Below are 457422 nucleotides of genomic sequence, written 5' to 3' on the forward strand. Positions count from 1 at the left end.
GGCCGCGTATTCACACGGGTTCGAGGCGCTCGTGCGGTTCGGGCGGGAGCTCGACGACGATCGCGTCGCCGCCGGCGATCTCGCCGCCGGTGAGCGCCACCGTCATGATCCCCGCTTTGCGCACCGTCCCGCCGTCGTCGTCCCGGAACACGACGCGCCGCAGCAACCCGGGGGCGAAGTCGTTGATCTGCTGGCACGGGTTGCGCAGGCCGGTCACCTCGAGGACGACGTCGGGCCCGATCCGCAGGATCGTCCCCCGCGGCAGGTCGAGCAGGTCCACGCCCCGCGTCGTGACGTTCTCGCCGAGGTCACCGGGGTCGACGGTGAACCCCGCTGCGGCGAGCTCGTCGAACAGCTCCGCGTGCATGAGGTGCACCTGACGCAGGTTCGGCCGTGTCGGGTCGGCGCGGACCCGCGAGCGGTGCTTGACCGTCACGCCGGCGTGCACGTCGTCCTCGACGCCGATCCCGGCGATCACCCGGATGCGCTCCCGGGCGGGCTTGCTGAACGAGTAGCTCGCGTTGCTGTGCACGGACACGGCCGTGGCCGTGGGCGAGAGGGTCACGCTCGCGACCCTACCCGGACCCTGCGCCGCACCTGCTCGGCGGCGGGCGTGACCAGGCGATCAGTCGCGCGTGGGGCCGCGACCAGGCGATGAGTCGCGTCGGCGAGGCCCCGAACGCGACCGATCGCCTGGTCGGGCATCCCGGCAGGTGTGTACGACGCCCGTCTCGTCTGCCGCGTCGTCCCACGGCGGCGTCGAGTCCTCGCTCCGTTGCCCTCGGTCGCGATCCTCCTGCGCTCGTCCCCCGCTCCGGAGTCCTCGCTCCGTTGCCCTCGGTCGCGATCCTCCTGCGCTCGTCCCTCGCTCCGGAGACCTCGCTCCGTTGCCCTCGGTCCCGATCCCCCTGGGTACGCTTCGGGACATGCCCGTCTACGCCGTCGAGTACACGTACGCCCACACGCCGGACGCCGTCGCCGTCCGCGACGAGGTCCGCCCGGCGCACCGCGACTTCCTGCGCGGCCTGGAGCGCGACGGCCGCCTCCTGGCGTCCGGCCCGTTCACGGGCTCGCCCGGCGCCCTCCTGCTCGTCCGCGGCGACGACGCGGACGAGGCGCTGCGTGCTCTCGACGCCGACCCGTTCGCCGCGGCGGGCATCATCGCGGACCGGGAGGCTCGTGCGTGGGAGCCCGTGATCGGCCCCTGGGCGTCCGCGCTGTGACACCGCTGACGACGCGATGAAGGCACTGCGGGCCTGGGTCGACCCGTTCGTCCTCGCGCTCGTCGCGACCCTCCTGATCGGGCTGTTCGTCCCGACGACGGCGCAGGTGCGGTCCGTCGTCGACGTCACCGGCGACATCGCCGTCACCGTCCTGTTCCTCGTCTACGGCATGCGCCTCGCGACGAGGGAGGTCGTCGCCGGGCTGCGCGACGCCCGGCTCCAGGGGGCGATGCTCGCGGCGACGTTCGTCCTGTTCCCGGCCCTCGGTCTCCTGCTCTCGAGCGTGGCGGAGCCGCTCCTGGGCACCGTCCTCGCGACCGGGATGCTCTTCCTCACGCTGCTGCCCTCCACCGTGCAGTCCTCGGTGGCGTTCGTCTCGGTGGCCCGCGGCGACGTCGCCGGCGCGATCTGCGGGGCCACGCTCTCGAACGTCCTCGGCATGCTCCTCACGCCGGCGCTGGTCCTGCTGATCATGGGCCGGACGTCCGGGGCCGCGGGTCTCGGCGGCCTCCCGACGGTGCTCCTGCACCTGCTGCTCCCGTTCGTCGTGGGGCAGCTGCTCTCCCGGTGGACGGGGCCGTGGATCCGGGCACGGCGGTGGCTGACCGTGGGCGTGGACCGCACCACGATCCTGCTCGTCGTCCTCGGGGCCGTGGCGACGGCGACGGCGAACGGCACGTGGTCCCTCGTCCGCCCGTCGATGCTCGTGTGGCTCATCCTGCTGAGCGGTGTGCTGCTCACCGTCGTCCTGCTCGCCGCGTGGTTCGGCGCGCCGCTGCTACGGCTCGGCGGCGCGCGTCGCTCGGCCCTGCTCATGGTCGGCTCGACGAAGTCCCTGGCGACCGGACTCCCCATGGCGGCGGTCCTGTTCTCACCGGCGCTGGCCGCCCAGGTGGCCGTGCCGGTGATCGTGTTCCACCAGCTGCAGCTCATCACGTGCGCCGTGCTGGCGCGCCGGATCGCGCGCCGGCCGGACGCCGTCGCCTGATCCGGCCGGGCCTCAGGCGGGTTCGATCCGGTTCGAGCGGGCCGTCTTCGCGAGGCTGGCGACAGTCGTGACGCCGAGCGTCCCCACGATGACGACGAGCGACAGCCAGATCGGGATCTCGGGTGCCCACTCGACGGGCGCGCCGTGGTTGACGAACGGCACGGAGTTCGTGTGCAGGGCGTGCAGCACGAGCTTGACCCCGATGAAGCCGAGGATGATCGCGAGCCCGTACGTCAGGTACACGAGTCGCTCCAGCAGGCCGCCGAGCAGGAAGTACAGCTGCCGCAGACCCATGAGGGCGAACAGGTTCGTCGCGAACACGATGAACGGATCCTGGGTCAGCCCGAAGATCGCGGGGATCGAGTCGAACGCGAACAGCAGGTCGGTGGTGCCCAGGGCGAGCAGCACGATGAGCATCGGTGTGAGCATCCAGCGCGCGTCCACACGTGTCGACAGGCGTGTCGAGTCGTAGTGGTCGGAGATGGGGAGCACCTTCCGCAGACCGCGGATGAGCGCGTTCTCCTTGTACTCCTCGTCGTCGTCCTGCCCGCGCGCCATCTTCAGCGCCGTGACGAGGAGGATCACTCCGAACAGGTAGAACACCCAGGTGTACCGCTCGATGACCGCCGCGCCCAGCAGGATGAACACCGCACGCAGGACGAGCGCGATGACGATCCCGATCATCAGCGTCCGCTGCTGCAGTTCTCGGGGCACGGCGAACGCCGCCATGATCACCGTGAACACGAACAGGTTGTCGAGCGACAACGAGTACTCGGTGAGCCAACCGGCGTAGAACTCGCCCGCCGCCGTCCCGCCGGAGACCACCAGGACGGCGACGCCGAAGAGCAGGGCCAGCCCGATGTAGACGCTGACCCAGATCGCGCTCTCCCGGAAGGAAGGGACGTGAGGGCGGCGCCCGATGATGAGCAGGTCGGCGAGCAGGATGCCCGCGAGCAGGGTGAGCGCCGTGATCTCGAACCACGCGGGGATCTCATGCATCGGTCGAGCGGCTCCCTGCGTCGGACCGGCTCTTGATCAGGCTCGCCACCGTCGTGATGGCGAGCGTCACGACGATGAAGACGAGCGAGAGTGCGGTGGGGATCTCCGGGATGACCTCGATGTGCTCGCCACCGTTGATGAACGGGAGCTCGTTCTCGTGCATGGCGTGGATGACCAGCTTGGCGCCGATGAACGCGAGGATCGCGGCGAGCCCGTAGTTGAGGTAGACGAGCCGGTCGAGCAACCCGTCGATGAGGAAGAACAGCTGACGCAGGCCGAGGAGCGAGAACGCGTTGGCCGCGAAGATCAGGTAGACCTCCTGCGTCAGCCCGAAGATGGCGGGGATCGAGTCGACGGCGAAGAGGATGTCGGCGCTGCCGATCGCCACCATGACGACGAGCATCGGTGTGATGTGCCAGCGGTGGTCGTGGCGCACGAAGATCCGGTCGCCGACGTAGTCCTCCGTGGTCGGCAGCAGCCTTCGCACCACGCGGACCAGCGCGTTCTCGCGTTGCTCGTCACCCTCGTGGCCGGTGTGCCGCGCCTGTGCGACGGCCGTCCAGATGAGGAACGCCCCGAACACGTAGAAGATCCACGAGAAGTTGTTGACGAGCTCGGCGCCGAGCAGGATGAAGACCGTCCGCAGCACGAGCGCGATGATGATGCCGACGAACAGCACCTTCTGCTGATACTCCCGCGGGACGGCGAAGCTGCCCATGATGAGGACGAACACGAACAGGTTGTCGACCGAGAGGCTCTTCTCGGTGAGGTAGCCCGCGTAGTACTCCCCGGCGAAGCCCGCCCCCCAGCCGATCCACACCAGCAGGCCGAACGCGAGGGCGATCGCGATGTACGCGACCGACCACCACGCCGACTCGCGCAGCGTCGGGGCGTGCGGCTTGCGCACGTGCCCGATCAGGTCGACGGCCAGCATCGCGACGATGCCGCCGATCGTGATCAGCCAGACCCAGACAGGAACGTCCACCGAGCTACCTCCGGTACCGATGACAGGGGACCGGAGGTCTCCTCCGCCCGCGTCACCGGTCCCGGACCGAATGACGTCGGACCCGATGGCACCGAGCCGTCAACCATGACGGCCGTGATGACGATGCCACGGCGACGGGAGTACTCCCCTCCAACCAGGCGAGCATACGGGACGCGGCGCCCCGGACGGGCCGGACGCGACGTTCGTCACATCCCGAGCCGGCGATCGGCGGTGCCACCGCCGGACGCTGGGCGCCGCACGCTCGGGCTCAGGCAGAGGCCGCGCTCATCTGGCGCAGCTCCTTCTTGAGGTCGGAGATCTCGTCCCGGAGCCGGGCCGCGACCTCGAACTGCAGCTCGCCCGCGGCGACGTGCATCTGGTCCGTGAGCTCCTGGATGAGCTCGGCCAGGTCGGCCGTGGCCGCGCCGGCGAGCCGCTCCCGCATCGAGCCGTCGCCCCCGGCCTTGCGCGGTACGGGAGCCTTGGACCCGGCCTGCCGGTACCCACCGGCGAGCAGCTCCTTCGTGTCGATGTCCTCCCGCGCGAGCAGCTCGGTGATGTCGCCGATGCGCTTGCGGAGCGGCTCCGGGTCGATCCCGCGCTCGGTGTTGTACGCGACCTGCTTCTCGCGCCGGCGGTTCGTCTCCTCGATCGCCAGCGCCATCGACGGCGTCACGGAGTCGGCGTACATGTGCACCTGACCCGAGACGTTCCGCGCCGCTCGGCCGATGGTCTGGATGAGGGACGTGCCGGAGCGCAGGAAGCCCTCCTTGTCGGCGTCCAGGATCGCCACGAGCGACACCTCCGGGAGGTCGAGACCCTCCCGGAGCAGGTTGATCCCGACCAGCACGTCGAAGACGCCGGTGCGCAGCTCCCGCAGCAGCTCCACGCGCCGGAGCGTGTCGACCTCCGAGTGCAGGTACCGCACCCGCACGCCACGCTCGAGCAGGTAGTCCGTGAGGTCCTCGGACATCTTCTTCGTCAGTGTCGTGACGAGCACGCGCTCGTCCCGCTCGGCGCGGGCGTTGATCTCGGCCAGGAGGTCGTCGATCTGACCCTTGGTCGGCTTGACCACGATCTCCGGGTCCACGAGCCCTGTCGGGCGGATGACCTGCTCGACGACGCCGTCCGACTGGCCCAGCTCGTACGGCCCCGGGGTCGCGGACAGGTACACCGTCTGCCCGATCCGCTCGAGGAACTCCTCCCAGCGCAGCGGCCGGTTGTCCATGGCGCTGGGGAGCCGGAACCCGTGCTCCACGAGCGTGCGCTTCCGGGACGAGTCGCCCTCGTACATCGCCCCGATCTGCGGGACGGTCTGGTGCGACTCGTCGATGACGAGCATGAAGTCCTCGGGGAAGTAGTCGAGCAGCGTGTGCGGAGGCGACCCCGGCTCGCGGCCGTCGATGTGCCGCGAGTAGTTCTCGATGCCGGAGCATGTGCCGATCTGCCGCATCATCTCGATGTCGTACGTGGTCCTCATCCGCAGCCGCTGCGCCTCGAGTAGACGGCCGCCGCCCTCGAGCTCCGCGAGCCGGTCCTCGAGCTCGACCTCGATCCCCGCGATGGCGCGCTCCATGCGCTCCGGCCCCGCGACGTAGTGCGTGGCGGGGAACAGGTACATCTCCTCCTCGGCGCGCACGACGTCGCCGGTCAGCGGGTGCAGCGTGTGGATCGCCTCGACCTCGTCGCCGAAGAACTCGATCCGCAGCGCGAGCTCCTCGTACACCGGGATGATCTCGACGGTGTCGCCGCGCACCCGGAACGTGCCCCGCTGGAACGACAGGTCGTTCCGCGTGTACTGCATCCCGACGAACTGCCGCAGCAGGTCGTCCCGCTCGATCTGCATCCCGACCCGCAGCCGGACCATGCGGTCGACGTACTCCTGCGGCGTCCCCAGGCCGTAGATGCAGGAGACGGAGGCGACGACGACGACGTCGCGCCGCGTCAGCAGGGAGTTCGTGGCGGAGTGGCGCAGCCGCTCGACCTCGTCGTTGATCGACGAGTCCTTCTCGATGTACGTGTCCGAGCTCGGCACGTACGCCTCGGGCTGGTAGTAGTCGTAGTACGAGACGAAGTACTCGACGGCGTTGTTCGGCAGCAGCTCACGGAACTCCGTGGCGAGCTGCGCGGCGAGCGTCTTGTTCGGTGCCATGACGAGCGTCGGACGCTGCACCTGCTCGATGAGCCACGCCGTGGTCGCCGACTTGCCGGTTCCGGTGGCGCCCAGGAGCACGATGTCCTTCTCACCGGCCTGCAGGCGTGCGGTCAGCTGCGCAATCGCGTCCGGCTGGTCGCCGGACGGCGTGAAGTCGGAGATCACCTCGAACGGGAAGACGCGGCGCTGGAGGTCGGTCACGGGACGCATGGGTCAACGGTACGTCCAGCCACCGACACTCACTCGAGGCCGGGGTGCCGTCGCCGTCCCGGCGTGGACGCACGCTGCACGACCACCGGCGGCACGGCAGGATGGTGGCATCGTCCGGGAGTCGCCCGGACGCCGCGAGGAGGGATCGACCATGCCGACACCCGTCGTCAGCACCGCCAGCACGGTCTGGACCGGCGACCTGTTCCACGGCGCCGGGCGGACGAGCCTCGACAGCTCCGGCCTCGCGACGTTCGACGTCGGCTGGAAGTCGCGCTCCGAGGGCCACGAGGGCCAGACGACGCCGGAGGAGCTGATCGCCGCGGCGCACGCGTCGTGCTACGCGATGGCCTTCTCGAACGAGCTCGCGTCGAACGGCACGCCGCCGACGCAGCTGGACACGAAGGCCGCTGTCACGTTCGTCGCCGGTGAGGGCATCACGGGCATCGCGCTGTCGGTGCGCGGCCAGGTGCCCGGGATCTCCGCCGAGGACTTCGCCCGCATCGCCGACGCGGCGAAGGCCGGCTGCCCGGTGAGCAAGGCGCTGGCCGCGGTGCCGATCACGTTGGACGCCGCGCTCGCCTGACGCGCGTGTGGTGCCGGGCGCGCCGGCTCAGGTCAGCCGTTCCACCTGCGGCCGGTCCGGGTCGGTGTGCTCGACCACGATCGAGGCGCGCCGGCGCGGATCCTGCTCGTCGAGGTAGATGCGGCACGCCGCGGCGTACCGGGACTCGTAGGCCGCGCGGGCGGACTCCTCGCCACCCAGCGCCGTCATGTCCCGGGCGAGCGCGCGGGCCAGGGCCGCGTCCTCGTCCGCGTGGAGATAGACGACGGCGTCCCACAGGTCGCGCAGCTCGTCACGTTGCAGGAAGGTCGCGTCGAAGATGACGACGGCGTCTCCGCTCGCGTGGGCGGTCTCGTCGGCGATCACGGCGTCCGACGCGAAGTCGAGCACGCGCACGGCATAGGTGCGGGTGCCGCCAGGTCCGAGCGGTCGGAGCACACGGTCGGCGAGGGCGTCGAAGTCGTAGGCGTCCTCGTAGTAGCCACGACCCGAGAGGTGACCCTGGCGCCGTCGTCGCTCGCGCACGTGGTGGAACGCGTCGGAGTCGAGGTGCACGACCGGGCGATCGGTCTGGCCCATCGCCGCGGCGAGATCACGGGCGAAGGTCGACTTGCCGACGCCGCACACGCCGTCGACCCCCACGCGGAGCGGGTGACCGGGCCGCATCGCGCCCAGGTGGTCGGCGATGCGGCGGAGCACGTCGGCCCGCTGCGGCGTCATGACCGCACCGCCCGCCCGTCGACGCCGTCGCGCATCGAGTCGCGGCGCGACAGCGCGTCGCGCCATCCCGGCGACCCGGCGACTCGCACGTGGACGTCGACGGCGCGCCCGGGGTCGGCGTTCGCGTGGAGACGCTCGCCACCCTGGGCCGGGTCGGGGTCGTCCGGCGTCGAGGTGTCCTGCGAGCGCCCGGGCACGGGTGGGAACCCGGCGCGTGCCAGGGAGCCGGCCAGCGCGTCGGCGTCCTCGAGCGTCTCCACTCCGAGCTGCAGGTCGAGCACGTCCGTCGCCGCCAGTCCCGGCACCGCCGTCGAGCCGATGTGCTCGGCGTCGACGACGCTCGATCCGCCCGCCCGTCGCAGCCGCGCGAGGATCCGCCCCGCCTGGGCTGCCCACGGGTCACCGGCCGGCGGGTCGACGACGGCGGCCGGCCCGCGCTCCGCCGGCCGTGACTCCCGCACGTTCTCCTCGAACGGCAGGACCCGGTCCCGCCACAGGCGACGGACGGCGTCGAGCGTGTCCGCCAGCGGGCGGTCGTTGCCCAGCAGCACGTCGGCGGCGGCCCGCCGTGCGCCGTCGTCCGCCTGCGCGGCGATCCGAGCTCGGGCCTCGTCAGCGGTCAGCCCTCGCTCGGTGACGAGCCGCCGCTCCCGCTCGTGCGCCGGGACGTCGACGACGACGACGAGGTGGTAGCGGTCGCCCAGTCCGTTCTCGACGAGCAGCGGCACGTCGTGGACGACGACGGCGTCCCGTGGCGCCTGCTCGACGAACCGGGCGAACCGCTCCCCCACGGCCGGGTGCACGATCGCCTCGAGGCGCCGGCGGGCGCCGTCGTCGGCGAACACGAGCTGCGCGAGCGCCGAGCGATCCAGCGAACCATCGCCGGCCAGCACGCCGTCGCCGAACTCCGCCACAACGGACGCCAGGCCGGGAGTGCCCGGCTCGACGACCTCCCGCGCGAGCACGTCGGCGTCAACGACCAGCGCGCCGAGCCGGCTCATCTCACGTGCCACGGTGGACTTGCCGGACGCGATGCCTCCGGTGAGGCCGACGAGGAGCACTCGGCCACCCTAGGCGAGCGAACCGTGTGACGGGCTCGACGGGTCGTGCGCGCGCTGCGCGCGCACGAGCTGTGTCGCCTCGACCCGGTCCGTCGCTCCGAGCTTGCCGAGGATCACGGAGACGTTGTTCGCGACGGTCTTGCCCGAGAGCCCCAAGCGCTCCGCGATCGCGCGGTTGGTGAGGCCCTTCACCAGCAGGTCGAGGACCTGACGTTCCCGCGGGGTGAGACCCCAGACGTCCTCGGCGGGCCGGGCCGCGACGGCGGCCGCGCCGAGCACCGCCCCGGCGAGGTGGGCACCGAGGACCATGGCACCGGTCTCGACGGCCCGGACTGCGGCGAGGATCTCGTCCGGATCCGCGTCCTTGACGACATACCCGGCCGCGCCCGCCGCCAGGGCACGCTGGACCGAGCCGTCATCGTCGAACAGGGTGACGACCACCACCCGGGTCCCGGGGTTCGCCGCGACGATCCGCGAGGTCGCGTCGACGCCGCTGCCGTCGGGCAGCCCGAGGTCCATGATGACCACGCTGGGCCGGAGCCGGAGCGCGAGCTGCTCCGCCTCTCGGACACCCGCTGCCTCGCCGACGACGTCGTAGCCGCCGGCAGCGAGGAGATGGGCGATGCCCCGCCGGTACACGGGGTGGTCGTCGACCACGAGCACTGTCGTCATCCGCCACCGCTCTTCCGAGGTTCCGCACGCTCCGGTGCCTCCCGGTACGGGAGCTGCACCGCGATGCTCGTGCCCTGCCCGGGAGCTCCGGCGATCACGAGTGATCCGCCGAGCTCGTACACCCGCTCGCGAATCGACCGTAGCCCCAGACCCTCACGTCGCGGAACGGGCAGACCGCGGCCGTCATCGGCGACGGTGACGTGGAGCGTCGTGCGTTCGAGCGAGATCCGGATCCTGCACACCTCGGCGGCAGCGTGACGTCGGACGTTCATGACCGCCTCCTGGACGATCCGCAGCGCAGCCGACTCGAGGGCGGCCGAGAGCACGATCCGCTCCTCCGGGGCGTCGATGACGATCCGTGGGGCGCCGCTGGTCGACGCGACGCGATCGCGGACGGCGGCCACCAGGCCGTGGTCGTCGAGGACCGGAGGGCGGAGGTCGTACGCGATCTCCCGGATCTGCCGCGTCGAGTCGCGGATGCCCTGCGCCAGGGTCGCGGCGACACGCGCGATCGCGTCGTCCCGCCCGCGCAACAGCTCGGTGATCGCGGCCGCGTCGAGCCCCAGCCCGGCGAGGGTCGGGACCAGGTCGTCGTGAAGGTCACGCCGGAGGCGGCGCCGTTCCTCCTCGCGGGCGGTGACGACTCGCGACCGTGCCGCGACCAGCTCCGTGATCGCCCGCGTGCCGTCCAACGCCGCTCCTGCCTGCCGGGCGAGTGCGTCGACCACCCGACGGTCGTGCTCCGTCAGGGTGGTCTCACCGGGCCGCGGCGCGACCTCGAAGGTTGCCAGCTCCTCCCCACGGAACCGGATGCCGAATCGCCCGGCGACGCGCGGCAGCTCGCCGTGCTCGGCCGCGAACACCTGGTCACCCGAGAGCCGCGCTCCCTCCAGGCCGAGAGAGTCGCACAGCGTCCGGAGCACGGTCACCGGAACCGCCCGCGGGTCGAGGCTCCGGTCGAGCAGCTGGCCAAGCGCGGCGAGGGTCGTGAGCGGGTCTGGACGACCTCCGTACACGACCCGATGGGCGACCTTGGCACCGCACCACGCCAGCGGCAGCGTCACGAGCGCGACCACCGCGGCAGCTGCCCAGGACGTCGCCCGCCCGTTCCCTCCCTCAGGCAGGAGCGCCGTCGTCAGGACCACGCATCCGGTCACCCCGAGACCCACGACCGACACCTGGATGCCGACGTGGAGGGCCCTGTCGACCGGCACGATCCGGGGCGCGAGGAGTCCGACCGCCAGGCCGGTAGGACCCAGGAGGTTGAGGATCATCGCGAGCGACGACCCCAGCGCGCCGTCGGGCGTGCCGGTCAGCCCGACGAGCACGGCGGTCATCACCACGAAGAGGGTGATCTGAGCGAGGAAGCCGAGCACCGCCCACCTCGTGCGTTCCCGCTCGTCGACCCCCGAGCGGCGCACGTAGCGGTACACCTGCCCGCCGAGGAGGAGCACGAGCCAGGTGACGAGGATGTGCCAGGGCCACCAGGCGGACTGATCGTCCCACCGGAAGCCTGAGGCGACGTTGCCCATCTGGACGGCGACGGCGAGCGCCACCGGCCAGAGCGTCCAGCGCGGCACGAACCGTCCGTCGGGGAACGTGGCGAGCAGCACAGCCGCCGCGCTGAGCGTGATCGCGTTGACCAGCCCGTTCCAGGTCGTCGACGTCCCGCCCGGGTCGACGACCGCGACGGTGCCTGCGGCGAGCAGGATCGTCGCGGTCGCCTCGCGCGGCAGGACCCGGTCGCGCCGGAGGGCGCCGTGCACCAGTGCCACGACGAGCGGTGCGGTGACGGCGACGACCACGATCTGCGCCCAGACCATCGGCACCGCCCCATCATGGCCGAACGGCGACCGGCGGTGCGGGACTCACGACCTCCGTGCGGCGGGCGCGTCGCACGAGCAGGACCCCGACGATGCCGACCCAGAGCATCAGGACGAGCACGCCGACCGGGAACCCGACCACGACGTCCGCGGTGAGCGCCACGACAGCCAGCGACGTCGCGACGACGACGTGACCCGCGCCGAGCACCGCCGCGCGCCGGGCGACGACGGCCAACCCGACCAGCCACGTCGCCAGGAGCACGTTGGCCGCGAAGACCGCACCGTTGACCGGCACGTAGAGGCTGTCGACGACCGCGCGGAGCGTGTCGGGTGGCACGTCACCACCGGAGCCGATGGCCTCGGCGGCGCCGCCGTGCAGGCCGAGGCCCATCGCCGCCCCGAGAACGCCCGCTCCGACGGACAGGAAGCCGGCAGCGGCCGCTGCCCGGCCGGCGGTCGTCCGAACGGCCCAGGGAAGCTGGGTGGCGGACGCCACGGCGACGAGGACCGCGAGGTACCAGGCGACGTTGATGACGTAGAGCAGGCTCGACGACCAGCGCAGCTCGGGGAGATCGGACGGAAGCATGTGCTCCGGGATCGCGAGCAGCGCGGAGGTCGTCTGGTTGAACACGACGTGCATCACGTACAGCAGTGCGGCCGCGATCAGGGCGCGACCGGTGGTGCGAAGAGGTGGACGCGCGGGCTGCAGAGCAACCGGCACGTCTGAGGACATCTGCATGGTTCTGCGCTCCTTCGGTGATACCGACGTGTGTCGGTGTCACCATCGGAGCGCCGGACGTTCCCGGGTCACCAGGGTGCGTGGTTCCCGGCCGACCCTTCAGGCGAGAGTGCCCCCCGGCACGGCGAGGTCGTGCTCCACCGCCACGCACGCCCGCAGGATCACCGTGAGGCACCGCGCGGTGGCGTCGACGGGCAGCGACGGCCCTGGTCCGTCCGCAGGCGTCGCCGGCACGTGCACGAAGCCTGCGCGCATCCGTCCACCGGACGCCTCGGCGAGACCCACGCCCAGATAGAGCGCGGCGTTGCACACGAACGTCCCGGCCGAGGTCGAGAGCTCGACCGGGAGCCCGGCGTCCCGCGCCGCGACGAGCGCCGCCTTCACCGGGAGCGACGTGAACCGAGCCGGCGGGCCGTCCGGATCGACGGGCTCGTCGATCGGCTGCCGGCCCTCGTTGTCGGGGATGCGCGCGTCGACGAGATTGAGCCCCACACGTTCGAGCGACACCCGCCGCCGTCCCGTGGCCACGCCTGTCGCGACGAGCAGGTCCGGCTGGTGCCGTGCCACGAGGTCCGCGAGGGCCGGGCCGACGGCGGCGAACGTGCACGGCAGCTCGGCCGGCACGAGTCGCGCCCCTTCCCGCTCCGCGTCCCAGTGGTGCGCCACGTGCCGGACCGCGTCCCAGGACGCGTTCGCGCTCGCACCGCCGAACGGCTCGAACCCGGTGAGCAGGATCGTGGTCACGGGAACCTCCCGAGCTCGAGAGCGGCGAACGTCAGCGCGGTGACGGTGGAGGCGTCGGTGATCCCACCCTCCCGCACGAGGCGCAGGGCCTCGGCGAGGGGGACGCGGCGGGTCCCGCGGATCCCCTCCTCCGCGGCGCCGACCGCGGGGCCGCCGAGCGTGAGCTCCCTGGCGAGGAACACGTGCTCGCGCGCTCGCGCGACGCCGTTCAGCGCCCACACCGCACCCAGAGGCGACCACGAGCCGGCGAGGAGGCCCGTCTCCTCGAGCAGCTCACGCTGAGCCGCCACGAGCAGCTCCTCGCCGTCGCTCCCGCCCGCCGGCACCTCCAGCGAGAGGACTCCGGTCGTGTAGCGCTCCAGCTCGACGAGAACCACGCTGTCCTCGTCGTCCACGGCGACGACGAACACGGCGGGCGCGACATCCACCACCCCGTAGATCCCGGGCGAGCCGTCCGGGCGCGTCACGGCGTCCTCACGCACACGGATCCAGGGGTTCGTGTAGACGTCGCGGGTCGAGTGCGTCGTCCAGGTCACGGACCCACGGTAGTCGCGCGAAGCCCCGCAACGACGACGGCGCCCCTCACCGCGAAGGTGAGGGGCGCCGTCGTTCACGCTGCTGGAGCGATCAGGCTCCGGTGAGCTTCTCGCGGAGCGCCGCGAGTGCCTCGTCCGAGGCCAGCGTGCCCACGGCCTCGGCCGGTGCGGAGCCGAAGCTCTTCGGGCCGTCGACCGGCGCGTCGGCCGAACCCGACTCGGCGTCGGCCTCGATGGCGGCCGCCACCTGGCGCTTGTGCGCCTCCCAGCGCGTCTGCGCCTCGGCGTACTGCGCCTCCCAGGCCTCGCGCTGCGTGTCGAAGCCCTCGAGCCACTCGTTCGTCTCGGGGTCGAAGCCCTCGGGGTACTTGTAGTTCCCCGCCTCGTCGTACTCGGCCGCCATGCCGTACAGCGACGGGTCGAAGTCGTCACCGGCCGGGTCGACGCCCTCGTTCGCCTGCTTGAGCGACAGCGAGATGCGGCGACGCTCGAGGTCGATGTCGATGACCTTGACGAAGACCTCCTCGCCGACCTTCGCGACCTGCTCCGGCACCTCGACGTGGCGCACGGCCAGCTCCGAGATGTGCACGAGGCCCTCGATGCCGTCCTCGACGCGCACGAACGCGCCGAACGGCACGAGCTTCGTGACCTTGCCCGGCACGACCTGGCCGATCGCGTGCGTCCGGGCGAACTGCTGCCACGGGTCTTCCTGCGTCGCCTTCAGCGACAGGGAGACGCGCTCGCGGTCGAGCTCCACGTCGAGCACCTCGACGGTGACCTCCTGGCCGACCTCGACGACCTCGGACGGGTGGTCGATGTGCTTCCAGGACAGCTCGGACACGTGGACGAGACCGTCGACGCCGCCGAGGTCCACGAACGCACCGAAGTTGACGATCGAGGAGACGACGCCGTTGCGGATCTGGCCCTTCTGCAGCGTGGCCAGGAACGTCGAGCGCACCTCGGACTGCGTCTGCTCGAGCCAGGCGCGGCGCGAGAGCACGACGTTGTTCCGGTTCTTGTCGAGCTCGATGATCTTCGCCTCGAGCTCCTTGCCGACGTACGGCTGGAGGTCGCGCACGCGGCGCATCTCGACGAGCGACGCCGGGAGGAAGCCGCGGAGCCCGATGTCCAGGATCAGACCACCCTTGACGACCTCGATCACCGTTCCGGTGACGACGCCGTCCTCCTCCTTGATCTTCTCGATCGTGCCCCAGGCGCGCTCGTACTGGGCGCGCTTCTTCGAGAGCAGCAGCCGGCCTTCCTTGTCCTCCTTCTGGAGGACGAGGGCCTCGACGCGCTCACCGACGGAGACGACCTCCTCGGGGTCCACGTCGTGCTTGATGGAGAGCTCACGCGAGAGGATGACGCCCTCGGTCTTGTAACCGATGTCGAGGAGAACCTCGTCACGGTCCACCTTGACGATGGTGCCCTCGACGATGTCGCCGTCGTTGAAGTACTTGATGGTCTCGTCGATGGCGGCGAGGAAGTCCTCGGCCGACCCGATGTCGTTGATGGCGACCTGCGGTGTCGTGGCCGGGGCTGGGGTAGAGATGGTCATGGAAGAAGGGACTCCGTTGCGGACTTCGGATCGTGCGGACAGGACAGTTCAGCCGTACATCTGCTGAGGATGCGGCGCCAGGCGCTGCAAGGTGGGGACGTGCCCGCGCTCCGGGCGAGGGCAGGCACACCACGCCGTCGAACATCTTAGGCGCCGGGGGAAGGCCCGGTCAAAGCAGGCGTCACGAGAGCGGGGGCGGCGCGAGCCGCAGATCGAGCGATGCGCCCGGGATCGCGGCGAGCAGCCGCCGTGTGTACGCGTCCTGCGGGTCGTCGAACACGCGATCGGTCGGGCCGGCTTCGACGACCCTCCCGTGCTCCATCACGCAGACCTCGTCGGCGATCTGCCGGATGACGGCGAGGTCGTGGGAGATGAAGAGGTAGCTGAGCCCGAGCCGGGACTGCAGGTCCGCGAGCAGGTGCAGGATCTGGGACTGGACGATCACGTCGAGCGCCGACACCGCCTCGTCGCAGACGAGGATCTCAGGGGCCGGAGCGAGCGCCCGGGCGATCGCGACACGCTGGCGCTGACCGCCGGAGAGCTCCGCCGGGTATCTGTTGAGGATGTCCGCCGGGAGGGCGACGGCGTCGAGCAGCTCGAGCACACGTGCCCGCCGCGCGTCGGCGTCACCCAGGCGGTGCGCGCGCAGGGGCTCCTCGATCGTCCGGTAGATCGTGTACAGCGGGTCGAGCGACGAGTACGGGTCCTGGAAGATCGGCTGGACCCGGAGCCGGAACGCGACCTCCTCGGCGCGGGACCGGACGCCGACCTGCTCGCCGTCGATCTCGATCGTGCCGGACGTCGGCGGCAGCAGGTCGAGGAGCATCCGCGCGACCGTCGACTTCCCGGACCCGGACTCCCCCACGATCCCGAGGGTCCGCCCTCGCTGGATCGTGAACGACACGTCGTCGACGGCGACGACGTCCGGGTGACGGCCGACGAGTCCCTTGCGTGCCCCGGGGAACACCTTGCGCAGGTTCCGTGCTCGCACCACGGGGATCGCGGCCCCGGCCGCGTCGTCGGTGGCCACGGCGTCGGCGGACTCGTCCCGAGCCGCGGCGGCCAGCAGGTCGGCGCCCTCGACGACGTCGTCGGCCCCGACGTCCTTCGCGATCTGGATGCGTCGGGACGCCAGCGACGGCGCCGCGCCGAGCAGCCGCTTCGTGTACTCGTGCTGGGGGTCGACGAGGATCTGCCGCGCCGGCCCCAGCTCGACCACCCGCCCGCGGTGCATGACGACGACGTGCGACGCCCGCTCGGCAGCGAGGCCGAGGTCGTGCGTGATGAGCAGCACCGCGGCGCCGAGCGACGACGTCAGGTCCTCGAGGCGGTCGAGGATCACCCGCTGCACGGTGACGTCGAGGGCCGACGTCGGCTCGTCCGCCACGAGCAGCCGCGGGGATCCGGCGAGGCCGATCGCGATGAGCGCACGCTGGCGCATACCGCCGGAGAACTCGTGGGGGTACGCGCCCATCCGGTCCTCGGCATCCGGGAGGCCGGCCTCCGCGAGCAGCTCCGCGGCACGGGTGCGGGCCGCCGCACCGCGCGCGACGCCGGTGTCCTCCAGCGTCTCGACGAGCTGCCGACCCACCCGGGCGACCGGGTTGAGGTTCGACATCGGGTCCTGGGGCACGAGCCCGAGCACCCGGCCGCGCATCTGCTGCAGCTGCGCCGGGCGCAGCCGCGCGACGTCGCGCCCGTCGACCAGCACCTGACCGGCAGTGACGCTGCCGTTCGAGGGCAGCAGCCCGAGCACCGCCGACGCGACGGTCGTCTTGCCCGACCCCGACTCGCCGACGATCGCGAGCGTCTGACCCGCGGCGATGTCGAACGTCACGTCGCTCGCGGCGACGAGGGGTCCCTGCTCGGTCCGGAAGGTGACCTCCAGGCCGCGCACGCTCACCAGCGGCGCCGTCGGGTCGGCGCCCGGCCGGGCGACGTCGTCGTCGGTCACCTCGTCGTCGATCGGGAGGTCGGTCGTCATGTCACCGCCTCCGGGACCGGGGATCGAGGGCCTCCCGCAGCGACTCGCCGAGGAGGGTGAACCCCAGAGCCGTGATGGAGATGCACAGCCCGGGCAGGAACGCCAGCCTCGGCGCGATCGCCAGCTCGTTCTGCGCCTGCGTCAGCATGCGGCCCCACTCCGCGGTGGTCGGCCGGCCGCCACCGAGCCCGAGGAACGACAGCGCCGCTGCCTCGATCACGGCCGTCGCGAGGACGAGAGTCGCCTGGACGATCACCGGCCCGAGGCTGTTCGGCAGGATGTGCGACATCGTCACGGTCCCGCGGGAGAGCCCGAGAGACCGCGCCGCGAGCACGTACTCCTGGCTCCGCTGCTGCAGCATCGACCCGCGCAGCAGCCGCGCGAAGATCGGGATCTGCACGACGCCGATCGCGAGGATGACGGCGAACGGTCGCTGGCCGGCGATCGCGGCGATCGACACGGCGAGCAGGAGCGACGGGATGGCCAGCATGAGGTCGACGAACCGCATCGTCGCCGTGTCGACCGACCCCGCGAAGGCACCCGCGAGCAGGCCGAGCAGCATGCCGCCGACGAGCCCGATCAGGGTGGACGCGACACCGATGACGAGCGACGCCCGCGCGCCCCAGATGAGCTTGCTGTAGACGTCGCCACCGAACCGGTCCAGCCCGAGCGGGAACTCGTCGGAGGGACCGGGGATGTACGTGGGCCGGATGAGGTCCCGGCCGGGTGTCTCCTCCCCGCCGTACGGGGCGATCCACGGAGCGAACAGGGCGACGAGCACGAACACGACCACGATGACGGCACCGATGATCGCGATCGGGTTGCGACGCAGCCGGCGGAACGCCAACCGCCAGATGCTGGCACCGGCGTCGTCGGTCGACGTCCGAGGCGGCGGGGTGTCCGACGGCGCAGGCTGCGCGGGCGGCAAGGTCGCGGTCATCGGGCACGCATCCTCGGGTCGATGACGCCGTACGACACGTCGACGGCGAGGTTGACGAGTGCGTAGATCACCGCGATGACGAGGATGAATCCCTGCAGGACCGGGTAGTCGCTCGCCGTGATCGACTCGTACAGAAAGCTTCCGATGCCCGGGAACGCGAACACCGTCTCGGTCAGCACCGCCCCGGACAGCAGCAGGCCGACCTGCAGCCCGATGGTCGTCACGACCGGGAGCATCGCGTTGCGCAGCACGACGCGGTTGCGCAGCCGGGTCGATCGCAACCCCTTGGCGCGCGCCGTCCGCACGTAGTCGGCGCCCTGCACCTCGATCACCGAGGCCCGCGTCATGCGGGTGATGATCGCGAGCGGGATCGTGCCGAGCGCGATCGCCGGCAGCACGAGGTGCATGAACGCGTCCCAGGCGGCGTCCCACTCGCCGGTGATGACGCCGTCGAGCACGTACAGCCCGGTGTAGTGCGTCGCGTCGAGCCCCTGGGACTGCCGCCCCGTCGTGTAGAACCAGCCGAGCTGGACAGCGAACACGTACTTGAGCATGAACGCCAGGAAGAAGACCGGCACCGTCACGCCGAGCAGCGACACGACGACCGACGCGTGATCGACCACCTTGCCGTGGTGCCGGGCGGCGACGTACCCGAGCGCCAGCCCGATGACGACGGCGAACACCAGCGCGAAGATGGTGAGCTCCAGCGTCGCCGGGAACCGGGAGGCGAACTCCTCGATGACCGGCCGACGCGTGCGGATCGAGACCCCGAAGTCGCCGGAGATCATCCTCGACACGTACGTGAGGTACTGCTCGGGGAGCGGACGGTCGAAGCCGTAGACGCGGTTGAGCTCCGCGATCGACTCCGGGGTCGCCCGCTCCCCGAGGAGAGCCACAGCAGGGCCTCCGGGCAGTGCCCGCACCCACAGGAACAGCAGGATCGACAGCCCGAACAGCGTCGGCACGAGCAGCGCCAGACGCCGGACGATGAGCCGGGTCATGCGCGGACCTCGTCATCCGTTCCAGCGGGAGGCGTCACTCCTCGATCGACACGACGTTGTAGACCTCGTCCTGCACCGGCGACGCCGGGTAGTCCCGCACCTCCGGCCGGAACGCCAGCGAGGGCACCGGGTGGGCGATCGGGACGCCGGGGAGGAACTCCATGATCTGCGCGTTCACGTCCTCGTACAGGGCCGTCTGCTCCTCGACCGTCGGGGCGACCCGCGCGGACGACAGCGCATCGAACAGCTCGGGGTTGTCGAAGCCCCACTCGCTCGACGGTCCGCCGAAGAAGACGCCGACGAAGTTGTACGTGTCGTTGTAGTCGCCGGTCCATCCGAGCAGGTGCAGCCCGTGGTCGGCGCCGCCCTGGATCCGGTCGAGGTAGTCCGGCGACCACGGGAGCGGGGTGGATTCGACGGTGATGCCGACCTCCTCGAGATCCGCCGCGACGCGCTCGAACACCTGCTCCGGCGTCGGCATGTACGGCCGCGACACGTCCGTGGGGTACGTGAAGTTGATCGTCAGGTCGCTGACGCCGGCCTGCGCGAGCAGGTCGCGGGCGAGGTCCGGGTCGTAGTCGTACGTCGTGACCTCGTCGTTGTAGCCGAGCACGGACGGCGGCACGAAGTTCGTCGCGACCTCCGTGCCCTCCGGCAGCGTGGCGGCCACGAGCGCCTCCTTGTCGACCGCGTGCGCGATGGCCTGCCGGACACGGATGTCCGCCAGCTCGGGGATCGCCTGGTTCATACCCAGGTAGAGGACGTTGAACGCGTCGCGGTCGACGATCTGGAACCCGTCCGCCGCGAGCGCCTCGACGTCCGCGGGCCCGACGAGGTCGTACCCGTCGATCTCCCCTGCCTCGAGCGCCTGTCGGCGCGCTGTCGGGTCGGAGATGATCGGGAACACGACCTCGGTGATCTGGCCCTGCTCGCCCCAGTAGTCGGGGTTCGCGGACAGGACGACCTGCTCGCCCGGCGACCACGACGTGAACACGAACGGTCCGGTGCCGGTGGGGTGCTCGGTGGCGTAGGTGGGAAGGACCGGCGCCTCGGCGGACCCCGTGACGTCGTCGGCGCCGTACTCCTGCAGCGCCGTCGGCGACTGCATCGAGAACGCGGGCAGGGACAGCGCCGACACGAGCTCAGGGAGCGGGGAGGACAGCGTGATGACGGCCGTCAGCTCGTCGGGTGCTTCGCACGAGGAGTACTTGCCCGTGCCGTCCATCGCGGCGTTCTCGCTCGACGCGAAGCCGCCGTTCACCTTCCCCCAGTAGTAGGACAGGCTCTCGGACTGCGCGATGCCTTCGAAGTTGTTCCACCGCTCGAAGTTGAAGCACACGGCCTCGGCGTTGAACGGGGTGTCGTCGTGGAACGTGACGCCCTCGCGGAGCGAGAACGTGTACTCGAGGCCGTCGTCGCTCACCTCCCACTCCTCCGCGAGGAGCGGCGCCGGGTCGGCCGTGCCGGGCACCGTGCCGACGAGGCCCTCGAACATCTGCCGCGCGACCCGGAACGTCTCGCCGTCGCTGGCGAAGGCCGGGTCGAGCGAGGCCGGGTCCGACGACGCCGCGAACGTGAACGTCTGCTCGGCGGCCGAGGTCCCGCCGTCGGTCGGGTCCTCGCCACCGCGCTGCGAGGCGCATCCCGACAGCACCAGCGCGAGCCCTGCCGCGCCTACGACGCCCGCCTTGATCCCCTGGCGCATGAGTGCCACCTTTCGTGCAGAGGGGTTCCTCGTCGAACCCGACAGATGACCGACCCTAGACGACGGATGTCACGAACAGATGACGAAACGAGCACAAACTTCTCCATGACCGCACCTGAGCGCGAGCATCTGGCGGACGCCGGGTACCGCCGACTCGACCCTCGCGGATCCGCCCAGGCGGGGGGTGCGTCCCGCGCGTGGTGGGACGCGAACGCGCGGGAGTACGAGTCCGAGCACGGTGCGTTCCTCGGCGACGCCGACCTGTGCTGGGGGCCGGAGGGGCTCCGCGAGCAGGACGCTCGGCTGCTGGGCCCCGCCGGCGCCCTGCGCGGCGCCCGGGTGCTGGAGATCGGGTGCGGCGCCGCGCAGGGGGCGCGGTGGGCGGCCGGCGCCGGGGCGTCGGCCGTCGGCACGGACGTGTCGGCGGGGATGCTCGACGCCGCGCGCCGGGCGGACGACCGCACGGGCACGAGCGTGCCGCTCGTCCAGGCCGACGCGCGGGCGCTCCCGTTCGCCGCCGGCTCGTTCGACGTCGCGTTCACGGCGTACGGCGCCATCCCGTTCGTCCCGGACGCCGACGCGATCCATCGCGAGGTGGCGCGCGTCCTGCGCGACGGCGGTCGCTGGGTCTTCTCCGTCACCCATCCGGTCCGTTGGGCCTTCCCCGACGATCCCGGGCCGGGCGGTCTCACCGTCACCCGCTCGTACTTCGATCGCCGGCCCTACGTCGAGCTCGGCGACTCCGGGGACGTGCTGTACGCCGAGTTCCACCGGACGCTCGGGGACCACGTGCGGGACGTCGTCGGCGCGGGCTTCCGGCTGCTGGACCTGGTGGAACCGGAGTGGCCCGACGGTCACGACGAGGTGTGGGGCGGGTGGAGCGCGGAGCGCGGTGCGGTGCTGCCCGGGACGGCGATCTTCGTCTGCGAGCTCCGCTAGCTCGTCAGCCGCAGACGCGACGGCGCGGTGGACAGCGGCGTCGGGAGCCGGAGCGGTCCTGCGCCGGGTGTCACGGACCCGAGGACCCGGGCACCGGAGGCCCCCGTGGCGCTGGGCACCGAGGCGGGGAGGCCGTGGGCGGTGAACCAGCCGAGGAGCGCGAACGCGACGGCCTCCTTGTGGTCCACCGACACCCCGAACGCATCGGAGGGAACCACCTCGACGCCGGGCACGGCAGCCGTCAGCGCGCCGAGCAGCACCGGGTTGCGCACGCCCCCGCCCGAGACCACGAGGCGCGCCACGTCGAGCCGCCGGACGTCCTGGGCGACGACCCGAGCCGTGAGCTCGGTGAGCGTCGACACCAGGTCCTCGAGCGACAGGTCGGCGGCGGCGGCACCGCCCGCCCCGCGCCGGACGCGGTCGACGTACCCCGGGTCGAACAGCTCCTTCCCGGTGCTCTTCGGCGGCCGGCGCGCGTAGTACGGCTCCGTCAGCAGCGCGTCGAGCAGGGGTGCGTGCACGCGTCCGGCCGCGGCGAGAGCCCCGTCGGCGTCGTAGGCTCCCCGGCCCGCCGCGGCGACCGCCGCGTCGATGAGCGCGTTCGCCGGGCCGACGTCGTACGCGACCGGGTCGGCACCGTCACCGACCACCGTGACGTTCGCGATCCCGCCGAGGTTGAGGACGGCGGTCCGGCCGCTCGCGCCCGCCAGCAGCAGCTCGTCGAGCAGCGGGACGAGCGGCGCGCCCTGCCCGCCCGCGGTGACGTCCCGGATGCGCACGTCCGCGACGACCGGCACGCCGAGCCGCTCCGCGATCCACGCGGGCGACCCGAGCTGGAGCGTGCCGAGCGCGCTGCCCTCGGCCACCCAGTGGTACATCGTCTGGCCGTGCGAGCACACGAGATCGGGCGGCTCCGGGACGTCCGGTGCGGCTGCCGCCTCCGCGGCGGCGTCGGCGAACGCGTGGCCCAGGTCCGCGTCCAGGGCGCACACCTCGGCCATCCCGACCTGCGCCGGGGGCAGTGCTCCGGCCACCCGGGCGCGCAGCGCCGTCGGGTACGGCACGGTCGTCGCGTGCTCGACGACGCCGCGCAGCTGGGCGCCGCCCGCGTCGAGCGTGAATCGCACCACCGCGACGTCGATCCCGTCGTGCGAGGTCCCGGAGATCATGCCGAGCACCCGCATCGGTGCCGCGGGCGACGCCGCCGCGGAGGCGCCCGCGCCGGCCCCCACGTCGCCGCCGGGGCCACCGACCGGATCCGTCAATGCCCCGCCTCGCGCCAGCTGCGACCCGTCCCGACCGAGACGTCGAGCGGGACCGAGAGCTCGGCGGCCGCCCCCATCTGTGCGCGGACGAGCTCCTCCAGTGCCTCCCGCTCCCCCGGCGCCACCTCGAGCACGAGCTCGTCGTGCACCTGGAGAAGCAGCCGGGAGGACATCCCGGCCTCCCCCATCTGCCGGTGCACCCCGAGCATCGCCACCTTGATGAGGTCGGCCGCGCTGCCCTGGATCGGCGCGTTGAGCGCCATCCGCTCCGCCATCTCGCGGCGTTGCCGGTTGTCGCTCGTGAGATCGGGCAGGTACCGGCGCCGGCCCATGAGGGTCTCGGTGTACCCCACCTGGCGCGCCTGGGCGACGACGCCGGACAGGTAGTCGCGGACGCCGCCGAACCTGTCGAAGTAGTCGTCCATCAGGGTGCGCGCCTCGGCCACGTCGATGCTCAGCTGCTTCGACAGGCCGAACGCGGAGAGCCCGTACGCCAGTCCGTACGACATCGCCTTGATCTTCGAACGCATCGCCGACGTCACCTCGTCGGTCGGCACCCCGAACACGCGTGACCCGACGTAGCTGTGCAGGTCCTCGCCGGAGCGGAACGCCTCGATGAGGCCCTCGTCGCCCGACAGGTGCGCCATGATCCGCATCTCGATCTGCGAGTAGTCGGCCGTGAGCAGCGTCTCGTAGCCCTCGCCGACGACGAAGCCCTCCCGGATCCGGTACCCCTCCTCGGTACGGATCGGGATGTTCTGCAGGTTCGGGTCGGCGGAGGACAGGCGCCCGGTCGCGGCGATCGTCTGCTGGAACGTCGTGTGGATGCGTCCGTCCGGCGCGACCGAGCGCAACAGGCCCTCGACGGTCTGCCGCAGCCGGATCGCCTCGCGGTGGGCGAGGAGGTGCTCGAGAAACGGGTGCTCCGTCTTCACGTACAGGTCCGCGAGCGCGTCGGCGTCGGTGGTGTAGCCCGTCTTCGTGCGCCGGGTCTTCGGCATCCCGAGGTCGTCGAAGAGCACCTCCTGCAGCTGCTTCGGGGAGCCGAGGTTGACCTGGCGCCCGATCGCCTCGTAGGCGCCCAGCGCCGCGCGCTCGACGACGGCGTCGAACTCCCGCTCGATGCCCCGCAGGTACTCGACATCGGCGCCGATCCCGTCGTGCTCCATCTCGGCGAGCGTGCGCAGCAGCGGCAGCTCGACGTCCTCGAGCAGCGCCTGCGCGCCGCGGTCGGCGACCTCCTCCGCGAGAGGTCCGGCGAGCTCGACGACGGCGACGGCCCGCGCTCCGGCGCTCTTCGCCCCGGAGTCCGCGTCGAGGTCGAGCATCCCCTGACCGGTCTCGTCCAGATCCGTGCGCGGGAGCTCGCGGTGCAGGTACCGCACCACGAGATCCGCGAGGTCGTACGAACGCTGGTCGGGGTGGCACAGGTAGGCCGCGAGCGCTGTGTCCATGACGACGCCGCGCACCTCGAGCCCGCGGCCGGTGAGCGCGTGCCAGGCGGGCTTCGCGTCGTGCACGGCCTTCGGCGCCTCCGGGTCCGCGAGCCACTGTGCGAGGACCTTCTCGTCCGCGGGATCGATCTCGGCGAGGTCGATCCCCAGGGCGGCGCCGTCGGCGTCGGCGATCGCCAGCGCCCACGCGTCGCCGCTCCCCTGCTGCACCGACCCCCTGACCTCCAGCCCGAGCAGCGCCCCGGACCGACCTGCCAGCCAGGCCTCGAGGCCGCCGGGCGCCAGCACCTCCACCTCCGCGGCGAGCTCGGCCACGTCGGTCGGCGCCGTCGCGTCGGGGAGGTACTCGAACAGGCGGTCGCGCAGCACACGGAACTGCAGCGCGTCGAACACCTCGTGCGTCGCCTCGCGGTCGATCTCCGACCGGGCGAGGTCGTCGACGGCGATCGGCAGCTCGACGTCGGTGAGGAGCCGGTTCAGCCGCCGGTTGAGGATCACCTGGTCGAGGTGCGCGCGGAGGTTCTCCCCCGCCTTGCCGGTGATCTGGTCCGCCGCCGCGATGACGCCGTCGAGTCCGCCGTGCGCGAGGATCCACTTCGCGGCGGTCTTCGGCCCCACGCCCGGCACGCCGGGCAGGTTGTCGCTCGTCTCGCCGACCAGCGCCGCGAGGTCCGGGTAGAGGGCGGGCGCCAGACCGTACTTCTCCTCCACCGCGGCCGGTGACATCCGGACGAGGTCCGAGACTCCCTTGCGCGGGTAGAGGACGGTGACGGCGTCGGACACGAGCTGGAACGTGTCCCGGTCCCCGGAGCACACGAGCACGTCGAGCCCGGCCTGCTCGGCCTGCCCGGCGAGCGTGGCGATGACGTCGTCGGCCTCGACGTCGTCCTTGGACATCGACGGGATCCGGAGCGCCGTGAGCACCTCCTGGATGAGCGGCACCTGGCCCCGGAACGGCTCGGGCGTCGCGTCGCGCGTGCCCTTGTACTCCGCGTAGACCTCGGTGCGGAACGTGGTGCGCGCGACGTCCCACGCGACCGCCACATGTGTCGGGTCCTCGTCCCGCAGGAGGTTGATGAGCATCGACGTGAAGCCGTACACGGCGTTCGTCGGCTGCCCGGACGTCGTCGAGAAGTTCTCCACGGGCAGCGCGAAGAACGCCCGGTACGCCATCGAATGACCGTCGATCAGCAGGAGGCGGCCTCTGGGCACCGAGGCGTTCGTGGTCGCGGAGGTTGGCGCGTCGTCGGTCACGGGTGCCAGCCTAGGGGCCATGTCCGACAAGCCATCGAGCGAGACTCCGACAGCGAGGAACGAGCGCAGGAGGATCGCGACCGACGAGCAGAGTCGTGAGACTCCGGCGGCCCCCACACCCGAGGAGATGCTCGCGGGGGTGCGCGCCCAGACCGCCGGCACGCTCATCGAACGGCTCGGCATCGAGATCGTCGAGGCGACGCCGGACCGCGTCGTCGGGACGATGCCCGTGGCCGGCAACACGCAGCCGTACGGGCTGCTGCACGGCGGGGCGACGGCGGCGCTCGCCGAGACCCTCGGCTCGTTCGCGGCCACGCTGCACGCGGGAGCCGGACGCGCCGCCGTCGGGCTCGAGCTCAACGCGACCCATCACCGGGGCGCCCGGGACGGCGTCGTCACCGGTGTTGCTCGTGCGCTCCACCGCGGGCGGTCGACGGCGAGCTACGGGATCGAGGTCACCGACGAGCTCGGCAGGCTGGTCTGCTCAGCGCGACTCACCTGCATGCTCCTCGCGGGCGTCCCCGGAGCCTGACGCGAACCCGCCAGCGCCAACCCGCTCGCCGGTGTCGGGTCCAGCCCCCGGCTGCGCCGACGACGCGCGATGAGCGTCTCGAGACCGCGCCGGTCACGGCGCGGGCCGTCCGGCTCGAGCCGGCGCAGCAGGACCTGCGTGTCGGCGACGCGTCGGCTGCCCGCCGCGGCGAACCCGAGCTGCGCCAGGAACCGCTGCTCGCTGCGGGCACCGCTCACCGGAAGCGTGACGATCCGCTCGGCGCCCTCGGCGAGCGCGAGCGCCGCGAGGAAGCTGAGCAGGACCCGGCCCACGCCGTGGCGGCGGTGCTCGCGCAGCACGTAGAGCATCTCCACCTGGACCCACGTGAGATCGGCGAAGAGCCCTGGCCGCAGCACCTGGGCGATGGCGGCCGCGACGACCTCGCCGTCACGCTCCGCGACCGCGACGTGCGCGTCCGGGGACCCGAGCATCGCCCGCAGCTGCTCTCCGAGCACCTGGGACGACTGCGGCACGCACAGATGAGCACTCAATGGCGACTCGTCGCGCGCCTGAAGACAGATCGACGCCAGGTCGTCGAGATCCTCGACACCCGCCGCACGCACGGTCGCTCCCGTTCGAGACACCGAACCAACCCTCCACATCGGTCGTGGACCAGCTCGTGCCCCCGGCCTCCCGCCGTCGCGCAGCCGCGCACCCCAGCGGCGGAGAGGTCCCTGCGGGTCGCCACACTACGCCCCCTGGTGCCTCCGCGACGAGACCTCCGTGTTACCGAACCGATACATCTCGGCCCTACGTTGACGGGACCTAGGCATCCCGGAGAGCCTAGGTTGGCCTGCACCACCCGGCCGACGCGGCCCGGGACCGGCGGAACAGGAGCACCAGTGCACCCACGCGTCCTGCGGCCCGAGGGTCGACGCGCCGTCGGGCGACGTGTCGCCCTGGGCCCTCCCCGGCGGTGGCACGGCCCCCTCGTGGTCGCCGTCACGCTCGCGCTGGCCGTCCTCGCGCTGCTGAACGTGTCCGCGGGGCCGGCTGCGGCCCAGCCGGCGGGCTGCGTGCCGGACGCCGAGACGGCCTGCATCACGGGGACGATCCGTACCGAGGCCGGCGAGGGCGCAGCCGGGATCGTCATCACGGTGACCGGCGGTCCGGAGGAGCTCACGGCGACGACCGGTGACGACGGCCGCTGGGCCGTGGCCATCACCGAGGCGGGCGAGTACGTCGTCGAGCTCGACACCGCGACCCTCCCCGCCGGCGAGACCCTGCGCGACCCCGGCGCGAACCCGCGGACGGTCACGGCGAACCTCGGGTCGACCGTCGCCGCGGCGTTCCCGCTCGGGCCCCCGACCGGCGGGGGCGAGCCCACCGAGGCGGCCACCGACGAGGGCGAGGACGACCAGACGACGGCGCCGCCCGCCGGCTCCGGCGACGAGGGCGGCGTCACCGAGAGCGCGGAGACCGCGGCGAGCGGCGGCGACCTCGGGACCCGCGTGCTGCAGCTGACGCTGAGCGGCCTCGTCTTCGGTCTGCTCCTGGCGCTCGCCTCCGTCGGCCTGTCCCTCATCTACGGGACGACGGGGCTCTCGAACTTCTCGCACGGCGAGCTCGTCACGCTCGGGGGCATCGTCGCGTACATCGCCGCCCAGTGGTGGGGGCTCTCCCTCTTCCTCGCGGGCCTCGTCGCCGTCGTGGTCGGCGCGATCATGGGGTACGCCCAGAACGCGGTGCTGTGGGCGCCGCTGCGCCGCCGCGGCGTCGGGATCACGCAGCAGATGATCGTGACCATCGGTCTCGCCGTCGCCCTGCAGTACGCCCTGCACCTCATCGTCGGCGGCAACCCGCTGCGCATCAGCACGGCGAACCCGCCGATCATCGACCTCGGACCCGTCCGCATCACCCAGACGTCGGCGATCTCGGTGGGGATCGCCGTCGTCGTCCTGGCGGCGATGGCGTACGTGCTGCTCGCCACCCGCGTCGGGCGGGCCACCCGCGCCGTCTCGGACAACCCCGCCCTCGCCTCGGCGTCGGGGATCGACGTGGAGTCCATCGTGCGCGGCGTCTGGGTGACGGGCGCGGCACTCGCCGCCCTCGGCGGCACCCTGCTCGGGCTCTACCTCAACGCGACGCGGTGGAACACCGGGACCACCCTGCTGCTGCTCATGTTCGCCGCCGTCACGCTCGGCGGGCTCGGCGCCGCCATGGGAGCGCTCGTGGGGTCCATCGCCATCGGGCTCGTCGTCGAGCTCTCCACCCTCGTCCTCCCGAGCGACATGCGCTACGCGAGCGCGCTCGTCATCCTCATCCTCGTCCTGCTGTTCCGTCCGCAGGGCATCCTCGGCCGCGCGGAACGCGTGGGGTAGCGGAGGCATCCATGGACTTCTCGGCTCTCGCCACCTCGATCGTCGCGGAGATGATCTCGCCGACCGCGGCGGCCTACGCGCTCGCCGCCATCGGCCTGAACATCCACTTCGGGCTGACCGGCCTCATCAACATGGGCCAGGCGGGGTTCATGCTGGTCGGCGCGTACGGGTTCGGCATCTCGACGATCGCCGGCTGGCCGCTGTGGGCGGCCGTGCTCGTGGCCATCGGGTCCGGTGTGGTGTTCGCGCTGATCCTCGGCCTGCCGACGCTCAAGCTCCGCGGCGACTACCTCGCCATCGTCACGATCGCGGCCGCCGAGATCGTGCGCCTCGTGGGCCGGTCGACGGCGCTCGAGGACATCACCGGAGCGTCGAACGGCCTGCTCGGCAACTCGTTCAAGCACACGTTCCAGGGGGCGTCGCCGTTCCCGGACGAACGGTGGACGTTCCTGTTCCTCACCCTGCCCGTCAACGCGTCGAACAGCTGGTGGCTGCGCATCGTCGGATGGACGCTCGTGGCCCTCGCGTGCTTCCTCGTGTACCTGCTGATCCGCAGCCCGTGGGGCCGCGTGCTCAAGGGCATCCGGGAGGACGAGGACGCCGTCCGCTCGCTCGGGAAGAACGTGTACAGCTACAAGATGCAGGCCCTCGTGCTCGGCGGTGGCCTCGGAGCGCTCGCCGGGATCATCTTCGTGCTGCCGGGCGCGATCCAACCGGACTCCCTCGGCCGACCGGTGACGTTCTACACGTGGACGATCCTGCTGCTCGGAGGCGCCGCGACGGTGTTCGGACCCGTGCTGGGGTCGATGCTGTTCTGGGGGACGCTCGTGTTCGTGCGCGGCCTCATGCGAGGTGTCATCCCGGAACAGGTGATGTCGGTGATCGAGATCGAGCAGTTCGGGTGGGTGCTCGTGGGCATCACGCTCATGCTGCTCGTGATCTTCAGACCACAGGGCATCCTCGGCGACAAGAAGGAGCTCGCGATCCATGACCGCTGAGTCCCCCGCCCACGCCGGCCAGGGTTTCGCCGGCGTCCCCCGGGTGCCCGGGTCCGCGAAGCCGGACCCGATCCTCGTGGCCGACGGCGTCACGCGCCAGTTCGGTGGCGTGCTCGCCGTCGACGTGGCCCACCTCGAGGTGCAGCGACACGCGATCACCGCGCTCATCGGGCCGAACGGCGCCGGGAAGACGACGTTCTTCAATCTCATGACGGGGTTCGACAAGGCCAACCACGGGACGTGGTCCTTCGAGGGACGCACGCTCGCCGGCACCCCAGCGGCGCAGGTCGCGCGGCGCGGCATGGTGCGCACGTTCCAGCTCACCAAGGCGCTGAGCAGGATGACGGTGCTCGACAACATGCGGCTCGGGGCGCGCGAGCAGCCGGGTGAGAACCTCTTCGTCTCGCTCGTGCGGCCCGCCTGGCGCTCGCGCGAGAGCGAGATCACCGACAAGGCGATGACGCTGCTCGAACGGTTCCGGCTCGAGGAGAAGGCGCAGGACTTCGCCGGCTCGCTCTCGGGTGGCCAGCGCAAGCTTCTCGAGATGGCGCGGGCCCTCATGAGCGATCCCGTCATGGTGATGCTCGACGAGCCGATGGCCGGGGTGAACCCGGCGCTGACCCAGTCGCTGCTCGGTCACATCACCGCGCTGCGCGACGACGGCATGACCGTCCTGTTCGTCGAGCACGACATGCACATGGTGCGGCACATCTCCGACTGGGTGGTGGTCATGGCGCAGGGCGAGATCGTCGCGGAGGGCCCACCGGCCGAGGTCATGGGCGACCGGGCGGTCGTCGACGCGTACCTCGGGGCGCACCACGACACCGACCTCGGCGACGACGCCCTGCTGGAGGAGGACTCCCGCATCACGCGGGAGGCCGAGGCGGAGGCCGACGTCGGCCCCGGGGAGGACCGCTCATGACCACCGTCACCCGCACCACCGACCCGCACCGCGGCGCCCCGGCGGGTGAACCGCTCCTGTTCGCCGACGACCTCACGGCCGGGTACCTGACCGGCGTCGACATCCTTCGCGGGTGCTCGTTGGTGCTGCACCCCGGCGAGCTCGTCGGCATCATCGGACCCAACGGTGCCGGCAAGTCCACGCTGCTCAAGGCCCTGTTCGGGCTCGTCTCCGTGCGGTCCGGACGCGTGACGCTCGCCGGAGCGGACATCACCAACGCGCGCGCCGACGACCTCGTCCGACGCGGCATCGGGTACGTGCCCCAGACGAACAACGTCTTCCCCTCGCTCACCATCGAGGAGAACCTGCAGATGGGGCTGTACCAGGCTCCGGCACGGTTCGCCGCCCGGCTCGAGGTGGTCCTCGGCCTGTTCCCCGAGCTGGGGCCCCGACGCCGGCTGCGTGCCGGCTCGCTGTCCGGCGGGGAGCGGCAGATGGTCGCCATGGCGCGCGCGCTCATGATGGAGCCGTCGGTGATCCTGCTCGACGAGCCGTCCGCGGGGCTGTCACCCGTGCGGCAGGACGAGACGTTCCTCCGCACCCGGCGCATCAACAAGGCCGGCGTGTCGGTGGTCATCGTCGAGCAGAACGCCCGGCGCTGCCTGCAGATCTGCGACCGGGCCTACGTGCTCGACCAGGGCACCAACGCCTACTCGGGCCCGGGCCGGCAGCTCATGCACGACCCGAAGGTCGTGGAGCTCTATCTCGGCACGCTCGCCACCGACGTCGAGCGTGACTCCCCCACCGCCCACGACGACACCGCCGACGACTGACCCGCACGAACGTCGCACCCCACGACGCGGCCCCCGGCGGATGATCCGCCGGGGGCCGCGTCTCGTGCGTGCCGTGAGCCGTTACTCGGTGGGCACCTCGCCGAACTCCGCCCGCTGGAACGAGTACATGTTCTCCGCGTCGAAGAGGTAGATGCCGATGTTGGCGGAGGACGGGTCGTTGTTCTCGTTGAACGGACCCGCGCCGGACACCGCCTGGTACGCGATGTCCTCGCCGTCGTCGAGCAGGCCGGCGCACTCCTCGAAGCCGGTGCACTCGGTGCCGCCGTCGGCCCCGGAGACGGCCGCCATGTTCTCCTGGATCGTCGGGCCGTCGGTGCCGCCGCCGCGCACCGCCGCGAGAGCGGCGAGCATCGTGGCGTCGTAGGCCTCGGCGGCGTACGAGAAGTCGGTGAGCCCGTCATCGATCTCGAGCAGACGGGCCTGGAAGTCCTCGGTCGGGAACGCGCCGGGCAGCGTGCCCTGTGCGCCCTCGAGCGTGCCCGGCTCGAACTCGGTGCCGAACTGCGTGAGGTTGCCGTCGACGAAGTACGTGTTCGCCATGTCCCAGCCGGCGTTGACGAGCTCAGCGATGATGAGCGGCGTCTGCGTCGTGAACGCGAGGATCGTGATGGCGTCCGGGTTCGTCGCGAGCACCTCGCCGACGATGGCCGCGTAGTTCTGCTCGGTCGGCGAGAACTCCTGACCCGCCGTCCCGTACGTCACGGTTCCGCCGCCCTCCTCCACCACGCCCTGCACGACGTCGCGCAGGCCGGTCCCGTACGCCTCGTTGAACACGAGGATGCCGAGGTTGAGGTGCCCGTCACCGAGGATGAGGTTCCCCAGGGCGCTGCCCTGGACCGAGTCCGGCGGAGCGGTCCGGAAGAAGAACTCGCTGTACCCGGACAGGTCGGTCGCCGTGTTCGCCGGCGAGATCTGCACGACCTCCGCGCCGACGACGTCGTCGATGACGTTCAGCGTGACCTGGGAGGACGCCGCGCCGATGATGACCGGCACGTTCGCCCCGAGCAGCGTCTGCACCGACTGCGTGGCAACGGCAGCGTTGTCCGCGTCGGAGGAGTCGGTGTGCTCCACGCTCACGTCCGCACCGAGCACGCCGCCGGCGCCGTTGATCTCCTCGACCGCCAGGTCGACGCCGGCGATCTCCGGCGGGCCAAGCTGGGACAGGGACCCGGTCTGCGGCAGGAGCGTGCCGACGACCAGGGCCTCGGCGCTACCTTCGCCGTCGCCGTCGCCGGCCGTCTCCTCCCCGCCGCCGTCGCCACCGCCGCCGCACGCGGCCAGCACAAGTGCAACGGCGCCGGCCATGGCCGCCGTCTGCACGATCCGCAAGGATCGACTCATCGCAGGTCTCCTTCGTTCCGGCGCACCACCCTCGTGGTGCGGCGTGCCGGGAAACCTAGTCTCCGCGTGTGTCGCCCATGTGACAACCGACACGTCCGGGCGAGATGTTGCGAAGTTGTGACCTGCGACCAGCGGGATCAGCTGGGTGAGCCGCCCGCACCCACCTGCTCGATGACGGCGTCCGCCACCTCACGCATCGTCAGCCGGCGGTCCATCGACGTCTTCTGGATCCACCGGAACGACTCGGGCTCCGTGAGGCCCATCTTCGTCATGAGGAGCCCCTTCGCGCGGTCCACCCGCTTGCGGGTCTCGAACCGCTCGGCGAGGTCGGCGACCTCGGACTCGAGCGCCACGATCTCGGAGTGCCGGTGCAGGGCGATCTCGATCGCGGGCAGCAGGTCGGCCTGCGTGAAGGGCTTGACGACGTACGCCATCGCGCCGGCGTCGCGCGCCCTCTCGACCAGCTCGGTCTGGGAGAACGCCGTCAGGAGCACCACCGGGGCGATGCGGTCCTTGCCGATGCGCTCGGCGGCGGAGATCCCGTCGAGGACGGGCATCTTCACGTCCATCACGACGAGGTCGGGCTTGAGGTCGGTGGCCAGCTGGACGGCGGTCTCGCCGTCGCCCGCCTCGCCGACGACGTCGAACCCGGCCTCGGTCAGGGTCTCGACGACATCGAGGCGGATCAGAGCCTCGTCCTCGGCGACGACGACGCGCCGGCCGCGGCCGATGCCGTCGGCCTGGGTCCCACCTGAGGTCTCGCTGTCTTCTGCGGGGGTCTGCGTCTCGTCCGTGCTCACGGCGTTAGCCTAGTGCTTCGTCCGCCCCGATAGCCCAACTGGCAGAGGCAGTCGGCTCAAACCCGGCACAGTGTGGGTTCGAATCCCACTCGGGGCACCGCGCGCGCTCAGGACCGTCGCGCCGTCATGTGACCGAACGCACGCCGGCCGCCGCCGCCCGGGCACGCAGGTAGCGCTGTTGCGCCGGGTGCATCGCCCGACCGGCCGCCACCTCGTACGCGGACCTCGCGGCGTCGAGGTCGCCGAGCTGCTCGAGCAGGTGCGCGCGCACCGCGAGCGGCCGGTGGTCCTGGGGCAGGGAGCCGGCCGCCTCGGCGAGGTCCAGCTGCGCGAGCCCCGCCGCCGGACCGTCGACCATGGCCACCGCGACGACGTGGCCGAGCGCTGCGACGGGGCTCGGCTCCATCTCCACCAGCACCTCGTACAGCGCGAGGATCTGCGGCCAGTCGGTGCTGTCCGCGTCCCGCGCCTCGTCGTGCAGGGCGGCGATCGCCGCCTGCACCTGGTAGGGACCGACCGGGCCTCGAGGCAGCGTCAGCGCCACGAGCGCGACGCCTTCCGCGATCATCTCGGCGTCCCATCGCGACCGGTCCTGCTCGGCCATCGGGACGAGCCGCCCGACGTCGTCCGTGCGCGCCGCCCGCCGGGCGTGGGTGAGGAGCAGCAGGGCGAGCAGTCCCGCCGCCTCCGCGTGGTCGGGGACGGACCGGCGCACCAGCCGCGCCAACCGGATCGCCTCGGCCGCGAGCTCGGTGCGCTGCAGCGCCGGGCCTGTCGTCGCCGCGTAGCCCTCGCGGAAGACCAGGTAGACGACGTGGAGGACGGCGTCGAGCCGCCCGGGGAGCTCGTCCGGACCCGGCAGCGCGAACCGCGCCCCCCTGTCGCGGACCTGGGTCTTCGCCCGGCTGATCCGCCGCGTCATCGTCGCCTCGGGCACGAGGAACGCCCGGGCGATCTCCGCCGTCGTGAGCCCGCCGACGGCGCGCAGCGTGAGGGCGATCTGCGACGCCGGCGTCAGGGCGGGATGGCAGCACATGAGCAGGAGAACGAGCGAGTCGTCCTCGTCCCCCGACGGTGCACCGCCGTCCGAGGGCGGGCCGGACTCCCCCGGCGCGGCCACGGTCCACGACGCCACGCGCTCCTCCCGGCGTCGACGCGCCTGGTCGCTCCTGAGCAGGTCGGTGAGCCGGCGCGAGGCGACCCGCACGAGCCAGGCGCTGGGATCCTCCGGCACCCCGTCGACCGGCCAGCGCGTCGCCGCGACGAGGAGCGCCTCCTGCACCGCGTCCTCGGCCGTGGCGAAGTTGCCGTACCGGCGCACGAGCGCGCCGAGAACCCGCGGCGTGAGGTCGCGCAGCAGGTCCTCGGCCTCGGGCATCAGAGGTCCAGCTCGTCCGCACCCTCGGCGACCGGGCGGACGTCGACGTACTCGCCGTCGGCGTCGGGGTTGACGAACCTCGCGGCGATCTCGCACGCGCGGTCGAAGCTCGTGCAGTCCACGACGGTGAACCCGGCGAGCACCTCCTCCGTCTCCGCGTAGGGACCGTCGGTGACGACCGGCGCACCGGCCCGCACCCGCACGCGCCGCGCGTGCACCGGGGCCGTCAGACCTCGGCCGTCGACGAGCTCGCCGGACGCCGCGAGCTCCTCGTGCAGGCGCCCCATGTAGGCGTGCATCGCGGCGACCTCCTCCTCGGACATCGCGGGCTTCTCCGTCGGCCTCCCACCGAGGACGTCGTAGTCCTGCTGCGAGCCGTACAGCATGATCATGTACTTCACGGTTCTCTCCTCCCGAGGGGCACCCGGCGGGCGCCGTTCACCGGGATGTCGGTGCCGGCGACGCCGACCGGACACGCGGGAGAGCCTACGCAGTGTTCGCCCTGGGCGAACGCCCCTGGCCCGGCCCCAGGTGCCCTAGGGTGGGGCGGGCACAGGCCCGGACTGGCGGAGGTGGGATGAACGGCTCCACGCCCGCGGTCGGCGACTCCACCCCCGCCCCGCGCATTCCCGGCTTCGAGTTCATCCGCCTCGTCGGCACGGGCGGGTTCTCCGACGTCTACCTCTACCGGCAGGACCTCCCGCGCCGAGAGGTGGCCATCAAGGTGCTCCGCACGGAGTCCCTCACGGAGTCCACGCGCCGCCAGTTCACCGCCGAGGTGAACCTCATGGCGCGCCTGTCGAGCCACCCCACGATCGCCTCGATCCACTCCGCCGGCGTCACCGCAGACGGGCAGCCGTTCCTGGTCCTCGAGTACTACCCCGGGGGCAGCCTCGGGGCTGTCTACCGCAAGAACCCGCTCGACGTCCCACGCGTGCTCCAGATCGGCGTCAAGCTCGCCACCGCGCTGGAGACGGCGCACCGCGCGGGCATCGTGCACCGCGACATCAAGCCGGCCAACGTGCTCATCAGCGAATACGGGTCGGCGGTCCTCACGGACTTCGGCATCTCCGCCGTGGACGAGGAGTTCCCCGAGGCGACGATGGCGAAGGCGAGCGTCTACGCCACGGCGTCGTCCCTCGAGGACATGGGCTCGGAGATCGGGCTGAGCCTGCCCTGGGCCGCGCCCGAGACGCTGCACACGCCACCGACGTCGGACTCCCGCAGCGACCGCTACGCGCTGGCCGCCACGCTGTACAGCCTGCTCCACGGGCGGTCCCCCCACGAGATGCCCGGGGAGCCGTCCCACGGCGTGGCGATGGTGCAGCGGATCCTCGCCGGCCGGATCGCTCCGTTCACCCGTCCCGACCTCCCGCCGCCGCTGGTCCGGGTGCTGCGCCAGGGCATGGCCATTGAGCGGACCCAGCGCTTCTCGTCGACGCTCGCGATGGCGCGGGCGCTGCAGTCGGTCGAGGTCGAGCTCGGACTCCCCCCGACGTCGATCGAGGTCGCGCCCGGACCGTCCGCCGAGGAAGTTTCCGCGGCGAAGCTGCGGCAGGACGCCCACCACCCGGCGCAGGCGGCCGCCGCGCGGGCGCTGCACACGACGCCGGCCGGGCCCCCTCCCGCCGTCGAGCACCGCACGCCCTCGCGCGGCCACTACACCCCGCCGCCCGGCCACCACTCGCCGCCGCCCGGTCGTGCCGCTCCCCGGCCGGCGAGCCCCGGCCCCCAGGTCGGTCCTGGCACCCAGGTCGGCCCCGGCACCCAGGCGCAGCCCGCGCCCGCCCGACCGGCCGCGGCGGCGCAGCAGTGGGCACCGGCACGACGTTCCTGGACGTCGGAGCAGCCCTGGTGGGTGCTCACGCTCATCGGGCTCGTCGCGCTGCTCGTCGTCGTCATCATCGCCGGCCTCGTGGTCAACGCCGTCGCCGCGCCGCTCGACGCCTCCGCGCTGCCGAGCACGACCGCGCGGCTGATCGGTGCGGCGCTCAGCCGAACCTGATGCTCGCGACGAGGTCCACGCACGCGGCTTCGACGCGATCGCGGTGGTCCGTCCACTGGCACACGACCTGCATCATCTGGTCCCGCCCGAAGATCCAGTAGGTCCGCCACGAGTAGTCGGGCAGCTCCAGGACCTCCATGACGGCCGGGAGCCCGGCGACCTCGGTCCGGTCGGGGCCCTCCAGCACCGTCGACGGCGCGATCTCGTGGTACTGCGCCAGGCGCGCATCGATGGCCTCGTCGCTGATCCTGCTGCACGCGTCCATGAGGGGACCGAGCTCGAGCTGCGGGTAGACGACGATCCCGAGCGCGTTGAGCGTGTCGATCCCGTCGTCGGGTCCCGCGTACAGACCGATGTAGTCGCCCTCGAGCGGGAACTCCTCCGAGTACGCGCTCGAGGAGACGAACCCCGACGGCACTGTCCACTGCACGTCGGCGAAGTCGACCTCGGGCAGATCGTGCTCGCCCTTGTCCGCGGTGTCGCACAGCTGGTTGGGCTTCGGCGTGCGGTGCTGCCCGTCCGAGGACGACGACGCCGACCCGGGACCGCCCGACGTCGGGTCGCCGGTGGGGTCGTCCGGGACGCACGCCGTCAGCGCGAGCAGGGCGAGGAACGCGCCGACGACGGCGGCCGTGCGTCTCACGGCAACCGCACCGACGCGAGCAGGTCGTCGCACGCGTCCCGGATCAGGTCCTCGGAGTGCTCCCACTGGCACTCGAGGAGCAGCAGCTGGTCCCCGGACGGCACCCAGATCGCCTCGTACCGGTACCCGCCCGGCTGATCGAGGACCTCCCAGACGGCCGGCAGGCCGGCGACCTCGGTCTCGACGGGTCCCTCGAGCACCGTGGCGTCCAGCGCGGCGTGGATCTCGTCCAGCGTCGGCGCCGCCTGCTCGGCGCACGTGATGCGGTCGGGCTGCTTCGCCGTCGGCTCCTGCGTGGGCACGTCCCCGTAGACGACGACGGCGAGCACGTCGAGCGTGAGCTCGGACGCGTCGGGCACGGCCGTGCCGTACACCTGCTCGGTGCCGAGCGGCACGACCTGGCTGTATGCCGTCGACTCGGTGAATCCCGCGGGCCACTCCCACGCCACCTGGGTGAGGTCGACCCGTGGGTCGCCGCAGGGACCGGCGCCGGAAGCACCGGGCGGCTTGCCGGAGCTCGACGGCGCGCTGTCCGGCTCCGTGGACGCCGCGTCCGCGGGGTCGGGCGGCTCCGGGGTGTCCGGCACACACGCAGCGAGCAGCAGGGCGAGCGACGCGACGACGGCGGCGACGACGGCACCCGTGCGCGCTCTCATGACACGCGCAGGGACGCGATCAGGTCGTCGCAGCCGCGCTCGATCGTGGCCTGGTCGACCACCCACTGGCAGTACACGTGCGCGACCTGGCCGCGCCCGAAGATCCAGTAGCCACGGTAGGAGTAGCCGGAGTACCCGGAGTCCGGGAGGTGCACGACCTCGCGGACCGCCGGCAGCCCGGCCACCGTGACGAACTCCGACGACTCGATCACGTCGGCGCCGTTGATCTCGTGGTACTGCTCGATGCGTCGCTCGATCTCCGCCCGCGACACCTGGTCGCACGTGATCGTGAGCGGCCCGAGCTCCATCTGCGGATACACGACGATGTTGATGACGTCGAGGGTGTCCTGCTGCGTGGTGGGCACGAAGTAGAGGCCCGTCCACTCGCCCTCGACCGGGTTGTCCTCGTGGTAGCCGCCCGACTCCTCGAACCCGGGCGGCGGATCGGCCGTCATGTTGCGCAGGTCGACGTCGGCGACCAGCTCGCCGTCCTTCGGCTCCTCCTCGCCGCACTCCGCGAAGTTCGGCGGGATCGTGCGCTGCGGGCGGTCCGGATCAGGGGCGGCACCCGTCGGTGCGGGATCCTCCGGACCGCCGCCGAACGGGTTTCCGTCCGCTCCGCAGCCGGCGAGCACGAGCACGCCGAGGACGGCGGCAGCCAGCGCCGCCGCCGCACGACGGCCCGCCCCCGCGCGCCTCATCAGCGGCGCTCGGAGTCCTCGCCGATGGCGTGCACGCGGATCGAGTTCGTGGTGCCGGGCTTGCCGGGGGGCGCCCCGGACACGATCACGACCCGGTCGCCCTGCTGCGCGAGGCCACCCGCGGCCAGCGTCGTGTCGACCTGTTCGACCATGTCGTCCGTGTGCGCGACCTCGGGCACCAGGTAGGTCTGGACCCCCCAGCTGAGGGCGAGCTGGCGGCGGACCTCGGGCATCGGCGTGAACGCGAGCAGCGGCAGCGAGGACCGCAGGCGCGACATGCGGCGGGCCGAGTCGCCGGACTGCGTGAACGTCACGAGGTACTTGACCCCGAGCGTCTCGCCGATCTCGTTGGCGGCGCGGGTGATGACGCCGCCGCGGGTGTGCGGCGTCCAGGTCGCCTTCGCCATGCGCTCGAGGCCGTGGTCCTCGGTGTTCTCGATGATGCGCGCCATCGTGCGCACGCACTCGATCGGGTAGTCCCCCACGCTCGTCTCGCCGGACAGCATGACCGCGTCGGCGCCGTCGAGCACCGCGTTCGCGCAGTCCGACGTCTCGGCGCGCGTCGGGCGCGGCGAGCTGATCATGGAGTCCAGCACCTGCGTCGCGACGATGACCGGCTTCGCGTTGCGCCGAGCCAGGTCGATCGCGCTCTTCTGGACGAGCGGGACCTGCTCGAGCGGCAGCTCCACGCCGAGGTCGCCGCGCGCCACCATGATGCCGTCGAACGCGTCGACGATCTCCGTGAGGTTCTCGACCGCCTGCGGCTTCTCGATCTTGGCGATGACGGGGGCCCGGTAGCCCTCCTCGTCCATGATCCGGCTCACGTCGTCGTAGTCGGCGGCCGACCGCACGAACGAGAGCGCGATGAAGTCCGCCTTCAGGCGCAGGCCCCACCGCAGGTCCTCGATGTCCTTCTCGCTCATCGCCGGCACGCTCACGGCGACACCCGGCAGGTTGAGGCCCTTGTTGTTCGAGACCGGCCCCGGCACCTCGACGCGCGTGACGACGTCGGTCGCCGTCACCTCGACGACACGGACCGCGACGCGCCCGTCGTCGATGAGGATGACGTCGCCCGGCTTGCAGTCACCGGGCAGCCCCGGGTACGTCGTCGAGACGCGCTCCTTCGTACCGGGCACGTCGTCCGTGGTGATCGTGAACACGTCGCCCTCGGCGAGCTCGTGCTTCCCGTCCACGAAGCGGCCGAGGCGGATCTTCGGACCCTGGAGGTCGACGAGGATCGCGACGGCGCGGCCGGCGGCAGTGGCAGCGGCACGGACCCGCTCGATGACCCTGGCGTGCTCGTCGGCTTCCCCGTGACTCCGGTTGATGCGGGCCACGTCCATGCCCGCGTCGACGAGCGCCTGGACCATCTCGGGCGACTCCGTCGCTGGGCCGAGGGTGCAGACGATCTTGGCTCTACGCATGGGGCACAGCCTAGTTGCCGTGAGCAGCCGATCACGCCGCCGGCCACCAGGCGGGCAGCGGCGGACCGCGCCTCCCGGCGTCGGGCCTCAGACGGCGATCGGCTGCGACGACGGGCGCACCGGCGCCGGCAGCTCGGTGCTGCCCGTGAGGTACGCGTCGACCTCGGCCGCGACCGCCCGGCCCTCGGCGATCGCCCACACGATGAGCGACTGGCCGCGGCCGGCGTCGCCCGCCACGTACACCCCGGGGACCGTGGACCGGTACTGCTCGTCCCGCTCGAACGGCCCGCGCGGGGACACTCCGAGGCCGAGCTGCGCCGTCACGTCGGCCGTCTCCGGACCGGAGAACCCCATGGCGACGAGCACGAGGTCGGCGGGGATCTCCCGCTCGGTGCCCGGGCGGGGCACGCGCCGGCCGTCGTCGAGGTACTCGGTCTCGGCCACGCGCAGCATCGTCACGTGGCCGTCGGCGTCAGCGACGAGCTCCACCGTCGACGCGAGGAACTCACGCGTTCCGCCCTCCTCGTGCGAGGTCGAGACCTCGAACACGAGCGGCGTCGTCGGCCAGGGCTGGTGCGGCGGCCGCTCGTACGGCGGCTGCTTGCCGATCGCGAGGGTCGTGACCGATGCGGCACCGTGGCGCAGCGCGGTCCCCAGGCAGTCGGAGCCCGTGTCCCCGCCGCCGATGATGATGACGTGCTTGCCGCCGGCGTGGATCTGGTCCGGCACGTCCCGGCCGGCGACCACCGCGTTGGCCTGGTGGAGGTAGTCCATCGCGAGGACGACGCCGTCGAGCTCGCGGCCCGGCACGGGCAGCTCCCGCGCGAGGGACGCCCCGGTGGCCACGACGACGGCGTCGAAGCGGGTCCGCAGCTCGTCCCACGTGAGGTCCGAGCCGATCCGGGTGCCGGGGCGGAACCGCGTGCCCTCGGCCTCCATCTGCGCGACCCGGCGGTCGATGTGGTGCTTCTCCAGCTTGAAGTCCGGCACGCCGTACCGCAGCAGGCCGCCGATCGCGTCGTCCTTCTCGAACACCACGACCGTGTGGCCCGCGCGCGTGAGCTGCTGCGCGGCCGCCAGCCCGGCCGGTCCGGATCCGACGACGGCGACCGTGCTGCCCGTGAGCCGCTGCGGCACCTGCGGCGTCACGAGCCCGCGGGCGAACGCCTCGTCGATGATCGAGACCTCGATGTTCTTGATCGTCACGGCCGGCTGGTTGATGCCGAGCACGCACGCGTTCTCGCACGGCGCCGGGCAGATGCGACCCGTGAACTCCGGAAAGTTGTTCGTGGCGTGGAGGCGCTCGCTCGCGTCGGCCCACTGGCCGCGCCACACGAGGTCGTTCCAGTCCGGGATGAGGTTGCCGAGCGGGCAGCCCTGGTGGCAGAACGGGATGCCGCAGTCCATGCAGCGCCCGGCCTGCCGCGTGAGCATCGGCGAGTCCTCCGCGCGGTGCGCGTGGACCTCCTGCCAGTCCATCAGCCGGATCGGCACCGGACGCGAGAGGGGGAGCTCCCGGTCGCGGACCTTGAGGAAACCGCGGGGGTCAGCCATGGGACACCTCCAGGATCTGCTCCCACACGCCCGGCGACGTCGGGTCGAGGCCTTCTGCTGTGGCCCGGGCCATCGCGTCCCGGACGCGGGCGTACTCGGCGGGCAGGACGCGCGTGACCCGGGCGAGCGTGCCCTCGAGGTCCGAGAGCAAGGCGGCACCCACGGGCGACGACGTCTCCTCGACATGCCGCCGCAGCAGCGCCTCGATCCGCTCGGCGTCGTCGGCGTCGGGTGGCGAGAGCAGCAGCTCCCCCGTGGCGAGGGCGGCCGAGTTCATGCGGCGCTCGTCGAGGTCGACGACGTACGCCACGCCGCCCGACATGCCCGCTCCGAAGTTGCGGCCCGTGGGGCCGAGCACGAGCACCGTCCCACCGGTCATGTACTCGCAGCCGTGGTCGCCGACACCCTCCACGACGAGCGTCGCACCCGAGTTGCGGACGGCGAACCGCTCGCCCGCGAGCCCGGAGAGGAACACCTCGCCCGCGGTGGCCCCGTAGGCCACGACGTTGCCGGCGATGACGTGGTCGGCCGGCGCGAACCGGGCGGCACGGTCCGGTCGCACCACGATGCGGCCACCGGACAGGCCCTTGGCGACGTAGTCGTTCGCGTCGCCGTACAGCCGCAGCGTGAGGCCGCTCGGGATGAACGCGCCGAACGACTGCCCCGCCGACCCGGTGAGGGTGACGTCGATCGTGTCCGCGGCCAGGCCGGCGTCGCCGTGGCGCTTCGCGATCTCGTGACCGAGCATCGTGCCCACCGTGCGGTTGACGTTGCGCACGCCGAGCGCGATGCGCACGGGTTCACCGCGCTCCAGCGCGTCCTCGCTCATCGCGATCAGCTGGCGGTCGAGCGCCGCCTCGAGGCCGTGGTCCTGCTCGTGCGTGTGGCGCAGCGACGAGCCCGGGACGGGCTGCGGACGCTCGAGCACCGGCCCGAGATCGAGACCGCGGGCCTTCCAGTGGTCGACGGCACGGTCGGCGTCGAGCGCCTGGACCTGCCCGATCGCCTCCTCGAGCGTCCGGAACCCGAGCGCGGCCAGGTGCTCGCGCACCTCCTGCGCGATGTACTCGAAGAACGTGACGACGAACTCGGGCTTGCCGCTGAACCGCGCCCGGAGCTCCGGGTTCTGCGTGGCGACACCCACGGGGCACGTGTCGAGGTGGCAGACGCGCATCATGATGCAGCCCGAGACGACCATGGGCGCCGTCGCGAACCCGTACTCCTCCGCGCCGAGCAGTGCGGCGACGACGACGTCGCGGCCCGTCTTCATCTGGCCGTCGACCTGGACGACGATCCGGTCGCGCAGGTTGTTGAGCACGAGGGTCTGCTGCGTCTCCGCGAGCCCGATCTCCCACGGCGTGCCGGCGTGCTTGAGCGACGTGAGGGGACTCGCGCCCGTACCGCCGTCGTGCCCCGAGATGAGGACGACGTCGGCGTGCGCCTTCGAGACGCCGGCCGCGACGGTCCCGACGCCGAACTCGCTCACGAGCTTGACGTGCACCCGGGCGAGCGGGTTCGCGTTCTTCAGGTCGTGGATGAGCTGGGCCAGGTCCTCGATCGAGTAGATGTCGTGGTGCGGCGGCGGGGAGATGAGTCCCACCCCCGGCGTGGAGTGCCGGGTGCGCGCCACCCACGGGTACACCTTGTGCCCCGGCAGCTGGCCGCCCTCGCCCGGCTTCGCCCCCTGGGCGAGCTTGATCTGGATGTCGTCGGCGTGCGTGAGGTACTCGGCGGTCACGCCGAACCGGCCCGACGCCACCTGCTTGACGCGCGAGCGGCGTGCCGGGTCGTGGAGGCGCTCCGGGTCCTCGCCGCCCTCGCCCGTGTTGGAGCGTCCGCCGAGCGCGTTCATCGCCCGGGCGAGCGTCTCGTGCGCCTCCGCGGAGATCGAGCCGTACGACATCGCCCCGGTGTTGAACCGCTTGACGATCTCCGAGACGGGCTCGACCTCGTCCAGCGGCACCGGCTCGCGGTCGGGCGAGAAGCGGAGCAGGCCCCGCAGCGTCATGAGGCGCTCGGACTGGCCGTCCACCCGCTCCGTGTACTGCCGGAAGATGTCGAAGCGTCGCGCGCGCGTCGCGTGCTGGAGCCGGAACACGGTCTCCGGGTCGAAGAGGTGCTCCTCGGCGTCGCGCCGCCACTGGTACTCGCCTCCGACGTCGAGCCTGGTGTGCGCCTGGTGGTTGCCCGACGGCGGGTACGCGTCGGCGTGACGCGCCGCCACCTCGGCCGCGACCACGTCGAGCCCGATCCCGTCGAGGCGCGACGTCGTCCCGGTGAAGTAGGCGTCCACGAGCTCCTGGGACAGGCCGACGGCCTCGAACACCTGGGCGCCGCGGTACGAGGAGATCGTCGAGATCCCCATCTTGCTCATGACCTTCAGCACGCCCTTGCCGAGCGCCTTGATGAGGTTCGCCACCGCCGTCGCCGGCGTGACCTCGAGGTACCCGGACTGCGCGAGCTCCTCGACCGTCTCCATCGCCAGGTACGGGTTCACGGCCGCGGCGCCGTAGCCGATGAGCAGCGCGACGTGGTGCACCTCGCGCACGTCGCCCGCCTCGACGACGAGCGAGACCTGGGTGCGGGTGTGCCGCCGCAGCAGGTGGTGGTGGACGGCGCTGAGCAGCAGCAACGACGGGATCGGCGCGTGCTCGGCGTCGGAGTCGCGGTCCGACAGGATGATGAAGCTCGCGCCGTTGGCGACGGCGCGGTCCACCTGGGTGAAGATCGCCTCGAGGCGCGCGCGCAGCGCCTCGGCGCCGCCGTGCACGGCGTACGTGCCGCGCACCACGACCGACCGGAAGACGCCGATGAGCTCCGGGTCCCGGTCGATGCGGACGATCTTCGCGATCTGGTCGTTGTCGATCACCGGGAACGGCAGCACGAGCTTGCGAGCGTGCAGCGGCGTGTCGACGAGGAGGTTCGGCTCCGGACCGATCGCCCCGGCGATCGACGTCACGAGCTCCTCGCGGATCGCGTCGAGCGGGGGGTTCGTGACCTGCGCGAACATCTGCGTGAAGTAGTCGAACAGGATGCGCGGTCGCTGCGAGAGCACAGCGACGGGCGTGTCGGTGCCCATCGCGCCGAGCGCCTCACCGCCCGTGGCGGCCATCGGCCGGAGCAGGATCCGCAGCTCCTCCTCCGTGTACCCGAAGGTCCGCTGACGGCGCAGGACCGACGCCGGGGAGTGGCTGACGTGCTCGCGCTCCGGGAGCTGGTCGAGGTAGACCGAGTTCTCCTCGACCCAGCGGGCGTACGGCTTCGCCGCGGCGAGCGACGCCTTGATCTCGTGGTTGGGGACGATCCGGCCCGCACCCGTGTCGACGAGGAACATCTTCCCGGGCTCGAGGCGCCCCTTGCTGACGACCGTCGCCGGGTCGATGTCGAGCACGCCGGCCTCGCTCGCGAGAACCACCAGACCGTCCTCGGTCACCCAGTACCGGCCCGGACGCAGGCCGTTGCGGTCGAGCACGGCGCCGATGAGCTCGCCGTCGGTGAACGTGAGGCACGCCGGGCCGTCCCACGGCTCCATGAGCGTCGCGTGGTACTCGTAGAACGCGCGGACGTCCGGATCCATCGTCGCGTGGTTCTCCCACGCCTCCGGGATCATCATGAGGACGGCGTGCGGCAACGACCGGCCCGCGAGGTGCAGGAGCTCGACGACCTCGTCGAACGTCGCCGAGTCGGAGGCGCCGGGGGTGCACACGGGGAGCAGCGGGGCGAGGTCGCCCAGCACCGAGCTCCCGAGCGTCCCCTCGCGCGCGGCGATCCAGTTCCGGTTGCCGCGCACGGTGTTGATCTCGCCGTTGTGCGCCACCATGCGGAACGGCTGCGCCAGCGGCCACGACGGGAACGTGTTCGTGGAGAAGCGGGAGTGCACGAGAGCGAGCTCGCTCGCGTACCGCGGGTCCGACAGGTCGGGGAAGAACGGCTCCAGCTGCGCCGTCGTCAGCATGCCCTTGTACACGAGCGTGCGCGCCGACAGCGACGCGAAGTACACGTCGAGCTCGCGCTCGACACGCTTGCGCAGGCGGTACGCGCGCTGGTCCAGCTCCAGACCGGCGAGCTCGCGGTCCGGGTCGGCCACCACGAGCTGGCGGAACGTCGGCATGCACGCCAGTGCTGTCGGCCCGACGAGCGAGCTCGTGACCGGCACGTCGCGCCAGGCGAGCACGTCGAGCAGCTCCTCGGCGGCGATCTCGCCGATCCGACGCTGCACGTCGGCCGCCGCGGCGTCGTCGGCCGGGAGGAACGCGAGGCCGACGGCGTACCGTCCGGCCGCCGGCAGCTCGGCGTCGACGACGTCCCGCAGGAACGCGTCGGGGATCTGCGTGAGGATGCCCGCGCCGTCGCCGCTGTTCGGCTCGGCGCCCACCGCACCGCGGTGGTCGAGGTTGAGGAGCGCCGTCAGGCCGGCGTCGACGATGTCGCGTCCGGGCGTGCCGCGCAGCGTCGCCACAAAGGCGACACCACAGGCGTCATGCTCCGCCGCCGGGTCGTACAGGCCCGTGGCGGGCGGCGCGGTGACACGTTCGTGCTGCATCCAGCGACCGTCCTACTCGTGGGTGATCGGGACGCCGTCGGCCCTTCGTGTGGTGATGAGGATACTCGTCGTTCACCCGCCCTTGGTCAGGTGCGGGGGGTCGAGTCCTGCTCGTCGGCGTCGGGGCCCAGGGTGGCGGGCGTCTCACGCTCTGTGCGTACGCGGTTCGTATCGCGAGACGAGTCTACAGCGACGTCGTCCGCCGGTTCGTCGTCCTCGACGCCGTCCGTCGGATCCTCGCCGTCGTGCCCTCGGTCGCGATCCTCCTCCGCTCGTTCCTCGCTGTCCGCGTCTCCCTGGTCCTCCGGCTCTCGCCCGGGCAGCCAGACGCTCTCCTCGCGGCCCGGGTACCGCCGTCCGAGGACGACGAAGATCACCAGCGCCACCAGGAGCACGAGGATCGACGTCCACACGTTGAGCCGGAGCCCGAGCACCTGCTCGGCCTCGTCGATGCGCAGCATCTCGATCCACGTCCGGCCGAGCGTGTAGAACACGACGTACAGCCAGAACACGCGCCCGTGGCCCAGGCGGAACCGCCGGTCCAGGTACACGAGGAGCGCTGCCGCGGCCAGGTTCCACACGAGCTCGTACAGGAACGTCGGGTGGAACAGCGTGCCCTCGGGGTAGTCCATGCCGAGCTCGCGCAACCGCTCGCCGGAGATCTGCAGGCCCCACGGCAGCGTCGTCGGCGTCCCGAACAGCTCCTGGTTGAACCAGTTCCCGAGCCGGCCGATCGCCTGGGCGACGAGCAGGCCCGGCGCGAGCGCGTCGGCGAACGGAGCGAGGCGCAGCCCGGCGCGCCGCAGCCCGATCCAGGCACCGACGGCGCCGAGCGCGATCGCGCCCCAGATCCCCAGCCCGCCGTTCCAGATGTACAGGGCCGCCACGGGGTTGCCGCCGGGACCGAAGTACGCGTCGGGCGAGGAGAACACGTGGTAGAGCCGCGCACCGACGATCCCGAAGGGGACCGCCCAGAACACGATGTCCAACACCTTGTCGCCCGGTCCGCCGCGTGCGACGTACCGCTTCGTCAGGATGATCGCCGCGACGACCCCGCCGAGCAGGATCGCGAGCGCGTACGCGCGCAGCGGCAGCGGCCCCAGGTACCAGACACCCTGGGGTGGGCTCGGGATCCCCGCCGCCCCGATCATGCGCGCACCCCCGCGGCGAGCTCGCGAGTGAGGTCGGTCAACCGGGTGAGGTCGGGGTCGGCAGGATCGACACCGTCGAGCGCCCGGACGAGCGCGGAGCCGACGATGACGCCGTCGGCGTAGGCGGCGATCTCGGCGGCCTGCGCCCCGTTGGACACGCCGAGCCCGACGCACACGCGTTCGGCTCCGGCTGCGCGCGTGTCGGCGACGAGCTGCTCGGCGCGCTCCCCCACCCTCGCGCGGGTCCCGGTGATCCCCATCGTCGACGCGGCGTACACGAAGCCACGGCTCGCGGCCGCCGTGATCGCCAGGCGTTCGGTGGACGAGCTCGGCGCCACGAGGAAGACGCGGTCCAGGTCATGGGCGTCGGACGCGGCGATCCACTCGTCCGCCTCGTCCGGGATGAGGTCCGGCGTGATGAGCCCGGCTCCCCCGGCGGCCGCGAGATCCGCGGCGAAGGCCTCGACGCCGTAGTGCAGCACCGGGTTCCAGTACGTCATGACCAGCACCTGAGCCCCGGTGTCGGCGATCGCCTCGACAGCGCCGAACAGGTCGCGCACCCGCACGCCGGCGCGCAGAGCAGCGTCGACGGCGTCGGCCACGACCGGGCCGTCGATCACCGGATCCGTGTACGGCAGGCCGAGCTCGACGATGTCGACGCCGGCTCCCACCATGGCCCGGACGGCGTCCACGGACGCGTCGAGAGTCGGGTAGCCCAGCGGCAGGTACCCGACGAGCGCCGCACGCCCCTCGGCGCGCACCTCGTCGATCCGTGCCCCGACGCGGGCCGACACGCGAGTGCTCATCGCTCGCCCTCCTCGGCGTCGGCGGAGCCGCCGGCTCCTGACCCGTTCTCGTCCAGCAGCCCGAACCACCGGGCAGCTGTGTCCATGTCCTTGTCCCCGCGCCCCGAGAGGTTGACGAGGAGCACGGGTGCCTCGGCACCGGCGGGACGAGCCTCCGCGAGCCGCCGGCCCACGCGCAGCGCGCCAGCGAGCGCATGCGCGCTCTCGAGGGCAGGGATGATGCCCTCGGTGCGGCTGAGCAGGAGGAACGCCTCCATCGCCTCGTCGTCGGTGACGGGCTCGTACGTCGCTCGACCGATGTCGTGCAGCCACGCGTGCTCCGGCCCGACGCTCGGGTAGTCCAGGCCGGCCGAGACGGAGTGGCTGGGCAGGGTCTGGCCGTCGTCGTCCTGGAGGAGGTACGAGCGTGCGCCGTGGAGCACGCCCGGCGACCCACCGCTGAAGCGCGCGGCGTGCCGGCCCGACGAGACCCCCGCACCGCCGGCCTCGAACCCGAACAGCGCCACGCCGTCGTCGTCCAGGAACGCGTTGAAGATCCCCATGGCGTTCGACCCGCCGCCCACGCACGCGGCGATCGCGTCCGGCAGGCGGCCCACGCGCTCGAGGATCTGCTCGCGTGCTTCCGCACCGATGATCCTGTGGAAGTCGCGCACCATCTCCGGGAACGGGTGCGGCCCGGTGACGGTGCCGAGCAGGTAGTGCGTGCTGTCGACGTTCGTCACCCAGTCGCGCAGCGCCTCGTTGATCGCGTCCTTGAGCGTGCGCGTGCCGTGCGTGACCGGAACCACCTCGGCCCCGAGGATCCGCATCCGGGCGACGTTGAGAGCCTGCCGCCGGGTGTCCTCCTCGCCCATGTACACGACGCACTCGAGCCCCATCAGCGCCGCGGCTGTCGCCGTCGCCACCCCGTGCTGGCCCGCGCCGGTCTCCGCGATCACGCGCGTCTTGCCCATCCGCTTCACGAGCAGCGCCTGGCCCAGCACGTTGTTGATCTTGTGGGACCCCGTGTGGTTGAGGTCCTCGCGCTTGAGGAAGATCCGGGCCTCGCCCGGCGTGCCCGTGACGTGCTCGGCGAACCGGGGCACCTCCGTCAGCGGGGAGGGACGGCCCGTGTACTCCCGGTGGAGGCGCGTGAGCTCCGCCTCGAACGTCGGGTCGGTGCGTGCCTTGTCGTACGCCGTCGACAGCTCGTCGAGCGCCGCGATCAGCGCCTCCGGGACGAACCGCCCGCCGAACGCACCGAAGTACGGGCCGGTGACGTTCTCCAGCCGATCGGTACCGGCCTCGGGCATCGACGTTCCTCCTCGTTGTGCCGGCACCGCCGGCTCGACCTCCTCGGCCACCGCGGCTAGTGCCGCACCGCGCGCAGAGCGGGATGCGCACCGGCCGCGACGAGGTCGGCGACGGCGCCGCGCGGGTTGCCCTGCGTGACGAGCGACTCGCCGACGAGCACGGCGTCGGCTCCGGCGCGGGCGTACTCGAGCACGTCGTGCGGGCCACGGACCCCCGACTCGGCGACCTTGACGACGCCGTCGGGCACGACGCCCACGACCTCGGCGAACGTCGCGCGGTCCACCTCGAGCGTGTGCAGGTTGCGCGCATTGATGCCGAGCACGCGCGCGCCGGCGTCGATCGCCCGATGCGCCTCGCCGACGTCGTGCGCCTCGACGAGCGCCGTCATCCCGAGCGAGTGGACCCGCTCGACGAGTGACGTGAGCACCGTCTGCTCGAGCGCAGCGACGATGAGGAGCACGAGGTCGGCGCCGTGGGCGCGCGCCTCCCACACCTGGTACGGGCTGACCACGAAGTCCTTGCGCAGCACCGGGACGTCGACGGCGGCCCGGACGGCGTCGAGGTCGGCGAGGCTGCCGCCGAACCTGCGCTGCTCCGTGAGGACGCTGACGACGCTGGCACCCCCCGCCTCGTAGTCGGCGGCCAGGCCGGCCGGGTCGGCGATGTCGGCCAGCGCACCCTTGCTCGGGCTCGACCGCTTGACCTCGGCGATCACCGCGATGGCGTCCTCACGGCGCAGGACGTCGACGGCGCTCTTCGCGCCCGCACGGGCCAGCGCCTGCTCCTTCACGACGGCGAGCGGCGTCGCCGCCTCGCGGGTCGCGAGATCCTCGCGCACGCCGGCGACGATGTCCTCCAGGACTGTCACGGCTCCCGGTCCCTCCACTTGACGACCACCACATCGTAGATGCGTCGCCCCGGTGGTCGTGACCGCCGCCACATCCGGGCCGACCGTCGGGACGGGCGGGCGGGAGCGGGCCTCAGCCGACGGCCGCGGGGCCGAGATAGGACGCGAGGACCGGCACGTTGCGGAGCACCCAGAATGTGACGACCAGGACGGCCAGACCGACGATCGTCCGTGGCCCGGGCTGCCACGCGGCGCGTCGCCGGGCGACCCGCCACAGCCACACGAGCCAGAGCGCGATGGTGATCGGCACGAACACGACGACGAGCGGGTTCATCGCCCACGCCGCGGCGAGATCCAGGTGCACGAGGTCATGGACGGCCCGCAGGCCGCCGCAGCCCGGGCACGCGAACCCGGTGAGCGTGAGGAACGGGCAGGAGAGGTAGCTGCCCGGTTGGTGCGGGTCGTGCAGGGCGACGAGCAGCGTCGCTGCTGCCACCACGGCACCCGTCCCCAGCACCCCGCGCCAGCGCGGCCGCGGCTCCGGCGTCGACGTCGCGCCGGAGGAGAGGACGGGTGCCGTGGTCACCGGTCAGAAGATGTTGTCGAAGCCGCCGGTGCTGGCGTTGTAGATGACGCCGATGATCCAGAGCACCATGGTCACGATCGAGACGATGAACGCCGCCTGGGCGAGCCCGCGGTTGTTCGCCTCGCCCCGGTCGGCGGCCGCCATGCCCTGACGGCCCAGCACGATGCCGACGATCGAGAGCGGCCCGCAGCACAGGCCGAGGATCCCGCAGACGAGCGCCCAGATGCCGAGGGAGTTCTTCTGCGTCCCGCCGCCGTAGCCGGCCGGGCCGCCCATGCCGCCACCGCCGTACGGGGGAACGCCGCCACCGCCGGAGTAGGGCGGGACGCCGCCGCCGCTGCCGCCGTAGGGCGGCACGCCACCACCGGGCGGCGGTGCGCTCGGCGGCTGGGCGGGCGGGTTCGCACCGTAGGGCGGAGGGGCGCTCGGCGGCTGGGCCGGAGGGTTCGCGCCGTACGGCGGAACCCCGCCCTGCGAACCACCGGACGTCGGGTCGTTGGGTCCGGGAGGCGGGGGTGGCGTGTACGACATCAGTACTCCTGTCGGTTCGGGTTGACTGGCGCGGCCCGCGCGGCGGCGGCCCTGGCCGGAAACCCTATCGACTCCGGCCGCGCGGCACCCGGCGTGACCATGGGGAGGACTCCCCGCCGGCGTCAGCCGTCAGCGGGCTCCGCGGCCGGCGTGCGCCGCGGCTGGCCACGGCCGACCGCCTTGAGCAACGCCCCGATCAGGAGCGCGAGGACGATCACACCGCCCCCGACGTACACGAGGGTCATGGTCGGAAGGATCATGCCGACGCCGACGATCACGGCTCCGACGATGAGGAGCCAGTTCGTGGTCCAGCCGGCCACGGTCTTGCCCTCGTTGTGGTGCGCCGGCGCGGGCGGCAGGCGGTCCCCGCCGGGGCTCACGAGCCGCAGGTCGCGGTCCGTCATGTCGTCTCCTGGGTGCGCGGGGCGTCGTTCGGCCATGCCGGCGAGCCTATCGGTCGGCGGTCGGGTCCTCGCCCCGGCTGAGCGCGTCCCAGTCGTCCATCGCCTCTTCGCGGTCGCTCCGCGGGCGGTCGGCCTCCGGCTGCGGCGGGGTCGACGGCGCAGCCCCGGCACGCTCGTAGCGCCGGCTGCTCGTCCCCCACGACCGACGTGACGACAGCAGGGCGACGCCCAGTGCCGCCGTCGCCAGGCCGGCGACGGCGCACACCCACCCCCACGCCGTCGTCGTGACCGCGCCGGCGAGCTCCGGCACGCCCGTGAGCTCCGCCGCCGCAGACCGCAGCGCGGGCCCGGGGTCGCGCATCACCCCGACGGCGAGCACGACGACCGCGAGCCCGGCGGCGGCGAGGACGATGGCGACGACACGGCGCAGCACGGGACCCGCGAGCGCCAGGGCGAGGGCGGAGGCGAGGGCGATGATCCCGAGCGCGGGGACCGCCGGCGCGGCGTCCGCACCGGACACGGTGACCCGGTCGTCGCCGACGAGCGACGCGACGGCCGCCGAGGCCCACGGCGTCGCGCTCGTCGCGAGCAGCACGCCGCCGGCGAGGCCCGACGCCAGCGCCGCACGGCCCCGGGACAGGACAGCGGTCACGGCGTACCCGCCGGGCGCAGCCGGGCCGCGAGCTGGACGGCGCGGATCGCCGCTGCCGCCTTGTTGCGCGACTCCTCGTACTCGGACGTCGGCACCGAGTCCGCCACGATCCCCCCACCGGCCTGCACGCTCGCGGTCCGGCCGCGGATCAGCGCCGTCCGGATCGCGATCGCCATGTCCATGTTGCCGTCGAAGTCGAAGTACCCGACGGTCCCCCCGTAGATCCCGCGCCGGGCGGGTTCGAGCTCGTCGATGAGCTGCACCGCGCGCGGCTTCGGCGCCCCGGACAGCGTGCCGGCGGGGAACGTGGCGGTGAGCGTCTCCAGCGCCGTCGCGTCCGGTCGCAGCTCACCGGTCACCGTCGAGCAGATGTGCATGATGTGGCTGAACCGCCGCACGTCCATGAACTCCACCACGCGCACCGTCGCCGGGTCCGACACCTTCGCGAGGTCGTTCCTGGCGAGGTCGACGAGCATGAGGTGCTCCGCCAGCTCCTTCGGGTCGGCGAGCAGCTCCGCCGTCAGCTCGGCGTCCTGGACGGCGTCCTTCCCCCGCGGACGCGACCCGGCGATCGGGAAGCTCATGACCCGCCGGCCCTCGACCTTCACCAGCGTCTCCGGGCTGGATCCGACCACGGAGAACGCGCCGTCGGGCGCCTCGAGCGTCACGCAGTACATGTACGGGCTCGGGTTGAGCGTGCGCAGGACGCGGTAGACGTCGATCGGGTCCGCCGGGCAGTCCAGGTCGAACCGCTGCGACAGCACGACCTGGAACACCTCGCCGTCGCGGATCTCCCGCTTGCCCTGCTCGACGATCGCCTCGTACTCCTCCTGGGTGCTGCGGTGGTCGACCGCCGGTTCCGGCGCGTCGCCGAGCGTGAGGGGCGCGCCGGCGCGGGCAGCTGCGAGGCCGCGCTCCAGGGTGTCGAGCCTCGCGACGGCGTCGGCGTGCGCTTCGTCCACCCGGGCATCCGTGTCGTCGAAGTTGATCGCGTTCGCGATCAGCCACACGGCGCCCTCGTGGTGGTCGACGACGATGAGGTCGCTCGCGAGGCACAGCGCCAGCTCGGGGATGCCGAGCTCGTCCGGCGACGTCGGCACGAGAGTCGGCTCCCAGTACCGGATCACGTCCCAGCCGAGCGCGCCGACGAGCCCGCCGGTGAACGGCGGCAGGCCCGGGATCGCCGTCGTGCGCAGCGCCTCGAGCGTGGCGCCGAGGACCTCGATCGGATCGCCCTCGGTCGGGACGCCCACGGGGACGTCGCCGAGCCAGACCGCGCGACCGTCACGAGCCGTGAGGGTCGCCCGGGACCTGACCCCGACGAACGAGTACCGGTCCCACGAGCCGTCTGCTGCCGCGGACTCGAGGATGAACGTGCCGGGGCGGCCGCCGGCGAGCGCGCGGTACACGCCGACCGGCGTCAGCTCGTCGGCGAGCAGCCGCCGGACGACGGGGATCACGCGGCGCGCGGTCGCCAGGTCGCGGAACTCCCCGAGGCGCGGCCACGTCTGCCCCCAACCGACCTCCACCGCCGTCGGAGCGTCCGGAGCCGCGGTCACGGGGCGCTCCCGACGACCGCGGGCAGCGGTCCGCCGGCGTCGAAGCACGAGTGCGTGCCGGTGTGGCACGCGGGACCGACCTGCTCGACCTCGACCAGCAGCGCGTCGCCGTCGCAGTCGAGCGACACTCCCCGGACGTACTGGGCGTGACCCGAGGTGTCCCCCTTGCGCCAGTACTCACCGCGGGACCGGCTCCAGAACCAGACGCGACCTGTGGTCAGCGTGCGGTGCAGCGCCTCGTCGTCCATCCAGCCGACCATGAGCACGTCACGCGTGGACGCCTCCTGGACGACGGCGCACACGAGGCCGTCGGCGTCGCGGCGCAGCCGCTCGCCGATCGCGGGATCGAGGTGGGACTCACGGGGCACCGGTCCATCCTTCCATCGCCGCGACCCTGCCCGGCGTCGGAGCCGCGAGACAGGACCGCAGGGGTCAGGTCGGAGGTCCGGACTCCTTCCTCGTCCGCGCGGCCCTCCCTCGGCGACGCTGCTGCGAGGATGGCGCCATGCCGACGCCGCGCGAGACCCTCGCTGACGCCCTGCTCGCTGCCGGACCCGACGCGCCCACGCTGTGCGAGGGCTGGCGCACGCGGCACCTTGCCGCGCACATCGTGCTGCGGGAACGGCGGCCCTGGACGATGGCCGGGGCGAGCGGAGGCCCGCTCGCGGACTGGACGGAGCGGCAGGTGCAGACGACCGGCGACGACGCTGCGCTGCCCGACGCGTACGCCGAGCTGGTCGGGCGGGTGGCCGCCGGGCCGGGCGCGATCCTGACCCGGCTGACGGACGGCGGGAACGTCCTGGAGTTCCTCGTGCACGCCGAGGACGTGCTGCGCGGGGAGCGCGTACCCGATGCGCCGCGCCTCCTCGACGACGAGCTCGAGTCACGCCTGTTCCGGTCCGTCAGCCGGTTCGGCCGCTTCACGTACCGACGGCGCGGGGTCGGCGTCATCATGCGAGTCCCCGACGGCCCCCGAGCGGTGGTGGTGCGCGGCGCCGAGAGCGTCGTGCTGACCGGGACGCCCGTCGAGCTCGCGCTGCACGCCACCGGCCGCGAACGCGCCGCCCTCGTCGACGTCGACGGACCCGCCGACGCCGTCGCCCGCTTCACCTCGCCCGCTGACGCCTGACGCCCTACGTACGTGCTCGGTGGGTGCGCTCAGGACGCGCTCTGCGCGACCCAGGAGGCGAACATCCGGGAGTAGACGCCGTCGGCGGCCAGCAGCTCGGCGTGCGGGCCCACACCGACGATGCGCCCGCCGTCGACGACCACCACGAGGTCGGCAGCCTGCGCCGTCGAGAGCCGGTGCGCGATCGTCACGGAGGTCCGCTGCCGCGTGAGCTCGGCGAACGCGCGGCTGATCCGCAGCTCCGTGGCCGGGTCGACGGCGGAGGTCGCCTCGTCGAGGACCAGCAGGTCGGCACCGGCGAGGTGGGCGCGTGCCAGCGCGACGAGCTGCCGTTCCCCGGCCGAGAGGGACTCCCCCCGCTGGCCCGCCGGGGTGTCGAGCCCCGCGTCGAACGCCGCGACCCAGTCGACCAGACCCAGGTCGACGACCGCCTGCTCGACCTCGGCGCGCGAGTGCGGCACCCGCCCGTAGGCGATGTTGTCGGCGAGCGTCGCGTCGAACAGGAACCCCTCCTGCGGGACGACGACGACGCGCGTCCGCAGGTCGGCCGGCGCGATCTCCCGCACGTCGACGCCGCCGAGCCGCACGGCCCCGGCGTCGGGGTCGGCGAGGCGCGCGACGAGCCGCGCGATCGTCGTCTTGCCGGATCCGGTGCGCCCGACGACGGCGACCCGCGCCCCCGCGGGCAGGCGCAGGTCGACGTCGTGGAGCACCCGCGGACCGCCGGGGTAGGAGAACGAGACGCCGTCGAGCTGCACGTCGAGGGCGCGCCGCTGTCCGAGATCGACCGGGTCGGCCGGTGGGGCCACCTCGATCGGCGTCTCGACGAGGGAGAGCACCCGGCGCCAGCCGGCGACGGCGTTCTGCAGCTCGTTGAGCACCTCCGTCGCGCTCTGCACGGGTCCGGTGAACAGCTGGACGAGGAACAGGAAGGCGAGCAGGGTGCCGACCGTGATCTCGCCGGCGATCCCGAGGAACGTGCCGGCGACGACGACGGCGGCCAGCGCGACGCCGGAGCTCAGCACCCCGGCGGAGAACGCGACCGAGGCCAGCGTCTGCGCCCGCACGGCGGCGTCGCGGTGGTCGCGGACGGCGCCCTCGATGCGCGAGCCGGTCCGCGCGCCGGCGCCGTAGGCGCGGATCGTGTGCGCTCCGACGACCGCCTCGGACACGCTCGCGAGCATGCTCCCGACCTTGTGCCGCACGAGCGCGTACGCCACGTTCAGCGCGCGCTGAGCACGCGGCGCCAGGATGAGCATCGGGACGAACGTCACCCAGACGACGAGCGTCAGCTGCCACGAGTAGATCGCCATGGCGACGGTCGCCGCCGCGATCTGCAGCGTCGACAGGACGAGCATCAGCCCGCCCCACTGCACGAACATCGAGATCGTGTCGACGTCGCTCGTCACGCGTGACACGAGCGAGCCGCGCCGCTCCGTGTGCTGGGTGAGGACGGCGAGGTCGTGCACGTGCCGGAACGCGCCCACCCGCAGCTGCGCCAGCCCAGCCTCGGTGGCGCTGAACAGCCGGACGTTGACCCAGGCGCTGCACGCGGTGGCCACGAGCAGCACGCCGAGGGCGGCCGCGGCGATGGTCGTGACGACCTCGACGTCGACGCCGCCCGGCGCGAGGATCCCGCGGTCGGTGGCCTGCTGGACGGCGACCGGGACGACGAGCCGCCCGGCGGTCGCGACGAGGGCGAGCACGAACGTCACGCCGAGCCCGCGCCGCATCGCCGGGGACATCGCGAGCCCCCGGCGCACCGTCGCGAAGACGCCGAGGTCGGACGCCGGGGCGATCGAGGCGCTCATCGGCCGACCTCCGCGCGGTGCCGCTCGTACGCCGTCACGAGGTCGACGAAGCCCGGGTCGGTGGCTCGGAGCTCGGCTGCGGTGCCGTGGGCGACGACCCGGCCTCGCTCGAGGTGCAGCACCTCGTCGGCGAGGGCGATCGTCGCCGGTCGGTAGGCGACGACGACGACCGTCACGTCGCGGCCCGCGGACCGCAGGCCCGCCAGGATCTCGCGTTCGACGACGGGGTCGAGCGCCGACGTGGCGTCGTCCAGCAGCAGCAGCCTGGGCCGGCGCACGAGGGCGCGGGCGATGGCGATCCGTTGCCGCTGGCCGCCCGACAGGCTCGTGCCGCGCTCCCCGATCACCGTGTCGAGGCCGTCGGGCAGCGCGTCCACGATCTCGTCCGCGCGGGCGAGCCGGAGCGCCTCCCACACCCGGTCGTCGTCGCCGCCGTCGGGGTCGCCGTCGTCGAGCAGCACGTTGCCGCGCACCGTGTCCTCGAAGACGAACGCCTCCTGCGCCACGTACGCGACCTCGTGGGTGCGCTGCAGTGCGGGGACGTCGCGCGCGTCAGTCCCGTCGAACGAGACGGTGCCGGCGGCCGCGGGGGTCAGCTGAGCGATGACGTCCACGAGGGTCGACTTCCCGGAGCCCGTGCGGCCGACGACGGCGAGCGTGCGGCCGGCTCGCAGGGTGAGCGACACGTCGTGGAGGAGCGGGACGTCGTCCTCGCCGCCCGGCGGCGGGGGGACGCGTACCGCGACACCGTCCAGGCGGACCTCGAGGGCGGCGCGCGGGGCGTCGAGCGCCGCACCGCCGGCGCCGCTCGGCGGCTCGTCACCGCCGGGCGCGTCGAGGACCCGGGAGATGCGGTCGTGCCCCACGAGCGAGCGCGGCAGGTCGCCGAGCACGAACCCGATCGCGCGGACCGGGAACGTCATCACCGTGAGCAGGTACGCGGCCGTGACGACGTCGCCCGGCCCTGCCGCACCGCTCGCCACCTGCGACGCACCGACGACGAGGACGGCGAGCGTCGCCGCCGACGGCAGGAAGTCGATCACGGGGTCGAAGACGGACCGGATCCGCCCGACCCCGACGTTCGCGGCACGCAGCCGGTCGGTGACCCGCGCGAACGTCTCTTCCTCGCGGTCGGCGGTGCCGAGCGACTTCACGAGGAGCGCCGCCTCGAAGCTCTCGTGGGCGGCGTCGGCGACCCGCGCCCGCTGTTCCTGCGCGTGGGTGATCGCCGGGGACATCCACCGCCGGTACACGGCGTTCACGACGAGCACGAGCGGCAGCACCGTGAGCCCGATGAGGCCGAGCAACGGGTCTGCGGCGAACATGGCGGCGCACGCGACGACGATCATCACGACGACGCCGAGCGCGAACGGCAGCGGCACGAACACCATGCCGGCGGCCTCGGCGTCCGAGCTGGCGTTGGACAGGAGCTGCCCCGCGGGGTGGCGGCGGTGCCAGGACAACGGGAGGCGCAGGTACTGGCGCGTCACCGCGCGCCGGTGGCCGGCCTGGACGTCGAGCGCGGCGATCCCGGCGAACACCCGCCGGAACGCCACGGCGACGGCGGTCACGGCGCCGATGAGCACGAGGGCGGCGCCCGCCCACCAGATGGCTGACGGCTCCACCCCGTCTCCGCCGAGCGCCGGCGCCACGACCCGGTCGGTGACCTGGCCGAGCGCCCACCCGGAGGCCACGACGCCGACGCCGTACAGAGCGGATGCACCGATCGCGACGGCGAACGCGCGGGGCTCGGCCCGCAGGCCGCGCACGACGAGGTCCCAGGACCGCCGCGCGGGCCCACCGGTGAGAGCGTGGGGCGGCACGGCTCCAGGACTCCTTCACGAGGGGGAAGGCCGCGAGACGGCGGCCCTGGGCATCCTCGCACATGGCCCCGTCTGGCTACACCTCGGACCCCACCGGGTCGACGGCGGCCGCCAGTCTCGCCGTGACGGTGATCTCCGCGACGCCGGCGAGCGCCCGAGAGACCGCGCAGCCCTCCTTCGCGGTGTCCGCGAGCTCCTGCAGCCGTGCGCCGTCGAGCCCCTCCGCCACGACAGCCGTGCTGAGGTCGATGCGGGCGATCGTCGGCGTGCCGGACACCATGCGCAGTGCGACGTGTGCGCTCGTGGAGACCTCCTGCGGAGTGACGCCGGCGGCTTCGAGCACGTGAGTGAGCGCCATCGTGAAGCAGCCCGCGTGGGCGGTCGCGAGCAGCTCCTCGGGGTTGGTGCCGGGTCCGTCGGCGAAGCGTGAGCCGAACGAGTACGGACTCGTCCACGCACGCTCACCTACCGTGACAGTGCCGCTGCCCTCGCGCAGCGCTCCGCGCCAGCTCGCTCGTCCGATGCGTGGTGCCATGGTGGTGGGGTTCCTCTCCGTCTCGGCGCGCTCATCCGAGCGCGATCACGACCTTGCCGAACGGTTGCTCGGTCTCGTAGTGGCGGTACGCGGCGATCGCGTCGACGAACGCGAAGACGGCCTCGACGACGGGTTCGATCGCGCGCGCCTCGATCAGGCGGTTCATCGCCGCGAACTGGGCTCGGCTGCCGACGGCGAGAGTCCGCACGACGGCGCCGGAGGCGAACAGTCGGCGCGCGTCGATCGCTGGCGCGTCGCCGACGTCGGACAGTGTGCCGACGAACGCGATCTCGCCCTCGATCGCCACAGCGCTCAGCTCCTGCTCGCCGATGCCGGCGACGGCGACGACGTGGTCGGCGCCGCGGCCCCCGGTCAGCGCCCGCACGCGCTCGCCCCAGGCTGGCTCGGCGCTGCGGTCGATGGTCTCGACGGCGCCGAGCTCGCGAAGCCGCGCCGCCTTCGCGGCGCTGCCGGCGACGGCGATCACGCTCGCGCCCGCGGCTTCAGCCAGCCGTGCGGCGAGCAACGAGACGCCGCCGGACCCGACCGTCACGACCGTCTCGCCCGCGCGCAGTCCCCGGCCACCGGTCAGCGCGTTCCATGCGGTGACGCCCGCGCACGGCAGGCAGGCCGCCTGCTCGAAGGAGAGTCCGGCGGGGACGGGCAGGAGCGCCCCCGCGGGCAGCAGCGCGTACTCGGTCAGCATGCCGTCGAGCGAGCCGCCGAGCTGATCGGCGACGTCGCGCGTGAACGGACCGTCGAGCCAACGCGGGAAGATCGCGGCCGTGACGCGGTCACCGACGGCGACACGCCCGACGTCGTCGCCGACAGCGACCACCTCGCCGGCTCCGTCGGACACGGGGATCAGGTCGTCCTTGACCGGCAGCGGGTAAGCGCCACGCAGGATCATCAGCTCCCGGAAACCGAGCGAGACGGCGCGCACGCGCACCAGCACCTCCCGCGGCCCTGGTTCGGGCGTCGGCTCGGTGCGTGCCGTCAGGCCGTCGATCCCGGCGCCGAGATGGGCGCGATACGTCGTCGTCAGGGCTGGGATGGCGGGGCGGTGCACGGCGGGTGCGGTCGTCGTCATGCCCGTCAGGGTGGGCGCGCCGGAACAGGCGGGCAATACCCGGGAGGGAATGGGACCGACGTCGCGCAACGGATACGCTCCCCGCACATGAGCGCCGTCTCTACGCCGACCCCGTTCGCGCGCGAGCTGCGCCGCTGGCGCGGGATGCGCCACGTCAGCCAGCTGGAGCTGTCCCTGCGCGCCGGCACGACCCAACGCCACGTCAGCTTCATCGAGCAGGGCCGTTCGCGGCCGGGCCGCACCATGGTCGTGCGGCTCGCGGAGTCGCTCGAGCTACCGCTGCGCGAGCGGAACGCCCTGCTGCTGGCAGCCGGCTACGCACCGCTGTTCACGGAGTCGCCGCTCCACGACGAGTCGCTCGCGCCGGCGCGTGCCGCGCTCGACGTCATTCTCGCCGGCCACCTCCCCTACCCGGCCGCCGTCGTCGGCCCGGCGGGTGAGCTCGTCGCCTCCAACGCCGCGCTGGACCTGCTGCTCGAGGACGCCGCGCCCGAGCTGCTCGTGCCGCCGGTGAACCTGCTGCGGCTGGCTGTCAGTCCCGACGGGTTGGGCGGACGCGTCATCAACCTCGCGGCGTGGGGTCACCACGTGCTCGACAGCCTGCGAGCACGCACCGCGCGCGCGCCGGACGCCCGCCTCGACGCGCTCCTGGTCGAGCTCGAGCAGCTGGTGCCCCCGTTCGTGCCGGACCCGGACCACGTCGGCTTCGCGGTCCCGATGCGGCTGCGCAGCGCCGACGGGGAGGTGCGACTCATGACCACGCTGACGTCGTTCGCGACCGCCACCGACGTGACGCTCGCGGAGCTGCACCTGGAGGCGTTCCTGCCCGCCGACGCCGAGAGTGCGGCGATCCTGCGCGCGCGGGCCGCGTCCCGCGGGCACGTGGCCGGGAGCGACGGTGCCACCACCTGGGCCGACGGCGCCTGGGGCTGACGCGGCGCGTCGCCGACCGAGGAGTCTGACGCGCGGCGCCTCAGCGCACCTCGAAGCCGGCGTCCCGCAGAGCGGCCTTGACCTCGCTGATCGTGAGCGTTCCGTAGTGGAACACGCTCGCGGCGAGCACGGCGTCGGCACCCGCCCGGGCCGCCGCCACGAAGTCCTCCACCGTGCCCGCGCCGCCGCTCGCGACGAGCGGCGTGTCGACGACGGCGCGCACCGCCTCGATCATCTCGACGTCGAACCCGGCGGTGGTGCCGTCGGCGTCGATCGAGTTGAGCAGGACCTCGCCGGCGCCGCGGCTCGTGGCCTCCGCCGCCCACTCGACGGCGTCGATCCCGGTCCCGGTGCGCCCGCCGTGCGTGGTGACCTCGAAGCCGGAGTCGGTGACCACGCCGTCCGGGCAGCGCCGCGCGTCCACCGACAGCACGAGCACCTGGTTCCCGTAGTGCTGCGCGATCTCGGTGAGAAGCTCCGGACGCGCGATCGCGGCGGTGTTCACGCCGACCTTGTCGGCACCCGCGCGCAGGAGCGCCTCCACGTCGGCGACGGCGCGCACCCCGCCGCCCACCGTCAGCGGGACGAAGACCTGCTCGGCCGTCGCCGAGACCATCTCCAGCGTCGTCGCCCGGCCCTGGGTGGACGCGCTCACGTCCAGGAACGTGATCTCGTCGGCGCCGTCGGCGTCGTAGCGACGGGCGAGCTCCACCGGGTCCCCCGCGTCGCGCAGGTCGAGGAAGTTCACGCCCTTCACGACCCGACCGCCGTCGACGTCGAGGCATGGCACGACCCGCAGAGCGACAGGCATGGGAGCAGGCTAGCGCTCGTCAGCCCGACGGGGAGTCGGTGGGCGTCGGGGTGGGTTCGGGCGACTCGCCGCCGCCGCCGGCATCGGTCCCGGACAGGTCCGGCGGGACGTCGTCCGCCACCGCGAGGATGTCGACCACGTACACGAGGGTGTCGACGCCGTTGCCGAGCTCCGGCGGGATGACCATCAGCACCTGCGACCCCACCGTCTGGTCCACGATGCCCGTGCGCCACCCGGGCAGCGCGTCGTCCAGGCGCTTGGCCTGCGGCGGCCCCCCGGACTCCCACGTGGAGTCGAAGACGGAGCCGTCGCTCCAGCGCACCGCCGTGAACTGCACGGACACCGACTGGCCGGTGGCGACCTGGGGACCGGACCCCCGGATGAGCGTCGCCGTCGTCAGGGACGACGGCGGCGTGGCGCCGTCCGGGATGGTGATCGTGGGTGCGCCGACGTCGTCGAGGGCCACGGTCGGCAGGCCGGCGGGCGGCTCGACCGGCTCCCCGACGGCACGGGTCGGGAGGATGTCGACCACGAGCACGACGGGGTCGGGCTTCCCGACCGTCCCGACCTCCTGACGTAGCACCCGCGACCCCTCACGGACGCCGACGATCGTGTCGTACAGGTCCGCCCCCAGCTCGTCCTCCGTCGCCAGGCGGGCGTCCGGGAGCGTGCTGTAGGAATCGGCCAGGGTCTCGCCGGTGGTCGCGTCGAGGCCGAGATACGAGAAGAGGACGCCGCGCCCGTCCTCCACCTGCGCGCCGTCACCCATGACGATCGTCTCGGTGGTCGTCTCGGTCACCGGGTGCGGCACGTCGAAGTGCACCTGGGGGCGCTGGCCCACGTCGCCGCCGACCTCGACCTGCGGCGCCTCGGGCTCCGGCGCGCACGCCGCCCCGGCCGCGAGCACGACCGCGGCGAGCACAGCACCGAGCACATGACGACGCATCTCAGCCGTCCATCGACGCGATCAGCCGCGTCACGCGCTCGTCGCTGCTGCGGAACGGGTCCTTGCACAGCACCGTCCGCTGCGCCTGGTCGTTGAGCTTGAGGTGCACCCAGTCCACCGTGTAGTCGCGCCGGTGCTCCTGCGCCGCCCGCACGAAGTCCCCCCGCAGCTTCGCCCGGGTCGTCGCCGGCGGGCGGGACGTCGCCTCGAACACCTCCACGTCGGTGCTGACCCGCGCGGCGAGTCCCCGTTCCGTCAACCGGTGGAAGAGCCCGTCCGTGCGCGAGATGTCGTGGTACGCCAACGTCAGTCGCTGGATCCGGGCGTCGCCCAGCGGGACGTCGTGCGTCGCCCGGTAGCGGTCGACGAGACGCTCCTTGATCGCCCAGTCCAGCTCGCGGTCGACCAGGCCGTGGTCCCCGGTCGCGACGGCGTGCAGCCCGCGCTCCCACAGCTCGAGCACGCGCGCCGTCGTCGGGCGGTCGTCGTCGGCCGCGGCCGCCTTGGCGCGGGTGAGGAACTCCTCCTGCACGTCCAGCGCCGTCACGGTCGTCCCCCGCGCCGTCGTCACCTTCGCGCGGCCGGTGATGTCGTGCGAGATGTCGCGGATCGCGCGGACCGGGTTCTCCAGGGCGAGGTCGCGGAACGTCTCCCCGTCCTCGAGCATGCGCAGCACGAGGTCGGTCATGCCGACCTTGAGCATCGTCGTGGTCTCCGACATCGACGAGTCGCCGACGATGACGTGGAGACGGCGGAACGCGTCGGCGTCGGCGTGCGGCTCGTCCCGCGTGTTGATGATCGGCCGGGACCGCGTCGTCGCCGACGACACCGCCTCCCAGATGTGGTCCGCGCGCTGCGAGAAGCAGTACAGCGGGCCGCGCGGTGTCGTCAGCACGTGGCCGGCGCCGGTGAGGATCTGCCGCGTGATGAAGAACGGCACGAGCACGTCGGCCATGCGAGAGAAGTCCCCACGGCGCCGGATGAGGTAGTTCTCGTGGCAGCCGTAGGAGTTGCCGGCGGAGTCGACGTTGTTCTTGAAGAGGTGGATGCGGCCGGGCAGACCCTCGGAGGAGAGCCGCCGCTGCGCGTCGTCGACGAGTCCCTCGAGGATGTGCATGCCCGCGGCGTCCTGCACCACGAGCTCACGCACGTCGTCGCACTCGGCCGTCGCGTACTCCGGGTGCGACCCGACGTCGAGATACAGCCGGGCACCGTTGCGCAGGAAGACGTTGCTCGACCGACCCCACGCGACGACCTTGCGGAACAGGTAGCGCGCCACCTCGTCGGCGGAGAGCCCGCGGCCGTCCGGCGTCGCGCACGTGACGCCGTACTCGGTCTCGATCCCGAAGATCCGGCGCCGCTGCTCGGTCACGTCGCGTTCGCCCCGCCCACGAGACCGGCGAAGTCGTCCGGTGCGAGCCGGCGGAACGCGCGACGGGGCCGGGTGCGGTCGAGGACGGCGACCTCGAGGCTCCCGGGGTCGAGCGTCGCGGCCGGCTCGTCGCCGCGGTTCGCGAGCGCGTCGAAGGCGATCCGGAGCGCGTCGGCCAGGCCGAGGCCCGGACGCCACTGCTGCGCGACGAGGTCGGAGAGGTGCTCGGCGGCGCCGCCCCATGACGACGTGGCCGACCTCCTCGACGACCGAGCCGTCGTAGCTGAGCCGGTAGATCTGGTCGGTGTCCTGCGACGTCCCGATCTCCGCCACGGCGATCTCCACCTCGAGCGGCTTCTGCTCGGTGGTGAACACGGAGCCCAGCGTCTGGGCGTAGGCGTTGGCGAGGCCCCGGACGGTGACGTCGGTCCGGTCGTAGGAGTACCCGCGCAGGTCGGCGTACCGGATCCCGGCGACCCGCAGCGACTCGAACTCGTTGTACTTCCCGACGGCGGCGAACGCGATCCGGTCGTAGATCTCGCTGACCTTGTGCAGCGCGCGCGACCGGTTCTCCGTCGCGAACGCGACGCCGTCGTCGTAGCCGACGACGACGACGGACCGGCCGCGGGCGATGCCCTTGCGTGCGTAGTCGGCCCGGTCCTTCATGACCTGCTCGGGCGAGACGTAGAACGGCATGCTCATCGCGTGTCCCCCTCCCGGGCCTGGGCCCGTGCGGCGTCGATCTCCGCGACGAGGCCGGCCAGCTCGCCCTCGGCGATCCGCCGGTAGCCCTCCGCGGTGACGGTGGCCACCACGGGGAATATCCCCCGGAGCGCGTCCGGGCCGCCCGTCGCGGAGTCGTCGTCCGCGGCGTCCACGAGCGCGGCGAGGGCGACGGCGATCGCGTCGCGGTCACCGAGGCCGGGGCGCCACAGCTTCTTGAGCGACCCGCGCGCGAACATGCCGCCCGAGCCGATGCTGTGGTGGTTGCGCTCCTCGTAGCGGCCGCCGGTGACGTCGTAGGAGAAGATCCGGCCCGCCGCGCGGTCGAGGTCGTACCCGCCGAACAGCGGGACCGCCGCGAGTCCCTGCAGCGCGAGCCCGAGGTTGCCCCTCAGGAGCGTGGTGAGGCGGTTCGCCTTGCCCTCGAGCGACAGCATCGCGCCCTCGATCTTCTCGAAGTGCTCGAGCTCCAGCTGGAACAGGCGCACGAGCTCGACACCGATCCCGGCGGTGCCCGCGATGCCGATCGCGGAGTACTCGTCGCCCGGGAAGACCTTCTCGATCTCGCGGTGCGCGATGAACGAGCCCATCGTGGCGCGCCGGTCGCCCGCCATGACGATGCCGCCGGCGAAGCTCAGCGCGACGATCGTGGTCGCGTGCACCACGTCGCCGGCGCCGGCAGGCCGCGCGTGCTCGGGGTGGGACTGCGGGGCGACCTCGCGCAGGAACTCGACGAACGACGAGCTCCCGGGCCGCAGGAACGCCTCGGGGAGCCGATCGCCCCCCGTGCTCACTGGCCGCCCTTCTGCACGAACCCGCGCACGAAGGACTCGGCGTTCGTCTCCAGCACGTCGTCGATCTCGCTGAGCAGCTCGTCCACGCCCTCGGTGCTCGCCCGGGCCGCGGGCGCGGCGGGCGGTGGTGGCTGCTCGTCGTCCCCACCCGGGTGGGTGGGGCGGACCTGGTCCTGTCCTGCCACGTCGACCTCCTGTCGTGGTGCCTGCTTCTCACTCGATCCTAAGTGGGCGCGAGCAGGGCTGCGAGGAGCGCCCCCGCGTCCGGGCTGGCGTCGAGCAGCGCACCGACGTGCGCGCGCGTCCCCCGTTCGGGTTCCAGCATGGGGACCCGGCGCAGTGCCGACTCGGAGGCGACGTCCAGGATCACGCAGTCCCAGTTCGCCGCCGCCACCTGGTCCGGGTAGCGCCGCACCACCTCGCCGCGGAAGTACGCGCGGGTGTCGGACGGCGGACGCACGGCCGCGCGGGCGACGTCGTCGTCCGTGACGAGGGTCTCGACCGCCCCGGACGCCCGCAGGCGCGCGTAGATCCCCCGCTCCGGGCGCACGTCCGACCACTGCAGGTCGAGCGCGGCGAGCTTGGGGTGGTCCCACGCGAGGTGGTCGCGCCGCCGCATCGCCTCCAGCACGCGCAGCTTCGCGAGCCACTCGACCTCGCGGGCGCACGTCGACGGGTCGTCGTCGAGCCGGGCCAGGAGCGAGCTCCACCTGGCGAGCACGTCCAGCGTCGCCTCGTCCGTCGCCTCCCCGCTCTCGCGGGCGGCGTCCGCGACGGCGGCGGCGATCCCGGCGCTGTACACCCGCTGGATCTCGAGCGCCGTGAGCTCGCGGCCGTCCGCCGTCGTCAGCCGGTGGGTCAGCGTCAGGTCGTGGCTGACGGCGTGGAACTCCGCCACCGGGTCGGCGAGCGCCAGCGCCTCCCACGCGAGGGGCACGCGCCCGGTCTCGAGCATCCACAGCACCAGCGCGCACGTCCCGAGCTTGAGGTACGTGGCCACCTCGAGGCAGTTCGCGTCGCCCACGATGACGTGCAGGCGGCGGTACTTCTCCGGGTCTGCGTGCGGCTCGTCGCGCGTGTTGACGATCGGCCGGCGCAGGGTCGTCTCGAGGCCGACCTCCGCCTCGATGTAGTCGGCCCGCTGGGAGAGCTGGAACCCGGGGACCTGGCCGGCGGGGCCGATGCCCACGCGTCCGGAGCCGGTGAAGACCTGGCGGGTGACGAGGAACGGCGTCAGGTAGCGCACCACGTCGCCGAACGGCACGGACCGGTCCATGAGGTAGTTCTCGTGGGTCCCGTACGTCGCGCCCTTGCCGTCGACGTTGTTCTTGTAGAGCGCGACGTCGGGCAGCGCCGGTGACGTGGTGAGCGAGCGGACGGCGTCGAGCATGACGCGTTCGCCGGCGCGGTCCCAGAGGACGCCGTCGAGCGGGTTCGTGACCTCGGGGCTCGAGTACTCGGGGTGCGCGTGGTCGACGTACAGCCGGGCGCCGTTGGTGAGGATGACGTTCGCGGCCGCCGGGTCCTCGCGCTCGCCGTCGCCCGGGCGGCGGCGGTGGGTGACGGCGTTCGGGCCGGACGGCGCCGCGACCGCCGGACGGTCGGTCAGCTGGCTGGGGTGCGCGCTGGCCCGGTCGAGGCGCCAGCCCCGCGCGTCGCGGAGCGGGTCCTCGTCCTCGTAGCTCCACCGGGTGCGTCCCGCACGCCGGGTGCGGTCGGCGTAGGCCGCGACGACGATCGCTGACAGCGCCATCGGACCCTGCCGGACGCCGTCGCCGCCGAGGATCCCGTACTCGGTCTCGATCCCCATGATCCGGCGCACGCTCACGCGGCCCACCCTACGGTCGGGACCGCGTGTCGAGGTCACGGCGGCCTCGACCCGGAGCTTCGGCGGCCGGTCGGGGACGGCTCTTGCGCCACGAGGTCGCCCCGGGGAAGACTGTGGTGCAGTGGCGTTCGCTCAGCGCCCAGTCGATGCGTCGGCCCCAGCCCGGTCGCATCAGAGGACGAAGGGGAGCACATCCTCGAGCCATCCGTCGTCATGAGTCGTTCCAGTCCTTCGCGGGTCGACCTGGTGCGCGCTGGGGTCGCAGCAGACCGGCCTTGAGGAGACTGCCATGACCGAAGACTCTGACTTCAAGCGCCTCGTCCGCCGCCGGATGGTCGAGACCGGGGAGAACTACACCGCGGCGCGGGCTGCGCTGCGGCCGCAGGCGGCTACCGCTCCGCCCGCCGCTGGTTCGACGGATGCAGCCCCGAACCGGGCGTCCGGGGTGGCGGCCTACCGAGCCGTCGACCCCTCGCTCACCTCCGACGACCTCCTCATGCTGGCCACGATGGGCCTCACGCCCGCCGCGTTCGCGGCGCTGCGCGGCGTGCTTCCGGACGAGGAGATCGACACGCTGGTGGGTGCCCACGTGATGGAGCTGTCTGCCGACACGATCCGGGCCTGGCGCGCGATCGACCACCAGATGGACCTGGACACGATGCTCGGGTCCCACACCATGGAGCTGACGCCGGAGCGTTACCGGGAGTACCTCGCGAGCTCTCCCGGCGTCACCGTGGAGCAAGCCTGGGAGTGGGTCTCAGCCGGCCTCGAGCCCTGATCCGTGCTCACGCGTCGAGGTGGCGGGACCTGTCGGGGCGGCAGGTCGCGCCGCCTAAGCCCGCGCCCGGCCTCGACCGTGTCATCGGGGTCCAGATCCGGCGAGTGAGGACCCTCATGACACGGTCGGGGTGCGAGCCGCCGCGCGCCGCTCGAGGCCAGCGACTAGAGGTACTGCCCCGGCGTCGCGACGTTCTCGACCGCCCGCGCCACCGAGCCCACGGTCTCGCCCGACTTCTTCTGGACGATCGTCCGGATGAAGACGATGCGCTCGCCCTTCTTGCCGGAGATCCGCGCCCAGTCGTCCGGGTTCGTGGTGTTGGGCAGGTCCTCGTTCTCCTTGAACTCCGTGACGCACGCCTCGAGCACGTGGTCGACCCGGATGCCGCGCCTGCCGCCGGCGAGCAGGTCCTTGATCGCGTGCTTCTTGGCCCGGTCGACGATGTTCTGGATCATCGCGCCGGAGTTGAAGTCCTTGAAGTACAGGACCTCCTTGTCCCCGGACGCATAGGTCACCTCGAGGAACTCGTTCTCGGGCGCCGTCGAGTACATGCGCCCGACGGCGCGGTCGATCATCGCGGCGACGGTCGTGGCCGCGTCGTTCCCGTACTCCGCGAGGTCGTCCGGGTGGATCGGCAGGTCGGCCACGAGGTACTTGGAGAAGATGTCGCGCGCCGCCTCGGCGTCGGGCCGCTCGACCTTGATCTTCACGTCGAGGCGCCCGGGCCGCAGGATGGCCGGGTCGATCATGTCCTCGCGGTTCGAGGCGCCGATGACGATCACGTTGTCGAGCCGTTCGACGCCGTCGATCTCGGCGAGCAGCTGCGGCACGATCGTCGTCTCGACGTCGCTGGACACGCCGGTGCCGCGGGTGCGGAACAGCGACTCCATCTCGTCGAAGAAGACGACGACGGGGATCCCCTGCGAGGCCCGTTCGCGGGCTCGCGCGAAGATCAGCCGGATGTGCCGCTCCGTCTCGCCGACGAACTTGTTGAGCAGCTCGGGGCCCTTGACGTTGAGGAAGTAGCTGCGCGCCGCGCCGTCCGGCAGCTCCGCGGGCTCGCCGTCGGCGTCCCGCCGTGCGGCGGTGTGCGCCAGCGACGTCGCGACCGCCTTCGCGATGAGCGTCTTGCCGCACCCGGGCGGCCCGTACAGCAGCAGGCCCTTCGGCGGCTTCAGGCCGTGCTCGCGGAACAGGTCGGGGTGCAGGAAGGGCAGCTCGACGGCGTCCCGGATCGCCTCGATCTGCGAGGAGAGGCCGCCGATGTCGGCGTACGCGACGTCGGGCACCTCCTCGAGCACGAGGTCCTCGACCTCGGAGCGCGGGATCCGCTCGAACACGAACCCGGTGCGGGGCTCGATGGTCAGCGCGTCGCCGACCCGGACGTTCTCACCGATGAGCCGGCCCGCGAGGCGCACGACGCGCTCCTCGTCGGCGCGGCCGACCACGAGCGCGCGGTCCGACCCGATGAGCTCCTTGACGGTGACGACCTCGCCGACCGGCTCGTACCCTCCGGCGGCCACGACCGTCATCGCCTCGTTGAGCTGGACCTCCTGGCCCGGACGCAGGCTCGCCAGCGGCACGCTGGGCGCGACACCGAGCCTGAGCTTGCGGCCGGCCGAGTACACGTCGGCCGTGCCGTCGGCGTGCGCGGCCGCGAAGTAGGCGTAGCTGCCCGGCGGCTTCGAGACCTCCTCGAGCTGCGCCTTCATCTCGACGAGCTGCGCGCGAGCGGCGGTCAGCGCCGCCGTCAGCCGCTCGTTCTTCTCCGCGAGCGAGGTGGCCTGCCGTGCCAGGTCGCGGTCCGCCGTGTCAGGCGGCCGGCGATCGTCGTGCTGCTGGCTCATCGACTCCTCCTGAGGCCGGGGTCTCCAGCGTAAGCCGGTCGGGCGATGCCGCTCGCGCGGGTCTCAGCCCGTGGCGGCGTCGCCCGCCTCACGCCTCGTCCTGCTCCGGACCTCGCACGCCGACGTCCCGACGAACCCGGCGCACCTTCTTGTCGGACACGGCACGCTCACCGAGATCCTCCGGCGTCCACTCCTGCTCGGCGTACGCGCCCTTCGCGGGCCGCCGGCGGCGCAGGGGCGGCGGGACACCGGGCGCCATCCGCCGGGCCTGCACGAGGAAGCCCGTGTGCCCGATCATCCGGTGCTGCGGACGCACCGCGAGACCCTCGAGGTGCCACCCGCGCACCATCGACTCCCACGCCGTCGGCTCGCTGAACCGGCCGTCGTCGCGCACGTCCTCGGCGAACCGGGACAGCTGCGTCGTCGTCGCCACGTACGCGATGAGCACGCCTCCCGGGACGAGCACCCGGGCGACGGCGTCCAGGTTCTCCCACGGGGCAAGCATGTCGAGCACGACCCTGTCGACCGACGCCGCGTCGACGCCGTCGAGCACGTCAGCGAGGTCACCCACCTCGAGCCGCCACGCCGGGTGCGGCCTGCCGAAGAACGACTCGACGTTGCCCCGGGCGATGTCGGCGAAGTCGGCGCGGCGCTCCACGGACAGGAGCGACCCGTGGTCGCCGACGGCGCGCAGCAGCGACATCGACAGGGCACCGGAGCCCGCTCCGGCCTCGACGACGCGCGCCCCCGGGTAGATGTCCGCCATCGCGACGATCTGCCCCGCGTCCTTCGGGTAGACGACGGCGGCGCCGCGCGGCATCGAGAGCACGTGGTCGGCGAGCAGGGGGCGCAGCGCGAGGTACGCGACGCCGTTGTTCGTCTCGACGACGCTGCCCTCCGGCAGCCCCAGCAGCTCGTCGTGGCCGACGTACCCGCGGTGCGTCTGGAACGACGCGCCGCGCCGCAACGTGATCGTGTGGAGCTTGCCCCGCGGGTCGGTGAGCTGGACGCGCTCCCCCTCGCGGAACGGCCCGCGGCGCAGGGCGGCACCCACGGGCAGGTCCTCAGCGGCTGGGTCGGGGGTCGGGGCGTCGGGGCGCTCGGGCTCGGTATCCATGTCGGGCGGCAGCCTACGCGGCCGGGCCGAGCCGACGGACGACGTCGTCCACCCGCACCAGGCCGGCCACGCCGCCCGGTCCGACCAGCACCACCACGGCCGAGGTCCGCGCCGCCCGCGCCACCTGGCCGAGCGCGCCGGCACCCGTCCACTCGGTGACGAGCGCCTCGACGGGCAGCGCCGTCGCGACGGCGCCCGCGGGCGTCGCGGCGCGTGCCTCCGTCGGGACCCGCGCGAGGGCGTCGGGCGAGACGACGGCCACGGGCCGGCCGGCGTCGTCGACGAGCACCACGTCCCCGCCGGGGAGCTCGGCGACGCTCGCGCCGACGCGAGCCTGCGTCACGGGCCGGACGAGTCCGCGCAGGTCGAACGAGGCGGCGGCACGCGAGCGCCGCGCCTGCCGGATGGACGCGCTCGCCCCCGACCAGACCAGGCCGGCGATGAGCAGCGCCCACACCGCCGTGGTGAGCGAGGGTGTGCCGCCGTCGAGCAGCGGACGCCCGAGGAACCAGACGACGATCCCGACGGCGACGACGCGACCGGTCCAGCCCGCTCCGATGGCGCCGGTGTCGCGGTCCCCGGAGATCCGCCACACGAGCGCCTCGAGGATGCGACCGCCGTCGAGCGGGTTGCCGGGCAGCAGGTTGAAGACGGCGACGATGCCGTTCGCGTACGTGGCCGCGGCGAGCAGCACGGCGCCCACGCCGCCGACTCCCCCGGTGGCCAGCGCCACCCACCCCGCGCCGGCGAGGACGGCGTTCGCCGCGGGGCCGGCGGCCGCGATCGCCGCCGAGGCCCCGGGGGTCCCCACCTCGCGGTCGAACTGCGTGTGCCCGCCCCAGAACGTGACGACGTACTCGCGGACGCCGACGCCGAACCTCCGCGCCGCCGCGCCGTGAGCCAGCTCGTGCAGCAGGACCGACACGAACAGCAGGATCGGGAAGCCCGCCGCGGCGAGCACCGATCCGACCACGCCGAGCCCCGGCGCCCCGCGTTGCACGACCGGCAGGAACAGCACCGTCAGGACGGCGGCGACGAGCAGCCACGACGGCGCGAGCATGACCGGCGCACCGCCGAAGCTCCCGATCCGCCACCCGGAGCCGGATCGCCGCGGCCGGGCGGCCGACGGGGTCATGGCCGGGCGGGATCGACGGCGGCGCGGGGTTCCGGGCCGACGGTGTCGATGACCTCGCCCGCGGCGACCCTCGCGAGGAGCGCCGGGCCGACGCCGTCGAGCGTGGCGAGCCGGCTCCGGCCGGGAGCCGCCGGCACCGCCACCTGCATCGGGACCGCGATGGTCCGGGCGCCGGCCGCCTCCGCCGACGCGACGCCGGGCACCGAGTCCTCGACGGCCACGGTGTCGGCCACGTCGACGCCCAGCAGGCGCGCGGCCGTGAGGTACGGCTCGGGGTGCGGCTTGCCGTGCGTGACGACGTCGCCCGTCACCACCGCGTCGAACGTGCCGTCCGGCAGGGCCGCCAGGACGACGTCGGCGAGCTCTCGGTAGGACATGGTCACCAGGGCCATGGGCACGCCGGCGGCCCGCAGCTCGGCGAGCAGCTCGCGGGCGCCGGGACGCCACGGCGCGCCCTCGTCGCGGACCCGGCCGACGACCCGCTCGAGCAGCGTCGTCACGATCTCCTCGTCGGTCCCGACCACGCCGCCCTTGCTGCGCAGCACGGCCGCGGACTCGACGAGCGGCTGCCCGACGATCGCGACGGCGTCCTCGTGCGTCCAGGTGCCGCCCGCCGCCGCCACCAGCTCGAACTCGGCGGACATCCAGTACGGCTCGGTGTCCACGAGCGTGCCGTCCATGTCCCACAGCACGGCCGCGGGCAGGGGCCGAGCCTCGGCGTCGGCGGCGTTCGGGAGCACGGCGGGTAGCGTCGGATTCAGGGGGTGTCTCCTCGCGTGGCGCGCGCCTCGTGGCGCGGGACGGCCAGCATCCAGGGTACCGGGCCGGCGAGCCTCGGCCACGACGCCACCGGAGGGTCGGGGCGGGGTGTGCGCCTAGGGTAGAGCCGTGGACATCGAGAACGAGGAGCACCCCGCGCTCCTTCTCGCAGCCTTCGAGGGCTGGAACGACGCCGGCAGCGCGGCGAGCGAGGCCGTGAGCGGCATCGCCACCGCGTGGGAGGCGCGCACCACCCACGAGCTCGATCCCGAGGACTACTACGACTTCCAGGTGAATCGCCCGGTCATCTCCGTGGAGGGGCCGGGCGCGCGCGGGCTGACGTGGCCGCGCACGAGCGTCTCCGTGGCGACGAGCCCGTCCGCGGGTCGCACCGTCGTCTTCGTGCAGGGCGTGGAACCGTCGATGCGCTGGCGGTCGTACTCCGAGGAGATCCTCGACGTCGCTCAGCGGCTCGGCGTCGGCACGGTCATCTGCGTCGGTGCGCTGCTCGCGGACGTGCCGCACACGCGCCCGATCCCGGTCCAGACGACGTCCGAGGACGCCCGGGTCCAGGCCCTGCTCGGCGTCGAGGGCAGCGACTACGAGGGCCCGGTCGGGATCGTCGGCGTGCTCGCGCACGAGGCGCAGCGCCGCGGCCTGCACGCGATGTCGCTGTGGGCGGCCGTGCCCCACTACGTCTCGCAGCCGCCGTCGCCGAAGGCGACCCTCGCGCTCCTCACGAGCCTCGAGGAGCTGGTCGGGGAGCCGGTCCCGCTGGGGGATCTCGCCGAGGACTCGCGGGCGTGGCAGCGCGGCGTCGACCAGCTCGCGGAGGAGGACCCCGAGATCGCCGAGTACGTGCGCCAGCTCGAGGAGGCGAAGGACACGGCCGAGCTGCCCGAGGCCAGCGGTGAGGCGATCGCCCGCGAGTTCGAGCGCTACCTGCGCCGCCGGGACACGGGCGGCTCCGCCGGCCGCTGAGAAGCCGCCCTCGCCGTCCCGTCGACGGTCAGAGAGCCACGCCGAGCAGGGCGTCCACGGCTCGCGCGACCGTCGCCCCGGCGGCGGCGTCGTCGCCCGACCCGGCGATCGCCGCAGCGGCCCAGTCGTCGACGACGGCGACGGCGCCGGGTGCGTCGAGATCGTTCGCCAGGGCGGCGCGGACGCCCGCCACGACGTCGGCGCCGCTCGGTCCGGACCCCTGGGCGAGAGCCGCCCGCCACGTCGCCAGCCGCTCCTCAGCGAGGCCGAGCGCGCCCGCCTCGTACTCCCAGTCCTCGGCGTAGTGGTGGGCGAGGATCACGAGGCGCACCGCCATCGGGTCGACGCCCGACGCGACGAGCTCGCTGACGAACACGAGGTTCCCGCGCGACTTGCTCATCTTGTGGCCCTGGTACGCCACCATGCCGCCGTGCACGTGGGCTCGGGCGGGGTGCGCCGTCGCCGTCAGCACCCGCAGGTGGCTCTCGCTCATCTCGTGGTGCGGGAACTCGAGGTCGGTCCCGCCGCCCTGCACGTCGAACGGCACGCCCAGGAACCGGGCCGCGATCGTCGCGCACTCGATGTGCCACCCCGGGCGACCCCGGCCGAGCGACTCCCCCGGCCAGCTGGGCTCCTCCTCGCGCTCGACACGCCACAGCAGGGGGTCGAGCGGCGCCTGCTTGCCGAGTCGGTCGGGGTCGCCGCCCCGCTCCCCGAACAGCTCGAGCATCTCGGCCTCGTCGAGGCTGCCCAGCGAGCCGAACCGCGGGTCGGCCGACAGCGCGGCGTAGACGTCGCCGTCACCGGCGCCGTCGGCGGCCGCACCCACCCGGTAGGCGGCCCGGTCCGCGAGCATCCGCTCGACCGCGCGCACGACGTCGGGCACCGACTCGACGGCGCCGATGTAGTGCTCGGGCGCCACGACCCGGAGCGCGACCATGTCGTGGTGGAACAGCTCGATCTGGTCGGCGGCGAGCTGCCGCCAGTCCACGCCCGTGGCCGCGGCGCGCTCGAGCAGCGGGTCGTCCACGTCGGTCACGTTCTGCACGTACGTGACGGCGAGCCCCGCGTCCCGCCACGCCCGCACCAGCAGGTCGAAGGACACGTAGGTGTTCGCGTGCCCCAGGTGCGTCGAGTCGTACGGCGTGATGCCGCACACGTACATCGACGCACGGCCGTCGTGGCCCGCCGGTGTCAGCTCGCCGGTCGCCGTGTCACGGACCCGGACCTCCCGCGGACACTCGCCCGGGTCGTCGAGGGAGGGGACGTCGGGTGAGGACCAGGCAAGCACCTGCGCAGCCTAGCGAGCAGAATGCCGAGCATGAGACACGCGTTCGCGCTGACGCCCGGGGGCGTCGACGCCGTCGACGGCGACGACTCCGCCGTGCCCGGCAACGGCGGCGCCGGCCGCTGGACCACCCTCGTCCTCCCGTCGGACCCGGAGCTGGCCCCGCGTGAGCTCACCGCCGCGCTCGAGGACGCCGGCCTCCCGGACGCCGCCGATCTCGCCGCACGGACGCTGGATCCGCGTCAGCACGCGACGTCCGGGACGAGCGACGTCATCGTCCTGCACGTCCCGATGCTGACGTACGACTCGAGTCACGACGAGATCCGCGCCGAGAAGGTCGTGGTGATCTGCTCGCGGGACGCCGTCGTGACGGCGAGCCGGTCCGCGGCGATCCTCGACGACGTCGTCGACCAGGTGTGTGACGCGCCGGCTCCGAACGGTGCGGGACCGTACTGGGTGCTGCGGCACGTCCTCGCGATCGCCGCTGACACCGCCTCGGGCGCCGAGGAGGACGTGGACGCCCGGACGGCGGCGCTCGAGCGGCTCGTGTTCTCCCAGGAGCACGCCGACCCGGTGGCGGCGCTCTACCGCGTCAAACGGGCGATCGCCACCGCGCGTCGATCGCTGGACCCCCTCGTCACCCGGATCGAGCTCGTGGTGGACGACGAGGACCTGGTCGATCGACTCCCCGAGGGTGCCGAACAGGGGCTGCGCCGCCTCGGCGCCGCCCTCGACCGCGTCAACCGCGCCCTCGAGAGCGACGACCGCCTGCTCGGCGACATGCTCACCGCGCACCTCACGCTGGTCCAGGTGCAGCAGAACGAGGACATGCGGAAGATCTCCGCGTACGCCGCGCTCATCACCGTGCCGACGCTCATCGCCGGCATCTACGGCATGAACTTCGACCACATGCCGGAGCTGACGTGGACCTTCGGCTACCCGCTCGCCGTCGCCCTCATGGTCGCCGTCGTGCTCGGACTGCGCCGCTGGTTCCGGCGGTCCGGCTGGCTCTAGGCGTCAGGAGATCGGCTCGAGGACCCCTGTCGCGAGCAGCACGAGGACCAGCGCCGCGAGCGCGAACCGGTAGACCACGAACACGCCGTAGCCCCGGGTCGTCACGTAGCGCAGGAACCAGACGATCACCGCGAAGCCGACGACGAACGCGACGGCCGTCGCGAGCACGATCGATCCCACGCCCACGGCCACCCCGCCCTGCTCGTGCCCGGCGGCGGCGCGGACCGCCTCGTACACACCGGAACCCAGCACCGCCGGGATCGCCAGCAGGAACGAGTACCGGGCCGCGGCCTCACGCGTGTAGCCCATCGCGAGCCCGGCGGTGATCGTGCCCCCGGACCGCGAGACGCCGGGGATCAGCGCCATCGCCTGGGCGAGGCCGAACGCCACGCCGTGGCGGGCCGTCAACCGGTCGAGCTCGCGCTCCTTGCGCCCGTACCGGTCGGCGAGGCCGAGCAGCACGGCGAAGATCACGAGCGTCGCCGCCGTCCACCGCAGGTCCCGGAGCGCTCCCTCGATCGCCTCGGTGAACAGCACGCCGAGCAGGACGATCGGCACGGAGCCCAGGATGATGAGCCACCCCATCCGCGCGTCCGGATCGGGGAGCGAGAACGGGTTGCGCCAACCGCCGTCCGGACGGCGCAGCGCCCGCAGCGAACGCCACCACGCCGCGATGATGCGCGCGATGTCGTGCCGGAAGTAGACGAGCACCGCGAGCTCGGTCCCGATCTGGATGACGGCGGTGAACATCGCGCCGACGTCCGCCCCGTCCAGCAGGAGCGAGCCGACGATGCGCACGTGCGCGCTCGAGGAGATCGGGAGGAACTCGGTGAGCGCCTGCACGAGGCCGAGGACTATCGCTTCCCACCAGGTCACGGTCGACCAGCCTAAGCGCGCCCGGGCGATAACCTGCCGCACATGCAGCTGCGTCGCCTCGGGTCCTCGGGCCTGCGCACCTCCGCCCTCGGTCTCGGCACGATGACGTGGGGTCGCGACACCGACGCGCTGGAGGCCGCCGACTCGCTCCGCGCGTTCGTCGAGGCCGGTGGAACGCTGCTGGACACGGCCGCCTCGTACGGCGACGGCGCCGCCGAGGAGGTCATCGGCGGACTGCTCCGCGACGTCGTCGCGCGCGACGAGGTCGTGCTGTGCACGAAGGCGGGAGCCCGCCGCGGGCCCGACGGCGTCCGCGTCGACGCCGGGCGCGGCGCGCTCCTCGACACGCTCGACGCGTCCCTGCGCCGGCTCGGCACCGACCACGTCGACCTGTGGCTCGTGCAGGCCCCCGACTCCGGCACGACGATGGCGGAGACCGTCTCAGCGCTCGACGTCGCCGTCCGGACGGGCCGCACGCGGTACGCGGGACTCGCGAACCATCCGGGCTGGAGCACCGCGCACGCCGCCACCCTGGCGGCCGCCGCGGGCGTCCCCCTGGCGGCGGCGCAGGTGGAGTACTCCCTGCTCGAGCGCGGGATCGAGCGGGAGCTCGTGCCCGCCGCGCACGAGCTCGGGCTGGGCGTCATGGCGTGGTCGCCGCTCGGGCGCGGCGTGCTCACCGGAAAGTACCGACGGTCCGTGCCCGCCGACTCCCGGGCCGCGTCGCCCCACCTGCGGGGCTTCGTCGAGCCGTATCTGACCGACGACGCACGGTCCGTGGTCGAGGCTCTCGTCACGGCCGCGGACGGCCTCGGGCGTGCCCCGCTGGAGGTGGCCCTGGCGTGGGTGCGCGACGCTCCCGGGGTGGGCTGCGCCGTCGTCGGCGCCCGGACGACAGCTCAGCTGCGCGGCTCCCTCGCCGCCGACGACCTCGAGCTGCCCGAGCAGATCCGTGCCGTCCTCGACGAGATCACGGCGCCCGAGCTCGGCTACCCCGAGCGGCGCTGAGGCGAGCTGGGCCGGTCAGGCCTCGTCGACGTCGTCGAACGACTCGAGGTCGTCGTCGTCCTCGTCCTCGTCGAGGTCGTCGTCCTCGTCGTCGTCCTCGTAGATGTCGAACGGCGTGTCGACGCCGTAGCTGCGGAAGAGGGCGTCGTCGTACGTGTCGAACGCGTCGGCGAGCGCGGCCTGCGCCGAGAGCACCACCGGCGCGTCCGCGTCCCGAGCGGCGCGCGCCGCGTCGAGGTGCGCCTCGAAGGCGGCGAACAGACGGTCGAGCGCGGCACGCGGGTCAGTCGCCATACCCCGAACCGTAGCGCGGCATGGGGCACAATGACACGGCAAAAGCAGCGCTCCGGCGCGGCGACGAACACCAGGAGGGAGCCCGATGCCGACGGCGACCGCTCACCGCCCCGCACAGTACGAGTTCCGTGTCCTGACCCTGCCGGGGACGGCGAGCCGAGGGTCCGTCCGCCAGATGCTCACCGACGAGGCCGAGTACGGCCGCTGGGAGCTTGCGCGGACCCGCGTGTACGTCGGCGGGCACCGCCGGGTCTGGTTGCGCCGCAAGGTCGTGAGGGTCACCAGCACTCTCTGAGCTGCGCCGGCCGGTCGCTCAGCAGGTCCGCAGAAGTCGGGAGAGCACGCGCACCCCGAACTGCAGCGCGTCCACGGGCACGCGCTCGTCCACGCCGTGGAACATGCCGGCGAAGTCCAGGTCGGCGGGCAGCCGCAGCGGCGCGAAGCCGTAGCCGGTGATGCCGAGCCGCGACAGCGACTTGTTGTCGGTGCCGCCGGAGAGCATGTACGGGAGGACGACGGCGCCGGGGTCCTCCGCGTCGAGCGAGGCCACCATCGCGTCGACGAGGCCTCCCGCGAAGGGCACCTCGAGGGCGACGTCGCGGTGGATGTCCTGAAGCCGGACGTGCGGCCCCGCGAGCTCCCGGACCGCGTCGAGCGTCGCCTGTTCCTGGCCGGGGAGGAACCGCACGTCGATCGCCGCGCTGGCGCTGCCCGGCACGACGTTCGCCTTGTACCCGGCGTCGAGCTGCGTGGGGTTCGCGTTCGCACCGAGCGTCGCCCCGACGAACTTGCGGACCGGGCCGAGCGCGTCCACGAGCGCCGTCACGCTCGCCGGGTCGTCCTCGCTCCACGACGTCCCCGTCAGGTCCGCCACGCCGTCGAGCAGGCCCCGCACCGTCGGCGTGAGGTGCCGTGGCCAGGCGTGCGCGCCGATGCGCGCGACGGCGCCAGCGAGCCGGGTGACGGCGTTGTCCGTGTTCACCTGAGAGCCGTGGCCGGCGGTGCCGTCGGCCACCAGCCGCAGCCACGCGATGCCCTTCTCCGCCGTCTGCAGCAGGTAGGCCCGGCGGCCGTCGACCTCCACGGAGAAGCCCCCGACCTCGCTGATCGCCTCCGTGGCCCCCTCGAACACCTCCGGCCGGTTGTCGACCACCCAGCGGGCCCCGAGCGCCCCGCCCGCCTCCTCGTCGGCGAAGAACGCGATGACGAGGTCCCGCGGCGGGCGCCAGCCGGTGCGCGCCATGTCCCGCAGGACGGCGAGGATCATCGCGTCCATGTCCTTCATGTCGACGGCGCCGCGGCCCCACACGAGACCGTCCATCTCGTCGCCGCCGAACGGGTCGACCTTCCAGTCGGACGCCTCGGCCGGGACGACGTCGGTGTGGCCGTGCACCACGAGGGCCGGACGGGTGGGATCCGTCCCCGGGATCCGCAGCAGCACGCTCGAGCGGCGCGGCGCCGACTCCACGATCTCCGGGTCGTAGCCGACCTCGGTGAGCTGCTCCATCACGTACTCGGCGGCGGCGCGCTCCCCCGGGCCGGAGTCGTCTCCGTAGTTCGACGTGTCGAACCGGATCAGCTCGCGGCAGATCCGGACGACCTCGTCCTCGGGCCTGGGGGCCGTGCTGGGCGTGGTCATCGTGTCCTCCTCCTCAGCCCGTGAGCCCGCGGCGGACGAGCAGCGGCGTGATGTCGGCGTCCCGGCCGCGCAGCTCGCGGTAGAAGCCGAGCGGGTCCCCCGCGTGCCCGCGGGACAGCAGCGCCTCCCGGAACCGCTGACCCCGTTCGCGTGTGAGGCCACCGTGCTCGCCCTCACGGAACCACTCCACGGTGTCGGCGTCGAGCACCTCCGACCAGATGTACGAGTAGTACCCGGCGTCGTACCCGCCGCCGAACGTGTGGTTGAAGTACGTCGAGCGGTACCGCGGCGGCACGAGCGGCACCGCGACGCCGAGGCGCTCCAGAGCGGCGTCCTCGAAGGTGACGACGTCGTCCGGTTCCGCGGGGACGTCGCCGACGGCGAGCTGGTGCCACGCCTGGTCGAGGAGGGCGGCACCGAGGTACTCGGTGGTCGCGAACCCCTCGCCGTACTGCTGCGACGCCCGCAGGCGCTCCACGAGGTCCGCGTCGAGAGGCTCCCCGGTCTCGTGGTGGCGGGCGTACCGCGCGAGGACCTCGGGGTGCCACGCCCACATCTCGTTGACCTGGGACGGGTACTCGACGAAGTCGCGCGGCACCGACGTGCCGGACAACGTGGGGTACCGCACGTCGGAGAACAGCCCGTGCAGGGCGTGCCCGAACTCGTGGAACGCGGTGATGACCTCGTCCCACGTCAGCAGCGCCGGCTCGCCCGCTGGCGGGCGCGTGACGTTGAGGTTGTTGAGCACCACGGGCTGCTCGCCGAGCAGGTGCGACTGCTCGACGAAGCTGTTCATCCATGCGCCGCCACGCTTGTGCTCCCGGGCGTAGTAGTCGCCGACGAACAGTCCGAGCCCGGTGCCGTCCTCCTCACGCACCTCCCACACGCGGACGCCGTCGGCGTACCCCGCCAGGTCGGGGCGCTCCGTGAACGTCAGCCCGTACAACCGGTTCGCCGCGAAGAACACGCCGTCGCGCAGCACGCGGTCGAGCTCGAGGTACGGGCGGAGCGTGGCCTGGTCGAACGCGAACTGCTCCGCCCGGACCCGGTCGGCCAGGAGCGGCCAGTCCGACGGCGCGAGCTCGGCACCGGGGTCCGTGGCCGCCAGGGCGGTGCGCAGCTCGTCCGCCTCCGCGCCGGCGTTGCGGACGGCGGGCGGGGCGAGCCGCCCGAGCATCGCCATGACCGCCTCGGTCGTCTTCGCCGTGCCGTCCTCGGCCACGTAGGCCGCGTGGTGCGGGTATCCGAGGAGGGCTGCGCGCTCCGCGCGGAGGCGCACGATCTCGAGGAGCGTCGCGCGCGTGTCGGAGTCGGCGTCACCGCCGGTGCCTCGTGCCGTCGACGCCGCGTGCACGCGCGCCCGCAGGTCGCGGTTCGTCGCGCTCGTGAGGATGGGCTGCGACGTGGGCAGGATCATCGTCACGAGGTAGCCGTCCCGGCCGCGGTCCGCGGCGGTCTGCGCGAGCGCCGCGATCTCGTCGGCCCCGAGGCCGGCGAGCTCGTCGGCGTCGGTCACCTCCACGGCGGCCGCCTGCATCCCGGCGACGACGCGCTGGCCGAAGTCCGTCTGCAGTGACGTGAGACGGGCGTTGAGCTCGCGCAGACGCTCCTGCTCCGCCTCCGGGAGCCGGACGCCGGCCCGGACGGCGTCGGTGCGCAGCCGCTGCAGCAGCCAGGCGGTCTCGTCGTCCAGCTCGACGCCGTCCGCTCCGCCCGCCGTCGCGCCGGCCTCGATCGTCTCGTACCGGGCGAACAGCCGGGCGTCGAGCACGAACGCGTCGTGGTGCGCGCTCAGCTCCGGTGCCACGTCGGCGGCGATGGCGTCGATCTCGTCGCCGCCGACAGCGCTGGCGTACGTGAAGAAGACGCGGAGCACGCGACCCAGGAGCCGGCCCGAACGCTCGAGCGGCTCGATCGTGTTCGCCGGCGTCGGCGCGTCGCCGCTCGCGTCGGTCGCCACCGCCTCCCACTCCGCCCGCTGCTGTGCGAGACCGGCGGCGATCGCGGGCCGGAAGTGCTCGATGCGGACAGCGGCGAGGTCCGGCAGCCCGTACGGCAGCGCGGAGGGTGCGGCGAACGGGTTGTCGGCGGGGAGGTCGACGGCGTCAGGGCCCGGGGTGGTGGCAGTCACAGTCCCCATTCATACCGCAGCGGGAAGCCTCGCCTGCTCCAGCTCACAGCCGGATATCGACGACGTGCGCCACACTCTGCGCATGGCCACGACGTTGGCGATCGAGCAGCACCTCGCAGCACTGGCGCGAGCCGGGTCCGCGCTCGTCGAGCACGTCGAACGTGCTGGTGACGGAGCCACGGTCCCGACGTGTCCGGCCTGGACGGCGCGACACCTGCTCGCGCACCAGGCCACCATCCATCGGTGGGCGACGTCACACGTGCGCGGCGACGACCCTGCAGAGCCGTCCGAGGAGTCGCTCGCCGCCGGGCAGACCGACCTGCCGGGCTACTACCGCTCCGGCCTCGACGCGCTGCTCGAGGCGCTCGAGGCCGCCCCGGTCGACCTGCAGGCCGTGACGTTCCTCAACGACGCTCCGCCCCCTCGGGCGTTCTGGGCCCGACGGCAGGCGCACGAGACGACCATCCACGCCGTCGACGCCGTCGCGGCGGTGCTCGGGCGCACTCCGAGCTCCGCGGAGGCGGCAGAGGCGGCCGGGATCGACGCCGAGCTCGCGCTGGACGGGATCGACGAGCTCCTCGCCGGGTTCCTCACCCGGAACCGCTATCCGCGGCTCGCCGCGCAGGATCGCCTGAGCCTCGCCGTGTCACCGACGGACGCCGCCGAGGTGTGGCTGGTCGACGCCGATGAGCACCTCGCCGCGGTCCGTGTGTCGTCCGCGACGGTTCCATCGCGCGCCGACGCCGAGATCTCCGGCACCGCGGTCCAGCTGTACCTCGGCCTGTGGAACCGCGGCACGGAGATCTCGGCCGGTGACCGTCCGGACGTCATCGACCTGTGGCGCGGCACGCAGAGGGTGCGATGACGACGCCGCGCCCGTCGTGTCGATTCCGGGCCCCGGCGGGCGTCATCCGCACGAAGCGACGCCGGCGGCTCGCACGAACACAGGAGGAACCCCATGCGGTACATGCTGTTCATCTGCACCGACCCCGACGGCGAGCCGTACTCCCCGGAGAAGGACGACATCGCCGAGTGGGTCGCCGAGAACACCCGTCGCGGGATCTCGCTGCACGGCGACCGCCTGCGCGACGTCGAGGACGCCACGACCGTGCGGGTGCGCCGCGGGGAGACGCTCGTGACCGACGGGCCGTTCGCCGAGACGCGGGAGCGCATCGCCGGCTACGACGTGATCGAGGTGCGTTCGCTCGACGAGGCGATCGAGGTCGCGTCACGACACCCGATGGCCCGCTTCGGGCGGGTCGAGGTCCGACCGGTGTGGCCGCTCGACCTGGACGCGCCGAGCTGACGTCGGCGAGCTGAGACTCCCGTCGTAGGCCTCGCCGCGCACGCCCTCACTCACGCATCTCGAGGAGGGCGTGCGCCGCGTGGTGACCACCGAGCCCGCTCACCGCTCCCCCTCGTCGCGCGCCGCTCCCGCACACGAGGACCCGTTCGTGGCCGGTCGCGACACCCCATCGCTGCGCCGGCGACCCGGCGCGCTCGCCGTCGTCGAGCCACGGCCAGGCGAGGTCGCCGTGGAAGATGTGCCCGCCCGGCATGCCGAGCTCGCGCTCCAGGTCGGACGGGAGCACGACCTCGACGCACGGACGGCCGTCGGCGTCCCTCGCGAGGAGGTCGTCGAGCGGCTCCGCGAGGTGCGCCTGGAGCGCGCTCGCAACCTCCCGCCACGCGCGCTCGTGCGCCCCGGCGTCGGTGAGCGTCTCCGGCGGCGCGTGCAGGCCGAAGTAGGTGAGGGTCTGGGCGCCGGAGTCCCGGAGCGGCGGCCCGAGGATGGTCCGGTCGGTGAGCGTGTGGCAGTACAGCTCGCCGACGGGCCAGGGCGCACCCGGTTCCCGGGCGGCCGCCGCTGCGTACGCCCCCTCGAGGCGGGACAGCTGCTCGTCGACGTGGAACGTCCCCGCGAACGCGACCGCCGGGTCCGCCCCCGAGGCCAGTCGCGGGAGGCGGTCCACGAGCAGGTTGATCTTGACCTGCGCCCCGCGCGGCGCGGGCGGGACGTCGCCCCTCGCGTCCCGCACGCCCAGCCGTGCCAGGACGGACGGCGCCACCCCGCTCAGCACGTGGGGTGCCTCGATGGCGCGGCCGTCCGCGAGGACGACGGCCACGCCGCCCCCGCCCGCGTCGACGGCGTGCACGTCGGCGCCCGTGACGAGGCGCGCACCCGCCTCGCGCGCGACCCGCTCGAGCTCGGCCGTCACCGCGCCCATGCCGCCGACCGGCACGCGCCACCGGCCCGTCCCGTTCCCGACGACGTGGTACAGAAAGCACCGGTTCGCGAGCAGCGAGGGGTCGAAGAGCGACGTGAACGTCCCGATCAGCGCGTCGGTCGCGACCACGCCGCGCACGAGGTCGTGGGCGAACCGGCGCTCGATCGCGGCACCGATCGGCCGCAGGACGACGTCCTCCCAGATGCCGGGGTCGACGGCGTCGCGCACGTCGGCGACGTCGGGCAGCGGCCCGAGCAGGGTCGGCGCGACGGCCGCGGCGAGCTCGCCCAGCCCGTCCGCGAGGCTGCGCCACGCCGCGTACTCGTCGTCGGCACCCGTGAGCGCGCGGAACGAGGCACGGGTGGCCTCGCCCTCCTCCGACTCGACGAGCAGACCACCGCCCGGGTACGGGGTGTACGACGCCGTAGCGCGGTCGCGGAGCTGCACCCGGAGCCCGAGGTCGGCGGCGAGCGCGTCCGGCAGCAGGCTCACGAGGTACGAGTACCGGGACAGCCGGGCGTCGAGTCCCGGCCACGGCCGCTCGCTGACCGCGGCGCCGCCGACGTGGTCGAGCCGTTCGAGGACGACGACGTCGAGCCCTTCCCGTGCGAGGTAGGCGGCGGCCACGAGGGCGTTGTGCCCACCGCCGAGGATGACGACGTCGGCCCGGGCGGGGAGCGTGAGCATCGCCCCATCATCGCGGCTCGTCCCGCGTCACGCCCCCGCCGGCCCCGGCCGCCCCGCGGGCTGCTCGGGCCGTGGTGCCGGCGGCGGCACGGCCACCGCGCCGACGACGGCGATGACCGCCACGACCACGAGCGCGAGCGCGCGCCCTCCGGTCGCCTCGGTCACGAGACCGGCTCCGACGGGTCCGAGCGCCGACCCGATGCCGCGCACGAGCGAGTAGGCGCCCAGCACCGTCCCGAGCATCGACGCCGTGACGATCTCGGCCGCGTAGATGCTCTCGAGCGTGGTGAGGGCGCCGACGGCCGTGCCCACGACGACGGCGAACGTGAGCGCGACCACGAGGTTGCCGGACGCGAGGAGGAGCAGGGAGCCGACCCCCATCGCGGCGATGCTCGCGCGGAACAGCGGCCGCGCCCCGACCCGGCGGACCGCCCACGGCAGCGGCAGCCGGCCGGCGAGCTGGAACAGGCCGCGCAGGCCGGCGAGCGCGGAGGCGGTGCCGAGCGCGAGCCCCGCCGTCACCATCGCCGGCACCTGGTACAGGAACATCACCGACGACGCCGCGCCGCCGCAGAGCGCGACCACGAGGAGCCGCCGCGTGAGCGGGGAACGGACGGCGTGCGCCAGGTCGCCCGCGAGGCTGCGGGGTGAGGGCGACGCCGGCGGCATCGGCGGGACCAGCGCGGCCGCCAGGGCGAACGCCGCGACGACCGTCGCTCCGACGATCGCGATGGCCGCACGCCAGCCGACCCCGAGCACGAGCCACGCCACGAGCGGCAGGAAGACCGGGCTCGCGAACGCGCCCCACAGCGTGTTCGTCGTGATCGCGCGCACCCGCGCGGCGGGGACCAGCCGCGAGATCGTCGCGTGCACGGCCGCGTAGTACCCGGCCCCGCCGACGCACGTCTGCGTGAGCACGGCTGCGACGACGAACACGGGCGCTGAGGGCGCCAGCGCGACGACGACCGTGCCGACGAGGGTCCCGGCGGCCCCGCCGAGGAACACGGGCCGCCCGCCCCACCGGTCGACCACCCGGCCGGCCACGACGGCGCCGACCCCGACGCCGAGCAACCCGATCCCGTACGCGGACGAGAGCGCGGACTCGCTCCATCCGGTCTCGCGCACGATGGGCTCGACGAGCACGCCGTACCCGTAGAACCACGACCCGAACGCGACGACCACGACGAGCCCGAACGCGACGGTGAGGCCGCGGGGCAGTCGCGCGGGACCACCCGGTGGACCCGGATCGTGACCGGCACCGCCGCCGCCCGCGCCGCCGTCGTCCACCCGCACGACGCACGAGCCTACGGGGCGGCGGGATCTCCGGCGCCGGGACCCGGGGCGGCGGACGGCGCCGGCGTGGGCTGCACCGCCTCGGTACGGCGAGCGAGGCTGAACTCCGAGAGCTCACGCTCCTTCTCGCGCCCGTACGGGAAGAACACCAGCGGCACGAGACCGAGCAGGCAGAACGCGATCGGCACGAGCGCCGTCGCGACCCGGATCCCGAGCACGGCCCCGGCTGACTGCTCGGGGGCCGTGCCGTCGTACCCGAACGCACCGATGATCGCCATGAAGATCGCGAGCTGAGCGCCCGCCACCGGCGCCGAGAGCAGCGCGCGGACCGAGGCGAACAGGCCGGTCTTGCGCGTGCCGGTCAGCATCTCGTTCTCGTCGATGAGAGCTGCCTCGAGCGGGGCGCCGGCGGTCGACATCGTGTACCGCCCGAACATGATGAGGAGGTAGCACAGGCCGACGTGCCACCACGCCGTCGCGAGCCAGAACAGCGCGGCGAACCCGGCGACGTACGGCACGGAACCGAGGAATATCGACCGCTTCCCGCCGATTCGCTTCACCGCGTTCGCGACGAACGGGAGCGCGGCCAGGACGAGGATCATCGGCGCCGTGTCGGCGATCGTCGCCTCGAACCCCTGGGAGCGCACGACGTGGTCCATGAAGTAGAGGAACGCCGTGAAGTACACGCCCATCGGCGCCTGGGCGAGCAGCCCGTACCCGAACCACGTCCAGAACGCGCGCATCCGCAGGATGCTCAGCACGTCGCGGCGCAGCTCGGGCCACGTCGGTCGGCCCTCCGCGTTGCCGCGCGCGTACAGCTCCGGCGGGTCCTTGAGGTTCGCGAGCGCGACGGCGTAGATCGCCCCGTTCACGAGCGCGACACCCATGAGCAGGAGCGCCATGGTCGTGTGCTCCGTCACCAGGTCGCCGACGAGCAGCTGGGTGGCGACGACCGTCGCGAGGAAGCTGAAGCCGTTGCTCAGCCAGGACCGCACGACGTCGACGTCGAGACGCTGCTCGCGCGTGGGCGCGGCGACGTAGCCGTAGCTCGTGGCGGAGATCGTGAAGAACGTCGCGGCGACGTCGAACAGGAACAGCTGGGCGAGGAAGACGACGAAGAGCGTCGCCTGCGACCAGGTCGGCTGCGCCCACGCCATCGCGACGAGGCCGAGCACCATGAACGGCGCCGTCACGCGCATGACGCGCAGGAACTTGCCCTTGCCCGTGCGGTACGACATCCGGTCGATGACGACGCCGAACACCGGGTCGTTGAGGACGTTCCAGATGTTGAACGCGAGGTACACCCAACCGACGTACTGCGGCTCGAGCCCGATGACGTCCGTGTAGAACTTCACGTACACGTTGTGGATGAGGACGCTGCTCATCATCGCCGCGGGCAGCGGCATGGCGATGAGCACCTTCTCCCGGAACGTCAGGCCGGGCGCGTCGAGCCGGTAGTGCCTCCGCCACGCCGCGAGGGCGCTCATCGCCGGCGGAGCAGCGCCCCGGCCTCGGTCTCGAAGAGGCCGGGCTCCCAGCACCAGTAGGCGTGGCTCCAGCCGTAGGAGGCGAACAGGTCGAGGAGGAACCTCCCGTGGGCGCGCACGCCCTCGTGCCTGCCGAACGCGCCCCACTCCCCCACGATCACCGGCACGCCGAGCCGCTCCTGGGTCTCGCGGTGCCGTTCGAAGATGACGGCGACGCGTTCGTCGCTGGCGAGCGGGACGGCGTCGGTGTCGACCACGAGGTCGTACCCGTGCGGCGCGTACGCGCCCGGGGCGACGTTCGCCGCGCACGGCACGCCCATGTTCGAGAAATAGCCGTTCCCCCGGAGGACGACGACGCCGGGCGCTGCTTCGGAGAGCGCCGCCGCGAGGCGTGCGTAGAACGGGTCGAGCACGTCCGTCTCGAACGGGGCCGCGATCGGGGCGGCGGCGTCGCCGAGGGCGCGGTACAGGTCGGCGTCCGTGAGGTGGTCGAGCGCCGCGAGCTTGCGGGCCGGGTCGGCGAACGCGGCCGCCATCTGCGTGGCGTCGCCGAGCCCGGTGAGCTCGCCGAACGTGCCGAGCAGGTACCCGAAGATCTCGGGTGCACCGGATCCTGGCACGGGCTCGTTGAGGACGTCGAAGCCGAGCACCGCCTCGCGCCCCCCGAGGCGCGCGCCGACCGTCCGCCACATGGCGACGAACCGGTCCTGGATCCCGACGCCGCCGGGTCCGGGCCGGTTCGCCCAGAACGCGTCCCACGCCTCGTGCACCGCCGGTGAGGTCAGGTAGGCGTCGCTCCACAGCTCGGTGGGCTCGAACGGCTGCTCCGTGAGCGTCGCCCACGCCGGGGCGCCGTCGCCGAACGCATCCGAGTAGAGGTCCTGATGAGCGTCCAGGATGACGTGGAAGCCGCGTGCCGCGAGCAGGTCGACCTGCTCTTCGAGCCACGCCAGGTAGGACTCGTCGTACCTGCCTGGCTCCGGCTCGACGGCGGCCCAGACGAACCCGAGCCGCGCCAGGTCGAACCCGGCGTCGGCGAGGTCGTCGAGGTCCGCAGGGGTCCACACGCCGCGATAGGTGCGCGTGCCGGAGCCGTCGTCGTGCCCCTTCTCGACGAGGTTGATGCCATGGAAGATGCGCTCGCGGCCGGCCTCGTCGACGAAGCTCGTGCCGCGCGCCACGATGCGGTGCGCCATCGTCGGAACGTAGCGCAGGGTCGTGGCGCGCACGGCGCGTTTCGGCCAGCGGTCGTGCCAGGCTGTCGGGATGGACGTGGTGGTGCGCGGCGCCGGCGTCGAGGATGCCGCGGACGTGGCGCGGATCTACGTCGAGTCCTGGAACGCCGGCTTCGGGCACCTGCTGCACACCCGCACCCTGGGCGACGACGACCGTGTGCGCTGGCGCCGAGCCCTCGCCGACGGGGTCGTGACGTGGCAGGTGGCGGAGCGGGGCGGCGTCGTCGTCGGCTTCGTCGGCACTGGACCGAGCCGTGACCCGGCCGATGGCGACCTCGGCGAGCTGGACACGATCGCCGTCGACCCGGGGCACTGGCGGAGCGGGGTCGGGTCGGCGCTGATGGCAGCCGCGCTCGCCGACCTGCGCGCCGCCGGGTACCCCCGCGCGGTGCTGTGGACAGTGGCCGGCTACGAGCGCGGCCTCGCCTTCTACACCCAGGCGGGATGGGTGCTCACGGGCGCCGTCCGAGACGACGGACACCAGGTCGCGCTCGCCCTGGATCTGGCGCCACAGATGTGATTCAGCCCCACCCCACGTGGTATGTTGACGGCCGTCGCCAGGCGCCTGAGAGGGGTCTGCGGCACACCCCGTCCGGGTGGCGGAATTGGCAGACGCGCTAGCTTGAGGTGCTAGTGCCCGTATAGGGCGTGGGGGTTCAAGTCCCCCCTCGGACACCACGCGAACGGCGGGACCCGGTCGGGTCCCGCCGTTCGTCGTCTCCGCACGAGCGGATGGAGGGTCGCGATGGCCGTGAGCATGAACGACGTGGCACGCCACGCCGGAGTCTCGCAACGGACGGTCTCGAACGTCGTCACCGGCAGCGTGAACGTCGCCCCTGCGACCCGGGAGAAGGTGCTCGCGAGCATCGAGGCGCTCGGCTACCGGCCGAACGTCGCGGCGCAGCGCCTTCGACGTGGCCGGACGGCGACCGTCACGCTCGCGGTGCCCAGCCTCCACGAGCGCTACTTCGCTGACCTCGCGGCCGCCGTCGTCGCGGAGGCCGACCGCCGTGATCTCAAGGTGCTGGTCGAGACGACGGACGGGGATCGCGAGAACGAGCTGGCGCTGCTGCGCGGCGGCGACCTCCTCACTGACGGCGTCATCATGAGCGCCGTCGCGCTGACGGCGCGGGACGAGGCGATCCGCCACCCGGACTACCCCCTCGTGCTGGTCGGTGACCGAGAGCTGTACAGCCAGCTCGACCACGTCGGCACGGACAACCGTGGGGCGGCGCACGCCGCGGTGACGCACCTCCTCGAGCTGGGCCGCCGGCGGATCGTGCTCCTCGGGGGCCGGACCGGCCCGTCCCGCACGCTCGAGCTGCGCATGGCCGGCTACCGAGACGCGCTCGCCGAGCATCAGGTGGCGTACGACCCCGACCTCGTCGTGGCGTGCTCCTGGTCGCACGCCGCGGGCGAGCAGGCCGTGCGGGCGCTCCTCGAGCAGCCCGGCATCGCGTTCGACGCGCTCTTCGCGATGAACGACTCGGCGGCGCTCGGCGCCATCCGTGCGCTGGTCCGCGCGGGTAGGACTGTGCCCGCGGACGTGGCCGTCATCGGGTTCGACGACATCAAGGAGGCCCAGTTCTCCGTGCCGTCGCTGACCTCCGTCGGACCGGCGGCCGACGACCTCGCGGCGGCGGCGCTCGATCTCCTGGCCGCCCAGCTCGACGGCTCGCAGCGCGTCCCGGCTCACCACCGCACGCCGTTCCACCTGCACGTCCGCGAGAGCACCGGCACGCCCGCGACCGCCTGACCTCTCCGCAACCGGCTCGACTCTCGATCACCCTCTTGTGCTACGTAGCAACGCTGTGCTTCCATACCGCTCGACAGTGAGTTGCTACGAAGCAATGACCACGAGGAGGTGGCATGGTGAAGCGAACAGGACCCCCGACGCTCGACCGGAGGACACTCCTGCGCGCCGGGCTCGCCGGGGGTGCGGGGCTCGGGATCGGTGCACTGGGCGCGTGCGCGGCACCCGGGTCGACGACGGCTGCGGAGCTCGCGTTCTGGCACCTGATGGGTGGCGGCGACGGCATCCGGATGGACGAGATCCTGCACGAGATGGCCGGTGAGCTCTCCGGTGCCCGGATCAAGCAGACGGTGCTCGCGTGGGGGACGCCGTACTACACGAAGCTCGCCATGGCCTCAGCCGGAGGGCGCGCCCCCGATCTCGCCGTCGTGCACCTCTCCCGGCTGGCCGGGTACGCGCCCGGCGGCCTGCTCGACGAGTGGGACATCGCCCGCTTCGAGCCGTACGGCGTCTCGGAGGAGACGTTCGCCGCGCCGATCTTCGAGCGTATGCAGGTCGACGGGAAGCTGTTCGCCATCTCGCTCGACTCCCACGCGTTCGTGAGGTTCTTCAACCCGGACGTGGCCGACGCCGCCGGGCTCCTGGACGCCGACGGCACGATCCCCGCGGCGTCCGACGTCGAGGAGTTCGTCGACCAGGCCCGGGCGATGGCCGACGTCACCGGCGACCTCGGCATCTGCTACGGCTGGCTCGGCGACTCCGCCCACATGTGGCGCCTGTTCTGGACGTTCTACACCCAGCAGGGCGCGACCATGGAGATGGCCGACGGCGTCTTCCAGTTCTCCGAGGACGCGTTCGTCGGAGCGCTCGACACGATCATCGCGATCATCTCCAGCGACGCCGCGAACCGGCGTTCCGACGGCGGCTTCGCGTTCTCGACGTTCACCTCCGGCGGCGCCGGCGAGTTCCTCTCCGGCGTGTGGGATGTCCCCGGGCTGCTCGACTCCGGTGTCCCTCTCGACGCCTCACCGATCCCGAACCTGTTCGGCACCGGGCTGGACGCCGTCTGGGGCGACTCCCACGCGTTCGTCCTGCCCCATCAGGACCGCCCCGACGAGGACCGGCGGGAGAAGGTCTACGAGGCCGTGTCGCTCATCCTCAAGCACTCCCTCACGTGGGCCACGGCCGGCCACACGCCGGCGTACACCCCGATCACGCTGGAGCCCGAGTTCGGCGGCCTCATGCCGAACACGCACTACGCCGAGACCGCCGAGTACCTGCACTTCGACCCCGCCGTGTCGTTCGCCGGTTCGGGCTCGAACTGGCAGGCCCAGTTCGGGCAGGCGGTCCAAGCCGCGCTGCTCGGCACCGCGTCCACGTCCGACGCACTCACGTCCTTCACCGAGATGACTGACGACTTCGTCCGTCAGGCAGTGATCTGAGGAGCCCGGATGTCTTCCGTCCCCACCACCGTCACGGCGCCGGGCGCGGCGAGAACGCGTCGCCCGCTGCGCCGTCATCCGCTCGGGCTGCTCTACGTCGCCCCGTTCGTCGTCCTGTTCGCGATGTTCCTCGTGTGGCCCACCATCTACGGGCTGTGGTTGAGCCTCACCGACCGCAACCTCGCCGGCGTCGACCCGGCCGCCTTCATCGGGCTCGCCAACTACGCCGAGGCGTTCGCCGACCCCGTCATGTGGCGTTCCCTCGGCAACACCGTCTGGTTCACGGTCCTCACCACCGTGCCTCTGGTGGTGCTGCCCCTGGCGTTCGCGCTGCTCGTCAACCTCAAGGTTCGAGGTCAGTGGCTGTGGCGCCTGGCGATCTTCATGCCGTTCCTGCTCGCGTCGACCGTGGTCAGCCAGATCTGCGTCTGGCTCCTCAACCCGGACCTCGGCCTGATCAACGCGACGCTCGCACGGATCGGCATCACGGGACCCGCCTGGCTGCAGGACCCGAGCACGGCGATGTACGCGGTCGTCATGGCCACCGTGTGGTGGACCGTCGGCTTCAACTTCCTGCTGTACCTGACGTCGGTGCAGGCCATCCCCGCCCAGATCTTCGAGGCGGCGGCCGTCGACGGCGCGTCCGGGTGGCGGCAGCTCGTCTCGATCACGCTCCCGCTGCTGCGGCGGACGACGGCGCTCGTCGTCGCGCTCCAGGTGCTGGCCTCGATCAAGGTGTTCGACCAGATCTATCAGATGACCGGTGGCGGCCCGGAGAACTCGACCCGGGCGATCCTCATGTACGTCTACGACACCGGATTCAGCAGCTATCGGCTGGGGTACGCCTCCGCGATCTCCTACATCTTCTTCGCGATCGTCGTCGTGCTCTCGCTCGCCCAGTTCCGCCTCTTCGCCCGGAGGTCCGCGTCATGACCACGCTCGCCGCCCCCCGCCGTACCGCTCCGCCGCCGCCGTCCACCCGGCCCCGCGGGCCGCAGCACAGCGTGCGCGCCGGTCTCGTCGCCGCGTACGCGACGCTCGCCGTCGTCGCCTTCGCCTGGCTCCTGCCGTTCCTGTGGGCGCTCAACACGTCGTTCAAGTCCGAGACCGACGCCTCGGCGCTCCCGGTGTCCGTGCTTCCCGAGGGCGGGTACACGACGAGCGCCTACCGGGCGATCGTCGACGCCGGCAACGTGCCCCTGTGGATGGGCAACAGCGCCCTGGTGGCGGTCGCCGTCACCGTGCTGAGCCTCGTCGTCTCGACGCTGACGGCGTACGCGTTCTCCCGGCTGGACTTCCCGGGCCGGAAGGCGCTGTATGTCTTGACGATCGCGTCGATCATGGTGCCGACGCAGATCTTCATCGTGCCCCTGTTCGACGAGATGCTGGCCCTCGGTCTCGTCGACACGTACTGGGGCATCATCCTGCCCCAGCTCATCCACCCGGCCATGATCTTCGTGCTCAAGCGGTTCTTCGACGAGGTCCCGCAGGAGCTGGAGGACGCGGCGCTGGTCGACGGCGCCAGCCGCCTCCGGATCTTCCTCGGGATCGTGCTCCCGCTGTCCCGACCGATCATCGCCGCCGTCGCGATCTTCATCTTCATCGGCGCGTGGAACAACTTCCTCTGGCCGTTCATCGTGACGAACAACCCCGCCCTCATGACCCTGCCCGTCGGCCTGCAGGCAGTGACTCCGGGCTACGGCGTGACGTTCGCGCTCAAGATGGCGCAGGCTGTGATCGCCGCCCTGCCGCTCATCGTCGTCTTCGTCTTCTTCCAACGTCAGATCATCCGGAGCATCTCCACCACGGGGATCGCCGGGACCTGACCCGCACCACCCCGACCGCCACACCCGAGAGGAACCACGTGACCATCTCCGAAGCACCGCGTCTCGTCGGAGACGAGCGCATCGACGTCGTGCCGATCTCCTACCCCGACCCGGGCGCCGGCCAGCTGCTGCTCCGCGTCCGCGCGAACGCCCTGTGCGGGAGCGACAGGGGTGCCTGGGCGCACGGCGCGGACGTGGTGCCCGGGCACGAGCTGGCCGGCGAGGTGGTGGCGGCCGGGCCGGAGACGCGGACCTCGGTCGGGACGCGCGGCGTCGTCTACCTCATGGTGTTCTGCGGACGGTGTCGCAACTGCCGCCGCGGCATGACGAACCTCTGCCTCGACAAGCAGGGCGACGTCGGTTTCAACCGCGACGGTGGCCTCGGGCCGTTCGTGCTCGTCGAGGAGAGGGTGTTCTTCGCCGTCGACGACGACGTCCCGTTCGCGCTCGCCACGATGCTCCTCGACGTCATGGGCACGAGCGGCCATGCGCTGGACCGCGCGGAACGGCTCCTCCCGGACGTCGGGTCGATCCACGTCGTCGGGGCGGGGCCGGTGGGGCTCGGGACGCTGGTGATGGCCCGGATCCGCTACGGCGACGACGTCCCGATCGCCGTGAGCGACGTGTCGCCGGAGCGGCTCGGGCTCGCCGCGTCCTTGGGCGCGACGGTCGCCGTCGCTCCCCACGAGGTCGGATCGCTGGAGCCGGTCGACCTCGCCGTCGACTCGTCCGGCCGGACGGAGGCGCGCGCGGCGGCGCTCGCCGGGCTCAGGAAGCCCGGCGTGCTCGTGTGCGTCGGGCACGGGCAGGAGCTGCACCTCGACGTCTCGCGGGACCTCATCGCGACGGAACGGGCAGTGATCGGGTCGGAGTACTTTCCGTACGGCGACCTCGAGCGCAACCTGGAGCTCCTCCGCGACCACCGGGACGCCGTCGCCCGCGTGATCACGCACACGTTCGACGTCGCGGAGCTCGCGGGAGCGTTCACCACGTTCCTCGGCGGCGGGAGCGGGAAGGTCGTCGTGACGCAGGACGGTGTCGCGCGATGACCGACGAGCGCCTGAGGGTCGCCGTCGTCGGGGCCGGCGGCTGGGGCCGCCAGCACGTGCGCGCCTTCTCGGCGCGCGAGGACGTCCGCGTGGTCGGCGTCGCGGCGCGCACGCTCGCGCACGCGGAGCAGCGCGCGGCGGGCGTCGGCGCGCGCGGGTACGACGACGTCGACCGCATGCTCGACGTCGAACGTCCCGACCTCGTCAGCGTGTGCCTGCCGAACACGGCGCACTACGCCCCGACGCTCCACCTTCTCGAGCGCGGGGTGCCGCTGCTCGTCGAGAAGCCGCTCGCGTTCGACCTCGACGAGGGCCGCCGGCTCGTGGCGGAGGCAGAGCGCCGCGGGACGTTCTTCGCCATCAATTTCAACCACCGGTTCGCGACGCCGGTGCGGATGGCGCGCGCCGCCGTCGACGCCGGGGAGCTCGGCCGGCTCTCGTTCGCGACATGGCGCTTCGGCGGAGAGGGCGGGACCGGCAGCGGCCCCGACGGCAACCTCATCGAGACCCAGTGCCACGGCTTCGACATGCTCGAGCACCTCGCCGGCCCGATCAGCTCCGTGAGCGCCGAGTTCACGCAGTTCCCGGACCGGGGGCACAGCACCGTCTCGATCGCGCTGGCGTTCGCGAGCGGCGCCGTCGGGTCGCTCGTCGGCAGCTACGACACCTCGTACGCCTACCCCGAGACGCACCGCCTCGAGCTCGACGGCGACGGCGGGCGCGCGCTCGTCGTCGACACAGTGCGCCGGTTCGAGCTGGCTCGAACCGGCGAGACCACCCGCCGGGTGTGGGAGGCCGGCTACTTCGACGACCGGGGCCGGGCGTTCGAGGCGACGTTCGACGACCACCTGGACGCCCTGATCCCGGCGCTGCGCGCGGGCGGAGAACCGCCGGTGCACGCGCGCGCGGGGCTCCGCGCCCTCGAGCTGGCACACGCGGCGATCCGCTCCTACGCGACCGGTCGGCGGGAGTCCGTCCCCTCCGAGTGATCGCCGCCCGCGGTCGGCGTGCGGGCCTCACCCGGCGTGCGCCGGCTCCCACCATGCGAGGTTCGCGGCCGCGGCGGAGCCTTGCTCCCACGGCGGTCAGGGACGGCCTCCGATATCATCGCCCCAGGGTGCCGCGCGCGCGGCGCCGCTGCAGGGCTAAGGGGCCAGGGATGAAGGTCTGCGGCAGAGCGAGAGCCGCTGCGGCATGCGCTCTCACAGCCACTGCGCTGCTGGCGTTCGCCGCGCCTTCTGCGTTGGCGGCACCGTCCGCGTTCGACACGCAGCTTCCCGGCAACGATGCGTGGTCGGAGGCCCCGACAGAACCCTTCGCGGCTTCACCCGTCATCAGCGTTCCCACGGACGCGGTGTTCCAGTTCTCGACCGCGCAGGTCACGTCAGCGCGGCCGGAGGTCGAGGACGAGCTCTGGGTGCACCCGCTGCCCACCAGCCACCTGACCTCCCAATATGGCCCGCGAGCGTCCGTCTTCGCGTTCGGCATCGGCACGTTCCACAACGGAATCGATCTGGCGGCACCTGCGGGATCCGAGATCCTCGCGGCCGGTGCCGGCACCGTCAGCTACGTCGGCCTCGGCAACCGTGTCCTGGGACTGTCCGGTTGGGTCATCGTCATCGAGCACACCGATGGCACCAGCACCTCGTACAACCACATGTACCACGACGGCGTGCTCGTCGAGATCGGCGACGACGTCGAGACAGGGGACGTCATCGCCTTGGTCGGAAGCGCGGGCCGCTCCACCGGGCCCCACCTGCACTTCTCTGCGTGGGTCGACGGCGCGGCCGTCAATCCTGTGGACTACTTGAACGCCCGCGGGGTCGACATCCCCGGGGGTCGCCCCTCGGGCGAGAAGTCGCTGACCGGAGACCCGGACAACCCCTACCGCTGGGACTGGAGCGACGCTCCTCAGGGCACTGGCGATCCTATCGATGAGGTGATCGGAGAACCCGAGCCGGAACCAGTCGACCAGAGCCCCGCGGCACCGACTCCTGAACCCGAGGCGGAGCCCACGCCCGCCCCCGACCCCACCGAACCAGAGCCCACTCCCGACCCCACCGAACCAGAGCCCACTCCCGACCCCACCGAACCAGAGCCCACTCCCGACCCCACCGAACCAGAGCCCACTCCCGACCCCACCGAACCGGAACCCGAGCCGACGCCGTCGAGCACACCTGATCCCGAACCCTGAGCCGGAGCGCGAACCCAGCCCGAGCGCACCACCCGCCGGATCGCTGGCGGTCAGCCGATCCGGCGCCCGACTTCGTCCACGGCGTTCTTGGCCTCCTTGAGCCCACCATCTCGACGACCCGCCCGCCGGGTCGGTCGAGCGTGACGTCGTGATCCCGATGCTTCTCCGTATCGACGGCCGAGAGCTGCGGATGTTCTCGACCCTCACGACGTTCGGGACGCCGATGGACGTCGCGTTGGACGAGGTCGTCATCGAGGCGTACTACCCGGCCGATGAGGAGAGCGCCGCGTTCTTCACCGCGTGATCGTGAAGCCTCCCGCGGCGACGCGGACGCGGTCGCCCGAGACCCGCCCGCGCCGGTCGCCGTCGGCGTCGTACGCCCAGCCGCGGCCGGCGGCGAGCGCGGGCGTCGTCGTCGCCCTCTCGGTCGAACCCGCGTACAGCACGGCGTCGCCCGACGTCGTCGCGTAGTGCGCCGTCGCGACGGCGGGTCGCAGCAGCAGCGCGTCGAGGCGGAGGTCGCCGTCGCTCGTGACGCGCACGGTCAGCGGCCCCGCGGGCAGCGGCCGCCCCAGGAGCTGCGGGACGAGACTCCCCTCCACCTCGGTGAGGCCGGCGTCGCCCGTGCCGCCGTTGAGCGTCTCCCCGAGCCGCCGACCGCCGACGATCTCCCAGCGCGCCGAGCCGGCGTCCTCGCGCGTGCGCCACACGATCGGCAGCGCCCACGTCCCGGCGGGCGCGTCGACGTCGAACTCCACCCACTCCCCCGCGGGCACGTGCACGTACCCGCCGCCCGTGAGGTTGCCCTCGCCGGTCCACGCGCCCGTCGCCGGCCGCACGATCGTGCACCCGGCGCTGAGCCGCGCACTCTCGGCGTCGACGGCGCTGACCCCGTCGTGCGCGACGAGACCGGTCACGGAGGTGGCCAGCTCGGCGACCTCGGGACGGTCGTCCAGCAGCATCATCGCCAGCAGCCCGTGGATGGTGGACTCCGCGCCGGAGTTCCGGTTCACGCGGCCGTCCGTCTCGACGCCGTCGAACGTGACGCCGGTGGCCGGGTCGTACACGCGGACGCCGGCGGTGTTGGCGCCGAAGAACCATCCGGCCGCCAGGCCCGCCAGGACGTCGAGACCCGGCCCTCCGCCCGCGTCGGCGGCCGCGAGCACACCGGCGACCCGGCCGTGCGCGCCGTACGCGATCTGCGCCTCGCCGGGCACCGGGGTCCACGCGTTGTGCGGTCCGCCCGAGGCGAGCACGAGCGGCGTGAACGTGCCGGCGTCGGCGATGGCCGCCCGTACCCAGTCGCGCCGCCGGCGTGTGCGGCCCGCGCTCGCGAGCGCCTCCGGCGCCGCGCCGCCCCACGCGTGCCAGAAACCCAGGGCGCCGGTCCACGGGAGCACGGCGCCGAACGGCCACGCGGCCCCGCTCGCGCCACCCATGGCAGCGACACCCTCGGCGTAGCGGTCGAGGGCGCGCGTGAACCGACGCTCGCGCGGCATCTCTCGGGCGACGGCGACGAGGCCGAGCATCGCCTCGGCGGTCGCGTCCGCGCCGCCCACGACGAGCCACGCGGGCAGGTCCACGCCGTCGCTGGTCACCCACTGGCCGTACCGCGACAGCGACTCGGCCTCGAGGGCGTCCAGGCACAGGTGCAGCCGCTCGAGCAGGAACCGCGCGAACTCGGCGTCGGCGCGGCGGAACGCGGCGTACCCCTCGCCGAACGCCCAGACCGTGCGCGCCAGCCAGTACGACTCCGCGGAGTCGGACGGGTCGGGCAGCTCGACGGGCTCGGCGCTCGGGTTGAGGCTTCCGTCCACCTGCTGCCACAGCACCACACGACCGGCGTCCGGGCCGCTGTCGTTCTGCAGGTACGCCAGGGCACGGAGCACCTCGTGGGCGCCGTCCCTGCTGCGCTCGTCGCCGCTCGCCCGCCAGTCGCGGAGGAGGACGACGGCGGCTCGCGCGATGTCGTCGGCGTTGAAGGCTCCCTGCGAGTAGTACCCGGTGGCCGGGTCCAGCGCGCCGCCGCCGATGCGGCGGAACGTCGCGCCGTCGGCGTCCGCGTACGTCCACGGTGCGAGCGCCGTCGGCTCCTCCTCGATGCGGTACGTGGTGTGCGTCCCGGACGGCACGAGGGGGACGTCGTCGAGCAGGAAGCGCAGGTGGTCCAGGTTCGTCAGGCGCGGCCTCCCAGGGTGGTCGCGCCCGCGCGGGACGGCGGTTGCGGGCGCCGCCGTGGTGGGCGCCGCCGTGGTCAGAGCGACGGCGCCCGCCGCCGCGCAGGTGCCGAGGAACGTCCGTCGAGTCGTCATCGTCTCGCCTCTCGTGGTGCCGGGTGGGGTTCAGGCGCGCAGGGTCGCGCCCCAGGGTCGGGCGGGGTCGTGGACGGCGACGGCGAGCGTGGTGTCGGCCTGCCCGTAGTACGCGAACCACTTCCCCCGGAAGGACACGAGCCCCTCGACGAACGTCACGTTCGACACGAGGCCGTGGAGGTCCTCGGCGGTCTGCGGGCGCAGCCACGGCACCTGGAGGCGCGCCAGCACCCGCGTCGGGTCGTCCGGGTCGATGGCGATCTGACCGCACCGGTAGTCGACGTCGACGCTCCCGGCCGGATGGACCGTCCGCGTCGCGCCGTTCGTCAGCATGACGAGCAGCCCGTTGTCGGTGAGCACCGGGGAGGTGCCGATCTCCACGAGGTCGGCATCGAACGACCCCGGCGTGGGCGAGTACATGGGTTCCGTGTCAGGTGTTCCGGGCGTCCAGTGGATGAGGTCGTCGCTGGTGGCCCAGTAGAGCGCCCCCTCGCCGAAGTACATCCACCACCGTCCCTGCATCCGGACGGGGACGATGACGCCCGCCTTCGACCAGCCGAAGCCCCGAGGGTCGACGGTGGCGAACGTGTCGAAGTCGGGGAACAACGGCCCGTGCCGGGTCCACGTGCGCAGGTCGGTCGACGTCGCGAGGCACAGCTGGGCGCTGCGCCGGTCCCAGCCCGTGTACGTGAGGTAGTAGGTGCCGTCGACGACGGCGATGCGCGGGTCCTCGCAGCCGTACCGCTCGTAGTCCTCGGCCGGCGAGAGGATCGGCTCGGCGTCGCGCTCGAAGTGGTAGCCGTCGCCGCTCCGGGCGAGCCCGATGTGGGACACGATGTCCTCCGCGTGCGCCCGGTACAGCAGCAGCACCTCGTCGCCGTCCACCAGCGCGGCCGGGTTGTACAGGTTCGCCGACTCCCAGCTGCCGCCGCGCGGGCGCAGGATCGGGTTCTGCTCGTACGGGACGAACGGCCCCAGCGGGAACGAGGCACCGGTGAACATGGGGTACTCCTCGGCAGCGGTCATGGTGTGGGTCAGCCCTTCACGGCGGCGCCGAGGTCGGAGGCGGTGAAGTACCGCTGGAACAGGCAGAACAGGATGACGACGGGGAACGCCAGGGCGGTCGCACCCGCGAGGATCGCGCCGTTGGCGTTGGACGTCGACTGCGCGACGTTGGAGATGTAGTTCGCCAGCGAGACCGCGAGCGGCTGCATCGAGGAGTCCTTCGTGATGAGGAACGGCCAGAGGAACTCGTTCCACGGGCCGATGAACGTCACGAGCACGACCGTCGCGATGGCCGGCCTCACCAGCGGCACGGCGATCGACCGGAGGATCCGCAGCTCGCTCGCGCCGTCGATGCGCGCCGCCTCGAACATCTCGCGCGGCAGCGCACGGAAGAACTGCGTGAAGATGAACACCGCCGTCGTGTTGATCGCGAACGGCAGGATCATCCCGAGGTACGTGTCGCCGAGCCCGTAGCTGCTGGTGATCTGCACGTACAGCGGGATCATGAGCAGCTGGAACGGCACCATCTGCACGAGCAGCATGAGCACCCAGGTCACGCCGCGACCGCGGAAGTCCAGCCGGCCCATGGCGTAGCCGGCGAGCAGCCCGAACACGACGGTCCCCAGCAGCACGCCCGCTGTGAACACGAGGGAGTTCACGAGCGAACCGGCAAGGTCGATCCGTGAGTCGATGTTCGTGAAGTTCTGGGTCGTCCATCCCGACTGCGGCACGAGCTGGTCGGGTGTGTTCGTCGGGTTCTCCTGGAAGGCGCCGACCACCATGAAGTAGAACGGGAACGCGAACATCAGCGCGGCGATCGTGAGCAGGACGTACCGCAGCCAGAGCAGGCTCGAGGTCTGGCGCATCAGGTCTCCCGGTTGACGCGGTTGGCGATGAGCGACAGCAGCCCGACGACGATGACGAGGATCATCCCGATCGCCGCGGCGACGTCCGGGTTCTGCTGCTGGATGCCCCGTTGGTAGATGAGGAGCACCGGCGTCACCGAGGCGCCGTCCGGGCCGCCCCCGTTCGTCAGCAGGTACGGCTCCGTGAACAGGTTCGCGCCGGTGATGATCGCGAGGATGAGCACGAGCGTCGTCGTCGCCCGGACGCCGGGGACCGTGACGTTGAGGAACCGCTGCCAGCCGTTCGCGCCGTCCGTCTCGGCGGACTCGTGCAGCTCACGCGGCACGTTCTGCAACGCCGCGAGGTACAGCAGGATGTAGAAGCCGAGCTGCTTCCACGTGACGTAGAGGGCGATCGTCGGCATGGCGAGCGCGGGGTTCACCAGCCATGACGGGTCCGGCGCCAGCGGGCCGAGCACCGCGTTCACGAGCCCGCCGGAGGAGAAGAGCAGCATCCACACCCCGACGAGGGACACGCTCGCCGTCAGGTACGGCACGAAGAACGCGATGCGGTACGCGGACGCCCATCGCACGCCCGCGTCGAGCGCTGTCGCCAGCACGAGGCCGAGCACCACCGTCAGCGGCACGTTGATGACGAGGAACACGGCCGTGTTCCGGAAGGACTCGAGCACCTGCGGGTCGGTGAGCGCCGTGACGAAGTTGTCGAACCCCACGAACGGTTTCGGCACCTCGACGCCGGGGGCCGTGAAGAAGTAGTCGTGGAACGCGATGTAGACGGCGAAGCCGAGCGGGTACGCGAAGATCACCGCCACGAACACGAGATAGGGCAGCGCGAACAGGGACCCGATCGGCTGCGCACCCCACCAGTTCCGGCGCGGGGTGCGCAGCGCGATCGAGGAGGAGGTCACGCCGTCACTCCGCCACGAGGCCGTCGATCGTGGTGGCGGCGTTCGCCAGGAACTCGTCCACGCCGATGCTCCCGAAGATCACGGCCGAGGAGTACTCGTCGCGGAACGCCTGCCACGCCTCGACGGAGTTCGGGACGCTCGGCACGTCGACGGCACGCTCGGCCTGGCCGGCGAAGACCTCGTAGGCGGGGTTGGCGGAGAAGTAGTCCGGGTACGTCGCCGCGAGGTCGAGGCGGAGGGGCATCTGGCCGGTCAGCTCGAGCAGCTGCCCGTCGCGCTCCTCGCTCGTCGAGAACTGGAGGAACTCCCACGCCGTGGCCTGGTTCTCGCACGACGTGAACATCGACACGTTCTTCGAGTCCGCGAACGTGTACACGTCCTCCTCGCCGCTCGACGTCGGCACGGGCATGAACCCGACGTCGACGCTCTCGGAGTACGAGGCGATCGCCCACGGGCCGGCCAGCTGCATCGCCGTCGTGCCGGTCGACATCGCGTCGTCGGTCGACGCCTCCTGCGGCGCCAGGCCCTCGGAGTAGATCGTGGCCCAGAACTCCGCGACCGCGAGACCGTTCTCGTCGTCGAACGTCGCCGCGCCGTCCTCGACGAGCTGCGTCCCGCCCGTCTCGGCGAGGTACAGCGGGTAGAAGTCGAACCACGGCTGGTAGAACTCGTTCGTCGGCGACGGCCAGATCGCGCTCTGCGACGTTCCGGAGTCGACGATCTGCCGCGCGCCGGCGAGGAAGTCGTCGTACGTCGCCATCCCGGGATCCTCCGGGTCCAGGCCGGCCTGCTCGAAGAGGGCCTTGTTGTACATGACCATCACGGGGTTCGACTTCCAGGGCAGCTGGTAGTAGCCGCCGTCCGTCTGATACGCCTCCGCCGCGTCCCCGCCCCGGTCGGTGATGTAGGCCGCGCCGCCGTCGAACTGGGCGAGGTCGACCAGCCCGCCCTGGCGCACCCAGCCGGAAACCGCCGCCGTCGCGATGTTGTACACCAGGCACGGTGCGGTGCCGGCGGTGATCGCGGCAGTGATCGCCTCCTCCGATGACGCGCCGGCCGGGATCTCCTGGGCCGTCACCTGTTCGTCGGGGTGCTCGGCGTTCCAGGCGTCGACCACGGCCTGGCCCCAGGCGAGCTCCTGCTCGTTGTTCGACAGCCAGATCTCGATGGGTCCGGTGCCGCTCGGGGCGGCGCCTTCGTCACCGGAGTCGTCGTCGCCGCCCCCGGACGAGCAGCCGGCGACGACGAGAGCGAGCGCCCCGGTGAGGGCTGCGATGCGGATGGATCTCATGAGGTCTCCTCGGGTTGGTGGCCACGTGCGGCGCGGGCCTCGGTGCTCGCGCGAAGGCGCAGGACTGTGCAGTCGACGGTGACCTGGCGCGGCGGCTCCCCCGCGAGGTCCGCGAGGAGGCGCTCGGCCGCGACGCGCCCTCGCTGGAGCGGGTCGGACGACACGCTCGTGAGGGCCGGCGTCAGGTAGGCGGAGAGGTGGTCGTCGTCGAAACCGGCGACGGCGAGGTCGTCCGGGACGGTGAGTCCGCGGCTGCGCGCGAGCGAGTATCCGGCGATGGCCATGGTGTCGTTGGCGTAGAGGATGGCCGTCGGACGGTCGGCCAGCTCGAGCAGCTCGGCCGTGAGGGCGCGGCCGCTGCCGGCGCCGAAGTCCCCCTCCCGGAGGAGCTCGGGCGTGCCCACCTCCTCGAGGTAGGCCTGCGCGCGGGCGTGCGAGTGCACGTAGTCCAGCGGCCCGGCGACGTGGGCGATGCGCTCGTGACCGAGTCCGCGCAGGTGCGCGACGAGCTCGCGCACGGGGGCGGCGTCGTCGGTGCGAACGCATGAGAACGAGGTGGGTCCGTCGAACGCGCCGAGGAGCACCGCCGGCAGGCGCAGCTGCTGCAGGAACGGCACCCGCCACTCCGTGCGGTGCAGGTCGAGCACGATGACGCCGTCGGCTCGCCCGTTCGCCATCGCGCGATAGGCGCGCTCCTCGGCGGTGCGGGACCCGACGACCTGCAGGACGAGCGCGACCTCGTGCTCCGCCAGGGCGGTCTCGACGCCGGAGATGAACGCCGGGAAGAACGTGTCGGACGCGAGGATCGCGGGCTCGCGCGCCAGCACGATGCCGATGGCGTTCGCCCGCCGCGTCGCGAGAGCGCGTGCGCTGGAGCTCGGCACCCACTGCAGCTCCTGGGCGGCCGCGAAGACGCGCGCCTTGGTCGCGGCGGAGATCGGGCGCTTGCCGCTGTAGGCGTGCGACACGGTCGCCTTCGTCACCCCGGCCACACGAGCGACGTCGCCGATCGTCGGTCTGCTCATCACACTCCCTCGTGGTTACGAGCGAGGGTAGAACCGGTTTGACGATGCAGTCAACCGGTTTGACGATCGTGCTCAGACCGGGACGCCGGAACCGTTGACCGCGCGTGCGCGGCTCGGCTCGGCGCGGCTCGGCCTCAGCCGACGGCGACGGGCAGGTGATCGGCGAGGAACGCCGTCGTCGCCCGCCACGCCTCCCGCGACGCGTCGGGGTGGTGGAACGCGGGGTGCGGGTTGTCGAACGCGTGCCCCGCCTCCGGGTACGTCAGGAACGCCCCGCCCGTCGCCGTCACCGCGGCGCGGATCGCCTCCTGAGCGTCCGGACCGATGAACATGTCCGCCTCGCCGAAGTGGTGCAGGCTGGGCGCGGCCACCTGCGGCGCGAGCTCGAGCAGGCCGGGCAGCGCCGAGCCGTAGTAGCTCACGAGCGCGTCGACGTCGTCGGTGGCCGCGACGGCGAACGCCACGCCGCCGCCGAAGCAGAAGCCCACGAGGCCGACGCCGCCGCTCACCTCGCGACGCTCGCGGAGCCCGGCGAGCGCCGCCCGGACGTCGGCCACGGTCGTCGTCCAGTCCAGGCGCTGCGCCAGGCCCATCCCCTCCTCGAGGAAGCCCGGTGCGCCGTCGTCCACGGCCGAGACCCCGAGCCGCCAGAACAGCTCCGGCGTCACCACCACGTAGCCGAGGCCCGCGAGGTCAGCGGCGCGGGTACGCACGTACTCGCCGACGCCGAAGATCTCCTGCACGAGCACGATGCCGGGGCCGGTGCCCGACGGCGGAAGGTCGAGCAGGGCGGGCATGTCGCCGTCGCCGGTGGGCACATTGATCCGCGTCGTCGCCATCCAGCGATTCTCTCGCAGCCCGGACGGTGACAGGCAGGTGTCACCGAGCCGACCGCAGCATGGGCCCATGGAGCTCACTGCCGAACCCACGCACCCCACCCAGGACGCCCGCCTGCGCCTCGTCGTCACGGGTGCCGACCCCGGCGAACCCGTGACCGTCGAGGCGGTGGAGGCGGGACGCTCCGCGAGCGCGACGTTCGTCGCCGACGCCGGCGGCCGCGTCGACCTCCAGGCCCAGGCCCCCGTGGACGGCACCTACCGCGGCGTCGACGCGATGGGCCTGTTCTGGTCGATGGACGGACCACCTGTCGCTGCGGACCCGCTCGCCCCGCTCTCGGTGCGCCTGACCGCCACGACGCAGGTCGGGAACCGGGCCGTGCTGGTGGTCGACCGGCTCCGCCGCCCGCCCGGCGTCACGCGGACCGAGATCCGCGACCGAGGCGTCGTCGGCACGCTGTTCACCCCGCCGGGGCGCGGTCCCCGGCCGGGCGTGGTGCTGCTCGGCGGCGCCGAGGGCGGCATGCACGAACGCGACGCGGCGCTCCTGGCCGGGCACGGGTTCGCCGCGCTCGCGCTCGCCTACTTCGGCCTCCCCGGGCTGCCGACCGGGCTCGTCGACGTGCCGCTGGAGTACTTCGGCACAGCGATCGAGCTCCTGCGCGGCATGCCCGACGTCGGTCCGGCGGTCGGCGTGATCGGTGCCTCGCGCGGCGGTGAGGCGGCACTGCTCGTCGGCGCGACGTTCCCGGAGGTGGCGGCCGTCGTGAGCACGGTGGGCAGCGGGCTGGTCACCCAGGGGATCCCACCGCACCCCTCGCTGCTGCAGATCCTCACGGACGCACGAGCGTCCTGGACGTTCGAGGGACGCCCGCTCCCCTACCTGCCCCACACCCTCACCCCTGAGTTCGTCAGCGACGTGGAGCGCGGCGCACCGGTGTCGCTCGCCGGCACGTACCGCCCGGACCTCGCCGACCCGGCGCTCGTGACGGAGGCGACGATCCCAGCGGAACGCGTGCGCGGCGCGGTCCTGTTCGTCACGGCCGGCCGCGACCAGGGATGGCCCTGCCTGGAGCTGAGTCGTTACGCCATGGACCGGATGAACGACTACGAGCACGCGCACTACGCCGACGCCGGTCACGCGATTGCGCCACCGCCGTACACCTCCTCGGTCGAGGCGCCGAGCCCCGGCCCGGGCGTGACGTTCGCCGCCGGGAGCGCGGACCCGCAGGCCAACGCAGCCGCGCGGGCTGACGCGTGGCGACGCACCCTGGCGTTCCTCGCCGAGCATCTCGGCGCCGCGACGCCGTCGCCCGTCTCGGCCGACGCGCTGGAGGGACACCGATGACCGATCGCGCTGCCCTGACCGGGGATCGGCCCCCTGACGACGACGCTGTGCGCATCGTGCCGGCCGACGCGCACCGCTGGCCGGAGGTGACGCAGCTCCTCGGAGCGGACGGCGGGTACGCCGGGTGCTGGTGCTCGTTCTGGAGGCTGACGAACGCGGAGCTCGCCGGACGCTCCGGAGAGCAGAACCGTGAGCTGCTGGAGGGACTCGTGACGTCCGGCGACGCACCAGGCTTGGTGCTCCGGCTCGACGGCGTCCCGGTCGGGTGGTGCCAGGTCGCCCCGCGTGCGGAGTTCCAGCGGCTGTTCCACACCCGCGGGCTCGAACTCACCGACCCCGCCGATCCTGACGTCTGGTCGATCGTGTGCGTGTACGTGGCCAAGACCGCTCGCGGTCGGGGCCTCGCCGGCGCGCTCGTCGCCGCCGCCGTGGACCGCGCCGCCGCCCGAGGAGCGACGGTGGTGGAGGCGTACCCCGTCACCGACCCCGGCACCGGCCGCCGCACACAGCTCTCCTCCGGGACCGTGAGCATGTTCGAGCAGGCGGGGTTCGAGCCCGCCGCGCCGGCGACTGGGCGGCGCGTGCTGATGCGGCGGGTGCTCTGAGCGCTAGCCGTGAGGGGCGACGTGGGCGCGCAGGAACGCGGCGTAGTGGCCCCAGTCCTCGGCCGTGAGCGCGTGCGCACCAGGGCGCAGGTGGTAGCCGAGCGCGCTCCCGCCGCCCTCCCGGTAGAACGGCCGCGCCGCGAGGACCGCGGCGTGCTCGCCGGCGGGGTCCGCCCACAGGTCGTCGGCCGCGCTGCCGACGTGCACGGGGCGCGGAGCGAGGGCCGCGAGGAGCAGGTGCTGGTCCACGGGCAGCTCGTGCTCGCGTCCCGCGTACGTCGCGAACGCGGGCGTGAACCAGTGCGGGAAGCGCGTGGTGATCGCCGCGATGTTCTCGCCGAAGCGCCGCCGGGTGAGCGCCGCTCCCCCGCAGCCCGACTGGTTGCTGACGACGGCGTCGAACACCTCGTCCTGCGCGGCCGCCCACAACGCGGCCTTCCCGAGCCGCGAGTGCCCGAGCGCGACGACCGGGACGCCGTCGAACATCCCGTGGACGTGCCGGGCCACGGCCCGCATCCCCCACGCCCACGCGCCGATCGTGCCCATCGGCGCTCCCGACGTCGGGAGGTCCAGCGTCGCCGTCAGCGACCGGGCGCCGAGGCCGGCGTCGTCCGGCGCGAGGTCGCCCGCGTAGACGGTCACGAGGGCGATGCCGGCGTCCGCGAGCAGGGAGAGCGGCCAGCTCGCGGCGAGCGCTCCACGGCCCTCGTCCGACGCCGTGGTGCCTCGGGTGGGGACGCCCGCGCGGTCGGGGACCCAGGTCGCGGGCAGCCGGACCGCGGGATCGGCGCTCACGGTGTGGTTGCCGTCGAAGTTGAGCGCGACCACCACCACCCGCACGCGCGGAGGCGCCAGCGCCAGGAGGTCCACGCCGTGCTCGCGGCCGGCCCGCGACATCACGAGGCGGGACTGCCGCACCGCGATGCCGTCACCGGACGACGCCGCGACGTCCCGCTCCGCCAGCTCGACGTCGAGCGGCGGGCTCACGCCGTAGACGTGGTCACCGAACAGCTCGAGGATGCGCGCCCGGCGCTCGCCCCAGGTGGCGCCGTCAGGGACCGGCAGGAGGTCCACGCGGCCCACGGCCGCCTCGTCGAGGTTCACCCCGAACGCGTCGGTGAGCTCGGCCGTCATCCGCCCATCCTGGCAGGATCAGGGAAACCACTGTGGGCGGCCGGGCGCGACGCTCCTAGACTTCTCACCCGGAGGTGCGGCGTGAGCGACGAGGTCCCCAGCGGTCCGGCACCTGCGCCCGTGCCCCTGAGCGGACTCACCGAGATCCGCATCCACGGGGTCGGCGGGACACCGCCGGAGTCGTTGCTCGGGACGCTGACGCCGGAGCACGTCGCCGGCGATCGCGTGGCCGGGTTCTACCGGACGGGTGACACCCGCGGCCGGCACCGTGAGGCCTACTCGTGGGGCGGCCTGACCTCGCGCAGCCGCACCCGCGCGCTCTGGCTCCTCCTGCTGCCGAGCATGCTCGCGAACATGGGCGGCTGGATGGCGCGCCGCCGGCTGACGTCCGGCCCGGAGGAAGAGAGCCGGGCGCCGACGACGGTGATGTTCCGGTGGGCGGCGCGCGTCGCCGCTCTCGCGTTGACCGTCAGCACGCTGCTGATGGTGTGCCTGCTGGCGCTCGACGTCGTCGCGTACCAGTGCGGTGGGGATGCCGCCTGTGCCGGACGGGTTCCGTGGGACCCCGCGATCCTGGGCCTGGCGGACCGTCCCGGCCGCCGGCTCGTCGTCGGTGCCGTCGGAGTCCTCCTCGTCATCGCGGTGTTCGCGTATCTGTCCTACCGCTCGCGCATCGCCTACGAGAGCGTCCCGCCGCCCATCCGCGTGACGCCGCAGGCGACGGCCGAGGTGGCCGGGCAGGTCCGCTCCGTCGGCATGGCCGAGGCCGCGCCGTCGCGGCGCTGCGCCGCGGCGCTCGACGGCGGCCTGCGGCACCCCGACTTCTGGAACGGCCAGCTGTGGCACCGGCACCTGTCCCGGCTGCACCTCGCGGTGTGTCTGGCGGGACTCGCGGCCGTGCTCGCGGCGTGCGTCCGGGAGGTGGCTGCCCAGGCCGGCGCCGAGCCCTCCCGGACGGCGGCCGGCATCGTCGCCGGGCTGGCGTGCGTCGTCATCGCGCTCGTCGTCGCGCTGCTCGGCGAGGACGAGGCCGACCGGCGCTGGTCGACCGGGCTCTACGGGGCCGGGGCGGCCGTGCTCCTGGGTGCCGCCGTCGTCGCGTGGACCCTCCCCGCCGCCCCCACGGACCCGGGGATGCTGCCCGGGATGCGCGGCATCGTGAACGTCGGCTGGATCCTGACGTTCGCGCTCTGGGTCCCGCTCGCCGGCCAGCAGATCGCGGCGTGGCTCACCCGCCGACCGGGCCAGTGGTGGCGACCGGCCACCTGGTGGCGACGCTGGACGGTCGAGCGGAAGGAGAGGCCGGCGACGTTCCCGTGGGGCGCCCCGTTCGTGCTCAACGCCGTCGCGCTCATGCTGGCGAACGCCGTCATCCTCTCCGTCATCACGCTCGTCGCACGCTCGCTGGGCCAGATCACGTGGGGCTTCGCCCCGGGCGACGTGCCGGCCGACGACGGCGCCGGCCCTCCGGGCACCGGCGTCACCGTCTACCTCCCGCCCGCGGTCGGCGCCACGGCGTCCGCGCTGACCCTCGGACTGCTCGCCGCCGTCCTGCTGTTCGCCGGCGGGATCGGGGTCGGTGCCCTCGTCGTCCGCTCCCCCGGCCGCCTCGCGGCGTTCACGGCCCGGCTGCGGCGCGACTACGGCCTGCCCGCGACGCCCGAGCCCGCCCCGACCCCGGAGCCGCGCTCGGAGTCCGCGTGGTGGTTCTCCGCCTTCCGCCACCCGCCCAGGAAGGCGACCCGGTGGCGCGGAGCCGACGGCGCCGCGGACCGCGACGGGGCGAGCACACCGCCGTCCGACCGCCCCACGGCGTGGGTGTCGAAGGTCGCGCTCATGCGCTACCTCGCCCGCACCACGACGCGGGCCTGGATCCTCTTCGTGGGGATCGTCGTCGTCGGCATGGTGTGGATGCTCGTCGTCGAGTACACCGTCTGGATCCTCGAACGCCCCTTCCCGACGGTCGCGCTCACGCTCGGCGTGACGATCGCCGTCGCCGTGCCGCCGCTCCTCGTCGCCCTGCTCGCCCTCACGTTCCGCGATGCGAGCAAGCGTCGGGTGCTCGGCACGCTCTTCGACGTCGGCACGTTCTTCCCGCGCTCGTTCCACCCGTTCGCGCCGCCGGCGTACGCCGAACGCGCCGTGCCCGAGCTCGTCCGGCGCATCTGGCGGCTCCACGACAACGAGGGCCGCGTGGTCCTGACTGCGCACAGCCAGGGGTCGGTGGTGGCGGCCGCCGCGCTCGTCCAGCGTTCCGAGCGGCGGGACGGCGAACCGCGTGTCGGGTTCCTGAGCGTCGGGTCGCCGCTCGCGAAGCTCTACCGCTGGGCGTTCCCGGCCCTGTTCAGCGACGGGCTCCTGGCCGGGCTCGACGGCGATGCGGGGATCGGGCCGGTGCACTGGCGCAACCTGTACTACGTCACCGACTACATCGGCGGACCGGTCAGCGGACCGGGCTCGGCCGTCCCCGCGGCCGTCGACGAGGTGCTGCACGACCCGCCGACGTACTGGTACGTGTTCGGCCAGCCGCTGCCGCCCGTGCTCACCCACACCGGGTACTGGGTCGACGCGCACCTGTGGACGCGCGTCGACGCCATGTGCGACGAGCTCGTCGCGCCCCTCCCGGCCCCCGCGCCGGCACCCGCGGCGGAGGTCGACGGAGCGCTGCTGTCGGAGGATCCGGATACCGTCGCCCGGTGATCGAGACGCTGGCCGTCGAGGGGTACCGGTCCCTGCGCGACGTCGTCGTGCCGCTCGGCCGGCTCACCGTCGTCACCGGCGCCAACGGGACGGGCAAGTCGAGCCTGTATCGCGCGATGCGACTCCTCGCGGACGCCGGGAGCGGCGACCTCATCGCCTCGCTCGCCCGGTCCGGCGGGCTGGACTCCGTGCGGTGGGCGGGGCCGGAGGTCGTGTCCCGCGCGATGCGGGCCGGCGAGGTACCCGTGCAGGGCACCGTGAGATCGGGGCCGGTCCGGCTGCGGCTCGGCGTGAGCGGCGACTCCTTCGGGTACGCCGTGGACCTGGGCCTGCCGACGCACTCGGAATCGGGCCGGTTCCCGCTGGACCCGCGCATCAAGGCCGAGGCGGTGTGGTCCGGGTCGGTGCTCCGGCCGGCCACGTCGCTGGTCGAGCGCGCCGGAGCGGCGGTGCGGATCCGCGACGGCCGCACGTGGGCACAGACGCGCACCATCGCCGGGTCGGACTCGATCCTGACCGAGCTCGCAGGGTCCGACCAGGCGCACGAGGTGCGGGAGGTGCGGGAGCGCCTTCGCGGCTGGCGCTTCTACGACCACCTGCGCACCGATCCGGAGGCTCCGGCCCGCGAGGCGCGCCTCGCCACACGGACCCCGGTGCTGGCGCACGACGGTGCCGACGTCGCGGCCGCGCTCGCGACCATCGAGGAGATCGGGCGCGAGGACCTGCTCGCCGACGCCGTGGCGGCAGCGTTCGACGGCTCCCGCGTGGAGTTCGTGGAGGACGGGCCTCGGCTCGGCCTCGCCCTGCGCCAGGCCGGGATGCTCCGGCCGTTGGCCGCCGCCGAGCTCTCGGACGGCACCGTGCGCTATCTCATGCTCGTCGCCGCGCTCCTCACGCCGCGGCCACCGGAGCTGCTCGTGCTCAACGAGCCGGAGACCAGTCTGCACCCCGACCTGCTGCCCAGCCTCGCGCAGCTGGTCGTGGCCGCCGCCGAGGAGGCGCAGGTCGTCCTCCTCACGCACGCGGCCCACCTCGTCGACCTCGTCGGCAGGGCAGCCGCCGGCGCCGTCGACCTGGCCAGGGTGGAGCTCGCGAAGGACCTCGGCGAGACGGTCGTCGTCGGGCAGGGGCGCCTCGAGGCTCCTCCCTGGCAGTGGCCGAAGCGCTGACGGCGCGGCCGTGAACGGCTCGCGGCTACGATCGCGGCGATGACCAGCCCGATCGCCCACCTCATCTTTCACACACCGCGCATCCCCGGGAACACGGGGGCGGCGATCCGGCTTGCGGCGCTCACGGGCGCGACCCTGCACCTGGTCGAGCCGCTCGGCTTCGACATGTCCGAGGCGAAGCTGCGCCGCGCCGGCCTCGACTACCACGACCTCGCCCACGTCGTCGTGCACCCTGACCTGGACGCCGCGCTCGACGCCGTCGGGTCCGGCACCCGCGTGTACGCGTTCACCGGGCACGCCGAGCGTTCGTTCGAGGACGTCCGGTACGCCGTCGGCGATGCCCTGCTGTTCGGCGCGGAACCGACCGGCCTACCCCCCGAGGTGCTCGCCGACCCTCGCCTCACCGACCGCGTCCGTATCCCCATGCTCCCGGGACTGCGCTCGCTCAACCTCGCCAACGCCGCAGCGGTAGCGGTGTACGAGGTGTGGCGTCAGCATGGGTACCCCGGAGCCGCAGCGCCGGGATCCAGTCCGACGGAGTGAGGTACAGCCCGCCATGCGTGACGAGCACCTGCTCGAGGTCCTGCTCCGCGAGGAGCACCGTGGCTGGGAAGCACTGCGGCGCGGTGAGGGCGGGGCGTACTACCGGAACGTGATGACTCCGGACGGCGTCATGGTCGTGCCGGGGATCGTGCTGGACCGGGCGAGCACACCTGCCGCGATCGACTCCGCGGCGCCGTGGGACTCCTACGAGATCACCGAGCCGCGGGTCGTCAGCCTCGGTCGGGACGCGGCCCAGCTCGTCTACCGGGTCGCGGCCGTCCGGGGCGAGGACACGTACGAGGCGCTGCTGTCCACGACGTTCCGGCGTTCGGAGGGCTCCTGGCGCGTCGCCGCCCATCAGCACACGCCGCTCCCGACGTGAGCGGTGGCGGCGTCATGCCGGCCGCGTTCCCTATTCTCGGGCTGTGACGACTCCCGCCTGCGTGCTCTTCGACCTCGACGGAACCCTCACCGACTCCGCCCCGGGCGTGACAGGATCGATGGCGCACACCCTCGGGCGGCTCGGGTACCCCGTCCCGCCGGTCCATGAGCTATGGACGCTCGTCGGCCCCCCGCTCGAGTCAAACTTCCGCAGGCTCACCGGCCAGGACGGCGCCGAGCTCCAGCACGCGATCGACACCTACCGCGAGCACTACGGCACGACCGGCCTCCTCGGTTCGGAGCCGTTCGCGGGGATCGGCGACCTGCTCGACGACCTGCGCGCGGACGGGCGCGCGCTCGCCGTCGCGTCCTCGAAGTCCGTCGAGTTCGTCGAGCGGATCCTCGCGAACACGGGCCTGCTCCCCTTCTTCGACGTCGTCGCCGGCGCCCGGGAGAACGGGCGGCTCAGCGACAAGGCGGTCGTCGTGACGGAGGCGCTCGACCGGCTCGCCACGCTCGGGCACGACGTCACCGGAGCCGTCCTCGTCGGCGACCGCGAGCACGACGTCATCGGGGCACGCGCGCGCGGGATCGGCTGCATCTTCGTCACCTGGGGATACGGCGACGCGGCGGAGGCGACCGGCGCCGATGCGGTCGCGACGTCGCCGGAGCAGCTCGCCGGCCTCCTCGGGGTGCGCCCGCGGAGCCGTGCCTGACGCTGGCGAGCCGGCTGGCGTCGTCGTCCCGCCCGCGCTCGACCACCTGCGCGACAAGCCCGACGGCGCCGCCTGGCTCGCGGACCTGCCGCGCCTCGTCGAGAGCGCGCGCCGGCGGTGGTCGCTGCGCCTCGGAGATCCGTTCCGCTCCGGCCAGGCCGGGTGGACGGCACCGGCACGGACGGCGGACGGCGACGACGTCGTGCTCAAGATCGTCTTCCCGCACGACGAGGCGCAGGGCGAGGCAGCCGCGCTGCACCACTGGGCCAGCCGTGGGGCGGTGCGGCTCCTCGCCTCGGACGCGACCGACTGGGCGCTTCTCCTGGACCGAGTCCACCCCGGGACCACCCTGGCCGACGACGTGCGAACCAGCGACGCGACGCGGCTGCACGCGGGCGCCGTCGTCATCCGGGACCTGCACGCCCAGGCCGCGCCGCCGTCGGGCTACCCCGCTCTCGCGGACGTGACGGCCACCTGGGCGGACCAGGTGGAGGACCGGCACGCTCGGCACGCGCACTGGTTCGACCCCGACCCGATGCTGGTCCGCGAGGGCGTCCGCCTGCTCCGCGACCTCGTCACCGACGACGTGCGCCAGGTGCTGCTGCACGGCGACGCGAACCCCGGGAACATGCTCCTGGACACCGCTGCCGGAGGCCGCGAGTGGCGGGCGATCGACCCGAAGCCGATGATCGGCGACCCGGCGTACGACCCGTGGCCGCTGCTCGAGCAGATCGGGAAGCCGTTCGCGGCCGGCGACCCCGCCGGAGAGCTCGCGCAGCGGGCACGGCTCGTGGGCGGCGCCGCAGGGATCCCCGCCGGGCGCATCACCGCCTGGTCGCTCGCGCGCAGCATCGAGTCGGTGTGGTGGCAGGTGGACCGTGTGCCCGCCGCCGAACGCGCCGCCCGGGTCCCCGACCTGCAACGTCAGGTCGCCGAAGCGCGCGTGTGGGCAGGTGCATCGCGAGCTGCTGAGGCACACTGAACGGGCCGGTCGAGAGGAGTCATGATGAGGTTGCCGCGCCTGTCGGCGCGACGGGAGCCCCCGCCCCCCGAGCCGGCGTCCGTCCGCTCCTCCTCCGCGCGATCCCTCCACTCGACACGCAGCTCCCACGCGCACGTGCGCAAGCTCCCCGAGCGGTCCGCCCGGGCGACGGAAGTCGGCGACGGGACGCCGATGTGGGTGCGGAAGGCTGGCGGGTACTCCTGGCGGTTCCTCGTCGTCATCGCCGCGATCGCGATCGTCGTGTACGGGCTGCTGCAGGTCCAGATCGTCTTCATCGCCGTGTTCCTCGCGCTGGTCGTGACGTCGGTGCTCGAACCGTTCGTCAGCTGGCTCTCACGCTGGATGCCGCGAGCGATTGCCACCGTCGTCGCGATGCTGTCCGCGATCGTGTTCTTCGCGGGGCTGCTGACGTACGTCGTCTACTCCGTCGCCGGGCAGTGGACGGACCTCGCGAAACAGTTCAACGACGGCATCGGGCAGATCTTCGATCTGCTCGAGAACAGCAACCTGCCGATCACCATCACCGCGGACGACATCAACGACTGGATCGAGACCGGCCGTCAGTGGCTCGTCGACCACTCCGGTGAGCTCGCCGGTCAGGTGTTCGCGAACGCCGGCGGGGTGTTCGAGGCGTTCACGATCCTGGCACTCGGCACGTTCGTCACGATCTTCTTCCTCGTCTCCGGCGCGCGGATGTGGCGCTGGTTCCTCAACGAGCTGCCGTCCCGCTCGCGCCTGACGGTGCACGGCGCGGCCGGTGCGGGCTGGTACACGTTCTCCGGGTACGCCCGCGGCACGGTCATCATCGCCGTGATCGACGGGGTGCTCGCCTACATCCTGCTGGTGATCGTCGGTGTCCCGCTCGCCGCACCGCTCGCCGTGCTCGTCTTCATCGGTGCGTTCATCCCGCTCATCGGCGCGCCAGCCGCCATGATCATTGCGGCGATCGTCGCGCTGGCCGCGAACGGCTTCTGGCCGGCCGTCATCGTGACGATCGGCATCGCGGGTATCGGGCAGGTCGAGGGCCACATCCTGCAGCCGCTGGTCATGGGCAAGCAGGTGTCGCTGCACCCGGTCGTGGTGGCGCTCGGCGTCACGGCCGGCACGTTCCTCGGTGGCCTGCTCGGCGCCGTCATCGCGATTCCGCTCATCGCCGTCATCTGGACCGTGTACTCGAAGCTGCACGTCAAGGATCCGCCGCTCGACGGCGCCCTGCCGTCCGCGCGGGAGCTCGCCACCAGGGACTCCACCGGCGACTGAACCCTGCCGACAGGTGTCAGTGGAAGTCGCGCGACTGCGTCGGGATCCTGAGCTCGAGCGACCGCATGCCGTCGGCCATGAGGTTGACGACGCCGTCGGCCCGCTCCACCGTTCCGCGCACGACGAGCGCGGGGCTGCGCAGCGCGGTCTGTCGGTAGCGCGCCCACAGACCCGGCGAGCAGATGACGTTGAGCAGGCCGGTCTCGTCCTCGAGCGACAGGAACGTGACCCCGCCCGCCGTCCCGGGGCGCTGCCGGTGCGTGACGACGCCGCCGACCTCGACCCGGGCACCGTTCTCGATCCCGCCCAGCGTCGCCACCGGCCGCACGCCCGCGGCGTCGAGACCGGGGCGCACGAACTCGGTCGGGTAGCGATCCGGTGACAGGCCGGTCGCCCAGACGTCCGCAGACGCGACCTCGAACGCGTCCATGCCGGGCAACGCCGGCGCGGCTACCCCCGACGCGGTGCCGCCCAGCACGTCCTGCACCACGGTTCCCTGACTCGTGAGGTGCACGCGGCCGCTCTCCCCCGCGAGCGCGCCGGCCGACCACAGCGCCTCCCGGCGTGACGTCCCGAAGCACCGCAGCGCGCCCGCCGTCGCGAGCGCCTCGAGCTGCGCCGCGGTGAGCCTGACCCGGCGTGCCAGGTCCTGCGCATCGGCGAACGGCGCCCGGTCGCGCTCGGTCACGATGCGCTCGGCGGTCTTCTCCCCGATGCCGCGGATCGGGGCGAGCCCGAGCCGCACGGCGAACCTCCGCCCCGAGGGGCCGCCGTCGGCGTCCTCGGCGTCCGCCGCCGGGTCGAGAGGGAGGGCGGGGTCGACGGCGGCCGCCCCGCGCGCGTCCGCCTTCCCCGCGTCGACGAGCCAGGTCTCGCTCGACTGCGTCGCACGTGGCACGAGGCCCACCGCGCCGTGGTCCGCCGCACCGTGCTCGACCAGCGCGTGCACCGCCGAGTCGGCGATGCTCGCCCGACGCACCACGACGCCGTGCCGCCGGGCGTCCGCCACCAGCGAGGCCGGCGAGTAGAACCCCATCGGCTGCGCGCCGAGGAGCCCGGCGAAGAACGCCTCCGGGTGGTGGATCTTGAGCCACGCGCTGGCGTAGACGAGGTAGGCGAACGAGAACGCGTGCGACTCCGGGAAGCCGAAGTCGGAGAACGCCTTGAGCTTGTCGTAGATCTGCTCCCCGACGTCCCGGGGGACGCCTCGGTCGGCCATCCCGGCGAGCAGGCGTTCGTGCAGGGCCTCCATCTTCTCGAGCGACCGTTTCGACCCCATCGCTCGGCGCAGCTGATCCGCCTCGGACCCGCTGAACCCGGCGACGTCGATCGCGATCTGCATGAGCTGCTCCTGGAACAGCGGGATCCCGAGCGTCTTCGACAACGCGCCCTCGAGTAGCGGGTGCAGGTACGTCACCTTCTCCTTCCCGTTGCGACGCCGGATGAACGGGTGCACGGAGTTGCCCTGGATCGGGCCGGGCCGGATGAGGGCGACCTCGACGACGATGTCGTAGAAGTTCCGTGGCTTCAGCCGAGGCAGCGTGGAGATCTGCGCGCGGGACTCGACCTGGAACACCCCGACCGTGTCGGCGGCGCACAGCAGCTCGTACACCTTCGGGTCCTCCTGCGGCAGCGAGTGCAGCGCCAGTCGCTCCCCGCTCGTCGCCTCCACCTGCTCGAACGCGAGCCGGAGGGCGGTGAGCATCCCCAGGCCGAGAAGGTCGAACTTCACCAGCCCGGCGTCGGCGCAGTCGTCCTTGTCCCACTGCAGCACGGTGCGGCCCGGCATGGTCGCCCACTCCACCGGGCACACCTCGATGACCGGCCGGTGGCACAGCACCATGCCGCCCGAGTGGATGCCGAGGTGCCGCGGGAGTCGAAGCATCTGCTCCGCGACGTCGAGCACGTGGTTCGGGATCTCGCCCATCTCACGGGCCGACGCCGGGGCGTGCCGAGGAGGCGCCGGGTCATGGGTGTCGACGCCCTTCTCGCGGATCTTCGGACCGGCGGCCGTGCCCGTGGCCCGCGAGGGGCTGCTCGAAGTGCTCGAGGTGCTCGTGGCGTTCGCCTTCACGGCCGGGTCGGGGTTGCCGGGATCCGGGCCGCGCAGCGTGCCCCAGCGCTCGATGCCCTTCGACCAGGCGTCCTGCTGACCGACGTCGTACCCGAACGCGCGCGCGGCGTCGCGCACGGCCGACCGCGGCCGGTAGGAGATGACGTTCGCGACCTGGGCGGCGTGCTCGCGCCCGTACCGGGTGTAGACGAACTGGATGACCTCCTCGCGCCGGCCCGACTCGATGTCGACGTCGATGTCCGGCGGGCCGGACCGCCCGTCGGAGAGGAACCGCTCGAACAGGAGCTTGTGCTGGACGGCGTCGACGGCGGTGATCCCGAGCGCGTAGCAGACGGCCGAGTTGGCCGCCGACCCCCGGCCCTGGCAGAGGATGCCCTGCTGCACGCAGAAGTCGACGATCTCGTGGACGATGAGGAAGTAGCCCGGGAAGCCGAGCCGCACGATGATGTCGAGCTCGCGATCGATGATCGCGTACGCGTCGGGCCGCTCGTCCCTGGTTCCGTAGCGGGTGCGCGCGCACCGCATCGTGAGCTCCCGCAACCAGGACGCCTCGTCGTACCCGGGAGGCACCGGGTGCGGCGGCAGCCGCGGGGCCACGAGGGTGAGGTCGAAGGCGCACTCCAGTCCGAGCTCGGCGGCCGTGCGGACGGCCTGCGGGTGCCGGGCGTGCCGGGCGAGCATCTCGTCCGCGCTGCGCAGGTGTGCCGGCGCCGGCGGCAGCCACCCGTCGATCTCCTCGAGCGAGCGCCGCGCCCGGACCGCGGCCAGGACGTCGACGAGCCGCCCCTCCCGCGGATGCGCGCAGTGCACGCCGCCGGTCGCGACCACGGGTAGTCCCGCTCGGGCGGCGAGGTCCGCGAGGGTGTCGCACCGCGCGGAGTCCGCTGGGGCGCCGAGGTCGGTGAGCTCGACCGCGACGTTGTCCCGCCCGAACAGCGCCACGAGCCGGTCGAGCTCCCGGGCTGCGGCCCGTTCGCCGTGCTCCGCGCCGGCGATGCTGCCTGCTCCGCCTGCTCCCCCGGCGCCGTCGGCTCCATCCGCTCCCCCGTCAAGGGCACGCCGGACGGCGCCCTTGCGGCAGCCGGTGAGCACGAGCCAGTCGCCCGCCGCCTGCTCCGCCAGCACCTCGAGCGGGTCCAGGCCCACGGCGTGCCCGTAGTCGCGCTCGCCCTTCTTCCCGGTGGCGAGGTGCGCTGTCGCGATCGCGCGCGAGAGCCGGTGGTACCCGGCCGGTCCGCGGGCGAGGACGACGAGGTGGGTCGCGTCCGGGTCCGGGACGCCGGTGGCGGGCGTGCGCTGGTCGAGGCTCAGCTCGGCGCCGAACACCGACCGCATCCCGAGCGCCCGGGCGGCCTCCGCGAAGCGGACGACGCCGTACAGGCCGTCGTGGTCTGTGATCGCCACGGCGTCCAGCTCGAGCCGCGCGGCCTCCGCCACGAGCGCCTCGGGTTGGCTCGCGCCGTCGAGGAAGCTGAACGCCGAGTGGGCGTGCAGCTCCGCGTACCGGGCACCGTCAGTCGTAGACACCCTCGACCCACCACCGACCGTCCCGGACGACCACGAGGACCCCCGGGGCGCCGTCGAGCAGGAGCTGCACGTACGCCCCCGACCGGGCGCCCGTCGTCTGCCACCAGCGTTCCCCGATCGGCCACGGTCCCGCCCACCCGGTGATCCGGTAGCTGCCCGACCGCATCCGCCGGCTCTGCCCCCGGCCAGAGGTGCGGGCGGCGTCCTCGCCGTCCTCGGGAAGGATCCGGAGCAGGGCGGGGACGACGCCGGCCGGCACCAGGGTGCCGCGCCCGCCGACCGTGACCGGGCCGCCGTCGGCCGCCGTCAGCTCGGCCCGCCACGGCACATCAGGCACCGTCGCGGGAAGCGGTCGCGGGATCCGGCCCGGCCACGGCGCCTCCGGCGGGCGCAGCCCCACCGCCTCGTCCCCCCAGGCGACGAGGCGGACCTGGTCGCGCGGCGAGCGCCCGCCCTCGAGCACCGGGGTGAGCACCTGCGACGAGCCGAGGAGACCCTGGACGCGCAGCGCGGCGCGACCCGCCTGCTGCTCCCCCCGGCTACGCCGCCCCCAGAGGCCGTCCTGCGCCGTCCCGGCCGGGGTCACCTCCTCGGCCACGAGCTCGAGCCGCACCAGCGGGGCGCTCGGCGCCTGGCCGCTGCGCCCGTTGAGCCACCCCTCGAGCTGCCACCGGACCCGGTCGGTGAGCTCTGTCGCCGTCGCCGCGCCGTCGATCCGCCACGTGCGGACGAGCTCGGAACCGCCCTCCGTACGCGCCAGGACCCGGAGCCGGGCGCAGACCGCACCCCGGCGCAGCAACCGGTTCTGCAGGTCCTCCGCGAGACGGCGGGCCGCGAACGCGGCCGTGTCCAACCGGGCCGCGGGCGGGTCGAGGTCGGCCCGCACGGTGACGTCCGGCTCCGGCCGGCGGACCGACACCGGCCGGGCGTCCAGCCCGCGGGCGAGGCGATAGCCCTGGGTCCCGACGTCGCCGAAGCGCGCGAGGACATCACCAGCACGCAGCCGGGCGAACGCCCCGAGCGTGCCGATGCCGAGGCGGCGCAGGAGGTCGGACAGGTCCGCGAGGCGGGCGTGGGACTCGCGCGTGGTCGCCACGTGCAGCAGATCGCGGACCGGACGGCCCGCCAGGTACTCGGCGGAGGTGCCCGGCGGGACGATCAGACCGTCCCGGGCTGCGAGCAGGGCGGCGAGGAGACCGTCGGCCACGCCCACCTGGCACTCGGTACCGGCCTCGTCGGCCACCGTGCCGACGAGCAGCTCGGCCAGTGCCTCCTCGGTGCCGACGTACCGGCTCGGACCGCCGGCGGCGAGCACGACCAGCCCGGGGCGGCTGACCTCCACCCCAGCGACCACTCCCTCGACGGCCTGGACCACCGGCTCGAACGCCCGCACGTCACGACCCTCGTCCATCGCGACGAGCTCGAGATCGGGACACAGCCCCTGCGCGGTCCGTCGGCGCATCCCCCGACGGACACCCTGGCTGCGCGCACGGGCGTCCACGGCCGTGAGGACCCGGGAGTCGTGCACAGCGATCGGCGCGTGTGCCGGCGCGGCGCCGGAGAGCACCGCCGCCGCGACGGGCCAGTCCGGGACCCACAGCACCGCCAGGCGGGGGGCCAGCTCAGCTGTTCGCGCCGCCGTCCTCCGGCGCTCCGTCAGGGCGCTCATCGTCATCCCGCCCGCTCCAGCAGCGCGGCATCGCCGACGACGCCGTCCCGCACGTCCTCGAGCCGGCGTGGGGTGAGGTGGTGGGGACGCAGGGACGTCGTCGCCCCGGCGGCGCGCATCTCCACCTCGACCACCCGCCGAGCACCGACACCACGGCCGGTGGCCTCGACGACGAGGCGCTCGGTGTGGAGCACCCCGTGCCCCGACCCGATCCCCGACCAGGAGCTCTCGCTGACCTCGAGGGTCAGCTCCGCCCCCGGCCACGGCGCGGAGCTGAGCAGCACCCCGCCCCGATGGCGGACCCGGGCGGACAGCGACCGGCGGTCGGCGCTGCTCAGTGCCCGGCACGGACCGACGCACACCACGTCGAACCCGTCCACGAGCGCACCGAGCACCCCCGGCGCGTCGGGACCGGGGCGCGGGACCACCGCCACGCGATCCAGGGCGATGCCCGCCTCCGCGGCCGCCGCGAGACCGAGGTCGCCGCGGGCGACGAACGCACACCAGGCGCCGTCGGCCATGAGAGCCGCGGCGAGGTGCAGCTCGAGCGAGGACGACCCCGTCAGCACGGTCGTGGTGCCCCGCCGCATCGCGCCGAACGGGAAGAGGCCGGTCAGCGCGTCGGGGACGTCGAGGAACCGGTCGTCGGTGGGGGCGACCGCCGGCGGCGCGCTCCGGGCCGGAGACGGGGTGGGGCTCCGCGGTGCCTCCGGCTCGAGTGCCGCCTGCCCGACGACGCCGGTCGAGGCAGGCGCTGACGTGGCAGGCACCGGGGCGACGGCGAGCCGTGGCGCGGGCGCAGACGTCCCGTTCTCGCGCACGGCCATCGCGGTGCGGACCGACCATGCCCCACCGCGAACTCCCGCGGCGGTCTCGGCCGCCATGAGGGCGTTCCTGGCGCGAGCGATCCGGCCCTCGGCGTCGCCACGCGCCGGGCGATCGATCGTGGTGGACATGCCTCTCCTTCCCACCGACGCGCTGCTGGAACGTCGGTCGAACAGTTGTTCGACCTCATGTCTAGTAGACGCCTCCGACATCGCGGTGTCAACGCCGGATGCCGCACGCCGCCTCGCCACGCCGGGCGACGCCGTCGCGCCCAGCGCCCGCCCGTCGTAGGTTGAGCGAGCCACACCCGTGAACCCGACGGACCGGAGCACCATGAACTTCGACCGCCCGCTAGCCCCCGCCCCCTACGACCTCCTCCCGCCGGTCCCCGCCTTCACGCTCGAGAGCGACGACATCGCGGACGGCCAGCCGCTCGCCGACACCTTCGCAGCGGGCGGCGACAACGAGTCCCCTCACCTGCGCTGGTCGGGCTTCCCGGCCACCACGCAGAGCTTCGTCCTCAGCTGCTTCGACCCGGACGCCCCGACGCCGGCGGGCTACTGGCACTGGACGGTGGTCGACCTCGGCGCGGAGACCACGGAGCTCGAGCGCGGCGCCGGTGCGAGTGACCTCATGCTGCCCGGCGCGGCCTTCCACGTCCGCAACGACGGCGGCGGTCACGAGTACGCCGGCGCGGCACCGCCGACGGGCGACCGTGCCCACCGGTACGTCTTCGCCGTGCACGCGCTCGACGTCGACACCCTCGACCTCGAGCCGGAGCACACGCCGACGGCGGTGGCGTTCCACGCCGTCTTCCACACGGTCGGCCGCGCCCTCCTGACGGCCACCTACCAGCGGTAGTCCCGAGGTGAACGCGGCGAGGACGCCACCGCCGCTCGGCACGCTCGCCTGGGAACCCGCCCTGGGGCGCGCGGACCTGCTCGCGGTGCCGGTCCGCGACGCGCTCGAGCAGTGGGCGACCACCGAGGCGGGCGTTGCCGACGCCGTGCTCGTGGCACCGATCGATCCGGTCCATGCGGACACGGCGGCGATGACCGCTGCCTACGGGCTCGAGCTCGAGGCGTCCGGGAACTGCGTGCTCGTGGCCGGACGCCGTGGCGGGGACGAGCGCCTCGCGGCCGCGATCGTGCGCGCGACGACCCGCGCGGACGTCAACAACGTGATCCGCCGGCTCCTCGACGTCCGCAAGGCGTCGTTCCTGGCGACCGAGCGCGCGGTGGCGGACTCCGGCATGGAGTACGGCGGGATCACCCCGCTCGGCCTGCCGGAGAGCTACCGCGTCCTGCTCGACGCGCGGGTCGCCGTCGGCCCCGTCATCGTCGGCAGCGGGTTGCGCACGTCGAAGCTCCTGCTGCCCGGCGAGCTGCTCGCTGCCTGGTCGCGCGCGGAGGTCGTCGACGGGCTCGCGCTCCCCTGAGGCGCGTGTTCCCCGAGGTACGAGGTGAGGTCCGCCCGTGAGACTCAGCCCTCGGCGCGGCCGATCCGCCAGTAGCCCATGAACGCCACCTGCGACTTGTCCACCCCGAGGACGCGGACCAGGTGGCGGCGCAGCGTCTTGATCGCTCCGGCCTCACCGGCGAGCCACGCGTAGAGACCCGCACCGGCGGCGTCGCCGTCGGACACCGGCACCTCCCACAGGATCTCGGCGTCGACGTCGACGTCGGCCGGCTCGCTCGCATCCGCGAGCGAGGGCGACGGCGTGGTCGCCAGGAGCGCGGCTGCCGCGGCCTGCACCGCCGCCACGAGGCGCTCGCCATGGGGCGCCGACTCGCGCACCACCCAGGTGACGCGGACGCCGTCGGGCGCCACGAGGTCGAGCACGTCACCGGCCGAGGGCACCTCGAGGACGGCGTCGCCGACGCTCCCCGGGTCGGTCAGCGTGAGGTCCTCGAGGATGCGCGCGACGGCCGGCAGCGCCGTCTCGTCGCCAGCGACGAGGAACGACGTCGCCCCCGCGTGCGGTGCGAACTCGAGCCCGTGGTACGGCCCGGGGTGGTCGGCGTTCGGCCCGAGCAGCACCACCTCGTCGCCGACGCTCGCCTGGGTCGCCCACGCCGAGGCGGGCCCGCCGTCGCCGTGCAGCACGAAGTCAATGTCCACCTCGCCCACCTCCGGGCGGACGAGACGCGTGGTGTACGTGCGGATCGGGTTCCTCTGCGACTCCTCGAGCGTGCGCCACGTCGCGTACCAGTCGGACGACCGGTCGAGGTGCACGAACCGGGAGTCGGGCAGCGGGAGGATCACCTTGATCCGGGTGTCGAGGCCGGGGTCGGCGAACCGGTCGAGGTCGACGCCCGCGAAGGTCACGCGGAGCAGGCTGTGCCCGAGCCGCTCGAGACGGCGCACACGGACGTCGAACATCCGGTACGGGCTGGCCACGGCGGTCGTCGTCATGCGCCCAGCGTAGGGCAGCCTAACCTCAGGTGGCATCCCCCTGTGGTGCGGATCACGTCGCCTCCCGGCCGCGTGCCCGCCACAGCAGCCACACGAAGTACGGCGCACCGAGGAGCGCGACGAGCAGGCCTGCCGGCACCTGCGCCGGGGCGATCACCGTCCGCCCCGCGGTGTCCGCGAGACTCACCAGCACGGCGCCCAGCAGGGCGGCGATCCCGATGACCCTCACGTGCCGGGCGCCGACGAGCGCCCGCGCCGCGTGCGGGGCGACCAGGCCGACGAAGCCGATCGGGCCGACGGCGGTCACCGCCGCCGCCGTCAGCAGCGCGGCCGCGGTGAGGAAGACGAGCCGGACACGGGACAGCCGCAGGCCGAGCACCCGTGGGGCGTCGTCGTCGAGCGTCACCAGGTCGAGCTCGCGCCGGCCCGCGAACGCGAGAGGCACGACGAGCACGAGAGCGATGACGACGACCCACACGTTCGCCGTCGTGCGCCCGTACGTGGTCCCGGACATCCAGGTCAGCGCGTACGCGACGTTGTACGGGCTCGTCGCGATGATGACGAGCGTGGTCAGCGCCGTCGCCCCCGCGCTGACCCCGACGCCGACCAGCACCACCCGGTCGGAGTGGAGCCCGCCGCGCGCCGAGAGTGCGTACACGAGCCCGAACGCCACCAGGGCACCGAGCCCGGCGCCGACCGACACGAACCAGGTCGCGGCGACCGGCACGAGGGAGAGCACGATGACGGCCCCGAAGCTCGCCCCGCCCGTGATCCCGAGCAGTCCGGGATCCGCGAGCGGGTTGCGCGCGACCGCCTGGACCATGGTGCCGGCGACGGCGAGCGCGGCGCCGCCCAGGAGCGCCACGAGAACACGGGGGACGCGTTCCGTCATCACCGCCGTGACCACGCGGCCGGACTGCCCGGAGAGCCAGTTCGCGACGTCGCCGAGCAGGAGCTTGTGGTCGCCCAGGAGCACGCCCGCGACCGCTGCGGCGACGACGCACACGAGAAGGACGCCGGCCACGCCCCAGGCCCAGCGCACCGTCCGCAGGCGCGCCCCGATCCCCGCAGCGACCGGGGATCCCGAGTCCCGCAGGCGCCGGGCGAGGACGACGAGGATGATCGCCCCGAGGATCGACGTGACGACGCCGGTCGGCACGAGGACGCCGCCCTGGCCACCCATCGGGATGCGGATGAGGACGTCGGCGCCGATGACGACGCCGACGCCGGTCAGCGCCGCGAGCGGGATGAGCGCCGCGTGGTGGTGCATCCCCGGCACGAGCCGCGCCAGGAGACGGGCGATGACGGGCGCCGCGAGGCCCACGAAGCCGATCGGCCCGGCGACGCTCACGGCCGACGCGGCCAGCAGCACGGCGACCACGATCACTCCGGCCCGCGTCCGGCGCACGTCCACGCCCAGGACGCGAGCGGCGTCGTCCCCGAGCGCGAGCAGGTCGAGCCGCCGGCTGTACAGCAGGAGGAGCGCGACGCCGACGAGCGCGACCGGCGCGATCCGCAGCACGTTCTCCGCGCCGGACTGCACGATCGAGCCCGCTCCCCACGCGAAGAGCCCGGTCGTCTCCTGCGCCCGCAGGATGAGCAGCAGCGACGTGACCGAGGACAGCGCCAGCGTGATCGCCGACCCCGCCAGCACCAGGCGCGTGGGACCGGCGGCCCCGGCGCGCGAGAGCGTCAGCACGAGCGCCGCGGCGGCGAGCCCGCCGAGGAACGCCAGCGTCCACGCGACCGGCAGCGGAACCACGAGGCCGAACGCGGCGACGGCGACGACGGCGAAGTAGCCGCCGGCGTTGACGCCGAGCGTGTCGGGTGACGCCAGCGGGTTGCGGGCCACGGACTGCAGCGCCGAGCCCGCCGCGCCGAGCACGACGCCGACGATGACGCCGGCGCCGAGCCTCGGGAGTCGCGACGCGACGAGGACGGCGGCGTCCGTGTCGTCCAGCCCCGTGAACAACGCCATGAGCAGGTCGAACGCACCGAGGTCGGAGGTTCCCTGCGTGACGTGCACGGCGCAGAGCAGGGCGACGAGCGCGCCGGTCAGCGTGTACACGCCGACCATCCCGAGGGAACGCCGCACGCGGTGCGGCTGGCCCGTCGGGTCCGGGAGCGCGATCGCTGCCGGGTCGTCGACGTCGGACGACGACCCGGCCGCGGATGCGGACATCGATGACACGGCCGGGCTCACGCCCGGGAGGTCGTGCTCACGACGTGAGCGCGGTCACGGTGGCGTCGATGAACGCCTCTGCGGACGCGGTCCCGCCGAACTGCCAGATCCCGTCGGGCAGCCGGTAGACCTGACCGGACTCGACGAACGGCAGTCCCGTCCACACCGGGTTCGTCCCGAGGCCGTCGACGAACGGGTCGCCCCCGTCCGTGTCGTTCGCGAGGTAGACGAAGTGCGTGTCGTCCGGCAGCGCGAGGAGACCCTCGACGTCGGTCGCGGCGAGCCCGTAGTCGGGATCGCCTTCGCCTTCCCAGCCGTTGACGAGGCCGAGCTCGCCCGCGACGGCGCCGAGCATCGAGCCGGTCGTGAACATGCGGACCGAGACCACGCCGGCGTCGTTCCAGCCGTCGGCCATGGTGAACGTCGCGCCGTCGAGGCCAGCGTCCGCGAGTGCGGCGGCGCCGTCCTCGAGGGCAGTCTGGAAGCCGGACCACAGCTCGTCGGCCTGCTCCTGGGTGCCCGTTGCCTGACCCAGGAGGTCAAGCGTCCGCTCCATGTGGCCGAGCGGGTCCTCGGCGTTCGACCCGCGCAGCGCGAGGACGGGGACGCTCGTGGCGATCTGGTCGATGACCGTCTCGGGGAGGTCGGTCGTGGTCACGACGAGGTCGGCGTCGAGGCCGACGATCGAGTCCACGCTCGGCTCGCCGCGGCCGCCGACGTCGGTGACGCCCTCGGGAAGCGGCACGATCGTGTCCCAGGCCTCGTAGCCGGCGTTGTCGGCGTTCCCGACGGGCGTGACGCCGAGGGACAGCAGGTGCTCCGTCAGCCCCCACTCGAGGGAGACGACGTCGACCGCCGGTGCGTCGAGCGTGATCTCCTCCCCGCGGTCGTCGACGATCGTGACGGGACCCGACGCCGCGGCGTCCGTCTCGGGCGTGGTGGCGTCGTCGGCGGGTGCCTCGGTCGTCCCGCAGGCCGCGAGCAGCAGAACGGCGGCGGCCGCGGGCAGGGCGAAGAGTCGTCGGTTCATGTCGGGTGTGCTTTCGGTGAGGGTGCCGGGCCGTGGCCCGAGGGGGTCAGACGGTGGCGAGCGCCGGGCGCGCACGGTGCGTGTGCCGGCCGACCGGCCGGGTCCGCAGGCGCCCGCTGACGTGGTCGACCTCGACCTCCACCTGGATGCCGTAGCAGGTGCTGAGGGCGTCCGCCGTGAAGACGTCGCCCGGTGCGCCGTGCGCGACGATCCGGCCGGAGGCCAGCAGCGCGACGTCGTCGGCGACCGCGGCAGCCTGGTCGAGGTCGTGCAGGACGACGCCGACCGCCACGTCGTGGGCGTCGGCGAGATCCCGCACGATGTCGAGGATCTCGACCTGGTAGCGCAGGTCGAGGTACGTGGTCGGCTCGTCGAGGAGCAGGACGTCGGTGCGCTGCGCGAGGCACGAGGCCAACCACACGCGCTGACGCTCGCCGCCGGAGAGCTCGTCGACGGGGCGCCCGGCCATCGCGTCGACGCCCGTCGTGGACATCGCCCAGGTGACGACGTCGTCGCCCTCGGTGTCCGTGTTCCGCCACCGGCCGCGGTAAGGGTGCCGGCCGTACGCGACGACCTCGCGCACGCTCACGCCACCCGGGGTCGAACGCGACTGGGACAGCAGGGTCACGCGTCGCGCGAACTCCTTGGGCGTGAGGGCGAACGCGTCCTCGTCGCCGAGCGTGACGGTCCCGCCGGAGGCGGGATGGAGCCGGGCGAGCGACCGCAGCAGCGTCGACTTCCCGCTACCGTTCGGTCCGACGAGCGCGAGCACGCGACCGCGCTGCAGGTCGAGCGTCGCACCCCGCACCACGCACCGGTCGTCGTAGCACAGCTCGAGGTTCGCCCCGCAGAGGGTCGCCCGTGGGGGCGTCGTCGCGGGCACGCTCTCGGTCGTCACACCGTGAGGATAGCCTCACCTTTCCCGTACGCGGAATCCCCCGGCACGAGACGCGCGTCACACGCGGGCGTCCGGCGGCGTCGGGTGAGCCGTGGCGCGGCGCGGCACGGTGCGGCTGCGAAGATGGACGACGGCAGCTACCGCGCGCCGCTGATCCCGACCCAGGGCTGAGCCGGCGACGAACCCGAGGAGCGTGACGTGACGGCATCACGCTCGGCTGTCTGGACCGTGCCGAACCTGCTGTCGTTCGCCCGGCTCGCCCTCCTGCCGGTCTTCGCCTGGCTGCTGCTGACCGACCGTACCGGTGCGGCGATCGTCGTTCTCGCCGTCCTCGGCTCCACGGACTGGCTCGACGGCTACCTCGCGCGGCGGCTCGGGCAGGTGACGCTGCTCGGCGAGCGGCTCGATCCGCTCGCCGACCGCATCAGCGTCATCGTCGTCGGCCTCACCCTCGCGTGGGCGGGGTTGCTGCCGTGGCTCGTGCTCGCCGTCATCGTGGCCGTCGACGCCACTCTCCTCGTGCTCGCGTGGGCGTGGTTCCGCGGCTCACCCGATCTCCCCGTGACCCGCGTCGGCAAGCTGCGCACGCTGTTGCTGCTGCTCGCGCTGCCGATGCTCCTGCTCGCCGACGCCGTCGCTGCGTTGGCCTGGTTGCGCCCGGTCGGCCTGGTGCTGGCCGTGCTCGGCGCCCTCGGGCACGTGCTGGCCGGTGTGGGGTACGCCCGCGGGATGGCCCGGTCGCGCCGCCTCTGACCGGGCCAGGGGTTCTCACATCATGGGACCCGGCACGACGTCCCGAGCGCGGCACCCGCCCCTGAATAGGGTCGGCGTCGTTCCCGCCCCGTCACGAGGAGCCGTCCCATGGCCACGTCGCACCTCCACGCCGCTCTCCAGCTCGGCCGCGCGGGGTCCCTGTGTCCGACGAAGGCCCGGCTCCGACCCCTCGGCTTCGAGCCGGTCGAGTGACCGCCGAGATCGTTCGACCGGACACGGCACGGTCGAACGGGAGCGAGCACGACGCCGTCGACGCTGCGGCGTTCAAGGCCCTCTTCCGCCGGCACCCCGCGGGCGTCGCCGTCGTCACGTTCGCCGACTCCACCGCCGGCGGCTCTCGCCCGGTCGGGTTCACGGCGACGTCGGTCATCTCCGTCTCGGCGTCGCCGGCGGTGCTCGCGTTCGTCGTCGCCTCCGCCTCGTCGTCCTGGCCGGGCCTGTCCCGCGCGGGGACCGCCGTCGTCAACCTCCTCGCCCACAGCCACTCGGACCTGTCCACCAGGTTCGCGACACCGGGCATCGACCGGTTCGCCGGCGTCGACTGGGAGGACCTGCCGTCGGGCGAGCCGCACCTCCTCGGGGCGGCGTCGTGGGCGCGGGTCGCTATCGCGGAGCGGCACCCCGCCGGCGACAGCTTCCTCGTCGTCGCGCCGGTGATCGAGGTTCACGCCTCTTCCGACCACGACCCGCTCGTCTTCCTCGACCGCAGGTACCACCGGCTCGGCGAGCACGGCCACCCCTGACGCGAGACGCGCCGCTGCGGGGCCACCCTCAGCCGACGGCGATGGCCTCGATCTCCACGAGTAGCGCGGGGTCCGCGAGCTGCGCGACGACGAGGAGCGTCGCGGCGGGACGCTCGGCGGGGAGCGACGCGGCAGTCGCCTCGATGAACGGCTCGATGTGGGCCGGATCGGTCAGGTAGACCGTGTACTTCGCGATCGCGTCGATGCCGAGGCCGCCCTCTGCCAGCACGGCCGCGAGGTTCGCGATCGCGAGCCTCGCCTGCTCCGCGACGCCGTCGCCCGGCGCGCCGTCGGGGCCGACGCCGACCTGCCCCGACACGTACACCGTGCGCTGCGCGTCGGTCACGAGCGCACCCTGGCTGTAGAACGGCGATCTGGCGAGACCTTCGGGGTCGAGCGTGGTGATCATCGTGCCTCCTCGTTCGGTGTGAGGCGCCCACCGTGTCACCCGGCGCCGACAACGGCCGTCGGCCGCCGCGCGCTGCGCACCGTCACCGTCGCAGGGCGACCCGCGCGAGCGTGTTCCCCAGCCACTGGGCCAGCTGCACGACGACGACCATGACGACGACGACGATCGCCGTCACGCCCCAGTCGTACTGCCGGTATCCGTACACGATCGCGAAGTCGCCCAGACCCCCGCCGCCGACGTACCCGGCCATCGCCGACATGTCGAGCACGCCCACGAACAGGAACGTGTAGCCCAGGATGAGCGGGGCGAGCGCCTCGGGGATCAGGATCGTGCGGATGATGCGCCACGGCGACGCGCCCATCGCGCGGGCGGCCTCGACGACCCCCGGATCGATCGCCACCAGGTTCTGCTCCACGAGGCGCGCGAACACGAAGCCCGCCATGAGACTCATCGCGAACGTCGCCGGCTCCGTGCCGATCGTCGTCCCGACGACGTTCAGCGTGAGCGGCCCGATCGCCACCAGGAAGATGAGGAACGGGATCGGCCGCACGATGTTGACGGCGAGGTTGAGGACGGCGAAGACCCCGCGGTTGGACAGGAGGTTCCCGCGCCGCGTGACGTACAGCCCGATCCCGATCGCGAGCCCGAGGATCCCGCCGGCGAGCATCGTCCAGCCGACCATGTACAGCGTCTGCTGGACGGCCAGGAGGAAGGTGTCGCCGAGACGATTCCAGTCCATCAGGGCACCTCACGGGGTCCAGGTCGAGAAGGAGGCGCTCGTGGCGTCCGGCGGCTCCATCCGTGGGCCGTCCACAGGGCGTGTGTCCTCGCGGTCGGCGTCTGCGACGTCGAGCGTCGGCGGATCGAGCGGGGCGGCGGCCGTGCCGAGGTCGACGACCGTCGTCGTGCGGGCGAGCGCGGCGAGGAACGCCGCGACGGCGCCGTCGGCACCTGTCAGCTCGAGCGTGAGCGACCCGAACGGCCGCTCCGCGACCTCCGAGATGCCGCCGAAGATGATCGTGCCCGCGACGTCGTGCTCCCGGAGCAGCCGCGTGATCTCGGTGGTGACCCCGCCGTCCTCGCGCACGCCGACGGTGACGAGCCGCCCCGGGTGCCGGTGGCGCAGGCGCGCGAGGATCTCCGGCGTCGGCCGGTCGCGCAGCGACGCGCCGACGAAGCGCCGGGTGGCGGGGTGCTCGGGCGCGGCGAACACGCGGTACACGTCGCCCACCTCGACCACCCGGCCGTGCTCCATGACGGCGACGCGCGAGCAGATCGAGCGGACGACGTCCATCTCGTGCGTGATGACGACGATCGTGATCCCCAGCTCCGCGTTGACCCGACGCAGCAGCGCGAGCACCTCCGCCGTCGTCTCCGGGTCCAGGGCGCTCGTGGCCTCGTCCGCGAGCAGGATCGCCGGCGACGTCGCGAGCGCCCGAGCGATCCCGACCCGCTGCTTCTGACCGCCCGAGAGCTTCGCGGGATAGGTCCTGGCCTTGTCCGCGATGCCGACGAACTCGAGCAGCTCCCGCACGCGGGCGGCGCGCTTCTCGCGCGGCCACCCGGCCACCTTGAGCGGGTACGCGACGTTGCCCGCCACGGTCCGGGAGCTCAGCAGGTTGAACTGCTGGAACACCATGCCGATGCGCTCCCGGACGGCGCGGAGGCGTCGCTCCGGCAGGGCGGTGACCTCCTCGCCGGCGACGACGATCCGCCCCGTCGTCGCCGTCTCCAGCGCGTTCACGAGCCTCACCAGCGTGCTCTTGCCGGCGCCCGAGTAGCCGATGACGCCGAAGATCTCCCCCGCGCCGACGCTCAGCGACACGTCGTCGACGGCGCGCACGTCGCCGTCACGCGCGGGGAAGACCTTCGTGACGCCGTCGAACGTGATGATGGGCGCCCCAGGCGCCGACGCCTCCGCCGTCATCGCTCAGCCCTGCGCGCGGAGGTTCTCCTCGATGCCGGCGAGGATCTCCTGCAGCTCGCTCGCCGGGCGGTCGACGAACACGGCCGTGCCGCCGGACTCCTCCTGGTGCGCGGCCTCGACCTCCGGGTCGTGGAACAGCTCCACGAGCTGCGCGATCGTCTCGTCATCGGCGTCCTCCGCCTGCACCGCCCACACGTTGATGTAGGGCTCCGAGGCCGCGCTGGCCGGGTCGTCCTCGAAGATCGAGTCCTCGGGCGTCAGGTCGGCCTCGCCCACGTAGTCGTTGTTGATGATCGCAGCGTCGACGCTCTGCAGCGAGATGGCGGTCTGCCCCGCGTCCACCGGGGTGACGGTGACGCGCGAGTCCTCGATGTCCGCCGGCGTCGACAAGGAGCTCCCGCCGTCGGTCAGCGTGACCAGTCCCGCCTCCTGCAGGACGAGCAGCGCCCGCGCCTGGTTCGTGGGGTCGTTCGGGATGGCGACCTCGCCGCCGTCCGGGATCTCCTCGACGCTCGCGTGCGCCGTCGAGTACAGCCCGAGCGGGTACACGGCCGTCGCCCCGACGGGCACGAGGTCGCTGTCCGTGTTGACGTTGAACTCCGCCAGGAACTGCAGGTGCTGGAACTGGTTGGCGTCGAGCTCGCCCTGCGAGAGCGCCTGGTTCGGCAGCTGGTAGTCGCTGAAGTTCTGCAGCTCCAGGGTGATCCCCGCCTCGGCGGCCTTGTCCACGAGGACGTCCCAGTGGGCGTCGCCCGCGCCGACGACGCCGACGGTGACGGTGGTCCCGCCGTCGCCGGAGGCGTCGTCGGAGGATCCGCCGCCGCCGGTCGAGCCCGGCGCCGCGCAGGCACCGAGCGCCAGGACGGCGCCCAGCGCTGTGGTCAGGACGGCGAGTCGGCGCGTGGTCATAGGAGGTCCTCCGGAGTCTGGGTTTCGGTCGCGTGCCCGGCCTCGTGGGCGGGCGGACGCGGCATCGTGCCCAGGTCGCGACGGCGAAGACGAACCGACGTCGCATGTCCCACGATGCGAGACACTCGGCCTGGGAAAGGGCTCTCCCGCGTGGCAGGATGCCGCACCATGACCTCCTCGAGAGTGCTCAACGACAACGGCGCGTGGTGCTGGTACCAGGACGAACGGGCGCTCGTGGACCCGGTGGCGAACACCCTGCTCGTGGGGTCGGTCGCCGCCCCGGAGGGCCCGGACGGCGCGCGCCGGGCGGGCAACATCGAGCTGAGCGTGACGGACCTCGCGACCGGGGCGAGCGACGTCGCCGTCCTGCACGCGAACCTGGAGGCCGACGACCACGACACGGCCGCGCTGCTCATCCGGCCCGACGGCCGCTACCTCGCCATGTACACCAGGCACAAGAGCGACGACCTCACGCGGTGGCGCATCTCGACCCGCCCGCACGACGCGTCCGCGTGGGAGCCGGAGCGCACGTTCGACTGGTCGGAGCTCACCGGCGGGCGCGGCGTGACGTACTCCAACGTGCACCGGCTCGCGGCCGAGGGGCGCACGTATGCGTTCGCGCGGGCGATCAACGACGACCCGTCGATCCTCGTCTCCGACGACGACGGCGACACCTGGTCGTACGGCGGCAAGCTGTTCACGCGGCCGAAGGTCGGCTACGTCAACGGATACACGCGCTACGCGAGCAACGGCGTCGACCGCATCGACGTGATCACGACAGACCATCATCCGCGCGACTACGACAACTCGATCTACCACGGCTACGTCTCCGGCGGCCGGCTGCACGACTCGAGCGGCGCCGTCGTCGGCCCGCCGGTGCGCTCCCCCGACGCCGTCTCGCAGGTGGAGCTGACCACAGTGCTCGCGACCGGGACCGAGGTGGGCGGAGCACGCCTCACGCACTGCTGGACCACTGACCTGCGGCGCGACGACGCGAGCGGGCGGATCGCCGCCGTCCTGTCCGCGCGCGCTGACGACTCACCGCTCGACGACCGGCGCCTCGTGTACGCGGCGTTCGACGGCGAGACGTGGCGGGTGCACCCCCTCGCTCGCGCCGGGCGCGCCCTCCTCGACCACGAGCAGGACTACACCGGGCTCGCCGCCGTCGACCCGTACGACCTCGACTCCGTGTACGTCTCGACGCCGATCGACCCGTCGTCCGGCGACGCGCTCGCGCACCACGAGATCTTCCACGGGCGCACCGCCGACGGCGGAGCCTCCTGGGCGTGGGAGGCGGTCACCTCGGGGTCCTCGGTCGACAACCTCCGGCCGATCGTGGCTCCCGGCGACCCGGGCACGCTGGCGCTGCTCTGGTTCCGGGGCACGATGACGGCGTCGCAGCACTACGACTGCGAGGTCGTCGCGCGCGTCACCCCCCGCTGACCCCTTCGCGAGAGGATCTGTGCGCCACCGCGAGAGGTTCTGTGCGCCACCGCGAGAGGTTCTGTGCGCCACCGCGAGAGGATCTCTGCGGCCCGCCACGCCTCGCCTCAGCCGCGCGCCGGCACCAACGACAGGAACGCGTTGCGAGTCCGCTCGTGCCGCGTCATGGCGGTGCGGAGCATGGTGCGGGCCGCCGTCCGCAGGACCTGGGGCCGTACGAGCCGCTCCCTCTCGTAGCGGCGCAGCGCCTCCGGGAGGGGGTGCTCATGAAGGGCGCGGGCGAGCGCATGGGCGTCCTGGATGGACTCGCAGGCACCACGTCCCAGATTGGGCGACATGGCGTGGGCCGAGTCACCGACCAGCACGGCCCGGCCCCGAACGAGCCGGCGCGGCCAGCGTGACTCCCAGAGGTCGTTGACGAGCGTGTCGTCGGGGCGCGCGAGATCCAGGACCGTGCGGACTGGCCCGGGATGGCTCGAGAACCGTGACCGCAGGGCGTTCAGCGCCTCGTCGCGAGACGCGAAGCGCCGAGCCGGGACGGTCGCGAACCAGTTGGTGCCGTCCGGGTGCGGGGTCATGCCGAACAGGGCGCCGGGCGCCCAGAACTCCGACAGGGCGCCGTCGGCCACCGGCTCGGCGATGACGCCGCGGATCGCCGTCACGCCCAGGCGCTGCGGAGCCCGCGCTGCCGGCCACAGGGCGCTGCGGACGACGCTGTGCACGCCGTCCGCCCCGACGACGAGGTCCCCGGGCAGACCCCCGGGGTCGGTGACGGCGTGCTCATGGACCTTCACGTGCGGGGGCAGGGCGGACCAGAGCTGGTCGAGCAGCGCGGTGCGGCCGATGAGCCACACGTCCTGATCGGTCACGCCGATCAGGACACGTCCCGCGCGATCGTGCATGCGAGCCCGATCGAGGTGCGTCGCCTGCCGGCGGACGTCTGGGCCGACGCCGATCGTGTCCAGGGCCGCCATGGCTTCCGGCCAGATACCCAGCGCCGTCGGGACCGTCCGCATACTCCTCGCGCGTTCGTGCAGGTGAATGTCCCACGAACGCGGCAGCATCCCGGCCAGCGCGAGCCCGGCGACACCGCCGCCCACGACGTCGACCCGCGGCGTGGTCTGCGTCATACGGCGACCTGTCGAGCGAGGTCGGCGAGAGCGGGAGCGGCGGAGTCCGCCCGGACGACGATCTCGGTGCCGACGGCGGTCCGCAGGCCCAGGGCGTGCAGGCCCGCGGGTCCGTCGACGAGGCGCAGCGGCAGGGCGCCGAACGTCTCGACGCCGATGTGCTCGACGAGCTCGTCTTCCCGGGCCCCAATCTCGAGCCATGCGACCTCGGTCACCGGCGGCTCGTGCTCGACCCGCGCGCGGGCGGGGTGATCGGGGGCGTCCTCGTGGAAGTAGAAGTTGGGCAGCCCGCGTGCCCAGGTCGTGGCGGCGTTGCCGGGCGCCATGATCGTGGTGGCGTGAGTGCCGTCGGGCCGGTTCGCACCGCGAGCGACGACCACGTCGCCGCCGAGCCGGCGGGCCACCTCCTCGAGGTCGGCTCGGCTGCGGGCGCGGAGGTTCCACGTCATCCAGTGGTCGCCGGTCGCGGTGACGCCCTCGAACCAGCCTGCGAACAGCCGCACCGGAGGTGGCAGATCCGCCGGGCGGGCGATCACCGACTCGACGTTGATGTACGCCCCACCGGGCAGGGGCACGACCCGGTGCGCCGTCGGCATCTCGGTCAGCCATCCGCCCTCGACGCTGCGCAGGCCGGTGGTCCGGCGCAGCCGCTCGGCGCCCTCGTACAGGTGCGACACTCCGAGCGTGACGTGGTCCAGGTCGTAGACGGGCATGCGTCCTCCGCTAGGATCAGGTTGTCCTCAACCTAGATTTGCTTACAAACCTACTCTGGGAGATGTGCGGTGTCAACGCCACTGACCGTCGATCAGGGGGTGCGGGAGATGATCCTGCTCATGCCCCGCCTGATGGCCCGCTCCAAGCGGATGCCGATCCCCGAGGAGCTCAAGGACTTCGCCCTCACCCCACGCCACCTCTCGCTGCTCGCGCTGCTCGTCTACGACGAGGAGGCGACGGTCAAGGAGCTCGCAGCCGGCCTTCAGGTCGCCTCCACGACGGTGAGCCTCGTGGTGGGCGACCTCAGCCGACAGGGCATCCTCGAACGCCGCGAGGACGAGGCTGACCGGCGCCGAACGATCGTCACGATCGCCGTCGAGCATCGCGCCGCCGTCGAGAGCTGGCTCGCCGCGGGCGCCGACTCCTGGCACACGGTCTTGCAACCCCTGACCCCGGAGGAGCGCGGCGTGGTCGTCGGCGCCCTGCTCGCCTACGAACGCGAGTCCATGGCCGCCACGGGCCAACCCGACTGATGGCCGCCGACCTCACGCGGGCCCGGCTTGCTCACGCAGGTGCCGCGAACCACCGAGGAATGTTCGCGGCGTCCGCTCGAGCACACGGCGGTCGGGTGCGGCAGCGCTTCGGCGCTCCGCTCGCCCTCACCCCGGATGTCGACGTCCAGGTCGGCTTTCCGGAGGTGCCACCCGCGGCACAGTCCGCGTTCGCCGCCGAGGTCGTCGCGTACGCACGCGAGCAGGGTCCGCTCGACGAGGTGGGCTGGTGGTCGATGGATGAACCGGGGGCCGGCCTGCTGGGATCACGGCTGCTCGCGCGCGGGTTCAGCTGGGGTTGGCGACCGAACTGGATGGCCCTGGACCTCGACGACCTGGTGGACGATCAGACCGTGCCCGCCGATCTCGCTATCGCCGAGGTCAGCCCGACGGACGGCGACCGGCTCAGTGAGCTGCCGTACCGCCCGCCGGCAGGGGCAGCCGACGAGCCGTCGCTGACGTACTTCGCGGCCTGGCGAGGCAGGACCGGCGTCGGCGTCGGCGTCGTGACGCTGCACTGCGCCGAGCTCGACGGCGAACCGGTGGGTGGGATCTACTCCACGAGCGTGCTGCCGTCAGCTCGGCGGCAGGGCGTGGGCACGGCGCTGACGGTGGCGGCGTGCCGGCGTGCGCGCGACCTTGGCTGCCGCTACGTCGTGCTGAACGCGACCAGCATGGGCGAACCGGTCTATCGCCGAACGGGCTTCGCCTCGCTGGGCGAGACCGGGCAGACCTGGTGGATGACCGGACGCGCGCTCCGCGCTCCGGCGCCGCCACCCGCCGTCGTCGAGCTCGTGGAGCTGATCGGCGACGGAGACCGCACCGCCGTCGAACGGTCGCTCCGCTCGGCTCAGGTCGACCTCGGCGAACCGCTCCTGTGCGGCCTCTCGCCGCACGAGATAGCCACAGCGGTCGGGCAGCCCGACATCGCCGAGCGGCTGAAGGCCGGCATCGGCGACTGACCGGGGTCCACCGGCGACAGCGCGTCGCCGCGCCCGGGGAGCGAGACGCGTGTCCTGGCAGTCAGACGCGGGTCGCCCAGAAGGCGACGGCGGACGCCGCTGCCACGTTGAGCGAGTCCACTCCCCCGGTCATCGGGATCCGCACGACGACGTCGGCCGCCGCCACGGTCGTCGGCGCCAGCCCGTGGCCCTCCGTCCCGAGGACGAGGGCGAGCCGCTCGGGAGGCGACGACGCGAGCTCGTCGAGCGTGACGGCGTCGTCGGCCAGTGCGAGCGCCGCCACGGTGAACCCGGCGCCACGCAGCTCGTCCATGCCCGCGGGCCACTCCTCGATCCGCGTCCACGGCACCTGGAAGACGGTGCCCATCGAGACGCGCACGCTCCGTCGGTACAGCGGATCGGCGCAGCGCGGCGTCACGAGCACGGCGTCGACGCCGAGCCCCGCCGCGGAGCGGAACATCGCCCCGACGTTCGTGTGGTCGACGACGTCCTCGAGCACCGCCACCCGGCGCGCGCCGGCCAGCAGGTCCCGGGCCGCGGGCAGCGGCGGACGGTGCATCGCCGCCAGCGCCCCGCGGTGCAGGTGGAAGCCGGTCACCTGCTCCAGGAGCGCCTCGTCGGCGACGAACACCGGGGCCTCCGGGAACGCCGTCGTCACCTCCGTCATGTCCGCCAGCCAGCGCGGCGCCATGAGGAACGACCTCGGGCGATGGCCGGCCGCCACCGCCCGCCTGATCACCGTCGACGACTCCGCCATGTAGAGCCCGTGCTCCGGCTCGTAGCGCGTCCGCAGTCGGACGTCGGTCAGTCGGGTGTACTCCTCGACGCGCGGGTCAGCGGCGTCGTGGATCTCGATCGTGGGCACGACGGCGATTCTTCCCGACCCGAGGCCTCAGCCCGTGCCGTACGCGGCGAGGAACGCCGTCACCCCGGAGTCGGCGATCGCAGCGACCTCGGCGTCGTCGAGCTCCCGCGCGTCGCCGAGCAGCGCCCGGTCCAGCGAACTGCCGAGCACGAGGAACGCGAAGTGCTCCGCCGCCCGCTCCGGGTCCTCGACCCGGAGCCGTCCCGCCGCCGTCAGCTGCTCGAACGCCGCCGCCAACGCGGCGACGACGCGCCCCGGGACCCGCTCCGCATACTCCCGCGCCAGGTCGGGGAACCGGCTCACCTCGCCGATGAGCAGACGCCGCAACCGGACGAGCCGCGTGCTCGTCGCCGCCCGCAGCTGCCGTCGGGCGAGGTCGCGCATCGCCTCCTCGAGGTCGTCGGGCTCCTCGAGCGCCGACACGATCTCGGCGACGAAGGCCGAGGTCGTGCCGGTCGCGGTGAGGACGACGGCGCGGAAGAGCTCCTCCTTGTCCGCGTAGTTGTTGTAGACGCTGCGCTTCGCGACGCCCGCACGAGCCGCCACCTCGTCCAGGCTCGTCCCCACGTAACCGCGCTCGAGGAAGAGGTCGGTGCCCGCCGCCACGATCGCGAACCGGGTGCGGACGACGCGCGGGTCCATCCTGGGCAGCAGTCTCGACACGTTGCTCACCCTAGGCGCCGATCTGGACTCTTGCACTCATCAGTGCATAAACTCGATCCGGCACCGACGCCACCGAGGAGCAGCCATGTCCGACGACGCCACGTCCCCCGCCCGCGAGTCGTCCGGCGTGCCGGCCGAGCCTCCCGCCGTCGCCCGCGACCCCGCCGGCGGCTTCGACACAGGCGCCGCGATCACACGCTCCCTGCTGGGCTGGGGCGTCGTCGTCGGGCCGTTCTACGTGGTCGTCTCGCTCGCGCAGGCGCTCACGCGCGACGGCTTCGACCTGTCCCGCCACGCGCTCAGCCAGCTCGCGCTCGGGCCGGGCGGCTGGGTCCAGACCGTCAACCTCGCGCTTTCGGGCCTCATGGTGGTCGCGGCAGGCATCGGCATCGCCCGCGCGCTCGTGCCCGGACGGCGCGTGCGGCTCGCGGGCGGCCTCGTCGCGGCGTTCGGCGTCGGGATGCTCGGCGCCGCCCTCTTCCCGACCGACCCGATCAACGGCTTCCCGCCGGGCACCGAGGAGACGATGACGGCGTCCGGGATGCTGCACCTCGTGCTCAGCGGTCTGGGCTTCCTGGCCCTCGGCGTCGGCGCGATCCTGACCGGCGGCGCGCTCGCCCGGCGCGCCGAGGCCCTCGCGGGTATCGCCCGCGCCTCACGAGTGTGCGGGATCGTGGTCCTCGTGGCGTTCGTCGCGGGCGCCGCGTTCGGCGGCACGGCGCTCGGGATCGCACTCCTGTGGCTCGCAGTCCTCACCGGCTGGGCGTGGCTGCTCGCCGTGTGCGTGACGTGCTACCGCCGCGTCGTGCCCCACCCGGACGCGGCCCGGCGCGCCCGCGGTGCCGCGTAGAGCGACGCCACGGATCCGCTGCCCGGCTCAGTGCACGGACGCCTCGTCCGGCTCCTCCTCCACGGGCGCGGCGAACTGGCTCTGGTACAGCCGCCGGTACGCCCCGTCCCGTTCGAGCAGCTCGGCGTGGGAGCCCTGCTCGACGATCCGTCCGTGCTCCATGACCACGATGACGTCGGCCCCCGTGATCGTGGAGAGCCGGTGCGCGATGACGAAGCTCGTCCGGCCCACGCGCAGCGCGTTCATCGCCTTCTGCACGAGCACCTCGGTACGGGTGTCGACGGAGCTCGTCGCCTCGTCGAGGATGAGGATCGGCGGGTCCGCGACGAACGCCCGCGCGATCGTCAGCAGCTGGCGCTCGCCGGCCGACAGGCTGCCGCCCTCCTCCGTCACCACCGTGTCGAAGCCGTCCGGGAGGCTGTGCACGAACGCGTCGACGTGCGTCGCCTCGGCGGCCCGCATCATGCGCGCGGAGATCTCCGGCGTGAGCTCTCCCCCGTGCCGCGTCGCCTCGATCGGGTACACGATGTTCTGCGCGATGGTGCCCTCGAACAGCCACGTGTCCTGGAGCACCATCCCGACGCTGCGCCGCAGGTCGTCCCGCGTCATCTCCCGCGTGTCGACGCCGTCGAGCGTGATGCGGCCAGCGTCCACGTCGTAGAAGCGCATGATGAGGTTGACCAGCGTGGTCTTCCCGGCGCCGGTCGGGCCGACGATCGCCACCGTCTGCCCGGGCTCCGCCACCAGCGACAGGTCCTCGATGAGCGGCGCGTCCGGCGAGTACGAGAACGAGACGTCCTCGAACGCCACCCGGCCCGACACGCGCTCGAGCCGCTCCGGTGCCGCCGGGTCCGGCGTCTGCTCCTCCGCGTCCAGCAGTGCGTAGACGCGCTCCGCCGACGCCGCCCCGGACTGCAGCATGTTCATCATCGCCGCGATCTGCGTGATCGGCTGCGTGAACTGCCGGGAGTACTGGATGAACGCCTGCACGTCGCCGAGCGTCATCGTACCCGACGCGACCCGCAGACCGCCGATCACGGCCACGATCACGTAGTTGAGGTTGGCGATGAAGCCCATCGCCGGCTGGATCGTGCCCGAGATGAACTGGGCCTTGAACGATGCGTCGTACAGCTCGCCGTTCTTGTCGTCGAACGTGCGCTGCGCCGCCGGCTGCTGACCGAACACCTTGACGAGAGCGTGACCGGTGTACATCTCCTCGATGTGTCCGTTCAGCTCACCCGTGGTGCGCCACTGCCGGATGAACTGCGGCTGCGAGCGCTTCGCGATGAGCGCCGTCACGAGGGCCGAGAGCGGCACGGTCACGAGCGCGATGAGCGCGAGCAGCGGCGAGATCACGAACATCATGACGAGCACGCCGATCACGGTGAGCACCGACGTGATGAGCTGAGCCAGGGTCTGCGACATCGTCTGGGCGATGTTGTCGATGTCGTTGGTGACCCGCGACAGCACCTCGCCGCGCGGCTGGCCGTCGAAGTACTTGAGCGGCACGCGGCCGAGCTTGGCCTCGACGCGCTGGCGCAGCCGGTACATCGACGTCTGCACGACGATCGCCGTGATGCGCGCCTGCAGCCAGCCGAACAGGAACGACCCGAGGTACACCACGAGCACCCAGGCGAGGATGATCGCGAGCGCCCGGAAGTCGACGCCGGCGCCCGGCACGAAGTTGAGCGGCTCCAGCAGGTCGGCGAGCTGGTCGTTCCCCGACGCCCGCAGCCCTTCGAGCGCCTGCTCGCGCGTGATCCCGTCGGGCAGGTTCCGCGAGAGGAACCCGGCGAACACGATGTTGGTCGCGTTCCCGAGGAGCTTGGGCCCGATCACCGCCAGCGCCACGGACAGGACACCGAGCACGATGATCCCCACGAGCGCCACTCTGTGGTCGCGCAGGTCGCCGAGCAGGCGGCTCAGAGTCCCCCGCATGTCGAGCGCCTTCTCCGCCGGCATGCCCATGCCGCCCCAGGGCCCGCCGCTGCGTCCGCCCGCACGAGCGCTCCGCGTGACGGCGGCGTCGTCGGTCTTCGCCGGGGTGCTGTCGTCGCCCGCGGCCGACGACGTCGCGCCGTTCGGAGCCTGCTGAGGCCGTTGCTCGTCGCTCATGCCGCCTCCTCCAGGCTCAGCTGCGAGGAGACGATCTCGCGATACGTCTCCGAGGTCTCGAGCAGCCCGTCGTGCGTGCCCTGGCCGACCACGCGGCCGTCGTCGAGCACGATGATCCGGTCGGCGTCGCGGATCGTCGCCACGCGTTGTGCGACCACGAGGACGACGGCGTCCCTCGTCCGGGGAACGAGCGCGCGTCTCAGTGCGGCGTCGGTCGCGTAGTCGAGCGCCGAGAACGAGTCGTCGAACAGGTAGATGTGCGGGCGGTGCACGAGCGCTCTGGCGATGGACAGCCGCTGCCGCTGGCCGCCGGACACGTTCGTGCCGCCCTGCGCGATCTCGGCGTCGAGGCCGCCGTCCATCTCGCGGACGAAGTCCGCGCCCTGCGCGACACCCAGCGCGTCCCAGAGCGCCTCGTCCGTCGCGCCCGCGTCCCCGTAGCGCAGGTTCGAGCCGACGGTGCCGCTGAACAGGTACGCCTTCTGCGGGACCAGACCGATCTCGGCGGTCACGACGGCGGGGTCGAGGTCGCGCACGTCGACGTCGTCGATGAGGACCTGCCCGGACGTCGCGTCGAAGAGCCGGGGCACGAGGCCCACCAGCGTGGACTTCCCGGAGCCCGTGGCGCCGATGATCGCCGTCGTCTGCCCGGGCTCGGCCACGAACGAGACGCCGTGCAGCACCGGCGAGTCGGCTCCGGGGTAGCCGAACGTCACGTCGCGGAACTCCAGACGCCCGGTGAGCTGCTCCGGGCGCTGGGGCCGTTCCGGGTCGAGGATGGTGGGCTCGGAGTCGAGGACCTCGTTGATGCGGCCGGCGGACACCTCGGCCCGGGGGGCGAGCATGACCATCATCGACGACATCATCACCGCCATGAGGATGTACATGATGTAGGTGAGGAACGCCGTCAGCGCCCCCAGCTCCATGGCGCCGGAGTCGATCCGCTGCCCACCGAACCACAGCACCGCCACGCTCGTGACGTTCATGACGAGCATGACCGTGGGGAACATCAGGGCCATGAGCTTGCCCACCCGCACGGAGACGTCCCGCAGCGCCTCGTTCGCGTCCGAGTAGCGCTCCTCCTCGTACCCCTCCCGCACGAACGCGCGGATGACGCGGATGCCGGTGATCTGCTCGCGCATCACGCCGTTGATCGCGTCGATGCGCTTCTGCATCTTCTGGAACAGCGGGACCATCCGCGACACGATCGCGAGGACCACCAGCACCAGGACGGGGACGACGACGAGGAGGATCGCCGACAGCGCCACATTCTCCTGGAGCGCCATGATCACGCCGCCGACCAGCATGATCGGCGCCATCACGATGAGCGTCAGCGTGAACATGACGAGCATCTGCACCTGCTGCACGTCGTTCGTCGTGCGCGTGATCAGCGACGGCGCCCCGAACCGGCCCATCTCCTGGGCAGAGAACGCCTGGACGCGGGCGAAGAGGGAGCCGCGCACGTCGCGCCCCACCGCCATCGCTGTGCGGGCGCCGTAGTAGACCGCGACGACCGACGCGACGACCTGGGCGAGGCTGACGACGAGCATGACGGCGCCGAGCCGCCAGATCTCCGCCGTGTCACCGACGGCGACCCCGTCGTCGATGATCCGGGCGTTGAGGCTCGGCAGGTAGAGCGAGGCCAGGGTCTGGACGAGCTGCAGGACCAGGACCAGCGCTATCGGTCGACGGTACGGAGCGAGATATGTCCCCAGAAGGCGCAGAAGCACCCGGCGAGAGTATGCCGGAGGCAACTATCCTCGCCAGACGTTTCGCCCTCGGCGTGACGCCGGCGCGCCTCGTCATGGCTGACGAGGCGCGCCGCGCGGCGAGGCGGACCGGGTGCTCTACTGCTGCTGCTCCGGCGGCCGCGGCGGAGCCTGCGACGGCGTGGGCGGCGGTACCTGGGGCGGCGACGGCGGCACCGGCGGCTCGCCCTGCGGACGCTGGCCCGCCTCCGCCTGGTGGCTGAACGGGATCCCGGAGGAGACCCCGGCGGCGTTCGCCTCGCTCGTCGCCTGGTTCGCCTGGCTGCGCGCCTCGGCCAACGCCTCGGACGGGTCCTGCAGCGACGTCTCCTCGAGTTCCGCGTCGATGCCGGGCACCTCCTCACGCTCGCGAGGCTCGCCGCCGCCGCCGTCGGGTGCGGTCGGCCCAGCGCCTCGACCGCCGCCGAACCCGTCGGCGATGGCACCCAGCGCCGCGGTGAACTCCGTCGGCACGATCCACATCTTGCTCGAGGTGCCGTTCGCGATCTGCGGGAGCATCTGCAGGTACTGGTACGCGAGCAGCTTGGGGTCGGCGTCGCCGCGGTGGATGGCGTCGAACACCTGGAGGATCGCGCGCGACTCACCCTGGGCACGAAGGATCGCGGCCTGCGCCTGACCCTCGGCCCTCAGGATCGCCGACTGCTTCTCGCCCTCCGCCGTGAGGATCTGGGACTGCTTGACACCCTCAGCCGTGAGGATCGCCGCACGGCGGTCACGCTCGGCGCGCATCTGCTGCTCCATCGAGCCCTGCACGCTCGCGGGCGGGTCGATCGCCTTGAGCTCCACGCGGTTGACGCGGATGCCCCAGCGGCCGGTCGCCTCGTCCAGCACCCCGCGCAGCTGCCCGTTGATCTGGTCGCGGCTCGTGAGCGTCTGCTCGAGGTCCATCGAGCCGATGACGTTACGGAGCGTCGTCACCGTGAGCTGCTCGATACCGGTGATGTAGTTCGCGATCTCGTACGTCGCTGCCTTCGGGTCCGTGACCTGGAAGTAGATGACCGTGTCGATGCTGACCACGAGGTTGTCGGACGTGATCACGGGCTGGGGCGGGAAGGAGACGACCTGCTCGCGCAGGTCGACGCCGGCGCGCACGCGGTCCACGAACGGGATGAGGAAGTGCAGGCCCGCGTACATCGTGTCGTTGTAGCGCCCGAGGCGCTCCACGATGAGAGCCACCGCCTGGGGCACGATCCGCACGGCCCGTGCGACGGCGACGATGATGAAAATGGCGAGCAGGATCAGGACGATCCCGCCGATGACTTCTCCGGGCTCCACGTGGCTCCTTCGGGTCGGTGGGCGGTGCGGCGGTGGCCGGCGCCCGGCTGTCGGACCGGCGATCCGTCAGGTCGTCGGTGATCCCGGCGGTGGGACCGGTCCAGGCTGGTGGTACGGGCCGGTGGGCGGCGGACCGTACGGCGCGCCGGGCGCGGCGCCCGGCCCCGCCTGCTGCGGGACCTCCCGGACGACGACGGCCGTCGCCCCGTCGATCCGGATCACCCGGACGAGGCTGCCGACGGGCAGGACACCTGACTCCTCGGTGCGCGCCGTCCACACCTCCCCGGCAAGCTTGACCCGCCCCGCCATCGTCGAGACGTCGGCGACGACGACGGCCGGGCGGCCCACGTGGGCGGCGATGTTGGTCGCCGTCTCCGGCGTCGTGTTCTTGAACTTCCGCAGCGCCCACGGCCGCACGGCGACCACGAGCAGGGCGGAGACGACGCCGAACGTGGTGATCTGCAGCCAGAGCGGGGCACCGAGCGCCGCGACGATCGTCGCGGCCAGCGCGCCGCCGGCGAACATGAGGAACAGCAGGTCGACGACGAGCATCTCGATGACGCCGAGGAGCAGCGTGGCACCGAGCCACCAGATCCAGCCGGAGTTGTCCATGGCCTGCTCCTTCCGCTCACGTCGAGTGGTGCCGCACCCGCAGTCTATGGCAAAGAAACGACAAAGATCATGTGACGGCGGCGCCCCGGCGTCCGGAGGTGCCCCGCGCTGCAGCGCGCGCCGACCATCGGTCGCCGTGCCGCTCGACGTCCAGGACGACGCCGAACGTGCGCGAGAGGTGCTCGTCGGTGAGGACCTCGTCGATCGGGCCGGCGGCCTCCACCCCACCGGCGCGCAGCAGGAGCGCGTGGGTGAAGTGCGGCGGGATCTCCTCGACGTGGTGGGTGACCAGCACGAGCACCGGCGAGAGCGGGTCGGCCGCGAGCTCCCCGAGTGCCGCGACGAGCTCCTCCCGACCGCCGAGGTCGAGCCCGGCCGCGGGCTCGTCGAGCAGCAGGATCTCGGGATCGGTCATGAGCGCCCGGGCGATCTGCGTCCGCTTGCGCTCGCCCTCGCTGAGCGTGCCGTAGAGCCGGTCGGTGAAGTCCGCCATGCCGAACGCGGCGAGCAGGTCGAGGGCGCGTCCGGTGTCCACGTCCTCGTACCCCTCCCGCCAGCGCCCGGTGACGCCGTAGGACGCCGTCAGGACGACGTCGAGCACGCGTTCAGAACCGGGGATGCGCTCCGCGAGCGCCGCGCTCGCGAGGCCGACGCGCGGGCGCAGCTCGAAGACGTCGACGCGGCCGAGTCGCTCCCCGAGGACGTCGACGGTGCCGACCGTGGGGTGCATGCGGGCCGCGGCCAGCTGGATCACCGTGGTCTTCCCCGCGCCGTTCGGCCCGAGGACCACCCAGCGCTCGCCGTCGGCCACGCGCCAGCTGATCTCATCGAGGATCTGGGTCGTCCCCCGTCGCACGGACACCTGGTCGAGGTCGAGCACGTCACCCATGGCCCCTGACCCTACGCGAGCCGTCGCCCTCGGTTGTGCCGTGCCCAGCCGGGCGCCGCCGCCGTCGTAGGTTGGGCGCGTGAAGCTGCCGCGCGCCGTCCGCCTCGCCCTGTGGCTGCCCACCGCCACCGACCTCCCGGCCGCGCGGCGGGCGGCTCTCGGCGTCGACGGCGACGACGAGCCGCACACCGTGGACGGCGAACCGCTCGCGGCCGAGCTGGCGAGGATCGCCGCGGAGCCGGGCGACGTCGTCGCTCTCCTCCCGACCCCCGGTGACGTGCTCGGCGTGCCCGCGGCGGCGTCCGGCGCGGCGCTCGACGCCGGCGAGTGCGTGCTCGTGCGGACCGGCGCCGGCGCCCGCGTGCTCGTGCCCGAGGTCCACGCGTTCGGCAGCGCGCTCGAGCCCGGTGCGCACGTCGACTGGCACGTGGTGCCGGCGGGGCCGGAGGCGGTGGGCCCGGCGCCGCTGTCCCTCGGCGAGGCGCGCGCCGGGCTCCTGGAGGCGATGCTCACCGCGACCCAGGCGCTGGCCGCGATCGACGTCGCCCGCTGGCGGGACGAGGCCGCGGACCTCGTGCGGGAGGCCGCCTCCCCTCACCCGCCGGACGGCTGGGACCTGCCGGCGGAGCTGGACCAGCGGCGCGTGGACGTGCTGCTGCGGGCGGCGCGGCTGCTCGCGATCGCCGAGCTCGCGACGTCCGACGACGGCGCCGCCATCACGTCGTGGCAGGCGGACCGACGCCTCGGAGCGCTGCTCGACGTGCGGGCGGCGGCGCGGCACGCCGTGGCCGCGGCGACGGCGCAGCGTCTCGGCAGGGTGTGAGCGGCCCCTCTCAGGCGCGCGCCAGCACCCGTTCGTAGACCTCGACGGTGCGGGCGGCGACGGCGTCCCAGGAGAAGTGCTCCTCGACCCGGGTGCGCGCCGCGCGGCCCATCGCCGCGGCCCGTGCCCGGTCGGTCGCGAGCGCCGTCAGCGCCGCGGCGAGGTCCGCCTCGAACCGCTCGGGGTCGAGCGGGGTGCCGGTCCCGTCCTGCTCCTGGGCGAGCGGCACGAGCAGCCCCGTGACGCCGTCGTCGACGACCTCCGGGATCCCCCCGGTGGCCGAGCCGACGACCGGCAGGCCCACCGCCATTGCCTCGAGGTTCACGATGCCGAGCGGCTCGTAGATCGAGGGGCAGACGAACACGGTGGACGCCGCGAGCACGGCCACGAGCTCCTCGCGCGGCAGCATCCGCTCGATCCAGACGACGCCCGAGCGCTCCCGCGCGAGCTCCGCGACGAGCCCGCTCACCTCGGCTGCGATCTCCGGGGTGTCGGGCGCGCCGGCGCACAGCACGAGCTGGACGTCGGGCGGCAGGGCGCGGGCGGCGCGCAGCAGGTAGGGCAGCCCCTTCTGCCGCGTGATCCGGCCGACGAACACCACCGCCGGCGCGTCGGGGTCGACGCCGTGAGCGACGGCGGCGGCCCGCGCCTCGGGCGTGAGCGCGCCGTCCGCGTCGACCGGCCGGCGCCACCCGTCGAGGTCGATCCCGTTGTGCACCACGTGCACCCGGTCGGGGTCGACGTCCGGGTAGCTGCGCAGGATGTCGGCACGCATCCCGGCGCTGACGGCGATGACGCCGGCCGCGCCGAGGTACGCCGTGCGCTCCGCCCACGACGAGAGCGCGTACCCGCCGCCGAGCTGCTCGGCCTTCCACGGCCGCAGCGGCTCGAGGCTGTGCGCCGTGACGACGTGCGGGACGCCGTGCAGCAGCGACGCCAGATGCCCGGCGAGGTTCGCGTACCAGGTGTGGGAGTGCACGAGGTCGGCGCCCGCCACGTCGGCGGCCATCGCCAGGTCGACGCCGAACGTGCCGAGGGCGGCGTTCGCACCGGCCAGCTCCGGAAGGGGCGCGTAACCCGTGACCTGCGGGCCGCCGTCGTCCGCCTCGCGCGGTCCGTCGAAGGCGCGCACGCGCACGTCCAGCAGCGGCGCGAGCACCCGGGCGAGCTCCGCGACGTGCACCCCAGCGCCGCCGTAGACGTGCGGCGGGTACTCCCTGGTGAGCAAGTCGACTCGCATCGGCCGCGCCCTTCCGTCCGTCGTACGTGCGGTGTCATCTCATCCGACGCCGAAGCGATGGCAACCGGACGTGGGGCACCCTAGGGTTCGCATCATGGCAGCACCTCGGGTCCTCGCGATCGTCCTGGCCGGTGGCGAGGGCAAGCGGCTCATGCCTCTGACGGCGGATCGTGCCAAGCCCGCCGTCCCGTTCGGCGGGATCTACCGCCTCATCGACTTCGCGCTCTCGAACATCGTGAACTCGCGGTACCTGCGCATCGTCGTGCTCACGCAGTACAAGTCGCACAGCCTCGACCGCCACATCGCGAAGACGTGGCGGATGTCGCACCTGCTCGGCAACTACGTCGCGCCGGTCCCCGCGCAGCAGCGGGTCGGGAAGAACTGGTACCTCGGCAGCGCCGACGCGATCTACCAGAGCCTCAACCTGCTCGACGACGAGAAGCCGGACATCGTCGTCGTCGTCGGCGCCGACCACGTGTACCGCATGGACTTCTCGCAGATGGTGGACGCGCACATCGCGTCCGGGGCGCCGCTCACCGTCGCCGGGATCCGGCAGCCGATCGAGCTCGCCGACCAGTTCGGGGTGATCGAGGCGGATCCCGACGACCCGCGCCGCATCAAGGCCTTCCTCGAGAAGCCGACCGACCCGGTGGGCCTGGCCGACTCCCCGCGCGAGGTGCTCGCCTCGATGGGCAACTACGTGTTCGACGCCGAGGCGCTCGTGGAGGCGGTGCGGACCGACTCGCAGGACCCGGCCTCGCGGCACGACATGGGCGGCGACATCGTGCCGTCGTTCGTCGAGCGCGGGCAGGCGGCCCTGTACGACTTCATCGAGAACGACGTCCCCGGCTCCAGCGAGCGCGACCGCGACTACTGGCGCGACGTCGGGACGCTCGACGCGTACTACGACGCGAACCGGGACCTCATCGCCGTCGTGCCCGTGTTCAACCTGTACAACGACGACTGGCCGGTCTTCACGGGGTACACCGGGCTGCCGCCGGCGAAGTTCGTGCACTCCTCGCCGGAGCGGATCGGGCTCGCCGTCGACTCGATCATCTCGCCCGGGGTGGTCGTCTCCGGCGGTGAGGTCCACGGCTCGATCCTGTCGCCCGGCACGCGCGTCAACTCGTGGTCGAGCGTGCGCGACTCCGTGCTGCTCGACAGCGTGACGATCGCCAGGCGGGCCCAGGTGAACCGCGCGATCCTCGACAAGTTCGTGGTCATCGAGGAGGGCGCGACGGTGGGGCTCAACCGGGAGCTCGACCTCGAACGCGGGTTCACGGTGACGCCGTCGGGCATCACCGTGGTGCCGAAGGGGACGCGGATCGGCGTCGACGCCGTGACGCCGTACTCTCTCGGGGTGTGAGCCACCCCCGCCGCCTTCTCGTCCTCGACGTCGACTCGACGCTCGTCACGTGCGAGGTCGTCGAGCTGCTCGCGGCGCGCGCCGGCTCCCTGGCCGAGGTCGCCGCGGTGACGGCGGCGGCGATGCGCGGCGAGCTCGACTTCGCGGCCTCGCTGCACGCACGCGTCGCGACGCTGGCCGGGCTGCCCGACTCCGTGTTCGACGAGGTGCTGGCCGAGGTGCGGCTGTCCCCCGGCGCCGCCGACCTCGTGGCCGAGTGCGGCCGCCGCGGGTGGCCGGTGGCGCTCGTCTCGGGCGGCTTCCGCGAGGTGGTGGAGCCCCTCGCGGCGCAGCTCGGCATCACGCGGACGCTCGCCAACGCGCTCGAGGTGGACGACGCCGGTCGGCTCACCGGGAAGGTGAGCGGCGGCGTCGTCGACCGCGCGGCGAAGGAACGCGAGCTGCGCGCGTTCGCCGCCGAGTGCGGCGTACCGATGGCGGACACGGTGGCGATCGGCGACGGCGCCAACGACCTCGACATGCTGGCCGCCGCCGGGCTCGGGATCGCCGTCCACGCGAAGCCGCTGGTGGCGGCGCAGGCGGACCTCGCGCTCGACTCCCTCGCCGACGTCATCCCGGCGATCGACGCACGGAGCTAGGCAGGCCCGTCGCCGGGCTCCGGCGTCGGGGAGCCGGATCTCGCGTCAGTCCTCGACGGCGCGGACGACCTCGGCGAGCGTGGCACCGGCGCGGTCGAGCGCCGCCCACTCCCCCGGGACGTCGAGCACGCACGTGGCCGCCGTCGGGATCCCCGACCGCACCTGTGCCACGGCGTCGTCGTCCGATCCGGGGCCGGCCAGGAGCGCGGCGAGGGACGACATGACCGGCTCGTGGCCGACGACGAGCACCGTGCGCGCGTCGGCGGGTGTCCGTGACAGCAGGTCCAGGACGTCGCGCGCACCCGCGTCGTACAGATCCTCCGTCACGAGGACGGCGCCGGCCGGCTCGCTCAGCCGGGCCGCGAGCAGCTCCCACGTCTGGACGGTGCGCAGCGCGGACGACACGTAGGCCACGTCGACGGCGACGCCGGCGCTGCCGCCGAGCCACTCGCCCACGGCCGCTGACTGACGCCGACCGCGCAGGGCGAGCGGCCGGGTGTGGTCCTCGTAACCGGGCGCCGAGGCCGGCTCCGCCTTCGCGTGCCGCAGGAGCAGCAGACGGCGGGGCGCGGCGTCGTCGAGCCTGGCGGCCACCTACTGCCCCATCGCGTGCACGCCGCCGTCGACGTGCAGCATCTCGCCCGTCGTCGCCGGGAACCAGTCGGAGCACAGTGCGACGACGGCGCGCGCGGCAGGCTCCGGGTCGGCGGAGTCCCAGCCGAGCGGCGCGCGATCGTCCCAGCCGCCCTCCATCGTCTCGAAGCCGGGGATCGAGCGCGCCGCCGTCGTCTTCAGCGGCCCCGCCGACACGACGTTGACGCGGATCTTGTCCGGCCCGAGGTCGCGGGCGAGGTAGCGGGAGGTGGCCTCGAACGCGGCCTTCGCGACGCCCATCCAGTCGTAGACCGGCCACGCGAAGCGCGCGTCGAACGTGAGCCCGACCACGGACCCCCCGCTCGGCATGAGCGGCCGCGCCGCGACGGCGAGGGACTTGAGCGAGAACGCGGAGACCTCGAGCGCCGTCGCGACGTCGGACCACTCACCGGCGAGGAAGTTCCCGCCCATGACCGACTGCGGCGCGAACCCGATCGAGTGCACGACGCCGTCGAGGGAGTCGGTGTGCTCGCGCACCCGCTCGGGCAGTGCGGCCAGGTCCTCGTCGTTCGTGACGTCGAGCTGCACCACCGGCGCCAGCTGCGGCAGACGCTTCGCCGTCAGCTCCGTGAGCCGGTGCTGGCGCCCGAAGGACGACAGGACGACGCGCGCCCCCTCCTCCTGCGCGAGGCGTGCGGCGTGGAACGCGATCGAGGCGTCGGTGAGGACGCCGGTGACGAGCAGCGACTTGCCGTCGAGAAGACCCATGGTGCTTTCCTCCGGGGAAGGGACGTGAGATCAGTGGCCCATGCCGAGGCCGCCGTCGACGGGGATCACTGCCCCGGAGACGTACGACGCGGCGGGCGACGCGAGGAACTCGACGACGCCCGCGACGTCATGCGTGCTCCCAAACCTACCGGCGGGGATGGCGCCGAGGTACTGCTCCTGCTGTGCCTCGGGCAGCGCGTCGGTCATGGCGGTCGTGATGAACCCGGGGGCGACGACGTTCGCCGTGATCCCTCGCCCGCCGAGCTCGCGGGTGATCGAACGGGCGACGCCGACCAGGCCGGCCTTGCTCGCCGCGTAGTTGACCTGGCCGGGACCGCCGTAGAGCCCGATGACGGACGAGATGAAGATCATGCGGCCGCGGCGCAGGCGGATCATGCCCTTGCTGGCGCGGCGGGCGCAGCGGAACGCCCCCGTGAGGTTGACGTCCAGGACGGCGGCGAAGTCGTCGTCGCTCATCCGCATGAGCAGCGTGTCGCGGGTGATGCCCGCGTTCGCGACGAGGACCTCGACCGGGCCGAGGTCCGCCTCGATGGTGGAGAACGCGGCGTCCACGGCCGCCGAGTCGGTCACGTCGCCTGGGACGCCGACGACGCCGTCGGGCAGGTCGGTCGCGGACGCGCGGGTCAGCGTCGCGACCCGGTCCCCCGCTGCGACGAACCGCTCGGCGATCGTGCGACCGATGCCACGGGTCGCTCCGGTGACGAGGACGGTGCGGGGCTGGGCGTCGGCAGTCGGCGTGGACACCCGAGCACGGTAGCGGATCGACCCCACGCCCCGGTCCGCCCGCCCTGGTGCCCGACGCCGAGCCCGCGCGCGAGGAGTAACCTCAAGTAGTGAGCCGCGTTCCCTCGATCACGTCCGCGCCGCGCTCGCAGACAGACGAGCAGCACGGCCGACTCGGGCGCTACATGCTGTCGATGGGGATCCGCACGGCCTGCTTCCTGCTGGCGATCGTCACCGAGGGCTGGCTGCGCTGGACGTTCGCGGCCGCGGCGATCGTGCTCCCGTACATCGCCGTCGTGTTCGCGAACGCGGGTCGGGAGCGCGGGACGGGCGGTGTCGACGACGCCGTCGACCACCCCGAGCTCACGGCGGGACCGGAGCCCCGGCCACTCACGCCGCCGACCGAGGAGGGACCACGGTGACCGTCCAGCTCGACGACCTGGTCTGCAGCGCGAAACGCTGCCGGAACACCGCCGTGTGGGCGCTGCTGTGGAACAACCCGAAGATCCATGACGCCCCGCGGCGCAAGACGTGGCTGGCGTGCGACGACCACCTCGACCACCTGTCGACGTTCCTCGGTGCCCGCTCGTTCCTCAAGGAGACGGTTCCGGTGAGCGATCTCCCACGCTCCGGCGGCGGCGGCGAGGCGCCGCGCACGGCCACGTGAGCGCCACCGCCCCCGACCGCACCGCGTCACGCACGCTGGGCATGGCCCTGCTGGTGGTGTGCGTCTCCGTGGCGTGCGTCGCCCTCGGCTACTGGCAGTGGACCCGGCACCAGGACCGGGCCGCCGCCGTCGCCGTCGTGGAGCGCAACTACGACGCCGACCCCGTGGCCCTCGCGGACGTCGTGCCGCCCGGTTCGCTGGAGCGCGACGGCGAGCAGCTCGACGCGGCGGACGCGTGGACCCCGGTGAGCGTGCGCGGCGAGTTCGTCCCCGGCTCCGACGTCCTGCTCCGCAACCGCCCCGTCGACGGCGTCGCGGCGATGCACGGCCTGGCGCTGTTCCGCACCGACGATGCCGCCCCTCGGCTCCTGCTCGTCGACCGCGGCTGGGTGCCGGCGGGCGAGGAAGACTCCGACCGGGCGCTCGAGGCCCTGGCGCTCCCGGACGGACCGGTCGAGCTCGTGGTCCGGCTGCGTCCCGCGGAGCCCGACGCCGACCGCCCAGCCCCCGAGGGCTACGTGTACACCGCCACCCCGGCCCTCGTGGCGGACGTCACCGGCATCCTGGCGGGGAGCGACTCGGACGGCGCGACCGAGGCCGCCTTCGACACGACGCTCATCCAGGGGACGTACGGGGCGCTCGCCTCCCAGGAGCCGGCGCCGGAGCACGCGCTCGGGCGTCTTGCGGCGGCGGACACCGACCTCGGGTCGCACCTGTCGTACGCATTCCAGTGGTGGGTGTTCGCGCTCGGGGCGCCGGTCGCCGCGCTCGTGCTCGCCCGCCGGAACCGCACCCTGGCGGCCGAGGACGCCGACGGCCGCTCCGCCGTCGCCCCCGATCCCCGACGGCGCCGCACCCTCGAGGAGGAGGAGGACGCGCTCCTCGACGCGCAGGAGCGCAGCAGCCGTCGCTGAGGCGTCCCGCTGCGCCGAGGTAGTACCAGGCGGACGAGGACGGTGTTCCGGACTACTTCCTCGTCCGCCTGGCGCTACCTCGGCGTCGTCGCCGACCGTCAGGCGAGGGCCACGAGCTCCTGGTACTCCGGGCTCCACAGGTCCTCGTCGCCGTCGGGCAGGAGGAGCACGCGCTCCGGCTCGAGCGCCTCGACCGCGCCCTCGTCGTGCGTCACGAGGACGACGGCGCCCGTGAACGTGCGCAGCGCGCCGAGGATCTCCGCGCGGCTGGCCGGGTCGAGGTTGTTCGTCGGCTCGTCGAGCAGCAGCACGTTCGCGCTCGAGACGACGAGGACGGCGAGCGCGAGCCGCGTCTTCTCACCGCCGGACAGCACGCGGGCGGGCTTGTCGGCGTCGTCCCCGGAGAACAGGAACGAGCCGAGCACGCTGCGGACCTGCGTGTCCGTGAGGTCCGGGGCGGCCCGGCGAAGGTTCTCGACGACCGTCGCGGCGACGTCGAGCGTCTCGTGCTCCTGGGCGTAGTAGCCGACCTTCAGCCCGTGCCCGGGCACCACCATGCCGGTGTCCGGCGCCTCGACACCGCCGAGGATGCGCAGCAGCGTGGTCTTGCCCGCGCCGTTGAGGCCGAGGACGACGACCTTGCTCCCGCGGTCGATGGCGAGGTCGACGCCGGTGAAGACCTCCTGGGAGCCGTAGCTCTTCGAGAGGTCGCGCGCCGTCAGCGGCGTGCGCCCGCACGGCGCCGGGTCCGGGAACCGCAGCTTCGCGACCCGGTCCGAGCGGCGGACCTCGTCGAGGCCCGCGAGCATGCGCTCCGCGCGCCGGGCCATGTTCTGTGCCGCCACGGCCTTGGTGGCCTTGGCGCGCATCTTGTCGGCCTGGGCGATGAGCGCGGACGCCTTCTTCTCGGCATTCGCACGTTCCCGGCGACGGCGCTTCTCGTCCGTCTCACGTTGCAGCAGGTAGGCGTCCCAGCCGAGGTTGTACACGTCGAGCTGCGCCCGGTTCGCGTCGAGGTGGAACACCTTGTTCACGCTCGCGCGCAGCAGGTCGACGTCGTGGGAGATGACCACGAACCCACCGGCGTAGGCCATGAGGTAGTCCCGCAGCCACACGATCGAGTCGGCGTCGAGGTGGTTCGTCGGCTCGTCGAGCAGGAGCGTCTGCGCGCCGGAGAACAGGATGCGCGCGAGCTCCACGCGTCGCCGCTGACCGCCGGAGAGCGTACGCAGCTGCTGGTCGAGCACCCGCGTCGGGAGCCCGAGGTTGCTCGTGATCCGCGCAGCCTCGCTCTCCGCCGCCCAGCCGCCCTTCGCGAGGAAGTCGGCCTCGATGCGGCCGTAGCGCTCCATGGCGCGCTCGCGCGCGTCGGCGTCGCCGGTCGCCATCGTCTCCTCGGCGCGGCGCATCCGGCGCATCACCTCGTCGAGACCGCGTGCCGACAGCACGCGGTCGCGGGCGAGGACCTCGAGGTCGCCGGTGCGCGGGTCCTGCGGGAGGTAGCCGACGTCGCCGCCGCGGCTGATCGTGCCGGCCGTCGGTTGGCCCTCTCCGGCGAGGATCTTCGTCAGCGTCGTCTTGCCGGCGCCGTTGCGTCCGACGAGACCGATCCGGTCACCGCCGTCGATGCGGAAGCTCGCGTCCGCGAGCAGCGTGCGCGCGCCGATGCGGATCTCGAGGGAGGAGGCGGTGATCACGTGGATCGAGTCTACGTTCGCCGCGCCAGGTCTTTGACGGGCCGGGGGTGTCGTGGCCGCCACATCGACGCCGCCCGCCCGGAGGCGCCGTCACTCGGCGACGGCGTCACTCGGCGACGGCGTCGATGAGCCGCTCGAGCACGGCCCACGCCGCCTCCAGGTCGCCGCCCGCCGTGGCGGCCCACACGGCTGCCTCGTTCATCGCCCCGGACAGGAGCACGGCCGCGGCTGCCGGATCGAGCCCGCGGAGCCGGTCCGCGTCGGCGAGCTGCCCCAGCACGTGGGTGAGCGTGCGCCCGCCGTGCCGCGCGTCGTGCTCGCGCCACACGTCCCAGCCGAGGACGGCGACGGCGTCGACCAGCAGGATCCGGCGGTTCGCGTCCGCGAGACACGCCTCGAGGAACGCGCGGCTGCCGATCTCGAGCGATCGGCGCGGGTCGCTCACGTCCGCCGTCGCCGCGACGATGCGCTCGGCCACCGACGCCTGGACGCCGTCGAGCACGGCGGCGAACAGCGCCTCCTTGTCCGCGAAGTGGTGGTAGACGGCGCCGCGTGTCACGCCCGCGTCCCTGGCGATCCGCTCGAGCCCGACGCCCTGGTAGCCGTGAGCGGTGAACGCGGTGCGCGCGACGTCGACGATCCGCGCGCGCGTCCGCTCGCTCTCCGCCCTGCTCGCCCGTGGCATCCGTCCTCCCCGACCCCTTGGTTACCGACAGCGTGTATGTATATCATGGTCACCGATACGTACACACTGTATGTAACCCGAGGAGACGCCATGAAGCTCACGAGCAGCTACCCCGTCCTCATGAGTGCGGACGTGCCCGCCGCCGCCACGTTCTTCCGCGACACGTTCGGCTTCACCGACAGGTTCACGTCCGACTGGTACGTGAGCCTGGCCCACGGGAGCTTCGAGCTCGCCGTGCTGGACCACCGCCACGCCACGATCCCCGAGGGGTACCGGGACGCCCCGGCCGCGGGCGTGCTGCTCAACCTCGAGGTCGAGGACGTCGACGCGCTGTACGCGGAGCTCGCCGGGCGCGAGGGGATCGACGTCGTCCTCCCCCTGCGCTCCGAGGACTTCGGGCAGCGTCACTTCATCGTGGCGGGGCCGGACCGGGTGCTCGTCGACGTCATCACACCGATCCCGTTCGCGGGCGAGTTCGCCGAGGCCCCCGCGTGACCTAGCCTGACCGGCATGGCCAGGTCTCCAGCGGGGACGACGACGCAGCGCGTCTCCAGTCGCAACGCCACCTTCCAGCAGTGGCAGGCGCTGCTCACGAACCGCACGAAACGGCACCGCGCGGGCGCGCTCCTCGTGTCCGGCGTCCGGCCGCTGACGGTCGCCGTCGAGAGCGGGCACGTGGTGCGGGAGTGGCTGCACGGCGAGACCGGCTCGCTCTCGGCGTGGGCGCGCGACCTCGTGGCGCACGCGCCGGCGCAGCGGTTCGTCGTCGCCGACGAGCTGCGGCACGAGCTGGGCGGCAAGGAGCAGGGCACGCCGGAGCTGCTCGCCGTCGTCGAGATGGCCGACGGCGACATCCGTCGGCTCGACGCGGCGGCGGACTTCCTCGGGGTGCTGCTGGACCGGCCGTCGTCGCCCGGGAACGTCGGCACGATCATCCGCTCCGTCGACGCGCTCGGCGGCCACGCCGTCGTCGTCACGGGGCACGCGACGGATCCGTACGACCCGCAGGCCGTCCGGGCGAGCACCGGCTCGGTGTTCGGTGTGCCGATCGTGTCGGCCGCGGCGCCGCGCGAGGTGCTGGAGTGGGTCGACGGCGTCCGCCGGGCCGGTGTCCCGCTGCGCCTGGTCGCCACGGACGAACGTGCCGAGCGCGACGTGTGGGACCACGACCTCACCGGACCCGTGCTGCTCCTTACGGGCAACGAGACCACGGGGCTCTCGCAGGCGTGGCGCGACGCGGCCGACGACGTCGTCCGGATCCCGATGGCGGGGTCGGCGAGCTCGCTGAACGCGGCCTCGGCGACCACGGCGATCCTGTACGAGGCGGCGCGGCAGCGCCTCCGCGGTCGGGGCTGAGGGTCAGCCTCGGCGTACGCGGCTGACGACGGCCCAGGTGCCGGGCAGCACGACGGCGGCCAGCACGGACTTGATCGCGTCTCCGGCGAGGAACGGCACGACGCCGAGGCGCAGCGCCTCGGGCAGGTCCACGCCGAGGAAGGCCATGAGCCACGGCACGCCGCACGCGTACACGACCACCGAGCCGAGCAGCATGGCGCCGATCGTGGCGAGCGGCTTCCTGTCGGCTCCCGCGCGCGCGAGCCGGCCCACGAGGACGCCCGCGAGGAGGAAGCCCAGGACGTAGCCGAACGACGCGAACTGCCAGCCGCTCGCACCGCCGGCGAACCAGCCGACGCCGGCGACCCCGGCCAGCATGTACAGGGCGAGCGAGGCCGCCGCACGGGCAGGGCCGAGCGCCGCGCCGACGACGAGTGCGCCGAACGTGCCGAGCGTCAGCGGCACCGGCGTGAACGGCAGCGGGATCGCCACCTGCGCGAGCGCGGCGACGACGCCAGTCCCGGCGAGCACCAGGGCGGCGTCGCGGACGCGGCTCGCCGGGAGCAGGTCCCCGAGCACGAGGCGCTGGGGCTGGGCGAAGTTCTCGGTGGTCACGTGTGCTCCTCCACGGGCGACGACGGCGGACGTCGCCACCGTAGGGCCGTTCGGGTCGCGCGAGCACGCGCAGCGCTCACCGATTCGGGCCGCGATGTTCGTGGAGACCCTCCAACGCCTGGCACGCGCGGCCGCGCCGCCGGGCGCACGCGCGCGAGGGTTCCTACGATGAGAGCCGGCCCACCACCTGGAGCGCGATGACCTTCAACGAGAACGCGAACGTCTCCGGCTCGCGCGTGCGCCGGGGCGGGCGCGGGCGCGGAGCGGCCATCGGCGGCGGGGTCGGCGGCCTCCTCGTCGTGGTGCTCGGGCTCGTGTTCGGGTTCGACCTGGGCGGCCTCGCTCCCGGCGACGGCGGCGAGCCCGTGGCCGGCGACGAGCCGACGTCCCTGGAGGACTGCCGAACGGGCGCCGACGCGAACGAGAACGTGGAGTGCCGGATGCAGGCGACGGCGTTGTCGCTGGACGCCTACTGGGAGGCGCAGCTGCCCACCCAGGGCGGCGTGGCCTACGACCAGCCGCCCTTCGAGCTGTTCACCGCGCAGACGACGACGGCGTGCGGCGCGGCGTCGAGCGCCACCGGTCCGTTCTACTGCCCGCCCGATGCGACCGTGTACCTCGACGTGGCGTTCTTCGACCAGCTGACGTCCCGGTTCGGGGCGAGCAACGGGTCGCTCGCGCAGATGTACGTCGTCGCGCACGAGTTCGGTCACCACATCCAGAACCGGCTCGGCACGATGGACTCGATCGACCGCTCCGGCACCGGCCCGACGTCCGACGGCGTCCGCCTGGAGCTGCAGGCCGACTGCTACGCCGGGATGTGGGTGCGCGGAGCGGCGACCACCCGGGACGACTCCGGCGTCACGTTCCTCGAGCCTCCCACCCGCCAGCAGATCGCCGACGCGCTCTCCGCGGCGGCCGCCGTCGGCGACGATCGCATCCAGTCGGCGGCGGGCGGCGCGGTGAACCCGGAGGCGTGGACGCACGGGTCGAGCGAGTCGCGGCAGCGGTGGTTCGGTGTGGGGTACGACCAGGGGTCGTTGGCGGCGTGCGACACGTTCGCCGTGTCGGGCTCGCAGCTCTGAGTCGCTGAGCCCGGCGGGCCCTCCTGGGGTCTCCTGGGTGGCTCGTCCATGCTCGGGTTCTGGCGCATCGCCGTTGTCCACAGGCGGCGGCTGCCCTCGGCGGGATGTCGGAGGCTCCACCTATTATGGCAACAGATGTTCGAACCGGTCGACGGGCGAGGAGGTGGCAGCAGATGAGTGCAGAGGTGGTGCCGGATGTGCTGCGTACCGCTGCCTCCCCGGCGAACGGGCCGCGTTCCTCGCGCGCCCTGCACGCTGTCGCTCCGGCGCGGATGACGTCACCGCGCGGCTCGGGCGTTCTTCGTTCCTCGGGCTCCCCGAGCTCCGCCGACCCGTCCGGTTCGGCGGCGTCGGCGTCGGCGTCGACGTCGACGGGCGATCCGGACGTCGTGTCGAACGCCCGCGCGGTGCTCCTCGCCGTCGAGGCGCTCGGCGTCGCGGTCAGCGACGTCCGCTCCGGCCGAGAAGTCGCCGAGGAAGCTGCTCTCCGCGAGGCGGTCGCGGTGCTCGACCGCGCAGAGGCTCTCATCCGCGTGAACCGTGGCCACGTGCTGGGCGTCATCCGCGAGGAAGGGCGGTGGGCGGTCGACGGCGACCGTGACTTCGCCGGCTGGCGGGCCCGCACGTCCGGGCAGGGGCGCGGTGCGGCGCGTCGGGAGGCGACGCTCGCCGACGGGCTTGACGCCCTGCCCGGGACGGCGGAGGCCGTTGCCACGGGTGAGGTGAGTCTCGGGCACGCGGACGTCCTGACGTCCCTCCTCGCGGAGGCGTCGCCTGCTGTGAAGGAACGGCTGGCGTCGGGCGGGGAGAGCGAGCTCCTGCCGACGGCGGTGCAGACCGACGTGCCGACGTTCCGGAAGAAGGCACAAGCGTGGGCGGGGCGGATCGACGCCGATCAGGCGGACCGCGACGCGGAGAGCGTGCGTGCCCGCCGGTTCCTCCGGATCACGGGCGGGAACCGGGGCACCCGGATCGAAGGCCTCCTGGACCCGCTTGCCGGCGCGACACTGCGAACCGCTCTCGAAGCACTGACGCCCGCACCCGCAGCGTCGGACCTGCGCACCCCGGATCAGCGGCGCGCGGACGCCCTTGTCGACCTCGCCGGGCGGGTCCTGGCGTCCGGGACCGAGAAGCCGGGGGCGCAGGTTCGGCCTCACCTCAACCTGCTCGTCCCGTATGACACGTGGCTGCTCTTGCGCCGCCGTCCGACGTCCACCTGCGCAGGCGAGGCCGCGGGCGATCCGACCGTGGGCGACGTTGCCATGGGCGGCGAGGCCGTGGGCGGCGAGGCCGTGGGCGGCGAGGCCGTGGGCGACGTCGCCGTGGGCGACGTCGCCGTGGGCGCGGCACCTGGCGTGCGATCCGGCTCCCGCGGCTCCGGCTCAGCGGACGAGGTCCCGCTCGCCGAGCTGGAGGACGGCACACTCGTCCCGTTCGGCGTCCTGGAGACGCTCGCGTGCGACTGCGAGATGACCCGGATCGTGCTCGACGCGGACGGCGTCCCTCTCGACGTCGGGCAGACACAACGCTCGTACACCAGGGAGCTGCGGCGAGCGGCCCTGGCGCGGGACCGGCACTGCCGCTGGCCCGGTTGCTCGATCCGTGCCTCCTGGTGCGAGGTGCACCACCGGATCTGGTACTCGCACGGAGGCGCGACCTCGCTCGAGAACGCGATCACGCTGTGCGTCTTCCACCACCACGAGGTCCACCGACGTCACCTCGGCATCGACGTCATACCCGGCGGCCACCACTTTCGACGGCGCGACGGCTCCACCCTAGGCACCAGCACCCGCCTCCAGGACGACCTCCTCGTGCCCGCGATGCGACCTACGGTGGCGGCGCCTTCCGCCGTGGTCGAGAACGTTGTGCCGGAACGGCAGGATCGGTCAGCTTCTGGTTCGGCGGAGCCACTCGGATCGGATCCACCGCGGAGACCAGAAGCCGACTTGTCCGGGGCTTCTCCGCCGGGCGGACTCACGTCACCTCCGGCGGCGGCACCAGGGCTGTGGAACTCGGACGAGCCGCCGCCGTGGTGACGCACTGCGGCACTCGAGGCCAAGCCTCTGGAGACGTTGGGCCACGTCGCGTTCATGGGTGGCGAGCGACGACGACCGCGGGTCGGCGTCGTCGCGCGAGCTCGGGACGACGAGCTGCGCTGACCAATGTGCGGTCGCCGGGCGAGGCCGAGCTAGAACTACCGACCCCCGGCCACCTGAGCGACGGGAAGACTCGAGCGACGACCGACGCGTGCGAGCGCCAGACGTTGAGCCGATCGCGCGAGCTCCAGACGTTGAAGCGGATCAGCCCGAAGGGGCAGACGTTGAAGCAGATCACCCCGAAGGGTCAGACGTTGAAGCAGATCACCCCGAAGGGTCAGACGTTGAAGCCGATCGCCCGAAGGGTCAGACGTTGAGCCGATCGCGCGAGCGCTAGACGTTTGAGCCGATCGCCCGAATGGTCAGACGTTGAAGCCGATCGCCCGGAGCTGCTCGCGGCCGGAGGCGGTGATCTTGTCCGGTCCCCACGGTGGCATCCAGACCCAGTTGATGCGCTGCCCGGCGACGAGGCCCTCGAGCGCCTGGGCGGCCTGGTCCTCGATGACGTCGGTCAGCGGGCAGGCCGCCGACGTGAGCGTCATGTCGATGACCGCCTCGTTGTTGCCGTCGATGACGACTCCGTAGACCAATCCGAGGTCGACGACGTTGATACCGAGCTCGGGGTCGATGACGTCGCGCAGCGCTTCCTCGACGTCGGCGACGTTCGGCGCCGCGCCGACGGTCGTCCCGGCGTCCGCGGCGGGTGCGCCGGTGGACTCCGCAGCGCCCGCCGCCGAGGCGGACGGGGCCGAGGTGGGCGTCTCTGCGACCTGATCCGTGACCTGATCCGTCATGACTCCTCCTTCACGAGTGCGTGCGCGAGAGCGTCGCGCAGGGCCATCCAGCCGAGCAGCGCGCACTTCACACGCGCTGGGTACTTCGCTACGCCGACGAACGCCGCCGCATCGCCGAGCTCCTCGTCGCGGGAGTCGCCGAGCGGCTCGCCGCGGTGGTGCATCAGCGCGCGGAACGATTCGGCGAACGCGTCCGCCGTCAGGACGTCGGTGCCCGTGACGAGGTCCGACATCACCGAGATCGACGCCTGCGAGATCGAACAGCCGTGGCCCTCCCAGCTCACGCCGGAGATCCGAGGTCGGGCGCTCACCTCACGGCCGCTGGCCCCCGCACCGGTGAGGACACCACTGCCGACGTCGCCGCCACCAGCACCGCCGAAGCTGTCAGCTCCGCCGATGCCACCGTCGCCCGCCGACCCGAAGTCGATGTGCACCCGCAGGCGAACCTCGTCGCCGCATGTCGGGTTGACCTGGAACGACTCCCCCGCCGCCCCCTCGCGCAGACCGTACGCATGCCGCTCGCGGGCGTGGTCGAGGATCACCTGCTGGTACAGCTGCTCGAGCGAACTCATGACGGCACTCCCACCTCGAAGAACGAGCGTACGCCGCGCAGCGCCTCGAGGAACGCGTCGACCTCGTCTTGAGTGGTGTAGACGCTCGCCGAGGCCCGGGCGGACGCGACCACCCCGAGTCGGCGATGGATCGGTTGCGCGCAGTGGTGACCCACCCGCACGGCGATCCCGGCGTCGTCGAGCACCTGACCGACGTCGTGCGGGTGCACGCCGTCGACGGCGAACGACACCACGGCGAGCCGATCCGCGGCGTCCGTCGGACCGAGCACCCGCACACCGTCGATGCCAGCGATCCCGCTCAGGAGCCGCTGGGTCAGAGCGCGCTCGTGCTCGGCGACCTGCGCCATGCCCAGGTCCGCCAGGTACTGGGCGGCGGCCCGGAGACCCACAGCCTCGGCCACCATCTGCGTGCCCGCCTCGAACCTCTGCGGCGGCGGCAGGTACGTGGTCTCGGTCATCGTCACGACCTCGACCATCGAACCCCCGGTGAGGAACGGCGGCATCGCCTCGAGCAGCTCACGCCGCCCGTACAGCGCACCGATCCCCGTGGGGCCGAGCATCTTGTGGCCCGAGAAGACGGCGAAGTCCACGCCGAGGGCGCGCAGGTCGACCGGCAGGTGCGGCACGCTCTGGCACGCGTCGAGCAGGACGAGTGCGCCGACGTCGTGCGCCCGCGCGACCACCGGCGCCACCGGCGAGACGGCCCCCGTGACGTTCGACGCATGAGTCAACGCCACGAGACGGGTCCGAGTCGTCACGACCTCGTCGAGCGTGCTCAGGTCGAGCCGCCCGTCGTTTGTCGCCGGCAACCAGCGCAGCACCGCCCCGGTGCGAGCGGCCAGCTCCTGCCACGGGACGAGGTTCGCGTGGTGCTCGAGCTCCGTGACGACGATCTCGTCGCCCGGCGCCAGACCGAACCGCTGCGCGGGTGCGCCACCCCGACCGAGCGTCGCGTTCGACAAGGCGTACGCGACGAGGTTGATGCCCTCCGTCGCGTTCTTCGTCCACACGATCTCGCCCGCGTCGACACCCACGAGCGCGGCGACCTGCGTCCGGGCCGCCTCGAACGCGACCGTCGCCTCCTCGGCGAGCGCGTGCGCACCGCGGTGCACGGCAGCGTTCGTGGTGAGGTAGAAGTCCTGCTCGGCGTCGATGACGCACTCTGGCTTCTGCGACGTCGCCGCGGAGTCCAGGTACACGAGCGGCTTCCCGCCACGCACCGTGCGCTCCAGGAGCGGGAAGTCCGCGCGGACGCGCGCGAGCTCCGCCGCGCTCAGCGCGGGGGTCGCAGCGGGGGCGGACACCGGGGAGCTCCGATCAGGCGCGAGCGGTGAGGTAGCGGTCGTAGCCGGACTCCTCGAGCCGCTCGGCCAGCTCGGGGCCACCCTGCTCGGCGACCCGCCCGTCGATGAACACGTGCACGTGGTCCGGGTGGATGTACCGCAGGATCCGCGTGTAGTGCGTGATGAGGAGCACACCGATGTCGCTGTTCCCCTTGACGCGGTTCACGCCCTCGGACACGACGCGGAGCGCGTCGACGTCGAGGCCGGAGTCCGTCTCGTCGAGGACGGCGAACTTCGGCTTCAGCAGCTCCATCTGGAGGATCTCGTGGCGCTTCTTCTCGCCGCCGGAGAAGCCCTCGTTGACGTTGCGCTCGGCGAACTCCGGATCCATCCGGAGGTCCTCCATCGCGGTTTTGACGTCGCCCACCCACTGCCGCAGCGCGGGCGCCTTGCCGTCGATCGCCGTCTTCGCGGTCCGCAGGAAGTTCGACACCGTCACGCCGGGCACCTCGACGGGGTACTGCATCGCGAGGAACAGGCCGGCGCGGGCGCGCTCGTCGACGCTCATCGCGAGGACGTCCTCGCCGTCGAGCGTCACGCTGCCGGAGGTGACCTCGTACTTCGGGTGACCGGCGATCGAGTACGCCAGCGTGGACTTGCCGGAGCCGTTCGGGCCCATGATCGCGTGCGTCTCACCGCTGTTCACGGTGAGGTCGACGCCGCGCAGGATCGGCTTGGGGCCGTCGTTCGTCTCCACGGAGACGTGCAGGTCGCGGATCTCGAGGGTGGACATCAGTTCTCTCCTTGGTTGTCGACGTCCACGAGGATCTCCTCGCCGTCGATGGTCACGGGGTAGACAGGGACGGGACGCGTGGCGGGCAGGCCGAGCGGCTGACCGGTGCGCAGGTCGAAGACCGACCCGTGCAGCCAGCACTCGACGGTGCACCCTTCGATCTCGCCCTCCGAGAGCGAGACCTGGCCGTGCGAGCACACGTCCGAGATGGCGTGGATCGACCCGTCGTCGGCACACACGACAGCGACCTCGACGAGCGACCCGTCGGCGGCGTCGAGCTCGACGCGCACGGCGGTGCCGGGTGGCACGTCCGCGACACGTGCCGCGGCCTGGTGGGTCATGCGCAGGGCCTCACTCGCCGGTGTGGGAGAGCTCGACCTCGATCGCCGCGATCAGCCGCTCCTCGATGCTCGGCACACCGATCTGCTGGATGAGCTCGGCGAAGAAGCCGCGGACGACCAGACGGCGTGCCGTGGCCTCCGGGATCCCGCGCGACTTGAGGTAGAACAGCTGCTCGTCGTCGAAGCGACCGGTCGCGCTCGCGTGCCCGGCCCCCTCGATCTCGCCGGTCTCGATCTCGAGGTTCGGCACCGAGTCCGCCCGCGCGCCGTCCGTGAGGACGAGGTTGCGGTTGAGCTCGTACGTGTCGGTGCCCTCGGCCTCCTTGCGGATGAGGACGTCGCCCACCCAGACGCTGCGCGCGCCGTCGCCCTGGAGGGCGCCCTTGTACGTGACGCGACTCGTGCAGTGCGGCTGGGCGTGGTCGACGAAGAGGCGGTGCTCCTGGTGCTGGCCGGCGTCCGCGTAGTACAGCCCGAGCATCTCGACGTTGCCGCCGGTGCCCGTGAACGCGGCGTCCGGGGTGAGGCGCACGACGTCGCCGCCGAGCGTCACCACGATGTGCTTGAGCGAGGCGTCACGGCCGACGCTCGCCCGGTGGCTCGCGACGTGCACGGCTCCCGCGTCCCAGTCCTGCACCGAGACCAGGGTGAGCTTCGCGCCGTCGTGCACGACGATCTCGACCGTCTGCGCGAGCTCGGCCCCGCCGGTGTGGTCCAGCACGACGACCGCCTCGCTGAACGTCTCGGCGATCACCGTGACGTGGGCCGCTGACGGCGACACGTCCTCGCGCGAGGACGCGCCGCGCAGCGCGATGGTCGTCTCGGTCTCCGCGACGTGGTTGGCCGGCACCGTGACGACGGTCGCCTCGCGGAACCCCTCCCACGCCGCTGCGGCGATGCGGTCGCCCGGGGCGCCCGCGACACCCAGCCGGGAGTCGTGGTGGTCGACGATCTCGACGCCGACGCCCGGCGCCGCGCTCACCTCGACGCGCGGTCCGGTGCCTGTGAGCTCGCCGGCGAACAGGCGCTGCAGCCGCTGGACCGGGGAGAACCGCCACTCCTCCTCGCGCCCGTTCGGCAGCGGGAAGTCCGCCAAGGCGAACGACGACGCGCGGTCGGCTCGCGACGACTCGGGGTGCGTGCCTCCGCCGTGCGTGTGCGCGGCATCCGCCTGCGCCCGGGAGTGATCGGTGGTCATCGCCTGAGCCATCAACCCACGGCCCCTTCCATCTGAAGCTCGATGAGGCGGTTGAGCTCGAGGGCGTACTCCATGGGCAGCTCGCGCGCGATGGGCTCGACGAACCCGCGCACGATCATGGCCATCGCCTCGGTCTCGGGCATGCCTCGGGACATGAGGTAGAACAGCTGGTCCTCGCTCACCTTCGAGACCGTCGCCTCGTGACCCATCTCGACGTCGTCCTCGCGGACGTCGACGTACGGGTACGTGTCGGAGCGGGAGACGGTGTCGACGAGCAGCGCGTCGCACAGCACGTTGGACTTGCTCGCCTCGGCGCCGTCGAGCACCTGGACGAGACCGCGGTAGGACGCCCGGCCGCCGCCGCGGGCCACCGACTTCGACACGATCGAGCTCGACGTGTGCGGCGCCATGTGGACCATCTTCGAGCCGGTGTCCTGGTGCTGGTCGGCACCCGCGAACGCGATGGACAGCGTCTCACCGCGCGCGTGCTCGCCCATGAGGTAGACGGCCGGGTACTTCATCGTGACCTTCGACCCGATGTTGCCGTCGATCCACTCCATGGTGGCGCCCTGCGCGGCCGTGGCGCGCTTCGTCACGAGGTTGTACACGTTGTTCGACCAGTTCTGGATCGTCGTGTACCGGACGCGGGCGTCCTTCTTCACGATGATCTCGACGACCGCCGAGTGGAGGGAGTCGCTCGAGTAGATCGGCGCGGTGCAGCCCTCGACGTAGTGCACGTACGAGCCCTCGTCCGCGATGATCAGCGTCCGCTCGAACTGGCCCATGTTCTCCGTGTTGATCCGGAAGTAGGCCTGCAGCGGGATCTCGACGTGGACACCCTTCGGGACGTACACGAAGGACCCGCCGGACCACACGGCCGTGTTGAGCGCCGCGAACTTGTTGTCACCGGAGGGGATGACCGAGCCGAAGTACTCCTCGAAGATCTCCGGGTGCTCGCGCAGCCCGGTGTCCGTGTCGAGGAAGAGCACGCCCTGCCGCTCGAGCTCCTCGTTGATCTGGTGGTACACGACCTCGGACTCGTACTGCGCCGCGACGCCCGCCACGAGGCGCTGCTTCTCGGCCTCGGGGATGCCGAGCCGGTCGTACGTGTTCTTGATGTCCTCGGGCAGGTCCTCCCACGAGGCGGCCTGCTTCTCCGTGGACCGCACGAAGTACTTGATGTTGTCGAAGTCGATGTCCGACAGGTCGGCGCCCCAGGTGGGCATCGGCTTGCGGTCGAACAACCGCAGCGCCTTGAGCCGCCGCTGCAGCATCCACTCGGGCTCGTTCTTGAGCGCGGAGATGTTCCGGACGACGTCCTCGGACAGGCCGCGCTGCGCGGTCGCGCCCGCGACGTCCGTGTCGTGCCACCCGAAGGTGTAGTTGCCGATGGACGCGATGGTCTCGTCCTGCGTCATCGGCTCGGTCGCCGGAGTGGCTTCGGTGGTCATGCGGTTCCTTCCCTGACGGGGTCGGGCGGCCTGCGGCTGCTGACGGTTCTGCCCGGAGCGTCCGGGACGTGCGGGAGGACGGCGGGCGGTGCGGTGGTCGCGGGCACGTGCGTGGTGCACGCGTGGTGCCCCGAGGCGATCGTCGCCAGGCGCTGCACGTGCGTGCCGAGCAGGCGGGCGAACGCCCGCGTCTCGGCCTCGCACAGCTGCGGGAACTGGGCGGCGACCTGCTGCACCGGGCAGTGGCCCTGGCACAGCTGGAGCGCGAGGAGCGACGGTAGCGGACGACTGGACGCCGCGTACCCGTCGTCCGTGAGCGCGGCCGCGAGGGCACGGGTACGGGCGTCGACGTCGTGCCCCGCCGCCTCGACGATCGGTGCGTAGCGCCGTTCCAGCTCGGCCTCGCGCTGGTCGGCGAAGCGGTCGAGCGCGTCCGGGCCGGCGACGACGGTGAGGTAGCGCAGCAGGTCGGCCGCGAGGTCGGACGAGGCGTCCGGGCGGGCGTCGTGCGCAGCGAGCGCGGCGACGTACCGCTTCGGCGGACGCCCGCGCCCTCGGTGCGCGCTCGCGGGCGGCGCCTGCACGGCGATCTGCCCCGACGCCTCGAGCGCGCCGAGGTGCCGGCGCACGCCGGCCGGCGTGAGGTCGAGCAGGTCGGCGAGCCGGGCGGCCTCGATCGGGCCACGCTGGAGGACGAGATCGCGAACGCGCTCGCGCGTGGAGGCGTCGTGGTCGTGCTCGAGGTGCGTGGGGGCGGCGGCCGGCATCGGCTGCGGCGCGGAGACGTGCGCGGTGGCCGGTGTGGGCATGGTGCCTCCCCTCACGATCGACGGTGGGTCCGGCCGGGAGACCGGCCGTAGTTTTGACAACATTGTCGTTGCTAATATCGATTCCTTCAAGCAAGGCGACCCTCAGCGGGAGGTGAGGAACCTCACGCGCGGCCGCCGTCGTCGGCGCAGCACGTCCACGGTGAGGCCCCACCTAGACTTGGCGCTCGTGCCAGTCGACGCCGTACGCGTGCGAGGTCTCGTCAAGTCCTACGCCGGTCGCGCCGTCGTCGACCGCCTGGACCTCACGGCACCCAGGGGCGCCGTCACCGCCGTCCTCGGGCCGAACGGCGCCGGCAAGACGACGACGATCGAGTGCTGCGAGGGCCTGCGGCGGCAGGATGCCGGGACGATCGAGGTGCTCGGGCTCAATCCGCTCAGGGACGCCGCGCAGCTCCACGCCCGGGTCGGCGTGATGCTGCAGGACGGCGGTCTGCCGAACTCGGCTCGCGCGCAGCAGGTGCTCGCGCTCGCCGCGGCGATGCACGCCGCCCCGGCCGACGTCGTCGCGGTGTCGGCCCGGCTCGGGATCGACGCGTTCGCCCGAACTCCCGTCCGGCGACTCTCCGGCGGCCAGCGCCAACGCCTCGCGCTGGCCGTGGCGATCATCGGCCGACCCGAGCTCGTGTTCCTCGACGAACCCAGCGCCGGACTCGATCCCCAGTCGCGGCACGCGGTGTGGGAGCTCGTGCGCGAGCTGCGCGACGGCGGCACGTCGGTCGTGCTCACGACGCACCTCATGGACGAGGCCGAGCAGCTCGCCGACCTCGTGCACGTCGTCGACTCCGGCAGCGTGATCGCGTCCGGCGCTCCCGACGAGCTCATCACGGCGCACGGCGGTCCGGACTCCCTCGCCGTGACGATCGACCGGAGCCTCGGCGACGACGAGCTCGCCGCACTCGCGGCGTACCTGAGTGCGGCGAGCGGGACGCTCGTGGAGCTCGGCGTCGGTCGCGCGACTCACGATCCGGCGTCGACGGTCCTCGTGCATGCCGAGTCGAGTCCGGCACTCGTCGCGGAGCTGGCCGCGTGGTGCCGTGCCGAGGGCGTGCTCATCACCTCGCTGCGGCGTGGAGCACGCTCCCTCGAGGACACGTTCCTCGAGCTGACGGGCCGGGAGATGCGATGAGCGAGGACTCCGGAGCGAGGAACGAGCGAGACTCCGACAGCGAGCGCCAGCGAGCGCAGGAGGATCGCGACCGAGGATACGAGCGCAGGAGGATCGCGACCGACAAGCACCAGAGCGAGGGCTCTGGGCACCAGGGCGGGGGCTCGGCCACGGTGGCCGCGGGCGGTCCGGCACCGTCGTGGCGACGTGTCGCCGCCTACGCCGCCTTCGAGACCCGGGCGGTGCTCCGCAACGGCGAGCAGCTGCTCGTCACGATCATCCTGCCGGCGCTGGTCCTCCTCGCGCTGTCGAGGACGAGCGTCATCGACGTCCCGACGGGCGGGGCGGAGCGGATCGACGTCGTCGCGCCCGGCGTGCTCGCCCTCGCCATCATGAGCTCGGCGTTCACGTCGCAGTCGATCGCGACGGCGTTCGACCGACGCTGGGGCGTGCTGCGGCTGCTGGGGACGACGCCGCTCGGGCGCGGCGGGCTCCTGACCGGGAAGATCCTCGCGGTGCTTGCGGTCGAGCTCGTGCAGGTCGCCGTCCTCGGCACGCTGGCCGTGCTCCTCGGCTGGCGACCGGACGCCTCCGGCGTCCCGGCCGCGATCGGGCTCGCCGTGCTCGGCACCGCCGCGTTCACGTCGCTCGCGCTGCTCCTTGCGGGCACGCTGCGCCCCGAGGCCGTGCTCGCCGTGGCGAACCTCGTCTGGGTCCTGCTGCTCGCCGGCGGCGCGGTCGTGCTCCCCGCGGACCAGCTCCCGGCGGGCCTCGCGGCCGTCGCGCCGTGGCTGCCCTCGGGCGCCCTGGGCGAGGGACTACGCGCGGCGTTCGCGGGGTCGACGTCCGATGTCGCCTTCCCCGCGCTGGTCCTGCTCGGCTGGACGGTCGTGGCCGGTCTCGGAGCCGCCCGCACGTTCAGGTGGGACTGACCGGACCCGCCGCCGGAACGCCGTCGGGCTCTCTCCACGGGCGCGGGAGAACGCCGCACTGAGCGAGAACGCGCTGGAGTAGCCGACGCGCCGGCCGATCGCCTCGAGCGTGAGCGTCGAGGTGCGCAGGTCCTCGGCGGCGAGGTCGAGGCGCCATCGCGTGAGGTATGCCATCGGCGGCTCGCCGACCAGCTCCGTGAAGCGGCGCGCGAACGTCGCCCTCGACGATCGGGTCACGGCCGCGAGCGACGCGACCGTCCAGGGCCGCGCCGGCTCGTGCTGCAGGTGCCGCAGCGCGGGGCCGACGACGGGATCGCCGAACGCCGCGTACCACGCCGGCGGATGCGCCTGCGGCGACGAGAACCAGGCCCGCAGGAGCGTCACGGTGAGCAGGTCCACGAGGCGGTCGAGCACGACCTCCTGACCGGGGTCCTCGCGGGCGAGCTCCCCGCGGATCAGCCCGACCACACCGTCGACGCCGGCCGTCCGCGGGACGACGACGACGTGCGGCAGGTGCGTGAGCAGATGGGCGCCGACCTCGGCCGGCGACTCGTACGCGCCGGTGAGCACCTCGGTGGTGCCGGCGTCCGCGTCGGTCCCGGAGTCGGTTCCGGAACCGTCCGCCGTGATCCCCCAGATGCTCCCCCGGGCGCGGACGTGCGTGCTCCCCCAGGTGTTTCCCCAGGTCCGGACGCCGACGTCGCGGTAGCCCGGGCCGGGCGCGCCGGGCACCGGATGGCAGACCTGCCCGGGGCCGATCCGCACCTGGGCGGGCGTGCCGGGGGCGTCCGCCAGGGTCCAGTGACCCGGACCGCGCACGAGCGCCGCGTCGCCCTCCTCGAGCAGCCGGGGCTCGCCGTCGTCGGCGACGAGCCATGCCGTGCCCCGGGCGAGCACGACCACGGAGAGCGGGGAGTCGTCCTCGAGCCGGATCGACCAGGGCTCCTCGAGCACCGACCGCAGCACGTACGCACCCTCCGCGCGGTGGGCGGTGAGCACGGCAGTGAGAGCGTCCATCGCGCAGAGCCTACCTGAGACGATCGCGTATGCATCCGCGACGAGACACTATGGTCCGTCCATACCGGCGCCTGGTGTGATCGAGTCATGCCAGAGACCACGCACCGCACCAGCCCCTCTCCTGCCTCCGCCGCAGACCCGTCCGCCGTCGGCGAGACCGGCGGCCCGGCCGACCCCAGGCCCGTGCTCGTCACGGCCGCCTCGGGGCGCACCGGCACGCGCGTCGCCGACCGGCTCCGCGCCGCCGGTCTGCCCGTTCGCGCCGTCTCCCGGAGCACGACCCCCAGGTTCGACTGGGAGGAGCCCGCCACGTGGGCGGACGTGCTCGACGGCGCGCGCAGCGCCTATGTCGCCTTCAGCCCCGACCTCAGCGTGCCCGGCGCCGCCGACACGCTGCGCGCGTTCGCCGCCGCGGCCCGCAGCGCTGGTCTCGATCGACTCTCGCTGCTGTCCGGGCGCGGCGAGGCCGCATCGCTCGTCGCGGAGGACGCCGTGCTCGAGGAGTTCCCGGCCGCGAGCGTCGTCCGCTCCTCATGGTTCGCCCAGAACTTCACCGAGGGTGAGTTCGCGGCGATGCTGACGGGCGGCGTCCTGGCGCTCCCCGTCGGGGACGTGCCCGAGCCGTTCGTCGACGCGGACGACGTCGCCGACGTGGCCGTCGCGACGCTGACCGGCGAGGGGCATGCGGGCGAGGTGTACGAGGTGGCCGGGCCGCGTCTCCTCACGTTCGCGGAGGTCGTCGCCGAGATCGGCGCCCTCGTGGGTCGCGACCTCCAGTACGTCGAGCTCGAGATGGACGACGCCGTCGCCGGATGGCGCGAGGCCGGGCTCCCGCCCGAGGTCGTGGAGCTGCTGTCCGCGCTCTTCCCCGAGGTCTTCGGCGGTCAGAACTCGGTGCTCACCGACGGCGTCGAACGCGCGCTCGGACGGCCGCCACGGGACATCTCGGCTCACCTCTCCGCCGCCGCGGCCGCCGGGGTGTGGTCGTGATGGGCGCGTGGGAGATCGCGACCGGCGCCACGGCCCTCGCCGCGGCGGCGAGCGGCGGCGCGTTCCTGCCGTACTCGACGTTCACGTCGGCGGCCGTCGCCTCGCTGCCCGATCGGGAAGGTCTGCGCGCGATGCAGGCGATCAACGTCGAGGCGCCGCGGTCGGGCACGTTCATGGCGCTCGTGTTCGGGACGGGGGCGCTGGCCGCCGTCGTCGGGGTGCGGGCGGTGCTCGACTCCGGGCCGGGGACGTGGTGGATCGTCGGCGGGACGCTCGTGTACGTCATCGGCGTGGTCGGCATGACGGCGGGGTACCACATCCCCCGCAACAACGCCCTGGACACCCTCGACGCCGCCGCGTTCCCCGCGTGGATGCGCTCCTGGGTCCGCGGCAACCACGTGCGCACCGTCGGTGGCCTGCTCGCCGGCGCCCTCATCGGCATCGGCGTCCTCGCGGCCGCCTGACGACTCCGCGAGAGGTTCGTGGCCCCACCGCGAGAGGTTCGTGGCCCCACCGCGAGAGGTTCGTGGCCCCGCCGCGAGAGGTTGGTGGCCGCGCTCCTCCCGGCGCGGACCACCCATCGGTCCGCACTATCGTGGAAGCGTGACGACCGCTACCCTCACCCGCGCCGATCGCTGGACCCGGATCGCCGTCGTCGCCAACCTCGTGGGCCAGGTCGTCATCGTTCTCACGGGCGGGATCGTGCGCCTGACCGGGTCCGGGCTCGGCTGTTCCACCTGGCCGCAGTGCGAGCCAGGTGAGTTCACTCCCGTGCACCACGACGCGATCACGTTCCACCCGTACATCGAGTTCGGGAACCGCACCCTGACGGGCGTCCTCGGCCTCATCGCCGTCGCCGTCGCGATCGGTATCTGGCGCGCGCCCGCCACCCGCGGACGCAGCACCGCGTTCCGCGTGCTCGGCCTCGTCCCGCTCGCGGGCGTGGCCGCCCAGGCCGTCATCGGCGGGATCACCGTCCTCGTCGACCTGCACCCCGCCGTCGTCGGCTTCCACTTCCTCAGCTCGATGGCCCTCATCTGGGGTTCCGCGGCCCTGTACGTGCGCCTGCGTGAGGGCGACGGCGCCCCGCGCCCGGTGGTCACGGGTCCGGCCGTGCCGCTCCTCGGCCGCGTGGTCGGGGTGCTCGCGGGGGTCGTCGTGGTCCTCGGCGTGCTCGTCACCGGGTCCGGCCCGCACTCCGGAGACGAGGAGGTCGGCTACCGGTTCGCGTTCGACCCCACGCTCGTCTCCCGGATCCACGCCGGCGCCGTGTGGGCGTTCATCGCCGCGCTCGTGGCGCTCCTCGTCCTGCTCGCTCGCGCCCGCCCCGCCGACGGCGTGACGCCCGCCGACCTCGCCCGCGCGCGCCGGTCCGGGCTCGTGCTGCTCGCCGTCACGCTCGCGCAGGGACTCATCGGGTACGTCCAGTACTTCACGGGCCTGCCGGAGGTGCTCGTCGCGCTGCACCTGGTCGGCGCTGCCCTCCTCGTGACGGCGACGACGACGGCGATCCTCGCCCTGCGTGTGCGGCCGTCCCTCACGGAGCCGGCGACGCCGGCTCCCGCCGCGGTCACCGGCGTCACGTCCTGACCCGTCGGCCCGCTCAGGCCGGCGCGACGTCCTGCCGGAACCACGCCGCGTCGACGGGCCGCAGCGAGCCCCAGCCCGCCGCGCGCGAGCTCGCGGCCGCGAGGATCCCGACGACCGTCGACGGGTTGTGGACCCGGCCACCGAGCACCGCCTGGACGGCGTCGTCGAGCGCCACCCACCGCGTCGCCATCCCGAGCTCCTCCGCCTCGCGCACGTGCCTCTCGCCGTCCGGCACCGCGATGAGCTCCCGCGCGAGGAACACCCGCAGGGTCTCGGTCGACGCGCCGGGCGTCGTGCAGTAGTCCGCGAGGACGTCCCACCGGGCCGCGACGAGATCCGCCTCCTCGGCCAGCTCCCGCCGCGCCGCCGCGAGCAGGGGCTCGCCGTCGACGTCGAGCAGACCCGCCGGGACCTCCCACAGGAACGCCCCGACGGGCACGCGGTACTGCCGCAGGAGGAGCACCCTGTCGTCCTCGTCGAGCGCGACGACGGCGACCGCCCCCGGGTGCCGCACGAACTCCCGGCGCACCACGCCACCCACCCCGAGGTCCACCTCGGCGGCGTCGACGTCGAAGACCCGTCCCGCGAAGACGGTCTCGCTGGCGAGCACCTCGGGCGGGACGCGCTCGTCGGACCAGGAGCTCATCGCGCCGGCTCGACCTCGAGCAGCCGCGTCTCGCGCTGCCGCGCCAGCGCCGCCCCGACGAGGCCCGCGAACAGCGGGTGCGCCCGCGTGGGACGCGACTTGAACTCCGGGTGCGCCTGCGTGCCGACGTAGTACGGGTGCACGTCTCGGTCGAGCTCGACGAACTCCACCAGCGACGAGTCCGGCGACTGTCCGCTGACGACCAGCCCCGCCTCCTCGAGCGCGGGCCGGTAGGAGTTGTTGACCTCGTACCGGTGGCGGTGCCGCTCGCTCGCCCGGGTCGCACCGTACGCCTCGGCGACGACGCTGCCGGGCGCCAGCTCGGCCTCGTACCGGCCGAGCCGCATCGTGCCGCCGAGATCGCCGTCGCCGCCGACGATCGCGAGCTGCTCCGCCATCGTCGCGACCACCGGGTCGGGCGTGTCGGCGTCGAACTCCGACGACGACGCCCGTTCCAGCCCGAGCACCGTGCGCGCGTACTCGATCACCATGCACTGCAGCCCGAGGCAGATGCCGAGCGTCGGCACCTGGTGCTCGCGCGCCCAGCGCAGGGCGCCGAGCTTGCCCTCGATCCCACGGACGCCGAACCCTCCCGGCACCAGGACGCCGTCGACCCCGTCGAGGGCGCGCCGGGCGCCCTCGGGCGTCTCGCAGTCGTCGGAGGCGACCCACTTGATGCGCACCCGGGCGTCGTGGGCGAAACCGCCGGCGCGCAGGGCTTCGGTCACCGACAGGTACGCGTCGGGCAGCCCCACGTACTTCCCGACGAGCGCGATCTCGATCTCGTCGGCCGGTCGGTGGACCCGGTCGAGCAGCGTGCCCCACGTCGCCCACTCGACGTCGCGGAACGGCAGGTCGAGGCGGCGCACGACGTACGCGTCCAGCCCCTCGGCGTGCAGCACCTTCGGGATGTCGTAGATGCTCGGTGCATCGGCGGCCGTGACCACCGCCTCGTCGTCGACGTCGCACATCGCCGCGATCTTGCGCTTCACGCTCTCGGGGATGTCGCGGTCCGCGCGGCAGACGATCGCGTCCGGCTGGATGCCGATGCTGCGCAGCGCCGCCACGGAGTGCTGCGTCGGCTTCGTCTTGAGCTCGCCGCTCGGGCCGATGTAGGGCACGAGGGAGACGTGCAGGAAGAACACGTTCGACCTGCCCACGTCCTGGCGGACTTGGCGCGCTGCCTCGAGGAACGGCTGCGACTCGATGTCGCCGACGGTGCCGCCGATCTCGGTGATGATCACGTCGGGCGGGTCGGCGTCGTGCGCCTGGGCGCGCATCCGCGACTTGATCTCGTCGGTGATGTGCGGGATGACCTGGACCGTGTCGCCGAGGTACTCGCCGCGACGCTCCTTCGCGATGACCGTGGAGTACACCTGCCCGGTGGTGACGTTCGCGCTGCGGCCGAGCTCGACGTCGAGGAACCGCTCGTAGTGGCCGATGTCCAGGTCGGTCTCGGCGCCGTCCTCGGTGACGAACACCTCACCGTGCTGGAACGGGTTCATCGTGCCGGGATCCACGTTGAGGTACGGGTCCAGCTTCTGCATCGTCACGCGCAGACCGCGCGCGCGGAGCAGGTGACCGAGGCTCGACGCCGTCAATCCCTTGCCGAGGGACGACGCCACACCGCCCGTCACGAAGATGTGCCGGGGTTCGGCGGAGAGAGGGGGGACCGGGCGTCTACCGATGTGATCGACCACGGAGTTCTACCCTAACAGGAGTCCGTAGATGCGCCGGAGCTGCGCCGCGACGTCAGCGAGCCGCGGCAGATGATCCGCGCGTTCCCGGGCCGCGGCGTGCATCCTGCTGCGACGCTCCGGATCCGCGAGCAGCGCGGCGACGGCGTTCGCGATCGCTGAGGCGTCGCCGTCCGGGACGAGCACGGCGGCGCCGGCCGTCACCTCGCCGGTGCCGCCGACGTCGGTCGCGACGATCGGGGCGCCGACGGCGAGCGCCTCCTGCAGCCACAGCGGCTGGCCCTCCCAGCGTGCGGTCGAGACGACGACGTCGGCGCCGGCGAGCAGGTCGAGCGCGTCCTCGCGGTAGCCGAGCAGCCCGAGCGGGAGAGCCTCGGTCTGCACCCGCCGGGTCAGCTCGGTCAGGAGCGGGCCGTGGCCGGCGACGAGCCACCGCACCGCGACGCCGTCCCGCGCGAGGAGCGCTGCGGCGTCGGCGAGCACGTCCAGGCCCTTCTGCGGGGCGAGGCGCGCCACCGTCACCAGCAAGCCGTCGCCGGGAGCGACGCCGAGCGCCGCGCGGTCGATCGGGCGCGGGTGCCCGCGTGGCGGGGCCGGCACGAGCGCCCGGTCGGTGAGTCGGGCTCCGCGCTCCCGGGCGCGCTCGACCAGGTCGCCGCTCACGCCGAGGACGGCGTCCGCACCGCGCGCGACGAGCCGCTCGAGGACGGCCGAGACGAGACGCACGCGCGTCGAGCCCACCGGCAGGTTGTGCAACGTGACCACGAGCCGCGGGCGTCGCGCGCGCGGCAGACCGCGCAGCGCGAGCACCGCGAGCCCGCCGGCACGCAGGCCGTGCGCGTGCACGACGTCGCTCCCGCGCGCCAGCGTGCGCAGCTCCCGGATCGCCGTGAGGTCGCGGAGCTGGGGCCGGTCGCCGATCTCGACGAGGCGGGTCGGGCCGTCGAACGCGTCGACGACGTCGGCCGGCCCGGCGAGCACGACGTCGTACCAGGGCGCGAGCCCGGCGGCGATCTCCCGGGCGTGCCGGCCGACGCCGCCGGCGCTCGACCCGGTCAGCTGGACGACGCGCGGTCGCCGGGCGGTCATGCGCGCCTCACGATCGCCACGAGGGACCGGTCGGCGGCGGCGCTCGCGGCGCCGACCGCAGCGAGGGCGAGGACCCCGCCGACCAGGCCGGCGAGCAGTGCGACGCCCGCGCCGGCGTCCGGGCCGGCGATGCTGCCGGCGACCAGGCGCCCGGCGAGCGCACCGACCACGGCGCCGCCGAGCGCCACAGCCGTCGTGCGGCCGATCCCGGCGAGGGCGGCGGATCCCGCGACCCGCCGCACGGCGACGGCAAGAGCGATCGCGGCCACCGTCATCCCGACCGCCGTGCCGATGCCGAGCCCGAGCAACGCGGCCGGGCCGTCGTCGCCGTCGGGAGCCAGGACCATGACGGCGACCCAGGAGGCCACCGCCACGGTGACCCAGCCGATCGACGTCGCGACGACGGCGGCGCGCGCGTGCTCGAGGGCGTACAGCGCCCGGCTGAGGTGGAACAGGAGCGCCATGCCGACGAGGCCGGGAGCCATTGCCGTGACGGCGCCGGCCATCCCGCTGACATCTCCCCGCGCGTACGTCGCGAAGACCGTCTGGACGGGGTCGGCCGCGGCGACGAGCCCGGCTGCCCCCGCCAGGGCCGCGACGACGATCGCACGCGTCGAGGCGCTCGTGTCGCGCGCGAACGCGCGGGAGTCGCGAGCGCTCGCGTGCTCGGCGAGTCGCGGGAACATCGCCGTCGCGAGGGGGACGGCGAGCACCGCGTACGGCAGCAGGTACACGGCCTGGGAGTACTGGTAGACGCTCACGGTGCCGTCGAGCTGACCGAACCGGTTCGCGAGCACCACGGCGACGACGACGCTCGCCTGCTGGGCGAGCAGCGTGCCGATCCCGGAGGCCGCGAGCCGCCGCGCCCGGGGAGCGACCCCGGGCGGGAACCGCAACGCCGGGCGCAGGCGCACGCCCGAGGCCACCACAGGCACGAGCAGCGGCAGGCTCATCGCGGCGACTCCCGCCGTCGTCCCCCACCCCAGCCACGCCACAGCTGACGAGCTCAGCGCTCCGGGCGTCGGCTCCGGCCCCGCGAGCAGGCCGAACGCGTAGTACGACGCGATGACGACGACGCTGGAGGCGAGCGGGGCGCACGCGGGCAGCAGGAACCGCTTCTGCGCCTGGAGCACGCCGGTGAGCACGACGCCGATCCCATACAGGGGGATCTGCGGAGCGAAGATGCGCAGCAGCGTGGTCGCCAGCTCGACCTGCTCCTGCGACGCCGGAACGCCGCGGCTCGACAGCAGCAGCGTGGCGACGGGCCGCGCGAGCAGCGCCGTCACCACCGCGAGCGGCACCAGCGCCACGAGCGCCCAGCCGAGCAGCGCCGAGGAGATCCGGTCGACGTCGCCACGCATCCGCGCCGCCAGGGGCGCGGCGAGCAAGGGGATGACGGCGCCCGCGAGCGCACCACCCGCGGCGACCTCGTACAGCACGTTGGGCACCGAGTTCGCCGTCGCGTAGGCGGTGCCCACCTCGTTCGGCCCGACCCACGCGTTCTGCGCGAACCACCGGCCGAAGCCCACGACGCGGGAGAGCAGCGTCAGCGCGGTGATCGCCGCCGTCGCCCCGGCGAGCCCCGCGACGAGCCGGCGCGCCCCGACGCTCACGCCCGCTCCAGCCGGCCCCACGCGTCGGCCTCGCGGAGCACGGGCGTGCGGGCGATGACGCGGGAGAAGCTCACTCGTTCGCTCGCGAGCGTGAGGGCGACGACGCCGGCGAGGGCCGCGCCGCGCAGCCAGGGCGAGCGCGTGAGCGCGAGAGACGTCCCGAGGACGGCGCCGACGGCGTTCGCGCCCGTGTCACCGAGCATCGTCGTCTCGGCCAGGTCGGTCGGCAGAGCGGCGAGGGACGACCCGACGACGCCGGCCGCGAGCTCCGCCCCGGGACCGTTCGTGAGTGCCACGGGTGTGGCCGCGAGCGCCGCCGCCTTGAGGGCGCGTCCGGGGCGCAGGTCCAGGAGGTTGAGCAGGTTCGCCGTGCCCGCGACGAGCGCTCCTGACGTCGCGACGTCGAGCGCCCGGACGGCCATCGGCCGCGTGCTCGCGTCGCGCAGCCCGCCCCGGGTCGCGATCGCCGCGGCCACGATCGACGCGGCCGAGATCCCGAGCAGCTTCGCTCCCCCGGTCGTCACGCGCCCCCGGGCGAGCGCACCGAGATGGCCGCGCAGACCCTTCGTCGACGACTCCGCCGGATCCTCGACGAGGTCGTCGAGCGCGCCGAAGCCACCGCCGGCCGCGGCCGCGAGCGTGCCGGCGACGCCGGGCCGGCCGCCGACCGACGCCGCTGCCGCCCCGGCCCCGGCCGCGAGCGCGAGCCCGCCGAGGAGGCTGACCTCGCCGCCGGCGTAGTTCGTGCGCGCCCAGCGGCGCTCCCCGCCCGGCGCCGACCGCCGCACCGCGGACAGCGTGCCGAGTGTCCACGTGGCCCCCAGCGCGGAGGCCCGCAGGCGGCTCACGCGTCCTCGCCGTCGCCGCCCGGCTCGCCGTCCGGTTCCGCGGAGCCGTCGTCCGGCTCCACCACCGGCGGCTCGAGCCCGGCGTCGGGCGGCATCACCTCGGTGGCGCCGATGCCGGACCCGTACTGCGCGGCCTCGTTCCCGGCCATCGCGCTCGCCAGGGCGAGCGGCGCGGTGACGAGCCCGGGGGCGACGTCGATGCCGTCGACGGACGTCGTCGTCGCCGCGGCCGGGTCCGCCCGCAGAGCCGCGACCACGTCGCCGTCGTTCGTCGCGTACCCGGCGAGGATCGAGCCCTCGCCGGTCTGGGCGAGCGCGCTCGCGAGCGCGACCCAGGCGGCGTTCGTGTCCTCCAGGTCCGACGGCGGCGCCTCGTCCGGGACCGGCAGGTACGGGGCACTCACGACGATCGTCGCGTCCGCCGGGGCGAGGTCCTCGCTGACCTGGCGGACGAGCGCGTCGTCGTCGCCGGCCGTGAGGAGGGCGAGCAGCTCGCCCGCGTTCGCCGTCGGCTCGTCGGTGTCCGTCTCGGTGGCCGTGAGCGCCTCGCCGAGCGCCTCGCCGAGGATCTGCTCCGTCGTGGCGTCGTCACCCGGCGACTCGGCCAGGTAGGCAGACAGGTTCGCGGCGATCTGCGACCGGTACGCCCGCTGGGACGGGTCCGACCACATCGTCGTCACCTCGACCCGCCCGACGACGCTCGCGCCGGCGAGCTCCAGGTTCTGCGTGAGCGCCTCGACGACGTCCGCCTCGGCGCCGGGCAGGAGCACGAGGGCCACGTCGCGCTCGGGCAGCGTGTCCTCGAGCAGCTGCGGAGCAGCCCCCGTGACGAACGCGTCGCGCGCGACGAGATCGGCCTGCGAGCGCTCGAGGTCGGCCCGCAGCGACTCCTTCTCCTCGCGCAGCTGCTCCACCTGGCCCGTCAGCTGGTCGCCGATCGTGTCGCGCAGCGGTCCGGCGCCGAGCACGATGCCGACGGCGAGCGCCAGGAACACCGAGATCAGCGAGACGAGGTGGTACCGAAAGTCGATCACCGCAGGAAGCCCATTTCTCCGGGTCTCAGCCCACGGCCCCGGCCGTGAGGCCGAGGAGGTCGCGGACGAACGAGACGAAGTCGTCGATGCGCGCCAGGATCAGCCCGAACAGGGTCTGACCGGCGGGTGTGCTGCCGAGCGCCACGAGCACAGCGGCGAGCCCGGCGAGGACGAGCGCCGTCACCTGCCAGTTGGAGATCCGGTGCCGGTACAGGCGGGACACGCCCTTCGCGTCGACGAGCTTGCTCCCCACCCGCAGCCGGGTGAGGAACGTGCTGGCCATCCCGGCGCGCCCCTTGTCGAGGAACTCGACGAGCGTCGCGTGGGTGCCGACGGCGACGATGAGCTCGGCTCCCTTGTCGTCGGCCAGCAGCATGGCGACGTCCTCGCTGGTACCGGTCGCGGGGAACACGACGTGGGACACCCCGAGTCGCTCGACCCGGCTGAGCCCGGGAGCGCGCCCGTCCCGGTAGGCGTGCACCACGACCTCCGCCCCACAGCCGAGGGCACGGTCCGAGACCGAGTCCATGTCGCCGACGATCATGTCCGGCGTCCAGCCGGCGTCCAGGATCGCGTCGGCTCCGCCGTCGACGCCGATCAGCACCGGGCGGTTCTCCCGCACATAGGACCTCAGCATCGCGAGGTCCTCCTTGTAGTGGTAGCCGCGGACCACGATCAGCGCCTGACGCCCCTCGAGCTTCGTGCGGATCTTCGGGACGCCGACGCCGTCGAGCAGCAGCTCCCGTTCCCGGCGCAGGTAGTCCATGGTGTTCGCGGCGAACGACTCGAGCTGGTCCGCGAGACCCTCCCGCGCCTCGGCGAGCGAGACCTCGACCGTCTCGGTCGTCTGCACGGTGCCCTCGGCGACGAAATGCCCGCCGACGCTCACCTTGGCGCCGTCGACCTCGACGCGTGACGACTCCGGGATCGCCATGACGTCGGAGCCCAGGTCGTCCAGGAGCGGGATGCCCGCCTCCAGCAGGATCTCCGGACCGAGGTTCGGGTACCGCCCGGACGTCGAACGGGCGGCGTTCAGCACCGCCGCCGGCTTGCAGCCGACGAGCGCCTCCGCGGAGACGCGGTCGATGTCCACGTGGTCGATGACGGCGACGTCGCCGGGCCGCAGGCGCTTCGTCAGCGTCTTCGTGCTGCGGTCGACCCGCGCGGGACCGGTGATCTGCCCGCGCTCGACCTGGGCGCCGGCCCGGGCGTCGGTGGCCGCGCGCCGGCGCGGGAGCAGTGACCTCATCGCCGCTATCGTCCCACGCCGTCGCGTTCCAGGAGCTCGGCGGCGTGCCGCCGGGCCTGCGAGGACGCCGGATCGCCCGACAACATGCGGGCGAGCTCCTCCTCACGCTCGGTGCCGGTGACGATCGTCACGCCGGTCGTGGTGCCCCCGCCGGTGGTCTGCTTGGCGACGACGACGTGCCGGTCGGCGAACGCCGCGACCTGAGCGAGGTGGGTGACGACCACGACCTGCGCCGTCCGCGCCAGCTCCGCGAGTCGTCGTCCGACCTCCACGGCGGCCCGGCCGCCGACCCCGGCGTCGACCTCGTCGAACACGAACGTGGGCGCAGCGTCGTCGCTCCGCCGCTGCGCGAGTGCCACCTCGATCGCGAGCATCACACGGGAGAGCTCCCCTCCCGAGGCGCTCTGCGCGAGCGCCCGGACGGGGGCGCCCTCGTGGGCGCTGAGCAGGAACGTGACGTCCTCGGCACCAGCCGGGCCGACGTCGTCGGCCGCGACCAGCTCCACCGAGAGGTGTGCGCCGCCCATCGCGAGCCCGCTGAGCTCACCGTCGACGGCGTCCGCGAGCCGGCGTGCGGCGTCGCGCCGTGCTGCGGTGACCGCGTCGGTGAGCTCCGCCCGAGCCGCGAGCAGCTCCCGGGCGCGCCGTTCCAAGGCGGGTTCGCCCTCGTCCGGGGACGTCAGCGCTGTCAGCCGCGCACGCGCGTGCCCCGCCCACCGCAGGACGGCGTCGACGGTGCCTGGCTCCGGCGCGGCGGAAGGTGCCTGGCCGCCGTCCGACTCCCCCGTCCCGCCCGCGCTCGGGCTCTCCGACCCGGGCGCCGGGTCGGCGGACGCGTCGGCGCCCGGCCCGTCCCAGGCCACGCCGTACGTGCGGGCCAACGACGTCAGCGCCGCCCGGCGCGCGTGGACCTCGTCGAGCCGGTCCGGGTCGGCGTCGAGCCCGGCGAGGTAGGCGCCGACCTCTCCCGTGAGGTCGCCGAGCAGGTAGGCGACCTCGCCGAGCCGCTCGGCCCAGCCAGCGAGGACCGCGTCGAACTCCTGAGCGTGCTCGAGCTGGCGGCGCGCGCCCTCGACGGCCGCCAGCGCCCCGCCGCCGTCCTCGCCGCCGTCCGCCGCGTCGTCCCGGGACTCGAGCGCGGACCGGGCCGCCTGCACCGCGGCCCGCAGCTCCTCGACGTTGCCGAGCCGGTCGGCCTCCTCGCGCAGCTCGACGTCCTCGCCGGCTCGCGGCTCGAGGGCCTCGATCGCGGCGAGCGCTTCCGTGAGCCGCTCGACCTCCAGCACGCGTGCCCGAGCGCCCGCCCGCCACCGGTCGAGCTCCGCCTCCGCCTCGCGGTGCCGCGCGTGCGCCTGGCGATGAGCGGCGACGCGGGCCTCGTGCTCGGGACCGGCGAACGCGTCGAGCGCGGCTCGCTGCTGAGCGCCGCTGCGCAGCCGGAGCTGATCGGTCTGACCGTGCACGGTGACGAGCGACGCGCCGACCTCCGCCAGCACCCCCTGCGGCACGCTGCGCCCCCCGAGGAACGCCCGGGAGCGCCCCTGGGCGGCGACGGAACGGGCCAGCAGGAGCGCGTCGTCGTCGAGCTCACCACCGGCCTCCTCGGCGCGCGCGACGGCGGGCGACCCGGGAGGCGGCACGAAACGCCCCTCCACCACGGCACGCTCGGCACCCGACCGGACGAGCGCGGCGTCGGCGCGGCCGCCGAGCAGCAGGTCCAGGCCGGTCAGGAGCATCGTCTTCCCGGCGCCCGTCTCCCCCGTCACCACCGTGAGCCCGGGGGCGAGCTCCAGCTCGGCACGGGAGATCACGCCGAGGTCGGTGATGCGCAGCTCCTCGATCACCGGGCACCGCCTGCCGGGCCCGACCCGCGCCAGCCCGAGACCGGAAGGTCGAACTTGCGCACGAGCCGCGAGCTGAACGGCGCCTGCTCGAGGCGCGCGATCCGCACAGGTTCGGCGCCGCGGCGCACCTCGATGTGCGACCCGGCGGGGACGTCGAGCCGCCGCCTGCCGTCGCACCACAGCGTCGCACCGGACCGCGAGCGGGCGAGCACCTCCACCGCCAGCACGGAACCCGGGCCGACGACCAGAGGGCGGGCGAACAGGGCGTGCGCGCTGATCGGGACGAGCAGCAGGGCCTCGACGTCCGGCCACACGACCGGTCCGCCGGCGGAGAACGCGTAGGCGGTGGAGCCGGTGGGGGTGGCGAGCACGACGCCGTCGCACCCGAACGTCGACAGCCCGCGCCCGTCGACCCCGATCGCCACCTCGATGAGGCGTTCGCGGCGTTCCTTCTCGACGGTCGCCTCGTTGATCGCCCACCCGGTCTCGACGACGCCGGTGGGCAGCCGGACGGTGACGTCGACGGTCATCCGCTCCTCGACGTCGTACGCCCGCCGGGCGATGTGGTCGACGACCTGCGACAGCTCCGACGCCTCCGACTCGGCGAGAAAGCCGACGTGCCCGAGGTTGATGCCCACGAGCGGCACCCCGCGTCCGCGAACGAGCTCGGCCGCCCGCAGGATCGTGCCGTCGCCACCGAGGACGACGGCGAGCTCGAGCCCGTCCAGGTCCGCGGGATCGGCGTCGGCGTCACTGAGCTCGGCGTCGTGCCGGAGGTCCGGGCGGTGGACGGGCGTGATCCCGCGCGCGCGCAGCTCCTCCTCGAGGCGGTGCTGCGTGCGGACGGCGTCGGCGCGCCCGGTGTGCGCGACGACGAGGACCCGCCTCACGTCGTCCTCACGTCGGGTTCGGACGCCGACGCCGCGGCGATCATCTCGTGCCGCTGCTGCCGCCCTGGAGCATCAGGCCGCGGCCCGCCGGCGCGCAGCAGCACGAAGTACTCGATGTTTCCGTTCGACCCGGGCAGAGGGCTCGGCGTCACCGCCAGGAGGTCGAGCCCGAGCTCGCCAGCACGGTCCGCCACGGCGCCGACGGCCGCGCGACGTAGCTCGCGGGAGCGCACGAGCCCGCCTGCGCCGAGCGCCTCGCGGCCGACCTCGAACTGAGGCTTGACCAGCAGCAGCAGCTCCGCGTCGGGTGCGGCGCACGCGGCCAGCGGCTCGAGCAGGAGGGTGAGGGAGATGAAGGACAGGTCGCCGACCACGAGTTGCGGCGCAGGTGCGACGTCGTCCGGCCGGAGGTCGCGGACGTTCGTGCGCTCGAGGACGGTCACCCGGGGATCCGCGCGCAGCTCGGGCACGAGCTGATCGGTGCCGACGTCGACGGCGACGACGTGCGCCGCGCCCCGGCGCAGCAGCACGTCAGTGAACCCGCCGGTGGACGCACCGGCGTCGAGGGCGCGACGACCCGCGACGAGGGGCGCCGCCGGCCCGAGGGCGTCGAGAGCACCGGCGAGCTTGTGCCCGGCCCGGGACACGTAGTCCGGCGTCTCGCCCCCCGTCACCTGCAGCGCCGACGCCGCATCCACCGGCGTCGCGGCGCGCGTGGCGGCACGTCCGTCGACGAGCACCCGCCGCGAGGAGACGAGGCTCTGCGCATGGGTGCGTGAGCGTACGAGACCGCGACGGACGAGCTCGACGTCCAGCCGAGCGCCCATCAGCCCGCGGCCTCGTCGAGGGCCTCGACCAGGCGGCGGTGAACCGACTCGAACGCCACGACGTGGTCCCGCAAGGGCTTCTCGGCCAGGCCGTCGAGCGCCGGCAGCAGGTCGTCCGCGCGCAGGCCGACGTCGCCCGGCGTCTCACCCCCGGGCACCTGGGGCGCTTCTTCCTGCGGCACGGTGCGACCTCCCCTTCCCGGCGACACGCTACCTGGCGAGGCCCCGGTCAGGCGTCGCGCACGCGCAGTGGTGTGGACGACGCGACGTCGACCGGCGTTCCGGCGTCCGCGGAGTCCCACGCGGCCGCGCAAGCGGCCCGCAGCTCGTCGAGCGTCACCTCGTCGAGCGCGTCGAGCCGGTGCTCGCCGTCGGCTCTGCGCACGACGAGCCCGCGGCCGTCCACGCGCACCTCGCCGGTCGAGCACCGCCAGGCATGGTCGTCTCCGCGCTCCGGCGCGGGATGGGGCTCGAGGATCCCGCGCAGGTCGGTGGCGAGCAGATGTGGCCGCTCGGCGGGTGCGGCGGCCAGGAGCTCGTGCGGACCGCTGACCCCGGTCAGCACGTGCAGCCCGACCATCCCGGCCGCCCGAGCACCGGCGAGGTCCGTGTCGAGCCGGTCCCCGATCACCAGGGGGCGACGCGAGGAGACGGTGCCCGCCGCCTGCCGGAAGATCTCCGGTCCCGGCTTGCCGGCGGAGGCGGGACGGACCCCCGTGGCGTGCACCAGCGCCGCGACGAGCGACCCGTTCCCCGGCGCCATCCCGCGCTCCGTCGGGAGCGTGGCGTCGAGATTCGTGGCGAGGTATCGAGCGCCGGCCGCGATCGCGTAGGCGGCCTCGGCGAGGTCGCGCCAGCACACGTCGGGCCCGAACCCCTGGACGACGGCGACCGGCGAGTCCCCGGCGCGCGTCACCACCTCGAGGCCGTGCGCCGCCAGGGCCTCGTGGAGACCCTGCCCACCGACGGCGAGCACGCGGCTGCCCGCGGGAACCTGCTCACGGAGCATCGCTGCCGCCGCGAGCGACGACGTCATGACGTCGGACGGCTCGGCCGGGACCCCGAGGGACGTGAGCTGGTCCGCGACGACGCCGGGCGGCCGGGCCGCGTTGTTCGTCACGAACACGGCGGTCATCCCGGCGGCGCGACCCGCGGCGATGGCCTCCGCAGCGTGCTCGACCGGTTCCGGGCCGCGGTAGACGACGCCGTCGAGGTCGAGCAGGGCGGCATCGAACTCCTCCGCGGGAGGACGGGCGCACCCGACGAGAGTGGAGCTCACGCGTGGTCCTCCTCGGTGGTGTCGTCCGTGCTCGCCGGTTCCTGCTCAGTCGACTCCGTCGACTCGGACGACTCGACCCGCTCCGGCGCCGCCGTTGCGTCGTCGTCGTCGTCCAGGTCCGTGTCCTCACCGACGTCCGCGCCGGGCTCGGGCGTGGAGGCGTCCTCCTCCAGCACGCCCTCGTCCCACGCCTCCTCCCCGAGGACGTCGTCCTCCAGGTCGGTGACGACGATGGGGTCCTCCGGCTCGGCGGGCAGCGCCGCTCGTTCGGACTCGGCCTCGTCGGTGCGGCCCAGCGCCGTCAGCACGTCCACGCGCGCCTCCCGCACCCGCAGCGCCAGGTCGGGGAGCCGACCGGGCACGCGCAGGTCGTCGAGCAGCGCGAGGGCGGCCTCCGGCTGACCGAGGTCGAGGCGCGCGCCGCTCGCGACGATCGTCAGCTCGATCCGGTCCGCGACGTCGAGGTCGTCCTGGGACTGGGTGAACAACGCGATCGCCCGCTCTGGGCGGCCGAGCCCTCGCTCGGAGTCGGCCTCCAGCGCCCGGTGGGCGTCGATGCCGCTGAGCCGACGGACCGTGCGCAGCTCGCGCAGGGCCTCGGCGTAACGCGCCGTGGCGTAGGCCGCGAGGGCTGCAGCCTCCCGCACGACGTCGATCCGCCCGGCCCGTCGCACCGCCGCCTGGGCGTGCTCGTAGGCCCGCTCGGGATCGTCGTCGAGGAGCCTGCCCGCCATCACGAGGTGCCGGGCGACGCGGTCCGCGTTCTCCTTCGTCAGACCGCGCAGGCGCGCGCGCGCCTCCCGGTCGAGCTGTCCGGGTTCGACGTCGTCCGGGAGGTATGGGTCCGGGACCCGGTCCTCGCGGCGATCGCGACGGTCCGACGTCGGCGCCTGGCCGGTCCGGTCGTCCCGCCGACCGAACGCGCTGCCCTCGCCGCGTCCGGCGCCGCCCGACGTCGGTCCCCGGGAGCCGGCACTGCGATCACTAGCCCGCGCACCAGCGGTCCCGCGGTCGCCGTACCCGGGCGGACGACCACCTGATCGTTCCCCGTCCCGATACCCCGACGGACGACCACCTGCCCGCTCCCCGTCCCGATACCCCGACGGACGACCGCTCCCGCGCTCCCTGTCCCCGTAGCCGGGGGCGGCGTCGCGGCGCGGTCCCCGAGGCGAGTCGTCGGAATCGCGAGGGGTCCTGGGCCGCCACGGTCCGCTGCGACCTGCGGGCTCACCGCGGTCCGCCCGATCGTCCCGCGATCGCCAGTCGGATCCTCCGCGTCGCTCGCCCGTCCGTTCGGGGCGACCGCGCTCATCCCACCCGCCGTCCCGGCGGCCGCGCGGGGCACCCGCGGCGCCGGGCCGGTCGCGTCCGTCGCCGCCGCGTGATCGGTCCCGCGGAGCGTCACTCGCGTACGGTGCGGACCGCCGGTCCTCGCGCTCACCACGCCAGGAGCTGCCGCGATCCGCCGACCGGGCGGAGCCGCGACCGCGATCATCGCCGGCACGACGGTGATCGCCGGACCCACGCTCGCCGCCTGCGGCGCCACCGCCACGGCCATACCGCTCGGTACCGGGGGGCGCCGAGCCGCGACGGTCGGGGCGCCCGTCCCGCGCACCGTCACGCGGTCCGCGCTCTCCCGGCCCGCGTGTGCTGAAGCGATCACCTCGAGCACCCCCGCCCTCGGTCGCCCGCTCCGCGCGGCCATATCCTCGAGCGCCGCGGCCATCGGGCGCCCGCTCCGCGCGGCCGTACCCTCGATCGCCGCTACGCCCCGCGCCGCCGGAGCCTCGCCCGTCGCGCTCGTCGGGACCGCCCCGACGATCGCTCCGACCCCTGGCGTCCCACTCGCGCGCGGAGCCGGCGTCTCTGTCCGGACGACGAGCCCGGTCCCCACGATCTCCGCGTGCGTCACCGGAGGATCGGTTCGGGCCGCGCCCTCCGTACGAAGGACCTCCGCCACGACCGGCGGGACGCTCACCGTAGGACGACCCCCCAGCAGCCCGACCCCCGGAACGCTCACCGTAGGACGACCCCCCAGCAGCCCGACCCCCGGAACGCTCACCGTAGGACGACCCCCCAGCAGCCCGACCCCCGGAACGCTCACCGTAGGAACCAGCCCCTCCACGACTCCCCGCTCCACCGGTCGACCCGCTGCGGGAGCTGCCACTACGGTGCCCACCGCGCGTGGTGTCATCGGCGGAACGGCCGCCACGCCCCTCATCGGAGCGGCGCCCACCCGACCCGCCGCGCGAGTCCGCGGCCCCGCCACGCGGGGTACCCCAGCCACGATCGCGGTCGTCACGACGGCCCGAGCCCGAACGGGCCGGACCTTCACCGGCTCCCCGGGTCGAACGTCCACGGTCCGGCTGGGAGCTCCGCGGCGCGCCCTTGCGCTCTGTCGAACCTCCCGACGCCCGACCGCGCCCGCCGCCGGAGGAACCCGCACCGGCGCCGCCGTCGCTCTTCCGCCCGCGGGACCGGTCGTCACGCCCGTCCCGACCTCCGCGTGAGTCGCCGGTGCGCTCGTCGCGCCCGCCCTTGTCTCGCCGTTCCGAGACCATGGTCATCTCCTGTCTGCACCCGGACATCGAGTGACGTCGGACCGTGCGGGCTCTGTTGACTTTATGCGGACGCCGCAGCGTCCGCATCCACGCCACGATAGCGTGGTGAATGACGAAAGGGCCACCCTGGTGGGTGGCCCTTTCGTGAATGGGTGTTCGGCGGTGTCCTACTCTCCCACACGGTCTCCCGTGCAGTACCATCGGCGCTGAGGGGCTTAGCTTCCGGGTTCGGAATGGTACCGGGCGTTTCCCGCCTCGCTATGGCCGCCGTAACTCTATGGAACTGTCACCCTTGCTCGCGAACCCCTGTGTTGTCCACCGTTGTGGTGGGGTTTGGGGGTTGCGGGGGTGGTGGTTCGGGAACCGCACAGTGGACGCGCACATCAGTGATGTTGTGTTGTGGTAAGTGGTCGGCTTATTAGTACCGGTCAGCTTCGCAGGTCGTTAGTCCCTGCTTCCACATCCGGCCTATCACCCAGTGGTCTGCTGGGAGCCTCTCCACCCTCGAGGGGTGATGGAAACCTCATCTTGAAGCAGGCTTCCCGCTTAGATGCTTTCAGCGGTTATCCCTTCCCAACGTGGCCAACCAGCCGTGCTCCTGGCGGAACAACTGGCACACCAGAGGTTAGTCCGTCCCGGTCCTCTCGTACTAAGGACAGCCCTTCTCAAGTTTCCTACGCGCGCAGCGGATAGGGACCGAACTGTCTCACGACGTTCTAAACCCAGCTCGCGTGCCGCTTTAATGGGCGAACAGCCCAACCCTTGGGACCGACTCCAGCCCCAGGATGCGACGAGCCGACATCGAGGTGCCAAACCATGCCGTCGATATGGACTCTTGGGCAAGATCAGCCTGTTATCCCCGGGGTACCTTTTATCCGATGAGCGACGGCGCTTCCACAAGCCACCGCCGGGTCACTAGTCCCGACTTTCGTCCCTGTTCGACCCGTCGGTCTCACAGTCAAGCTCCCTTGTGCACTTACACTCGACACCTGATTGCCAACCAGGCTGAGGGAACCTTTGGGCGCCTCCGTTACTCTTTAGGAGGCAACCGCCCCAGTTAAACTACCCACCAGGCACTGTCCCTGATCCGGATCACGGACCGAGGTTAGATATCCAGAACGACCAGAGTGGTATTTCAACGTTGACTCCACCCCCACTGGCGTGAGGGCTTCATAGTCTCCCACCTATCCTACACAAGCCGTCCCGAACACCAATACCAAGCTATAGTAAAGGTCCCGGGGTCTTTCCGTCCTGCTGCGCGTAACGAGCATCTTTACTCGTAGTGCAATTTCGCCGAGTTCGCGGTTGAGACAGCGGAGAAGTCGTTACGCCATTCGTGCAGGTCGGAACTTACCCGACAAGGAATTTCGCTACCTTAGGATGGTTATAGTTACCACCGCCGTTTACTGGGGCTTAAATTCTGAGCTTCGCCCCCGAAGGGGCTGACCCGTCCTCTTAACCTTCCAGCACCGGGCAGGCGTCAGTCCGTATACATCGTCTTGCGACTTCGCACGGACCTGTGTTTTTAGTAAACAGTCGCTTCTCCCTGGTCTCTGCGGCCCTTCCACGCTCCCCCAGCAAGTGGGTTCACGCTCCGGGCCCCCCTTCTCCCGAAGTTACGGGGGCATTTTGCCGAGTTCCTTAACCACGATTCTCTCGATCGCCTTGGTATTCTCTACCTGACCACCTGAGTCGGTTTAGGGTACGGGCGGCTAGTCCCTCGCGTCGAGGCTTTTCTTGGCACCATAGGATCACCATATTCCCGCTGTTGCGGTCACCGTCAGCTCTCGGACTTGATGCCTCCCGGATTTGCCTAGGAGGCGTCCTACAGCCTTGGAAGGAGTCAACCATCGCTCCAACTGGCTACCTTCATGCGTCACCCCTGTTAATACGCTTACCTACTACCGGTTCGGGTCCCACGCGCCCCGTCCCGGTGGACCCCGAAGGGTCCGGTGGAACGGTTTGGGTGGTTAGCATCACCGGGCTCGGTATGGGCGGTCCTTCGCCGGTACGGGAATATCAACCCGTTGTCCATCGACTACGCCTGTCGGCCTCGCCTTAGGTCCCGACTTACCCAGGGCGGATTAACCTGGCCCTGGAACCCTTGGTCATTCGGCGGACGGGTTTCTCACCCGTCTTTCGCTACTCATGCCTGCATTCTCACTCGTGTGGCGTCCACCGCTGGATCACTCCGCGGCTTCGCTCGCCACACGACGCTCCCCTACCCATCCGTACGCCTGGACCCACCACAAGGGCGGGCCGAGCACGAGTACGGATGCCACAGCTTCGGCGGTGTACTTGAGCCCCGCTACATTGTCGGCGCGGAATCACTTGACCAGTGAGCTATTACGCACTCTTTCAAGGGTGGCTGCTTCTAAGCCAACCTCCTGGTTGTCTGGGCAACTCCACATCCTTTCCCACTTAGCACACGCTTAGGGGCCTTAGCTGGTGGTCTGGGCTGTTTCCCTCTCGACTACGAAGCTTATCCCCCGCAGTCTCACTGCTGCGCTTGGCTTACCGGCATTCGGAGTTTGGCTGACGTCAGTAACCTGGTAGGGCCCATTAGCCATCCAGTAGCTCTACCTCCGGCAAGGAACACGCAACGCTGCACCTATATGCATTTCGGGGAGAACCAGCTATCACGAAGTTTGATTGGCCTTTCACCCCTACCCACAGGTCATCCCCCAGGTTTTCAACCCTGGTGGGTTCGGTCCTCCACACGGTCTTACCCGCGCTTCAACCTGCCCATGGGTAGATCACTTCGCTTCGGGTCTAGAGCACGCGACTCAATCGCCCTATTCGGACTCGCTTTCGCTACGGCTTCCCCACACGGGTTAACCTCGCCACGCACCACTAACTCGCAGGCTCATTCTTCAAAAGGCACGCCGTCACCCCAACCAAGGAGGCTCCGACGGATTGTAAGCAAACGGTTTCAGGTACTATTTCACTCCCCTCCCGGGGTACTTTTCACCTTTCCCTCACGGTACTTGTCCGCTATCGGTCATCAGGGAGTATTTAGGCTTAGCAAGTGGTCTTGCCAGATTCACACGGGATTTCACGGGCCCCGTGCTACTCGGGATCCTCACCAGGAGGCGATGCCATTTCGTCTACGGGGGTCGCACCCACTACGCCCGGCCATTCAAGACCGTTCGACTATGACAACGCTTTCTTACTCCTCGCTCCGCCGGCAGACGAAACAGGTGAGTCCCACAACCCCGATGATGCAACGGCCGCCGCCTATCACACACCACCGGTTTAGCCTCGTCCGCTTTCGCTCGCCACTACTCACGGAATATCTCTTCCTGTGGGTACTGAGATGTTTCACTTCCCCACGTTCCCCCCACACGCCCTATATATTCAGGCGCGGGTAACCGGACATGACTCCGGCCAGGTTTCCCCATTCGGACACCCTCGGATCACAGCTCGTTTGCCAACTCCCCGAGGCTTATCGCAGGCTACCACGTCCTTCTTCGGCTCCTGATGCCAAGGCATCCACCGTTTGCTCTTAAACACTTGACCACAAAAGATCAAAGATGCTCGCGTCCACTGTGCAGTTCTCAAACAACCACCCCAACCACACCACCCCCACCACCAACCGCGGCAGGAGCAACCATGTAGGGCACAACCAGAGCAAACACACACCCCACCCAGCAAGCCCACCCGCACACGAACACCCCACCAACCCGGGCATCCCCACACGCGCGCACCCACCAGACCGGCGCCTGTTCCCTCAGGACCCAACAGCGTGCCTGAACCGATGTTCCACCCATGAGCAGCCACCCCCACCACACTCGGATGAGGCATGACCCTGAACACCCCCACAACCCCACCGGCCACGAACGACCGCACGAGCTCCAACGCGAGGATGCCAGACGCTCCTTAGAAAGGAGGTGATCCAGCCGCACCTTCCGGTACGGCTACCTTGTTACGACTTAGTCCTAATCGCCGATCCCACCTTCGACCACTCCCCCCACAAGGGTTGGGCCATGGGCTTCGGGTGTTACCGACTTTCATGACTTGACGGGCGGTGTGTACAAGGCCCGAGAACGTATTCACCGCAGCGTTGCTGATCTGCGATTACTAGCGACTCCGACTTCATGGGGTCGAGTTGCAGACCCCAATCCGAACTGAGACCGGCTTTCTGGGATTCGCTCCACCTCACGGTATCGCAGCCCTTTGTACCGGCCATTGTAGCATGCGTGAAGCCCAAGACATAAGGGGCATGATGATTTGACGTCATCCCCACCTTCCTCCGAGTTGACCCCGGCAGTCTCCTATGAGTCCCCACCATCACGTGCTGGCAACATAGGACGAGGGTTGCGCTCGTTGCGGGACTTAACCCAACATCTCACGACACGAGCTGACGACAACCATGCACCACCTGTGCACGAGTGTCCAAAGAGACCACCATCTCTGGTGGCTTCCCGTACATGTCAAGCCTTGGTAAGGTTCTTCGCGTTGCATCGAATTAATCCGCATGCTCCGCCGCTTGTGCGGGCCCCCGTCAATTCCTTTGAGTTTTAGCCTTGCGGCCGTACTCCCCAGGCGGGGCACTTAATGCGTTTGCTACGGCACGGAACTCGTGGAATGAGCCCCACACCTAGTGCCCAACGTTTACGGCATGGACTACCAGGGTATCTAATCCTGTTCGCTCCCCATGCTTTCGCTCCTCAGCGTCAGTTACGGCCCAGAGACCCGCCTTCGCCACCGGTGTTCCTCCTGATATCTGCGCATTCCACCGCTACACCAGGAATTCCAGTCTCCCCTACCGCACTCTAGTCTGCCCGTACCCACTGCAGGCGCGAGGTTGAGCCTCGCGTTTTCACAGCAGACGCGACAAACCGCCTACGAGCTCTTTACGCCCAATAATTCCGGACAACGCTTGCGCCCTACGTATTACCGCGGCTGCTGGCACGTAGTTAGCCGGCGCTTCTTCTGCAGGTACCGTCACCCGAAGGCTTCTTCCCTACTGAAAGAGGTTTACAACCCGAAGGCCGTCATCCCTCACGCGGCGTCGCTGCATCAGGCTTGCGCCCATTGTGCAATATTCCCCACTGCTGCCTCCCGTAGGAGTCTGGGCCGTGTCTCAGTCCCAGTGTGGCCGGTCACCCTCTCAGGCCGGCTACCCGTCACCGCCTTGGTAGGCCATCACCCCACCAACAAGCTGATAGGCCGCGAGCCCATCCCAAACCAGACAAGCCTTTCCACACCCCACCATGCAGCAGGATGTCATATCCAGTATTAGCCCCGGTTTCCCGGAGTTATCCCAGAGTCTGGGGCAGGTTACTCACGTGTTACTCACCCGTTCGCCACTCATCCACCCCAGGCAAGCCCGGGGCATCAGCGTTCGACTTGCATGTGTAAAGCACGCCGCCAGCGTTCGTCCTGAGCCAGGATCAAACTCTCCGTCAAAACCCCACCACCCCAAAAAGGCGGTAAGAACAATAACGAAACAGTAAACCCCAGCAACACACCCCCACAACCGAGGGCATGCAACCAAAGGAACCCCACCGCGAAACCAACAACCACCAACAAAGTCAGCAGCCACCAGCCCCACGGACGAGGACAAAACTATGGCATCGATTCAAACACACTGTTGAGTTCTCAAGAAACAGACACACACCAACAACCACACCCACCAACCAGCAGGCCCAGCCATCAGGGCAACCTCTCCAAACTACCCCCCACACCACACTCCGCGCCACTTCGTGGCCGCCGTGCTGGAGGGGATCCGGACGTGCAGATCGTGCTCTTGCGAGCCGATCGTGATCCGGGAGCTGCTCCTCGGGACCGTCCACCTCGTGGTGTCCGTTCCTCCCGTTCGGGGCAACGGGGAGAGACATTACGGTCCGCCGGCCGCCGGCGCAACTCGCCTGCATCTCGGGCGTGTCGCACGGAGAACCCAGGTGGCATCGAGGCTGTGACCTGCGGGTTCGCGTCGTGACTCCGGCCCTGTGGTCGACGGCTGAGGCCGCCCGTTGGGCCGCGTGAGGTGGCTCACTCGGAGCCGACAGCGTCCGATGCGGGCAGTCGGGGCTGGGCGCCACGCGGCCAGCGGTCCACTCCCCGGGCACCGACCGTCGTCGGACCGGCCCCCACCCGAACCGGGAGCGGGCCGGGACGGATGCCGCGGAGATGGTCGTGAGCACGCGCTCCGTCACCTCCGCGGCGTCCGTCCCGGTCGGCTCAGGTCGCCCGCGCGTCCAGGACGCCGAGCGTCCGCCGCCCGCGCCTGACGAGAACGAAGCGGTCAGCGAGCAGATCCTCGACGGCCAGGACCCTGTCGGCGTCGTCCACCTTCACGTTGTTGACGTAGGCACCGCCCTCGTCCACAGCGCGGCGTGCGGCATTCCGCCCGCTCACGAGCCCGGTCTCGGCGAGCGCGTCGACGATCGTCGTCTCGCCCGGCCGCAGCGGCGCACTCGGCAGCTCGGCGACGGCATCCGCCAGCGTCCGCTCGTCGAGCGCGTCGAGGTCGTCGCGCCCGAAGAGGGCGCGCGACGCACGCTCCACCCGCTCACGCGCCTGCGCCCCGTGCACGAGGTCGGTCACGGAGGCCGCCAACGCCCGTTGTGCCTCACGCGCCCCGGGACGTTCCCGCACCGCCACGTCGAGCGCCTCGATCTCTTCGCGGGACAGGAACGTGAACACCCGCAGGTACCCACCGACGTCGGCGTCCGCGGCGTTGAACCAGAACTGGTAGAACGCGTACGGGCTCGTGAGCTCCGGGTCGAGCCAGATCGAGCCGCCCTCAGTCTTGCCGAACTTGGTCCCGTCGGGCTTCGTGATGAGCGGCGTGGTGAGCGCGTGGGCTCCTGCGCCCTCGACCTTGCGGATCAGCTCGACGCCCGAGAGCAGGTTGCCCCACTGGTCGTTGCCGCCGAGCTGCAGGCGGACGTCGTCCCGACGGAAGAGCTCGAGGTAGTCCATCCCCTGGAGGATCTGGTAGCTGAACTCGGTGAAGCTGAGGCCGTCCTCGCTCGCGAGGCGCCGCGCCACTGTCTCCTTCGCGAGCATGGTGCCGAGGCGGAAGTGCTTGCCGACGTCGCGGAGGAAGTCGATCGCGGACAGCGGCGCCGTCCAGTCCAGGTTGTTCACCATGCGGGCGGCGGTCGGCCCGTCGAAGTCCAGGTACGGCTCGATCTGCGCACGGATCTTGCCGACCCATCCCGCGACGACGTCAGGGGCGTTGAGCGTGCGCTCCCCGGACATGCGCGGGTCGCCGATGAGGCCGGTCGCGCCGCCCACCAGGCCGACCGGGCGGTGCCCGGCGAGCTGGAAGCGCCGCATCGTCAGGATGAGCACGAGGTTGCCGACGTGCAGGCTGGGGGCACTCGGGTCGAAGCCGCCGTAGAACGTCACCGGACCGGCGTCGAGCAGCTCGCCCAGCGCCTCTCGGTCCGTGCTCTGCGCGATGAGCCCGCGCCAGTCGAGCTCTTCGAGGATCGTCGTCATCGTGGTGGTTACCTTCTTCTCGGACCGCTGCGGGTCCGTCGTGGGGTGGTCGTCGTCGTGAGCGCCCCGGTGCGTGCGCGGGAGCAGCGCGATCCGCGGGGCCGGTGCCAGGCAGGTGTCATCGTGCGCGGTACGGGGAGACCGTCGGATCGCCGGTCAACCAGTACCGCCACGGATACACGCGGCCGTTCCCGCCGTCGCCCGCCACGCCGGTGCGGGGACCGCGCTCCCACGGCCCGGCCGGACCGCGGTCGAGCCGCAGCGCCGCGCGGGACACCCCGGGGACGACGTGACCGGCGGTCCCGTCCACGCTCGCGCCGTCGTCGGCACCGCTGAGCCCGAGAGCCGTCGCGAGCCGCGCCGGACCGCGTGCGAGGTCGGCGTCGCCCTTCGTCGTCGGCCGACGACGGCGCGCCAGCTCGACCCCCTCGACCACGCGCCCGGCGCGCAGCAGCACGGCGGAGGGCTCGCCGTCGGATCCCGTCACCACGTTCGCGCACCAGTGCATCCCGTAGGTGAAGTACAGGTAGAGGCGGCCGGCCGGGCCGAACATCGTCGCGTTGCGCGGCGTCCGCCCGCGGTAGGCGTGCGAGCCCGGGTCGTCGGAGCCGCCGTACGCCTCGACCTCGCTCAGGCGCACCGTCACGGTGCCCTCGGGCGACCTCACGGAGATCAGGGCGCCGAGCAGGTCGCGCGCGACGTCGTGGACCGAACGCGCGTACCACGTGCGCGGAGGCACGCGCAGGTCCGCGTCGACGGACCCGGCCTGCGCGCTCATGACGGTGATTGTGCCCGATGTGCCGGGCGGCGAGCGAGGACGTTCACGGGAGCGTGGGCGTGCGGGCCCGGAAGCAGTGCGTGACGTACGGCACGACGACGAGCCCGTCGTCGCCCGTGTGCGCCCGCGCCAGCCCCGCCACGGCGGCGGCGACCCGGCGGCGTTCGGCGTCCGACTCCGTGAGCAGGTAGCTGCGGGTCGTCACCATGTCGACGACGTCCTCGGGCCGCAGGCGACGCGTCCAGCGCACCACGGTCCGCTCGACGGCGCCGAACGGCTCCGGCACTTTCGGCCCGTCCCCGAGGACCTGCGCCTCGTGGTCCGACGGTCGGGCGATCGCCGCGAGGCTCGCGGCGATCTCGGACGCGGGGTCCCGGATGTTCCACACGAGCCCGAGCGACCCACCGGGGCGCAGGACGCGGGCGATCTCCCGGGAGGCACGCCCGGCGTCGAACCAGTGCCAGGCCTGCCCGACGACGACGGCGTCCACGGAGCCGGGCGCGCGCGGGATCGACTCCGCCGACCCCGCGCGTGCGTCGACGTCGGGCAGCCGTGCGGACAGGGCGTCGAGCATGCGCGCGTCGGGGTCGACGGCCACGACCCGCCGCACGCCGTCGACGAGAGCGCGCGTGAGCTTCCCCGATCCGGCACCGAGGTCCAGGACGTCGCGGGCTCCCGCCGGCACGAGCCAGGCCACCGCCTCGGCGGGGTAGTCGGGCCGGCCACGCTCGTACGCCTCGACCGAGCCGCCGAAGGAGAGTCGTCGCGTCGCCTCGGTCACAGCCCTCCACCTTCCCACGCGCGGCCCCGGTGTCACGGGCGGACGACGCCGCCCCACGCGTCGAGGACGACGTCGGCCCGTTCGCCGGTGCCCTCGCGCTCCGCGAGACGGCGCTCGTCGCGCATCCAGGCCCGCCAGTGCTCCTCGGCGTCCGTGCCGTCTCGCTCGAGGCCCCGCGCGAGACGCAGCTCGTCGTCGGCCTCGACCCAGATCACGAGACTCGCGACGCCGTCGACGGCGCGCGGCGCGGCTCCGCACCCCTCGACCACGAGCGCCGGGCGCCGCGGCACGTCGTGCCACTCGGCATACGCGCCGGCGGCCCAGTCGAACCGCCGGTAGCGGCCCGCACGACCGGCGGCCATCGGGTCCAGCACCCACGTGGCGAGAAGTGCCGGCGCCTCGAGCAGGCCGCCCCAGCCTGGGTACAGGTCGTCCATGTGCACGACCTGCGCCGCGAGGGCCGCGCCGAGCTGGGCCGCGAGCGTCGTCTTCCCGGCACCGGCGAGACCGTCCACGCACACGAGGCGCACGGGCTCGACGTCGCCTCCCGGCGGCCCGAGGAGCGCCGGGCGCGACAGGGCAGCGCGCACCAGGTCGTCGAGGACGTCCGCCTCGACGCTCACCGGGGCGCCCTCACTCGCCGTCGGCCCACGCCCGCAGCTCCGACGAGCGCTCCCCCGCACGGGCGAGCTGCTCGACGACGCGCACCGGCGCGGTCCCGCCGCGCCCGGCCCGCGAGGCGATCGACCCCTCCACGGAGAGGACGGACCGCACATCCGGCGTCAGGTGGTCACTGATCCCGGCCAGCTCGGCGTCGGTGAGGTCCCAGAGCTCGATCGGCGGTGTGTGCTCCTCGCACGCCCGCACGCAGGCCCCGGCGATCTCGTGCGCATCGCGGAACGGGACGCCGTTCCGCACGAGCCACTCCGCGACGTCGGTCGCGAGCGAGAAGCCCTGCGGGGCCAGCTCGGCCATGCGGTCGGTGTCGAACCGGAGCGTGGCGACCATGCCGGCGACGGCGGGGAGCAGCACCTCGAGCTGCGCGACGCCGTCGAACACCGGCTCCTTGTCCTCCTGCAGATCGCGGTTGTAGGCCAGCGGAAGGCCCTTGAGCGTCGCCAGCAGCCCCGCGAGGTCGCCGATGAGGCGCCCCGCCTTGCCGCGCGCGAGCTCCGCCACGTCCGGGTTCTTCTTCTGCGGCATGATGCTCGACCCGGTGGAGTACGCGTCGTCGAGCGTGACGAAGCCGAACTCCTTGGTGGCCCAGATGATGACGTCCTCCGCCAGGCGGGACAGGTCCACGGCGGTCATCGCGAGCACGAACGCGCACTCGGCGACGACGTCGCGGGCCGCCGTCCCGTCGATCGAGTTCTCCGCCGAGTCGGCGAAGCCCAGCTCGCGGGCCACCGCCTGCGGGTCGAGGCCGAGCGACGAGCCGGCGAGCGCCCCGGACCCGTACGGCGACACCGCGGCCCGGACGTCCCAGTCGACGAGCCGGCCCACGTTCCGCAGCAGCGGCCACGCGTGAGCCAGCAGGTGGTGCGCGAGGAGCACGGGCTGCGCGTGCTGCAGGTGCGTGCGCCCCGGCATCGGCGCCTGCGGATGCGCGGCCGCCTGGTCGACGAGCGCGTCGACGACGTCGAGCACCCCGCCCGCCACGGTCCGGGCGTGATCGCGCAGGAACATGCGCACCTCGGTCGCGATCTGGTCGTTGCGCGACCGCCCCGCGCGGAGCTTCCCCCCGACCTCGGTGCCGATCCGCTCGATGAGGCCGCGCTCGAGCGCCCCGTGCACGTCCTCGTCGTGCGGTCCGGGCACGAACGCGCCGGAGAGCACGTCGGCCTCCAGCGCGTCCAGACCCTCGATCATCGTGGCCAGCTCGACGGCGGACAGCAGGCCGGCCGTGCGCAGCACCCGGGCGTGGGCGCGCGAGCCCGCGAGGTCGTACGGCGCCAGCACCCAGTCGAACTGCGTGCTGCGGCTGAGCTCCGCCAGCGCGTCGGCGGACCCGCCCGCGAACCGGCCGCCCCAGAGCTGTCCCTCGCCCGTGCCCGGCGTGCTCACAGCTGCTGCGTCCCGAGGTCGGGGCCATTGCCGAAGGCGACGTCGCGCGCCGCGGCGAGCTTCGACGTCAGGCCGAAGATCTCGATGAAGCCCTTCGCGTTGCTCTGGTCGAACGCGTCGCCGGTGTCGTAGGTCGCGAGGGAGAAGTCGTACAGGCTCGTGTCGCTGCGCCGGCCGGTGACGACGGCGCGGCCGCCGTGCAGGGTCATCCGGATGTCGCCGGAGACGTACCGCTGGGTGTCGGCGATGAACGCGTCGAGGGAGTGCTTGAGCGGCGAGAACCACTGGCCGTCGTACACGAGCTCGGTCCAGCGCTGCCCGACCGTCCTCTTGAACCGCGCCTGCTCGCGCTCCACGGTGACGTTCTCCAGCTCGGCGTGCGCGGCGATGAGCGCGATCGCCCCCGGCGCCTCGTAGACCTCGCGCGACTTGATGCCGACGAGCCGGTCCTCGACGATGTCGATCCGCCCGATGCCCTGGGCGCCGGCGCGCCGGTTCATCTCCTGGATCGCCCGCAGCGGCGTGACGGCGACGCCGTCGATCGCCACCGGGACGCCCTGCTCGAACGTGATGACGACCTCGTCCTCGACGGGCGGGAACGTGGGGTCGTCGGTGTAGGAGTAGACGTCCTTCGTCGGGGAGTTCCAGATGTCCTCGAGGAACCCGGTCTCGACGGCGCGGCCCCACACGTTCTGGTCGATCGAGAACGGGTTGTTCTTCGTGGTCTCGATCGGGAGCGCGTGCTCGTTCGCGTAGGCGATCGCCTTGTCGCGCGTGAGCGCCAGGTCCCGCACCGGCGCGAGGCAGGCGAGGTCCGGGGCGAGCGACGTGATGCCCACCTCGAACCGGACCTGGTCGTTGCCCTTGCCGGTGCAGCCGTGCGCCACGGTGTCGGCCCCGAACTGCCGCGCCGCGCGCACGAGGTGCTTGACGATCACGGGCCGGGACAGCGCCGACACGAGCGGGTACCGGTCGAGGTACATCGCGTTGGCGGCGAGCGCGGGCATGCAGTACTCGGTCGCGAACTCGTCGCGTGCATCGGCGACGTAGGCCTCGACGGCGCCGCAGTCGAGCGCACGCTGCCGGATGACGTCGAGGTCCTCGCCACCCTGGCCGACGTCGACGGCGACGGCGATCACCTCGGCGCCGGTCGCCTCCCCGATCCATCCGATGGCGACCGACGTGTCGAGCCCGCCCGAGTAGGCGAGGACGACGCGCTTGCTGGACGTGCTGCTCATGAACTTCTCTCCTGCTGCGAGGTGGTGGGAGTGGTGGCCTCGGGCTGGACGCCCGCGGCAAGTGTGAGGAAGCGGTCGGCGACGTCGGCTCCGCCGGCCGGGTCGCGCGAGATCACGAGGACCGTGTCGTCGCCGGCGATCGTGCCGAGCACGCCGGGGAGCACCGAGTGGTCGATCGCCGACGCGAAGAACTGCGCGGCACCCGGCGGCGTCCGCAGCACCGCGAGGTTGGCACTCGCCTCCGCGGACACGAGCAGCTCGGCGCAGAGGCGTTCGAGCCGCCGGGACAGCTGCTCCGCGTCGGAGGACGCAGGTCCCAGGGCGTGTGCCCCGCCCTCCGGCGGCAGCGCGTACACCAGCCCGTCCGGTCCGCGCACCTTCTGCGCCTGCAGCTCCACGAGATCGCGGGACAGCGTCGCCTGGGTGACGACGACGCCGTCGGCCGCGAGCGTCTCGAGCAGCTCGCCCTGCGAGTGGATGTGGGCGCGAGTGATCGCCTGCGCGATGAGCGCGTGACGGGCGGTCTTCGTCGGCGGTGACGTGGTGCTCATCCGGTCTCCCCCGCCCGGTCGAGGAGCCAGGTGAGCAGCGCCTTCTGCGCGTGCAGCCGGTTCTCCGCCTCGTCCCACACCACCGACGCGGGTCCGTCGATGACCTCCGCGGTGATCTCCTTGCCGCGGTACGCGGGCAGGCAGTGGAGGACGACGGCGTCGGGTGCGGCGTGCGCGAGCAGCCGGGAGTCGAGGCGGTACGGCAGGAACGGCGCCTCCCGCTCGGCGGCCTGCTCCTCCTGGCCCATCGAGACCCACGTGTCCGTCGCGACCACGTCGGCACCGGCGACGGCGTACGCCGCCTCGGTCATGACGGCCACCGAGCCGCCGGTCTCGGCGGCGATCGCCTCCGCGCGCGCGACGACGTCGGGATGCGGCTGGTAACCCTCCGGCGCGCCGATCCGCACGTCGAGCCCGGCGAGCGCCCCGCCGAGCAGGTACGAGTTGCCCATGTTGTTGGCGCCGTCGCCGACGAACGCGAGCGTGCGCCCGGCCAGCGCGGGACCGCTCCTCGCGAGACCGCCGGTGTGCTCGGCGATCGTCAGCAGGTCGGCGAGGATCTGGCACGGGTGGTAGTCGTCGGTGAGCGCGTTCACGACGGGCACGCCGGCCTGCGCGGCCATCTCCTCGAGCGCTGACTGGGCGAACGTGCGCCACACGATCGCCGCGACCTGGCGGCCGAGCACCCGCGCGGTGTCGGCGACCGACTCGCGCACGCCGATCCGGGCGAGGTTCCCGTCGACCACGAGCGGGAACCCGCCGAGCTCCGCGATCCCCGTGGCGAACGACACCTGCGTCCGCAGCGTGGGCTTGTCGAAGATCACGGCGACGGCGCGTGGGCCCGCGAGCGGCTGCCGGGAGTGCCGGTCGGCCTTGAGCGCCAGCGCGAGCTCGAGCACCTCGCGCTGCTCGGCGCTCGTGAGGTCGTCGTCGGCCAGGAAGTGGCGCAGAGCGGTGCCGGCGGCTGACGTAGTGGTGGGCGTGGTCACGGGCGTCCCTCGGTGTCGGTGGGCAGGGTGGCGAGCGCGGCGTCGCAGATGCGCGGCAGCGCCTCGGCGAAGGACGCCGCCTGCTCGCGCGTGAGGATCAGGGGCGGCGCGAGCCGGATCGCGTTCGGCAGCGGTGCGTTGACGATGAACCCGGCCTCCAGCGCGGCAGCTGCGACGGCCGGGGCGATCGGGCGGGTCAGCTCGACGGCGATGAGCAGCCCCTCGCCGCGGACCGAGCCGATGAGCGGGTGACCGGTCTCGCCGAGCGCGATCCGCCACCACGCCCCGAGGGCCCGGACGTGATCGAGCAGACCGTCGCGCTCGATGACGTGGATCGTGGCCAGCGCAGCAGCCGCCGCCACGGGGTTGCCGCCGAACGTCGTCCCGTGCTGCCCGGGGCCGAAGAGCGCCGCGGCGCGTTCGCCGAAGCCGATGACAGCACCCACGGGGAAGCCGCCGCCGAGGCCCTTCGCCAGCGTGACGACGTCGGGCACCACTCCCCCGCCGAGGTCGCTGGCCTGCGACGCGAGCCAGTGCCCGCACCGGCCCATCCCGGACTGCACCTCGTCGAGGACGAGCAGGGCGTCGTGTCGGTCCGCGAGCGCGCGCGCCGCGGCGAGGTAGCCGGGCGGGAGCGCCCGAACGCCGGCCTCGCCCTGCACCGGTTCGACGACGAGCGCTGCCACGCCACCGGCGTCGAACGCCTCCTCCAGCGCCAGGACGTCGCCGAACGGCACGTGCTCGACGCCGCCCGGCAGCGGTTCGAACGGCTCGCGGTAGGCGGCCTTGTGGGTCAGCGCCAGGGCGCCCATCGTCCGGCCGTGGAAACCGCCGGTCAGCGCGAGCACGCGCGGCTTCTCCACGCCGCCGTGCAACCGGATCATCTTGAGCGCGGCCTCGTTCGCCTCCGTGCCGGAGTTCGAGAAGAAGACGCGCGAGCCATCCGGGGCCCCGGCGAGCTCGAGGAGGCGCTCCGCGAGCGCGACCTGCGTCGGCGTCGCGAAGAAGTTCGAGACGTGCCCGAGCGTGCCGAGCTGCGCCGCGACGGCGGAGACGAGCGTCGGGTGGGCGTGCCCGAGCGCGTTGACGGCGATGCCGGCGAGCAGGTCGAGGTAGCGTGCGCCGTCGGCGTCCCACACCCACGCACCCTCGCCGCGCACCAGCACGCGCTGCGGTGCCCCGAACGTGTTCATCAGCGCCCCGGAGTAGCGACGCCGCCACTCCGCCTGCGCGTCGATCCCGGACGCCGTCAGGCCGGCCACCAGATCACTCACTGCTCGCTCCCGCCGCGGCCTCGTCGGGCAGCACCATCGTGCCGACCCCCTCCGTCGTGAACACCTCGAGCAGCAGGGCGTGCGGCGCCCGCCCGTCGATCACGTGAGCCTGCGGCACACCGCCGCGCACCGCCCGCAGGCATGCCTCCATCTTCGGCACCATCCCGGCGTCGAGGCCGGGCAGCATCGCCTCGAGCTCCGCCGCCGAGATGAGGCTGACGAGCGAGGAGCGGTCCGGCCACGCGGAGTACAGCCCCTCGACGTCCGTCAGCACGACGAGCTTCGTCGCCCCCAGAGCCACGGCGAGCGCCGACGCCGCCGTGTCGGCGTTGACGTTGAGGATCTGCGTCGGGTCGGCCTCGTCCGTGGCGATCGTCGAGACGACAGGGATGCGGCCGGCGTCGAGCAGGTCGGCGACAGCGAGCGGGTCCACCCGTGACACGTCGCCCACCAGGCCGACGTCCACCGGTTCGCCGTCCACCACCGCCGAGCGGCGCTGCGCCCGGAACAGGCCCGCGTCCTCGCCCGACAGGCCGACGGCGAGCGGACCCCGCGCGTTGAGCATGGTCACGAGCCGGCGCTGCACCTGCCCGGTGAGGACCATGCGGACGACGTCCATCGCCTCCGGCGTCGTGACGCGCAGGCCGCCCCGGAACTCGGACGTGATCTCGAGCTTGGCGAGCATCTGGGTGATCTGCGGCCCGCCACCGTGCACGACCACGGGCTTGAGACCGACGCGGCGCAGGAACAGCACGTCGTCGGCGAACGCCGCCTCGAGGTCGGCGTCGATCATCGCGTTGCCGCCGAACTTGATGACGACGACGGCGCCCGCGAACCGCTCGAGCCACGGCAGCGCCTGAACGAGCACCTCAGCCTTCTGCGCCGCCCGGAGGTCCCGCTCCGTGTCGAAGTCCGCACCCGGCGCGCTCATGAGGAGTACGCCGAGTTCTCGTGCACGTACGCGTGCGTGAGGTCGTTCGTCCACACCGTGGCCTCGGCCTCGCCGGCGTGCAGGTCGACGACGATGCTCACCTCGCGGGCACCGGCCATGTCCACACGTGAACGGTCCTCGTACGCCGCACCCGCGCGGCAGACCTGGGTGCCGTTGATCGTCACGTCGAGCGCGGCCGGATCGAACGGGGCCACGGACTCGGGCACCGTGCCGACCTGGGCGAGCACACGGCCCCAGTTGGGGTCGTTTCCGAAGATCGCTGCCTTGACGAGGTTGGAGCGGGTCACCGCGCGCGCCACGGCGAGCGCGGCGTCCTCGGTGTGGGCACCCGTGACCGTGACGGCGACGTCGTGGCTGGCGCCCTCGGCGTCGGCGACGAGCGCCCGGGCGAGCGTCGCGCACACGTCGCGGACCGCCGCGGCGAAGGTCTCGGGGTCGGGGGCGACGCCGGACGCCCCGGACGCCAGCAAGGTCACCGTGTCCGACGTCGACATGCACCCGTCGGAGTCGACGCGGTCGAACGTGAGCGCCGTCGCCGCGCGCAGGGCCGCGTCGGCCTGCGCCGCATCGACGACGGCGTCCGTCGTGAGCACGCACAGCATCGTCGCGAGCGCCGGGGCGAGCATCCCCGCACCCTTCGCCATCCCGCCGACGGCGAACTCGCCGTCGGGCGTGACGACCCGGACGTCCGCCGTCTTCGGCACGCTGTCCGTCGTCATGATCGCCAGGGCGGCGTCGGGACCGCCGTCGGCGGCGAGGGCGCTCGCCGCCGCGTCGACGCCACCGAGCAGGAGCTCGCGGGGCAGCCGCTCGCCGATGAGGCCGGTGGAGCACACGACGACGTCGCCGGCCGAGACGCCCAGCGCGCTCGCGACGCGCTCGGCCGTGAGGTGCGAGTCGGCGAAGCCCTCGGGGCCGGCGAACACGTTCGCCCCGCCCGAGTTGAGGACGACCGCGCTCACGACGCCGTCCGTCACGACCTGCCGCGACCAGAGCACCGGGGCGCCCACGACCCGGTTCGACGTGAACACCGCAGCACCGACCTGCGCCGGACCGTCGTTGACGACGAGGGCGACGTCCCGCCCGCCCGAGGTCTTGAGCCCTGCAGCGACGCCCGCGGCGCGGAACCCGGCCGGAGCCGTCACGCCGGGCGAGGCCTCCCCGGGGGCATCCTGGGCGGGCTGTCCTTCGCTCGAGCTCACGGGGCGACTCCTTCGGTGGGCAGGCCGGTGTGCTCGGGCAGCCCGAGCGCGAGGTTCATGGACTGCACGGCGGCGCCCGCCGTGCCCTTGACGAGGTTGTCGATCGCCGTGACCGTGACGACGCGGCCGGCGGCGGCGTCCACGGCGACCTGCACCAGCGCGGTGTTCGCGCCGAGAGTCGCCGCCGTCGTCGGCCACTGCCCGTCGGGCAGGAGGTGGACGAACGGCTCGCCGTCGTACGCACGCTCCCACGCCTGGCGGACGGCGGCGGCGTCGACGCCGGGGGCGAGGCGCGCCGTCGCCGTCGCGAGGATCCCGCGGGCCATCGGCACGAGGGTCGGCGTGAACGAGATCGTCACGTCCGCGGCGCCGGCCGCGCGGAGGTTCTGCTGGATCTCCGGGATGTGGCGGTGGGTGCCGCCGACGGCGTAGGGCACGGCGGAGCCGAGCGCCTCGCTCGCGAGGAGGTGCGTCTTCGCCGCCTTGCCGGCGCCGGAGTAGCCGTTGGCGAGGACGGCGACGACGTCCGTGGGCTCGACGACGCCAGCGGCGATCCCGGGCGCGAGGCCGAGCGTGACGGCGGTGACGTTGCAGCCCGGTACAGCGACGCGCCGGGCGGCGGCGAGCTCGGCACGCTGGGCGGTCGCCACGTGCTCGCCCGCGTGCAGGAGCTCTGGAAGGCCGTACGTCCACGTCCCGGCGTGCTCGCTGCCGTAGAAGGCGCGCCACGCCGCGGGGTCGACGAGCCGGTGGTCGGCGCCGCAGTCGAGCACGAGGACGTCCTCGCCGCGGGCCTCCAGCTCGGCGGCGAGCGCGCCGGACGCGCCGTGCGGGAGCGCGAGGACGACGACGTCGTGCCCGGCGAGCACCTCGGCGCTGGTCGGGTCGAACGTGCGGTCCGCGAGCGCGCGCAGGTGCGGCAGGTGGGCGCCGACGCGCTGCCCGGCGTTGGCGTGGGCGGTCAGGGCCCCGAGCGTGACGTCCGGATGGCCCAGGAGCAGCCGCGCCACCTCGCCGCCGGCGTAGCCGCTCGCCCCGGCGATCGCGATCGATACAGTCACGTGCATAACCATACACACCGCGGCGGTCCGCCCGGGCACCCGCCGGCTGGCCGGCCCTCGTCCGGCGCTAGGTTGGGCGCGTGCGCGCGATCCAGGCCCGTGAGGCGGGCGGCCCCGAGGTGCTCGAGCTCGTCGACCTGCCCGACCCGGCGCCAGGGCACGGCGAGGTGCTCGTGCGGGTCGGCGCCGCCGGCGTGAACTTCATCGACACGTACCGCCGCAGCGGCACGTACCCGATGCCGTTCCCGCACGTCGTCGGCACCGAGGGCGCGGGACGCGTGGTCGCCCTCGGCGAGGGAGTCACGCAGCCCGCGATCGGTGACCGCGTCGCCTGGTCCGACGTCCCCGGCAGCTACGCGGAGCTCGTCGCGGTGCCCGTGGACCGCGCCCTGCCCGTCCCGGACGAGGTGTCCGACGACGTCGCAGCCGCCCTCCCGCTCCAGGGCATGACCGCCCAGTACCTCGTGGACGCCACGTATCCCGTGCAGCGGGGCGACCAGCTCCTCGTGCACGCGGCGGCCGGCGGCGTCGGCCTCCTGCTCGTGCAGCTCGCGGCCAGCCGCGGCGCCCGCATCATCGCGACCGTCGGCTCGACGGAGAAGGAGACCCTCGCGCGCGGGGCGGGCGCCGACGTCGTCATCCGCTACGACGAGCTCGACGACGTCGCGACGGCGCTGCCTGCGCTCGTGCGCGAGGCGACGGGCGGAGAGGGTGTGCACGCCGTCTACGACGGGGTCGGCGTCGCGACATTCGACGCCTCGCTCGCGAGCCTGCGCCGACGCGGCACGCTCGTCCTGTTCGGTGCGTCCAGCGGCCCTGTGCCGCCGGTCGACCCGCAGCGCCTCAACCGCGCCGGATCGGTCTACCTCACCCGCCCGACGCTCGGCGACTACACGACCACCCGCGAGGAGCTGCTCGCCCGGGCGCGCGACGTGTTCGACGCCGTCGCCCACGGCCGTCTCGACGTGCGGATCGGCGCCCGCTTCGGGCTCGCTGACGCCGCCGAGGCGCACCGCGCCCTCGAGGGGCGTGCGACCACCGGGAAGGTGCTGCTCGAGGCCTAGCGCCGGTCGGCGTCCTCGGCATCGACGGCGAGGCGCGCGGCGATCCGCTCGGCCCACTCGCGGACGTCGTCCCAGAGGGTGTACTCGCCCTCGCGCGCCCGCACGATCGCGACGAGCGACCGCTCCCGCAGGGACAGCTCCTCGAGCCGGAGGCGGCCACCGAACACGACCGGCGGGTGCATCGGCGCCCCGGCCCGGAGCGGCCTGAGCCACGCGGCGTCGAGCGGGGCGAGCGTCACGTCGCGGATCCCCACCGAGAACGGGAACACGGGCGGGCCGTCCGGCATGCGCAGGAGCCTGGACCGCAGCGTGGTCGCCGCGGCGAGCCACTGGCCCGTGTACACGGCCGACCCGAGGACGACGGCGCCCGCCGTCTCGAGCGCACCCGCGTCGGCCACGAGGTCGGCGGCGTCGGCATGGACGACGTCGTGGCCGCGCTCGCGCAGCACGTCCGCGATCGCGGCACCGACGTCGGTCGTCGCGCCGTGCTTCGACGCGGTCGCCACGAGCACCCGCATGCCCCCAGCATGCCCGCTCGGCTCCCCTCCCGTCCTGGGCCGAAGGTCCCCCGCGTCACCCGTGCCCGACGCCGCGGTCGGGTCGCCGTGCTCGCGCGTCATCGCGGTGGGACGAACGCCTCGGCGGCGTACGGGTCGTCCTCACCCCACGGCTGGACGCGCAGCCGGCGGTCGTCCGGCCCGGGCGCACCGTGCGCGCGGAGCAGGTCCGGCGTGTCGTGAGTGACGCGCAGGTAGCAGCCGGACCAGTCGTCGAGCTCGCCCCGGGCGACGGCCACCACGGCGTCGACGGAGCGCTCGACGGGCGTGAACTCGGTGCGTCCCGCGTGGATGCGCAAGGAGGTCGACATGTCCGTGCGCACGGTGCCGGGCGAGAGGGCGAAGGCGCGGAGGCCCCGCTCGAAGCCGGCCTCGTGCAGGTGCCCCACCTGACGGATGACAGCCGCCTTGCTCACCGTGTACGCCGAGGCCACGTCCCAGTCCTTCGCCCCGGCACCGGACGTCAGGTCCACGACGCGGCCGCCACCACGGGCCAGCATGCCCGGGATCACGGCGCGCGCCAGGAGGAACGGGCCGCGCACGTTCGTCTCGAGGATCGACCACCACTCGTCGGGGTCCGCCTCCCACAGCGGGACCTCGGCGTCGATCCGGCCCGCGTTGTCCACGAGCAGGTCGATCGAGCCGAGGCCCGCGAGCGCGGCGTCGACGGCGGCGGCCACCTGGTCCGGGTCGCCGACGTCGGCCGTGACGACGACGGCGCGGCGGCCGCGGCTCTCGACCTCCCGGGCGACCTCGGCCAGCTTCTCGGCGTCCCGCGCGAGGAGCCCGACGTCGAGCCCGGCGTCGGCCAGTCCGAGCGCGAGTCCGCGCCCGATCCCCCGGGACGCGCCGGTCACGAGGGCGGTGCGCGCGGGCTCGGGGACGAGCGCGTCAGCCACGGAGCACCCCGCCCACCCGCTGTCCCGCCTCGGCGACGACGGCGTCCCGCACCTCGGCCGTCTCGGCGGCCGTGAGCGTGCGATCGTCGGCGCGCAGCCGGAGGGCGAACGCGAGCGACTTCTTGCCTGCGCCCAGCTGGTCGCCGGTGTAGACGTCGAACAGCTCGACCGACTCCGCGAGCTCACCCGCCCCGGCCCGCACCGCGGCGAGCACGTCGGCCGCGGGGACGGCCTCGTCGACGACGAGCGCGACGTCCTCCTTGGCCACCGGGAACGTCGAGAGCCGGGTGGGTCGCACCGGCTCGAGGGGCACGGCGGCGACCAAAGCGTCGAGGTCCAGCTCGAACGCGACGGTCCGCGCCGGCAGCTCGAGGGCCGCGCAGACCTGCGGCGCGAGCTCGCCGGCGTGCCCGAGGAGCGTGTCACCGGCAGTGACGCGGGCGCACCGCCCCGGATGGAACGGCGAGCGGTCCGGGTCCGCGGCGAGGGCCACGTCGACGCCGAGAACCCGGGCGAGCCGGAGCACGAGGCCGATCACCGCCTCCGCGTCGGCGTGGGTGACGACGGCGGCGACATGCCTCGGCTGGTCCGGCACCGCCGCCTCGAGCTGCGCGACGATCTCGTCTCCCGGGTACGCCCCGCCGTCCGGCAGCAGGCTCGGCACGGCACGTCCGTGCGTGACCATCCCGGTCTCCGTGATCGCGACCCGCTCGGCGCCGCGCCCGAGGTTCCGGGCGGCTGCGGCCGTGAGGGTCGCGAGCAGGCTCGTGCGCAGCTCCGGCGCCTCCTCCGTGAGCGGGTTCGCGAGCCGCAGCGCGTGGCGCCGCGGGTCGTCCGCGTGCTCGCCCAGCGCGTCGTGCACGCCCGGCGACACGAACGGGTACGTCAGCACCTGCACCAGACCCGCCTCGGCGAGCGCCCGCTCGACCGAGCGCCGCAGCCACGCGTCGCGGCTCAGCCCGCGGCCGGCCGGCGCCGCCGGGACGATGGACCCGATCGCCTCGTAGCCGCGCAGCCGGACGACCTCCTCGACGAGGTCCACCGGCTCGACGAGGTCCGGGCGCCACGTGGGCGGCGTGACCTCGACGGTGCCGGCGAGCTCGCCCGCCCGCACGTCGGCGCCGAGCGCGCGCAGCGTCTCGGTCACCTCCTGCTCCGTGTACGGGACGCCGACGAGCGACGCCGGGAGGTGCGTGCCGAGGACGATGGTGGCCGGCGCCGTCGTCGCGTCCACGTCGGTCACCGCCTCGTCGGCGCGGCCGCCGCCGAGCTGCACGAGCAGGTCGACGACGCGCTGCGCCGCCACCGGCGGCAGCTCGGGGTCGACACCGCGCTCGAACCTCCGCGAGGCCTCGGACGGGAGCCGGTGACGCCGCGCCGCACGCGCGATGGTCACCGTGTCGAAGTGGGCAGCCTCCACCAGCACGTCCCGCGTCAGCGGTCCGACCTCCGTGGCGGCGCCACCCATAACGCCGGCGATGCCGATCGCGCGGCTGCCCTCGCCGTCCGGCGAGTCGGTGATGAGCAGGTCCTCCGGGTCAAGGCGCCGGTCGACGTCGTCGAGGGTCGTCATCCGCTCCCCCGCCCGGGCGCGGCGCACGACGATCGGCGCCGTCAGCGTCCCGAGGTCGTACGCGTGCGTGGGCTGCCCCAGCTCGAGCATCACGTAGTTGGTCACGTCGACGGGCAGCGAAACGGGCCGCATGCCGGACTGGCGCAGGCGGCGCTGCATCCAGTCGGGAGACGGCGCGGCCACGTCGACCCCGCGCACGACCCGCGCCACGAACCGGTCAGCGCCCTGGGCGCCGCGGATCGGGGCGTCGTCGGCGAGCACGACGGCGAACCCGTCCTGGGTGGGCGACGGCGGCGGGGTCGCACTCCCGGCGGGCACGGGCAGGCCGGGGTCGGTGTAGGCACCGCCAGTGGCGAGCGCGTACTCGCGGGCGACGCCGCGCACGCTGAAGCAGTACCCGCGGTCGGGGGTCACGTTGATCTCGAGGACGCTCTCGCCGAGCCCCAGCAGCTCGATCGCATCGGTCCCCGGCCCGACGTCGTCGGCCACCTCGGTCAGCACGAGGATGCCCTCGTGGTCCTCGCCGAGCCCGAGCTCGCGGGCCGAGCAGATCATGCCGTCCGAGACGTGCCCGTAGGTCTTGCGCGCCGTGATCGCGAAGTCGCCCGGCAGGACGGCACCGGGAAGCGCGACGACGACGAGGTCGTCCACCGCGAAGTTGTGCGCGCCGCAGACGATCCCGCGCGGGGAGTCCTCGCCGACGTCCACCTGGCACCAGCGGATCGTCTTGCCGTTCTTCTGCTTCTCGTCCGCGTACGTCACGACACGGCCGACGGTGAGGGGGCCCGTCACGCCGGACGTGTGGATCTCCTCCTCCTCCAGCCCGACGCGCACGAGGTCGGCGGCGACCTCGTCGACGCCGGTTCCCGCTGCGAGCTCGGCGTGCTCGGCCAGCCACGGCAGCACCACGTACGGCATCAGACGTCACCTCCCGGGGCGAACGCGCGGGAGAACCGCACGTCGCCCTCGACCATGTCCCGCATGTCCTCGATCCCGTGGCGGAGCATGAGCGTCCGCTCGATACCCATGCCGAACGCGAACCCGGAGTAGACGTCCGGGTCGACGCCGACGCTGCGCAGCACCTTCGGGTTGACCATGCCGCAGCCGCCCCACTCGATCCAGCCGGCGCCGCCCTTCTTCTGCGGGAACCAGAGGTCCATCTCCGCGCTCGGCTCGGTGAACGGGAAGAAGTTCGGGCGCAACCGGGTGCGCGCCTCGGGCCCGAACATCACCCGCGCGAAGTGGTCGAGCGTCCCGCGCAGGTGCGCCATCGTCAGGCCGCGGTCGACGGCGAGGCCCTCCACCTGGTGGAAGACGGGCGTGTGCGTGGCGTCGAGCTCGTCCGTGCGGAAGACCTTGCCGGGGCAGACGATGTAGACGGGCAGGTCGCGTTCGAGCAGGGCGCGCGCCTGCACCGGGGACGTGTGGGTGCGCAGCACGAGGTGCGCCTTGCCCGGCTCCCCCGGCTCCTCGCCGGGGTCCGCCACGAAGAACGTGTCCTGCATCTGCCGCGCCGGGTGGTCCGGCACGAAGTTCAGGGCGTCGAAGTTGAACCACTCGTGCTCGACCTCGGGGCCTTCGGCGATCTCCCAGCCCATCGCGATGAACGTGTCGGCGATCTCCTCCGACAGCCGGGCGAGCGGGTGGCGCGCACCGAGGGTCGCCAGGCCGCGCAGCGCGGCGTCGCCCCGCGCCAGCGGGAGGGTGACGTCGATCGTCTCGGTGCGCAGCACGCGCGCGGCCTCGGCCTCCTCGAGCTCCGCCGTCCGGGCGGCGAGGGCCTTCGCGAGGCGCCCGCGGGCGCCGCCGACGACCTTGCCGGCCGCCGCCCGCTCGGCGCCCGGAATCGTGCCGATCGCGCGGTTCGCGAGCGCCAGCGGGCTCCGGTCGCCCGCGTGGGCCAGGCGGACGTCCTTGAGCGCATCGAGGTCGCCGGCGCCGTCGACGGCGGCGAGGGCCGCGTCGAGCGCGGCGCCGACGGCGGCGGCGTCCGTCGGGCTGATCGGGGGGGCGTCGGGAGCACCGGCGTCGTCGGGCGCGCGGGTGTCGTCAGGCAGGGTCATGCGAGTCCTTCCGGCGGGCGAGCGCTGTGCAGTCTAGGCGTCACCGGGCGACGGCGGCCCGTGCGTTCGCGAGGGTGGGGAGTGTCGGGGGTGGCCCGGCCGGGCAGCGACGACGACGGGACGCCGGAGAGGGCGTCAGACGCGGACGGGCCCGGTGGGCCACGTAAATCGCTGGGCGCGCTGCATGCGGGCCATCATGCCACGCGACGCCGCGTGGGGGCCGACGGAATCCGGCGACCCCGGCCCACCGCTGACTCCTATTCGCGACACCCGTTTGCTAGCGTGCTAGCATGCCGTCATGGCATCGCCACCGAAGGCCCAGTTCAACGTCTACCTGCCGCCCGACCTCGTCCGCGCGGTCAAGCACCGCAGCATCGATGAGGGCACCAGCCTCTCGGCGCTCGTCGAACGCGCTCTCGAGCGCTACCTCGCCACGCCGCCGGGCACCCCTGCCGACTCCCCCGCCGTCCGGGCTCCGGACGGCCTCACCGACCCGGAGGACCGCTCATGATCGTGCAGCCCATCCACTACACGGCCGTGCTGCCCGCGTGGCTGAACCTGGTCGACGCCCTCGGCGCGACGACCGTCGTCGACGCCGACGTGTGGCTGGTGCGAGCGTTCGGCTCCGGGCGGCTAGCGCTCCACGGGGTGCCCGACGACGACCCGCAGCGCGGCACCGCCCAGGTCCGGCTCGCCGTGCCCGACCTCGACGCGGCGTACGACACGCTCGCCGCACCCGTCGCGGGCACCGGCGCGACGCTCGAGCGCCGCGAGGCGGGCCACGGTGTCGAGCTCGTCGTCAGGGCACCCGATGGCGTCCCCGTCTATCTGGACCGGGAGGACCCCGCGCCGCCAGCGCGGCCGGAGCGGGACGACGTCGCGGCCGCCGTCGCGGTGGAGGCGCTCTGGATGACGCCGGACGTCGCCGGCTCCGCGGCGCTCCTCACCGCGCTCGGGCTCACCCCGCGCATCAGCTCCGAGAGCGGAGGCTGGCAGGACCTCACGGCGTCCGACGGCGGCCTCGTGGGCGTGCACGGCGCCACCACGAGCAGCCTCAGCGTGACGTTCGAGCACCCGGACCTGGACGCGGTCTCAGCACGCCTGGACGCGCGCGGGATCGCGTTCGCGCTCATCGACGAGAGCTACGGCCGCTCGCTGCAGGTGCCGTCGCCGGACGCCCCCGACGATCCCGACGTGACGGTGTGGGTCAACGAGGCGATCCACGACCTGTACGGCTACCGCCGCGCCTGACACCCCTCGCGAGAGAATGGTGGCGCCTCCGCGAGAGGTTCGTGGCGCCTCCGCGAGAGGCTCGTGGCGCCTCCGCGAGAGGCTCGTGGCGCCTCCGCGAGAGGCTCGTGGCGCCTCCGCGAGAGGCTCGTGGCGCCTCCGCGAGAGGCTCGTGGCGCCTCCGCGAGAGGCTCGTGGCGCCTCCGCATCGGAGGCCGGCGCGAACTTCCTCTCGCGAACGCACCAACTTCCTCTCGCGAACGCACCAACTTCCTCTCGCGAACGGTACGACCGTGGTCGGACCGGCGGGTCCGACCACGGGGCCATTCCTGCGCCGCGCCGTCGTGCGATCCTGGTGCGGCTCCGATCCTCCTCGTCCGAGAGGCCCTTCATGCCCCCGTTGCCCCTGATCGCCGCCCCGGCGACGGACCCGTCCGCCGGCTACGACGGCTTCATCGGCTGGGTGCTGTCCCTCATGGAGACGCTCGGCGAGGTCGGCGTCGGCGTCGCCGTCCTCATCGAGACGTTCTTCCCGCCGATCCCGTCCGAGGCCGTGCTCCCCGGCGCCGGGTTCCTCGCGTGGGACGGCCGGATGAACGTGTGGTGGGCGATCGTCGCGGCGACGCTCGGCGCGCTCGTCGGCGCCTGGATCTGGTACGCGGCCGGCGCCGCGCTCGGCCGGGACCGGACGCGAGCGCTCATCGGCCGGATCTGGCTGCTCGAGACGAACGACTTCGACCGCGCCGAGGCGTTCTTCGCGCGGTGGGGCGGGGTCGCTGTCCTGTTCGGGCGGTGCGTCCCCCTCGTCCGGAGCTTCATCTCCATCCCCGCCGGCATCGAACGGATGCCGTTCTGGCGGTTCACCGGCTACACCGCGCTCGGGTCCGGCGTGTGGAACGCGCTCTGGATCGGCCTCGGGTACGGATTCGGCCCGGCGATCAAGCCGGTGCTCGAGCGGTGGAGCGACGTGCTCAGCTATGCGGTGCTGGGCGTCATCGCGCTGCTGGTCCTGTGGTTCATCCTCTCCCGGCTGCGCACGCGGGCACGGCAGCGCGCCACGTCCTGACGCGACGGCGTCGACGCCCGTCGGGTCAGCCCGGCACGTGCTGGGCGCGGGAGGACGCGTAGAGGCACACGGTGGCCGCCATCGCCACGTTGAGGCTCTCGGCGTGGCCGCGCAGCGGCACCCGGACGACGGCGTCGGCGAGGGCGAGCTCGTCGGCCGTCAGGCCCTGCGCCTCGGTGCCGAAGACCCACGCGGACGGCGCCGCCAACGGCGCGGTCTCGACGTCCGTCGTCCCCGACGCGTCGGCCGCCAGCACCGCGAGGTGGGCGGACCGGAGCGCGGCGACAGCCTCCTGGAGGGTCACGCCGGTGACCACCGGCAGGTGGAAGAGCGAGCCGGCGCTCGAGCGCACGACCTTCGGCGACGTCGCCTCGACGCTCCCGGTCGTGAGGACGACGGCGTCGGCGCCGGCGGCGTCCGCGGCCCGGATCACCGTCCCCGCGTTGCCGGGGTCGCGGATCTGCGCGCACACGGCCACGAGCCGGGGTGCGCGGGAGACGACGTCGTCGAGCGAGTGCTCCGCGGCGTCGACGACGGCGATGATCCCCTGGGCGTCGCCGCTGAGCCGCGCCATGACCTCGTCGGTGACGGGATGGACGAACCGGTCGGCGGCGCGGGCGGCGTCGACGATCTCCGGGTAGCGCTCGAGCGCGGCACGCGTCACGTACAGGTCGCGCAGGCGCGACGCGGCGAACAGCACCGCCTCGCGCACGGCCTGCGGTCCCTCGACGAGGAACCGGCCGTGGCGCTGACGCGACGAACGCCCCGCCAGTGCCCGCACCGACGCCACCCGGTCACTCCGGGGGTTCGTCAGCTCGGGCCCCAGGGGGCGTCCGTCGAGCCGTGGGGTGTGATCCACCTCAGGCGGCGGGGGCGTTCACGTCCTCGGGCAGAGCGCCCTTGGCGAGCTCCACGAGCGTCGTGAACGCGGCGGGGTCGCTGACCGCGAGCTCCGCGAGCATGCGCCGGTCGACCTCCACCTCAGCGGCCTTGAGGCCCTGGATGAAGCGGTTGTAGGTGATGCCGTTCGCCCGGGCCGCGGCGTTGATCCGCTGGATCCACAGGCGACGGAAGTCGCCCTTCCGGGCGCGCCGGTCGCGGTAGGCGTAGCCGAGGGAGTGGGTGACCTGCTCCTTGGCCTTGCGGTACAGGCGCGAACGCTGACCGCGGTAGCCGCTCGCCCGCTCGAGGGTCGTCCGGCGCTTCTTCTGGGCGTTGACCGCCCGCTTCACGCGTGCCACGTGATGCTCCTTCTTGGGTTCGGGCGGCTTACTTGCCGAGCAGCTTCTTGATCGACTTGCGGTCCGCCGAGGAGACCTCGGCGTCGTTCGAGAGCCGGCGGACGCTGCTGCGGCTGCGCTCCTCGAACTTGTGGGTCTGGTGAGCTCGCTTGTGCATGATCTTGCCGCTTCCGGTCACACGGAAACGCTTCTTCGCACCGGAGTTCGTCTTGTTCTTCGGCATCGTCATCCTCGGGTGGGCCGCACGGGTGCGGTTCTGGTCAGGGTCTTCGAGAGCGCGTGTGGCGCGCTCAGCTCGTGGGGGCGGAGGTCTGCGGCGCCTCGTCGGCGCTGTCACCCTCCTCGACGCGACGCCGCTCCTTCTCGCGGCGGGCGTCGTCGCGTGCCTCGGCCTTCTTGCGGTGCGGCGCGATGACCATCGTCATGTTCCGGCCGTCCAGGCGCGGTGTCGACTCGACGTGACCGAGCTCGGCGACGTCGTCGGCCAGCCGCTGCAGCAGGCGCATGCCCATCTCCGGACGGGACTGCTCACGGCCACGGAACATGATCATGACCTTGACCTTGTCCCCGGCGGTGAGGAACCGCTCGACGTGGCCCTTCTTCGTGCCGTAGTCGTGCGGGTCGATCTTCAGCCGGAAACGGATCTCCTTGAGCACGGTGTTGGCCTGGTTGCGACGGGCGTCGCGGGCCTTCATCGCCGACTCGTACTTGAACTTCCCGAAGTCCATGAGCTTGGCGACGGGGGGTCGGGCGTCCGGGGCCACCTCGACCAGGTCGAGGTCGGCCTCCTCCGCCAGGCGGAGGGCGTCCTCGACCCGAACGATGCCGACCTGCTCACCGTTGGGGCCGACCAGACGCACCTCGGGCACGCGGATCCGCTCGTTGATGCGGGGCTCGCTGATGTGGTGCTCCTCATTGCTCGTCGTGGCCTCGAGCCGTCCCGCACGGGAAAGGCCCCCGCGTGGGAGTGCACGCGGAGGCCTCGAGGTCACGTACCCGCCGGGTACGCGTGGCGCCCGGACCGTGAGGTCCGGCGCCGACCTGAACCCGTAGCCCGTGTACCGGGCCGAGGTGGGAGGATCTCCGCTTGCGCACCGGCCCCGCTGACGGCGCCTCGATGGGGCGAGGGCGCGCGACGACGTGACCGGTCGGTCGGTCTGCAAGACTACCAGACATGAGCGATCCCGCCTCGGCGCCCCCTGGGCCCGCCGCACCTGCTGCGCCAGCGCCATCCTCCCCCACGCCCTCGACGCAGGGCCCGGACTCGGCGGCCCGCGACATCGCCGACGTCCCCGCCGTCGAGGTCATCAGCGCCGCGGCCGTCCACCTCATGAGCGCCGCGGCCGTCAAGTGCGGTCTCGCGGAGGACGCCGACGCCGCCGGTCATCTCGACCTCGACGAGGCCCGCAAGCTCATCACGGCTCTCGCCGGCCTGGTCACCGCCGGCGCGACAGAGATCGGCGACCAGCACGCGCGGCCCCTGCGCGACGGGCTGCGTTCGCTCCAGCTCGCGTTCCGCGAGGCGTCGCCGTACCCCGACCCGGTGGGCCAGGGACCAGGCGAGCGGTACACGGGTCCGGTCAGCTGACCGGACCGACGACGGTCGGCCCCGGCCGCGCAACGAAGGGAAGTCCGATGAACGAGCAGGTCCCCTCCCGCACGCCGGTGGAACGCCTCACGCAGGCGGCCTCCGACGCCATCCACGTCCGGCGAGTGTTCGGCGACCCGGTGACGTCCGGCGACACCACCGTCATCCCGGTCGCCACGGTTCTCGGCATGCACGGCATGGGCTTCGGCGAGGGAGACCTCGCCGGCCGCGGGCCGGAGTCCGAGTCCTCGCCGGGCGGCGAGGGTCGGGGTGCGGGTGGCGGCGGAGGGTTCGGCATGCTCGCGCGGCCCGCCGGCGCGTTCGTCGTCTCCGGCGACGACGTCACCTGGAGGCCGTCCGTCGACGTGAACCTCGTCGTCCTCGGCGGGCAGGCGCTGGGTGCCGTCGCCCTCGCCGGCCTGACGTTCGTGCTCGTCGCGCGCGCCCTGCGCGGGCGGCGCTGAGCCCGCTCCGGAGACGGCCTGCGGCTCAGGACGCCCGGATCCGCAGCTCGAGGGAGTCCACGCGCTCGGCCACGACCTCGGACGCGGCCAACGCGGCGCTGACGCGCGCGACCACGTCGTCCAGCGCGGCACGGTCCAGACCGGGCACCAGCGTGAGCAGCACCCGGACCTCGGCGCGCTCGCCCGCCAGGACCTCGACGTCCCTCACACGCGGCACGGACCCGGCGACCTGAGCGAGAACGCGCCGGACGCCGTCGTCGGCCAGCGCCGGGACCCACGGCACACCCTGCGCGAGCGCCCACACGGCGGGCCGCGGGACGAGCACCGTCACCGGACCGGCCGGGTCCAGCACGAGCACCCCCGCCGCCTCCGTCACCGCGGACAGCGCCGCGCGACGCGTCTTGACCGGGATCGGGCGCGCGTCGGCCCGCCAGGCGCGCACGGCGGCCACCGACGAGAACACGGGCACGACGGCGCGGCCGTCCGGGCCCTCGAGCGTCACCATCGCGGCGGAGGCGACCTTCTCCCCCGCGACGCCGCCGGGCGCCGCCGGCTCCGCGCGCTCGTCGAGGTACGCGACGACCGGCACGAGGAGACGGGCGCCGGCCAGCGCCGCGACCACGCCGGCGGCGGCCCCGCCCGGGCGCGACCCGTGGGCCTCCAGCGCACGCGCCAGGCCCGGGTCGCAGCTCCCGTCGTCGGCGGCGTAGGGCGAGGTCGGCGGAAGCTCGCGCCCCACGGCTCAGGCCTCCGGGCGGCCCGCGACGTCCAGCGCCTCGGGGAGCGTGAAGGCACGCGCGTACAGCGCGGTGCCGATGATCGCGCCCTCGACGCCGTCCGGGACGAGGGCGCGGAGCACGCGGAGGTCCTCGAGCGTGGACACGCCGCCGGAGGCCACCACCGGCGCCTCGGTGCGGGCGCACACGTGGCGCAGCAGGTCGACGTTCGGCCCGCGCAGGGTCCCGTCCTTCGTCACGTCGGTGACGACGTACCGGGCGCACCCCGCGTCCTCGAGCCGGGCGAGCACGTCGTCGAGCTCGCCGCCCTCCTGGGTCCAGCCGCGCGCCGCGAGCCGCGTCCCGCGGACGTCGAGGCCGACGGCCACACGGTCGCCGTGACGCGCGATCGCCGCCGCCGTCCACGCCGGGTCCTCGAGCGCCGCCGTGCCGACGTTGACGCGCCGCACGCCGGTGGCGAGCGCCGCGTCGAGCGAGGCGTCGTCCCGGATCCCGCCGGAGAGCTCGACCCGGACGCTCCCACCCAGGGCTCCGACGATCTCCGCGAGCAGCGGCGCGTTCGAGCCGCGGCCGAACGCCGCGTCGAGGTCGACGAGGTGCAACCACTCCGCGCCCGCGTCGACCCACGCCTGCGCGGCGGCGACGGGGTCCCCGTACTCGCCGCCCGTCCCGGCGACACCCTGCACCAGCTGCACGGCTCGGCCCCCCGTCACGTCGACGGCGGGAAGCAGCTCGAGGCGGGGTGCGGCGGACGTCATGGTGCTCCTGTTCAGTCGCTGGTCGATCGCTGGTCGGTCGGCGGATGTCGCGGACCGGCTCGGCCCGCGGAGGCGCTCAGCGCAAGGACGTCACCCAGTTGCGCAGCAGCACGGCTCCGGCGTCGCCGGACTTCTCGGGGTGGAACTGGGTCGCGGACAGCGCGCCGTTCTCCACCGCCGCGACGAACGGAGAGCCGTGCGTCGCCCAGGTGACCTGCGGTGGGCGCAGCGGCGAGCCCGCCGCGTCACCGGCGGGCGACGTCGCGACGCCGTAGGAGTGCACGAAGTAGAAACGCTCGTCCTCGACGCCACGGAACAGCACCGAGCCCTCCGGCGGGGTGACGTGCGACCAGCCCATGTGCGGCACGATGTCCGCCTTCAGGCGCGCGACCACTCCCGGCCACTGCGCCAGACCCGGCGTGTGGCTGCCGTGCTCGACGCCCTCCGCGAACATCACCTGCAGACCCACGCAGACGCCGAGCACGGGTCGTCCGCCGGCGAGACGCCGCTCGATCAGGCGCGGCCCGCCGACGGCCGTCAGCGCGTCCATCACCGCGGCGAACGCCCCGACACCCGGGACCACCAGCCCGTCGGCCGCCGCGACCTGCCCGGGGTCGGCCGTCAGGGCGACGTCGGAGCCCGCACGCTCGAGCGCGCGGACGGCGGAGTGCACGTTGCCCGACCCGTAGTCGAGCACGACGACGGACGGGCGGCTCACGAGGAGCCGTCGCCCGTGCCGTCGGCGTCCTTGCCCCGCCGGCGCCGACGCAGCGACGGCAGCCGCCGCAGAGGCTTGCGCGGCATGGAGCCGGAGTCGATGTGCCCCGAGACGTCCTCCGCCCGGACCCGACCCAGCAGGAGTCGTTCCACGACGTCGTCGGCGCTCGCGAGGATCAGCCCGGGAGGGACGTCCTCGCCGGGCTGACCCCCGGTGAAGCGACGCGCGTGCACGTGACCCGCGATCTCGCCATCGGCGTCCTCGATCCGCGCCGTCAGCAGGACGACGCCCGCTCGCGCGACGACCGAGAGGGTCGACGCGATGTCGGCGGCGGCCGCGGGGATGCCGCTGAGCATCTCCTCCGGGTCGATGTCGAACGGGTCGCGCTCGACCACGCTCGTCGCGAGCGCACCGCGCGAGCTCGGGACGACGTCGAGCGCCACGCCCTGCAGCGCGCACAGGGCGGCGAGCGCCTGGGCGGACCGCACCGGCGTGAGGACGACGACGTTCGTGCGCGACGGCGGCAGCTCGCCGAGGTCCGGGAGGTCGGGCACCTCGCCGGAGGGGAGGTCCTCGCCCGTCACAGCGCACCCTTGGTGGAGGGGACGCCGACGACGCGCTCGTCCCGGGCCACGGCCGCCCGCAGCGCCCGCGCGAACGCCTTGAACTGCGCCTCCACGACGTGGTGCGGGTCGCGGCCCGCGAGCACGCGGACGTGGAGGCAGATCCCGGCGTGCAGGGCGATCGACTCGAACACGTGCCGCGTCAGGGACCCCGTGAAGTGCCCGCCGACGAGGTGGTACTCCTGCCCCTCGGGCTCCCCGGAGTGCACGCAGTACGGCCGGCCGGACACGTCGACGACGGCGAGGGCGAGCGCCTCGTCGAGCGGCACCGTCGCGTCGCCGAACCGCGCGATGCCGGCCTTGTCGCCCAGCGCCTCGCGCAGCGCCTCGCCGAGGCAGATCGCGGTGTCCTCGACGGTGTGGTGCACGTCGATGTCGGTGTCGCCGGTGGCACGGACGGTGAGGTCGACGAGCGAGTGCTTGCCGAGCGCCGTGAGCATGTGGTCGAAGAACGGCACGCTCGTCGAGACGTCGGTCCGGCCGGTGCCGTCGAGGTCGACCTCGACCACCACGCTCGACTCGGACGTCGACCGTTCGATCCGCGCCGTGCGCGTCGACTCGCTCGAGCTCACGGCTCCAGCACCTCCTCGAGGGCGGCCCGGAAGGCCGCGTTCTCCTGCGGCGTGCCGACCGACACCCGCAACCAGCCCGGCGGCCCGACCACGCGGATGAGCACGCCGGCGTCGAGCAGACTCTGCCACACCCGCTCGCGATCCTCGAACGTCCCGAACAGCACGAAGTTGGCGTCCGAGTCGGCGGCGTCCAGACCCTTGCCCCGCAGCCAGGTGACGAGCGAGTCGCGCTCCTCGCGCAGCACGGCGACCTGGCCCAGCAGCGTGTCGGTATGCCGCAGCGCAGCGAGCGCCACCGCCTGCGTCACCGCCGACAGGTGGTACGGCAGCCTCACCACGCGCAGGGCGTCGACCAGGGCGGGAGCCGCCGCGAGGTAACCGACACGAGCGCCCGCGAGCGCGAACGCCTTGGACATCGTCCGGGTGACGGCGAGGTACGGGTGGTCGGCGAGGAGCTCCAACGCGCTCGGCGTGGCCGGGCGGCGGAACTCCGCGTACGCCTCGTCCACGACGACGACGGTGCTCGCGCCGTCGGGACCGCTCGCCGACGTCGCGGCGAGCACGCGCTCGACCTCGGCCAGCGCCAGGGCGGTGCCCGTGGGGTTGTTCGGGCTCGCGAGGAGGACGACGGCGGGCCGCACCTCGGCGATGGTCGCGAGCACGTGGTCGACGTCGAGCGTGAAGTCGTCGCGCCGTCGACCCTCGATCCATCCGGTGAAGGTGTCGCGGGCGTACTCGGGGTACATCGAGTACGTTGGCGCGAACGAGACGGCGGTGCGGCCGGGGCCGGCGAACGCCTGGAGAAGGTGCAGCATCACCTCGTTCGAGCCGTTCGCGGCCCACAGGTGGTCGGCGTCGAGGCCCGGCACGCCCGACTCGCGCGTGAGGTACGCGGCCAGCCCGCCGCGCAGCTCGCGGAAGTCGCGGTCCGGGTACCGGTTGAGTCCGTGCGCGGCGCGCGTGACGGCGTCGGCGATCTCCGCGACCACCGCGGCGGGGGGCGCGTACGGGTTCTCGTTGACGTTGAGGAGGACTGGCACGTCGAGCTGCGGCGCGCCGTACGGCGTCTCCCCGGCCAGCTCGGGGCGCAGCGGCAGGCGCGGCGTCGGACGGGCTGTGGTCACGAGGCGAGTCTAGGTTCGCGCGGGCCGCGTCCTCGGGCCGTCCGCGGTGCGGACCCGCGGCCGCTCCCGCCGTCGTCGTCCACAGCGTGTCGGCCGATGTCGCCCGACACCCGTAACGTGGCGGAGATGGATCCCCTCACGCAGACCCGCACGGCCGCGGCGGCAGCCCCGAGCGGCGACCTGAGGGCGGAGGCGGAGCGCGCCCTCCGCGCGCTCGTCGGGTCCGACGACGCCGCGCTGCGCGAGGACCAGTGGCGTGCCGTCGAGGCGCTCGTCGCCGAGAGGCGGCGGGCGCTCGTGGTGCAGCGCACGGGCTGGGGAAAGTCGGCCGTGTACTTCGTGGCGACGGCGCTCCTGCGCGCCCGCGGGTCCGGCCCGACGCTCATCGTCTCGCCGCTGCTGGCGCTCATGCGGGACCAGGTCGCCGCGGCCGGGCGCGCCGGGATCCGGGCCGTGACCGTCAACTCGGCGAACGTCACCGAGTGGGACCAGATCCACGCGGCGATCGCCGCGGGCGAGGTCGACGTGCTGCTGTGCTCGCCGGAACGGCTCAACAACCCGGCGTTCCGTGACGAGGTGCTCCCGCGGCTGGCGGCGGACACCGGGCTCGTGGTGGTCGACGAGGCGCACTGCGTCTCGGACTGGGGCCACGACTTCCGGCCCGACTACCGGCGCATCCGCACGCTGCTGGAGGACCTGCCGCGGGGCACGCCGGTGCTCGCGACGACGGCGACGGCGAACGCCCGGGTGAGCGACGACGTCGCCGAACAGCTCGCCACGGACGGGGCGGACGTGCTCGTGCTGCGCGGCGCGCTCGACCGCGACTCGCTCCGCCTCGCCGTGCTGCCGCGGGCCGACGCCGCGACCCGCATCGCGTGGCTCGCCGACCACCTCGGGTCCTTCTCGGGCTCCGGGATCGTGTACTGCCTGACCGTCGCGATGGCGGGCGAGGTCGCCGAGCAGCTGCGCGCCGCCGGCCACGACGTCGCCGCCTACACGGGGCAGACCGAGCCAGCGGAGCGCGAACGCCTCGAGGCGGACCTCGCCGCGAACCGGGTGCGGGCGCTCGTCGCCACGTCGGCGCTCGGGATGGGGTTCGACAAGCCCGACCTGGCGTTCGTCGTCCACCTCGGCGCGCCGTCGTCGCCGATCGCGTACTACCAGCAGATCGGCCGGGCGGGGCGCGCGCTGGACCGGGCCGACGTCGTGCTCCTCCCCGGGCCGGAGGACCGGGCGATCTGGGACTACTTCGGATCGCTCGCGTTCCCGCCCGAGGAGTCGGTCCGCGCCACGCTGGCGGCTCTCGCCGAGGCTCCCGACGCGACGGCGTCGACGGCGCGGCTCGAGACGGCTGTCGACCTGCGCCGGTCCCGCCTGGAGATGATGCTGTCCGTGCTCGACGTCGACGGCGCCGTGCAGCGGGTCCGCGGCGGCTGGCGGGCCACGGGAGCCGCCTGGGCCTACGACGCGGAGCGGTACGAGCGCGTCGCGCAGGCGCGGCGGGCGGAGCAGGCCGCGATGGAGGAGTACGAGCGTGTCTCCGACGGGGAGCCCCGGCGAGCTCAGGAGGATCGCGACAGCGGGAGCGAGCGCCCGCATCGCGAGGGCGGCCACGGGTGCCGGATGGCGTTCCTGCGGGCCGAGCTCGACGACCCGGCTCTCGAGCCGGGGTGGCGGTGCGGCCGGTGCGACGTCTGCGTGGGCAGCTGGCTCGCGCCTCTGCCGACCGGTGAGGAGGTCGAGGAGGTCCGGGCGCGTATCGAGCGTCCCGGGGTCGAGGTCCTGCCTCGCCGCCAGTGGCCCACCGGGATGGCGGCGCTCGGCCTCGAGCTGAGGGGGCGCATCGCCGAGGAGGAGCGGGCCGAGCCGGGGATGGCTCTCGCCCGGCTCGACGGGCTCGGGCTCGCCGCGCGCGTGCGGGATGCGCTCGCCCCTCGGCCGGACGGGCAGGAGGCGCTCCAGGTGGTCCCGGCCGACCTGCGTCCGGCGGTGCGGGCCGTCCTCACCCAGTGGACGCCCGGGGTGGACGGGGTCGTGCTCGTCGCCTCGGAGCGGCACCCGGCTCTCGTCGAGCACCTCGCGCGCGGCGCGGCGGGCGTGCTCGGCGTCCCCGTCGTCGGTCAGGTCGCGGCGGCGCCCGGCACGTCGGCGGGGCGCCACGACGTGAACTCCGCGCAGCGCCTCGCCTCCGTCGTCCGCCGCCTCGAGCTCGACCTCGCCCCGGCCGCCCGCGCCGGTCTCGCGGGCAAGCGGGTCCTGCTCGTGGACGACCTCACGGACTCGGGATGGACGCTGACCGTCGCGGCGCGGCTGCTCCGGCAGGCCGGGGCAGCCGCCGTCACCCCCTTCGTGCTCGGGATGCGCTGAGGCCGCGCTGCGAGGCCGGGGCGAGCCGGATCGGCCGTCCGGAACGGACGGTGCAGCTCAGGCCGTGCCGGCCGACCCGGAGAAGATCCGCTCGAGCGGGATGGATCCGTCCTGCCACGGCAGCAGCAGCCAGGCGACGAGGTACGCCCAGACGCCGAGGACGGGCAGCAGCAGGAGCAGGACGACGACGATCCGCACGATCGTGATGTCGAGGTTCCACTGCTCGGCCATGCCCGCGCAGATGCCGCCGACGATGCGGCTGGGACCGCGGCGGAAGCCGGTGGAGCGGATGGCGTCGAAGAAGCGCGTCATGGCCCCCACGGTACGGGCGGGCGGGCGAGGAGCGCCTCCGGGACGTCCCGGAGAACGTCCCTGAGATCTCGGCTCAGGTGCGCGCGCGTGCCGCCTCGCCGTGCGCGGGGAGGTCCTCGGCGTCGGCGAGCACGGACAGCGCCGGCGTGACCTCCGCGAGCGCCTCCCGGGTGTACTCGATCACCTGGACCGACTTGAGGAAGCTCATGACGCCGAGACCGGACGCGAAGTGCGCGCACCCACCGGTCGGGAGCACGTGGTTCGAGCCGGCGAGGTAGTCGCCGAGCGACACGGGCGAGTACGGGCCGACGAACACCGCACCGGCGTTGTGGACGCGCTCGGCGCGCTCGGCGGCGTCGATCGTCTGGATCTCGAGGTGCTCGGCCGCGTAGGCGTCGACGACGTCCAGCCCCGACTCCAGGTCGTCGACGAGCACGACGGCCGACTGCGGACCGCCGAGCGCCGCCCGCACCCGTTCGGAGTGCTTCGTCGCCGAGACGCGCGCCTCGAGGGCGTCGTCGACGGCGTCGGCCAGCTCCGGCGAGTCGGTCACCAGCACCGCGGCGGCGTTCGGATCGTGCTCGGCCTGCGAGACGAGGTCGGCGGCCACGTGATCCGGGTCGGCGCCGGCATCCGCGAGGATCGCGATCTCCGTGGGTCCGGCCTCCGCGTCGATGCCGACGACGCCGCGGACGGCGCGCTTCGCGGCGGCCACGTACACGTTGCCGGGGCCGGTGACGACGTCGACCGGCTCGCACAGCACCTCGCCGTCGACGTCCTCCGAGCCCGTCGCCCCGTACGCGAACATCGCGATGGCCTGGGCGCCGCCCACGGCGTAGACCTCGTCCACGCCGAGGAGGGCGCAGGCGGCCAGCACGCCCGGATCGGGCAGGCCGCCGTTCTCCTTCTGCGGCGGGCTCGCGACGGCGAGCGCCTCGACGCCGGCGACCTGCGCCGCCACGACGTTCATCACCACGCTGGAGGGGTACAGGGCGAGCCCGCCAGGCACGTACAGCCCGACGCGGCGGACCGGGACCCACCGCTGACGGACGACGGCACCCGGCGCGATCCGGGTCGTCCGCGCCGGCGGGAGCTGCGCCTCGTGACCCTGCCGCACGCGCGCCGCGCTCGTCGTCAGCGCATCCCGCAGCGCGGGGTCCAGCGAGGCGAGCGCCCGCTCCAGCTCCTGCGCGGGGACCCGCACGTGCTCCGGACGGACGCCGTCGAACCGCTCGGCGTAGTCACGCAGCGCGGCTCCGCCACGTTCGCGCACGTCCGCCAGGATCGGTTCGACGGCGGAGGTCGCAGCCTCGACGTCCAGCTCCGCGCGCGGGACCACCGCTCGCAGCTCACGGGCGGAGAGACGGCGGCCACGCAGGTCGATACGGGCGATCAGGGGCACGACGCCGAGTGTAGTGAGCGCCGGCCCCGCCTCGGTCAGGGTGACCGCGTCCCGGTCGGTCCGCTGAGCCACTCCCGCACCGCGGCCCGCCCCGACAGCCGGACGAACCCCGGCTCCCCGGTGAGTGCGGCGTACTCGCGACCACACGGTCACGTCCGCGCCGCCCGGGCTGCCGGGCTCGAGCATCCCGTCCAGGCGCGAGCGCCAGTTCCCGTCGATCACCCACCCGTCGGGGTGCGCCGCGAGGAACTCCTGCACCTGCTCTCGCGCCTCGGCGACGTCGCGCAGTGTCCAGTCCTCCGCCCAGAACACGGCGTCGAGCTCCAGGCGCGGCACGCCGAGGATCGCCGCACTCTCCCGCGCCAGGTGCGTCTTGCCCGAGCCCGCGGCGCCGACGACCCGGATCCGTCGGGGGCCACGGGGCGCTGGCGTCTCACGTTCAACGGGCACCCGCCGCATCCTGCCATCGGCCGGTCTCCCCTGGTCCGGCGAGGCTCTCGGACCTCGGCGGCGCGGGCGGCGGCCCTCGGCACGGCAGGATGGGACCATGTCGAGCGCCGAACCCGTCGAGATCAGCATCCGGGACGAGAGCATCCGGCTGGGCCAGCTGCTCAAGCTCGCCGGGATCGCCGAGGACGGCGCTCAGGCCCGGGAGCTGCTGGCGGACGACGCCGTGCAGGTCGACGGCGTCGCGGAGAACCGCCGCGGGGCGCAGGTCCACCGCGGGGCGCTCGTCGCCGTCGACCTCCCGAGCGGCCCGGTGGCGATCCGCGTCAGCTGAGGGCGCCCCGGTCGACAGCCGCCGGAGGCGGCACCGTGTGGACGCCGTCGTCGGCGAACCCGAACGTCATGACCGTGCTCAGCGACGCGTCGCGGAGCCGCTCGAGCACGGCGAGCTCGTGCGGCACCACCGGGTCGGGCAGCGCGGCGAGCGGCCACCACGCGAGGTCCGCCGCCTTCTGCGGCTCCACGATCCGCGGCTCGCCCGACCATCGCCGACAGGCGAAGAACATGTCGATGCGCTGGTCGTCGGGCGCGTCCGTGTCCGTCCGGTGCATCGCGGTGAGCGGCTCCAGGTCCGAGGGGGCGACGACGACGCCGAGCTCCTCCGCGGTCTCCCGGACAGCCGCCGCGAGCACGCTCTCGCCGGCCTCCACGTGACCCGCCGCGGCACACGCCCAGTACCCGTCCATGTAGCCCGTGCCCTGACGGAGCTGCAGCAGCACCTCGGTGCCGCCGTCGCCGTCCCGCAGCAGCGCCAGGTACGCCGCCGGGACGAGGCTGAACCGCGTGGGCGCGTCCTGCACTCGTCCCTCGCTCCGGAGTCCTCGCTCGTGGCTCACGAGGCGAGGCACCCCGGGCCGAGCAGCGCCTTGAGATCGCCGTACAGGGCCGGCGAGCGCTCCACCCGCAGCGCGTCCTCGAGCCGCAGCACCGTGGCGCGACCCGGGCTGGTGAGCCGCAGGTGCACCTCCGTGCCGCCGGGGTGCGTGGTGAGGATCTCCCGCAGCCGCTCCACGACCGGTGGGGTGCACCGGGCGTCGGGCAGCTGGAGCGTCATCGGGCTCGTGTCAGCGCCGGCGAGGTCGGGCAGCGACAGCTCCATCGCCTGCAGCTGGAGCTGCTCGTCGCGCCGGCGCACCCGACCGCGCAGCACCACCACCGTGTCCTCGGCCAGCACCGTCGAGTACGCGAGGTAGGTCTCGCCGAAGAACATCACCTCGATGCTGCCCTCCAGGTCCTCGATGACGACGGCGGCCCACGGGTTGCCCTGCTTCGACACCTTGACCTGAAGGCTCGTGATGAGCCCGGCGATCGTGACCGTCGAGCCGTCCGGGCGGGCCTCGTCGGCGAGCAGCGTCGCGACGGAGACGTCCGCCGCGGCAGTGAGCACGTGCTCGACGCCGGCGAGCGGGTGGTCCGAGACGTACAGACCGAGCATCTGGCGCTCGAAGCTCAGCTTCTGCTTCTTGTCCCACTCGGGCAGGTCCGGGATCTCGACGGCGAACGACGCGACGCTCCCCGCGGCGTCGTCCGCCGGGCCGCCGAGGGAGGCGAACAGGTCGAACTGCCCCTCCGCCTCCTTGCGCTTGACGCCGATCACGGCGTCGACCGCCTGCTCATGCACGAGGAGCAGCGACCGGCGCGTGTGCCCGAGCGCGTCGAACGCGCCCGCCTTGACGAGCGACTCGATGGTCCGCTTGTTGCAGACGACGGCCGGCACCTTGTCGAGGAAGTCCGTGAACGAGGTGAACGCCCCCTTCTCCTCGCGGGCCTTCGCGATGGCCTCCACGACGTTCGCCCCGACGTTGCGCACCGCGGCGAGCCCGAACCGGATGTCTTCGCCGACCGGGGTGAAGTTCGCCGCCGAGTCGTTGACGTCCGGCGGCAGGACGGTGATGCCCAGGTGCCGGCACTCGTTGAGGTAGAGGGCGCTCTTGTCCTTGTCGTCGCGCGTGGACGTGAGCAGCGCCGCCATGTACTCGACGCGATAGTTGACCTTGAGGTACGCCGTCCAGTACGAGATCAGCCCGTACGCCGCCGAGTGCGCCTTGTTGAACGCGTAGTCGGAGAACGGGACCAGCACGTCCCAGAGGGCCTTGATCGCCCCTTCGGAGTACCCGCGCTCCTTCATCCCGTTCGAGAACGGGACGTACTCCTTGTCGAGGATCTCCTTCTTCTTCTTGCCCATCGCGCGCCGCAGCAGGTCGGCCTCGCCGAGCGTGTACCCGGCCAGGTGCTGGGCGATCGCCATGACCTGCTCCTGGTAGACGATGAGTCCGTAGGTGGGGCCGAGGACCTCCTCGAGCGGGCCGGCGAGCTCCGGGTGGATCGGGACGATGTCCTGGAGGCCGTTCTTGCGCAGGGCGTAGTTGGTGTGCGAGTTCGCACCCATGGGGCCGGGACGGTAGAGCGCGCCCACGGCGGAGATGTCCTCGAAGTTGTCCGGGCGCATGAGGCGCAGGAGCTGCCGCATGCCGCTGCCGTCCAGCTGGAACACGCCGAGCGTCTCCGCCCGGCCGAGCAGCTCGTACGTCGCGGCGTCATCGAGCGGCACGTCCTCGATGACGACGTCCGGCTTGCCGTTGATGCCGATGTTGACGAGCGCGTCCTCGAGGATCGTGAGGTTGCGCAGCCCGAGGAAGTCCATCTTCACCAGGCCGAGGTCTTCCCCGGCCGGGAAGTCGATCTGCGTGATGATCGCGCCGTCGGAGTCGCGCCGCATGATCGGGATGACGTCGATCAGCGGCTCGGACGAGATGATGATCCCGGCCGCGTGGACGCCCCACTGTCGTTTGAGGCCCTCGATGCCCTTCGCGGCATCGGTGACCTTGCGCGCATCGGGGTCGGTCTCGTACAGCGTGCGGAACTCTGCCGCCTCCGCGTACCGCTTGTCCTCCGGGTCGAAGATGCCGCTCAGGCTGACGTCCTTGCCCATGAGGGCCGGCGGCATCGCCTTCGTGAGCTTCTCCCCCATGGCGAACGGGTAGCCGAGCACGCGCCCCGAGTCCTTGAGCGACTGCTTCGCCTTGATCGTGCCGTACGTGACGATCGAGGCGACGTTCTCCTCGCCGTACTTCTGGGTGACGTAGCGGATGACCTCGCCGCGCCGACGCTCGTCGAAGTCGATGTCGAAGTCGGGCAGCGACATCCGCTCCGGGTTGAGGAACCGCTCGAAGATCAGACCGTTGCTCAGCGGGTCGAGCTCCGTGATGCCCATGGCGTAGGCGGCCATGGAGCCGGCACCCGACCCCCGGCCGGGGCCGACGCGGATGGAGTTCCGCTTGGCCCAGTTGATGAAGTCAGCGACCACGAGGTAGTACCCGGCGTACCCCTTGGACGTGATGACCTCGATCTCGTACTTCGCCTGCTGCGCGACGTCCTCGGGGACGTGCTCGCCGAACCGCGAGACGAGGCCGCGCTCGACCTCCTTGACGAACAGCGAGATCTCGTCCTCGCCGGGCGGCACCGGGAAGTGCGGCATGTACCGCCCGACCTGCTCGGTGAACTCCACCTCACAGCGTTCCGCGATCGCGAGCGTGTTGTCGCACGCCTCGGGCAGCTCCGCGAACAGGCGCCGCATCTCGGCGCTCGACCGCACGTAGTAGCCGTCGCCGGACAGCGCGAACCGGTTGCCGCCCTGTTCGTACGTCGGGTCCGACATCAGCGAGTTGGACTGGACGCACAGCAGCAGCTCGTGCGCGTGCTCGTCCTCGTCGCGCACGTAGTGCAGGTCGTTCGTCGCCACCAACGGCGCACCCAGGTGGGCCGCGAGCTCCATGAGCTGCTTCGCCACGCGCTTCTCGAGCTCGAGCGAGTGATCCATGAGCTCGATGTAGAAGCTGTCCTTGCCGAAGATGTCCTGGAGCTCCGCGGCGGCACGCACCGCCTCGTCCCACTGCCCGAGCCGCAGCCGCGTCTGGATCTCCCCCGAGGGGCAGCCCGAGAACGCGATGAGCCCGTCCGAGTACCGCGTCATCAGCTCGCGGTCGATGCGCGGCTTGAAGTAGTAGCCCTCGAGGCTCGCGAGCGAACCCATCCGGAACAGGTTGTGCATCCCGGCCGTCGTCTCGGAGACGAGGGTCAGGTGCGTGTACGCACCGCCGCCCGCGACGTCGTCGCCCACCTGGTCGCGCTCACCCCAGCGCACCCTCGAACGGTCCTGCCGCGCCGTGCCGGGTGTGACGTACGCCTCCAGGCCGATGATCGGCTTGATGCCCGCGGCGCGCGCCCGCTTCCAGAAGTCGTACGCACCGAACAGGTACCCGTGGTCGGTGATGGCCACGGCGCTCTGCCCCTGCGCCTTGACCTCGGCGACGAGATCGGGCACCCGGGCCGCGCCGTCGAGCATCGAGTAGTCCGTGTGCACGTGGAGATGGACGAAGTCGGATCCAGGTGCAGCGGACGGCATGAGGTAGATCGTAAGTCGCGCCGCCCACGCCCGGACGACCCCGCGCGGGTGTCGCCGATGCCGGTGGTGTCCGACGGCGTGTCGTCCTCCGGCGTGTCCGCGTCCGTCAGATCGTGAGGACCCGCACGGCCTCGCGGTGCCGGATCCCGGCATCGAGGAAGACCTCGTCGGCGACGGCGTAGCCGAGCCGGGCGTAGAAGCCCACCGCGCGCTCCTGGGCCGCCAGCTCGACGCGCACGGTCAGCCGCTCGCCGTCGGGCACGCCGTGGTCGGCGAGCGCCAGGCCCTCGAGGGCGGCCATGAGCACGGCGCCGACGCCGAGCCCGCGAGCCGACGCCGCGACGGCGATCCGACCGACGTGCACCACGCCCGGCCGGTCCGGGTCGGCGAGCAGCCGACCGGTCCCGAGCACCTCGTCGTCGCTCCCGCAGGCGAGCACGTGCGTCGTGGTCGGTGCGTCGTCGTCCGCATCGTGCTCGAGCTCGATCGGCACGCCCTGCTCCCGGACGAACACGTCGTGGCGGAGCGCCAGCGCCCGCCGGAGCATGGCGTCGTCGGTGACCCGCAGGACGCGCACCGTGGGGGCGCTCATCCGCTCATGCTCCGTCCCGGAGCGCCTCCAGGGACGCCGCCAGGTCTGCGGGGTAGTCGGACGTCACCTCTGTCCACTCCCCCGTCACCGGGTGCTCGAAGCCGAGCCGGACGGCGTGCAGCCACTGCCGCGTCAGGCCGAGTCGTTCCGCCAGCCGGGGATCGGCCCCGTACGTCACGTCGCCGACGCACGGGTGCTTGACGGCCGCCATGTGCACGCGGATCTGGTGCGTCCGCCCGGTCTCGAGGTGGACCTCCAGCAGGCTCGCCGCCGGCATCGCCTCGAGCGTCTCGTAGTGCGTGACCGAGGGCTTGCCGTCGGCGACGACAGCCCACTTGTAGTCGTGCCGCGGGTGCCGCCCGATCGGGGCGTCGATCGTCCCGGCGCTCGGGTCCGGGTGCCCCTGGACGAGCGCGTGGTAGACCTTCGTCACCGTGCGTTCCTTGAACGCGCGTTTGAGCACCGAGTAGGCGCGCTCGCTCTTGGCCACGGCCATGAGCCCCGACGTCCCGACGTCGAGGCGGTGCACCACGCCCTGCCGCTCCGCCGCGCCGGACGTCGACACGCGCACACCGGCGGCGGCGAGCGCGCCGATCACGGTAGGCCCGCTCCACCCGGGCGAGGGGTGGGCGGCGACGCCGACGGGCTTGTCGACGACGACCACGTCGTCGTCGGAGTACACGATCCGCATCCCGGGCACGGGTTCGGCCACGACCTGCGGAGGCTCCGCGGCCTCCGGCAGCTCGACCTCCAGCCACGCCCCGGCCGCGAGCCGGTCCGACTTCCCGGCCGCGGCGCCGTCCAGCAGCACCCGACCCGCCGCGGCGAGGTCGGCCGCCGCGGAGCGGGAGAGCCCGAGCAGACGTGCCATCCCGACGTCCACGCGCTCACCCGCGAGCCCGTCCGGCACGGGCAGGCTGCGTCGCTCAGCCATCGGCGTGCTGCACGCGCGATCCGTCGAGCGCCCGCCCCTGCACGGCCAGCAGCGCGATCCCCGCGGCCGAGAGGACGATCGCGATGTCGGCGACGTTGCCGACGAAGAGGTCCGCGTAGTTGATGAAGTCGACCACGTGCCCGACGCCGAAGCCGGGCTCGCGGAAGAGCCGGTCGATGAGGTTGCCGACCGCCCCGCCGAGCAGGGCTCCGAGGGCCACCGCCCAGCGCGCCGTGCCGATCTTCCGCGCCGTCACGAGGACGGCGATGCTCACCGCCACCATCGCGATCGTGAAGACCCACGTGACGCCGGTGCCGAACGAGAACGCTGCCCCGGGGTTGAACACCAGCGTGAACGAGAGCAGGTCGCCGATCACCGGGACCCGCTCGCCCGGCTCGAGATTCGTCACCGCGAGGTACTTGGTGACCTGGTCGACCAGCACCACCGCGACCGCGAGGACGGCGAACTGCCACAGCAGACGACGTCGACGCTCGGGGGGAACGGGCGGGGCGCCGGAGGACTCCGACGGCGTCGCGTCCGCATCGCCGGCCCTCGCCGACGCCTCCACCGCCTCCCCCTCGGCCGCAGGGCCGTGGGTGGCGTCGTGCTGCCCGACGGGCTCCTGGCTGGTCATCGGGGCAAAGTCTGGCACGGAATCGCCCCGGTGCCTGCTCTCCCGTGGCACGCGTGGGAACGGCTGCGGCCCGGGCACCCATGGGTGCCCGGGCCGCGAGTCCGTGCGGTGTGCCGGTCGCGCGTGCCTCGCGCCGGCGTCGGTGCGCTACGGCAGGGTCGGGACGTCGGCCGCGGAGTCGAGGCCGATGATCGACGCCTGCTTGTCGAGGTTCTCCAGCAGGCCCCCGAGGTACCCCTTGAGCCGGGTCCGGTAGTCGCGCTCGAACGCCCGCAGCTGCGAGATCTTGTGCTCGAGCGTCGCCCGCTCCGTCTCGAGCTGCTTGAGCGTCCGGGAGCGCTGCTCCTGCGCCTCCTGCTGGATCTGGTCACCGGCCGAACGCGCCTCGGCGACGATCCGGTCGGCCTCCTCCTTGCCGTTGCGCACGTACTCGTCGTGGAGCCGCTGCGCGAGCTGCAGCATGCCGGTCGCCGACTCGGGCTCGGTCTGCCCGGGACGCGGAGCCGGGGCGGCCGGAGCCGCGGGCTGCGCGTAAGCAGGCGCCGGAGCGGGCGTCGGCTTGGGTGCCGGCGGCTCGGGCTCGGGCTCCGGCGCCACCGGCGCCGTCACCTGGGTCACAGGGCCGGTCTCGTCGACGGCCGGCGCGGCCGCTGCCGCGCCACCACCGGACCGGCTCAGCTCGGACACGCGCCGCTCGGCGGCGGCGAGCTTCGTCTTGAGCTCCTCGTTCTCGCCCGCGGTGACGCGGAGAGTGTTGACGATCTCGTCGAGGAAGTCGTCCACCTCGTCCTGGTCGTAGCCCTCACGGAACTTGGTGGTCTGGAACTTCTTGTTGAGAACGTCGTCTGCTGTCAGCAGCGCCATAGTGGTCACCTCGGTTAGTCATCTCGTCCGCACGGACTTCGCCTGCGTGGAACGCGGTCAACGGTAGCGGATGCCTTCCCCGGCGCACGCGCTGGCCCACTCAGGCGAGCCTGGAGAGTATCTGCAGGAGGAACGACGCGACGATCATGACCACGAGGAAGGCGAGATCGATGGCGACGCCGCCGATCCGCAACGGGGGAATCACGCGCCGCACGAGCTTGATCGGTGGATCCGTGACGGTGTACACGGCTTCGGCGAGCACCAGGGTCACGCCCTGCGGGCGCCACTCCCTCGAGAACACCTGGATGAGATCGAACACGATCCGGATCAGCATCGCGACGATGAAGAGCAGGACGAGCAGGTAGGCGATCGACGCGATCCAGCCAAGCACGTGGGTGGATCAGCTCTGGTTGAAGAAGCGCGCCTGCGGCTCCTCGTCCTCGGCCGAGTCGGTGGCGATCTCGACGGAGGCAGGCGAGAGCAGGAAGACCTTGTTGGTGACTCGCTCGATCGAGCCGTGCAGGCCGAACACCAGTCCCGCCGAGAAGTCGACGAGGCGCTTCGCCTCGGCGTCGGTCATGTCCGTCAGGTTCATGATGACGGGCGTGCCGGATCGGAAGGACTCCCCGATGATCTTCGCGTCGTTGTACGTGCGCGGGTGGACGGTCGTGATGCGACGCAGGTCGCCGGCGCTCCCCGCCGACGACGCCGCGGAGCGGGCCGATCGGATCGGCGTCACCGCGGCCGGCGCGTGCTCGCGCGGCTTCTGCTGCTCCGGAGCGTCCGACTGGGCGTACTCGTCGTACTCCGCGTACTCCGACTCCGCCCCCTCGGCACGGTCCGCCTCGGACAGCCCGAGGTACAGCATCGTCTTCCGCAGGGCTCCCATGGCTGCTCCTCGTGTGGTGCCTCGACGCCTCGACGGGTCGCAAGCGCGCCCCGTCCCTCGTGACGCTAGCCCAGGCCACCGTCCCGGGAGTGCACCACCCTGCGGCGTGTCGCGATCACGCCGGCGCTCCGGCCGGTGACGCCGTCGCGCCGGTGCGAGAACATCGCGGCGTCCTCCCGTGTGCAGACGTCGACGCGGACCACGTCGACCCCGTCCGCCGTGAGCCCGGTCACGACGGCGCCCGGCAGGTCGAGCGACGGCGTCCCCCAGGACGTCGTGGCGCGCGCGGCCGGGTACGCCTCCGCCACCTCGTCGCGCATCGACTCCGGCACCTCGTAGCACCGGCCGCAGATCGCGGGACCCACGACCGCCCTCAGGTCGCCGCCGCCGCGCGAGCGCACCGCCGCCACCGTGGCGCCCACGACGCCCGCGAGCAGGCCCGCACGGCCGGCATGCGCCGTCGCGAGCACGGGTGCTCCGTCGGGGCCCGTCGCGGCGATCAGCACCGGGACGCAGTCTGCGACGAGCACGCCGAGCCCGATGTCGGTGCGCCGGGTCACGAGGGCGTCGGCGACAGCCACGCTCCCGGCCCGGACATCCGCGCCGGCGTCCACCTCGGCGACGTCGGGCCCGTGCACCTGGGTGGCGAACGCCACAGGTGCGCCGAGGAGCTCCGCCACCCGCAGCCGGTTCGCCCGGACCGCCCGCTCGTCGTCGGCGACGCCCAGTCCGAGGTTCAGGCTGGCGTACGGCGCAGCGCTCAGCCCGCCGGCACGGGTCGTGAAGAACGCCCGCACCGCCGGGCCGAGATCGCACTCGATGACGTCGATGACGCCGTCGGCCGGCGACATGTGCGCCTACTTGAGGAAGTCGGGCACGTCCAGGTCGTCCTCGCGCCGCGACCGCACCGGCTGCTCGTCGAACACGCGCGGCACCTCGAGCGTGGACGGCCCCTCCTGCCGTGCCCCGACGGGAGCCGGGACGGGCTCCGCGTCGCGCTCGACCTGCGGTGTCGCAGCGGGCGCCGGGGCCGGGGCCTCGGGCGCCTGGGGCTGTTCCTCGATACGCGGCGGCACCGCGGGCCGGGACGGCGCCACGATCTGCCCGACGCCGCGGTCGGTGGCGCGGGGCTGAGGCGTGCCGCCGTCGAACCCGGCGGCGATGACCGTGACGCGGACCTCGTCGCCGAGCGCGTCGTCGATGACGGCGCCGAAGATGATGTTCGCCTCCGGGTGCGCCGCCTCCTGCACGAGCCGGGCCGCCTCGTGGATCTCGAACAGCCCGAGGTCGCTGCCGCCCTGGATCGAGAGGAGCACGCCGTGGGCGCCGTCGATGCTCGCCTCCAGCAGGGGCGACGAGATCGCGAGCTCGGCCGCCTGGACCGCACGGTCCTCGCCGATGGCCGACCCGATGCCCATGAGGGCGCTGCCCGCGCCCTGCATGACGGACTTCACGTCGGCGAAGTCCAGGTTGATGAGACCGGGTGTGGTGATGAGGTCGGTGATGCCCTGCACGCCGGACAGGAGCACCTGGTCCGCGGACTTGAACGCGTCCAGCACCGAGACGCCCCGGTCGCTGATGGACAGCAGGCGGTCGTTGGGGATGACGATGAGGGTGTCGACCTCGTCGCGCAGGATGTCGATGCCGTTGTCCGCCTGGACGCCTCGGCGGCGACCCTCGAACGTGAACGGGCGGGTCACCACGCCGATCGTCAGCGCGCCGAGCGCGCGGGCGATCCGGGCCACGACCGGCGCGCCACCGGTGCCGGTGCCGCCGCCCTCGCCCGCGGTGACGAACACCATGTCCGCGCCGCGGATGACGTCCTCGATCTCCTCGGAGTGGTCCTCGGCCGCCTTCTTGCCCACCTCCGGGTCAGCGCCGGCGCCGAGGCCGCGCGTGAGGTCGCGACCGACGTCGAGCTTGACGTCCGCGTCGCTCATGAGCAGGGCCTGCGCGTCGGTGTTGATCGCGATGAACTCGACGCCCTTGAGCCCGACCTCGATCATCCGGTTCACGGCGTTGACGCCGCCGCCGCCGATGCCGACCACCTTGATGACCGCCAGGTAATTCTGCGGTGCTGCCACGTTGGTCCCTCTCATTCGGTGGTCAACCTTCACCCTCAGGTAGAGGGTCAGACTTATGTCACATTCGTCCTGTCCATGACGGTAGGTCCGCGCCCGCGGCTCGGCAACGACATCGCCCGCGTGTCGTCGCGCCGGAGACGTCCGAACGCCGCCGGACGGAGTCAGGCGAGGTGCGCCGTCGTCATCCCCCACCAGGCGGTCGGCATCGCCGTCGACGCCGCCGCCGTCAGCGGGTGATCGGCGCCTCGGGCGCGCTCACGTCGTAGTAGGCGGCGCCGACCTGCAGGAGCGTCGACAGCACTGCCACCTTGAGCGCCGACTCGGCCGGGCTCCCCCACTCCACGCGGGCGCCGTCGGCGAGCTCGAACCGCACCGACTGCTCCGACCGCGCGCCGGCGGTGACGATCTGGGCGCGCAGCTCGTCCGGGAGCGCGCCGAGCACCTCGAGCACGGCGGCGACGGCGTCCTGCCGGGCGCCGTCGTCGAGCGGCACCGTCATCTCGGGGAGCCCGGCCGGCGTCTCCCCGCCGGCCGGCACCGTCGCGATGACCACGCCCTCGGCATCGAGGAGCAGCGTGCCCTCGTCGCCGGGGACGACGGCGACCGGCGTGCGGGGCGTGATCTCGATCCGCAGGCCACCCGGCCACGACCTCGAGACGCCGGCGTCCTGGACGGCCGGGATCTGCTCGATCTCCTCAGCGAGGGCCGCCAGGTCGATCCGGGCGAGCGGCACGCCGACCTCGGGTCCGGCCACGGCGGCGACGGCCGCGCCGTCGACGTACCCGCCCGCGCCGACCACCTCGACGGCGTCGTCGCGCAGCGCGAGCACGGGCGAGGCCAGGACGAGCCAGCCCAGCCCGGCGAGCACGGCCACGACGCCGGCGAGCACGCCCAGCCGGAGCCCGGTGCGCCGTCGGCGCGCCGACTCGCGCTCGGCGAGCCGGTCGGAGATCTGGCTCACCCGCGGCGGTCCGAAGGCGGCGGGCGCTGAGCTCTCCCGGGGTGCGACCCGCACGAGCCGCGACTCCGCGGGAGCCTCCTCGGCCCGGTCGGCGTCGGCCGAGGGCGGCTCCCGCGGGGGCACCGCCGGCTGCGCGTCGTGGGTCTGCTCGGCCGGCGCGTCATGCTCCGACGGCGCGTCCCGCTGCGGCAGCGTGTCCCGCTCCGGCGGCGCGGTGCGCTCCGGGCGGCGCGGCGCGGCAGGCGGCCTCACGAGGGACCCGCCAGGTCGGCGAGGATGACCGCGGCGAGCTCGGTGACGTCCCCCGCCCCGACCGTCAGCACGAGGTCGCCCGGCCGCGCCCGGCCGGCGATCTCGTGAGCGGCGGCCAGCCGATCCGGCACGAGGGCGAACGGGGCGGCGCCGCGCGCCGCGCGCCCGGGCGGCTCCGCCTGGGTGACGAGCGCGCTCGTGACGCCCGGCGCGGGATCCTCGCGCGCCCCGTAGATGCCGGTGACGACGACGACGTCGGCGGCGTCGAGCGCGTCGGCGAACGCTGTGGCGAACGCGGCGGTCCGCGAGTACAGGTGCGGCTGGAACAGCACGAGCACGCGGCCGTCGCCCACCGCGAGCCGCGCGGCCTCGAGCGCGGCTCGCACCTTCGTGGGGTTGTGGGCGTAGTCGTCGACGACGCGCACGCCGCCGGCCTCGCCCCTGGTCTCGAAACGGCGCGCCGTCCCGGTGAAGCGGGCGAGGCCATGGGCGAGCTGCTCGGCGTCGGCGCCGAGCTCGAGGCCCGCCGCCCACCCGGCGACGGCGTCGAGCACCGTGTGCCGCCCCGGTGCCGCGAGGCGGAGACGCACGGGCCCGGGGCCGAGCCCGTCGGCTGTCACGAGCGTCACCTCGGCGCGCGCCGACGTCGCGTCCAGCTCGAGGTCGGTGATCCGCACGTGGTCGCTCGCGGGGTCGAGCGGCTCCCCGCCGACGCCGTAGGTCCGCACGCGGATGCCCTGCGCCGTCGCCCAGCGCGCGAGCTCGAGCGAGCCGGGGTCGTCGGCGCACGCCACGAGCAGCCCGCCGGACACGATCCGACGGGCGAACTCCCGGAACGCCTCGACGAGGGCATCGGTGTCCGCGTAGTGGTCCAGGTGATCGGCCTCGATGTTGGTGACGACGGCGACCCGCGGGGCGTAGGCGAGGAACGAGGAGTCGGACTCGTCGGCCTCGGCCACGAACACGCGCCCCGCCCCCACGCGCGCTCCGGAGGACCAGTCGCGCACCACCGCCCCGATCGCGGCGGTGGGGTCGAGACCAGCTTCCGTGAGCGCGACGGCGAGCATCGCCGACGTCGTCGTCTTGCCGTGCGTCCCGGCGACGGCGACGAGCTCGCGTTCGTTCGCGATCCGGGCGAGCGCCGCCGATCGGTGCAGCACCTCGACGCCGAGCTCGCGTGCCCGCACCAGCTCGGGGTTGTCGCCACGGATCGCGGAGCTCACGACGACGACGTCGGCCCCCTCGACGGCGGCGGCGCGGTGCCCGACCTCGACGCGCGCGCCGAGGTCGGCCAGCCGGCGCAGGGCTGCGGATTCGGCGGCGTCGGACCCGGTGACGACGTGGCCGGCCGCGAGCGCGAGCTCGGCGACGACGGACATCCCGGCCCCGCCGATCGCGATGAAGTGCCAGCGCGTCATCGGGATCTCCCGGCGAGCGCGACGGCTGTGACGACGTCGGCGAGCCGCGCCGCGCCGTCGGGCACCCCCGCTGCCCGGGCCGCGGCTCCCATCGCCGTCAGGGCCGAGGAGTCGATGAGGAGCGGGACCACGCGGTCCGCCACCCAGTCGGGCGTGAAGTCGGCGTCCGCGACGAGCAGGCCCCCGCCGCCGTCGACGATCGGCGCGGCGTTCAGGCGCTGTTCCCCGTTGCCGACCGGCAGCGGCACGTACACGGCGCCGATGCCGAGCGCCGCGACCTCGCTGACCGTGCCGGCGCCCGCGCGAGCCACGACGAGGTCCGCGCAGGCGTAGGCCCGCTCCATCTCGGCGAGGTAGGGACGGACGTGGTACGCGGAACGCACCTCGGGCGCGTGCGCGTCCAGCGCCGCCTGCACCGCGTCGGCCTTCCCGGTGCCTGTCAGGTGCAGGACCTGGGCCCCGGCGGCGACGAGCACGGGCGCCGCGGCGGCGATCGTCGCGTTGACGGCCTGCGCCCCCAGCGACCCACCGGTCACGAGCACCGTCGTGCGGGCCGGGTCGAGGCCGAGCTCCTGCGCACCCGCCCGGCGCGCCGCGAGAGCGGCGTCCACCTGACCGCGGGCCGCCACGAGGCTCGCGACCTCGGGGCGCAGCGGGAGCCCGGTCACCGTCGTCGAGCCCCGCCGCGCGTGCAGCGGCGTGCCCGGGAACGTCACGGCGACGGCGGCGGCATGCCGGGCACCGAGCCGGTTCGCCAGGCCGGGCCGGGCGTTCTGCTCGTGGACGACGGCGGGGACGTGCGCGCGCCGGGCCGCGGAGTAGGCGGGGGTGGCGACGTACCCGCCGAACCCGACGACGACGTCCGCCTCGATCGCGGCGATGGCAGCGCCGGCTTCCCGGACCGCCCGCCGGTACCGCCCCGGGAACCGCACGAGGTCGGCGTCCGGGCGGCGCGGGAACGGGACGCGCTCGATCGTGACGAGCTCGTAGCCGCGGTCCGGCACGAGGCGCGCCTCCAGCCCGCTCGACGTGCCGAGCACCGCCACCCTCGTCTCGGCGTCGCGTGCGCGGAGCTCGTCCGCCAGCGCGAGGAGCGGGTTCACGTGCCCCGCCGTGCCACCACCGGCGAGCACAACGCGAAGCCGTGGAGCCGAACCGGTCGTCTCCCCGGTGCTCACCGGCTCGCTCGCGTTGCTCGCCCGGTGTGCCGCATCCCGGACGTGAGGACGGCGAAGCCCCGCCGCACGGTGCCGCGTCGGGCCTCGAGAGCGACCCTGGCGCCGGGCTCGCTGCGCGCGAACGCGAGCAGGATCCCGAGCGCGACGAGCGTGACGATCAGCGAGGACCCGCCGGCCGAGACCAGCGGCAAGGGGATACCGATCACCGGCAGCACGCCGATAACGACGCCGATGTTCACCAGTGCCTGCGCGAGGATCCACGCACCGATCGCGCCCGTCGTGATCTTGACGAACGGGTCGGGGTGGCGCCGGATGATCCGCGTGACGCCGACGGCGAGGAGCGCGAACAGCGCGAGGACGAGCAGGGTGCCGAGCAGGCCGAGCTCCTCGCCGATCACGGCGAGGATGAAGTCGTTGTGCGCCGCCGGGAGACCCCACCACTTCTCCCGCGAGGCGCCGAGCCCGACGCCACCGATGCCACCGGTACCGAGCGCCTGCTGCGCGAGGCGGGACTGGTACCCGAGCCCTTGCGGGTCCAGCGGGGTCGAGCCGAACAGCGCCATGATGCGTGCAACCCGGTTTGGCGACGTCGCGGCGAGGAACGCGACTACCGCCGCGACCGCCAGACCGGCGGCCGCGAACATCCGCATGGGGACCCCTGCGACCCACAGGGCGCCCCCGACAAGCGCGACGAGCACGAGCGCTGTCCCGAGGTCGTTCGTCACGAGGACGAGCGCAAGCACGGCACCCGAGACGACGAGCGCAGGGAAGATGACATGCCCCCAGCGGGCGAGCAACGAGCGCTTGGCGGCGAGCACCGCGCCGAGCCACAGCGCGAGGCCAAGCTTCGCGAACTCGCTCGGCTGGAACGTGACGTTGGGCGCGAGCTCCACCCACGCGTTGTTGCCGCCTTCCCCGACAGCGAGCGGCGTGAACACCAGCAGCTGCATCGCCGCCGCGCCCATCATCGCGAACCACGCCGTCCGGCGAAAGAACACGACCGGGAGCCGCGCAGCGACGAGCGCGAGCGGGACCCCGATAACGGCGTACTGGAGCTGCGTGAGGAATCCGGTGAACGGCGAGCCGGTCCGCGCCATCGAGTCGATCGTGGAGCTCGACAGCACCATGACGAGCCCGAGGCACAGCAGCACCGCCGCGACGCCGCCGATGAGGTAGTACGACGTCACCGGCGAGTCCCAGCCGGCGAGCCGAGCTGTGCGCGCGCTCGACGCCCGGTGCGGACCTGCCGCCGGAGCGGTGCGGGAGCGCCGCGGTGCCGGCGCCCGGCGCGGGGTGAGCGTGGTCATGGGACGACCTCCCCCGCGCGGCCGCCCTCGAGCGCCCGGACGGCCGCGGCGAACGCGTCGCCGCGCGCGGCGTAGGAGGCGAACTGGTCGTGCGACGCGCCGGCCGGTGCGAGCAGCACCGTGTCGCCGGGCCGGGCGAGGGCGCGGGCGCGGGCGACGGCGGCGGACATCACGTCCTCAGTCTCACCGGGCACGACGGCGATCACGGGGACCTCGGGCGCGTGTCGCCGCAGGGCGTCGGCCCACGGCGTGGCGTCGACGCCGATGAGGACGACGCCGCGCAGCCGGTCGGACCGCGCCGCCACGAGCTCGTCGAACGTCGCACCCTTCGCCAGTCCGCCCGCGATCCAGACCCCGCGGCCGGGCTCGAGGGCGGCGAGCGACGCGGACGCCGCGTGCGCGTTGGTGGCCTTCGAGTCGTCGACGTACGTGACGCCGTCGAGCACGGCGACCGCCTCGATGCGGTGCGCCCCCGGCGCGTACGCGCGGAGCCCGGTGGCGACCGCCGACGGCGTGACTCCCGCCGCGCGGGCGAGCGCCGCCGCGACGAGCGCGTTCTGCAGGACGTGGACCGGGACGCCGATGCCAGGGCGGGCGAGATGGGCCAGGTCGTCGGCCTCGGCGAGCGCGACGCCCTCGATGTGGCGCGCCGCGTGGAACGCGCGGTCGACGATCACGTCCTCGACGAGCCCGACCTCGCCGAGACCCGGGACTCCGAGGCGGGCACCGATCGCGCGCGCCCCCTCGGCGACGTCCGCCTCCTCCACCATCGCGCGGGTCGCCGGGTCCCACGTCGAGTACACGCACGCCGCCCGGGTGCGGGCGTAGACGCGGGCCTTGTCCGCCCGGTACGCGTCGAACGTGCCGTGCCAGTCGAGATGGTCCGGCGAGATGTTGAGGCACGCGCTCGCCGTCGGTTCGACGGTGAACGTGTGGTGGAGCTGGAAGCTGGAGAGCTCGACGGCGTACGCGTCCGGGGGCCGCACGACGCCGTGCGCATCCGGGGCGCCGTAGAGCGCCACCGCGGAGATCGGGGTCCCGACGTTGCCGACGGCGGGGGCGAGCCGGCCGTCGGCGGTGAGGATGCTGCTGAGCATCTCGACGGTCGTGGTCTTGCCGTTGGTGCCGGTCAGCGTGAGCCACGGGGCGTCGTCGGCGCGCACGCGCCACGCCAGCTCGACCTCGCTCCAGATCTCCAGCCCGGCGTCCCGCGGGACCGCGAGCAGCGGTGACGAGGGTGCGAGCCCGGGCCCGGCGACGACGAGGCGCGGCGACGTCGCCAGCGCCCGCTCGGCGAGCGCCGTCTCGTCGCCGTCCGCGTCGAGAACGGTCACGCCCGGCAGCGCCTCGGCGGCCCGCGCCGCGACGTCGGCCCGCGAGTCCACCGCGACCACGTGGGCGCCGAGCTGCGCCAGGACTCGTGCGGCGGCCTCGCCCGACGTGCCGAGGCCCACCACGAGGGCGCGGGCGCCGGAGAAGGCGGCGCGGTCCGGACCGCCCCCGGAGCCGCTCACCCGACCACCCACTCGGCGTAGAAGATGCCGACGCCGAGCGCCACGAACAGCGCGGCGATCAGCCAGAAGCGGATGACGATCGTCACCTCGTTCCAGCCGCTGAGCTCGAAGTGGTGGTGCAGCGGTGCCATCTTGAACACGCGTCGTCGGGTCATCTTGAAGAAGCCGATCTGGATGACGTCGCTGAGCACGATCACCACGAACAGCCCGCCGATGATGACCGCGAGGAACTCCGTGCGGGTGAGGATCGACAGCCCGGCCAGGGCGCCGCCGAGCGCGAGCGCCCCCGTGTCGCCCATGAAGATCTTCGCAGGGCTCGCGTTCCACCACAGGAACCCGGCGCAGGCGCCGACGATGGCCGCCGTGACGATCGCGAGGTCCCGGGGGTCGCGCGTCTCGTAGCAGCTCGGGCCGACCTGGGAGAGCACCTGGCACGACTGGTTGGACTGCCACATCGTGACCACCACGTACGCGGAGAACACGAAGACGCTGACGCCGGTGGCGAGCCCGTCGAGCCCGTCGGTGAGGTTGACGGCGTTGGACCACGCCGTGATGAGGAAGTTCGCCCAGATGACGAACAGCACCAGACCCACCGCGGCGCCGGCGAACGCGAGGTCGATCCCGGTGTCGCGGATGAACGAGACCTGGGTGGACGCCGGCGTCCGGAACTGCTCGTTCGGGAACTGCAGGGCGAGCACGGAGAACGTCACGCCGATGACGCCCTGGCCGATGATCTTCCACCGGGCGTTCAGCCCGAGGGAGCGCTGCCGGGAGATCTTGATGAAGTCGTCGAGGAACCCGATGACGCCCAGCCCGATCATGAGGAACAGCAGCAGGAGGCCGGACACCTGGGGCATCCGCTGGGCGGAGATGTTCGCCACGGTGTACCCGAGGACCGTCGCGGCGATGATGACGACGCCGCCCATGGTGGGCGTGCCGCGCTTCGTGAAGTGGGCGGTCGGGCCGTCCTGCCGGATGAACTGCCCGTACTGCCGCTTCACGAGGAAGCGGATGAACAGGGGCGTGCCGAACAGCGAGACGAGCAGGCCGACGGCGCCCGAGACGAGGATCGCGATCACGCGGTGCCCCCCGCCGTCAGCTCGTCGGCGAGGGCGGCGAGGCCCGCACCCTTGGACGACTTGACCAGCACGACGTCGCCCGGTCGCAGCTCCGTGGCGAGGTAGGCGCGCGCTGCGTCGAGATCGGGCGCGAACAGCGCCTCGTCGCCCCACGACCCCTCGTGGCTCGCCCCGGTGTGCATCGCCCGTGCCCCCTCGCCGACGACCACGAGCTTGTCCACGTTGAGGCGGACGGCGACGCGGCCGACGGCGTCGTGCTCGTCGCGGCTGGAGTCGCCGAGCTCGAGCATCTCGCCGAGCACGGCGACGCTGCGCCGCTCGCGGCCGGCGATCGCCACGAGCGCCTTGAGCGCGGCGCGCACGGACTCCGGGTTCGCGTTGTACGCGTCGTCGACGACGGTGACGCCGTCCGGGCGCTCCACCACGTGCATCCGGTGCGGGCTCCGGGCGCCGGCGTTCGCGAGGGCGCCGGCGACGTCCGCGGCGGCGATCCCGAGTCCGAGGCCGACGGCGGCGGCCGCGAGGGCGTTCGTCACGTGATGCTCCCCGACGAGCGCGAGCGTGACCGGGACCTCCTCGCCGTCGGGTGTGGTCAGCACGAACGCGGCACGCCCGGCGGCGTCCAGCGTGACGTCCCGGGCACCCACGGACGGCGGCGGGACGGCGTCGCCGGAGCCGAACGTGACCACGCGCGGGGCGAGCCGGGCCATGGCGGCCACGCGCTCGTCGTCCGCGTTGAGCACGGCGAAGCCGCCCGGAGCGAGACCGCTGACCAGCTCGGACTTCGTGGCGGCGACGGCGTCGACGCTGCCGAACCCTGCGAGGTGCGCACGGCCGACGGTGAGGACGACGGCGACGTCCGGCGGCGCGATCGACGTCAGGTAGGTGAGGTTCCCGGGCGCGTCGGCGCCCATCTCCGCGACGACGACCCGCGCGTCCTGCGGCGCGCGCAGCACGGTGAGCGGCAGCCCGAGCTCGTTGTTGAGGCTGCCGGGCGGCGCGTGCACGACGCCGAGCGGTGCGAGCACCTCCGCGAGCAGGTCCTTCGTGCTCGTCTTCCCGACGGAGCCCGTGATCCCGACGACGACCGGCGGCTCGTCGGCGACCTCACGCCGTCGGGCCAGCACGTGCCGCGCCAGGTCGCCGAGCGCGCGCTGCGCGTCGTCGACGAGCACCTGCGCGCCGTCGCCCGCGTCCGGGACGAGGCGGGTCACGAGCGAGGTCGTCGCGCCGTTCTCGTGCGCGACCCGGACGTAGGCGTGACCGTCGACGTGCTCCCCGGGCAGCGCGACGAACAGCGAGCCGGCGGTCGCCTCGCGCGAGTCGATCACCACGCCCTCGCTCACGCGTGCCTGGGGATCGCCCGCCACGACGGTGCCGGACGTCACGGACGCGATCTCGTCCGCCGTCATCTCGATCATGCGTGCCGTCCCTCACGGCGGGCCAGGGCGGCCCGCACCTCCACGCGGTCGTCGAGCGGCAGCTCCTCGCCCGCGACCTCCTGGATCGTCTCGTGTCCGCGCCCCGCCACGAGCACCGTATCCTCCGGCGCCGCGCCCGCGACCGCCGCCGCGATCGCCGCGCTCCGCGGCGCGACCTCCCGCACGTCGACGTGACGCCCTGCCGCGCGGGCCGTCTCCGCCGCGCGGAGCGCCCCCGCGAGCACCTCGGCGCGCACCTGGGCCGGGTCCTCGTCGTGCGGGTCGTCGTCGGTGACGATCACGGCGTCGGCGCCGAGCACCGCCGCCTCGCCCATCGCGGGCCTCTTGCCTCGGTCGCGCTCGCCCGTCGCCCCGAGCACCACGTGGAGCCGGCCGCTCGTCGTCGCACGCAGCTCGGCGAGCGCGATCCCGACCGCGTCCGTGTTGTGCGCGAAGTCGACGACGCACCGCGGCTCGGCGCCGACGACCTCCATCCGGCCCGGCACCGCCACGCGCAGGCCGCCCGCCGCGGCGAGCGCCTCGACGACGTCGGCGGCCGGGACGCCGCCCTCGATCGCCGTCGCGAGGGCCAGCGCGGCGTTCGCCACGTTGAACGCACCCGGCATCGTCAGGCTGGTCGTCAGTGCGACGTCGCCCGGGCCGGTCAGCGTGAACGACATCGCATCGGCGCCGGCGACGACGTCCCGCACGGTCCAGGCGGCCGCCGCGGCGTGCTCGCCCCGCGTCGCGAGCGTGGCGACGTCGATCCCGGCCGCGCGGGCGTCCCCGGCCAGCCGCCGGCCCCACTCGTCGTCGACGGAGACGACGGCGCGGCGCGCCCGGGCAGGCGTGAACAAGGAGGCCTTCGCCGCGTAGTAGTGCTCGAGGTCCCCGTGGAAGTCCAGGTGGTCCTGCGTCAGGTGCGTGAACGCGGCCAGGTCGAACCGCACCGGGTCCACGCGGTGCAGCTCGAGCGCGTGGGACGACACCTCCATGACGAGGTCGGTCACGCCCGCCTCGACCATGTGCGCGAGGAGGGCGTGCAGGTCCGGGGCCTCGGGCGTCGTCAGGCGTGCGGGGACGACGGCGTCGCCGATCCGCAGCTCGACCGTGCCGATGAGCCCCACGCGCCGACCGAGCAGCCCGAGCAGGTGCGCCAGCAGGAACGACGTCGTCGTCTTGCCGTTCGTCCCGGTGACGGCGAACGTCCGCAGGCGCTCGGCCGGCCGCCCGTAGACGTCGGCGGCGACGGCGGCGACGATCTCCCGGAACTCCGCGCGGCCGGCGCCGTCGCCGGACCCGTCGACGTCGGCGACGAGCACCGGGATGCCGGCGGCCTCGGCCGCCGCGGCTCCCGAGGCGTCGGTGAGGACGGCGCTGGCACCGGCCGCTGCGGCCGCGGCGGCGAACCGGGCGCCGTGCGTGTGCGCGCCGGGGAGCGCGGCGAAGATCTCGCCCGGAGCGAGGCCGCGGTTGTCGAGCGTGATCCCGAGCGCCTCACCCGCTCCCGCGGCCGGGCCGGTCAGGCGCAGCCCGTGGGCGCGCGCCAGGTCGGCCAGCGCCGTGCGGGGTGGGTGAGCCGGACGGATCCTGGAGGTGGGGCTCACGGTCGTGCAATCTACCTCTAGCCGGCGGGGGTCAGCGGATACAGGTCGGCCGGCTCGGCCGAGGGCGGCACGCCCAGGGAGGTGAGCGCGAACGACGCGACGTCCCGGAACACGGGTGCCGCGATCGTGCCGCCGTAGAAGCCCGTGTCGGGCCGGTAGACCACCACGCCGACGGCGATCTGGGGGTCCTCGGCGGGCGCCACGCCGACGAACGACGCGACGGTGTCCGAGAGCTCGCCGCCGGGCCCCATGATCTCCGCGGTGCCGGTCTTGCCGGCGACGCGGTAGCCGTCGATGGCGGCCCGCGTCCCCGTCGCGCCCTCGGCGGCGGTGACGCCCTCGAGCATCCTGATCACCTGTTCGGACGTCTCCGGGCTCACCACCTGCCGCGGTTCCTCCAGCTCGGCCGGGGTGAACGTCCCGGCGGTGTCCGTGTACCCGTCGACGAGGTGCGGCTGGACGTGGACGCCGTCGTTCGCGAGCGTCGCGATGACGTTCGTGTTCTGCAGGAGGTTGACGGAGAGTCCCTGCCCGAACATCGTCGCGTAGCGGGTGCGGCCGTCCCAGCCGGTCGGGTCGAGGTTGCTTCCCGTGCTCTCGCCGGTGAGCTCGATCCCGCTCGGGGCGCCCCAGCCGAAGTCCTGCATGTACCTGGCGCGGACGTCGTCGCTCATCCGCTCGCCGATCTGGATCGTGCCGGTGTTGGACGAGTCGGCGAGGATCCCCGCCGTCGTCAGCTGCTCGTCCGGGTGCTCCGTGTGGTCCTTGAACGTCTGGCCGTTGGACGTCGTGTACCGGTACGGCACCTGGAACACGGTGTCCGGCTCGACGACGCCCTCCTCGATCGCCGCGGCGACGGTGAGGATCTTGCCCGTCGACCCGGGTTCGTACGGGTCCTGGATCGCCCGGCTCCCGCCGAACCCCGAGGGGTCGTTCGGGTCGATCGCGCCGGACTCGGCGAGCGCGAGGATCCGGCCGGTGCCGACCTCGATGACGACGACGGCGCCCCAGTCGGCGCCGTACTGCTCCACGGCGCCGTCGATGACCTCCTCGGCCCGGAACTCCAGGTCCTGCTCGAGCGTCGTGTTGACGGTCCGCCCGTCCTGCGCGGGCGTCGTGTGCTGAGGCGCACCCGGGATCACCTGACCGGTGAGGCCGCGCTCGAAGACGGTCTCACCGTTCGCGCCGCTCAGCTCCGCCTCCAGCGCGTACTCCAGACCCGAGGCACCCGCGCCCTCCTCGTTGACCCAGCCGACGAGATTGCCGCCCGTCGTCGTCGCGGGGTAGTCCCGGACGGTGGTGAGCTCGTCCCAGACCGCGCCGCCGATGCCGAGCTCGACGACCGCCGCACGCACCTCGGGCGTCACGTCGCGCGCAATGCGCACGCCGGCGTCGCCGGTGAGCTGGGCACCGAGCTCGTGCGCGTCCAGGTCGAGGATCGGCGCGAGGAGCTCGGCGGCCGCGAGCGCCCCCTGGGCGGTCACCTCCCCGTCGGCGTCGCGCACCTTGAACGCGGGGATCTGGCGCTGGTCGACCCAGATGTCGTAGCGCATCTGCGACGTCGCCAGGACGTTCCCGTCGGCGTCGACGATCGCGCCCCGCTGGGCGTGCAGGGTCAGGGTGTCGGTCCGGAGCTCGCGGGCCTGCGCGGCGAGGCCCGGCCCGGCGACCACCTGCACGTACACGAGCCGGACGGCGTACGCCGCCATGAGCGCGAGCACCATCACGAGGACGACGAACTGCCGCCGGGAGGTCGACCCGACGCGGCTCATCCCTGCGCCCCGATCAGCGTCCCGTCCGCGAGCCGCAGGTGGACGACGCCGTCGGACGGCTGCATGCCGAGGGCTCGGGCGCTCGCCATGACCGCCGACGGCGCCGAGGTCTCCTCGACGAGCGACGCCAGCCGCTGCTCCTCCTGCGAGAGCGCCGTCAGCTCGCCCTGGCGCTCGCGCAGCGTGTACGCGGTCGCGGCCATCGACGTGTTGAGCGCGAGCGCGGCGAGCAGCGACCCGACGAGGATCGACACGCACAGCGCGAGGAACGGCACGCGCGAGCGCGCCGGAGCCTGCGCGCGGACGATGCGCAGCTGCGGCCGGCGCGCCGGACCGGGATCGCGGATCGGCGCCGGCTCTCGGACGAGGGGCTGTCGGGCGGTGGCGAGACTCATGGCCTCCTCCTCCTGGGTGACGGTCGGGTGGGAGTCGTGCGGATCCGGCGGGCCGCGCGCAGCCGGACGGACGCGGCGCGCGGGTTGGCGGCGAGCTCGACGTCGTCCGCCTGCTCGGCCCCGTGCGTGAGGAGCTCGAGGTAGGGCTGGTCCTCCTCGGGCACGACGGGAAGGTGCCGGGGCGCGCTCGACGTCGCCCCACGAGCGAGCTCGCGCTTGACGAGGCGGTCCTCGAGCGAGTGGTAGGACTCGACGACGATCCGACCTCCGACGGCGAGGGCGTCGATCGCCCGCGGCAGCGCCCGCTCGAGCACCTCCAGCTCACGGTTGACGGCGATCCGCAGGGCCTGGAACGTGCGCTTGGCGGGATGTCCGCCGGTGCGTTGCGCCGACATCGGGATCGCGCCGCGGACCACCTCGACGAGGTCGGAGCTGCGGCGCAGCGGCGCGGCCTCTCGGCGCCGGACGATCGCCGCGGCGATCCGGGGCGCGAACTTCTCCTCGCCGTACGTGCGCAGGATGCGGCGCAGCTCGGCCTCGTCGGCGTCCGCCAGGAGGTCCGCCGCCGTCGGCCCGGTCGTCGGGTCCATCCGCATGTCGAGGGGTGCGTCCTGGGCGTAGGCGAACCCGCGGCCTGCGTCGTCGAGCTGGAGCGACGAGACCCCGAGGTCGAAGAGGACCCCCTGGACGGCGCCGCCGGCGTGCTGGCGCGCGACGTCGTCGATCTCGTCGTAGACGGCGTGCACGGGGGTGAACCTCTGCCCGAACCTCGCGAGCCGAGCGGTCGCGAGCTCCAGAGCACGCGGGTCGCGGTCGATGCCGAGGACGCGGGCGTGCGGGCACTGCTCCAGCACGAGCTCGCTGTGGCCGCCCATCCCGAGCGTCGCGTCCACGAGGACGGCGCCGTCGCTCTCCAGCGCGGGCGCCAGCAGGTCCACGCACCGCTGCGCCAGGACGGGCGCGTGGAGCGCCGCGGCCTGTGCGTCGGGTGTGCTCATCTGCCTCGGTCCTTCGTGGTGGGTGTCTCGGGTGTCGGGTCTGGAGTGGTGGGTGGTCCGGCACCGCCGCCGGGCCAGGACTCCCGCCGCCCGCTCTGGCGCCGGGGAAGTGCGTCAGAGTCGCGGGGGGAGACCTCGCGCTGCGGTGGAGCGATGTGGAGGGCAGGACGGAGCTCGCCGAGGCGATGCTCAGCCGAGCCCGGGCACCACCTCCGGCACGGCGTCGTCGAACGAGGCGGCGGCGTCGGCGAAGTAGCCCTGCCACGTGCCCGTGTCCCAGACCTCGAGCTTGCTGCCCGTCCCGATGACCGTGAGATCGCGGTCGAGACGCGCCCACTCGCGCAGGATCGGCGGGATCGTCACGCGCCCCTGCTTGTCGGGGAGCTCGTCGTGCGCGCCGGCGAGCAGGACGCGGTTGAAGTCGCGGGACTGCTTGCTCGTCAGCGGCGCCCGGCGCAGGTTCTCGTGGACCTGCAGGAACTCGTCGCGGGGGAAGACGAACACGCAGTTCTCCTGCCCGCGCGTGAGCACGAGACCGGTGGCGAACCGCTCGCGGAACTTGGCGGGGAGGATCAGGCGCCCTTTGTCGTCGAGCTTCGGCGTGAACGTGCCGATGAGCATCAGGGCCACCTCCTCCTGCTCCCAGGACCTCCGCTTCGCCCCACAGTACTCCACTTCCCTCCACTCGCCTGGTAGGGCGGCTGGAGTGTGCCGCACCACGCGCGCGTCGTCGCAGGTCAGCGCTCGTGGAGCGTGGTGGAGCGAGCGGGCCGAACGCCCTCCGTCCCCGACCCGTCTGCCGTACGCTCGTGCCACGCGCATTCGAAGGGGAGAACGTGACCGACACCTCCACCGCAGCACCGCCCGACCTCACGGAGGTCGGACCCCGGGTGAGTGCGCTCGTCCAGGTCGTGAGCAGCGTCCTGAGCGGCCGGGACGACGCCGTCCGCACCACCGTCGCCGTGCTCCTCGCCGGCGGGCACCTCCTGCTCGAGGACGTACCGGGCGTCGGGAAGACGACCCTCGCCCGCGCTCTCGCCGCCGCCGTCGGGGGCACCGTCGGACGGATCCAGTTCACGCCGGACCTGCTGCCCGCCGACGTCACCGGCGTGAGCATCTACCGCGCCGCGACCGGTGACTTCGTGTTCCACCCCGGACCGATCTTCGCCACGGTGGTCATCGGCGACGAGATCAACCGGGCCTCCCCCAAGACGCAGTCGGCGCTCCTGGAGTGCATGCAGGAGGGGCGCGTCACCGTCGACGGCGTCTCCCACGAGCTCCCCGAGGTGTTCATGGTCCTCGCGACGCAGAACCCGGTGGAGATGGAGGGCACGTACCCGCTGCCCGAGGCCCAGCGCGACCGGTTCATGGCGCGCCTCGCCCTCGGCTATCCGCCCGAGCACGACGAGCTCGAGCTGCTCGACTCCCCCAGCGGCGCCGACCCCGCGGCGGCGCTCACCCCCGTCGTCACCGAGGACGAGGTCGCGGCGCTGCGCACGGCGATCAACGGCGTGCACGCCTCGGAGACCCTGCGCCGCTACGTGCTCGCGCTCGCCCGCGCCACGCGGTCCGACGAGGACATCCTGCTCGGCGCCTCCCCGCGGGCGGCGATGCAGCTGGTCAGCCTCGCCCGCGCCGTCGCGGCCATGGCCGGGCGCGACTACGTGCTCCCGGACGACGTCCAGGCCGTCGCCGAGGCGGCGCTGGCCCACCGCCTCGTGCTGGCGCCCAGCGCGCGGATGGCCGGCGGGACCGCCACCGACGTCGTCCGGCGCCTCGTCGCGGCCACGCCCGTCCCCGCCTCGGTCCGCTGAAGGTCACGTCGTGGCCCGCCGTCCCGAGCTGCCGCGACTGACGCGTCGCGGCGGCGGGCTGCTGGGCGTCGGCGTCGGGCTCGTCATCGTCGCGGCGCCGCTCGACTCCGTGGAGCTGGGGCGGTTCGCCGCGCTCGCCGTCGTCCTTCCGCTCATCGCGATCGTCTGGGGTGCCGTGGCGTCCGTGCGGACCTCCCGCGTCAGCGTCGAGCGCACGGTGCACCCGCTCCCGCTGCAGGTGGACTCGCCCGCCACCGTCCGCATCAGCGCCCGGGGGCGCTCCCTGCCCCGGCACTCGCGGCTCCGGGAGCGCAGCGCGGCCACGCTCGGCGCGCGGCCCGGGGTGAGCGCCACGGAGTACCTGCTCCGTCCGCGCGCCAGGGGTGCGGCCCACCTCGGCCCCGCCGTCCTCCTGCGGGGCGACCCGCTCGGGCTGGTGGAGTTCACCCAGCGCACCCGCGGATCCGACGACGTCGTCGTGTGGCCCCGGGCGATCGCGCTGGGCGACCTGCGCCAGGCCCTCGTCGGGCAGACCGAGCACCGCCGGGGTGCGGGCGTCGTCCGGCCGAGCCCGGAGGACCTGCTGCTGCGCGAGTACCGCCGCGGCGACGACCTCCGGCGGGTCCACTGGCGCTCGTCGGCCCGCCACCGCGATCTCATGGTGCGGGCCGACGAGCCCGCCAGCCCGATGACCGCCGACCTCCTGCTGCAGATCCACTCCGAGCAACGCAAGTCCGACCTCGAGTGGGCGGTGAGCGCCGCCGCCTCCGTCGCCGTGGCCCTGCTCGAGGAGCGGTTCTCGGTGCGCCTGAGGATCCCCGGTTCGGGCGCGCAGGAGCGCACGAGCTCGGCCTCCGTGCCCATGGACACGCTCGCGCTCGTCGAGCCCACCGAGCTCGGCGACCGCCGCGACGCCCTCGTCCACGAGATCGACGAGATGGCACGGTCCGCCTCCGCCGTCTGCGTCGCCGTGCTGTGCGCACCCGACGACCACGCCGTCGCGCGGCTCGCCGACCTCGCCCGAGCCCGCACGTGCTGGGCGGTGGTCGTGCCACCCCGCGGAGCGTTGCCGGACCATGTGCGCGCCACCCTCCAGGTGCTCCAGGCCGCGGGCTGGTCGGCGACCCTCGGGCACGAGGGCGCCCGGATCGACCAGGCGTTCGGTGGCGCCCGCGCGAGGGTCGCCTCGTGAGCCGCGTCCTCGCCCTCACCGGGTCGCTGGTGCTCGCCGTCGCGGCCGGGAGCGGCGCCCTGTCCCGCCTGCTGACCTCCCAGTTCTACCCGCGCGCGCTCGGCGTGCTCGCCGTCGTCGCCGTCGCGTGCCTCGTCACGCGCCTGCTCGCCCGGCCCGCGTGGCTGGCGACGATCGTCGGCGCCGCCGCCGGCGTCGTCGCGCTCACTGTCGCCTACGTGCCGTCGACGGCGCTCGGCGGGATCATCCCGACGCCCGACTCGTTCGGGATCGGCGCGGAGATGGCGCGCGCCGCCTCCGACTCGCTGTACTCGTCCCTCCCGCCCGCACCGTCCGTGGGCGGCGTGGGCCTGCTCGCCGCGCTCGGCATCGCCGGCGTCTACCTCGTCGCCGAGGGGCTCGCGTTCGGGGTCAAGGTGCCCGCCGCCGCCGCGGCGTCGACGCTCCTGCTGTGGCTGCCGGCGCTCCTGCTCGGGTCGACGGCGCCCGGCTGGGTGTGGGTCCTCGCCGCGGCGGGCATCCTCGGCGTCCTCGCCGCCGGCCGGCCGCCGCTCCCGGAGCTGCCCCCGCGCCGTCGTCCCGCCCGCCCTGGCGTCGCCACCGCCTCCCATCTCGCGAGGCTCGGCAGCGCCGGTGCCGTCTGTCTCGTGGCGGCGTTCCTGCTCGGCGCCGGCGTGCCCGCACTTCCCGCCCTGCTGCCCCTCGACACGCTCCGCGGCGGGGTCGCCGACCCCAACGGCACCCGGCTCAGCCTCGAGCTGGACATGCGGGCGAGCCTGGGCCAGCAGGGGTCCACGGAGCTCGTGCGGTACCGGGCGACCGACGAGGTCAGCCTCGGCCCCCTGCGCGCGTACACGACCGCCGAGTTCGACGGGCGCACCTGGGTGCGTGACGACGCCGCCGACGCCGCCGTCCGCCCGCTCGTCCCCGACGAGCTCCTGTGGCCGGAGCAGGTCGATCCCGCGCAGCTCGGCGAGGCCGACCAGGTGGACATCCGGATCCCGGAGCTGGCTCAGGACCGGCTGCTCATCCCCACCTCACCGCGGTCCGTGACGGTCGCCGGTGAGTGGCAGTACGACCCGCGCTCGGACGAGGTGTTCAGCGCGTCGGACGCGCGCCGGGCCGTCACCTACTCCGTGACGTACCTCGAGCGTCCGATCACCGCCGACCTGCTGCGGAACGCCGACCCGCGCCGGCTGCCGGCCGAGAACCGCTACCTGCAGCTGCCCGAGACCCAGCACGCCGAGGACATCGGGGATCTCGCGCGGGAGATCACCGACGGCGCCGGCAGCGCCTACGACGAGGCCCTCGCCCTGCAGAGCTACCTCCGCGATGCCAGTCGCTTCACCTACACCGAGGACGCTCCCCCGGTCACGAGCGAGGACGCCGTCTGGGACTTCCTCGACTCGCAGCAGGGCTACTGCGTCCAGTTCGCGACGACGATGGTCGTGCTCGCGCGGCACCTCGACCTCCCGGCCCGCCTCGCCATCGGTTTCCTCCCCGGCGCTCGCGCCGACGACGGCTCCCGGATCATCACCGGCTCACAGGCGCACGCCTGGCCGGAGCTGTACTTCCCGGGTGTCGGGTGGGTCCGGTTCGAGCCGACGCCCGCCGTCCAGTCCGGCGTCCCGCCGGCCTACGCCAACCCGCTGCAGGCGACGGCGAGCCCCGGCGTGGCGGAGCCGTCGGGTGCGGTGCCGCCCGGCGTGCCCACGGGCGTGCCGACGGCGTCGGGGGGCGCCACGGGCGCAGGTGGCGCCGCCGGCGCTGACGACGGCGGTCGGGGCGAGCTGCTGGTGGGCGCCACCGTCGTCGTCCTCGTCGGCCTCGCGGGCGCCCTGCTCTGGCGGCGGCGCCGCGCGTGGACGGCGGGAACGGCTGAGTCGACCTGGTCGCAGCTCCTCCGCCGGCTCGCGCGGCACTCGGTGACCGTCCCGGCGTCGGCGACACCGCGGCAGGCGGCCGAACGCATCGCCGAGAACCTCGGGGAGGACGCCCAGAACGCGGCCACCCGCCTCGCGCACGCCGTGGAGGTCGAGCGGTACGCACCGCCGCGCGACGGCGCCCCCGGCCGGGACGACGTCCACGCCTGGCACGAGTGGGCCGCGCTGATCCTCAGCCGCGCCCGCCAGCAGCGCAAGGACAGGACCGGGCGGACCAGCCGCCGGAGGTGAGGGCCTCAGCCCCATCTGCGCGCGCGGCGCACGGGTCGCTCGACGACGAGCGCCCCGGTTCGGGTGCTGCCGTGCGTCGGGTCAGCGGCCGCCCTCGCGGCGGCGGCGGTCCCAGCGCTCCTCGAGGCGCTGCATGAACGACGACCGGCGTGGAGGCCGGCCCGCCGCGGGCGTCGCTCGCGGCGCGTCAGTCGTAGGAGCGGCTGCCGCCTGGTGCCGACCGCTCGACATCGCGAGCAGGACGCCGCCGAACATCGCGAGGAATCCCACCACCCCGAGCCACGTCATGGACCCGGCGACCCCACCGACCAGCATCCCCAGACCGGCGATGACGAGCAGGGTTCCCCCGAGGATGCGTGACGTGCGGCTACCGCGGCGGCTGAACGACTGGGCGAGCTTGGGGTCGTCCGAGCGCAGCTGCCGCTCCATCTGCTCGAGCACACGCTGCTCGTACTCCGACAGGGGCATCGGGACCTCCTCGCCGAACCTGCACTGGTCTCAGGATAAGTCCCGCTCGGCCGTCGGGAAAGCCGAGGTCGCCAGCAACGACGCCGCACCCAGTGCATCGGCACCGAATCGGTCCCGTACGTCGTCCATCGCGACCTCGACCTCGCGACGCGGGGCGGCGTCGTCGTCGAGCGCGAGCTGCACCGGCGTCGCTGCCGCGGCGGTCAGCTGGTCCACGCGGACGCCCAGCAGGCGCACCCCGTCCCGCGGGATCGTCACGGCCGCGAGCAGGGCGCGCGCGGCCGCGTACACGTCGTGCGCGACGTCGCTCGGGTGGTCCAGCTGCCGCGACCGGGTCAGCGTGGTGAAGTCGGACATCCGGACCTTGATCGTGACGCCGCGGGCGAGGAACCCGCCCCGCCGCAGGCGCCGGGCGCACCGATGGGCCTGCTCGAGCAGGGTCCGGCCGAGCTCGGCGGCGTCGGTGACGTCGGTCACGAACGTGTGTTCGGACGAGATCGACTTCTCGACCCGGGCCACCGTGACCGGCCGAGGGTCACGGTTCCACGCCAGGTCGTACAGGCGGGCACCACCCGCCCGGCCGAGCCGGCGCTGCAGGACGTCGGGTGGCGTGTGCGCGAGCTGCTCGACCGACTCGATCCCCCACTCGCGCAGCTGGGCGGCGGTCCGCTCGCCGACGCCCCACAGCGCTCCCACCGGCAGCGAGTGGAGGAACGGCACGCTCGCCGCCTCCGGGACGAGGAGGAGCCCGTCCGGCTTGGCCGTCTGCGACGCGAGCTTCGCCAGGAACTTCGTCGACGCGACGCCGACGGACGCCGGGATCTGCGCCACCTCCCGGATGCGGCTGCGGATCGCCGTCGCGATGGCGACCGGGGAGCCGAGCCGGCGCCGCGCGCCCGAGACGTCGAGGAACGCCTCGTCGACCGACACCTGCTCGAGGACGGGCGTCACGTCGGCCAGCAGGCCCATGACGACGCGCGAGACCTCCTCGTACCGGGCATGGTCGGGCGGGATGACGACCGCCTGCGGGCACAACGCCCGCGCCCGCGTCATCGGCATCGCCGAGTGGACGCCGAACGCGCGGGCCTCGTAGGTCGCGGCGAGCACCACTCCCCGGTGCTCACCGCCCACGATCACGGGGCGCCCCCGCAGGTCCGGCGCGCGGATGAGCTCGACGGACGCGAAGAACGCGTCCATGTCGACGTGCAGGATCGGCGTCCCGCCGTCGTCGTCACCCCAGTCGCGACGAGCCGCGACCGATCGAGGGCCTCTGCTCACCCCCCTATGGTCGAACGACTGTTCGACGCCTGTCAACTAGGCTCGGAGCATGTCGTCCCGCCGGTCCCGCCAGGCCCCCGCTCTTCGACCCGACGCACTGCCGAGCGGCGAGACCGGGATCGACACCGGCACCGTCGAGCTCGAGCGGGACCCCGACCGCCCGAACGGCGTCATGGTCTACGTCAACGGCGTCGAGTCGTCCTATGTCGACCTCGCCGACGCCGAGCACCTCGAGTTCGAGTACATGCAGCAGATGCGTCTGGTCATCGACGCGCTGCACCCCGCCGGCTCTCCGGTGCGCGCCGTGCACCTCGGCGGCGCAGCGTGCGCGTTCCCGCGCGCGATCGCGCGCCAGCGGCCACGCTCGCGCCAGCTCGTCGTCGAGCTGGACGCCGAGCTCGCGCGCCTGGCCCGCGAGTGGTTCGACCTGCCCCGGGCGCCGGAGCTGCGGGTCCGCACGCAGGACGCACGCGAGGCGGTGAGCACGCTGCGGTCGGGCGAGTGGGACGCCGTCGTCCGCGACGTCTTCACGGGGAACCGCGTCCCCACGCACGTCCGCACCGTCGAGTTCGTCACCGACGTGGCCCGCACGCTCGCCGACGACGGCGTCTACCTGGCCAACGGCGTCGACTCCCCACCGCTGCGCGAGACCCGGCGCGAGGTCGCGACGGTGCGCGACGTGTTCGACCACGTCGCGCTCGCCGTCGAGCCGGCGATCTGGCGGGGCCGCCGCTTCGGCAACGTCGTCGTGATCGGCGCGCACGTCCCGCTCCCGCTCGAGCAGCTGCGGCGCGGGATGCTCGCCCTCCCCCTGCCCGTGCGGCTCGTCACGGGTGACGAGCTGCGCACGTTCGCCGGCGGCGCCCTGCCGTGGCGCGACGCGCCCGTCTCCACGGACGGGACCGACCCCGCGGCCGCCCCCGAGAACGACGATGCGGCCCGCCCCGTGGGGACGAGCCGCATCGACGGATGAGGAGGTGTCAGACGGCGCGAACGCTCTCCGCCTGCGGGCCCTTCGGCCCCTGCGTGATCTCGAACTCGACCCGCTGCGCCTCTTCGAGCGAGCGGTAGCCGTCGGACTCGATCGCCGAGTAGTGGACGAAGACGTCGGCGCCGCCGCCGTCCTGGGCGATGAACCCGTAGCCCTTCTCAGAGTTGAACCACTTGACGGTTCCCTGTGCCATGCGTGTCCTTCCGGGGACGGTCCGGGCACCGACCCTGCGTCGGGGCCCATGTGTGCTGCATCGATCCCCACGGCGTGCTCGAAGAACGTCGGACCATGAGAGAAGCGCCCTGCAACGGGATCTAGTCTGTCAGAGCGTGCCGACGAGTGCTAGCGACTTACGCACACGTTTCGCACGCGACCTTCACGAGGCCGGGCCGTCGTCCTGCGTGCCGTCCGCGTCGCCGCCGGCATCGGGCTCACCCGGCGCGTGCTCGGCCAGGAACGCCTCGAACTCCGCTCCCAGCTCGTCGGCGCTCGGCAGACGGTCCTGCGCGAGCAGCGTCCGGGCGTCCTCCGCGGCCAGGCCACGGGAGAACGCGTCGTACTGCTGCTCGAGGGCGTGCACGACAGCCCCGATCTCGTCGGACTCCGCCACCTGCCGGTCGATCTCCTCGCGTGTCGACGACGCCGACGCCTCGAGCTCACCCACGGGAAGGTCCAGCCCGGTCGAGGAGTTGATCTGCCGCACCAGCTCCGCGGCCGCCTGCGGGTACTCCGCCTGGGCCAGGTAGTGGGGCACGTTCGCGGCGAAGCCCATCGCGTCGTGGCCGGCCTCGCCGAGGCGCAGCTCCAGCAGCGAGGACGCGCTCCCCGGCACCTGGATCGTGCCCACGAAGCTGGGACGACCCTCGAGCAGCTCGGGCCGGGTCGCGTGCGCCGTCACGGTCGTGGGCCGGGTGTGCGGCACGCCCATCGGGATGCCGTGCACGCCCACCGTCGTCTCGACGCCGAGATCCTCCACCAGCGTGCGCACCGCCGTCGTGAACCGCTCCCACCGCAGGTCCGGCTCCGGCCCGTGCAGCAGCAGCACGCCCTCGCCGGTCGGCGTGCGGACGAGGTCGACGGCCAGCACCGGGTCGTCGTACGAGGTCCACGTCGTGGCCTCGAACGTCATCGCGGGACGCCGCGAGCGGTAGTCGAGCAGCTCGTCGACGTCGAACGTCGCCACGCGCGTCGCGGGCAGCGTGGTCAACAGGTGCTGGGCGAGCAGGGCACCGGCGTGCCCGGCGTCCATCGAGCCCTGCAGGGCATGGACGAGCACGCGTGCACCTTCGGCGTGCTCGCTCGTGTACAGGTCTCTCGCGTCCACTCTCGACTCCTCCTGGGGTCTCGTCCACCAGGGGTAACAGCCGGCGCGCCCGCCGGATTCCCGGCCGGGTGCCCGCGCATCGGCGCGCACCCGAGTCTCCATCGTAGGCATCATCCGCCCGCGGCGGACGGCGACACCCGCCGTCCGCGATCCGGGGGATAATGGTCGGCCGCTCGCGCCGGTTGGCCCGGTGTGCGCGCCGGTGGGGAGGACCGACGTGACGACGTCCGAACAGGCGAGGGAACAGCTCGTCGTCGACCGTGTGTACTCGCGGCTCGACGAGCTGCGCGACCGCACACGCGCCCAGCTCGCGCGGGTCCGCCGCGAAGGGCCGAGCGGGACGCACCAGAACCGTTCGGAACGCGACTCGTTCGCCACCCTGTACTCCGACCGCATCGCCCAGCTGGACGCCGTCGAGGACCAGCTCGTGTTCGGGCGCCTCGACCTGCGGGACGAGCAGAGCCGGTACATCGGCCGCATCGGCCTGTCCGACGACGAGCACACGCCCGTCCTCACCGACTGGCGTGCCCCGGCGGCCCGGCCGTTCTACCAGGCCACGGCGGCGGATCCCGGCGACGTCGTCCGGCGTCGCCACCTCCAGACCCGCGCGCGGCAGGTCGTCGCCGTCGAGGACGACGTGCTGGACGCCGACGCGCTCGACGACGAGGCACGGGCCGGGCTCGCCGGGGAGGGTGCCCTGCTCGCCGCGCTCGGCGCGCACCGCACGGGGCGCATGAGCGACATCGTCGCCACGATCCAGGCCGAGCAGGACGCCGTCATCCGCTCCCCGCTCGACGGCGTGCTCGTGGTGCAGGGCGGCCCGGGAACCGGGAAGACGGCTGTCGCGCTGCACCGGGCGGCGTACCTCCTCTACGCCCACCGGGACCGCCTGACCCGGTCCGGCGTGCTGCTGCTGGGGCCCAGCGACGTGTTCCTCGGCTACATCTCGAAGGTGCTCCCCGCGCTCGGGGAGACGGGGGTCGTCTCGACGACGATCGCCGACCTCGTGCCCGGCATCCGGGCGAGCGCCCGCGAGGGCGAGGTGGCAGCCCGGCTCAAGGGCGACGCCGCGATGGCCCGGGTGATCGCCCGAGCCGTGCGCGCCCGCCAGCGGGTGCCCGACGCCCCGCGGGAGGTGCGCGTCGGCTCGCGCACGCTCGTGGTGCACCCGCACGACGTCGAGGCCGCCCAGGCGCGGGCGCGCCGTTCCCACGCCCCGCACAACACGGCACGCGTCACGTTCGTCCGCGCCATGCTCCAGACGCTCGCGCGGCAGTACGCGGAGCAGATCGGCGCCGACCTCGCGGGTGATGAGCTGGCCGAGGTGGTCGAGGACATCCGGTCCGCGCGCGACGTGCGGGTGGCACTCAACCTCGCCTGGATGCCGCTCACCGCCACCGGCCTCGTCCGGGACCTCTGGTCGCGGCCGGATCGCCTCGCCGAGGCGGCGCCTCGGCTCTCCGCCGCGGAGCGCGAGGCGTTGCGGCGGTCCCCCGACGCGCCGTGGACCGAGGCCGACGTCCCGCTCATCGACGAGGCTGCCGAGCTGCTCGGCGCCAGCACCGAGGCGGAACGGGCCGAACGCGACAGGCGCGCGGAGGCGGAACGAGCACGCGAGGACGAGGTCGCCTACGCCCGCGAGACGATCCGGTCCACCGGCGTCGGGGGCGGGATGGTCACCGCCGAGATGCTCGCCGACCGGTTCGTCGAGACCGGTCCGAGCCTCACGACGGCGGAACGGGCCGCCGCGGACCGGGAGTGGACGTACGGCCACGTCGTCGTCGACGAGGCGCAGGAGCTCAGCGCCATGGCGTGGCGGGCGATCCTGCGCCGGTGCCCCAGCCGGTCGATGACGATCGTGGGCGACGTCGCCCAGACGTCGAGCGCCGCGGGGGCACGGAGCTGGCCCGACGTCCTGGACCCGGTGCTGCGGGGCCAGTGGCGCCTGGCCGAGCTCACCGTCAACTATCGGACCCCCGCCTCGATCATGGCGGCCGCGGTCGCGGTCGCCCGGGCGCACGACCCCAGCGCGGCGGTGGCGGAGCCGACGTCGGCGCGCGACCTGCCCGACGCGCTCGGGGTCGGGCCGACGGGCGCGGACCTCGCGGAGGTCGTCGCCGCCGAGTCCGTCGCCGGGGGGACGACGGCGGTCATCGCCCCGGAATCGGCGCTCTCGGCCGTCCGGGAACGGCTCGGGCTGGCGGCTCGCCTCGACCTCGAGCACGACGTGGTCGTCGTCGACCCCGTCACGAGCAAGGGTCTCGAGTTCGACGTCGTCGTCCTGGTCGACGCCGCGGCGATGTCCCGGGGCGACTGCTACGTCGCGATGACCCGCGCGACCCGCCGCCTCCGCCTCGTCGGCGCCCTGCCCGAAGGGCTCCCGCCGTCCACCAGGTGAACCGGGTTTGTCCAGACCCGCGCACGGACGAAGATAGGGGCGTGCCGCGCGCCCTCCTGCTCGAGAACATCCACCCGCTGGCCACCGACGTGCTCACCGCCGCCGGCTACGAGGTGTCCGCGCAGCCGGGCGCGCTGGACGAGGACGAGCTGATCGACGCCCTCGACGGCGTGTCGGTGCTCGGCATCCGCTCCAAGACCCAGGTGACCGAGCGGGTGCTGGCCGCGAGCCGGCTCGACGCGATCGGCGCGTTCTGCATCGGCACCAACCAGATCGACCTCGCCGCGGCCGCACTGGCCGGCGTCGGGGCGTTCAACGCCCCGTTCTCGAACACGCGGTCGGTGGTCGAGCTCGCGATCGCGGAGATCATCGCGCTCGCCCGGCGGCTCACCGAGCGCGACAAGGCCCTGCACGACGGCGTGTGGGACAAGTCGGCGACCGGCGCGCACGAGATCCGTGGCCGAACGCTCGGGATCGTCGGCTACGGGAACATCGGGACGCAGCTGTCGGTGGTGGCGGAGGCCCTCGGCATGCACGTCGTGTTCTACGACACCGCCGAGAAGCTGGCGCTCGGCAACGCTCGCCGGATGCCGAGCCTGGCAGCGCTGCTCGAGGTCGCCGACGTCGTGACGCTGCACGTCGACGGACGGCCGGGCAACGCCGGCATGTTCGGTCCCACCCAGTTCAGGGCCATGCGCGACGGGGCGATCTTCCTCAACCTCTCCCGCGGCTTCCTCGTCGACTACGGCGCGCTGCGCGGTCGGATCGAGGACGGCACGCTGGCCGGTGCCGCCGTCGACGTGTTCCCGGAGGAGCCCAACCGACGGGGCGACCCGTTCACGAGCGAGCTGCGCGGGCTCGCGAACGTCATCCTGACCCCGCACGTCGGCGGCTCCACCGAGGAGGCGCAGGAAGACATCGGTCAGTTCGTCGCCGTCAAGCTGCGGGACTACCTCGCGCAGGGTGCGAGCTACCTGTCGGTCAACGTGCCCGGGCTCGTGCTCGACGCTCCACGCCCGGGAACGCGCCGCATCGCGCACCTCCACCGGAACACGCCCGGCGTCCTCGCCCTGCTCAACGAGACGCTCGCGCAGCACGGGACGAACGTCGAGTACCAGGTCCTCGGCACGCGCGGCGAGATCGGGTACGCGGTGACCGACGTCGGCGGCGAGGTGCCCCGCGGCGTCGTCGACGAGCTCCACGAGATGCCACACACGATCCGGGTGCGCCTGCTCGGCGACGGCTGACCCGCCCGCTCCAGGCGCCGTGGCCGGGAGAGCGGGCGGGTGGGCGCGACGCCGCCCGGTTCAGCCGGACTTGCGGCGGAACATCCGGCGCCCGCCGGGGCCGTTGACCTCGGAGCCGTGCACGCTCCCGGTGTTCCGTCGGGCCTGCTCCGTCTTGTGCGAGGCGGCGTTCTTGCGCTCCAGCGCCTCCCGGAACTTCTCCTTCGCCTCGCTGGTCGGGTCTGCCTTGTCGTCGGAGTGTGCGTTCTCGCTCATCGCCGTCCCTCGTCTTCCGTAGCGCGCGACACGCGGTGCGCCGCCTAGGTCCAGACTGCCGCCGGAGCCGCTGGTCCGGCCACTCGATATCGCTCCATGGGCATCCGGTCGGCTCCGCCGCCGCCGTCGTTGCCGTGGGTGGCGCCGGCTTCCCCACCGGCGCCACCCACGGCGGCTCGTGGCCTCACACGGACGTCGTGAGGCGGACCGGCGCGTCCGCGGACCCGTCGGCATCGGGGTCGCCCTCGTTCTCACGCTCGGCCCGGAGCGCCGTGATGGCGGCCTCGAAGTCCTCGAGCGAGGAGAACCCGCGGTACACGCTGGCGAACCGCAGATAGGCGACCTCGTCCAGCTCGCGCAGCGGCCCGAGGATCGACAGTCCCACCTCGTGGGCGTCGACCTCGGCGGCGCCGGTCGCGCGGATCGTCTCCTCGACGCGCCGCGCGAGGAGCGCGAGGTCGTCCTCGGAGACCGGCCGTCCCTGGCAGGCCTTGCGCACCCCCGCGACGACCTTCTCCCGCGAGAACGGCTGCGCCACGCCGGACCGCTTCACGACGCTCAGGCTTGTCGTCTCCACCGTCGTGAATCTCCGGCCGCACTCCGGGCACTGCCGTCGACGGCGGATCGAGGAGCCGTCCTCGCTGGTCCTGGAGTCGACGACCCTCGAGTCCGGGTGCCGACAGAAGGGGCAGTGCACGCGGGTCTCCGTCCTTGGCGATCGGTCCTCTCCGCCCGCCCGACGACTCGACGCCGCCTGACGACCGCCGCTCATCCTTTCACAAGATGTAGGCGAACGTCAGACCTGTAACTACTAGATGTGGCCGTCCGACCGCTCGCCCTCAGTCCTGTTCCGGGACGAGGATCGACTGGCCCGCGATCAGGTCGACCGAGTCCAGCTCGTTGATCCGGACGAGCGAGGCGACGACGTCGCGCACGTCCTGATCCGGCGTGGCAACTCGTTCCGCGATCGCCCACAGCGTGTCTCCGGTGGTGACGGTGACCGTCTCGTACGACGGCGGCTCGACCTCGGTGCTCGCGACAGCACGACCCCCGACGGCACCGACACCCGCGGCCAGCACGAGCGCCGCCACGACCAGGACTCGGCGCCCCCGCGCCGTGAGGCGCACGTGGCCACCATCCGACACAGGGGCGGACGCCCGCCCCGGGGCTGCGACGGCGATCGTCGTCATCTCGGCCACATCCTCTCGAACTGTTGTCCGTCCGACGTCTGTTCGATACGCTAGTCCACGTCCGAACAGATGTCCACACGCAGGTATCCGTTCGGTCCGACACGCGGGTCGAACACCTGTCGCACATTTCACGGTCCTGCACCTAGGCTGACCGTCGAACGGTGCGACAGGAGCAGCAGATCACCGCCCTCCGACATCGGTCGGGCGGGGCAGAGTCAAGGACGGAGCGGGACGTGAACCCTGAGACGAGGGCCGACGGCGCGAAGCCGCTCTCGGCGCGGCAGCGACGCGTGCTCGAGACGATCCGCGCGAGCGTCGAGGAGCGGGGCTACCCGCCGAGCATGCGGGAGATCGGCGAGGCCGTGGGCCTCAACAGCCCGTCGAGCGTCATGCACCAGCTGACCGTGCTCGAGCGGAAGGGGTACCTGCGCCGCGATCCGCGCCGTCCGCGGGCCATGGAGATCGTCAGCCCGGACGACCAGGCACGCGAGGAACGGCCCTACGACGTGCCCACGACGCCGCCTTCGTACGTCCCGCTCGTCGGCCGGATCGCCGCCGGCGGGCCGATCCTCGCGGAGCAGGTCGTCGAGGACGTGTTCCCGCTCCCCCGCCAGCTCGTCGGCGACGGGGACCTGTTCCTGCTCAAGGTGGTCGGCGACTCGATGATCGAGGCAGCGATCTGCGACGGCGACTGGGTGGTCGTCCGTCAGCAGCCCGTCGCCGAGAACGGCGAGATCGTCGCGGCGATGATCGACGGTGAGGCGACCGTCAAGACGCTGAAGCAGTCCGCCGACGAGGTGTGGCTGCTCCCGGCCAATGCGAGCTACGCGCCGATCCCGGGGAACGACGCACAGATCCTCGGCCGCGTCGTGAGCGTGCTGCGCAGCGTCTGACCGCGCAGTCAGGCCTCAGAATCCGAGCGACCGCGCCACCGACCTGATGTGGTCGGCGCTCGCCCGAAGGCCGGCGATCTCGGCGTCGTCCATCGGCACGAGCAGGCGCTGCACGGCGCCGCCGCGGTCGACGACCGTCGGGACCGACATGCACACGTCGCTGATCCCGACGTAGTCGTCGATCCGCGTGGAGACCGGCAGCACACGGTGCTCGCCCCGCAGGATCGCCTCGATGATGCGGGTGGCGGCCAGCGCGACGGCGTAGTTCGTGGCGCCCTTGCCCTCGATGATCCGGTACGCGGACGTGATGACCTCGTGGGTGATCCGCTCGCGCACGCCCACGTCGAACAGCGGCTGCCTGCCGTGCCCCGGCCACTCGAGCAGCGGGACGCCGCCGATGCTCGCCGAGCTCCAGATCGGGATCTCCGAGTCTCCGTGCTCGCCCAGGATGTACGCGTGCACGTTCTGCACCGCGACCCCGCACTCCTGGGCCACCAGGTAGCGCATCCGCGAGCTGTCCAGCACCGTGCCGGAGCCGAAGAGCTGCTGCGTGGGTAGCCCCGTGACGGCCTGAGCGGCGTACGTGACGACGTCGACCGGGTTGGTCACCATGACGTGGATCGCGTCCGGAGTCATGGCGACGAGGCGCGGCATCACCTCGCGGACGAGCCCGACGGTGCGCTCGGCCAGGTCCATGCGGCTCTGTCCCGGGTGCTGCTTCGCGCCGGCCGTGAACACCACCACGTCGGCCCCGCGGCAGATCTCCAGGTCGTCGCTGCCCTCGATCGTGCCCTGCGGCATGAACTCGATGCCGTGCCCGATGTCGAGCGCCTCGGCCTCGACCTTCTTCCGGTTGATGTCGTACAGCACGACGTGCCGGGCTGCCCCTCGCATGAGGGCCGCGTAGGCGAGGGTCGCGCCGACCGAGCCGGCGCCGACGACGGCGAGCGTCGAGACGCTGCGGGACGAGGACGGGGTCGGGTCGGCGCTCATGCCTCGCAAGCCTAGGAGTCGGACCCCAGTCGGACGAGTGCAGCGCGCGCCACGGCCGGGTCGGTGGTGGGCCACATGGGCGGCAGCGAGCGCGAGAGGAACTCGCCGTACCGCGCCGTGGCCAGGCGGGAGTCGAGGATCGCGACGACGCCCCGATCTGTGGTCCGCCGCAGCAGGCGTCCCGCGCCCTGCGCGAGCAACAGAGCGGCGTGCGTGGCGGCGACGGTCATGAAGGGGTTGCCGCCGCGCGCCGCGACGACCTCCATGCGGGCGGCGCCCACCGGGTCGTCCGGCCGCGGGAACGGGATGCGGTCGATCGTCACGAGACGACACGAGTCGCCGGGCACGTCCACGCCCTGCCAGAGGGACAGCGTGCCGAACAGGCTCGTGGCCTCCTCCTCGGCGAACCGGCGCACCAGCGTCGGCAGCACGTCCTCGCCCTGGCACAGGACGTCCAGCCCGGTGCGGTCCCGGATCTCCTGCGCCGCGACCTCCGCCGCGCGCCGCGACGAGAAGAGACCGAGCGTGCGCCCCCCGGCTGCCTGGACGAGCTCGGCGAGCTCGGCGAGCATCTCCTGGCTCGGTCCGTCCGAACCCGGCCGTGGGAGGTGCCGAGCGACGTACCTGATGCCCTGCCGGGCGTAGTCGAACGGGCTGGCGACCCGCTCGGCGCGGTAGGCCCCGGTCGCCAGGCCGAGCGACGAGGCGACGGGGGCGAAGGACCCGCCGAGCTCGAGCGTGGCGGACGTGAGCACAGCCGCCCGGTCGGCCACGAGATGCGTCGCCACGAGCCCCGCGACGTCCAGCGGCGCGACCCGCAGGCGACTGGCGCCGTCGCGGCCGCGTTCGCACCAGAGCACGTCGCGTCGCTGCGCCACGGCGTCCGACAGCAGCCGGTCGGCGATCTCCACGAGCACCAGGAGCGCGCTGCGCGCCATCACGAGCGCCCCGGCGCCGTCCGTCGACCCCGGGGGGTTCGGCCCGAGGGCGCTCATTCCTTCGTGCGCCGCGGCTCGGAGCGTCGTCACCGTCCCGACCAGCGACTCCGGGAGACCGTCCGGCAGGCGCCCCTCCGGCACGAGCCCGAGCCCGGTCCGCAGAGCCTGTGCGGCGTCGTCCAGACCGGCGAGGGCGGCACCCGCGTGCCGCCGGGCGATACGGGCAGCGCGCTCGACGGCGGGCGCCGACAGCTCGACCGTCGCCTGGGCGGTGACGCGGTCCGCGAGCTCGTGCGCCTCGTCGACGACGAGGCCGTCGTGCTCCGGCAGCACGCCCGGCGAGCCACCGGCGGCGATCCCGAGCATCGCGTGGTTGGTCACGACGACGTCGGCGCTGCGCGAGGCGCGCCGCGCCGCCTCGGGGAAGCACTCGGCGAGCATCGGGCACTTCTGCCCGAGACACTCCATCGCCGTCACCGACACCTGCCGCCAGGCTCGTTCGCCCACACCCGGCACGAGGTCGTCGCGGTCGCCGGTGGTGGTCTCCTCCGCCCACTCGCGCAGCCGGACGACCTCCTCGCCCAGCGTCTCGAACTCGCCGACCTCCGCCGAACGCCGCGGGTGGTCGGCACCGCCGTCCAGCGAGAAGAGCCCAGGCTCGTCCTCGGCCGGGTACCCGCCGGTGACCTTGTGCCGGCACACGTAGTTGTGCCAGCCCTTGAGCAGGGCGACGGCCGGCGGCCGCGGGAGGCTGGCCTCGAGGACGCCGCGCGCGAGGGGCAGGTCTTTCGTGAGGATCTGCCGCTGCAGGGCGAGCGTCGCCGTCGAGACGATGATCCGCTCGTCGGACGTCACCGCCCGCACGATGGCGGGAACGAGGTACGCCAGCGACTTCCCGGTACCGGTCCCCGCCTGCACGAGGAGCGGGACGCCGTCGTCGAACGCGTGCGCCACGGCGAGCGCCATCTCGTGCTGCCCGGCGCGGCGCGTTCCGCCCATCCGCGCGACGACCTCGTCGAGCAGCGCGTCGACGTCCAGGGCCTCGCGGGGGGTGCGGGCAGCCTCCTCGTCGGCGTCGTCCGCCGTGGTCGCGGTCGGCTGCTGGAGGGTCACCGCGTCATCGTACGGAGCCCGCGACGCCACCGGTCGAGGCGCGCGGGCGACCTGTGGACTCAGCGCAGCGCGTCGGCCAGGTCGGCCGCCAGCTCGGCGTCGACCCGCGCCTGCAGGTGCGTTCCCTCGGCCGTGTGCTCCTCGGCGAGGACCTCGCCGGTCGCGTGCGCGCGGTGCACGAGGTCACCGCGGACGTAGGGCACGACGACGTCGACCTCGACCGCCGGACGCGGCAGCAGGCCGGCGACGACGTCCCGCAGGTGCTCGATCCCGGCACCGGTCCGCGCGGAGACGGTGACGACGTGCGGGCCGGCCGAGCGCAGGCGGGTGAGGACCTCGGCGTCGGCGATGTCCGCCTTGTTGAGCACGAGGACCTCGGGGGTGTCGGTCAGTCCCTCGATGTCGGCGAGCACCGTGCGGACGGCCGCGATCTGGCTCTCCGGGTCCGGGTGCGACGCGTCGACGACGTGGAGCAGCACGTCGGCGTCGCCGACCTCCTCGAGCGTCGACCGGAACGCCTCGACGAGCTCGTGCGGCAGGGCGCGGACGAAGCCGACGGTGTCGGCGAGGGTGTAGGCGCGCCCGTCCGGCGTCTGCGCGCGGCGCACCGTCGGGTCCAGCGTCGCGAACAGCGCGTTCTCCACCAGCACACCCGCGCCGGTCAGCCGGTTGAGCAGGGAGGACTTCCCCGCGTTCGTGTACCCGGCGATCGCCACGGACGGGACCTCCGCCCGGTGCCGCGAGGCGCGCTTGGTGGCCCGCGACGGCGCCATCTGGTCGATCTGGCGGCGCAGCTTCGCCATCCGGGTGCGGATGCGGCGGCGGTCGAGCTCGATCTTCGTCTCACCTGGTCCGCGCGACCCGATGCCCGCGCCGCCGGCGACCCGACCGCCGGCCTGCCGGGACATCGACTCGCCCCACCCGCGCAGCCGCGGGAGCAGGTACTCGAGCTGCGCGAGCTCGACCTGGCCCTTGCCCTCCCGGGACTTCGCGTGCTGCGCGAAGATGTCGAGGATCAGGGCGGTGCGGTCGACGACCTTGACCTTGACGATGTCCTCGAGCCCGCGCCGCTGGGACGGGGCCAGCTCGCCGTCGACGACGACGGTGTCCGCTCCGGTCGCCGCGACGACGTCGGCCAGCTCGGCAGCCTTGCCGGAGCCGAGGTACGTGCCCGGGTCCGGTGTGCGGCGGCGCTGCAGCACGCCGTCGAGCACCGTGGAGCCGGCGGTCTCCGCGAGCGCCGCGAGCTCCCGCAGGGAGATCTCCGCACCCTCCGCGGTACCGGAGGACCAGAGCCCGACGAGCACCACCTGCTCCAGCCGCAGCTGCCGGTACTCGACCTCGGTGACGTCCTGCAGCTCGGTCGACAGTCCCGTGACCCGCCGCAGCGCCGACCGCTCCTCGACGTCGAGCTGTTCGCCGTCGGTCTCGGTGGGCGCCGCGTCGGTGCTCTGCAACGCCGTGCCCGCGCGAGCGAGGATACGGGCGACGACGTCGCGGGCCGGGTCGGCCTGCTCGTCGCCGGAGGGGTGCGCACTCATGGGTTCCAGCCTCGCACGGGGCGCCGGGCGGCCCAAGCGTTTTCACCGAGGGCGCAGTCCGGCGCGCCTACCCTGGGGGCGTGAGCGCGCCCGACCACTACTTCTCCGCCGAGCCCGCGGCACCGGACGAGCGGCGCACCATCGACGTCCGCCTGCGCGGGCGGGACGTCCGGGTGACGACGGCGCCGGGCGTCTTCTCGGCCGACCACCTGGACACCGGCACACGCGTCCTGCTCGACGCCGTCCCCGCGCCGCCGGCGACCGGCGAGCTCCTCGACCTTGGCTGCGGATGGGGACCGCTCGCCCTCGCGATGGCCGCCGAGTCACCAGGAGCCCGCGTATGGGCCGTCGACGTCAACGACCGTGCGCTGGACCTCGTCCGCGTGAACGCCGCGGCGGTCGGTGCCGCAGGCGTGCGCGCCGCCACCCCGGACGAGGCCCTGACGCACCGCCCGAGCCTGGCCGTGATCTGGTCGAACCCACCGATCCGGATCGGCAAGCGCTCGCTGCACGACCTGCTCGCGACCTGGCTCGACCTCCTCGCGCCGGACGGCGAGGCGTGGCTCGTCGTGGCGAAGAACCTCGGCGCCGACTCGCTGCAACGCTGGATCGCCACCGAGCTCGGCTTCGAGGCCGAGCGAACCGCGAGTGTCAAGGGCTTCCGGGTGCTGAAGGTGACGCGGCGCGCGTGACGCCCCGCGGGTGACGCGTCACATCGAGATCGCGCGCGCCACGAGCTCCGCGGGCCCGGACAGCTCGACGTGGTCCTCGGGCAGCACGCGCACCTGGAGCTGCCCGCCGGGCACGAGCACGAGCCACTCGTCGGGCGCGCCGGCGCCGGCCCAGGCACGGACCGCGAGGGCCGCCGCACAGGCACCGGTGCCGCACGAGAGCGTCTCCCCCACGCCGCGCTCGTGGACCCGCATCCGCACGATGCCGACCACGCGCTCGCCCTCGGCGTTCGGCGTGCCGTCGGCGTCGAACCGCTGCTCGCCGAGCGCGACGACGAGCTCGACGTTCGTGCCGCCCTCACCGAGCGGGTCCACCCGCGGCGGCTTCGTGAGATCGATGGACTCGAGCTGGGCGACGTCCTCGAGCGCGACGACGACGTGCGGGTTCGGCAGCGCCAGCCGCAGGCCTGGCCGAGGGCTGTCGAGCCCCGCCACGCCGACGCTCGCGTCGAAGCCCGCCTCGAGCGCCTCGGCACCGCCCGGCGCTGACCATCGGCCCATGTCGACGGCGTAGCGGTCCGTCTCGATCCGCACCGGCAGCACGCCCGCGCGCGTCGCGACGGGGACGACGTCGCCGTCCTCCGCGTCGAGCAGGCCCTCGGCCCGCAGGAACTCCACGAACACCCGGATGCCGTTGCCGCACATCTCGGCGAGGGACCCGTCCGCGTTCCGGTAGTCCATGAACCACACGGCCTCGGGGTGCTCCTCGAGCAGGCTCGCGCCGTCGGCGATGGCCGAGGAGCGCACGGCGCGGATGACGCCGTCCGCGCCGAGGCCACGGTGCCGGTCGCTGAGCGCCGCGACGTCGGCCTCGGTGAGGGCGAGCGCGCCCTCGGGGTCGGCCAGGAGCAGGAAGTCGTTCCCGGTGCCGTGACCCTTGACGACGCCGTTCGGCGGCAGACTGAGCATGGCCGCCACCCTACGTGCCGGCACCGCTTCCCGGTGCGCTCTCGACGACGGCACGCGCCTGGGCGAGGAGATCACCCTCGGGGTCGAGCCAGCGGACGCGGGGGTCGCGCCGGAACCACTTGTCCTGCCGGCGGGCGACCTGTCGGGTGGCGACGGCGGCAGCCGCCACGGCGTCCTCGAGGTGCAGCCGACCGCGCACGACGTCGATCGCCTGCGCGTAGCCGACGGCGCGGGACGCCGTCACCCCGCGCTCCAGCCCGTGGTCGAGCAGGTCCCGCGTCTCCTCGAGCAGCCCACCGGTGAACATCGCGGCCGTCCTGGCGTGGATCCGCTCGTCGAGCTCGGCGCGCTCCACGCGGATCGCGAGCTGGACGGCGTCGAGCGCGTACGTGTGGTCCGGCAGGTTCGCGGAGTAGGGCTCGCCGGTGAGCGCGATCACCTCGAGCGCGCGCACGAGACGCCGGAGGTTGTGCCGGCCGATCCGCTGCGCCGCGAGCGGATCGACACGGGCGAGCTCGTCGTGCAGCAGGCCGGGCCCGAGGCGCTCACCGCGTTCCTCCAGGTCGCGGCGCACGGCCGGGTCGGTGTCGGGGAACGTCAGGTCGTCGAGCACCGACCGCACGTACAGGCCCGAACCGCCGACGAGCAGCGGCCACGCGCCACGGGCACGGACAGCGGCGAGATCCGCTCGGGCGTGCGTCTGGTAGGCCGCGACGCTCGCCTCCTGGGTGACGTCGAGGACGTCGAGCTGGTGGTGCGGCACGCCGCGGCGCTGGGTGGGCGGCGTCTTCGCCGTGCCGACGTCCATCCCGCGGTAGAGCTGCATCGCGTCGGCGTTCGTCAGCTCCGCGCTGGAGCCCTCGGCCCGCAGCGCGTCCGCGAGGTCGAGCGCGAGCTCGCTCTTGCCCGTGGCCGTCGGTCCGACGATCGCGATGATCCGCACGCCGGCGACGCTAGCCGAGCGGGGCGGCGGTGTGCGCCGCCGGTCGTCGAGAGGCGCCTGAGTCCGGCGGCCCCGGGCGCGTCTCGCGCCGACGCGTAGACTCGCCGAGGTGGGGTTGTTCTCCGGGCTGTTCTCGGGTCGCCGTGGCCGGATGAAGGGCGCCCGCCCATCGACCCGCCCGTCGTCCTCACCACCTCCGGCACGCGGCGACGACGGCCCGTTCGTCGTGCGGGCGGTCGACCGGAAGCGCGTCCAGACGGCGCTCGACGCGCTGGGCTACCGCTACTTCGTCGACTCGGCGGGTGAGGTGGGCGGTCTGTGGGACAACCGGCTGTTCTCGTTCTACCTCATCGGCTCGGGCGCCCAGATGCTGCAGGTGCGCGGGCGGTGGCCGCGGCGGGTCGCGCTGGAGCGACTTGGCGCGATGCTCGAGTTCACCGATGCGTGGAACCGCGAGCGGATCTTCCCCAAGTGCTACGTCCGCGTGCTCGACGACGGGATGGTCCACGTGACGACCGAGGTGTCCGTGCCGATCCAGCACGGGCTCAACGACGTGCAGCTCGAGCACCACGTCCAGCTCGGCCTCATGTCCGGGATGATGGTGTTCGACCACCTCGACGAGATGTTCCCCGACCCCGTCGCCCTGCAGCCGGACGGTGCGTGATGGCCGGCACGCAGCGGGGGTCCGCGGCGCGGACGTCGGGCGGGGTCAGGCCGGTGACGAGCGAACGGCTCGAGGACCACCTCCGCGACCGCCGGCTGCTGGTGTCGCGCCGGGAGGACGGCGTGCTGCTCGGCGAGTGGCAGGACATGCCGTTCTCGATCGGGCTCGGCGGCCGGGAGGACTCCGTGCTGCAGGTCCGCGGCCGGTGGCCCCGGCTGCTGCCGGCGCGCGCGGGAGCGGGCCTCGCGCAGCTCATCAACGACTGGAATCGGGACCGCGTCCTGCCCAAGGTGTACAGCGTGCCCGAGGGGGACGCCGTCGCCGTCGTCGCCGAGACGAACCTCGGCGTGCGGTTCGGCGCGAGCGACGAGCAGCTCACCGAGACGATCACGCTGGCGCTGAGCGTGACAGCCCAGTTCTTCGCCGGTCTCGAGGCCTCCGTGCCGCCGGCGCGCGAGGAGTCGTAGCCCGCAGCCTCAGCCGCGCCGCAGGGTGGGCAGGCCGAGCGCGACCGGAGCGGACGCCGTCGGGCCGGACGTGCCGCAGGCAGCGGCTTCCTCGCGCCCCGCGTGCGCGTCTCCCGCCCGTGTCCGCCGGACCGTCAGCGCGCCGCCCTCGAGCGCGGCGTCCGCGACGAGGTGGTGCGGCGCCCCGTGCGTCACGCGCGTGACGACGACGTCGCCCGGCCGCGGACGCTCCGCCGTCGTCATCGATGCCGGCAGGGCGACGTGGACGAGCCGGTTGTCGCGGGCGCGCCCGGTGAGGCGCGACGTCGCGCCGTCCTTGCGGCCCTCGCCCGCGGAGATCAGCACCTCGACCTCGCGGCCGACCAGCGCGGCGTTCTCCTCGGCGCTGATGCGCTCCTGGAGGGCGACGAGGCGCGCGTAGCGCTCGGTGACGACGTCGGCGGGCACCTGGTCGGGCAGCGTCGCGGCGGACGTGCCGGGGCGGGGCGAGTACTGGAACGTGAACGCCGACGAGAATCGCGAGGCCGCCACGACGTCGAGCGTCGCGGCGAAGTCCTCCTCGGTCTCGCCCGGGAAGCCGACGATGATGTCGGTGGTGATCGCGGCGTCGGGGATCCGAGCGCGCACGCGGTCGAGGATCCCGAGGAACTTCTCGCTGCGGTAGGAGCGGCGCATGGCGCGCAGAATGCGGTCCGACCCCGACTGCAGCGGCATGTGCAGCTGCGGCATGACGTTCGGCGTGCTCGCCATGGCGTCGATGACGTCGTCGGTGAACGCCGCTGGGTGGGGGCTCGTGAAGCGGACCCGCTCCAGACCCTCGATCTCGCCGCACGCGCGCAGCAGCTTCGCGAACGCGCCGCGGTCGCCGAACGACACGCCGTAGCTGTTGACGTTCTGGCCCAGCAGCGTCACCTCGATCGCGCCGGCGTCGACCACGGCGGCGACCTCCGCGAGGACCTCGCCCGGCCGCCGGTCGCGCTCCTTGCCCCGCAGGTGCGGCACGATGCAGAACGTGCACGTGTTGTTGCACCCGACGGAGACCGAGACCCACGCCGCGAACGCGGACTCCCGCTTCGTGGGGAGAGTCGACGGGAACACCTGGAGAGACTCGGCGATCTCGACCTGCGCCTCGGCGTTGTGCCGCGCGCGCTCGAGCAGCACGGGCAGGGCATCGAGGTTGTGCGTGCCGAAGACGACGTCGACCCACGGCGCCTTCTCGACGATCTTCGTGCGCTCCGACTGCGCCAGGCAGCCGCCGACGGCGATCTGCAGGCCCGGCCGTTCACGCTTGAGCGACGCGAGCTGACCGAGGTTGCCGTACAGCCGGGTGGCCGCGTTCTCGCGCACGGCGCACGTGTTGATGACGACGACGTCGGCCTCCGCGGCATCCTGCAGCAGGTTGGTCCCGTCGCCGGCCGCCCGCACGAGGCCGGCCGCCTCGAGCATGCCGGCCATCCGCTCGGAGTCGTGGACGTTCATCTGACACCCGAGCGTGCGGATCATGTAGGAGCGCCCCGCAGCCGACGACTCGCCCTCGCGCGCAGCGTCGGCGCTCGCGTGGGTGGTGGGAGGTGCGGGAACGGTCGTGGTCACGGTCGTCCAGTCTACGATCCGCCTCCGCAAGGCCCCGACCGCCTGCGCTAGGCGGCCGAGGAGCACGGATTCGTGTCCGGTTCGTGACGCCGACCGACAGCGCACGAAACATCCGCCCGATAGCGTGTGGCACATGACAACGACGCCTACCCCTGCGTCCGGGATCGCCGGCGACGCCGCGTCGACGCCCCTCGTGTCGATGACTGACGTCAACAAGCATTTCGGGGAGCTGCACGTGCTGCAGGACATCAACCTGCACGTGACGAAGGGCGAGGTCGTCGTCGTCATCGGCCCGTCCGGTTCCGGCAAGTCGACGCTGTGCCGCACCATCAACCGGCTCGAGACGATCGACTCCGGCACGATCACGCTCGACGGCAAGCCGCTGCCCGCCGAGGGCAAGGAGCTCGCCGCGCTGCGCTCCGACGTCGGCATGGTCTTCCAGGCGTTCAACCTGTTCGCCCACAAGTCGATCCTCGACAACGTCATGCTCGGCCCGGTGAAGGTCCGCAAGCTGAAGAAGAAGGACGCGCGGGACCTCGCGATGGGGCTGCTCGAGCGCGTGGGCGTCGCGAACCAGGCGGAGAAGATGCCGGCGCAGCTGTCCGGCGGGCAGCAGCAGCGCGTCGCCATCGCCCGGGCGCTGGCGATGCGCCCGAAGGTCATGCTGTTCGACGAGCCGACGTCGGCGCTCGACCCCGAGATGATCAACGAGGTCCTCGACGTCATGGTGTCACTGGCCCACGACGGCATGACGATGATCGTCGTCACCCACGAGATGGGGTTCGCCCGCAAGGCCGCGGACCGCGTGGTCTTCATGTCGGACGGCCAGATCGTCGAGGAAGAGACGCCGGAGGCGTTCTTCACGACCCCGAAGAGCGACCGGGCCAAGGACTTCCTCGGCAAGATCCTCACGCACTGAGACCGCAAGCACCCAACGAAGGAGAGACAGATGCGCAGCACGCGAGTGGCAGCTCTCGGCCTCGCGGCCGTCGGCGCCATGGTCCTGGCCGCCTGTACGGCACAGGCGCCCGGCGACGAGGAGACGGGCGGGGAGGAGACCGGCGGCGAGGAGACGGCGGCCGCTGACTGCTCCGGCGCCGAGGGCACCATCAACATCGGCATCAAGTTCGACCAGCCCGGCCTCGGGTTCCGCGACGGGAACGAGTACACCGGCTTCGACGTCGACGTCGCGACGTACGTCGCGTGCCAGCTCGGCTACGCCGAGGACCAGATCGAGTGGGTCGAGTCTCCGTCCGCCCAGCGCGAGAACATGCTCCAGACCGGGCAGGTCGACATGATCTTCGCGACGTACTCGATCACCGACGAGCGCAAGGAGGTCGTGGCGTTCGCCGGGCCGTACTTCGTCGCCGGTCAGGACCTGCTCGTGCGGGCTGACGAGACGGACATCGCCGGCCCGGAGGACCTCGAGGGACGCAACCTGTGCTCCGTCACCGGCTCGACCTCCGCGCAGCGGATCAAGGACGAGTACGCCGAGGGAACGAACCTCGTCGAGCAGCCCGGCTACGCCGACTGCGTGACGGTGCTGCTCGCCGGCCAGGTCGACGCCGTCACCACCGACGACATCATCCTCGCCGGGCTCGCCGCCCAGCCGGCGAACCAGGGGCAGCTGACGGTCGTCGGCGCCCCGTTCTCCGAGGAGAACTACGGCGTCGGCATCCCGCAGGACAGCGAGCTGTGCGAGGACATCAACGCGGCCATCGCGCAGATGATCACCGACGGTGCGTGGGAGGAAGCCGTCACGGCCAACACCGAGGGCACGGGCTACACGCCCAACGCTGACCTCAACCCGCCGGAGCAGGACGCCTGCGCCTGACCACCGCGCACGGCCCGGGCTCCGGCCCGGGCCGTGCCGCCCTGCACGAGAGAGGTGATCGATGGAGGGCTTCGCGAGCCTGTTCACCGAGTACGACGTGCTCGGCGCGTTCTGGGTCAACATCCAGCTGACGTTCTGGGCGGCGATCTGGGCGACCCTGCTCGGGATCATCCTCGCGTTGATGCGCATCTCGCCGGTCGCCTCGTTCCGGGCGATCGGCTCCGGCTACGTCACGATCTTCCGGAACACGCCGCTCACCATCATCATCACGTTCGGTGTCCTCGGCCTCTGGGGGCAGCTCGGCGTCACGCTGTCGAGCGACTTCAACCTCAACTTCTTCCGCCTCGCCGTGCTGGGGCTCGCGGTGTACCACGCGGCGTTCGTGTGCGAGTCGATCCGGAGCGGTGTCAACACGGTCCCTGTCGGCCAGGCCGAGGCGGCGCGCGCCATCGGGCTGAGCTTCCTCCCTGCGGCACGGATCATCATCCTCCCGCAGGCGTTCCGGGGCGCGATCGCCCCGCTCGGCAACACGCTCATCGCGCTCACGAAGAACTCGACGGTCGCCGCCGTCGGGTCGGTGGCTGAGTCCGCCGTCCTCATGCGGGAGATGATCGAGAGCGAGTCCAACTTCATCTGGTTGATCTTCCTGACGTTCGCCCTCGGGTTCGTGCTGATCGTCATCCCCGTCGGCCTGCTGACCACCTCCCTCTCTCGTCGTCTGTCGGTGGCCCGATGAGCGCTCAGTCCGTCCTGTTCGACGCGCCCGGCCCCCGCGCCCGTCGCAATGCCTGGATCGCCAACGGCGTCGGCATCCTGCTGCTCGCAGGCATCGCCGTCGTCGTCCTCACGAGACTCGGCGAGAAGGGACAGCTGGACCCCGACAAGTGGCTGCCCCTGTTCACGTCGCGGTCGTGGCTCAACTTCTTCCTTCCGGGCCTGCAGAACACGTTGGTCGCGGCGCTCTACGCGATCGTCCTGGCGCTCGCGTTCGGGCTCCTGTTCGGGCTCGGCCGCCTCGCGCCGCTCGCCCCGGTGCGCTGGGTGTGCGGGACTGTCGTGGAGTTCTTCCGCGCCGTTCCGGTGCTCATGATGATGATCGTCATCTATCTGGGTCTGGGGTTCTCGAGGGTCGTGGACGCGAGTCTCGTCCCGCTGATCGCCGTCGTCGGCGGCCTGACGCTCTACAACGGCGCCGTGATCGCGGAGCTCGTGCGGTCCGGGGTGTTCGGCCTGCCGCGGGGCCAGAAGGAGGCGGCCTACGCCGTCGGGATGACGCACGGCCAGTCCCTCCGGGTCGTGGAGCTGCCGCAGGCGTTGCTCGCGATGCTCCCGTCGCTCGTCAGCCAGTTCGTCGTCATCCTCAAGGACTCGGCGCTCGGCTCGTGGGTGACGTACGGCGAGCTGTTGCAGTTCTCTCGTCAGCTGGGCACGAGCGACGGGAACCTCCTGCAGACGCTGCTGACGGCCGCGGTGATCTTCATCGTCATCAACTACGTGCTGACGCGCGCCGCGCAGTACCTGGCCTCGCGGATCTCGCGGCGCACGGCGGCACGGACGACTGCCGCTCCGCCGGCCGTGCTCGCGGGGTCCGCACGCGGGACCGCCGGGGCCGCCTGAACGCGGTCGCCGTCAGGCGGGGTCGCCGTCGCGTTCCTCGGCGAGCACGGCGTCGACCACGCGCAACGCCACGGACGGCGAGTGCCCTTTACGTGCCAGCATGCCGACGAGCCGGCGACGGCGCTTCTCCCGCTCCAGTCCTCTGCTCGCCGGCGCTCGGCGACGGACGAGAGCGACCGCCGCCGCCTCCTCGTCCTCGTCGTCCACGCCCGCGAGCGCCTCCTCGGCGATCTCACGGTCGATGCCCTTGCGGGCGAGCTCGAGCGCGAGCGCTCGGCGGGCCAACCCGCGTTCCGCGTGCCGTGTGCGCACGAGCATCGCGGCGAACTCCGCGTCGTCGACGAGTCCGACCTCCGTGAACCGGTCGAGCACGCGTGTGGCCACGTCGTCGGGGACGTCCTTGCGAGCCATCGCCTCCGCGAGCTGGGCACGGGATCGTGGCGCTCCCGTCAGCAGCCGCAGTGCGATGGACCGAGCCACCGACTCGGGGTCGGGCTCTGCGTCGACCGCTGCGGCTCCCGCGCGCGGCGGCTCCTGACCCAGGCGTGATCGCCTCCCGGGCCGACCTGCCATGCGTACCTCCTCGCGTCCCCCGAGCTGTGCTGGAGATTCGGCTCAGCGGGGAGGATCGCTGCGCCTGGCGCGCACCGATCCTCCCCGCTGCCCAGCCGGGCGGCGCCGACGTCAGAAGTCGACAGGTGCCACGTCGTCGAGCTCCGAGGCGTCGGCCGGAACCTTGATCCCGATGCCGAGCTTCTCCTTGATCCGCGTCTCGATCTCGTCCGCGAGCTCGGGGTTGTCCTTGAGGAACTTGCGGGCGTTCTCCTTGCCCTGACCGAGCTGGTCGCCTTCGTACGTGTACCAGGCGCCGGACTTGCGGACGATGCCCTGGTCAACGCCGAGGTCGATGAGCCCGCCCTCGCGAGAGATGCCGTGTCCGTACAGGATGTCGAACTCCGCCTGCTTGAACGGCGGGGCCATCTTGTTCTTCACGACCTTGACGCGCGTCCGGTTGCCGACCGCGTCCGTGCCCTCCTTGAGGGTCTCGATACGCCGCACGTCGAGCCGGACGGACGCGTAGAACTTCAGCGCCTTGCCGCCGCTCGTCGTCTCGGGCGAACCGAAGAAGACACCGATCTTCTCGCGGAGCTGGTTGATGAAGATCGCCGTCGTGCCCGACGCCGACAGGGCGCCGGTGATCTTGCGCAGCGCCTGCGACATGAGGCGCGCCTGGAGGCCGACGTGCGAGTCCCCCATCTCGCCCTCGATCTCCGCCTTCGGCACGAGCGCCGCGACGGAGTCGATGACGACGATGTCGAGCGCGCCGGACCGGATGAGCATGTCGGCGATCTCGAGCGCCTGCTCGCCGGTGTCCGGCTGCGACACGAGAAGCGCGTCGGTGTCGACACCGAGCCTCTTGGCGTACTCCGGGTCGAGCGCGTGCTCGGCATCGATGAAGCCGGCGATGCCGCCCAGTCGCTGGGCGTTCGCGACGGCGTGCAGCGCGACGGTCGTCTTGCCGGAGCTCTCCGGACCGTAGATCTCGACGACGCGGCCTCGTGGGAGGCCGCCGATCCCGAGCGCGACGTCGAGCGCGATCGAGCTCGTGGGGATGACTTCGACGGGTGGGCGCGTGTCGTCGCCGAGGCGCATCACCGAGCCCTTCCCGAACTGACGGTCGATCTGACCGAGTGCGGCCTCGAGGGCCTTGGACTTGTCTCCGACCGGAGCGGGCATCGGGTCTCACCTCTGTTGGTTCTCGTGCTCGGACAGGGCTGGCCTGGCAGGTGCTGCCCTCCCCGAGCGGCGCCTGAGAGCGAGGCTATGTCCGGCCACCGACATCCCGTCGCCCGCTGTGCACACACGCGCGCCTCGGGCTGCGGGCTCGCTCTGGGGACAACTTACGGCGAACGCGTGTTCGACGTCGAACGACACGCCGGACGGGCGTGTCGGCGCCGTGATCCGACGACGCGCTCCCCCGCGAAGGACGCCCGGTGGAGCTGCTCGAGGGCGGACTCAGGCGCCCGTGCGGACCAGTCCGCACTCGTAGGAGAAGATCACGGCCTGCACCCGGTCCCGCAGGCCGAGCTTCGCCAGGATCGCGCTGACGTGCCCCTTCACGGTGCCCTCGGTGACGAAGAGGCGCCCCGCGATCTCGGCGTTGGACAGACCCCGGGCGATCAGGGAGAGCACCTCGCGCTCCCTGGAGGTGAGGACACGCAGCTCGGCCTCGGTGCGGGGCAGCGGGTCGTGGGGCGAGCCGATGTGCCGCTCGATCAGCCGCCTGGTGATGGGCGGCGCCACGATGGCGTCGCCCGCGGCTACGACGCGGATGGCGGACAGCAGATCGGTGGCGAGTGCATCCTTGAGCAGGAACCCGCCGGCTCCGGCACGCAGTGCGGCGTACACGTACTCGTCGAGGTCGAACGTCGTGAGGACCAGGATCCGCGGTCCGTCAGGGAGGGCCGCGCGGATGCGGCGGGTCGCCTCGAGACCGTCGACCCCGGGCATCCGCACGTCCATGAGCACGACGTCAGGCCTCGTCCCGATCGCGAGGTCGGCGGCCGCGGCGCCGTCGTCCGCCTCCCCGACGAGCTCCATGTCGTCAGCGTTCTCGAGGATCATCCGCAGGCCGGCTCGGATCAGGGCCTGGTCGTCCGCGACGACCACCCGGATCACGCGGGATCCTCCGGGTCGAGGGGCAGGCGGGCTCGCACGACATAGCCACCGTCGGTGCCGGGTCCGGCGGTCACCTCGCCGCGCAGCAGACCCGCCCGCTCCCGCATGCCCCGCAGCCCGTTGCCGCCTCCTCCGCCCGCGACCACGGACGTTCCGCCGGCGCCGTTGTCGCTGATCTCGAGGACCAGCACATCGTGGTCGAAGCACACCAGCACCTGGGCCGCGGCACCTGTTCCCGCGTGCTTCATCGTGTTGGTCAGCGACTCCTGGAGGATCCGGTACGACGCGACGTCCACTCCGGCGGGGAGCGGGCGCGGCTCCCCGTCGACGTGCAGCCTGACGGGGGTGCCCGACCGCCGGACGCGGTCGACGAGGCGGGGCAGCTCCGCCAGTCCCGGAGCCGGCTCCGCCGCATCATGGAGCTGCGCGGAGGTGCCGAGCGCCTGCCGCATGTCAGCGAGCGACGCGCGGCCGGTCGCCACGATCGCCTCGAGCGCCGCGAGGGTGTCGGCGGGTCGCCGGTCGAACGCTGCAGCGCCGCCCTGCGCCTGCATCACGATGACGGCCAGGCCGTGCGCGACGACGTCGTGCATCTCGCGGGTGAGGCGCGCGCGCTCGGCGGCCACCGCGAGCGCCGCCTGCTGGTCGCTCTCGCGCTCCGCGTCGCGCGCCCTCGCCTCGAGCTCGCCCAGGTAGGCGCGGCGGCTCCGCGCTCCCCAGCCGAGCGCCCAGGCGACGCCCACCGTCGGGGCCAGGAGGAGGATGCCGCCCCAGGCCGTCGGCCGGAACGCCTCCGTCCCCTCCGCGCCCGGCGACGCCGCACCGACGGGATCGAGCGTGTCGCCACCACTCCCGAACGGGCCGGTGTTCCACCAGCCGTCGCCCCCGCCGTCGACCGCCACGAACACCGACCACGCCACCACCACCGCCAGGGCCGCGCCCAGCAGCGGGAGCGACACCCGACGGGACCGGTGGGCGGCGACGGTGTAGAGCGTGACCGGGACGGCCAGGTCGGCGGGCACCGCCCCCGCGCCCAGGGCCATCTGCGCGACCGCCGCGACCATGGCCGCGGCAAAGGCGGGAACCGGCCACCTGCGGCGGACGGCCACGGCCGCGACGCACGCGGCGGTCGGTAGCCACCACACCGGCCCCCATGCGCCGAGCAGCGACCCGTCCGAGGCCGCGCCTGAGCCACCGACCGCCCAGGTGGCGATCAGCAGCAGGCCAGCGAGGCCGGCGTCCTGGAGGCCTGGGCTGCGCAGGGCCCTCCGCCAGGCGGCCACCTGAGTGTTCATGGCGGTCACACCCTAGGGCCCGGACACACCGCCGGACACCCGTCGGAGGTCATGCATCCAGACGTGACCACAGGCGGGTGCGCTGCGTGCCCGACGCCACCGACCCTGGGCACATGACGAACTCTCGCCTCCCTTCCGGCCGTCCACGTCGTCGCCGTCCGCTGGCGATCTCCCTCGTCCTCGCCGCCCTGCTGGCCGTGCCGACCGCTTGCACACCCGCTCCTCCGGCTTTGGAGTGGGAGACCGTTGCGGCGCCGGACGACTGCCGGTGCGCAGACGGCAGCCCGTTCTCCTTCTGGGAGAGACGGGCCGATGAGACCCGGGTCGTGCTCTTCCTCAACGGCGGCGGCGTGTGCTGGGACGCGAGGAGCTGTGCCTTCACCAGCACCGACACCCCCGGCGAGAGCGAGTTCTACGACTGGAACCTCTCGGGCACGAATCCGGAGAACCGGAACGGGATGTTCGACACCACGCGGTCAGACAACCCGTTCGCCGAGTACTCGTTCCTCTATGTGAGCTCCTGCACCGGTGATGCGCATCTGGGCAGCGTCTCCCAGGCCTACTCGCCGGAGCTGACCGTCGAGCACAACGGCTACGTCAACGGCACGGCGGCGCTGGACTACCTCGCCGAGCAGTATCCGGATGCCACCGAGGTTGTCGTCGTCGGCAAGACCGCGGGGTCGGTGGCTGCTCCCCTCTACGGCGGCCTCGTCGCCGACCTCCTGCCCGACGCGAAGGTCACCGTGTTCGGAGGCCAGTCCGGCGCGTGGCCGGACAACCCCGACTTCAACACGGACGTCCTCGACACGGCATGGGGTGCCTACGGCGCCATGCCCGACTGGGCCGTCGCCGGCCTCGCCGTCCGCGACTGGGGCGTCCCCGGGTTCTGGACCCAAGCCGGCCTGCATCACCCCGACCTCGTGCTCGCCCGATTCGACTACGCCTATGACCCCCACGCGGCAGTCGAGATCACCGACTGGGAGCGCGGCGACTCCCCGAGCCTCGAGCCGGTGCCCGGCTTCGACGAGCTGGCCGTCATCGACGCCAACGAAGCGGCGATCGAGGCCGCCGGGGTGCCCCTGCACAGCTATACCGCACCGGGTGATGACCACGGGCTCCATGAGTTCGACGCGTTCTACGACACCGAGGTGGGGGGCGTCCGCCTGACCGACTGGCTCGCGGCGCTCGTGGGCGACGACCCGCCCGACGACGTCCGGTGCGAGCAGTGCGCCCCGTAGCGCCCAGTCGACGGGGCGAGCTGGTCAACCCCGGCGGCGCGCCTTGGGGGCGTCGCGGTGACGCCAGCGCGTGGCGTCGTCCAGACCGAGCACATCGCAGACGGCGTTCCACACGTCACGCGGTGGCACGCCGTCCTCGAGAGCGGCGCGGGCGGTCCGGCCCCCGAGCGGCCCGAGCACGAGATCCGCGGCGACGGAGGCCGCGTACGACTTCCCGAACGCCTGCTCCATGACCCACCAGAACTCCGAGTGCCGCACCGAGGGAGCATAACGACCACGTCCGACGCCGAGGTCCGCGGCGGTTCCGGACCTCGGCGGCGATCTGGGTCGCGCAGTCCTTCGCCTGGACGTGCGGGAGCGAGTCCTTGCGCCACCTGGATACCGTCGAGGAGGGTTCGGCGGGAGTGTCGGCGGTCCGGGCGAGAATGGGGCGATGCGCACGCGGCAGGACACGGGAGCCGGCGGCGTCGGCACTCCGGCAGCCGACGCCGCAGGCGGCGGCCTGTCCGCAGGCGGCGCCGGCGCCGCGCCCCCGGCCCACCCGGCTCTCGCGGCGTTCAGCGAGCCCACGCGCACCTGGTTCGCGGAGTCCTTCCCGGCGCCCACCGAGGCCCAGGCCGGCGCGTGGGAGGCGATCGCCGGCGGGGACCACGCGCTCGTCGTCGCCCCGACCGGCTCCGGCAAGACGCTCGCCGCCTTCCTCTGGGCGCTCGACGCCCTCCTGGGTGCGGAGGCACCCGACGACGCCGAGCGGTGCCGCGTCCTGTACATCTCCCCGCTGAAGGCCTTGGCCGCCGACGTCGAGCGCAACCTCCGCTCGCCGCTCGTCGGGATCTCCCGCATCGCCGCCCGGCAGGGCCACCCCGTGCGCGACGTCCGCGTGGGCATGCGCACGGGTGACACGCCGGCCGGCGAACGCCGCCGGTTCGCGACCAAGCCGACCGACATCCTCATCACGACACCCGAGTCGCTCTTCCTGGTGCTGACGTCGGCGGCGCGCGCGGGGCTCGCCGGCGTGACCACGGTGATCCTGGACGAGGTCCACGCCCTGGCAGGCAGCAAGCGGGGCGCTCACCTCGCGCTCAGCCTGGAGCGGCTCGACGCGATGCTCCCCCGGCCCGCGCAGCGGATCGGCCTCTCGGCGACGGTGCGCCCGGTCGAGGAGGTCGGCCGCTTCCTCGCGGGCGCCCGCACGATCGGCGACGGCGGCCGGAGCGTCCGCACCGTGCAGCCGCCGTCGCACAAGGAGATCCGGATCGACGTCGAGGTCCCCGTGCCGGACCTCGAGGACCTCGGCGACGCCGAGCGCGAGCTCGACCTGTCGGGTGACGCGGCCGGGCTGCTCCCGGACGCACGGCCCCGCACGGCGTCGGTGTGGCCGCACGTCACGGAACGCGTCGTGGACATCATCTCCGCCCACCGGACCACGCTCGTCTTCACGAACTCGCGCCGCGGTGCGGAACGACTCACGGCTCGGATCAACGAGGCGTGGGCGGAGCGGCGCCTGGCCGTCGAGGGCGCGATCGCCGACGACGGCGATGGCGATGGCGATGGCGACCCGGGCTACGACGTCGACCCGAGCGACGACGTCGAGGGCGCGGCGCCGCCCGCGGACCCGGGCTCGGCATGGGGCGCCCAGACGCCGGGGCAGTCGGGGACGGCGCTCGCCGTCGCCGGCGACGCGGTCGTCGCGCGCGCCCACCACGGCTCGATGAGCCGCGAGGAGCGGACCCGGATCGAGGACGACCTCAAGGCCGGGCGGCTGCCCGCCGTCGTCGCGACGTCGTCGCTCGAGCTCGGCATCGACATGGGCTCGATCGACGTCGTCGTCCAGGTCGGTGCACCGCCGTCGGTGGCGAGCGAGCTCCAGCGCATCGGGCGCGCCGGGCACCAGGTGGGCGCCGTGTCCCACGGCGTGGTCCTCCCGACGCATCGCGGCGACCTGCTGGCGGCAGCGGTGGCCGCGGTCCGGGGCCGGGAGGGCGCGATCGAGCACCTCCACATCCCGGCGAACCCGCTCGACGTGCTCGCGCAGCAGGTCGTGGCGATGCTCGCCATGGACGACTGGAAGGTGGCTGAGCTGACGGCGCTCGTGCGCCGCGCCGCGCCCTACGCCGGTCTCGGTGACGCGTCGCTCGCCGCCGTCCTCGACATGCTCGCCGGCCGCTACCCGAGCGAGGACTTCGCGGAGCTGCGGCCCCGGATCGTCTGGGACCGCGTCGACGACGTGCTGTCCGCCCGGCCGGGAGCGCTGCGGCTGGCGGCGACCTCGGGCGGGACGATCCCCGACCGCGGCCTGTACGGCGTGTACCTCGCGGCGGGCGCGGAGGACGTCGCCACCCGCGGCGGGCGCCGCGTCGGCGAGCTCGACGAGGAGATGGTCTACGAGTCGCGCGTCGGCGACACGTTCACGCTCGGCACGAGCACGTGGCGCATCGAGGACATCACGCCGGACCGGGTGCTCGTCTCCCCCGCCGCCGGCCTGCCCGGGCGGCTGCCGTTCTGGCGGGGTGACGCTCCGGGGCGCCCGTTCGAGCTCGGCGCGGCGCTGGGTGCGATGGTCCGGGACGTCGAACGCGCCCGCGAGCCCGCGGAGCTGCTCACCGGCTGGGGGCTCGACGAGTGGGCCCGCGACAACCTGCTCGCGTACCTCACCGCCCAGCGGGAGGCCACCGGGCACCTGAGCACCGACCACACGATCGTCGTCGAACGGTTCCGCGACGAGCTCGGCGACTGGCGGCTCGTCATCCACACGCCGTTCGGCGCCCGGGTGCACGCCCCGTGGGCGCTCGCGCTCGCCTCGCGCCTGCAGGACCGGTTCGGGATGGACGTCCAGGCCATGCACGCGGACGACGGCATCGTGCTGCGGCTGCCCGATGCCGGCGGGGGCGACGACGATCTCGGCGCCGTCCCCCTGCCCGGAGGCTGGCCGGACGCCGCCGCGGCGGACTCGGCCGGTCCCGGGACGCAGGTCGACCTCGCCGATCTGCTCCTCGACCCGGACGAGGTCTCCGGTGCGGTGACGGCCGCGCTGGCCGGTTCGGCGCACTTCGCGGCCAGGTTCCGCGAGGCGGCCGCCCGAGCCCTGCTGCTGCCGCGCCGTCGGCCGGACCGCCGTCAGCCGCTGTGGCAGCAGCGGCACCGGGCCGCACAGCTGCTCGGCGTCGCTGCCCGCTACCCGGACTTCCCGATCGTGCTGGAGGCCGTGCGGGAGTGCCTCCAGGACGACTTCGACGTGCCGGCCCTCGCCGACCTCATGCGGCAGGTCGCCGCCCGCGAGATCCGCGTGCTGGAGGTGACGACGACGGCGCCGTCGCCGTTCGCGCGGTCGCTCCTGTTTGGCTACGTGGGCCAGTTCCTGTACGACGGCGACGCCCCGCTCGCGGAGCGCCGGGCGGCGGCGCTCACGCTCGATCCCGCGCTGCTCGGTGAGCTTCTCGGCGAAGGGCTGACGGACCTCGCCGACCTGCTCGACGCCGGTGCCGTGGCCGACGTCGAGGCTCAGGTCGGACTGCTCACCGAGGCGTCCCGGGTGCGCGACGCCGAGGGCGCGTTCGACCTCGTCCGACGGCTCGGCCCCGTCCCGGCGGAGGAGGTGGCGCGCCGTGCGCTCGACCCGGAGGCGGTGCCGGGCTGGCTGGCCGACCTCGAGCGCCAGCGTCGCATCATCGCGGTCCGGGTCGCCGGGCGGGAGCAGTGGTCCGCCGCGGAGGACGCCGGCCGACTGCGTGACGCGCTCGGCACGGCGCTCCCCCTCGGCCTCCCCGCGGCGGTGCTCGAGTCCGTGCCGGACCCGTTCGGGGATCTCGTGCGGCGCCACGCCCGCACGCACGGGCCGTTCACGGCGGCCGAGGTCGCGCACCGGTTCGGTCTCGCGCCGGGCGCCGTGCTCCCCGTGCTGCGGACGTTCGAGCGCGACGGCACGCTCACCGCCGGGCGGCTGCGCCCGGCCGCGTCGGGTGCTTCAGCCGGCTCGGACGGCGTCCCGGAGCCGGGAGCCCGGGAGGAGTTCTGCGACTCGGAGGTGCTGCGCCGGATCCGGCGCCGCTCCCTCGCCGCGCTGCGGGCCGACGTCGAGGCCGTGCCTCCGGCCACGCTCGGCGTGTTCCTGCCGCGCTGGCAGCAGCTCGGCACGCTCCGGGGCACGGACGGCGTGCTCGCGGCCGTCGACCAGCTCGCCGGGGCGCGTTTGCCGTCGAGCGCGCTCGAGACCACCGTCCTGCCGGCCCGCGTCCGCGACTACGCACCGGCGATGCTCGACGAGCTGACGAGCGCGGGCGAGGTCGTCTGGGTCGGGACCGGCGGCTCGCCCGGCGGTGGCCCGTCCGACGGGACGATCGTGCTCGTTCCCACCGACGCGGCGGCGGTGCTCGCTCCGCTGCCGGGCGAGCTACCGACCGAGCTCGCGCGACGCGTGGTCGAGGTCCTGGCCGACGGCGGCCGGTTCTTCCGCGACCTGTACGCGGCGATCGCGTCGGCAGCCGATGGCGAACCACCGGCGGTGGCCGAGGTCCACGACGCGCTCTGGGACGCGGTCTGGGCGGGACACGTCACGAACGACACGCTCGCGCCGCTGCGCGCCCGGCTCGAGCAACGCCCGTCCACGAGCTCCCGGCGCGCCGCGGCCGCCCGCTCGCCGCGCTCCCGGAGCGCGTTGTCGCGGCGTGCGCTCATGACCCCCGCGCTGGCGGCGGCCGGGAGCACCGCGGCGCAGGCGGCGCGCATCCCGACGCCCGCGAGCGCTGCCGGACGATGGAGCGTGGTCGGCGCCGTCGAGACCGACCCCACGATCCGGCTCGCCGCGACGGCCGCGGCGCTGCTCGACCGCCACGGCGTGCTGGTGCGGGGCGCCGTCGCCGCCGAGGAGGTGCCCGGCGGCTTCGGTGCGCTGTACCGCGTGCTGGTCCGCCTCGAGGAGTCGGGCCAGGTGCGCCGCGGGTACGTCGTCGAAGGGCTGGGCGCCTCCCAGTTCGCGCTCCCCGAGTGCATCGACAGGCTGCGCGCCGATGCGGCCGCGAACCCCGGGCCGGTGCTGCTCGCCGCCGTCGACCCGGCGAACCCGTACGGCGCCGCGCTCCCGTGGCCGGCCGCCCCCACGAGCGCGGAAGGTGTGACCACGGGCGCCCGTCCGCGGCGCGTCCCGGGAGCGCACGTCGTCCTGGTCGACGGCGCGCTCGTGCTCTACCTGGAACGCGGCGCCCGCACGCTGCTGTCGTTCACCGCCGACGACGCACGGCTGCGGGCCGCGGCGGCGGCGCTCGCGAACGCGGCCGCGTCGGGCGCGCTCGGGCGGGTCGTGGTGCAGCGCAGCGACGGCGCCGCCACGCTCGTCGCCGACACACCCTTGCGCCAGGCGCTGCTCGACGCCGGGTTCGTCGCGACCCCACGCGGGCTCCGAGTGCGGCAGGTCAGGAACGGGGCCGCACGTGCCCGAGGGTGACGTCCTGCTCCGAGTTGCCCGGCGGCTCACGAGCGCCCTCGACGGCGCCGCGCTCACGCACGCGGAGCTCCGCTGGCCCTCGCTCGGCGGTGCCGACCTCGTCGGCGTGCGCAGCCTCGGCACCGTCTCCGTCGGCAAGCACCTGCTCACCCGGTTCGACGACGGTCGCACGCTCCACACGCACCTGCGGATGGACGGGACCTGGCGCGTCGAGCCCACGGAACGCGTCGCCCGCACCCCGGCCCTGGCGCGCCGCACGGCGGTACGGGCGGTGCTCGGCACACCCTCCTGGACGTGCCTCGGCATGGACCTCGGGATGATGGATCTCGTGCGCACGCGCGACGAGGCGAGCGTCGTGGGACATCTCGGCCCGGACGTCGTCGGCGACGACTACGAGGCCCACGGGCGCGCGGCCATCGTCGCGGGGATCGCCGCCCAGGGAACGCGCCCCATCGGCGAGATCCTCATCGACCAGCGCGTGCTCGCGGGCATCGGCACGATCTACCTCGCAGAGAGCCTGTTCCGGCACCGGATCCGACCGTGGCGGCCGGCGAACGAGGTCGACGACGTCGGATCGCTCGTCGACACGGCGCGCGCGCTCATGCTCGCCTCGGCGAACTCGCCCCGGGTGACGGCGACCGGCGACACCCGTGCCGGCCGCGGCACGCTCGTGCACGGGAGGGCGGGTCGCAGCTGTCCGCGGTGCGGAACGGCGATCGCCGTGGCCGCCGTCGGGACACCGCCGTACGACCGCCCGGCGTTCTACTGTCCGGACTGCCAGCGAAAGTGAGCGCAGTGCGGCTCAGGCGACTCCGGCGAGCGAAGGCCGGCGCTTGATCTCCGCCTCGAGCTCGGGCGGCACCGTGTCCGGGATGCTCACACCTTCGGCGATGGCGATCCGGTCACTGACCTCGCGCAGGATCATGGACAAGGAGACCTGGAGAGCCGCGCAGATCGACGCGAGCAGCTCCGAGGACGCCTCCTTCTGACCTCGTTCGACCTCGGAGAGGTACCCGAGCGAGACCCGCGCCGCCGAGGAGACCTCGCGCAGCGTCTTTCCCTGGTTCTGGCGAGCGTCGCGAAGGACGTCGCCGAGCTCACGTCGTAGCACCACCATGGCGCGTCCCTCCCCTCTCGCCGCTTCGTGCTTACTACCGTACCCCGCTCGTCCGACACTCGTCCGGGTGGACGTCCGCGTCGTCCGGCCCTCGGGACGGGCCGTGGCGCGCGCACGACCGCCCGCGCGCAGTGGCGCCGGTGGGGTCGAGACCGTGCTGGGAGTCATCATCACTGCATCCAACGCACGCCCCCGCCGTCCTGTTCCCGCGCCGCCTACGCGACGTCGTCGACGGTGGCGAGGGCGAGGGCGAGCGCCGCCGCCGTGGTCGCCGACCGGACGAGCGGGCGCGTCCCGGCGAGGCGCAGCTCTCTGACCACTCCCCGGCCGGCCGCGTACGCCGCGACGTACACGACGCCCGCGGGACGGCCGTCCGCCGGCCCGGGCCCGGCCACGCCGGTGGTCGCGACGCCGACGTCCGAGGCGAGCACGAAGCAGATGCCGCGCGCCATCGCGAGCGCGACGTCCGGATGCACCGGGCCGTGCTCGTCGAGCAGTCCGGCCGGGACGCCGAGCACGCCGTGCTTGACGTCGGTCGCATAGGCGACGACGCCGCCGCGGACGACGGCAGACGCACCCGGCACCTCGACGAGAGCGGACGTCAGCGCGCCACCCGTCAGCGACTCCGCGAGGCCGATCGTCAGACCGGCCGCCCGCAGGCGGGCTACCAGGCGAGCGGCGGCGGTGTGCATCGGCCGCGACGTCGAGGTGGTCATCGGCCCCGCGCGAGACGCCACGCGCGCACGACGTAGTCGAGACCCGTGACGATCGTGACGGCCAGCGCCGCGTACAGCAGCACGAGCGCGACGACGTCGATCACGTCGGCGACGCCCGCAGCCACGATCCCGTCCCACGGCACGAGCAGGACCGTCAGCACGAGGATCTGCAGGACCGTCTTGACCTTCCCGCCGGTGGAGGCGGCGATGATCGAACGCCGGACCAGCACGACGCGCAGCAGCGTGATGCCCAGCTCGCGGACGGTGATCGCGAGAGTGATCCACCACGGGACCTCCCCCAGCAGCGACAGGCCGGCGAACGCCGTCAGCGTGAGGGCCTTGTCAGCGATCGGGTCGGCGAGCTTGCCGAACGCCGTCACCTGGCCCCGGCTGCGGGCGATCTGTCCGTCGAGCCGGTCCGTCGCCGCGGCCAGGACGAACACGCCGGTGGCCGCGAGCCTGCTCGTCGTCGTGTCCTGCAGCAGCAGCACCGCGAACACCGGGACGAGCAGCACCCGCAGGATCGTGAGGGCGTTCGGCAGGTTCCACACCTGGGCGCCCGGGGCGGCGGGTTCGGGCGTGGCGGGCGGCACGGGACCTAGCGTAGGCCCGCGTCGCGTACCCTCCCGATGTGCCATCTGCCGCCCGCCGCCGCGGCCGGGGAGTGACCGCCCCGCTCGCGCTGCTCCTCGTCGCCGTGACGGCGATCGTCGCCGTCGCGCTGCTGTCGCTGCGGCCGTGGGACACGCAGGACCCCGCGGCGCAGGGCGGCGAGCCGACGACCCAGGGCGACCAGACGCCGTCGGGCACTCCCGACGCGACGCCGTCGCCCACCCCCACGGCCACGGACGCCGTCTTCACGATCGGCGCGGTCGGCGACGTGCTGCCGCACGACACCCCGATCCGCACGGCCCTCGACGACGCGGGGGGCGAGGGGTACGACTTCCGCCCGATGCTGGAGGCCACGCGCCCCTACAGCGAGGGCGTCGACCTCATGCTGTGCAACTTCGAGGTGCCGCTGTCGATGCCGGGCGAGACGCCGTCGGGCTACCCCTCGTTCGGTGCCCCGTCGGAGCTGGTCGGCAACCTCGCGGATCTCGGTTACGAGGGCTGCTCGACCGGCACGAACCACACGCTCGACCGCGGGGCGGACAACGCGATGCACACGCTGGACGTGTTCGACGCGGAGGGACTGGGGCACGCGGGGTCGGCGCGGTCGGAGGCGGAGGCGGACGCCCCGCAGCTCTACGCGCTCGAGCGTGGCGGACAGACGATCACCGTGGCGCAGATCGGCGGCAGCTACGGCACGAACGGGATCCCGGTCCCGGCCGAGGCGCCGTGGGTCATCAACACCTTCAGCCCGGACGTCATGAACCCGGGCAGCTACGACCCGAGCGAGATCATCGCGCAGGCCACCGCGGCGCGCGAGGCCGGCGCCGACGTCGTCGTGGCGACGCTGCACTGGGGTGTGGAGTACCAGCTCGCGCCGAACTACGAGCAGACGGCGATGGCCCAGGCGCTCGCGGAGTCCGGACAGATCGACCTCGTGGTCGGCACGCACCCGCACGTCCCGCAGCCGTACGCGCTGCTCGACGGCGGCCCGGACGGCTCAGGCATGTGGGTCGCCTGGTCGTTGGGCAACTTCATCTCCAACCAGGACTCGGCCTGCTGCATCAGCCAGACGGCGACGGGGCTGTTCATGACGGCGACGATCACCAAGCCCGCCGACGGCCCCGCGCGCGTGACCGGGATGACCTGGACGCCGATGACCGTCGACCGCGTCGGCCAGCAGCGGGTGTACCCGCTGATGGATCTGGTCAACGGCGAGCGTCCGAGCATCCTCGCGCTGTCGGAGGGCACGCTGCAGCAGCGGCTGAGCGAGGTCGAGGCGATCATGGCCGGCTCCACGGGCGCGGAGCTCCCGCGCCTCGACTCACCGTCCGAGCCGACGGGCGACCGCCCTGAGCTGGTTCCCCGCACCGGCTGAGCGCGGCGTTTTCTTTCAGGTCCAGGCCGTTCATCGCACGGGCGCGCTCTGTTCGCGGCCGGGTTGCCCGCGGAGGTCGGACTCGCTGGTACCTGTGGGGCATCCGATCCGAAGGAGCCTCGCATGCCCACGCTCACCCGTCGTCACGCCCTGACCGCGCTCGGTGCCGCCGTCGCCGCGCCGGCGATCGGCGTCGCTCCCGCGGCGGCCGTGGGCGGTCACGGAGACCGCCCGCGTCGTCGTGTCGTCCTCATCGACGTCGACGGCTTCGACCCCCGGTTCCTCGACGGGGAGTACGCGGACGTCCACCCGCTCCCCCGGATCCGCGCGCTGCGCGCATCGGGCGCGTCCGGGACGGCCGCCGGGACGTTCTCCTCGTACAGCAACTCGAGCCGCACGTCGACGGCGACGGGCACCCACCCGGACGTGCACCGCAACGCGGGCTACTACGTGGATCCCGCCACGGGCCTGGCCGTCTCGCAGGAGCGGTTCATCGAACCGGGCGTCGAGACGATCGCGCACACGCTCCGCCGGCAGGGCCGCACCGGTGCCTACGTGCAGTGGTACGCCGTGCAGGACTACGGCGCCGGCTACGGCGACGTCGAGCAGCTCTACACGCAGCCGGGCGGCGGGATGACCGCGCGGGTGGACGACGCCGTCGCGCTCCTGTCCGGCGGTCCCGTCAGCTCCGGCGGGACCCAGGTCCAGCTCCCGGAGATCCCCGACTTCCTCGCCGTGTACGGCAGCGAGGTGGACGGGTGGCTGCACTCGAACGGCTTCGCCGGGCAGGGGCTCGTCGATGCGCTCGAGGAGACGGACACCCAGGTGGGGCGCCTGCTCGACACCATCGAGGACCTCGGGCTCGCCGAGAGCACGACGGTCCTGCTCACGGGCGACCACGCCCAGCGCGAGTGGACGGAGCCGCTGCTGCCCGAGCTCATCGCCGCTCTGGAGGAGACCGGCGGGACGATGTCCGTCGTCGGCGCCGGGCAGACCGCCGACCTCACGGCGGACATCGTGCTCTACGCGGCTCCCCGGACGGCGGACGTCACGTTCCGCACACCCCTCGCCAGGGGCGAGCTGGCGCGCCTGACGCGGCGGATCGAGCGGATCGAGGGCGTCGCCGCCGTGTACGGCGAGCGCGAGCTGCGGCGGCTGCGCGCGGCGGACAAGCTGGGCGACCTCGTTGTCGAGCCGAGCGAGCCGTTCCACTTCTCCACGCTCCAGGACGGCGCGCTGCGCGGCTCCCACGGGGGCGTGGAGGAGATGGAGGTGCCGCTCGTGCTCGCCGGCGCCGGCGTACGTCGCGGGGCACGGCTCGCCCGCCCGTCGCTGACGGACGTCGCCCCCACGATCTGCCACCTGCTCGGCGTCGGGGCGCCGTCGAGCGCTGACGGGCGCGTCCTGCGCGAGGCGCTCCGGCACTGACGACGGCGTCGACGCGTGTCGGGCCTCTACGGCGCGGCGCCGGCGAGCGGCCCGCTGAGGAAGACCTCGTGCCCGTCCGGGTCGAGCACCGCCGCGTCCCGCACGCCGTAGTCCTGGTCGGTCGGCTCCAGCCGCACCCCGCTCGCGGCCGGCCGCAGGCGCTCGACCACGGCGTCGACGTCGTCGACGGTGAGGCCGAGCACGACGCCGCGCGCGCCGTCGACCCGGTCCTGGGACCCGCCGTCGATCTGGTCGAGCATGACGGTCATCCGGCCCGCCGGCGGAGGGTCGACCTGACCCGGCCACGCGTCGGTGGGTGCGAAGAGCTCGAGCATCGTGCCGAGGTCCTGGCCGCGTTCGAAGCCAAGGAGGTCGGCGTAGAAGTGGGCCGACGCCGACAGGTCCCGGCACCGGACGGTCACACTGCTGATCGCGATCCCCATCGCGCCACCGTACGCCGGGCGAGCCTCAGCGGCCGGTGAGCTCCCAGGCATCCTCGCTGTCGGAGTCCTCGCCGTCGTCCCAGGGCGCGACGTCGGTTGCCGTCGGTGCGACGGGGGCAGCGGCGTCGTACACGCCCGGACCGTCCGACGGCTCCGGCTCGCCCCGCAGCATGGCGAGGGTGCCCGGGAGGTCGTCCGGGGTGACGAGCACGTCGCGCGCCTTCGACCCCTCCGACGGGCCGACGATCTCGCGCGACTCGAGCAGATCCATGAGCCGCCCGGCCTTCGCGAACCCGACCCGCAGCTTGCGCTGGAGCATCGACGTCGAGCCGAACTGCGTCGTCACGACGAGCTCCGCCGCCTGCAGAAGCAGCTCGAGGTCGTCGCCGATGTCCTCGTCGACCTGCTTCTTCGACGCCGCCGGGGCCGTCACGTCCTCGCGGTACGTCGGCTGCAGCTGCGTCTTGACGTGCTCGACGATCTCGTGGACCTCGGACTCGGTGACCCAGGCGCCCTGCACGCGCATCGGCTTCGCGGCACCCATCGGCAGGAACAGCGCGTCGCCCTGCCCGATGAGCTTCTCCGCGCCCGGCTGGTCGAGCACGACGCGGGAGTCGGCGAGCGACGACGTCGCGAACGCGAGCCGGCTCGGCACGTTGGCCTTGATGAGGCCGGTGACGACGTCGACGCTCGGGCGCTGCGTCGCGAGCACCAGGTGGATGCCGGCCGCCCGCGCGAGCTGGGTGATCCGCTGGATGGACGCCTCGACGTCGCGCGGGGCGACCATCATGAGATCGGCGAGCTCGTCGACCACGACCAGCAGGTAGGGGTACGGCGTGAGCGTGCGCTCGCTGCCCGGCAGAGGCTTGACCTTGCCGAGCCGCACCGCCTTGTTGAAGTCGTCGATGTGCTTGAACCCGAACTGCGCGAGGTCGTCGTAGCGCGCGTCCATCTCGCGCACGACCCAGTCGAGCGCCTCGGCGGCCTTCTTCGGGTTGGTGATGATCGGCGTGATCAGGTGCGGGATGCCCTCGTACATCGTGAGCTCGACCCGCTTCGGGTCGACGAGGATCATCCGCACCTCCTCCGGCGTCGCGCGCATCATGATCGACACGATCATCGAGTTGATGAAGCTCGACTTGCCGGCGCCGGTCGCGCCGGCGACCAGCAGGTGCGGCATCTTCGCGAGGTTCGCGATGACGTACCCGCCCTCGACGTCCTTGCCGACACCCATGACCATCGGGTGCTCGTCGCGCCGCGCGACGGAGGAGCGCAGCACGTCGCCGAGGACGACGATCTCGCGGTCCGCGTTCGGGATCTCGATGCCGATCGCGGACTTGCCGGGGATCGGCGAGAGGATGCGGACGTCGGCGCTGGCGACGGCGTAGGCGATGTTCTTGCTGAGCGCCGTCACGCGCTCGACCTTCGTGCCGGGGCCGAGCTCGACCTCGTAGCGCGTGACGGTGGGTCCGCGCATGAACCCTGTCACCTGCGCGTCGACCTCGAACTGCTGGAGCACGTTCGAGAGTGACTCGACGACGCGATCGTTCGCGGCGCTGCGCAGCTTGTGCGGCTGGCCCTTCACGAGGACCGCGTCGCCCGGCAGCGTGTACACGAGCCCGGGATCGAGCACGAGCTGCTCGGCGCGCTGCGGCAGCGCCGCGGTCGGCGGCGCCTCCATCTCCTCGCGGTCCGGGCGCGGGATCGCCGTCGTCGCGACGTCGTCCGTCTCGCCGAGAGCCGCGGCGTCGGACGCGGACTCGTCTCGGGTCGTCGGCGGCTCACGCACGTCGGGGCGCGTGAACGCCTCGTCCGCGTGGTAGCCGTCGGCGCTCTCGGCGGCGGCCGCCTCCTCGCGCCGACGACGCCGCTTCGCGCGCGGGGTCTCCTCGTCACGCTCCGCGTCGGTGCCGGCACGCGACTCGGGTGCGGCGCCGTCGTCGGCCGCGGGACGGACGAGACCGAGGCGCTCGCCGAGCTGGACGAAACGCTGCGGGATCTGGTTCACCGGCGTGGCCGTGACGACGAGGAGGCCGAAGAGGGCCAGCAGCACGAGCAGCGGCACGCTCACGTAGACGGACAGCGCGGACGTCAGCGGGTTGGCGACGGCGTACCCCACGATGCCGCCGGCGCCCTGCACGCCGGCCCAGCCGTCGCTCGGGCTCGGGAGCCCGCCGCGCACGGCGAGCAGCCCGCAGGCCGAGACGGTGATGGCCGTGAGGCCGATGGCGATGCGCCCGTTCGCCGGGCCGAGCTCGGGATGGCGCATGAGCCGCACGGCGAGGAACACGAGGACGACGGGGACGATGACGCCGAGCTGACCGACGAGACCCGCCACCGCGGCGTGGATGACGTTCCCGGCGCTGCCCGAGAGCGTCAGCCACTCGCGGGCAGCCACGACGATGGCGAGCGCGAGGAGGAAGAACGCGAGGCCGTCGCGGCGGTGCGCCGGGTCCAGACCGCGCGCACCGGAGCCGATGCCACGGGCGGCGCCCCCGACAAGGTGTGCGCAGCCCATCCAGAGGCCGCGCACCATGCGGACAGGCAGGGGCGAGCGCTTCGGTGCGGGGCGGCTCCGGCCGGGGCTGCGCGACGACGACGAGCCGGACCTGGCCCGGCTCGTGCTCGCGCGCCCGGTGGAGGCGGACCGTCCGGGGGAAGTCGTACGGGTCGCCATGGGCGGGTTCCTCCATATGTGCGCCCAGCGAACGGACGCGGTTGTCGCGCTCCACTCAACCAGGTCATCGGCCTTCTCGCCCGCAGCAACACGCGGCGCCGCGGCTGCACCGGGCCACTCGCTCGGCCGAACGGACGGCCGCCGCGCGCCGAGAACGTGGTCCTTGTGTACCCCAAGGTTCGGGACCTTCGTCCCTGTCGCTCTCGAGCGCGGCCTCGTACGTTCGAAGAGTTCCCCACACCTCACCCCTGAAACAGGAGCACTTTCGCATGTCCGAGTCACGCCGATACGAGATCGGTCACGTCGAGAACGGCCACATCCTGGGTACGGACGGTCAGTGGCACCCGCTGCCCGACGCCCCGAACGCCGCCACAGCGACGCAGACGCTGCCCCACCCCACGGATGGCGGCGCACCGGCCGCACCGGTCGAGCCGGCGATGCCGACGCCGGACGCCTCGCCCGCGAAGAAGCGCTCCGGCGCGGGCAAGGTCGTCGCCATCGTGGTCGGATCGATCGCCGCGCTCATCGTCGTCATCGCCGCCGCGTCGTCGGGCGGCAGCACGCCGGACGAGGCAGCGGCACCGCCGCCCGCCGTCGAGAACACCGAGGACGCTCCGGCAGCGGAAGCACCAGCGGAAGCAGATTCCGCGTCCGACGCCGAGGCCCCCGCCGACCCGGCTCCGGCGCCCGCCGAGCTGACCAACGGCCAGTACATCGTGGGCACCACGATCGAGCCCGGGCGCTACTCGATGGTGGTCGAGGATGGCGCATTCGCCCACGGGTACGTCGACCAGCAGGACGGCGACACCTACCTCGCTCAGGAAACGGGCGGCGAAGCGGGCGCGACGCTCATCGTCGACATCGTCGACGTGCCCGGATCGATCGTCGAGTTCAGCGGCGTCACCCAGATCACCCTTGCGACGGACGCCGACCCCGCAGCCCCTGCGGAGCTGAGCAACGGCCAGTACATCGTGGGCACCACGATCGAGCCCGGGCGCTACACGATGGTGGTCGAGGATGGCGCGTTCGCCTTCGGGTACGTCGACCAGCAGGACGGCGACAACTACCTCGCTCAGGAGACGGGCGGCGAAGCGGGCGCGACGATCATCGTCGACGTCGTCGACGTGCCCGGATCGATCGTCGAGTTCAGCGGCGTCACGCAGATCACCAGGCTCGGCTGACCCGTCCGGCACGGTCGCGTGGAGGATCGGTTGCCGCGGCGGCAACCGATCGTCCGCGCCGCGGCGCTCAGCGCGCGAGGAGCCCGATGCCGAGGGTGGCGAGGCCGCCGACGAGGACGGCTCCGCCGATCCACAGCAGCACCACCAGGCGGTTCGGCCGCTCACGGCCCTTCCCCATCGCCGAGAAGAAGAACCCGGCCGGCATGAGGATCGCCGCCACGAGCACGCCGGCACGGGCGAGCCACAGCCAGAACCCGGTCAGCGTGGTCGCCTCGCTCAGCACCACGCAGACCAGCCCGAGCACGATGAAGACGCCCGCATGTCCGTGCCCGGCGCGATAGAACGACTGCTGGAACGGCGTCGTCGGCACACCGCCGCTCGCGAGGCGAGCGAGGAACGCCCCGCCGGACGTGATGGTGACGGCCGCCAGCAGGGCTATCCCCGCGGTCGACGCCGCGGCGTCGGAGATCTCGAGCACTGTCGTCCTCCTTCAATCGGAACACTGTTATGTAACACCGTCCCGATTGGGCACGTCAAGACCGTATGCTCGCCAGGTGCCCAGGCCACGCGTGTACGACGACGCCGTCCGCCGTCGTCTTCTCGACCTCACGGCTCGCCGGCTCGCCGACGGCGGCGAGCCGGCGGTCTCGCTGCGCGACCTCGTCCGCGAGGCGGGAACGTCGACGTCGGCCGTGTACGCGCTCTTCGGATCACGGGACCGGCTCGTCGAGGCCGTGCGCGCCGAGGCGTTCACGCGGTTCGCGGCGGCCCTCGACGCGGCCGGACGCACCGGCGATCCCGGGCGTGACCTGCTCGAGCTGGGACTGGCCTACCGCTCGAACGCGCTCGCCGAGCCCCACCTGTACCGGGTGATGTTCGCCGGCGCCGGCGAGCCCGCGCCTGGTCAGGGCGCCACGGAACAGTCCGCCCGCACGCTCGGCGAGCCGACGTTCGTCGTGCTGCGCACGGCAGTCGCGCGGGTCGTCGGGGCGGACGCCGCCCTCGAGGTCGCCCTGCGGGTCTGGGCGCTCGCGCACGGTCTCGTCAGCCTCGAGCTGGCGGGTCAGCTCCCCGGCGACGCCCAGGAGCGGGCCGACCGCTACGCCGACGCGCTCGCCGTCGTCGGCCCGCTCCTCTCCCGCGGGTCCTGACCCGAGCCCGCGAGGCGCAGGCCCGGACCGCCCCTCGACCGAGCGGCGCTCAGGACTCGACGACCACCGGGATGATCATCGGCCGGCGTCGTAGCCGGTTCGACGCCCACCGGCCGACGACCCGGCGCATCACCTGCTGCAGCTGGTGCGTGTCCGCGACGCCGCCCGCCGCGGCCTCCGCGAGCGCCCGGGTCACCTCCGGGATGATCTCCGCGAGCACGGCGTCGGACTCCGCGAGCCCGCGCGCGTGCACCTGCGGCCCCGCGACCACCGCGCCGGAGGAGGAGTCCACCACGGCGAACACCGAGATGAAGCCCTCCTCGGCCAGGATGCGTCGGTCCTTGAGCTCCGCGTCGGTGATCTCCCCGACGCTGGATCCGTCGACGTACACGTAGCCGCACGGCACGGCGCCGGCGATGCGCGCGCGGCCGTCGACGAGGTCGACGACCACGCCGTCCTCCGCGAGCACCACGCGGTCCGGGTCCACCCCGGTCTTGACCGCGAGCGCACCGTTCGCCACGAGGTGCCGGACCTCCCCGTGCACCGGCATGACGTTCCGCGGCCGCACGATGTTGTACGCGTACAGCAGCTCGCCCGCGCTCGCGTGACCCGAGACGTGCACGCGAGCGTTCCCCTGGTGGATGACCTGGGCGCCGAGCCGCATGAGCCCGTTGATGACCCGGAAGACGGCGTTCTCGTTGCCGGGGATGAGGGAGGACGCGAGCACCACCGTGTCGCCCGGCCCGACCGACACGCGGTGGTCCCGGTTCGCGATCCGCGACAGCGCCGCCATCGGTTCACCCTGCGAGCCGGTGCACATGAGCACGACCTCGTCGGGCGGCAGCGAGTCGACCTTCTTGACGTCGATGAGGACGCCGTCCGGCACGGTGAGGTACCCGAGCTCCGCGGCGATCGTCATGTTCCGCACCATCGACCGGCCGACGAGCGCCACCCGGCGTCGGTGCGCCCAGGCCGCGTCGAGGACCTGCTGCACGCGGTGCACGTGCGAGGAGAACGACGCGACGACGAGCCGGCCGGTGGCGTTGCCGAAGACCTGGTCGAGCACCGGGCCGATCTCGCGCTCGCTCGTCGTGAAGCCCGGGACCTCAGCGTTCGTGGAGTCGACCATGAACAGGTCGACGCCGCGCTCCCCCAGTCGTGCGAACTCGCGCAGGTCGGTGATCCGACCGTCGAGCGGCAGCTGGTCCATCTTGAAGTCGCCCGTGTGCAGCACGGTCCCGGCGCCGGTGGTGACGGCGACGGCGAGCGCGTCCGGGATGGAGTGGTTGACCGCGACGAACTCGAGCGCGAACGGCCCGAGCTCGATCGAGGCACCCTCGCTCACCTGCACCGGGTGCGGTGTGAGCCGGTGCTCGCGCAGCTTCGCGTCGAGGAACGCGAGCGTGAGCCGCGAGCCGACCAGCGGGATGTCACCGCGAAGCCGGAGCAGGTACGGGACGGCGCCGATGTGGTCCTCGTGGCCGTGCGTGAGGACGATGGCCTCGATGTCGTCGAGCCGGCCGTCGAGGTAGCTGAAGTCCGGGAGGATCAGGTCGACGCCCGGCTGGTGGTCCTCGGGGAACAGGACGCCGCAGTCGACGATCAGCAGCCGCCCGTCGTACTCGAACACGGCCATGTTGCGGCCGACCTCGCCCAGACCCCCCAGCGGCACGATCCGTAGTGCTCCGGGTTCGAGCGGCTTGGGCAGCGCCAGCTCGGGGTGTGCGTGACTCATCTGTCTCCTGGGATCAGTGGAGCGCGACGTCGAGCAGTCCGGCGGCACGCATGCCGTCCCGGATCCCCTCGACCTCGGCATCGGTGGCGGGAATGAGCGGCAGCCGCGTGGCGCGCGTGGGGATGAGCCCCGCGATCTCGCAGGCTGCCTTGGCGGCCACGGCCTGGAAGCCGGCACCGTTGAGCGCGTCGATGACGGGCACGACGGAGCGGAACAGGCGCAGCGCCTCGGCGTGGTCGGCGGCGTCCCAGGCGGCGACGACGGCGGCGAAGCGCTCGGCTGCCACGTGGGCGGAGACGCTGACGACGCCGACGCCGCCGAGCGCGAGCAGCGTCAGGAGCGCGGCGTCGTCGCCGGAGTACCAGGCGAGGCCGGTGCTCTCGATGGCCTTGGCGGCGGCGTAGGGGTCGCCGGTGGCGTCCTTCATGGCGACGACGCGGTCGTGCGCCGCGAGGGCCTCGAGCGTCTGCGGCGCGAAGCGCACACCGGTGCGGCCGGGGACGTCGTACAGCATGACGGGCAGGTCGGTCGCGTCGGCGACGGCCTTGACGTGCGCGACGAGCCCCGGCTGCGACGGGCGCGAGTAGTACGGGGCGACGACGAGCAGCCCGTCCGCGCCGGCCTCGGCGGCCTGCTCGGCCATCCGCACCGCGTGGGCCGTGTCGTTCGAGCCGGCGCCGGCGAGGACCACGGCGTCCTTCCCGACGGCGTCGGCGACGGCGCGCACGAGCTCGGCCTTCTCGGGTGCGTGGGTGGTGGGCGCCTCGCCCGTGGTGCCGTTGAGCACGAGCCCGTCGTTGCCCTGGGCGACGAGCGAGCGAGCGAGCCGGACAGACGCGTCGAGGTCGACAGCGCCGTCGTCGGTCATCGGCGTCACCATCGCGGTGAGGACCGCGCCGAACGGGCGGGTTGCGCCGCGCGTGGGTTGACTCATGGCGACGACCGTACCGCCGTCGAGCCCGCGATGCGGACGCGGGACACGTGCGGTGGGACGTCCGTGCGGTCGGCAACGGCGCGGGGAGGCGGCCCTAGAGTGGTCCGGTGCCCGACGAGCCCCTCGCTCCCGACGCCGGGAGCGCCGTCGCAGCCCGAGGTGCGACGCTCCGCCAGGCACTGTCGGTGTCGATCGCGACGGCGCTGTACGGCGTTTCGTTCGGGGCTCTCGCGATCGCCGCGGGTCTCGGGCTCGGCCCGACGATGGCCCTCTCGCTCCTCATGTTCTCCGGCGGCTCGCAGTTCGCGTACATCGGGATCGCCGCGTCCGGTGGCTCCCCGACAGCGGCGATCGCCACGGCGGGCTTGCTCGGTGTGCGCAACGGGCTGTACGGCCTCCAGCTGTCCCCGCTGCTCGCGCTCGAGGGCTGGCGCCGCGTCGCCGCCGCGCACCTGACGATCGACGAGTCGACGGCGGTCGCCGCCGCGCAGCCGACGCGGGGACTGTCCCGGGTCGGGTTCTGGTGGACCGGGCTCGGCGTGTTCGTCGGCTGGAACGCGATGACGTTCGCCGGCGCGCTCCTCGGCGACCTGCTCGGCGACCCACGGCGGTGGGGGCTCGACGCCGCCGCGGCCGCTGCGTTCCTGGCGCTCGTCTGGCCGCGTCTCGCCGACCCGCTCTCCCGCTGGGCCGCGGCGGGCGCCGTCGTCGTCGCCCTCGCGCTCGTCCCGGTGACGCCGCCCGGGATCCCGGTGCTCGGCGCCGCCGTCGTCGCGATCGTGCTCGGCTGGCGCACACCGAGCACACCGACGGCGACGCCGTCCGCGCCCTCCCCGGGGGCGATCACGTGAGCGTCACCGGATGGGTCGCCGTGGCGATCGCCGGCCTCGTGTGCCTGGGGATCAAGCTCGTGGGGGCGTACGTGCCGCGCGAACGCCTCGAGGATCCGCGGATCGCGCGGATCGCCGCGCTCATGACCGTCGCGCTGCTGGCGGCCCTCGTCGCCGTGCAGGCCGTGACCACCGGACGCTCGCTCGCGTTCGACGCGCGGCTCCCTGCGCTCGGTGTCGCGGCGATCGCGCTCGCGCTCCGCGCACCCTTCATCGTCGTCGTCCTGCTCGCCGCGATCGTCGCGGCGGGCCTGAGAGCTCTGGGGTGGATGCTGTGAACCCGACCGCCGACGTCTCCGTGCGGCCCGCCGTGCCCGAGGATGCCGCCCGCGTGGCGCGCATCCAGCTCGCGGCGTGGCGCACCCTGCACGCCGGGACTCCCGCCGAGGCGGCGATGGCCGCCGTCGAGGAGGACGCCGTCGCCACCACGTGGCGGGCGTCGATCGAGCGGCCGCCGGACCCGCGCCACCAGGTGCTGGTCGCCTGTGCCGGCCCGGACGTCGTCGGTTTCGCCGCGGCCGTGCCGTCCCGTCCGGCCGACCCGGCCGACCCCGCGGAGCCGGGCGCCGTCCAGATCGTGGCCCTCGAGGTCGACCCGGCACGCCGACGGGAGGGCCACGCGTCGCGGCTCCTCGCCGCCGTCGTCGATCTCGCCCGCGAGCGTGGCGCGCACCACGTGCAGGCCTGGTCACTCGAGACGGACGAGGCGCGGATGGCGTTCCTCACGGGCGCCGGGCTGTCGCCGGCAGGGCTGCGCCGCACCCTCGACGTGCCCGGAGCCGCGATGGACGAGGTGCTTCTCACAGCAGCGCTCTGAGCGTTCTCCCGGGAGCGCCACGTAGGATCGTCCCCGGTCCGCTGCCCGGCGGGTCCGTCAGCCGGCACCGACGACCACCCGAGGAGATCACTCGCGTGACCGCCACGACCCCGCGCCCTGGCGCGCCCTCTCGCCAAGGCGCGGCGACGCGCTCCTTGAGCTACCTCATCTTCGCCTCGCGGTGGCTGCAGATGCCGCTGTACCTGGGGCTCATCGCTGCCCAGGTGATCTACGTCTGGCAGTTCCTCAAGGAGCTGTGGCACCTCGTCGACTTCGCGTTCTTCGACCACGCCCCGGCGGGCATGGAGGCGTTCACGAGCGAGGCCACGACGATGCTCATCGTGCTGGGGCTCGTCGACGTCGTGATGATCTCGAACCTGCTCATCATGGTGATCATCGGCGGCTACGAGACGTTCGTCTCCCGCATGCGGCTCGACGGGCACCCCGACCAGCCGGAATGGTTGAGCCACGTCAACGCCAACGTGCTCAAGACGAAGCTCGCGATGTCGATCATCGGCATCTCATCGATCCACCTGCTGCGCACGTTCATCTCGTCGGGCGTCATGGACGAGGAGGGACAGCGACAGATCACCGGCGAGGACATGATGTGGCAGACGATCATCCACCTCGCGTTCGTGCTCTCCGCCGTCGCGCTCGCCCTCATCGACCGCATGTCGTTGACGGCGAAGCAGCGCGAGGCGAACGCGGAGCGCGGCGACGAGGGCACGCACTACACGGTTGGCGACGCCGCCAGCGAGACCTCCCGCTGAGAAGGCCCGCCCGGGTCGCCCTTCAGCGCCGGTAGAGCCGGGCCGCGCGGCGCATCGCCTCGCGCGCCCGACGCCGGTCCCCTGCCGCGTCGTACGCCCAGGCGAGGTGGAACCAGGAGCGCCAGTCGTCCGGCGCCCGCTCCGCGCGCGAGCGGAACTCCGCGAACCGCTCCGTGGCGACCCCGCGGTCGATCCGGCCGCCCGGACTGCGCGGGAGGTCGTCGACGACGAGCCCACCCTCGGCGTCCAGTGTTGTGGCCATGCGGTCGACGGTCCGCGCCAGCATCAGCTCCCGGGCCACGAGGCCCACGGCGAGCACCGGGATGACGAACGCCACCACGCCCATCGCGATCCCCACGGGCTCGCCGGAGCTCACCAACGCGACGGCACGCTGCCCGACGGCGACGGCGTACAGGACGAGCAGTGCGACGACGGCGAGCGCCCCGAGCAGCGCGCGCCGCTTCACAGGTCGAGGTACGCGTCGAGGCCGACGGTCAGCCCCGGGTGGTCAGCGATCTCCCGCACGGCCAGCAGGACGCCGGGCATAAAGCTCGCCCGGTCGAACGTGTCGGTGCGGATCGTCATGAGCTCGCCGGGGTTGCTCAACAGGATCTCCTCGTGGGCCACGAGGCCCTCGAGCCGCAGGGCGTGCACACGCACGCCGTCGACGACGGCGCCCCGCGCGCCCGGCAGCGCCGTCTCGGTCGCGTCGGGCATGGGGGGCGAGCCGGCAGCGCCTCGCGCGTCCGCGATCCCGCGCGCGGTGTGCACGGCGGTGCCCGACGGCGCGTCGACCTTGCGCGGGTGGTGCAGCTCCACGACCTCGGCCGAGGCGAAGTACGGCGCCGCCTGCGCGGCGAACCGCATCGCCAGCACCGCCGAGAGAGAGAAGTTGGGCGCCACCAGCACGCCGAGCCCTGCCGTGCGACCGACGTGGTCACTCACCCGGCCGAGCGCGTCGTCGTCCCATCCCGTGGTGCCGACGACGGCGTGGATCCCGGCGTCGAGCAGCGCGTGCACGTTGGCCTCGGTGACGTCCGGGAGGGTGAAGTCGACGGCGACGTCCGCGCGTCCGGCGAGCGCCGCGACGTCGTCGCCGGCGTCCACCTCGGCCACGAGCTCCAGCCCCTCGGCGTCACGCACCGCTTGCGCCGTCGTGCTCCCCATGCGTCCCGCGGCCCCGAGGACCGCCACCCTGATCGTCACCTTGCCAGCCTAGGGCCCGGGCGGCGAGCGCCGTCCGCCGGACTCCTCACGGCACGCACACCGCCAGCGCGCCCGGTTCGACGGTCATGGTGAAGCCCGTGACGTCGCCCATCTCATCGCCGTCGAGCTCGAACGGCTCGCTCTCGGCGAGCCGCACCTCGATGCGGCGGCCTCGCAGGTAGCGCAGCGAGTCCAGCCGCTTGCGACCGCCCTTGTTGAGCGGCAACGTCGTCGAGTCTCCCTGCCCGCGCATGCCGCGGTGCCCCACGAGGACCCGGAAGAAGACGCTCAACCAGCCCACGACCCCGTCCGGCCGGAGTGCGACCACGTCGAGCACGCCGTCGTCGATCTCGGCGTCGGGCAGCAGCACGACGTCGCCGGCCAGCGCCCCGACGTTGCCGACCATGAGCGTGTGCACCCGTGCCTGGCGCGGCTCGCCGCCGTCGATCCGGTACTGCAGGGCGATCCGCCTGCCACCCGTGAGCGAGCGACCGATCGCTTGGACGTACGCGAGCCATCCCGCCTTCTTCTTCAGCTCGTCGTCCGTGTTCACGAGCATCTGCGCGTCGAGCCCGACGCCGCCCATGACGAGGAACACGCGCTCCGCGGTTCCGCCATCGGCGGGACGTCGCATCGTTGCCACCCCGAGGTCGATGCGGCGTTGCTCGCCCGCGAACGCCGTCGAGACGGCGTCGTCGACGTCGTCGAGCACGATGTCGAGGTTGCGGGCGAGCAGGTTCCCGGTGCCGCTCGGGATCAGCGCGAGCGCGACGTCGGAGCCCCGCAGGCCCTCCGCGACAGCCCGGACGGTCCCGTCCCCGCCGGCCGCAAGGACGACGCGCACGCCCTCGGACACGGCCTGCCGGGCCATGTCGACGCCGGGGTCCTCCTCCGTCGTCTCGATCCACAGCGTCTCGTCGTAGTCGGCCTCGGCTGCCGCTGCGTCGACGGCGGCACCGAGCACCTCGCGGTCCACCTTCGTCGGGTTGAAGACGACCGCGGCTCGGCGCGGCGGCGGTGGCGCCCCGTGCTCGGCGACCTTCTCCGCCGTCTCCGCAGCCGTCGCCGCCGATGCCGCTCGAGGGTCGGTGTTCTGCTGGGGGCCGTCGGGGTCCGGGATCGTCTCGCTGGTCACCCGTCCATCGAACAGCACCTGTCGCATCCCCGCGGGGCGAACCGGTCGACGGGTCCGCAGCGGCGTCCCGCTCTGACGGCGACTCAGCCGCGACCGAGCAGCGCGCCGCCGTTGACCTGCAGGATCTGCCCGGTGGTCCAGCCGGCGTCGGGCGAGGCGAGGTAGGCGACCGCGGCCGCGACCTCGTCCGGCGTGCCCGGCCGGTCCATCGGGATCTGCGCGAGCCGCGACGACACGACCTCGTCGGTGAGCCGGCCGGCCCAGAACTCCGTGTCGGGCACGAAGCCCGGCGCCACGGCGTTCACCGTGATGCCCTCGGGCGCCAGCTCGGTCGCGAGGCCCATGACCCACGCGTTCATCGCCCCCTTCGCCGCGCCGTACGCGCCGCCGCCGCGCAGCCCCGCGATCGAGCTCATCGCGACGATCCGGCCACCCGGCCGCGCCAGGTGATCCCGGAGCGCGGAGAACAGCAGCACGGCGGAGAGGACGTTGTTGTCGAACGCCGACCGCCAACCGTCGGCGATCTCGGCGAGCGTGCCCCCGCCGCCACCCGAGCCGCCGGCGTTCAGCACGAGCACGTCGACCGGAGCACCGGCGACGAGACGCTCGCTGAGCGCCGCGACGTCGTCCGGCACGACGAGGTCGCCGGTCTCGACGCTGACGGCTGCGCGCCCGACGACGTCGTCGATACGCCGCGCCGTCTCCTCGAGGACCTCACGACGGCGTCCGACGATGACGACGTCGGCCCCGTCCCGCGCCAGCCGCTCGGCGACCGCCGCGCCGATCCCCGTCCCGCCGCCGGTCACGACCGCACGCCTCGCCATGGATGCCCTCCCGTGTCGTCGAGGCCCCGAGGGACGGGACCACGGACCAGGGTAGGTCAGGCTGCGCGGGCCGCCCCGGACGCGGCCGGCTGAGGCACTGCAGGCGTCTCGCTGCCGGCGCGCGGCACGACGTAGACGATGCCCCGACCCGGGCGGTCGTGCAGGATGACGCGGGGCACGAGCTTGCCGCGCCGGGCCAGCACGATCCCGACCACGACGGCGCCGAGCAGCGGCCCGAGCCCGCAGGCGAACATCGCAGCGTGCGCCCCGAACGCCGTCGCGATCGCGCCGATCAGCGTCCCGGAGGCGGCCTGAGCGCCGAACAGCACCAGGATGTACAGGGCCATGACACGGCCACGCATCTGCGGGGCGACGGCCGTCTGGACGAGCGTGTTCCCGCCGGTGAGGTACAGCAGAGACGCCGCACCGACGGCGATCAGCGCCGGCGCGAACACCCACACGGACCCGAGCGACGCCGCGACGATCTCCAGGACACCCAGCACCGCGGCCGTCGCGACGAGGTGTCGCAGCCGCAGGTTCACCCGGCGCGTGGACGCGAGCGCGCCGAGCACCGCGCCGATCGCGACGCAGGAGTTCAGCAGCCCGTAGCCGCCCGCGCCGATGTCGAAGACGTCGTCCGCGTAGGCCGCGAGCACCGTCGCGAGGTTGATCCCGCTGACGGCCACGAAACCGACGAGCACGACCGCCCAGAGGATCTCGGGCTTGCCCTTGACGTAGCGCAGACCCTCTCGGAGCTGACCGCGGGCGCGTTCGACGCGCGGGGCGAGCCGCAGCTCCGTCGGGTGCATGGCGGCCAGGAGCGAGACGGCGACCGCCCCGGCCATCGAGTTCACCACGAACGCCCAGCCCTCACCGACGGCGGCGATCGCGACCCCGGCGAGAGCCGGACCCGCGAGCCCGCCGAGTTGGAACACCGTCGAGTTGATGCTGATCGCGTTCCGCAGGTGCTCCGGTCCGGCGACCTCGACGACGAACGCCTGGCGCGCCGGGTTGTCGACGACCGTCGCGAGGCCGAGGAAGCCGGCGCTGACGAGGATGTGCCACGGCTGGATGTGACCCGTGAGCGTGAGCACGCCGAGCACCAGTGCGGAGAGCGCGAACAGCGACTGCGTGATCATGAGGATCACGCGCTTGTTGTAGCGGTCCGCGATGACTCCACCCCAGAGGCCGAACAGGAGCATCGGCCCGAGCTGCAGGGTGACGGTGAGCCCCACCATCGCGACGCTGCCGGTGAGGCTGAGGATGAGCCAGTCCTGCGCCACCCGCTGCATCCAGCCGCACGGGTTCGTGAGGAGCTGGGAGATGACGTAGAGCCGGTAGTTGCGCACCTTCAGCGAGTCGAGCGCGGAGCGCACACCGGTCGGCTCGGCGACGGGCCGGGTCGGTTCCGGCGTCGGCGCCGCGACGGGCGTCGTCACGGCGACGGGCTCGGGGAGGGGCGTCGGGATCGGCGGCGGCGTCGTCGGCGTCGGGATCGTTCTCGTAGGGGCGGCGGGCGTGGCGGCGACGGCCGTGGTCACGGTGGGTCCTCGGGGCAGCGTTCGGAGCGAGTAAGAGTCGGGAGCGGTCGTGGATCGGGTCGATGATGTGGTCCGGACCGCGTTCACGGTAACCCGGCGCGTCGCCATTTACGAAATCTATGCGTACTATCAATGTCATTCGACGCGCAAATGAGTAACGTCAGCGTCAAGGGCGACTGTCCTCCCGGCGAAAGGCACCTGAAGTGTTCGACCCGACGCACCTGCGGACGTTCCTCGCCGTCGCGCGCACCTTGAGCTTCACCCAGGCCGCGGCGCAGCTCGGGATCAGTCAGCCGAGCGTCAGCCAGCACGTCCGCCGGCTCGAGGAGGCGGCCGGTCGGCAGCTCCTCGTGCGCGACACACGCGCCGTCTCCCTCACGGACAACGGCGAGGCGATGGCGGGCTTCGCCCGGTCGATCCTCGCCGCGCACGACGAGGCCGCGAGCTACTTCACCGGCACCGCGATGCGCGGACGCCTGAGGTTCGGCGCCGCCGACGACCTGGCCATCGCCCAGCTGCCCGGCGTGCTGCGCACGTTCCGGCAGCGGCACCCGCAGATCAACCTCGAGCTGACCGTCACGCAGACGGCGGCGCTGCAGCGCAGGCTTGCCGCGAACCAGCTCGACCTCGTGTTCGTCAAGGAGCCGCCGGGCGAGACGTCCGGCCGCGTCGTGCGTCGGGACCGCCTCGTCTGGATCGGGCTCCCGGGCACCCGGCTGCCCGACGACGCTCCCCTCCCCCTCATCACGTACGCGGCGCCGTCGCTCAGCAAGACCACGGCGGTGCGTGCGCTCGCCGAGGCCGGACGGACCTGGCGCATCACGTGCAAGACGCTCGAGGTCAACGGCGTGCTGGCGGCCGTTCGCGCGGGAATCGGGATCGCCGTCTACCCGGCGAGCCTCGTTCCCGACGACGTCCAGGTGCTCCCCGGGACGCTCGGCCTGCCGGAGCTGGGCGACATCGACATCACGCTCGTCGCGAACCCCCGCTCCCCGAAAGAGCCGATCGAGGCGCTCACGGCGGCGATCCTGCGCCAGCCGTTCCCGAGCACGACGGCGGCGCCGAGCGACGACGACGTCGCAGCCCCCTGACGTTCGCGAGAGGTTCTGTGCGCGACCGCGAGAGGATCGCAGTGATCCTCTCGCGAACGCGCACACTTCCTCTCGCGGTCGTGCACAGAACCTCTCGCGGAAGTGGGGGCGACGAGGGAGCGTCAGCGGGCGAGGGCCTCGCCCGCGATGTCGTGGTCGAAGGGGCCGACGACGACGAGCGAGCGCGGCCCCGCCGCGAGCTCGGCGGCCAGCTCCCGGACGTCGTCGGCGGTGACCGCCCGCAACCGCTCGAGCGTCTCGTCCACGCTCACGAGCTCCCCGAACACGATCTCCGAGCGGCCGAGGCGCGACATGCGTGAGCCGCTGTCCTCGAGCCCGAGCACGAGCGACCCCGACAGCTGGCCGACCCCCCGCTCGAGCTCCTCGGCGGTGATCCCGTCGGCCGCGAGCTGCTCCCACTGCTCGCCGAGGATCCGCGTGACGTCGGCGACCTTCGACGGGGCGCACCCGGCGTAGACGCCGAACGCGCCCGCCTCGGCGTAGCCGGTGGCGAACGAGTAGACCGAGTAGGCGAGCCCGCGCCGTTCCCTGACCTCCTGGAACAGCCGCGACGACATCCCGCCGCCGAGGACGGCGTTCAGCACGGACATCGTGAACCGCCGCGGGTCCGTCGCCACCAGGCCGGGGGCGCCGAGGACGACGTTGGCCTGCTCGGTCGAGCGGCGCACGGTGATCGCGGTCCCGGCGTCCGGGAGACCGGCCACGGTGCCGCCGGCGACGCGGCGAGACACCGGCGCGGCAGCGTCGTCGAGGGTCCACGGACCGGCGACGCCGTCGGCGATCTGCGCGCACAGGGCCTCGTGGTCGACGCTGCCCGCCGCCGTCACCACGAGCTCCGGCGGCGCGTAGGTGCGCCGATAGTGCTCCCAGACGGCGTCCCGCGGGACGCTCCTGATCGAGCCGGGCGTCCCTCCGATCGGCCGTCCCAGCGGGTGCGCCCCGAACACGGCTGCCGCGAACTGCTCGTGCGCGACGTCGCTCGGGTCGTCGTCGTTCATCGCGAGCTCTTCGAGGATCACCCCGCGCTCGGTCTCGAACTCACCGGCGTCGAGCGTCGCGGACGTCACCATGTCGGTGATGACGTCCACGGCCATCGGCAGGTCGGCGTCGAGCACCCGGGCGTAGTAGCAGGTGTACTCCTTGCCCGTCGACGCGTTCGCCTCGCCGCCGACGGCGTCGAACGCCGTCGCGATCTCCATCGCGTCGCGGCGCGCCGTGCCCTTGAAGAGCAGGTGCTCGAGGAAGTGGGTCGACCCGTGGTGCCCGTCGTGCTCGTCCCGCGAGCCGACGGCGATCCAGGCGCCCATGCTCACCGAACGCTGACCGGGCATCGACTCGGTCAGCACCCGGATGCCGCCCGGCAGGACGGAACGCCGCACGAGGGCGCCGCCGTCCTGCTCGAGCGTCAGCTCCGTGCCCGGCCCCGAAGGGCCGAGCACCAGCTCCGTGCCCACCTCAGGCGTCGGCGGTGGCCGTGGACGCCTCGGCGGGAGCGTCGTCGGCCGGCGTCTCCTCGACGACGGCGTGCAGCGACAGCTTGCCGCGCGGGTCGATCTCGGCGATCTCCACCTGGACCTTCTGACCGACACCGAGGACGTCCTCGACGTTCTCCACGCGCTTGCCGCCCACGAGGCGACGGATCTGCGAGATGTGCAGGAGGCCGTCCTTGCCCGGGGTGAGCGAGACGAACGCGCCGAACGACGTCGTCTTCACGACGGTCCCGACGAAGCGCTCCCCGACCTCCGGCATGTGCGGGTTGGCGATCGCGTTGATCGCCTGCCGCGCCGCCTCGGCCGACGGGCCGTCGGTCGCGCCGATGAACACCGTGCCGTCGTCCTCGATGGAGATGTCGGCGCCCGTGTCGTCCTGGATCTGGTTGATCATCTTGCCCTTCGGGCCGATGACCTCGCCGATCTTGTCGACGGGCACCTGGACGGTGATGACGCGGGGCGCCGTCGCGGCCATCTCGTCCGGCGTGTCGATGGCCTCGGCCATGACGTCGAGGATGTGCAGCCGGGCCTCGCGAGCCTGGGACAGCGCGCCCGCGAGCACGGAGGCCGGGATGCCGTCGAGCTTCGTGTCGAGCTGGATGGCCGTCACGAACTCGCGCGTTCCGGCGACCTTGAAGTCCATGTCGCCGAAGGCGTCCTCGGCGCCGAGGATGTCGGTGAGCGTCGCGTAGCGCGTCTCGCCGTCCACCTCGTCGGACACGAGACCCATCGCGATGCCCGCGACCGGGGCGCGCAGCGGCACGCCGGCGTTGAGCATCGACAGCGTCGAGGCGCAGACCGAGCCCATCGACGTCGAGCCGTTGGAGCTCAGCGCCTCGGACACCTGGCGGATCGCGTACGGGAACTCGTCGCGGGCCGGGAGCACCGGCACGAGCGCACGCTCGGCGAGCGCACCGTGACCGATCTCGCGCCGCTTCGGGCTGCCGACCCGGCCGGTCTCACCGGTGGAGTAGGGCGGGAAGTTGTAGTTGTGCATGTACCGCTTGCGCGAGACGGGCGAGAGCGTGTCGAGCTGCTGCTCCATCTTGAGCATGTTGAGCGTCGTGACGCCGAGGATCTGCGTCTCGCCGCGCTCGAACAGAGCCGACCCGTGCACGCGCGGGAGCACCTCGACCTCGGCGGTCAGGGGACGGATGTCCTTGAGGCCGCGGCCGTCGATGCGGAAGCTGTCCGTGAGGATGTGACGCCGGATGAACTTCTTGGTCAGCGCGCGGTAGGCGGCCGACAGCTCCTTCTCCCGGCCGTCGAACCCGGCCTGGAGGGCGCCGACGGCGGCGTCCTTGATCTCGTCGAGGCGGGACTCGCGCTCCTGCTTGTCGGCGATACGGAGGGCGGCGTCGAGGTGGTCGGCCACCTGCTGCTCGACGGCGTCGTACGCGTCGGGCTCGTACTCGGGGAAGACCGGGAAGACCTGGACCTCCTTCGCCGCACGCGAGGCGAGAGCGGCCTGCGCCTCGCACAGCGCGCGGATGAAGGGCTTCGCGGCCTCGAGGCCCTCGGCCACGACCTCTTCGGTCGGCGCGCCGGCGCCCTCGCCCTTGATGAGCTCCCAGGCGTTGTCGGTGGCCTCGGCCTCGACCATCGTGATCGCGACGTCGTCGCCCACCACACGGCCGGCGACGACCATGTCGAAGACGGCGCGCTCCTTCTCGCTGTAGCGCGGGAAACCGACCCAGGTGCCGTCGATCAGGGCGACGCGGACGCCGCCGACCGGGCCGGAGAACGGCAGGCCGGAGATCTGCGTCGACGCCGACGCCGCGTTGATCGCGAGGACGTCGTAGGAGTCGTCCGGGTGGATGGCGAGGATGGTCTCGACGACCTGGACCTCGTTGCGCAGACCCTTGACGAACAGGGGGCGCAGCGGCCGGTCGATGAGCCGGCAGGCGAGGATCGCCTCGGTCGAGGGGCGGCCCTCGCGGCGGAAGAACGAGCCGGGGATCTTGCCGGCGGCGTACTGGCGCTCCTCGACGTCGACGGTCAGCGGGAAGAAGTCGAACTGCTCCTTCGGGTGCTTGCCGGCGGCCGTCGTCGAGAGCACGACGGTGTCCTCGTCGAGCGTGGCGAGCACGGCGCCGGCGGCCTGCTTGGCGAGGCGGCCGGTCTCGAACCGGACGGTGCGGGTGCCGAAGCGACCGTTGTCGATCGTGGCTTCGGCGAACTGGATCTCGGGACCCTCCATGGGTGCCCTCCTTCGTGATCGTTCCCCGGCGGCCGGCGTCGGTGCTCGATCGAGGCGCTCGGACCACCTGGTCCGGGAGCCACTACCGAGGACCGACTCGAAGTGGTCGGGCGGGGAGTGTGGGGGTTTCAGTTGTGACGCACGTCGGCCCGGACCCCTCCGGGCCCGGGCCGGTGCGCGGTGCTAGCGGCGCAGACCGAGCCGCTCGATGAGCGCGCGGTAGCGGTTCACGTCGACCTTCTGCAGGTATCCCAGCAGCCGACGGCGCTGGCCGACCAGCAGCATGAGGCCGCGGCGGCTGTGGTGGTCGTGCTTGTGGGTCTTGAGGTGCTCGGTGAGGTCCTTGATGCGCTGGCTGAGCATCGCGATCTGGACCTCGGGCGAACCGGTGTCACCCTCGTGCGTCGCGTACTCGGTGATGATGGTCTGCTTCACGGCGGCGTCGAGAGCCACGGTTCTCCTTCATTGTCTCGTTGCGCGGCGCGCCGGGGCTGGTCCACCCGGGCATGCGTCATCCGCGGCCGATCTGACGGCGGAGCCACTCTACCAGGGACGACGGCGGTGGCCGCGTTCAGGCTGGTCGTGGGCCTTGGTCTCGCGCCTCGATGCCGTCGAGGATCATCTCCAGCCCCTCGTCGTAGAGCCTACCGAGGGTCTCCCGAACCCCACCTTCGCCGCCCTCCGCCGTCCGCAACCACGCGAGACCGGGCCAGGCGGAGTCGTCAGCCAGGAGGTCCGGGATCACACTCGCTCCTTCCGGTTCCTCCCACGGACCGCCCGGGATGCCGGCGAGCGCGGCCGTCCCCAGCACGAACGAGGTGATGAGCTGAATCACCGCGAGGGCGGCGAGCGGCTGAGCGCCGGCGGCGCGCAACCGGCCGGCGAGCTCCTCGTTCACGCGCACCTGGCTCTCCTCGGCCCCGGTGGCGAGCACAACGGGGGCCAGTCCCGGGTGCACGAGCAGGGGTTCGAGAAGCGCATCCGCATAGGTCCGCAGCGTGACTCTCCGGTCCGCGACGCCCGTCCGGCGCATGCGGCTCAGCACGCCCTCCCAGACCTGCTCCCGAAGCCCGGCGAGCACGTCGTCCTTGTTCGCGACGTGCCGGTACAGGGACATCGCCTCGACGCCGCACTCGCGACCGAGCCGGCGCATCGTCAGGCCGTCGACGCCCTCGGCGTCGACGATCGCCAGAGCGGCGGCGAGCACCCGCTCCCGGCTGAGGCCGACTCCGCGCACGTGCCCTCCCTTCCGGTCGCGTCGCGGCCACGCTACCTTACGTCGTATGCTTACGTTGTAAGCGCCTCGAGGAGACGGAGAACCGAACATGTACGTCGCGGAGCACCGCAGCGGGACGGGCGAGACGGTCGTGCTCCTGCACGGCGGCAACGTCGCCGGCTGGACGTGGGCCGACCAGGTCGCGCACCTGCGCACCCACACGCTGGTGCCGGACCTCCCCGGCTTCGGGGCGAGCAGCGGCGAGGAGTGGCACTCTCTCGCGGACACCGCCGCCCAGATCGCGGACGTCATCGAGAGCAGGGCAGCCGGTGGCCGAGCGCACGTGGTCGGCATGTCGCTCGGCGCCGTCGTGGGCCTCCACCTGCTGGCTCAGCGGCCCGACGTCGTCCGCTCCGCGCTGCTGACCGGCGCCCCCGGGGGCGGCGTCGGCCACGTCACTCGCGCCGCCGCACGCGTCCAGGTCGCGCTCTGGAACCGGCGCTGGTTCTGGGAGGCGATGGCGCGCGCGTTCCGGCTGCCGGATGCCGAGGCGCGCCGGATGTTCGTCGACGGCGGCATGGACATCCGCCAGGAGACGGCGAAGCGGATGATGGCCGAGCTGTTCGCGGGCGCACTGCCGCAGGGCCTGGACGCGGCGGACGTCCCGGTGCTCCTACTGGCCGGCGCACGGGAACCGCGGGAGATCGCGCGGTCCAACGTCGCCGTCGCCCGGGTGCTCCCCCGGGCGGAGGTCCGGACGGTCCCGCGGATGCACCACGCCTGGAGCGCCGAGGACCCGGAGCTCTTCAACCGCGTCATGCAGACGTGGCTCGACGGCGCCCGCGTGGACCCGGCCCTCACCGCCGCCTGACGGCGCCACGGGCGTCTCAGTCGCGCAGCAGACCGCGCTGCCGGGCGACGGCGACCGCCGCCGTCCGCGAGTCGACGCCGAGCTTGTCGTAGACGTGCGCGAGATGCGTCTTCACCGTGGCCCGGGACAGGAACAGCTCGCGGGCGACGTCGTCGTTCGACCGTCCGCGTGCCACCAGCTCGAGCACCTCGAGCTCGCGGCGCGTGAGCGCGAGGCCGGGCGAACGCATCCGCCCGAGCAACCGACGCTGGACGGCGGGGCCGAGCGCCACCTCGCCCGCCGCCGCCGCGCGGATCGCCTGCGCGAGCTCCTCCGTGGGTGCCTCCTTGAGGAGGTAGCCGCGGGCTCCCGCCTCGATGGCGGCGAGGATGTCGGCGTCGGTGTCGTACGTCGTGAGGATGAGCACCGGGGGGCCGCCGGCCGCGACGATCTCCCGCGTCGCCTCGGCGCCACCCAGCCCGTCGGGGCCGAACCGGAGGTCGCACAGCACGACGTCGGCGTCGACACCCAGCCGGACCCGCCGCACGAGCTCCTCGGCCGTGCTCACCTCCGCCACGACCCGCATGTCCGGCTGGCTCTCGACGACGGCACGGATGCCTGCCCGCACCACCGGGTGGTCGTCGGCCAGCACGATGTCGATCACGTCGGCTCCTCGGCGTCGAGCGGGAGGTGGACGGCGAGCGCGGTGCCCTCACCGGGTGCCGACTCCACGGTGAGCACGCCGCCGAGCTCGGCCAGGCGCGAGCGCATCGCGCGCAGGCCGAACGACCCGCCGTCGGCGGCCCGTGCCGCGGGGTCGAACCCGAGCCCGTCGTCGACGACGTCGAGAGCGACGCCGTCGTCCAGGTAGCTGATGGTCAGGCGGGCACGCCCGGCTCGCGCGTGCTGCGTGACGTTCGCGAGCGCGGACTGCGCGACCCGCAGGAGCGCGGCCTCGGCTGCGGCCGGGAGCGCACGGGGCTCGCCGCTCACCCGCACGTCCACGGGCGGACCGCCATGCTCCGGGACCCGCGCCGCCACGCGCTCGAGCGCCGCCACGAGGTTGCCGCGGGCCAGGTCGGGCGGCGCGAGGTCGGCCACGAACCGGCGCGACTCGGCGAGGTTCGCGTGCGCGGCCTCGCGTGAGGTCGTGACGTGCCGCCGCGCACCGGCGACGTCCCCGCGCTCGAGGGCGGCGTCGGCGGCGCGCAGCAGCAGCTCGATGGAGGAGAACCCCTGGGCGAGCGTGTCGTGGATCTCGCGCGCCAGGCGCTCCCGTTCGGCGACGACGGCGCGTGCGTGCTCCGTCCGGGCGAGGTCGGCCCGGGTCGCCACCAGGTCGACGATGAGCGCCTGCCTGGCCTGCGACTCGCGCACCACCGCCTCGAGCCCGAGCACGACCGTGACGGCGACCGCTCCCCCGATCACCGGCCCCAGCACCGCGCCGACGGGAGCGAACGAGGCGGCGAGCGCGCCGGCGACCGCGAGCGCCGTCGTCAGGGCGACAGCGAGCACGCCGCGGCGCGGACCGAGCACGTGCATCTCGAGGAACATGAGCGGGAACGCGATCCACAGCGCTGCCGGTGTGATGCCGAGCAGCACCGCCCATGTCGCGACGAGCCACGCCGTCCAGGCCACGTGCGGCCACCACAGGCCCCGCGGAGCATCGACCCCCGCGTCCCGCACGCGGATCCTGATCCGGCCGAGCACGTACCCGCCGAGGAGCGCGAGGCCCGCACCGAGCGCCGCCGCTCCGCGCGGCGGCTCGAGGTCGGCGTACGCGGAGACGACGGCGAGCCCGACGAGCGCCACGAGGAGCACGTCGAGAGCCGCCTGCAGCCAGCGTGCAGCGGCGACGGCCATCACCGGACCCGGCTCCATGCCGCCAACGCTAGCCGCGCGACGCGTGCGGCCACCCCGCGAGGACTCGGCCGAAAGGATGAGATCCGCCTCGCCCGCACGGTGCGGGCGAACCGCTCCGCGGGCGGATCCCCCGGGCGGGACGACGCCGGAGGCTGGAACCGTTCCGATCGCACCAGCCCAGGAGTCCCGTCATGTTCGTCGCCCTGCGCGACCTGCGCCACGCGCGAGGACGGTTCGTCCTCATGTCCGTGGTGATCGTCCTCATCACGTTCCTCGTCGGCTTCCTCGCCGCCCTCACCGCGGGGCTGGCGCGCGGCAGCACGTCCGCGATCGCCGACCTGAGCGCCGACCACCTCGCGTTCGCGACACCGGAGGGCGCCGACGAGGGCTCGGCACCCACGTTCACCGAGTCCCAGGTCGACGCCGCCGCCTGGTCCGCGTGGGGCGACGAACCGGGCGTGGAGGCGGCCGACCCGCTCGGCGTCGCCCAGGCGCGTGCGACCGCCGGTGGGACGACGGCCGCCGTCACCGCGTTCGGCGTGGCCGCGGGCACGACCCTCATGCCCGACGGCGTCCCCGCCCCCGACCAGGGCGCCGTCGTCCTGTCGGAGGGCGCCGCGGAGGCACTCGGGGCGGCGCCGGGTGACGCCGTCCAGATGGGCCGGCTGACCCTGACCGTGGCGCCGGCGCCCGCCGTCGACGCCGAGTACAGCCACACGCCCGTGGTGTGGGTCTCGCTCGCGGACTGGCAGGCCGTGGGCGCACCGGGTGCCGCTGACACCGGCGACGCCGGTCAGGTCGCCACGGTGGTCGCGCTCACGACGGAGGACGGCGCGGACCTCGCCGCGGCGGACGCCCGCATCGGCACCCGGACCCTCACCACGCCGGCGTCCCTCGACGCGATCGGCTCGTTCCCCGCGGAGAACACGTCGCTCACCATGATGCAGGCGTTCCTGTTCGCGATCTCGGCGCTCGTGGTGGGCGCGTTCTTCACCGTCTGGACCATCCAGCGCTCCGGCGACATCGCCGTCCTCAAGGCCCTCGGGGCCACGAACCGCTACCTCGTCCGGGACGCGCTCGGGCAGGCCGCCGTCGTGCTCGTGGGTGGCGTCGGGCTGGGGACGGCGCTCGCTGCCGGATCCGCGCTGCTCGCCGGCCGCGTCATGCCCGTGGTCGTCGACGCCGCGACGACGCTGGTCCCCGCGCTCGTCCTCACGGTGCTCGGCCTGGCCGGCGCGGCGCTCGCCGTGTGGCGCATCACCCGTATCGATCCCCACGCCGCGCTCGCGGCCCGCTGAGAGGACTCCCGTGGACCTTCGCCCTGACCTCACGCTCGACGACGTCACGCTCGTCTATCCCGACGGCGACTCGACGCTCACCGCCGTCGACCACGTCTCGCTCACCGTGCCCGCCGGGACGACGACCGCCCTGCTCGGTCCGTCCGGGTCGGGCAAGTCGAGTCTGCTCGCCGTCGCCGCTGCCCTGACGCGACCGACGTCGGGTCAGGTCCGGCTCGGCGACGAGGTCGTGAACTCTCCGACGACGTCACCTGCCGCCGCGACGCTCGTGCGCCTGCGTCGCATCGGGATCGTGTTCCAGCAGCCGCAGCTCATCGGCTCGCTGACGGCGCTCGAGCAGCTCGAGGTGATGGCGCACCTGCGCGGCGAGCGTCCGCGCGCGCGCCGGGCCCGGGCGCTCGAGCTGCTCGACGCCGTCGGCCTCGGCGCATCCGCGCACGCCCGCCCCGCCACGCTCTCCGGCGGGCAGCGGCAGCGGGTCGCGATCGCCCGCGCCCTCATGAACTCACCCGAGGTGCTCCTCGTCGACGAGCCGACGTCCGCGCTCGATCACGAGCGCGGGACGCAGGTGGTCGAGCTGCTCACCTCCCTCACGCGGGAGGCCGGCCTCGCGACGGTCATCGTGAGCCACGACGAGGCGACCCTCGCGTCCGTCGACACCCGCGCCCGGCTGGCCGAGGGCCGGCTGGCCGACGCCGTCGCCGCGTGAGCGCCGCCCGCATTCAGCTCGGGTGTGGAGTGCCCGGGTCGACGTCGACCGTCGCGAGCGGCGCGGGCGCCGGCACGCCGAGCGCGCGGGCCGCGTCCGCGACGTCCTCCCGCATCTGCTCGACCAGCGGGTCGACGCCGTCGAACCGCAGCGTCGGCCGGAGCCGCACCGCGAACTCCACGACGACCTCCTCGCCGTACAGGTCGAGGTCCGTCCGGCCGAGCACGTGCGCCTCGACCTGCCGCACGAGCCCGTCGAACGTCGGGTTCGTACCCACGGAGATCGCGGCCGGCAGGCGGTCACCGCGACCGCCGTCGCGCAGGAGCCAGCCCGCGTAGACGCCGTCAGCGGGAACGGCGCCCGACGCCGCCGGGTCGAGGTTCGCCGTCGGGAACCCGAGCGCCCGGCCGCGGGCCTCGCCGTGCACGACGGCGCCGCGCATCCGGTGCAGCCGACCGAGCACCAGCGCGAGGCCCGCGACGTCACCGGCAGCGAGCAGCTCCCTGGCCCAGGTCGAGGACCACCGTCGCTCGCTCGCGTCGGGGACCACGTCCTCGACGACGTCCACGTCGAACCCGAGCGCGCCGCCGAGCGCCGCCATGGTCCCGCGGTCGCCGGTGTTGCCGGCGCCGAACCGCACGTCGCGCCCGATGACCACGACGACGGGGTGCAGGGCGTCGACGAGGTAACGCCGCACGAAGTGCTCGGGATCCTGCCCCGCGAAGTCCGCCGTGTAGTGCACCACGAGCACGGCGTCGAGCCCGGTCTCGGCGAGCAGCGCGAGCTTGTCCTCGAGCCCCGTCAGCTCCTCGGGAGCGTCCTGCGGGCGGTGCACCCGGGCCGGGTGAGGGTCGAACGTCATCGCGACGGCGAGGGCACCGTTCTCTCGCGCGCGCGCCACGACGTGCGCAAGAACGCCGCGGTGACCGCGGTGCACGCCGTCGAAGTTGCCGATCGTCACGACCGACGTCGTCACGTCCGAGGGCACCTGCCCCAGACCGTGCCAGACCTGCACCCGACCTCCTGATGAGAACGCGCCGGAGGGGATCCGGCCGCGCCCTAGCCTGCCACTGGCGCGGGCACGCGACGAAACGGGCTACGCGGGAGCGAGCACCAGCACCGGCCGCGCGAAGCCGCCCTCGGAGTGCGCGTCCGACTCGGCGGCGTCGACGAGGAGACCGAGCGGCGTCCCGTCCGGCGCGAACGCGGCCACCGGGCCCTGCCTCAAAGACGGCCCCACGCGTCGGCCGTGGCGCACGTCGTCGGACTCGGCGGGCGTGAGGACGCGCACGTCGAACACGCGCTGCAGCACCGTCCCGACGGACAGCAGGGGCAGCTCGGCCGTGCTCGCGTCGAGCGGCACCGCGTCGTCGAGCGAGAATCCGCCGACGTGCGTGCGCCGCAGGGCGGTGAGGTGGCCCCCGACGCCGAGCAGGTCGCCGAGGTCCCGGGCGAGCGCCCGGATGTAGGTCCCGGACGAGCAGACGACCCGCACCCGGACGTCCTGGACCGGCGTCCCGTCCAGCGCCTGTGCGGGGACGACCCCGAGCACGTCGAACACCGCCACGTGCACGCCCCGCGCCGCCAGCTGCACGTCCTCGCCGGCCCGCACCCGCGCGTAGGCACGGCGGCCGTCGACCTTGATCGCGCTGACGGCGCTCGGCACCTGGGAGATGTCGCCGAGGAACGTCGCGACGCCGTCGCGGATCGCCGTGCCGGAGACCTCCGCGGCGCCGGCCGCCGACGTGACCTCGCCCTCGGCGTCGTCGGTCACGGTGGACTGACCGAGCCGGATCGTGGCGATGTACGTCTTGTCCGCGCCGACCAGGTAGGTGAGGAGCCGGGTCGCCCGGCCGACGCCGAGGAGCAGCACCCCGGTCGCCGCCGGGTCGAGCGTCCCGGCGTGCCCGACCTTGCGCGTGCCCAGCAGACGCCGGGCACGCGCCACGACGTCGTGTGACGTCCACTCCGCCTGCTTGTCGACGACGGCGAGCCCGTCCGGCCCCGCCGCCCCGGTCACGAGGGTCGCTCGTCCTCGGCCGGGTCGGCGTCGTCGGCCGAGTCCCCTGCGTCGTCGACAGCCGGCCGGCGGTACGGGTCGGCCTCGCCCGCGTACGTGGCGGTGGCCGCCAGAGCGGCCACCTCCGCGTCACGGGCGGCGGCCTCCCGCAGCGCTTCCTCGACATGCGCTGCGTTCTGCGGCGTCGCGTCGAGCTGGAAGGTCAGCGTCGGGGTGTGCTTGACACCCGTCTGCTTGCCCACCTCCGAGCGCAGGAGGCCCTTGGCCGACTCGAGTGCCGCCGTCGAGCTCGCCAGCTCCTCGGCGTCACCGAGCACCGTGTAGAACACCGTGGCGTGCTGCAGGTCGCCCGTGAGCTCGACGTCGGTCACCGTGACGAACCCGAGCCGCGGATCCTTGATCCGCCGCTCGAGCATCGTCGCCACGATCTCCTTGATGCGGTCCCCGAGCCGCGTGGCCCGGGAGTTCCCGCTCACGACGCGCGCTCCTTCTCCCGCACCTCGAACGTCTCGATGACGTCGCCCTCGCGAAGGTCGTTGAACGAGCCGAGCCCGATACCGCACTCGAACCCGTCGCGGACCTCCGTGACGTCGTCCTTCTCACGACGGAGCGAGCCGATCGACAGGTTGTCCCCGATGACGACGCTGTCCCGCAGCACGCGCGCACTCGCGCCGCGCCGGATGAGGCCCGAGCGGACCCGGGACCCGGCGATGTTGCCGAACTTCGACGAACGGAAGACCTGCAGCACCTCGGCCGTCCCGAGCTGGACCTCCTCGAACTCGGGCTTGAGCATGCCCTTGAGCGAGTTCTCCACGTCCTCGATCGCCGCGTAGATGACCGAGTAGTACCGGATGTCCACGCCCTCGCGATCGGCCAGCTCCGCCACCCGGACATCCGGGCGGACGTTGAAGCCGATGATGATGGCGTTGTCGACCGTGGCGAGGTTGACGTCGTTCTGCGTGATCCCACCGACACCGCGGTGGATGATCCGCAGGTCGACCTCGGCGCCCACGTCGAGCTGGAGCAGTGCGTCCTCGAGCGCCTCGACGGCACCGGAGACGTCGCCCTTGAGCACGAGGTTGAGCGTGGAGACCTTGCCCTGCTCGAGCGCCTGGGTGAAGTCCTCGAGGCTGATGCGCTTGCGACGCTTCGCCAGCGTCGCGGCCCGCTCCGCGGCGTCCCGCTTGTCGGCGATCTGCCGCGCGGTCCGGTCGTCCGGCGCCACGAGGAACGAGTCACCGGCGCGGGGCACCGACGTCAGACCGAGCACCTGGACCGGCCGCGACGGCGTCGCCTCGCTGAGGTTGTCACCGTTCTCGTCGAACATGGCGCGCACGCGGCCGTAGGCCGTGCCGGCGACGATCGAGTCGCCGACCGTGAGCGTGCCGGACTGGACCAGCACCGTCGCGACGGCGCCGCGACCCTTGTCCAGGTTCGCCTCGATGGCCACGCCGCGGGCGTCCTTGTTCGGGTTCGCCCGCAGGTCGAGGGCGGCGTCCGCCGTGAGCAGGACCGCCTCGAGCAGCTCGTCGATGCCGGTGCCGTTCTTCGCCGACACGTTGACGAACATCGTGTCGCCGCCGTACGCCTCCGCCACCAGGTTGTACTCGGTGAGCTGCTGCATCACCTTGTCGGGGTTCGCCCCCTCCTTGTCGACCTTGTTGACGGCGACGACGATCGGGACGTTCGCAGCCTGAGCGTGGTTGAGCGCCTCGATCGTCTGAGGCATCACGCCGTCGTCCGCCGCGACCACGAGGATCGCGATGTCCGTGACGTCCGCACCACGCGCACGCATGGCGGTGAACGCCTCGTGACCCGGGGTGTCGAGGAACGTGACCGCGCGGTCGGCGTCCTCGTGCGTGACGTGCACCTGGTAGGCACCGATGTGCTGCGTGATCCCACCGGCCTCGCCGGCGACGACGTCGGTCGAGCGGATCGCGTCGAGCAGCCTCGTCTTTCCGTGGTCGACGTGACCCATGACGGTGACGACCGGCGGACGGGCCTCGAGGTCCTCGTCGCTCTCCGCGGCCGCCTCGGCATCGAGGTCGATGTCGAACGAGCCGAGCAGCTCGCGCTCCTCGTCCTCCGGCGAGACGATCTCGATGACGTACCCGAGCTCGGCGCCGAGCGCCTCGAACGTGCCGGCGTCGAGCGCCTGCGTCACCGTCGCCATCTCACCGAGGTGGAACAGCACGGTCACGAGGCTCGCGGGGTTCGCGTCGATCCTGTCGGCGAAGTCCGAGAGGCTGGCGCCACGGCGGATCCGGACGACGGTCGTACCGTCGCCGCGAGGAACCTGCACGCCACCGATCGACGGCGCGGACATCTGTTCGAACTCCTGGCGCTTCGCGCGGCGCGACTTGCGTGCGCGGACCGGCTTGCCGCCTGCGCGCCCGAAGGCACCCTGCGTCCCGCCACGACCGCCGCGACCGCTGCGGCCACCGCCGCTGAAGCCACCGCCGCCGCCCGGCGCACCGCCGGGTCCGCCGCGACCGGGCGCACCGCCGAAGCCGCCGCCACCACCGCGACCGCCACCAGGCCCGCCGCGACCGCCGCCGGGGCCACCACTGCCGCCGCGCGCGGGGGCACCGGGCCGTCCGACGGCGCTGCGGCCCGGCATCATGCCGGGCGACGGCCGGGAACCGCCCTGGCCTGAGCCTCCCGGACGCGGGCCGGCCGCACCGGTACCGCCCGGACGCGGGCCGGCTGCGCCGGACCCACCCGGGCGAGGCATGCCCTGACTGGGCGCGAACGGGTTGTTGCCCGGACGCGGGCCACCGCCACCGCTGGGGCGGGGACCGCCGGGACGCGGGCCACCCTGGCCGCCCGGCCGGGGCATGCCCTGGCTCGAGGCGAACGGGTTGTTGCCCGGACGCGGCGTGCGCGTGTCGGCGGGCTTCTCGGCCGCGCGGGGCGCGGGGCGCGGACCCGGCGTGGCCGGGCGTGCCTGTGCCGCCGGTCGCTCCGCGGCGGGTGCCTCGGGGACCTCGGCCTCCCGGCTGGGAGCGGGCGGCTCCGGTGCCGCGACGGGCGCCTCCGGCGCCGCCACCACCTCGGGCGCTGCCGGGGGTGCGGGCTCTGCTGGGGCCTCCTCGACGGGGGGCGCCGGCGCTGCCTTCGGGGCCGGCTTCGGCGCACGCGCGGGCTTCGGCGCCGCTGGGGCACCGTTCGCCGCGCCACCGGAATCGGCGGGGAACGACTCGCGCAGACGCCGGACCACAGGGGCCTCGATCGTCGAGGACGCAGACTTCACGAACTCACCCAGCTCATTCAGCTTGGCGAGCACCGTCTTGCTGTCGACGCCGAGCTCGCGTGCGAGCTCGTGGACGCGGACCTTTGCCACAACTCTCCTGTCTCGGTCCGCCCCGGACAGGGAGGACCACGTTCAGTGGTTCGAGCTCATCGCTGAGTACTCATCGGGTGCCCATCGGCTTCCAACCCGCTCTCTCGCTCGATGACAGGCCCTCCCGTGCGGGAGAACCACGTCCGGACCTCGCTCGTGTCCACCGGTCCTGCGAGACGCAGGGCCCGGCCGATCGCGCCGCGACGTTCGGCACGGTCCAGGCACTCCGGCTGCGGGTGCAGCCAGGCGCCGCGCCCGGGAGCCGTGCGGCGTTCGTCGACCACGGCTACGGGATGCTCCCGGGTGATGCCTGCCGTGCTCGTGACCACCACGCGGACCAGGGCGGACCGCAGGTCTCGCACTCGGCATCCCACGCACGTCCGTACCGGGCCGTGCGTCTCAGGCACGGCGGCATCGTCGGACGTTCGGGGGTGTCGGGTCACGGACCCGGCGACCACTCTACCCCTCGCCGGACGGATCGCCTGCATCGCCCGACGGCGTCGCGTCCTCGGACGCCGCGTCGTCCGCTGGCTGGGTGTCCGGCCTGATGTCGATCCGCCACCCCGTCAGCCGCGCGGCGAGGCGGGCGTTCTGGCCCTCCTTGCCGATCGCCAGCGACAGCTGGTAGTCGGGGACGATCACGCGGGCGGACCGGGCCTCGGCGTCGACGATCTGGACGCTGCTCACGCGCGCCGGCGAGAGTGCCGCCGCGACGAACCGCGCGGGATCCTCGCTGAAGTCGACGATGTCGATCTTCTCGCCGCGCAGCTCGGCCATGACGGCGCGCACCCGCTGACCCATCGGCCCGATGCAGGCTCCCTTGGCCCCGACCCCCGGGACGAGCGAGCGGACGGCCATCTTGGTGCGGTGCCCCGCCTCACGTGCCAGTGCGGCGATCTCGACGCTGCCGTCGGCGACCTCGGGCACCTCGAGCGCGAACATCCGCCGGACGAAGTTCGGGTGCGTCCGCGACAACGTGATCGACGGGCCCTTGAGGCCGCGGCTCACGTCGAGCACGTACGCCCGGATGCGCTCCCCGTGCGGATAGCTCTCGCCCGGCACCTGCTCGTGCGGGGGCAGGACGGCCTCGACACCGCCCACGTCGACGAGCACCGCCCCGACCCGCCCGCCCTGCTGAACGACGCCGGCGATGAGCTCGCCCTCCCGGCCGCGGAACGTGCCGAGCACCTGGTCGTCCTCCGCGTCCCGCAGGCGCTGGATGATCACCTGCCGTGCCGTCGACGTCGCGATCCGGCCGAAGCCCTCCGGCGTGTGGTCGAACTCGCGCCGGACCTCCTCGTCGCCCTCGCCGACGACCTCGGTGGCGAGCACCGTCACGTGCCCCGACTGGCGGTCGAGGTGCACCCTGGCCTCCGGGTACGCCCCCGGCGTCCGCTCGTACGCGGACAGCAGCGCCTGCTCGATGGCACCCACGAGGACGTCGAGGCTGATCTCCCGTTCGCGTTCCAGCGCCCGCAGCGCGCTCATGTCGATGTCCACGACTCAGCCCTCCTCTAGATGCCGCAGCTCGACCTCGACGCGGCCGGTGGCCACGTCGGCGTAGGCGAACGTCGTCGTCGCGCCGGCGTCGGTCCGCACGTGGATGCCGTCGTCGTCCGCCGAGAGCAGCCGGCCGGACACGTGCGTCCCGGCCGCGAGCGTGAGCGTGACGAGACGACCCTGGGCCCGCCGGAAGTGGCGGGGCTGCGTGAGCGGCCGGTCGGTGCCCGGCGTCGAGACTTCGAGGACGTACGGCCCCGTGACGACGTCGGCGTCGTCGAGGGCGGCGGACACGGCGCGCGAGGCGTCGGCCAGGTCGTTGGAGCCGAGCGCGCCCGGACCGTCGGCGAGGTCGAGCGTGACGCGGACCCTGCGACGGCGGCCGGCCGGGCTCACCGCCACGTCCTCCAGGTGCAGTCCGCAGCCCGCGGCGACCGGCTCGAGCAGATCGCGCAGGCGGCCGAGGAGCGCGGTGTCCGGCGACGGGGTCATCGCGTCCCTCCGTGTGTTCTCGAGTGATGGCCTTCGGGGGCGGGTGCGCCGCCCGTGGCCGGACGGGTGTGCACCCGTATCCGGCGACCAGACTACCGTTGCCCGGGTGCGAGTCATCCGGAACCTGGCGAGCGCGAGGGCACGCGCCGTCGTCGCCGTGATCGGCACCTCGTGCCTGACCCTCGCGCTCGGCGCGTGCGGCGTCCGCGTCGACACACCGCCCCCGGCGATCCCCTCCCCCGGCACCGAGGAGGTGGCCCGCCAGGCGGCCGCCGAGACGGCGGGCACGATCGCCGATCTCGCCGCGGCCGTCCCCGATCCGGACGAGGCGCTCGGCCTGCTCCTGGCCGACGTCGTCGCGGCGAGCGCCGAGCACGTGGAGGCTCTCGGCGGTGTCTGGGAGGCTCCCCCGCGGCCGACGACATCGCCCGCCTCGCCGGAGCCGACCCCGACGGCTCCCGCCGGGAGCAGCCCCGAGGACGTGCTCGCCGCGCTCGTCGCCGGCGCCGAGGAGGCCCGCACGCAGGCGCTCGCCGTCGACGACGGCGACCTCACGACGCTTCTCGCGTCGATCCTTCTCTGGCGCACCGTCGCCGCGCACGACGTCGCCGACCTCCTCGGCAGCGACGCCGCAGCCGAGCTCACCGGCGGGCTCGACCGGACCAGCCTCGGGCTCACGTCGTTCCCGGGCGGGACCGACCTGGTGCGCGCGGTCGACGCCGCCGCGTACGCCTACGAGGTGCTGGCGGCACGGGCCGAGGGCGACGTCGTCGCCACGTGGGCGGGCCGCGGACGCGAGCTGCGCGACACCGCAGAGGCGGTGGCGCTCGGCTCCGGTCTCGCGGGGACCGCCGGCGACCCCCGCGAGGCCGCCTACGACGTCGCCGCGCTCGCCGAGGTGGAGCCGCTGGCAGCCGTGACGGCCGTCGAGAACGACCTGATCATGACCTGGGTGGCCGCGAGCTCGACCGTCCCGGAGCAGGGACGCACGCTGGCGCTCGACGCCGCCGTCGACGCCGCCACGACGGCGCGCACGTGGCTGCTCGCGCAGGGTGTCACGGGCCTCGCCGGCCTCGGCGCGCTGCCGGGCCTGCCGGCCTGAGGCCCTGGCTCCGGCTCAGCTGTCCGCGAGCGACCCCACGAGCTCGGCCACGTGGTCGGCCGCACGCGCGACCTCGACGTCCTCGCGCAGGTCGCTGGCCCGCAGCCGCACCTCGATCGTGCCATCGGCGAGACCCCGCCCGACCACGACGATCACCGGCATGCCGAGCAGCTCCCCGTCGGCGAACTTCACGCCGGCGGACACCTTGCGGCGGTCATCGAGCAGCACGTCGATCCGCCGCGCGGTGAGCGCCGCGCCGAGCTCCTCGGCGGCCGCGAACACCGCGTCGTCCTTGCCCGTGGCGACGATGTGGACCTGCGCCGGCGCCACGTGCACCGGCCACGTGAGCCCGCGCTCGTCGTGGTGCGTCTCCGCCAGGGCCGCCACGGCCCGGCTGACGCCGACGCCGTAGGAGCCCATCGTCGGCACGATCGCCTTGCCGTTCTCGTCCAGCACGGTCAGCCCGAGCGCGTCCGAGAAGGTCGTTCCGAGGTCGAAGATGTGCCCGATCTCGATACCGCGGGCGAGCTCGAGCGGGCCCGAGCCGTCAGGGGCCGGGTCCCCGGGCCGCACCTCCGCGGCCTCGATCGTCCCGTCCGCCGTGAAGTCGCGGCCCGCGACCAGCCCGAAGACGTGCCGACCAGGCTCGTTGGCGCCAGTGATCCAGGTGGTCCCGGCGACGACCCGCGGGTCGAGCAGGTACCGGATGCCGCCGGGCCGGTTCGGGCCGAGGACGGCCGGGCCGAGGTAGCCGCGCACCAGCTCCGGGTGCGGCGCGAAGTCGGCCTCCGTCGCGGGCTCGACGTCGGCGGGCGCGAGCACGTCCTCCAGCCGCTTGGGATCGATCTCGCGGTCGCCGGGGACGCCGACGACGAGGAGCTCGCGCTCGCCGCCCGGCGGTGTCACGGCCAGCACGACGTTCTTCAACGTGTCGGCGGCCGTCCAGGCACGGTCCGCGCGCGGCTGGTGAGCGTTCGCATGGGCGACGAGCGTCTCGATCGTCGGCGTGTCCGGGGTGTCCTCGACGTGGGCGGGCGGTGCGTCCTCGTACGGGATCGCCTCAGGCACCGGCGTGGTCACCGCCTCGACGTTGGCTGCGTAGCCGCCCGGCGACCGGACGAACGTGTCCTCACCGATCGCGCAGGGCGAGAGGAACTCCTCGCTGCGGGTGCCGCCCATGAGCCCGGACGAGGCCTTGACGATGACGTACTCGAGCCCGAGGCGGTCGAAGATGCGCTGATACGCGTGCCGCTGGGCGTCGTAGGAGCGTTCGAACCTCGCGAGGTCGACGTCGAAGCTGTACGCGTCCTTCATGATGAACTCGCGCCCGCGCAGCAGGCCCGCGCGGGGGCGGGCCTCGTCGCGGTACTTCGTCTGGATCTGGTACAGCGTGAGGGGCAGGTCCTTGTACGACGAGTACAGGTCCTTCACGAGGAGAGTGAACATCTCCTCGTGAGTCGGCGCGAGCAGATAGTCGCCCTCTCGCCGGTCCTTGAGGCGGAAGATCCCTTGCCCGTAGGTGGTCCAGCGTCCGCTGGCCTCGTAGGGCTCTCTCGGGAGCAGCGCCGGGAAGTGGACCTCCTGAGCGCCGGCCGCGTCCATCTCCTCGCGCACGATCGCCTCGACGCGCGCGAGGACGCGCAGACCGAGCGGGAGCCACGTGTAGATCCCTGGGGCGGCACGCCGGATGTAGCCGGCGCGCACGAGGAGCCGGTGGGAGTCGACCTCGGCGTCGACAGGGTCCTCGCGGAGGGTACGCAGGAAGAGGCGGGACATCCGTAGCAGCACGGCGAGCAGCCTATCGGGCGTTGTGGTTCCGTCCGCGTCGCCGAGGGATGGCCCCGCTCTGTGTTGCTCGTCCGCGTCGCCGAGGGATTGGCCCGCTCTGCCCGGGCGCTCCTTCGTCGCGCCCAACGCCCAGCCACTCCGGAGCGGGCCAATCCCTCGTCGCCGCTCGCATCACGCCACGGCGGTGCCCTCGAGCTCGACCAGCTGGCCGGGGATCGCCAGCCGCGTCACGCCGAGCATCGTCGTGGTCGGTGCGACGTGTGCGGCGCCGAGCCGCGACGCCAGGACGCCGTAGTGCTGCAGGAGCAGATCGACGTCGGTGGTGTAGACGTTGAGCCGGACCAGGTCCGCGAGGGACATGTCTGCCGCGCCGAGCACGGCCTCCAGGTTGTCGAGGCTCAGCGCCAGCTGCGCCGCCAGGTCACCGTCGTGCTGGGGCTTGCCGGCGCCGCTCATCGCGGTCTGCCCCGAGATGTACAGGGTCCGGGTGTGCCCGGAGACGACCTCTCCCTGGTTGAATCCCAGTTCAGCCGACCACGCCACCGGGTTGACTGCCGTTCGTTCCATCGCCGCTTCCGCTCCGTTCGCCTCATGAGATGCGCACGTCTGTCGACGTCGCATCGACCACTTTCGCCACTAATCACGACATCCTGTGTCAGGTATTTTGTAGGCTTCTCCTGTGCGCGCCGATCGGCTGGTCTCCCTGGTGCTGCTCCTGCGCCAGCGCGGTCGTTCGTCCGCGGCCACGCTGGCCCGGGAGCTCGAGGTCTCGACCCGCACCGTGCTGCGCGACATCGAGGCGCTGTCCTCAGCCGGCGTGCCGGTGTACGCCGAACGCGGCCGGCACGGCGGCTTCGCGTTGTTGCCGGGCTTCCGGACCGAGCTCACCGGGCTGAACCATGACGAGGCCCTCGCCCTCCTGATCGCGGGATCGCGGCAGGGCGCACAGGCGTTCGGCCTCAACTCGGCGCTCGCGTCGGCGATGCTCAAGGTGACCGACGCGCTTCCCGACAGCCATCGGGCCACGGCCGCTGACGCGTCGGAGCGATTGCTGGTCGACCCTGAGATCGACCTGCTCTCACGCCGCCTGGTCACCGAGGAGGTCCCGGAGACCACGATGACGGAGATCCGCCGCGCGGTGTTGGCCGGACACCGACTGCGCCTCCACTACGCCGCAGTGGACCGCCCCCCGGCCTGGCGCACGGTGGACCCGATCGGCCTCGTCACCGTGCGCGACAAGGGCTACCTGCTTGCGACGACGTCCGGCGCGGATCGCACGTACCGGCTGTCGCGGATCCTCGCGGCCGAAGAACTCTCGGAACCGGCGCAGCGACCGGACAAGATCGATCTGGAGCGAGTCTGGCAGGAGCGCAGCACACGCTTCCGGACCAGCGGCGACCAGATCGCGGTGTCGCTTCGGATGGACCCAGCGCGGCGGGAGGAGCTGGTGGGCACCGCGCTCGCCGTGCTCGCCGAGGAACCCGACCCCGACGGCTGGCTCCGGTTGGAGGTGACCTTCCAAGACCTACGACACGCCGAATGGGCGCTGTGGCAGCTCGGCACGGACGCTGAAGCCCTCGACCCTCGGCCGCTGCGAGCTGCGCTGCGCGACCGGGCCGCATCACTGGCCGCCCGGTACGCGACGTGACGCAACCTACGAGCGGCGGCGAGGGGATGGCCCGCTCCGGAGTGGCTGGGCGTGGGGCGCGACGAAGGAGCGCCCGGGCAGGGCGGGCCATCCCCTCGGCCGCGGCGGAAGTAACCACAACGCCGCCGGAGTCTAGAAGACGATCGTCGCGTACGTGCCGACGCGGGTGAACCCCACCCGGTCGTACACGGCTCGGGCGGCCGTGTTGTACGCGTTGACGTACAGCGACATCGTCCCGGCACCGGCCTGGCGCGCGAGGTCGACGACGGCGGCCATCCCGGCCGCCCCGACGCCCCGCCCCCGCAGCTCCGGGTGCACCCACACGCCCTGGATCTGCGCCACGCCGAGCGACACGGCGCCCAGCTCCGCCTTGAACGCGACCCGGCGTCCGGCCGGTCCGTCGTCGAGCCGGACGAACGAGCGACCCTGGACGACGAGCTGCCGGACCCTGCCCTCGTACCCGCCGCCCGCCGACACGGGCGAGTACCCGTACTCCTCGGTGAACATCGCGACGCACGCGGGGAGCAGGACGTCGAGGTCCGCCTCCGTGCCAAGACGGACGCCCGGGTCCGCCGGCACGCGCGGATCGGCGGTGATCGTCATCGACGGCTGGTCGGCGCGGACCTCGCGCGGCGTGCTCCAGGCCGTGCCGAGCCGCTCCCAGAGACCCAGCACCGCCGGGGCGTCGCCGACGATCGACGAGCACCGGCGGCCCCGGTCACGGATCGCCGTGGCGAGCGAGGCGATCCCCCGGCCGTCGGGGCTGACCGGCACGAGGTTCGCGCCCGCCCAGCACAGCGCCACGAGCTCGCCACCGGACCACGCTCCGAGGATCTCGCCGAAGGCCGGCGTCGAAGTGCCGAGCGCCTCGACCCACCCGCCGGCGAGCACGGCTCCGACGGGGTCGACGTGGCAGAGGTCCAGCGCGGCCTCGCGATCGGCGCCCTCCAGGGGCCGGACGACGTCGGCCGGCCGCTCCTTGACGCGTGACCAGCTCGGCATCCCCAAATTGTGCCGCACGCCCGCGCGGATGTGCGGCCCGGACGTCAGCCGACCGTGACGACCGGCGCTCCGCCGTCGTCCGCCTGCCCCATCGTCTCCGCGATCCGCATCGCCTCGGCGATCAGCGTCTCGACGATCTCCGACTCGGGGACGGTCTTGACGACCTCGCCCTTGACGAAGATCTGGCCCTTGCCGTTGCCGGACGCCACGCCGAGGTCCGCCTCGCGCGCCTCGCCCGGTCCGTTGACCACGCAGCCCATGACGGCAACCCGCAGCGGGACCTCGAGCCCCTCCAGACCGGCCGTCACCCGCTCGGCGAGCGTGTACACGTCCACCTGGGCGCGGCCGCACGACGGGCACGACACGATCTCGAGCTTGCGCGGGCGCAGGTTGAGCGACTGCAGGATCTGGATGCCGACCTTGACCTCTTCGACCGGCGGTGCCGAGAGCGAGACGCGGATGGTGTCGCCGATGCCCTGGCTCAGGAGCGCGCCGAACGCCGTCGCCGACTTGATCGTGCCCTGGAACGCCGGACCCGCCTCGGTCACGCCGAGGTGCAGCGGCCAGTCACCCCGCTCCGCCAGCAGCTCGTAGGCGCGCACCATGACCACCGGGTCGTTGTGCTTCACGGAGATCTTGAAGTCGTGGAAGTCGTGCTCCTCGAACAGCGACGCCTCCCAGACGGCGGACTCGACCAGCGCCTCCGGCGTCGCCTTGCCGTACTTCGCGAGCAGGCGCGGGTCCAGCGAGCCGGCGTTCACGCCGATGCGCAGGCTGGTGCCGGCCGCCTTCGCGGCGTCGGCGATCTCCTTGACCTTGTCGTCGAACTTGCGGATGTTGCCAGGGTTGACCCGGACGGCGGCGCAGCCGGCGTCGATGGCGGCGAACACGTACTTCGGCTGGAAGTGGATGTCCGCGATCACCGGGATCTGCGACTTCTTCGCGATGATCGGCAGCGCGTCGGCGTCGTCCTGGGTGGGGCACGCGACGCGCACGATGTCGCAGCCCGTCGCCGTCAGCTCGGCGATCTGCTGGAGCGTGGCGTTGATGTCGGTCGTCTTCGTCGTCGTCATCGACTGCACGGAGACCGGGGCGTCACCACCGACCTCGACGGAGCCGACACGGATCTTGCGGGTCTTTCGGCGGGGGGCCAGCACGGGGGGTGCTTCCTTGACGGTCGGCATGCCCAGGGAGATCGGAACGCTCACGTGCTCCAGTATCACACCCGCCTCCGGCGAGACCCGCGCTCAGCCACCCGTGAGCGAGATCGGGTCGACGATGTCGGCGATGGCGAGCAGGAGGCTCATCCCGATGAGGACGACGAACACCACGTACGTCAGCGGTAGCAGCCGCACCGTGTCCACCGGACCGGGATCCGGCCGCTCGCGCCACCGGGCGATGCGGCGTCGGGCACCCTCCCACAACGCCCCAGCGATGTGGCCGCCGTCGAGCGGGAGCAGCGGGATCATGTTGAACGCGAACAGCGCGAGGTTGAGCGACGCCAGGATCTGCAGCATGAGCAGGGCGTTCCCGGCGAAACCGAAGTCCGTGTCGGTGGCCGCCGCCTCGCCGGCGATCCGTCCGACGCCGATGAGACCGATGACGTTGGGGTCCCGCTCCTGGCCGCCGAACGTCGACGACGCGATGGACACCAGGCGCTGGGGCAGCGTGAGGATGATGCCGAACGTCTGACCCAGCGCGTCGCCGAAGACCGCGGGGACGGCGCTGATCGGCTGGCGCACCAGGGCGGCCTCGGGAGCGACGCCGACGAACGGTGCGGGCGCCGTCACGACGTTCCCGGCCTCGTCCGTCTCGACGAAGCCCTCGGCGTCGACGACGGGGCGATCGGTCATCGTGGGCGTGACGGTGACGGTGAGGTCCTCGCCGCCGCGACTCACCTCGACGTCGACGGGCTCGGCGCCGCCGGCCCGGATCGCCGCCTGCAGGTCGGCCCAGTCCTCGACGGGCGTGCCGCCCCAGCTCAGCACCTGGTCGCCCGGCTCGAGCCCCGCGGCCGTGGCCGGCGCGACCGGGTCGGCTGACGCGCACTCGCGATCGGCGTCGTACGGCAGCACGCACTGGGAGACGGTGCCGACGGTGGACGTGAGCTGGGGCAGCCCGATCCCCATCAGCGCGACGGCCAGCAGGACGAACGCGATGACGAGGTTGACGAACGGCCCGCCGAACATCACGACGAGCTTCTTCGGCACCGACAGCGCCCAGAACGTCCGGCGCTCCTCGCCCGGCTGGACCTCGCTCAGCGCCTCGGCCCGGGCGTCCTCCATGACGGAGGAGAAGAACTTCTTGCGGGTCGGGGCGGCGCCGGGACCGGCCTCGCTCACGGCGCGGGCCGGCGGGTACATGCCGACCATCCGGACGTAGCCGCCCAGCGGGATGGCCTTGAAGCCGTACTCCGTGTCGCCGCGCCGGGTCGACCACAGCGTCTTCCCGAAGCCGACCATGTACTGGCTCACCTTGACGCCGAACCGCTTCGCGGGCAGCAGGTGGCCCACCTCGTGCAGGGCGATCGAGATCAGCAGCCCGATGACGAGCACGAGCACGCCGAGCCAGAACATCATGCCTCCCAGAATCTCACGGGAACCTGGGGACGCGGATCAGCGCTCCCGCGAGGGTCCGTCGGCGACGAGCGCCCGCGACCGCGCTCGTGCCCACGCCTCCGCGGCCTGGACGCCCTCGAGCGACAGCGCGCCGTCGGGCGGATCCGGGTACTCCCCCAGCACGCGGGCGACAGTCCCGACGACGTCGAGGAACGGCAGGCGCCCGTCGAGGAACGCCGCGACCGCCTCCTCGTTCGCGGCATTGAGCACGGCCGGGTGCAGCGGCGACGCCTTCACCGCCTCACGCGCGAGGTCGAGAGCCGGGAACGCGGCGTCGTCGACCGGCTCGAACGTCCACGACGTCGCGGCGTCCCAGCGGCACGGCGACGCCGCACCGGGCACCCGGTCGGGCCAGGCGAGGCCGAGCGCGATCGGCAGCCGCATGTCCGGTGGGGATGCCTGGGCGATCGTCGACCCGTCCACGAACTCGACCATCGAGTGGACGACCGACTGCGGGTGCACGACGACGGTGATGTCCGCGACCGGCACGTCGAACAGGACGTGCGCCTCGATGAGCTCGAGGCCCTTGTTCATGAGCGTCGCGGAGTTCGTGGTGACGACCGGCCCCATCGCCCAGGTGGGGTGAGCCAGCGCCTGCTCGGGCGTCACGCCGGCCATCTGCTCGCGCGACCAGCCGCGGAACGGCCCACCCGAGGCCGTGAGCACGAGCCGCGCGACCTCGGACCGCGCTCCGGACCGCAGCGCCTGCGCGATGGCCGAGTGCTCCGAGTCGACCGGCACGATCTGGTCGGCGCGCTGCTGGGCGGCCCGCACCAGCGCGGCGCCCGCCACGAGCGACTCCTTGTTCGCGAGCGCGAGCGTCGAACCCGCCTCGAGCGCCGCGAGCGTCGGCGCGAGCCCGACGGACCCCGTGATCCCGTTGAGCACGACGTCGGCGCCGCGCCCGGCGAGGTCGGCGGCGGCTCCCGGGCCGGTGAGGACCTCCGTCCGGCGGCCGCCGGCCGCGCGGATCGCCGCGGCGACGTCGTCCTGCTCGCCGGCGGCGACGGCGACGACCGGCACGTCGTGAGCGACCGCCTGCCGCGCGAGCAGCTCCAGGTCGCTCCCGCCGGCGGCGAGCCCCACCACCTGGAACCGTCCTGGCGCCGCCGCGACGACGTCGAGCGCCTGGGTCCCGATCGAACCGGTGGAACCGAGGAGGACGACGGTGCGCGCGCTCACTCGACCGACAGCAGGACGTCGACGACGCGGTCGAGGAACGCGTCGACCGGTCCTTCCGCGTAGGCCCGGGTGCGGGGCGCGGAGCGGAAGGTGGCCGAGCGGATCTCCGAGGCGGTCAGGGGCACGCCGGCGTCGAAGTAGTCGACGAGCCGGTCCAGCAGGGCGTCGACGTCCTCCGTGTCGTACCCGTGACCGTGCTCCGGCTGCGCGAACCGCTCGTTCTCGGGCCGCGTGAGCCGGCCGTACAGCGTCGTCGCGCGGTCGGCCACCTCGTGCATCCAGGCCGCCTGCCCGCGATCCGCGACGAACTCGGCCCGCTCGCGCTGCACGAACGCGGCCTCGAGCCGGTCGAGGGCCGCATCCACGGCCGTGGTCGAGTAGCCGTGGCGCACGAGGTCGAAGGCCGCCTGCCGCACGTCCTGTCCGGTCAGCTGCGCGGCGCCGTTCGTCCCCTCGTACGCCGCGCGGGCGCGCGAGAAGAACGTGTCGACCTCCTCGCGGTCGTACCCGCGCGACATCCGACCGACGGTCGGGAACATCCGCGTCATCGCCACCTCCCCGCCGGCGAGCCTACTGGCTGGCCGCGAGCTGCCCGCAGGCGCCGTCGATGTCGCTCCCGCGCGTGTCACGGATCGTCGTGGGGATGCCGGCGTGCCTCAACCGGGCGACGAACTCCGCCTCCACTCCCGGGTCGCTCGCCGTCCAGCGCGAGCCGGGCGTCGGGTTCAGCGGGATCGGGTTGACGTGCACCCAGCCACGGCCACGCGCGACGAGCTCCTTCGCGAGCAGGTCGGCGCGCCAGCCGTGGTCGTTCACGTCGCGGATGAGCGCGTACTCGATGCTCACCCGGCGATGGGTGATGTCGAAGTACCTGCGTGCGGCGTCGAGCGCCTCGCCCACGCTCCACCGGGTGTTGATCGGCACCAGCTCGCTGCGCAGCTCGTCGTCGGGCGCGTGCAGGGACACGGCGAGCGTGACCGGGATCCCCTCGGCCGCGAGCTTGTCGATCGCCGGCACGAGACCGACGGTCGAGACCGTGACGTTGCGCGCCGACATGCCGAGGCCCGACGGCGCGGGCTCCACCATGCGACGCACCGCACCGATGACGGCGCGGTAGTTGGCGAGCGGCTCACCCATGCCCATGAACACCACGTTCGACAGGCGCGTCGGCCCGCCCGGCAGGTCCCCCGCCCGGCACGCGGCCGCCGCCAGGCGCACCTGCTCCACGATCTCCGCCGTGGACAGGTTGCGCGTGAGGCCGAGCTGGCCGGTGGCGCAGAACGGGCACGCCATCCCGCACCCGGCCTGGCTCGACACGCACAGCGTCGTCCGGTCGCGGTAGCGCATGAGCACGGACTCGACCTTCGCGTCGTCGAACAGCGCCCACAGCGTCTTGACCGTCGCGCCGCCGTCGGCCTCCATGGTCCGCACGGGCGACACGAGCTGCGGCAGCAGCGCGGCGACCAGGTCCTCCCGCGACGCCGCCGGAAGGTCGGACATCGCGTCGGCGTCGCGCGTGAGGTGGGTGAAGTAGTGGCGCGAGAGCTGATCGGCACGGAAGGCCGCCTCGCCGACGCCACGGACGGCGTCGACACGCTCCGCGGGCGCGAGATCGGCGAGGTGCACAGGGGGCTTCCCGCGGCGCGGCGCGGCGAACTGCAGGCGCGGGCGGGAACCGGGGTCGACGGCGGTCGGCGCGGCAGGGGTGTGGACGTCGGTCATGATGGGTCCATCCTCGCAGGTCGGCCTCATCCGCCCGTCGGCGGGACGAGCAGGGTCATGGTGACGGCCACCACCGGGGCGGCGACGAGCAGCGAGTCGAGGCGGTCGAGGATGCCGCCGTGGCCGGGCAGCACCGCGCCCATGTCCTTCATGCCGAGGTCGCGCTTGATCAGCGACTCGCCGAGATCACCGACGGTCGCGGCGGCGACCGTCGCCGCCCCGAGCACGAGCCCCAGCCACCACGGGACGGTCGCTCCGAAGGAGCCGAACCCGTCGATCGTGAGGAACGTCGCACCGACGCCGACGGCGCACGCGAGCACGAGCGACCCTGCCGCACCCTCCCAGGACTTCTTCGGGCTCACGGACGGAGCCAGCGGGTGCGCACCGAACATCACGCCAGCGGCGAACCCGCCGGTGTCGTTCGCGACGACGAGCGCGATGAAGACCAGCACGCGCCACTCGCCGCCGTCCGCCGCGAGCATGAGGACGGCGAACCCCGCGAGGAACGGCACGTACGCGGCGGCGAACACCCCCGCTGCGGCGTCGCGCAACGCCCGCAGACCCCCGCCGTCGAGAACCCGCCACACGAAGACGCCGCCCGCCGTCAGCACGAACGCGACGAGCAGGGCCTCGAGCCCGGACACGTACGCCGACACGAGCATGCCGGCGCTGCCGACGACGAGCGGGAGCAGCGGGATGTCCATGTCCCGTGAGCGCAGCGCCTGCCGCAGCTCCCACAGCGCACCCACGCACGCGGCGAACGCCAGGACGATGAACAGCTCCTTGCGGAAGTACAGGCTCGCGAGCAGGGCCGCGCCGAGCGCCAGCCCGACGCCGATCGCGATGGGGACGTTCCGCCCGGCCCGCGCCGGAGGCGCGACGAGCGCCTCCCGAGGTTCGAGCGCGTCCGGCTCACCGGCGTCGACGGCGCCCGCCGGCGCCTCCGAGTCGCGTACGTGATCCTCGCGATCCTCGCGCTCCTCGCGCTCCTCGGCCGGGACGACCGGGCGCTCTGCCGCAGGTTCCGGCGCACCCGTCGGCGGATGCTCCGGAGCGGGCAGCGCGCGCGTATCCGCACCGGCGCCGCCGGGCGGGCCGAGGGGTGTCGATGGGTCGCGAGGAACGGCCGTCGCGCCGGGCCACCCGCCGTCGTCGGCCGACCCGCTCTGGCGCGCCTCGCGCGCCGCCCGCTCACGCAGCTGACGACGCGTGAGCGGCGCCTCGTCGCCGCTGGACACTCAGACCTCGAGGAGCTCGCGCTCCTTGTGGCTGAGCAGGTCGTCGATCGCGTCGACGTGGCTCTTCGTCGCCAGTTCGAGCTCCTTCTCCGCCCGTGCCACCTCGTCCTCGCCGGCCTCGCCGTCACGCACGATGCGGTCCAGCTCGTCCTTGGCCTTGCGGCGTACGGCGCGCACGGACACCCGCGCGTCCTCGCCCTTGCCCTTCGCGAGCTTGACGTACTCGCGGCGCCGCTCCTCGGTCAGCTGCGGCAGCACGATGCGGATCACGTTGCCGTCGTCGCTCGGGTTGACGCCCAGGTCCGACGCACGGAGCGCCTTCTCGATCTCGCTCGCGGCACCCCGGTCGTACGGGTTGATGAGGATCACGCGCGCCTCCGGGATGGTGATGCCCGCAAGCTGCTGCAGCGGCGTCGGCGCGCCGTAGTAGTCGACGAGGATCTTCTGGAAGAGGGCGGCGTTCGCCCGGCCGGTGCGGATGGCGCCGAGCTCGTCGCGTGCGACCTCCACGGCCTTGTCCATCTTGTCCTCGGCCTCGAGGAGGATGTCGTCGATCACGGGTGCTCCTTCGTGTTCTCGCCCGCGTGGGCGTCGTCGTCGGCGGGGGGCCGGGACGTCACGAGCGTTCCGATCCTCTCACCCGAGAGCGCGCGAGTGACGTTCCCCGGCGTGTCCATGCCGAACACTCGCATCGGCAGGTCGTTGTCGCGGCACAGGCTGAAGGCGCTCGCGTCGACGACCCGGAGGTCGCGGCGGAGCGCCTCGTCGAACGTCAGGACCTCGAGGCGCCGTGCCTTGGGGTCCACCCTGGGGTCGGCCGTGTACACGCCGTCGACGCCGTTCTTCCCGACGAGGACCTCGTCGCAGTGCGTCTCCAGCGCGCGCTGCGCCGCCACGGTGTCGGTGGAGAAGTACGGCATCCCAGCCCCGGCCCCGAAGATCACCACGCGGCCCTTCTCGAGGTGCCGGATCGCGCGCAGCGGGATGTAGGGCTCGGCGACCTGCCCCATGGTGATCGCCGTCTGGACGCGCGGGCTCACGCCCGCCTTCTCGAGGAAGTCCTGCAGGGCCAGGCAGTTCATCACCGTGCCGAGCATGCCCATGTAGTCGGCGCGCGACCGGTCGAGCCCCCGCTGCGAGAGCTCCGCACCACGGAAGAAGTTCCCGCCGCCGACGACGATCGCCACCTGCACGCCCGCCGTCACCGCCGCGGCGATCTCGCGTGCGACGGCCGCGACCACGTCCGGGTCCAGCCCGATCGTCCCGCCGCCGAACACCTCGCCGGAGAGCTTGAGCAGGACGCGCCGGGGCGGCTGCGGCGCCTGCCCGGTCGCCGTGGTCGCAGTGGTCACGTGGTTACCCCTTCGTCGAGTCGGCCCGGCGCTGGGTCCGGGTGCGTCGGTGGCCCCGGACCTGCATGAGGTCCGGGGCCACCGGTGTTCGGCTCAGGCGCCGACGCGGAACCGCGCGAAGCCGGTCAGCGTGCCGCCGGTCTCGGCGACGACCTGCCCGACCGTCTTCTTCGGGTCACGGGCGAAGGCCTGGTCCACGAGGACCTGGTCCTTGAAGAACCCGTTGAGGCGACCCTCGACGATCTTCGTGAGTGCCTGCTCGGGCTTGCCCTCGTTGCGGGCGGTCTCCTCGGCGATGCGTCGCTCGTCGGCGACGAGCTGCTCCGGGACGTCCTCGCGGGTCAGGTACGCCGGCGAGTACGCCGCGACGTGCATCGCGATCTCCTCGGCCACGGACGCCGCTGCGGCGTCCGTCGCGACCATGACGCCGACCTGCGGGGGCAGGTCCTTGCTGGTGCGGTGCAGGTAGACACCCACGTGCTCGCCGTCGAGGCGGGCGACGCGACGCAGCACGAGCTTCTCACCGAGCGTGGCGGCGGCGCCGTCGACGATCTCGGCGACCGTCTCGCCGCCCGCATCCGCGGCGAGCAGCGCGTCGGCGTCGCGTGCGGCCGAGGCCACGGCGGCGTCGAGCACGCGCTCCGCGAGACCGACGAACGTCGCGTTCTTCGCCACGAAGTCCGTCTCCGCGTTCAGCTCGACCATCGTGCCGACCTGGCCGGCGACGTCGTGGGCGTCCGTCACCTTCACGGCGACGAGGCCCTCGGAGGCCGAGCGCCCCTCCCGCTTCGCCACGCCCTTGAGACCCTTCACGCGGATGATCTCGAGCGCCTTCTCGGCATCGCCGTCGGCCTCGTCGAGGGCCTTCTTGACGTCGAGCATGCCCGCGCCGGACTTCTCCCGGAGCGTCTTGATGTCAGCGGCGGTGTAGTTCGCCATCAGGTATGGGTCTCCTTCTCGCGGGTCGGGGCTCAGGCCTGCTCGTCGGTGGACTCGGCCGGGGTCTCGGCCTCCGCCTCGGCCGGGGTCGCGGACTCAGCCTCAACCTCCGCCTCGGCGGGGGTCGCGGACTCAGCCTCAACCTCCGCCTCGGCCTCGGCGGGTGCCTCGGCAGCCGTCTCGACCTCGGCAGGAGCCTCGGCCACCGTCTCGCCGTCGGCCTCGGCCGCGAGCGGCTCCGCCGGGGTGTCGGCCGGCGCCTCGAGGGCCTCGGCCTCGGCAGGCGTGGGCTCCTCCGTGTTGGCGGCGGAGGACTGCTCGTCGGTGTCGCCCTGGAGCAGCTCGCGCTCCCACTCGGCCAGCGGCTCCTCGGCGGTGCCCGCCTCACCCGGCGCCGAGCCGCCGTGGCGTGCCACAGTGCCCTCGGCGACGGCGTCGGCGATCACCCGCGTGAGCAGGCCGACGGCGCGGATGGCGTCGTCGTTGCCCGGGATCGGGTAGTCGACCTCGTCCGGGTCGCAGTTCGTGTCGAGGATCGCCACGACGGGGATGTTGAGCTTGCGCGCCTCGGCGACGGCGAGGTGCTCCTTCTTCGTGTCGACGATCCACACGGCGGAGGGGACCTTGGCCATCTCCCGGATGCCGCCGAGCGTGCGCTCGAGCTTGTCCTTCTCGCGGCGCATCATGAGGAGCTCCTTCTTCGTGCGGCCGGACGCGGCCACGTCGTCGAAGTCGATCTCCTCGAGCTCCTTGAGGCGGGACAGTCGCTTGCTCACCGTCTGGAAGTTGGTGAGCATGCCGCCCAGCCAGCGCTGGTTGACGTAGGGCATCCCGACGCGCGACGCCTGCTCGGCGACTGCCTCCTGGGCCTGCTTCTTCGTGCCGACGAACAGGATCGAGCCGCCGTGGGCGACCGTGTCCTTGACGAACGAGAACGCCCGGTCGATGTCCGTGAGCGACTGCTGCAGGTCGATGATGTAGATGCCGTTGCGCTCGGTGAAGATGAAGCGCTTCATCTTGGGGTTCCACCGGCGGGTCTGGTGCCCGAAGTGGACGCCGCTCTCGAGGAGCTGGCGCATGGTGACGACGGCCATGGTCCGTCCTTCCCGCGCGGGGTGCCCGCGCGACGTGGCGGGCGCGGCCTTCCGGCGGCACCCGCGGTCTCGGTTGTCCTGCGGGACCGCCGGCTGGCAGCCCGCTCCTGGTGCCCACGCACGCCGGCACCGCCCCGCGAAGGGCGGACCACGCCGGCGTGCCCCACCTCGGAGGGTGGGTCAGTGGGCGCGCGATGTCAGCCGGCGGACCGGCTGCAGCGAGGAGTCTACCGGACGCGAGCCGCGCGACGACTTGTCCCCGAACCAGCCCCGCCGGCTAGCCGACGCTCTCGTCCACATGCTCCACACCCGGACCCGTCGCTCCTCGGCAGCGTGGTCCTCATGCCGACCACGAACGCTGCCCGCCTCGCCACCGCCCTGCTCGCGCTCGGTGCCCTCGCCGCAGGGATCGGCGCACACGTGCGCGCCGACGCCGATCCGCCGCCCGCGACCGACGCGGCACGGGGCCGATCCGCGCCCGTCCCACTCGAGGGCGCACCTGGCTCGATCTACGACTGGCCGCTCGGTGGACCGCCGCCGGACGTCGTGCGGCGCTTCGAGCCGCCGCCGGCTCCGTGGGCGGCGGGGCACCGCGGAGTCGATCTCGCCGCCGCGCAGGGCACAGCCGTGCTCGCCGCATCCGACGGCGTCGTGGCGTTCGCGGGGACCGTCGCCGATCGCGGGGTGGTCTCCGTCGATCATGCCGACGGCATCCGGACGACGTACGAGCCGCTCGCCCCCACCGTCCCCGCCGGTGAGCGGGTCGCTCGGGGCGACGTCGTCGGGATCCTCCAGTCCGGCCACGCGGAGGTGCCGTGCCTGCACTGGGGCGCACGGCGCGGCTCGGACGACTACCTGGATCCGCTCACGCTCGTCGGCGAGCCGCCGGTGATCCGGCTGTACCCGTCGTCCGGATAGCGCGGCCGGCCGTCTGCGTCAGGCGCGCGGGTGAGCCTGACGGAACGCGGCGCGCAGGCGCTCGGGCGTGACGTGGGTGTAGCGCTGCGTGGTCGCGAGCGAGGCGTGGCCGAGGATCTCCTGCACGGAGCGCAGGTCGGAACCTCCGGCGAGCAGATGCGTGGCAGCAGAGTGCCGCAGCCCGTGCGGTGCGAGGTCCCGCACCCCCGCCCGCGCCGTCGCCCGGTGGACGACGTCGCGGACGACGCGTGGATCGATCCGGCCGCCGCGTGCGCCGAGGAACAGCGCCCGCCCGCTCCGCGGCCCGGCGAGCTCCGGACGCACGCTGATCCACGCCTCGATCGCGCGCGCCGCCGGCAGCCCGAACGGGACGACGCGTTCCTTCGCACCCTTGCCGAGCACGCGGACGAGCCGCTCGCGCAGGTCGACGTCGCCGGTGTCCAGGCCGGCGAGCTCGGACACGCGCAGGGCCGCGCCGTACAGGAGCTCGAGCATCGCGCTGTCGCGAAGGGCGAGGGCGGACCTCTCGCCCTCGTCGTCGTCCGCGCCGACGCCGCCGTCGTCGGCCCTCACGCCGTCGAGCACGGTGGCGGCGTCCGCCTCGGTGAGCACCACGGGGACGACCACGTCCGCCCGAGGGCTCCGCAGGCGTGCACCGACGTCCTCCGCGAGCAGACCTGCGCGGTGCGCCCACGCGGTGAACGTCCGCGCCGACGCGCTCCGCCGCGCCAGGGTGGAGCGGGCGAGGCCGGCGCGCGCCTGCCGCGCGAGCCAGCGACGCAGAGCCACGAGATCGAGCCGCGTCAGGTCGGCGCCGTTCGGCTCGTCGCCCGTCGGCGGAAGCTCCGCCAGCAGGTCGGCGACGTCGGAGGTGTAGGCGCGCACCGTGTGAGCGGAGAGCCCGCGCTGCGCCTCGAGGTGCAGCGCGTACCGCTCGACGAGCGCCGCGTCGCCCGGGCGCGACGGCGGATGGTGCGACGCCCTCGGCGCCGCCGAGTCGCGAGGATGGTCAGCGGCCACCGACCCACCGTGCCCTGCCGCCGCTCGCGTCCCGCGACGCCACTCCGAGGCGAACCCGACGTGTCGGTGCCACGCACCCTCCTTAAGTCGTACGGGAATGTATGAGTTGTGCGCTACGTTGGCACATAACTCGGACAGCATCGTTCAACTTCGCAGATGAGGAGCGGACCATGTCAGACAACACGGCACCTGCGACCGCGGGGCCAGCCACGGCGGGCGATCCCGCCGAGCGCCCGGACCCTCGCCGCTGGCGGATCCTCTGGCTCGTCGGCATCGCCCAGCTCATGCTCATCCTCGACGTCACGGTGGTCGCGATCGCCCTGCCGCACCTGGCGACCGACCTCGGACTCGACCGGGCGACACTCACCTGGGTCGTCAGCGGCTACACGCTCGCGTTCGGCGGGCTCCTGCTCCTCGGTGGGCGTGCGGCGGACCTGTTCGGCGCGCGCCGCCTCGTGCTCCTCGGCCTGGGTCTCTTCGCGCTCGCCTCTCTCGTGGCGGGCCTCGCGTCCTCGGGGCCGATGCTGCTCGGTGGCCGGCTGGCGCAGGGCCTCGCCGCGGCGATCCTCTCCCCCGCTGCGCTCTCCGTCGTGGTGACGACGTTCGAGGGGGACGAACGCAACCGGGCCCTCGGCATCTGGTCGGCGCTCGGCGGGAGCGGCGCCGCGCTCGGCGTCCTGCTCGGCGGCGTGCTCACGGCCGGTCCCGGCTGGCCCTGGGTCTTCATCGTGAACGTGCCGGTCGGCATCGTCCTGCTCCTCACACTGCGTACGCACCTCCCAGCACACCCCCGTCCGGCGGCGGGTGGGCGACTCGACGTGCTCGGGGCCGCTCTGGTCACGGCGGCCACGGGTTCCCTCATCTACGCGCTCGTCCAGGCGGGCGACGGCGGATGGGCGACACCGACGACCGCCGCCTTCCTGCTCGCTGCCCTCGTGCTCTACGGCGGTTTCGTCGCCCGTCAGCTGACGGCCACGAGCCCGCTGATGGATCTCCGGCTTCTGACGCGGCGACCGGTCGCGACGGGCACGGTGCTGATCCTGGTCGCGACTGCGCTCATGATCATGGTGTTCTTCCTCGGGACGTTCTTCCTGCAGCACCACCAGAGCTACGGGCCACTGGTCACCGGCCTGCTGTTCCTCCCGGTGGCGATCGCCACGATGGTCGGTGCGAACGTGGCCGGGCGCGTGCTCGGTCGTGTCGGGCCTCGGTTGCTCGGCGTGGTCGGCCTGCTGGTCGCGGCTGCCGGGATGTCCGTGCCCGCGATGTGGGAGGGCACGACGGCGATGGTCGTCGGGGTCTCCGTCGCCGCCGCCGGGACCGGCATCGCGTTCGTCGTCGCCTCGGCGACGGCGCTCGGCCAGGTCGAGCCGCAGGAAGCCGGCCTGGCCTCGGGGATCGTCAGCACGTTCCACGAGTTCGGGGCGTCGGTCGGCGCGGCCCTCGCCTCCAGCGTGGCTGCCGCGAGCCTCGTGGGACCGGGATCGGGCACCAGCACGGTGGGCTTCGACCGTGGCTTCACGACCGGTGCCGTCATCGCGGTGGTCGCCGCGCTCGTCACGCTCGTCATCACACCGAGCACACGCAGGGTGGGGGCGGGACGGCGACGCTGACCCGCGCCCGCCGGGCCGCTGCGACCGACGTCGACCCTCACGCACGACGCCAACCACCGGCGTCGCGGAGCGCGTGCCCGGCGAGCTCGAGCCGGCCGAGCGCCGCACGGACCTCGGGGACCCCTAGCCCGGCGACCCGGGCGACGGAGTCCGGCTGTGCCGCAGCACGACGCGGGAGCGCGTCCCAGACGAGGGCCTCCCGCGGCGCAAGGTCGGCCGGCGACCCACCGGGGCGTCCGGAACCGACCGCCACCTCGGGCGGGGTGGACTCGCCGGCCGCACCGATCGGCAGCAGCAGCTCGAGCGCCTCGGCGACGTCCGTCACGAGCGTGGCGGCCATCTCGCGGACCATCCGGTGGCAACCCGCGGAGACGGCTGACGACACCGAACCCGGAACGGCGCCGATCGGCCGCAGCAGGTCGGACGCCTGCCGAGCCGTGTTCAGGGCACCGGACCGCCACGCGGCCTCGACCACGAGCGTGGCTCCGGCGAGCGCCGCGATGAGTCGGTTCCGCAGCAGGAACCGCGGTCGGCTCGGTGAGCTCCCCGGCGGGAGCTCGGCGACGAGCGCCCCGTCCCGGCCGACGGCCCGCAGCAGGTCGGAGTTCCCCGGCGGGTAGAAACGGTCCAGCCCGCCGGCGAGCACGGCGACGGTCGGGCCTCCGACGGCGAGCGCGCCTCGGTGGGCCGCGGCGTCGATCCCGTACGCCCCTCCCGAGATGACGACGTGACCCGAGCTCGCCACCCCGGCGGCGATGTCGGCCGCGACGGTCACTCCGTACGACGAGGCGGCGCGAGACCCGACGATCGCGAGCCCGGGCGCCGCGAGCACGGCCGGGTCGCCACGCACCCACAGGCACACCGGGACGTAGGGCGCGAGGTCGGCGAGCGCGGCCGGCCACCACGGATCCGACGGGAGCACGACACGACCGCCGAACCGTCGGATCGTGGCGAGCTCACGGCGGGGGTCCAGCCCGATCAGACGCGGCTCCCAGCGGGCCCGCGCCCGGTCCCATCCCCGAGGGTCCTCGGGCGCGCACGGGACCCCGCCCACCGGGTCCGTCAACCAGGAGAGCGCCGCCACGGGGCTCAGCGCCCCGAGCAACCTCGCGGCGGCGACGTCGCCCGGCTCGGCGAGGCGGTTCCACGCGACGGTGGCAAGAACGGGATCGGCGGCGTCGAAGACGAGCTCAGCCACGGTGGTCCCCGTTCCTCAACGTGAGCGCGGCGTCGACGTCGTCGCGGGTGGGTCGCTCGCGTCCGCCGAGGTCGGCGATCGTCCACGCGACCCGGAGCACGCGGTCCATCCCGCGCAGGCTGAGGCGGCCGCGCTCCATGGCGGTGTGGAGCTCCGAGACCACGCCGTGCGGGAGCGGTGCGTGCCGCCGGAGCCACGCCCCGCTCGCTTCGCCCGAGGTGCGCCACGGTGTGCCCCGCAGCCGGGCGGCCGCCGCCTCGCGCGCGCGGCGGACCCGCTCGGCCACCACGGCGCTCGGTTCCCCCGCCGTGAGCGCGAGCGCGCCGCGTCCCACAGCTGGCACCTCCACCTGGAGGTCCACGCGGTCGAGCAGCGGACCCGAGAGCCGGCCGAAGTACCGCCTTCGCTCGAGCGAGGAGCACTGGCAGTCGATGCCCTTCCCGCCGCCGCGCCCGCACGGGCACGGGTTGGCCGCGAGCACCAGCTGGAAGCGTGCCGGGTACCGGGCCGTGCCTTGGGCGCGCTGCAGCACCAGCTCGCCGTGCTCCAGCGGCTGCCGCAACGTCTCGAGCACCCGCGACGCAAACTCCGGTGCCTCGTCGAGGAACAACACTCCCCTGTGCGCGCGCGAGGCCGCACCCGGCCGGGGCACCCCCGACCCGCCTCCGACGATCGCCGCCGGGGTCGCCGTGTGGTGCGGGCTCTCGAACGGCGGCCGCGACATCAGTCCGCGCCGCGGGTCGAACGTGCCGGCGATCGAGTGCACTGACGTGACCTCGACGGACTCGGACTCCGCGAGGTCCGGCAGGATGCCCGGCAGCCGGGACGCCAGCATCGTCTTGCCGGCGCCAGGCGGTCCGACGAGCAGCACGTGGTGACCGCCGGCCGCCGCTACCTCGAGGGCGTACCGCGCGTTCTCCTGCCCCAGGACGTCGGACAGGTCGGCGACAGCGGCGTCCGGCGCGGCCGCACCGCCGACCGGGAGAGCCTCGTCGCCGGTGTGCTCGTGCGCAGCGATCCGCGTCGCCTCTCCGCCGTAGGCGGTGACAAGCTCCGCCAGGTGGTCGACCGCCAGCACGTCGGCACCCGGCACGAGGCGTGCCTCGGCCGCGTTCGCCGCCGGCACCACCACGCGCGTCACGCCGTGCCGCACGGCGGCCAGCACCGCCGGCAGCACCCCCCGCACCGGGTGGATGCGTCCGTCGAGCCCGAGCTCACCCACGTGCGCCGCCCGCTCGGACCGCGCCGGGTCCAGGAGCTCGGCCGCCTGCAGGATCGCGACGGCGATCGCGAGGTCTAGTTGCGCGCCTCGACACTCTTACTAGCGCGAGCCGATGGGGCTTGCCACGTAGCGCGAGGAGCTTGAAATGCGCACGATCACGAGTCTTGGGTACCGGTACGGCGTCGTCACGGCGTATACGGAAGATCGCGGCGACGGTCGCCGGGTGATCCGCACGGGCGACGGCGTGTACTGCGGCACGGCGTGGCCCGTGCGGCACGTCAGCACGTACGACGGCGTGGCCGAGTGGTGGAACGTCGAAGACATCGACGGGCGCGTGACGGGCGCGCCGTGGCTCGCGTCAGCCGTGCGTCGCGCCGTCGCGGTCGCGACGCAGAAGCCGACGCTCACGGTCGAGAGCCACGGCGAGGCACTCGTCATCCCGACGCGGGTCGCGGCAGCGTTCCGCGCGCACCGTGAGCACCGGGCGCGCGTGGCGGGAGCGGACCAGTGAGCGCGGCGACGGCTCGGGAGCCGTTCGCGTGGGACGGCGTGCTGTGGGTGTGCATGGATTGCATGCTGACGCGCGAGACTGGCGAGCCGCAGAACGGCGACCGCGAGCCGTGGTCGACCGGTTTCGACGGCGTCGAGGTCGCGCACGGCGTGCCGGAGTCGGAGCACACGTGCGGGCACGACGGCGTGACGACGGAGTGTGGATGTGCCGTCGCGGACTTTGCGACCGCACCGTGCGACGCGTGCGGCACGTGGCTCGCGGGCGAACGGCACGCCTACGCCTACCGACTCACCACGGGAGCGGACCAGTGAGCCGCTACGGCGCCCGTCGGCGCCCGACGCAAGCGGAGCGGATCGCGGCGCAGCGGCTCGCGGACAGTAGTGCCGCGTGGCACGCCCACGCGGCGCGCGTCGCCCATGACGCGGCCACGGTCGAGACGTGGGCCGACGGCTACGGCACGTGGCACGCCCGCGTCACCGTGCCGACGGCGCACGCTGGCTACGCGCGCGGCATCGCCCGTGACGCGATCGACGGCGAGATAGCGACGCGGCAGGCCGACGCCGCGCCCGCGTGCCGCGTCGAGCGGCTCGAGTCGACGACGGCGCACGGGCGCACGACGGCGCACTACGTCGAGGCTGACCAGTGAGCGCGGTAAGCGACCGCGCGGCACTTGAGCACGCGCGGGTGAACCTCGACGCCGCGAGCGCGGCATGGCTCGAGGCGTACATGGCGAGCGGGGGCGAGCACACGCCCGAACTTCTCGCGGCGCGCGAGGCACTCGACGCGGCACGAGACGCCGTCGCGGACGCCATGCGAGCGATCCCGTACGGCGTCAAGAACCTCGAGGCGAGCGACGTCGCGGGCGACCTTGACGACGTCGACACGCGCGAGGCGTACGCGGAGGGTGTCCTAGACGCCCTCAATGGCGAGGAACCGTGCGCCGACGATGACGCGTACGTCTTGGGCTACGGCGACGCCGAACGTGGCGAGTGGCCACAGGGCACGACGCGCGCGGACGTCCTCGCCTACCTCGAGCCGTGACGCGCACGGCGACCTAGCGGCACTCCCGAGTCGCTAGGTGGCCGCGCGCGCCACGTCCGGCGTGCTCCCGATGAGAGGAGCCATCATGTCCACGCTCACGCCTGCCCCGACAACGCCCTACGCCCTGGCGAGCCTCGCCGATGTCGCGATCCCGGACGCCGTCGACTCACCAGGCGCCCGATGGCTGGTCGGCGTCGCCGACGCGGCAGCCGAGGACGCCTACCGCCTCGACCACGGCGAGCACGCGGGCGACGTCGCGCACGAGGTCGCCGACGCCGCCGTGCCGGTCTACACGGCCGATCTCTGGGCCGTCTACGTCGACCTCGCCGCCTACCGCGAGGACGTCGCGGAACTCCTCGAGCCGACCACGGATCCCGAGCGCCTCGCCCGCGTCGCGCTCTACGCCGTCGCGGCACGCCTCGCCGCCTTGCTCCTCGCCGGCGCGGAGGTGTAGCGCCACGTCGCCCCCCGCCCCGTCGGATCGCTCTCCGGTACCTCACCCAACCCTGCCCACGCACCGACGCCGCCACGTGCGGCGAGGAGGTCCCTCACCATGCCCGCCACCGACGCAGTCTCGACGCTCACCCGCACTCTCGCCGCACACGGACTCTCAGCCCGCGTAGACGCCCCGATCCTGGGGCCGTCCACGCTCACCTACCCCCTGACCCTCTCCCCCGGCACTCGCGTGGACGAGCTCGATCGGCTCACCCGCACTCTCGCGCTCGCTCTCGGCGTCGAGGACGTACGCGTCACTCGTGCCGCCGGGATTCTCGCGCTCGAGGTGCCCCGCGCTGACCGTCAGGCCGTCACGCTCTCTGACGTGCCGATCCCCGACGCCTCTCCCCCGCTCGTGTGGCCCGTCGGACTCGACACGCTCGGCACGCCCGTCTTCGGCAACCTCGCACGCGCGCCTCATGTCCTCATCGCCGGGACGACGGGCGCCGGCAAGTCAACGGCCGTGCACGCTCTCCTCTCGACCCTCACCGCCCGGAACGGTCCCGGCTCGCTCCGACTCGCCCTCGTCGACGTGAAGCGGGTCGAGCTCGCCGCCTACCGGGACGCGCCGCACCTCGCCGGGCCGATCGCGACCGACGTCGAGCAGGCGACGGATCTCCTCGCGTGGGCACTCGAGGAGCTCGAGCGCCGCTACACCACCCTCGAGGCCGTCGGCGCTCGCTCCGTAGACGACCTCGGCGCCACCGTGCCCCGTCTCGTCGTCGTTATCGACGAACTGGCCGACCTCATGCTCACCGGCCGCAAGACGACGGAGCCGCTCATCGTGCGCCTTGCCCAGCTCGGCCGCGCCGCCGGTGTGCACCTCGTGCTCGCGACGCAACGCCCATCCGCAGACATCCTCTCCGGCCTCATCCGCGCGAACGTCCCCACCCGCCTCACCCTCACCGTGCAGTCGCACACCGACTCCGGCATCGCCCTCGGTCTGAGCGGCGCGGAGACGCTCGCGGGCGCCGGGGACGCTCTCTGGCTCCCCGCAGGCGTCCGACGCCCTGTGCGGGTTCAAGTCCCGCACGCGGTCGGCCCGACCACGCTCCCCGAACGCGCCGACCCCGCACCCATGCCTGCCGAGGTCGCCGCGATCGTCGACGGACCGCCAGAGCGTCTCTGCCTGCTCTGCCACCGCTGGCCCGCTCTGTCCGCCGGCGTGTGCCTGGACCCGGAATGCGTGGCCGAGACGGAGGCTGCGTGGGCTCGTGCTGACGCCGCGTTCCACGCCGGCTCGGATCCCGTGATCGCCGCGCTCGAGTTACGGCCGAGCCGATGGCGGATGCTCTGGCGGGCGGTGACGGGACGATGATCCGTGGCACGATCGCGGGCATGCGCGCGGCGTTGTACGTCCGGATCAGCGCGGACCCCGAGGGCCGCGAGCTGGGCGTGGCTCGCCAGGAGGAAGACTGCCGTGCGCTTGCGCAGCGTCTCGGGCTCGAGGTGGTCGCGGTGTTTGCCGACAACGACGTCTCGGCGTCCACTCGGTCGACGAAGAAGCGCCCTCGGTACGACGCGATGCTCGAGAGCGCCCGCGCTGGCGAGTTCGGTGCGATCCTCGCCTACAGCAACTCTCGACTCACGAGGCGCCCGCGCGAGGTCGAGGATTTGATCGAACTCGCCGAGCGCGACGGCGTGCGCCTTCACACAGTGGTTTCCGGCGACGACGACCTCTCGACCGCTGACGGCCGCATGGTCGCGCGCATCAAGGGGAACGTTGACACTGCCGAGTCTGAGCGGACCTCGGAGCGCGCCCAACGGGCGAAGCTCCAAGCGGCCCAGGCGGGGCGGTACCGCGGTGGTCCGCGGCCGTTCGGCTACCGCCGTGGTGGGCTCGAGCCGGAGCCGCTCGAGGCGGCGGCGCTTCGCGGGGCGGCCGAGTCGATCGCGGCTGGCGGGTCGCTGAGGTCCGCGGCCTCGAGGATTGCTGCTGACGGTTTCACGTCCTCCGGCAGGCGCAAGCCGGGCTCCGGTCCGGACGGGCCTATCCAACGGCGCCCGATCGACGCTCTCTGGCTGAGGCGCGTGTTGCTCCGACCCCGGAATGCTGGGCTGCTCGAGCATCGGGGCGGGGTCGTCGGCCCTGCGGAGTGGCCCGCCATCGTGCCGGAGCCGCTCTGGCGTGCCGTGTGCGCGATCCTCACCGACCCCAGCCGGCGGACGAACTCGGGGGCGTCGGGCCGGCGCAATCTCCTGTCGGGCGTTGCGACGTGCGACGTCTGCGGCTCTCGCATCATCGCGACCGGGACCTCGTCACGGGCAGGTAACCCGCGGCGCGTGTACGCGTGCTCTGGCGAGCGAAAGTGCGTGACGCGCGCCCGAGACGTCGTGGACGCGTACGTCCGCGAAGTGGCGAAGGCCTATCTCCGAGAGCACCTGCCGGACCTCATGCGTGCGGACGGATCTGCCGACGCGGCCGCTCTCGCAGACGCGCAGGCCAACGCCGATGGTATCCGTCGCGAGATGGACGCTCTCGCCGCTCAGACAGCCGCAGGGACGCTCACCGTCGCCCAGCTCGTGACGATCAATGTCGGGCTCCGCGAGCGCCTCGACGCGACCGAGGCGGCTATCGCCCGCGCCCGCGAGCGCGTCCGGTTCGCGGATCTGGCGGACGCTCCGGACCCCGGCGAGGCGTTCGAGAATCTGCCGCTGGACCGGCAGAGCGCCGCTCTCGCAGCGCTATTCACCATCACGATCAAGCCGCAAGGCAGGGGCCGCCCCAAGGGGTGGAGGCCGGGAATGCCGTACTTCGATCCCGACTCGGTGGACGTCACGGCACGGCGTTCTCCGTGACAACCTGGATCCCCTAGGTGTAGTAGTTTTCCCTGCAAGCCGAGCCACAGGGAAGTTCTCCCGGATCCCTCGCTCAACTTGTACGCACGGCGGTGGGGGCCGGACAGGTGCCGGTCGTGCGGGTAGTCCCTAGGTGCGCCATAGGCAGATCGACGCAACCGCTGACTGGTCGGACAGTTCCGGGAGGGCCGTAGTCGGGGTGCCGCGTCTCGCTTTCGAGTGAGACGAGGCCCCAATGGCTATCACCCCACCCTCGCACGCGGTTGCCGTCCTCCGCGGACGCGTCGCCGGCCTGAGCAAGACGGCCGATCACCCGGCCTTGCCCTTCGCGAAGCGCGACCTCGACGTCGAGCTCCTCATCGAGCACGCGCAAAAGGTCGCTGCCCAGCTCCCCGCCCCGACGCCTGCACAGGTCGACCGCCTCGTCGCGATCTTCCGGGGCGGAAAGTGAACGGCCGGCCCGAAGTGTCGGACCGGCCGCTCAACGAGGTGCGCTCCTCAATTCTCCCCGACGACACCGACAACGCCAAGGCGCTCGCGACGGTCCCTGCCGACGTCGAGCGGGCGTGGTCGCGCTACCTCGACCGAGGATGGCATCCGGTCGCGCTCTACGGCGTCGCCGACGGCGCCTGCACCTGCCGTGATGGCGGAGCCTGTGCCGACGGCGGCAAGCATCCGGTGCTCAGCCTGGGAGGCTCGTCCTACGCCGACGTGGATCCCCTCACGTACGTGGAGGCGATCGAGCGCGCCGTCGGCCGCACCACCGTTCTCAATGTCGGTCTCGCGACCGGTCGGGCGTCCGGCTTCTGGGTGCTCGACATCGACCCGGCGAAGGGCGGCGCAGCCTCGATCAAGGCGCTCGAGGCCGAGCACGGAGCACTCGCGCCGACGCGCCGAGTCCGCACTGGCTCCGGCGGCTGGCACCTGTACTACGCGATGCCGCTCGACGGGAGCGACGTCCGCAACTCTCAGGGCCTCGTCGCCCCTGGCATCGACGTGCGCGGCACTGGCGGGTACGTCGTCGCGCCGCCCTCCGTGAGCACCAAGGGGGCGTACTCCGATGCCTGAGCACGCCATCGGCTCTCCGCCAGCGTGGCTGCTCAGTCGTGTCACGAAGCGGACGGCTACCGCCTCTCGCGACAGGGAGCGGTTCGTGCTGCCCGAGTCCATTCCCGACGGTCAGCGCCACGACGTGCTCAAGAGCTACGCCGCGTCGCTTCGGGCGCGCAACGTGACGCTGGACGAGGCGTGGATCCTGTTCACGCGCGCGGTCGAGCGGTGCGAGCACCCCGAGACGTTCCGGAAGGCGCCGGAGACGATCCTCGCTGACATCTACAGCCGGTATCCCGCCGGTCATGACGACCCGGCGGCGTGGATGCGCGAGCTCGAGGGCTCGGCAAGCCTGCCGGCCATCGGCTCACCACTCCTCGACCCGTTCGAGGCAGAGGTCGAGCACGAACTTCGTCGCCTCCGGATCCGCAAGACCGCGACGGAGCGTTTGCGCATCGAGACAGCGGAGCGTGCCAGCGAGCCGCTGGACGTCACCACTCTCGCGCATCAGCTCGAACGGCCCGCTCCGGCGCGCTGGCGCATAGGCGGACTCGTGGCCGCGGACGGCTCGACCCTGCTGTCGGCGCAGCGGAAGACCGGCAAGACGACCCTTGCTCTCAACGCCGTCCGCTCGATCCTGGAAGGTTGTCCGTTCCTGGGCCGATTCGATGTCGCGCCCGTGTCGGGAGCGGTGGCGTTCCTCAATTTCGAGGTCTCGCGCGACACGTTCAACCTCTGGGCTTCTGAGGTCGGCGTCGACGCGAGCCGCCTTCTGCCGGTACACCTGCGCGGACGCCTGAACCCGCTCGTACATCCGGAGGAGCGAGAGCAGCTCGCCCGCTCGCTGCGGGAGCGCGAGACCGAGGTCGTGGTCGTCGACACCTTCACTCGCGCCTTCCGTGGCGCAAGTGAGAACGACGCCGCGGAGGTCGGCCGGTTCCTGACCGACCTCGACGTGTTCGTCCGCGGGGAGGTCGGTGCCACGGACCTCATCCTGACGGCCCACACGGGATGGAACGGCGAGCGCTCTCGAGGCTCGTCGGCTCTCGAGGACTGGCCGGACTCGATCATCACGCTTCGTCGAGACGCGGACGGCGACGACAGTACGCGGTACTTCTCAGCGTTCGGGCGCGACGTCGAGGTCGAGGAAGACGCGCTGTCATTCGACCCGAGGACTCGAGCCCTCTCGCTCACGGGGGCTGGGAGCCGCCGGCAGGCGAAGGCCGTGCGCGAGGAATCGGAGCACATGGTGACCATCCAGCGCATCCTTCTGAGCCACGCCGAGGGACTCTCCGGTGCGGACCTCTACCGAGAGGCCGGCAAGCCGACATCGGGGCCGTTCACGCGCGCTCGAGAACGCCTCGCTGGGCTGGGTGTGGTCGTCGCCGACAAGCGCTCCGGCCGCGGAGGCGGCATGACGTACAAGCTCGCCGACCCCGTCCTCGTCGCGGCGAAGTTGGAGGGGGACGCATGAACCTACCGAACCTGCCGAAAACCTACCCGTCGGCACCTTCGAACCTACCGAACCTCCCCTATAGGAGGTTCGGAGGTTCGGCGGGTACTTCCACTCGAACCTACCGAGAGGACGAAGCATGAACACCTTCGCCCGCTTCATCGCCTACACCGACGACCCCGCGCTTCATGGCGTGGCCCGCGTAGTGCGCGAGGGGATCGTCCGAGGCCGCATCGACCTGGACGCCGGGCCGCGCGAGCTTCGCGGGACGCTGTTGGAGCTCGGAGCGCCTCAGCGCGTCCTCGCGACAGTGGTCGCTGCTGCCGTCGAGTGGCGCAGGGCAGCGTTCGAGGAGCTCGGCCCGCTGTCGATCACCTGCCCGACCTGTGGCGCGCCTCCGACGCGCGAGTGCAGTCAGCGCTGGCTCGCCCCGAAGCTCCACGGCCCACACGTGCCGCGCGTCAAGCGTTGGCCCATCGCCCGCGACGCGCAGGTACGGCGCGACCTCGCGGCGCTCCCCCGCAGTGTCCGGAGGTCGTCATGAAGTCGTTCGCAGCGTGGCTGATCGAGCAGACCGAGCACCCCGACAGCGGCCTCGCAGCCCTAGCCCGGCAGTGGGTCGCAGGTGTCGACGCCGGCCGGGTGCCCGCCGCTGGGGGTGTGCCTCTCGTGGCCGGAGCCGTCAGGGATCACCGGCTCCTGAGAGCGCTGGAGCGCGCCGTGGCCGCCTTCCACGTCCAGCACGGCCCCAGGGTGTGGGAGGTCTACTGCAGCGAGTGCGGCGCCCGCTGCGGATTCCCCTGCCGGGAGGACGACACCACGCGCCGCGAGAGGCCCCACAGGGACCGCAGGGACCGGGCCGACCGCTCGCTCTCCGCCGCGATCGCCGACGACCTGCAGGCGGTCCGACTCGCGCAGAGGAGGGCCGCCTCGTGACCCCGCTCCAGCGCGACGCGACCTACGTCACGCCGAACGGCGACCTCGCCACCGTCCTCGCTCGCCTGTGGCCCTGCTGGCTCGTCGCCGACCCCGTCGGCGTGCAGCGCCTCGTACCCGAGGACGAAGTCGGCGCCTGGCGCCTCGTCTTACCCGCCACCGACCCCAGCACGAACCCAACCACCAAGGAGATTCACCATGTCTGAGCAGAACACCAACACCGAGGCCGGCACCGTCGCGGACGCCGCCCGCATCTTGGCCAGCAACGAAGACGCGGCGATCGCTCCGGGCGGCGGCTTCCGCCCGACCACGACGGCGCAGGCTGAGGCCGCCGCCGTCCGTCTGATCGACCTGCGGCCGGAGCGCGAGCAGACCGGCTGGGAGCCGACCGAGGCGCCCGACCTTCCCCCGACGCCCGCCGTGCAGAAGGCGTACGCCGCCCTCCGAGCCACCGTGGACGAGGTCCACGAGGCCGTCCGGCGCCGCCGCTTCCTCGACGTCAAGACCGAGCGCGCCAGGGCCGAGGCGGTGGACGACGTCCGCCAGGGCCGCGAGTTCGAGGTCTGGGACCACGAGCGCGCCACGATCGTCGCCGACGGCGACCTGGCGCGCGCCCTCGACGTCGCCCGCACGGCACGCCGCAAGCTCGACGCCGCGATCGCCGACGCGATGCCGGCCTGGCGGGAGGCGACCCGCGAGGGCCTCGGGGCCGCCCACGCGGACGCGCTGACGGCGCTCGCGGCGGCCCAGGGCGCCATCCGGCACGCGCTCGCCGAGCGGCGGCGGTTCGCGAAGTTCGCGGGCCAGGACGGGCTCCGCGTGGGCGGGCTCGCTGCCGACCGCAAGGTCCGTGACGCGCTCGAGAAGGCCGCGCTCACGTGGGAGTCCATGGCCGCGGAGTTCGATGCCGATCGGATCGCGACGCCCCGCGACGTGGATCGAACCTCGCGCGAAGGGGTCGCTCGCGAGTTCGCGGCGCGCGGCGGCTACACGTCGAGCTACGTCGCCTTGTGGGAGGTCGAGCGGGCCGAAGGTTTCAAGTACAGCGACCACACCCGCGGCGTCCAGCTCCCGCCGGGGCGGCTGGACCGGCGCACAATGCGCGGCGACGGCGGCACCTACTCGCCAGGGCACATGACGCGGTCCGAGGCCGAGCGCGTCGCCGAGCACGGCCCCGGCGCCCTCTCGAGCTGACCACAGACCGTCGCCGTGCCCGCGCGTTGACCGCCCGCGGGCACGGCGGCCCACCACATCAACCTCCGAGGAGAACCCGTGGACATCGCTCCCCCGCCACCGCCACCGAAGGCGCCCAGCGGGCTCGGCACCGCCGGCCGGAAGCTCTGGCGCGCCATCGTCGTCGACCTCGACCTCGGCCCCCACGAGGAGCTGCTGCTCACGCAGGCATGCCGCACCGCCGACATCCTCGACAAGCTCAACCTCGAGGCGCGCGACGCCGACCTCACCGTCGTCAACTCCCGCGGCGACCGCGTCGCCAACCCCCTGCTGACCGAGCAGCGGCTCCAGAACATCGTGCTGGCCCGTCTGCTCGCCTCCCTCCGCCTGCCCGAAGGCGTGGACGAGGACGACCGGATGAGTCGACCACAGCGCCGCGGAGCCGCCCGAGGCGCCTACAACGCACGGAGGATGCCGTGAGATGGCGTCACGCGCCCCGGCGTGGCCAGCTCGACCCGCTACCTGACCCGCTCACCGTCGAAACGCTCGACGCATGGGTGGACGCGCACGCGCATGACGACGTCCTCCATCGGCGCGCCGTGGTGTTGCGCCTGCTCGCATGCATGGCGTCAGGTGGACGCAGCGTGGACCCCGTCGAAGCCGCCGAGGTCTGGACAGGGCTGGCAGACGGGACCACGGATGCCCAATGACACGCCAGGAGCCGCAGATTCCTGCAAATCCGCCCCCTCGTCGACGGCTCTGAGGTCCGGAGGCGAACGAGGACGGCGAGGGCGGCTACTTTCGTGGTCAGCGCCGCGGTCGATGCGTGCCCCCTACGGCTACCGGGACCACTCGTGAGGCTGCGTCGTCGGCCCGACCAAGCCGGCCCCAGCTCGAGTCCCCTGCCCGGACGCTCACACGCGAGTCTCTGGATGGATGGGTGGCCTCCCACGAGGGCAGCCCGCTTCACGGCACCGCAGGCGTGGACCTGTTCGCGTCCTTGCGCGATCCGGGTCACCCGGACATCGACGGGGCGCGTCGAGAGGCGTCAGGTGTTCCGTAGCACTGACGGACAAACTTCGTGCTCGGGATCCCACCACAGCACGTGGAAGACGTGGTCGCGGAGCAGCCCATACAAGCGCTCCTTGCCTCCACACCTGAGACGGACGACCTCGGTCTCATCGTCCTTCTCGAGCTCCTCAAGGCGCCGCTGGGCGTCAGAGCAGAGGACTTCGATCGGGTATCGCTTGCCGTGCTCGCCCCGGAAGAGCTCGCCGAGAAGCATCGTTTCGAATGACCGCATCTTCGACAGCACATCGCGCATCGCGCTGGGCTGGGCAGCACTCAGTGACCACCGGCCATCATCGTCGAGATCGGCGAATCGCCACACCATGCGTCGCGACAGGACTTCTGCATGGTCCACGTCGAGAGCGCGCGGTGTCTTGGCCACCGTCGCCTGTGTCGCCTGCTGCGGCTGCTTCCGGCCATTGCCCCAACCGCCGGGCGGAACAGGACCGACCCGCTTGGGCCGATTGCGGGCCACTAGACACGCTCAGCGGCCGCGTGTGTAAGCGAGTCGTAGTAGTCGAAGATGCTCGTCGTCGTGATCTGCGTACTACTACGCGATCCCGCCGGGAGGTCACCGCGGGCGTCTTGCCAGGGCGCCTCGCTGTGCGTCAACTCGCTCAACTCGTGCGCCGTCTTGTCGCTATAGAAGCCGAGGACGATGTCGATGCTCTCGCGTTCGCCGGTGTCGAGTGCCTCCGCGTCACCGAGCGGCCATGTACTCACGTGGAACTGACCCCGATGGTGCCGGTACAGGTCGTAGATGACCGGCCCGTTCGCCCATGCTTGGATGGGCGCGTCAAACAACTCGCGCTCCTCCCACACCAGGTGCCAGGCGTACGAGTAGTACACGAGCTTCTGCAGCTTCATCGCCGTCATGCCGCCCTGCTTGGCGAGGATGTGAGCGGCAACATCGTGAACTGTGGCCACGGGACTCCCCTCCTTGGTCGGCTACCACGTGTCTAGCGCATGGGCACGTCCGTACGTCGGTGCCACGCCTACCGTACGGCAGGCGTACACCGTCAGCAGCCGATCGCGCGCCACTTCACCCTCTGCGCACAAGGGATTCACCCGCAGCCAACCCCGCAGGTGCGACAGGGCCGCGCGCTCCTCGTCGTCGGGCCATGATGCCTTCATGGACTGGATCGGCATCGTGGTCGCTGGCATCCTCGGCGTGTCTGGAGTGTGGGCGACGGTGTACGTCAACGACCGGAACGCGCAGCGTGCCGAGCGAGAGCGCACCCGGGATGCGGATCGAGTCGACGCGGCAGGCATCCGCGAGCAGAAGGTCGCGGACTACCGCGCCTTGCTCGATGCCTTCACGAAGTGGGCCGCACTACAGGACGGTAAGGGCAAGACGGTCGTCTACGAGACCGACGTCGATGCGAGCACCGTAGCGCTGCTAACCGCCTGTGCCAGGGCGAAGCTCGTCGCCTCGACGCCGGTCCGGCAAGCCATCGGAAGCGTCGAGGCTCTCACCGGCCGGCGATCCCCCGGGGATGCGGCACGTTCCCCGTCCGGAGTCACGACCGTCGACATCGTGTTCGACGCGCTCACAGCGGCCATGAACGCCGACGTAGCCACGTAGGGCCTCGGGACGGAGCAGCATTTCAGCCCTCGCCCGCCCGCTCGTCATATGCGGGACGATCGGGGAGCTCGGGCCGGGGGGAGGGGCATACCCCAGGGGGGTCGACGCGCGCGACAACGTGCCGGCGCGGGCGAGATGTCGCGGTCGCACGGCGAGCCACGGCGAGAGCGCGCGAGGTAGCGCGACGCGCACGACAGAGATGCACCTATGGCGCATCGCGATCTAGACACGTCGTACTCCTTGACTTGACAGGTCGAACGTGGGACCGCCCTTCGGCAACGATGCGGGCGCCAGGTTCACCGTGGCACGCCGGTTCGGCCACGCGATGCCGCACGACGTCACCGCCGCGCGCACCCGCTCCCGTGCCTCGCCCAGCGACGCGTCAGGGAGCCCGACGAGCGTGAACGCCGGCAACCCCGCCGCGAGATGTGCCTCCACCTCCACCACGTGCCCACGCAAGCCGACGAGCGCCGTCGACCACGTCCTCCCGAGCCGCATCAGCCGACCCCACGCAGGTGCTCCACTCGCGCCGCGCCCGCACGCGTGCGCAGCACGGCGACGACGTCGATCCGCACCTCACGGGCGTGCGCGTCGTGCTCGGCGAGCCAGCGCGCCGCCAGACGCCGCAGCCGCGCCAGCTTGAGCCGCGTGACGGCCTCACCGGGGTGTCCGAACGCGAGCGAGGACCGGGTCTTGACCTCGACGAAGACCAGCGTCTCGCCGTCGCGAGCCACGAGATCCAGCTCGCCGTCGGGGCACCGCCAGTTGCGCTCCACCACCTCGAGGCCCTCGGCCTCCAGCCAGCGCCCCGCCACACGTTCGCCATAGGCGCCGATCGCGTCCTTCGCGCGCATGTCCCCACCTCCTGGCGCCCACGGTCGCAGGGCAGGTCAGGGGTCGGTGGCGAGGATGTGGACAGCGCTCGGCCGCGGCTGCCGTGCCGCGCCTGGGGACAACCGGTGGCCGCCCGCGCGAGGTCAGGGCAGCTCGAGCTCCGCCTTCGCGAGCTCCTCGACGTTGACGTCCTTGAACGTCACCACGCGGACCTGCTTGACGAACCGGGCGGACCGGTACACGTCCCACACCCAGGCGTCCTGCAGGGTCAGCTCGAAGAACACCTCGCCGCCCGCGGACCGCACCTGCAGGTCGACCTGGTTCGCCAGGTAGAACCGTCGCTCGGTCTCGACGACGTAGGCGAAGAGGCCGACGACGTCGCGGTACTCGCGATAGAGCGCGAGCTCCATGTCGGTCTCGTAGTTCTCGAGGTCCTCGGCGCTCACGGCACCATCATGCCCGGTTCGAGGGAGAGCGCGGCGCGGTCGCCGGCGTCGGCAGGCTCGACGGCGTCGTCCGGATCGACGCCCAGCAGAGCATCCTCGCCGGTGCCGGGGAGCCGCCAGCTGCGGCGGTGCAGCACCGTCGGCCCGAGCTCGCGCAGTGCCGCCAGGTGCTCCGGCGCGGCGTACCCCTTGTTCGACGCCCAGTCGAAGTCGGGGTGGTCGTCGTGCAGGACGCGCATGAGCCCGTCCCTCTCGCACTTGGCGAGCACGCTGGCGGCCGCGACGACCGAGCACGTGAGGTCGGCCTTCACGCGCATCCGTACCGGCGGGACGAACGCCGTGGGCGCGACGGGCGGCTCGAGCGCCTCGAAGAGGTCGGGCTGGGGCGGGGTCAGCCAGTCGTGGGAGCCGTCGAGGATGAGCGCGCCGGGGACGACGCCGTCAGCGGCGAGCGACCCGAGGGCGCGGTGTCCGGCGAGCCGCAGCGCGGCGATGATCCCGATCTCGTCGATCTCCGCAGCGCTCGCGTGCGCCACCGCCGACGCGAATGCCCACCGGCGCACCGGCGGCACGAGCCGTTCTCGCGCGGCCGGGGTGAGGAGCTTGGAGTCCCGTAGGCCCGCGGGCGTGCGCCCGGTCGCCGGACCGACCACGACGACGCCGACCGACACCGGCCCGGCCAGGCACCCGCGCCCCACCTCGTCCATCCCGGCCACGAGCCCGCCCGGCACGCTCTCGGCGAGCTCGCGCTCGAACGCGCGGGACGGCGCGAGCCGCCGGGTGCTCCCCGCCGAGCGTCTCGTCGTCCGCGCCGACACGGTGCTCAGCTCGGGTCGGGGACGTCGGCGAAGGTCTCGCCGGGGTTGCTCAGCAGGGTCCAGCGGTCGACCGGCCAGATCGTGACGAAGGCCACGCCGACGATGTTGCGGATCGGCACCATCCCGCCGCCCGGGCTCCCGGGGTTGTACCGCGAGTCCTTGGAGTCCGGCCGGTTGTCCCCGAGCACGAACACGTGGTCGTCGGGGACGACGACGTCGAACGGGTCGTTGCTCGGTGCGGCGCCGGCGATGACGTACGGCTCCTCGATCGCCTCCCCGTTGATCGTGATGCGTCCCTCGGGGTCGCAGCACACGACGTGGTCGCCCGGCATCCCGATGAGCCGCTTCACGAGGTGGTTCCCGGAGTCGGCCGGGAGCAGGCCGATGAACTCGAGCCCGCGCTGCACGGCCTCCGCCGCCGGTGAGGACTCCTCCTCCACGGTCGGCGGCAGCCAGCCGCCCGGGTCGACGAACACGACGACGTCGCCGCGGTTCACGTCGAACGGGCCGGGTGCGAGCTTGTTGACGAGCACCCGGTCCCCGATGTCGAGCGTCGTCTGCATCGACCCCGACGGGATGTAGAACGCCTGCGCGAGGAACGTCTTGATCAGCAGCGACAGGACGAGCGCGCTGACGAGCACGATGACCGTCTCGCGGAGCGCGGAGGACGCCTTGCCTCCACGGCGCTCAGCACCCGGCGCGCCGTGGTCAGGCGGCGCCGTCTGCTCCGCGGCGTGCTCCTTGGTCACGTGCGTCCTCCCGATCGGCTGCCGCGGCGCGGTCAGCCGACCGGCGTCTCGCGCTTCTCCTTGATCTTCGCAGCCTTGCCGCGCAGGGAGCGCAGGTAGTACAGCTTGGCGCGTCGCACGTCACCGCGGGTCACGACCTCGATGTGGTCGATGGACGGCGAGTGGACCGGGAAGATGCGTTCGACGCCGACGCCGAAGCTCACCTTGCGGATCGTGAACGTCTCACGCACACCGCCACCGGCGCGGGCGATGACGACGCCCTGGAACACCTGGATGCGGGAGCGGGCGCCCTCGACGACCTTGACGTGCACCTTGAGGGTGTCACCGGGCCGGAAGGCGGGGACGTCGTCGCGGAGCGAGGCGGCGTCGACGGGGTCCAGGGTCTGCATGGGTTCTCTTCCCGCACGTGCCACAGGTCACGTGCTCATCGTGGCGGCCGGGCGCCCGAGGGCAGGGCCGCGAAGCTGGTTGTCGCGTGACGGGACGTCGTGCACGCCTGATCGAGGTTCCCCTGTGGCAGAACCGCGCGGTGCGACGCCCAGCGGACCAGTCTGCCACAGCGCTCGCGTGGCGGACGAATCCGGGCGTGCGCCCGCGGTCAGGGCAGCTGCCGGACCAGCACGTAGTCGTCCTCGAGGCGCTCCCCCACCTGGAACGTCTTCGTGCCGACGACGTCGAACCCCGCCTTCGCGTAGAAGGCGCGCGCTCGCGCGTTCTGCTGGTTGACGCCGAGCCACACGGAGCGGGCGCCGCCCGAGCGCGCCGCGTCCAGGCTCGCGTCGATGAGCAGCCGGGAGGTCCCGGTGCCGTGCATCCGCGGCAGGGCGTAGCACTTGCTCAGCTCGATCGTGGGGCGGTCGATGACGAGCTCCGCCACGTGGGCGTCGTACGGTTCGCCGGCCACGAGCATCGTGTACCCGACGAGCCCGGTGGCATCCTCGGCCACGAGCACGGTGCGGTCGGGATCCCGGAGGTAGGCGCTGAACCGTTCCGCGCTGAGGTGCTCCGCGACGAAGGCTCGGGCGGAACCGAGCGTGGTGTCGGGCGGGCACGCGAGCGGGAACGTCGCTGCCGCGAGGTCGGCGAGCGCCGCCGCGTCGGTGGAGGCCGCGGCCCGGATGCTCGGCCGACGTCGCACCCTCTGCCCGACGACGGCGTACCCGGCGCCGTCGAGCACGTCACGGTCGCGCGCGTCGAGCCGGTCGACGTCGAGCGACTCGACGAGGTCCGGCCGTCGCTCAGCCGTGCGCACGAGGGCCGCGTCCCGGCGCCACCGGGCGACGGCCCCGTGGTGCCCGGACCGCAGGACCTCGGGCACGTCCAGGCCGACCCACGAGGGTGGCTTCGTGTAGACGGGGTACTCGAGCAGTCCGGCGTCGCCGAACGACTCCTCGACCAGCGACTCCGGGTTCCCGACGACGCCGGGCAGCAGTCGCACCACCGCCTCGACCACGACGAGGGCCGCCGCCTCACCGCCGTTGAGCACGTAGTCCCCGATCGACACCTCCCGCACCGTCACGCCGGGTTCGCCGGCGTACCGCTCCGCGACGCGTGCGTCGATCCCCTCGTACCGCCCGCACGCGAGCACGAGCCTGGCGGGTGGCCCGGCCGCGCCGCTCACGGCGCCGGCGAGCTCGTGGGCAATCGCCTGCGTGAACGGCGTGCCGGACGGTGTCGGCACCAGGAGGACGACGTCGCGCACCTCCGGACCGCCGTCGGGTCCCGGCGCCTGGCCCGTGGCGTCGATCGCGCGCCCCCACACGTCCGGGCGCATCACCATGCCCGCCCCGCCCCCGAAGGGCGTGTCGTCGACCGTGCGGTGGCGGTCGGTGGCGACGTCCCGCAGGTCGTGCACCCGCAGGTCGAGGAGCCCGTCCCGGCGTGCCTTCCCGACGAGCGAGAGCTCCAGCGGACGCAGGTACTCCGGGAAGATCGTGACGACGTCGATGCGCGGGGCGGCGGACGCCGTCGGCCCGGCAGCCGGGTCAGTCATCGTCGTCGAGGTCGGCAGCGCCAGCCGGGTGGTCGATGAAGAGCCCTCCGGGCGGGTCGACGACGACGCGACCTGCCGCGACGTCGACGCTCGGCACGAGGGCGGTGACGAACGGGACCAGCGCGTGCGCGCCGGACGGCTCGACGACCACGAGCACGTCGTGCGCGGGCGGGTGCTCGACGGCGACCACCTCGCCGAGCACGTGACCGTCCGGGGTGACGGCTTCCAGGCCCACGAGCTCCCGCGGGTACCAGGCGTCGTCGTCGACGCGCGGCTCGGCGACCAGCTCGACGCCGCGCAGCGCCTCCGCGGCGGTGCGGTCGGCGATCTCGGCGAACGCGATGACGTACCCCGCGCCGGTGCGGCGCAGCCGGGCGATCGTGAGGGGTCCGGCGGCCGGCGGGTCGGTCCGCACCTTCGTGCCCGGCGCGAGCCGGTTCTCGTCGTCGGTCCGGACCGTCAGGCGGACCTCGCCGCGCAAGCCGAGCGCGGCGCCCAGCCTGGCGAGGACGACGTCGTCATCCTGATCGGTGCTGCTCACGGCACTCCTTGTCGTCGCGGTGGGAACCACCATGACCATCCTGCCGCGACCGCGGCCGGCGCGGCGAGCCACGTCGCGTGGCGGGACGAGCGAGGCCCGCGTCCTGGTGGACGCGGGCCTCGTTCGTCAGGCGTTCAGCGCCGCGGGGAGTCGACGACGTCGATCCGCACGGGCTGGGTGGCCAGCGCGCCGACCACGGTGCGCAAGGCACGGGCGGTGCGACCGGAACGGCCGATCACGCGCCCGAGGTCGTCGGCGTGGACACGGACCTCGAGCAGGTCACCGCGTCGCAGCGTGCGCGAGGAGACCTGGACGTCGTCCGGGTTGTCGACGATCCCGCGCACCAGGTGCTCGAGCGCGTCGGCGAGCATCAGGACTCGGATCCCTCGGCGTCGTCGGCAGCGGCGGAGCCGGCCTCGTCGGCCGACGCGGCGGCAGCGGCCTTCTTCTCGGAGGCCTTCGCCTTGTGCTTCTCGGCCTCGGCCTCGATCGCGGCGACCTTCTCCTTGGCGGCGTCGGGGGACGCGGCAGCGGCGCCGTCCTTGACGCGCAGCGTGCCCTCGGCGCCCGGGAGACCCTTGAACTTCTGCCAGTCGCCGGTGACCTTGAGGAGGGCGAGCACCTGCTCGGTCGGCTGCGCGCCGACGCCGAGCCAGTACTGGGCCCGCTCAGAGGCGATGTCGATGACCGAGGGGTCCTCGGTCGGGTGGTACTTGCCGATCTCCTCGATGACTCGCCCGTCCCGACGGGTACGGGAGTCGGCGACGACGACGCGGTAGTACGGCGCCCGGATCTTGCCGAGACGCTTGAGACGGATCTTGACGGCCACTGTGGTGGTTGCTCCTGGTTCGATGGGGTGAGGCGCGCGCTGCGACGTGGGGCGTGCGACGGCGAACCTCGGGACACGGCGAGCACGGAGAGAGGGGCCGGGCACGCCGAGTACAGCGGGTCATTCTGCCAGAGCGGAGCGGGTGCGCCCAACCTGGCTCAATCGGAGGAGACACCGGCCTCCGACTCCCCCGGCCCGCCGCCCTCCGACTGCCCCGGAACCCCGCCCTGCGCGTCGCCCGGAACCCCGCCCTGCCCGTGGTCGGCCTCGGCGAAGGGGTGGTCGTACCCGCCCGGTCCGGAGCCGAGCGCGTCGGTCACGCCGGCGACGGCGTCGCGAGCTGCGGTGACGGCGTCATCGACCTCGCGGAACAGCCGCGCGATCTCGTCGGCGACCGCCGCCCCGCGGGTCTCGAGCTCCGCCAGCTGGTGCCGCAGGTCCTCGACGCGGCCCGCGTCGAGGCCGTCGGCGTCCCGCTCGGCCTCGTGGAGGTCGTTCTCGACGCGTGCCGCCTCGGCATCGATCTCGTCGAGGTCCCCGCGCCGGGCGCCGACCAGCTCCGCGCGGTCGCTCACGAACCACGCGACGTCGACGAGCCGCCGTCCGACCTCGGTCAGCACCTGGCGTCGACCCTCGACGGCGTCGACGAGACCCCGCAGGTAGGCGCGCGCCGCCTCCGCGGCGTTCCCGGACCAGTCCGAACCGACGTCGCTGGTGTCCTGGGCGACCTCGTCCGCGAGCGTCGTGTGGAACGCCCCGAGCGAGGAGAATGCCTCACCGGCCCGGGCGAGACCCGCCCAGTCGCCGGCGAATCGGTCCCTGGTCGGCTTCTCGAGGTCGATCCCGAGGAACCGTTGCACGAGGTCGGGCACCAGCCAGGAGAGCCAGCTCCCGCGCCCGGTGGCGACGGCGACGAGATCCGCCGCGATGCCCGGCTCGGCGGGCGGCTCAAGCGCCGCGAGACTGCTCACCGTTCCCACCGCCCGCCGGCACAGCGTCCAGGTCGTCGTCGAGCTCCGCCGCCCGGTCGGCATCGGTGTCGGTGTAGTACGCCGCGCTGGAATCCAGCTCGTCGCCCGAGGCCAGGAGCGCGCGGCCGAGACCCTCGAGCCCGGCCACGGTCGCCTCCGCCGCACCGACGCGGGCGCCGTCGATCCGGCCGAAGCACTCGCCGTCGCCGCCGGCGCCGGGCAGCCAGCTGCCCGCGTACGATCGCGCGGCCGCCGCGGCGTCGGCGCCGAGGCGCAGCCCGTTGGCCAGCCGCCGCAGCGCTTCGGGATCGACCGAGAACTCGCTCATGCCTCCGAGCGTGCCGGCGGCCCCTTGCAGATCGCTTTCAGATCGCCGGGACCGGCGTCAGCGACGCAGGAACTTGTCGAGCCCTTCGGGCAGGTCGAGCTTCGGCGTCTCCTCGGCCGCGGGCAGGCCGAACGCCGATCCCGCCGCCGGCTTCGCGGTCGCGCGCTCCGCCGCCGCACGCTCCTCGGCCGCCCGCTTGGCCGGGTTGCCGCTGCGCGACTTCTTCCCGCGCTTCGGCGGCGGGGCCATGCGCCCCTTCGACTTCTTGCCGCCGCCCGGCAGGCCGCCCATCCCGGGGAGGCCGCCCATCCCGGGCACCCCGCCCGGCATGCCACGCCCGCCGTTGCGCGCCATGGACCGCATCATCGTCTTCGCCTGGTCGAACCGGTCGAGCAGCTGGTTGATCTCGGTCACCGTCGTACCCGAGCCGCGGGCGATCCGCGACCGCCTCGAGCCGTTGAGGATCTTCGGGTTCTCGCGCTCGGCCGGCGTCATGGACCGCACGATCGCCTCGACGCGGTCCACCTCACGCTCGTCGAAGTTCTCGAGCTGCTCGCGGATCTGCCCCATCCCCGGCAGCATGCCGAGCATCTTCTTCATCGACCCCAGCTGCTTCATCTGCTGCATCTGGGTGAGGAAGTCGGCGAGCGTGAAGTCGCCGTCACCGGCGATCTTGTTCGCCATCTCCTCGGCCTGATCGGCGTCGAACGCCCGCTCGGCCTGCTCGATGAGCGTGAGGACGTCGCCCATGTCGAGGATGCGCGACGCCATGCGGTCCGGGTGGAACCGCTCGAAGTCCGTCACCTTCTCGCCGGTCGAGGCGAAGAGCACCGGCGCACCGGTGACCTGGGCGACGGACAGCGCGGCGCCACCACGCGCGTCGCCGTCGAGCTTCGAGAGCACGACGCCGGTGAAGCCGACACCCTCGGCGAACGCGTTCGCCGTCGTCACCGCGTCCTGACCGATCATCGCGTCGACCACGAACAGGATCTCGTCCGGGCTCACGGCGTCGCGGATGTCCGCGGCCTGCCGCATCATCTCGGCGTCGACGCCGAGGCGGCCGGCGGTGTCGACGACGACGACGTCGTAGTACCGGTCCTTCGCGTGCGCGACGCCGGTGCGCGCGACGGCGACCGGGTCGCCCGTGCCGTTGCCCGGCTCGGGCGCCCACACCGGCACCCCGGCGTTCTCGCCGACGATCTGCAGCTGCTGGACGGCGTTCGGCCGCTGCAGGTCCGCCGCCACGAGCAGCGGGGTGTGCCCCTCGCTGCGCAGCCAGTGGCCGAGCTTCCCCGCGAGCGTCGTCTTGCCCGCGCCCTGGAGGCCGGCGAGCAGGATGACCGTCGGCGGGCGCTTCGCGAAGCGGAGCTCCCGCGCGGAGCCGCCGAGGATCTGGGTGAGCTCCTCGTTGACGATCTTGACGATCTGCTGCGACGGGTTGAGCGCGCGGGACACCTCGGCCGAGGACGCGCGCTCGCGCACCGTCGCCGTGAAGGACCGGACGACGGGCAGGGCCACGTCGGCGTCGAGCAGCGCCCGCCGGATCTCGGTGACGGTGGCCTCGATGTCGGCCTCGGAGAGCCGGCCCTTGCCGCGCAGGGACGAGAAGGCGGCGCTCAGGCGATCGGACAGGGTGGCGAACACGTGGTGACCTCGCGGCTCGAGTCGGGGAACTGCCCTCAGGGTAACGCGAGGGCGACGCCCACCCGCTGCGTCAGGGCGTCCACGAGCCGCTCCCGCCACGGCGTCCACGCCTTCTCCCCCGCGGCCCGCGCGTCAGCCTCCGTCAGGGCCCGCAGCATCCGCAGGACCTCCGGGGCGGCCGTCGACGGCGCGCACGACGTCGCGGGCGACGTCGGGGTCGTCCGGGTCGGCGCGCGTCGCGAGCTCGGCGAGCAGGAGGTGGTGCGCGACGAGCAGGACGACGACGTCGCGTTCCGCCGGCTCGAAACCCATCCGGTCGAGGATCGGCCCGGCGAGCTCGGCACCGCGCGCGCTGTGGTCCCGAGCCCCGCGCACCTTGCCGATGTCGTGCAGCAGCGCGGCGACCAGGAGCAGGTCGCGGTGCGCCGCGTCGGTGGGTGCGGACTCGACGTCCGCCACGTTCGCGACGGTCTGCACCAGGTGCCGGTCCACGGTGTACCTGTGCACCGGGTTGCGCTGCGGTCGGTTGCGCACCTGAGCCCACTCGGGGATCCACGTCGTGACGACGCCCGCGAGGTCGAGCGCCTCCCAGACGTCGATCTGTGCCTCGCCGCTGCCGAGCAGGTGCAGCAGCGACGTCCGGGCTGCCCGCGGCCAGGGTTCAGGCAGCGGCGGGGTCGCCGTCAGGCTCCGCACCGTCACCGGGGAGAGCGCGAGCCCGGTGCGCGCCGACGTCGCCGCGGCGCGCAACGACAGCAGGGGGTCGGCCCCGGGACGTGCGTCGGTACCGAGCACGAGCTCGCCGTCGTGCTCCACGAGGCCCTCGGCGACGGCGCGCAGCCGCGGCGGGACCCGCCGTCCGCGGACGACGCGCGGTCCCCGCCACGGCGCCGGTCGCCGCAGCGCCTGCCGGGCGTGGCGCACGGTGGTGTCGAGCGCGTACGCGACCGTCCGGGCCGCCTGCGCGAGCGAGGCCAGGAGGTCGTCGCGGTCGCCGAACCCGCAGCGTGCCGCCACCTCGTCGGCGTCGGCCGCGAGCAGGCGGTTGGTCGAGCGCCCGGTGGTGAGCGCGAGGGCGTCCCGCACCCCGAGCAGGTGCGACCGCGCGAGGTCGAGGTCCCCGTGCGGCCGGTCGGTCAGCCAGGTCGCGGCGAGAGCCGAGACGACGACGGCGTCCCGGATGCCGCCTCGCGCCTCCTTGAGATCGGGCTCGATGAGGTAGGCGAGGTCGCCGCTGCGCTCCGCCCGCACCCGGGTCGACGCGACGAGCTCGGGCAGCCGCCGCCGGGCGGCACCGCGCCAGTCCTCGAGGACCGCCGCGCGGGCTCGGTGCACGACGCCGGCGTCGCCGGCCACGTGCCGCAGGTCGAGCAGGCCGACGGCGGCGGGGAGGTCCTTCGACGCGATCTGGCGGCACTGGGCGAGCGTGCGCACGGAGTGGTCGAGGTCGAGGCCGGCGTCCCAGACGGGGTACCAGAGCGCGTTCGCGAGGGCGGCCACCTCCTCGGCGGTCAGCGTGCGCCCGTCGTGCACGAGCATGACGTCCAGGTCGGACACAGGACCGGCGTCCCGCCGCCCCTGGGACCCGACGACCGCGAGCGCGGCCCCGCCGTCGACGAGGCCGAGTCGCTGGTGGGCGGCCACCCACAGGTCCTCGAGCGCGGCGTCCACCAGGTCGGCCAGCCGGGCGCGGTAGGCCTGACCCCCGACGAGCGTGGGCGGCTCGCCGTGCGGAGGGGCGCCGTCGCCCTCGACGCCGCTCGTGCGCTCGCGGTGCGGCCCACCCGGGCCCCCGGGAAGAAGCAGGCGGGCACGGCGGAGGTCCCGCACGCGTGCGTGCGGGACCTCCGGCGCCACCACTGACGCTGCCGCGCCGGCCACCGCCCTGTCCCCGTCCGTCCCCCGACGGCTGCCTGCGTCCGGCACGGTTCCTACAGCGCCCCGGCCCCGTGCTCGCCGGTGCGGACGCGGACGACGTCGTCGACCGACGACGTCCACACCTTGCCGTCGCCGATCTTCCCCGTCTGCGCCGCCTGCACGATGACCTCGGTGACGGTGGCGGCGGCCTCGTCCTCGACGAGCACCTCGATCCGCACCTTCGGGACCAGGTCGACCGTGTACTCGGCGCCCCGGTAGACCTCCGTGTGCCCGCGCTGCCGGCCGTACCCGCTGGCCTCGCTCACGGTCATCCCACGAACCCCGGCCGCCTCGAGCGCAGCCTTCACGTCGTCCAGCCGGTGCGGCTGGATCACTCCGGTGACGAGCTTCATGCCCTGGCCTCCTGTCCGATCCGTCCCGCGCTGATGCCCTCGTACGCACTCTCACCGTGCTCCGCGAGATCGATTCCCGCGACCTCGACGTCCTCGCTCACCCGCCAGCCGATGACCGCCTTGATGATGAACCCGATGATCGCCGTCACCACGCCGGAGTAGACGATGGCGACGACGGCGATGATCACCTGGACGGCCAGCTGCGAGAAGCCGCCGAACCCGAAGGTGCCGTCCTCGGTGAAGAACACCGAGCCACCGGTCGAGAGGAACCCGATGAGCACGGTGCCCACGAGACCGCCGACGAGGTGGACGCCGACGACGTCGAGCGAGTCGTCGTAGCCGAGCTTGTACTTGAGGCCGACGGCCAGCGCACACAGCACACCGGCCACGACACCCAGCACGAGCGAGCCGACCGGGTTGAGCGCCCCAGCGGCCGGGGTGATCGCGACGAGGCCGGCGACGACGCCGGACGCCGCACCGAGCGACGTCGCGTGCCCGTCGCGGAGCTTCTCCACGAGCAGCCAGCCGAGGATCGCGGCGGCGGTGGCGGAGGTCGTGTTGACCCACGCGAGCCCGGCCACGCCGTCGGCGGTGAAGGCGGAACCGGCGTTGAACCCGAACCAGCCGAACCAGAGCAGCGCGGCGCCGAGCATGACGAGCGGCAGGTTGTGCGGCCGCATCGGCTCCTTGCCGAAGCCTCGGCGCGCGCCGATGATCAGCGCCAGCACGAGGCCCGCGACGCCGGCGTTGATGTGCACCACCGTGCCGCCGGCGAAGTCGATCGGTGCCGCGATGGACGCGAACGGGCCGTCACCGCTCAGGAGACCGCCGCCCCACACCATGTGCGCCATCGGGAAGTAGCCCAGCGTCACCCAGAGCACGACGAACACGAGCCACGCCGAGTACTTCGTGCGGTCGGCGATCGCGCCGGCGACGAGCGCCGTCGTGATGATCGCGAACGTCACCTGGAACGCCACCCCGACGATCTGCGGCACCCCGTAGTCGTCGAGGATGAAGTTGCCGTCGGCGTCGTAGATCGTGCCCGAGAGGCCGAACTGCTCGAACGGGTTGCCGATCCACCCGCCGACGTCGGAGCCGTAGGACATCGACCAACCCCACAGCACGTACACGACGCCGATGACGGCGATCGCGCCGAAGCACATCATCATCATGTTGAGGACCGACTTCGACCGGGTCATGCCGCCGTAGAACAGCGCCAGACCCGGGGTCATCAACAGCACGAGGGACGCGGAGGTCAGCATCCACGCCGTCGCGCCCCAGTTGAGCCCGAGCTCATCCATGCAGATCTTCTCCCATCACCGGGCCTGGTGGCCGGAACGGGGATCACAGTTCTGGAGCGGCGTTACCGGGCGAGCGTGCGTGTGTTACGACGACGTGACGGATCGCGCGGCGGCGTGAACATCCTGTTGCGCGGACAGGGTCGTACCAGGATGTGGACGATCCGCTCAGGCGAGCAGGGCGTCGACGAACGCGTCGGGCTCGAACGGCGCGAGGTCGTCGGGACCCTCGCCGAGCCCGACGAACTTCACCGGCACCCCGAGCTCGCGCTGCACGGCGACGACGATGCCGCCCTTCGCGCTGCCGTCCAGCTTCGTCAGGACGATGCCGGTCAGCGGGACGACCTCCGCGAACACCCGCGCCTGACGCAGCCCGTTCTGCCCGGTGGTCGCGTCGAGGACGAGCAGCGTCTCGGCGATCGGCGCGCGCCGCGACGCCACACGTGCGATCTTGCCGAGCTCGTCCATGAGCCCCGCCTTGTTCTGCAGCCGCCCGGCGGTGTCGACGATGACGACGTCGGCGCCCGCCTCGTCCGCGGCGCGCACCGCCTCGAACGCGACGCTCGCCGGGTCGGCGCCGTACCGGTCGGCCCGGATGACCGGCACCCCCACGCGGGACCCCCAGGTCGCGAGCTGGTCGGCCGCGGCCGCGCGGAACGTGTCGGCGGCGCCGAGCACGACGTCCCGGTCGGACGCCACGAGCAGGCGCGCCAGCTTCCCCACCGTCGTCGTCTTGCCGGTGCCGTTGACACCGACGACGAGAACCGTCGCCGGGTGCAGCTCGTCGTCCGCCCCGAGGCTCGGCGAGTCGGCCAGCGCCCGGTCCATCGCCGGGTCCACCTGCGCGAGGAGGAGCTCGCGCAGCAGGGCGCGCACGGAGTCCGCATCGCGGGTGCCGAGGACGCGCACCCGGGTGCGGAGGGACTCCATGAGCTCGGTCGTCGGCCCGACCCCGAGGTCGGCCGCCAGCAGGGTGTCCTCGAGCTCCTCCCAGTCGCCCTCGCCGATGTGGTCCCGGGCGAGGACGCCGAGCAGCGCCTGCCCGAACGACCCCGACCGGGCGAGGCGGTCACGCAGGCGCACCAGACGAGAGGCGACCGGCTCCGGCCCCTCGACGGACGGCGCCGCCGTCTCCGGGAGCGGCACGTCGACCAGGCCGGGGCGCCCACCCTCGGGCGCGCCCTCCGGTTCCTCGCCGACGCCGGACTCCGGCGCCTGCGCCGTCGGCACGTGCGGCGGCGCTCCAGCCTGTCCGCGGCGGCGCCGGCGGGGCGCGAGCAGCACGACGCCCACGACGAGGAGGACGAGGACGACGCCGAGCACGGCGGGCAGGAACCAGGTCTGGTCGGTCACGCCCGGCAGTCTCCCCCACCGGCGAGCGGCGCTGCCACTCGCACCGGGGTGCTAGCGCCCCTGGTCGGCGTCGCGCGCCCGGTGGGCCAGCACGTCGCGCAGGTCGGGGACCTCCGCGTAGGCGGGGCCGTCCACGGGCTCGCCGATGGCGAAGATCTCGCCGACGCCCGCTGCGGCGTCGTCGTCATCGCCGGCGGCCGGAGGAGGGCCTTCACCACGACCGCGCCACGCGTCGAACGCGTCCCGCAGCCAGGGACCGAAACCCTCGTCGGGGCGGTGCGCGACGAGCATGACCACGAGCACGACGACCGCGATCACGATGCTCGACACCATGGCCACCCCGGCCCCCGACATGCTCATACCATCAGTATCACCGCGAGGAGCGCGGCATCGCCGGACGGGGCCCGTGCCGCGGCGTGAACATTCCGTGAAGACCCCGTGATCCTGCTCACGCCCGCGCGGCTCACCTCCCGCCGACGGCGGCGGGCTCGTCCTCCTTGAGGCGCTGGCTGATCACCGTCGTCACGCCGTCGCCGCGCATCGTGACCCCGTAGAGCGCGTCGGCGATCTCCATCGTCCGCTTCTGGTGGGTCACGACGATCAGCTGCGAGCTGGCGCGCAGCTCCGTGAAGATCTCGAGGAGGCGGCCGAGGTTGACGTCGTCGAGCGCCGCCTCGACCTCGTCCATCACGTAGAACGGGCTGGGTCTGGCCTTGAAGATCGCCACGAGGATGGCGACGGCGGTGAGCGACCGCTCGCCACCGGAGAGCAGCGACAGGCGCTTGACCTTCTTCCCCGGCGGACGCGCCTCCACCTCGATGCCGGTCGTCAGCATGTCGTCCGGATCCGTCAGCAGGAGGCGGCCCTCACCGCCCGGGAACAGTCGGGAGAACACGCCCTCGAACTCGCGCGCCGTGTCGGCGAACGCGTCGGTGAAGACCGCCTCGACCCGCTCGTCGATCTCGCGGACAATCTCGAGCAGGTCGGCGCGGGAGGACTTGAGGTCCGCCAGCTGGCGCGTGAGGAACGCGTGCCGCTCCTCGAGCGCGGCGTGCTCCTCGAGCGCCAGCGGGTTGACGCGCCCCAGCAGGGCGAGCGCGCGCTCCGCCGCACGCAGCCGCTTCTCCTGCTCCGTCCGCACGTACGGCCGGGTGACGGGCTCGGTCTCGTCGTCCGGCGCCGCGCCCGGTGCGGCGGCCTCCGGCACGGAGCGGTCCGGTCCGTACTCCTCGACGAGCACCGCCGGGTCGATCCCGAGCTCCTCCACGCTGCGGGTCTCGAGCTGCGTGATGCGCAGCCGCTGCTCCGCGCGGGCGACCTCGTCGCGGTGCACGACGTCGGTCAGCTCCGCGTGCCGCCGGGCGAGCTCGTCGAGCTCCGCCCGCACCTGGGTGAGCTCGACGTCCCGCTCGGCGCGTGCGGCCTCGGCCACCTCGCGCTCGGAGGTCGCCCTGGCGAGCGACCGGTCGAGCTCGGACAGCGCGGCGGCCGCGACCTCGCGGACCTCCTGCGCGACCAGCGCCTGCCGCCGGCGCACCCGCATCTTCTCCGCGGCGCGCTCGCGCGCGGCGCGCTCGACGCGGGCAGCCCGCTCGAGCGACGCCGCCCGCCCGCCGATCGCGCGCATCCGCTCCTCAGCCGTCCGCAGCACGAGGCGGGCGTCCGTCTCGGCGGCTCGTGCCGTGCGGGAGGCCTCCGCCGCGGCGTCCCGCTCCGTGGCCGCCGCCTCGACGTCGCCGTCGGCCGCCTCGGGCTCCCGCTGCGCGACCTCGAGCCGTTCGGCGAGCTCGGACAGCTCACCCTCCCGCTCCGCCAGAGCAGCCTGGGCCGCGCCGATGGCCGCCGTCGACCGTTCCGCCTCGGCGCTCGCGGCCCGCACGGCCGCGCCGAGCCGGCCGAGCCGTTCGGCGACGGCGGCGAACCGTGCGTCCGACGCGTGGAGCGCCTCGAGGGTGCCCTCGTGCGCCCGCCGGGCACCCTCCTCCGCCGTGCGCGCCGCGGACAGCTCGAACCGGGAGCGTTCCGCGCGCGCCGTCGCGTCGGCGAGCTCGCGAACCGCCTCGTCGCGAGCGGCATGGAGCTCGAGCGCGCTCGGCCCCGACGCGCTGCCGCCGCCCGCGCGTGCTCGGCCGAGCACGTCGCCGGCCGACGTGACGGCGACGACGTCGGCGTCCGCGACGACAGCCCTGGCCTGTGCCAGGTCGTCCACGACGACGACGCCGTCGAGCAGCCGCTGCACGGTGCCGTCCAGGGGCGCCTCGGTGCGCACGACGTCGCGCGCCCACCGCGTCCCGGCCGGGGCGGGTCCGGCGGGCGCGGGGTCCGCGCCGGCGACGACGAGGTGCGCCCAGCCGGCTTCCCCGTCGCGCACGTGGCGCACGGCGTCGACGGCACCCTCGATCGAGGCGACGGCAGCGGCGTCGACGAGCGGGCCGAGTGCCGCCGCGATGGCGTTCTCGTAGCCCGGGGTGACCGTGAGGAAGTCCGCGAGCGCGCCGAGGACGTCGGCCGGGCGTTCGGAGTCGGCGAGCAGGGCGCCCGTGCCGTCCTTGCGCGTGAGGGACAGCTCGAGCGCGTCCCGCCGTGCCGTCCAGCGCGCGATGTCGCCCTCGGCCTCGCGGCCCGACTCCACCAGGCGGGCCACCTCCGCGCCGGCCGTCTCGAGGGCTCCGCTCGCCTCCTCGTGCGCCGCGTCGAGGTCCTCCTCGCCCTCCTCGACCCCGGCGGCCTGCCGTTCGAGCTCGTCGAACTCGGTCCGCGCCTCGCGCTCGCGGCCCTGGGCGTCGGCGAGCGCCGAGTGCAGACGCTCGAGCTCCGCCGCCTGGGCCTCCGCCCGGCTGCGCAGCGCTCCGACCTTCCCGGCGAGGCGGGCGAGACCCTCGCGCCGGTCGGCGACGCCGCGGTGCCGGGCCGCGAGCTCGTGCTCCGTGCGCGCGGCCTCCGCCTCGGCGAGCTGGCGCGTCTCGACCCGAGCTGCGAGGCCCTCCTTCGCCGCGTCGACCTCGCGCGCGAGGTCGCGCTCCGCGTCGCGGGCGCGCTCGGCCTGGGCCTCGAGGTCGTCCGGGTCGGCGCCCTCGGGCTCGGCCTCGGGGGTCCCGAGCAGGCGGCACCGCTCGGCGGCGAGGGTGGCGGTGCCCCGCATGCGTTCGCGCAGCCCGGACAGCCGGTACCAGACCTCCGTCGCCTCGCTCAGGGCGGGTGCGGCAGCCGCGGCCCGCGACTCGTGCGTGGCGAGCCGGCCGCGCGCGTCGGCCTGCGCCGCCTCGACCTCGTCGCGTGCCGTGCGCAGCGCCGTCTCGTCGGCGATCTCCTGCTCGAGCGTCGCGGTGAGCTGCACGAGGTCGTCCGCCAGCAGGCGCGCACGGGAGTCCCGCAGGTCCGCCTGGACCACGCGGGCGCGCCGGGCGACGTCGGCCTGCTTCGCGAGCGGGCCGAGCTGCCGCCGGATCTCGGCCGTCAGGTCGGTGAGCCGGGCGAGGTTCGCCGCCATCGCCTCGAGCTTGCGCAGCGCCTTGTCCTTGCGCTTGCGGTGCTTGAGGATCCCCGCGGCCTCCTCGATGAAGCCGCGGCGTTCCTCTGGCGTGGCGCGCAGGACGGCGTCGAGCTGGCCCTGCCCGACGATCACGTGCATCTCGCGGCCGAGGCCGGAGTCCGAGAGCAGGTCCTGGATGTCGAGCAGGCGGCACGCCGTGCCGTTGATGGCGTACTCGGAGCCGCCACCGGAGAAGAGCGTCCGGGAGATCGTGACCTCGGCGTAGTCGATCGGGAGCGCGCCGTCGGCGTTGTCGATCGTCAGCGAGACCTCGGCGCGGCCGAGCGGCGGCCGGGACGCGGTGCCCGCGAAGATGACGTCGGACATCGCGCCGCCGCGCAGCGTCTTGGCGCCCTGCTCCCCCATCACCCACGCCAGGGCGTCGACCACGTTCGACTTGCCGGAGCCGTTCGGGCCGACCACGCACGTGATGCCCGGCTCCAGGTGGAGCGTGGTCGCCGACGCGAAGGACTTGAATCCTCGCAGCGTCAACGTCCTCAGGTGCACATCGGCAGCCTAGGGGCAGGTGCGGCCCGGGGCCCGGAAGCGGGCCCCGCACAGCCCGGATCGCCGTCATCCGGGGGCCATGCGCCGTTCACCGGGCGCTCGGAGAGCAGCCCCCACGGAGGCGGGCCCATGCACTAGTCTCCCTTTGTCGTAACAAAGTCGTTCGAGGAGGAGCCATGATCGGAGCACGACGACGGGTCGCCGTCGCGTTCGCGTCGCTCGCCGCGGTGAGTCTCGCCGCCGCCTGCAGCGGTGGTGGCGGGGGTGGCGGCGAGGAGACGTCAGGGGAGGGCTCCGACGGGCCGGTCACCCTCACGATCACCGCGAACGCCATCTCCGGCGGGAAGAACGCCGCCGAGGCGGACTGGATCCGCGACTGGGTGATCCCCGAGTTCGAGGCGGCGATGGAGGCCGAGGGCCGGGACGTCACCGTCGAGTTCCTCGAGGAGGGCGTCGACGACGAGGACTACAAGACCAAGATCGCCCTCGACCTGCAGTCCGGCGAAGGCGCCGACATCATCGGGATCGACGGGATCTGGGTCGGCGAGTTCGCGGAGGCCGGCTACATCCAGCCCCTGTCCGACGTCGGCGGCTCGGCCGTCGACGAGTGGGAGGGCTGGGACCAGATGTCCGAGTCCGTCCAGAACGCGATGTCGTTCGAGGGCGACCGGTACGGCGTCCCGCAGGGCGCGGACGGCCGCGTCCTCTACTACAACAAGGACCTCTTCGCCGAGGCGGGGCTGCCCGAGGACTGGAGCCCGACGAGCTGGGACGAGGTTCTCGACGCCGCCCGGTCCCTCGCGGAGATCGACGGCGTGGTCCCGATCCAGCTCAACGCCGGGACGGCGATGGGTGAGGCGACCACGATGCAGGGCCTGCTGCCGCTGCTCGCCGGCACCGGGACCGAGGTGTACTCGGACGGCATGTGGAACGGCGACACGCAGGGCCTGCGCGACGTGCTCACCGCCTACCGCACGATCTACGTCGACGAAGGTCTCGGCGACCCGATCCTGCAGCAGGAGGCGGCCGGCCGGGACAACTCGTTCGCCCAGTTCGCGGCCGGCGAGATCGGCATCCTGCTCGAGGGCGACTACTTCTGGCGGTCGGTGATCAACCCCGAGGAGGGTGTCGGCACCGCACCGATGGAGAACCGCGACGACGTCGTCGGCTACACGCTCATCCCCGCACAGGAGCCCGGCGCGGGCGTGGAGGGCCGCGACTTCGTCTCGATGGGCGGCGGGACGGGCCGTGTGCTCAACCCCAACTCCGAGAACGCGGAGCTGTCGTGGGAGCTGCTCGCCTTCATGAACTCGGCCGAGGCGTTCCAGGCGCGGGTCGAGGGCACCGTCTCGATCACGCCGCGGGACGACGTCAACGCCGAGGTCCTGGCCAGCGACCCGATGCTGACGTTCGTCAGCGAGAACGTCCTGCCGATCAACAGCTACCGACCGGGCCTCGCGGCGTACCCGCAGGTCTCGGTCGCGCTCCAGGAGGCGACGGCGGCCGTCGTCTCGGGCACGTCGCCGGAGGACGCGGCGGCGGCGTACGAGGAGGCACTGATCGGGATCGTGGGCGAGGAGAACGTGGCGAGTGAGTAGCGAGCTCCCCACGGAAACCTCCGCACGCCACCGCCGGAGAAGGAACGCGGCGAGTGAGTAGCGCTGCTGCGCCCGCGACGGGGAGCACACCACCCCGTCGCGGGCAACGCCGTCGGCGCAGCGCCGAGGACGTCGCGGGGCTGGGCAGGACGGGCGCCGGTGTGTTCGTCGCCCCGGCGCTCGCGCTCATCGGGCTGTTCCTCGTCTTCCCGGCGATCTGGACGATCTACCTGGGGATGACCGACTACCGGCTCACGGGGTTCGCCGCCGTCGACCCGGAGTTCGTGGGGCTCGACAACTACGCACGCATCCTCGGGGACCCGACGTTCTGGCGCTCGCTGCGCCTCACGCTCGTGTTCGTCCTGGTCTCCGGGATCATCGGGCAGTCGCTCCTCGGGTTCGCCGTCGCGTGGGCGTTGCGCCGGATCACGGGGTGGGCGAAGACGCTCATCGAGACGCTCGTCCTGGCGGCGTGGGTCGTGCCGGCGTCCGTCGCGTCGTTCCTGTGGATCGCTCTGCTGGACCGGCGGGAGGGCACGCTCAACGAGATCCTCGGCACCACGGGCATGGCGTGGCTGATCGAGTACCCGATGGCCAGCATCATCGTGTTCAACATCTGGGTCGGGACGGCGTTCTCGATGCTGCTGTTCTCCTCCGCGCTCGCCGCCGTACCGCCGTCGCAGCTGGAGAGCGCACGGATGGCGGGTGCCACGGGCTGGCAGCAGCTGCGCGACGTCGTCATCCCCAACATCCGCGGCCACATCCTCACGAACACACTGCTCATCACGCTGTGGACGTTCAACACGTTCACGCCGTACCTCGTGACGGCGGGCGGACCGAACGGCGAGTCGGAGATCATCGCGGTGTACATCTACAACACGGCGATCCCCGGCGGTCAGCTCGGCGTCGGGGCGGCGATCTCGCTCATCATGCTGCTCATCAACCTCGTGGTCGCGCTGGGCTACCTGCGCGTCGGCCGGGCCCGCGGCGCGCGGCCCGCCGAGGCGAGCGCCGCCGAGGCGAGCGCCGCCGAGGCCGGTCCGACGGAGAAGGCACCATGACCGCCGCCGCCGGCGCACCGACCCGCCCCGAGCCGCCGTTCGTCACGCGCGTCGTGACGACGTCGCGGGTGCGCCACTACGTCTCCCGCGTGCTCGCCGTCATCGGCCTCGCGCTCGTGGTCGTGCTGTTCGGCCTGCCGCTCGCGTGGCTCGTGACGGCGCCGTTCGACTCGACTCCCAGCCTTGCCGTGCAGTGGCCCGACTGGACCCTGTCGAACTTCTCGGCCATCGCCGAGAACCGGTACGCGCTCGGGTCGTTCGCGAACTCGGCGATCATCGGGATCGGGACGTGCGTCGTCGTCATCGTGCTGGGCGCCCTGGCCGCCTACGCCCTCTCCCGCGTGCGCATCCCCGGCCGCGACGGCCTGCTGTACGCACTGCTGCTGCTCTCGTCGATCGTCACCGGGACGGCGGCCATGGTGCCGACGTTCCAGCTGGTCAACTCGCTCGGTCTCATCGACACCCACCTCGCGGTGGTGCTCGTGGTGTCCGGCGGGACGCTGCCCACAGTGATCTTCATCCTCAAGGACTTCATGGACTCGATCCCGAAGTCGTACGAGGAGTCGGCCCGCCTGTACGGCGCCAAGCCGTGGCAGATCCTGCGCGACGTCGTCGTGCCGATTGCCCGGCCCGGGCTCGCGTTCGTGGCCGTGTGGACGCTCGTGCAGGTGTGGGGGAACTTCCTCGTCCCGTACCTGCTGCTGCGCACGACGGCGAAGCAGCCCGCGGCGGTGCTGATGTACACGTTCTACACGGAGTCCGGGCAGGCGGACCTGCGCCTGCTGTCCGCGTTCTCGCTCGTGTTCTCGATCCCGATCATCGCCATGTACTTCCTCGTCAACCGCCGGTACGGCTTCCGCTTCCACGGAGGGATCAAGAACTGATGGCCGCGATCACCACCCACGCGCTGGTCAAGGAGTACCCGGGCGGTGTCCGGGGCGTCGACGGCGTCGACGTGACGATCGACGACGGCGAGTTCTTCGCGCTCCTCGGACCGTCCGGCTGCGGCAAGACGACGCTGCTGCGCTCGATCGCGGGCCTCGAGACCGTCACCGAGGGTCAGCTGCTCATCGGCGACCGGGACGTCACGACCACCGAGCCGGGCCAGCGCGGCGTGGCGATGGTGTTCCAGGACTACGCCCTGTTCCCGCACATGGACGTCGCCGACAACATCGCGTACCCGCTCAAGATCCGGCGCGAGCCGCGGGCCCGACGGCGTGGCGTGGCGACCGAGGTGGGCGACGGCCTCTCCCTCACCGGGCTCATGGAGCGCCGTCCCGCCCAGCTCTCCGGCGGCCAGCAGCAGCGCGTGGCTCTCGCCCGGGCGGTCGCGACCCGCCCTGACGTCCTCCTGCTCGACGAACCGCTGTCGAACCTGGACGCCCGGCTGCGGCTCGAGGCGCGCACGTTCCTCAAGGAGCTGCAGCGCGACCTCGGGGTGACGACGGTCTTCGTGACGCACGACCAGGCGGAGGCGCTCGCGCTCGCCGACCGCATCGCCATCATGCGCGCCGGGCGGCTCGAGCAGGTCGGGACCCCGCGTGACGTGTTCGCGCGCCCGGCGACGACGTTCGTCGCGGGATTCATCGGGTCCACGCCGATGAACCTCGTCACCACGCGGGTCGCCGGCGGGCGCATCGCGATCGGCGACCAGAGCGCGCCCCTGCCCGCGAGCGCCGCGGGCGTCGCCGCCGACGGCGCGGACGTGGTGTGGGGCGCCCGGCCCGAGTACCTCACGTGGAGCCCGGCTCAGGTGCCCGACGGCCTCGCCGCCGAGGTGAGCGTCGTCGAGAACCTCGGTGCGTCCGTGCTCGTCACCGTCCATGTCGGCGAGCACCGGCTGCAGCTCGTGGTCGGGGAGGACGACGAACCGGCACCCGGCGGCACCGGCTGGATCGTGCCGACCGCGCGACGGACGTTGCTGTTCGACGCCGACAGCGGGTCGCGCCTGGACGCGAGCGCCGCCGGTTCGCTCGACGCGGTCCCCGCGTGACCCGCGTCCACCGGCTCCACCTCACGCCCGCCGACCAGGCGGCTCAGCGGTACCTGCCGGTGCCGTTCGAGGTGCCGGCAGGAGCCGACTCGCTCGAGGTGCGCCTCGCCTACGACACGAGCGCGGGCGTCGTCGACCTCGGCTGCGAGGGCGCCGACGGGTGGCGCGGCTGGTCCGGCGGCGCGCGCGCCCGGTTCGCGATCACGCCCGACGCCGCGACGCCCGGCTACGTGCCGGGGCGGCCGGAGGCGGGCGAGTGGGCGGTGGTGCTCGGCCTGCACAAGATCCCCGCGGACGGGCTCGACGTCGTCGTCGAGATCGACGTGCCTGCCTCGGGGCCGGTGGAGGAGACGGTGCTCGCACCCGTGGCGGACACCCCCCGCGGCTCGTCGCGCGGGCTCCCGGCGCCCGCGGGGCTCACGTGGTTCGCCGGCGACTTCCACGCGCACACGCTGCACTCCGACGGCTCGGAGAGCATCGACCAGCTCGCCGCCCGCGGCGTCGCGTCCGGGCTCGACTTCCTCGCCGTCACCGACCACAACACCGTGAGCCACCATGCGCACCTTCCCGGCGTCGGCGCGCGGCACGGCATCTCGCTCGTGCCCGGGCAGGAGGTGACGACGGCGCGCGGCCACGCGAACGCGTTCGGCGACATCGGCTGGATCGACTTCCGGCGGCCCGGCCAGGACTGGGTGGACGACGTCGCCGCACGCGGCGGTGTGCTGTCGATCAACCATCCCGTGGACGGCGACTGCGCCTGGCTCCATCCGCTCGAACGGCTGCCCGTCGCGCTGGAGCTGTGGCACATCTCCTGGTACCGGGACCTCGCGGCGTCGTTCCCGTGGGCGTTCTGGGCGCGCTGGGGCGAGCTGGCCGGTCAGGGCGTGACGCCGATCGGCGGGAGCGACTTCCACTCCCCCGGCGCCTGGACCGTCGGGATCCCGACCACGTGGGTGCTCGCGGAGGACGCGTCACCGGAGGCGATCCTCGCGGGGGTGGCCAACGGCCGGACGGCGATCGGCGTCGGCGCCCGCGTGACCGAGGCGGGGCCGGTCGTGGACCCGCTGCGCACCCCGCTGCTGCTGCGGCCTGACGGCTCGCGCGGCGCCGACGGCGAGCTCCTCGCGTTGGGCGCCGACGGCGCCGCTCTCGTCGACGTCGACGGTCGCCGCACGATCCTGCACGGCGACGCGGTGAGCGTGCCCGCATCGTGGGGCCGTGGCCCGTTCCACCTGGCCGACGCCGACCGCCGGATCCTCGCGCTCAGCCCGTGACCTGGGACGGCGCGGGCGTGCGCGCTGCACTGCGCGACGCCGGGTACGCGCCCGACGACGCCGTCGCGGTCGCCGTGACGCGCCGCGGGCGTCTGGGCGTGCACGCGCAGGGACGCACCAGCGCCGGCAGCGCCTTCACCGCGGACACGGTGACCTACGCCGCGTCGCTGGCGAAGCAGGTGACGGCCGCCGGCGTGGCGCTGCTCGTGCGCGACGGCGTCCTCGACACCCGCGACCGCCTCGCCCGGTGGATCCCGACGCTGCCCGGGTGGGCGGACTCGGTGCGCCTGGACCACCTCCTCCACCACACCGCAGCACTTCCCGGCGACGCCGAGCTCGTCGCACGCGTCCCGGAGCTGCGCACCCGATGGACGACGCCCGGTGTCCTGGCGGCGCTCGCCGGCGTGCGGGACCTGGAGCGTGAACCGGGAGCCGAGCACGCCTACAACAACGCGGGCTACGTGTGCCTCGCCGAGGTGGTCGAACGGGCGAGCGGCGAGCCGTTCACCACGTTCGCCGCGCGCCGGCTCCTCGAGCCGACGGGCATGGCGAGCTCCCGGTTCTGGGCCGGTCCGCGGAAGGAGCCGCCCGGTCTCGCGCCGTCGGACAGCCCGTCGTCCGAGCCCGGGGCCACGTCGTGGCTCTCCCTGGGCGACGGGGGCCTGTGGACGACGGCGGGCGACCTGGCGCGCTGGAACGTCGCGCTCCTGCGCGACGACCTGGGGATCGCCCGGATCGTCGAGCAGACCGGACGTCTCGACGACGGGACTGCCCTCCCGGCGGCGTGGGGCTTCTCGGTCCGGGACCGCGGCGGCGAGCTGGTCCACACCGCGGGCGGGAACGTCCCGGGCGTGACGGGCACCGTTCGACGCGTGCCCGGCCACGACGTCAGCCTGACGGTCCTCACGCGGACCGACGGCGTCGAGCGCGTCCTCGCGGCGACCGAGGCCCTCCTGGACCTCGCCCTGACCGCGGAGCGCTGACGGCAGGGCGCGCCGACGGCGTCAGGGTCCCGGCGGCGTGGCGTACGACGTCGGTGGAGCCGGGTAGATCGGCGCGCGCGTGGTCCCGGCGGCGATCGCCCGCGCCGCCCACGCGATCCCGACGCCGACGACGGCGACCACGAGCGGCATCAGCAGGATGTTCACCGCACCGCCGGAGACGCCGGCGAGCCGCAGCGCATGGTTCAGGAGACCCGGGACCAGCGCGAGCAGGAGCAGCAGCGCGGTGAGCGGCGGACGTCGCCGCACGATCAACCAGCCGAGGCTCGCGGCGAACAGCGTCGCGCCGGGCAGGCTCAGGACGGCGGCGGTCCAGGCGCCGGCGACGCGCACCGATCCCATGAGCCACAGGTGGATGACCACACCCGCGACGACGATGACCACGACGGCGGCCGCCACCGCGAGGAGCCGGTGAGCGGCGGGCGCCGGGGCGATCGCCAAGCCCGCGACGAGGACCGCGAGGCCGAACGCTGCCTGCAGGCCGAGCGCGAGCGCGAGCAGCGCGTCGCCCCGCGTGGCGAGGTTCACGAACGCGGACATGTTCGTGTTCATCACCAGGTAGGCGCCGAGGAGCACGGCGACGAGCGAGGCACCGTAGCGGCCGGAGTAGTCGAACACCTGCAGCGGTGTCGCCCGCGTGGGCTCGACCCAGCGGGGGGCCGCCGCCGCCGCGGCCGGCGCGCTCGGGTCCTGCCACTGCTGCGTCATCGCCTGCCCCCTCGCGCGTCGAACAGGCGCCGGCGTCGACGCCCAGGTCCGGTCGAGGCTATCGGAGGGCACGCTCGCGCGGGCTGAAACCTCTCGCGGGGTGCCGGGACCCCCGCGAACGGGTCAGAGCCCGGGGAACCAGAGGGCGATCTCGCGCTCGGCGGACTCCGGGGCGTCGGACGCGTGGATGAGGTTCTGCTGGACGTTCAGGCCCCAGTCGCGGGCGAGGTCGCCGCGGATGGAGCCGGGCGCCGCCGTCGTCGGGTCCGTGGCGCCGCACAGCGCGCGCAGTCCCTCGATCACACGGTGCCCGGAGACCACGGCGGCCACGAGCGGCCCGGAGCCCATGAACTCCACGAGGGGTGCGTAGAACGGCTTGCCGACGTGCTCCGCGTAGTGCTGCTCGAGCAGCGCGCCGTCGGCGGTGCGCAGCTCGAGTCGGCTGAGCTCGTAGCCCTTCGCCTCGATGCGGCCGAGGATCTCGCCGACGAGCGAACGCGCGACGCCGTCGGGCTTGATGAGGACGAGGGTGCGCTGGGTAGTCACGTCGGGCGAGCCTACCGGGCGGCGGCTGCCCGCTCGGCACGCTCCCGGTCGATCCGGCCGCCCAGCCGGAGGCTGAGGATCCAGATGAGCGCGAAGACCCCGCCGATCGCGTACATGACGCCCAGCCAGATGCCGGAGACGATGAGCCCGACCTGCACCGCGCTGCCCAACCAGTATCCGAAGCCGGACCGCAGCGTGGCTGTCGCGATGAGGCAGCCGGCGACCGCGGTCACGGTGATCGCGGTGATCGTCGCTCCGTCGGCCAGGCGCAGCCCGTACGCGGCGATCGCGGCGAACCCGACGACGAGCGCCTCGAGGGTCAGGACGGTCGAGCAGAACAGGATGCGCGCGGGGCGCTGGCGGCGAGGCGCCGCCGGCGGCCCGGGCGGGGCTGCCGACGGCGTCTCGGCGGGCTCGTCACTCACCCGGCCAGCCTACTGACGCGCGGGCTCGCGTTCCGCGAGCGGGTCGCCGTCTCCCGGCTCACCGGACCGCCCCGCGTCGCCGGCCACGACGTCGAGCTCGTCGCCCTCCACGACCGCCTCGCCGCGGGCCACCATCCCCGCGGTGTCGGAGAGCTTGATCTCCCGCAGGAACAGCGCCAGCACGAAGCCGAGCACGACGAGCGGGATGAGGTACCAGAACGAGGGTGCGAGAGCGTCGGTGAACGCGTCGACGACGCCGGTGTGGATCGGCTCCGGCAGGGCCTTCACGACGTCCGGGGTCAGCGACGCACCGTCGGCGCCCTCGGGCACGGTCCCGGGCGGGAGGTCGGCGAAGACCTCCCCGAGGTTGTCCGTCAGCCGCGACGTGAAGATCGTGCTGAACAGCGCGACGCCGACCGCCGCCCCGATCTCGCGGAAGAAGTTGTTCGCGCTGGTCGCTGTGCCGATCTCGTGCGGGTCGACGGAGTTCTGCACGGCGAGCACGATCGTCTGCATCACGAGACCCATGCCGGCGCCGAGCACGAAGATCATGGCGCCGAACAGGAGCATCGACATGTCGCCGGTGATCCGGGTCAGCCAGACCATGCCCGCGACGGTGATCGCGAGTCCGACGACCGGGAACATCTTGTACTTCCCGGTCTTCGTGATCGCGATACCGGAGCCGATGGCCGTGAGCATGACGCCCGCCATCATCGGCAGCATGAGCCATCCGGACTCGGTGACACCGGCGCCGGTGGACATCTGCAGGAACGTCGGGAGGAACGCCAGCGCCGAGAACATGCCCATGCCGAGCACGAGGCCGATGAGCGTGGCGATCGTGAACGTGCGGTTCTTGAACAGCTTCAGCGGCAGGAGCGGCTCCTCTGCCCGGTTCTCCGCGATGATGAAGCCGGCGATCGAGACGATCACCGCAGCGACGAGCCCGATGAGCCACGGGTCGCTCCAGTCGTAGCCGCGCTGCGACGTCAGGGACTCCCAGCTGGTCACGAGGACGATCCCGGACGTCGCCACGACCATGAAGAAGATGCCGGCGACGTCGATCTTCTTGCCTGCCCGGTGCGACGGCAGCTTGAGCGCGACCCAGGCGACGGCGAACGCGGCGATCCCGATCGGGACGTTGATCCAGAACGCCCAGCGCCAGCCGGGCCCTTCGGTGAACCAGCCGCCCAGCAGCGGTCCGACCACGGCTGCGATCCCGAACAGCGCACCCATCGGACCCATGTACTTGCCGCGGTCCTTGGCGGGCACGATGTCGGCGATGATCGCCTGCGACAGGATCATGAGTCCGCCGCCGCCGAGGCCCTGGATGCCGCGCCACGCCACGAGCTCCGGGAAGGAGTTCGCGAAGCCGGCGCCCGCCGAGGCGACGGTGAACAGCGTGATCGCGACGAGGAACGGCCACCGCCGGCCCCACATGTCACCGAACTTGCCGTACAGCGGCATGACGATGGCGACGGCCAGGATGTAGGCGGTCACGACCCAGCCCTGGTGCTCGACGCCGTGCAGCTCGCCCACGATCGTCGGCATCGCCGTGCCGACGATCGACTGGTCGAGCGAGGACAGGAACATGCTCGCCATGAGGGCGCCGAAGATCACCCAGATCGTGCGCTGGTTGAGCACGATCAGTGGTTTCCCCGTGGGCGCGGGAGCGGTGTGGGACATGGGTCTCCTCGGACGGGTCTGTCGCGGGCGGGATGTGGGGCGGGAGCTCAGACGGCGACGGCGCGGATCGCCGCGGCGACGTCGGTCACGTAGGTCGCAGGATCGCCGGCGAAGTCGGCGTCCTTCCAGGAGCGGAACGTCAGGTGGATGAGGGCGATGACGAGGACGGTGATCGCCCGGTCGGTGTCGTCCGGCGCGTCGCGGCCTGCCCGGCGCGCGGCGAGCTCCTCGAACTGGGTGTGGCCGCGATCCATCCAGTACAGGTGGCGCGCCAGGAGCCGGGGGTCGGAGTGCGCGAGCTCGAGCACGGACGTGACGCTCTGGATGTCCGGGTCGCTGAACACGCCGCGGACGAGGGCGACGGCGTCGTCCCACAGGACCCCCGTGGGGCCGCCGCGGGCGAACTCCTGCACGGCAGGGTTCGTGACGTCCCACGCGTCCGCGTCGAGGACGGCGTCCTCCTTGACCTCGAAGTAGTTGAAGAACGTGCGGGGAGAGATCCCGACCTCGGCGCAGATGTCGTCCACCGTGACCTGGTCGAGCCCGCGTTCCCGCACGAGTCGCCGGGCAGCGTCGACGAGCTGACGGCGGCGCTCGCGCTTCTGGCGCGCGCGCAGCCCTGGCTCCTCGGTCGTCTCCATCACGGCGACAAGATTACAGTCGCTGCAACTTTGCAGTCACTGCAACCGCGCGTGAGTTCCCTCACACGCGTCGGGGTCACACCTCGCCGAAGCCGGTGTCGATCTCCCCCGCGACGGCCTCCACCGCGTCCTCGGCCTGGGGACCGTCCGCCTCGACCACGATCTCGGCACCACCCGTCAGTCCCAGGCCCATGAGCGCCAGCAGGCTCGCGGCGTCGACCCCGTTCACGCGCACGGTCGCGTCGAAGGACCCGGCGAGCCGGGCGAGGTGCGCGGCCGGGCGCGCGTGCAGGCCGAGGGGGTTGCGCAGCGTGGTGCGGCGTTGGACGACGCCGTTGCGCGCCTCGGCCGGTGCGGCCACCGCCGCCGGGGGTGTCCCCTCGTTCGCGTCCGCTGCCGCCTCCTCCATCTCGAGTCCGAGCTGCCGCGTCGCGGCCCGGACGGCGGCCCCGACGTCGGCCGGTCCGCCTCCGGTCTGAGCGGCCACGGCGGCTGCGACAGCTCCCTCGACGAACGCACCCGGGGCAAGCCGCACGCGGGCGTCCTCCAGCGACTCGAGCACCGACTCCGCCGTCATCCGCGCCGACCCGATGTCGGCCAGGACGACGACGCCGTCGCACCCGGCGTCGAGGACGGCCGCCACGGCCCGCTCCACGACGGCGAAGCTGGTGCCGAGGCGGGCGTCGTCCGTGCCGCCCGCCGGCCGGATGACGACGTCGGGGGCCATCTGCGCGGCGAGCTCGGCGACCCCGGCGGCCAGCATCGCCGAGTGCGAGACGAGGACCAGACCCGTGCTCACGCCGCCTCCTGCGCGGCGCGCGCGGCCGCCGCCAGGAGCAGGGCCGTGGACTCCGCACCCGGGTCGCGGTGGCCCGCCGAGCGTTCCCCGAGGTAGCTCGCCCGGCCCTTGAGCGCGACGAGCGGCTCGGTCGCGACGGCGCCCTCCTGCGCGGCGCTCGCCGCGGCCGCCCACACGCCGGCCGGCGCGGCGCCGTCGTCGGCCGCCTCCTGCGCGGCACGGGCCGCCGGCGTCCAGGCGTCGACCATCGTCTTGTCGCCCACCTGCGCGCGGCCGCGCGCGACGATGCCCTCGAGCGCGGCGTCGACGAGCGTGTGCACACCCACGGCGTCCACCGGCGTGGCCGCCACCTTCGCGGCCCGCAGGAACGCCGTGCCGTAGAGCGGCCCCGCCGCACCGCCGACCGTCGACATCAGCGTGGTCGCGACGACCTTGAGCACGTCGCCGACCGTCTCCGGTGCGGGTTCCGCGTCGAGCTTCGCGAGCACCGCCGCGAACCCGCGCGCCATGTTCTCGCCGTGGTCGCCGTCCCCGATCGCCCGGTCGAGCTCGCTGAGCCGGCTCCGGTTCTCCGCGATGTCGGCGCCGGCGAGGCGGATCCAGAGGAGCGCCCACTCGACGCCGAGCCCCTCGGGCGCCTCGCCCGGGGCCGCCGCGCTCACAGGCCCCACCGCAGCGCCGCGGTGCGCACCGGCGCGTCCCACAGCGCGGTGAGCTCGTCGTCCAGCCGGAGCACGGAGACGGACGCGCCCTGCATCTCGAGGGACGTCACGTAGTTGCCGAGCAGGGAGCGTCGACGACGACGCCCCGCGCCTCGAGCTGCAGGCGAGCGTGCCGGTACACGATCGCGAGCTCCGACGCCGGCGTCCCACCCATCCCGTTGACGAAGAGCAGGGCGCGTTCGCCGGAACCGATGCCCAGGTCCTCGACGACGGCGTCCAGGAGGAGATCGGTGATCTCGTCGGCGCGAGCCATCGGGATGCGCCGCCGACCCGGCTCGCCGTGGATGCCGATGCCGATCTCGATCTCGTCCTCGGTGAGGTCGAACGAGGGGACGCCGGCGTGCGGCACCGTGCAGGCGGACAGGGCCACACCCATGGACCGGACGCCCCGGTTCACCCGCTCCGCGAGCTCGGCGACGGCGTCGAGGTCGTCGCCCCTCTCGGCCGCGGCGCCGGCGATCTTCTCGACGAGGACCGTGCCGGCCACGCCTCGCCGTCCGGCGGTGTACAGGGAGTCCTCGACGGCGACGTCGTCGTTGGTGACGACCGCCCGGACCGTCACCCCCTCGGCGTCGGCGAGCTCGGCGGCGGTCTCGAAGTTGAGGACGTCGCCCGTGTAGTTCTTGACGATGTGCAGCACGCCGACGCCCCCGTCGACGGCCTGGGTGGCCGCGAGGATCGGGTCGGGCGTCGGTGACGTGAAGACGGCGCCGGGCACCGCGGCGTCGAGCATGCCGACGCCGACGAACCCGGCGTGCAGCGGCTCGTGGCCGCTGCCGCCGCCGGAGACCAGCCCGACCTTGCCGCGCACGGCTCCCCCGGCCCGCGCCACGAACAACGGGTCGGCGTGCCGCGTGACGATGTCCGCGTGGGCCAGCACGAACCCCTCCACGGACTCCGCGACCACCGCCGCAGGATCGTTGATGAGCTTCTTCACGAGGCGCTCCTTCAGTCGGGCGTGGGTGCCGGCCGGCCGGCATGGACAACAGTGCACCTCCGCGCGCCGCGACGCGAGATGCTGAGTCGGTCTCGCACCGAAAAGCACGTTCGTGCTACCGTCTCGCGCATGTCCAAGGGCGAGGCGACGCGCGGGGCGATCCTCGACGTCGCCGTGGCCACCGCGTACCGCGTCGGGCTCGGTGGGCTGACGATCGGCGAGCTGGCCCGCACGGCTGACATGTCCAAGAGCGGGCTGTACGCGCACTTCCGGTCGAAAGAGGCCCTCCAGCTCGCCGTTCTCGACGCCGCTCGGCGCAGGTTCGTGGACCGCGTGGTGCGCCCCGCGCTCGCCACGCCGCGGGGAGAGGCGAGGCTGCGCGAGCTGGTCGACCGCTGGCTCGCCGCCGGCCTGTCCCGCGAGCCGGGATGCTCGCTGTTCGTGAAGGCGAGCACGGAGCTGGACGAGCAGGAGGGCCCGGTGCGCGACGCGCTGACCGCCGACCACCGCGACCTGCTCGACACGATCGCGCAGGTCTTCCGCACGTGCGTCGCCGAGGGCGACGTGGCCGAGGACGCCGACCCGGACCAGTTCGCGACCGACCTCGACGGCATCATGCTCGCGTTCTATCACGCGCACCGGCTCCTGCGGGATCCGGACGCGGAGCTCCGGGCGCGGCGCGCGTTCGAGAACCTGCTCGCCGCCGCTCGTCCCTGACCGCCCCCTCCCGAGAGGAATCTCATGTCGACCACCGCCGCTGCCTCGTCGCGGAAAAGCACGACCGTTCGTGCCACGAAGGTCCCCTGGCGCCTGCGTGCCGCGTTCCGCACGCTCGACGTCGTCGCCCCCGGGCCGGCCGCACGCTGGGCGCTGGAGCTCTGGTGCACGATCCCGGTGGGGTCCGCCAGCCGGATGGACACCCGACCGCACCTCGGGGCGATCTCCCGGCTGAGCCGCGCCGAGGGCGACGTCGTGGTCGAGACGTGGGGAAGGGCCGACGGCGCGCCCGTGTACCTCGTGCACGGGTGGGGCGGCTGGCGCGGGCAGCTCGGCGCGTTCGTCGACCCGCTCGTGGCCGCGGGCTTCCGCGTGGTCGCGTTCGACGCCCCGAGCCACGGCGAGTCCGCCCCGGGGGCGTTCGGACCCCGCCGCAGCACGGCGGTCGAGATGGCGGCCGCGTTCACGGACGTCGCCCGTGAGCACGGCGCGCCCGACGCCGTCGTCGCTCACTCCCTCGGCACGGCGACGACCACCCTGGCCGTCTCCGACGGGCTGCCCGCCCGGCGCCTCGTGCTCGTCGCGCCGGCCGTCGACCCGATGAACGAGGTGGCCGAGTTCCAGCGGGCCCTCGGCTTCGGGCCACGCACGCGGCGTCGTCTCGACCCCCGGCTGGAGCGGCGGGCGGGCAGGCCGTTGACGGACATCTCGATCGCGGCGGCTACGTCGCGCCTGCCCACGACGCTCCTGGTGCACGACAGGGGCGACCGGCGCCTCGCGTTCGAGAGCACCGCGCGGCTCGCCGCCGGCTGGCCCTCCGCCCAGCTGGAGGCGACCGAGGGCTTGGGCCACCAGCGGATCCTGGCTGACGACGCCGTCGTGGGGCGCGTCGTGGAGTTCGTGCGGTCCTGAGCGCTCCCGCGGGAGCCCCAGGACCCGGACGACGCCGGGTCAGGGGGCCGCGGCGCCGAACAGCGTCCGCACCTCCGCCGCCAGGATGACGGATCCGAACGCGACGACGCCCGTGCCGACACCGATCCCCGGCATCTCGTCACCCGACTCGGCGAGCTCGGCGGCGAGGGCGACGGCGTCCGGCAGCTGTTCCGCCACACGGACCCGGTCCTCCCCGAAGATGTCGCGGGCGATCTCCGCCAGCTCCTCGACGTCCATCGACCGCAGCGATGTCGACCGGGTGATGACGACCTCCGCGAGAACCGGCTCGAGCTCCGTGAGGATGCCCGCCGCGTCCTTGTCGGCCATGATGCCGACGACACCGACCAGCCTGCTGAATCCGAACGCCTCCTCGATCGCCTCGACGGCGGCGTGGGCACCCGCGGGGTTGTGCGCGGCGTCGACGATCACCGCCGGCGACGTCCGCACGAGCTCCATCCGCCCGGGAGACGTCACGTCCGCGAACGCGGTCTCGACGACGTCCGCGGCGAGCGGCACCCCGCCGAGGAACGCCTCGACGGCGGCGAGCGCCAGGAGCGCGTTGTGCGCCTGGTGCGCCCCGTGCAACGGCACGAAGACGTCCTCGTAGACGCCGCCGATCCCCTGCAGCGTCACGAGCTGACCGCCGACGGCGACGCGGCGGTCGAGCACGGCGATCTCCCCCGGCGTCGCCTGCGCATCCTCGTCCGCCGCGTCCCCGAACGCGGCCTCGACCACGAGGCGCGCGCGGTGCCGCGCCGCCGCCGCCGCGAGCACGTCGGTCACCTCGGGTGCCTGCGCGGCGCTCACGCACGTCGCGCCGTCCTTGATGATGCCGGACTTCACCGTCGCGATGGAGGCGAGGTCGTGCCCGAGCCAGCGCTCGTGATCCATCGCGATCGGCGTCACCACCGCCACCTCGGCGTCGACGACGTTCGTGGAGTCCCACTCGCCGCCCATGCCGACCTCGACGACGGCGACGTCGACCGGCGCGTCGGCGAACGCCGCGTACGCCATGGACGTGAGCACCTCGAAGAAGCTGAGCCGGGACTGCCCGGCCGCCTCCAGCTCGGCGTCGACCATCGCGATGTACGGCGCGACGTCGTCCCACACCTCGACCCACCGCGCCGCGGAGATCGGCTCACCGTCGATCGCGATCCGCTCCCGGACGGTCGACAGGTGCGGCGACGTGAAGCGGCCGGTGCGCAGCCCGAGCTCGCGCAGCAACCGCTCGGTCATGCGCGCCGTCGACGTCTTCCCGTTCGTCCCGGTGAGGTGGATCGCGCGGAAGCTCTGCTGCGGGTCACCGAGCAGCGAGATGACGCGGCGCACCCGCTCGATCGTGGGGTCGAAGTCGTGCTCCGGGGTGCGGCGCAGGATCTCGTGGTAGATCTCCTGCGCGCGGGCGTTCGCCGGGCCGTCCACGGGGCTCGGGGGCCCGACCTCGCGCGTCATCGGGCGCCTCCCTCGAGGCGTGCCAGCTCGACTCCGACGACGTCGACGGTTCCCGGCGCCACCGCGTCGACGGTGACGTCCACGGCGAGCGTCTCGGCGCCGATGAAGTCCGATCGGTCGGCCACCGCCTGCGCCCATTCGGCGGGCACCGCGAGGCGGAGCGTGATCCGGTCGGCGACGTGCAGGCCGGCCGCCTTGCGCTCGTCCTGCACGACGCGGACGACGTCGCGTGCGTACCCCTCGCCGAGCAGGTCGTCGTCGAGCTCGAGGTCGAGCACGACGAACCCCCCGCCGGGCAGCACGCCGGCCGCGACGGAGTCGCCGAGCGCGTCGGAGACCTGGGTCGACGTCGTGTACTCCCCGTCCTCGAGACGGACACCGCCGGCGACGACGACGTCCCGCCCGTCCTCCTGCACCGTCTCCCAGTCGCCGGCCCGCGCGCCGGCGATCGCGCGCTGGACGTCGCGGCCGAGCCGCGGGCCCGCGGCGCGCGCGTCGACGGTCAGCTTCGTGAACACGCCGTGCTGCTGCGCGGCGTCCGAGGCGATGTCCTCGCACGCGACCTCGCGCAGGTTGACCTCGCCGGCGATGAGCTCCGCGAACGGCTCGAGCGCCGCGACGTCGTCGACCACCACCGTGAGACGGCGCAACGGCTGCCGCACGCGGAGCTTGTTCGCCTTGCGCAGGGCGTGCGCCGTCGAGACCACCTCCCGCGCCCGGTCCATCGCGGCGACGAGGTCGTCGTCCGCGACGAGCGCTGCCGCCGTCGGGTCGACCCCGGCGTCGGCGTCGAGCGCCGGCCAGTCCGTCAGGTGCACGCTCCGACCACCCGTGAGCCCGCGCCACACCTCCTCCGCGACCATCGGCGCGAGCGGCGCCATGAGGCGCGTCAGCACCTCGAGCACCGTGTAGAGCGTGCCGTACGCCCCGGCGTCCTCGTCCCAGAACCGCTGCCGCGACGTGCGCACGTACCAGTTCGTGACGACGTCGAGGTGGTCGCGGACCGCCGTGCACGCGCGGGCGATGTCGTACACCTCGAGCGCGTCGGTCACCCGCTCCACCAGGGAGCGGGTCCGGGCCAGGACGTAGCGGTCCATGTCCGCCAGCCCCGCCACCTCCGACGGCGACGGCGGCCGCACATCGATCCCGGCGCCGTCGTCAACGGTGTTGGCGTACAGGCTGAAGAAGTACCAGGTGTTCCACAACGGCAGCAGGACACCGCGCACCTCGGTGCGGATGGCCTCCTCCGCGACCACGAGGTTGCCGCCGCGCAGCACCGGCGAGCTCATCAGCGACCACCGCACGGCGTCGGAGCCGTACGCGTCGAACATCCGCATGGGGTCGGGGAAGTTGCGCAGCGACTTGCTCGCCTTGCGGCCGTCGTCGCCGAGGATGATGCCGTGCGAGACGCACGTGCGGAACGCCGGCCGGTCGAACAGCGCCGTCGAGAGCACGTGCAGCAGGTAGAACCAGCCGCGCGTCTGCCCGATGTACTCGACGATGAAGTCGCCCGGGAAGTGGTGCTCGAACCACTCCGTGTTCTCGAACGGGTAGTGCACCTGGGCGAACGGCATCGAGCCGGAGTCGAACCACACGTCCATGACGTCCGGGATGCGGCGCATGGTGCTCCGCCCCGTCGGATCGTCGGGGTTCGGGCGGGTGAGTCGGTCGATGAACGGGCGGTGCAGATCCTCGACCGGCACGCCGAAGTCGGCCTCGAGCTGGGCGATCGATCCGTACACGTCGATCCTGGGGTGCTCCGGGTCGTCGCTCGTCCACACGGGAATCGGCGTGCCCCAGTAGCGCTTGCGGCTGATCGACCAGTCGCGGGCGCCCTCGAGCCACTTGCCGAACTGCCCGTCCTTGAGGTGCTCGGGCACCCAGGTGATCTCCTGGTTGAGCTCGACCATCCGGTCCCGGAACGCGCTCACGCGGATGAACCACGACTCGACGCCCTTGTAGATGAGCGGGTTCTTGCACCGCCAGCAGTGCGGGTAGGAGTGGTCGTACGTCTCGTGGCGCAGGAGCACGGTGCCGGGCGTCACGGAATGCGCCGCCTCGCCCCGGGTCGCGGCCTTGAGGTCCGCGATGATCTGGCTGTTCGCGTCGAACACCAGCTGGCCGGCGTACTCCGTGACCGGTTCGGTGAACGCGCCGTCGGGGCCGACGGGCATGACCGACTCGATCCCCTCGCGGTCGGTGACGACCTTGTCGTCCTCACCGAAGGCGCCCGCCGTGTGCACGAGCCCGGTGCCGTCCTCCGTCGTGACGAAGTCGGCGTCGACCACGCGGAACGCGTTCTCGCGGCCCAGGTAGTACGAGAACGGCGGGGTGTAGCTCCGCCCGAGCAGCTCCGCACCGGTGAGACGCTCCACCACCTGCTCGGCGACGTCGTCGACCCCCTCGTTCTTCAGCTCCCGCGCGTACGCCGGCAGGCGGGCGGCCGCGAGGACGTACCGCTCGGTGGTGCCGGTGGTGTCGGAGGTGACGACGACGTACTCGATGTCCCGGCCGACGACGATCGCGAGGTTCGACGGGAGCGTCCACGGCGTCGTCGTCCACACGAGCGCGATCTCGCCGCTCTCGAGGCGGAGCCCCACGGTGACGGCGGGGTCCTGCCGCATGCGGTAGACGTCGTCGTCCATGCGCAGCTCGTGGTTGGACAGCGGCGTCTGGTCGCGCCAGCAGTACGGCAGGACGCGGTAGCCCTCGTACGCGAGGCCCTTGTCGTAGAGCTCCTTGAACGCCCAGATCACCGACTCCATGTAGGTGGGGTCGAGGGTCTTGTAGTCGTTCTCGAAGTCGACCCACCTCGCCTGACGGGTGACGTACTCCTCCCACTCGCGCGTGTAGCGCAGCACGGACTCGCGGCACTCCTTGTTGAAGGCCTCGATGCCCAGCTCCTCGATCTGGGACTTGTCGGTGATGCCGAGGAGCCGCTCGGCCTCGAGCTCGGCCGGGAGCCCGTGCGTGTCCCAGCCGAAGCGGCGTTCGACGTGCTTGCCACGCATCGTGCGGTACCGCGGGACGACGTCCTTGACGTAGCCGGTGAGGAGGTGACCGTAGTGCGGGAGTCCGTTCGCGAACGGCGGGCCGTCGTAGAAGACGAACTCGTTGCTGCCGTTCTCTCCGGCGGGTCGCTGCGCGATCGAGGCACGGAACGTGTCGTCGTCGGCCCAGAACGCGAGGACGTCACGCTCGAGCTGCGGGAGGTCCGGCGAGGCCGCGACGCCGCTCGTGGGCGTGTGGCGCGGGTAGTGGCGGTGGGCACCGGCGGCGGGGGTCTCGGCCATGGTGGTGGCGGTCTCCAGGTCTCGCGACTTCGGTCACGAGGACGACCCGGCCGGCGCTCGCCGGCGGACCGCGGTACCACCTCGCTTGCCGCCGCCCCGCGAGGGACACCGGCCGCTCTTGCCACAGGCTGTGACGGGCCCATCCGTCCGGTTCTAGTGAGGACGTGCCCGACGGCGCTGCGTGCGGTCTCGTCCCGTTCTTCCGGAGGCTCGCCGGTGATGGCCGGGTCGACGCCTGTGCCGTGAGTCTAGCCGCGGTCGGGAGCAGCGGTCATCCGGCGGGTAGCCTCCGACGATGCCCGTCAGCGAGCCCTACGAGGGCAACGACTTCTACTGCGACGTCGCTATCCCGCACAGCGACGAGCTCGACGTGGTGCACGAGGACGACGCGGTCCTCGCGTTCCACCACACGCGCCCGTTCTGGCAGGTTCACGTCGTCGTCGTGCCGAAGCGGCACATCGCCTCGCTGACGAGCCTCGGCCCCGGTGACGAGGCAGACGCGCGGCGACTCTTCGCCGTCGTGCAGGACATCGCGCGGTCGGTGGAGGCGGCACACGGCGCCGCGGCCGTCCTCACGAATCTCGGGCGGTACCAGGACTCCAAGCATCTCCACGTGCACGTGCACAGCGGGGCGCGGCGGCGGGTGGCGTAGCCCCAACGTGCACAGCGGGGCACGGCGGCCGGGGGACGTGTCCCGCACGCCCTGGCTTCGCGGACGCGGGCTCGGATCGCGACGCAGTCGTGACCTGCCGTTCGAACACACGTATGGCGCGTGTCGGCGGCTTCTGGGAGAATCGATCACATGTTCGGTCCACTCGAACGGCGCCACGGGGCCCTCGTCCCGGACTCGCCGCTGCGTGCTCGGATCGACCTCCTCCGGCTGGACTCACCGGTCGCGATGGGGGCTCTCGCCGTCGCGGTCGTCATCGAGGCCGGGGCGTTGCTCTCCGGTACCGCCGACATCTGCCCGGGCTGTGCGGCCGAGCCCTCGGCTGCCGGCCCTCCCCAGGGTCCCGCCACCGTCGGCGTCGCGACCACCACACCTGCCACGACGCCGGTAGCCCGCGCACGCGACGTCGAGCTCGTGAGCGCAGCGGTCACTGCCGGGTCGACGGCGGTGGGGCTCGCGGGGATGGACTGGACCCGGCTCGGCGTCGAGGACCTGCTCACGGTCATCGCGGAGTGGCGCCGCGTGGAGGCAGCGGCGGCCGCGCAGGTGCGGTACGCCGCGGCGGAGCTGGCCGGCCGCGCCGAGATGAACCCAGCGCTCCTCGCCCTGCATGGTGCCGACGCCTGCATCGCCCCGGACGAGCTGGCGACGCTGCTCGGGGTCTCGCTGCGCGCGGCTCGCCACCTCGTGGGCGCCGGGCAGCAGTTCACGGGTCCGCTCGCCGATGTCGGGCACGCCCTGGCAGCGGGACTCATCGACGCGGGGAAGGCGCAGGTCTATTGCGACGTGCTGACCGGACTGCCGGTCGAGGTCGTGCTCGCCGTCGTCGACGCCACGCTTCCGCACGCCCCCTCGTGGACCCACTACCGCCTCAAGGAGAAGCTCCGCTCCGCGGTCGTCGCAGCGTCGGGTGCCGACGCCCGGGTCGCTCATGAGCACGCGGCAGCGGGCAGGCATCTCCGCCGTCCCGAACCACTCCCTGACGGTATGGCCCGCCTCGTGGCCGTCCTGCCTGCTCTCGACGCGCAGACCGTGTGGACCGCGTGCGACGCGGCGGCGTGGAGCGCGCGCACGTCGGGCGACCCGCGCACCCTCGATCAGCTCCGCGCCGATGCTCTCTCCCTGCTCGCCGAGCACGCGCTCGCCACCGGCGCGATCGGCGCACCGGTCGAGGGCGGCGAGAGCCGTGGCGATCCGGACGTCGGCGCCTCTCCCGACACACCGGCGCACGCGCCATCGCCACTCAGCACCGGATCCACGGCGCCGCCCAGCTCGGCGCCGCCCCCCACCACCACGGACTCGGCGTCACCTGACGACCGGCCCACCGATCCCAGCTGTTCGTCGGCGTCGCCACCATCAGGCGTGGGCGCGGGCGTGCGGTCCGGTGTGCCCGGCGGCCTCCCTGTCGTCCGACTCGGGCGGCCGGGTCGGGCGCGACCCGCGGTCCAGGTCGTCATCGCGGCGTCGACGATCCTCGGGCTCGACGACCATCCCGCCACGCTGACCGGCTACGGCGCGATCGATGCGGCCACAGCCCGCCGCTTCGCCCTGGGCGAGGACGCGACGTGGCGGCGGCTCCTCACGGACCCGGCCACCGGCCTCATCGTCGACGTGTCCGCCGAGGCGTACCGTCCGTCGGACCCCGTCGCACGATTCGTCAGAGCGCGGGATCCGCACAGCGTGGTGCCCGGCTGCGGTGTGCCGTCCGACCGCTGCGACCTGGACCACGTCATCCGCTTCCCGTGGGGTCCGACGACCATCGAGAACCTGGCTCCGCTGTGTCGACGGCACCACCTGCTGAAGACCCACTGCGGCTACACGCTGACGCGCCACGCGGACGGCTCGACCACCTGGACCACGCCGTTCAGGCACACGACCACGGCGCCGGCAGAGCTCCCGCTCACCCCGGCGGCGCCGACGGACGCAGGTCCCGACGGCCCGCGGCACACCGACGATCCCGACAGCGCCGGCGGCCCTGGTCCCGACCGGCCCGACGACGGCCCTGGCAACGGTGGGCCCGGCGACATCGGGCCTCCGCCGTTCTGACGCCGCGTTCGACCTCGGTCGTCCGACGAGAGCCGTCTCGACCTCGTCAGCCCCGCGCCACCACGGTGTTCGAGGCCTGCGCACGCGGCCGCAGGACCATGGAGTCGACGTTCACGTGAGGCGGCCGGGTCAACGCCCAGGCGATCGCGTCCGCGACGTCCTCGGCCACGAGCGGCTCCGCCACGCCGGCGTACACGCGTTCCGCGGCCTCGGCGTCCCCGTGGAGGCGGTGCAGGGCGAACTCCTCCGTCTTCACCATGCCCGGCGCGATCTCGATCACCCGCACGGGTTGGCCCACGAGCTCCAACCGCAAGGTGCTCGCGATGACCCGCTCCGCGTGCTTCGCCGCGACGTATCCGCCCCCGCCGGGGTAGGTGTCGTGGGCGGCCGTGGACGTGACGACGACGACGTCGCCACCGCCGTCGGCGCGGAGATCGTCGAGCAGTCCCTGGGTGATGCGGAGAGTCGCCAGCACGTTGCGGTCGTACATCGTGCGCCACTCCTCGATGTCGCCGCGCTCGACGCTGTCGGCCCCGAGCGCACCGCCGGCCACGTTCACGAGCGAACGCAACGGACCGCCGGCCCGCACGTGCGTCACGAGCGCCGCGACCTCGGCATCGTCGGTGAGGTCGGCAGGGAAGGCGTCGGCGCCGGTCTCCTCGGCCAGGGCCGTCAGCCGGTCGGCCCGCCGCGCCGTCGCGACGACGTCCCAACCCTGGGTCCGCAGGGCGCGCACCGTGGCCGCGCCGATCCCCGTCGACGCCCCGGTGACGAGCGCCCGCGGGGTTGCCTGTTCAGTGCTCACGGCGAGCGAGACTACGCCGCCGCCACGGCCGCCAGCACGTCGTCGAGGATCGCGAGCGCCGTCGCCACCTCGTCGGCCGTCACGACGCACGGCGGCACCACGTGCACCCGGTTGTCTGCGGTGAACACCAGCAGCCGTCGCTCCAGGCACGCCGCCTTGATCGCTGCCACGACGGACGGCGCCACCGGCTCACGCGTCTCGGGATCGCTCACCAGGTCGAGCGCCCAGAACACCCCGGCGCCACGCACCTCGCCGATCATCGGGTGACGATCCGCGAGCTCGTGCAACGCCGGCCCGATCACCTCGGCGCCGATCTGCGCCGCGTGCTCGACGATCCGCTCGTCCTCCATCGCGGAGATCGACGCCACGATCGACGCCGCCGCCAGCGGATGGCCGGAGTAGGTGAGGCCACCGGGAAAGACCCGGTCGGCGAACGTGGCCGCGATCTCCTCGCTGATGATGACGCCGCCCACGGGGACGTACCCGGAGTTGACACCCTTCGCGAACGTGACGAGATCGGGTCGCGCCGCGCCGTCGTCCACCACGTCGAACGCGAACCACCCACCCGCGCGACCGAATCCCGCCATCACCTCGTCCAGGATCAGCACGATGCCGTGGCGGTCGGCGATCTCCCGGACGCCGGCGAGGTACCCGGGCGGTGGCACCAGGATCCCGGCGGTGCCCGGGATCGTCTCGAGCAGGATCGCGGCGACGCTCGACGCGCCCTCCGCCTCGATCACCCGCTCGAGGTGGCGCAGCGCGCGTCGGCACTCCTCCTCGGCGGTGCTCGCGTCGAACTCCGACCGGTACAGGAACGGCCCGAACACGTGGACGTGCCCGCGGGCGTACTCGTTCGGGATGCGCCTCCAGTCCCCCGTCGCCGTGATCGCCGCGCCGGTGTTCCCGTGGTACGAGCGGTACGTCGAGACCACCTTGTCGCGACCCGTGTGCAGCCGCGCCATCCGGATCGCGTTCTCGATCGCGTCGGCCCCGCCGTTGGTGAAGAACACCTGCGCCATCCCCGCCGGAGCGTGCCGGAGGATCGCCTCCGCCGCCCTGCCCCTGGCGAGGTTCGCCGCCGACGGCGCGACGGTCGGCAGCACGGCCGCCTGCTCCGCGATCGCCGCGACGATCCGGGGGTGCGCATGGCCGATGTTGACGTTCACCATCTGCGAGGAGAAGTCGAGGTACCGCTCGCCGTCGTGATCCCACAGCCACGAACCGGACCCACCCGCAGGGGCGAACGTGGGCCGCTTCGACTGCGCCGACCACGAGTGGAACACCAGCCGGTCCAGCTCGAGGGCCAGCTCACGGTCGTTCGTCATCGTCCCAGCCTTCCACAGTCAGTTGCCGCCCTCCACGAGCTCGACGTCGATCGGCTCGTAGGCGTCGCCCGTGACGTCGACGCCGTCGGCCTCGAGGTCCGCGACCGCCTGCTCGACGTACTGCATGTCGATCGCCGTGTCCGGCGGCGGCGCGGTGATGATCGTCGCGCCGGTCTCGTTGTGGGTCGCCATCGCCATGTCGACCGTCGCGTCCCAGGCGGCCATGTCGGCGACGCCGATCCCGTCGGGCGAGGGCCAGATGAGCTTGTTCACCTCGTTGACCATCCACAGCTGGTGGCTCGCACCGAGCTGCGAACCGGCCGCCGTCACGACGTCCGCCGCCGCCTGCGGGTCCTCGCGAGCGTCGACCCAGCCGCGGAGGCTCGCCCGCAGGAACGCGACGGTCGTCTCGCGGTACTCCTCGTCGTCGGCGAGCCGGCCGGCGTCGGCCCAGATCGCGTCCTGCAGCATCGCGGTGCCGACGTCGTTGTAGTCGATGACGTTGAGGTCCTCCGGCTGGTACAGCTCGCCCGTGTCCGGGTTCACCGTCTCGAGCACCTGCGCGTACTCGTTGTACGTCATCGCCTGCGCCGCCTCGATGTCGCCGGCGAGGAACGCGTTCATCGTGAAGTCCTGCGTGACGAGCTCGATGTCCTCGACGGTCAGCTCGGCCTGGTCCAGCGCCGCGAAGATCTCCCACTCGTTGCCGAACCCCCACGACCCGACGCTGCGCCCGGCGAAGTCGTCCACCGACGTGATGCCGGAGTCGGCCATCGACAGCTGCAGGGTCCCGGACCGCTGGAACACCTGCGCGACGTTCGTGATGTCCGCGCCCTGCTCGATCGAACCGAGCACCTTCGGCACCCATGCGATCGCGTAGTCCACCTCGCCGGTCGCGAGCGCGTCCTGCGGCACGATGTCGCCGCCCGACTCCACGATCTCGACCTCGAGGCCCTCGTCCGCGTAGTACCCGTTCTCCTGCGCCAGGAAGTACCCGGCGAACTGGCCCTGGGTGAGCCACTGCAGCTGCAGCCGGACCTGGGTGACCTCGCCCTCCGCCCCGCTCTCCGACGTCGGGTCCTCCCCGCCGGTCCCGCTGCCGTCCGTCGTGCACGCGGCCAGCAGGGTGACGCCGACGACGGCGCTGACGCCCATGGTGAGATGTGTTCGTCTCATGGTCGGTCCTCTCTGTGCGGTTCGATCTCGGATGTGTCCCGGCTCAGCGGCGCCGGCGGGCGAGCACGTACGTCTCGAGCGCCGTCGTCCCGACGTAGAAGACGAGCCCCAGCACCACGGCAGCCACGACGTACGACCACGCCCGCGCGTAGTCGCTCTGCGCCGCCGACGACGTGATGTACGAGCCGAGGCCACCGCGCGGGCCCCCGAAGTACTCGGCCACGAGCGCCGAGATGACCGCGAGCGACGACGCGATCCGGACTCCGGTGGCGAGGAACGGCACGGCCGCCGGGAGCCGCACCGCTCGCATGACCTGCCGGCGCGTCGCCGCGTACGCGCGCATGAGGTCCCGCTGCACCGGCGTCGTCTGGCGCAGCCCCCGCAGCGTCGTGACGAACACCGGCACGTACACCGCGACCGACGCGACCACCTGCCGCGCCGTCTGCTCGCCCGCCCCGAACATCGTGTAGAGGACGGGCGCGAGGGCGACGATCGGGATCACGGCGAGCACGGCGACGAGCGGCGCGACGAGCTCGTCGAGGGCACGCCAGGTCGACGCCGCAACGGCGAACGCGGCACCGAGCACCGTCCCGACCACGAGCCCCACGAGCGCGTTGACGCCGGTCACCACCGTCGCCGAGACGAGCACCGGCAGGTACGCGGTGATCTCGCCGAGGATGTCGGCCGGGCTCGGGAGGACGTAGGCGTCGATGTTCCCGACCTCGACCACGAGCTGCCAGACGAGCAGGACCACCGCCCCGAGCACCAGGGGCGGCGCGACCCGCCCGAGCGCCGTGCTCACGCCCGCTCCACGGACGCCGCCGACGTCGGTGAGGCCGACGCGGATGATGCCGACGCCGCGCCGCTGCCCGCGTGCAACGCCTCGCGCACCCGCGTGACGACGTCGAAGAACGCGGGATCCTCGCGCAGCTGCTCCGTCCGGTCGGGGCCGAGCGGGACGTCGACCACGCTCGCGATGCGGCCGGGCCGGGGCGACATGACGAACACCCGGTCGGAGCAGAACGCCGCCTCCGGGATCGAGTGCGTGACGAGCACGACCGCGGCTCCGCTCGCGCGCACGAGGCGCACCAGCTCGGACTGCATGCGCTCGCGCGTCATCTCGTCGAGCGCGCCGAACGGTTCGTCGAGCAGCAGCAGGCCCGGCTCCTCGGCGAGCGCCCGGGCGATCGCCACGCGCTGCTGCATGCCGCCGGAGAGCTGGTCCGGGTGGGCGTCCGCGACGTCGTGCAGGCCCACCAGGTCGAGCAGCTCCCGTGACCTGGCGCGGCGCGCCGCCGCGGGGACGCCGTGCAGCTCCAGCGGGAGCTCGATGTTCGCGGCGACGGTCCGCCAGTCCAGGAGCCCGGCCTGCTGGAACGCGATCCCGTAGTCCTGGTCGAGTCGCGCCTGCGCGGCCGGCTTGCCGAACACGCGCACCTCGCCCTCGCTCGGTTCCTCGAGGTCGGCCACGATCCGCAGCAGGGTGCTCTTGCCGCAGCCGGACGGTCCGAGGAGCGACACGAACTCGCCGCGACCGACCTGCGCGTCGATCCCGGTGAGGGCGTGCACGGCCCCGGTGCGGGTCGCGAACGTCTTGCCGACGGCGTGCAGGTGCACCGCCGGGGCGTCCGCGGGAGGGGTGCTCACGAGGGCGCCTCCCCTCGCCGGTACCGGGTCAGCGCGGCTCCCAGCAGCACCACGCCGCCGGCCGCCACGAGCCCGAGCAGCATCGCCCCGAGGATCGGCGCCCACGACTTCGCCGGGTCGCCGCTCGCGGACTGCGCGAACTCGAGGATCGAGCGCCCGATCCCGCCACGCAGGCCGATCGACACCTCCGCCACCACCGTGCCGATGATCGCGTTCGCAGCCGCGAGCCGCAGCGCCGGGAGCAGGTACGGGACGCTCGCCGGGAACCGCAGCATGCGCGTCTCCTGCCACCACGTCGCCGCGTACGACCGCATGAGGTCCGTCTGCGCCCGGCCCGGCGACTGCAGCCCGCGCAGGGCGCCGACCGCCACTGGGAAGAACGCCAGGTACGACGCGATGACGGCCACGGACATCCACGGCTGCCACGCCATGCCACCGATCGCGATGCGCGACCCCCACCCCCGCACCACCGGCGCGAGCGCGATGAGGGGAACTGTCTGCGACAGCACGACCCACGGCAGCACGGCGGACAGCGCGAGCCGGAAGCGCTGCATGAGCAGGGCGAGCGCGAGCCCGACCCCGACGCCGAGCACCCACCCCACCGCCGCCACGCCCAGGCTGAAGAGCGCGGCACGAGCCACGGTGAGCCAGAGCGGCTCCGCGCCGGCGGCCCGCGTCGTGGGCTCGAGCAGCCGCGTGAGCATGTCCGCGACGTGCGGCATCGCGACGTCGTCCGTGCGCGGGAGGATCCGCAGACCGCCGACGACGACGCCGTCGTCCGGCCCGAGCGCCTTGTAGACCTCCCACACGGCCACGACCGCCAGGAGCCCCGCGGCGCCGAGCAGCGCACGCCGCGCGACGCCGCCCGTACGCCGCCGTCGGACGAGGACCTGCGCCGGGTCGGCCGACGCGCTCACGCCGTCGCCACCGCCGCCCCAGCGCCGAACGCCGGGACCACGGAGTCGCCGTACGCCGCGAGCGTCCCCTCCATGTCGTCGTGCTGCAGGTAGCCGGCGAACTGGTCGACCCCCAGCTCCGCGAGCACCGTCAGCTTCGCCACGTGCTCCCGGGCCGTGCCCAGCACGCAGAAGCGCTCGACGATCTCGTCGGGGACGAAGTCCGCGTGCGGGTTCCCCGCCCGGCCGTGCTGCGCGTAGTCGTACCCGTCGCGCCCGGCGATGTACGCCGTCAGCGCCTCCGGCACCCCGCTCGTGGCGCCGTAGCGGGCCACGATGTCGGCGACGTGGTTGCCGACCATGCCGCCGAACCACCGGCACTGGTCGAGCATGTGCGCCCGGGCCTGCGGCGTGTCGTCGGCGATCACGTACATCGGTGCCGCGACGCAGAACCTGATCGCGGCCGGGTCCCGGCCGGCCCGCTCGGCGGCGGCCCGGACCGCGCCGATCATCCAGGCGGCGATGTCCGGGTCCGCGAGCTGGAGGATGAACCCGTCGCCCACCTCGCCGGTGAGCTCGAGCGCCTTCGGCCCGTACGCCGCCACCCACACCTCGAGGCGGCTCGCGGACGCCCACTCGAACCGGATCGGCGTACCGTCCACCAGCGCCTCGCGCCCGTTCCCCAGCTCCCGGATCGTCTCGACGGCGTCGCGGAGCGCCGCGAGCGTCGTCGGCCGCCCACCCTGCACGCGCACCGCGGAGTCGCCCCGACCGATCCCGCAGACGGTGCGGTTGCCGTACATCTCGTTGAGCGTCGCGAACGTCGACGCCGTCACGCTCACGTCCCGCGTGGCGGGGTTCGTCACCATCGGCCCGACCATGACGCGGCTCGTGCGCGCCAGGATCTGGCTGAGGATCACGTACGGCTCCTCCCACAGGACGTGCGAGTCGAACGTCCACACGTGACTGAACCCGGCCGCCTCGGCGGCCTCCGCCAGCGCGACGGTGCGCGCCGCGGGCGGGTTCGTCTGCAGGACGATGCCCAGGTCCATCGCTCCCCCTACGCCAGGTACTGCGTGAGACCGCGGCGGAGGTACTCCCCGTGGCCGGGACGGCCGTGGAACTGCCCGTCGGCGACCACCACCTCACCGCGGGAGAGCACGACGTCGACGTGCCCGTCCACCTCGAAGCCCTCCCAGGCGGAGTGGTCCATGTTCATGTGGTGGGTCTTGCCCACGCCGATGCTCGTGCGGCCGCGCGGGTCGTAGACGACGACGTCGGCGTCCGCCCCGGGCGCGATCACGCCCTTGCGGCCGGCGAGCCCGAACATCCGGGCCGGCGTCGTCGACGTGAGCTCCACCCAGCGCTCGAGCGTGATCTCACCCGTCACGACGCCCTGGTACATGAGGTCCATGCGGTGCTCCACGGAGCCGATCCCGTTCGGGATCTTCCGGAAGTCGCCGAGGCCGAGCTCCTTCTGGTCCTTCATGCAGAACGGGCAGTGGTCGGTCGAGACCATCTGCAGGTCGTTCGTCCGCAGCGCCCGCCACATCGACTCCTGGTGGCCCTCCGCTCGGGAGCGCAGCGGCGTCGAGCACACCCACTTGGCACCCTCGAACGCCCCCCACTGCTCGCTGCTCGCCCCGAGCTGCTCCTCGAGGCTGAGGTAGAGGTACTGGGGGCACGTCTCGCCGAACACGTTCTTGCCCGCGTCGCGCGCTCCTGCGATCTGCGCCACCGCCTGCTTCGCACTCACGTGCACGACGTAAAGCGGAGCCCCGGTCACGTCCGCGAGCATGATCGCCCGGTGCGTCGCCTCCTCCTCGAGCTGCCACGCCCGGGCGACCCCGTGGAAGTACGGGTCGGTGCGGCCCGACTCCGCCAGCTGCGCAGCAAGGACGTCGATCGCCGGGCCGTTCTCGGCGTGCATCATCGTGAGCAGCCCCAGGTCCGCGGCCTTCTGCATCGCGCGCAGCACCTGCGCGTCGTCCGAGTAGAAGACGCCCGGGTAGGCCATGAACAGCTTGTAGCTCGTGATCCCCTCCTCGACGAGACGCTCCATGGCCTTGAGCGCGTCGTCGTCGACCCCGCCGATGATCTGGTGGAAGCCGTAGTCCACAGCACAGTTCCCGGCCGCCTTCTCGTGCCACGCGGCGAGCCCGTCCTCGACGCGCTCGCCGGTGCGCTGCACGGCGAAGTCGATGATCGACGTCGTCCCGCCCCACGCGGCGGCGATCGTGCCGGTTTCGAACGTGTCCGACGCCTCGGTGCCGCCGAACGGGAGCTGCATGTGCGTGTGCGCGTCGATGCCGCCGGGGATCACGTACTTGCCGCTCGCGTCGATCACGCGGTCGACGGAGCCGGCCAGGTCGTGGCCGAGGAGCGTCGACCCGGGTGCCAGGACGGCGGCGATCCGGGTGCCGTCGACGAGCACGTCCGCGGGGCCGCGCCCTGTCGCGCTCACCACCTCGCCTCCGGTGAGGAGTGTGGTCGTCATCGTGGGTTCCTTCCTGCCGTCGGTCCGCTCACGGCCGGGTCAACGAGTCGTAGGCGTCCGGACGGCGGTCGCGGTAGAACTGCCACTGCTCCCGCAGGGTCCGCACGTGGCCGAGGTCGACGTCCCGCACGATGTACCCGGCTTCCGTGTCGCTGGCCTTCTCGCCGACGAGGTTCCCGTCCGGACCCACCACGTACGAGCTGCCGTAGAACGCCACGGCGTCGTCGCCGTACTCGTTCGTCTCCGCACCGACCCGGTTGTTCGCCGCGACGAAGTAGCCGTTGGCGATCGCCGCCGCCGGTTGCTCGATGTCCCACAGCCGGTTCGACAACCCCGGCTTGGTGGCGTTCGGGTTGAACACGATCTCCGCTCCCGCGAGCCCGAGCGCACGCCAGCCCTCCGGGAAGTGGCGGTCGTAGCAGATGTACACGCCGACCCGCCCGACGGCCGTGTCGAAGACCGGCCAGCCCAGGTTCCCGGGCCGGAAGTAGAACTTCTCCCAGAACTTCGGCAGGTGCGGGATGTGGTGCTTGCGATACTTGCCGAGGTACGTGCCGTCAGCGTCGACGACCGCTGCGGTGTTGTAGAGGATCCCGGGCTGCTCCTCCTCGTACACCGGGAGGACGAGGACGACGCCGAGCTCCTGGGCGAGCGAGGCGAACCGGTCGGTCGTCGGGCCGGGCACCGACTCGGCGAAGTCGTAGTACGACGGGTCCTGCGTGATGCCGAAGTACGGGCCCGTGAACAGCTCCTGGAAGGCGATCACCTGGGCACCGTCGGCTGCCGCGTCGCGGGCGTACTGCTCGTGCAGGTCGGCCATGCTCTCCCGGTCGCCCGTCCACGGCGTCTGCGTCAGCCCCACCCGGATGATGCTCATGTGCCACGGCCTTCCTCGCGTCGGTGCTCGGGCCCGCCCAGGAGCCCACGTCGGCGCCCGGCGGGAGGGTTCAGCCTGCCGCCGATCACCGACGACGGCAAGGGCTCGCTCCCGACGCCGCGCTCAGCCTGACGGAGCGAGGTTTCCGCGTCGTTACGGTGCGGTCGCCGCTCGCCAGCGCCGCGCCAGCACGGTCACTCCCCACGCCGACGCCGCGATCGCCGCCGGCCAGGCGAGGTACGCGCCGCTCGCCACGAGCAGCGCGACGACGACGACGAGCGACGTCACCGCCGCCCACCAGCCGGCCCCGCGGACGGGCAGCAGGCGCAGCGCGGCGAGCACGCCGACGCCGTACACGACGACGAAGCACGCGGTCGCGAGCCTGACCAGCGTCGCCAGATCGAGCTCGAGCGTCACGGACAGCGCGAGCATGGCGCCCGAGGCCACGGTGATGACCACGAGGCTGCGCCGCGGGACCTCCCCCGCCCGGCTCCCGCGGGCCAGCCAGGCAGGCAGCGCGCCGTCCCGGGCGAGCGCCGCGCCGAGCTTCGCGGCGCCGGCGACGTACGCGTTCAGCACGCCGAACGTCAGGAGGACGGCGACGACCGCTGCGACGGCGCGGCCGTGCGCGCCGAGCGCGACGGCGAACAGCTCCGCCAGCGGGGCCGCGTCCTCGCCGGCCCGCGCGCCCAGGACGGCGACGACGGCGAACGCGACGGCCAGGTAGATGACGCCGACGACGACGAGCGCCGCCGCCGTCGCGCGCGGCACGTCTCGCCCCGGGTCGCGGAACTCCCCGGTGAGGTGCGTGATCGCCTCCCAGCCGACGAAGCTCCAGACGAGCAGCGCGGCGGCGGGGACGATCGCCGTCCAACCGTGCGGCGCGAACGGGACGAAACCGGCGGGATCGGCGGCGTCGAGCGATCCCAGGACGGCGACGAGGAGGAACACGACGAGCGTCGCCGCCAGCGCGAGCTGGACCCAGCCCGCCACGCGCACGCCCGCCCAATTGACGGCGAACGCGGCCACGAGCACCGCCGCTCCGGTCAGGACGACGGTCCGTGTGCCCCCGCCGACGGCGGCCTCCACGTACGCACCGGCGAACAGGGCAGCCGCAGGTGCGCCGGGCGGGATGGCCGCCCAGAACGTCCAGCCGACCAGGTCGGCGGCGCGGTCACCGAACGCTCGCCTCGCGTACGTCGAGACGCCGCCGGAGTCCGGGTAGCGCGCGCCGAGCGCGGCGAACGTCGCGGCGAGGGGGACGGACGCGACGACGAGGAACAGCCAGGCGACGAGCGAGGCCGGACCCGCGGCGTCGGCGGCCAGCGCCGGCAGACCGATGACCCCGGTGCCGAGGACGGCGCCGACGTACAGCGCCGTCGCCTGCGCCGGCCCGAGGCCCGTCCGGCGCACCGGGGCGGGACGCGCCGCGCTGCTCATGGCGCGAGTGTGCCCCCCGCCGCCCACACTCCGCTCACGCAGCCTCGGGCCGCGCCCGCGTCACCAGGCCGGCACCCAGTCCATGGTGTCCGGGTGACCGCCGATGCGGCCGCCGTCGCCCTGGTCGAGCGCGGCGATCGCCGCCATCTGCTCCGGGCTCAGCTCGACGTCGAACAGCTCGATGTTCTCCACCACGCGCGAACGCGTCACCGACTTCGGGAACACGATCGATCCGCGCTGGAGGTGCCACCGCAGCACCACCTGGGCAGGGGTCTTCCCGACCGCCTCGGCGACGGCGACGATCGCGGGGTCGTCGAGCACCTTGCCCTGCGCGATCGGCGACCACGCCTCGGTGGCGATGCCGTGCTGCTCGCCGAAGTCCCGCACCGCGGAGTTGAGGAAGTACGGGTGGAGCTCGATCTGGTTGACGGCCGGCACGACGTCGGTCTCGTCGAGGAGGCGCTGCAGGTGCGGCACCTGGAAGTTCGAGACGCCGATCGAGCGCGCCCGCCCGTCCGCGGCGAACTCCCCCAGCGTGCGCCACGTGGAGACGAAGTCGCCGTCGTAGAGCGTCGGCAGCGGCCAGTGGATGAGGAACAGGTCCACGTGGTCGGTGCCGAGCTCGGTGAGCGTGCCCTCGAAGGCGCGGCGGGCATCGTCGGGCCGGTGGTAGCCGTTGTTCAGCTTGCTCGTGAGGTAGACGTCGCCGCGGTCGAGGCCGCTGGCGCGCACCGCGTCGCCCACGCCGCGCTCGTTCCGGTACATCTGGGCCGTGTCGATGTGGCGGTAGCCGATCTCGAGAGCCTGCGCGACGGCGTCGGCGGTCTCCTCCGGCGGGATCTGGAACACCCCGAATCCGAGCTGGGGGATCTCGTGGCCGTCGTTGAGCGTGATCGTCGGAATCGCCATGCGACTAGGCTAGGGGGCGAGGACCCCGGGGCGTGACCTGCCCCGGCGAGGCACGTCGGTCTTGACCTGCCGGTCCGGTGCCGTCAGCGCCTTTGGCACGTGCACCCGATCGATCCGTCGACCCTTCGGAGTCCTCCTGTGCCCATCCTGAAGTCCCCACGCGCGCGCCGCTCCTGGTTCGCCGGCGCGCTCGCCGTCGGGGCCCTCGCCCTGGCCGCCTGCGGCGGCGGCGCGAGCGCCGACCCGAACGCCTCCGCCTCCGAGGAGCAGGCCGCCGCCGACTACGCGGCGTTCACCGCCGACAACTGCGGCACGGACGTGGCGGTCGACGCCGCGCCGCAGCGGATCGTGACCATCAAGTCGAGCACCACGGAGCTCGTCCTCGCGCTCGGCGCCGGTGACCGCATCGTCGGGACGGCCTACCCGGACGGCCCGGTGCCCGACGAGTACGCCGACGTCATGGCGGACGTCCCCGTGCTCTCGGACCGGGTCCCGTCCCACGAGGCGGTGCTCGAGCTCGAGCCCGACCTCGTGTACGCCGGCTGGGAGTCGAACCTCGCGGCGGACGGCGCCGGGGAACGCTCGTCCTTCTCGTCGCTCGGCATCACGACGTTCGTCTCGCCGTCGGCCTGCCAGGAGCCCGGCTACCAGCCGGACCCGCTGACGTTCGACGACGTCTTCGCGGAGATCGAGCAGGTGGGCGCGCTCCTCGGCGAGCCCGACGCCGCCGCGGACCTCGTCGAGGAGCAGCGCGCCGCGCTCTCCGACGTGACGCCCTCGGACGCCGGCCTGAGCGCCGTCTGGTACTCGTCCGGGTCCGACACCCCGTTCGTCGGCGCCGGCATCGGGGCGCCGCAGATGGTGATGGACGCCGCCGGCCTGGAGAACATCGCCGCCGACGTCCACGACACGTGGACGTCCCTGTCCTGGGAGGCCGTGGCGGACGCCGAACCCGACGTCATCGTGCTCGTGGACTCCGAGTGGAACACGGCCGAGAACAAGATCGAGGTGCTGGAGTCGAACCCGGTCACGGCCGCCCTCCCCGCCGTGCAGGACGCGCGCTACGTCGTCGTCCCGTTCGCGGCGACCGAGGCGGGGGTGCGCTCCGTGGACGCGGCGCGGACGATCGCCGACCAGCTGGCGGACCTGGAGGGCTGATGCTGCTCGCCGAGCGGACGCCGGCGCCGGCCTCCGAGCCGTCGCCCGGGCCTCGCCGCCCGGGCGTGGTACGAGGTTCTCTCGGCGTGTGGCTCGCCGGTCTGGGGGTGGCGCTGGCCGTCTCGTTCGTCGTCGCCGTCGCCGTCGGGACGGCGGACATCTCGCCCGGCCAGATCGTGGGATCGGCATGGCACCACGCGGCCGCGGCGCTCGAGCGGGTGCTCGGCGGCGCGGTGAGCGTGCCCGCGAACCCGCTCAGCACGATCCAGGACGCGATCATCTGGCAGGGCCGCGCCCCGCGCGTCGTCACGGCCGCCGCCGTCGGCGCCGGGCTCGCGATCGCCGGCGCCGTCATGCAGGCCCTCATGCGCAACCCCCTCGCCGACCCGTACCTGCTCGGGATCTCGTCCGGCGCCACGCTCGGCGCCGTCGCCGTCCTGCTGCTCGGCGTCGCTGTGCTGCTCCCCGTCGCGGCGTTCGGCGGAGCCCTGCTGGCGCTCGCCCTGACGCTCGCCCTGGCCGGCGCGACGACGGGATCCCGGCTGACGCCGTCGCGCACGATCCTCGCGGGGGTGGCCGTCGCTCAGGGATGCGCTGCCGTGACGTCGTTCGTCATCTTCACGTCCGCGCAGGGCGACTCCTACCGCGAGGTCCTGAGCTGGCTCATGGGCTCGCTCGGCGGGGCGACCTGGTTGAGCGTGGCCATCGCGTGCGGGGCGCTCGCGGTGGTCGGCACCGTGCTCGTGACCGGAGGGCGCACGCTCGACGCGTTCGCGTTCGGCGACACGTCCGCCACGAGCCTCGGCGTCGGCGTGGCCCGCACGCGATGGATCGGCCTCGGGCTGGTCGCCCTGCTCGTCGGCGCGCTCGTGAGCGTGAGCGGGTCGATCGGGTTCGTCGGGCTGGTCGTCCCGCACGCTGTCCGGCTCGCCGTCTCCAGCCGGCACGTGCGGCTCCTGCCCGTCTCCGCCGGCGTGGGCGCGATCGTGCTCCTGTGGGCGGACACGCTGGCGCGGACGGTCATCGCCCCGCGCGAGCTCCCGGTCGGGATCCTGACGGCGGCGATCGGGGCGCCCGTGTTCGCCGTCCTGCTCCTGCGCTCGCGGCGAGGTGCCGCATGACCGCGCCGACGTCCGTGGCGCCGGCCCGCGTCGTCACCGCCGACGATCTCCGCCTGGAGCGCGTCTCGTGGCGCGCGGGGCGGCGACTCATCGTCGACGGCGTCGACGTCACGGCCCCGCCCGGCTCCGTGACCGGGGTGCTCGGACCGAACGGGTCCGGGAAGTCCACGCTCCTGCGACTCGTCGTCGGTGCGTTGCCGCCCGCCGAGGGCACGCTGCTGCTCGCGGGCGAGGACCTCCGCACGATGACGCGTCGAGCCCGCGCCCGTCGCATCGCCCTCGTCGAGCAGGACAGCCCGACGGACGTGCCGCTGCGCGCCCTCGACGTCGTGCTGCTCGGGCGGACGCCGTTCCGGTCGCGGTGGGCCACCGACTCCCCCGACGACGTCGAGCTCGCCCGGGCGATGCTCGCCCGCGTCGGAGCCGCCGACCTCGCCGACCGCGACGTCCCCACCCTGTCCGGCGGGGAGCGCCAGCGCGTGCACCTCGCCCGGGCGCTCGCGCAGGAGCCCCACCTCCTCCTCCTCGACGAGCCCACGAACCACCTCGACGTCGCCGCGCAGCTCGCGCTGCTGCGGCTCGTCCGCGAGCTCGACGGCGTCACGACCCTGGTCGCGCTGCACGACCTCAACCACGCGATGAGCGCGTGCGACCACGTGGTCGTCCTCGACGGCGGCCGGGTCGCCGCGGCGGGGCCGCCGTCGGAGGTCCTGACCCCCGACCTGCTCGCGCGGGTCTACGGCGTCCGGGCCGACGTCGTCCCGCACGCCCGGGGGGTCACGCTCGTGTTCTCCGAGCTCGACGAGGCGCCGACCTGACGCGGACCCGGGTCACACGACGCAGAACTCGTTGCCCTCCGGGTCGGCCATCGTCACGTGGTCAAGGCCGCCCGGCCCGGCGTGCTCGGTGAGCGTGCGCGCCCCGGCGTCCGTGAGACGCGCGACCTCGGCGCGGATCCGTCGCTCCCGCTCGCGCTGCGGCACGTCCCGCCCGCCGGAGACCTTCAGGTCGAGGTGGAGCCGGTTCTTCACGACCTTCGCCTCGGGGACCCTGAGGAACGACAGCGACGGCCCGACGCCCTGCGGGTCGGCGAGGTAGGCGCTGTCGCCCCACTCCTGCTCCGGGACGCCCTGCGCCAGGAGCCACGCGCCCCAGTCCGCGTAGCCCGCCGGTGGGTCCGGCTCCGCGTAGCGCAGCGCACCCGCCCAGAACCGCGCCAGCTCGGGCGGGTCCGCAGTGTCGACGGTCAGCCCCCAGCGGACGCTCACGGGAACTCGTACCCGCCCGGGCGGTCGCGGCCCTCGTGCGACGCCTCCTCGTACCCGGCGGCGTAACCCTCGTCGTACGCCTCGCGTGCTCCCTGCGCGAACAGGTCGTCGGCGCCCGTCCGGTTGAGCCCCCGAGCACCCGGCCCGTCGTCGGCCGTCACGAGGTGCGCGAGGCCGCGGACGACGGCGACCGGTCGCCCGCCGTGCGCGTGCTTCACCAGGTCGGCGGCGGCGGCGATCTCGTCCGCAGCCGCGACGATGGTCGCCTCCAGCGGACGCCCGGCGTCGTCGGGCCTGCCCCGCCTGTCGTCCAGGACGACGAGCCCGGCAGCGCCGATCCCGATGTCGGCGATCCCCTCGCGCCAGGGGCGGCCCGTGGAGTCCGTGACGAGGACGGCGGGCCGTGCGCCCAGTCGCGCGGCGAGGCCGCGGCGCAGCGACCGGGCCGACGCGTCCGGGTCCTCGGGCAGCAGCAGCGCCGTCCCGGCGAGCGTGTTCGAGACGTCGACGCCGGCCGCTGCCATGACGATGCCCTGCCGGTTCTCGACGATGCGCAGGTCGGGGCCGTCGGTGCGCTCCCGGGTCGCGACGACGCGCACCGTCTCGGAGTCGATCGCCTCCTGGCGCGAGGTAGCCGGGACGAGCCGGCCCTCGGCCTTCGACACGATCTTCGAGGCGACGACGACGACGTCGCCGTCCGCGACGCCGGTGCTCCCGTCCGGCCACGCGATCGCCGCGAGGACCGGGGTGAGGAGCGCGCCGAGGTCGACGCCGGACGTGACCGTCGGGACGCCGTCGGGCGCGGTGACGAGCAGCATGTCGGCCATCCCGCTCACCGCCCCAGCTTCGGGAGGACGTCGCGGCCGAAGGTCTCGATCCACTCCCGCTGGTTGCGGCCGACGTTGTGCAGGTAGATGCGGTCGAAGCCGAGGTCGACGTACTTCTGGATCTCCGCCCGGTGTACGTCCGGGTCGGAGGAGATGACGAGGCGGCCCTCGAAGTCCTCGGGGCGCACCAGCTTCGCCATCGCCGCGAAGTCGAACGGCGAGCGGATGTCCGCCTTGGGGAACTTCATCCCGCCGTTCGGCCACTCGGTCATCGCGTTGGCCAGCGCCGCCTCGTCCGTCTCGGCCCACGACAGGTGGAGCTGGAGCACCTTCGGCATCCGGGTCGGATCCTTGCCCATCTCCTTCGCCCCGGCGTCGAACCGGTCGAACAGCCCGGAGATCTTCTCGAGCGGCGCGCCGACGGTGATGAGCCCGTCCGCGTGGCGACCGGCGCGCTTCGCCGTCACCGGTCCCGCCGTCGCCACGAGGATCTCCGGCGCGACCTCCGGCATCGTCCACAGGCGCGTGGACTCGAGCTTGTAGAAGTCGCCCGAGTGCTTGACGTCCTTGCCGGCCAGCGAGCCGTGGAACAGCTTCGAGATGATCTCGATCGCCTCGAACATGCGGTTGATGCGTTCGGGCGCCTCCGGCCAATAGCCGGCCACGACGTGCTCGTTGAGCGCTTCTCCGCTGCCGAGCCCGAGCCAGTGCCGGCCGGGATACATCGCGGCCAGCGTCGCGCTCGCCTGCGCCACCATCGCCGGGTGCCACCGGAACGTGGGCGCCGTGACGCCCGGCCCGAAGTCGCCGCGCGTGCGTTCCCCGATCGCCGTCAGGACGTTCCACACGAAGGCGCTCTGCCCCTGCTGCGGCACCCACGGCTGGAAGTGGTCGGCCGCCATGACGCCGGAGAACCCGTGCGCCTCGGCGTGGGCGGACAGCTCGACCGCCTCCCGCGGGTGGAACTGCTCGAGCATCGCTGCGTATCCGACGGTGAGCGCCATGCCCCGATCCTTCCACGGGCCGACGGCGCAGCCGCTACGGGTGCGGCAGCGCCGCCGCCATGAGGTCTGAGGCGGCGACGTAGTCGTCCACCAGCCGCCGCGCGAGATCGACCGAGTCGACCAGCGGGTGCAGCGCGAACGCCGTCCAGGCGAGCGAGCGCGAGCCCGCCCGCGCTGCCTCGATCGCGGCCCGCTCGGCCGCCTTGAGCTGGGCCATGAGGCCGAGCATGTGCGCGTCCGGCTGAGCGAGATCGCCCGTGCCCGGCCCGAGCGGCTGGACGCCACGCGCATCGACGGCGCACGGCACCTCGACGACGGCGTCCGCCGGGAGCCCGGTGATCCGGCCGGCGTTCGCGACGTCCAGGATCATCTGGTGCGCCTCGGAGCCGAGCAGCGCCGCCATGAGGTCGACGGCGACCTCGTGATAGCCGCCACCGACGTCCTCGGCGTCACGCTCCTCGCCGTCGTCGCGGGCCTCGGCCATGTAGGTCGCCTCGCGCTCGTGCAGCGCCCGCTCCCATGCCGAGGCGGCCGCCGTCGGCCGCGCACCCGCGGCCGCCGTGTAGAAGCCGCCCTGCTGGGCGTCGAGGAATTCCCCCCGCGTCGCCGTCGCCCCGGTGATCCGCTCCGTCGCCTCGCGGGCGTAGTAGTAGTAGTAGAGGTACTCGTTGGGCAGGGCCCCCAGGGCACGTACCCAGTCGACGCCGAGCACGCGCGCCTCCTCGATCCGCGTCAGCGCGGCGTCGTCGGCGAGCAGGCCGGGCAGCACGTCCCGCCCCGCGACGTGCAGGCCCCGCAGCCACCCCAGGTGGTTGAGCCCGACGTAGTCGACGACGGCGTCGGCCACGTCCACGCCGAGCACCCGGCCGACGCGTCGCACCAGGCCGATGGGGGTGTCGCAGATCCCGACGACGCGGTCCCCGAGGTGGGTGCGCATCGCCTCCGTGATGATCCCCGCCGGGTTCGTGAAGTTGATCGTCCACGCGTCGGGTGCGTGGCGCGCGATGCGGGCGGCGAGATCGTCGACGACGCCGACCGTGCGCAGCGCGTACGCGATCCCGCCGGCTCCGATCGTTTCCTGGCCGAGCAGGCCCAGCGCCAGGGGCACCCGCTCGTCGACGATGCGCCCGGCGGTCCCCCCGACCCGGATCGCGCTGAAGACCACGGCGGCACCGGACAGGGCGACGTCGAGATCCGGCGTGGCGACGACGCGGGGTCCTCCCCCGCTGCCCCAACCCTCGGCGTCGGCGGCCAGCACCGCCTCGACCGCGCGCAGCCGGTCGGCGTCCGGATCGGTGAGCACGATCTCGTCGATGCCCGTGCGGTCCCGGGCCGCGGCGACCGCACGGACCACCAGCGGCACGCGGAATCCGCCACCCCCGACGATCGTGAGTCTCACGCCGGTCACGCTACCCGTGCGTGGCAGACTCGTCGGACCATGAACGCCCCCAGCGCCACCACCGACGCCGGTCCTGCCGAGCCCGACCGGCTCGACGTCGTGCTCGCGGGAACCGTGTTCTTCGACCTGGTGTTCACCGGGTTCCCGCAACCGCCCGCTCTCGGCACCGAGGTCTTCACGGACGGGATGGGCTGCTCGCCGGGCGGCATCGCGAACCTGGCCGTGGCGTCGGCCCGCCTCGGCCTGCGCACCGGCCTGGTCGCCGGGTTCGGGGACGACCTGTACGCCGACTGGCTGTGCCGCACGCTCGCCGAGCAGGAGCACGTCGACCTCAGCCACTCCCGACGGTTCGACCACTGGCACACGCCCGTCACCGTGTCGCTGGCGCGGGAGGGCGACCGCAGCCTTATCACGCACGGGCACCCGACGCCCGTGCCGCTCGACGAGCTCGTCGGGCCCCAGCCGCCCGAGTCCCGGGCCGTCATCGTGGACGTGGGTGATCCTCGCCATCGCGAGGACCCGTGGTGGCGACGCAGCGCCGCCTCCGGCTCCCTGGTGTTCGCCGACGCCGGGTGGGACCCGGACGAGCGCTGGGGCAGCGAGCTGCTCGACGCGCTCGAGGGGTGCCACGCGTTCACGCCGAACTGCGCCGAGGCCATGGCGTACACGCGCACGAGCTCCCCGGAGCAGGCGCTGGCGGCGCTGGCCGACCGCGTCCCCCTCGCCGTCGTCACGTGCGGGCGCGACGGCGCCCTCGCGGTCGACTCCTCGACCGGGGAGCGAGCGCGGGTCCCGTCGCTCGAGGTGGCGGCCATCGACACGACCGGGGCGGGCGACACGTTCGCCAGCGCCCTCGTCCGCGGCACCCTGCTCGGCTGGCCGCTCGAGCACCGGCTGCGGTTCGCCTCCCTGTGCGCCGCGCTCGCCGTGCAGAACTTCGGCGGCGCGCTCGCGGCGCCCGGCTGGGGCGACATCGCCGACTGGTGGACGGCGACGTCGAACGCCGCCGCCGAGGGCCGGCCCGGCGCCGCGGAGACGCTCGCGCGTTACGCGTTCGTCCACGAGCACATCCCCGCGCAGCCGGGGCGGGTGCGGCGGGCGGAGGCGACGATCGCGCGCTTCTCCGACGCCGCGCCGAGCACGGTGCCCGGCTCGCCTACGCTTCCGGTACCTGAGCACGACCCGAGGAAGGACCCCTCATGACCGCGACGACGTCCCGCCCGCGCGCCCGACGGCGCGCCCTCACAGCGATCGCGGGCACGCTCGCCCTCGGAGCTGCGCTCGCGGCGTGCGCGCCAGGATCCGGAGGCGAGTCGCCGACGACGGCGGACGGCGAGGACGGCGAGGTCGTCACCGATCTCGCGTCGCTCGGTGACGTGACGCTGCGCGTGTGGGACCAGGAGGTGCGCGGCGGTCAGAACGAGCAGATCGAACAGCTCAACGCGGCCTTCATGGAGGCGTACCCGAACATCACCATCGACCGGACGTCGCAGTCCTTCGACGACCTCGAGACCACGCTCCGTGGCGCCCTCTCCGGCAACGAGGCGCCCGACGTCGTCCAGGCCAACAACGCGCGCGGCACGATGGGCGCGTTCGTCGAGGCGGACCTGCTGCTCGACCTCGACCCGTACGCCGACGCGTACGGGTGGCGAGACCGGTTCCCGGAGTCGGTCCTCGCGAAGTCGTCCTACTCCGACGACGCGCGCACCTTCGGCGAGGGCAGCCTGTACGGCCTGCCCCAGGTGGGCGAGATCGTCGGCGTCTTCTACTCGAAGGCGAAGCTCGAGGCGATCGGCGTCGACCCCGCCTCGCTCACCACCTGGCAGTCGTTCACCGACGCCCTCGGCACGGCGGCCGGCGCCGGCGAGGTCGCCGTCCAGCTCGGGAACCTCGACGCCTGGCCCGCGATCCACGTGTTCGGCCCGATCCAGGGCCAGCTCGTCCCGACCGAGGAGGTCACGGCCCTCGGGCTCGGCAACCCGGGCGCCTCGTGGGAGACCGACGAGAACGTGGCCGCCGCGGCCGAGCTCCAGGGCTGGGCGGACGAGGGGTACTTCAACGACGGCCCGAACGGCACCGACTACGACGCCGCGTGGCAGTCGTTCACCGAGGGTCAGGGTGCGTTCCTCGTCGGCGGCTCCTGGCTCGCCGCCGACATGGAGGCCGCGATGGGTGACGACCTCGGGTTCTTCGCTCCGCCGCCGCCGGCCGAGGGCGACCCGCTCGCCACCACCGGCGGCACCGGCCTGCCGTTCGCGGTGACCGCGCAGAGCCCGAACGCCGCTGCGGCCGCCGGGTACGTCGACTTCATCACGAGCGACGACGCCATGGAGGTCATCGCCGAGACCGGCAACATGCCCGTGCTGCGCACGGCGGAGCTCGCACCGGCCGACGGCGTGAACGCGGAGATCTTCGCCGCCTTCGACGAGGTGAGCACGAACGGAGCCCTGCTGCCGTACCTCGACTACGCGACCCCGACGATGGGCGACACGCTCGGTGCCGCCCTGCAGGACCTGCTCGGGGGCCAGATCACGCCCGAGGAGTTCACGCAGGCCCTGCAGGCGGACTACGGCGCGTTCACCGAGCAGGAGTGATGCCGGCGGACGCTCCGGCGGCCGTCGTCCGGAGCGCGCGGGGCACCCCGCCCGGGTCCACGCGACGGCTGCCGCGCCGGCCGTCGCCGCTCGTGCGCCATCGCGGGACGCCCTGGCTGTTCCTCGCGCCCGCCCTGGTCCTCTACGGGTTGTTCCTGTTCGTGCCGCTGGTGCGCTCCGTTCAGTTCTCGTTCTTCGACTGGGACGGGCTGTCGGCGACGTCGACGTTCGTTGGCCTCGCGAACTACGCCGACGTCGTCGCCGACCCCCGGCTCCGAGCCGCGTTCGGCCACGCGTTGGTGCTCGTCGGCTTCTTCGCCGTCATCCCGCTGCTCATCGGCCTGCCGCTCGCGGCCGTCCTCGACCGTGCCCGCGTGCGCGGCCTGTCGATGTTCCGCGCGATCGTGTTCGTGCCGCAGGTGCTCGCGATGGTCGTGGTCGCCGTGGCGTGGCGGCAGATCTACGCGCCCGACGGGCCGCTCAACGGCGCCCTGCGGGCGATCGGCCTCGAGCAGCTGACCCGCGCGTGGCTCGGCGACTACACCTGGACGCTCCCCGCCGTCGGCGTCGTGGGCACCTGGGTGCAGACGGGCCTCGTCACCGTGCTGCTGCTCGCCGGCATGGCGCGCGTGCCGCGGGAGCAGTACGAGGCCGCCCGGCTCGACGGCGCGGGAGCGTTCCGGGAGCTCGTGTCCATCACCGTGCCGGCCGTGCGCGGCGAGATCGCCGTCGCCCTGACCCTGACGATCATCGCCTCGCTCAAGACGTTCGACCTCGTGTACGTGACCACCGGGGGCGGTCCCGGCACGTCGACGACGGTCCCCGCGTTCGAGGTCTTCCAACGCGCCTTCCGCCAGGGTGACGTCGGCTCGGCGACGGCCATCGCCGTCGTCCTCACGCTCGTGATCCTCGCGCTCAACGTCGCCGTCAACCGACTGGTCGGCGACGGCGGCAGAGACGCCCGGTGACGGCGGTGGTCGGCGCATGATCGTCTCGCGCGGTGAGCGCACCGCGAACTACGCGCTCCTGCTGCTGTTCGCGGCGTTCGCCCTCGCCCCGGTGGTGACGGTGGTCGTGACGGCGCTCGGTCCGGCCGGGCCGGACGGGCCGGGTTCCGTGACGACGGTCGGCCTGGAGAACCTCGTCCGTGCGTGGGACGACGGCGGCTTCGCCCGGTACCTGCGCACCTCGGTGCTCGTCGCCGTCGTCGTGGTGTCCGTCGCCCTCGTGGCGTCGCTGCTCGCGGGCTACGCGTTCGCGACGATGCGGTTCTTCGCCCGCGGCGTGCTGTTCTACGCGATCCTCGTGGGCATCATGGTCCCGACCGAGGCGATCGTGGTCCCGCTGTTCTTCGACCTGCGGACGTTCGGCCTCACGGACACGCTGTGGGCCGTCGCGCTGCCCCAGATCGCCCAGACGATCGCGTTCGGCACGTTCTGGATGCGCACCGCGTTCCGAGCGTCGCCGCCGTCGCTGCTCGAGGCGGCGACCCTCGACGGCGCCGGACCGTGGCGTGCGCTCTGGTCGGTGCTCGTGCCGGTGCACCGGCCGGCGACCACGACCCTCGCCGTCCTCGCGTTCCTGTGGACCTGGAACGAGTTCCTCATCCCGCTCGTCATGAGCCCGAGCGGCGCGTTCCGGACGGCGCCGCTCGCCCTCGCCCTGTTCAAGGGGCAGCACACGCAGGCGACGGCGCTGCTTGCCGCCGGTGCGCTGCTCGTCGCGATACCGGTGCTCGCGCTGTACGTCGTCGCACAGCGCCACGTCATCGCCGGCATGCTCGCCGGGTCGGTCCGCGAGTAGCGCCGGAACCGGGTACGAGTCCAGGTCGCCTTTCTGGGATGATCGGGCACCATGACCGAACCCACGCGCGCCACCCGATCCACCCTCGCGACGCTGCCCGTCGCGCAGGTACCGGAGAAGGCGACCCTCGAGGGGCTGGAGGAGCGCTGGGCGGCGCGGTGGGACGCCGAACAGCTGCACGCGTTCGACCGCACGGCGGAGCGCGAGGACGTCTACTCGATCGACACGCCTCCGCCGACCGTCTCGGGTTCGCTGCACGTGGGCCACGTCTTCTCCTACACGCACACGGACGTGGTCGCCCGCTTCCAGCGCATGCGTGGGCGCGAGGTCTTCTACCCGATGGGGTGGGACGACAACGGCCTGCCGACCGAGCGTCGCGTGCAGAACTACTACGGAGTCCGCTGCGACCCGTCCCTGCCGTACGAGCCCGGGTTCACCCCGCCTCACGACGGCGACGCCGGGTCCGTCAAGCCCGGTGACCAGGTGCCCGTCTCGCGGCGCAACTTCGTCGAGCTGTGCGAGCGGCTGACGGGCGAGGACGAGCTCGCGTACGAGGAGCTGTGGCGCCGCCTCGGCCTGTCCGTGGACTGGTCGCAGACGTACCAGACCATCGGCGAGCGCGCCCGCCGGACGGCGCAGGTCGCGTTCCTGCGCAACCTCGCGCGCGGCGAGGCGTACCAGGCAGCGGCGCCGGGCCTGTGGGACGTGACGTTCCAGACGGCCGTCGCGCAGGCCGAGCTGGAGGCGCGGGACTACCCAGGCCACTTCCACACGGTGACGTTCCACGGCGCCGACGGCGCATGGGTCACCATCGAGACCACGCGACCCGAGCTGCTGCCGGCGTGCGTCGCGCTCATCGCGCACCCCGACGACGAGCGGTACCAGGCGCTGTTCGGGACGACGGTGAGCTCGCCGCTGTTCGGCGTCGAGATCCCCGTGCTCGCCCATCCGCTCGCGGAGCCGGACAAGGGCGCCGGCATCGCGATGTGCTGCACGTTCGGCGATCTCACCGACGTCACGTGGTGGCGCGAGCTCGACCTGCCGACCCGGTCGGTCATCACCCGCGACGGCCGGCTGTCCACGGAGACGCCGGACTGGATCACCACCGAGTCCGGTCGCGCGACGTACGCCGAGCTGGCCGGCAAGACGACGTTCTCGGCGCGCGCCGCCGTCGTCGACGCGCTGCGAGCCAGCGGCGACCTCGTCGGCGAGCCGGTCGCCACGCAGCGCAAGGCGAACTTCTACGAGAAGGGCGACAAGCCGCTCGAGATCGTCACGTCGCGCCAGTGGTACATCCGCAACAGCGGTCGCGACGTGCCTGGCCGTGACCTGCGCGCGGAGCTTCTCGCCCGCGGCGAGGAGCTCGACGTCCACCCGGACTTCATGCGGGTGCGCTACTCGAACTGGGTCGCTGGCCTCAACGGCGACTGGCTCGTCTCGCGTCAGCGGTTCTTCGGAGTGCCCTTCCCCGTCTGGTACGTGGTGGGCGACGACGGCGAGGTCCGCTACGACTCGCCGATCCTGCCCGACGAGGCCAGCCTGCCCGTCGACCCGTCGAGCGACGTCCCGCCCGGGTTCACGCCCGAGCAGCGCGGGGTGCCCGGCGGGTTCGCGGGCGATCCGGACATCATGGACACGTGGGCGACGAGCTCCCTGTCACCGCAGATCGTCGGCGGTTGGCTCGACGACGCGGATCTGTTCGCGCGCGTCTTCCCGATGGATCTGCGCCCGCAGGGGCAGGACATCATCCGGACGTGGCTCTTCGCGACGGTGCTCCGCAGCCACCTCGAGTTCGGCGAGCTGCCATGGGAGCACGCCGCGATCTCCGGCTGGATCCTGGACCCGGACCGCAAGAAGCTCAGCAAGTCCAAGGGGCACGCGACCACGCCGATGAGCCTGCTCGAGGACCACGGGGCCGACGCCGTGCGGTACTGGGCGGCGTCGGCGCGGCTCGGCACCGATGCCTCGTTCGACGCGCAGCAGCCGACCCAGATGAAGATCGGCCGGCGCCTCGCCCTGAAGGTCCTCAACGCCAGCCGCTTCGCGCTCTCGTTCGCCGGGGACGCGCAGATCACGCTGGACCCCGCCGTCGTGACGGAGCCGATCGACCGGGCGATGCTCACGGACCTCGCGGGCGTCGTCGACGTCGCCACGGCCGCGCTGGCGTCCTACGACCACACGCGCGCGCTCGAGGTGACCGAGACGTTCTTCTGGACGTTCTGCGACGACTACCTCGAGCTCGTCAAGGACCGCGCGTACGGCTCGCGCGAGGGCGCTGACGACGCAGCGGTGGCCTCCGCCCGCACCGCCCTGTGGCTCGCGCTGGACGTCCTCCTGCGGCTGTTCGCGCCCGTGCTCCCGTTCGCGACGGCGGAGGTCTGGTCCTGGTGGCGCGCCGGGAGCGTGCACCGGGCGCCGTGGCCGACGCCGGACGAGCTGCGCACCGACGGGGAGCAGACGCCGGCGGACCTCGTGGGTCTGGCCGGCGCCGCGCTGGCCGCCCTGCGCAAGATCAAGAGCGAGGCGAAGGTCTCCCAGCGCACCCCGCTGGTCCGCGTGGAGCTCGTGGCGCAGGCCGGCGTCATCGACGGCCTGCGGCTCGTCGAGGCGGACCTGCGGGCCGCCGGGAACGTCAGCGGCGATCTCGTCGTGACACCGGGCACGGCGCTCGGCCCCGACGGCGAGGAGGTCACCGTCGCTGTGACGTCCAGCGAGCTCGGAGAAGCGCCCGTGCGCGCCGGGCGAGGGGCGCCGTCATGAGGGTCACGAGCACCCCGGCCCTGGTCGCCGACGACCCGGCCCTGAGCATCCCCGCACTGTTCGCGCAGCGAGCGCAGGCCGAGCCGAACCGAACGGTCCTCGAGCGCAAGGACGCCGCGGGCGCCTGGCAGCCGGTGAGCGCGGCGACGTTCGCCGACGAGGTCCGCGCCCTCGCGAAGGGGCTCGTGGCGGCCGGTGTCGAGCCGGGTGACCGCGTCTCGATCATGGCCCACACGAGCTACGCGTGGACGCTGCTCGACTTCGCGATCTGGGCGGCGGGCGCCGTCGGCGTGCCCGTGTACGAGACGTCGTCGGCGGAGCAGATCGCCTGGATCTGCACCGACTCCGGAGTCTCGCTGGCATTCGTCGAGGACGCCGAGCTCGCCGAGCGCACCCGCGAGGCCGACGTGGCATCGATCCGCGCCGTCCACGCGATCGCCGACGGGCTCGAGAGCCTCGTGGAGGCCGGGCGGGACGTCGAGGACGCACAGATCGAGGCGCGCACGGCCGCCCTGCGAGCGGACGACCTGGCCACGGTGATCTACACGTCCGGCACCACAGGCCGGCCCAAGGGTGTCGAGCTGACGCACGGCAACTTCCTGCACCTGGTCCGGAACGGCGTCGCCTCGCTCGGCGAGGTCTGCAACCAGCCCTGCTCCCGCACGCTGCTCTTCATGCCGCTGGCGCACGTGTTCGCGCGGTTCATCGAGGTGCTGTGCGTGACGAGCGCCGGCGTGCTCGGGCACTCCCCCGGCACCCGCACCCTCACTCAGGACCTCGCGTCGTTCTCCCCCACGTTCCTGCTCGCGGTGCCGCGGGTCTTCGAGAAGGTCTACAACTCGGCTGAGCAGAAGGCCGGCACGGGCGTGCGGCTCCGCCTGTTCCGGTGGTCCGCGAAGGTCGCGATCACGTACTCGCGGGCCGGTGACTCGGCACGGCCGTCCCCGGTCCTCCGGGCGCAGCACGCGCTCGCCGGGCGCCTGGTGCACGGCAAGCTCCGTGCCGCGATGGGGGGTGCCCTGGAGTACGCCGTCTCCGGCGGCGCCCCGCTCGGCCAGCGGCTCGGGCACTTCTTCCGCGGCATCGGTGTCACGGTGCTCGAGGGGTACGGGCTCACGGAGAGCACAGCCCCGACCGCGGTGAACCGGCCCGAGCGCATCAAGATCGGCACCGTGGGTCCGGCGTTCCCCGGCACCGAGATCGCGATCGCCGACGACGGCGAGATCCTCGTCCGTGGTGGGCACGTCTTCCGCGGCTATCGGGGGGCGCCGGACGCCACGGCGGAGGCGTTCACCCCCGACGGCTGGTTCCACACGGGTGACCTCGGCACGCTGGACGCCGACGGGTACCTGTCCATCACCGGTCGCCGCAAAGAGATCATCATCACGGCCGGCGGCAAGAACGTGGCCCCGGCTGCGCTCGAGGACCGGCTGCGCGGTCACCCGCTCGTCTCCCAGGTCGTCGTCGTCGGCGACCAGCGGCCCTTCATCGGGGCGCTCGTGACGATCGACGCGGACATGCTGCCCGGCTGGCTGACGACGAAGGGCCTCCCGGCGATGTCCGTCGAGGAGGCGGCCGTGCACCCCGACGTCGTCGCGGCGCTCGACCGGGCCGCGCAGCGGGCGAACCGCGCCGTGTCCCAGGCCGAGTCGATCCGGAAGTTCGAGGTGCTCACCACCGACTTCACGGAGGCGAACGGCTACCTCACGCCGTCGCTGAAGGTGAAGCGCGCGCTCGTGCTCCACGACTTCGCCGACGTCATCGAGGACCTCTACGCCGGGCGCGGCCAGGGCGACGGGCACGACGTCACGACGTCCGCCTGACGGGAGCTGCTCAGCCGCGCGCGGCGATGTCCTCGTGGTGGCGGATGACCTCCGCGACGATGAACGACAGGAACTTCTCCGCGAACACCGGGTCCAGCCCCGACTCCTCGGCGAGGGCGCGCAGGTGGGCGATCTGCGTGGCCTCGCGCGACGGGTCGGACGGCGGCAGGCCCAGATCGGCCTTGAGGTGGCCGACCTGCTGGGTGCACTTGAACCGCTCCGCGAGCAGGTGGACGAGCGCCGCGTCGATGTTGTCGATGCTCGACCGCAGCCGGCCGAGCTCCGGGGGAACGCCCCCGCCCGCCGGGGTCGGCTCGGGAGGTGTCGCGCTCACGCGCTCTTCTCGCGCGGGGTCCGCCGCGACGGTGCCTCGCGGGGCACCAGCGTCGGGTTGACGTTCTCGAGCACCACCTCGCGGGTGATCACGACCCGTTCGACGTCGTCACGACCGGGCACGTCGAACATGACGGGCATGAGCACCTCTTCCAGGATGGCGCGCAACCCCCGCGCACCGGTCCCGCGCAGCAGCGCCTGGTCCGCGACGGACTCGATGGCGTCGTCCGTGAACTCCAGCTCGACGCCGTCGATCTCGAACATCCGCTGGTACTGCCGCACGAGCGCGTTCTTCGGCTCGGTGAGGATCCGCACGAGGGCTTCCTGGTCGAGCTTCGTGACCGTCGCGACCACGGGCAGCCGGCCGATGAACTCCGGGATGAGCCCGTACTTCTGGAGGTCCTCCGGCCGGACCTGTGAGAACAGGTCCTCCTCGTCCGCGTCGTGCAGGGGCGCGTTGAACCCGACGCCGCGACGGCGTGACCGCGTCGCGATGATGTCGTCCAGCCCGGCGAACGCGCCCGCCACGATGAACAGCACGTTCGTCGTGTCGATCTGGATGAACTCCTGGTGCGGGTGCTTGCGGCCGCCCTGCGGCGGCACCGACGCCTGCGTGCCCTCGATGATCTTGAGGAGCGCCTGCTGGACGCCCTCCCCGGAGACGTCACGGGTGATCGACGGGTTCTCGGCCTTGCGGGCGATCTTGTCGACCTCGTCGATGTAGATGATCCCGGTCTCGGCCTTCTTCGTGTCGAAGTCCGCGGCCTGGATGAGCTTGAGGAGGATGTTCTCGACGTCCTCGCCGACGTACCCGGCCTCGGTCAGCGCCGTCGCGTCGGCGATCGCGAACGGGACGTTCAGCATCTTCGCGAGCGTCTGCGCCAGGTAGGTCTTGCCGGTGCCGGTGGGCCCGATGAGGAGCACGTTCGACTTGGCGATCTCGACGCCGTCCTCGCCGAGGCCGGTGCCGCTCTCCCGCGCCTGGATGCGCTTGTAGTGGTTGTACACCGCGACCGACAGCGACTTCTTCGCCGAGTCCTGGCCGATGATGTACTGCTCGAGGTGGGCGAAGATCTCCTTCGGCCGGGGCAGGTCCACGAGGCCGATCTCCGTGGCCTCCGCCAGCTCCTCCTCGATGATCTCGTTGCACAGGTCGATGCACTCGTCGCAGATGTAGACCCCTGGCCCTGCGATCAGCTTCTTGACCTGCTTCTGGCTCTTCCCACAGAACGAGCACTTGAGGAGGTCGGCTCCTTCACCTGCACGTGCCACCGCCCGCTCACCCTCCTCGTCGGTAGTCGTGACTGCTGAGCGTCCGTACGTGCCCCCGCGCGTCCCTGCGGACGTCCTCATTGCACACTACGTCGAGCGGCATGTCACGCGCTCGGGATCCGCCTGCGTGTCGGCAGCCGGACCGCGGCCCGGGGCGCGCTGCACCCCGGGCCGCACGTGCGCGTCAGGACGCCGTGAGGACCGGCTTCTTGCGGCTCTCGAGCACCTGGTCGACGATCCCGTACTCGAGCGCACCGGCCGCCGTCAGGATCTTGTCGCGCTCGATGTCGGCACGGACCTCGTCGACGGACTTGCTCGTGTGCGCCGCGATCGTGGACTCGAGCCACTCGCGCATCCGCAGCACCTCGTTCGCCTGGATCTCGATGTCCGAGGCCTGGGCGTACGTGCCGCCCTCCAGGGCGGGCTGGTGGATGAGGACGCGCGCGTTGGGCAGCGCGAGCCGCTTGCCCGGCGTCCCCGCCGCCAGCAGCACGGCCGCGGCGGACGCGGCCTGGCCGAGGCACACCGTCTGGATCTGCGGCGCGATGTACTGCATCGTGTCGTAGATCGCCGTCAAGGCCGTGAAGGACCCCCCGGGCGAGTTGATGTACATGGTGATGAGGCCGTCCGGGTCCTGGCTCTCCAGGACGAGGAGCTGAGCCATGACGTCGTCTGCCGACGCGTCGTCGATCTGCACGCCGAGGAAGATGATCCGGTCCTCGAAGAGCTTCGTGTAGGGGTCCTGACGCTTGAACCCGTATGCCGTCCGCTCCTCGAACTGCGGCAGGACGTAACGGGATGAGGGCATCGCCGGCTCTGGCCGGCTGCCGAACGCGCGGGGGTCGGTGAGGTTCACGATCGCTCCTGGTCTCTCGTCAGTCTGTGGTGCCGCCGCCGCCGGCCACGGACGCTGCGTGGGTGACGACGTGGTCGATGAAGCCGTACTCGCGCGCCTCCTCGGCCGTGAACCAGCGGTCGCGGTCGGCGTCCGCGTTGACCTGCTCGACGGTCTTGCCGGTCTGCTCGGCGGTCAGCTCCGCCATCACGCGCTTCATGTGGAGGATGAGCTCCGCGTTGATCCGGATGTCCGTCGCCGTGCCGCCGATGCCGCCCGAGGGCTGGTGCATCATGACGCGCGCGTGCGGCGTCGCGTACCGCTTGCCCTTCGCGCCCGAGGCGAGCAGGAACTGGCCCATCGAGGCCGCCATGCCCATCGCGACCGTCGCGACGTCCGGCTGGACGTACTGCATCGTGTCGTAGATGGCCATGCCGGCCGTCACGGACCCGCCCGGCGAGTTGATGTAGAGCCAGATGTCCTTGGTCGGGTCCTCCGCTGCGAGCAGCATCATCTGCCCGCAGATCTGGTTCGCGTTGTCGTCGCGCACCTCCGACCCGAGCCAGATGATGCGCTCCTTGAGGAGGCGGTTGTAGATGTGGTCGCCGAGGGCGAAGCTCTGGTTGTCCGAGCCTGCGGCCCGGGGGGCGCCCTGGGAAATGGCCTGGGGCATGTCGCTCACGATCGCTCCCGATCTTCTGGTGCACCGGCACTCGGCCGGCGGTGGACGTCGTTCAGCGACACTAACGCCGACGCCGCCTCGGGCATGCCGCGTTCCACGCCGTTTCGCTGACGGCGCACGGCCGACGCGCGACGGCCCGCACCCCGGTGAGGGTGCGGGCCGTCGCGGATGACTCGGTGCGGCGCGGCGTCAGGCCTTCGCGGCCTCGTCCTCGGTGGCGGTGTCCTCGGCGGCCGGCTCGTCGGAGGTCTCCTCCGCGTCGTCCTCCGCTGCCGCGGACAGGTCCACCTCGACCGACTCGACGCCCTCCGCCGCGTCCTCGGCGTCGGTCTCCTCGGAGCCGATGAAGGACGTGAGGTCGACGGCGTTGCCCGAGGCGTCCACGACGCGGACGTCGCGGAGCGCGACGGCGAGCGACTTGTTGCGCGCGAGCTCCGCGACGAACGACGGGATCTGGCCCGTCTTGTCAGCGTTGGTGATGAACTCGTTCGGGTCGACGCGGTACTGCTGCGCGGTCCGCAGGAGGAACTCGACGAGCTCGTTCTGGTTCACCTGCACGGAGACCTGGTCGGCCAGCACGTCGAGCACGAGCTGGCGGCGCAGGGCCTGGGTGGCCTCCTCGCGGACCTCCTCGCGGTGCTCGTCGTCCTCGAGGCGCCCCTCGCTCTCGAGGTGACGGTGGATCTCGGCCTCGATGACGCCCTGCGGCAGCGGGAAGTCGGTCGCCTCGACGAGCTTCTCGAGCAGCCGGTCCCGGGCCTGGACGGCCTGGTTGTTGACCTTGGCGTCGGAGATCTGCGTGCGCAGGTCGGCCTGCAGCTCCTCCAGCGTGTCGAACTCGCTCGCGAGCTGGGCGAAGTCGTCGTCCGCCTCCGGCAGCTCCTGCACCTTGACGGCGGTGACGGTGACGGAGACGTCGGCCGCCTCGCCGGCGCGGTCGCCGCCGGCGAGCGGGGCGGAGAACGTGGCGGTCTCGTCGGCGGCGAGGCCCACGAGGGCCTCGTCCAGGCCGTCGAGCATGTTGCCGGAGCCGATCTCGTACGAGACGCCCGAGACGGTGTCGACCTCCTCGCCGTCGATCGTCGCGGTCATGTCGATGACCACGTAGTCGCCCGTCTCGGCCGCGCGGTCGACGCCCGTGAGCGTGCCGTACCGCTGGCGCAGCAGGTCGAGCCGCTCGGCGACGTCGTCGTCGGTGACCGCGACGTCGTCGACCTCGAGCTCGAGGTCGGCGAGAGCGGGCAGCGTGAAGTCGGGCCGGACGTCGACCTCGGCGGTAAACGTCAGCTCGCCGCTCGTGGTGTCCGGGACGCCGGTCACCTCGACCTCGGGCTGCCCGAGCACCTTGAGCTCGGACTCCGTCACGGCCTGGCGGTAGAAGTCGGGCAGGGCGTCGTTGACAGCGTGCTCGACGACGGCGGCGCGCCCGACCCGCTGGTCGATGACCCGCGGCGGCACCTTGCCCTTGCGGAACCCGGGCACGTTGACCTGCTGCGCGATGTGCTGGTACGCGTGGTCGAGGCTGGCCTTCAGCTCGTCGAAGGCCACCTCCACTGTCAGCTTCACGCGGGTCGGCTCGAGGTTCTCGACGGCACTCTTCACTTCGGGTCTTCTCCAGACGTCGGCGCTGGCCGGTGCGCGTCGGGCGCACGTCGACCGTGGTTCGGCCCGCGGGCATGCGTCAGCGTCGCTCGCGAAACGGCTGGCCCCATGCTACAGCGAGCCGCGCCGAGGAGTTCACGGACCGAACGGCGCACCGTACGGGGGCGGGAAGGCCTCGACGGCGTACGGCTGCTCCCCCGCGTCGGTCGCCGCGGCGACGATCCGCTCCCTCAGCTCGTCCGCGACGACGCGGTGCGGCTGCGACGCGATGAGGTTGACCTGTTCCGCGGGATCGTTGGCGACGTCGTACAGGTACGACTCGACGTACGTGTCCGAGCCGGCGTCGTCCCGGGCGTGCGCGCCGGGCGCCTCGATGCCGTAGCTCCATCGCGCGGTCCGGAGCGTCCTGCCCACCTGCGACTCGCTGACCTGGATGTACACGTCCTCGCGCCAGCCCGGGTCCGCGCGCGTGCCGCGGGTGCGGAGCACGTCGAGGATCGACCTGCCCTGCAGGTGCGCGGGGCGGTCGATGCCCGCGGCGTCGAGCAGCGTCGGCGCCACGTCCAGGAGCGTGCACAGCTCCTCGACCCGGCCGCCGCCGTCGAAGCACGGCCCGCGGAACGCGAGCGGCACGTGCGTGGACGCCGCGTGCCCGGAGCGCTTGTACTCGTTGTTCCGGGTCTTGAAGTGGCACCCGTGGTCGGAGGTCTGCACGACGACCGTGTCGTCGTACTCGCCCACGGAGCGCAGCGCGTCGAGCAGCCGGCCCAGTCCCTCGTCGACGCGCTTGACCTGGCCGAGATACCCGGCGAGGTGCCGCGGCGCCGTCGACCCCGCGCCCACCAGGTCCGCGGGCTGCCACACGCCCTGGTACCGCTCGGCGTAGGCGTCCGGGGCCAGGTACGCATCGACCTCGTTCTGGTGGTGCGGCTCGAGCACCGAGCAGAAGACGAAGAACGGGCGGTCCGGGTCGCGATCCTTCGTGACGAAGCGGATGACGGCGTCGATGAGCGCGTCGGACCGGTACCCGGGCAGGTCGTGCGGCGCGCCGTCGGCGTCGAAGACCCGCGTGTGGAAGGCGTCCTCGCTGAACTCGAGCAGGTTCGCGCCGAGCCAGTGCTCGAACCCGCCCTGCTGGTGCCGGGGCACCGGGTCGGCATCGGCCAGGTGCCACTTCCCCACGTAGAACGTCTCGTACCCCGCGTCCCGGAACAGCCGGCCCATCGTCGGCACGTCCTCGGTGAGCGGCAGCCCGTTGCGGTGCACGCCGTTCGTCGTCGGGTAGGTGCCCGTGAGCACCGCGGCGCGCGACGGCGCGCACAGCGGCTGGACCGTGAACGCGTACGGGCTCCACGTGCCGTGCGTCGCCATCCGGTCGAAGTTCCAGGTGACGTCGGCGGGGTTGTGGGCCATCCCGGTCGTGTCGGCGCGCTGCTGGTCCGAGAAGAGGACGACGACGTTGGGACGCTGGTCGGTCATGTGGCTCCTTGGTGCTACTTCAGGCCGCTGAGGGCGATGCCGCGAACGAAGTAGCGCTGCGCGACCATGAACAGGATGACGGTGGGGACGAACATGAGGACCGAGGCGGCGGCCGTGAGGTTCCACTGCGTGAAGAACTCCCGCGTGAAGACGGTGAGCCCGAGCGGCAGGGTGCGCATGTCGGGCTCGGAGATGGCCACGAGCGGCCAGAGGAACTCGTTCCACTGGAACACGAACGTGAAGACGCCCAGTGCCGCGAGCGCCGGCGTCGTCTGCGGGAGGATGATCCGGAAGAAGATGCGGAGCTCCGACGCACCGTCGAGCCGTGCCGCCTCGATGAGCTCGTCCGGCAGCGGTGCGATGAACTGCCGCATGAGGAAGATCCCGAAGCCGTCCATCACGAACGGCAGCACCAGGCCGGCGTAGGAGTTGAGCAGGCCGAGGTTCGCGAACTCGACGTACAGCGGGATCATCCGCACGAAGAACGGGATCATCAGCGTCCCGAGCACGGCGGTCAGCATGAGCCCGCGCCCGCGGAACCGGTACTTCGCGAAGGCGTACCCGGCCACCGAGTCGAACAGCAGGTGGCACGCCGTGATCGTGATCGCGACGACGAGCGAGTTGAGGAAGAACCGTCCGAACGGCGCCGCCTCCCACATGCGCACGTAGTTGTCGACATTCAGGACCTCGGGGATCAGGACAGGTGTACCCGAGAGCGTCTCCCCGTCGGACTGCAACGACAGAGACACCATGTACAGGAACGGCACCAGGGCGACGAGGGAGATAGCGACGAGGCCGACGTATCCCCAGGTCCGGCCTGGGCGGGAGAGCTCGAGCCTCACCGCTCGGCCCTCCGGTTGAGGGCGAGCTGGGCGATCGTGAGGCACAGGATCAGCCCGAACATGAGGAAGGACAGCGCGGCGGAGTACCCGAGGTCGCGGAAGTCGAAGGCCACGCTGAACACGTGGAACACGAACAGATCGGTCGCGTTGGCGGGGCCGCCACCGGTGATGACGTAGGCCTGGCCGAACGCCTGGAGGCTCGAGATCACCGCCATGATCGAGACGAACACCGTGGTCGGGGCGAGCAGCGGCACGGTGATCCGGACGAACCGTTGCCAGGCCGACGCCCCGTCGACGCGGGCGGCCTCGAGGTAGGTGGCCGGGATGCCCTGGAGCCCGGCAAGGAACAGCACCATGTTGTAGCCGAGCGCCTGCCAGACGGTGACCGCCGCGATGGTCAGCAGCGGCTGCTCGGCGAGGAAGTTCTGCGGTGGCAGTCCGAGGTCGCGCAGGACGGCGTTGAGGATCCCGACCTGCGGGTCGAGGATGTTCTTCCACAGCAGGCCGACGATGACGATCGACGTCACGTACGGCACCAGGATGAGCGTCCGGAAGACCACGAGGCCCCGGAGCGGGAGGTTGACCAGCAGCGCGAGCGCCAGCCCGCCGAGGATCGCCGGGACCATGACCAGCACGGCGAAGGCGAGTGTGACGAGGAAGGAGTGCCGGACAGCGGGATCGGTGAACGCGCGCGTGTAGTTGGCCAGCCCCACCCACTGGTCCGCGTACGGCCCGGTGAAGAAGGAGATCCACAGCTGCTTCACCATCGGGTAGTAGAACAACAGCGCGAAGAACGCGATCGCGGGGGCGAGGAAGATCAGGCCGTACCGCCCCGTGCGACGGGTCAGACCACCCGATCGCGGCGCGGGCGGCTGCGCCGGCGGCGCATCGCGAGCCGCCGTGAGCGACGCCGTCACCGCGCCATCACCTGGGTCATCGCGTCCTGGAAGGTGGCGACGGCGGCAGCGGCGTCGGCGTCCTGGAAGGCGACCGACTGGTACATCGTTGCGAAGTTCTCGGTGAAGTCCGCGTTCTTGCCCGTGAGACGCGAGTCGGCGCTGAAGTCGACGGCGTACGGCATCGCCGTCGCGAACGGCGCCACGAGCTCGTTTCCCTGCACGGCCGCGTCCTCGCCCCAGGAGATGCGCGGCATGCACATCGCCGACTCCTCGGTAGCGGCGAGTTCCGTATCCAGTGCCGTGAGCGCCACCATGAGCTGCCAGGCCAGGTCGGGGTTCGCGGCGTTCGTCGGGATGAACATGGACGTGCCGCCGGAGTTCGTGGCCTGGACGGCACCGGTGAGCGCCGGGATGATGGCGTACTCCAGATCGGGGCTGCCGGTCCGGATGGGCTCGAGGTCCCAGGGGCCGGTCAGGATCATCGCCGCACGCCCTGCGGAGAAGAGCTTCTGGGGGCCCGAGTAGTCTCCCGTGTTGCTGGGGATCGGGGCGACCTGGTGCCGGTGGATGAGGTCACCCTGGAACCGCAGCGCCTCGACCGCCGCATCCGTGGGCGACAGCGCGAGCGCGGCGGCGTCGTCCCAGAGCAGGACGTCGTTCTGCGTGAACCACGGGTTGGCGTAGCTCGGGTCCTGATTGGCCGCGAAGCCGTAGACGTCGCCAGTGGTGAGCTCCTGCGCGCACGCGAGGAACTCCTCCCACGTCGTCGGCGGTGCCGTGATCCCCGCGTCGTCGAACATCGAGACGTTGTAGAACGGGAGGACGCACGTGAGGTGCAGCTGGATGCCGTAGACGACGCCGTCGAGGCTGTTGCGTTCGACGGTGAACGGGTGCCAGTCCCCGGGGAAGCCCATGGCTTCGCCGTCGGAGGCGAGGTAGTCGGTGAGCGGCAGGGCGTCGCCGGTGAGGGCGAACTCCTGCACCCAGCCGCCCGGCTCCTCGACGAGATCCGGCACGGTACCGGCCTGCAGGTCCGCCATGAGTCGGGTCCGCATGTCGTCCCACTGGAAGACCTGGAGGTTGACCGTGACGTCGTGCTCGTCCTCGAACGCGGCGATGAGGTCCTCGTAGGCCGCGTACGCGTGCCCGGCGTTCCAGTACACCTGCAGCGTGGCGCTCCCACCACCGCCGCCTTCGCCCGAACCGCCCTGTGGGGCGTTGGCCGAGCACGCGGCACCGAGTGCGCCGAGCGTCCCCGCCGCGCCCACGGATCCGAGGCCGCGCAGCACGCCACGGCGTGAGAGGTGGGCGCTGCCGAAGGTCGTGCGGTCGAGGCGCTGTCGAGTCGTCATGAGATCTCCGTTCACTTCGGTGTGACTGGACTGTGGTGCGGGACGCCGGTGGCGGCGTCCGGGCTCAGGTGGTGCCGCGTTCGATGAGCTCCCACGGCCAGGAGATGACCTCCTCAAGCCCGGGCCCCCGGTCCGCCAGCCGGTCGAGGATGCGGGCGGCGATCGCGGTGAAGTCGGTGGTGGCGGCGCCCACGGTGGTGAGCCCCGGCGGCACCCGCTCCCCCTCCTCGATGTTCCCGACTCCGACGAGAGCCAGGTCGTCCGGGACGGCGACGCCGTCCGCCTGGGCAGCCCACAGAGCCGCGAGCGCGCTGCGGTCGGACGTGCAGAAGATCGCGTCCGGGCGATCGTTGCCGGTGAGCAGGACCCGGGCCGCTGCCAGGGAGTCCTCCCGGCTGTGGGCGACCGGGAGGATCCAGTCCTCGCGCGCGGCGAGGCCGTGGGCCTCCAGCGCCGCCCGCGCCGCGGCGAGCCGCGACGGATGCTCGGTCTCCACGAGCTCCCACGGGTGTGCGAAGAGGGCGACCGACCGCCGCCCGGACGCGACGAGGTGATCGATCGCCGAGGTGACCGCCGCCGCCTCGCCGTGCCGGACGACGTCGTACCCGTGAGGCACGAGCTGTTCCGAGAACGCGACGAGCGGGATCCCGCGCGAGGCGATCGCCTGCGCATGCTCGGTCGTGAACTCGTGCGTGTGGACGACGACGCCGTCGGCGTACCCGGTGACCAGCAGCTGTACGGCGAGGTCGACGTGGTCGGGCCGGGACGCCATCAGCGCGATGACGTGGCGGCCGTCCTCGGCAGCGAGATCGGTGAGGGAGTCGCCGAGCGCGTTGACCCACGGGGTGGACCCGGTGTCCCGCAGGAGGCAGACGACGTCCGTGCGCTGCCGGCTGAGCGAGCGACCGGCGTGCGAGGGGACGTACGCCAGCTCGGCCGCGGCCCGCCGGACGCGTTCCGCAGTCTCGTCGGACACGGGCCGCGTGCGGCCCTTCCGCCCGGAGAGGACGTAGGAGACGGCGGCCGTCGACACCCCAGCACGCTCGGCGATCTGCTTGAGCGTCGGGCGCGTGGTTAAGCGGTTAACCGTCATGGTGCGACGATGCTAGCCGCGGCAGGTCGCCCCTGGCAAGGGTCAGTCGCGTCCGCCGACCGGTCAGCCGTCGAGCGGGGTGAACACCTCCGGGAGCTCCAGCTCACCGGTCGTCTCGACGAGCACGACCGTCATCGCCGTCGTCGCCCAGGACTGGTGCACCTCGCCCGCCTCCCAGATGGCGAGCTGGCCGGCCGCGATCGGGATCCGCGGGCCGTCGTCGGCCCGCACCTCACCCTCGCCGGTGACGACGGCGAAGACCTGCCGGTTCGTCGTCGGGTGCTCGCCCAGGGTCCCGCCGGGCTCGAGGTGCGCCACGTGCACGCGGGTCTGGTCGCCCCCGGACACGCGCGGCAGGAACTCCATGAGCACTCCCGTGCTCGAGTAGTGCTCGATCGGGCGGCGGGGTACCTCGAAGCGGCGCATCCCGCGATCGTCCCAGGAGACCCGCGGTCAGGGCATGACGTCGGCCCAGTCACGCCAGAAGACGCGGCGGTCCGTGCGCTCCTCGGTCTGGCCGTACATCCGCTGGCCCGGCACGGCGTACAGGTCCTCGGGTACGTCGGTGTCGGAGCCCGTCATGCCCCAGGACTCGATCGTGCTGCGGTCCGTCTGCGTCCCGACCCGGCCGGTGTCGAGCTCGCCCGGGGACTGCGAGAAGAAGTACAGCCCCTCGTGGGCGGCGACCCCCTGGACCTTGTCGATCGAGGAGTCGGCGTCCACCCAGAAGTTGTAGCTCGAGCCCACGACGCCGTCGGAGGTCACCAGCTCGCCGTCGGCGGCCAGCGGCCACCGGACGACCTCGGTGGCCACGTTGTCCGCGTTGTACTCGGCCGAGACGAGCGCGGGCTCGCCGCTCCAGTCCGTCGACACCGACGACAGCCGCGGCTGGCCGTACGGTCCGGCGTCGATCCCCTGATACTCGCGGTCCGGCACGAGGAAGTAGCCGTCCCCGTCCCGCATCACGTCGCCCAGGTCGAAGCGGAACAGTCCGTCGGTGGCGGCCACGTACAGGTACGGCCCCGCCCAGGCGACGCCGCCGGCGTGGATCGCGAGCGGCTCGGTGCCCCAGCCCGAGCCCTCCTCCACCGGCAGGCGCAGCGGGACGTTGCGGTAGCGCCCGTCGTCCGCGGCGAAGAACTTCAGCGTGGAGTCGACGCTCGCGTGGTCGTCCGGTGCCGCCCGCCGGTACCAGGAGGAGACGAGAACGTCCTGGTCCGGTGCGCCTGCCCACCGCGACTCCCTGCTGCCCGCCAGACCCTGCGGGTACCAGCGGGTGGCGTCGTCGAGGTGCGCAGGCCACTCCCAGCAGGAGTCGCCACAGCTCGTCATCTCGCCGGTCCGGTCCGCCAGCACGTCGTCGAAGGCCACGCGCTCGACGTCGTCACGCGCGGCGACGCCCTCGACCCCGGCGTCGTGGCTCGTGACCTCCATCCGGAACACGCCGTCGCCGTGGTGCTCCGCCTCGTCGAGCGCGTTGCCGTTCCCGGCTGCTCCGGCGGCGGACGGGACGAGCGCCAGCAGCGCCGTCGTCGTCGCGAGCGCGACGCCGGCGACGAGCCCTCTCCGCCGGGTGCCGGTGGTCGTGGTGGCCGCCGTCGTGGCCGCCGCTGCTCGGTGCGGTACGTGGATGCGTCGCACGGTCTGCTCCCCTGCTCTCGCGTGCAAAGCACTCGACGTTACCTGCTGAGGCTCACGATGCAACCCCCTCCCCGGCCCGCGCTGCGCCTCACTAGGGTCGAGGGATGACGGACCTCCCACGGACCCCGACCGCCACCGACGACGCCGGAGAGAACCGGATCACGAGCGCGAGCCGCGACGTCGCCGCCCCGGCCGAGGCGATCTTCGAGCTGATCGCGGACCCGTCCCGCCAACCGGAGTGGGACGGGAACGACAACCTCGCCGTCGCGGCGCCGGGACAACGGGTGCGCGCCGTCGGTGACGTCTTCACGATGACGCTGACGATGGGCGAGGCGCGGGAGAACCAGGTCGTGGAGTTCGTCGAGGGCCGGCGCATCGCCTGGCTGCCCTCCGAGGTGGGCTCCGCGCCGCCGGGTCACCTGTGGCGCTGGGAGCTCGAGCCGCTGCCCGACGGCGGGACCCGGGTCACGCACACGTACGACTGGACGAACCTGGAGGAGCCGGCCCGGCAGCGGCGTGCGCGCGCGACGACGCCCGACCGGCTTGCCGCGTCCCTCGACCGCCTGGCCGCTGCCCTCGAGGCAGGCTGACGGCATCGCCGTCCCACCGTGTCTCTGCTCCCCGCTGGGATGCCTTTCGCGGGACCAACCACACGCCGTTTCCCGCCCACCGTGCGATTCCTCCTCGCACCAGCCCGCTCGCGCGAGCAGACACACGGTCGGGATGACAGGATTCGAACCTGCGACCTTCCGCTCCCAAAGCGGACGCGCTACCAACCTGCGCCACATCCCGTGAAGCCGCTTCGCGGCGTCGTCGCACGAGTCTAGGTGCGGCGGGTATCCTGCATGACGCACGAGGCGGCGACGCCCCGCGCGGATGTAGCTCAATGGTAGAGCCTCTGCCTTCCAAGCAGATGGTGCGGGTTCGATTCCCGTCATCCGCTCCGACACGAGGTGGTCCCGAGGTCCCCGGAGGCAGCGATGACCATCGACGCCGCACCTCCCGCCGCCTGGCCCGACGCCGTCGTCGCCGCACGCGTGGGCACCGCCGCCCGGGCCGTCGGCGCCCCGGCCGCCACGCACCCGCTCGCGCCCGGCGCCGCCAACCACGTCCTCGCCCTCGGCGACGACCTCGTGCTGCGCATCGCGCGCACGCCGGCCGGCGCACGGGACCTCGCCACCGAGGCCGTGGTCCTCCCCCATGTCGTCGCCGCCGGCGTACGCACGCCCGCGCTGGTCTGGTTCGACGCCGGTGACGACGACGTCCCGGCCGCTCTCGTGGTCCGGCGTGCGCCGGGCAGCGACCTCGCCGGCGCCGACCTGGCCGGTCCGGACGCGGCGCGCCTGGACGGCGTGCTGCGCGAGACCGGGCGTCAGCTCGCGCGTGTCCACACCCTCGGGCACGAGCTCGGCCACGGTGCGTTCGCCGTCCCCGACGACCCCTGGAGCCCGGCCGCGCCGCTCGTGCGGTCGCTCGTCACCGACGGCCTCCTCGACGACGACGGCGCTGCCTGGCTCCAGGGCGTCCTGAGCGGCCTGGAGGCCGCCGCCGGGGCGCCCGAGCCGACGCTCGTGCACGGCGACGTCGCACCCCAGAACCTGCTCGCCGACGGCGCGCCCCCCGCGCTCACGGCGCTGCTCGACTGGGGCGACGCGTCGTGGGCAGACCCCGCGACGGACCTGGCGAAGCTGCCGCTCCCGGCGCTGCCCGCCGTCGTCGCCGGGTACCGGGAGATGACCGGCGACGACGCCCCGTGGGAGGCGCGGGCGCTCCGCCTGCACCTCGCGTGGGCACTGGGCCGGCTCCGCGCGCCGCACCCGGTGACCGGGGGCGAGCAGCGGCACTGGACAGCGCGCCCGTTCAGCCGTCTCGTCGGCGTCCTGCGGTTCCTTGCCGACCCTCCCGCGGGCTGGCCGTCGCTGGTCCCGGCACCACCGGCCGGGCGCGCTCCGCTGCGCTAGGGTCGCCGTGACGCCCCGACGAGAGGACCAGCGATGCATGCCGTGCCCGCCGTCCCTCGCCAGCACGCGGCCGTCGCCTCCTGTCGTTAGAGCGCCCGGCCGGCTGGCCGTGCGCTCGTCCCGGATCCCAGGACCGACCGGCCGCGGCGGGCCTGCGACCACCACCACTCCGCGGCCGCCTCACCCGACCTGAAGAGGGACCATGGCCCGGATCTACGACGACGTCACCACGCTCATCGGCAACACCCCGCTCGTACGGCTCAACCGGCTCACCGCAGGGCTGGGCGCGACCGTGCTCGCGAAGCTCGAGTTCTACAACCCCGCGAGCTCCGTCAAGGACCGGATCGGCGTCTCGATCGTCGACGCCGCCGAGGCGGCCGGCGCGCTCCCCGCGGGCGGCACGATCGTCGAGGCCACCAGCGGCAACACGGGCATCGCCCTGGCGATGGTCGGCGCCGCTCGCGGCTACGACGTCGTCCTCACGATGCCGGAGACGATGAGCAAGGAACGGCGCGCGCTGCTCCGGGCCTACGGCGCCGAGCTCGTCCTCACGCCCGGCTCGGAGGGCATGAAGGGAGCGGTCGATCGCGCCGAGGCGATCGCCGCCGAGCGCCCCGGCGCCGTGCTGGCGCGCCAGTTCGCCAACGAGGCGAACCCCGCGATCCACCGGCGCACCACCGCCGAGGAGATCTGGAACGACACCGACGGCGAGGTCGACGTCGTGGTCGCCGGCATCGGCACGGGCGGCACGATCACCGGCGTCGGCCAGGTGCTCAAGGAGCGCAAGCCGGGGATCCGGATCGTCGCCGTCGAGCCCGCAGAGTCGGCCATCCTCAACGGCGGCCAGCCCGGCCCGCACAAGATCCAGGGCATCGGCGCCAACTTCGTGCCGGAGATCCTCGACACCTCGATCTACGACGAGGTCATCGACGTCAACGCGGAGACCGCCGTCGACGTCGCTCGCCGCGCCGCCCGCGAGGAGGGACTGCTCGTCGGCATCTCGTCCGGTGCAGCGATCGACGCCGCGCTCCAGGTCGCGGCGCGGCCGGAGAGCGCCGGGAAGACGATCGTCGTGATCGTGCCGTCGTTCGGGGAGCGCTACCTGTCGACGATCCTGTACGCCGATCTGCTCGACTGATCCGGCGTCCTCCGTGCCCGTCCGTCGCCCTCTGCTCGAGGTGTTGCGCGAGGACCTCGAGGCTGCGCGCCGCCGCGATCCCGCGGCGCGCAGCCTCCTCGAGGTCGCGCTGACGTACCCGGGCGTGCACGCGCTCTGGGCGCACCGGCTGTCGCACGACATGTGGGTGCGGTCGGTGGCCCTGCGCCTGCCCGCGCGTCTGGTGTCGCAGCTCGCCCGGGCGCTCACCGGCGTCGAGATCCACCCGGGTGCACGGATCGGTGCCCGCGCGTTCATCGACCACGGGATGGGCGTCGTCGTCGGGGAGACGGCGGAGGTCGGTGAGGACGTCGTGCTCTTCCACGGCGCGACGCTCGGCGGTCGCTCGATGAGCCGCGGCAAGCGGCACCCCACGGTGGGCGACCGGGTCACCATCGGCGCGGGCGCGAAGGTGCTCGGTCCCGTGCGCATCGGCGACGACGCCCAGATCGGCGCGAACGCCGTCGTCGTCAAGGACGTTCCGGCGGGCACGGTCGCCGTCGGGGTGCCGGCCAGGGTCCGACGGGTCCGCGGGACCGACGAGGACGTGGATCCCGCCCTGCTCATCTGAGGGCCACCGGCCCGGGCGTCCATCCGCGGGCGTCGGCGCGCGCGGCTGTGACCGGCACCACTAGGCTGCCGAGCGGTTCAGCCGCACCCGCGCGGCCGTGGGACAGGAGCAGCGCATGAGTGCAACGGTCGACGCGCCCAAGGCCGGTTCCATGGCCCGGATGCTCGACGGGATCGAGCGCCTGGGCAACAAGGTGCCCAACCCGACGTTGCTGTTCGTCTACCTGATCGGGTTCATCGCCGTGCTCTCGGCGATCCTGTCGTGGCTGGGCGTGTCGGTCACCGACGAGGTGGTCGTGCCGGTGCCCACCGACGACTTCGCGCAGATCAACGAGCACCTGGGCGGCATCTACTCGCTGTACGACTCGACCACGGGTGAGCCGGCGACGCTGCCCGAGTTCGTCGTCGTCGAGCAGGAGTTCCCGATCCGCAACCTCCTGTCGGTCGAGGGCGTGAGGTTCGTCTTCTCCTCCTTCGTCGACAACTTCGCCGGCTTCGGCGTGGTCGCCGTCGTGCTGATCTCGATGGCGGGCGTCGGGGTCGCCGAGGCGGCGGGTCTCATGGGGGCCCTGATCCGGCGCGTCGTCAAGGTGGCGTCGCCGAAGGTGCTGCCGTTCATCCTCGTCTTCGTGGGCGTGCTCTCGTCCGTCGCGACCGACGCCGGCTACCTCATCCTGATCCCGCTGGCCGCCGCGGCCTACGCCTCGGTCGGGCGGCACCCGCTCGCGGGGATGGCCGCCGCGTTCGCCGCCGTCGGCGCGGTGTTCGGCGTCAACCTGCTCATCACCCCGAGCGACTCGATGCTGACCGAGATCACCAACGACGTTCTCGGCACCCTGGGCATGGAGACGATCAACGTCACCCAGAACTTCTTCTTCTCGATCGTGTCGTCGCTGGTGCTCACGGTCGTGGTGACGGTGCTCACGACGAAGTTCATCGAGCCGCGCCTCGGCCCCTACGACCCGTCCCAGGCCGGGACCGCCGTGGCCCCCACGGAAGAGCTCGACGCCGCGGCCGAGGCCCGCGGGCTGCGCTGGGCGGGCTGGACGGCCCTCGCCGTCGTCGTCGGGGTGCTCGCGCTGTCGCTCCCGCCCGGCGCCCCGCTGCGGGACCCGGCCACCGGCGACCTCATCGGGACGACCCCGTTCATGGCCAGCCTGATCTTCATCATCTCGCTGGCGTTCCTGCTGTGCGGGATCGCGTTCGGGCGCGGCGCCGGGACTCTGAAGGGCGGGGACGAGACCGTCGGCGCCATCGCCAAGACGTTCGGCTCCCTCGGCGGGCTGCTCGTGATGTTCCTGATGATCGCCCAGTTCATCGCGCTGTTCAACTGGTCGAACCTGCCCACCGTGGCGGCCGTCGAGGCCGCTCACCTGCTCGAGCAGGCGCAGGTCCCGGCCCTGGTGCTGCTGGTCGCGTTCATCCTCGTGATCCTGCTGCTGGACATCATCCTCCCGGGGCTCATCCCCAAGTGGGCGATCTTCGCGCCGGTGTTCCTGCCGATCTTCGCCACGCTCGGCGTCGCCCCCCAGACGCTCCTCGCGGCCTACCGGGTGGGCGACTCGCCGATGAACGTCATCACGCCGCTCATGGTCTACCTGCCGTTCATCGTCACCGTCGCGCAGCGCTACGTGAAGAAGTCCGGTCTGGGAACCGTCATCTCCCTGATGCTGCCGTACACCGTCGTCGTGCTGCTGACCTGGACCGTGCTCTACGTCGTGTGGTTCCTGCTCGGCATCCCGTGGGGCCCCGACGCCCCCGTCGAGATCACCTAGCCCTCAGCTCGAGTCCCGACCGGAAGGAAGCTCATGTCGTTCGACTTCGTCCCGTCCGCCACGGCAGTCCCGGCGGTGCGAGTCCGCGTGATCGCCGGGCCCACCGACCACCCAGGCGTCCTCGGCGTCGGCGTGACGGCCTCGGGCGACGTGCCCGACGCCGTCGGGCTGCCCCGCGAGACGCTCACGGAGTGGGGCTTCACCGGCAAGCCAGGACAGGTCCTCGTCGTCCCGCGCGCGGACGGGACCCGGATCGCCGTCGGCACCGGCGACGAGCCCAGCGCCGCCGACCTGCGCGACGCCGCTGCCGCGTTCGCTCGGGCCGCCGGCAGGGAGGCGGTGCTCGCCACGACCCTCGACCCGTCCTCGGTCCCGGCAGCCGACGCCGCGGCCGCCGTCGTCGAGGGCGCCATCCTCGGGCGCTACCGCTACGACGAGCTGCGCAGCGAGCCCGACACCGTGGCGCTCGAGGAGCTGGTCCTCGTCGTCGACCCGGCCCGGGTGACCGAGGCGGAGCAGGGTGCCGCGCGCGGCCACGTGCTGGCCCGCGCCGCGGCGATCTCCCGGGACCTGGCGAGTGCGCCCGGAAGCACGCTGACCGCGCCGGACCTGGCCGACGTCGCCGTGCGTCTCGGCGAGGCCGCGGGCCTCGAGGTGACCGTGCACGACAAGGCGGCCCTCGTGGAGATGGGCTGCGGTGGCCTGCTCGGCGTGAACGCGGGGTCCGTCGTCGAGCCGCGGATGATCCGCATCTCTTACGCACCTGACGGCGAGGCCGAGGGCCATCTCGGCCTCGTCGGCAAGGGCATCATGTACGACTCCGGCGGCATCAGCCTCAAGCCGTCCAACGCGATGCACGCCGCCATGAAGATGGATATGACCGGCGCCGGCGCGATCCTCGCGACGATGACGGTGCTGCGCGACCTCGGGGTCCGCTCGCGGGTCACGGCCTACCTCGCCTGCACCGACAACATGCCGTCCGGCTCCGCGACGAAGCTCGGCGACGTGCTCGTCACGCGCAGCGGCCGCACGATCGAGGTCGTCAACACCGACGCCGAGGGCCGCCTCGTGCTGTCCGACGCGATCACGCTCGCGAACGAGGACGGCGTCGACGCGATCGTCGACATCGCCACCCTCACGGGTGCCGCCCTCGCGGCGCTCGGCCCGCTGACCGCCGCCGTCCTCGGGAACGACGACGGCGTCGTCGGCCAGGTCGAGACCGCGGCACGCCGAACGGACGAGCGCGTCTGGCGCCTGCCCCTCGACGAGCGGTACCGGCCGTGGATGGACTCGGAGATCGCCGACATCAAGAACCTCGGCGGAGAGTTCGCGGGGTCGATCACGGCGGCGCTGTTCCTGGCCGAGTGGGTGGGTGAGACGCCCTGGGCGCACGTCGACATCGCCGGCCCGATGCGCTCGGACACGGATGACGCCTGGCGCACCAAGGGTGCGACGGGCTTCGGCGCGCGGCTCCTCGCCGAGGTCGCCGCCGCCTTCGGGGGTCGTCCGGCCCCGACCGCGTGACCACGCCGACCGACGCGGCGGCGGCTCCACCCGCTGCCGCCGCGGCCCACGAGGCGGAGGCCCCGCTCGTGCCGCGCTGGCTCGCCCGGACCGGGGCCTGGTCCTGGCGCCTGCTGTTCGCCGCCGCGGTGGTGGGCGTCGTGCTCTGGCTCGTCGTGCAGCTGCGGCTCGTGGTCGTCGCCGTGTTCATCGGCCTCGTCCTCACCGCCGTCCTGCGTCCGCTCGCCCAGCGCTACCGGCGCGTCGCGCACCCTGCGCTCGCCGCCGTCCTCGCCCTGCTCACCGGCGTCGCCGCGCTCGCCGCCGTGCTCGCCCTCGCGATCCTCGGCATCTCCAGCGAGTGGCCCGCCGTCGTGCAACGTGTCGGCGACGGGCTGCGGGGCCTCGCTGCGCTCCTGCGGGACGGCGGTCTGCCGGTGACGATCACCGACGCCGACGTCGAGCGGTGGGTCAGCGGCGCCGTCGGATGGCTGCGGACGAACTCCGCCACGCTCGCCGGGGCCGCGGCGACCCGGGTCGGCACCTTCCTCGTGACGCTCATGGTCGTCGCGCTCGGGGTCTTCAGCGCCGTGTGCTTCCTCATCGGCGGCGACCGCATGTTCTCCTGGTTCGTGGGCCAGCTCCCGCCGCGCGTCCGCACGGCCTGGCGCACCGCCGGCGACGTCGCCTGGCGATCGTTCGGCGGATACACCCGGGGAGCGGTGCTGACGGCGGCATGCGTCGGCGTCCTCGGCTACGTGGTCCTCCTGGTGCTCGGCGTCCCGCTCGCGATCCCCCTCGCCGTCCTCATCTTCGTCGGCGCGTTCGTGCCGCTCATCGGCGCTCCGGCGGCCATGGTCGTGGCGATGCTCGTCGCGCTCGCGGCGAACGGGCTCGGCAACGCCGTCGCCGTCGGGATCGGCATTGCCCTCGTCGGGCAGGTCGAGGGGCACGTGCTGCACCCGCTCGTCATGGGGAAGCACGTCCGGCTCCACCCGTTCGTCGTCGGGATCGGGGTGAGCGCGGGGACCGTGCTCGGCGGGCTCGTCGGAGCCATCGTCGCGATACCCGTGCTCGGCGTCGGTTGGGCCGTCTTCTCAGCCCTGCGCCCCCCGCCCGAGCCGGACGACGCCGAGGAGGCCGGCGTCATCGACGACGCTGGCCGCTCGGTGCAGGACGCCCCGATCCCCTCGTGAGGCCGTCGCCGAGGCGAGACCTCAGTGGTTCCGCTGGCAGTTCGGGCACCAGTAGACGCGCCGCGTAGCGAGCTCGTACGCCCGGACCGTCCACCCGCACCTGAGGCAGTCCTGGCCGTCGCGGTGGTACACGTACCAACGTTCGTCGGCGGCAGTGCGATCCGCGGCGTCGGTCGTGACGATCCGGCCGGAGTCGGCGGCGGCGGACATGAGCTCGACGGCCTCGTCCCACACGCGCCGCAGCTTGACGGCGGAGACCCGTGCCCCCGGCCGCCGCGGGTAGATCCGCGACCGGAACAGCAGCTCGGCCCGGAAGATGTTGCCGATGCCGGCGATCACGGTCTGGTCCGTGAGCAGCACGCCCACCGGCGACGGCGAGCTGCGCACGGCGCGGACGTACACCTCGCGGTCGGCGTCCGGCCGCAGCGGATCCGGCCCGAGCCTGGCCTGCTCCCGAGCGGCCGCGGCGCCGTCGAGCACCTCGCACGCCATCGGTCCCGTGAGATCCGCGACGCCGTGGTCGCCGACGATCCGGGCGCGCACAGCCCCGCGCGGCGGCGGGACCCGCCACTCGCCTGCCGGCGACGGCTCGCCGTCGTCCGCGACGGCGGTCTCCTCCTCGGCGATCCGCACGCGCGGCGCGCCGATGGCGTGCGGCCCGGTGAACTGCGCGTCGCCCGCGAACGTCCACGCGCCGTACATGCCCAGGTGGACGCGCAGCCACAGCGTCGCGGGGTCGGCCCCGGCGTCCTCTGGCGCCTCGGCCGGAGCGAAGCCGAGGAAGAGCTGCTTCCCCCACGCGTCCGTCGCGACGAGGCGCCGCCCGTCCAACAGCTCGGCTCCGCGCTCGAAGCGGCCCTGCGGCGAGCTCACGCGCACGACCTGCCCCGTGAAGCCGTCCGCGAACGCGCGTGCCAGCCGGTGAATGCTGTGACCCTCAGGCATCCTCGCCCCTCCCGGGCTCTGCTGCCGCGCCGTCGTCCCATCCGGTGAACAGGGCGAGCGCCAGGTCGACCCGGGGCGGGTCGCCGACGAGCGGCGTCCCCTCGGCGCGGAGCCGCTCGAGCGCCCGCGCCGCCACGCGGTCGGCCGGCGCTCCCGACGCGGTGACGATGCGCCACCACGGCACCTCGTCGCCGCGTTCGGCCATGACGCGACCGACCATCCGCGCCGACCCGCGGCCGGTCCGCAGGCGAGCGTGGACGGCGAGGCGTCCGTACGTGCTCACGTGCCGCGGCGGCACCTGTGCGGCGAGGTCGAGGACACACTCGGCGAACATGTCGGGGGCGGGCACCGGCTTATCATCGCTGATCGTGACGGTTCCTGACGCGACGCCGGGCGCTCCTGTGCACCCCGCCGAGCCCGCTCCCGATGCGTCGACCTGCCCGCACTGCGCCGCCGGCACGCCGCACGACCACGAGGTCTTCGCGGACCGGGTCGAGGCCCGGCGAGCCGCTCTCGCCCGGCGCTGCTGGGCACGCGCCGTTCTCGCGACCCTGCTCGTCGGCGTCGTCGTGGTGCTCGGCCTGCGCGACGGGAACCTCGTCACGCAGGTGCTCACGCTCGCGGGCAGCGCCGTCGCGTGGGCGCTCGCGGTCGTCCTCGGTCTCCTCCTCGGAGCGATGATCGCGCGGCGCCGACCGCCGCGAGTGGTCCTCGCGACGAGCGCCATGTGCGCTGCCGGCGTCGCCCCGCTGCTGGCGTGGCTGCTCGTCACGCTGGTGGAGCCCGCACCGCTCGCGCCGCTCGCCGCCGGTGCCGGCTGGTTCGCCGCGGCCGGCGCGGCGGAGGTCGTGCGCGCCGCGACGACCCGCCGCCTCCTGGACGACGCCGGCCGGGAGGGCGACAACGCCCGCGCGAGAGAGACGCGCCTCACCCAGGCCGACGACGCACGCGACGACCGGCGCGCCCTCCTGACCGCGGCCGGGTTCGCCGTCGCGGTCCTCGTCGTCGGCCTCGTGCCGCCGTCGGCGCTCGTGCTGGCGCCGCTCGCCGCCGCCCTGGCCGCGCTCACGTCGCTGCGCGACCGCCGCTGACTCAGCTTCCCTCGGCCACCCAGGCCCGCGACAGGAACGTCACGAACTCGACGACCCGCGGTGCTGACGCCTCGTCGGGCTCGACGACGAGGTGCTCGGAGCCGAGCAGCGTGCCCGTCTCCGGGTCGCCGACCAGCACCGTCATGGTCGTATCACCGCCCCGGCCGGGCGCC

The 457422-nt window shown here is 73.1% G+C and carries 433 protein-coding genes, 4 tRNA genes, 3 rRNA genes and 5 pseudogenes (1 of these 445 cut by a window edge); 148 read left to right on the top strand and 297 right to left on the bottom strand.

Features of this window, described 5'->3' with window-relative positions:
- Positions 1-10: 10 nt before the first annotated feature.
- Positions 11-565, bottom strand: coding sequence for an MOSC domain-containing protein (locus BCAV_RS10975; protein ID WP_015882671.1), 555 nt, complete (start codon positions 563-565; stop codon positions 11-13).
- A 361-nt stretch (positions 566-926) separates the two neighbouring features.
- Here BCAV_RS10975 and BCAV_RS10980 point away from each other — a divergent pair, with 361 nt between their 5' ends.
- Complete coding sequence (locus tag BCAV_RS10980) at positions 927-1223, top strand: YciI family protein (RefSeq protein ID WP_015882672.1); 297 nt, start codon at positions 927-929, stop codon at positions 1221-1223.
- Between the two features lie 16 nt (positions 1224-1239).
- Positions 1240-2211, top strand: a complete 972-nt coding sequence (locus tag BCAV_RS10985) for a bile acid:sodium symporter family protein (protein WP_015882673.1) — start codon at positions 1240-1242, stop codon at positions 2209-2211.
- Positions 2212-2223: 12 nt separating this feature from the next.
- Here the strand turns inward: BCAV_RS10985 and BCAV_RS10990 are convergent, their stop codons facing one another.
- The 3 genes from BCAV_RS10990 to uvrB all read right to left on the bottom strand — a co-directional run bounded on the left by BCAV_RS10990 (position 2224) and on the right by uvrB (position 6560).
- Positions 2224-3210, bottom strand: a complete 987-nt coding sequence (locus tag BCAV_RS10990; RefSeq protein ID WP_015882674.1) for a TerC family protein — start codon at positions 3208-3210, stop codon at positions 2224-2226.
- Entirely contained in the window at positions 3203-4195 is a 993-nt protein-coding gene (locus BCAV_RS10995; RefSeq protein WP_015882675.1) for a TerC family protein, read from the bottom strand. Before BCAV_RS10995 ends, BCAV_RS10990 begins: the two co-directional genes overlap by 8 nt.
- A 268-nt stretch (positions 4196-4463) precedes the next feature.
- Complete coding sequence (gene uvrB / locus BCAV_RS11000; RefSeq protein WP_015882676.1) at positions 4464-6560, bottom strand: excinuclease ABC subunit UvrB; 2097 nt, start codon at positions 6558-6560, stop codon at positions 4464-4466.
- Between the two features lie 151 nt (positions 6561-6711).
- Between uvrB and BCAV_RS11005 the strand changes: the two genes are divergently transcribed.
- On the top strand, positions 6712-7143 hold the full coding sequence (locus BCAV_RS11005) for an OsmC family protein (RefSeq protein WP_015882677.1): 432 nt from the start codon (positions 6712-6714) through the stop codon (positions 7141-7143).
- Positions 7144-7170: 27 nt separating this feature from the next.
- Here BCAV_RS11005 and BCAV_RS11010 read toward each other — a convergent pair whose 3' ends face one another.
- The 12 genes from BCAV_RS11010 to BCAV_RS11065 all read right to left on the bottom strand — a co-directional run bounded on the left by BCAV_RS11010 (position 7171) and on the right by BCAV_RS11065 (position 20605).
- A complete protein-coding gene (locus BCAV_RS11010; RefSeq protein ID WP_015882678.1) occupies positions 7171-7842 on the bottom strand; it encodes an AAA family ATPase in 672 nt (223 codons plus the stop codon).
- Positions 7839-8903 carry a dephospho-CoA kinase gene (coaE, locus tag BCAV_RS11015; RefSeq protein WP_015882679.1) on the bottom strand — a complete coding sequence of 355 codons (1065 nt, stop codon included), beginning with the start codon at positions 8901-8903 and terminating at the stop codon, positions 7839-7841. The genes BCAV_RS11010 and coaE overlap by 4 nt, the downstream gene beginning before the upstream one ends.
- Positions 8904-8912: 9 nt before the next feature.
- Complete coding sequence (locus BCAV_RS11020; RefSeq protein ID WP_015882680.1) at positions 8913-9575, bottom strand: response regulator; 663 nt, start codon at positions 9573-9575, stop codon at positions 8913-8915.
- Entirely contained in the window at positions 9572-11398 is a 1827-nt protein-coding gene (locus tag BCAV_RS11025) for a sensor histidine kinase (protein WP_015882681.1), read from the bottom strand. Before BCAV_RS11025 ends, BCAV_RS11020 begins: the two co-directional genes overlap by 4 nt.
- A 13-nt stretch (positions 11399-11411) precedes the next feature.
- Complete coding sequence (locus BCAV_RS11030; protein WP_015882682.1) at positions 11412-12137, bottom strand: hypothetical protein; 726 nt, start codon at positions 12135-12137, stop codon at positions 11412-11414.
- Positions 12138-12236: 99 nt separating this feature from the next.
- Positions 12237-12881, bottom strand: coding sequence for a pyroglutamyl-peptidase I (locus BCAV_RS11035; protein WP_015882683.1), 645 nt, complete (start codon positions 12879-12881; stop codon positions 12237-12239).
- Positions 12878-13417, bottom strand: a complete 540-nt coding sequence (locus tag BCAV_RS11040; protein ID WP_015882684.1) for an NUDIX domain-containing protein — start codon at positions 13415-13417, stop codon at positions 12878-12880. The genes BCAV_RS11035 and BCAV_RS11040 overlap by 4 nt, the downstream gene beginning before the upstream one ends.
- Before the next feature lie 91 nt (positions 13418-13508).
- Complete coding sequence (gene rpsA / locus BCAV_RS11045) at positions 13509-14975, bottom strand: 30S ribosomal protein S1 (protein WP_015882685.1); 1467 nt, start codon at positions 14973-14975, stop codon at positions 13509-13511.
- Between the two features lie 181 nt (positions 14976-15156).
- A complete protein-coding gene (locus BCAV_RS11050) occupies positions 15157-16959 on the bottom strand; it encodes a dipeptide ABC transporter ATP-binding protein (RefSeq protein ID WP_015882686.1) in 1803 nt (600 codons plus the stop codon).
- A 1-nt stretch (position 16960) separates the two neighbouring features.
- Positions 16961-17899 carry an ABC transporter permease gene (locus tag BCAV_RS11055; RefSeq protein WP_015882687.1) on the bottom strand — a complete coding sequence of 313 codons (939 nt, stop codon included), beginning with the start codon at positions 17897-17899 and terminating at the stop codon, positions 16961-16963.
- Complete coding sequence (locus BCAV_RS11060; RefSeq protein ID WP_015882688.1) at positions 17896-18900, bottom strand: ABC transporter permease; 1005 nt, start codon at positions 18898-18900, stop codon at positions 17896-17898. Before BCAV_RS11060 ends, BCAV_RS11055 begins: the two co-directional genes overlap by 4 nt.
- Positions 18901-18934: 34 nt before the next feature.
- Entirely contained in the window at positions 18935-20605 is a 1671-nt protein-coding gene (locus tag BCAV_RS11065; RefSeq protein WP_015882689.1) for an ABC transporter substrate-binding protein, read from the bottom strand.
- A 105-nt stretch (positions 20606-20710) separates the two neighbouring features.
- Here BCAV_RS11065 and BCAV_RS11070 point away from each other — a divergent pair, with 105 nt between their 5' ends.
- On the top strand, positions 20711-21544 hold the full coding sequence (locus BCAV_RS11070; RefSeq protein WP_015882690.1) for a class I SAM-dependent methyltransferase: 834 nt from the start codon (positions 20711-20713) through the stop codon (positions 21542-21544).
- On the opposite strand, the gene BCAV_RS11075 is transcribed toward BCAV_RS11070, so the two are convergent.
- Positions 21541-22728, bottom strand: a complete 1188-nt coding sequence (locus tag BCAV_RS11075; protein WP_015882691.1) for an anhydro-N-acetylmuramic acid kinase — start codon at positions 22726-22728, stop codon at positions 21541-21543. The genes BCAV_RS11070 and BCAV_RS11075 overlap by 4 nt on opposite strands.
- 77 nt (positions 22729-22805) lie before the next feature.
- Positions 22806-25538 carry a DNA polymerase I gene (polA, locus tag BCAV_RS11080; protein ID WP_015882692.1) on the bottom strand — a complete coding sequence of 911 codons (2733 nt, stop codon included), beginning with the start codon at positions 25536-25538 and terminating at the stop codon, positions 22806-22808.
- A 106-nt stretch (positions 25539-25644) separates the two neighbouring features.
- On the opposite strand from polA, the gene BCAV_RS11085 reads away from it, so the two are divergent.
- Positions 25645-26049: a hotdog fold thioesterase gene (locus tag BCAV_RS11085; protein WP_043347034.1), complete on the top strand. Its 405-nt coding sequence runs from the start codon at positions 25645-25647 to the stop codon at positions 26047-26049.
- Here the strand turns inward: BCAV_RS11085 and BCAV_RS11090 are convergent.
- Positions 25959-26543 carry a GNAT family N-acetyltransferase gene (locus BCAV_RS11090; protein WP_050761722.1) on the bottom strand — a complete coding sequence of 195 codons (585 nt, stop codon included), beginning with the start codon at positions 26541-26543 and terminating at the stop codon, positions 25959-25961. The two genes, BCAV_RS11085 and BCAV_RS11090, sit on opposite strands and share 91 nt — an antisense overlap.
- A gap of 369 nt (positions 26544-26912) precedes the next feature.
- On the opposite strand from BCAV_RS11090, the gene BCAV_RS11095 reads away from it, so the two are divergent.
- The 4 genes from BCAV_RS11095 to BCAV_RS11110 are packed head-to-tail and all read left to right on the top strand — an operon-like array spanning position 26913 to position 31123.
- Complete coding sequence (locus BCAV_RS11095; protein ID WP_015882694.1) at positions 26913-28391, top strand: branched-chain amino acid ABC transporter permease; 1479 nt, start codon at positions 26913-26915, stop codon at positions 28389-28391.
- An 11-nt stretch (positions 28392-28402) separates the two neighbouring features.
- A complete protein-coding gene (locus BCAV_RS11100; RefSeq protein WP_015882695.1) occupies positions 28403-29389 on the top strand; it encodes a branched-chain amino acid ABC transporter permease in 987 nt (328 codons plus the stop codon).
- Positions 29379-30311 (top strand): ABC transporter ATP-binding protein, encoded by a 933-nt coding sequence (locus BCAV_RS11105; RefSeq protein ID WP_015882696.1) that lies wholly within the window; start codon positions 29379-29381, stop codon positions 30309-30311. Before BCAV_RS11100 ends, BCAV_RS11105 begins: the two co-directional genes overlap by 11 nt.
- Entirely contained in the window at positions 30308-31123 is an 816-nt protein-coding gene (locus BCAV_RS11110; RefSeq protein ID WP_015882697.1) for an ABC transporter ATP-binding protein, read from the top strand. The genes BCAV_RS11105 and BCAV_RS11110 overlap by 4 nt, the downstream gene beginning before the upstream one ends.
- Positions 31124-31204: 81 nt before the next feature.
- On the opposite strand, the gene BCAV_RS11115 is transcribed toward BCAV_RS11110, so the two are convergent.
- Both BCAV_RS11115 and BCAV_RS11120 read right to left on the bottom strand, forming a co-directional pair.
- Complete coding sequence (locus BCAV_RS11115; RefSeq protein WP_015882698.1) at positions 31205-32485, bottom strand: ABC transporter substrate-binding protein; 1281 nt, start codon at positions 32483-32485, stop codon at positions 31205-31207.
- 137 nt (positions 32486-32622) lie between these two features.
- Positions 32623-33216: an ANTAR domain-containing response regulator gene (locus BCAV_RS11120; protein ID WP_245529037.1), complete on the bottom strand. Its 594-nt coding sequence runs from the start codon at positions 33214-33216 to the stop codon at positions 32623-32625.
- A gap of 92 nt (positions 33217-33308) precedes the next feature.
- Here BCAV_RS11120 and BCAV_RS11125 point away from each other — a divergent pair.
- Positions 33309-33382, top strand: a tRNA-Leu gene (locus tag BCAV_RS11125).
- Positions 33383-33409: 27 nt separating this feature from the next.
- Here BCAV_RS11125 and BCAV_RS11130 read toward each other — a convergent pair.
- Positions 33410-34663 (bottom strand): RNA polymerase sigma factor, encoded by a 1254-nt coding sequence (locus tag BCAV_RS11130; protein WP_015882700.1) that lies wholly within the window; start codon positions 34661-34663, stop codon positions 33410-33412.
- On the bottom strand, positions 34663-35055 hold the full coding sequence (locus BCAV_RS11135) for a YciI family protein (RefSeq protein ID WP_245529038.1): 393 nt from the start codon (positions 35053-35055) through the stop codon (positions 34663-34665). Before BCAV_RS11135 ends, BCAV_RS11130 begins: the two co-directional genes overlap by 1 nt.
- Positions 35056-35240: 185 nt before the next feature.
- Here BCAV_RS11135 and BCAV_RS11140 point away from each other — a divergent pair, with 185 nt between their 5' ends.
- Positions 35241-36668: a serine/threonine-protein kinase gene (locus BCAV_RS11140; RefSeq protein WP_015882702.1), complete on the top strand. Its 1428-nt coding sequence runs from the start codon at positions 35241-35243 to the stop codon at positions 36666-36668.
- Here the strand turns inward: BCAV_RS11140 and BCAV_RS11145 are convergent.
- From BCAV_RS11145 to hisI, 16 genes are all read right to left on the bottom strand, one after another.
- Positions 36655-37311, bottom strand: a complete 657-nt coding sequence (locus BCAV_RS11145) for a hypothetical protein (protein ID WP_015882703.1) — start codon at positions 37309-37311, stop codon at positions 36655-36657. The genes BCAV_RS11140 and BCAV_RS11145 overlap by 14 nt on opposite strands.
- A complete protein-coding gene (locus BCAV_RS11150; RefSeq protein ID WP_015882704.1) occupies positions 37308-37967 on the bottom strand; it encodes a hypothetical protein in 660 nt (219 codons plus the stop codon). The genes BCAV_RS11145 and BCAV_RS11150 overlap by 4 nt, the downstream gene beginning before the upstream one ends.
- Complete coding sequence (locus BCAV_RS11155) at positions 37964-38668, bottom strand: hypothetical protein (RefSeq protein WP_015882705.1); 705 nt, start codon at positions 38666-38668, stop codon at positions 37964-37966. Before BCAV_RS11155 ends, BCAV_RS11150 begins: the two co-directional genes overlap by 4 nt.
- Positions 38668-40092 carry a pyruvate kinase gene (gene pyk / locus BCAV_RS11160; protein ID WP_015882706.1) on the bottom strand — a complete coding sequence of 475 codons (1425 nt, stop codon included), beginning with the start codon at positions 40090-40092 and terminating at the stop codon, positions 38668-38670. The genes BCAV_RS11155 and pyk overlap by 1 nt, the downstream gene beginning before the upstream one ends.
- 87 nt (positions 40093-40179) lie before the next feature.
- Positions 40180-41646 carry a glutamate synthase subunit beta gene (locus BCAV_RS11165; protein ID WP_015882707.1) on the bottom strand — a complete coding sequence of 489 codons (1467 nt, stop codon included), beginning with the start codon at positions 41644-41646 and terminating at the stop codon, positions 40180-40182.
- Positions 41639-46189, bottom strand: a complete 4551-nt coding sequence (gene gltB, locus BCAV_RS11170; RefSeq protein WP_015882708.1) for a glutamate synthase large subunit — start codon at positions 46187-46189, stop codon at positions 41639-41641. Before gltB ends, BCAV_RS11165 begins: the two co-directional genes overlap by 8 nt.
- 86 nt (positions 46190-46275) lie before the next feature.
- Positions 46276-47340 (bottom strand): prolipoprotein diacylglyceryl transferase, encoded by a 1065-nt coding sequence (gene lgt / locus BCAV_RS11175; RefSeq protein WP_015882709.1) that lies wholly within the window; start codon positions 47338-47340, stop codon positions 46276-46278.
- Entirely contained in the window at positions 47337-48146 is an 810-nt protein-coding gene (trpA, locus tag BCAV_RS11180) for a tryptophan synthase subunit alpha (RefSeq protein WP_015882710.1), read from the bottom strand. The genes lgt and trpA overlap by 4 nt, the downstream gene beginning before the upstream one ends.
- On the bottom strand, positions 48143-49438 hold the full coding sequence (gene trpB, locus BCAV_RS11185) for a tryptophan synthase subunit beta (RefSeq protein WP_015882711.1): 1296 nt from the start codon (positions 49436-49438) through the stop codon (positions 48143-48145). The genes trpA and trpB overlap by 4 nt, the downstream gene beginning before the upstream one ends.
- A gap of 56 nt (positions 49439-49494) precedes the next feature.
- Positions 49495-50307 carry an indole-3-glycerol phosphate synthase TrpC gene (trpC, locus tag BCAV_RS11190; RefSeq protein WP_015882712.1) on the bottom strand — a complete coding sequence of 271 codons (813 nt, stop codon included), beginning with the start codon at positions 50305-50307 and terminating at the stop codon, positions 49495-49497.
- A gap of 112 nt (positions 50308-50419) precedes the next feature.
- Complete coding sequence (locus tag BCAV_RS11195) at positions 50420-50872, bottom strand: DUF2752 domain-containing protein (RefSeq protein ID WP_015882713.1); 453 nt, start codon at positions 50870-50872, stop codon at positions 50420-50422.
- A 3-nt stretch (positions 50873-50875) separates the two neighbouring features.
- Entirely contained in the window at positions 50876-51403 is a 528-nt protein-coding gene (locus BCAV_RS11200) for a DUF4190 domain-containing protein (RefSeq protein ID WP_015882714.1), read from the bottom strand.
- Positions 51404-51525: 122 nt separating this feature from the next.
- Positions 51526-51843 carry an HGxxPAAW family protein gene (locus BCAV_RS11205; RefSeq protein ID WP_144016765.1) on the bottom strand — a complete coding sequence of 106 codons (318 nt, stop codon included), beginning with the start codon at positions 51841-51843 and terminating at the stop codon, positions 51526-51528.
- A gap of 10 nt (positions 51844-51853) precedes the next feature.
- Positions 51854-52459, bottom strand: coding sequence for a Trp biosynthesis-associated membrane protein (locus BCAV_RS11210; protein ID WP_015882717.1), 606 nt, complete (start codon positions 52457-52459; stop codon positions 51854-51856).
- Positions 52456-54018, bottom strand: coding sequence for an anthranilate synthase component I (locus BCAV_RS11215; protein WP_015882718.1), 1563 nt, complete (start codon positions 54016-54018; stop codon positions 52456-52458). Before BCAV_RS11215 ends, BCAV_RS11210 begins: the two co-directional genes overlap by 4 nt.
- A complete protein-coding gene (gene hisI, locus BCAV_RS11220; RefSeq protein WP_015882719.1) occupies positions 54015-54386 on the bottom strand; it encodes a phosphoribosyl-AMP cyclohydrolase in 372 nt (123 codons plus the stop codon). The genes BCAV_RS11215 and hisI overlap by 4 nt, the downstream gene beginning before the upstream one ends.
- Before the next feature lie 137 nt (positions 54387-54523).
- Here hisI and BCAV_RS11225 point away from each other — a divergent pair, with 137 nt between their 5' ends.
- Positions 54524-55147 (top strand): TIGR03085 family metal-binding protein, encoded by a 624-nt coding sequence (locus tag BCAV_RS11225; RefSeq protein WP_015882720.1) that lies wholly within the window; start codon positions 54524-54526, stop codon positions 55145-55147.
- Between the two features lie 29 nt (positions 55148-55176).
- Here BCAV_RS11225 and BCAV_RS11230 read toward each other — a convergent pair whose 3' ends face one another.
- The 4 genes from BCAV_RS11230 to BCAV_RS11245 all read right to left on the bottom strand — a co-directional run bounded on the left by BCAV_RS11230 (position 55177) and on the right by BCAV_RS11245 (position 60475).
- Positions 55177-56958: an ABC transporter ATP-binding protein gene (locus BCAV_RS11230; protein WP_015882721.1), complete on the bottom strand. Its 1782-nt coding sequence runs from the start codon at positions 56956-56958 to the stop codon at positions 55177-55179.
- Positions 56955-58781: an ABC transporter ATP-binding protein gene (locus BCAV_RS11235; RefSeq protein ID WP_015882722.1), complete on the bottom strand. Its 1827-nt coding sequence runs from the start codon at positions 58779-58781 to the stop codon at positions 56955-56957. The genes BCAV_RS11230 and BCAV_RS11235 overlap by 4 nt, the downstream gene beginning before the upstream one ends.
- 76 nt (positions 58782-58857) lie before the next feature.
- Complete coding sequence (locus BCAV_RS11240) at positions 58858-59316, bottom strand: OsmC family peroxiredoxin (RefSeq protein WP_015882723.1); 459 nt, start codon at positions 59314-59316, stop codon at positions 58858-58860.
- 31 nt (positions 59317-59347) lie between these two features.
- Complete coding sequence (locus BCAV_RS11245) at positions 59348-60475, bottom strand: zinc-dependent alcohol dehydrogenase family protein (RefSeq protein ID WP_222836636.1); 1128 nt, start codon at positions 60473-60475, stop codon at positions 59348-59350.
- Positions 60476-60493: 18 nt separating this feature from the next.
- Here BCAV_RS11245 and BCAV_RS11250 point away from each other — a divergent pair, with 18 nt between their 5' ends.
- On the top strand, positions 60494-61339 hold the full coding sequence (locus BCAV_RS11250; RefSeq protein WP_015882725.1) for a helix-turn-helix domain-containing protein: 846 nt from the start codon (positions 60494-60496) through the stop codon (positions 61337-61339).
- A gap of 40 nt (positions 61340-61379) precedes the next feature.
- On the opposite strand, the gene hisF is transcribed toward BCAV_RS11250, so the two are convergent.
- The 7 genes and pseudogenes from hisF to dop all read right to left on the bottom strand — a co-directional run bounded on the left by hisF (position 61380) and on the right by dop (position 67813).
- Positions 61380-62150: an imidazole glycerol phosphate synthase subunit HisF gene (hisF, locus tag BCAV_RS11255; RefSeq protein ID WP_015882726.1), complete on the bottom strand. Its 771-nt coding sequence runs from the start codon at positions 62148-62150 to the stop codon at positions 61380-61382.
- A gap of 19 nt (positions 62151-62169) precedes the next feature.
- Positions 62170-63096: an FKBP-type peptidyl-prolyl cis-trans isomerase gene (locus tag BCAV_RS11260; RefSeq protein WP_015882727.1), complete on the bottom strand. Its 927-nt coding sequence runs from the start codon at positions 63094-63096 to the stop codon at positions 62170-62172.
- A 1-nt stretch (position 63097) separates the two neighbouring features.
- On the bottom strand, positions 63098-64468 hold the full coding sequence (pafA, locus tag BCAV_RS11265) for a Pup--protein ligase (RefSeq protein ID WP_043349525.1): 1371 nt from the start codon (positions 64466-64468) through the stop codon (positions 63098-63100).
- Positions 64465-65170: pseudogene (gene prcA, locus BCAV_RS23215) on the bottom strand (proteasome subunit alpha). Before prcA ends, pafA begins: the two are co-directional and overlap by 4 nt.
- Complete coding sequence (gene prcB, locus BCAV_RS11270) at positions 65167-65985, bottom strand: proteasome subunit beta (protein WP_015882729.1); 819 nt, start codon at positions 65983-65985, stop codon at positions 65167-65169. The pseudogene prcA and the gene prcB overlap by 4 nt, the downstream one beginning before the upstream one ends.
- Positions 65982-66170, bottom strand: coding sequence for a ubiquitin-like protein Pup (locus BCAV_RS11275; RefSeq protein ID WP_015882730.1), 189 nt, complete (start codon positions 66168-66170; stop codon positions 65982-65984). Before BCAV_RS11275 ends, prcB begins: the two co-directional genes overlap by 4 nt.
- A 38-nt stretch (positions 66171-66208) precedes the next feature.
- Positions 66209-67813 (bottom strand): depupylase/deamidase Dop, encoded by a 1605-nt coding sequence (gene dop / locus BCAV_RS11280; RefSeq protein ID WP_015882731.1) that lies wholly within the window; start codon positions 67811-67813, stop codon positions 66209-66211.
- Between the two features lie 289 nt (positions 67814-68102).
- On the opposite strand from dop, the gene BCAV_RS22965 reads away from it, so the two are divergent.
- Positions 68103-68591, top strand: a complete 489-nt coding sequence (locus BCAV_RS22965) for a hypothetical protein (RefSeq protein WP_015882732.1) — start codon at positions 68103-68105, stop codon at positions 68589-68591.
- A 164-nt stretch (positions 68592-68755) separates the two neighbouring features.
- On the opposite strand, the gene arc is transcribed toward BCAV_RS22965, so the two are convergent.
- From arc to BCAV_RS11305, 4 genes are all read right to left on the bottom strand, one after another.
- Positions 68756-70438 carry a proteasome ATPase gene (arc, locus tag BCAV_RS11290; RefSeq protein ID WP_015882733.1) on the bottom strand — a complete coding sequence of 561 codons (1683 nt, stop codon included), beginning with the start codon at positions 70436-70438 and terminating at the stop codon, positions 68756-68758.
- Positions 70439-70526: 88 nt separating this feature from the next.
- On the bottom strand, positions 70527-71555 hold the full coding sequence (locus tag BCAV_RS11295) for a tRNA (adenine-N1)-methyltransferase (RefSeq protein ID WP_015882734.1): 1029 nt from the start codon (positions 71553-71555) through the stop codon (positions 70527-70529).
- Between the two features lie 13 nt (positions 71556-71568).
- On the bottom strand, positions 71569-72690 hold the full coding sequence (locus BCAV_RS11300; RefSeq protein WP_015882735.1) for a site-2 protease family protein: 1122 nt from the start codon (positions 72688-72690) through the stop codon (positions 71569-71571).
- A complete protein-coding gene (locus BCAV_RS11305; protein WP_015882736.1) occupies positions 72687-73430 on the bottom strand; it encodes an HAD family hydrolase in 744 nt (247 codons plus the stop codon). The genes BCAV_RS11300 and BCAV_RS11305 overlap by 4 nt, the downstream gene beginning before the upstream one ends.
- A gap of 148 nt (positions 73431-73578) precedes the next feature.
- Between BCAV_RS11305 and BCAV_RS11310 the strand changes: the two genes are divergently transcribed.
- Positions 73579-74430, top strand: a complete 852-nt coding sequence (locus BCAV_RS11310) for a PAC2 family protein (protein ID WP_015882737.1) — start codon at positions 73579-73581, stop codon at positions 74428-74430.
- Between the two features lie 28 nt (positions 74431-74458).
- Here BCAV_RS11310 and mshC read toward each other — a convergent pair whose 3' ends face one another.
- Positions 74459-75721 carry a cysteine--1-D-myo-inosityl 2-amino-2-deoxy-alpha-D-glucopyranoside ligase gene (gene mshC, locus BCAV_RS11315; RefSeq protein WP_015882738.1) on the bottom strand — a complete coding sequence of 421 codons (1263 nt, stop codon included), beginning with the start codon at positions 75719-75721 and terminating at the stop codon, positions 74459-74461.
- 30 nt (positions 75722-75751) lie between these two features.
- Between mshC and BCAV_RS21645 the strand changes: the two genes are divergently transcribed.
- Positions 75752-76732 carry a magnesium and cobalt transport protein CorA gene (locus BCAV_RS21645; RefSeq protein ID WP_015882739.1) on the top strand — a complete coding sequence of 327 codons (981 nt, stop codon included), beginning with the start codon at positions 75752-75754 and terminating at the stop codon, positions 76730-76732.
- A gap of 3 nt (positions 76733-76735) precedes the next feature.
- Here BCAV_RS21645 and BCAV_RS11325 read toward each other — a convergent pair whose 3' ends face one another.
- Positions 76736-77608, bottom strand: coding sequence for an undecaprenyl-diphosphate phosphatase (locus tag BCAV_RS11325; protein ID WP_015882740.1), 873 nt, complete (start codon positions 77606-77608; stop codon positions 76736-76738).
- 42 nt (positions 77609-77650) lie between these two features.
- On the opposite strand from BCAV_RS11325, the gene BCAV_RS11330 reads away from it, so the two are divergent.
- A complete protein-coding gene (locus BCAV_RS11330) occupies positions 77651-78616 on the top strand; it encodes an aldo/keto reductase (protein WP_015882741.1) in 966 nt (321 codons plus the stop codon).
- Between the two features lie 15 nt (positions 78617-78631).
- Here the strand turns inward: BCAV_RS11330 and BCAV_RS11335 are convergent, their stop codons facing one another.
- Positions 78632-78910: a hypothetical protein gene (locus tag BCAV_RS11335; protein ID WP_015882742.1), complete on the bottom strand. Its 279-nt coding sequence runs from the start codon at positions 78908-78910 to the stop codon at positions 78632-78634.
- An 85-nt stretch (positions 78911-78995) separates the two neighbouring features.
- Here BCAV_RS11335 and BCAV_RS11340 point away from each other — a divergent pair, with 85 nt between their 5' ends.
- On the top strand, positions 78996-79205 hold the full coding sequence (locus BCAV_RS11340; protein WP_015882743.1) for a DUF5703 family protein: 210 nt from the start codon (positions 78996-78998) through the stop codon (positions 79203-79205).
- A gap of 18 nt (positions 79206-79223) precedes the next feature.
- Here BCAV_RS11340 and BCAV_RS11345 read toward each other — a convergent pair whose 3' ends face one another.
- The gene (locus tag BCAV_RS11345; RefSeq protein ID WP_015882744.1) at positions 79224-80549 is read right to left on the bottom strand and encodes a M20/M25/M40 family metallo-hydrolase; all 1326 of its coding nucleotides are present in this window, start codon (positions 80547-80549) and stop codon (positions 79224-79226) included.
- A gap of 13 nt (positions 80550-80562) precedes the next feature.
- Positions 80563-82689 carry a M3 family metallopeptidase gene (locus tag BCAV_RS11350; protein WP_015882745.1) on the bottom strand — a complete coding sequence of 709 codons (2127 nt, stop codon included), beginning with the start codon at positions 82687-82689 and terminating at the stop codon, positions 80563-80565.
- A gap of 73 nt (positions 82690-82762) precedes the next feature.
- Here BCAV_RS11350 and BCAV_RS11355 point away from each other — a divergent pair, with 73 nt between their 5' ends.
- Both BCAV_RS11355 and BCAV_RS11360 read left to right on the top strand, forming a co-directional pair.
- Positions 82763-83545, top strand: coding sequence for a maleylpyruvate isomerase N-terminal domain-containing protein (locus BCAV_RS11355; protein WP_050761724.1), 783 nt, complete (start codon positions 82763-82765; stop codon positions 83543-83545).
- Positions 83546-83638: 93 nt separating this feature from the next.
- Entirely contained in the window at positions 83639-83986 is a 348-nt protein-coding gene (locus tag BCAV_RS11360; RefSeq protein ID WP_015882747.1) for a YciI family protein, read from the top strand.
- A 46-nt stretch (positions 83987-84032) separates the two neighbouring features.
- Here BCAV_RS11360 and BCAV_RS11365 read toward each other — a convergent pair whose 3' ends face one another.
- The 4 genes from BCAV_RS11365 to BCAV_RS21650 are packed head-to-tail and all read right to left on the bottom strand — an operon-like array spanning position 84033 to position 89571.
- Positions 84033-85595 carry a phytoene desaturase family protein gene (locus tag BCAV_RS11365; protein WP_015882748.1) on the bottom strand — a complete coding sequence of 521 codons (1563 nt, stop codon included), beginning with the start codon at positions 85593-85595 and terminating at the stop codon, positions 84033-84035.
- A 27-nt stretch (positions 85596-85622) separates the two neighbouring features.
- Positions 85623-86888, bottom strand: coding sequence for an MFS transporter (locus BCAV_RS11370; protein ID WP_015882749.1), 1266 nt, complete (start codon positions 86886-86888; stop codon positions 85623-85625).
- A gap of 11 nt (positions 86889-86899) precedes the next feature.
- Positions 86900-88375, bottom strand: a complete 1476-nt coding sequence (locus BCAV_RS11375; RefSeq protein WP_015882750.1) for an MFS transporter — start codon at positions 88373-88375, stop codon at positions 86900-86902.
- Entirely contained in the window at positions 88372-89571 is a 1200-nt protein-coding gene (locus BCAV_RS21650) for a glycoside hydrolase family 5 protein (protein WP_144016766.1), read from the bottom strand. The genes BCAV_RS11375 and BCAV_RS21650 overlap by 4 nt, the downstream gene beginning before the upstream one ends.
- 70 nt (positions 89572-89641) lie before the next feature.
- On the opposite strand from BCAV_RS21650, the gene BCAV_RS11385 reads away from it, so the two are divergent.
- From BCAV_RS11385 to BCAV_RS22515, 10 genes are all read left to right on the top strand, one after another.
- The gene (locus BCAV_RS11385) at positions 89642-90130 is read left to right on the top strand and encodes a GNAT family N-acetyltransferase (protein WP_015882752.1); all 489 of its coding nucleotides are present in this window, start codon (positions 89642-89644) and stop codon (positions 90128-90130) included.
- Positions 90131-90200: 70 nt separating this feature from the next.
- A tRNA-Leu gene (locus BCAV_RS11390) sits at positions 90201-90288 on the top strand.
- 67 nt (positions 90289-90355) lie between these two features.
- Entirely contained in the window at positions 90356-91366 is a 1011-nt protein-coding gene (locus BCAV_RS11395; protein ID WP_015882753.1) for a LacI family DNA-binding transcriptional regulator, read from the top strand.
- Between the two features lie 113 nt (positions 91367-91479).
- Complete coding sequence (locus tag BCAV_RS11400; RefSeq protein WP_015882754.1) at positions 91480-92805, top strand: type 2 periplasmic-binding domain-containing protein; 1326 nt, start codon at positions 91480-91482, stop codon at positions 92803-92805.
- Between the two features lie 9 nt (positions 92806-92814).
- Positions 92815-93738, top strand: coding sequence for a carbohydrate ABC transporter permease (locus BCAV_RS11405; RefSeq protein WP_015882755.1), 924 nt, complete (start codon positions 92815-92817; stop codon positions 93736-93738).
- Positions 93735-94631 carry a carbohydrate ABC transporter permease gene (locus BCAV_RS11410; protein WP_015882756.1) on the top strand — a complete coding sequence of 299 codons (897 nt, stop codon included), beginning with the start codon at positions 93735-93737 and terminating at the stop codon, positions 94629-94631. The genes BCAV_RS11405 and BCAV_RS11410 overlap by 4 nt, the downstream gene beginning before the upstream one ends.
- Before the next feature lie 38 nt (positions 94632-94669).
- Positions 94670-95680 carry a zinc-dependent alcohol dehydrogenase family protein gene (locus BCAV_RS11415; RefSeq protein WP_015882757.1) on the top strand — a complete coding sequence of 337 codons (1011 nt, stop codon included), beginning with the start codon at positions 94670-94672 and terminating at the stop codon, positions 95678-95680.
- The gene (locus BCAV_RS11420) at positions 95677-96669 is read left to right on the top strand and encodes a Gfo/Idh/MocA family protein (RefSeq protein WP_015882758.1); all 993 of its coding nucleotides are present in this window, start codon (positions 95677-95679) and stop codon (positions 96667-96669) included. The genes BCAV_RS11415 and BCAV_RS11420 overlap by 4 nt, the downstream gene beginning before the upstream one ends.
- Before the next feature lie 128 nt (positions 96670-96797).
- On the top strand, positions 96798-97874 hold the full coding sequence (locus BCAV_RS11425; RefSeq protein ID WP_187292813.1) for a M23 family metallopeptidase: 1077 nt from the start codon (positions 96798-96800) through the stop codon (positions 97872-97874).
- Between the two features lie 148 nt (positions 97875-98022).
- Positions 98023-98178 carry a hypothetical protein gene (locus tag BCAV_RS22515; RefSeq protein ID WP_222836637.1) on the top strand — a complete coding sequence of 52 codons (156 nt, stop codon included), beginning with the start codon at positions 98023-98025 and terminating at the stop codon, positions 98176-98178.
- Here the strand turns inward: BCAV_RS22515 and BCAV_RS11430 are convergent.
- The 7 genes from BCAV_RS11430 to BCAV_RS11460 form a co-directional block, all read right to left on the bottom strand.
- Positions 98168-100186 carry a hypothetical protein gene (locus BCAV_RS11430; protein ID WP_015882761.1) on the bottom strand — a complete coding sequence of 673 codons (2019 nt, stop codon included), beginning with the start codon at positions 100184-100186 and terminating at the stop codon, positions 98168-98170. The two genes, BCAV_RS22515 and BCAV_RS11430, sit on opposite strands and share 11 nt — an antisense overlap.
- A gap of 30 nt (positions 100187-100216) precedes the next feature.
- Complete coding sequence (locus BCAV_RS11435; protein WP_015882762.1) at positions 100217-101188, bottom strand: glycoside hydrolase family 130 protein; 972 nt, start codon at positions 101186-101188, stop codon at positions 100217-100219.
- A 32-nt stretch (positions 101189-101220) separates the two neighbouring features.
- Positions 101221-102057, bottom strand: a complete 837-nt coding sequence (locus tag BCAV_RS11440) for a carbohydrate ABC transporter permease (RefSeq protein ID WP_015882763.1) — start codon at positions 102055-102057, stop codon at positions 101221-101223.
- Positions 102057-102965 (bottom strand): carbohydrate ABC transporter permease, encoded by a 909-nt coding sequence (locus tag BCAV_RS11445; protein ID WP_015882764.1) that lies wholly within the window; start codon positions 102963-102965, stop codon positions 102057-102059. Before BCAV_RS11445 ends, BCAV_RS11440 begins: the two co-directional genes overlap by 1 nt.
- Before the next feature lie 4 nt (positions 102966-102969).
- The gene (locus BCAV_RS11450; RefSeq protein ID WP_015882765.1) at positions 102970-104256 is read right to left on the bottom strand and encodes an ABC transporter substrate-binding protein; all 1287 of its coding nucleotides are present in this window, start codon (positions 104254-104256) and stop codon (positions 102970-102972) included.
- Positions 104253-105281, bottom strand: a complete 1029-nt coding sequence (locus BCAV_RS11455) for a LacI family DNA-binding transcriptional regulator (RefSeq protein WP_015882766.1) — start codon at positions 105279-105281, stop codon at positions 104253-104255. Before BCAV_RS11455 ends, BCAV_RS11450 begins: the two co-directional genes overlap by 4 nt.
- A gap of 134 nt (positions 105282-105415) precedes the next feature.
- Positions 105416-106120: a dienelactone hydrolase family protein gene (locus BCAV_RS11460; protein ID WP_015882767.1), complete on the bottom strand. Its 705-nt coding sequence runs from the start codon at positions 106118-106120 to the stop codon at positions 105416-105418.
- A 67-nt stretch (positions 106121-106187) separates the two neighbouring features.
- On the opposite strand from BCAV_RS11460, the gene BCAV_RS11465 reads away from it, so the two are divergent.
- Positions 106188-107465 (top strand): acyl-CoA thioesterase/bile acid-CoA:amino acid N-acyltransferase family protein, encoded by a 1278-nt coding sequence (locus tag BCAV_RS11465; RefSeq protein ID WP_015882768.1) that lies wholly within the window; start codon positions 106188-106190, stop codon positions 107463-107465.
- A complete protein-coding gene (locus tag BCAV_RS11470; RefSeq protein WP_015882769.1) occupies positions 107462-108070 on the top strand; it encodes a GNAT family N-acetyltransferase in 609 nt (202 codons plus the stop codon). The genes BCAV_RS11465 and BCAV_RS11470 overlap by 4 nt, the downstream gene beginning before the upstream one ends.
- Before the next feature lie 3 nt (positions 108071-108073).
- Here BCAV_RS11470 and BCAV_RS11475 read toward each other — a convergent pair whose 3' ends face one another.
- Positions 108074-109204, bottom strand: coding sequence for a glucuronyl esterase domain-containing protein (locus BCAV_RS11475; protein ID WP_015882770.1), 1131 nt, complete (start codon positions 109202-109204; stop codon positions 108074-108076).
- Positions 109205-109285: 81 nt separating this feature from the next.
- Between BCAV_RS11475 and BCAV_RS11480 the strand changes: the two genes are divergently transcribed.
- Genes BCAV_RS11480 through BCAV_RS11510 form a run of 7 tightly spaced genes read left to right on the top strand, consistent with a single transcriptional unit; the run spans position 109286 to position 116976 of the window.
- Positions 109286-111904 (top strand): hypothetical protein, encoded by a 2619-nt coding sequence (locus tag BCAV_RS11480; protein WP_015882771.1) that lies wholly within the window; start codon positions 109286-109288, stop codon positions 111902-111904.
- Entirely contained in the window at positions 111901-113073 is a 1173-nt protein-coding gene (locus BCAV_RS11485) for an AAA family ATPase (protein WP_015882772.1), read from the top strand. The genes BCAV_RS11480 and BCAV_RS11485 overlap by 4 nt, the downstream gene beginning before the upstream one ends.
- 39 nt (positions 113074-113112) lie before the next feature.
- Positions 113113-113616: a tRNA (cytidine(34)-2'-O)-methyltransferase gene (locus tag BCAV_RS11490; RefSeq protein ID WP_015882773.1), complete on the top strand. Its 504-nt coding sequence runs from the start codon at positions 113113-113115 to the stop codon at positions 113614-113616.
- A gap of 13 nt (positions 113617-113629) precedes the next feature.
- A complete protein-coding gene (locus tag BCAV_RS11495; protein ID WP_015882774.1) occupies positions 113630-113998 on the top strand; it encodes a nuclear transport factor 2 family protein in 369 nt (122 codons plus the stop codon).
- A gap of 43 nt (positions 113999-114041) precedes the next feature.
- On the top strand, positions 114042-114713 hold the full coding sequence (locus tag BCAV_RS11500; RefSeq protein ID WP_015882775.1) for an HAD hydrolase-like protein: 672 nt from the start codon (positions 114042-114044) through the stop codon (positions 114711-114713).
- Positions 114706-115695, top strand: a complete 990-nt coding sequence (locus BCAV_RS11505) for an aminoglycoside phosphotransferase family protein (RefSeq protein ID WP_015882776.1) — start codon at positions 114706-114708, stop codon at positions 115693-115695. Before BCAV_RS11500 ends, BCAV_RS11505 begins: the two co-directional genes overlap by 8 nt.
- A 24-nt stretch (positions 115696-115719) precedes the next feature.
- A complete protein-coding gene (locus BCAV_RS11510; RefSeq protein WP_015882777.1) occupies positions 115720-116976 on the top strand; it encodes an AI-2E family transporter in 1257 nt (418 codons plus the stop codon).
- Positions 116977-116992: 16 nt separating this feature from the next.
- Here BCAV_RS11510 and BCAV_RS11515 read toward each other — a convergent pair whose 3' ends face one another.
- From BCAV_RS11515 to BCAV_RS22520, 3 genes are read right to left on the bottom strand one after another with little or no spacing between them, the layout of a single operon-like run.
- Positions 116993-120577, bottom strand: a complete 3585-nt coding sequence (locus BCAV_RS11515; protein WP_015882778.1) for an error-prone DNA polymerase — start codon at positions 120575-120577, stop codon at positions 116993-116995.
- Positions 120564-122246, bottom strand: a complete 1683-nt coding sequence (locus BCAV_RS11520) for a Y-family DNA polymerase (protein WP_083770167.1) — start codon at positions 122244-122246, stop codon at positions 120564-120566. The genes BCAV_RS11515 and BCAV_RS11520 overlap by 14 nt, the downstream gene beginning before the upstream one ends.
- A gap of 2 nt (positions 122247-122248) precedes the next feature.
- The gene (locus tag BCAV_RS22520) at positions 122249-123202 is read right to left on the bottom strand and encodes a hypothetical protein (RefSeq protein ID WP_015882780.1); all 954 of its coding nucleotides are present in this window, start codon (positions 123200-123202) and stop codon (positions 122249-122251) included.
- Between the two features lie 202 nt (positions 123203-123404).
- Here BCAV_RS22520 and BCAV_RS11530 point away from each other — a divergent pair, with 202 nt between their 5' ends.
- Together BCAV_RS11530 and BCAV_RS11535 are read left to right on the top strand one after the other, a co-directional pair.
- Positions 123405-123932 carry a YbhB/YbcL family Raf kinase inhibitor-like protein gene (locus BCAV_RS11530; RefSeq protein WP_015882781.1) on the top strand — a complete coding sequence of 176 codons (528 nt, stop codon included), beginning with the start codon at positions 123405-123407 and terminating at the stop codon, positions 123930-123932.
- Between the two features lie 7 nt (positions 123933-123939).
- Positions 123940-124509, top strand: a complete 570-nt coding sequence (locus BCAV_RS11535; RefSeq protein WP_015882782.1) for a YbaK/EbsC family protein — start codon at positions 123940-123942, stop codon at positions 124507-124509.
- 44 nt (positions 124510-124553) lie between these two features.
- On the opposite strand, the gene BCAV_RS11540 is transcribed toward BCAV_RS11535, so the two are convergent.
- From BCAV_RS11540 to BCAV_RS11555, 4 genes are read right to left on the bottom strand one after another with little or no spacing between them, the layout of a single operon-like run.
- Complete coding sequence (locus tag BCAV_RS11540) at positions 124554-125486, bottom strand: siderophore-interacting protein (RefSeq protein WP_015882783.1); 933 nt, start codon at positions 125484-125486, stop codon at positions 124554-124556.
- A gap of 52 nt (positions 125487-125538) precedes the next feature.
- Entirely contained in the window at positions 125539-127668 is a 2130-nt protein-coding gene (locus tag BCAV_RS11545) for an iron ABC transporter permease (protein WP_015882784.1), read from the bottom strand.
- A gap of 37 nt (positions 127669-127705) precedes the next feature.
- Entirely contained in the window at positions 127706-128698 is a 993-nt protein-coding gene (locus BCAV_RS11550) for an ABC transporter substrate-binding protein (RefSeq protein ID WP_015882785.1), read from the bottom strand.
- A gap of 46 nt (positions 128699-128744) precedes the next feature.
- On the bottom strand, positions 128745-129596 hold the full coding sequence (locus BCAV_RS11555; protein WP_015882786.1) for an ABC transporter ATP-binding protein: 852 nt from the start codon (positions 129594-129596) through the stop codon (positions 128745-128747).
- 198 nt (positions 129597-129794) lie between these two features.
- Here BCAV_RS11555 and BCAV_RS11560 point away from each other — a divergent pair, with 198 nt between their 5' ends.
- Complete coding sequence (locus BCAV_RS11560; RefSeq protein ID WP_015882787.1) at positions 129795-130349, top strand: CDP-alcohol phosphatidyltransferase family protein; 555 nt, start codon at positions 129795-129797, stop codon at positions 130347-130349.
- Positions 130350-130558: 209 nt separating this feature from the next.
- Positions 130559-131113, top strand: a complete 555-nt coding sequence (locus BCAV_RS11565; protein ID WP_015882789.1) for a flavin reductase family protein — start codon at positions 130559-130561, stop codon at positions 131111-131113.
- A gap of 28 nt (positions 131114-131141) precedes the next feature.
- Here BCAV_RS11565 and BCAV_RS11570 read toward each other — a convergent pair whose 3' ends face one another.
- From BCAV_RS11570 to BCAV_RS11585, 4 genes are all read right to left on the bottom strand, one after another.
- On the bottom strand, positions 131142-131522 hold the full coding sequence (locus BCAV_RS11570) for a RidA family protein (RefSeq protein ID WP_015882790.1): 381 nt from the start codon (positions 131520-131522) through the stop codon (positions 131142-131144).
- 82 nt (positions 131523-131604) lie between these two features.
- A complete protein-coding gene (locus tag BCAV_RS11575; RefSeq protein WP_015882791.1) occupies positions 131605-132261 on the bottom strand; it encodes a methionine ABC transporter permease in 657 nt (218 codons plus the stop codon).
- A 9-nt stretch (positions 132262-132270) separates the two neighbouring features.
- Entirely contained in the window at positions 132271-133449 is a 1179-nt protein-coding gene (locus BCAV_RS11580) for a methionine ABC transporter ATP-binding protein (RefSeq protein WP_015882792.1), read from the bottom strand.
- 3 nt (positions 133450-133452) lie between these two features.
- On the bottom strand, positions 133453-134358 hold the full coding sequence (locus BCAV_RS11585) for a MetQ/NlpA family ABC transporter substrate-binding protein (RefSeq protein ID WP_015882793.1): 906 nt from the start codon (positions 134356-134358) through the stop codon (positions 133453-133455).
- A gap of 168 nt (positions 134359-134526) precedes the next feature.
- On the opposite strand from BCAV_RS11585, the gene BCAV_RS11590 reads away from it, so the two are divergent.
- Positions 134527-135801, top strand: coding sequence for a BNR-4 repeat-containing protein (locus BCAV_RS11590; protein WP_015882794.1), 1275 nt, complete (start codon positions 134527-134529; stop codon positions 135799-135801).
- 107 nt (positions 135802-135908) lie between these two features.
- Here the strand turns inward: BCAV_RS11590 and BCAV_RS11595 are convergent, their stop codons facing one another.
- Both BCAV_RS11595 and BCAV_RS11600 read right to left on the bottom strand, forming a co-directional pair.
- Positions 135909-136931 carry an FAD-dependent monooxygenase gene (locus BCAV_RS11595; protein ID WP_015882795.1) on the bottom strand — a complete coding sequence of 341 codons (1023 nt, stop codon included), beginning with the start codon at positions 136929-136931 and terminating at the stop codon, positions 135909-135911.
- Complete coding sequence (locus tag BCAV_RS11600; RefSeq protein WP_015882796.1) at positions 136928-137644, bottom strand: VOC family protein; 717 nt, start codon at positions 137642-137644, stop codon at positions 136928-136930. The genes BCAV_RS11595 and BCAV_RS11600 overlap by 4 nt, the downstream gene beginning before the upstream one ends.
- Positions 137645-137713: 69 nt before the next feature.
- Between BCAV_RS11600 and BCAV_RS11605 the strand changes: the two genes are divergently transcribed.
- Complete coding sequence (locus tag BCAV_RS11605; RefSeq protein ID WP_043347059.1) at positions 137714-138178, top strand: MarR family winged helix-turn-helix transcriptional regulator; 465 nt, start codon at positions 137714-137716, stop codon at positions 138176-138178.
- Positions 138178-139158 carry a GNAT family N-acetyltransferase gene (locus BCAV_RS11610; protein ID WP_083770022.1) on the top strand — a complete coding sequence of 327 codons (981 nt, stop codon included), beginning with the start codon at positions 138178-138180 and terminating at the stop codon, positions 139156-139158. The genes BCAV_RS11605 and BCAV_RS11610 overlap by 1 nt, the downstream gene beginning before the upstream one ends.
- A 61-nt stretch (positions 139159-139219) precedes the next feature.
- Here the strand turns inward: BCAV_RS11610 and BCAV_RS11615 are convergent, their stop codons facing one another.
- Both BCAV_RS11615 and BCAV_RS11620 read right to left on the bottom strand, forming a co-directional pair.
- Positions 139220-140023 carry a TrmH family RNA methyltransferase gene (locus tag BCAV_RS11615; RefSeq protein WP_015882799.1) on the bottom strand — a complete coding sequence of 268 codons (804 nt, stop codon included), beginning with the start codon at positions 140021-140023 and terminating at the stop codon, positions 139220-139222.
- A 27-nt stretch (positions 140024-140050) separates the two neighbouring features.
- Complete coding sequence (locus BCAV_RS11620; RefSeq protein ID WP_222836638.1) at positions 140051-140686, bottom strand: TetR/AcrR family transcriptional regulator; 636 nt, start codon at positions 140684-140686, stop codon at positions 140051-140053.
- Positions 140687-140771: 85 nt separating this feature from the next.
- Here BCAV_RS11620 and BCAV_RS11625 point away from each other — a divergent pair, with 85 nt between their 5' ends.
- Positions 140772-141536 carry a DUF998 domain-containing protein gene (locus BCAV_RS11625; protein WP_015882801.1) on the top strand — a complete coding sequence of 255 codons (765 nt, stop codon included), beginning with the start codon at positions 140772-140774 and terminating at the stop codon, positions 141534-141536.
- A 27-nt stretch (positions 141537-141563) separates the two neighbouring features.
- Here the strand turns inward: BCAV_RS11625 and BCAV_RS11630 are convergent, their stop codons facing one another.
- The 5 genes from BCAV_RS11630 to BCAV_RS11650 all read right to left on the bottom strand — a co-directional run bounded on the left by BCAV_RS11630 (position 141564) and on the right by BCAV_RS11650 (position 148196).
- The gene (locus BCAV_RS11630) at positions 141564-143651 is read right to left on the bottom strand and encodes an ABC transporter ATP-binding protein (RefSeq protein ID WP_015882802.1); all 2088 of its coding nucleotides are present in this window, start codon (positions 143649-143651) and stop codon (positions 141564-141566) included.
- On the bottom strand, positions 143648-145381 hold the full coding sequence (locus BCAV_RS11635; RefSeq protein WP_015882803.1) for an ABC transporter ATP-binding protein: 1734 nt from the start codon (positions 145379-145381) through the stop codon (positions 143648-143650). Before BCAV_RS11635 ends, BCAV_RS11630 begins: the two co-directional genes overlap by 4 nt.
- 117 nt (positions 145382-145498) lie before the next feature.
- Complete coding sequence (locus BCAV_RS11640; protein ID WP_015882804.1) at positions 145499-146695, bottom strand: SPFH domain-containing protein; 1197 nt, start codon at positions 146693-146695, stop codon at positions 145499-145501.
- A 66-nt stretch (positions 146696-146761) separates the two neighbouring features.
- Positions 146762-147307 (bottom strand): NfeD family protein, encoded by a 546-nt coding sequence (locus BCAV_RS11645; RefSeq protein WP_015882805.1) that lies wholly within the window; start codon positions 147305-147307, stop codon positions 146762-146764.
- A 67-nt stretch (positions 147308-147374) separates the two neighbouring features.
- On the bottom strand, positions 147375-148196 hold the full coding sequence (locus BCAV_RS11650; RefSeq protein WP_015882806.1) for an ABC transporter ATP-binding protein: 822 nt from the start codon (positions 148194-148196) through the stop codon (positions 147375-147377).
- Positions 148197-148275: 79 nt separating this feature from the next.
- Here BCAV_RS11650 and BCAV_RS11655 point away from each other — a divergent pair, with 79 nt between their 5' ends.
- Complete coding sequence (locus tag BCAV_RS11655; protein ID WP_015882807.1) at positions 148276-149019, top strand: hypothetical protein; 744 nt, start codon at positions 148276-148278, stop codon at positions 149017-149019.
- A 10-nt stretch (positions 149020-149029) separates the two neighbouring features.
- Here the strand turns inward: BCAV_RS11655 and glgA are convergent, their stop codons facing one another.
- Entirely contained in the window at positions 149030-150259 is a 1230-nt protein-coding gene (gene glgA, locus BCAV_RS11660; protein ID WP_015882808.1) for a glycogen synthase, read from the bottom strand.
- Between the two features lie 94 nt (positions 150260-150353).
- On the opposite strand from glgA, the gene glgC reads away from it, so the two are divergent.
- Both glgC and serB read left to right on the top strand, forming a co-directional pair.
- Positions 150354-151625: a glucose-1-phosphate adenylyltransferase gene (glgC, locus tag BCAV_RS11665; RefSeq protein ID WP_015882809.1), complete on the top strand. Its 1272-nt coding sequence runs from the start codon at positions 150354-150356 to the stop codon at positions 151623-151625.
- Positions 151622-152263, top strand: coding sequence for a phosphoserine phosphatase SerB (gene serB / locus BCAV_RS11670; protein ID WP_015882810.1), 642 nt, complete (start codon positions 151622-151624; stop codon positions 152261-152263). Before glgC ends, serB begins: the two co-directional genes overlap by 4 nt.
- Before the next feature lie 45 nt (positions 152264-152308).
- Here serB and BCAV_RS11675 read toward each other — a convergent pair whose 3' ends face one another.
- Genes BCAV_RS11675 through fabG form a run of 3 tightly spaced genes read right to left on the bottom strand, consistent with a single transcriptional unit; the run spans position 152309 to position 154390 of the window.
- Entirely contained in the window at positions 152309-152857 is a 549-nt protein-coding gene (locus BCAV_RS11675; RefSeq protein WP_015882811.1) for a SixA phosphatase family protein, read from the bottom strand.
- Entirely contained in the window at positions 152858-153625 is a 768-nt protein-coding gene (gene fabI / locus BCAV_RS11680) for an enoyl-ACP reductase FabI (protein WP_015882812.1), read from the bottom strand.
- Positions 153626-153655: 30 nt separating this feature from the next.
- The gene (gene fabG / locus BCAV_RS11685; protein ID WP_043349610.1) at positions 153656-154390 is read right to left on the bottom strand and encodes a 3-oxoacyl-ACP reductase FabG; all 735 of its coding nucleotides are present in this window, start codon (positions 154388-154390) and stop codon (positions 153656-153658) included.
- Between the two features lie 89 nt (positions 154391-154479).
- Here fabG and BCAV_RS11690 point away from each other — a divergent pair, with 89 nt between their 5' ends.
- The 3 genes from BCAV_RS11690 to BCAV_RS11700 are packed head-to-tail and all read left to right on the top strand — an operon-like array spanning position 154480 to position 155950.
- Complete coding sequence (locus tag BCAV_RS11690) at positions 154480-154791, top strand: DUF3099 domain-containing protein (RefSeq protein WP_015882814.1); 312 nt, start codon at positions 154480-154482, stop codon at positions 154789-154791.
- Positions 154788-155036, top strand: a complete 249-nt coding sequence (locus BCAV_RS11695; RefSeq protein ID WP_015882815.1) for a hypothetical protein — start codon at positions 154788-154790, stop codon at positions 155034-155036. The genes BCAV_RS11690 and BCAV_RS11695 overlap by 4 nt, the downstream gene beginning before the upstream one ends.
- The gene (locus BCAV_RS11700) at positions 155033-155950 is read left to right on the top strand and encodes an SURF1 family protein (protein ID WP_015882816.1); all 918 of its coding nucleotides are present in this window, start codon (positions 155033-155035) and stop codon (positions 155948-155950) included. The genes BCAV_RS11695 and BCAV_RS11700 overlap by 4 nt, the downstream gene beginning before the upstream one ends.
- Before the next feature lie 98 nt (positions 155951-156048).
- On the opposite strand, the gene BCAV_RS11705 is transcribed toward BCAV_RS11700, so the two are convergent.
- Together BCAV_RS11705 and BCAV_RS11710 are read right to left on the bottom strand one after the other, a co-directional pair.
- Positions 156049-157647 carry an ABC-F family ATP-binding cassette domain-containing protein gene (locus BCAV_RS11705; RefSeq protein ID WP_015882817.1) on the bottom strand — a complete coding sequence of 533 codons (1599 nt, stop codon included), beginning with the start codon at positions 157645-157647 and terminating at the stop codon, positions 156049-156051.
- Positions 157648-157753: 106 nt separating this feature from the next.
- On the bottom strand, positions 157754-158332 hold the full coding sequence (locus BCAV_RS11710) for a TetR/AcrR family transcriptional regulator (RefSeq protein WP_015882818.1): 579 nt from the start codon (positions 158330-158332) through the stop codon (positions 157754-157756).
- Positions 158333-158422: 90 nt separating this feature from the next.
- On the opposite strand from BCAV_RS11710, the gene BCAV_RS11715 reads away from it, so the two are divergent.
- Positions 158423-158827: a VOC family protein gene (locus tag BCAV_RS11715; protein ID WP_015882819.1), complete on the top strand. Its 405-nt coding sequence runs from the start codon at positions 158423-158425 to the stop codon at positions 158825-158827.
- Positions 158828-158842: 15 nt separating this feature from the next.
- A complete protein-coding gene (locus BCAV_RS11720) occupies positions 158843-159688 on the top strand; it encodes a TrmH family RNA methyltransferase (RefSeq protein WP_015882820.1) in 846 nt (281 codons plus the stop codon).
- Between the two features lie 3 nt (positions 159689-159691).
- On the opposite strand, the gene BCAV_RS11725 is transcribed toward BCAV_RS11720, so the two are convergent.
- Complete coding sequence (locus tag BCAV_RS11725) at positions 159692-160282, bottom strand: biotin transporter BioY (RefSeq protein WP_015882821.1); 591 nt, start codon at positions 160280-160282, stop codon at positions 159692-159694.
- Between the two features lie 197 nt (positions 160283-160479).
- Between BCAV_RS11725 and ypfJ the strand changes: the two genes are divergently transcribed.
- Together ypfJ and BCAV_RS11735 are read left to right on the top strand one after the other, a co-directional pair.
- Positions 160480-161367 (top strand): KPN_02809 family neutral zinc metallopeptidase, encoded by an 888-nt coding sequence (ypfJ, locus tag BCAV_RS11730; protein WP_015882822.1) that lies wholly within the window; start codon positions 160480-160482, stop codon positions 161365-161367.
- Positions 161368-161540: 173 nt separating this feature from the next.
- Entirely contained in the window at positions 161541-163403 is a 1863-nt protein-coding gene (locus BCAV_RS11735; RefSeq protein ID WP_015882823.1) for an HNH endonuclease signature motif containing protein, read from the top strand.
- A gap of 422 nt (positions 163404-163825) precedes the next feature.
- Here the strand turns inward: BCAV_RS11735 and BCAV_RS23415 are convergent, their stop codons facing one another.
- From BCAV_RS23415 to BCAV_RS11780, 8 genes are read right to left on the bottom strand one after another with little or no spacing between them, the layout of a single operon-like run.
- Positions 163826-164257, bottom strand: a complete 432-nt coding sequence (locus tag BCAV_RS23415; protein WP_015882825.1) for a metal-sulfur cluster assembly factor — start codon at positions 164255-164257, stop codon at positions 163826-163828.
- Entirely contained in the window at positions 164254-164829 is a 576-nt protein-coding gene (locus tag BCAV_RS11750) for an iron-sulfur cluster assembly scaffold protein (RefSeq protein ID WP_015882826.1), read from the bottom strand. Before BCAV_RS11750 ends, BCAV_RS23415 begins: the two co-directional genes overlap by 4 nt.
- Entirely contained in the window at positions 164826-166133 is a 1308-nt protein-coding gene (locus BCAV_RS11755) for a cysteine desulfurase (RefSeq protein WP_015882827.1), read from the bottom strand. Before BCAV_RS11755 ends, BCAV_RS11750 begins: the two co-directional genes overlap by 4 nt.
- A gap of 13 nt (positions 166134-166146) precedes the next feature.
- Positions 166147-166905, bottom strand: coding sequence for a Fe-S cluster assembly ATPase SufC (gene sufC, locus BCAV_RS11760; protein WP_015882828.1), 759 nt, complete (start codon positions 166903-166905; stop codon positions 166147-166149).
- Positions 166905-167246 carry a non-heme iron oxygenase ferredoxin subunit gene (locus BCAV_RS11765; protein ID WP_015882829.1) on the bottom strand — a complete coding sequence of 114 codons (342 nt, stop codon included), beginning with the start codon at positions 167244-167246 and terminating at the stop codon, positions 166905-166907. Before BCAV_RS11765 ends, sufC begins: the two co-directional genes overlap by 1 nt.
- Positions 167247-167256: 10 nt before the next feature.
- Complete coding sequence (sufD, locus tag BCAV_RS11770) at positions 167257-168444, bottom strand: Fe-S cluster assembly protein SufD (protein ID WP_245528838.1); 1188 nt, start codon at positions 168442-168444, stop codon at positions 167257-167259.
- A gap of 11 nt (positions 168445-168455) precedes the next feature.
- Complete coding sequence (sufB, locus tag BCAV_RS11775; RefSeq protein WP_015882831.1) at positions 168456-169895, bottom strand: Fe-S cluster assembly protein SufB; 1440 nt, start codon at positions 169893-169895, stop codon at positions 168456-168458.
- Positions 169892-170704, bottom strand: a complete 813-nt coding sequence (locus tag BCAV_RS11780; RefSeq protein WP_015882832.1) for a helix-turn-helix transcriptional regulator — start codon at positions 170702-170704, stop codon at positions 169892-169894. Before BCAV_RS11780 ends, sufB begins: the two co-directional genes overlap by 4 nt.
- A 187-nt stretch (positions 170705-170891) precedes the next feature.
- Between BCAV_RS11780 and BCAV_RS11785 the strand changes: the two genes are divergently transcribed.
- Both BCAV_RS11785 and BCAV_RS11790 read left to right on the top strand, forming a co-directional pair.
- Positions 170892-171851 carry an ABC transporter ATP-binding protein gene (locus tag BCAV_RS11785; RefSeq protein ID WP_015882833.1) on the top strand — a complete coding sequence of 320 codons (960 nt, stop codon included), beginning with the start codon at positions 170892-170894 and terminating at the stop codon, positions 171849-171851.
- Entirely contained in the window at positions 171848-172762 is a 915-nt protein-coding gene (locus BCAV_RS11790) for an ABC transporter permease (RefSeq protein WP_015882834.1), read from the top strand. The genes BCAV_RS11785 and BCAV_RS11790 overlap by 4 nt, the downstream gene beginning before the upstream one ends.
- Here the strand turns inward: BCAV_RS11790 and BCAV_RS22160 are convergent.
- Entirely contained in the window at positions 172649-173779 is a 1131-nt protein-coding gene (locus BCAV_RS22160; RefSeq protein ID WP_083770023.1) for an AraC family transcriptional regulator, read from the bottom strand. The genes BCAV_RS11790 and BCAV_RS22160 overlap by 114 nt on opposite strands.
- A gap of 87 nt (positions 173780-173866) precedes the next feature.
- On the opposite strand from BCAV_RS22160, the gene BCAV_RS22970 reads away from it, so the two are divergent.
- From BCAV_RS22970 to BCAV_RS11810, 3 genes are all read left to right on the top strand, one after another.
- Positions 173867-174769, top strand: a complete 903-nt coding sequence (locus BCAV_RS22970) for a Rossmann-fold NAD(P)-binding domain-containing protein (RefSeq protein WP_222836639.1) — start codon at positions 173867-173869, stop codon at positions 174767-174769.
- On the top strand, positions 174769-175233 hold the full coding sequence (locus BCAV_RS11805) for an anthrone oxygenase family protein (RefSeq protein WP_015882836.1): 465 nt from the start codon (positions 174769-174771) through the stop codon (positions 175231-175233). Before BCAV_RS22970 ends, BCAV_RS11805 begins: the two co-directional genes overlap by 1 nt.
- Before the next feature lie 139 nt (positions 175234-175372).
- Positions 175373-176359 (top strand): COX15/CtaA family protein, encoded by a 987-nt coding sequence (locus BCAV_RS11810; RefSeq protein ID WP_015882837.1) that lies wholly within the window; start codon positions 175373-175375, stop codon positions 176357-176359.
- A 13-nt stretch (positions 176360-176372) separates the two neighbouring features.
- Here the strand turns inward: BCAV_RS11810 and BCAV_RS11815 are convergent, their stop codons facing one another.
- The 28 genes from BCAV_RS11815 to argC form a co-directional block, all read right to left on the bottom strand.
- The gene (locus tag BCAV_RS11815) at positions 176373-177005 is read right to left on the bottom strand and encodes an NUDIX domain-containing protein (RefSeq protein WP_015882838.1); all 633 of its coding nucleotides are present in this window, start codon (positions 177003-177005) and stop codon (positions 176373-176375) included.
- Positions 177002-178705 carry a CTP synthase gene (locus BCAV_RS11820; protein ID WP_015882839.1) on the bottom strand — a complete coding sequence of 568 codons (1704 nt, stop codon included), beginning with the start codon at positions 178703-178705 and terminating at the stop codon, positions 177002-177004. Before BCAV_RS11820 ends, BCAV_RS11815 begins: the two co-directional genes overlap by 4 nt.
- A 6-nt stretch (positions 178706-178711) precedes the next feature.
- Positions 178712-179791 (bottom strand): glycosyltransferase family 4 protein, encoded by a 1080-nt coding sequence (locus tag BCAV_RS11825; protein ID WP_015882840.1) that lies wholly within the window; start codon positions 179789-179791, stop codon positions 178712-178714.
- Complete coding sequence (gene murJ, locus BCAV_RS11830; RefSeq protein ID WP_015882841.1) at positions 179788-181404, bottom strand: murein biosynthesis integral membrane protein MurJ; 1617 nt, start codon at positions 181402-181404, stop codon at positions 179788-179790. The genes BCAV_RS11825 and murJ overlap by 4 nt, the downstream gene beginning before the upstream one ends.
- Positions 181401-182252, bottom strand: a complete 852-nt coding sequence (locus tag BCAV_RS11835; protein WP_015882842.1) for a hypothetical protein — start codon at positions 182250-182252, stop codon at positions 181401-181403. Before BCAV_RS11835 ends, murJ begins: the two co-directional genes overlap by 4 nt.
- Complete coding sequence (locus BCAV_RS11840; protein ID WP_015882843.1) at positions 182249-183286, bottom strand: copper transporter; 1038 nt, start codon at positions 183284-183286, stop codon at positions 182249-182251. Before BCAV_RS11840 ends, BCAV_RS11835 begins: the two co-directional genes overlap by 4 nt.
- Positions 183287-183311: 25 nt before the next feature.
- Entirely contained in the window at positions 183312-184535 is a 1224-nt protein-coding gene (steA, locus tag BCAV_RS11845; protein WP_015882844.1) for a putative cytokinetic ring protein SteA, read from the bottom strand.
- Positions 184536-184540: 5 nt separating this feature from the next.
- The gene (locus BCAV_RS11850; protein WP_015882845.1) at positions 184541-186379 is read right to left on the bottom strand and encodes a DNA repair protein RecN; all 1839 of its coding nucleotides are present in this window, start codon (positions 186377-186379) and stop codon (positions 184541-184543) included.
- On the bottom strand, positions 186376-187269 hold the full coding sequence (locus BCAV_RS11855; RefSeq protein ID WP_015882846.1) for an NAD kinase: 894 nt from the start codon (positions 187267-187269) through the stop codon (positions 186376-186378). Before BCAV_RS11855 ends, BCAV_RS11850 begins: the two co-directional genes overlap by 4 nt.
- Positions 187266-188096: a TlyA family RNA methyltransferase gene (locus tag BCAV_RS11860; protein ID WP_015882847.1), complete on the bottom strand. Its 831-nt coding sequence runs from the start codon at positions 188094-188096 to the stop codon at positions 187266-187268. Before BCAV_RS11860 ends, BCAV_RS11855 begins: the two co-directional genes overlap by 4 nt.
- A complete protein-coding gene (locus tag BCAV_RS22740) occupies positions 188096-188254 on the bottom strand; it encodes a hypothetical protein (protein WP_187292814.1) in 159 nt (52 codons plus the stop codon). The genes BCAV_RS11860 and BCAV_RS22740 overlap by 1 nt, the downstream gene beginning before the upstream one ends.
- Before the next feature lie 71 nt (positions 188255-188325).
- Entirely contained in the window at positions 188326-189375 is a 1050-nt protein-coding gene (locus BCAV_RS11865; protein WP_015882849.1) for an HAD-IIA family hydrolase, read from the bottom strand.
- A complete protein-coding gene (locus BCAV_RS11870; RefSeq protein ID WP_015882850.1) occupies positions 189372-190109 on the bottom strand; it encodes a hypothetical protein in 738 nt (245 codons plus the stop codon). Before BCAV_RS11870 ends, BCAV_RS11865 begins: the two co-directional genes overlap by 4 nt.
- Before the next feature lie 1981 nt (positions 190110-192090).
- Positions 192091-192208: ribosomal RNA gene (rrf, locus tag BCAV_RS11880) — 5S ribosomal RNA — on the bottom strand.
- Positions 192209-192335: 127 nt separating this feature from the next.
- A 23S ribosomal RNA gene (locus tag BCAV_RS11885) occupies positions 192336-195455 on the bottom strand.
- A gap of 364 nt (positions 195456-195819) precedes the next feature.
- Positions 195820-197348: ribosomal RNA gene (locus BCAV_RS11890) — 16S ribosomal RNA — on the bottom strand.
- The 16S, 23S and 5S rRNA genes sit together here, the layout of an rRNA operon.
- Before the next feature lie 774 nt (positions 197349-198122).
- Positions 198123-199391: a tyrosine--tRNA ligase gene (tyrS, locus tag BCAV_RS11895; protein WP_015882852.1), complete on the bottom strand. Its 1269-nt coding sequence runs from the start codon at positions 199389-199391 to the stop codon at positions 198123-198125.
- 118 nt (positions 199392-199509) lie between these two features.
- Entirely contained in the window at positions 199510-200169 is a 660-nt protein-coding gene (locus BCAV_RS11900) for a DNA-3-methyladenine glycosylase (RefSeq protein WP_015882853.1), read from the bottom strand.
- 43 nt (positions 200170-200212) lie between these two features.
- Positions 200213-200950, bottom strand: coding sequence for a class I SAM-dependent methyltransferase (locus BCAV_RS11905; RefSeq protein ID WP_015882854.1), 738 nt, complete (start codon positions 200948-200950; stop codon positions 200213-200215).
- 32 nt (positions 200951-200982) lie between these two features.
- Entirely contained in the window at positions 200983-201573 is a 591-nt protein-coding gene (locus tag BCAV_RS11910) for a nucleoside/nucleotide kinase family protein (RefSeq protein WP_015882855.1), read from the bottom strand.
- A 10-nt stretch (positions 201574-201583) separates the two neighbouring features.
- Positions 201584-203014, bottom strand: coding sequence for an argininosuccinate lyase (argH, locus tag BCAV_RS11915; protein ID WP_015882856.1), 1431 nt, complete (start codon positions 203012-203014; stop codon positions 201584-201586).
- On the bottom strand, positions 203011-204252 hold the full coding sequence (locus tag BCAV_RS11920) for an argininosuccinate synthase (RefSeq protein WP_015882857.1): 1242 nt from the start codon (positions 204250-204252) through the stop codon (positions 203011-203013). Before BCAV_RS11920 ends, argH begins: the two co-directional genes overlap by 4 nt.
- Positions 204249-204803 (bottom strand): arginine repressor, encoded by a 555-nt coding sequence (locus BCAV_RS11925; RefSeq protein WP_015882858.1) that lies wholly within the window; start codon positions 204801-204803, stop codon positions 204249-204251. The genes BCAV_RS11920 and BCAV_RS11925 overlap by 4 nt, the downstream gene beginning before the upstream one ends.
- Complete coding sequence (gene argF, locus BCAV_RS11930) at positions 204800-205792, bottom strand: ornithine carbamoyltransferase (RefSeq protein WP_015882859.1); 993 nt, start codon at positions 205790-205792, stop codon at positions 204800-204802. The genes BCAV_RS11925 and argF overlap by 4 nt, the downstream gene beginning before the upstream one ends.
- Positions 205789-207066: an acetylornithine transaminase gene (locus BCAV_RS11935; RefSeq protein ID WP_015882860.1), complete on the bottom strand. Its 1278-nt coding sequence runs from the start codon at positions 207064-207066 to the stop codon at positions 205789-205791. Before BCAV_RS11935 ends, argF begins: the two co-directional genes overlap by 4 nt.
- Positions 207059-207997 (bottom strand): acetylglutamate kinase, encoded by a 939-nt coding sequence (argB, locus tag BCAV_RS11940; RefSeq protein WP_015882861.1) that lies wholly within the window; start codon positions 207995-207997, stop codon positions 207059-207061. The genes BCAV_RS11935 and argB overlap by 8 nt, the downstream gene beginning before the upstream one ends.
- Complete coding sequence (argJ, locus tag BCAV_RS11945; RefSeq protein ID WP_015882862.1) at positions 207994-209220, bottom strand: bifunctional glutamate N-acetyltransferase/amino-acid acetyltransferase ArgJ; 1227 nt, start codon at positions 209218-209220, stop codon at positions 207994-207996. Before argJ ends, argB begins: the two co-directional genes overlap by 4 nt.
- Positions 209217-210281, bottom strand: coding sequence for an N-acetyl-gamma-glutamyl-phosphate reductase (gene argC, locus BCAV_RS11950; RefSeq protein WP_222836640.1), 1065 nt, complete (start codon positions 210279-210281; stop codon positions 209217-209219). The genes argJ and argC overlap by 4 nt, the downstream gene beginning before the upstream one ends.
- 80 nt (positions 210282-210361) lie before the next feature.
- On the opposite strand from argC, the gene BCAV_RS11955 reads away from it, so the two are divergent.
- Positions 210362-211345, top strand: coding sequence for a quinone oxidoreductase family protein (locus tag BCAV_RS11955; protein WP_015882864.1), 984 nt, complete (start codon positions 210362-210364; stop codon positions 211343-211345).
- Here BCAV_RS11955 and BCAV_RS11960 read toward each other — a convergent pair.
- The 4 genes from BCAV_RS11960 to pheS all read right to left on the bottom strand — a co-directional run bounded on the left by BCAV_RS11960 (position 211342) and on the right by pheS (position 216437).
- A complete protein-coding gene (locus BCAV_RS11960) occupies positions 211342-211863 on the bottom strand; it encodes a flavodoxin domain-containing protein (protein WP_015882865.1) in 522 nt (173 codons plus the stop codon). The two genes, BCAV_RS11955 and BCAV_RS11960, sit on opposite strands and share 4 nt — an antisense overlap.
- Positions 211864-211961: 98 nt before the next feature.
- Positions 211962-212801 carry an SDR family NAD(P)-dependent oxidoreductase gene (locus tag BCAV_RS11965; RefSeq protein ID WP_015882866.1) on the bottom strand — a complete coding sequence of 280 codons (840 nt, stop codon included), beginning with the start codon at positions 212799-212801 and terminating at the stop codon, positions 211962-211964.
- A complete protein-coding gene (pheT, locus tag BCAV_RS11970) occupies positions 212794-215292 on the bottom strand; it encodes a phenylalanine--tRNA ligase subunit beta (RefSeq protein WP_015882867.1) in 2499 nt (832 codons plus the stop codon). The genes BCAV_RS11965 and pheT overlap by 8 nt, the downstream gene beginning before the upstream one ends.
- On the bottom strand, positions 215292-216437 hold the full coding sequence (gene pheS / locus BCAV_RS11975) for a phenylalanine--tRNA ligase subunit alpha (RefSeq protein ID WP_015882868.1): 1146 nt from the start codon (positions 216435-216437) through the stop codon (positions 215292-215294). Before pheS ends, pheT begins: the two co-directional genes overlap by 1 nt.
- Before the next feature lie 298 nt (positions 216438-216735).
- Here pheS and BCAV_RS22170 point away from each other — a divergent pair, with 298 nt between their 5' ends.
- From BCAV_RS22170 to BCAV_RS11990, 3 genes are all read left to right on the top strand, one after another.
- Entirely contained in the window at positions 216736-216948 is a 213-nt protein-coding gene (locus BCAV_RS22170) for a ribbon-helix-helix domain-containing protein (protein ID WP_015882869.1), read from the top strand.
- Positions 216945-217688 (top strand): VOC family protein, encoded by a 744-nt coding sequence (locus BCAV_RS11985; RefSeq protein ID WP_015882870.1) that lies wholly within the window; start codon positions 216945-216947, stop codon positions 217686-217688. The genes BCAV_RS22170 and BCAV_RS11985 overlap by 4 nt, the downstream gene beginning before the upstream one ends.
- Positions 217689-218058: 370 nt before the next feature.
- Positions 218059-218733 (top strand): DedA family protein, encoded by a 675-nt coding sequence (locus BCAV_RS11990; RefSeq protein WP_015882871.1) that lies wholly within the window; start codon positions 218059-218061, stop codon positions 218731-218733.
- A gap of 25 nt (positions 218734-218758) precedes the next feature.
- Here BCAV_RS11990 and BCAV_RS11995 read toward each other — a convergent pair whose 3' ends face one another.
- From BCAV_RS11995 to infC, 4 genes are all read right to left on the bottom strand, one after another.
- Positions 218759-219523, bottom strand: a complete 765-nt coding sequence (locus BCAV_RS11995) for a TrmH family RNA methyltransferase (RefSeq protein WP_015882872.1) — start codon at positions 219521-219523, stop codon at positions 218759-218761.
- A 70-nt stretch (positions 219524-219593) separates the two neighbouring features.
- Positions 219594-219974 (bottom strand): 50S ribosomal protein L20, encoded by a 381-nt coding sequence (gene rplT / locus BCAV_RS12000; protein ID WP_015882873.1) that lies wholly within the window; start codon positions 219972-219974, stop codon positions 219594-219596.
- 28 nt (positions 219975-220002) lie between these two features.
- Entirely contained in the window at positions 220003-220197 is a 195-nt protein-coding gene (rpmI, locus tag BCAV_RS12005) for a 50S ribosomal protein L35 (RefSeq protein WP_015882874.1), read from the bottom strand.
- 67 nt (positions 220198-220264) lie between these two features.
- Positions 220265-220849 (bottom strand): translation initiation factor IF-3, encoded by a 585-nt coding sequence (infC, locus tag BCAV_RS12010; protein WP_425358488.1) that lies wholly within the window; start codon positions 220847-220849, stop codon positions 220265-220267.
- 299 nt (positions 220850-221148) lie between these two features.
- On the opposite strand from infC, the gene BCAV_RS12015 reads away from it, so the two are divergent.
- Positions 221149-221562 carry a DUF1844 domain-containing protein gene (locus tag BCAV_RS12015; RefSeq protein WP_015882876.1) on the top strand — a complete coding sequence of 138 codons (414 nt, stop codon included), beginning with the start codon at positions 221149-221151 and terminating at the stop codon, positions 221560-221562.
- Between the two features lie 47 nt (positions 221563-221609).
- Entirely contained in the window at positions 221610-222026 is a 417-nt protein-coding gene (locus BCAV_RS12020; RefSeq protein WP_015882877.1) for a GerW family sporulation protein, read from the top strand.
- Positions 222027-222051: 25 nt separating this feature from the next.
- On the opposite strand, the gene BCAV_RS12025 is transcribed toward BCAV_RS12020, so the two are convergent.
- From BCAV_RS12025 to BCAV_RS12050, 6 genes are all read right to left on the bottom strand, one after another.
- Complete coding sequence (locus tag BCAV_RS12025; protein ID WP_015882878.1) at positions 222052-222765, bottom strand: SseB family protein; 714 nt, start codon at positions 222763-222765, stop codon at positions 222052-222054.
- Between the two features lie 3 nt (positions 222766-222768).
- Positions 222769-223521 (bottom strand): bifunctional 1-(5-phosphoribosyl)-5-((5-phosphoribosylamino)methylideneamino)imidazole-4-carboxamide isomerase/phosphoribosylanthranilate isomerase PriA, encoded by a 753-nt coding sequence (gene priA, locus BCAV_RS12030; protein WP_015882879.1) that lies wholly within the window; start codon positions 223519-223521, stop codon positions 222769-222771.
- Between the two features lie 76 nt (positions 223522-223597).
- The gene (gene hisH, locus BCAV_RS12035; RefSeq protein ID WP_015882880.1) at positions 223598-224239 is read right to left on the bottom strand and encodes an imidazole glycerol phosphate synthase subunit HisH; all 642 of its coding nucleotides are present in this window, start codon (positions 224237-224239) and stop codon (positions 223598-223600) included.
- Positions 224236-224823: a hypothetical protein gene (locus tag BCAV_RS12040; RefSeq protein ID WP_015882881.1), complete on the bottom strand. Its 588-nt coding sequence runs from the start codon at positions 224821-224823 to the stop codon at positions 224236-224238. Before BCAV_RS12040 ends, hisH begins: the two co-directional genes overlap by 4 nt.
- Positions 224820-225434, bottom strand: a complete 615-nt coding sequence (gene hisB, locus BCAV_RS12045; RefSeq protein WP_015882882.1) for an imidazoleglycerol-phosphate dehydratase HisB — start codon at positions 225432-225434, stop codon at positions 224820-224822. Before hisB ends, BCAV_RS12040 begins: the two co-directional genes overlap by 4 nt.
- Complete coding sequence (locus BCAV_RS12050; RefSeq protein WP_015882883.1) at positions 225431-226558, bottom strand: histidinol-phosphate transaminase; 1128 nt, start codon at positions 226556-226558, stop codon at positions 225431-225433. Before BCAV_RS12050 ends, hisB begins: the two co-directional genes overlap by 4 nt.
- A 126-nt stretch (positions 226559-226684) precedes the next feature.
- On the opposite strand from BCAV_RS12050, the gene BCAV_RS12055 reads away from it, so the two are divergent.
- The gene (locus BCAV_RS12055; protein ID WP_043347094.1) at positions 226685-228925 is read left to right on the top strand and encodes a RecQ family ATP-dependent DNA helicase; all 2241 of its coding nucleotides are present in this window, start codon (positions 226685-226687) and stop codon (positions 228923-228925) included.
- A 57-nt stretch (positions 228926-228982) separates the two neighbouring features.
- On the opposite strand, the gene BCAV_RS12060 is transcribed toward BCAV_RS12055, so the two are convergent.
- Together BCAV_RS12060 and hisD are read right to left on the bottom strand one after the other, a co-directional pair.
- A complete protein-coding gene (locus BCAV_RS12060; protein ID WP_015882885.1) occupies positions 228983-229237 on the bottom strand; it encodes a PspC domain-containing protein in 255 nt (84 codons plus the stop codon).
- Positions 229238-229310: 73 nt separating this feature from the next.
- A complete protein-coding gene (gene hisD / locus BCAV_RS12065) occupies positions 229311-230633 on the bottom strand; it encodes a histidinol dehydrogenase (protein WP_043349663.1) in 1323 nt (440 codons plus the stop codon).
- 553 nt (positions 230634-231186) lie between these two features.
- On the opposite strand from hisD, the gene BCAV_RS12070 reads away from it, so the two are divergent.
- The gene (locus BCAV_RS12070; RefSeq protein ID WP_015882887.1) at positions 231187-231420 is read left to right on the top strand and encodes an RNA-binding S4 domain-containing protein; all 234 of its coding nucleotides are present in this window, start codon (positions 231187-231189) and stop codon (positions 231418-231420) included.
- On the opposite strand, the gene BCAV_RS12075 is transcribed toward BCAV_RS12070, so the two are convergent.
- The 10 genes from BCAV_RS12075 to ftsZ all read right to left on the bottom strand — a co-directional run bounded on the left by BCAV_RS12075 (position 231413) and on the right by ftsZ (position 241548).
- Positions 231413-231946 carry an NUDIX hydrolase gene (locus BCAV_RS12075; RefSeq protein WP_015882888.1) on the bottom strand — a complete coding sequence of 178 codons (534 nt, stop codon included), beginning with the start codon at positions 231944-231946 and terminating at the stop codon, positions 231413-231415. The genes BCAV_RS12070 and BCAV_RS12075 overlap by 8 nt on opposite strands.
- Positions 231947-231978: 32 nt before the next feature.
- Positions 231979-235551, bottom strand: a complete 3573-nt coding sequence (gene dnaE, locus BCAV_RS12080) for a DNA polymerase III subunit alpha (protein WP_015882889.1) — start codon at positions 235549-235551, stop codon at positions 231979-231981.
- Between the two features lie 106 nt (positions 235552-235657).
- On the bottom strand, positions 235658-236143 hold the full coding sequence (locus tag BCAV_RS12085; RefSeq protein WP_015882890.1) for a GNAT family N-acetyltransferase: 486 nt from the start codon (positions 236141-236143) through the stop codon (positions 235658-235660).
- A 4-nt stretch (positions 236144-236147) separates the two neighbouring features.
- Positions 236148-237077, bottom strand: a complete 930-nt coding sequence (locus tag BCAV_RS12090; RefSeq protein ID WP_015882891.1) for an RluA family pseudouridine synthase — start codon at positions 237075-237077, stop codon at positions 236148-236150.
- A complete protein-coding gene (gene lspA, locus BCAV_RS12095; RefSeq protein ID WP_015882892.1) occupies positions 237070-237711 on the bottom strand; it encodes a signal peptidase II in 642 nt (213 codons plus the stop codon). Before lspA ends, BCAV_RS12090 begins: the two co-directional genes overlap by 8 nt.
- Positions 237712-237858: 147 nt before the next feature.
- Positions 237859-238575 carry a DivIVA domain-containing protein gene (locus BCAV_RS12100; RefSeq protein WP_015882893.1) on the bottom strand — a complete coding sequence of 239 codons (717 nt, stop codon included), beginning with the start codon at positions 238573-238575 and terminating at the stop codon, positions 237859-237861.
- A 100-nt stretch (positions 238576-238675) separates the two neighbouring features.
- Positions 238676-238966, bottom strand: a complete 291-nt coding sequence (locus BCAV_RS12105; RefSeq protein ID WP_015882894.1) for a YggT family protein — start codon at positions 238964-238966, stop codon at positions 238676-238678.
- Positions 238967-238975: 9 nt separating this feature from the next.
- The gene (locus tag BCAV_RS12110; protein ID WP_015882895.1) at positions 238976-239464 is read right to left on the bottom strand and encodes a cell division protein SepF; all 489 of its coding nucleotides are present in this window, start codon (positions 239462-239464) and stop codon (positions 238976-238978) included.
- A gap of 65 nt (positions 239465-239529) precedes the next feature.
- A complete protein-coding gene (locus BCAV_RS12115; RefSeq protein WP_015882896.1) occupies positions 239530-240315 on the bottom strand; it encodes a purine nucleoside phosphorylase YfiH/LACC1 family protein in 786 nt (261 codons plus the stop codon).
- 6 nt (positions 240316-240321) lie between these two features.
- Positions 240322-241548, bottom strand: a complete 1227-nt coding sequence (gene ftsZ / locus BCAV_RS12120; RefSeq protein ID WP_015882897.1) for a cell division protein FtsZ — start codon at positions 241546-241548, stop codon at positions 240322-240324.
- Between the two features lie 75 nt (positions 241549-241623).
- Between ftsZ and BCAV_RS22975 the strand changes: the two genes are divergently transcribed.
- Positions 241624-241785 (top strand): hypothetical protein, encoded by a 162-nt coding sequence (locus BCAV_RS22975; RefSeq protein WP_187292815.1) that lies wholly within the window; start codon positions 241624-241626, stop codon positions 241783-241785.
- Here the strand turns inward: BCAV_RS22975 and BCAV_RS12125 are convergent.
- The 12 genes from BCAV_RS12125 to mraZ form a co-directional block, all read right to left on the bottom strand.
- Positions 241775-242761 carry a cell division protein FtsQ/DivIB gene (locus BCAV_RS12125; RefSeq protein WP_015882898.1) on the bottom strand — a complete coding sequence of 329 codons (987 nt, stop codon included), beginning with the start codon at positions 242759-242761 and terminating at the stop codon, positions 241775-241777. The two genes, BCAV_RS22975 and BCAV_RS12125, sit on opposite strands and share 11 nt — an antisense overlap.
- Positions 242758-244179, bottom strand: a complete 1422-nt coding sequence (gene murC / locus BCAV_RS12130; RefSeq protein WP_015882899.1) for a UDP-N-acetylmuramate--L-alanine ligase — start codon at positions 244177-244179, stop codon at positions 242758-242760. The genes BCAV_RS12125 and murC overlap by 4 nt, the downstream gene beginning before the upstream one ends.
- Complete coding sequence (locus BCAV_RS12135; protein WP_245528839.1) at positions 244176-245282, bottom strand: UDP-N-acetylglucosamine--N-acetylmuramyl-(pentapeptide) pyrophosphoryl-undecaprenol N-acetylglucosamine transferase; 1107 nt, start codon at positions 245280-245282, stop codon at positions 244176-244178. The genes murC and BCAV_RS12135 overlap by 4 nt, the downstream gene beginning before the upstream one ends.
- A gap of 71 nt (positions 245283-245353) precedes the next feature.
- A complete protein-coding gene (locus tag BCAV_RS12140; protein ID WP_015882901.1) occupies positions 245354-246664 on the bottom strand; it encodes an FtsW/RodA/SpoVE family cell cycle protein in 1311 nt (436 codons plus the stop codon).
- Entirely contained in the window at positions 246661-248178 is a 1518-nt protein-coding gene (gene murD, locus BCAV_RS12145; protein WP_015882902.1) for a UDP-N-acetylmuramoyl-L-alanine--D-glutamate ligase, read from the bottom strand. Before murD ends, BCAV_RS12140 begins: the two co-directional genes overlap by 4 nt.
- Positions 248175-249257 carry a phospho-N-acetylmuramoyl-pentapeptide-transferase gene (gene mraY, locus BCAV_RS12150; RefSeq protein ID WP_015882903.1) on the bottom strand — a complete coding sequence of 361 codons (1083 nt, stop codon included), beginning with the start codon at positions 249255-249257 and terminating at the stop codon, positions 248175-248177. The genes murD and mraY overlap by 4 nt, the downstream gene beginning before the upstream one ends.
- Positions 249254-250678, bottom strand: coding sequence for a UDP-N-acetylmuramoyl-tripeptide--D-alanyl-D-alanine ligase (locus BCAV_RS12155; protein WP_015882904.1), 1425 nt, complete (start codon positions 250676-250678; stop codon positions 249254-249256). The genes mraY and BCAV_RS12155 overlap by 4 nt, the downstream gene beginning before the upstream one ends.
- Positions 250675-252285: a UDP-N-acetylmuramoyl-L-alanyl-D-glutamate--2,6-diaminopimelate ligase gene (locus BCAV_RS12160; protein ID WP_015882905.1), complete on the bottom strand. Its 1611-nt coding sequence runs from the start codon at positions 252283-252285 to the stop codon at positions 250675-250677. The genes BCAV_RS12155 and BCAV_RS12160 overlap by 4 nt, the downstream gene beginning before the upstream one ends.
- A 17-nt stretch (positions 252286-252302) precedes the next feature.
- Positions 252303-254057 (bottom strand): peptidoglycan D,D-transpeptidase FtsI family protein, encoded by a 1755-nt coding sequence (locus BCAV_RS12165; protein ID WP_015882906.1) that lies wholly within the window; start codon positions 254055-254057, stop codon positions 252303-252305.
- On the bottom strand, positions 254054-254452 hold the full coding sequence (ftsL, locus tag BCAV_RS12170) for a cell division protein FtsL (RefSeq protein ID WP_015882907.1): 399 nt from the start codon (positions 254450-254452) through the stop codon (positions 254054-254056). Before ftsL ends, BCAV_RS12165 begins: the two co-directional genes overlap by 4 nt.
- Positions 254449-255450 (bottom strand): 16S rRNA (cytosine(1402)-N(4))-methyltransferase RsmH, encoded by a 1002-nt coding sequence (gene rsmH / locus BCAV_RS12175; protein ID WP_015882908.1) that lies wholly within the window; start codon positions 255448-255450, stop codon positions 254449-254451. Before rsmH ends, ftsL begins: the two co-directional genes overlap by 4 nt.
- A gap of 189 nt (positions 255451-255639) precedes the next feature.
- Positions 255640-256071: a division/cell wall cluster transcriptional repressor MraZ gene (gene mraZ / locus BCAV_RS12180; RefSeq protein ID WP_015882909.1), complete on the bottom strand. Its 432-nt coding sequence runs from the start codon at positions 256069-256071 to the stop codon at positions 255640-255642.
- A 215-nt stretch (positions 256072-256286) separates the two neighbouring features.
- Between mraZ and BCAV_RS12185 the strand changes: the two genes are divergently transcribed.
- The 3 genes from BCAV_RS12185 to BCAV_RS12195 are packed head-to-tail and all read left to right on the top strand — an operon-like array spanning position 256287 to position 260630.
- Positions 256287-257264: an AAA family ATPase gene (locus BCAV_RS12185; protein WP_015882910.1), complete on the top strand. Its 978-nt coding sequence runs from the start codon at positions 256287-256289 to the stop codon at positions 257262-257264.
- A gap of 10 nt (positions 257265-257274) precedes the next feature.
- Positions 257275-258456, top strand: coding sequence for a DUF58 domain-containing protein (locus BCAV_RS12190; RefSeq protein WP_015882911.1), 1182 nt, complete (start codon positions 257275-257277; stop codon positions 258454-258456).
- On the top strand, positions 258453-260630 hold the full coding sequence (locus tag BCAV_RS12195; protein WP_015882912.1) for a transglutaminase TgpA family protein: 2178 nt from the start codon (positions 258453-258455) through the stop codon (positions 260628-260630). Before BCAV_RS12190 ends, BCAV_RS12195 begins: the two co-directional genes overlap by 4 nt.
- A gap of 81 nt (positions 260631-260711) precedes the next feature.
- On the opposite strand, the gene BCAV_RS12200 is transcribed toward BCAV_RS12195, so the two are convergent.
- Both BCAV_RS12200 and dinB read right to left on the bottom strand, forming a co-directional pair.
- Positions 260712-261098 (bottom strand): DUF3040 domain-containing protein, encoded by a 387-nt coding sequence (locus tag BCAV_RS12200; RefSeq protein ID WP_015882913.1) that lies wholly within the window; start codon positions 261096-261098, stop codon positions 260712-260714.
- Between the two features lie 30 nt (positions 261099-261128).
- On the bottom strand, positions 261129-262376 hold the full coding sequence (dinB, locus tag BCAV_RS12205; RefSeq protein WP_015882914.1) for a DNA polymerase IV: 1248 nt from the start codon (positions 262374-262376) through the stop codon (positions 261129-261131).
- 49 nt (positions 262377-262425) lie between these two features.
- Between dinB and BCAV_RS12210 the strand changes: the two genes are divergently transcribed.
- On the top strand, positions 262426-263349 hold the full coding sequence (locus tag BCAV_RS12210; RefSeq protein ID WP_015882915.1) for a spermidine synthase: 924 nt from the start codon (positions 262426-262428) through the stop codon (positions 263347-263349).
- Between the two features lie 7 nt (positions 263350-263356).
- Here BCAV_RS12210 and BCAV_RS12215 read toward each other — a convergent pair whose 3' ends face one another.
- Together BCAV_RS12215 and BCAV_RS12220 are read right to left on the bottom strand one after the other, a co-directional pair.
- A complete protein-coding gene (locus tag BCAV_RS12215; RefSeq protein ID WP_015882916.1) occupies positions 263357-263560 on the bottom strand; it encodes a cold-shock protein in 204 nt (67 codons plus the stop codon).
- A 183-nt stretch (positions 263561-263743) separates the two neighbouring features.
- Positions 263744-264691, bottom strand: a complete 948-nt coding sequence (locus BCAV_RS12220; RefSeq protein ID WP_015882917.1) for a proteasome assembly chaperone family protein — start codon at positions 264689-264691, stop codon at positions 263744-263746.
- A gap of 217 nt (positions 264692-264908) precedes the next feature.
- On the opposite strand from BCAV_RS12220, the gene BCAV_RS12225 reads away from it, so the two are divergent.
- Both BCAV_RS12225 and serA read left to right on the top strand, forming a co-directional pair.
- Complete coding sequence (locus BCAV_RS12225; protein WP_015882918.1) at positions 264909-267089, top strand: HelD family protein; 2181 nt, start codon at positions 264909-264911, stop codon at positions 267087-267089.
- 41 nt (positions 267090-267130) lie between these two features.
- Positions 267131-268336 carry a phosphoglycerate dehydrogenase gene (gene serA, locus BCAV_RS12230; protein ID WP_015882919.1) on the top strand — a complete coding sequence of 402 codons (1206 nt, stop codon included), beginning with the start codon at positions 267131-267133 and terminating at the stop codon, positions 268334-268336.
- Positions 268337-268396: 60 nt separating this feature from the next.
- On the opposite strand, the gene BCAV_RS12235 is transcribed toward serA, so the two are convergent.
- From BCAV_RS12235 to BCAV_RS12245, 3 genes are all read right to left on the bottom strand, one after another.
- Positions 268397-268591: a DUF5302 domain-containing protein gene (locus tag BCAV_RS12235; RefSeq protein ID WP_015882920.1), complete on the bottom strand. Its 195-nt coding sequence runs from the start codon at positions 268589-268591 to the stop codon at positions 268397-268399.
- Between the two features lie 184 nt (positions 268592-268775).
- Positions 268776-269288 carry a transcriptional regulator NrdR gene (nrdR, locus tag BCAV_RS12240; protein ID WP_015882921.1) on the bottom strand — a complete coding sequence of 171 codons (513 nt, stop codon included), beginning with the start codon at positions 269286-269288 and terminating at the stop codon, positions 268776-268778.
- 142 nt (positions 269289-269430) lie between these two features.
- Positions 269431-269781 carry a LysM peptidoglycan-binding domain-containing protein gene (locus BCAV_RS12245; RefSeq protein WP_015882922.1) on the bottom strand — a complete coding sequence of 117 codons (351 nt, stop codon included), beginning with the start codon at positions 269779-269781 and terminating at the stop codon, positions 269431-269433.
- Between the two features lie 233 nt (positions 269782-270014).
- Here BCAV_RS12245 and lexA point away from each other — a divergent pair, with 233 nt between their 5' ends.
- Positions 270015-270674 carry a transcriptional repressor LexA gene (gene lexA, locus BCAV_RS12250; protein WP_015882923.1) on the top strand — a complete coding sequence of 220 codons (660 nt, stop codon included), beginning with the start codon at positions 270015-270017 and terminating at the stop codon, positions 270672-270674.
- A 15-nt stretch (positions 270675-270689) separates the two neighbouring features.
- On the opposite strand, the gene BCAV_RS12255 is transcribed toward lexA, so the two are convergent.
- The 3 genes from BCAV_RS12255 to hflX are packed head-to-tail and all read right to left on the bottom strand — an operon-like array spanning position 270690 to position 275259.
- Positions 270690-271667 (bottom strand): L-lactate dehydrogenase, encoded by a 978-nt coding sequence (locus tag BCAV_RS12255; RefSeq protein WP_015882924.1) that lies wholly within the window; start codon positions 271665-271667, stop codon positions 270690-270692.
- 11 nt (positions 271668-271678) lie between these two features.
- A complete protein-coding gene (locus tag BCAV_RS12260) occupies positions 271679-273718 on the bottom strand; it encodes an ATP-dependent DNA helicase (protein ID WP_015882925.1) in 2040 nt (679 codons plus the stop codon).
- Positions 273719-273777: 59 nt separating this feature from the next.
- Entirely contained in the window at positions 273778-275259 is a 1482-nt protein-coding gene (hflX, locus tag BCAV_RS12265; RefSeq protein ID WP_015882926.1) for a GTPase HflX, read from the bottom strand.
- Positions 275260-275339: 80 nt separating this feature from the next.
- Between hflX and BCAV_RS12270 the strand changes: the two genes are divergently transcribed.
- Complete coding sequence (locus BCAV_RS12270; RefSeq protein ID WP_015882927.1) at positions 275340-275951, top strand: class I SAM-dependent methyltransferase; 612 nt, start codon at positions 275340-275342, stop codon at positions 275949-275951.
- Positions 275952-275969: 18 nt separating this feature from the next.
- Here the strand turns inward: BCAV_RS12270 and dapF are convergent, their stop codons facing one another.
- Both dapF and miaA read right to left on the bottom strand, forming a co-directional pair.
- Positions 275970-276899, bottom strand: coding sequence for a diaminopimelate epimerase (dapF, locus tag BCAV_RS12275; protein ID WP_015882928.1), 930 nt, complete (start codon positions 276897-276899; stop codon positions 275970-275972).
- 10 nt (positions 276900-276909) lie between these two features.
- A complete protein-coding gene (miaA, locus tag BCAV_RS12280) occupies positions 276910-277842 on the bottom strand; it encodes a tRNA (adenosine(37)-N6)-dimethylallyltransferase MiaA (RefSeq protein WP_015882929.1) in 933 nt (310 codons plus the stop codon).
- 109 nt (positions 277843-277951) lie between these two features.
- On the opposite strand from miaA, the gene BCAV_RS12285 reads away from it, so the two are divergent.
- Both BCAV_RS12285 and BCAV_RS12290 read left to right on the top strand, forming a co-directional pair.
- Complete coding sequence (locus BCAV_RS12285; RefSeq protein ID WP_144016771.1) at positions 277952-278506, top strand: type III secretion system chaperone family protein; 555 nt, start codon at positions 277952-277954, stop codon at positions 278504-278506.
- Positions 278506-278973, top strand: coding sequence for a type III secretion system chaperone family protein (locus BCAV_RS12290; protein ID WP_015882931.1), 468 nt, complete (start codon positions 278506-278508; stop codon positions 278971-278973). The genes BCAV_RS12285 and BCAV_RS12290 overlap by 1 nt, the downstream gene beginning before the upstream one ends.
- Positions 278974-278982: 9 nt before the next feature.
- On the opposite strand, the gene miaB is transcribed toward BCAV_RS12290, so the two are convergent.
- Positions 278983-280566, bottom strand: a complete 1584-nt coding sequence (gene miaB, locus BCAV_RS12295) for a tRNA (N6-isopentenyl adenosine(37)-C2)-methylthiotransferase MiaB (protein WP_043347106.1) — start codon at positions 280564-280566, stop codon at positions 278983-278985.
- A gap of 133 nt (positions 280567-280699) precedes the next feature.
- On the opposite strand from miaB, the gene BCAV_RS12300 reads away from it, so the two are divergent.
- The 4 genes from BCAV_RS12300 to BCAV_RS12315 all read left to right on the top strand — a co-directional run bounded on the left by BCAV_RS12300 (position 280700) and on the right by BCAV_RS12315 (position 284017).
- Positions 280700-281485, top strand: a complete 786-nt coding sequence (locus BCAV_RS12300) for an amino acid ABC transporter ATP-binding protein (RefSeq protein ID WP_015882933.1) — start codon at positions 280700-280702, stop codon at positions 281483-281485.
- Between the two features lie 30 nt (positions 281486-281515).
- Positions 281516-282400 (top strand): glutamate ABC transporter substrate-binding protein, encoded by an 885-nt coding sequence (locus tag BCAV_RS12305; RefSeq protein WP_015882934.1) that lies wholly within the window; start codon positions 281516-281518, stop codon positions 282398-282400.
- Positions 282401-282461: 61 nt separating this feature from the next.
- Positions 282462-283136, top strand: coding sequence for an amino acid ABC transporter permease (locus BCAV_RS12310; RefSeq protein ID WP_015882935.1), 675 nt, complete (start codon positions 282462-282464; stop codon positions 283134-283136).
- Entirely contained in the window at positions 283133-284017 is an 885-nt protein-coding gene (locus BCAV_RS12315; RefSeq protein WP_015882936.1) for an amino acid ABC transporter permease, read from the top strand. Before BCAV_RS12310 ends, BCAV_RS12315 begins: the two co-directional genes overlap by 4 nt.
- Before the next feature lie 12 nt (positions 284018-284029).
- Here BCAV_RS12315 and BCAV_RS12320 read toward each other — a convergent pair whose 3' ends face one another.
- From BCAV_RS12320 to BCAV_RS12335, 4 genes are all read right to left on the bottom strand, one after another.
- Positions 284030-284590 (bottom strand): regulatory protein RecX, encoded by a 561-nt coding sequence (locus BCAV_RS12320; protein WP_015882937.1) that lies wholly within the window; start codon positions 284588-284590, stop codon positions 284030-284032.
- 111 nt (positions 284591-284701) lie between these two features.
- Positions 284702-285754, bottom strand: coding sequence for a recombinase RecA (gene recA / locus BCAV_RS12325; protein ID WP_015882938.1), 1053 nt, complete (start codon positions 285752-285754; stop codon positions 284702-284704).
- A 279-nt stretch (positions 285755-286033) separates the two neighbouring features.
- On the bottom strand, positions 286034-286696 hold the full coding sequence (locus BCAV_RS12330; RefSeq protein WP_015882939.1) for a response regulator: 663 nt from the start codon (positions 286694-286696) through the stop codon (positions 286034-286036).
- Entirely contained in the window at positions 286693-287991 is a 1299-nt protein-coding gene (locus BCAV_RS12335; RefSeq protein WP_015882940.1) for a sensor histidine kinase, read from the bottom strand. Before BCAV_RS12335 ends, BCAV_RS12330 begins: the two co-directional genes overlap by 4 nt.
- Positions 287992-288104: 113 nt before the next feature.
- Between BCAV_RS12335 and BCAV_RS12340 the strand changes: the two genes are divergently transcribed.
- Positions 288105-289229 carry a pectin acetylesterase-family hydrolase gene (locus BCAV_RS12340; RefSeq protein WP_144016772.1) on the top strand — a complete coding sequence of 375 codons (1125 nt, stop codon included), beginning with the start codon at positions 288105-288107 and terminating at the stop codon, positions 289227-289229.
- Positions 289230-289253: 24 nt separating this feature from the next.
- Here the strand turns inward: BCAV_RS12340 and BCAV_RS12345 are convergent, their stop codons facing one another.
- Positions 289254-289487, bottom strand: a complete 234-nt coding sequence (locus tag BCAV_RS12345; RefSeq protein WP_015882942.1) for a DUF3046 domain-containing protein — start codon at positions 289485-289487, stop codon at positions 289254-289256.
- A gap of 175 nt (positions 289488-289662) precedes the next feature.
- Between BCAV_RS12345 and BCAV_RS12350 the strand changes: the two genes are divergently transcribed.
- On the top strand, positions 289663-294669 hold the full coding sequence (locus tag BCAV_RS12350) for an Lhr family helicase (RefSeq protein ID WP_015882943.1): 5007 nt from the start codon (positions 289663-289665) through the stop codon (positions 294667-294669).
- Positions 294656-295459, top strand: coding sequence for a DNA-formamidopyrimidine glycosylase family protein (locus BCAV_RS12355; protein WP_015882944.1), 804 nt, complete (start codon positions 294656-294658; stop codon positions 295457-295459). Before BCAV_RS12350 ends, BCAV_RS12355 begins: the two co-directional genes overlap by 14 nt.
- 12 nt (positions 295460-295471) lie before the next feature.
- On the opposite strand, the gene BCAV_RS12360 is transcribed toward BCAV_RS12355, so the two are convergent.
- The 3 genes from BCAV_RS12360 to pgsA all read right to left on the bottom strand — a co-directional run bounded on the left by BCAV_RS12360 (position 295472) and on the right by pgsA (position 297095).
- On the bottom strand, positions 295472-295786 hold the full coding sequence (locus tag BCAV_RS12360) for a helix-turn-helix domain-containing protein (RefSeq protein ID WP_015882945.1): 315 nt from the start codon (positions 295784-295786) through the stop codon (positions 295472-295474).
- 215 nt (positions 295787-296001) lie between these two features.
- A complete protein-coding gene (locus BCAV_RS12365) occupies positions 296002-296502 on the bottom strand; it encodes a CinA family protein (RefSeq protein ID WP_015882946.1) in 501 nt (166 codons plus the stop codon).
- Complete coding sequence (pgsA, locus tag BCAV_RS12370; protein ID WP_043347113.1) at positions 296499-297095, bottom strand: CDP-diacylglycerol--glycerol-3-phosphate 3-phosphatidyltransferase; 597 nt, start codon at positions 297093-297095, stop codon at positions 296499-296501. Before pgsA ends, BCAV_RS12365 begins: the two co-directional genes overlap by 4 nt.
- 38 nt (positions 297096-297133) lie before the next feature.
- On the opposite strand from pgsA, the gene BCAV_RS12375 reads away from it, so the two are divergent.
- Positions 297134-298489: a CapA family protein gene (locus BCAV_RS12375; RefSeq protein WP_083770029.1), complete on the top strand. Its 1356-nt coding sequence runs from the start codon at positions 297134-297136 to the stop codon at positions 298487-298489.
- A 123-nt stretch (positions 298490-298612) separates the two neighbouring features.
- Positions 298613-299917, top strand: coding sequence for an alkaline phosphatase family protein (locus BCAV_RS12380; RefSeq protein ID WP_015882949.1), 1305 nt, complete (start codon positions 298613-298615; stop codon positions 299915-299917).
- A 26-nt stretch (positions 299918-299943) separates the two neighbouring features.
- Here the strand turns inward: BCAV_RS12380 and BCAV_RS21660 are convergent, their stop codons facing one another.
- Entirely contained in the window at positions 299944-300360 is a 417-nt protein-coding gene (locus BCAV_RS21660; RefSeq protein ID WP_015882950.1) for a VOC family protein, read from the bottom strand.
- Positions 300361-300385: 25 nt separating this feature from the next.
- Positions 300386-302896 (bottom strand): FtsK/SpoIIIE family DNA translocase, encoded by a 2511-nt coding sequence (locus BCAV_RS12390; protein WP_015882951.1) that lies wholly within the window; start codon positions 302894-302896, stop codon positions 300386-300388.
- A 410-nt stretch (positions 302897-303306) separates the two neighbouring features.
- Between BCAV_RS12390 and BCAV_RS12395 the strand changes: the two genes are divergently transcribed.
- A complete protein-coding gene (locus tag BCAV_RS12395; protein ID WP_015882952.1) occupies positions 303307-304218 on the top strand; it encodes a hypothetical protein in 912 nt (303 codons plus the stop codon).
- Between the two features lie 67 nt (positions 304219-304285).
- On the opposite strand, the gene BCAV_RS12400 is transcribed toward BCAV_RS12395, so the two are convergent.
- Positions 304286-304696: a hypothetical protein gene (locus BCAV_RS12400; protein ID WP_015882953.1), complete on the bottom strand. Its 411-nt coding sequence runs from the start codon at positions 304694-304696 to the stop codon at positions 304286-304288.
- A gap of 76 nt (positions 304697-304772) precedes the next feature.
- On the opposite strand from BCAV_RS12400, the gene BCAV_RS12405 reads away from it, so the two are divergent.
- A complete protein-coding gene (locus tag BCAV_RS12405) occupies positions 304773-305369 on the top strand; it encodes a TetR/AcrR family transcriptional regulator (protein WP_043347124.1) in 597 nt (198 codons plus the stop codon).
- A gap of 49 nt (positions 305370-305418) precedes the next feature.
- Here the strand turns inward: BCAV_RS12405 and BCAV_RS12410 are convergent, their stop codons facing one another.
- Complete coding sequence (locus BCAV_RS12410; protein ID WP_015882955.1) at positions 305419-307104, bottom strand: ribonuclease J; 1686 nt, start codon at positions 307102-307104, stop codon at positions 305419-305421.
- A 13-nt stretch (positions 307105-307117) separates the two neighbouring features.
- Positions 307118-308038, bottom strand: a complete 921-nt coding sequence (gene dapA, locus BCAV_RS12415; protein ID WP_015882956.1) for a 4-hydroxy-tetrahydrodipicolinate synthase — start codon at positions 308036-308038, stop codon at positions 307118-307120.
- Between the two features lie 107 nt (positions 308039-308145).
- Here dapA and BCAV_RS12420 point away from each other — a divergent pair, with 107 nt between their 5' ends.
- The 4 genes from BCAV_RS12420 (at position 308146) to BCAV_RS12435 (ending at position 310515) form a co-directional block, all read left to right on the top strand.
- Positions 308146-308889 carry an AzlC family ABC transporter permease gene (locus BCAV_RS12420; protein WP_015882957.1) on the top strand — a complete coding sequence of 248 codons (744 nt, stop codon included), beginning with the start codon at positions 308146-308148 and terminating at the stop codon, positions 308887-308889.
- On the top strand, positions 308886-309206 hold the full coding sequence (locus BCAV_RS12425; RefSeq protein WP_015882958.1) for an AzlD domain-containing protein: 321 nt from the start codon (positions 308886-308888) through the stop codon (positions 309204-309206). Before BCAV_RS12420 ends, BCAV_RS12425 begins: the two co-directional genes overlap by 4 nt.
- On the top strand, positions 309203-309745 hold the full coding sequence (locus BCAV_RS12430; RefSeq protein ID WP_245528840.1) for a GNAT family N-acetyltransferase: 543 nt from the start codon (positions 309203-309205) through the stop codon (positions 309743-309745). The genes BCAV_RS12425 and BCAV_RS12430 overlap by 4 nt, the downstream gene beginning before the upstream one ends.
- Before the next feature lie 95 nt (positions 309746-309840).
- Positions 309841-310515, top strand: a complete 675-nt coding sequence (locus BCAV_RS12435) for a TIGR00645 family protein (protein ID WP_015882960.1) — start codon at positions 309841-309843, stop codon at positions 310513-310515.
- A 22-nt stretch (positions 310516-310537) separates the two neighbouring features.
- Here the strand turns inward: BCAV_RS12435 and BCAV_RS12440 are convergent, their stop codons facing one another.
- The 5 genes from BCAV_RS12440 to BCAV_RS12460 all read right to left on the bottom strand — a co-directional run bounded on the left by BCAV_RS12440 (position 310538) and on the right by BCAV_RS12460 (position 315221).
- Positions 310538-310981, bottom strand: a complete 444-nt coding sequence (locus BCAV_RS12440) for a hypothetical protein (protein WP_015882961.1) — start codon at positions 310979-310981, stop codon at positions 310538-310540.
- Positions 310978-311721 carry a 4-hydroxy-tetrahydrodipicolinate reductase gene (dapB, locus tag BCAV_RS12445; RefSeq protein WP_015882962.1) on the bottom strand — a complete coding sequence of 248 codons (744 nt, stop codon included), beginning with the start codon at positions 311719-311721 and terminating at the stop codon, positions 310978-310980. The genes BCAV_RS12440 and dapB overlap by 4 nt, the downstream gene beginning before the upstream one ends.
- A 46-nt stretch (positions 311722-311767) precedes the next feature.
- Positions 311768-312856 carry a diacylglycerol/lipid kinase family protein gene (locus BCAV_RS12450; RefSeq protein WP_245528841.1) on the bottom strand — a complete coding sequence of 363 codons (1089 nt, stop codon included), beginning with the start codon at positions 312854-312856 and terminating at the stop codon, positions 311768-311770.
- Between the two features lie 83 nt (positions 312857-312939).
- Positions 312940-313680 carry an SDR family NAD(P)-dependent oxidoreductase gene (locus tag BCAV_RS12455; protein ID WP_015882964.1) on the bottom strand — a complete coding sequence of 247 codons (741 nt, stop codon included), beginning with the start codon at positions 313678-313680 and terminating at the stop codon, positions 312940-312942.
- A 56-nt stretch (positions 313681-313736) separates the two neighbouring features.
- Positions 313737-315221, bottom strand: coding sequence for an MFS transporter (locus BCAV_RS12460; protein WP_015882965.1), 1485 nt, complete (start codon positions 315219-315221; stop codon positions 313737-313739).
- Between the two features lie 203 nt (positions 315222-315424).
- On the opposite strand from BCAV_RS12460, the gene BCAV_RS12465 reads away from it, so the two are divergent.
- Complete coding sequence (locus BCAV_RS12465; protein ID WP_015882966.1) at positions 315425-316312, top strand: LysR family transcriptional regulator; 888 nt, start codon at positions 315425-315427, stop codon at positions 316310-316312.
- A gap of 122 nt (positions 316313-316434) precedes the next feature.
- Here BCAV_RS12465 and BCAV_RS12470 read toward each other — a convergent pair whose 3' ends face one another.
- The 4 genes from BCAV_RS12470 to BCAV_RS21665 form a co-directional block, all read right to left on the bottom strand.
- Complete coding sequence (locus tag BCAV_RS12470; protein ID WP_043347131.1) at positions 316435-317787, bottom strand: M16 family metallopeptidase; 1353 nt, start codon at positions 317785-317787, stop codon at positions 316435-316437.
- Between the two features lies 1 nt (position 317788).
- Complete coding sequence (locus tag BCAV_RS12475; protein ID WP_015882968.1) at positions 317789-320023, bottom strand: polyribonucleotide nucleotidyltransferase; 2235 nt, start codon at positions 320021-320023, stop codon at positions 317789-317791.
- Positions 320024-320206: 183 nt separating this feature from the next.
- The gene (gene rpsO / locus BCAV_RS12480) at positions 320207-320476 is read right to left on the bottom strand and encodes a 30S ribosomal protein S15 (RefSeq protein ID WP_015882969.1); all 270 of its coding nucleotides are present in this window, start codon (positions 320474-320476) and stop codon (positions 320207-320209) included.
- Between the two features lie 118 nt (positions 320477-320594).
- A complete protein-coding gene (locus BCAV_RS21665) occupies positions 320595-321260 on the bottom strand; it encodes a TetR/AcrR family transcriptional regulator (RefSeq protein WP_015882970.1) in 666 nt (221 codons plus the stop codon).
- A gap of 88 nt (positions 321261-321348) precedes the next feature.
- Here BCAV_RS21665 and BCAV_RS12490 point away from each other — a divergent pair, with 88 nt between their 5' ends.
- Positions 321349-322110 carry an alpha/beta fold hydrolase gene (locus BCAV_RS12490; protein ID WP_015882971.1) on the top strand — a complete coding sequence of 254 codons (762 nt, stop codon included), beginning with the start codon at positions 321349-321351 and terminating at the stop codon, positions 322108-322110.
- Between the two features lie 16 nt (positions 322111-322126).
- Here the strand turns inward: BCAV_RS12490 and BCAV_RS12495 are convergent, their stop codons facing one another.
- Positions 322127-322753, bottom strand: a complete 627-nt coding sequence (locus BCAV_RS12495; protein WP_015882972.1) for a response regulator transcription factor — start codon at positions 322751-322753, stop codon at positions 322127-322129.
- Positions 322750-323970, bottom strand: a complete 1221-nt coding sequence (locus tag BCAV_RS12500) for a sensor histidine kinase (RefSeq protein ID WP_043347135.1) — start codon at positions 323968-323970, stop codon at positions 322750-322752. Before BCAV_RS12500 ends, BCAV_RS12495 begins: the two co-directional genes overlap by 4 nt.
- 173 nt (positions 323971-324143) lie before the next feature.
- On the opposite strand from BCAV_RS12500, the gene BCAV_RS12505 reads away from it, so the two are divergent.
- Positions 324144-325250, top strand: coding sequence for an ABC transporter permease (locus tag BCAV_RS12505; protein WP_015882974.1), 1107 nt, complete (start codon positions 324144-324146; stop codon positions 325248-325250).
- A 10-nt stretch (positions 325251-325260) separates the two neighbouring features.
- The gene (locus BCAV_RS12510) at positions 325261-325959 is read left to right on the top strand and encodes an ABC transporter ATP-binding protein (protein ID WP_015882975.1); all 699 of its coding nucleotides are present in this window, start codon (positions 325261-325263) and stop codon (positions 325957-325959) included.
- Between the two features lie 13 nt (positions 325960-325972).
- Here BCAV_RS12510 and BCAV_RS12515 read toward each other — a convergent pair whose 3' ends face one another.
- The 7 genes from BCAV_RS12515 to BCAV_RS12545 form a co-directional block, all read right to left on the bottom strand.
- The gene (locus BCAV_RS12515) at positions 325973-326974 is read right to left on the bottom strand and encodes a bifunctional riboflavin kinase/FAD synthetase (protein WP_015882976.1); all 1002 of its coding nucleotides are present in this window, start codon (positions 326972-326974) and stop codon (positions 325973-325975) included.
- An 81-nt stretch (positions 326975-327055) separates the two neighbouring features.
- Positions 327056-327979, bottom strand: a complete 924-nt coding sequence (truB, locus tag BCAV_RS12520; protein WP_015882977.1) for a tRNA pseudouridine(55) synthase TruB — start codon at positions 327977-327979, stop codon at positions 327056-327058.
- Positions 327976-328455 carry a 30S ribosome-binding factor RbfA gene (rbfA, locus tag BCAV_RS12525; protein WP_015882978.1) on the bottom strand — a complete coding sequence of 160 codons (480 nt, stop codon included), beginning with the start codon at positions 328453-328455 and terminating at the stop codon, positions 327976-327978. Before rbfA ends, truB begins: the two co-directional genes overlap by 4 nt.
- Positions 328452-331322, bottom strand: a complete 2871-nt coding sequence (infB, locus tag BCAV_RS12530) for a translation initiation factor IF-2 (RefSeq protein WP_015882979.1) — start codon at positions 331320-331322, stop codon at positions 328452-328454. The genes rbfA and infB overlap by 4 nt, the downstream gene beginning before the upstream one ends.
- 56 nt (positions 331323-331378) lie before the next feature.
- Positions 331379-331810 (bottom strand): YlxR family protein, encoded by a 432-nt coding sequence (locus tag BCAV_RS22175; RefSeq protein ID WP_083770032.1) that lies wholly within the window; start codon positions 331808-331810, stop codon positions 331379-331381.
- A complete protein-coding gene (gene nusA, locus BCAV_RS12540) occupies positions 331782-332822 on the bottom strand; it encodes a transcription termination factor NusA (protein WP_015882981.1) in 1041 nt (346 codons plus the stop codon). Before nusA ends, BCAV_RS22175 begins: the two co-directional genes overlap by 29 nt.
- A gap of 3 nt (positions 332823-332825) precedes the next feature.
- Positions 332826-333314, bottom strand: a complete 489-nt coding sequence (locus BCAV_RS12545) for a ribosome maturation factor RimP (RefSeq protein ID WP_015882982.1) — start codon at positions 333312-333314, stop codon at positions 332826-332828.
- Between the two features lie 106 nt (positions 333315-333420).
- Between BCAV_RS12545 and BCAV_RS12550 the strand changes: the two genes are divergently transcribed.
- A complete protein-coding gene (locus BCAV_RS12550; RefSeq protein ID WP_015882983.1) occupies positions 333421-334416 on the top strand; it encodes a DUF4439 domain-containing protein in 996 nt (331 codons plus the stop codon).
- Between the two features lie 15 nt (positions 334417-334431).
- On the opposite strand, the gene BCAV_RS12555 is transcribed toward BCAV_RS12550, so the two are convergent.
- Entirely contained in the window at positions 334432-336204 is a 1773-nt protein-coding gene (locus BCAV_RS12555; RefSeq protein WP_043347140.1) for a proline--tRNA ligase, read from the bottom strand.
- A 171-nt stretch (positions 336205-336375) separates the two neighbouring features.
- Positions 336376-336771: a RidA family protein gene (locus tag BCAV_RS12560; protein ID WP_015882985.1), complete on the bottom strand. Its 396-nt coding sequence runs from the start codon at positions 336769-336771 to the stop codon at positions 336376-336378.
- A gap of 139 nt (positions 336772-336910) precedes the next feature.
- Between BCAV_RS12560 and BCAV_RS12565 the strand changes: the two genes are divergently transcribed.
- Entirely contained in the window at positions 336911-337852 is a 942-nt protein-coding gene (locus BCAV_RS12565; RefSeq protein WP_245529043.1) for a helix-turn-helix transcriptional regulator, read from the top strand.
- Positions 337853-337984: 132 nt separating this feature from the next.
- Here the strand turns inward: BCAV_RS12565 and BCAV_RS12570 are convergent, their stop codons facing one another.
- From BCAV_RS12570 to rpsB, 11 genes are all read right to left on the bottom strand, one after another.
- Complete coding sequence (locus tag BCAV_RS12570; RefSeq protein ID WP_015882987.1) at positions 337985-338854, bottom strand: GNAT family N-acetyltransferase; 870 nt, start codon at positions 338852-338854, stop codon at positions 337985-337987.
- A gap of 44 nt (positions 338855-338898) precedes the next feature.
- Positions 338899-340038 (bottom strand): flavodoxin-dependent (E)-4-hydroxy-3-methylbut-2-enyl-diphosphate synthase, encoded by a 1140-nt coding sequence (gene ispG / locus BCAV_RS12575; protein ID WP_187292885.1) that lies wholly within the window; start codon positions 340036-340038, stop codon positions 338899-338901.
- Positions 340039-340101: 63 nt separating this feature from the next.
- Positions 340102-341433 (bottom strand): M50 family metallopeptidase, encoded by a 1332-nt coding sequence (locus BCAV_RS12580; protein ID WP_043347146.1) that lies wholly within the window; start codon positions 341431-341433, stop codon positions 340102-340104.
- A 36-nt stretch (positions 341434-341469) separates the two neighbouring features.
- On the bottom strand, positions 341470-342654 hold the full coding sequence (gene dxr, locus BCAV_RS12585; RefSeq protein WP_015882990.1) for a 1-deoxy-D-xylulose-5-phosphate reductoisomerase: 1185 nt from the start codon (positions 342652-342654) through the stop codon (positions 341470-341472).
- Positions 342651-343202 (bottom strand): DivIVA domain-containing protein, encoded by a 552-nt coding sequence (locus BCAV_RS12590; RefSeq protein ID WP_015882991.1) that lies wholly within the window; start codon positions 343200-343202, stop codon positions 342651-342653. The genes dxr and BCAV_RS12590 overlap by 4 nt, the downstream gene beginning before the upstream one ends.
- 22 nt (positions 343203-343224) lie before the next feature.
- Positions 343225-344376 carry a dual-specificity RNA methyltransferase RlmN gene (rlmN, locus tag BCAV_RS12595; protein ID WP_015882992.1) on the bottom strand — a complete coding sequence of 384 codons (1152 nt, stop codon included), beginning with the start codon at positions 344374-344376 and terminating at the stop codon, positions 343225-343227.
- 26 nt (positions 344377-344402) lie between these two features.
- Positions 344403-345614 (bottom strand): phosphatidate cytidylyltransferase, encoded by a 1212-nt coding sequence (locus BCAV_RS12600; RefSeq protein ID WP_015882993.1) that lies wholly within the window; start codon positions 345612-345614, stop codon positions 344403-344405.
- On the bottom strand, positions 345615-346172 hold the full coding sequence (gene frr, locus BCAV_RS12605) for a ribosome recycling factor (protein ID WP_015882994.1): 558 nt from the start codon (positions 346170-346172) through the stop codon (positions 345615-345617).
- The gene (gene pyrH, locus BCAV_RS12610) at positions 346169-346966 is read right to left on the bottom strand and encodes a UMP kinase (RefSeq protein ID WP_015882995.1); all 798 of its coding nucleotides are present in this window, start codon (positions 346964-346966) and stop codon (positions 346169-346171) included. Before pyrH ends, frr begins: the two co-directional genes overlap by 4 nt.
- A gap of 93 nt (positions 346967-347059) precedes the next feature.
- Positions 347060-347905, bottom strand: coding sequence for a translation elongation factor Ts (tsf, locus tag BCAV_RS12615; RefSeq protein WP_015882996.1), 846 nt, complete (start codon positions 347903-347905; stop codon positions 347060-347062).
- Positions 347906-347937: 32 nt separating this feature from the next.
- A complete protein-coding gene (gene rpsB / locus BCAV_RS12620; protein WP_015882997.1) occupies positions 347938-348999 on the bottom strand; it encodes a 30S ribosomal protein S2 in 1062 nt (353 codons plus the stop codon).
- A gap of 342 nt (positions 349000-349341) precedes the next feature.
- Between rpsB and BCAV_RS12625 the strand changes: the two genes are divergently transcribed.
- A complete protein-coding gene (locus tag BCAV_RS12625; protein WP_015882998.1) occupies positions 349342-349917 on the top strand; it encodes a M23 family metallopeptidase in 576 nt (191 codons plus the stop codon).
- An 18-nt stretch (positions 349918-349935) separates the two neighbouring features.
- Here BCAV_RS12625 and BCAV_RS12630 read toward each other — a convergent pair whose 3' ends face one another.
- Positions 349936-351078: a tyrosine recombinase XerC gene (locus BCAV_RS12630; protein WP_015882999.1), complete on the bottom strand. Its 1143-nt coding sequence runs from the start codon at positions 351076-351078 to the stop codon at positions 349936-349938.
- 29 nt (positions 351079-351107) lie between these two features.
- Here BCAV_RS12630 and BCAV_RS12635 point away from each other — a divergent pair, with 29 nt between their 5' ends.
- On the top strand, positions 351108-352550 hold the full coding sequence (locus BCAV_RS12635) for an MFS transporter (protein ID WP_015883000.1): 1443 nt from the start codon (positions 351108-351110) through the stop codon (positions 352548-352550).
- A gap of 37 nt (positions 352551-352587) precedes the next feature.
- Here BCAV_RS12635 and dprA read toward each other — a convergent pair whose 3' ends face one another.
- Positions 352588-353748: a DNA-processing protein DprA gene (dprA, locus tag BCAV_RS12640; RefSeq protein WP_015883001.1), complete on the bottom strand. Its 1161-nt coding sequence runs from the start codon at positions 353746-353748 to the stop codon at positions 352588-352590.
- A pseudogene (locus BCAV_RS12645) lies at positions 353741-355048 on the bottom strand (YifB family Mg chelatase-like AAA ATPase); the annotation flags it as partial. The gene dprA and the pseudogene BCAV_RS12645, both read right to left, overlap by 8 nt.
- 67 nt (positions 355049-355115) lie before the next feature.
- Here BCAV_RS12645 and BCAV_RS12650 point away from each other — a divergent pair.
- The 15 genes from BCAV_RS12650 (at position 355116) to BCAV_RS12720 (ending at position 364908) form a co-directional block, all read left to right on the top strand.
- Positions 355116-355481, top strand: a complete 366-nt coding sequence (locus BCAV_RS12650) for a hypothetical protein (RefSeq protein WP_015883002.1) — start codon at positions 355116-355118, stop codon at positions 355479-355481.
- The gene (locus BCAV_RS12655; protein ID WP_015883003.1) at positions 355478-355792 is read left to right on the top strand and encodes a hypothetical protein; all 315 of its coding nucleotides are present in this window, start codon (positions 355478-355480) and stop codon (positions 355790-355792) included. The genes BCAV_RS12650 and BCAV_RS12655 overlap by 4 nt, the downstream gene beginning before the upstream one ends.
- Positions 355789-356127, top strand: a complete 339-nt coding sequence (locus BCAV_RS12660) for a hypothetical protein (protein ID WP_015883004.1) — start codon at positions 355789-355791, stop codon at positions 356125-356127. The genes BCAV_RS12655 and BCAV_RS12660 overlap by 4 nt, the downstream gene beginning before the upstream one ends.
- Positions 356128-356165: 38 nt before the next feature.
- On the top strand, positions 356166-356522 hold the full coding sequence (locus BCAV_RS12665) for a hypothetical protein (protein ID WP_043347156.1): 357 nt from the start codon (positions 356166-356168) through the stop codon (positions 356520-356522).
- An 85-nt stretch (positions 356523-356607) separates the two neighbouring features.
- Positions 356608-356976, top strand: coding sequence for a hypothetical protein (locus tag BCAV_RS12670; RefSeq protein ID WP_015883006.1), 369 nt, complete (start codon positions 356608-356610; stop codon positions 356974-356976).
- 99 nt (positions 356977-357075) lie between these two features.
- Positions 357076-358335, top strand: a complete 1260-nt coding sequence (locus tag BCAV_RS12675) for a DNA translocase FtsK (RefSeq protein ID WP_050761729.1) — start codon at positions 357076-357078, stop codon at positions 358333-358335.
- Positions 358299-359816, top strand: coding sequence for a recombinase family protein (locus BCAV_RS12680; RefSeq protein ID WP_050761730.1), 1518 nt, complete (start codon positions 358299-358301; stop codon positions 359814-359816). The genes BCAV_RS12675 and BCAV_RS12680 overlap by 37 nt, the downstream gene beginning before the upstream one ends.
- Before the next feature lie 235 nt (positions 359817-360051).
- Positions 360052-360267, top strand: a complete 216-nt coding sequence (locus BCAV_RS22745; protein WP_015883008.1) for a hypothetical protein — start codon at positions 360052-360054, stop codon at positions 360265-360267.
- Between the two features lie 14 nt (positions 360268-360281).
- Complete coding sequence (locus tag BCAV_RS12690) at positions 360282-360884, top strand: bifunctional DNA primase/polymerase (protein WP_187292816.1); 603 nt, start codon at positions 360282-360284, stop codon at positions 360882-360884.
- An 85-nt stretch (positions 360885-360969) separates the two neighbouring features.
- Positions 360970-362340 carry an ATP-binding protein gene (locus BCAV_RS12695; protein ID WP_043347160.1) on the top strand — a complete coding sequence of 457 codons (1371 nt, stop codon included), beginning with the start codon at positions 360970-360972 and terminating at the stop codon, positions 362338-362340.
- Between the two features lie 118 nt (positions 362341-362458).
- The gene (locus BCAV_RS12700) at positions 362459-362863 is read left to right on the top strand and encodes a zinc finger domain-containing protein (protein ID WP_015883011.1); all 405 of its coding nucleotides are present in this window, start codon (positions 362459-362461) and stop codon (positions 362861-362863) included.
- Positions 362860-363255 (top strand): hypothetical protein, encoded by a 396-nt coding sequence (locus BCAV_RS12705; RefSeq protein WP_015883012.1) that lies wholly within the window; start codon positions 362860-362862, stop codon positions 363253-363255. The genes BCAV_RS12700 and BCAV_RS12705 overlap by 4 nt, the downstream gene beginning before the upstream one ends.
- Positions 363252-363461, top strand: a complete 210-nt coding sequence (locus BCAV_RS12710; protein ID WP_015883013.1) for a hypothetical protein — start codon at positions 363252-363254, stop codon at positions 363459-363461. Before BCAV_RS12705 ends, BCAV_RS12710 begins: the two co-directional genes overlap by 4 nt.
- On the top strand, positions 363454-364449 hold the full coding sequence (locus BCAV_RS12715; RefSeq protein WP_015883014.1) for a hypothetical protein: 996 nt from the start codon (positions 363454-363456) through the stop codon (positions 364447-364449). The genes BCAV_RS12710 and BCAV_RS12715 overlap by 8 nt, the downstream gene beginning before the upstream one ends.
- Positions 364450-364527: 78 nt before the next feature.
- Complete coding sequence (locus BCAV_RS12720; protein WP_015883015.1) at positions 364528-364908, top strand: hypothetical protein; 381 nt, start codon at positions 364528-364530, stop codon at positions 364906-364908.
- 568 nt (positions 364909-365476) lie between these two features.
- Here BCAV_RS12720 and BCAV_RS12730 read toward each other — a convergent pair.
- Positions 365477-365878: a hypothetical protein gene (locus BCAV_RS12730; protein ID WP_144016774.1), complete on the bottom strand. Its 402-nt coding sequence runs from the start codon at positions 365876-365878 to the stop codon at positions 365477-365479.
- A 92-nt stretch (positions 365879-365970) separates the two neighbouring features.
- Complete coding sequence (locus tag BCAV_RS12735; protein ID WP_015883017.1) at positions 365971-366423, bottom strand: Panacea domain-containing protein; 453 nt, start codon at positions 366421-366423, stop codon at positions 365971-365973.
- Positions 366424-366628: 205 nt separating this feature from the next.
- On the opposite strand from BCAV_RS12735, the gene BCAV_RS12740 reads away from it, so the two are divergent.
- Positions 366629-367081, top strand: coding sequence for a hypothetical protein (locus tag BCAV_RS12740; RefSeq protein ID WP_015883018.1), 453 nt, complete (start codon positions 366629-366631; stop codon positions 367079-367081).
- Positions 367082-367327: 246 nt separating this feature from the next.
- Here BCAV_RS12740 and BCAV_RS12745 read toward each other — a convergent pair.
- The 21 genes and pseudogenes from BCAV_RS12745 to smc all read right to left on the bottom strand — a co-directional run.
- Positions 367328-367579 (bottom strand): annotated as a pseudogene (locus BCAV_RS12745) (magnesium chelatase domain-containing protein); the annotation flags it as partial.
- On the bottom strand, positions 367579-367935 hold the full coding sequence (locus tag BCAV_RS12750) for a YraN family protein (protein ID WP_015883019.1): 357 nt from the start codon (positions 367933-367935) through the stop codon (positions 367579-367581). The pseudogene BCAV_RS12745 and the gene BCAV_RS12750, both read right to left, overlap by 1 nt.
- A gap of 123 nt (positions 367936-368058) precedes the next feature.
- The gene (locus tag BCAV_RS12755) at positions 368059-368361 is read right to left on the bottom strand and encodes a DUF2469 domain-containing protein (RefSeq protein ID WP_015883020.1); all 303 of its coding nucleotides are present in this window, start codon (positions 368359-368361) and stop codon (positions 368059-368061) included.
- On the bottom strand, positions 368358-369179 hold the full coding sequence (locus BCAV_RS12760) for a ribonuclease HII (protein ID WP_015883021.1): 822 nt from the start codon (positions 369177-369179) through the stop codon (positions 368358-368360). The genes BCAV_RS12755 and BCAV_RS12760 overlap by 4 nt, the downstream gene beginning before the upstream one ends.
- Positions 369180-369184: 5 nt before the next feature.
- Positions 369185-369928 carry a signal peptidase I gene (gene lepB, locus BCAV_RS12765; RefSeq protein WP_015883022.1) on the bottom strand — a complete coding sequence of 248 codons (744 nt, stop codon included), beginning with the start codon at positions 369926-369928 and terminating at the stop codon, positions 369185-369187.
- 32 nt (positions 369929-369960) lie between these two features.
- A complete protein-coding gene (rplS, locus tag BCAV_RS12770) occupies positions 369961-370317 on the bottom strand; it encodes a 50S ribosomal protein L19 (RefSeq protein ID WP_015883023.1) in 357 nt (118 codons plus the stop codon).
- 209 nt (positions 370318-370526) lie between these two features.
- Positions 370527-371066, bottom strand: a complete 540-nt coding sequence (locus BCAV_RS23420) for a GNAT family N-acetyltransferase (RefSeq protein WP_425358489.1) — start codon at positions 371064-371066, stop codon at positions 370527-370529.
- Positions 371064-371921 (bottom strand): annotated as a pseudogene (trmD, locus tag BCAV_RS23425) (tRNA (guanosine(37)-N1)-methyltransferase TrmD); the annotation flags it as partial. The gene BCAV_RS23420 and the pseudogene trmD, both read right to left, overlap by 3 nt.
- Entirely contained in the window at positions 371914-372462 is a 549-nt protein-coding gene (rimM, locus tag BCAV_RS12780) for a ribosome maturation factor RimM (RefSeq protein WP_015883025.1), read from the bottom strand. The pseudogene trmD and the gene rimM, both read right to left, overlap by 8 nt.
- 134 nt (positions 372463-372596) lie before the next feature.
- Positions 372597-372833: an RNA-binding protein gene (locus tag BCAV_RS12785; RefSeq protein WP_015883026.1), complete on the bottom strand. Its 237-nt coding sequence runs from the start codon at positions 372831-372833 to the stop codon at positions 372597-372599.
- Positions 372833-373291 (bottom strand): 30S ribosomal protein S16, encoded by a 459-nt coding sequence (gene rpsP, locus BCAV_RS12790; protein ID WP_015883027.1) that lies wholly within the window; start codon positions 373289-373291, stop codon positions 372833-372835. The genes BCAV_RS12785 and rpsP overlap by 1 nt, the downstream gene beginning before the upstream one ends.
- Before the next feature lie 158 nt (positions 373292-373449).
- Complete coding sequence (locus BCAV_RS12795) at positions 373450-374262, bottom strand: hypothetical protein (protein WP_015883028.1); 813 nt, start codon at positions 374260-374262, stop codon at positions 373450-373452.
- Positions 374240-374590, bottom strand: a complete 351-nt coding sequence (locus tag BCAV_RS12800) for a hypothetical protein (RefSeq protein ID WP_015883029.1) — start codon at positions 374588-374590, stop codon at positions 374240-374242. The genes BCAV_RS12795 and BCAV_RS12800 overlap by 23 nt, the downstream gene beginning before the upstream one ends.
- 57 nt (positions 374591-374647) lie before the next feature.
- A complete protein-coding gene (gene ffh, locus BCAV_RS12805; RefSeq protein WP_015883030.1) occupies positions 374648-376234 on the bottom strand; it encodes a signal recognition particle protein in 1587 nt (528 codons plus the stop codon).
- A 35-nt stretch (positions 376235-376269) separates the two neighbouring features.
- Complete coding sequence (locus tag BCAV_RS23585; RefSeq protein WP_342616136.1) at positions 376270-376392, bottom strand: hypothetical protein; 123 nt, start codon at positions 376390-376392, stop codon at positions 376270-376272.
- Entirely contained in the window at positions 376367-378115 is a 1749-nt protein-coding gene (locus BCAV_RS12810; RefSeq protein WP_015883031.1) for a [protein-PII] uridylyltransferase family protein, read from the bottom strand. Before BCAV_RS12810 ends, BCAV_RS23585 begins: the two co-directional genes overlap by 26 nt.
- A 50-nt stretch (positions 378116-378165) precedes the next feature.
- Positions 378166-378504, bottom strand: coding sequence for a P-II family nitrogen regulator (locus BCAV_RS12815; RefSeq protein ID WP_015883032.1), 339 nt, complete (start codon positions 378502-378504; stop codon positions 378166-378168).
- The gene (locus BCAV_RS12820; protein ID WP_015883033.1) at positions 378501-379805 is read right to left on the bottom strand and encodes an ammonium transporter; all 1305 of its coding nucleotides are present in this window, start codon (positions 379803-379805) and stop codon (positions 378501-378503) included. The genes BCAV_RS12815 and BCAV_RS12820 overlap by 4 nt, the downstream gene beginning before the upstream one ends.
- A gap of 165 nt (positions 379806-379970) precedes the next feature.
- Complete coding sequence (ftsY, locus tag BCAV_RS12825) at positions 379971-381155, bottom strand: signal recognition particle-docking protein FtsY (protein WP_015883034.1); 1185 nt, start codon at positions 381153-381155, stop codon at positions 379971-379973.
- 51 nt (positions 381156-381206) lie between these two features.
- A complete protein-coding gene (locus BCAV_RS12830; RefSeq protein WP_015883035.1) occupies positions 381207-381515 on the bottom strand; it encodes a hypothetical protein in 309 nt (102 codons plus the stop codon).
- Positions 381516-381618: 103 nt separating this feature from the next.
- A complete protein-coding gene (gene smc / locus BCAV_RS12835) occupies positions 381619-385194 on the bottom strand; it encodes a chromosome segregation protein SMC (RefSeq protein ID WP_015883036.1) in 3576 nt (1191 codons plus the stop codon).
- 176 nt (positions 385195-385370) lie between these two features.
- Between smc and BCAV_RS12840 the strand changes: the two genes are divergently transcribed.
- The 6 genes from BCAV_RS12840 to BCAV_RS12865 are packed head-to-tail and all read left to right on the top strand — an operon-like array spanning position 385371 to position 392103.
- Positions 385371-386792, top strand: a complete 1422-nt coding sequence (locus BCAV_RS12840; RefSeq protein ID WP_015883037.1) for an extracellular solute-binding protein — start codon at positions 385371-385373, stop codon at positions 386790-386792.
- A 53-nt stretch (positions 386793-386845) separates the two neighbouring features.
- A complete protein-coding gene (locus BCAV_RS12845; RefSeq protein ID WP_144016776.1) occupies positions 386846-387853 on the top strand; it encodes a carbohydrate ABC transporter permease in 1008 nt (335 codons plus the stop codon).
- Positions 387850-388737 carry a carbohydrate ABC transporter permease gene (locus BCAV_RS12850; RefSeq protein WP_015883039.1) on the top strand — a complete coding sequence of 296 codons (888 nt, stop codon included), beginning with the start codon at positions 387850-387852 and terminating at the stop codon, positions 388735-388737. The genes BCAV_RS12845 and BCAV_RS12850 overlap by 4 nt, the downstream gene beginning before the upstream one ends.
- The gene (locus BCAV_RS12855) at positions 388737-389846 is read left to right on the top strand and encodes an ABC transporter ATP-binding protein (RefSeq protein WP_015883040.1); all 1110 of its coding nucleotides are present in this window, start codon (positions 388737-388739) and stop codon (positions 389844-389846) included. Before BCAV_RS12850 ends, BCAV_RS12855 begins: the two co-directional genes overlap by 1 nt.
- Positions 389843-391120, top strand: a complete 1278-nt coding sequence (locus BCAV_RS12860) for a CehA/McbA family metallohydrolase (RefSeq protein ID WP_015883041.1) — start codon at positions 389843-389845, stop codon at positions 391118-391120. The genes BCAV_RS12855 and BCAV_RS12860 overlap by 4 nt, the downstream gene beginning before the upstream one ends.
- On the top strand, positions 391117-392103 hold the full coding sequence (locus tag BCAV_RS12865; protein ID WP_015883042.1) for a serine hydrolase domain-containing protein: 987 nt from the start codon (positions 391117-391119) through the stop codon (positions 392101-392103). Before BCAV_RS12860 ends, BCAV_RS12865 begins: the two co-directional genes overlap by 4 nt.
- A gap of 21 nt (positions 392104-392124) precedes the next feature.
- On the opposite strand, the gene BCAV_RS12870 is transcribed toward BCAV_RS12865, so the two are convergent.
- The 8 genes and pseudogenes from BCAV_RS12870 to dhaK all read right to left on the bottom strand — a co-directional run bounded on the left by BCAV_RS12870 (position 392125) and on the right by dhaK (position 398582).
- Positions 392125-392829: a hypothetical protein gene (locus tag BCAV_RS12870; protein WP_015883043.1), complete on the bottom strand. Its 705-nt coding sequence runs from the start codon at positions 392827-392829 to the stop codon at positions 392125-392127.
- A 123-nt stretch (positions 392830-392952) separates the two neighbouring features.
- Positions 392953-393375 (bottom strand): nucleoside-diphosphate kinase, encoded by a 423-nt coding sequence (gene ndk, locus BCAV_RS12875; protein ID WP_015883044.1) that lies wholly within the window; start codon positions 393373-393375, stop codon positions 392953-392955.
- An 11-nt stretch (positions 393376-393386) separates the two neighbouring features.
- Positions 393387-393800: a DUF4233 domain-containing protein gene (locus BCAV_RS12880; protein ID WP_015883045.1), complete on the bottom strand. Its 414-nt coding sequence runs from the start codon at positions 393798-393800 to the stop codon at positions 393387-393389.
- A 9-nt stretch (positions 393801-393809) separates the two neighbouring features.
- Positions 393810-395483, bottom strand: a complete 1674-nt coding sequence (locus BCAV_RS12885) for an MDR family MFS transporter (RefSeq protein WP_015883046.1) — start codon at positions 395481-395483, stop codon at positions 393810-393812.
- A gap of 47 nt (positions 395484-395530) precedes the next feature.
- Complete coding sequence (locus tag BCAV_RS12890; protein WP_015883047.1) at positions 395531-396124, bottom strand: TetR/AcrR family transcriptional regulator; 594 nt, start codon at positions 396122-396124, stop codon at positions 395531-395533.
- 76 nt (positions 396125-396200) lie between these two features.
- On the bottom strand, positions 396201-396923 hold the full coding sequence (gene dhaM, locus BCAV_RS12895) for a dihydroxyacetone kinase phosphoryl donor subunit DhaM (protein WP_015883048.1): 723 nt from the start codon (positions 396921-396923) through the stop codon (positions 396201-396203).
- Positions 396920-397585, bottom strand: a complete 666-nt coding sequence (gene dhaL, locus BCAV_RS12900; RefSeq protein ID WP_015883049.1) for a dihydroxyacetone kinase subunit DhaL — start codon at positions 397583-397585, stop codon at positions 396920-396922. The genes dhaM and dhaL overlap by 4 nt, the downstream gene beginning before the upstream one ends.
- A pseudogene (gene dhaK / locus BCAV_RS12905) lies at positions 397582-398582 on the bottom strand (dihydroxyacetone kinase subunit DhaK). The gene dhaL and the pseudogene dhaK overlap by 4 nt, the downstream one beginning before the upstream one ends.
- A gap of 129 nt (positions 398583-398711) precedes the next feature.
- On the opposite strand from dhaK, the gene BCAV_RS12910 reads away from it, so the two are divergent.
- Positions 398712-399299, top strand: coding sequence for a TetR/AcrR family transcriptional regulator (locus tag BCAV_RS12910; RefSeq protein ID WP_015883050.1), 588 nt, complete (start codon positions 398712-398714; stop codon positions 399297-399299).
- 24 nt (positions 399300-399323) lie between these two features.
- Entirely contained in the window at positions 399324-400211 is an 888-nt protein-coding gene (locus tag BCAV_RS12915; RefSeq protein WP_015883051.1) for an alpha/beta fold hydrolase, read from the top strand.
- 39 nt (positions 400212-400250) lie between these two features.
- Here BCAV_RS12915 and BCAV_RS12920 read toward each other — a convergent pair whose 3' ends face one another.
- Together BCAV_RS12920 and ileS are read right to left on the bottom strand one after the other, a co-directional pair.
- Positions 400251-401684, bottom strand: coding sequence for a bifunctional folylpolyglutamate synthase/dihydrofolate synthase (locus BCAV_RS12920; protein ID WP_015883052.1), 1434 nt, complete (start codon positions 401682-401684; stop codon positions 400251-400253).
- Positions 401681-404977: an isoleucine--tRNA ligase gene (ileS, locus tag BCAV_RS12925; protein ID WP_015883053.1), complete on the bottom strand. Its 3297-nt coding sequence runs from the start codon at positions 404975-404977 to the stop codon at positions 401681-401683. Before ileS ends, BCAV_RS12920 begins: the two co-directional genes overlap by 4 nt.
- 295 nt (positions 404978-405272) lie before the next feature.
- Between ileS and BCAV_RS12930 the strand changes: the two genes are divergently transcribed.
- Positions 405273-405629 (top strand): HIT family protein, encoded by a 357-nt coding sequence (locus tag BCAV_RS12930; RefSeq protein WP_015883054.1) that lies wholly within the window; start codon positions 405273-405275, stop codon positions 405627-405629.
- A 150-nt stretch (positions 405630-405779) separates the two neighbouring features.
- Entirely contained in the window at positions 405780-407693 is a 1914-nt protein-coding gene (locus BCAV_RS21670; RefSeq protein ID WP_015883055.1) for an HNH endonuclease signature motif containing protein, read from the top strand.
- A 46-nt stretch (positions 407694-407739) separates the two neighbouring features.
- Here the strand turns inward: BCAV_RS21670 and BCAV_RS12940 are convergent, their stop codons facing one another.
- The 11 genes from BCAV_RS12940 to BCAV_RS12990 all read right to left on the bottom strand — a co-directional run bounded on the left by BCAV_RS12940 (position 407740) and on the right by BCAV_RS12990 (position 419265).
- Positions 407740-408498 (bottom strand): SDR family NAD(P)-dependent oxidoreductase, encoded by a 759-nt coding sequence (locus tag BCAV_RS12940; RefSeq protein WP_015883056.1) that lies wholly within the window; start codon positions 408496-408498, stop codon positions 407740-407742.
- A gap of 11 nt (positions 408499-408509) precedes the next feature.
- On the bottom strand, positions 408510-409823 hold the full coding sequence (locus BCAV_RS12945; protein ID WP_015883057.1) for an aspartate aminotransferase family protein: 1314 nt from the start codon (positions 409821-409823) through the stop codon (positions 408510-408512).
- Positions 409824-409841: 18 nt separating this feature from the next.
- Positions 409842-410999 carry an ABC transporter substrate-binding protein gene (locus BCAV_RS12950; protein ID WP_015883058.1) on the bottom strand — a complete coding sequence of 386 codons (1158 nt, stop codon included), beginning with the start codon at positions 410997-410999 and terminating at the stop codon, positions 409842-409844.
- 43 nt (positions 411000-411042) lie between these two features.
- Positions 411043-411801, bottom strand: coding sequence for an ABC transporter permease (locus BCAV_RS12955; RefSeq protein WP_015883059.1), 759 nt, complete (start codon positions 411799-411801; stop codon positions 411043-411045).
- Positions 411798-412646, bottom strand: a complete 849-nt coding sequence (locus tag BCAV_RS12960) for an ABC transporter ATP-binding protein (RefSeq protein WP_015883060.1) — start codon at positions 412644-412646, stop codon at positions 411798-411800. Before BCAV_RS12960 ends, BCAV_RS12955 begins: the two co-directional genes overlap by 4 nt.
- On the bottom strand, positions 412643-413563 hold the full coding sequence (locus BCAV_RS12965; RefSeq protein WP_015883061.1) for an ABC transporter permease: 921 nt from the start codon (positions 413561-413563) through the stop codon (positions 412643-412645). The genes BCAV_RS12960 and BCAV_RS12965 overlap by 4 nt, the downstream gene beginning before the upstream one ends.
- Positions 413560-414594 carry a TIGR03842 family LLM class F420-dependent oxidoreductase gene (locus BCAV_RS12970; RefSeq protein ID WP_015883062.1) on the bottom strand — a complete coding sequence of 345 codons (1035 nt, stop codon included), beginning with the start codon at positions 414592-414594 and terminating at the stop codon, positions 413560-413562. The genes BCAV_RS12965 and BCAV_RS12970 overlap by 4 nt, the downstream gene beginning before the upstream one ends.
- 8 nt (positions 414595-414602) lie before the next feature.
- Complete coding sequence (gene hydA, locus BCAV_RS12975; RefSeq protein ID WP_015883063.1) at positions 414603-416039, bottom strand: dihydropyrimidinase; 1437 nt, start codon at positions 416037-416039, stop codon at positions 414603-414605.
- A gap of 28 nt (positions 416040-416067) precedes the next feature.
- Entirely contained in the window at positions 416068-416916 is an 849-nt protein-coding gene (locus tag BCAV_RS12980) for a nitrilase-related carbon-nitrogen hydrolase (protein ID WP_015883064.1), read from the bottom strand.
- Between the two features lie 153 nt (positions 416917-417069).
- Positions 417070-418356 (bottom strand): APC family permease, encoded by a 1287-nt coding sequence (locus BCAV_RS12985; RefSeq protein WP_015883065.1) that lies wholly within the window; start codon positions 418354-418356, stop codon positions 417070-417072.
- A 60-nt stretch (positions 418357-418416) separates the two neighbouring features.
- Positions 418417-419265: an aldo/keto reductase gene (locus BCAV_RS12990; protein WP_015883066.1), complete on the bottom strand. Its 849-nt coding sequence runs from the start codon at positions 419263-419265 to the stop codon at positions 418417-418419.
- A 138-nt stretch (positions 419266-419403) separates the two neighbouring features.
- Here BCAV_RS12990 and BCAV_RS12995 point away from each other — a divergent pair, with 138 nt between their 5' ends.
- From BCAV_RS12995 to BCAV_RS13005, 3 genes are read left to right on the top strand one after another with little or no spacing between them, the layout of a single operon-like run.
- Positions 419404-420423: a putative F420-0 ABC transporter substrate-binding protein gene (locus BCAV_RS12995; RefSeq protein WP_015883067.1), complete on the top strand. Its 1020-nt coding sequence runs from the start codon at positions 419404-419406 to the stop codon at positions 420421-420423.
- Positions 420423-421544 carry a putative F420-0 ABC transporter permease subunit gene (locus BCAV_RS13000; RefSeq protein WP_015883068.1) on the top strand — a complete coding sequence of 374 codons (1122 nt, stop codon included), beginning with the start codon at positions 420423-420425 and terminating at the stop codon, positions 421542-421544. Before BCAV_RS12995 ends, BCAV_RS13000 begins: the two co-directional genes overlap by 1 nt.
- Positions 421541-422362, top strand: coding sequence for a putative F420-0 ABC transporter ATP-binding protein (locus BCAV_RS13005; RefSeq protein WP_015883069.1), 822 nt, complete (start codon positions 421541-421543; stop codon positions 422360-422362). Before BCAV_RS13000 ends, BCAV_RS13005 begins: the two co-directional genes overlap by 4 nt.
- 12 nt (positions 422363-422374) lie before the next feature.
- Here the strand turns inward: BCAV_RS13005 and BCAV_RS13010 are convergent, their stop codons facing one another.
- From BCAV_RS13010 to BCAV_RS13025, 4 genes are read right to left on the bottom strand one after another with little or no spacing between them, the layout of a single operon-like run.
- Positions 422375-422812, bottom strand: a complete 438-nt coding sequence (locus tag BCAV_RS13010) for a VOC family protein (protein WP_015883070.1) — start codon at positions 422810-422812, stop codon at positions 422375-422377.
- Complete coding sequence (gene cofE, locus BCAV_RS13015) at positions 422809-423639, bottom strand: coenzyme F420-0:L-glutamate ligase (RefSeq protein ID WP_144016958.1); 831 nt, start codon at positions 423637-423639, stop codon at positions 422809-422811. The genes BCAV_RS13010 and cofE overlap by 4 nt, the downstream gene beginning before the upstream one ends.
- Positions 423640-423644: 5 nt before the next feature.
- A complete protein-coding gene (locus BCAV_RS13020; RefSeq protein WP_015883072.1) occupies positions 423645-424643 on the bottom strand; it encodes a TIGR03557 family F420-dependent LLM class oxidoreductase in 999 nt (332 codons plus the stop codon).
- Between the two features lie 34 nt (positions 424644-424677).
- On the bottom strand, positions 424678-426042 hold the full coding sequence (locus tag BCAV_RS13025) for a family 4 glycosyl hydrolase (protein WP_043349761.1): 1365 nt from the start codon (positions 426040-426042) through the stop codon (positions 424678-424680).
- A gap of 39 nt (positions 426043-426081) precedes the next feature.
- Between BCAV_RS13025 and BCAV_RS22525 the strand changes: the two genes are divergently transcribed.
- Genes BCAV_RS22525 through BCAV_RS13055 form a run of 6 tightly spaced genes read left to right on the top strand, consistent with a single transcriptional unit; the run spans position 426082 to position 435022 of the window.
- Positions 426082-427245 (top strand): carbohydrate kinase family protein, encoded by a 1164-nt coding sequence (locus tag BCAV_RS22525; RefSeq protein WP_015883074.1) that lies wholly within the window; start codon positions 426082-426084, stop codon positions 427243-427245.
- Positions 427242-428636, top strand: a complete 1395-nt coding sequence (locus tag BCAV_RS13035) for an extracellular solute-binding protein (RefSeq protein ID WP_015883075.1) — start codon at positions 427242-427244, stop codon at positions 428634-428636. The genes BCAV_RS22525 and BCAV_RS13035 overlap by 4 nt, the downstream gene beginning before the upstream one ends.
- On the top strand, positions 428636-429604 hold the full coding sequence (locus BCAV_RS13040; RefSeq protein ID WP_015883076.1) for a carbohydrate ABC transporter permease: 969 nt from the start codon (positions 428636-428638) through the stop codon (positions 429602-429604). The genes BCAV_RS13035 and BCAV_RS13040 overlap by 1 nt, the downstream gene beginning before the upstream one ends.
- A 16-nt stretch (positions 429605-429620) precedes the next feature.
- Positions 429621-430439, top strand: a complete 819-nt coding sequence (locus BCAV_RS13045) for a carbohydrate ABC transporter permease (protein WP_015883077.1) — start codon at positions 429621-429623, stop codon at positions 430437-430439.
- A gap of 51 nt (positions 430440-430490) precedes the next feature.
- Complete coding sequence (gene valS, locus BCAV_RS13050; protein WP_015883078.1) at positions 430491-433199, top strand: valine--tRNA ligase; 2709 nt, start codon at positions 430491-430493, stop codon at positions 433197-433199.
- Entirely contained in the window at positions 433196-435022 is a 1827-nt protein-coding gene (locus BCAV_RS13055) for an AMP-dependent synthetase/ligase (RefSeq protein ID WP_015883079.1), read from the top strand. The genes valS and BCAV_RS13055 overlap by 4 nt, the downstream gene beginning before the upstream one ends.
- Before the next feature lie 10 nt (positions 435023-435032).
- Here BCAV_RS13055 and BCAV_RS13060 read toward each other — a convergent pair whose 3' ends face one another.
- The 12 genes from BCAV_RS13060 to BCAV_RS13115 form a co-directional block, all read right to left on the bottom strand.
- Complete coding sequence (locus BCAV_RS13060; protein WP_015883080.1) at positions 435033-435356, bottom strand: chorismate mutase; 324 nt, start codon at positions 435354-435356, stop codon at positions 435033-435035.
- Positions 435353-436627: an ATP-dependent Clp protease ATP-binding subunit ClpX gene (gene clpX / locus BCAV_RS13065; RefSeq protein WP_015883081.1), complete on the bottom strand. Its 1275-nt coding sequence runs from the start codon at positions 436625-436627 to the stop codon at positions 435353-435355. Before clpX ends, BCAV_RS13060 begins: the two co-directional genes overlap by 4 nt.
- A 184-nt stretch (positions 436628-436811) precedes the next feature.
- Positions 436812-437435, bottom strand: coding sequence for an ATP-dependent Clp protease proteolytic subunit (locus BCAV_RS13070; protein WP_050761854.1), 624 nt, complete (start codon positions 437433-437435; stop codon positions 436812-436814).
- A gap of 67 nt (positions 437436-437502) precedes the next feature.
- Positions 437503-438135: an ATP-dependent Clp protease proteolytic subunit gene (locus BCAV_RS13075; RefSeq protein WP_050761732.1), complete on the bottom strand. Its 633-nt coding sequence runs from the start codon at positions 438133-438135 to the stop codon at positions 437503-437505.
- 198 nt (positions 438136-438333) lie between these two features.
- Positions 438334-439746, bottom strand: a complete 1413-nt coding sequence (tig, locus tag BCAV_RS13080) for a trigger factor (protein WP_015883084.1) — start codon at positions 439744-439746, stop codon at positions 438334-438336.
- A gap of 135 nt (positions 439747-439881) precedes the next feature.
- Positions 439882-441225 (bottom strand): sulfatase-like hydrolase/transferase, encoded by a 1344-nt coding sequence (locus BCAV_RS13085; RefSeq protein WP_015883085.1) that lies wholly within the window; start codon positions 441223-441225, stop codon positions 439882-439884.
- Between the two features lie 14 nt (positions 441226-441239).
- The gene (locus tag BCAV_RS13090) at positions 441240-442067 is read right to left on the bottom strand and encodes a carbohydrate ABC transporter permease (protein ID WP_015883086.1); all 828 of its coding nucleotides are present in this window, start codon (positions 442065-442067) and stop codon (positions 441240-441242) included.
- Positions 442064-442984 carry a carbohydrate ABC transporter permease gene (locus tag BCAV_RS13095; protein ID WP_015883087.1) on the bottom strand — a complete coding sequence of 307 codons (921 nt, stop codon included), beginning with the start codon at positions 442982-442984 and terminating at the stop codon, positions 442064-442066. Before BCAV_RS13095 ends, BCAV_RS13090 begins: the two co-directional genes overlap by 4 nt.
- Complete coding sequence (locus BCAV_RS13100; protein ID WP_015883088.1) at positions 442981-444318, bottom strand: sugar ABC transporter substrate-binding protein; 1338 nt, start codon at positions 444316-444318, stop codon at positions 442981-442983. Before BCAV_RS13100 ends, BCAV_RS13095 begins: the two co-directional genes overlap by 4 nt.
- Positions 444319-444382: 64 nt before the next feature.
- Complete coding sequence (locus BCAV_RS13105; RefSeq protein ID WP_015883089.1) at positions 444383-445411, bottom strand: LacI family DNA-binding transcriptional regulator; 1029 nt, start codon at positions 445409-445411, stop codon at positions 444383-444385.
- A gap of 63 nt (positions 445412-445474) precedes the next feature.
- A complete protein-coding gene (locus tag BCAV_RS13110; protein ID WP_015883090.1) occupies positions 445475-445837 on the bottom strand; it encodes a cupin domain-containing protein in 363 nt (120 codons plus the stop codon).
- Positions 445838-445864: 27 nt separating this feature from the next.
- Positions 445865-447052, bottom strand: a complete 1188-nt coding sequence (locus tag BCAV_RS13115) for a hypothetical protein (protein WP_015883091.1) — start codon at positions 447050-447052, stop codon at positions 445865-445867.
- A gap of 104 nt (positions 447053-447156) precedes the next feature.
- On the opposite strand from BCAV_RS13115, the gene BCAV_RS13120 reads away from it, so the two are divergent.
- Positions 447157-447642: an SRPBCC family protein gene (locus BCAV_RS13120; protein WP_015883092.1), complete on the top strand. Its 486-nt coding sequence runs from the start codon at positions 447157-447159 to the stop codon at positions 447640-447642.
- Between the two features lie 128 nt (positions 447643-447770).
- On the opposite strand, the gene BCAV_RS13125 is transcribed toward BCAV_RS13120, so the two are convergent.
- Positions 447771-447844: transfer RNA gene (locus tag BCAV_RS13125), tRNA-Pro, on the bottom strand.
- A gap of 80 nt (positions 447845-447924) precedes the next feature.
- Between BCAV_RS13125 and BCAV_RS13130 the strand changes: the two genes are divergently transcribed.
- The 7 genes from BCAV_RS13130 (at position 447925) to BCAV_RS13160 (ending at position 455213) form a co-directional block, all read left to right on the top strand.
- Positions 447925-447995: transfer RNA gene (locus tag BCAV_RS13130), tRNA-Gly, on the top strand.
- A gap of 37 nt (positions 447996-448032) precedes the next feature.
- Positions 448033-449013, top strand: coding sequence for a phosphotransferase family protein (locus BCAV_RS13135; protein ID WP_015883093.1), 981 nt, complete (start codon positions 448033-448035; stop codon positions 449011-449013).
- A 202-nt stretch (positions 449014-449215) separates the two neighbouring features.
- On the top strand, positions 449216-450151 hold the full coding sequence (gene cysK, locus BCAV_RS13140) for a cysteine synthase A (RefSeq protein ID WP_015883094.1): 936 nt from the start codon (positions 449216-449218) through the stop codon (positions 450149-450151).
- Positions 450152-450164: 13 nt separating this feature from the next.
- A complete protein-coding gene (epsC, locus tag BCAV_RS13145; protein ID WP_015883095.1) occupies positions 450165-450740 on the top strand; it encodes a serine O-acetyltransferase EpsC in 576 nt (191 codons plus the stop codon).
- Positions 450741-450855: 115 nt separating this feature from the next.
- A complete protein-coding gene (locus BCAV_RS13150) occupies positions 450856-452514 on the top strand; it encodes an AbgT family transporter (RefSeq protein WP_015883096.1) in 1659 nt (552 codons plus the stop codon).
- A gap of 33 nt (positions 452515-452547) precedes the next feature.
- Entirely contained in the window at positions 452548-454038 is a 1491-nt protein-coding gene (locus BCAV_RS13155) for a leucyl aminopeptidase (RefSeq protein ID WP_015883097.1), read from the top strand.
- Complete coding sequence (locus BCAV_RS13160; RefSeq protein WP_015883098.1) at positions 454035-455213, top strand: AI-2E family transporter; 1179 nt, start codon at positions 454035-454037, stop codon at positions 455211-455213. The genes BCAV_RS13155 and BCAV_RS13160 overlap by 4 nt, the downstream gene beginning before the upstream one ends.
- A gap of 21 nt (positions 455214-455234) precedes the next feature.
- Here the strand turns inward: BCAV_RS13160 and BCAV_RS13165 are convergent, their stop codons facing one another.
- Both BCAV_RS13165 and BCAV_RS13170 read right to left on the bottom strand, forming a co-directional pair.
- Positions 455235-456158 (bottom strand): Fpg/Nei family DNA glycosylase, encoded by a 924-nt coding sequence (locus BCAV_RS13165; RefSeq protein ID WP_015883099.1) that lies wholly within the window; start codon positions 456156-456158, stop codon positions 455235-455237.
- The gene (locus tag BCAV_RS13170; RefSeq protein WP_245528842.1) at positions 456151-456507 is read right to left on the bottom strand and encodes an MGMT family protein; all 357 of its coding nucleotides are present in this window, start codon (positions 456505-456507) and stop codon (positions 456151-456153) included. Before BCAV_RS13170 ends, BCAV_RS13165 begins: the two co-directional genes overlap by 8 nt.
- 19 nt (positions 456508-456526) lie before the next feature.
- Between BCAV_RS13170 and BCAV_RS22980 the strand changes: the two genes are divergently transcribed.
- Positions 456527-457249, top strand: a complete 723-nt coding sequence (locus tag BCAV_RS22980; protein ID WP_187292817.1) for a hypothetical protein — start codon at positions 456527-456529, stop codon at positions 457247-457249.
- Position 457250: 1 nt separating this feature from the next.
- Here BCAV_RS22980 and BCAV_RS13180 read toward each other — a convergent pair whose 3' ends face one another.
- A protein-coding gene (locus BCAV_RS13180; RefSeq protein ID WP_015883102.1) for a CU044_5270 family protein crosses the window boundary here: on the bottom strand, positions 457251-457422 show its 3' portion. Its footprint extends 899 nt past the window's final position; 172 of the gene's 1071 nt are visible here — the last part of the coding sequence; the start codon falls outside the window, past its right edge; it ends in the stop codon at positions 457251-457253.

The sequence above is a fragment of the Beutenbergia cavernae DSM 12333 genome, from assembly GCF_000023105.1.
Taxonomy (GTDB): domain Bacteria; phylum Actinomycetota; class Actinomycetes; order Actinomycetales; family Beutenbergiaceae; genus Beutenbergia; species Beutenbergia cavernae.

Bases quoted from the DNA above. Each gene is read 5' to 3' on its own strand.
- BCAV_RS12560 (WP_015882985.1), bottom strand. From the start codon at position 336,771: ATGGAACGAACGGCAGTCAACCCGGTGGCGTGGTCGGCTGAACTGGGA.
- arc (WP_015882733.1), bottom strand. From the start codon at position 70,438: ATGAGCCAGCAGCACGACGATCGCCGGCCGCCTGACACGGCGGACCGC.
- BCAV_RS11250 (WP_015882725.1), top strand. From the start codon at position 60,494: ATGAGCGCCGTCTCTACGCCGACCCCGTTCGCGCGCGAGCTGCGCCGC.
- hflX (WP_015882926.1), bottom strand. From the start codon at position 275,259: ATGAGTGCGCACCCCTCCGGCGACGAGCAGGCCGACCCGGCCCGCGAC.
- BCAV_RS11495 (WP_015882774.1), top strand. From the start codon at position 113,630: ATGCGTGACGAGCACCTGCTCGAGGTCCTGCTCCGCGAGGAGCACCGT.
- BCAV_RS11335 (WP_015882742.1), bottom strand. From the start codon at position 78,910: ATGGCGACTGACCCGCGTGCCGCGCTCGACCGTCTGTTCGCCGCCTTC.
- BCAV_RS11540 (WP_015882783.1), bottom strand. From the start codon at position 125,486: ATGACGACGACCGCCGTGGCCAGCCCGTACCGGATGTTCGACGTCCGT.
- BCAV_RS11140 (WP_015882702.1), top strand. From the start codon at position 35,241: ATGAACGGCTCCACGCCCGCGGTCGGCGACTCCACCCCCGCCCCGCGC.
- BCAV_RS11355 (WP_050761724.1), top strand. From the start codon at position 82,763: ATGGCCACGACGTTGGCGATCGAGCAGCACCTCGCAGCACTGGCGCGA.
- BCAV_RS12165 (WP_015882906.1), bottom strand. From the start codon at position 254,057: ATGAGCCGCGTCGGGTCGACCTCCCGGCGGCAGTTCGTCGTCCTCGTG.
- BCAV_RS11075 (WP_015882691.1), bottom strand. From the start codon at position 22,728: ATGCGGGTGCTCGGCATGATCTCCGGGACCTCGCACGACGGGATCGAC.
- BCAV_RS12850 (WP_015883039.1), top strand. From the start codon at position 387,850: ATGACCGCCGCCGCCGGCGCACCGACCCGCCCCGAGCCGCCGTTCGTC.
- BCAV_RS11650 (WP_015882806.1), bottom strand. From the start codon at position 148,196: ATGGGTGACGTGCTCGACCTCGACCAGGTGTCCGTGCGACGGGGGACG.
- BCAV_RS11645 (WP_015882805.1), bottom strand. From the start codon at position 147,307: ATGGACAACTCCGGCTGGATCTGGTGGCTCGGTGCCACGCTGCTCCTC.
- BCAV_RS13150 (WP_015883096.1), top strand. From the start codon at position 450,856: ATGAGTGCAACGGTCGACGCGCCCAAGGCCGGTTCCATGGCCCGGATG.
- BCAV_RS13110 (WP_015883090.1), bottom strand. From the start codon at position 445,837: ATGCGCCGCTTCGAGGTACCCCGCCGCCCGATCGAGCACTACTCGAGC.
- BCAV_RS21645 (WP_015882739.1), top strand. From the start codon at position 75,752: ATGAGACACGCGTTCGCGCTGACGCCCGGGGGCGTCGACGCCGTCGAC.
- BCAV_RS12570 (WP_015882987.1), bottom strand. From the start codon at position 338,854: ATGCCGAGCTGGTCACGCGTCAAGGAGCGGCCGGCCGACGTCGTCCGG.
- BCAV_RS12015 (WP_015882876.1), top strand. From the start codon at position 221,149: ATGAGCGATCCCGCCTCGGCGCCCCCTGGGCCCGCCGCACCTGCTGCG.
- BCAV_RS11150 (WP_015882704.1), bottom strand. From the start codon at position 37,967: ATGAGAGCGCGCACGGGTGCCGTCGTCGCCGCCGTCGTCGCGTCGCTC.
- BCAV_RS11630 (WP_015882802.1), bottom strand. From the start codon at position 143,651: ATGAGCGACGAGCAACGGCCTCAGCAGGCTCCGAACGGCGCGACGTCG.
- BCAV_RS12650 (WP_015883002.1), top strand. From the start codon at position 355,116: ATGCGCACGATCACGAGTCTTGGGTACCGGTACGGCGTCGTCACGGCG.
- BCAV_RS12235 (WP_015882920.1), bottom strand. From the start codon at position 268,591: ATGAGCGAGAACGCACACTCCGACGACAAGGCAGACCCGACCAGCGAG.
- BCAV_RS21650 (WP_144016766.1), bottom strand. From the start codon at position 89,571: ATGGCGCACCGCATCGTGGCGCGCGGCACGAGCTTCGTCGACGAGGCC.
- BCAV_RS12085 (WP_015882890.1), bottom strand. From the start codon at position 236,143: ATGAGCGCCCCCACGGTGCGCGTCCTGCGGGTCACCGACGACGCCATG.
- BCAV_RS12815 (WP_015883032.1), bottom strand. From the start codon at position 378,504: ATGAAGCTCGTCACCGGAGTGATCCAGCCGCACCGGCTGGACGACGTG.
- recA (WP_015882938.1), bottom strand. From the start codon at position 285,754: ATGCCCGCTCCGGTCGGAGACAAGTCCAAGGCCCTCGAGGCCGCACTC.
- BCAV_RS13045 (WP_015883077.1), top strand. From the start codon at position 429,621: ATGATCGTCTCGCGCGGTGAGCGCACCGCGAACTACGCGCTCCTGCTG.
- BCAV_RS12840 (WP_015883037.1), top strand. From the start codon at position 385,371: ATGATCGGAGCACGACGACGGGTCGCCGTCGCGTTCGCGTCGCTCGCC.
- BCAV_RS11115 (WP_015882698.1), bottom strand. From the start codon at position 32,485: ATGAGTCGATCCTTGCGGATCGTGCAGACGGCGGCCATGGCCGGCGCC.
- BCAV_RS12985 (WP_015883065.1), bottom strand. From the start codon at position 418,356: ATGAGCAGCGCGGCGCGTCCCGCCCCGGTGCGCCGGACGGGCCTCGGG.
- BCAV_RS12740 (WP_015883018.1), top strand. From the start codon at position 366,629: ATGGACTGGATCGGCATCGTGGTCGCTGGCATCCTCGGCGTGTCTGGA.
- BCAV_RS11240 (WP_015882723.1), bottom strand. From the start codon at position 59,316: ATGGCACCACGCATCGGACGAGCGAGCTGGCGCGGAGCGCTGCGCGAG.
- murC (WP_015882899.1), bottom strand. From the start codon at position 244,179: ATGACGCGCTGGCACTTCATCGCGATCGGCGGGGCCGGGATGTCCGTC.
- BCAV_RS11600 (WP_015882796.1), bottom strand. From the start codon at position 137,644: ATGCCCGTCTACGACCTGGACCACGTCACGCTCGGAGTGTCGCACCTG.
- BCAV_RS12215 (WP_015882916.1), bottom strand. From the start codon at position 263,560: ATGGCACAGGGAACCGTCAAGTGGTTCAACTCTGAGAAGGGCTACGGG.
- ypfJ (WP_015882822.1), top strand. From the start codon at position 160,480: ATGACCTTCAACGAGAACGCGAACGTCTCCGGCTCGCGCGTGCGCCGG.
- ileS (WP_015883053.1), bottom strand. From the start codon at position 404,977: ATGGCCGAGACCCCCGCCGCCGGTGCCCACCGCCACTACCCGCGCCAC.
- BCAV_RS13100 (WP_015883088.1), bottom strand. From the start codon at position 444,318: ATGACGACTCGACAGCGCCTCGACCGCACGACCTTCGGCAGCGCCCAC.
- BCAV_RS12500 (WP_043347135.1), bottom strand. From the start codon at position 323,970: ATGGAGCCGGGTCCGGTGATGGCCGTCGCCGCTGCACGCTGGCTGCAG.
- BCAV_RS11825 (WP_015882840.1), bottom strand. From the start codon at position 179,791: ATGACCGCCCGGCGACCGCGCGTCGTCCAGCTGACCGGGTCGAGCGCC.
- BCAV_RS11465 (WP_015882768.1), top strand. From the start codon at position 106,188: ATGGAGCTCACTGCCGAACCCACGCACCCCACCCAGGACGCCCGCCTG.
- BCAV_RS11165 (WP_015882707.1), bottom strand. From the start codon at position 41,646: ATGGCTGACCCCCGCGGTTTCCTCAAGGTCCGCGACCGGGAGCTCCCC.
- dnaE (WP_015882889.1), bottom strand. From the start codon at position 235,551: ATGCCGTCCGCTGCACCTGGATCCGACTTCGTCCATCTCCACGTGCAC.
- BCAV_RS11585 (WP_015882793.1), bottom strand. From the start codon at position 134,358: ATGACCACGCGCCGACTCGCCGTCCTGACCACAGCGCTGGGCGCCGTC.
- BCAV_RS12475 (WP_015882968.1), bottom strand. From the start codon at position 320,023: ATGGAGGGTCCCGAGATCCAGTTCGCCGAAGCCACGATCGACAACGGT.
- BCAV_RS12320 (WP_015882937.1), bottom strand. From the start codon at position 284,590: ATGGCAGGTCGGCCCGGGAGGCGATCACGCCTGGGTCAGGAGCCGCCG.
- BCAV_RS11455 (WP_015882766.1), bottom strand. From the start codon at position 105,281: ATGAGCAGACCGACGATCGGCGACGTCGCTCGTGTGGCCGGGGTGACG.
- hisF (WP_015882726.1), bottom strand. From the start codon at position 62,150: ATGCCTGTCGCTCTGCGGGTCGTGCCATGCCTCGACGTCGACGGCGGT.
- BCAV_RS11735 (WP_015882823.1), top strand. From the start codon at position 161,541: ATGAGTGCAGAGGTGGTGCCGGATGTGCTGCGTACCGCTGCCTCCCCG.
- BCAV_RS11005 (WP_015882677.1), top strand. From the start codon at position 6,712: ATGCCGACACCCGTCGTCAGCACCGCCAGCACGGTCTGGACCGGCGAC.
- steA (WP_015882844.1), bottom strand. From the start codon at position 184,535: ATGAGGTCACTGCTCCCGCGCCGGCGCGCGGCCACCGACGCCCGGGCC.
- BCAV_RS12505 (WP_015882974.1), top strand. From the start codon at position 324,144: ATGTTCGTCGCCCTGCGCGACCTGCGCCACGCGCGAGGACGGTTCGTC.
- BCAV_RS12945 (WP_015883057.1), bottom strand. From the start codon at position 409,823: ATGACGAACGACCGTGAGCTGGCCCTCGAGCTGGACCGGCTGGTGTTC.
- rpsA (WP_015882685.1), bottom strand. From the start codon at position 14,975: ATGACCATCTCTACCCCAGCCCCGGCCACGACACCGCAGGTCGCCATC.
- BCAV_RS11960 (WP_015882865.1), bottom strand. From the start codon at position 211,863: ATGCGGGTGCTCGTGGCGACCGCGTCGAAGCACGGCGCGACGACCGAC.
- BCAV_RS12395 (WP_015882952.1), top strand. From the start codon at position 303,307: ATGTCCGAGTCACGCCGATACGAGATCGGTCACGTCGAGAACGGCCAC.
- BCAV_RS12070 (WP_015882887.1), top strand. From the start codon at position 231,187: ATGTCGAGCGCCGAACCCGTCGAGATCAGCATCCGGGACGAGAGCATC.
- sufB (WP_015882831.1), bottom strand. From the start codon at position 169,895: ATGACCACCGAAGCCACTCCGGCGACCGAGCCGATGACGCAGGACGAG.
- mraZ (WP_015882909.1), bottom strand. From the start codon at position 256,071: ATGCTCATCGGCACGTTCACGCCGAAGCTCGACGACAAAGGGCGCCTG.
- pheT (WP_015882867.1), bottom strand. From the start codon at position 215,292: ATGCCGTACGTGGTGCTGCCGTGGCTGGCCGAGCACGCCGAGCTCGCA.
- BCAV_RS11105 (WP_015882696.1), top strand. From the start codon at position 29,379: ATGACCGCTGAGTCCCCCGCCCACGCCGGCCAGGGTTTCGCCGGCGTC.
- gltB (WP_015882708.1), bottom strand. From the start codon at position 46,189: ATGCAGCACGAACGTGTCACCGCGCCGCCCGCCACGGGCCTGTACGAC.
- BCAV_RS11010 (WP_015882678.1), bottom strand. From the start codon at position 7,842: ATGACGCCGCAGCGGGCCGACGTGCTCCGCCGCATCGCCGACCACCTG.
- BCAV_RS11520 (WP_083770167.1), bottom strand. From the start codon at position 122,246: ATGAGCGCCCTGACGGAGCGCCGGAGGACGGCGGCGCGAACAGCTGAG.
- BCAV_RS11530 (WP_015882781.1), top strand. From the start codon at position 123,405: ATGAACTTCGACCGCCCGCTAGCCCCCGCCCCCTACGACCTCCTCCCG.
- BCAV_RS11030 (WP_015882682.1), bottom strand. From the start codon at position 12,137: ATGCAGATGTCCTCAGACGTGCCGGTTGCTCTGCAGCCCGCGCGTCCA.
- BCAV_RS11590 (WP_015882794.1), top strand. From the start codon at position 134,527: ATGACCTCCTCGAGAGTGCTCAACGACAACGGCGCGTGGTGCTGGTAC.
- argB (WP_015882861.1), bottom strand. From the start codon at position 207,997: ATGAGCGCGCCGGGTGCGGACTTCGACACGGAGCGGGACCTCCGGGCG.
- BCAV_RS12340 (WP_144016772.1), top strand. From the start codon at position 288,105: ATGACGAACTCTCGCCTCCCTTCCGGCCGTCCACGTCGTCGCCGTCCG.
- BCAV_RS22160 (WP_083770023.1), bottom strand. From the start codon at position 173,779: ATGGACGCTCTCACTGCCGTGCTCACCGCCCACCGCGCGGAGGGTGCG.
- BCAV_RS12885 (WP_015883046.1), bottom strand. From the start codon at position 395,483: ATGTCCCACACCGCTCCCGCGCCCACGGGGAAACCACTGATCGTGCTC.
- BCAV_RS12360 (WP_015882945.1), bottom strand. From the start codon at position 295,786: ATGGTGGTGCTACGACGTGAGCTCGGCGACGTCCTTCGCGACGCTCGC.
- BCAV_RS12490 (WP_015882971.1), top strand. From the start codon at position 321,349: ATGTACGTCGCGGAGCACCGCAGCGGGACGGGCGAGACGGTCGTGCTC.
- BCAV_RS11720 (WP_015882820.1), top strand. From the start codon at position 158,843: ATGGCCAGGTCTCCAGCGGGGACGACGACGCAGCGCGTCTCCAGTCGC.
- BCAV_RS11790 (WP_015882834.1), top strand. From the start codon at position 171,848: ATGAGCGAGGACTCCGGAGCGAGGAACGAGCGAGACTCCGACAGCGAG.
- BCAV_RS11990 (WP_015882871.1), top strand. From the start codon at position 218,059: ATGCCCCCGTTGCCCCTGATCGCCGCCCCGGCGACGGACCCGTCCGCC.
- BCAV_RS11405 (WP_015882755.1), top strand. From the start codon at position 92,815: ATGTCTTCCGTCCCCACCACCGTCACGGCGCCGGGCGCGGCGAGAACG.
- priA (WP_015882879.1), bottom strand. From the start codon at position 223,521: ATGACGTCCGCCGCACCCCGCCTCGAGCTGCTTCCCGCCGTCGACGTG.
- dapA (WP_015882956.1), bottom strand. From the start codon at position 308,038: ATGAGTCAACCCACGCGCGGCGCAACCCGCCCGTTCGGCGCGGTCCTC.
- BCAV_RS13070 (WP_050761854.1), bottom strand. From the start codon at position 437,435: ATGCCCTCATCCCGTTACGTCCTGCCGCAGTTCGAGGAGCGGACGGCA.
- BCAV_RS12580 (WP_043347146.1), bottom strand. From the start codon at position 341,433: ATGATGTTCTGGCTCGGCGTGCTCGTGCTCGTCATCGGGCTGCTGATC.
- BCAV_RS11985 (WP_015882870.1), top strand. From the start codon at position 216,945: ATGATCGTGCAGCCCATCCACTACACGGCCGTGCTGCCCGCGTGGCTG.
- BCAV_RS11780 (WP_015882832.1), bottom strand. From the start codon at position 170,704: ATGCCCACACCGGCCACCGCGCACGTCTCCGCGCCGCAGCCGATGCCG.
- BCAV_RS12380 (WP_015882949.1), top strand. From the start codon at position 298,613: ATGCCCACGCTCACCCGTCGTCACGCCCTGACCGCGCTCGGTGCCGCC.
- BCAV_RS11295 (WP_015882734.1), bottom strand. From the start codon at position 71,555: ATGGATACCGAGCCCGAGCGCCCCGACGCCCCGACCCCCGACCCAGCC.
- tsf (WP_015882996.1), bottom strand. From the start codon at position 347,905: ATGGCGAACTACACCGCCGCTGACATCAAGACGCTCCGGGAGAAGTCC.
- sufC (WP_015882828.1), bottom strand. From the start codon at position 166,905: ATGTCCACCCTCGAGATCCGCGACCTGCACGTCTCCGTGGAGACGAAC.
- BCAV_RS11715 (WP_015882819.1), top strand. From the start codon at position 158,423: ATGAAGCTCACGAGCAGCTACCCCGTCCTCATGAGTGCGGACGTGCCC.
- BCAV_RS11345 (WP_015882744.1), bottom strand. From the start codon at position 80,549: ATGACCACGCCCAGCACGGCCCCCAGGCCCGAGGACGAGGTCGTCCGG.
- BCAV_RS12300 (WP_015882933.1), top strand. From the start codon at position 280,700: ATGACAACGACGCCTACCCCTGCGTCCGGGATCGCCGGCGACGCCGCG.
- tyrS (WP_015882852.1), bottom strand. From the start codon at position 199,391: ATGACGACGATCCTCGAAGAGCTCGACTGGCGCGGGCTCATCGCGCAG.
- BCAV_RS11050 (WP_015882686.1), bottom strand. From the start codon at position 16,959: ATGACGACCGACCTCCCGATCGACGACGAGGTGACCGACGACGACGTC.
- BCAV_RS22970 (WP_222836639.1), top strand. From the start codon at position 173,867: ATGCCAGAGACCACGCACCGCACCAGCCCCTCTCCTGCCTCCGCCGCA.
- BCAV_RS11385 (WP_015882752.1), top strand. From the start codon at position 89,642: ATGGACGTGGTGGTGCGCGGCGCCGGCGTCGAGGATGCCGCGGACGTG.
- BCAV_RS11750 (WP_015882826.1), bottom strand. From the start codon at position 164,829: ATGAGTTCGCTCGAGCAGCTGTACCAGCAGGTGATCCTCGACCACGCC.
- BCAV_RS12350 (WP_015882943.1), top strand. From the start codon at position 289,663: ATGCGCACGCGGCAGGACACGGGAGCCGGCGGCGTCGGCACTCCGGCA.
- BCAV_RS11710 (WP_015882818.1), bottom strand. From the start codon at position 158,332: ATGCCACGGGCGAGCAGGGCGGAGAGCGAGCGGACGCGCGCGCGGATC.
- BCAV_RS11410 (WP_015882756.1), top strand. From the start codon at position 93,735: ATGACCACGCTCGCCGCCCCCCGCCGTACCGCTCCGCCGCCGCCGTCC.
- fabI (WP_015882812.1), bottom strand. From the start codon at position 153,625: ATGGGTCTTCTCGACGGCAAGTCGCTGCTCGTCACCGGCGTCCTCACC.
- BCAV_RS13120 (WP_015883092.1), top strand. From the start codon at position 447,157: ATGACGGACCTCCCACGGACCCCGACCGCCACCGACGACGCCGGAGAG.
- BCAV_RS12335 (WP_015882940.1), bottom strand. From the start codon at position 287,991: ATGAACACTCAGGTGGCCGCCTGGCGGAGGGCCCTGCGCAGCCCAGGC.
- BCAV_RS12950 (WP_015883058.1), bottom strand. From the start codon at position 410,999: ATGAGACGAACACATCTCACCATGGGCGTCAGCGCCGTCGTCGGCGTC.
- BCAV_RS11920 (WP_015882857.1), bottom strand. From the start codon at position 204,252: ATGAGCAGCACGTCCAGCAAGCGCGTCGTCCTCGCCTACTCGGGCGGG.
- cofE (WP_144016958.1), bottom strand. From the start codon at position 423,639: ATGGCCGACATGCTGCTCGTCACCGCGCCCGACGGCGTCCCGACGGTC.
- BCAV_RS11375 (WP_015882750.1), bottom strand. From the start codon at position 88,375: ATGAGCGCCCTCGCGGCGTGGCGGAGGCACTACCGGCTCGACGCGCCC.
- BCAV_RS11580 (WP_015882792.1), bottom strand. From the start codon at position 133,449: ATGACGGCGGAGGCGTCGGCGCCTGGGGCGCCCATCATCACGTTCGAC.
- BCAV_RS22745 (WP_015883008.1), top strand. From the start codon at position 360,052: ATGGCTATCACCCCACCCTCGCACGCGGTTGCCGTCCTCCGCGGACGC.
- BCAV_RS11925 (WP_015882858.1), bottom strand. From the start codon at position 204,803: ATGAGCACCACGTCACCGCCGACGAAGACCGCCCGTCACGCGCTCATC.
- BCAV_RS13105 (WP_015883089.1), bottom strand. From the start codon at position 445,411: ATGACGGTTAACCGCTTAACCACGCGCCCGACGCTCAAGCAGATCGCC.
- BCAV_RS12820 (WP_015883033.1), bottom strand. From the start codon at position 379,805: ATGGATGAGCTCGGGCTCAACTGGGGCGCGACGGCGTGGATGCTGACC.
- BCAV_RS12020 (WP_015882877.1), top strand. From the start codon at position 221,610: ATGAACGAGCAGGTCCCCTCCCGCACGCCGGTGGAACGCCTCACGCAG.
- lspA (WP_015882892.1), bottom strand. From the start codon at position 237,711: ATGACCAGCCAGGAGCCCGTCGGGCAGCACGACGCCACCCACGGCCCT.
- BCAV_RS12110 (WP_015882895.1), bottom strand. From the start codon at position 239,464: ATGGGAGCCCTGCGGAAGACGATGCTGTACCTCGGGCTGTCCGAGGCG.
- BCAV_RS12705 (WP_015883012.1), top strand. From the start codon at position 362,860: ATGAAGTCGTTCGCAGCGTGGCTGATCGAGCAGACCGAGCACCCCGAC.
- BCAV_RS12800 (WP_015883029.1), bottom strand. From the start codon at position 374,590: ATGAGCGAGTTCTCGGTCGATCCCGAAGCGCTGCGGCGGCTGGCCAAC.
- BCAV_RS12390 (WP_015882951.1), bottom strand. From the start codon at position 302,896: ATGGTGCGCGGCCTCTGGATGGGCTGCGCACACCTTGTCGGGGGCGCC.
- BCAV_RS12100 (WP_015882893.1), bottom strand. From the start codon at position 238,575: ATGGCGCTGCTGACAGCAGACGACGTTCTCAACAAGAAGTTCCAGACC.
- sufD (WP_245528838.1), bottom strand. From the start codon at position 168,444: ATGACCACCGATCACTCCCGGGCGCAGGCGGATGCCGCGCACACGCAC.
- BCAV_RS13135 (WP_015883093.1), top strand. From the start codon at position 448,033: ATGACCATCGACGCCGCACCTCCCGCCGCCTGGCCCGACGCCGTCGTC.
- BCAV_RS12890 (WP_015883047.1), bottom strand. From the start codon at position 396,124: ATGGAGACGACCGAGGAGCCAGGGCTGCGCGCGCGCCAGAAGCGCGAG.
- BCAV_RS11025 (WP_015882681.1), bottom strand. From the start codon at position 11,398: ATGGTCTGGGCGCAGATCGTGGTCGTCGCCGTCACCGCACCGCTCGTC.
- rplS (WP_015883023.1), bottom strand. From the start codon at position 370,317: ATGCAGACCCTGGACCCCGTCGACGCCGCCTCGCTCCGCGACGACGTC.
- trpB (WP_015882711.1), bottom strand. From the start codon at position 49,438: ATGCCCGAGGCCGGTACCGATCGGCTGGAGAACGTCACCGGCCCGTAC.
- BCAV_RS11570 (WP_015882790.1), bottom strand. From the start codon at position 131,522: ATGATCACCACGCTCGACCCCGAAGGTCTCGCCAGATCGCCGTTCTAC.
- BCAV_RS11420 (WP_015882758.1), top strand. From the start codon at position 95,677: ATGACCGACGAGCGCCTGAGGGTCGCCGTCGTCGGGGCCGGCGGCTGG.
- BCAV_RS11085 (WP_043347034.1), top strand. From the start codon at position 25,645: ATGCTCGCGGGGGTGCGCGCCCAGACCGCCGGCACGCTCATCGAACGG.
- BCAV_RS11200 (WP_015882714.1), bottom strand. From the start codon at position 51,403: ATGTCGTACACGCCACCCCCGCCTCCCGGACCCAACGACCCGACGTCC.
- BCAV_RS11595 (WP_015882795.1), bottom strand. From the start codon at position 136,931: ATGACGCAGACCACGCCGCGGGTCGACGTCGTGGGCGGCGGTGTCGCC.
- BCAV_RS11055 (WP_015882687.1), bottom strand. From the start codon at position 17,899: ATGACCGCGACCTTGCCGCCCGCGCAGCCTGCGCCGTCGGACACCCCG.
- BCAV_RS23415 (WP_015882825.1), bottom strand. From the start codon at position 164,257: ATGACGGATCAGGTCACGGATCAGGTCGCAGAGACGCCCACCTCGGCC.
- BCAV_RS11900 (WP_015882853.1), bottom strand. From the start codon at position 200,169: ATGAGCGCGCAGGCCGGGTCCGTCGACGCGGACCTGCGCGTGCCTCCG.
- BCAV_RS12920 (WP_015883052.1), bottom strand. From the start codon at position 401,684: ATGACGCGCGAGGTCGGGCCCCCGAGCCCCGTGGACGGCCCGGCGAAC.
- BCAV_RS11070 (WP_015882690.1), top strand. From the start codon at position 20,711: ATGACCGCACCTGAGCGCGAGCATCTGGCGGACGCCGGGTACCGCCGA.
- BCAV_RS13020 (WP_015883072.1), bottom strand. From the start codon at position 424,643: ATGGCGCTCACCGTCGGATACGCAGCGATGCTCGAGCAGTTCCACCCG.
- BCAV_RS11610 (WP_083770022.1), top strand. From the start codon at position 138,178: ATGGCCGCCGACCTCACGCGGGCCCGGCTTGCTCACGCAGGTGCCGCG.
- BCAV_RS13005 (WP_015883069.1), top strand. From the start codon at position 421,541: ATGACCGCGCCGACGTCCGTGGCGCCGGCCCGCGTCGTCACCGCCGAC.
- BCAV_RS12545 (WP_015882982.1), bottom strand. From the start codon at position 333,314: ATGACCCCGTCGCCGGACACCGCGCTCCTCGGCCGCCTGCGCGATCTG.
- BCAV_RS11205 (WP_144016765.1), bottom strand. From the start codon at position 51,843: ATGGCCGAACGACGCCCCGCGCACCCAGGAGACGACATGACGGACCGC.
- BCAV_RS11135 (WP_245529038.1), bottom strand. From the start codon at position 35,055: ATGATCATGCTGTACGGCTCGCAGCAGGACTACGACGTCCTCGGTGGG.
- BCAV_RS22170 (WP_015882869.1), top strand. From the start codon at position 216,736: ATGGCATCGCCACCGAAGGCCCAGTTCAACGTCTACCTGCCGCCCGAC.
- BCAV_RS13075 (WP_050761732.1), bottom strand. From the start codon at position 438,135: ATGCCCCAGGCCATTTCCCAGGGCGCCCCCCGGGCCGCAGGCTCGGAC.
- BCAV_RS12930 (WP_015883054.1), top strand. From the start codon at position 405,273: ATGCCCGTCAGCGAGCCCTACGAGGGCAACGACTTCTACTGCGACGTC.
- BCAV_RS12590 (WP_015882991.1), bottom strand. From the start codon at position 343,202: ATGACGCGGATGTTCCCGACCGTCGGTCGGATGTCGCGCGGGTACGAC.
- ftsL (WP_015882907.1), bottom strand. From the start codon at position 254,452: ATGAGTCTCGCCACCGCCCGACAGCCCCTCGTCCGAGAGCCGGCGCCG.
- BCAV_RS12970 (WP_015883062.1), bottom strand. From the start codon at position 414,594: ATGGACCTGGGCATCGTCCTGCAGACGAACCCGCCCGCGGCGCGCACC.
- BCAV_RS12630 (WP_015882999.1), bottom strand. From the start codon at position 351,078: ATGCTGTCCGAGTTATGTGCCAACGTAGCGCACAACTCATACATTCCC.
- BCAV_RS11260 (WP_015882727.1), bottom strand. From the start codon at position 63,096: ATGCGTCGTCATGTGCTCGGTGCTGTGCTCGCCGCGGTCGTGCTCGCG.
- BCAV_RS11155 (WP_015882705.1), bottom strand. From the start codon at position 38,668: ATGAGGCGCGCGGGGGCGGGCCGTCGTGCGGCGGCGGCGCTGGCTGCC.
- BCAV_RS12625 (WP_015882998.1), top strand. From the start codon at position 349,342: ATGCCGACCACGAACGCTGCCCGCCTCGCCACCGCCCTGCTCGCGCTC.
- BCAV_RS11450 (WP_015882765.1), bottom strand. From the start codon at position 104,256: ATGAGATCCATCCGCATCGCAGCCCTCACCGGGGCGCTCGCTCTCGTC.
- dapF (WP_015882928.1), bottom strand. From the start codon at position 276,899: ATGCTCAGTCTGCCGCCGAACGGCGTCGTCAAGGGTCACGGCACCGGG.
- BCAV_RS11395 (WP_015882753.1), top strand. From the start codon at position 90,356: ATGGCCGTGAGCATGAACGACGTGGCACGCCACGCCGGAGTCTCGCAA.
- BCAV_RS11510 (WP_015882777.1), top strand. From the start codon at position 115,720: ATGAGGTTGCCGCGCCTGTCGGCGCGACGGGAGCCCCCGCCCCCCGAG.
- BCAV_RS12910 (WP_015883050.1), top strand. From the start codon at position 398,712: ATGTCCAAGGGCGAGGCGACGCGCGGGGCGATCCTCGACGTCGCCGTG.
- BCAV_RS13000 (WP_015883068.1), top strand. From the start codon at position 420,423: ATGCTGCTCGCCGAGCGGACGCCGGCGCCGGCCTCCGAGCCGTCGCCC.
- BCAV_RS12310 (WP_015882935.1), top strand. From the start codon at position 282,462: ATGGAGGGCTTCGCGAGCCTGTTCACCGAGTACGACGTGCTCGGCGCG.
- rsmH (WP_015882908.1), bottom strand. From the start codon at position 255,450: ATGAGCACACCCGACGCACAGGCCGCGGCGCTCCACGCGCCCGTCCTG.
- BCAV_RS12200 (WP_015882913.1), bottom strand. From the start codon at position 261,098: ATGCCCCTGTCGGAGTACGAGCAGCGTGTGCTCGAGCAGATGGAGCGG.
- BCAV_RS13155 (WP_015883097.1), top strand. From the start codon at position 452,548: ATGTCGTTCGACTTCGTCCCGTCCGCCACGGCAGTCCCGGCGGTGCGA.
- BCAV_RS11575 (WP_015882791.1), bottom strand. From the start codon at position 132,261: ATGGACTGGAATCGTCTCGGCGACACCTTCCTCCTGGCCGTCCAGCAG.
- BCAV_RS11490 (WP_015882773.1), top strand. From the start codon at position 113,113: ATGACCAGCCCGATCGCCCACCTCATCTTTCACACACCGCGCATCCCC.
- rpsB (WP_015882997.1), bottom strand. From the start codon at position 348,999: ATGGCCGTCGTCACCATGCGCCAGCTCCTCGAGAGCGGCGTCCACTTC.
- BCAV_RS23585 (WP_342616136.1), bottom strand. From the start codon at position 376,392: ATGCTGCGGGCCCTGACGGAGGCTGACGCGCGGGCCGCGGGGGAGAAG.
- BCAV_RS11435 (WP_015882762.1), bottom strand. From the start codon at position 101,188: ATGTTCACCGGTGCCTCGTTCCCGCTGGGGCCGTTCGTCCCGTACGAG.
- BCAV_RS11340 (WP_015882743.1), top strand. From the start codon at position 78,996: ATGCCGACGGCGACCGCTCACCGCCCCGCACAGTACGAGTTCCGTGTC.
- BCAV_RS12715 (WP_015883014.1), top strand. From the start codon at position 363,454: ATGTCTGAGCAGAACACCAACACCGAGGCCGGCACCGTCGCGGACGCC.
- BCAV_RS22525 (WP_015883074.1), top strand. From the start codon at position 426,082: ATGAACGCCCCCAGCGCCACCACCGACGCCGGTCCTGCCGAGCCCGAC.
- BCAV_RS11130 (WP_015882700.1), bottom strand. From the start codon at position 34,663: ATGCCCGAGGCCGAGGACCTGCTGCGCGACCTCACGCCGCGGGTTCTC.
- BCAV_RS11100 (WP_015882695.1), top strand. From the start codon at position 28,403: ATGGACTTCTCGGCTCTCGCCACCTCGATCGTCGCGGAGATGATCTCG.
- BCAV_RS13040 (WP_015883076.1), top strand. From the start codon at position 428,636: ATGCCGGCGGACGCTCCGGCGGCCGTCGTCCGGAGCGCGCGGGGCACC.
- trpA (WP_015882710.1), bottom strand. From the start codon at position 48,146: ATGAGCACTCGCGTGTCGGCCCGCGTCGGGGCACGGATCGACGAGGTG.
- BCAV_RS11765 (WP_015882829.1), bottom strand. From the start codon at position 167,246: ATGACCCACCAGGCCGCGGCACGTGTCGCGGACGTGCCACCCGGCACC.
- BCAV_RS12055 (WP_043347094.1), top strand. From the start codon at position 226,685: ATGGATCCCCTCACGCAGACCCGCACGGCCGCGGCGGCAGCCCCGAGC.
- BCAV_RS11350 (WP_015882745.1), bottom strand. From the start codon at position 82,689: ATGGGGACTGTGACTGCCACCACCCCGGGCCCTGACGCCGTCGACCTC.
- glgA (WP_015882808.1), bottom strand. From the start codon at position 150,259: ATGCGAGTCGACTTGCTCACCAGGGAGTACCCGCCGCACGTCTACGGC.
- BCAV_RS11400 (WP_015882754.1), top strand. From the start codon at position 91,480: ATGGTGAAGCGAACAGGACCCCCGACGCTCGACCGGAGGACACTCCTG.
- BCAV_RS11330 (WP_015882741.1), top strand. From the start codon at position 77,651: ATGCAGCTGCGTCGCCTCGGGTCCTCGGGCCTGCGCACCTCCGCCCTC.
- BCAV_RS11110 (WP_015882697.1), top strand. From the start codon at position 30,308: ATGACCACCGTCACCCGCACCACCGACCCGCACCGCGGCGCCCCGGCG.
- BCAV_RS12785 (WP_015883026.1), bottom strand. From the start codon at position 372,833: ATGCTCGCCGACGCGCTCGAGCACCTGGTGCGCGGGATCGTCGACAAC.
- rpmI (WP_015882874.1), bottom strand. From the start codon at position 220,197: ATGCCGAAGAACAAGACGAACTCCGGTGCGAAGAAGCGTTTCCGTGTG.
- glgC (WP_015882809.1), top strand. From the start codon at position 150,354: ATGGCAGCACCTCGGGTCCTCGCGATCGTCCTGGCCGGTGGCGAGGGC.
- BCAV_RS11805 (WP_015882836.1), top strand. From the start codon at position 174,769: ATGGGCGCGTGGGAGATCGCGACCGGCGCCACGGCCCTCGCCGCGGCG.
- valS (WP_015883078.1), top strand. From the start codon at position 430,491: ATGACCGAACCCACGCGCGCCACCCGATCCACCCTCGCGACGCTGCCC.
- BCAV_RS12635 (WP_015883000.1), top strand. From the start codon at position 351,108: ATGTCAGACAACACGGCACCTGCGACCGCGGGGCCAGCCACGGCGGGC.
- BCAV_RS11300 (WP_015882735.1), bottom strand. From the start codon at position 72,690: ATGACCCCGTCGGCCGCCCGGCCGCGGCGATCCGGCTCCGGGTGGCGG.
- BCAV_RS10980 (WP_015882672.1), top strand. From the start codon at position 927: ATGCCCGTCTACGCCGTCGAGTACACGTACGCCCACACGCCGGACGCC.
- BCAV_RS11430 (WP_015882761.1), bottom strand. From the start codon at position 100,186: ATGACGACTCGACGGACGTTCCTCGGCACCTGCGCGGCGGCGGGCGCC.
- BCAV_RS11470 (WP_015882769.1), top strand. From the start codon at position 107,462: ATGACCGATCGCGCTGCCCTGACCGGGGATCGGCCCCCTGACGACGAC.
- BCAV_RS11365 (WP_015882748.1), bottom strand. From the start codon at position 85,595: ATGCTCACGCTCCCCGCCCGGGCCGACGTCGTCATCCTCGGCGGTGGG.
- BCAV_RS12915 (WP_015883051.1), top strand. From the start codon at position 399,324: ATGTCGACCACCGCCGCTGCCTCGTCGCGGAAAAGCACGACCGTTCGT.
- BCAV_RS12155 (WP_015882904.1), bottom strand. From the start codon at position 250,678: ATGATCGAGATGACGGCGGACGAGATCGCGTCCGTGACGTCCGGCACC.
- BCAV_RS22965 (WP_015882732.1), top strand. From the start codon at position 68,103: ATGACCGAAGACTCTGACTTCAAGCGCCTCGTCCGCCGCCGGATGGTC.
- BCAV_RS12210 (WP_015882915.1), top strand. From the start codon at position 262,426: ATGTCGTCCCGCCGGTCCCGCCAGGCCCCCGCTCTTCGACCCGACGCA.
- BCAV_RS11545 (WP_015882784.1), bottom strand. From the start codon at position 127,668: ATGTCCGCATCCGCGGCCGGGTCGTCGTCCGACGTCGACGACCCGGCA.
- BCAV_RS21670 (WP_015883055.1), top strand. From the start codon at position 405,780: ATGTTCGGTCCACTCGAACGGCGCCACGGGGCCCTCGTCCCGGACTCG.
- cysK (WP_015883094.1), top strand. From the start codon at position 449,216: ATGGCCCGGATCTACGACGACGTCACCACGCTCATCGGCAACACCCCG.
- BCAV_RS11475 (WP_015882770.1), bottom strand. From the start codon at position 109,204: ATGACGGCCGAGCTCACCGACGCGTTCGGGGTGAACCTCGACGAGGCG.
- BCAV_RS12700 (WP_015883011.1), top strand. From the start codon at position 362,459: ATGAACACCTTCGCCCGCTTCATCGCCTACACCGACGACCCCGCGCTT.
- uvrB (WP_015882676.1), bottom strand. From the start codon at position 6,560: ATGCGTCCCGTGACCGACCTCCAGCGCCGCGTCTTCCCGTTCGAGGTG.
- BCAV_RS12315 (WP_015882936.1), top strand. From the start codon at position 283,133: ATGAGCGCTCAGTCCGTCCTGTTCGACGCGCCCGGCCCCCGCGCCCGT.
- rlmN (WP_015882992.1), bottom strand. From the start codon at position 344,376: ATGACCGACGTCCACACCCCTGCCGCGCCGACCGCCGTCGACCCCGGT.
- BCAV_RS12990 (WP_015883066.1), bottom strand. From the start codon at position 419,265: ATGGCGATTCCGACGATCACGCTCAACGACGGCCACGAGATCCCCCAG.
- BCAV_RS12455 (WP_015882964.1), bottom strand. From the start codon at position 313,680: ATGGCGAGGCGTGCGGTCGTGACCGGCGGCGGGACGGGGATCGGCGCG.
- BCAV_RS11020 (WP_015882680.1), bottom strand. From the start codon at position 9,575: ATGACGACAGTGCTCGTGGTCGACGACCACCCCGTGTACCGGCGGGGC.
- BCAV_RS12675 (WP_050761729.1), top strand. From the start codon at position 357,076: ATGCCCGCCACCGACGCAGTCTCGACGCTCACCCGCACTCTCGCCGCA.
- BCAV_RS10990 (WP_015882674.1), bottom strand. From the start codon at position 3,210: ATGCATGAGATCCCCGCGTGGTTCGAGATCACGGCGCTCACCCTGCTC.
- BCAV_RS11440 (WP_015882763.1), bottom strand. From the start codon at position 102,057: ATGCGCCAGACCTCGAGCCTGCTCTGGCTGCGGTACGTCCTGCTCACG.
- pyk (WP_015882706.1), bottom strand. From the start codon at position 40,092: ATGCGTAGAGCCAAGATCGTCTGCACCCTCGGCCCAGCGACGGAGTCG.
- BCAV_RS11870 (WP_015882850.1), bottom strand. From the start codon at position 190,109: ATGGCGGGCAGGCTCCTCGACGACGATCCCGAGCGGGCCTACGAGCAC.
- BCAV_RS11230 (WP_015882721.1), bottom strand. From the start codon at position 56,958: ATGAGCGCCTCGATCGCCCCGGCGTCCGACCTCGGCGTCTTCGCGACG.
- BCAV_RS12830 (WP_015883035.1), bottom strand. From the start codon at position 381,515: ATGAGCATGTCGGGGGCCGGGGTGGCCATGGTGTCGAGCATCGTGATC.
- BCAV_RS12115 (WP_015882896.1), bottom strand. From the start codon at position 240,315: ATGTCGCCGGCCGACGGCGTCATCGACGTCATCGAGTGCGATCTCGGC.
- BCAV_RS12090 (WP_015882891.1), bottom strand. From the start codon at position 237,077: ATGGCTGAGCGACGCAGCCTGCCCGTGCCGGACGGGCTCGCGGGTGAG.
- BCAV_RS12140 (WP_015882901.1), bottom strand. From the start codon at position 246,664: ATGACCACGCTCACCCCGCGCCGGGCGCCGGCACCGCGGCGCTCCCGC.
- BCAV_RS12980 (WP_015883064.1), bottom strand. From the start codon at position 416,916: ATGAGCATCATCCGGGTGGGGCTGACGCAGACGCCGTGGACGGGCGAC.
- BCAV_RS12750 (WP_015883019.1), bottom strand. From the start codon at position 367,935: ATGCGCGCGAAGGACGCGATCGGCGCCTATGGCGAACGTGTGGCGGGG.
- pheS (WP_015882868.1), bottom strand. From the start codon at position 216,437: ATGACCCTGCCTGACGACACCCGCGCGCCCGACGACGCCGGTGCTCCC.
- BCAV_RS13035 (WP_015883075.1), top strand. From the start codon at position 427,242: ATGACCGCGACGACGTCCCGCCCGCGCGCCCGACGGCGCGCCCTCACA.
- BCAV_RS10985 (WP_015882673.1), top strand. From the start codon at position 1,240: ATGAAGGCACTGCGGGCCTGGGTCGACCCGTTCGTCCTCGCGCTCGTC.
- BCAV_RS12255 (WP_015882924.1), bottom strand. From the start codon at position 271,667: ATGAGCGCCGACCCGACCCCGTCCTCGTCCCGCAGCGTCTCGACGCTC.
- BCAV_RS11360 (WP_015882747.1), top strand. From the start codon at position 83,639: ATGCGGTACATGCTGTTCATCTGCACCGACCCCGACGGCGAGCCGTAC.
- BCAV_RS12410 (WP_015882955.1), bottom strand. From the start codon at position 307,104: ATGAGTCACGCACACCCCGAGCTGGCGCTGCCCAAGCCGCTCGAACCC.
- BCAV_RS12680 (WP_050761730.1), top strand. From the start codon at position 358,299: ATGGCGGATGCTCTGGCGGGCGGTGACGGGACGATGATCCGTGGCACG.
- ispG (WP_187292885.1), bottom strand. From the start codon at position 340,038: ATGCCGACCGTCAAGGAAGCACCCCCCGTGCTGGCCCCCCGCCGAAAG.
- BCAV_RS12245 (WP_015882922.1), bottom strand. From the start codon at position 269,781: ATGACGACGATCGCCGTCGCAGCCCCGGGGCGGGCGTCCGCCCCTGTG.
- BCAV_RS11625 (WP_015882801.1), top strand. From the start codon at position 140,772: ATGTCCGACGACGCCACGTCCCCCGCCCGCGAGTCGTCCGGCGTGCCG.
- BCAV_RS13085 (WP_015883085.1), bottom strand. From the start codon at position 441,225: ATGACCGACCAGCGTCCCAACGTCGTCGTCCTCTTCTCGGACCAGCAG.
- polA (WP_015882692.1), bottom strand. From the start codon at position 25,538: ATGGCCCCTAGGCTGGCACCCGTGACCGACGACGCGCCAACCTCCGCG.
- BCAV_RS22175 (WP_083770032.1), bottom strand. From the start codon at position 331,810: ATGCAGGCGATCCGTCCGGCGAGGGGTAGAGTGGTCGCCGGGTCCGTG.
- BCAV_RS13165 (WP_015883099.1), bottom strand. From the start codon at position 456,158: ATGCCTGAGGGTCACAGCATTCACCGGCTGGCACGCGCGTTCGCGGAC.
- BCAV_RS11225 (WP_015882720.1), top strand. From the start codon at position 54,524: ATGCCGACGCCGCGCGAGACCCTCGCTGACGCCCTGCTCGCTGCCGGA.
- BCAV_RS11060 (WP_015882688.1), bottom strand. From the start codon at position 18,900: ATGACCCGGCTCATCGTCCGGCGTCTGGCGCTGCTCGTGCCGACGCTG.
- BCAV_RS11550 (WP_015882785.1), bottom strand. From the start codon at position 128,698: ATGAACCGACGACTCTTCGCCCTGCCCGCGGCCGCCGCCGTTCTGCTG.
- BCAV_RS12290 (WP_015882931.1), top strand. From the start codon at position 278,506: ATGGCCGGCACGCAGCGGGGGTCCGCGGCGCGGACGTCGGGCGGGGTC.
- BCAV_RS22520 (WP_015882780.1), bottom strand. From the start codon at position 123,202: ATGTCCACCACGATCGATCGCCCGGCGCGTGGCGACGCCGAGGGCCGG.
- BCAV_RS12870 (WP_015883043.1), bottom strand. From the start codon at position 392,829: ATGACGCAGCAGTGGCAGGACCCGAGCGCGCCGGCCGCGGCGGCGGCG.
- BCAV_RS22975 (WP_187292815.1), top strand. From the start codon at position 241,624: ATGACGGTAGGTCCGCGCCCGCGGCTCGGCAACGACATCGCCCGCGTG.
- BCAV_RS12365 (WP_015882946.1), bottom strand. From the start codon at position 296,502: ATGACCACCTCGACGTCGCGGCCGATGCACACCGCCGCCGCTCGCCTG.
- BCAV_RS21660 (WP_015882950.1), bottom strand. From the start codon at position 300,360: ATGGGGATCGCGATCAGCAGTGTGACCGTCCGGTGCCGGGACCTGTCG.
- hydA (WP_015883063.1), bottom strand. From the start codon at position 416,039: ATGACGACCACACTCCTCACCGGAGGCGAGGTGGTGAGCGCGACAGGG.
- BCAV_RS11065 (WP_015882689.1), bottom strand. From the start codon at position 20,605: ATGCGCCAGGGGATCAAGGCGGGCGTCGTAGGCGCGGCAGGGCTCGCG.
- BCAV_RS11815 (WP_015882838.1), bottom strand. From the start codon at position 177,005: ATGAGCTCCTGGTCCGACGAGCGCGTCCCGCCCGAGGTGCTCGCCAGC.
- BCAV_RS12305 (WP_015882934.1), top strand. From the start codon at position 281,516: ATGCGCAGCACGCGAGTGGCAGCTCTCGGCCTCGCGGCCGTCGGCGCC.
- BCAV_RS12855 (WP_015883040.1), top strand. From the start codon at position 388,737: ATGGCCGCGATCACCACCCACGCGCTGGTCAAGGAGTACCCGGGCGGT.
- BCAV_RS12670 (WP_015883006.1), top strand. From the start codon at position 356,608: ATGTCCACGCTCACGCCTGCCCCGACAACGCCCTACGCCCTGGCGAGC.
- lgt (WP_015882709.1), bottom strand. From the start codon at position 47,340: ATGATCGGGGCGGCGGGGATCCCGAGCCCACCCCAGGGTGTCTGGTAC.
- BCAV_RS12060 (WP_015882885.1), bottom strand. From the start codon at position 229,237: ATGACGCGCTTCTTCGACGCCATCCGCTCCACCGGCTTCCGCCGCGGT.
- BCAV_RS11860 (WP_015882847.1), bottom strand. From the start codon at position 188,096: ATGGGCGCTCGGCTGGACGTCGAGCTCGTCCGTCGCGGTCTCGTACGC.
- BCAV_RS11460 (WP_015882767.1), bottom strand. From the start codon at position 106,120: ATGGCGACGACGCGGATCAATGTGCCCACCGGCGACGGCGACATGCCC.
- BCAV_RS13055 (WP_015883079.1), top strand. From the start codon at position 433,196: ATGAGGGTCACGAGCACCCCGGCCCTGGTCGCCGACGACCCGGCCCTG.